Source organism: Plantactinospora sp. BB1, assembly GCF_003030385.1.
In the GTDB taxonomy this organism is placed as follows: domain Bacteria; phylum Actinomycetota; class Actinomycetes; order Mycobacteriales; family Micromonosporaceae; genus Plantactinospora.
This window is the reverse complement of the sequence record NZ_CP028159.1, coordinates 7453532-7914904: the sequence shown is the minus strand read 5'-3', so window position 1 is coordinate 7914904 and position 461373 is coordinate 7453532. Positions and strand designations below refer to the sequence as shown.

Sequence of the window (461373 nt, the reverse complement as noted above, 5' to 3'; positions counted from 1 at the left end):
CCGGCATGGACGAGTTGGAGCTGACCAAGGAGCGGTCCGCCGGCTTCGCCGCCGAACTGGCCGTCTACGGCTTCAAGGTGCAGAACCGCCGCGCCGCCCGATTCACCGCCGACACCGGCCAGAGCGAGGCGTCACAGCTGCTCCAGGCGCTGCCCAAGATGGACGCGCTGTGGAATCACGACGACGACCAGGGCATCGGGGTACTCGCGGCGATCAAGCAGGCCAACCGCTCCGAGTTCATCATGGTCGGCGGCGCCGGCTCCAAGGCCGCCATCGACGCGATCGCGGCCGACAACAGCGTCCTGAAGGCAACCGTCACCTACAGCCCCTCGATGGCCTCGTCGGCGATCTCGCTGGCCCGGCTCATCGGCCAGGGCAAGGGCATGTCCGACCTGGTCGAGCTGCAGGTGCCGAAGGAGATCACTCTGGCCTCCGAGACGATCACGAAGGAGAACGCGAGCCAGTACGCCAAGCTCGGGTTCTGACACACCGGGGGGAGACCCACCTTGTCCACGAATGAGAAAGAACTGCGGGTCGGCATGGTCGGCTACGCGTTCATGGGCGCCGCGCACTCGCAGGCGTGGCGGACCGTGAACCGCGTCTTCGACCTGCCGGTACGTGCCCGGATGGCCCTGATCTGCGGCCGGGACGAGTCGAAGGTCGCCGACGCGGCCGGCCGGCTCGGCTGGGAGGGCCACACCACCGACTGGCGCGAGCTGATCGCCCGGGACGACATCGACATCGTCGACGTCTGCACGCCCGGCGACAGCCACGCCGAGATCACCATCGCGGCCCTGGAGGCGGGCAAGCACGTACTGTGCGAGAAGCCGCTGGCCAACACGGTCGAGGAGGCTCGGGCCATGGTCGCCGCGGCGGCCAAGGCCCAGACGGTGGGCGTACGGGCCATGTGCGGGTTCAACTACCGCCGGGTTCCCGCGGTCAGCCTGATGCGGGAGCTGGTCGCCTCCGGCCGGCTCGGCGCGATCCGGCACGTCCGCGCGGTCTACCTGCAGGACTGGATCACCGACCCGCAGTTTCCGCTGGTGTGGCGGCTGCAGAAGGACAAGGCGGGGTCCGGTGCGCTCGGCGACATCGGGGCGCACATCATCGACCTGACCCAGTTCGTGACCGGCCAGCGGATCACCGGGGTCAGCGCGATCACCGAGACCTTCGTCAAGGAGCGTCCGCTGCCGGCCTCGTCCAGCGGACTGGCCGCCTCGGCCGACGGCGCCGGGGCCGCCATGGGCCAGGTCACCGTCGACGACGCGGCGGTCTTCGTGGCCCGGCTCGACGGCGGTGCGCTCGCCACCTACGAGGCGACCCGGTTCGCCACCGGGCGGCGCAACGCGCTGCGGGTCGAGATCAACGGTTCGCTCGGCTCGGTGGCGTTCGACCTGGAACGCCTCAACGAGCTGGAGTTCTACGACGCCACGGAACCCGGCGCCGAGCAGGGCTTCCGGCGGATCCTGGTGACCGAGGGCGACCACCCGTACATGGCGGCGTGGTGGCCGCCGGGACACATCATCGGGTACGAGCACTCGTTCACGCACGAGCTGCGGGACTTCCTCGCGGCGATCGCCACCGGGTCGGACCCGTCCCCGTCGTTCACCGACGCGCTCCAGGTCCAGCTCGTACTGGACGCCGTGGCGCGCTCGGGGGAGCTGGGCTCGTCCTTCACCGCGGTGGAGCAGGTGCCCGCTCCGGTCAGCGCGTAACCGCAGGACCGGCGTACGCCGGCTTCGCCAGCCCTCGGGCGCGGAGCCGGCACCGCCGGAGACAGTTGTCCACCCGTCGGGTGGTCCGGCCCGCTCGGGCCGGAACCCGACCCGAGAAGCTTTCCGGAACGACCGGCGAGGGTCCGGTCGCGGTTGCGCCCCGCGACCGGAGGGAGGTCGACCCGGAAGGAGTGCGCACGCGCACGACGGAGCCCGCTCCGGTCGTGCCGGGCGACAGGTGACACGGCCGTCCGGTGCGGCCGGACCGGGATTCCCCGGTCGCACCGGACGCCGGAACGGCACCGGCCAACCCCCGGCCGGTGGTACCACCGCCGCAGGCGACCCCCGCAGCGGCCCCGCAGCACGACCCGTCCCGGCCATCCGGCCGGGCCGCCCGACGACTTTCGCCCCGCCGTCCACAGTGGCCGGTGAGGGCACAACTCCACAGCGAGACCCGCGACCGGAGCCGGCAACCCCCGCCGCCCGGTCGCCCCGGACCGGGGGAGGCAGGACCGCGACGCCGACCGGCCCTGCCTACCAAGCCCCGTCCGCCCGCACGGTCACGGACCCGAGCAGTGTCGTTGCCGCCGACTCCGGCGCTGCCGCACGGGATGTTCCACCGCGACGGTCGGGCGGGCGGGGCGCTTTTCACAGTTGCGAGGCAAGATGTCCCGATAGGTGGACCCGATGGGCCGATCCGACACATGGCACGGTTCGTCGTAGTACACCCCCGGTCGGCCCAGGGCCGTGCCGGCACCGGAGGGAGGAGCACTGATGCGTACGGGTGTCTGGCTGGTTGGCGGGCGTGGTTCGGTCGCCGTGACCAGTACGGTCGGGGCGCTGGCCCTGCGGGCCGGGCTGGCCGAGCCGACAGGCTGCGTGACCGAGCTTCCGGCCCTGCGTAGCGCCGCCCTGCCGGCCCTGGCCGACCTGGTCTTCGGCGGGCACGACATCGCCACCACCCCGCTGGTGAAGAAGGCCGAGGCGCTGGCCGAGGCGGGCGTACTGCCGGCCCGGCTGGTCGCGGCGCTGGCCGAGGAGTTCGGCGCGGTCGAGGCCGAGCTGCGACCGGCACCGACCGGTGGCCCGCAGGCGGCCGCCGTCGAGACGATCGTCGCCGACCTGACCGGGTTCCGCGAACGGCACCGGCTCGACCGGGTGGTGGTGGTGAACGTCTCCTCGACCGAGCCGGCCCCGCAGGCGCATCCGGCACACGCCAGCCTCGCCGAACTGGACGCCGCGCTCGCCCACGGCAGCCCACTGCCGGTCAGCTCCACGTACGCCTACGCCGCCTTCACCGCCGGCTGCTCCTATGTGGACTTCACCCCGTCCACCGGCGCCCGGCTCCCCGCCCTGGCCGAACTGGCCCGCCGGGCCGGCCTTCCGTACGCCGGGCACGACGGCAAGACCGGCGAGACGCTGGTGAAGTCGGTCCTCGCCCCGATGTTCGCGATGCGGAACCTGCGGGTACGCAGCTGGTCCGGCACCAACCTGCTCGGCGGCGGCGACGGCGCCAACCTGGCCGAACCGGCGGCGAACGCGGCCAAGTCCGCCAGCAAGCAGCGGGTACTCGGCGAGACCCTCGGCTACGTCCCGCAGGGCAACACCCGGATCGAGTACGTCGACGACATCGGCGACTTCAAGACCGCCTGGGACCTGGTCACCTTCGCCGGCTTCCTCGGCACCCCGATGCGGATGGAGTTCACCTGGCACGGCTGCGACTCGTCGCTCGCCGCACCGCTGGTGCTCGACCTGGCCCGGCTGACCGCCGCCGCGCACCGGGCCGGCCGGGCCGGCCCGCTGACCGAACTGGCGTTCTTCTTCAAGGATCCGCTCGGCGAGGTGCCGCACGCCCTCGCCGAACAGTGGGCCACGCTGCGCGCCTTCGTCCGGGAACTCGACGCCGAGCCGACTTCGGGGGACCCGGATGCCGTCGCTGCGTGACCTGACCGAGCTGGTCCGGGCACCCGCCGCGCTCTCCGTCCCCGGGGACGTGCTGGCCGGGGCCGCCGCCGCCGACGCGCTGGACCGTCGGGTGCCGGGGCTGGCCGGGGCATCGGTGCTGCTCTACTGGGCCGGGATGGCCGCCAACGACCTCGCGGACCGCGAACTCGACGCGCGGGAGCGGCCCGAGCGGCCGATCCCGAGCGGCCGGGTCTCGCCGGGGTTCGCCCTCGGCGTCTCGGCCGGGCTCACCGCCGCCGGGATCGGGCTCGCCGGGCTGGCCGGCGGTCGCCGGGCGCTGGCCGTGGCGGTGCCGCTGGCCGGCGCGGTCTGGGCGTACGACCTGTGGGCCAAGAACACCCCGGCCGGGCCGGCGGTGATGGCCGCCTGTCGGGGGCTGGACGTGCTGCTCGGCGCGAGCGGGGGCCGGGTGGCCCGGGCGGTACCGGCGGCGCTGACGGTGGCCGCGCACACGTACACGGTCACCGAGCTCTCCCGGCGGGAGGTCTCCGGGGCGACCCGGGCGCTGCCGGCGGCGACCCTGGCCGGTACCGCCGCGGTGGCCGCCGCCGCGGTAACCCGGCCTGGCCCCGCCGACCCGGCCCACCGCACCGGCTGGGGCGCCCTGGTCCCGGCCGCCCTCGCCGGCTGGTACGGCCTGCACTACGGCACCGCGCAGGCCCGGGTGGCGGCCGACCCGCAGGCGTCCCGGGTCCGGGCCGCGGTCGGCGCCGGCATCACCGGCCTGCCCGCGCTACAGGGCGCGCTGGTCGCCCGGACCGGCGCCGCGCTGCTCGGCGTCGCGGTGGCCGCCGCCGCCCCGATCGGGCGACGGCTCGCCCGACTGGTGTCCCCGACATGAGCGCCGGTGCCGGGTCCGCCGCCGCACCGGGTCAGCGGGCGACGGCTCGCCCGACTGGTGTCGCCGACATGAGCGCCGGTGCCGGGTCCGCCGCCGCACCGGGTCAGCGGGCGACGGCTCGCCCGACTGGTGTCGCCGACATGAGCGCCGCGCTGCCCGGGCTGCGGTTCGGGTACGGGACCAACGGCTTCGCCAACCACCGCCTCGACGACGCGCTGCGGGTCATCGCCGACCTCGGCTACCGGGGCGTGGCGCTGACCCTGGACCACGACCACCTGGACCCGTTCGGCCCGCACCTGGCGGCCCGGGTGGCGGCGGTCGGCCGGAGCCTCGCCGCGCACGGCCTCGGCGTGGTGATCGAGACCGGGGCCCGCTACCTGCTCGACCCCTGGCACAAGCACGCCCCGACGCTGCTGCACGACGACAACGCGCTGCGGGTCGAGTTCCTCCGCCGGGCCGTCGCGATCGGCGCCGACCTCGGCGCCGAGGCGGTCTCCTTCTGGTCCGGGGTACGACCGGCCGACGTCGAACCGGCGGCCGCCTGGGACCGGCTCGTCGCCGGCTGTGCCGAACTGGTCGAGGTCGCGGACGCCGCCGGGATGCCGCTCGGCTTCGAGCCGGAGCCGGGCATGCTGGTGGCCGAGATCGCCGACTGGTGGCGGCTGCGCGAGGCCCTGGGTGCCCCGGCCGGCTTCGGCATCACCCTCGACATCGGGCACTGCCGGTGCCTGGAGCCCCACCCGGTGCCGGACTGCGTCGCGCAGGTGGCCCCGCACCTGGTCAACGTGCAGATCGACGACATGCGCCGGGGCGTGCACGAGCACCTGGAGTTCGGCACCGGAGAGATCGACTTCCCGCCCGTACTGCGGGCGCTGGCCGAGGCCGGTTACGCCGGGCTGGTCGCCGTCGAGCTGCCCCGGCACTCGCACGCCGCCCCCACCGTGGCGGCGCGGTCGATCGACTTTCTCCGGGGCGCCGCCGCCGAGGCCGGGCTCACCGAGGCGCGGGGCAGCGCCGTGCCGGACCGGGGGCGGTGACCGGCACACCCGACTGACGAAGCACCACCACCGGGGGGACCGCGACCACCATCCACACCGGAAAGACTGGGGAGGACCGGATGGAACCGGAACCGGAACTGGAACGACTGCGGGCGGCACTGCTGGCCGTACCCGACGGGCGGCCGCCCGACCCGTGGCTGGCCGAGGCGTTACGCCGGGTCGGGGCCGAACCGTCCGCGATCGGCCGGCTCTTCGCCGCGGCCGGCCGCAGGTGTGGCCGGGCGCCCCTGCCCGACCTGCCGCACTGGTCCGCCGACGACGCCGCCCGGGTACTGCTGCTCGGCGCGCTGCCCCCGACCGAGCTGCCCGGCCAGGTCGAGGCCCGCTACCGCGAGGGCGACGCGGCCGAGAAGCGGGCGGTACTCCGGGCCCTGCCGCTGCTGCCGGTCGGTGATGCCGGGGTGCCGCTGCTGCACGACGCGATCCGGACCAACGACACCCGGCTGGTCGCCGCCGCCCTCGGCCCGTACGCCGACCGGCTCGACCAGGCCGCCTGGCGGCAGGCGGTGCTCAAGTGCGTCTTCACCGGCATCCCGCTGGCCGCCGTGCACCGGCTCGACGAGCGGGCCGACGCCGAGCTGGCCGGCATGCTGGCCGGCTTCGCCGACGAGCGCCGGGCGGCCGGCCGGGAGATGCCGGCCGACGCGACCGCGTTGCTGGATCGACTGAGCACGCTCGACCGGTCGGGGACCCCGACCGGGCCGGGCGCGGAGGAGGCGTGATGAGGATCTTCGACCCGCACATCCACATGACCTCGCGGACCACCGACGACTACGAACGGATGGCCGCCGCCGGGGTACGCGCCCTGGTGGAGCCGGCGTTCTGGCTCGGCCAACCCCGGACCAGCGCCGCCTCCTTCGTCGACTACTTCGACTCGCTGGTCGGCTGGGAGCCGTTCCGGGCCGGCCAGTTCGGCATCCGGCACCACGCCACCATCGCGCTGAACCCGAAGGAGGCCAACGACCCGCGCTGCCGCGAGGTGCTCGACCTGCTGCCCCGCTATCTGGACAAGGACGGCGTGGTGGCGGTCGGCGAGGTCGGCTACGACTCGATGACGCCGGAGGAGGACGAGGTCTTCGCCGCCCAGCTCGCCCTGGCGGTCGAGCACGAGCTGCCGGCGCTGGTGCACACCCCGCACCGGGACAAGGCCCGGGGCACCGAGCGCAGCCTGGCGGTGGTCGCCGAGTCCGGGCTCGACCCCGGCCGGGTGGTGATCGACCACCTCAACGAGGTGACGGTGCCGCTGGTCCGGGACACCGGCTGCTGGCTCGGCTTCTCCATCTATCCCGAGACGAAGATGTCGCCGCCGAGGATGGTCGAGCTGCTCCGGAAGTACGGCACCGAACGGATGCTGGTCAACTCGGCCGCCGACTGGGGCCGGTCGGATCCGCTGCTGACCCGGGCCACCGGCGAGGCGATGCTGGCCGCCGGATTCGACGACGACGACGTCGACCGGGTGCTCTGGCGCAACCCGGTGGAGTTCTACGGCCAGTCCGGCCGGCTGGACCTCGAAGACGCGGACGAGTCCTCCGGCGCGGCGCCGCCCGGCACCTTCGAGGGGAACTCGATCCTGCGGGGCGGTAGCTGATGCGGCTGCGGCACGCCGACGGGCAACTGGTGCACCTGAGCTACTGCACCAACGTGCATCCGGCCGAGGACCTGGCCGGGGTGCTGGGACAGCTCGACACGTACGCGGTGCCGATCCGGGAACGGCTCGGCGCCGACGTACTCGGACTCGGGCTGTGGCTGGCCGCGCCGGTGGCGGCCGGGCTCGCCGCCGACCCGCAGACCCGGCGGCGGCTGCGCGCCGAGCTGACCGCGCGCGGGCTGGAGGTGGTCACCCTGAACGGGTTCCCCTACCAGTCCTTCCACGCGCCGGTGGTGAAGCAGGCCGTCTACCACCCGGACTGGACCACCCGGGAGCGGCTGGTCTACACCCTGAACCTGGCCACCGTACTGGTCGACCTGCTTCCCGACGACGCCGTCCGGGGCTCGGTCTCCACCCTGCCACTGGCCTGGCGCCAGCCCTGGGAGCGGCGCCAGGCCGACCGGGCGGCCCGGGTGCTGGACGAGCTGGCCGCCGGGCTGACCCAGATCGCCTGGCGTACCGGCCGGGCGGTCCGGGTCGGCTTCGAGCCGGAGCCGGGCTGCGTGGTCGAGTCGACCGGCCAGGCGGTCGCCGCACTGTCCCGGGTGGACAGCGACCGGCTCGGCATCTGCCTCGACCTGGCCCACCTCGCCTGCGCCTGGGAGGATCCGGCCCAGGCGCTCGGCCGGCTCCGCGCCGCCGGGCTGCCGGTGGTGAAGGTGCAGGTCTCGGCCGCGCTGGCCGCCGCCGACCCGGTCGCCGCCGCCGACGTGCTGCGCGGGTACGTCGAACCGCGTTTTCTGCACCAGACCCGCACCGACGCCTGCGGAGGGGCCGCCGACCCGGCCGACCCGGCACACGCCGCCGACGACCTGGACGCGGCGCTGGACGCCAACCTGCCCGGCGCCTGGCGGGTGCACTACCACGTACCGCTGCACGCCGTACCCGCCGCGCCGCTGGAGTCCACCGTGCCGGTGCTCCGGGACGCGCTGCGGGAGCTGTTCGCCGGGCCGGTCGCCGGCTGCGACCACCTGGACGTCGAGACGTACACCTGGGGGGTGCTGCCGGCCGGGCAGCGCCCGGGATCGGACGCGGAGCTGGCCGGCGGGATCGCCGCCGAACTGGCCTTCGCCCGCGACGAACTGGTCGCGCTCGGGCTGACCGAGGACTCCGCCTCGCCCGCCGGCCCGGCCGCCGCCCCCGTTTCCGCGCCGAGGAGGCACGATGGCTGACCCACTGGTCGTGATCGACGTGGTCGGGCTGACCCCCCGACTGCTCGCCCACATGCCCCGGCTGCGCGCCGTGGCCGACGCCGGCTGCCGGGCCGAACTCGGCACCGTGCTGCCGGCGGTGACCTGCTCGGCGCAGGCGACCCTGCTCACCGGGGCGCTCCCGGCCGAGCACGGCATCGTCGGCAACGGCTGGTACTTCCGGGACCTGGGCGAGGTCTTCCTCTGGCGGCAGCACCACGCGCTGATGGGTGGGGAGAAGGTCTGGCAGGCGGTCCGCCGGGAGCGCCCGGACTACACCGTGGCGAACGTCTGCTGGTGGTACGCGATGGGCGCCGACGTGAACTGGACGGTGACGCCCCGGCCGATCTACTACGCCGACGGGCGCAAGGAGCCCGACTGCTACACCGACCCGCCGGAGCTGCACGACGAGCTGACCGGGAAGCTGGGCGGGTTCCCGCTCTTCACGTACTGGGGGCCGGGGGCGGGGCTGCCGTCGTCGCGGTGGATCTGCCGGGCCGCCGAGCAGATCATGGCGGAGAAGAACCCGGACCTGACCCTGGTCTACGTCCCGCACCTCGACTACGACCTGCAACGCTTCGGCCCGTCGTCTCCGCAGGCGGCGGCCGCCGCGACCGAACTGGACGGGGTACTCGGCCCGCTGCTGGACGCGGCGGCCGCCCGGAACGCGACCGTGGTGGTGCTGTCGGAGTACGGCATCACCGAGGCGAGCCGGCCGGTGGACGTGAACCGGCTGCTCCGGGCCGAGGGGCTGCTCCGGGTCTACACCCAGGACGGGATGGAGTATCTCGACCCGTGGACGTCCCGGGCGTTCGCGGTCGCCGACCACCAGATCGCGCACGTCTACGTGAAGGATCCGGCCGACGTGCCGGCGGTGGCGAAGCTCTGCGCGGGGCTGTCCGGGGTCGCCGAGGTGCTGGACGCCGCCGGCAAGGCCGCGCACGGGCTGGACCACGAGCGGGCCGGCGAGCTGGTGCTGGTCGCCGAGCCGGACGCCTGGTTCAGCTACTACTACTGGCTCGACGACGCCCGGGCCCCGGACTTCGCCCGGCTGGTGGAGATCCACCGCAAACCCGGGTACGACCCGGCGGAGCTTTTCTTCGACCCGGCCGCGCCGGGTGCGGCGAAGCGCCGGGCGGCGGTGGCGCTGGCCCGGAAGAAGCTCGGGATGCGCTACCTGATGAGCGTGGTGGGGCTGGATGCCGGCGCCCGGGCGGTACGCGGCTCGCACGGGCGGCTGCCGGCCGACCCGGCGGACGGTCCGGTGCTGATCTGTTCGGACCGGTCGGCGGCCCGGGACCGCTACCAGGCCACCGAGGTCAAGAGCCTGCTGCTCCGCCTCGCCGGTCTCGATTCCGCCGCCGCCGATCCGGCCGGTGCCGCAACCACCGCCGTCGATCCGGCCGGTGTCGATCCCGCCTCGGCCGGGGGAGGGCGGTCATGACGGCGACCGTGCCGGAGGTGGATCTCGGGGAGCTACGGAAGCGCTTCGACGCCCAGCTCGTCGCCTTCCTCGACCGGCAGGACCCGGACTGGCCGGACGGCGCGCCCCGGGGCGTCTTCACCACCCTGCACCGGTTCGTGCTGGCCGGCGGCAAGCGGCTGCGCCCGCTCTTCTGCTACTGGGGCTGGCGGGCCGCCGGTGGCGTGGACGGTACCCCGATCGTGGCCGCCGCCGCCGCGCTGGAGCTGTTCCACGCCTTCGCGCTGATCCACGACGACATCATGGACGGCAGTGACCGGCGCCGGGGCGAGCCCTCGGTGCACCGGCTCTTCGCCGACCTGCACGCCCGGTCGGCCTGGCGCGGCGATCCGGCCTCGTACGGGCGCAGTACCGCGCTGCTCTGCGGTGATCTCTGCGCCGCCTGGGCGGACCAGCTCTTCCACGAGTGCGGGCTCACCCCCGAGGAGGTGCACCGGGGGTACGGGGTCTTCGCGACGATGCGTACCGAGGTGATCGCCGGGCAGTACCTGGATCTGGTCTCCGGGGTGGGGGACGGCTCGGTGGCGAGCGCGCTGACGGTGATCCGGATGAAGGCCGCCCGTTACACGGTGACCCGGCCGTTGCAGATCGGCGCCGCGCTGGCATCGGGCTCGCCGGAGCTGCTGGCCGCGCTGGCCGCCTTCGGTGACCCGCTCGGCGACGCGTTCCAGCTCCGGGACGACGTGCTCGGGGTCTTCGGCGACCCGGCGTTGACCGGCAAGTCCATTCTGGAGGATCTGCGGGAGGGGAAGCCGACGGTGATGATGGCGCTGGCCCGGGGGAGTGCGGACCGGGCCCAGGCGCAGCGGTTGAAGGCGCTCTTCGGCAATCCGGAGCTGGATCCGGAGGGTGCGGCCGAGCTGCGCGCGATCATCGTCGACACCGGCGCGCTGGACCGGATCGAGCAGATGATCAAGGTACGTGTCGACGCGGCGCTGGCCGCGCTCGCCGACACGCCACTCGGCGAAGAGACCGCGGGCGTGCTCGCCGCGCTGGCCGCCGAGACCGTCGACCGGCAGTTGTAGCCGCCGACGACGGGGGAGCGGCCAGGCTCCACAGTGGTACCCAGCGCGGCCGGTTGATCACCGACGGCGCAACTTTTCGCCGTGTCGACAAAAGTTCATGTTGACGTGGCAGAAGGTATGGACACATCAACACATGGAAATTACTGTGTCGAGCACAGCTCAGAGTTGTTACGTCGAGGTAACCGACGGCGCGGTTTGCCCACGACAGCGATCGACGTACCGGTGTGCCCATGCCGGTCCACGGTCGCGGCTTGGCGGGAACGGCGGCCCCCGGGCGGAGATCCACCCCGACGGCATCTGGCGCGACGGCGAGCGCCCTGCCTGTACGCAACTGTTCAGGACGGGAGTGCACGACCATGTCTTCCACCGACCATCCACATCCGCCCCGCCGGCCGCTGGCCGGTCGAGCCCCTTCGAGACGACGGCGGTGGGCCTCCGGTGCGGCGCTGCTGCTGGCCGCCACCACGCTCCCGGCGGTGATCGCCCCGGCCACCCCCGCCGCGGCACACCCGATCAACGCCGCCGACTTCCAGCAGGTGACCCTGGCCCGGGGCGTCGCCGAGGTGGGCGAGCCGATGACCATCGCGGTGCTGCCGGACCGCTCCGTGCTGCACACCGCCCGCAACGGCACGCTGCGCCGCACCGACGCGGCCGGCAACACGGCGGTGCTCGGCACGCTGCCGGTCTACACCCACGACGAGGAGGGGTTGCAGGGCGTCGGCGTCGACCCCGGCTTCGCCACCAACCGGCAGATCTACCTCTATTACGCCCCGCCGCTCTCCACCCCGGCCGGTGACGCGCCGGCCACCGGCACGGCGGCGCAGTTCGCGCCCTTCGCCGGGGTCAACCGGCTCTCCCGGTTCACCCTGAACGCCGACTTCACCCTCAACATGGGCAGCCAGGTGACGGTGCTGGACGTGCCGGCCGACCGGGGGATGTGCTGCCACGTCGGCGGCGACATCGACTTCGACGCCGCCGGCAACCTCTATCTCTCCACCGGGGACGACTCCAACCCGTTCGAGTCCGCCGGCTACGCGCCGATCGACGAGCGGACCAACCGCTATCCGGCGTACGACGCACAGCGCTCGGCCGGCAACACCAACGACCTGCGGGGCAAGATCCTGCGGATCAGGGTGAACGCCAACGGGACGTACTCGATCCCGAGCGGGAACCTCTTCGCGCCCGGCACCGCGAACACCCGGCCCGAGATCTACGCGATGGGCTTCCGCAACCCGTTCCGGATGAGCGTCGACAAGGCCACCGGGCACGTCTACGTCGGCGACTACGGCCCGGACGCCGGCTCCACCAACGCCAACCGGGGCCCGAGCGGGCAGGTCGAGTTCAACCGGGTCACCTCGCCCGGCAACTACGGCTGGCCGTACTGCACCGGGACGAACACCAGCACCGAGACGTACAACGAGTGGACCTTCCCGGACGGGCCGAGCGGGGCGAAGTACAACTGCACCGGCGGGCCGACCAACAACTCGTTCCGGAACACCGGCCAGTCCACCCTGCCGGCCGCCCGCCCGGCCTGGATCCGGTACGCCGGTGACGCCGGCACCCCGCCAGCCTTCGGCGGCGGCTCGGAGTCGCCGATGGCCGGCCCGGTCTACCGGTACAACGCGTCGAACCCGTCGGCCACCAAGTTCCCGCAGTCCTTCGACGGCCAGTTCTTCGCCACCGAGTTCGGCCGGGGCTGGATCAAGCCGATCCACCTCAACACCGACGGCTCGCCCGGCACCATCGACACCTTCCCCTGGGTCGGCAAGCAGGTGATGGACTCGGCGTTCGGGCCGGACGGCTCGTACTACGTGCTCGACTACGGCACCGGCTACTTCAACGGGGACGCCAACTCGGCGCTCTACCGCTTCGACTACGTCGGCGGCGGCAACCGGGCCCCGATCGCGGTGGCCAGCGGCAACCCGACCTCCGGGGTCGCCCCGCTGACCGTCAACTTCTCCTCGGCCGGCTCGTCCGACCCCGAGGGCGGGGCGCTGAGCTACTCCTGGGCGTTCGGCGACGGCAGCACCTCGACGGCGGCGAACCCGACGAAGACGTACAGCGCGAACGGCACGTACACGGCGACACTGACCGTACGCGATCCGGCCGGCGCCACCGGCACCGCCAGCGTCACCATCGGGGTCGGCAACACCGCGCCGACGGTGACCATCACCGCCCCGGCCGCCGGGCAGCTCGTCGCCTTCGGGGACGCGGTACCGTTCTCGATCACCGTCAGCGACCCGGAGGACGGCACGATCGACTGCTCCCGGGTCAAGATGAACTACGTCCTCGGGCACGACAGCCACGGCCACCTGATCACCACGGCCACCGGCTGCTCCGGCACCATCACCATCCCGGTCGACGGCGAGCACGACGACGCGGCGAACATCTTCCCGATCTTCGACGCGGAGTACACCGACCGGGGCGGGCTGACCACGCACAGCCAGCACGAGCTGACCCCGAAGCGCCGGCAGGCCGAGCACTACGAGACCTCGTCCGGGGTGAACAAGTTCGCCAAGACCGCCGCCGAGGGCGGCCAGACCGTCGGTGACATCAACAACGGGGACTGGATCGCCTTCACGCCGTACCGGCTGGCGAACGCGACCTCGTTCAGCGCCCGGGTCTCGTCGGCCGGGGCCGGCGGCACCATCCAGCTCCGGGCCGGCTCGGCCACCGGCGCCGTACTCGGCAGCGCCACCGTCCCGGTCACCGGCGGCTGGGACACCTTCACCACCGTCACCGGCACGATCAGCAACCCGCCGGCCGGCACCACCACGATGTACCTGACCTTCGCCGGCTCCGGCACCGGCGCCCTCTACGACGTGGACGCCTTCACCGTCAACACCGGCAGCTCCGGTGGGGGCGGCGGCACCGGCCCGATCGTCGGGCTGGCCGGAAAGTGCCTGGAGATCGAGGGCGGCGGCACCGCCGACGGCAGCCAGGCGCAGATCTGGAGCTGCACCGGATCGGCTCACCAGACCTGGACCCGGAACGGCCAGACCCTGCGTACCCTCGGCAAGTGTCTGGACGTCTCCGGCGCCGGCACCGCCAACGGCACCAAGATCCAGCTCTGGACCTGCAACTCCACTGCCGCCCAGAACTGGGCCCCGCAGGCCGACGGCTCGCTGCGCAACGCCGGCTCGGCCAAGTGCCTGGACGTCTCCGACAACAGCTCCGCCGACGGCCAGAACGTGCACCTCTGGGACTGCATAGCCGGCGCCGCCAACCAGAAGTGGACCCTGCCCTGACGTAGCCCGGACGGGCGCCCGTCCGGCACCGGCGGGCGCCCCTCCCCACCGCCCTCGACAGGAGAGCGACGATGCGACTGTTCCGCAGCAGCACCCGGAAGACGATCCGTCCCAGCCTCGCCATCGCCACCACCGCGCTCGCGGTGCTGGCCTGCACAGTGCCGGCCGGCCCGGCCAGCGCCGCCGACGCCCCCTACGACGTGCTGGTCTTCTCCAAGACCGCCGGGTTCCGGCACGACTCGATCGCCGCCGGCACCCAGGCGATCCGCGAACTCGGCGCGGCGAACAACTTCACCGTGACCGCCACCGAGGACGCCGCCGCGTTCACCACCGCCAACCTCGGCCAGTACGAGGTGGTGGTCTTCCTGAACACCACCGGCGACACCCTCAACGCCAGCCAGCAGAGCGCCTTCGAGTCGTACATCCGCAGCGGCAGGGGGTACGTCGGGGTGCACGCCGCCGCCGACACCGAGTACGACTGGCCGTTCTACGGCAACCTGGTCGGGGCGTACTTCGCCTCGCACCCGGCCATCCAGCAGGCCAACGTCAAGGCGGTGGACCGGGGCCACGCGGCAACGGCCCACCTGCCGCAGACCTGGACCCGCACCGACGAGTGGTACAACTACCGCACCAACGCCCGGTCCACCGCCCGGGTGCTGGCGACCCTGGACGAGTCGTCGTACTCCGGTGGCGGGATGGGGGCGGACCACCCGCACGCCTGGTGCAAGTCGTACGAGGGTGGCCGCTCCTTCTACACCGGCGGCGGGCACACCCAGGCGTCGTACGCCGAGCCGGCGTTCCGGGCACACCTGCTCGGCGGCATCCGGTACGCCGCCGGCCGCAGCAGGGCCGACTGCCGGCCCGAGTCCGGCTACAGCACCCTCTACAACGGTTCCACCACCGGCTGGTCCCAGGCCGGGCCGGGCAGCTTCACCAACGCCGACGCCACGCTCACCTCGGTCGGCGGCATGGGCCTCTACTGGTACAGCGCCAAGCAGTTCAGCTCGTACTCCCTGAAGCTGGACTGGCGGATGGCCGGCGACGACAACTCCGGGATCTTCATCGGCTTCCCGCCGTCGTCCGACCCCTGGTCGGCGGTGGACAACGGCTACGAGATCCAGATCGACGCCACCGACGCGGCCGACCGGACCACCGGGGCGGTCTACACCTTCAAGTCCGCCGACATCGCGGCCCGGGACGCCGCGCTCAACCCGCCCGGCGAGTGGAACAGCTACGAGCTGCTGGTCGAGGGGGAGCGGCTGCGCATTTACCTCAACGGTGTGCTGATCAACGACTTCACCAACACCAACCCGGTGCGGTCGCTGGCCGGGCACATCGGCATCCAGAACCACGGCACCGGCGACGACGTCTCGTTCCGGAACATCCGGATCAAGGAACTCGGCGGCGGCCCCGGCCCGGACCCGGGCCAGAACACCACGGTCCAGGCCGAGGCGTTCACCGCGCAGAGCGGGGTCCAGGTGGTCGGCAAGGCCGGCGCCAACGGCGGTTCGACGATCGGGTACCTGGACCCGGGCGACTGGGCGGCCTACAACGGGCAGAACCTGACCGGCGTCACCTCGCTGCGGGCCCGGGTCGTCTCCGGCGGTGCCGGCGGCACCCTCCAGGTTCGGACCGGTTCGCAGACCGGCCCGGTGCACGGCACCGCGACGATCTCGAACACCGGCGGCTGGGAGAGCTACGCCGAGGTGAGTACCGCGCTGACCGGGCTGCCGTCCGGCACCGGGAACCTCTACCTCACCGTCGCCGGTTCCGGCACCGGACTGTACGACGTCGACGAGTTCACCCTGGTGCGCTCGACGAGCGGCGGCGGCGGTTCCGGGACCGGGCCGGTGGTCGGGCTGGCCGGCAAGTGCCTGGAGATCGACGGTGGCGGCACCGCCGACGGTACGCAGGCACAGATCAACACCTGCGTCGCCAACTCGGCCCGGCAGACCTGGACCCGTACCGGCCAGACCCTGCGGGCGCTCGGCAAGTGCCTCGACATCTCCGGCTCGGGTACGGCGAACGGCACCAGGATCCAGCTCTGGACCTGCAACTCCACCGGGGCGCAGAACTGGGCCGCCCAGGCCGACGGCACGCTCCGCAACCCCGGCTCGGGCAAGTGCCTGGACGTGTCGAACAACAGCTCGGCGGACGGCCAGGACGTACACCTGTGGGACTGCGTCGCCGGCGCCGCCAACCAGAAGTGGACGTTGCCCTGAGCTGAGCGGGTGGCGGGCGGCGCGCCATCCCCACCACCCGCCCAGCGCGACCCCGCCACCCGCCGGCAAGGGAGACGGATCGGCCGCGAACAGTGCACAGGGTCGGAACGTCTCCGCCCCGCCTTCCGGGTCCGCGGATCCGGAAGGCGGGGCTTCCTTGCGCCGGGCGGCACGGCCTAGAGTGGTCGTGGCGATCCTCGGTGATGGCCGGCGACCAGGCGGGAGGCGCAACCCGCCCGGCTCGGGTGCGGCTGCGCACGTGCCGACCACACCGCCGGGGAGGTTCCCGCCACCGTTCCGGACGGCCACCCTCGCCCCGGTCCACCGGCGCCGCCTGCGGCGCAGTCGCGAATCCCGCGTGACCAACAGGGAGAAAGACCATGGCGCGACCCATCACGCTCTTCACCGGCCAGTGGGCCGACCTACCGTTCGAGGAGGTGTGCCGGCTCGCCTCGGAGTGGGGCTACGACGGGCTGGAGATCGCCTGCTGGGGTGATCACTTCGAGGTCGACAAGGCGCTCGCCGACGACTCGTACGTCGACCGCAAGCGCCAGACACTGGCCAAGTACAACCTCAAGGTCTGGACGATCTCCAACCACCTGGTCGGGCAGGCCGTCTGCGACCACCCGATCGACGAGCGCCACCAGGACATCCTGCCGGCCCGGATCTGGGGCGACGGGGAGCCGGAGGGGGTCCGGCAGCGGGCCGCCGAGGAGATCAAGGACACCGCGCGGGCGGCGGCGAAGCTCGGCGTCAAGACCGTCGTCGGGTTCACCGGCTCGTCGATCTGGCACACCCTGGCGATGTTCCCGCCGGTCCCGCCGTCGATGATCGAGAAGGGCTACCAGGACTTCGCCGACCGGTGGAATCCGATCCTCGACGTCTTCGACGAGGTGGGGGTGCGGTTCGCGCACGAGGTGCACCCGAGCGAGATCGCGTACGACTACTGGACGACCCGGCGGACCCTGGAGGCGATCGGGCACCGGCCGGCGTTCGGGCTGAACTGGGACCCGTCGCACTTCGTCTGGCAGGAACTCGACCCGGTGAACTTCATCTTCGACTTCGCCGACCGGATCTACCACGTCGACTGCAAGGACGCGAAGGTGCGTACCGGGGACGGGCGGCGGGGCCGGCTCTCGTCCCACCTGCCCTGGGCGGACCTGCGCCGGGGCTGGGACTTCGTCTCGACCGGGCACGGCGACGTGCCGTGGGAGGACTCGTTCCGGGCGCTGAACGCGATCGGCTACGACGGCCCGATCTCGATCGAGTGGGAGGACGCCGGGATGGACCGGCTGGTCGGGGCGCCCGAGGCGTTGCAGTTCGTCCGCCGGCTCGCCTTCGACGCCCCGAGCGCGGCCTTCGACGCCGCCTTCAGCAGCAAGGAGTGACCCGTCGGCGTCGCCGGCCCGCACCGGCCGGCGGCTAGCCAGGCTCCGTGCACGGCGAACGGCGCGGGGCCGACCCGATCCCGGGTCGGCCCCGCGCCGGTCACGCGGTGTGGTGCACTGCTCAGAAGGTGGTGCCGTTCGCTCCCGTCGCCGCCCGGGAGGCGGGGGCGGTCGTCGACGACTTCGTACCCGTTCCCGCCTTCGTGCTCGACCCGGACGTCGTGCTCGACCCGGAGGCCGTACCCGATCCGGTTGCTGCCGTGCTCGATCCGGTCGCCTTGCCCGACCCCGACGTGCTGCCCGACCCCGACGTGCTGCCTGACCCGGACGTGCTCCCCGACCCGGCGGTCGCGTTCGTGCGACCGCTGTCGTCGGTGTCCGACTCGGACGAGCTGCCGTTGCCCAGGGCGATCTTCTCGCCCAGCCTGGTGTTGCTGAGCCGGTCCTTGCCCTCGGTGTACAGCCGGGAAGCCTGGGCCTGAGCAACCCCGGCCGCCTCCTGCACCGTCGGGTGGTCGAGAACCTGCCGGCCCTTGAGAACCAGCTCCTCGTACCTCTCCCGGCCCGCGCGGGCGCCCAGGACGAAGCCCACAGCCAGCCCGCCGACGAACCACAGCTTTCCGCGCATGACGGCTCCTCTCCATGTTCTGACGCGGTCAGCGCCCCCGGCTTCCCGTTGGGCGACCGTGTCGCGCCTGCGTCGTCTGTCCCCAGGTCCCTACCCATCCTCCACCGATGTCATGCCTGGTTGTGGCCCCCGTGCCGTTTTGTCCAGATAACTGGCCCGGCGCACCTCCGGCGATAACCCGGTAGCCCGACACCCCCGCCCGTCCTGTACTCTTGTCCCGTCGCACGGCACCGGAGAGATCCAGTGCCGGCCAATGCGATCCCCCGTAGCTCAATTGGCAGAGCAGCCGGCTGTTAACCGGCAGGTTTTTGGTTCGAGTCCAAACGGGGGAGCTTTCCCAACATCCCGCCCGTCGGCCCCGCCGACGGGCATCGTCATATCTGGGGTCCGTCCGGCCTCCGGCGCCCGCCGGCCCACGGTGGCGGTCGCTCCTCGTGACGCACCGCGCCCGGACCGGCGGTGCGGCGGCCGGGCGGCGCGGACGTGGCACGGGACGGATGGGTGGGAAATGGCTGGATCGCGGCGCCGGGCCGCCCTGCTGCTCGCCGCCCTGCTCGCGGTCGGCTGGCTGGCGGTGGGTGCGCTGTCGACGCCGTACCCGGGCAGGCTCAGCGAGGTCGCCACCAACGACAACGCCGCGTTCCTGCCCGAGGACGCCGAGGCGACCCGGGGCGAACGGCTCGCCGCCGGATTCGTCGAGCGGCCGACCATTCCGGCGCTGGTGGTCTACGCCCGGGACAGTGGTGTCACCGAGGCCGACCGGCAGCGGGTCGGCGCCGACCTGGCCAGGTTCGCCGCCGTGCCGGGGGTGGTGGCGCCACTGCCGCCGCCGATACCGAGCACGGACGGCAAGGCGCTCCAGGTGATCGTGCCGATCGACAACGCCGAGGACGACCGGACCCGCGAGGTGGTCGGCGAACTGCGCCGGATCGCCGGGCACGGCGCCGATGCCGGCCAGGTCGTCGTGGTCGGTGGCCCGGCCGGAATGCTCGGCGACCTGATCGAGGTCTTCTCCTCGATCGACGGGCCGCTGCTGCTGGTCACCCTCGGGGTGGTGTTCGTCATCCTGCTGGTGGTCTACCGCAGCCCGGTGCTCTGGATCGTCCCGCTGATCGCCGCCGGCCTGTCGTACGCGCTCGCCGCCCTGGCGGTCTACTTCCTGGCCAAGAACGACGTGATCACGCTGAACGGCCAGGCCCAGGGCATCCTCACCGTGCTGGTCTTCGGGGCCGGCACCGACTACGCCCTGCTGCTGATCGCCCGCTACCGCGAGGAGCTGTGCCGGCACCACGACACCGCCACCGCGATCCTCGCCGCCTGGCGGGGCGCCGCACCGGCCATCTTCGCCTCCGGCGGCACCGTCATCGCCGGGCTGCTCTGCCTGCTGCTCTCCAGCCTCAGCTCCAACCAGGCCATGGGACCGGTCGCGGCGGTCGGCATCGGCGCCACCCTGGTGGTGATGCTGACCTTCCTGCCCGCGCTGCTGCTGCTCGGCGGGCGGTGGGCGTTCTGGCCCCGGTCGCCGTACGTCGCGCACGCCGCGACCGTCGGCCGGCTGTGGAAACCGGTCGCGCACTTCGTCGCCCGCCGGTCCCGGCTCGTCTGGGTGGTGACCACCCTGGCCCTGATCGCGCTCGGCTTCGGCCTGACCCAGCTCGGGGCCACCCGGCTCAGCCAGTCCGAACTGTTCACCAACAAGACCGACTCGGTCCTCGCCCAGGAGGTGATCGACCGGCACTACCCGGGTGGGTTGGGCAGTCCGGTGACCATCTTCCCGCTGGCCGGCGCGGCCGACCGGGTGGCGGCGGCGGCCCGCACCGTACCGGGGGTGGCCGAGGTCCGAGCCGTCCCGGCCGGCGACCCGAACGCGACCGGTTCGGAAGCCGCCCCGGGCGCCCCGGGTGCCCCCGCCGGGCCGGGTCCCTCCGGTGGGCCGGGTGCCTCCGGTGGGCCGCCGAAGGTGGTGGACGGCCGCGTCCAGCTCCAGGCCACCCTGACGGCGCCGGCCGACAGCGCCGAGGCGGAGCAGACGGTACGCGAGCTGCGCGTCGCCGTACACGGGGTGCCGGACGCGGACGCGGTGGTCGGCGGCTCCGCCGCGATCGGCGTGGACACCGCCGACGCCAACACCCGGGACCGGAACGTGATCATCCCCTCGGTACTCGGGGTGATCGCGGTGATCCTGGCCCTGCTGCTCCGGGCCCTGCTCGCGCCGATCCTGCTGATCCTCACCGTGGTGCTGTCGTTCCTGGCCACCCTCGGGCTCTGCGCGTTCCTCTTCCGGTACGCCTTCGGCTTCCCCGGCGTCGACGCGTCGTTTCCGCTCTTCGCGTTCGTCTTCCTGGTCGCGCTCGGCATCGACTACAACATCTTCCTGATGAGCCGGGTCCGGGAGGAGTCGGTGCACCGGGGCACCCGGTCCGGGGTGCTGCGCGGGCTGGTGGTGACCGGCGGAGTGATCACCTCGGCCGGGTTCGTGCTGGCGGCGACCTTCTCGGCACTGGCGGTACTGCCACTGGTGATCCTGATCGAGCTGGGGTTGGCGGTCGCGCTCGGCGTCCTGCTGGACACCATCGTCGTACGCTCGCTGCTGGTGCCGGCGCTCACCTACGACATCGGGCCGGCGGTCTGGTGGCCGTCCAAGCTGTCCCGGATCCGTGGCCATCCGGAGACCCATCCGGAGACCCAGCCGGAGTCGCGGTGAGCGGCGTGACCGAACTGCCGGCACAGACCGACGTGGTGATCGTCGGTGGCGGATTGGCCGGGCTCGCCGCCGCCCGTCGACTGCACCGCGCCGGTACGCCGTGGCTGCTGGTCGAGGCCGCCGAGCGGCTCGGCGGCCGGGTCGGCACGGAGGCGGTGGACGGCTACCTGATCGATCGCGGCTTCCAGGTGGTGAACACCGGGTACCCGCGGCTCTCGGCGCTGGTGGACCTGACCTCGCTGGGACTCGGCTACTTCACCCAGGGCGTACTGGTGCGCCGGGGCGAGACCCTGCACCGGATGGTCCACCCGCTGCGGGACCCGTTCGGCGCGGCCCGTACGGTGCTGACCGGCCTCGCCGACGCGGCCGGGCTCGGGCGGCTCGGAAACGTACCGGCGGGCCACGATGTCGACCGGGTCGTCGGCGGGCGGCTCGCGGACGTACGCCGGATCAGTAGCGTCGGACGGGCCACGGACCGACTCCGGCTGGCGGCGCTGGCGGCCCGCTGTGCGAGCCTTCCGGTGGACCGGCTGCTCGCGGCCCCGGAGTCCAGCACCGAGACAGCGCTGCGCCGGGCCGGACTCTCCGACCGGATCGTCGAGGAACTCCTCCGGCCGTTCCTCTCCGGAGTCTTCGGCGAGCGGGAGCTGCACACTTCCAGCCACGTCTTCGCGATGATCGTCCGGTCGTTCGCCCGGGGCCGGATCGGGCTGCCGGCCGGCGGGATCGCGGCACTGCCCGAGGCGGTCGCCACCCCGCTGCCGGAGTCGCTGATCGCGCTCGGCGTCTCCGCCACGTCGCTGCGGCCCGGACTGGTCCGCACCTCGGCCGGGGCGGTCCGCTGCCGGGCCGTACTCGTCGCCACCGACCCGGGCACCGCGACCGCCCTGCTGCCGCCGCTGCGCCGGATCCGCATGCAGAGCCTGACCACCTACTACCACTCGACGGCCGAGCCGCCGCTGGCCGAGCCGATCCTGCTGCTCGACGGGGACCGGCGGGAACTGGTCGCCAACACGGTGGTGGTCAGCCACGCCGCGCCGACGTACGCCCCGGCCGGGCGGCACCTGGTGGCGACCTCGGTGGCCGGGCCGATGGTGCCGCCCGAGCCGGTGGTCCGGGCCGAGCTGGCCCGGCTCTACGGCCGCCCGGTCGACGACTGGGAGCACCTGACCACCGTCCCGGTGCCGGAGGCGCTGCCGGCCGCGCCGGCACCGCAGGGGCGGCTGCGCAAGCCGGTGGCGTTGGGGGAGGGGATCTTCGTGGCCGGGGACCACCGGGCAAGTCCCTCCGTGCAGGGTGCCCTGGCCAGCGGCTGGCGGGCGGCCGGCGCCATCAACGGGTACCTGCGCGGTTGACCTCCCCCTGCCGGGCGCGGACCCGGCCGCCCGCTCGGCGTCGCCGCGATGTCGATCCCGATTGGTATCCTCGCCGTGCCGGAACCGTCGGGGCGGTGCCGAACCGGCGAGCGATCCGGTGGGCCGGAGAGGGCTGACTCGATCTTCACTGGTGGGCGCCGCATGTCGGTGGCCGGTCGACGCCGTGCCGGGTTACTATCCCGGCGCCCGTTGCGGGGCGGTAGCTCAGCAGGTTAGAGCAGGGGACTCATAATCCCTCGGTCGCGGGTTCGAGTCCCGCCCGCCCCACAAACTGCGGACCGAACGCGGTCCGAGACGCAGGGGTACGTATCCAGGGAATCGCCGAGGGCCGGGCGTGAGCAGGCCGTGGCAGGCTTGACGAGTACATCGATGTCCGTTAGACCGTGTGGGGAAGACTCCTACCGGTCGATGGAGGACAACGTGGTGCCACACCGGATCGCTGTCACGGTGCTCACTGCCGGCCTGCTGCTCGGCGCTGGCGCCGCTCCGGCACATGCCGCCGCCGCTTCGCCGGAGGTGACGAAGGGGCCCTGCCAGTACACCGAGACTCCGGACGAACCGGCGGCACGACCGGTGCCGCTGCCGCGCGATCCCCGGCACACGCCCGACCGGGGCACGGTGACGACCGCCCTGATCACCAACCTCGGCCTCATTCCGCTGACCCTCGACCGCGCGCAGGCGCCATGCACCGTGCAGAGCTTCCTGCACCTGGTACGGCACAGGTTCTACAACCGGACCATCTGCCACCGGCTCACCACCTACCCGACGCTGAAGGTGTTGCAGTGCGGCGACCCGTCGGGCACGGGCTCGGGCGGCCCCGGGTACCGGTACAGGGACGAACTGCCGACGGACCTGCCGCCCGCGCCCACCGACCCGACCGGCGAGCGGAAGGTCTACGCCCGTGGGGTGCTGGCGATGGCCAACGCCGGTCCGGACACCAACGGCAGCCAGTTCTTCCTGGTCTTTGCCGACTCGGCGCTGCGCCCGAACTACACGATCTTCGGCAGTGTCCGGCCGCTCGGGCTGCGTACCCTGGACCGGGTCGCCGCGGGCGGCGTGGCGCCGACGGCCGAGGACCCGGCCCCGGTCGACGGCGCCCCGGCCCTGCGCACGGAGATCTGCCTGGCGATCTAGCATCCACGAGGCAAGATCCGTCTATCTGGATGACGTTCCGGGCCGGATCCCGCCATCGGGGCTGCTTCAGCAGGCGGAATCGCGCCAGTGGCCCTCGATGGGCGGGGTAGGCGAGGGGGTGGGGGCAACGCCGCTTCCGTTCCAGAAGGTGATGGTGACCGGAAAGCTCACGGACGTCATCTTGTTGTTCACCACGTATCCCCGGTCGCCGAGGGGCTGCGGCGGCTGGCCGACGACGACCAGCCAGGTGCGGCCCTGCTGGACGAAGAGCAGCCCGATCGCGTCGTTCTCCGGGTCAGGGTGCTGCATCATGACGCTGGTACAGGGGCCGATGTCGGCGAGGTCCCACCCGCCGTACGAGTCGACGGTGGCCCGGCCGTCCTTCACCACCCACTTCAGCTGGCGTTGATTCGTCCAGTTCAGGAGATACACCGAGTCCGCCACGGCGGTCGACATGTTCTGGATCTGGATCGCGTCTCCGTCGTACGGGTTGAGGGCGCTTCCCTTCGGCACGGTCCAGATCGCGACGCTGGAGGGATCCCGGTACTGCTCCTGCCTCTCCGCCGTCAGGTAAGCCTTGCGGGCATAGTAGAAACCCCAACTCGTGACGATGGTCGTGACGACGACCATCACCAGGTTGATCATCCCTTGGTGCCTGGTGAAGAAGCCCCCGGCCTCGCTCGACCTCTGCCGTTCGGGGGCAGCCGACTCGTCCGACGTCGGCTCCGTTGGTGGTGTCGCGTCTCCGTCAGCCACAGCCGGATGGTCGCGTATCGGCGCAAGCGGGCGAGTGGAGCGCCGTGGACCGCCAGCCCGGTCACCCCTCCCACGCACGGCTGCCTATCGAGCCTCTGGGTTCGTCGCCTGCTTCCAACGCAGCAGCGCGCTGACGATGATGAACAACGTCAGCAGCAGAAGCGCACCGCCGACGACATAGGCGGCGATGTTCCCGTCGGCGCTCAGGATCAGCAGGATCGACCCCACGGCCACCAGCGCCGAGACGACGACCAGCAGCACCCCGCGGACCTGCATGGCCGTTCGACCAACCGGCATGCCTGCCTCCTCGTTACCGTCGTCACCCGCTGAAGCCGCGCCGCCACGCCTGACGTCCTGCGGGGCGTACCTGATCAGGCCGAGCGCGAAGAGCCCGAACGCCAGGGCCATCAGCGCCCAACCCGGCGCTGGACCGAACGTCCCGGTGAGTCGGCCGAGGTATCCCACCGCCAGCAACACGAGGAAGAGGCCGACGCAGAGGTACCACATCCCGGCGTCGCGCGGCCGCCTCCACGACATCCGCGTCGGCGCGGGCGGACGACCGGTGCGCAGTATCCAGAGTCCGTAGCCGGCGAGGATCAGGCCGCCGGCACCGGAGCAGACACTCCACCATCCCGGTACGTCCACGCTCGACACCTACCCGCAGGCCACCAGCCACAACCCTGTACGGACGAGGGCAGGTGCGGCCCCGTCGGGACCGCACCTGCCCTGTCGACTCGTACCGTGCCGCTGACCAGGGTCAGCGTCGTACCGTCCGACGTCGGCGGCTCAGGTAGAGGAACGCCATGCCGGCGATCAGCAACGCGACGCCGACCCCGATGAAGGCGATCGTGTTCGTACCGGTGAGTGCCAGACCGCCGCCACCGCCGGACGCCGCCTTCTCGGCGTTGTCCTGGGCGGGCGGTGGGGCCTGGGCGGCGTTCGCCCCGCCGGCCGGCGACTCCTCGGCCGCCGACTCGGTGGCCGGAGTGGTCGGCCGGGCCGCGCCGGCTGCCGGCTTCTGCGGGGCCGGCTTCTGTCCGGCCGGTTCCTGCCCGTTGTCCGGCTGCTCCGGCCGGTCCGGCTCCTGCTCGGGGGCGTCGCCGCCGGGCTGCCCGGCCGGTGGCTGCTGACCACCGGGGTTGTCGGCGGGCGGCTCCTCGTTGCCGGGCTGTTCGGCGGGCGGCTGCTCGTTGCCGGGGTTGTCGGCCGGCGGCTGCTCCCCGCCCGGGTTGCCGCCGGCCGGTCCCTCGTTGCCGGGGTCGTCGGCCGGTGGCTGCTCCCCGCCGGGCTCCTCCGCCGGTGGCTCCTCGTTACCGGGTTCCTCGGCGGGCGGTTCCTCGGCCGGCGGTTCCTCGGCGGGCGGCTCTTCGGCGGGCGGCTCTTCGGCCGGCGGTCGCACCAGGATGCGGACCGAGTCGAGCGCGGGGATCTGGTTGGCACGCACCATCATCGGAATCCGGTGCGAACCGTCACCGGCCCACGACGAGCACTGGGCCAGGCCGGCGGTGGGCAGGCCCGGCACCTCGATGATCACCGAGTCCGGTTCGTCGCCGCCCTTGCCGTCCTCCGTGGCGACGAAGAACGCCGGCACCGGGGCCGGGTCGACCGCCTCGCTCGTGCTGGTGAGCATCCGGCAGGCGGTGTGGAAGTGCCCCCGGACCAGACCCTCCTCGGTGAGCAGCGAGGATTCCAGGTAGTAGCCACCCCGCCCGGCCGGCAGGAACCGGTCCCGGACGAGGTTGCGGGTGCTCACCACGAGCCGGAACGGCTGTCCCGCGCGTACCGTCCGGGGCGCCTGGGTGATCAGCAGGGTCGGGTTCTGCTCCGCGCTACCCACCTCGCCGAAGGCGGTCGCCACGCAGCGGCCGCCGTCCTGGAAGCCGGTGTGCGCGGGAAGGTCGCTCGCCTCGCAGTCGTCGCCGAGGGCGTTCAGGCCGCCGCCGCCCGGAGCGGCCCCGCCGGGAGTACCCGACGGCGTGGCCGGGGCGGTCGACGCCGGACACTTCTCGGCGGACGCCGGTGGCGACGCCTCGCCGGTCGCGTCGTTCCCGCCGGCGCCGGGAGTCTCGGACGCGCCGGCGCCGGGACTCTCGGATCCGCCGGCAGCCGGCGGCGGCGAACCGGGCTCGCAGCCGGGGGCCGCTTGCCGGGTCTCCGCGTTGGAGATCTGTGTGACACCGACCAGGCCACCGAACACGGCGAGAGCGGCGGCCACGGCGAGGAGGCGGCGGCGCTGGCCCGAACCGGTGGAGGCGCGACCGCGGTGCGACCGTCGCATGTGTATGAAACCTCCCGAAATCATGCGCTGCGGCTCGGACCGGTGGGGGTTCCGGCTGCCGTGCAGGACGACCGTCTTCCGATCGCTGGCGACCCGACAACGCCCGTAGGTCGAGGTCGGTGCCGCGTGGGCCGTCCTTACGCCGCACGCACACCGTAGGGACCGCGCCGTCGCCTGGCCAAACGCGGCGGGCGGAAATGCGGGTTTCTTGAACCAGAGATAATGGAAACTTATGGTCCAGCCGCCTCGACCGGGTCGACCGGTCAGCAGCCGCCGTTCGGTCGGCCGGGCCCGTCCGGCCTGGTCTCGCCGCCGGGCGCGAGTTCGGCTACGGTGATCAAATAGTGTTCTCGACCCGTCGCCGAATCCTGATCGCCGTGCCGGCCGCCCTGCTCGCCCTCGGCGCGGGGCTGTTCGCCGTGCTCCGGTTCACCGAGGACCGGCCCACCGAGCCGGCCGCCACCACCCGGGTGGTCCAACCCGGAGCGCCGGGTCAGGCCGGCCGTGCCCTCTCGCCGGCTGAGCAGTCCAAGTTGCCGCCGCCGCCGGCACACACCGAGGCCGACGTCCAGTTCATGCAACGGATGATCGCGCACCACGCGCAGGCCCTGGAGATGACCGCACTGGTCGCCGACCGCGCCGAGAACCCCGAGGTGTCGCTGCTCGCCGGCCGGATCCAGACCTCGCAGCGGGACGAGACCGCGCAGATGGAGCGCTGGCTGACCGAACGCGGCGCCGAGGTGCCCGGCCCGCACACCCACCACGCCGGGCACGAGGCGCTGATGCCGGGCATGCTCACCCCGGAGCAGCTCGGCCAGTTGCGGCAGGCCCGGGGTCGGGAGTTCGACCGGCTCTTCCTCGACTTCATGATTCGCCACCACAACGGGGCGTTGACGATGGTGCAGCAGCTCTACGCGGCCGGCGGTGGGCTGGAGCCGGCGACCGACCGCTTCGCCCGCGAGGTCAACGCCGACCAGGCGATCGAGATCAGGAGCCTGCGGGAGCTGCTGGCCAAGCTCTCCGGCTGAGACCACCGGCGACGACGGACCGGCCGGCGACGACGGACCGGCCGGCCGGACCGGCGCCGGTCCGACGCCGGGCCGGCGGGTCCGGGCCACGGGCCGGAGGATCCGGGTACGGGGGAGAGCCGCAGAACCCGGCACTGCCCCCGAAACGCGCCGAGGGCGTGCCCGGCCGGAACTCCGACCGGACACGCCCCTGGCGGCGGTGCCTACCGTGGGTCAGTCAAGACTGGCGCACTGGCCGGCGACCGGTCCCCGGACCGTGTTGGCCGCACCGAGGTTGATCGGCGCCGGTGAGTTGCCGGTGCAGCTCAGCGGGCCACGTACGGTGCTGTCCGCGACGATCGGCTCGACCGTCCCGGTCCGGTTCGAGGTGAGTACCGCCGGCCCGGAGATCTCCGTCTCCACGATGGCGGTGCTGCCCTTCGTACCGGTGATGCTCACCGGCCCGCGCACCGTGCTCCGGTAGAGATGCACGGCGGCCGCGTTCGACGCCGACACCGGTCCGGAGATCGACGAGTCGAGCGCGAGCAGCGAGGCACCCGGGCGGACCGTGACCGGGCCGGAGACGGTCGCCCCGGTCAGGCAGGTGACGCCGGTGACCGTCAGCGGTCCGTTGTGTCGCTTGCTGACGGTCGAGGTGCAGGTCCGGGCCAACTGGTCGAAGCGGGCCCGGGCCGTCGCGAAGCTCGGCGTCCAGGTGGTCCTGGTCTGGTGCTGCGCGTTGAACTCCGGCAGCCGCACCTCGCGGGCGGCGGCGATCTCGGCCGCGCTCAGGTCCTTGCTGGGCTTGAGGCCGAAGACGTCGAAGCCGCGGGCGATCTCACTGCCGTAGACCTGACCGTTGTACCAGTACGCCGACCAGAAGCCGCCGAGCATGATGCTGGTGGGGCTGATCGGTCCTCGGTCGAAGTACCCGATCTCGCGCGGGTTGGCCGAGTCGGTGAAGTCGAGCAGCGAGATGCCGCCCTGGTACCACGCCTGGGCCAGGATGTCCCGCCCCGGCACCGGGATCAGCGAGCCGTTGTGCGCGACGCAGTTCTCCTGGAGCGTCTGCGGTACCGGCAGCTTGTAGTAGCTGGCGAACCGCATCTTCCGGTCCACGATGTCGAAGATCGCGTTGGCGCCCCACTGCGGCTGGTCCGTCGTCCGGCACCGGGCACCGGTACCGCCGCCCCACTCGTCGGTGAAGATGACCTTCTTGCCGTCGTTGCTGAGCGTCGCAGAGTGCCAGTACGCGAAGTTCGGGTCGGAGACCTCGTCGATCCGTACCGGGTTGACCGGGTCGGAGATGTCGATCAGGATTCCGTTGCCCTCACAGGCGCCCGCCGCCAGGCCGAGTTCCGGATAGGCGGTGATGTCGTGGCAGGCGTCGGTGACCGGCGACGGGCTCCAGCCGCTGCCCGACGGGTGGGTCGGGGCCGGCGGGGTGTTCTGCAACCCGTCGACCGCGCCGGTCTGCGGGTTCGCGAAGAGCCGGGGACCGCTGACGATCGCGGCCTGCTCGGGGGCGGCCACCGGGACCTTGATGACGTCGATCCGCCAGCGAGCCGGGTCGTCGCCGGCCGCCGGGGTGTTGTTGCAGCCGGCCATCGTGCTCGCCGGGCGGACACCGGCGGTGCCGGAGACGTACACGTAGACGTTCGCGCTGTCGTCCGGGTCGGTCACCAGGGTGTGCGTGTGCGAGCCGCGACAGGTCTGCACCGCCGCGACCTGCACCGGGTTCGCCACGTCGCTGATGTCGAAGACGCGTACGCCCTGGAAACGGGTGCCGGCCGCCGGGTTTGTACCGCAGTCGAGCCGGCCCCGGGTCTCCTCGACCGACATGAAGAGCAGATCGCCGTGGACGCTGAGGTCGCCCTGTCCACCCGGGCACACCACACTGGTGACCAGTGCCGGGTTGGTCGGCCGGGAGATGTCGTAGATGTTGAAGCCGTTGAAGTTGCCGATGAAGGCGTGGTCGCCGCCGAAGGCGAGATCCGATCCGGCGTAGCCGAAGTCACCCGGGTTGGCCGGGTTGACGAAGCCCGCCGGCTTGTCGAGGTGGGCCAGCAGTTCGAGGTTGCTGCTCGCGCTCTGCGCGTCCAGCCATCCGGCGCCGAGGCCGATCCGTGGGTCCGGCGCGGGTTCCTGGCCCGACGCCGTTCCCGGCAGCAGGGAGACGAGGAGTACGGCTGCCGCCGCCACGCCGACGATCCGGCGTCTCCTGCCTGGTGTGCGTTCCGACCGATAGGTCATGCGTATGTCCTCCGTGCACGATGCCCCAGGTGGTGGCGACGTGCGTCGGGGCGCGTGCACGCCGCGGTAGTAAGGACCGTACCGCGTTTGGCCCCGAAAAGATCATGGAAATATTCGCGCGGGACGCGAAAACCGTCGACAACCAGGGCCGACCGGCCGACCCGGTCGAGCCGAACCGCCGATCGACCGTCCCGACCTCGCCACCGTGCCGTCCCGACCTCGCCACCGTGCCGTCCCGATCCCGCCACCGCGCCGTCCCCAGTGGAGCGGCCGGCCGCCGGGGATCGGGCCGTACCGCTATCCGGCGGCCGGGTCGCCAGGCGCCGCCGGTACCTCGTCGAGGCGGCCGTGGCCCGTCCGGGACCGAGGAATCTGGTCCAGCAGGAACGTTTCGAGCCGGTCCCAGGCGGACTGCAACAACTCCGCCGGATCCTCGGCGGTCATCATGTCGCGCCCGGAGACGAAGGCGCTGCGGGTGAAGTACTCGCCGTTGGCGACGTAGCTCAGCTTGAGTACGGTGTGCCGACCGTGGGACTGGAGCGTCGGGACCAGCACCGGTCCCGGGAACGGCGTCCGGCAGTGCGGGCAGAGGTGGCAGGGAGCGCCGTCCCGCCGCCCGTCCAGCGGTACGCCGTGCCGGTCGCAGCGCCGGCACAGCCGCTGCCACGGCTGGCTCGGGGCGCCGCCGAGCCGGGCCGGCCCGATGGCCCGGGGCGCCGGGGGCGCTCCGGCTCGGCCGGGGAAGGCGGCCTGCCACGGCCCGGCGTACGGCGTGGCGCGGCGGGGATCGCCCAGTTCCCGTTCCAGCCGTCGCCAGATCTCCCGGATCCGTCCGACCACCTGCTCGGGCACCGGCCCCGAGCGGATCTCGACCGGGTCGTCGAGGTCCCGGCCGACGTACCGGTGCCCGTCGTCCAGCCGCAGGTGCCAACTGCCGGGCCGGCTGGCCCGCTCGAAGATCTGCGCCCGGTACGGGCCCTCGTACCAGGTCTCGGTGCGGGGACCGACCAGGTCCTCGTCGTCACCGGCGGTGACCAGGTCGGGGCGCCATCGCATCGGTGTCGCCAGGTGGCCGGTTTCCCGGGTGTCGGTGTCGTCGCCGACGTGGCTGGGTCGGCAGTCGTCCGAGCAGTACGCCGAGCCGTCGGCGGGTGCGGCGCCGCAGGGGCAGAGACCGGACATGGCCCGGTCGATCCGGTCGAGCAGGTTGGCCATGAGATCGCCGCCTCGGTGCGGGTGTACGCGCTCGGCTACCGCCGGTCGCAGACTCAACACATCCAAGAATATCGCTATCGCAGCGGACCCACGCGGTCGTTCCGACAACCCCGGCCAACCCGACCGGCCCGGTCAACCGGCCAACCCGGCCAACCGCCCGACCCGCCCCCGCACCTCCGGCCGCCCGGCCCGCCCCCGCACCTCCGGCCGGCCGAGCCGGGCTGCCGGCGCGCTATTCCGCGCGGTCCTGGGGGTACCAGCGCAGCTCGACGGTGTTGCCGTCGGGGTCGGAGACGTAGATCGACATTGCCTCCCCGCGCGCGCCGAACCGGCCGACCGGCCCCTCCAGGACGGTGAAGATTCCCGACGCGATCACCTCGGCCCAGTCCAGCGGCTCCACGACCAGGCAGATGTGGTCGACGTTCGACTCGCCCCGCCGGCCCTGCACCAGGTCGATGATCGTCTCCGGGGTGACCCGGGCGGAGGGGAACGGCACCTTGCCGGCCCGCCACTCGTCGACCCGGACCGGTGCCAGGCCGAGGGTGCCGCAGTAGAAGTCCAGGGCGCGTTCCACGTCCTGCACGGTGAGTACCAGATGGTCGAACGCCTTCACCCGCACCGTCGTCACCTCGTCTCCAGTTCGCCGGCCCGGCGCAGCCAGCCGGTGAAGAGCGCCGGGTCGATCTCGTCCACCGTGTGCAGTTTCACCGCTGCCATCCGGCGGGCGCCCGGGACGAGCCGCCCGGACGGGTCGGCCAGCTCCTGCCCCCGCCAGAACCCGAAGGTCAGGTACGACCGGTACGCCTTGACCAGGCAGACCGGCCGCTGCCCGGGTCGGTCGCCCAGGCTCCAGGTCGGGTGGCCGTGCCACATCCCGGCGGTCGCCTCCGGCAAGCCTGCGTCGACGATCGGCCGGAGCTTCTCGCCGGTCTCCCGCAGCGGTGCGTCGAGACCGCGCAGGTAGTCGGTTATCTCGGTGGTGCCCATGTTCCTCCTGTCGACCACGCCGGTCCGCTCCGCCCCGGCGTGCTGGCCGAAATCCGGCCCCGTTGGTGACGCCTCTTACGATCCGCCCCGCGCTGACGGGGACCAAGCCGCGATCGGGCTACGATCGTTGAACCAGATTCAACGATGGGCGCCGACGTGCTGGAACGACACGAGATCGAGACCTTCCTGACCCTCGCCGAGGAGCTGCACTTCGGGCGTACCGCCGAGCGGCTCCGGGTCACCACCGGGCGGATCAGCCACGTGGTGAAGAAGCTGGAACGGCGGATCGGCGCGCCGCTGTTCGAGCGCACCAGTCGGGTCGTCCGGCTGACCCCGATCGGGCGGCAGTTGGCCGCCGACCTGACCCCGCTGGTGGCCGGGATCGACGACGCCGTACGCCGGGCCGTCGATGCCGGCCGCAACGTCAGCGGGCGGCTCCGGGTGGCGTTCCTGGGTGAGGGGACGGCACCGCTGCTGCTCAGGGCGGTCAACCTCTTCACCGAGCGCCACCCCGGGTGCGAGGTCGAGGTGCACGAGGCGCAGCTCGCGAACACCCGGTCGAGCCTGCTGGACGGCTCGGTCGACGTGCTGATCGCCTCGTACCCGTTCGACGGCATGATGAACGGCCCGGCGCTGCTGCGCGAGGGGCGGGTCCTCGCGGTCGCCGCCGACCATCCGCTGGCCGGCGCGCCGTCGGTCTCCCTGGAGGTCCTCGCGGAATATCCGGTGGTGCAGTATCCGGCGGTCACCTCCGCCCAGTTCAAGCGCGACCGTACCCCCGAGCAGACCCCGTCGGGCCGGCCGGTGCCGAAGGGGCCGGTCGGGAAGAGCTTCTCCGAGATGCTCTCGCTGGTCGCGCTCGGCCGGGGCGTCCTGCCGGTCGGCGAGCACAGCCGGCGCTACTATCCGCGCCCCGACCTCGCGTACGTGCCGATCTCCGACGCGCCACCCATCGAACGCGGCCCGATCTGGCTGGCCACCAACACCACCGCCCGGGTCCGGGAGTTCGTCCGGGCCGCCGTCGACGCCAACCGACCGACCCCGCCCGGCTGACGGTGCCGCTCACGGGGTCAGCAGCAGGACCCGGTCCGGCGTACCGGGCAGGGCGGCGACGACCCCGGCGGCGTTGACCAGGCGGTAGCCCTCGCCGTCGACCGCCTCGATCCGCCACCGCACCGCCGGACCGGCGCCGTCGCGGGGACCGAGCCCGAGGCGTACCCGGACGTCCCGGCCGGCGATCGCGGCCAGCGGCCGGCCCGCGCCCCGGTTGACGATCCGGAAGTAGCCCTCCCCGGCGGGCACGAAGCGCCAGAGCTGGCAGCCGCCGGCCCGGGGCCGGTCCGCGACCACCCGGCCGGCCGAGCCGGGCCGCCAGGCACATCCGGGTACGCCCCAGACCCGCTGCCCGGCCGCGTCGGCGATCAGCACGTCGCCGACCGGTTCGAGGCGGAACTGCTGGCAGGCGTTCTCCAGCCAGCTCCAGACCTGCACCGGGGTGCCCACGCCGCCGCAGCCGGCCGCCTCCAGCACCCGTCCGGCCAGCCGGTTCTCGATCCGCGACCAGCCGTCGGTGGTCGGCAGCAGCCGGAACTTCTGGCAGTCGTTGTCGAGCCAGCCCCAGAGCGCGACCCGGGCACCGTCGGCGTCGACGCAGCCGGCGATCTCGGCGACCTTGTTGCTCGACCGGTGCAGCAGGCTGACGTACCCGTCGCCGCGGTATTCCGGCCGCCACTGCTGGCAGGTACCGGCCGACGGCTCGACGATCCGGACGTCGGCGCCCTCGTATCCACAGTCCGGTACGCCCACCGCCGCGCCGCTGGCCCGGTTGACCAGGTGGAACCAGGCACTGCCGCGACCGACCCGGATGCTGCCCGACCTCGGGTCGCCGAGCCGGGGCCAGCCGTCGGTCCAGGTCACCGGGCGTACCGACAGCTTCGGCGCTCCGGCGTCCGTGGTGTCGTAGTAGTGGTGGGCGAACCAGTCGCCGCCCGGGCCGGCGAAGACGTCCCCACCGCCGGTGCCCCGGAACTCGTTGTAGCCGCGCAGCAGGTCGGTGCCGCCACCGGCGAGCAGCGGCACCCCGTCCCGGTCCAGGTAGGGGCCGGTGAGCTGGGCGGAGCGGCCGACCACGGTGCGGTAGTCGGCGTTGACGCCCCGGCAGCAGAAGTCGAGGCTGGCGAAGAGGTAGTAGTAGCCGCCCCGGCGGACGATCGCCGGACCCTCGATCGAGGCGCCGCCCCGGGAGGCGATGTGGTGCAGTGTCCGGTCGGCCGGCATCCCGGTGCTCCGGTCGAGCCGGCGGATCCGCAGGCCGTCCCAGAACGAGCCGAACGACAGCCAGGGCTGGCCGTCGGCGTCGAAGACCACGTCCGGATCGATGGCGTTGAAGGTGTCGGTGCCGGACGAGCGCATCACCATGCCGTGGTCGACCCAGCCGTACGCCGGGCTGGCCGGGTCGAGCGTCCGGCTGGTGGCCAGCCCGATGACCGAGTTGTTGGTGCCGAACGACGAGGCGGCGTAGTAGAGGTGGTAGGCGCCGTCGAAGTAGCTGAGGTCGGGGGCCCAGAAGTCGGCCGGGGTCACGCCCAGCTCGGCGACGACCCAGGCCGGCGGGGTGCCGAAGACGGTGCCGAGTTCGGTCCAGTGCAGCAGGTCGGCCGAGCGCTTGATCGGCAGGTAGCTGCGGGTGGCGGCGTCGCCGGTGATGACGGTGTAGTAGTACCGACCCTGCTTGATCACGGTCGGGTCGTGCGCGATCGGGTCGGCCGCGATCCGGCCGGCCGGGGCGGGTGCCGGAGCCGGTGCGTCCGGTCGTACGGCGCCGGCCTGCGCGGGCGCGCCGCCGAGTGGTACGACGAGCGCGGCGACCAGCCCGACCACCGCCGTACGGGCCAGCCGTCCGGAGCCGCCCTGCCGGCCGCGAGCCGGTCCGGGCCGGTGCCCGCGAGCCGGTCCGGGCCGGTGCCGTGCCGTGATCGCGCGAAGCATGGCCGCTCCCTCCGCCAGACCGTCGTCCGCAGTGGACGGAGTCGGCTGAGCACGACGGTGGCACGCCGGCCTGTCCCGACACCATCGTCCTGGCGTCCATAACCGCGCCGCGTGGCTGCGGGGACCCGGCGGGAGCGGCGCCCTTCCTGTGCGGTGCCGCCCCGGTTACCGCCTCCGGTCCGGATGACGGTCGACGAAGGCCATCCAGGGATCGGCCTCCGGCGTGTCACCGCCGGCCCCGGTCCCCGGTCCGGCTCCGCCCGGTGCCGCTGCCGGAGTCGATGCCGCTGCCGCCGGCAGCTCTCCACCCACACCGCGCCGTGCGGCCGGTGCCGGAGCCGTGCCCGGAGCGGCCGGTGCCGGGGCGGCGCCCGGAGCGGGGGTGGTCGGGGTGGGTGCCGCCGGCCCCGCCCCCGCCTCGGCGCCGCGCCGGGCGGCGAGCAGCGCCGCCAGGGCGGTGGTGATCGGTACGGCGGCGATCAGCCCGATGGTGCCGACCGCGCTGCGTACCAGCTCCTGGGCGATCAGTTGACTGGTGAGCAGCTCGCTGACCGGGGTGGCGGTGTCGGCGGCGAAGAGCAGCATCAGCGGCAGGGAGGCGCCGGCGTACGCCAGCACGATCGTGTTGATCACCGATGCGATGTGTGCCCGGCCGATCCGGGTGGCCGCCGAGTAGAGCCGCCGGAACCCGTAGCCGGGGTTCGCCAGCGCGAGCTCGCTGACCGTGGCCGACTGGGTGACGGTGACGTCGTCGAGTACCCCGAGAGAGCCGATCACGATGCCGGCCAGCAGCAGGCCGCGCATGTTCACCTCGCCCTGGGTGATGGAGAGGTAGTTGGAGGTCTCGTCGGCGATCCCGGAGAGGTGGGCGGCGGCGGTGGCGATCGCGGAGAGCGCCGCGGTGATGGTCAGGCTGACCAGGGTGCCGGCCACCGCGACCGTGGTGGTCATGCTGAAGCCGTGCGTCAGATACAGCACGGTGAGCATGATCGCGGCGGCGCCGACGATGGCGACCAGCAGCGGTGAGCGCCCGTCGAGGATGGCCGGCACGATGAACATCAGCAGCACCGCGAAGGTGACGCCGAGCCCGGCCAGGGCGCTCAGGCCGCGCCACCGGCCGAAGGCGAGGACGGCGAGCGCGAAGACCGCGCCGAGCAGCCACAGCTGGGTGGAGCGCTGGTGGTCGATGATCGAGTACTGCCGCTCCGGGCTCTCCTCCAGGTAGAGCAGCGCCACCTCGTCCCCGGCGGCCACCCGGACCGCGCCCGGCCCGGACGGTACGTCGGTGCTGACCCGCTGGCCGGCGCCGACGCCCTCGGTCAGGTCGACCGTGACCGTGCCGCAGTCGGTCGGTGCGCCGGTCGGCAGTTCCTCCCCGGGGGGCGGCCCGGGACACGGGGCCGACTCGACGGCGACGACCGTGCCGAGTACCCGGATCGGCCCGTCGGTCGGACCGGGCGTCGGAGTGTCCCGGGGCCAGAGCAGCGCCATCGACACCAGGGTGAGCACCGCCACCGGGATCAGCAGGGCCAGACTCAGCCGGCGCGCGGCCCGGCTGGTCGGCCGGCCGGCGCCGGGCAGGTGGCTGTGGGTGTGTTCGGAACTCATCGGCTCGACTGCTGGCCTTCCTCGTCGGGACGGTCGGCGGGGGCTCCGCCCGAGCATCGCAGCCGGAGGCACCCGACGGGCCAGCATGACACGCCGCCGACCGGCCGGACGAGGTACCGGCGGGGTCAGCGGATCAGGACGTCGGTCAGCCGCTCGGCGGTCTCCTGGTTCAGCGGACCGTGCCCGAGCAGGAAGCGATACCAGAAGAGCCCGTACGCCTGGTCGACCAGGAGTTCGAGGTCCAGCTCCGGGCCGAGTTCGTCGCGTTCCCGGCCCCGCCGGACGATGGCGTGCAGCGCGTCCCGGCGGGTCTGGGTGAACTGCCGGAACAGTTCGGCGGTGCCCGGGTCGCGGGCCGCCTCGGCGGCCAGGGTACGCAGCACCGCCGCCGTCGCCGGCTCGCCCGTCCGGCGGAACGTGTGCGCCAGGTAGGTGCAGAGGTCCTCGCGGAGCGATCCGGTGTCCGGGACCGGCACCAGCGAGTCGCTCCAGTCGGTCAGCGCCTCCAGCAGGACCGCGCCCTTCGACTGCCACCATCGGTAGATCGTCTGCTTGCCGACGCCGGCCTCGTGGGCGATGAGGTCGACGGTCAGCCCGCCGTCGCGCGGGGTGGTGAGCAGCCGGAGCGCCGCGTCGAGGATCGCCTGCCGGGCCTCCTCGTTGCGGCGCCGACCGGTGTGTGCCCGGCGGTGGCCGTCCGGGGAGCCGCTGGTCGTCACCGCACCAGCATATGATTTGTCGGAACTGTCGGTCTCGGTAATGCGGTTCGGCGCGGTCCCGGCAGTGCCGTTCCGGGTGCCGGCGCGGCCGTCCGGGATGGCCGGCCGAGCGGCGTCAGCTCCGCCGGGGCCCGGGGCGCAGGAAGTCGACGAGCACCTCCCGCCACCGGTCCGGGCTCGTCAGGTGCAGGTCGTGCCCGGCCTCGGGGATCTCCACCGCGCTGACCGCCGGATGCCGGGCCATCCGGGCGTACTCGTGCGGGTCCAGCCAGCCGCGACCGCCGCGTACCACCAGCGTCGGGCGGTCGAGCCGGGCGAACTCCTCCCAGCGCGGCCCGACGGCGGCGGCGACCGTCCCGACCATGACGTCCCGGTCGAAGGCCGGGTACCACCCGTCGCCCCGGTGCCGCAGACCGGCGGCCCAGGCGTCCCCGACCAGGCCACCGCCGAGGTACCGGGCGGCGGTCTCCCGGTCCGGGAACGGCGTCGGCCAGCCGGCGAGCCAGCGCCCGATCCGCTCCGGGGTGCCGGCATCCGGTCCCTGCGGACCCGCCTCGACCAGCACCAGCCGGGTCACCAGGTCGGGATGGCGCGCGGCGACGAGAAACGCGGTGTGCCCACCCAGCGACTGACCGATCAGCACGGCCGGAGCGGTGACGGCCAGCGCCGCCGCGACGTCCGCGACGTGGGCGTCCCGGGAGACGTCGGCGGGACGCCGCTCGCTGTCGCCGTGACCGCGCGGGTCGAGCGCGTGCACGTGGTGCGTCGCGCCGAGCCAGGCGGCGGTGCCGGACCACTCCCCGGCGTGACCGCAGAGACCGGGCACGAGCAGCACCGGCGTACCGGTGCCGCCGAGATCGTGCAGCGCCAGCCGGGTGCCGTCCGGGGCGTACAGGTCGGGCATTCGCCGGACGGTAGCAGGGCGACCGGGCCGTCCACGATCGAGTACTTCTCCGATCTGTGCCGCCTCGGTAGGTTTCGACCACCGTGGCCGGTGGGGAGAGACTGTGGACATGGGCGAGATAAAGGTGGGCACCTCCTCCTGGGCCGACCGGTCGCTGCTCGCGTCCGGCTGGTACCCCCGCTCGGCCAACACCCCGGCCGGGCGACTGGCCTACTACGCGGAGCGGTTCGGCCTGGTCGAAGTGGACACCACCTACTACGCCGTACCGGCGCCGGAGACGACCTCGGCCTGGGCGGACCGTACGCCGCCGGACTTCACCTTCAACGTGAAGGCGTTCGGCCTCTTCACCGGGCACGGGGCGGAGCTGGCGGCGCTGCCCCGGGACCTGCGCCCGGACGGCCGGGACACCGGTCGGGTGCGCCGCCGCGACCTGCCGTCGTCGACCTACGACGAGCTGTGGCAGCGGTTCCGGCAGGCCGTCGCGCCGATCGCCGGAGCCGGCAAGCTCGGGGTACTCCTCTTCCAGTTCCCGCCCTGGCTGGCGCACGGCGAAAACGCGAAGCGGCGGATCCTCGACGCCGTCGAGCGCTGCCGGCCCTGGCGGGTCGCGGTCGAGCTGCGCAACGCGTCCTGGTTCGACGGCGACAACGCCCCGGACACCGTCGGCTTCCTGGCCCGGCACGACATCAGCATGGTCAGCGTCGACATGCCGCAGGGCCACGAGTCCTCGGTCCCGCCGCTGCTGCTCGCCACCGCCGAGCCGGCGGTGGTGCGCTTCCACGGGCACAGTCCGGAGTGGAGCACCGGGGGCAAGGAGGACCGGTTCCGGTACGCCTACGGCGACGACGAACTCGCCGCCTGGGCGGAACGGCTGCGCGACCTCGCCGCCGAGACCGACGAACTGCACGTACTGCTGAACAACTGCTGCGCGGGGCAGGCGCAGCGGGACGCCGCCACGCTCGCCGCGCTGCTTGGCCCCGAGGCGGACTGGCCCGGCCGGTACGAGCGGCGCCGCGCCGCGCTGCGGGTGGTGCGATAGCGGGCGGCGCGCCGGGGCCGGGCCGGAGTCAGCCGTCAGCCGTCAGCCGTCAGCCGTCAGCCGTCAGCCGGCCAGGTCGGCGGGGTCGGTGTTCGCCCCGCAGAGCAGTACGGCCAACCGCTCCCCGGCGACCGGCCGGTACGCCCCGGAGAGGAGCGCGGCCATCGCGGCGGCGGTGCCGTGCTCGACGGCGATCCGGTAGTTGCTCCAGAGCAGCCTTCGCGCCCGCACGATCCGCTCGTCGCTGACCAGCAGGCTGCGTACCCCGGCCCGGACCGCCACCTCGTAGGCGATCGCGCCGACCCGGCGGGCGCCGAGCGCGTCGGCGGCCACCCCGGCGACCGGTACGTCGACCGGCCCGCCCGCCGCCAGCGCGGCGTGCAGCGCCGAGGCGCCCTCCGGCTCGACCGCCACCACCTCGGCCCGACCGTCCAGTGCGGCGGCCACCCCGGCCATCAGTCCGCCGCCGCCGACCGCCACCAGCACGGTGTCCAGCTCACCCGCCTGCTCCAGCAGCTCCAGCGCCAGGGTGCCCTGACCGGCACAGATCTCCGGCTGGTCGTAGGCGTGACAAAACAGCGCCCCGGTGTCGGCGGCCCGCTTGACCGCGGCGTCGTACGCCTCGGCGTACTCGGTGCCGTGCTGCACCACGGTGGCGCCGAGCTGGCGCAGCTTGCCGACCTTGACGGCGGGGGCGGTGGTCGGCACGTACACCTCGGCCGGCACGCCGAGGGACCTCGCCGCGTACCCGACGGCGGCGCCCGCGTTGCCGCCGGAGGCGGTGACCACCCCGGCGGGCGGCAGTTCGCCGCGCTCGGCGGCGGCCAGCATCCGGTTGAACGCGCCCCGGGCCTTGAACGATCCCGAGTGTTGCAGGAACTCCAGCTTCAGCCAGAGCGCTCCGGCCGGTCCGGCGAGGTCGGGTTCCACCCGGGCCAGCGGCGTCCTCCGGACGTGTCCGGCGATCCGGGCCGCCGCGTCCTGCACATCGGTACGGGTGATCACGGTCGTCGCCCCTTCCACCTGGTACGCCGTACCGTATCCCCGGCCGCCGGAGGAGACGGATAGGGTGTGGGCCAAGCCACCCGGTCCGCTCCCGGACCCCGCTTCCGGAGGTCGCGCGATCATCGACGGCAGCACTCTCCGGCAGCTCGCCGGCCGGGTCTGGATCTCGCCCGGCGACCCGGACCCGGAGAACGTCCAGGCGGCGGTGGCGGTCGTCGCCGACGAGCGGGGCAGCGTCGTCGTCGACGCCGGGCACAGCCCCGGACAGGCCCGGGCGGTCCAGGCGGCGATGCGGGCCGCCGGGCTGCCCCCGGCCAGGTGGCTGGTCTACACCCACCACCACTGGGACCACGTCTGGGGTGCCTGCGCCTGGCCCGGCGTCGAAATTGTCGGGCAGGTCGCCGGGGAGGAACTGCTCCGGCAGGAGGCGGCCCGGCCGTGGAGCCACCGCTACCTGCGCGAGCAGGTACGCGCCAACCCGCGACTCGGTCCCAGCTTCCGGGCCCGGGCGCTGGCCATGGACGACTGGGTCGACTTCACGATCCTGCCGCCGACCCGCACCTTCGACGCCGAGCTGACCCTGCCGACCGGGGTACGGCTGCGCCACGTCGGCGGCGCGCACGCCCCCGACTCGACGGTGGTGTACGTCCCGGACGCCCGGGTCGCGCTGCTCGGCGACTGCTTCTATCCGCCACCGGCGCACCTGCGCGGCCCCGACGACGGCCCCGACCTGGCGATGCTGCGCGACCTGCTCGACGACGACTACGAGTGGTACCTCGACAGCCACGGCGAGCCGACCACCCTGGCCGAGGCCCGGCAACTCGTCTCGGGCTGAACGCCGGCCCGCCGCGGATTCCGGATCGCCAGGCAACCTTCCCCGACCCTGTCACGTGGTAGGACCGTGACGGACCGAGCAGGGCCGCCGTCGGCGGCCGACACCTCATTCGTGGCCTTCGTGGAGTCGGCCTGGCAACGCCACCTACGGCTGGCGCTGCTGTTGACCGGCGACCGCTGGCAGGCCGAGGAGCTGTTGCAGGACAGCCTGGTCAAGATGTACGAACGCTGGCGCAAGCTGTCCCGGCACGACGACCTGCACGCGTACCTGAGACGGGTGCTGACGAACAACCACACCTCGCTGTGGCGGCGGCGCCGGCGGGAGAACCTCGTCGCGGACGTACCCGACCGGCCGGCGCCGGCCGGTCCGGAGGCCGACGCCGACGAACTCCGCCGGGCGCTGCGGGCGTTGCCGCCGAGACAGCGGGCGGTGGTGGTGCTGCGGCACTACGAGGACCTGTCGGAGCGGCAGGTCGCCCAGGTGCTCGGCTGCTCGGTCGGCACGGTCAAGAGTCAGTACTCGCGGGCCATGGCCAAACTGCGGAGCCTGGTACGCGAGCCGGTTCTCGAACGGAACAGGTGATCTGGGATGAACTCTCTCGACTCGCGGCTGGCGAGCGGACTACGTGACCTGGTCGACGGCGAGCCGCTGTCGGCCGCCCCGACCGAGCAGATCCTCCGGCGCGGGGTGCGGGCCCGGCGGCGCCGGACGGCCGCGATCGTCGGTGCCTCCTGTGCGGTACTGGCGGTCGGGGTGGTCGCGGGGACCGCGCTCACCACCCAGCCGGCGGCACCGGACCGGCCGGCCCTCGTCGCGGAGGCACCGACGCCCCGGCTGGAACTGGTGGCGGCGATCACCGCCAGCGAGAACGTGAGTTACCGGGTGAAGGCGACGGTCACCTTCAACAAGTCGCACGGCGACACCCGCGCGCCGGACTCGTCATACACCTCGGAGGGGGCGTTCGACCCGGCGACGACCACCGGATACTCGCGGTTCGACGGGGTCGAGCAGCAGCGGCTGGTCGACGGGGTGCTCTACACGCACACCATGGGCGGGCAGTTCGTCCGGGAGTCGGGCCGGACCGAGCGGCTGGCGTTCGACCCGCACGTGCTGGACGGCGCGCTGAGCGGCTCGGCGGACCGGGAACGGCTCTTCGAGGTGCTGCGCCAGAGCGACGCGAAGATCACCAAGAAGGGCGACCGGGCGTACCACTTCGAGGCGACCACGAAGTCGGACCCCGGCACCGGCCCGGCGACCGTCCGGCTCGTCGGCGACGTCACGGTCGACGCCGAGGGCCGGGTCCGGACGCTGCGCTACGAGTGGCGGATGACCGGGCGGACCACGGCGGAGCCGCCGACCGAGTTCACCCGCGAGGTGCGGGTGAACATGGAGTTCTCCGGCTACGGGGCACCGGTGACGGTCGAGCCGCCGGCCGACGTGGTCACCGGGTAGTCCAGCCCGGCCCGGCTGGCCGGGGACGACCGCTCCGGGCGGTCGGCCCCGGTCAGCGCGCGTACTCCGAGATAGAGGAAGGGCAGCAGCAGGAGCAGGTCGGCCACGTGCGCGATCATCGGCTCCCGGGTGATCCGGCTGAGCGGGAACGCCAGCGCGCCCAGGCAGAGCAGTACGCCGACCGGCACCGGTGCCGCGCGCAGCTTCAGCAGCGCCACGCCGAGGGCGAAGAGGGCGAGCGGGAAGAGCGGACCGGCGATCCAGTAGAGCGACCAGGCGGCCAGCGGATGCTGGTCGAGCAGCTCGATCGTGCTGGCGTGCGAGGCGTCGAAGAGTCCCTCGTGGATGCTCTGCACCCCGAACGCCACCCCGCCGACGGCAGCGAAGACGGTCAACGGCATCGCCACCGCCACGTAGCGGGGTGCGGCGGCGCGGAGCCGGTCGTAGAGGCCGATCAGGCCGACGAGCCAGCAGGCGCAGGCGAGCGCGGCGAGCGTACCGCCGGTGATGCCCTGCGAGTCGGGCTCCCAGAAGAAGCCGGAGACGAAGTTCAGCAACGGTCCCAGAAGAAGAAACATGCCGGGAACGCTACGAACGGCCGGCCGCCGCCGGATCCGCCCGACGGCGCCGCCGACTACCGCGGTCGTCGTATCCCGGCGAGCCCGCCGCGGTAGGCGAAGACCACGAGCTGGGCCCGGTCCCGGGCGCCGAGCTTGCTCATCGCCCGGTTCGCGTGCGTCTTGGCGGTGGCCGTACTCATCCCGAGCCGGGCACCCACCTCCGCGTTGGAGAGCCCGTCGGCGACCAGCGTCACCACCTCGCGTTCCCGGGCGGTCAGCGTGTGCAGGCCGGGTACCTCCGGACCGTCGGCGTAGGCGGCGATCAGCCGGCGGGTCACCTCGGGGGCCAGCAGCGCGTCGCCGGCCGCCACCACCCGGACCGCCCGGCGCAGCTCGTCCGGTTCCAGGTTCTTCAGTAGGAAGCCGCTCGCCCCGGCGTGCAGTGCCGCGTAGACGTACTCGTCGAGTTCGAAGGTGGTCAGCACGACGACCTTGACCCCCGGCAGCCGGTCGTCGGCGAGGATCCGCCGGGTCGCGGTCAGCCCGTCGGTGCCCGGCATCCGGATGTCCATCAGCACGACGTCCGGCCGGTGTGCCCGGGTCAGCGCGATCGCCTCGTCGCCGTCGGTGGCCTCGGCGACCACCTCGATCTCCGGTGCCCGCTCCAGCAGCACCCGGAAGCCCGCCCGGACCAGCGTCTGGTCGTCGGCGAGCAACACCCGGATCGTCGTCATCCCGGCAGCCACCCCCGTACCTGGAAACCGCCGCCGTCGTCGGCCGGACCGGTACGCAGCCAGCCGCCCAGCCCGGCGGCCCGTTCCGCCATCCCGCGCAGGCCGTTGCCGGGCGGTCCGGTCGGCCCCCGGCCGTCGTCGGAGACGGTGAGGTCGAGCCCGTCGCGGCGGTAGCCGAGCCGCACCTCGATCCGGTCGGCGTCGGCGTGCCGGACCGCGTTCGCCACCGCCTCCTGCACGATCCGGTACGCGGTCGCCTCCACCGCCCGGGGCAGCGGGCGCGGCGTACCGTCCTGCCGCAGTACCGCGCCGGTCGTCTCGGCCAGGGTGTGCAGCCGGTCCAGGTTGGGTGCCGGCGGTTCCGGCCCGGCGGCGCGGGTGCCGTCCCGGAGTACCCCGACCGCCGCCCGCAGTTCGGTCAGTGCCTCCCGGGCGGCCCGCCGGACCGCCTCCAACGCCGCCCGCGCCTGCACCGGGTCGTCGTCGAGCACGTCGGCGGCCACCCCGGCCTGCACGCCGACCACCGCCAGGGTGTGTGCGGTGATGTCGTGCAGCTCGCGGGCGATCCGGATCCGCTCCTCGACCACCCGCCGCTGCGCCGTGCGGTCCCGTTCGGCGGTGAGCAGGTCGAGCCGGATCCGCCGGCTCCGCACCGTCTCGCCGAGCAGCAGTACCGCCACGAAGACCACGGTCGAGCTGTCCAGGGTGGCGTCCAGCGGCCCGACCCCGGCCACCATGATCCGGCCCTGCGCGTCCAGCAGGACGAAGAGTCCGGCCAGCGCCAGGCCGAGCCGGCGGCGCGGGGCGACCGCCACCGAGTAGAGCGCGACCCAGACCGGCGCGGCCGGTGCGCCGCCGGGATAGCGCGAGACGTGGTAGAGCAGGAACAGCCCGCCGACCACCGCCAGCACCGCGGCGGGCCAGCGCCGCCGGGCGAGCAGGGCCGCAGCCATCGCCGTGCCGAGGCCGTACGCCCAGAGGTCCGGCGCCCGGTCGCCCGGCTGCACCGCCACGACCGCGATCCGGTACGCGGTGACGGCACCGGCCGCCGTCGCGATCCCGGCGTCCACCGCCCAGCGCCGCCACCGGCCACCGCCGAGCGCCACCGCGGCCACGGCTGCGTCCCTCACCCGGCCACTCTACGAAGCCGGGCACCCGGAGACGTACCACGAACGCGGTAGCCGGGGTGGCCCCTTCGCGTGGGGATCGGGCTTGACCCTCGACCTCGTCGAGCCGGCAGCATCGGCGGCGGCACACGGCCGACCCAGGGGAGTGGACGAACGATGGAGCAGGGTACCGACCAGACGATGGCGAGCATCATCGAGGCGGTCGAGTGGGGGCGGGCCGGGCGTACCGAGGCGGCGCGCGAGCGGCTGACCGAGCTGTGGGGACGGATCGGCCGGACCGGGGACCCGTTCCACCGCTGCACCCTCGCGCACTATCTGGCCGACCTCCAGGCCGACCCGGCCGAGGAACTCCGTTGGGACCTGCGGGCGTTGGAGGCCGCCGACTCGCTGACCGACGATCGGGTGCAGCAGCACCACGCCAGTTTCCAGGTCGCCGCGTTCCGGCCGTCGTTGCAGCTCAACCTCGCCGAGGACTACCGCAAGCTGGGTCGGCCGGACCGGGCCCGGGAACACCTGGCCCTGGCCCGGCAGAGTCTGCCGGCGCTCGGCGACGACCCGTACGGCCAGATGATCAAGGACGGCGTCGAACGGCTCGGGGCAGAGCTGGGCACCGCCGAACCGACGGCCGGCCCCTGACGGGCCGGAGAGGATCCGGAGACGACGAGAGGGCCAGCCCCGGGTGGGGCTGACCCTCTCGCGTGTTCGTGTTTGTTATGCGGAGTATCCGCGTTCGGCGGCCCAGTTGGCGAGGGTGATGGTGCTCATCCAGTACTCGCTCTGGTTCGGGTTCGCCGGGTCGGCGATCTTCACCTTCCGGCCGTGGTCGTCGTAGCCCACTGTACATGACAGCCAATACGGCAGAAGACTGAATGTGCTTATTTTAGTTCTAAGCGCACGGCAACCGCACGGATGTCGACAGGGCGTGTCGCCGGCAGCGTCAGATATGTATAGGAGACCGCGGCACCGCCGCAGCGTCCGGCACCGCCGCAGCGTCCGGCACCGCCGCAGCGTCCGGCACCGCCGCAGCGTCCGGCACCGCCACGGCGTCCGGCACCGCCGCAGCGTCCGGCACCGCCCCGGCTTCCGGCACCGTCGAGGTGGCCCCGGGCGGATCCGTTCCGCCCACCGAGCCGGGGGCCGTTCCGTCCACCGAGCCCGGGGCCGTTCCGCCCAGCGAGCCCGGATCCGGTCCGTCCGCCGAGCCGGAAGGGGTCGGCGAGGGATCGGGGGCCGCGTCCGTACCGTCGGTGTCGGCCCGGCCGCCGGCTCCGCTCGACATACCGTCGGACGCCGGCCCGGAGCGGTTGCTCGACCTGGCCGAGGCGGCCTGGCGTACCGAGCGCGACGACGACCTCTTCGCCGTACTCGCGGTCTTCGACGAACGGTTCGGCGGGCAGCCGCAGGAGCGGTCCGTCGTCGCCCGCCGGGGCGAGTTCCGGGCGGTCGAGCGGCAGGTGGCCGGCGACCTGGCCGGGGCGGTGGCGGCGAACCGGGAGGCGCTGGCGCTGTACCAGCAGCTCCCGGATCCGCTTCGCGCCCAGGTGGTGGCGGGTCGGTTGGGCGTACTGCTGGTGATGTCGGGCGAGCCGGACGAGGGATTGCCGCTGGTCGAGGAGTCCGCCGACTACCTGATGGCGCACGGTGACCCCTGGTATCGGGCCGCCGCGCAGGACCGGCTGGCGGTGGCGTACGCCGAGCGGGGGCGGGGTGCGGAGGCGCTGGCGGCGGTGGAGCGGGCGTCGACCGAGGCGGCCGGTGCCGACGACCGGCACCTGGTGGCGCGGATCGCGCTGACCAGGGTGCGGGTGCTGGAGTCGCTGGACCGGCGTGCCGAGGCCGGCGAGGCGGCGCTGCGGGCCCGGGACCTCTACGACGAACTCGGCCTGCCCGAACACCGGGCGGTCGCCAGTCTCGGCTACGCCAACTCGCTGGACGACCCGGAGCGGGCGGTTTCGGCGTACGACGAGGCGGTGCGGCTGGCCACCGAGAAGCTCGCGCTGCCGGCCCGGACGGGGCGGGCCCGCGCGCTGGTCGCCGCCGGCCGGCCCGGCGAGGCGGTCGACGACCTGGTGGAGGCGGTCGCCCTCTGTGTGGAGCGGGGCATCGTGGACGGGGCCGCCTACCTGCGCTGGGAGCTGGCCGACGCCTACCGGCGGGCGGACCGGGCGGTGGAGGCGGCCGAGGCGGCGGAGGAGGCGGTGGGCGAGCTGGACCGGCTCGGCCGGCAGGCCGACGCGGACCAGTGCCGGCACCTGCTCGCCACCGTCTACCGGTCGCTCGGCGAGGACGGCTTGGCGTTGACCCTGCTGGACGAGCTTGCCGACAACCTCGACGGCCCGGACAACCTACCCGCCCGGGCACGGGTACTGGAGGAGGCCGGCGAGCTGCTCTACGCCCAGGACCGGGACAACCTCGCTGCGCAGCGGTTCGCCGCCGCCGCGACCGCGTTCCGGCTGGCCGGGCTGCCGCTGGACGAGTTGCGGGTACGGCGTCGCGAGGTGGCCGCCCGGCACTGGGCCGGCGACCCGGCGGCGGCGCTGGCCGCGCTGGAGGTGGCCGACCGGGTGGCGGCGGCCCTGCCCGGCGGGTCGGCGGGATCGGAGCCGGACGACGCCGAGGTGGAGCCGGCGGTGCGGTGGGAGCGGGCGATGCTGGCCGACGTCGCGGCCCGGGCGCTGCTCGGTGCGGACCGGCCGGAGGAGGCGCTGACCAGGTTGGACGGCGTCGCCGACGCGCTGCGGTCGATCCAGGCCTTCGGTGAGGCGCTCCTGGTGGAGTTGTTCACCGGGGAGCTACTGCTCCGGCTGGACCGGCCGGTGGAGGCCGAACCACTGCTCCGGGCCACCCTGAACAGCCTGCCGGAGCATTCTGAGGCGGTACTCCGGGCGGCCTGGCTGCTCAGTGTCGCGCTCAACGCCCTCGGCCGTACGGCGGAGGCCGACGCCCTGCGCGCCCGGTACTCCCTGGACCCTGACGACGAGTAGCCGGCGCGGGTCCCCGCCCGACGGGGCGGCACTGCCGGCCCGGCCCGGCCCGTTCCGCTTCGGTGCGGATCGGCCCGGCCTGTCCGCCCCGTCGGACGGGGGTCTGTCCGCCCAGTGGCGGCCGACACTCGGCGGGGGGTCAGCGATTGACAGCTGACTAGGCTGGTCGGGTGACGGTGAAGGAGCAGGTGATGGCGACGGAGGCCGGCGCGCCCGCCAGCGGCGTGCGGCGACGGCGGTCCCGGCGCGAGGAGATTCTGGAGATCGCGGTCGGCCTCTTCGCGGCCCGCGGATATCACGGGGTCTCGATGGACGACATCGGGTCGGCCGCCGGGGTGACCGGTCCGGCCCTTTACCACCACTTCGCCGGCAAGGAGGCGATGCTGATCGCCGCGCTGATGCCGGTGAGTGACGGGCTGCTGGCCGGCGGCCGGCAGCGGGTCGCGGAGCATCCGGAGAACGTCCGGGCGGCTCTCGAATCCCTGATCGACTTCCACGTCGACTTCGCCCTGGCCAACCCGGCGGTCATCGCGTTGCACCTGCACGAGCTGGACCGGCTGCCGGAGGAGCCCCGGCGGCAGATCCGCCGGCTCCAGCGGCTCTACGTCGAGGAGTGGGTGGGGGTGCTGACCGCGCTGCACCCGAAACTGTCGGCGGGCGAGGCGCGGGTGCTGGCCCATGCCGCGTTCGGCCTGATGAATTCCACGCCGTTCCTCGGTGGCGAGGTGGACCGCCAGCGCCGGGCCGCGCTGCTCCGGGCCGCCACCCTGGCTGCGCTGCTCGCCGACCCGGACGACTAGACCGTCGTTCCCCGGGCGACCGAACCGTCGCTCCCCGGGCGACCGAACCGTCGCTCCCCGGGCGACCGAACCGTAGTTCCCGGACGACTGAACGTTCGTTAACCTAGCCGCGTGGCGCTCGGGCGCCGCGTCCGACCCTCCGGTCCGCCGAACCGGCGGGGGAGGCTGGCAGCGGTTCACCGAGCGAGGTCGCGGACGACCGTACGACGAGGTACGGCCGGTCGAGTACTGGGAGGTAGCGCATGATCGAGTCTCTGCTCGTCGCCAACCGAGGTGAGATTGCCCGCCGGATCCTCCGGACCGCCCGGCGACTCGGCGTACGGACGGTCGCGGTCCACTCCGAGGCGGACGCCGACCTGCCGTTCGTCCGCGAGGCCGACGAGGCGGTCTGCGTCGGCCCGGCCGACCCGGCGCAGAGCTACCGCAACGCCGAGGCGATCCTGGCCGCCGCCAAGTCGACCGGTGCCCGGGCGATCCACCCCGGCTACGGCTTCCTCTCGGAAAACGCGGACTTCGCCCGTACCGTCGAGGCGAACGGCCTGGTCTGGGTCGGTCCCGGCGCCGACGCGATCAGCGCGATGGGCGACAAGATCAATGCTCGTAACCTGATGGTCGCCGCCGGCGTGCCGGTGGCGCCCGGCACCACCGAGCCGGCCGGCACGGTCGAGGCGGCGCTCGCCGCCGCCGAGGAGATCGGTTTTCCGGTCATGGTCAAGGCCGCCGCCGGGGGCGGCGGGATGGGCATGGCGGTCGCCGCCGACTCCGCCGGCCTGCGCACCGAGTACGACAGGGTGCGCGCCTTCGCCGAGCGGATGTTCGGGGACGGCTCGGTGCTGATCGAGCGGTACTTCCCCCGGGTGCGGCACGTCGAGGTGCAGATCCTCGGCCTGGCCGACGGCCGGGTGGTGGCGCTCGGCGAGCGGGAGTGCTCGGTGCAGCGGCGCAACCAGAAGCTGGTCGAGGAGTCGCCGTCGCCGGCCGTCGACGCCGCGCTGCGGGAGCGGATGCTGGCGGCGGCGGTCCGGGCCGGCGAGGCGGTCGGCTACCGCAACGCGGGCACCGTGGAGTGCCTGCTGGATCCGGCCACCGGGGAGTTCTTCTTCCTGGAGATGAACACCCGGCTCCAGGTGGAGCACCCGGTGACCGAACTCGTCTACGGCGTCGACCTGGTCGAGGAGCAGTTGCGGGTGGCCGCCGGGCTGGCGCCGAACTTCGACCCGGACGCGCTCGCCCCGCGCGGGCACGCCATCGAGCTGCGGGTCAACGCCGAGGACCCGTTGCGGTTCCTGCCCGGCCCGGGCACGGTGACCGGGTGGACGGAGCCGACCGGCGAGGGGGTACGGGTCGACTCAGGATACTCCCTCGGCACCACCGTCACCCGGTTCTACGACTCGCTGCTGGCGAAGCTGATCGTGTACGGCGCCGACCGGGCCGAGGCGATCGACCGGGCCCGTACGGCGGTGGCCGACTTCGAGATCGCCGGGCCGAAGTGCAACCTGCCGTTCTTCACCGAGCTGTTCGACAACCCCGAGTTCCTCGGCGGCGACTACGACACCGGCATCGTCGGCCGGATGCGGGCGAAGAAGTGACCGGGCCGATCGGAGCCGAGCAGCGGATGGGAGCCGAGCAGCGGATGGGAGCCGAGCAGCGGATGGGAGCCGACAAGTGAGTGCCGACCTGCCGAGTGCGGTCTCGATCCGGGAGGTCGGACCGCGCGACGGGCTACAGAACGAGGAGCCGGTACCGACCGACGGGAAGGTACGCCTGCTGGAGCTGCTCGGCAGCACCGGCGTACGCCGGATCGAGGCGGTCTCCTTCGTGCATCCGAAGGCGATTCCGCAGATGGCGGACGCCGACGAGGTGTGGGCGCAGGCCGTGCAGGTGCCGGGGGTGCGCTACTCGGCGCTGGTGCCGAACTCCCGGGGTGCCCAGCGGGCCCTGGCCGCCGGCTTCACCGAGATCGAGGTGGTGGTCTCGGCCAGCGACACCCACAACCGGCGCAACGTCAACCGCTCCACCGCCGAGTCGCTGGACGACATCGCCGGGCTGATCTCGCTGCTGCACGAGGCGGGGGCGACCGCCGAGGTGATCGTGGCGACCAGCTTCGGCTGCCCGTACGAGGGGGACGTCGACCCGGCCCGGGTGGCCGGCATCGTCGACCGGGTGGTGGCCGACGGGGCGGACCGGGTCGCCTTCGGTGACACCACCGGGATGGCGACGCCGCGCCGGGTCCGGGAACTCGTCACCGCGGTCCGGGACCGGCAGCCGGAGATCCCGGTGCTGCTGCACTTCCACAACACCCGGGGTACCGCGCTGGCGAACCTGCTGACCGCGCTCGAACTCGGGATCACCGAGTACGACGCCAGCGTCGGCGGGCTCGGCGGCTGCCCGTACGCCCCGGGGGCGAGCGGGAACGTGGCCACCGAGGAGGTGGTGCACATGCTGCACGACATGGGCATCGAGACCGGTGTCGACCTGGACGCGCTGCTGGAGGCGGCGGCCTACGCCGAGCGGCTCGTCGGCCGGGAGCTGCCCTCCGGGGTGCTCCGGGCCGGCCCGCGTAGCCGGCTGGTCTGAGCCGTAGCCGGCTGGTCTGAGCTGTAGCCGCTGGTCTGAGCTGGGCGGGGTCGTCGCCGGGGTCGACCCGCCCGGCGGACGGACGTGTGCCTCGGCAAGCACCCTGGTGGAGATGCCGAACCCCCGCGCCGAAACCTCCCCACATTCGAGACGCATTGCTAGATTTGCATCCGTCACGTCACTCGTCTCGTCGACGGGGCCTCGCGGAGACGCGGAGGGTCGGGCCGCGTCGGTCGCCGCGACGGATGGAGGATTCGTGCGGACCGCACAGTCGCTGTTCAGCACCGCGCTGGTCGTCACCACACTCGGGTTGCCCGTCGCCGTCCCGGACGTCGCGGCGGCAACCCCGTCCACCGATCGGCCGGGCACGATCGACTGGTCGCCGTGTCCGGAGGACGAGACCGCCCAGTGCGGCGTGCTCAGGGTGCCCCTCGACTGGTCGCATCCGTCGGGACCGACCATCGAACTGGCGTTGGCCCGGCGCCCGGCCACCGATCCGGGCCGCCGGATCGGCTCGATGCAGATCAACCCGGGCGGTCCCGGTGGTTCCGGCAGGTTGATGGCCATCTTCGGGGCGGACCGGTTCGGCGAGGAGATCCGCAGCCGCTTCGACATCGTCGGCATCGACCCCCGAGGCGTCGGTCTGAGCACCCCGATCCGCTGCTCGCAGGACCTGCTCGACCAGGAGCCGTCGTTCGTGATGCGCAGCCAGGCCGACTTCGACGCCAGGCTGGCCTTCAACGCCCGGCTGCGGGCGGACTGCCGGGCGCGCAGCGGCCCGATCGTCGACCATGCCGACATGCTCAGCGTGGTCCGCGACATGGATCACGTCCGGGCGGTGCTCGGCGACCGGCAACTCACCTTCTACGGCCTCTCCTACGGCTCGTTGAACGCCCAGCAGTACGCCGAACTCTTTCCAGACCGGGTACGCGCGATCGTCTCGGACAGCAACCTGGACCACAGCCTCGGCACGACCGGTTTCCTCGACACCCAGGCGGCCAGCGCCCAGGACTCCTTCGACGAGTTCGTGAGGTGGAGTGACCGGACGCCGACCAGCCCGCTGCACGGCCGGGATGTGCGGGCCTTCTGGCACCGGCTGCTCGACCGGGTCGACCGGGGTGAGATCCCGTCCCCCTTCGTTCCGGACGTCGCACTGCGGCCGGAGATTCTGATCTGGTTCGTCTTCCGCGCCTTCTACGGGCCGGAGTGGTCCTTCCTGGCCGACTTCCTCGTCGACCTCGACTCCGGGGACGCGCAGCCGTGGGAGCCGGGCCCGGAACTGCCCGAGGAGACCGAGTACCCGCAGGTCGCGATCTTCTGCAACGACTGGAGCCTGCCCGTGCGCGACTACCGGGAGTGGGCCCGGCACCTGCGCCGGGCGGAACGGATCGCGCCGGACCTGCGCTACTCGCCGGCCGCCGCCGCCCTGACCGCGGCCTGCCTCGGCTCGCCCGCCCGGATCGCCAACCCGCAACACCCGCTCCGGGTCCGGGACAGCGCCACCCCGCTGCTGGTCACGAACGCGCTGCACGACCCGGCGACCGGATACAACCAGGCGCTCGGGGTGACCCGGCAGCTTGGCCGGGACGGGGTCCTGTTCAGCTATCACGGGTGGGGACACGGCGTGTACGGCCGCAGCGAGTGCACCGACGACGCCATCGAGCGGTATCTCATCGACCGTACGCTCCCGGCGCGCGGGGCGGGCTGCCCGGCTGTCGAGCCACCTGCCGAGCCGTCGGCCAGCCGTCAGTCGATCCGCCCGCCGACGACCGTGGACCGGCTCTTCCCGTACCGGATGGTGCCCTGGTCGAGGGGATAGCCACCGAGAGACGACCGCGCGGCGGACTGGCGGCGTAACGGCGGTGAGCGCCGCCGAACAGGGATAGGCTCGGCAAATGCGGCTGATCAAGTACACCCACGCCTGCGTACGCCTGGAGGCGGACGGACGGTCGCTGGTGATCGATCCGGGCATCTGGACCGAGGCCGAGGCGCTGGACTCGGTCGACCACGTGCTGGTCACGCACGAGCACCCCGACCACCTGGACACCGAGCGGATCAGCGGGGCGGTGGCCACCAATCCGGCGCTGCGGATCTACGCCCACGCCGACGTGGCCGGGCAGTTGGCCGACCTCGGTCCGGCGCTGGTTCCGGTCGCCTCCGGCGACGAGTTCGACGCGGGCGGGTTCCGGGTGCGGGCGGTCGGCCGGGACCACGCCGAGATCTACCAGGGGCTGCCCGGAATTCCGAACCTCGGCTTCGTGGTCGACGTCGGGTCGACGGGCGGCGGGCTCTATCACCCGGGTGACGCGTTCTTCGTGCCGGACCTGCCGGTGGCGACCCTGCTGGTGCCGACGAGCGCGCCGTGGCTGAAGGTCTCCGAGTCGCTCGACTTCGTCCGGGCGGTCAAGCCCCGCCGGGCGTACTCGATCCACGACGCGGTGGTCAGCGAGCGCGGGGCGCCGATCGTGGACCGTTGGTTCGAGCAGAAGGCCGAGACGGAGTACGCCCGGATCCCGCCCGGCCAGTCGGTGACCTTCGACTGACCCGCCCCGCCCGCCTGCGTCGTGACCGGGCCGGGTGGACGGCGGAAGGGGCCGGCGTCCACCGGCCCCTCCGTCACGCGTCGCCGCCGGGGCGGCGGCTCAGCCGATCGGGGCGAGCATCGTGGTCGCCGGCCAGCTGTCCCGGAAGATCTGGCTGTCGACGTCCGCGGTCCGCGCCGGCCCGACCCGGGTACCGGCGAAGAGCTGGGTGACCCGGTTGGCCTCGGCCGTGCTCGGGTACGGGTTGGTACAGCTCGTACCGGCGCTGCCGCCGGACATCAGCAGCGAGCAGTTGCCGTTGTAGTTGTCGGGCAGCCCGAGGATGTGCCCGATCTCGTGCGTCATGATCCGCAGCGGGCTGTACTGCGCCGCCTGCCGGGTGTCGATGTAGACCCGGCCGTTGCCCAGGCTGGTCCGTACGGCGTACGAGCCGCCGCCGGTGATCTGGTAGATCCGCAGGTTGGTGCCGCAGTTGGCCGAGAGCGTCAGGTTTGACGTGGCGTTGTTCCAGATCGAGGCGGCCTGGTTGGCGATGCTGACGTAGCTGGGCGCCTGGCTGGTGTTGTAGCAGATGGTCATGGCGGCCGACGCGGGCGAGGGGTTGGCCAGCGTGATGCCGAGGGTGGCACCCGTCGTCGCGACGAACGCGACCAGTAGCCGGCTGATGCGTGAGGTCATGACTCACTCTCCGATCCGGTGGTTCGTTGGGGGTGCCAGCAGCGTAGTTATAGACAAATGTCTATTACAACATCCTGTCCGGATACGTGGTCGTTCGGTATGACGGGTGGTCGGCTGGCCCGGGGTGGGTCGGATGCAGTAGCCTAACGATCGTTCAGGTCGGTTGGCGCGGGGCGCGAAGTCCCGCCGCGGGCGAGGGGGTCGGCGTGACACTCGACGGTGCGGCGCTGGAACAACTCGGCAAGCGGGTCCGGGCCGGCGGAGCGGAGAAATACCACGCCGCCAACGCGGCCAAGGGCAAGCTCTTCGCCCGGGAACGGATCGCGCTGCTGGTCGACGAGGGATCGTTCGTCGAGGACGGGCTCTACGCCAACGCGCTCGCCGACGGGCTCCCCGCCGACGGCGTGGTCACCGGCCAGGCCAGCATCGACGGCCGACCCGTCTGCCTGATGGCCAACGACTCGACGGTCAAGGCCGGGAGCTGGGGCGCCCGTACCGTCGAGAAGATCATCCGGATCATCGAGCGGGCGTACGCGAACGGCCAGCCGATGGTCTATCTGGTCGACTCGGCCGGCGCCCGGATCACCGACCAGGTCGACCTCTTCCCCGGCCGGCGCGGCGCCGGAAAGATCTTCTGGAACCAGGTACGCGCCTCCGGCTCGATCCCGCAGGTCTGCGCGCTCTTCGGGCCCAGCGCGGCCGGCGGGGCGTACATTCCGGCGTTCTGCGACGTGGTCGCGATGGTGGACGGCAACGCCAGCATGTACCTCGGCTCCGACCGGATGGTCGAGATGGTCACCGGGGAGAAGACCACACTGGAGGAGATGGGCGGGGCCCGGGTGCACTGCGCCGAGTCCGGCGTCGGGCACTTCCTCTGCAAGACCGAGGCGGACGCGCTCGACGTGGTCCGCCGCTATCTGTCGTACCTGCCGGCGAACTGGACGCAGCCGCCGCCGGCCGCCCCCGCCGTCGCCGCCTCCGACAAGATCGACCTGGCCGCGCTGGTGCCGGCGAGCGAGCGGCAGGCGTTCGACATGCGCCGGTACGTCAAGGGCCTGCTCGACGCCGACTCCTTCCTGGAGATCCAGGCGCTCTGGGCCAAGGAGCTGACGGTCGGCTTCGGCCGGCTCGACGGCCAGGTCGTCGGCGTGGTGGCGAACAACTCGATGTTCAAGGGCGGGGTGCTCTTCGTCGATTCCGCCGACAAGGCGACCCGGTTCGTGCAGCTCTGCGACGCCTTCAACGTGCCGCTGCTCTTCCTCTCCGACGTACCCGGGTTCATGGTCGGCACGGCGGTGGAGAAGCAGGGCATCATCCGACACGGCGCCAAGATGATCACCGCGATCAGTGAGGCGACCGTACCGAAGATCTGCGTCGTGGTCCGCAAGGCGTACGGGGCCGGCCTCTACGCGATGGCCGGGCCCGGCTTCGAGCCGGACGCCACGATCGCGCTGCCCACCGCGAAGATCGCGGTGATGGGCGCCGAGGCGGCGGTGAACGCCGTCTACGCCAACAAGATCGCCGCGATCGAGGACCCGGACGAGCGGGCGGCCTTCGTCGCGGAGCGGCGCACCGCCTACGAGCAGGACATCGACGTCGTCCGGCTGGCCAGCGAGCTGGTCGTGGACGCGATCGTCGAGCCGGCCGACCTGCGGACCGAACTGGTCCGGCGGTTCGCCGCCGCCCGGGGCAAGGACCGCAGCTTCTCCCGGCGCCGGCACGGCGTCACACCCGTCTAGCGGCCCGTCCGCGACCCGCCCCGCCCGGCGCGCCACGAGCGTTCCCGGCGTACCGACCCGATGGAGGAACCCATGGACTTCCGGCTCAGCGAGGAGTACGAGGCGCTGCGATCGAGCGTGCGGTCCTTCGCCCGCGAGGTCGTCGCGCCGGCCATCGCCGAACACTACGAGCGGCACACCTTCCCGTACGAGATCGTCGCGCAGATGGGCAAGATGGGCCTCTTCGGCCTGCCGTTCCCGGAGGAGCACGGCGGGATGGGTGGCGACTACTTCGCGCTCTGCCTCGCCCTGGAGGAGATCGCCCGGGTCGACTCCAGTGTGGCGATCACCCTGGAGGCGGCGGTCTCGCTCGGCGCGATGCCGATCTACCGGTTCGGCACCGACGAGCAGCGCGCCCGCTGGCTGCCGAAGCTGGTCACCGGCGAGGCGCTGGCCGGCTTCGGGCTGACCGAGCCGGGCTTCGGCTCCGACGCGGGCGGCACGGCGACCCGGGCGGTACTCGACGGCGACGAGTGGGTGATCAACGGCTCGAAGGCGTTCATCACCAACTCCGGTACCGACATCACCGCCCTGGTCACGGTCACCGCGGTCACCGGCACCAACCCGGACGGCTCCAAGGAACTCTCCACCATCATCGTGCCGTCCGGTACGCCGGGCTTCACCGTCGCGCCCGGCTATTCCAAGGTGGGCTGGTGCGCCTCGGACACCCACGAGCTGACCTTCGACGACTGCCGGGTACCGGCGGAGAACCTGCTCGGCCAGCGCGGTCGGGGCTTCGCCCAGTTCCTGCGGATCCTCGACGAGGGACGGATCGCCATCGCGGCGCTCGCCGTCGGCCTCGCCCAGGGCTGCGTCGACGAGTCCGTCCGGTACGCCAGGGACCGGCACGCCTTCGGGCAGCCGATCGGCAACTTCCAGGCCATCCAGTTCAAGATCGCCGACATGGAGCGGCGGGCGCACACCTCCCGGCTCGCCTACTACGACGCGGCGGCCCGGATGCTGGCCGGCGAGGACTTCAAGCGGCACGCGGCGATCGCCAAGCTGCACGCCAGCGAGTGCGCGGTGGACAACGCCCGGGAGGCGACCCAGATCCACGGCGGGTACGGCTTCATGAACGAGTTCGCGGTGGCCCGGTTCTGGCGGGACTCGAAGATCCTGGAGATCGGCGAGGGCACCTCCGAGGTGCAGCGGATGATCATCGCTCGCGACCTGGGACTCTAGCCGCCCGGAAGACTCCGGCCGGCCGATGCACGGCTCGGTCGGCCGGCCGGTTGGTTTCCGCGATGGGTCGGCCGGTTTCCGCGCCGGCCGGCCGGTTCCGCGATGCCCGCCGCTCAACCGGTCGCGGTCAGCCCGGCCAGGGCGCGGAGGGTCTTCCAGTTCCGGGTGGTGGAGGCGACGGCGAGCCGCTTCTCCAGGTAGGCGTTGTTGAACCTGCTCCGGCCGTACCCGTCCGGGTAGTGCAGGTAGAGGTCCCGACCGGTGTCGGCGACGGTGAACTCGGCGGTCTCGGCCCCGGGCACGGACAACTCGGCCACCCGGTCGGCCCCGGGCGGTTCGGCCAGGAACGCCACCAGCAGTTTGACCTCGTCCGGCTGCCCGGACACGTACGGGTTGCCGCCGGCCAGCGCCGCCAACTCCGGTCCACTCCGGACCATCACCGCCACGTCCAGACCCAACTGGTCGGCGAGGGCCCGCCGGATCTCGTCGGCCAGCCGCTCCGGCCCGGCGTCGTCGCCGGCCCCGAAGACGACGTTCCCGCTCTGTAGGTAGGTCGTGACGTCGTCGTACCCGAGGTCGGTGACGATCCGGCGCAGGTCGGCCATGCCGATCCGGTTGTGGGAGCCCAGATTGACGGCCCGCAGGAGTGCGGCGTACCGGCCCATCCCCGCCTCCCCGGTCGACCCTGCCCGACGGTCAGCAGCGTATCTCGCACAGGAACACACCGGGCGGACCGTACGCGAGCAGGCCGGAGTCGGGCAGCCAGACCGTCCCGGACAGCCGGCCGTACCGGTCGGGGGCGAGCCGCAGCATCGGACCCGGCCGGTCCTGGACCAGGTCGTGCAACCGCAGCTCGTTGTCGTGCACGGTCGCCCGCCACCGGCCGTCCGGGCTGGTGGTCCGGGTCCGGTCCGGCGGGGGACGGGTACCGCTGGCCGGAAGGGTCGGCAGGAGTCGCCCGGTGGCGGCGTCCCAGGCGCGGTCGCCGTCCTCAGCCGAGGTGAACAGCCAGGTGCTGTCGGCACCGACGGCGAGGGAGAGGATCTGGTGGCGGTATCGGCCGCTGAGCCGGAACCGGGGCTCGCCGGTCGCCGTGTCGACGACGTGCACGTAGGTGGCCGAGGGTGGGTCCTCGGGACCGGCCGACACCAGCCCGTCGGAGGTCCAGACGGCGAGCCAACTGCCGTCCGGGCTGAGCCGTACCCGCCGGGCGACCTCCTGGCGGCCGAAGTGCGACGAGCGCCAGCGCAGGTCGGCGAGGTGCAGCCAGTAAGCGACGGCCTGCCCACCCGCGACGGCCAGCAGACCGCCGTCGGCGCTGAGGTCGACGTCCCAGGCACCGCTGGAGCCGGCGAGGGCGCCGACCAGGGCGTCACCCGCGGACCGCTTGACCAGGACCGGCCGGCCCAGGCCCGCCTGGACGGCCTCGGCCTGGTCACCCCAGCCCGGATGGTGCTGGAGGTGGTAGAGCAGGACGTCCCGCACCGCCTCGGGCGGATCGGTCGGGTCGAGCAACGGTGCGATCTTCGTCAACCCGTGGCGCAGGCTGCCGACGCCGGGCGCGGTGTCGCCGGTCCTGGCCTCGACCGGCACCGGCCGTCGGGCGGTACGCTGCGCCACCTCGGTCAGGTCCGCGATCGGTCCGACCGGTCCCTCCCGGAGCAGTCGCTCCCCGACCCAGCGGAGGTCTCCGGCCAGCAGCCCGGCCTCGGTCAGCGTCCCGGCGTCGAGCAGGTGGCCGACCAGGTGCCGCCACAGGTACTCCTCGGTGCCGTCCAGGCGCCACCAGGCCCGATCCGGTGCACCTCCCGCCAGCGCTTCGGCCCGAGGTAGCCGGCCGGCGAGGGCGGTCACCAGCCCGGCGTTCGCCTCGGCCAGCCGCTGCTCGCCGAGATCGAGCCGGCCGATCGCCCGGACCACCGGGTCCACGGTCAGCCACCCGAACCCGTACCCGACATCGGGCGGCCAGGCCGGCGGGGCGACCCGGTCCGGAGTCGGCCGGATCAGCGACAGCTCGGCGAGCCGCCGGCACAGTGCCGCCGTTTCCGCCGGGCTCATGCCGGCGGTCGCCCGCCACACCGTCTCGACCAGCGGCAGCGGGATCTCCGCCGCCTCCGCGAAGATACCGAGTTCGGCCAACCGCTCCGCCCCGCCGGTGGGGAGCAGGTCGGTGCGGGTCCGCAGCGACGCCCGGACGGACCGCTCGACCGCCGCCGCGTCCGCCGGGACGACCCGGACCCACCCCGACAGGGTGCTCCGGTCCGGCATCGTCACCAGGGTGCTCTGCGCCCGCCGCCCGACGAGCAGCCGGCTGACATTGTCGGCACCGGCGGGAACACCGTCGACGACCACCAGCAACCGCCGGTACATGTCGAGGATGCGGTCCTCCGTCGAGGACCACTCTCCGTCGGTGTACGGCACGGGTGCTCCGGCCAGCCCGACGTTGCGCCGGTGCCGGCGGACCGCCGTACCCGGCTTGTCCCGGGCACCGGGGCCGGCCGCGAGCCACCAGGTACGGCCGGCGAATCGGCGCCGGATCCGGCGGTCGGCGCAGACCAGTCGGGCCAGTACGCTCAGCCCGTAGCCGGCGACCTCGGCCGGACCGTCCGGTACCAGCGCCACGCCCCGGGTCTTGTGCCGGGTCGGGCGGCTCCGCAGCAGGCGTACGGCCTCGTGCACCGCGTCCGGTGCGGAGAGGTCCAGCCACTCCGGCAGCGGTGGCGGCCCCGGCAGGACCTGGCGACGATATCCGCGCTGCCGGCGCAGTTTGCGGTCCAGCGGGTCCATGATGCCTCCCCGGCACCCGTCACGAACTGCTCGTGCGCAAAGTGTTCCAGACAGTGACGATCGTCGAAAGGCGGTGCGGAAAACGGACGCGGCGCCGGGCACCGTTGCGGATACTGCCCGGATGACGACGGAACCTGATGCGGGGCTGGCGGTCGCGGTCGGCGGGGAGGACCCGGAGCTCTCCGGGCGGCTCAGCGCGGAGCTGACGACCTTCAACAACGCGGCGACCGGCGCCGACGACGAGGCCGACCTCTCGGTCCGGGCGACCGACGGGGCGGGCGAGCTGGTCGGCGGCCTGACCGGCTGGACCTGGGGCGGCTGCGGCGGCATCAACATGCTCTGGGTCCGCGAGGACCACCGACGGCGCGGCGTGGGCGGCCGGCTGCTGCGGGCCGCCGAGGAGGAGGCCCGGCGGCGCGGCTGCGACCGGATGATCGTCTCGTCGTTCGAGTTCCAGGCGCCGCCGTTCTACCGCCGGCACGGCTACGTCCAGGTCGGTCGCAGCGAGGGCTTCCCCGGCGGGTACGCCGACCTGCACTTCATCAAGCGGTTGGACGGCTCGGAACCCCGGTCCCGGATCCGGCTCGTCGCGGTGCTCGACGTCCCCGAGGAGCACCTCGCCGCCTTCGCCCGCTACGAGGAGCGGGTGCTGGCCCTGCTGGCCGGCCACGGTGGCCGGCTGGAGCAGCGGCTGCGTACCGGCGACGGCCGGACCGAGGTGCACCTGCTGTCGTTCACCGGGCGGGACGGTTACGACTCCTATCTGGCCGACCCGCGGCGGGCGGCGTACCGGGCCGAGGAGCTGCCCGGCGTCGAGCTGGCCGCCCGGGTCCTGGAGGTCTCCGAGGTCCAACCGCCACCTGCGGCGGGTTAGCGGGAACCCGGGTCACCGCCGTCGTGTCGGCGGGCGGCCCGGCGCCGCTGTCGGACCAGGAGCACCAGCAGGGTACCGACCAGGATCACCGGGGCGGCCGTGCCGAGCAGCCAGTCGGTGCGGGAACCCCGGTCCGGGGGTACCCGGGTGGCGCCGGCCGCCGGCGACGAGATCTGGCCGCGGGAGTCCTGACCCGCCGCGACGAGCTGGCCGACCGTCGCGTCGGCGGGCAGACCGAATCCCCAGTCGAGGAGTGCGGCCCCCTGCTCCCAGCCGCGCTGCGGCTGCGACTCCGCACCGAGCAGGGTGACCAGCAGGGTACGCCCGTTCCGCTCGGCCGCCCCGACGAAGCTGTGCCGGGCCAGGTCGGTGTAGCCGGTCTTGCCGCCGAGCGCGCCGGGATAGCGGTGCAGCAGCTGGTTGTCGTTCCAGATCGGATAGCCCTTGGTGTTGTTCGCCGCCTGCGCCGGTACCTGCGCGATCTTCGTGCCGGCGTACCGCCGGAAGTCGGGGTGCCCGAAGCAGGCGCGGGCGATCAGCGCCAGGTCGTAGGCGCTGGTGTACTGCCCGGGACCGTCCAGCCCGGACGGTGTGGCGGCGTGCGTCTGGTGCGCGCCGAGCCGGGCCGCCTCGGCGTTCATCGCCGCGACCCCGCCGGCCTGGCCTGCGGCACCGCCGCCGAGCCGGGCCAGCACGTTCGCCGCGTCGTTGCCGGAGTTGAGGATCAGGCCGAGCCAGAGCGTCTCGACGGAGTACCGGCCGCCCCGGACCAGCCCCACCGCCGAGCTGCCCGGCTCGAAGTCGAGGTCCGACTCGGTCACCTCGACGACCTGGTGCGGGTCGAGGTGTGGCAGCACCGCCGCCACCAGCAGCAGCTTCTGCACGCTGGCCGGCACGCCGTACTCGTGCGGGCCGCAGCCGCCGAGCACGGCGCCGCTGGTCAGGTCGGCGACCAGCCACGAGGTGGCGGTGACCCTGGGCGGTTCGGCGACGCCGGACGGGGTGACCAGACCGGCGGTGGCCAGCGCCGGACCGCCGACCGCCGCGTTCGCCGGATCGAGCGGGGGCGGGGCGGGCCGGGTGGGCCGGGGCACCGGCGGGCTCGGCGTCGGGCAGGGCCGGGCCGGCGTACCCGCTCGGGCTGGGGCCGGTGCACCCGCTCGGGCCTGGGTCGGAGTCCTCGCCATCGCGGCTCCGGGTGCGCCGCCCAGCGTTACCCACGGCAGCACCAGGAGAGCGCTGGCTACTCTGAGTACGAGCAACCGTCGGGTCATACTCCGGAGAGTAGTCGTCGTCATCCGTACGGGTGGCAGGTTCGGATATCGGACCCGCCCGCCCGACGCCCGGCACTCGCCGCGCGGCGCAGGTTCGCCAAGATTCTTGGCGAATTGTGGTTCGGCACGCGCCATAACTCGCCAAGAATCTTGGTGGACGCACGCTCCGGAGGAGCGGATGCCGGTGTCAGGTGGCGGGGCGGTGGCCCCGGGTGAGCAGCAGCGCGAGGCAGGCGACCGTGACGCAGACGGTCATGCCCAGGAAGAGCGCCACGGCGTTGTCCCGGCCACCGAGCCCCATCAGCGGCGCCGTCACCGCGGCGAGTACGCCCTGGAGAGTGCCGAGCACCGCCGATCCGCTGCCGGCCGCCTTCGGTACCCGTTGGATCGCCAGCGCGGTCGCGTTCCCCATGATCATGCCGAGCCCGACGAAGAAGAGCAGCAGCACGACCGCGACCGCCCGGTCGAGGCGCCCGGCCAGGGTGACGGCGAGCAGGCCGCCGGTGGTGGCCAGCATGACGGCCAGGCCGATCCGGAGCAGGAGCGCCGGTGAGGCGCCCCGGCCGACGACCCGGGCGTTGACCGCGCTGCTCAGGGTGGCGACCAACGCACCGGCGGCGAAGGCGACGGCGGCCTGCCGGACGGAGAGCTCCAGGACGTACTGGAGGAAGAAGGGCGAGGCGGCGATGTAGCAGAACAGGGCCGCGAACCCGAAGCCGAACGCGAAGATGTAGCCGAGATAGACCCGGTCGGTCAGCAACGACCGCGCGGTGGCCAGGGTGGCGCGCAGCCCGCCGGCGTGCCGGCGGTCCGGCGGCAGGCTTTCGGGTACGCCGACCAGCGCGACCAGCAGGGTGAGCAGCAGCCCGACGGCGAGGGTGACCCAGACCGCGCGCCAGCCGGCGGCGCTGGTCACCACGCCACCGATCAGCGGTGCGGTGATCGGGGCGATGCCGCTGAGCGCCATCAGGATGCCGAACATCCGGGCGGCGGCCGGCCCCTGGGCGGTGTCGGAGATGACGGCCCGGCCGACCACCACCCCGGCCGCCGCGCTGAATCCCATCACGAACCGGAGCGCGGTCAGGGTCTCCAGGGTGGGCGCGAACGCGCAGGCGGCGGCGGAGGCGGCGCAGACCGCCGTGCCGGCGAGGATGAGCAGCCGGCGGCCGTACCGGTCGGAGAGCGGGCCGAGCACGAGCTGCCCGAGGGCCAGCCCGATCACGAACGCGGTGAGGGTGAGCTGGATTCCGGCGGGGTCGGTGCGGAACTCGTCGGCCATCCGGGGGAAGGCCGGCAGGTACATGTCGATGCCCATCGGCGGCACGAAGGCCAGCAGCACCAGGGCGGGGAGCAGCAGCCGGCGTTTCCTGCCGGGCGGCTCGCCGGTTGTCTCTGGCGGTGGGGGTGGGCTGGACTCGTCGGTCCGGGAGGGGGCGGAAGTCACGACCGCAAATTACTATACCTATATAACTATGTCTAGCGTTATTCTCGTGAAGTGAAACGAGTGACCATGGCGGACGAGACGGTTCTCCGGCAGGCGAGGACACTCGTACCAGTTCTGTACCAACTGAGCCGGGTGATGCGGCTGCACGGCGTCGACGCGGCCGGGCTCGGCCAACTGCCCCCCTCCGAGCTGGAGGTGCTGCGGTACGTCGCCGACAGCCCCGGCGTCTCGGTGAGCACCCTCGCCCGTGACCTCGGCCTGCACGCCAGCAACGTCAGTGCGACCGTCCGCGCCCTGGTGGCCCGCAACCTGGTCCGCCGCGAACCCGACCCGAACGACCGACGGGCCGTACGGCTGCACGCCACCCTCGACGCGGCGCACGGCTCGGCCCGGATCGAGGACGCCTGGGCCAGGATCTTCGCCGACGCGATGGCCGAGATCAGCGACGAGCAGCGGGCCGAACTGGCCGACGCCGCCCCGGCCCTCGGCGCGCTCGCCGAACGCCTCCGGGCCCGCCGCGCCACCGGACGCGGCTGACCCGGCCGCCGAGCCCGGCTGATCCGACCGCCGAGCCCGGCTGATCCGGCCGCCGACCCCGGCTGCTCCCGCCCTCCGGTCCCGGTCTCGACCCGCCCCCGGTCCCGGTCTCGACTCGCCCCCGGTCCCGGTCTCTACCCGGCACACCGGAGCGCCGACCGGGCCCGACCCGGCACACCGGACAGTCGATTCTGACCGGATAGCGGCTGACGGCCGACTGCTCAGGGTGTTTGCATGTGCGCCGAGGGCGACGAGCGGGCGTCGCCTCAGGGGAGGTTCAGGGCATGTTCGCTGGGTTCGGACGGTGGCTGTGGCGGTGGCGCTGGCCGGTACTGGTCGGCTGGCTGGGACTCGTACTCGCCGGGGCGACCCTCGGCGGGCAGGTCTTCGACCGGCTGGTCGACACCGACAACCTCCGCCCGGACGCCGAGTCGCAGCGGGCCGACCGTCGGATCGCCGAACTCCTGCCCGAGGGGCCGACCGTGGTGGCGATCGTCCGGGACCGGGACCCGTACGACCCGGCGCTGGTGGCCAGCGTCAACCGGGTACGCGCCGAGGTCCAGGCCGTACCGGGGGTCAGCGAGGTCGAGGACCTCTACAACGCGGCGGGCGGCCGGATCGGCGCCGACAACCGCAGCACCCTGGTCCGGGTCGAGTTGGCCGACGGACTGCCCACCGCCGAGCGGGAGGCGGCCGAGGATCGGGTGGCCGCCCTGCTGCGCGGCATCGACGCCCCGCAGGTGCTGGTCGGCGGCGAGGAGCTGGCGGAGCGGGCCTTCGCGGAGCAGGCGATCGACGACGCGGCCGTGGGGGAGTCGATCGCGCTCGGGGTACTCCTGGTGGCGCTGGTGGTGATCCTCGGCGGCCTGCTGGCCGGGGTGCTGCCGCTGCTCGCCGCGCTCGCCGCCGTCGCGGTGACCCTGCTCGGCCTCTACGGACTGACCGCGGTCACCGGGGTCGGCGAGTTCACCGTCAACGTGGTGACGCTGCTCGGCATCGGCCTGACCGTGGACTACGCGCTGCTGCTGATCGCCCGGTTCCGCGAGGAGCGCGCAGCCGGGTCGGCCAACGGCGACGGGTCGGCCAGCGCCACCGGGTCGGGCAGCGGCGACGGATCGGGCAACGGCGGCAGGTCGGGCAGTGGCGACGGGTCGGGGCGCGGCGATCCCGCCGAGGCGCTGGCCCGGACGATGGCGACCGCCGGCCGTACCGTGCTGATCTCCGGCCTGGCCGTCGCCGCCGCGATGGTCGGCCTCTACGCCTTCGCGGAGCCGCTGCTCGCCGCGATCGCGCTCGGCGGCGCGCTGGCGGTGGCCCTGGCCACGCTGGCCGGGCTGACCCTGCTGCCGGCGCTGGTCGCCGTCGCCCACCGGCACATCCCGGCCCCCGCCGACCGGACCTGGGTGCGCCGGGCCCTGGCCGCCGCCGCCCGCCCGGCCCGCCGCATCGTCCCGGCCTTCCGACGCTCCGGTACGCCCACCGCCCGCCCCGGCCTGCTCGGCCGGCTCGCCGGGTACGCGCAGCGCAGGCCCGGACCGGTGGCGTTCGGGGTCTCCGCCGGCCTGCTGCTGCTGGCCCTGCCCTTTCTGGCCGGCGCCAACCTGGCCAACTCCGACGCCCGGGCGCTGCCCCGGTCGATGGAGGCGCGGCAGGTGCACGACGTGCTGCTGCGCGACTTCGAGGCCGGCCGGGCCGCCCCGGTCACCGTCGTCGTCGAGGCGGATCCGGCCAGCGCCGAGGTGCGGGACCTGATGAACCAGCTCAACACCCTGCCCCAGGTGATCCGGATGCAGCCCCGCCCCGACGTACCCGGCCCGGCGGTGGTGATCGACCTGACTCCGAAGGGCGCGACCGGCGGCCCCGAGTCCCGGGAACTCGTACGCGCGGTGCGCGCCCTCGACCAGCCACTGCCGCTGCTGGTCGGTGGGGCCGCCGCCGAACTGGTCGACTACCGGTCGTCGGTCGCGCAACGGCTGCCGTACGCCGTGCTCGTGCTGCTGCTGGTCACCACCGTCCTGCTCTTCGTACTCACCGGCTCGCTGGTCATTCCGGTCAAGGCGCTGGTGATGAACGTACTGACCCTGCTCGCCACCCTCGGGGTACTGGTCGTGGTCTTCCAGTGGGGTGTCGGGGCGGCCCTGCTCGGGGTGGAGTCCTGGGGGGCGATCGACCTCACCACCCCGGTACTGCTCTTCGTCTTCGTCTTCGGGCTGTCGATGGACTACGAGGTGTTCCTGCTGGCCCGGATCAGGGAGGAGTGGCGCCGCTGGTCGGGACTGCGTACCCCGGCGGCCCGCACCCGGGCGGGGCAGCGGGCGGTACTCGCCGGGATCACCCGGACCGGTCCGGTGGTGACCTCGGCGGCGGTCTGCATCACCATCGTCTTCCTGGGTTTCCTGCTCGGCGACCTGACCGCGGTCAAGGAGATCGGCTTCGGCATGGCGGTGGCGGTACTCCTCGACGTCACGGTCGTGCGCGGGCTGCTGATGCCGGCGGTGATGAGCCTGCTGGGCGAGTGGAACTGGTGGGCGCCGGCCCCGCTGCGCCGGCTGCACCAGCGGTACTCCGGTGACGCTGAGCGATCGCCCGCCGCCGGATCGCCGGCCGCTCCGGTACCGGTTTCCGCCGAACGGTGAGGGTTCGGTTACCGGCCGGATCGGGCATCAGTGATCTGTCGGATATCTATGTCCTCTTCCGTCGGTAGCGCGACGTATCTCTGCCGGGGCCGTACCGGGCTGCGTAGTCTTCCTGCCCATGACTCCGGATCATGGCGCTGACCGGGTTCCGGGTGGCTTCGCCGAGTTGCTCCGTCGGCGCCGGCTGGCGGCCGGGCTGACCCAGGCCGAACTCGCCGAACGGGCCGCCGTCGGGATCCGTACAGTCCGTGACCTCGAACGGGGCCGGGCGTCCCGTCCACAGCGGACGACCGTCGAGCTGCTCGCGGCCGCGCTCGGTCTGGCCGGTCAGGACCGGGCCGACTTCGTCGCGCTCTCCCGGGGCCAGGCCGGTCCGGCGGTGGAGGCGGGCGGCGAGGCACCCGCTCCGCCGTCCCGGCGCCGGCCGCCGCGCGGCTTCGGGCTCCCCGAGCCGGGTGAGCTGATCGGTCGGGACCGGGACGTCGCCGACCTGGCCGCGATGCTGACCGAGCAGCCACCGGTGGCGCGCGGCGTGGTCAGCCTGGTCGGTCTCGCCGGAGTCGGCAAGACCGGGCTGGCCCTCAAGGTGGCCCGGGAGGTGGCCGACGACTTTCCCGGCGGCACCAGCGGGATCGTGATGATCGAGGGTTCCACCGAGGGCGACGTCCTGTCGGTCGTCGCCACCGTCTTCGGCGTCGGCCGGGCCAGCGACCTCGCCGGCCGGTTCTCGGACACGCCGTCGCTGCTGCTGGTGGACGCCGTGGAGCGGGCTCCCGGTGCGGCCGCCGAAGCACTCAACCGGCTCGCCGAGATCGCGCCGACGCTGCGGGTGCTGACCACCGGACGGCACCCGGTGGGGCTCTCCGGCGAGCGGGTCCGGCCGGTCACCCCGCTGGAGGTGCCGCCCGCCGACGTACCGGCCGACCTCGCGGTGGTGGCCGACTATCCGGCCGTCGCGCTGCTGCTCGCCCGGCTGCGTCAGATCGGCCGCGAGCCGCCGCAGCCCGACGAGGTGGTCGCGCTGGTCGAGCTGGTACGCCGGCTCGGCGGGCTGCCCCTCGCCATCGAACTGGCCGCGGCGCACGGCCGGGTGCTCAACCTCAACGAGCTGCTCGACCGGTACGGCAACCGCCTGCTCGACCTCGGCCGGCCGCCGGTGGGTCGGGAGGCGGTGGTGACCCTGCGCGACACGGTGGCCGCGAGCTACCGGCTGCTCGACGCCGACGAGCGCGCCGCCCTGCGCCGCCTCTCGGTGCTGCGCAACCGCTGGTCCGTGGAGCTGGCCGAGGCGATGCTCGCCCCCGACCCGGTACCGGCCGAGGACCCGACCCCGCCCGGTGGACCGGGGTTCGCCGAGGGCGGCGACGCACCGTCCGGTGCCGGGGATGCCGGGGGTGCCGGTGCCGGTGCCGGTGACGAGCGGAGCGGTCCGGTCGATCCGGTACGTCTCCTGGACCGGCTGCTGGCGCACGGGCTGATCAACTCACGGGGTACCGGACCGCTGCGGTTCCGGGTACTGGACGTGGTGCGGGACTTCGCCGCCGAGCGGGCCACCGCCAACGGTGAACTCGCCGCGATCCGCCGACGGCACGCCTCGGTCTTCGCCGCGCTGGCCGCCCGGGTCGCGCCGGACCTGGCCGGTGCCCGGCTCGTCGAGGCGGTCGGCCGGCTCGACGAGGTCGCCGGTGACCTCTGGACCGCGCTGGCGTACTCGGCGAACGACGATCCGCACACCGCGCTGCGGCTGGCCGGCAACCTGGCCCGCTGGTGGCGCTACCGGGGACGGGACGTCGCCGGCCGGCAGTGGCTGCGAAGGCTGCTGGACGATCCGCGCACCGGTGACGCCGACCCGGCGGCCCGGGCGTGGGCGGAGGTCGGTGTGGCGCAGCTCGCCCAGGAGCACGGCGCGGGGCCGCAGGAGCTGCCGGCCGCCGAGGCGGCGGTGGCGACGTTCCAGCGGTTGTCCGACGTATCCGGTGAACTGGCGGCCCGGAACGTGCTCTGTGGACTCTGGACCGCGATCGGCGGCCACGACGAGGCGCGCCGGCACGGCGAGGCGGCTCTGGAGCTGGCCACCCGTGCCGGACGGATCCGGGACATGGCGGTGGCGCAGAACAACCTGACCTGGCACGAGATCAGGGTCGGCGACCTCGCCGCCGCCCGACGCCGACTGGCGGCGGTGGACCGGCTCGCCGGGGAGTGCGGCGAGGAGCGGCTCCGGGTGCTCGCCCGGGCGAACCTGGCCGAGGCGGCCCGCCTGGAGGGCCGGTACGCGGACGCGGTCCGGCACGGGCGGCAGGTGGTGGCCGCGCTGGCCGACCTCGGCGACCCCGGACACCGTCGGCGGGCGCTCGGTACGGTCGGTCTGGCGCTGGCCCAGGACGGGCGGATCGACGAGGCGACGGCGGTACTCGCCGAGTTGCGGGCCCGGAAGTCGGTCGACGGTGCCGGTCCGGCCGAGTTGGAGTCCGGACGCTCCCGGGCGGACGAGGTGCCTCCCCGGGACGACGGGATCTGCGCGCTGATCGAGGCCAGCCTGGCGATGTGGCGGGGTGACCGGGAGTGGGCCGCCGAGTGGTACGCGGCGGCCGTACGCGCCTGCGAGGGTTCCCGTGACCTGCGGGACGTGGCCGAGGCGCTGGTCGGGCTGGTGGCCAGCACCGACGAGCCGGCAGCGCGGGCGGCGGCGGTACGGCGTCTCGACCAGGTCTGCCGGGAGGGCGCCATCGTCCTGCTGCCCCGGGAGCGGGCACTGGTCGACGCGGCGGGCGTCGACCCGGCGGAGAGTTGACCGGGCTCTGAGAGCCGACCGGGCCGAGAGTTGACCGCGTGGTGGCGTCGGGGATTCCGTCACCTTGGGGCCGTGGCGCGAGCGGGACAGCCCCCCGACAGAGCCCTCACTGATCCCCGCTCGCGCCACGTCCCCAGAGCCCCCCGGCTGCCTGAAGATTAACCAGGCTCCGGTGCCCGTTTTTTCTTATTAACGCATGACGTGCCGATATGCGGCTGACTTCTGCCGGTCTTTCTGCCGGTGGTCCCCGGAGGTATCGCTCGTCCACTCCTGAGGTGATAATCAGGATCCGTGGCGATTGTTGGCACTCCGTGTCTGGAGATCAACAGCCGGTGGTCGCTCCGGCGGTCGCGCCCAGGCTGCCGGCGGTGGCGCCGGGATGGACCGCGTCCCGGACGATCCGCAGCGAGTCGAGCAGGTTCTCCAGCCGGGCCGGTTCGAGTTGTCCGATGAACCAGTCCTGGATGAGTTGGATGTGGCCGGGCAGCGTCTCCTCGAGTCGCGCCATGCCGGACTCCGTCACCACCGCGTACGCACTGCGTCGGTCGGAGGGGCAGGCGCGGCGGCAGAGCAGGCCGTCCCGCTCCATCCGGTCGACGACCCGGGTCACGCCGCTGGTGGAGAGCGAGGTCTGCGCGGCGAGGTCGGTCATCCGGAGTTGGTGCTCGGGCGACCGGGCCAGCCGCATCAGGACCTCGAACTCGACCGTCGACAGCCCGTGCTCCTCGAACTGGGCGGCGAATCTCCCAGCGAGCCCCGCGTACACCTCCATGACGAGGCCCACCGCGGTGATCCGGGCGTCGTCGTACAGGTTCTTGGTCACGCTGCCATCGTAGCAGTGATTGACACGGGGAATATTGCTATGTCTATAGTTGCTGAGTCAGTCATCGGTCACACAACCTATCTCCTGGGAAGGCATCACCATGACCAGCAGCGCCGAGTCCGCCACCACCCGTACGTGGGAAGGGCTGACGATCCCCACCGCCGGCACCTACCTGCTCGACCAGGCGCACAAGCGCGTCGGGTTCGTGGCCCGGCACATGATGGTGAGCAAGGTCCGTGGTCAGTTCCGCGAGGCGGAGGCGACGATCACCGTCGCGGAGAACCCGCTGGAGTCCGCGGTGACCGCGACCATCCAGGCCGCCAGCATCGACACCGGCGCCGATGACCGCGACAACCACCTGCGCAGCGGCGACTTCCTGGAGTCGGAGAAGTACCCGACCCTGGAGTTCCGCAGCACCGGGGTGAAGTCGCACAGCGGCAACGGGTTCGTGCTCGCCGGTGACCTCACGATCAAGGACGTCACCAAGCAGGTCGACCTGGAGGTCGAGTTCGAGGGTGCCGGCCGTAGCCCGTTCGGCCAGGACATCTTCGGCTTCACCGCGACCACCGAGATCGACCGCGAGGACTTCGGGCTGACCTGGAACGTCGCGCTGGAGACCGGCGGCGTACTGGTGGGCAAGAAGATCAAGATTGAGATCGAGGGCGAGGCCATCCGCCAGGCCTGACTTCCGTCGCCCGGCCACCCGCCGGGTCGGCACCAGGACGCCCCGGTCACCGATCACATGGTGACCGGGGCGCCTCGCTGGGTAATGCTCCCGATGGAAAGAGCAGCTCGATCGTGTGCGATCGTGGACGCGGCGCCGTTGCCCGCTCACCGAGGGGTCGGCGGGCGCCGTGACCGTGGCCGCGCGTGCGCGAGGCGCTCCCACGGTGATGATTGGAACACGCTTCCGCTGGGCAAGCCCCTCCGGATTGCGCGGACAGCGCCGCACGGCGGGAGGGGTCGATGGGCGAGGACGTGTCGGAGGTCCCCTTCACCCGGGAGGACCGGATCCGATACCGGCAGAAGGTACGCCGCTGTCTGGACGTCTTCGCGCTCATGCTGGACGACTTCGGCTTCGACGCCGACCGGCCGACCACCGGGCTGGAGATCGAACTGAACCTGGTGGACGCGGACGCCGAGCCGGCGATGCGCAACGCGGAAGTGCTGGACAACCTCGCCGACCCCAGCTTCCAGACCGAGCTGGGCCAGTTCAACCTGGAACTCAACGCCCGGCCCCGGCTGATCGAGGGCGCCGGCTTCGCCGACTACGAGCAGGACCTGCGGGCCAGCCTCGGCCGCGCGGAGGAACTGGCGGTCAAGTCCGACGCCAACATCATCCTGATCGGTATCCTCCCCACCCTCACCCCCCGGCACCTGGTCCGCGACAACCTCTCCAGCAACGAGCGCTACCAGGTGCTCAACGACCAGATCGTCGCCGCCCGGGGCGAGGACATCGAGCTGGACATCCGGGGCGTCGAACGGTTGCAGACCCACACCGACTCGATCGTCTCCGAGGCCGCCTGCACCAGTCTGCAGTTCCACCTCCAGGTCGCGCCGGACAGCTTCGCCGACTACTGGAACGCCTCCCAGGCCATCGCCGGGGTGCAGGTCGCGCTCGGCGCCAACTCGCCGTTCCTGCACGGCCGGCAGCTCTGGGCCGAAACCCGGGTCGCCCTATTCGAACAGGCCACCGACACCCGCCCGGACGAGCTGAAAGCCCAGGGGGTACGCCCACGGGTCTGGTTCGGCGAGCGGTGGATCACCTCGATCTTCGACCTCTTCGAGGAGAACGTCCGGTACTTCCCGCCGCTGCTGCCGATCTGCGACGACGAGGACCCGGTCGAGGTACTGCACAACGGCGGCATCCCCCGCCTCTCCGAGCTGCGGCTGCACAACGGCACCGTCTACCGGTGGAACCGGCCGGTCTACGACATCATGAACGGCCGCCCGCACCTGCGGGTGGAGAACCGGGTACTCCCGGCCGGGCCGACCGTGGTCGACATGCTGGCCAACGCCGCCTTCTACTTCGGGCTCGCCCGTGACCTGGCCGAGGGCGACCGGCCGCTCTGGAGCCAGCTCACCTTCAGCGCCGCCGAGGAGAACTTCCACGCGGCCGCCCGGCGGGGCATCGACGCCGCCGTCACCTGGCCCCGGCTCGGCGAGGTGAAGGTGACCGAGCTGGTTCTCGACGTACTGCTGCCGAGGGCGGCGGCCGGGCTGGACCGGTTCGGGGTCGGTGCCGACCACCGGGACCGGCTGCTCGGCATCATCGAGCAGCGCTGCCGTACCCGCCGCAACGGCGCGGTGTGGCAGGTCGAGGCGGTGCAGGCCGCCGAACGCGGTCGGGGGATGAACCGGTCCGAGGCCCTGCACCACATGCTGCGCCGGTACGGCGAACTCCAGCGGACCGACCAACCCGTGCACACCTGGCCGGTCGACTGACCGCACCCGTCGGCGGGAGCGGCCACGGTCGGCGGGAGCGTGTCCAGCGCCGGAGTCCGGAACACCGGCCGCTCGTCCAGCACCGCGTCGGCGGCGGCTCTCCTCGGCTTGGAGTGTCGGACGAGCGAGCGCCCGCGCTCAGCGGAAGCGGCGGCCGAGGCGGCCGAGCCTGCCCTTCGCACCGCCCTCGGCGGACTGCTCGGACTGCTCGGCCGGCTCCTCCGACTCGGTGGATCCGTTCGAGGCCGCGGTGTCGGCGTCGGCGGCTGCCGGGGTCGAATCGCCGCCGGTGGCGGTGTCGGACTCGTCGCCGCCGCGCGGCGTCGCGCGGGTCGGCTGGGCGGGCAGCCGCCCGGACCGGCCGCGCTTGCCCGCCGACTCGCCCCTCGTCGGTCTGCTCTCCGTCGGTCTGCTCTCCGTCGGTCCGCTCTCCGTCGGTCCGCTCGTCGGTCCGCCGCTCGTCGGTCCGCTGGCCAGGTCGGCGGTCCGGTCCGGGTCTCGGGGCGTGTCGGTGTCGGCGGTCCGGTCGGGGGTGTCGGTCGGTCGCGCCCGGTGCCGGACACCGGTTGCCGAGCCGCCGGTCTCGGCCGGTCGCGCCGCCGGGCCGCGGTCGGTCGGCGGCGCCTCCGGCCCGGAGCCGGAGGAGTGCGGTGCGGCACCCGATTCCGGGGTCTCGGCCTGTCGGGCCATCGTCTCCGCGCGCTGCGCCAGCGCCGCCACCAGCGCCGACCCGGCGAGACCGGCGACCACCGCGTACGGCGCCATCAGGTGCGCCGACACCTGCTCGGGACGGATGCCCACCAGCCGGGGCGCGGCGAGGAAGTAGGCGACCGCCACCAGCAACGGCCCACTGATCCCCGAGACGGCGGCACCGACCCGGGTCGCCGGCCGGCGTGCCGCCGAGCGGGCGGCGAGCGCGCCGATCAGCAGCGCGGAACCGAGGGAGAGGGCGGCACCGGGCCAGTAGAAGTACTCGCGGAACCAGAAGCGCTCGCCGTCGGAGGTCAACTGCCACACCCCGAGCTGCGCGGCGGAGAGCCCGCGTCCGGAGAGTACGCCGTCGACGACCGAGATCACCGCGAGCGCCCAGAGCCAGCAGACCGTACCGAGCACGTTGCTGGCGACGGCCGGTGACGAGATCGCCCAGATCGCCGCCACCAGCCCGAGCAGTACGCCGAGGATGGCGTAGCCGGCCGCGACGGTCTGCGGGGCGGAGGTGTCGACCCGGACCGCCGCCCGGGCGGGCACGGCGACCAGTACCACGGTCACCAGCGCGCCGATCGCGCTGGAGACGGCGAGCGCGGCCCGCCAGAGCAGGGTGGCCAGGGTCGGCGGTGGATCGCCGGCACGCCCGGTGGATCGCCGGCCGCCCCCGCCGAGCCGGTGCGCGCAGACCGCGCCGGCCACGGTCGAGGTGGCGGCTATCCAGGCGGCCCAGGTGAGGCTGGCCACCCAGGCCGCCTCGGCGCTGGCGCCGGCCGCCGGCACCCAGGCGATGATGCCGAGCCCGTAGCCGAAGCCCAGTTGAGCGGCGCCGGCGCCGGCGGCCACGCCGACCGCCGTCGCGACGGATCCTCCCCAGCCTCGTGCGGCCATGCGGGGCAGCGTAGCGTCCATCCGACGCCGGGGGCGAGCCGTCAACCGGGGGGAGCCGTCCCGACACGAACCGTGGCCGGTTGCGCTTCGAGGCCCGGGCCACCGATGCTGTCGGGCACACACGTGCACCGGGCGGACGGAACAACGGCGTGGGCTTTCGTACGCCGGATGGTGAGGCAGGGTCGGCATGACGGATGAGGCTGTGGCGGGACACCCGGACCAGGGCGGCGGTCCCTCGAACCGGACGGGCCTGTTCGCGGGCGCGGCGGTCGGGCTGGTCGTCTGTGCCGTCGTCGGTGCCCTCGGCGGCTACCTGCTGGCCGGCGACGGCGGTGAGCGGGAGGGGCCGTACGACGCCGGGGCCACCACCACCCCGACGGTGGAGGCCACGAGCAAGCCGCCACGGAGTACGCCGAGCCGAACCCCGAGCCGTCGACCGAGCAGCACGCCGCCGCCGATCGGCCAGATGATCCTGCCGGACGTGGTCGGCGAGGACTTCCAGAAGGCCCGGGAGCAGTTGCGCGAACTCGGCCTCGGCGTGCAGTTCGTCTTCGGCAGGGCCGGCGACGACCCCACTGTCGCCAGTACCAACCCGAGGGGCGGTACGGCGGTGAAGCGGGGCATCACCGTACGGGTCACCGTGGTCGGAGCGGCACCGGAGGTGGTGGTGCCCGCGCTCGTCGGCGAGTCCTGCAAGCAGGCGGCCCGGCGGCTGGTCGACGACGGCCTCTATCCGAACTATCCGACCGGCGAGCGGGGCGAGGTGCGCAGCCAGGAGCCGCCCGGCGGGACGGTGCTGCACTGGAACGAGCGGGTCCGGCTCTACTGTTCCGACGGTCCCGCGCCGGGCGGGACGCCGACGCCATAGCCCGCAGACGCGGCGCCGATCGGGCAGACACGCCCGGACTCGCGACGATGGCCGCGGCACGTCCCGCCGGATAGGTTTGAGGCGGTTCGCCCGGTCCCATCCGATGGCGAGAGGACGTGGCATGGCCGACGATCCGCGGCAGCCTCCGGACGACCGGGGTGTGGACGGAGACCGGGGCGTACCCGATGACGGGCCGAGGGCCGGCGACCCCGCTCCACCCACGGCAGCCGGTCCGCCCACGGCGGCTGGTCCGCCGACGGCCGCTGGTCCGCCCACGGCACCGGGTCCGCCCACGGCGGCCGGTGCGGGCCGGGACGATGCCACCCGGGTCGCCGGGAGTCACCGGCAACCCGGCGCACCGGATGCCACCAGGCCGATGCCGCCGCGCGAGCCGGCCTGGTCCGGCCGGGCCGGAGTGCCGCCCCCGGGCTCGCCCCCGCCCCGGCAGCCGCAGCCCGACTGGGGCTACGGCCCGGAGGCGGACGACCGGCGGTGGTGGATGCCGATCCTGATCGGGTCGGTGGCGCTGGTCCTGCTCGGCGCGCTGGTCGTCGCCGGCTGGGCGATCGTCGATGCGGGTCGGCGCGACACGCCCACCTCGCCGACACCGGTGGCGACCACCTCGGCGGCGCCGACCACGCCCGCGCCGACCACTGCCGCCACCACACCGAGCCCCACCCCGGCGGCCACCACCGGAGCGCCGGTGCCACTGCCCCCGCTCGTCGGGCTCTCCCAGCAGGAGGCGGTGGCGGAACTGGAACGGTTGGGGCTGGTGGCCCGGATCGAGCCGCGTACCTCCGCCCGGCCGCCGGGGACGGTGCTGGACACCGAGCCGTCGACCGGTACCGAGGTGGAGCCGGGCAGCGAGGTCCTGCTGGTGGTCGCCGAGCCACCGACCCCGCCACCGAGCACCGAGCCCGGTCCGACCGGCCCGCCGCAGCCCACCCCGGAGGGCTGATCTCACCGTCCGGCACCGGCACGACTCGGGAACGGGTCGGCCGGGGCGGGGACCGGCGGGGGCCGGTGGCCGGAGCGGGGCGGGACGGCGGAGTACCCGAACCCGGGCCGGTGCCGGCGGTCACCAGTACCGGCGTCTGGTGCCCACCATCACCAGCCCGACCGCGGAGATGACCAGGCCGAACAGGCCGGAGTACGCAAGCGAGCGCTGATAGCCCGGCGGCGGTCCGTCGGTGCGCGGCGCCGGGCCGGCCCGCTGTTCCCCGGTGCCGGCGGGTGACCGGTCCGGGCCGGTCGGCGTCGGGTAGCCCTCCCGGTCGTGCTCCGGTGCACCGGCCGGGTCGGTGGCCGGGTCGGGGATGTCGACGCCGTCCGGTTCCTCCCGGTCGCCCTGAGCCGGCAGCCGGTGCCAGGGCTGGAAGCGCCGCCCCGGCCATCCCCGGTCGGCGTCGGTGGGAGATGCGGGTACGGCCGCCCCGCCGTGTCCGGAGGGATCGACGAGCCCCGGGTCGGGCTCGCCACCCCCCGACTCGGCCGGCGACGTCGGGTTGGCGACCGGGTGCCGTACGGATGGTGGGCGGCCACTGCCGGTGGCGCTCGCGCAGCCGGGCAGGCCGACCGTGATCAGGATCAGCAGCACGCTGACCCGCATGCTCCGACACGTCGTCCGGTGTCGGTCGGAGGTCTCAACTGCCATCGGCGGCTCCCAGGTTCGGGGCCCTCGACGACGTGCGGGTTGGTCAACCCTGGGGTGGATACGCCCAGTCTAGGGCGGTGCCCGGGGCTGTCGCCCGACCTTTGCCGCAGATCCGCCTCAGCCGACCCGGACCCGCGCGGCCAGCGTGCTGGAGTTGGTCAGCGCGGGCCTGCGGGCCTCGGGATAGTTGTGCCGCCCGGCGTTGGTCTGGAGGTGTCGCAACCCGTTGATCTGCACGAATATCGACCGTCGCTCGACCGCGTCGCCGCTCGGGTTGAGTTCGTATCCGTCGAGCCAGACCCAGCCGTGGTAGGTCGGCCAGTCGTGCACCCGGATCACCCGGAAGTAGATGGGCTCGGCGAACTGGACGCTCGCCGCGCGGGTCACATGGAGCACGTCACCGGAGCGGGGAAGGGGCACATCAGCTCCTGTCCGACTGGCGCCGGGGGGCCGGCGAAAGTGGCGGGCGGGGGTCTGGTGGTGGGGCCTGACGCGGTCGTTCGGGCGCGCACCAGGGCCGGTCGGAGTGGGGCGTCGGCCGGGGCGATGTGTCGTTGCCATCACATCGCCCCGGCCGACACCTGTCGACTCCGGGACGCGCCAGCCGCCGTAGCGGCCCTGGCATACAGCGGCGGGGGCTCTTACCCCGGAGCGGGGCTTCTTGCCGTACCGCCGGCACGGCCGTCTCCACGGTCAGGCGAGAATGGGGGAGCATTGCGTCGCCTGACCAGAGGGGAACGCTGCGTAGCCCGAGCCATACGGACAGGGTGCATCAAGAACATGATCAATGCAAGTTGCAGTTTGCCCTTTGCTCCGGCATGGCGATAGTGGGTCGTACGGCGCTTGATGCGCCGCGCGTGGAACCGGCAGACTGGACCCGGTTTCGGCCCCTGTGGCCGACAGGGTCATCGCTCCATCCGCCGCGAATGATCCCCCGCCGATCGGCGGTCTCGAAGGCGCGGCGGCCCCGACTCTCTAATTGATCGTCCGGAGGTGACCCGGTGACCGAGCGCCGGAGCCCGACCATCCGCCGCCGTCGGCTCGGCGCCGAGCTGCGCCAGCGCCGGGAGAAGGCCGGAGTCACGATCGAGGCCGTCGCCGAGTTGCTGGAGTGCTCCGCGTCCAAGGTGTCCCGGATCGAGACCGGCCACACCACGGCCACCGTCCGGGACGTACGGGACATGCTCGGCATCTACGGCGTGACGGGCGCCGAGTGCGACGAGCTGATCCAGATCGCCCGGGAGGCCCGGCAGAAGGGCTGGTGGCATCCGTACAGCCCGGTGCTCGCCGGGGCGTACGTCGGGCTGGAGGCGGCGGCCGCCTCGATCCGGGCGTACGAGCAGCAGACCGTGCCGGGGCTGTTGCAGACCGAGGAGTACGCCCAGGCGATGATCCGGTCCGCCCGGCCGGACTGGGTCGCCGAGGAAGTCGACCAGCGGGTCCGTGTCCGGTTGGGTCGTCAGTCGTTACTTGACCCGGACGATCCGATCGATCTGTGGGTGGTGCTCGATGAGGCGGTGATCAGCCGGCCGGTGGGCGGCGACGCGGTCATGCGGGCCCAGTTGGAGCGGCTGGTAGAGGCCGCTGACCTACCGAACGTCACGCTCCAGGTCCTGCCGTTCGACGCCGGTGCGCACGCCGGCATGGACGGCACTTTCACCATCCTCGGCTTCCCGGAACCGGGTGATCCGGATGTGGTGTACGCCGAAAATGCCACGGGCGGGCTTTTTCTGGAGAAGCGGGATGAGCTGCAGAAATACATATTCATCTTCGATCATATCCGAGCGGCAGCCCTACGCCCGGAGGAGTCCGTCGCGCTGATTTCGAAGTTGGCAGAGGAGCCATTGTGGAAGTGGAGACAAAGGGGTACCGCGTCGACCTGAGCGGGGCAGCGTGGCACAAGAGTTCGCGTAGCGGACCCAATTGTGACAACTGCGTCGAGGTGGCCTTCGCGGGCGGCGCGATCGCGGTACGCGACTCGAAGAACCCGAGCGGGCCCGCCCTGATCTTCACGCCCGACGAGTGGGACGCGTTCGTCGGCGGTGCCAAGGACGGCGAATTCGACCTGACCTGACGGTCCCGGACAACCCAGCGCGGTCACCCGGCCAGCCCGCGAAGCTGCCCGGATGGCCGCGCTGGCCCGCGTCGGTGGAGCTTCCGGCCGGGTCGCCGGAGCTCCGGCCGGGCGGCGGGTCCGGCCGGCCGTCGCCGGTGACCGGCCGCGTCGTTGTACCAGACGGCGAGAGTCGGCATGACCGGCCGCCGCAGGGGGTTCGCAAACCGAGCGAGGCAGGCGAGACGGATGACGATCGGGTCGGAGAATCTGGGCAACGGCACCGGCAAGCCGGAACGGTTCGGCGGCAAGTACCGGGGTGCCCGCCGGGACAGCGGCGCCACGGTGGAGGAGGCGCCGGTCGACACCGACCTCGGCCCGGCCGAGGGTGCCCCGGCGGATCGGGTCACCGATCTGGGTGCCGGCCTGACGTCGGCGAGCCCGCCGGAGCGTACGCCGACGCTTCCGTCGCTGGACATGGGCGGCCTGACCGAGCCGGTCTTCCCGCCGGCCGGCTGGCCGGACGTGCCGCCGACCGAGCCGCTCGTCGACCATCCGCTGCTGCGCGGACTGCTGCTGGAACTGCCGCCCAAGGGCAGCATCCCGAACTCGCTCTGGCTCGACCGCTGGTTCGAGGCCGCCCGGGCGATCCTGGAACTGCTATACGTGCAGGACGCCAGCCGTACGCGATGAGCGCGACCGTACGGTGACCGCCCGCTCCAGCAGGCGGCTGTGCCGCAGCGCGTGCCGTACCCCGATGGTGCCGACCGCGAGCACCGCCACGGTGAGCACCAGGCCGATCATCCCCGGACTGGTCAGCGGCACCAGACCGGTGGCGGTGACCAGTGCCGGCAGCATGACCAGACCGGTCACCTGCACCGGCAGGGCGATCATCGGGTGTGCGGCGGCGGCGCGCAGCGCGGGTGGGGCCGGGGTCTCCGGCGCCGAGGCGAACGCGCCCGCGCCGCCCCAGATCTGCCGCAGCCGGCGTACGGTCACCGCCGCGACGACCACCGCGGGCACCGCCGGCAGCGCGAGCCCGACCGAGGTCCGGTCGGCGAGCGTCGGCTCCGCCTGCACGAGCCCGGCCAGCAGTACCCCGCCCAGCCCGGCCAGGCCGGACCCGACCAGCCCGAGCAGCAGTCCGGTACGCCGGCGCAGCGGTCGCGCCGCCCGCAGCTGTGGCAGCCCCTCGACGACGAGACCGGCCGCCAGCCAGACGGCGGCGATCGCGAGCAGGATGACGAGGTCGGTGTCCATGCCAACAGCCTTGCCCGTTTTCCGTTTCGGCGAATCCGGGCCCGCCCCCACCGATTCCCGGAGAAGTCACCCGTAGGGGGCGCGGAGCCGGCGGCCCAGGCAACGACGGCCATCTTTCCGTTGAGATAGAACGTTCGGGATCTACTGTTCCGCAAGGCTTCTGACTAGTGTCAGCTCGATCGGTCGTGCTGACCCGCCACTCAACGGGTGCGGGCGGTCGTGCACCGATCGGAGGGGAGGAGGGGAGATGAGTCTCCCTCGTAGGTCCGTTGTCGTCGGAGTGTCCACTCTGGCCATGATCGCCGCTGCCGCCGTACCGGCCGCCGCGGCTCCACCGGAAGCGCCGGTCCGGGGTGTCGGCAGCGCGAACGCCGTCGCCGACAGCTACATCGTGGTGTTCAAGGACACCGCCGTCGCCCGGACCAACGTGTCGACGACGGCCCGGAGCCTGATCGGCAAGCACGGCGGCAAGGTCGGCCGCACCTACAGCGCCGCGCTGCGGGGCTTCGAGATCAGCGCCTCCGCGCAGGCCGCGCGGCGGATCGCCGCCGACCCGAGCGTGGCGTACGTCGAGCAGAACAAGACGTTCCAGGTCAGCGGTACGCAGCCGAACCCCCCGTCCTGGGGCCTCGACCGGACCGACCAGCGGAACCTGCCGCTGAACAGCTCGTACACGTACCCGAACACGGCGTCGAACGTGAACGCGTACGTCATCGACACCGGTATCCGGTTCAGCCACAACGACTTCGGCGGCCGGGCGGTGAGCGGGTACGACGCGATCGACGGCGGCACGGCCGACGACTGCCACGGGCACGGCACGCACGTCGCCGGTACGGTCGGCGGCACCTCGTACGGGGTGGCCAAGGCGGCCCGAATCTACGGCGTACGCGTGCTGAACTGCGCCGGCAGCGGCACCACCGCCCAGGTGGTCGCCGGGATGGACTGGGTCACCGCGAACGCGGTACGCCCGGCAGTGGCCAACATGAGCCTCGGCGGCTCGGCGGACAGCGCGATCGACACCGCCGTCAACAACTCCATCAACGCCGGCATCACCTACGTGGTCGCGGCCGGCAACGGCAACACGCTCGGCGTGCGGCAGGACGCCTGCAACTACTCCCCGGCCCGGGTGCCGAACGCCATCACGGTCGGCGCCACCCAGAGCAACGACGCGGCGGCGAGCTTCTCCAACTACGGCACCTGCGTCGACATCCTGGCGCCGGGTGTCGGCATCACCTCCGCCTGGTACAACAGCAACACCGCGACCAACACCATCAGCGGTACCTCGATGGCGTCGCCGCACGTGGCCGGCGCGGCGGCGATGGTGCTCTCCACCAATCCGACCTGGACGCCGCAGCAGGTCCGCGACCACCTGGTCAACAACTCGACCCCCAACGTAGTGACCAACGTGGGCACCGGCACCCCGAACCGGCTGCTCTACGTGGTCAACGAGGCGCCGGCCAACGACTTCTCGGTCTCGGTCTCGCCGGGCACCGGGTCGACGACGCCGGGCGGCTCCGTGTCGGCCACCGTCGCCACCGCCACCACGGCCGGCTCGGCGCAGTCGGTGACCTTCTCGGCGAGCGGCCTGCCGAGCGGTGCCACCGCCACGTTCAGCCCGGCCACGGTCACCTCGGGCGGCTCGGCCACGCTGACCGTCGCCACCTCCGCCGCCACCCCGCCGGGGACGTACCCGCTGACCATCACCGGCAGCGGGACGTCGGCCACCCGGAGCACCCCGTTCACGCTGACGGTGACCGGTAGCAGCACCGGCTGCACGGCCAGCAACGCGGCCGACGTGGCCATCCCGGACACCAACGTCAACGTGACGAGCGGGATCACCATCTCCGGCTGCAACCGGAGCGCCTCCAACACCTCCACGGTGGCCGTGGAGATCGTGCACACCTACCGGGGTGACCTGGTCATCGACCTGATCGCTCCGGACGGCAGCGGCTACCGGCTGAAGAACAGCAGCATCGTCGACGGTGCCGACAACGTGAACGCGACGTACACCGTGAACCTCTCCGCCGAGACCGCCAACGGTCTCTGGCGGTTGCAGGTGCGGGACGTCTACTCCGGGGACACCGGCTACATCAACGCCTGGACCCTGACCCTCTAGTGCGCTGACCCACCGCGAGCGGGCCCCCTCCCAGACTGGGAGGGGGCCCGCTTCGTCGTCGGGGCGGCTAGAGGGTACGCAGGTGGAAACCGCCGTCCACGTCGATCACCTGGCCGGTGCTGAACGGCAGCAGGTCGGTGGCGACCGCCACGACGGCCCGGCCGACGTCGTCGGGCTGCCCCCAGCGCCGGATCGGGGTCAGGCCCTGGTTGAAGATCAGATCGTCGTACCGGGCCTTGACCGGGCCGGTCATGTCGGTCTCGATCACGCCGGGCCGGATCTCGTAGACGTTGATCCCGTGCTCGGCCAGCCGGGCGGCGTAGAGCTGGGTGGTCATCGCCAGTCCGGCCTTGGTGACGCAGTAGTCGCCCCGGTTCACGCTCGCCGTGTACGCGCTGATCGACGAGATCACCACGATCTTCGGCCGTTCCACCCGGCCGGCGGCCTGCTGCGCGATCATGGTGTTGGCGACGAGCTGGATCAGGAAGTACGGCCCCTTGAGGTTGATGTCGACCAGCCGGTCGAAGGACTCCTCCCCGGCCTCCAGCAGGTCCGCCCGGACGCTCGGCGCCACCCCGGCGTTGCTGACCAGCAGGTCGATCCGGCCGAACGCCGCCGTCGTCTCGTCGACCAGGTGCCGCCGGTCCTCGGCCCGGGAGACGTCGGCCCGGACCAGGTGGGCCCGGCCGCCCCGGGCCTCGACCTCCTTGCCGACCTCCGCCGCCGCGTCGGCGTTGCTGGCGTAGTTGACCACCACGTCGTAGCCGGCACCGGCCAGCGCCAGCACCACGCCGCGGCCGATCCCCCGCGACCCGCCGGTCACCACCGCCACCGGACGTCCGCTCACGCCGCCACCTCGCCGCGCACCGGGCCGAAGAAGGTGTAGTACGGCTCGTCCCGGGCGACCCGCTGGAGATAGAGGGCCAGCTCCCGGGCGTGGTAGTCGCCCCACATGCTCGACTCGCCGTTCGGCACCCGCTGCCCGGCCGGTACGTGGTCCCAGCCGTTCGGCCGGTGGTAGACCGAGTGCAGCAGCAGGCCCTGGTGCCGGGCGTCGGTGCTCAGGTACGGCTCGCCGAAGAGCGTGTCGGCGACGGTCAGCCCGGCCTGCCAGTACTTCCGGCCCTCCTCGGTCCGGCCGGCCTGGTCGAGATGGCGGCCGAGCCGGAGCAGCCCCTGCGCCCCGATCGCCGCCGCCGAGGAGTCCACCGGCTCGTGCGCGTTGTACGGGTCGGCCGGCCGGTCCAGATAGTCGCCGAGCTGGACCAGGCCGGGTGCGCCGGTGTCCCAGTACGGCACGCCGTCGGTGGGGGTGTGCGCCAGGTAGAAGTCGCAGGTGGCGGTGGCGGCGCGCAGCATCGTCGCCTCGATCTCGGCCCGGCCGCCGTACGGGGCCAGTTCGTCGTCGGGCACGGTCGCGAGGAATTCGAGCTGCTCCGGGAAGCCGAGCATCGCCCAGGCCAGCCCCCGGGTCCAGGTGCTGAACGGCGAGTACCCCTGCTGGGTGCTGGGGCAGCGGTAGCTGCCGTCGTTCACGTTGAAGATCGACTCGTGCGCGGTCCGGCCGAGGACGTCGTAGCTGTCCCGGCCCTCGCCGTAGTAGACGTTCCACCGGGCGGTGTTCCCGGCGTGCTCGACCAGCCGGCGCAGCAGCGAGATCCGCTCGTCCCGCTCGCCCATCAGCACGTGCCCGAGCAGGTGTGACACGGCGAGTGCCCGGCAGGACCGGATGGTGTCGACGAAGAGCGACTGCGGCCCGTTGAACGAGTAGACGTAGCCGGTGCCGTCCGCCGTGGTACGCCAGCGGGCGGCCTGCACCGCGCCGGTCAGCTTGAGCGCCAGCTCGTAGAAGTCCCGCTCGGCACGGTCGGCCGGGATCCGCCCCTCGTTCATCAGCCGCCACAGGTTCCCGTACGTGCTGACGTTGTTGAACCCGTGGTCGTGTACGCCGATGTGGCTGACGTGGCTGGCCATCACCGCCACGGTCTGCTCCCGGCCGGAGTCGAGGAACCGCCGCTCGCCGGTGGCGTCGAACTGGAGCAGCGCGGCGCCGTACTGGAAGCCCTGGGTCCACTCGGTCCAGCCCCGCGCGGTGTACTGCCCGTCGACGGTGAAGACCGGCGAGGCGGCGCCGGGCGGGCAGGTCTTCTCGATCGAGTCGATCTTCTGGGCGGAGGCCTCCCAGAGTCGTTCGATCTTGGGTAGCAGCGCGGACGGGGTAAGGCCCTGGTCGATCCTCATCATCGGCCCAGCATAGGAAAGCGCTATCCCGAGCAACAGGGGGCCACCACACCTACTCCGGCATCCCCGCGAGCTGGGCGGCCGGGGTACGCAGCGCCAGCGCCGTCGGCACCAGGCTGGCCAGTACCGCGGCGAGCAGGCAGCCCGCCGCGATCAGCGCGATCGGCGTCCACGGCACGCTGATCTGCGGCTGCGCCACCAGCTCGGCCAACCGGGCCCGCAGCCCCGCCAGCATCGCGGCGGCCACCAGCCCGGCCAGCGCCGTGCCGGCCAGCCCGACCAGCACCGCCTCCAGGCCGACCATCCGCAGCACCTGCCCGGGAGTCGCCCCGGTCAACCGCAGCACCGCCAGCTCCCGGCGCCGGTCGTTGGTCGCCATCACCAGCGTGTTCGCGACCGCGATGCCGGTGTAGAGCAGCGCCATCCCGAGCACCGCCAGCAGGGCCACCCGGTTCTGCTCGTACTGCACCGCGTCCCCCGCCACCAGATGCTCGGCGGTCGGCAGTACCCGCCCACCGCCGGCAACGGCCGCCGCGTCGAGCGCCGCCGGGTCACCCCCGTCCAGATAGACGACGTCGGCGCCGCCGGGCTGGTGCGCCCGACCCAGCTCCCAGGGAAGCAGCAGGGTCCGGTCCAGGTCGAGCGAGTCGTCGAGTACGGCCACCAACCGCAGCCGCACCTTCGTCGTGTCGGCGAGCCACACCTGGACCCGCTCACCGACCCGCCAGCCCATCGACCGGCTCACCGCCACCGTGTCGGTACCGGTCAACCCGTCGAGCGAACCGGCCACCACCGGCAGCCGCAGCACCCGGTCCAGCCCCGCACCGACGTACCGGGCCGAGTACTCCTCCGGGTAGTCGTCGCTGCGCACGTACACCTCGCTCTGCCGGCTCGGCACGGCGGCGCGCACCCCGGCGACCCGGCCGAGCGCCGCGACCGTCGGCTCGGCCAACCCCACCGGACCGCTCGCGGTCGCCACCGCGCTCGCGGTGACCCGCTCCCGGGCGGCGCTCTGCTCCGCCTGCCAGAGCGTCGCGGTCAGCGGCAGCGTGGTGGCCGCGATGCCGACGGTGACCAGGATCGGCGCGGCGGTGGCGGAGGTGCGGCGCAGCGCGCTCAGCGCGCTCGCCCGGGCGATCGCACCGGTCTGCCCGCGCAGCGGAGCGCCGAGCAGCGGCACCAGCACCCGGATCAGCACCGGCGCGAGCAGCCCGGCGGCGACCAGGGCCAGCTGGGCGACCAGCATCACCATGGCCAGGCCGTCCGAGACCCCGATCTCCGGCAGCGCGGCGAGCAGCAGCACGGCGCCGCCGAGGAAGAGCAGTCCGAAGAGCCACCGTCCCCAGCCCATCACCCGGGTGTCGACCGACGCCTCGCGCAGCGCCTCGACCGGGCGTACCCGGGCCGCCCGCCGGGCCGCGACCCCGGCGCCGAGCAGGGCGACCAGCAGGCCGGCCCCGGAGGCGGCGAGCAGCGGCCAGAGCACGAACCGGGCGGTGAAGTCCTCCGGCGCGAAACCGGACCGGGCCAGCCAGTGCGCGTACGGCGGCGCGGTGACCAGGCTGAGCAGGCTGCCGGCGAGCCCGGCCAACACCCCGACGAGTACCGCCTCGCCGAGCACCAGCCGGCGGATCTGCCGGGGCGTGGCACCGGTGGTACGCAGCAGGGCGAACTCGCGCCGGCGCTGGGCGACCGCGAACGAGAAGGTACCCGCGACCACGAAGACGGAGACGAAGGTGGCCACCCCGGCGGTGGTACCCAGCAACGACGCCGCGAGGGCCAGCGCGTCGTCGTCCGGATCCGGCTCGGCGGCCCGCCGGTCGTCACCGGCGAGGACCCGGAACCCGGGCGCGGCGGCCCGGACCCGCCCGGCGAGCGTGCCGACGGAGACCCCGTCCCCGGCCCGGAGCGCCACGGCGCTGATCCGGTCGCCGGCCAGCGCGGCGGCGACCCGGTCGGTGCCGAAGACGACGACCGGCCCGTCCTGGTCTGCCGCTCGCTCCTCGTCGCCCGGCCCGTCCGCCGTGCCGGCGGCCGGGGGCAGCACCCCGCTGATCGTGAACGTCCGTGGCCCGTCCGGGGTCTGCACCCGGATCCGGTCACCCGGCCGGTGCCCGCCCGGCGAGGTGGAGACCAGCTCACCGTCCACGGTGGGCGGCTCACCCACCAGTGCGCCGTACCCGCCCAGTGCCGAGGCGGACCAGGGGCGGACGATCCCGGGCGTACCGGCCAGGTCGACCGGGACCTGACGGTCGGGTACCGCCACCGCGACCCCCGGCACCGTGCCCAGCCGGGCCGCCAACTCCGCCGGTACCGGCCGGGACTGCCGGGTGTCCGTGGTCGAGGTGTACCGCTCGTCGCCGGTACCCGTGCTGACGCTGACCGAATTCGGCCCGGCCACCACCACGTCGGCGTTCCGGTACCACCGGGTGGCCCGGTCCGTTCCGCCAACGCTGGACGTCAGGGCCAGCCCGGTGGTGGCGAGCAGGCAGACGCCGAGACAGAGCGCGACGAAGGTACCCACGAACGCGGTCCAGCGGCTCCGGAACGTCTGGCCGGCGAGCGTCAGCACGGCGCGACCCGGCCCGCCCGGGGCCGGGTGATCAGCGCACGGGCGATCGCCACCCGCTGCTGCTGTCCTCCGGAGAGCTGGGCCGGCCGGTGCCCGGACCGTCCGGCCAGCCCCACCGCGGCGAGTGCGGCCCGGACGTCGCCCCGGTGCGGCCGGCGCCCGGCCAGCCGCAGCTGCAGTGCCACGTTCTGTTCGGCGGTGAGCGCGGGCAGCAGGTTGAAGGACTGGAAGACGAAGCCGATGATGTCCCGGCGCAGCAGTGTCAGCCGGGTCTCGGAGAGCCCGCCCAGGTCGACGTCGCCGATCGTGACGCTGCCGGCGGTCGGCCGGTCCAGGCCGACCGCGCACTGCAACAGCGTGCTCTTGCCGGAACCCGACGGACCCATCACCGCCGTGAAGGTGCCGCTGGCGAAGCCCAGGGTCACCCGGTCCAGCGCGGTCACCGCGCCCTCGCCCGAACCGTACCCTCTGCTGACCTCCGCCAGCCGCACCGCGTCCATGGCAGCGAGTCAATCGGACCGGGCACGCCGAGACACTCCCGGCGGCCGGCCTTTCCCGGGTAGGGGCAGCCCTACCCGGCCGGGTACGCGCCGGTCAGACCGCGAAGGTGGCGGGGCGGTCGTTCGCCGGGGCCGGCGGGGTGGCCTTCCAGATGCCGAGTCGCTGCGCGGTCAGCCGGGCCACGTACGCCGGGTTGAGCACCATGTACCGGTGGAAGAGGCGCTTCGGCTCCAGCCCGAACCGCCACAGCCACTCCAGGCCCACCCGCTGCATCCACGGTGGAGGCTTGCGGAGCAGGCCGGCGTGGTAGTCGAAGGCCGCGCCGACCGCCATCAGCGGCATGTCGAGCAGCGGCCGCATCGCGTACGCGAAGACCTCCTGCCGGGGGCAGCCGAGCCCGACCAGCACGAGCCGGGCCCCGGAGGCACGGATCCGGTCGGCGATCTCGGCGTCCTCGCCCGGTCGGGCCGGCCGGAACTTCGACGACTCCACCCCGGCGATCTTCAGCGCCGGGAACATCCGCTCCAGCTCCGGGATCAGCCGGGCCAGGGTGGCGTCGGTGGAACCGTAGAGATAGACCGGCATCCCCTCGTCGGCGAACCTGGCCAGCACGCTCAGCGTCAGATCGGGGCCGTAGACCCGCTCGGCCAGGGCGGCGCGGTGCAGCAGGTTGAGCGCCCACCGCACGGGCTGCCCGTCCGGGGTGACCACGTCGAAGGCGTTGAGCCGGGCGTTGTGCGCCGGGTCGAGCACCCCGGTCATCACGCCGTGCACGGCCAGCGCGGTCAGCGCCATCGGCCGGCGTTCCCGCCCGGCGGCCACCACCTGCTCGGTCGCGGCCTCGTAGTCGACCGCGTCGACCAGTACGCCGAGCACGTTCCGCTTGCCCCGCGAGATCACGCCTTCTCCCCGCCCTGCGGTATCCACTTGTCGACGTTGGCGGCGTAGATCTCCTGGAGGATCATCGGCACGTCGTAGATCTGCTTCCAGTGCGGGTAGTCGCGCTGGAAGGCGGCGTTCGAGCCGATCCACCACTGGTGGTCGCCGACCCGGTTCGCCTCGTGGTATTCGGTGACCATCTCCTGCCCGGTGATCTGCTCGGCCAGCGCGAACGCCTCCAGGTGCGAGCAGTTCGAGTGCCGCCCGCCACCGAGGTTGTAGACCGCCGCCGAGCGGGGCTCCCGGAAGAACGCCTCGAAGGCGGCGACCACGTCGTGGCTGTGGATCGCGTCCCGGACCATCTTGCCCTTGTACCCGAAGATCTTGTATGTCCGGCGTTCCATGTTGCAGCGCATCACGTAGCCGAGGTAGCCGTGCAGCTCGGTGGCGGAGTGCGCCGGGCCGGTCAGCGTGCCGCCCCGGAAGCAGGCGGTCTTCATGCCGAAGTAGCGGCCGTACTCCTGCACCATCACGTCGGCGGCGACCTTGGAGGCACCGAAGACCGAGTGCAGCGAGCCGTCGATCGACATGTCCTCCTTGATGCCGTCGAAGTACGGGTGGTCGGCCGCGAGTTCCCAGCGGGTCTCCTGCTCGATCAGCGGGAGACTGTTCGGCCGGTCGCCGTAGACCTTGTTGGTGGAGCAGTGGATGACCGGGGCGTCGATGCAGTGCTCGCGGACGTTCTGCAGGACGTTGAGCGTGCCGCCCGCGTTCACGTCGAAGTCGGTGAACGGGTCGCGCAGGGCCCAGTCGTGCGAGGGCTGCGCGGCGGTGTGGATCACCACGCCGATGTCCCGGCCGTACCGCCGGAAGATCCCCGCCAGCGCGTCCCGGTCGCGGATGTCGACGTCGTGGTGGGTGTACGCGTCACCGAGGTCACTGGTGAGCCGCAGCACGTTCCACGCGGTGGAGGCCTCGGCACCGAAGAAGCGCCGCCGCATGTCGTTGTCGATTCCGACCACGTCCAGGCCGAGCCCGGCGAAGTGCCGGACCGCCTCCGAGCCGATCAGGCCGCCGGATCCGGTCACCAACGCGACTGTCACACGCACTCCTGGTCTGCCCTCGGGTCGGAAAACCACCGGAGCATAGCGCGATGGCGCCTTTGCCCCGATATGAACGAGGGGCCCCGTGTCACCACGGAGCCCCTCGAAGCGGTGGGGAAGGGGGGAGTTGAACCCCCACGCCCTTTCGGGCACACGGACCTGAACCGTGCGCGTCTGCCATTCCGCCACTTCCCCTTGCGAGGCGTGACCCGCGTCGCCCCGTGCCCTCTCGACGAGAGGCCCGGGACAACCCGACTCATCCCCCGAGCGCGCCACAGGACAATAACAATCATGTCCGGAGCCCACTCTTCGGCATGTGCCGGGACATACTACGCTGTCCCTACTGCCGCTGCGGGCGTTACCGCTCGCAGCGGATGGAAGAGTAGCACGACTATCCCCGGCCACTGAGGAGAGGCCGGATGCAGGCGGCCGAGCGGCGTGCGAGCCGCACGTGCGGCGGCCGGATACCATCATGTCCTCGGAACCCGAGGAGGAGCCGGTGAGCGTGCTGCAACGCTTTGAGAAGCGTCTGGAGGGCCTGGTCGAGGGGGCCTTCGCAAAGGTGTTCAAAGGGGTCGTGCACCCCGTCGAGATCCTCAACGCGATGCAGCGGGAGGCAGAGGCGCACAAGGCGATCCTCGCCGGTGGGCGCACTCTGGTACCCAACCGCTACGTGATCGATCTCTCACCGTACGACCACAGTCGGCTGGCGCCGTACGCCGCCGCGCTGGCCCAGGAGCTGGCCCAGTCGCAGGCGGAGTTCATCGGCGAGCAGGCGTGGACGGTCTACGGCGACGTCATCGTCGAGATCGAGCGCGGGGACGGCCTCGACACGGGGATGTTCCGGGTCACCGCCGAGGTCTACACCGGCGGCGACGTGGCGCCGGTGCACTCCTCGCCATACGACCAGCAGCCTGGCGGCTACCCGCCGTACGACCAGGGTGGCGGCTACGGCCCGCCGCCGGGGCACGGCGCGGGCGGTCGCAACATCCGGCTGGTCTCCGGCGACGGCCGCACCTACCCGTTGCAGATGGGCTCGACCGTGATCGGCCGGGGCGACCAGGCGAACCTGCGGCTGCCGGACGTCGGCATCTCCCGCCGGCACGCCCGGCTCGACTTCGACGGCGCCCAGGTGGTGCTGACCGACCTCGGGTCGACCAACGGCACCATGCTCAACGGGCAGCGGGTCTCCGCCGTGGCGCTCAACCCGGGCGACATGATCCAGCTCGGCACCACCACCCTGACCTTCCGCGTGGACGGCTAACCACCTTGCCCCCATTTGTCATCACCGTTGCCCGGATCGGCTTCATCGTCCTGCTGTGGATCTTCGTCTTCACGGTGGTCGGGGTGATCCGTCGGGACCTCTTCGCAGGCGCGAGGTCGAGTCGCCTCGTCGCCGCGCCGCGCGGGGTGGGGGCCGCGCTGGGACAGAACAAACCGGCGAAGGTCAAACGGGGCCGGGCGGCGCACCAGTTGGTCGTCACCGGGGGCCAACTCGCCGGCACACGGATCACGCTCGGCGAAGCACAGATCACCATCGGCCGGGCGGAGGATTCGACGCTGGTGATCACCGACGACTACGCCTCGGCCCGGCACGCCCGGCTCGTGCCCCGGTCCGGGCAGTGGTTCGTCGAAGATCTCGGCTCGACTAACGGGACCTACCTCGATCGCGCTAAGGTCACCGGACCTACCCCCGTCCCCCTCGGCGTGCCGATCCGGATCGGCCGCACTTCTCTCGAATTACGGCCATGACTCTGACCCTGCGTTACGCGGCGCACAGCGACCGCGGGCTGATCCGAGACGGCAACCAGGATTCCGTCTATGCCGGGCCGCGGCTTCTCGCCGTGGCCGACGGCATGGGCGGGATGGCCGCCGGTGACGTCGCCAGCAACATCGTCATCGGTGCCATGGCCCCGCTCGACGAGGACGTCCCGGGTGACGCCCTCGTCGACGCGCTGCGATCGGCCGTGGACACCGCCAACCAACAGTTGCGCGACACGGTGGACGCCAATCCGCATCTCGAGGGGATGGGCACCACGCTCACCGCTCTGCTCTTCTCGGGCAGCAAGATCGGCATGGTGCACATCGGTGACTCCCGCGCCTACCTGCTCCGCGACGGCGAGTTCGCCCAGATCACCAAGGACGACACGTACGTCCAGATGCTGGTCGACGAGGGCCGGATCAGCCTGGAGGAGGCGAGCAGCCACCCGCAGCGGTCGCTGCTCACCCGGGCGCTGGACGGCCGCGACATCGACCCCGAATACTCCGTACGCCAGGTGCGCACCGGCGACCGCTACCTGATCTGTAGCGACGGTCTCTCCGGCGTGGTGAGCGCGGAGACCATCGGGGAGACGCTGCGCAACGTCAAGGATCCCCAGGCGTGCGTCGAGCGGCTGGTGCAGCTCGCACTCCGCGGCGGCGGCCCGGACAACATCACCGTGATCATCGCGGACGCCAGCGACCAGGACATCCTGGAGGCGGCCCCGATCGTCGGCGGCGCGGCCTCCCGGGACCGGGGCATGGCGACCTCGGCCGACGACTCGACACCGGCCGCCCGGGCCTCGGCGCTCTCCCCGCCGCGTCCGGCCAGTCCGGAGCCGGCCGAGCCCGAGTCCTCCGCCGACGACGAGTCCGAGCGGCCCCGCCGGCACCCGCTGCGCACCGCCGTACTCGTGGTGGCGCTGCTCGGGGTGGTCGGCGCCGGGCTCTGGTTCGGCTGGGACTACACCCAGCGGCAGTACTACGTCGGCGCGACCGACGACGGCCAGCTCGCGGTCTTCCAGGGCATTCCGGGCCGGATCGCCGGGCTCGAACTGTCGAACGTGCACGCGACCAGCCCGACGAAGCTGGACGACCTGACCGATGCCGCCCAGGAGCAGGTGAAGCAGGGCATCCAGGCCGACGACGAGCCGGACGCGGAACGCCGGCTCGCGGAGCTGACGAACGAGGATCCCGGCAACCCCAACCTGAAGCCGCTCTGCCAGCCGAGCGCCACGGCCGGCCCCACCCCCACGCCGAGCGCCACCCCGGCGGCCCCGACCACACCCACTCCTACCCCCGGCCAGACCGTGCGGGCGACCGCCACTCCGGCGGACACGCCCGACGCGCCACCGTCCGACCCGATCCCGCCGGTCACCGACCCTGCGGGATGCCGGTCGATCGAGTGAGCGTCAGCTCCGACGATCCGAGGGAACTCACGTGACCGCCCCGCCTGGATCGGCATCGACGCCCGCACCCACGGGCGAGTTGCCACGTGTCCGAGTCGCCGCCAGGTCCAGGCGGAACGCCGAGTTGGCGCTGCTGCTGCTCGCCATGGTCGTCGTGGCGGCGTACGCGGCGACGGCCGAGGCGAACCTGCTCGACACGGTGACCTTCGACTTCTGGGTACCGATCGCCTCGATCACCGCCGTCTTCCTGGCGATCCACGTGGTGGTCCGGTTCCTGGCGCCGTACGCCGATCCGGTACTCGTGCCGGCGGTCGCCCTGGTCAACGGCCTCGGCGTCGCCTTCCTGCGCCGGCTGGACCTGGCCAGGGCCACCCCGGACGAGCGGGCCGACCTCACCACGTTCTCCGGCACCGGCGGGCGGCAACTCGCCTGGACGCTGCTCTCGGTGGCGCTCGCCGCCGGGCTGCTGGTGCTGATCCGCGACCACCGGGCGATCAGCCGGTACGCCTACACCCTGGTGCTGGCCGGCATCGTGCTGGTGATCACCCCGGCGCTGTTGCCCGCGAAGTACTCGCAGGTCAACCCGCAGTCGGACGCCAAGCTCTGGATCAGTTTCGGCGGGTTCACGATCCAGCCCGGCGAGTTCGCCAAGCTGGCCCTGCTGGTCTTCTTCGCCTACTACCTGGTCCGCAAGCGCGAGGTGCTCTCGCTGGCCAGCCGGCGCTTCCTCGGCATCGACTTCCCGCGCGGCCGGGACCTCGGTCCGGTCATCGTGGTCTGGCTGATCAGCCTCGCGGTGCTGGTCTTCCAGAAGGACCTCGGCACCTCGCTGCTCTACTTCGGCATGTTCGTGGTCACCCTCTACATCGCCACCGAACGGGTCAGCTGGCTGATCATCGGTCTGCTGCTCTTCTTCGGCGGTGCCGTGCTCGCCTGGTATCTCGGCAGCACCGTCGGGGGCCCGTTCGCCAGCTTCTACACCCGGGTCGACATCTGGCTCGACCCGTACGGCGACCCGTACGGCAGCGGTTGGCAGACCCTGCAAGGGCTGCTCGGCCTGGGTACCGGTGGACTCTTCGGCACCGGCCCCGGTGCCGGGCAGCCGACCGAGATTCCCGAGGTGCACACGGACTTCGTCTTCGCCGGCCTGGGCGAGGAGATCGGCCTCTTCGGGCTCTCCGCCCTGCTGGTGGTCTACCTGCTCATCATCGAGCGGGGGCTGCGGGCGGCGCTGGCCGTGCGTGACTCGTTCGGCAAGCTGCTCGCCGGCGGTCTCTCCTTCACGGTCTGCCTCCAGCTCTTCGTGATCATCGGTGGCGTCAGCGGCCTGATCCCGCTCACCGGCCAGACCACGCCGTTCCTCTCCGCCGGTGGCTCGTCGCTGATGGCGAACTGGCTGCTGGTGGCGGCCCTGCTCCGGATCTCCGACGCCGCGCGCCGGCCGGCTGACACCGCGTCACCGGCCCGGCCGAGCGGGGTTCCCGCCGGTCCACCGGCACAGTTGCACGGCGCCACGACGGAGGTGATCAGACCGTGAACGCACCCCTGCGCAAGGTGGGCGTCGTCGTGATGGTCCTGTTTGGCCTGCTCTTCGTCAACCTCAACTACGTACAGGCGTACAAGGCCGACGAATATCGCAACAGCGACTACAACGGCCGGGTCCAGGTCGCCGAGTACGAGCGCAAGCGCGGAATCATCGAGGCCGGCGGTACGCCCCTGGCGACGAGCAAGGAGACCGGCGGCAAGCTGAACTTCCTCCGCACCTACCCGAAGGGCGAGGTGTACGCGCACGCGCTCGGCTACAAGCCGGTCAACCTGGCCGACACCGGCATCGAGAAGAGCGAGAACGAGTTCCTCGCCGGCACCAGCGACCAGCTCTTCGGGGACCGGGTGCGGGACCTCTTCACCGGCAACCAGACCGCCGGCGGGAACATCCTGCTCACCCTCTCGCCCCGGGCGCAGGAGACCGCCTACCGCGAGCTGACCAACAACCGCAACGACGTGACCAAGGGCGCGGCGGTGGCGCTCGACCCCACCACCGGGGCGATCCAGGCGCTCGTCTCGATGCCGAGCTTCGACCCGAACCCGCTGGTCGACCACGACACCAAGAAGGCCGAGGCCGCGTACAACCAGCTCGACGCGGCCAAGGACGGGCCGCTGAAGAACCGGGCGCTCGCCGAGACCTTCCCGCCGGGCTCCACCTTCAAGGTGATCACCGCGGCGGCGGCGCTGGAGAACGGGTACGACCCCGGCACCCGGATTCCGGCCGGCCCGAGCTATCTGGCGCCGACGGCCGGGGCGCCGATCCGCAACGCGTCGCCGGGCATCTGCCCGGAGGCCCAGGTCACGCTGACCCAGGCGTTGACCGAGTCCTGCAACACCGGCTTCGCCCAGCTCGGGGTCAAGCTCGGCGCCGCCAAGCTCAAGGACGAGGCCCGGCAGTTCGGTTTCGAGGACGACGAGCTGAGCGTCGGCCGGCTGAACGGTTCGGGCCAGAAGGCGGCGGCCAGCCGTACCGGCGAGATGGCCACCCCGGACGGCAACGACGACCCGCCGCAGGTGGCGCAGTCCTCGATCGGGCAGAACAACGTCCGGATGACCCCACTCCAGGGCGCGATGATCGCGGCGACCGTCGCCAACGACGGGCGACAGATGCGGCCCTACCTGGTGCAGCAGCAGCTCGGCCCGGACCGCACCACCGACTACTACACCGCGGTCCCCAAGGAGCTGCGCGAGCCGGTCAGCGCCGACGTGGCCAGCCAGCTCGAAGAGATGATGGTCAGCGTGGTGCAGAACGGCACCGGCACCAACGCGCGGATCAACGGCTACCGGGTCGGCGGCAAGACCGGAACCGCCGAGAACGGCGGAGACAACGCCGACCACGGCTGGTTCATCGGGTTCGCGATCAACAGCGCCGGCAAGCCGGTCTCGGCGGTCTGCGTCTTCCTGGAGAACGCCGGCTCGGGCGGCAGCGGCGAGGCGGCGCGGATCAGCCAGCAGATCATGCGGGCGGTCATCCAGGACCGGGGAGGCCGCTGACATGCTGAAGCCCGGAGTGCTGCTCGGTAACCGGTACCGCCTCGACGAGCGGATCGCCGGTGGCGGCATGGGCGACGTGTGGCGGGGCACCGACGAGGTGCTCGGCCGTACGGTGGCGGTCAAGATCCTGCTGCCGGCGCTGCTGGACGAGCCGGGCTTCGCCGAGCGCTTCCGGGGCGAGGCCCGGACGATGGCCACCATCAACCACCCCGGGGTGGTGGACGTCTACGACTACGGCAGCGACCAGCAGATCGCCTTCCTGGTCATGGAGTACGTCGAGGGCGACGCGCTCTCCCGGACGCTGAGCCGGGTCGGCCGGCTCACCCCGGCCCGCACCATGGCACTGGTCGCGCAGGCCGCCGACGCGTTGCAGGCCGCGCACGACAAGGGCATCGTGCACCGGGACGTGAAGCCGGGCAACCTGCTGGTCCGGCCGAACGGCACGCTGGTGCTGACCGACTTCGGCATCGCCCGCTCGGCCCTGGTCGGCCAGCTCACCGCCGCCGGTTCGGTACTCGGCACCGCGTCGTACATCTCGCCGGAGCAGGCCGCCGGCGAGGTCGCCACCGCCTGCTCCGACGTGTACGCGCTCGGCGTGGTCGCGTACCAGTGCCTCGCCGGCCGGCGGCCGTTCGAGGGCAACAGTGCGATCGAGATCGCCATGAAGCACGTCCGGGACACTCCCCGGCAGCTTCCCGGCGACATCCCACCGGCGATCCGGGCGATCGTCGAGCGGTCGATGGCGAAGGACCCGAAGGCCCGCTGGCAGAGCGCGGCCGAGCTGGCCGCGGTGTCCCGGCAGGCCGCCGCCACGATCGGGATGGCCAACCAGCCCGGCCGGCCGGTCGGATCGCTGCCGGTGCCGCCGCAGCGTCCCGCGCCGCCGCCGGCCGCGCCGGTGATGCCGCCCCGGCCGACCTCGGTGCCGCCCGCGCCCCGGGTGCCACCCGCCGCCGCGCGGGTGGCGCCGCACTCGCCGGCCGTCGCGCCGGTGGCCCGCCCGCCGGCCGGTACGGCGCCGGTCGGGCCCGCCGGCTACAACCGCGGCGCGGCCCCGGTGCCGCAGCCGGTCCGGCCTCGCCCGGAGGCCGCATACTCGTATCCGGGGCGTCCGGCCGTACCGCCGCCGTCGCCCGGGAACCGCTCCTTGCTGATCGCGCTCTTCGTTGTGCTGGGCCTGTTGGTACTGATCTGCTCGGGCGTGGTTGCCTTCAACTGGAAAGAGAACCAGAACAACAGCGGCATGTCAGCGCCCCAGACGGCGATATCGGAATTCCGGCCGGAAGCCGGACGCGACGCACCGCCCGGTGCGCCGTACCGTCAGGTGGAACGGACCGGATACCCCGGCGGGGTGACCAGATGAGCGAAGGACGACAGACGAGATGACGGCGCAGGCCCGCCTGCTGGGTGGCAGGTACCAGGTCGGCGAGCTGCTCGGTTACGGCGGCATGGCCGAGGTGCACCGCGGGCGCGACCTCCGGCTCGGCCGCGATGTCGCGATCAAGATGCTTCGTACCGATCTGGCCCGTGACGACACCTTCCAGATGCGTTTCCGGCGGGAGGCGCAGAACGCCGCCTCGCTGAACCACCCCGCGATCGTCGCCGTCTACGACACCGGCGAGGAGATCGCGCCCACCGGCGAGACCCTGCCGTTCATCGTGATGGAGTTCGTCAACGGCCGGACGCTCAAGGAGGTGCTCGCCGCCGAGGGACGGCTGATGCCCCGTCGGGCCCTGGAGATCACTGCCGACGTCTGCGCCGCGCTGGAGTTCAGCCACCGGCACGGGATCATCCACCGGGACATCAAGCCCGGCAACGTGATGATGACCCAGACCGGCCAGGTCAAGGTGATGGACTTCGGCATCGCCCGGGCGCTGGCCAGCGGCGCCACCACGATGACGCAGACCAGCGCGGTGATCGGTACGGCCCAGTACCTCTCCCCCGAGCAGGCCCGGGGCGAGGCGGTGGACGCCCGGTCGGACGTCTACGCCGCCGGTTGCGTCCTCTTCGAGCTGCTCTGCGGCCATCCGCCGTTCGTCGGTGACAGCCCGGTCAGCGTCGCCTACCAGCATGTCCGGGAAGATCCGCCGTCGCCGAGCGACCTCAACCCGGACGTCACCCCGCCGATCGACGCGATCGTGCTCAAGGCGCTGTCGAAGAACCCGCTCAACCGCTACCAGAGCGCGGCCGAGATGCGTGCCGACCTGCTCCGTGCGGCGGCCGGCCGGCCGGTGATGGCCACCCCGGTGCTGCGCGAGGACGAGACGATGGCGATGTCGCACACCGCCACCACCCGGCAGATCCAGGCCGGCGGAGGACGGCCGATGCCGCCGGCCCGGGTCGGTGACGCGCGGCGCCGCAAGGCCTCTGCCTGGGTGATCGCCACGCTGAGCGGCCTCGGGGTGCTCGCGGTGATCGCCCTGGTCGCCGCGCTGATGCTCAACAACGACCAGGACCCGGGCGCCACGGCCAGCGTCGAGGTGCCGAACGTGGTCGGCAGCACCGAGGCGGCGGCCCGGAACGCCCTCGAACAGGCGGAGCTGACCGCCAAGGTCGGCGACCCGGACACCAGCGACGAGTGCAAGGTGGGACAGGTCACCTCGCAGAGTCAGCCGCCGACCACCAAGGTCGACGCGGGTACCGAGATCGAGATCCGGGTCTGCACCGGCCCCGGCACCGTCACCGTCCCGGCCGGCCTGGTCGGCGGCACCTTCGAGTCCGCCGAGATCCGGCTCAAGGAGCAGGGCCTGACGGTCAAGCGCACCGACGTGAACAGCGAGAGGAACAAGGGCACCGTCACCGAGGTCGACCCGGCCGAGGGCAGGAAGGTCGCCAAGGGCAGCACGGTGACCGTCTCGGTCTCCCGGGGCAACGTCGTCGAGGTGCCGAGGGTCCTCGGGCTCCAGGAGGACGAGGCGCGGGAGCGGCTGGACCGGGCCGGCTTCGACGTGAGGGTCGTCGACGGTGAGCCGGTGCCGCCGGCCGAGGCCGGCGAGGTGACCCGGCAGAACCCGTCCGCCGGGGAGAAGAAGCCGACCGGTACGACCGTGACGATCACCGTCAGCGTGGCGCAGGAGGACGAACCGACTCCCCCCACCCCCACTCCCACGCCCACCGGGCCGGGCGACGGCGGCGGCGGTGGCGGACTGTTCCCGCCGGTGAACCCGCCGGTCACCCGACCCGAATCACGGTGATCGCGGCGGCGCGGCTGACCTCGCCGCGCCCGCACCACCCTCCGGCGGAGTCGCCCGGGGTGGTCGGCGACCACGCGCCGGGCCGGCCAGCCTGAGACCGTGACGCCCAGTTCCAGGGCCGCCACGCCCGGGCTCGGACCGTGACGCCCCTTCTCGGGGCGTCACGTCGGCTCAGACCGTGACGAAGGCGGCCCGACGTCGGGCGTCGACCTCGGCGGCCAGCGCGGGAGCCCGGTCCAGTGCCGCCGGCAGGCCGCAGTTGGCGAGCCAGTTCGCGAGCATCAGGTGACCGCCCTCGGTCAACACCGACTCGGGGTGGAACTGCACCCCCTCGACCGGCAGCTCGCGGTGCCGCATCGCCATCACCACGCCCGACTCGGTCCAGCCGGTGACCTCGATCTCCGCCGGCAGGGTCTCCGGGGGTACGGCGAGCGAGTGGTAGCGGGTCGCGGTGAACGGGTCCGGCAGCCCGGCCAGTACGCCCACACCCCGGTGCCGGACCTCGGACGTCTTGCCGTGCAGCAGCTCGGGTGCCCGTTCGACCGTCCCGCCGAAGGCGGCGCCGATGGCCTGGTGACCGAGGCAGACGCCGAGGATCGGCAGCCGGCCGGCGTACTCGCGGATCACGTCGAGGCAGACGCCGGCCCGGTCCGGAGTGCCGGGGCCGGGTGAGAGCAACACTCCGGCCACGTCCAGCCGGCCCACCTCGGCGAGGTCGATCTCGTCGTTGCGGCGTACCTCGCAGTCGGCACCGAGCTGGCCGAGGTACTGCACGAGGTTGAAGACGAACGAGTCGTAGTTGTCGATCACGAGGACGCGCATCGGGCCTACCTGGTGGGGCTCGGGGGCGGAGTGTTGTTCCGGGTGGTGTCGTACGGCAGCTCGTGCTCGTCGCCGGAGGGTTCGCCGCCGACGCCCGGATCCTCGCCCTCGACCCCGGGCTCATCGGCCGGCCCCCCGGGGACTCCGTTGTCCTGGGTCACCTGGACGTCGTCGAACGGCAGCAGCGGCTCGGCCCACGGGAAGACGACGTACCAGAGCAGGGCGAGCAGGCTCGCGACGATCAGCAGCGAGCCGATCAGTTTGCCCGGTACCCCGAACGGCAGCTTGCGCCAGATCCACGCGTACATGGCGGGGTCAGTCGTCCAACTCGGGCGGGCGGGGCGAGCCGACCGTCTTCGGCTCGGTACGGATCAGCTCCGCGTGCACGATCAACCGCTGGTAGTTGTCGAACTTCGGGTTGCAGGTGGTCAGGGTCAGCATCGCCTTCTTCGGCTTCGCACCGGGCTTGCCGGGGACCGGGGCGACCACCTCGACCTGGGACGGCCTGACGATCCGGGTCTGCGACACGTGGTAGACGAACCAGGCTTCCTTGGACTCCACGACGATCGAGTCGCCGTCGTCGAGTTCGTCGAGCCGCCAGAAGGTGGCCCGGTTCCGGTGGCCGGCGACCGAGAAGTTGCCGACCTGTCCGGGCAGGGCGCTGGTCGGGTAGTGGCCGGGGGCGTACCGGATGTCCTTCTGGGTGACGCCCTCGACCACGACCCAGTGCTTGTCCAGCTTGGGGATGTAGAGCCCGGCGATCGGCTTGCCCTGCACCGGCTTGGCCGGCTTCGGGGTGGCGGTGGGGGTCGGGCCGACCGTCGGGTCGGGCTCGTCCCACTGCTGTGCCAGTTGCTGGCCGAGGTCGTCCTGGTGTGCGTTGACGATGGTGGACTTGCCCCAGACCTCGTACGCCGCGAAGAGCAGGACGACCAGGCCGAAGGTGATCAGCACCTCGCCGGTGGCCCGGATGCCGGTCCGGATCCGGGAGCCGAGCGACGGCCGGGTCAGCTCGGAGTAGACGCTCTTGTAGCCCTCGCCGGTCTGTTCCGGGCGGAGTTGGACGACCCGCTCGCCGCGCCGGGGGCGCTGGTCGGCGTCCGCTGCGCCGTCCGGGTCGGCTGAGCCGCCCGCGTCGTCGCTGGCCGGCGGGGGTGGGATCGCGCCGATCAGCGCGGTCGCCTCGATGTCGTCGTGGCGGGGCACTGCGGCGGGCCGGACCTGCGGCAGCGCGGTGGTGGCCTCGGCGGCGGCGGTGCGGTGCGGCGGTACGGGCGTGCCGGCGGCGGCGCCGGAGGCCCGCTGCGACATCGGCGGGATCGGCGCGGTGGTCTCGGGGTCCGCCGGGGGGACGGTCGGGATGAGCGCGGTCGGGCTGTCGACGCGACCCGCTCCGTTGGCCCGACGGCCGAGGTCGTCCGGGGACGGCTGCCGGTGGCCGGGCTCGGCGGGTTTCCAGCGATCGGCTTCGGCGGTGGCCGGGGTCGGCTCCCAGGCGCCCGGTCGGACGGCGGGCGCCGGTTCCCGCCGCTCCGGGACGCTCTCCGGAGCCGGCGACCAGGGTTCGGGCTCGGCGGACGCGACGGGTCGGCCGGCGGGTGGCGCCAGCTCCCGACGCTCCGACGGCGGACCGGCGACCCGGAACTCGGGCTCGACCGGCTGGTACGGCTGCCGGAACTCCGGCTCAGCCGGCTGGTACGGCTGCCGGAACTCCGGCTCGGCCGGCTGGTACGGCTGCCGGAACTCCGGCTCAACCGGTGAGTAGGGCTGCCGGAACTCGGGTTCGACCGGTTGGTACGGCTGCCGGAACTCCGGCTCGGCCGGCTGGTAGGGCTGCCGGAACTCGGAGTCGGCCGGCGGGTAGGGCTGCGGTCGGTAGCCGTCGGCCGGGCCGCGACGGTCCCCGGACCGACCGTGCTCTCCCGGACGGGGTTCCGGTGCGGGCGGGCCGACGGTGTCGTGTGCGGCCGGCGGAGGCGGCTCGGGTGTGCGCGGTCCCCGGCCCGGCGGCGCCGGCACGACGTGGTCGACCGTGATCCGGGGGCGGCGGCTGCCCGGCTCCGCCGGCTCCGGGCGGGCCGGCCGCAGTGCCCGGTCGGCCGCCGGTGGCTCGTCGGCCTCCGGCAGTCGGGGGATGAACATCGTCGGGTCGTCGCCGTCCGGGGCGCGGTGCCGACCGTTGCGGGCGGAGTTCGGGTCGCCGGCCACCGGAGTCACCCCGGAACCTTGGCCGACCGGAGTCCGCCGGGACCGTCGTACGCGGGAACCGTCACGCTGGGCTCCACTGTCTCGCGGTATCCGAGGTGGTAGTGGGTGACCGCGTCCCTGAACAACCGGACCCCCTCGGACGCGGCGAGCGCTCGCTGTAGTGCGGCGGGATTGCCGATGGCGGTGATCTTGAACGGTGGTGAGTACACCCGGCCGTGCAGGAGCAGGGTGTTCCCCACGCAGCGTACCGCGCTGGTGGAGAGGACCCGGACACCCATGATGGTCATCGCCTCGGCGCCGCCGGCCCAGAGCGCGTTGACCACGGCCTGTACGTCGCCCTGGTGCACCACGAGATCGTCGTTGCTGACGTCGGCCGGCAGCTTGCCGTCGCCCTGCTGTGGCGCGTCGTCGAGTTCGACCGTGACGCCGGGGCCGGCCAACGCGGTGAACCCGGCCGCCTCCCGGCTGCCGGTGGCCCGGTCCCGCTGGGCCGCCACCCGGCCGTCGGAGCCGCCGAGCGCCTCGGCCTGGCTCTCCACCTCGTCCCGGAGTGCGGCGGCCCGTTCCTGCCCGGAGGCGACCTGGTCGCGGCGGTCCTCGATGAGCTGGGCGAGCTCCGGGCGGCGGTCCTCGCGCAGCGACGTGCCCCCGGCGGTGGTGGCCGTGGTGGTGAAGAGCAGCCCGGCGGCGAGCGCGATCAGGGGTACGCCCACCGACCACCCGGGGCGGCGCTCGGCCGACCGCCGGGGCAGCAGCCCCACGGCGGCGCGGCGGAGTACCTTCCGCCAGGAGGCGACGCCGGAGGTGTACTCCATCGAGCCTTCTCCCTCACGATCATACCGATCTGGTAATTATGTCCTAATCGCGGGAATTACCGAGGCGATCCGGGCGTTCAACCGTCCGTACCCAGATGCCCGGGTCCGTGGCCTGAACGGGTTCTCGCGACTACGCTAGCTGTCGAACATTATTGGCCATGGACCGTCGCCCTTGCGTCCGGTTGTCAGGCCGGACGAGGATCACCACCCCCTCAGGAGAGCGCCGTGCCCAAGTCTCAGGTACGTAAGAAGAAGGTGTACACCCCGCCGACCGACGTCCGTCCGACGTCCACCGCGGCGACCCGTAAGCCTAGCCCGGTGTGGCTGCCGGCCACGGCGGTCGGGTTGATCGTCTTCGGCATCGGCTGGCTGGTGGTCTTCTACCTGTCCGACATGGAGTACCCCGTCGCCACCTGGCGGTACTGGAACCTCGCCATCGGCTTCGGCGCGATGGTCGGTTCGCTGGGCCTGCTCTCCCGCTGGCGCTGACTCCGGTCCGACATCCCGCCCCGGCGGTCCCGCCCCGGGCGGCTGCCGGTGGCGAACGCCTCGCCGCCCATTTCGGCCCTGCTGACTGTCGATGCGAGGATAGTCACGTTACCAACGAGTAACCTCGCCGCGTAGGCTTCGTGCATCGGCGCCGCCGGTCGACGGCCGGCCGGCGGCGGACGAGGTCAGACAGCAGGACGGGGAGGGCCAACAGGCATGGGCAGCGTCCAGATCGTCACCACGATCCTCGCCGCCGGCATCACCGCGGTCGCGGTGTGGCTGGCGACGCGTGCGGTGCTGCGGATGACCGCGGTGATCCGGCTCGGCCAGCCCGACCCGACGCGGTTCACCGACCGGGGTCTGCGGGCCAGGAACATGCTGGTCGAGACGCTCGGCCACACCCGGATGCTGCGCTGGAGCGTGGTGGGCGCCGCGCACTGGTTCGTGATGGTCGCCTTCCTCGTCCTCTCCCTGCTGGTGCTGGAGGCGTACTTCGAGGTGGTCACCCCGACCGGGGGACTGCCGCTGATCGGGCACTGGGTCGGCTACGGACTGGTCACCGAGCTGATCGGGATCCTCGGGGTGGTCGGGATCCTGGTGCTGATCGGCATCCGGCTGCGCAACCGGCCGAGCAACCCGGCCCGGCGCTCCCGGTTCACCGGCTCGACCATGTGGCAGGGCTACTTCGTCGAGGCCGTGGTGCTGGCCGTACTGGTCTGCGGGTTCCTGATCCGCGGCTTCAAGGTCGCCACCGACCATTTCGAGTTCCCGGCCTGGGCCACCCCGGTCAGCCACGCCGTCGGCGCGCTGCTGCCGGCCTGGGACGCGGGCACCAGCGTCACCGCCCTGGTGAAGATCGCGATCTCGATGACCTGGGTCATCGTGATCTCGCTGAACGTCACCATGGGCGTCGCCTGGCACCGGTTCGCCGCCTTCCCCAACATCTTCTTCAAGCGCGACCCCGGCCGGACCGGCTCCGGGCTCGGCGCGCTGCGCCCGATGACCAGCAACGGCAAGCCGCTCGACTTCGAGGAGGCCGACCCGGAGTCCGACCAGTTCGGGGTGGCCCAGGTCGAGCAGTTCAGCTGGAAGGGGCTGCTGGACTTCACCACCTGTACCGAGTGCGGGCGGTGCCAGTCGCAGTGCCCGGCCTGGAACACCGGCAAGCCGCTCTCGCCGAAGCTGCTGGTGCTGTCGCTGCGCGACCACGCGTACGCCAAGGCGCCGTACCTGCTCGCCGGTGGCGGCAAGGACCTGACCGGCGAGGAGAAGGCGACCGAGGCCCAGTTGGCGCACCTGGACGTGCTGGCGCTGGCCGAGGCGAACCGGCCGCTGATCGGCGGCGCCGAGGAGCTCGGGGTGATCGACCCTGACGTCCTCTGGTCCTGCACCACCTGCGGCGCCTGCGTCGAGCAGTGCCCGGTCGACATCGAGCACGTCGACCACATCGTGGACATGCGCCGCTACCAGGTGCTGATCGAGTCGAGCTTCCCCTCCGAGGCCGGCGTGATGCTGCGCAACCTGGAGAACAAGGGCAACCCGTGGGGCGCCCCGCCGAACACCCGGGAGGACTGGACCAAGGGCCTCGACTTCGAGGTGCCCCGGGTCGGCGAGGTCGAGGACTTCGAGTACCTCTTCTGGGTCGGCTGTGCCGGTGCGTTCGAGGACCGGGCCAAGAAGACCACCCGGGCGGTGGCCACCCTGCTGCACGAGGCGGGGGTGAACTTCGCCATCCTCGGCGAGGGCGAGACCTGTAGCGGTGACCCGGCCCGGCGGATCGGCAACGAGTTCGTCTTCCAGATGCTCGCCCAGCAGAACGTCGAGACCCTCAACGAGGCCTTCGGCGACCGCGAGCCGGCGAAGCGCAAGATCGTCGCCACCTGCCCGCACTGCTTCAACACCCTCGGCAACGAGTACGGCGAACTCGGTGGCCAGTTCGAGGTCGTGCACCACACCCAGTTGCTGGCCCACCTGGTCGCCGAGGGACGGCTCACCCCGGTCCAGCCGGTCGACGGCGGGCTGACCTACCACGACCCGTGCTACCTGGGCCGGCACAACCGGGTCTTCACCCCGCCCCGCGAGGTGCTCGGCGCGGCGGCGGCCGACGGGATCACCGAGATGCCCCGCAACCAGGAACGATCCTTCTGCTGCGGCGCCGGTGGTGCCCGGATGTGGATGGAGGAGCGGATCGGCAAGCGGATCAACGTCGACCGGGTCGAGGAGGCGATGTCGACCGGCGCGAAGACCGTCGCGGTCGGCTGCCCGTTCTGCTCGACGATGCTGAACGACGGGGTGAACGGCAAGGAGGCCGGCGACCAGGTCGAGGTGGTCGACGTCGCCACCGTGCTGCTCCGCTCGGTCAAGCCGGGCGCCTGACCGCCCGCCCGGCCGGCCGATGGCCGGCCGGTGGTCCCGGGTCGGGCAGGTGGCTGCGGAGTTCCGCCGCCGGCAGGCTGTGGAAAACCACAACGGTAGCCTTCGACACGTGCCGCAGCAGGGGATCGGGACCACGGACGCGCTGCCGGGCGGGTCGGAGGAGACCGCCGGCCGGGTGCCGTCGTGGGACCGTCCGGAAAGCCGCCCGTCCTGGTGGTCGTTCCGTACCTGGCTGCGGGTCGCCACCGGGGTGCTGCTCGGCGCCGTCACCGCGACGGTCAGCCTGGGGCACCTGGTCGGTACGCTGCTCGGCCACGCCGTGCCGGCCCGCTTTCCGCGACCCCGGCGGTGGCTGGGCGGGCTGGCCCGCCGGCTCGCCGAGTACGACCGGCGACGGGTCGAGCGGTACTTCGGCGACAGCCCCGCAGGTGTGATCACCGACGCCCGCGCGGTGGGCTACCTCGCCGCCCGGCTGCCGGTCGGGGTACTCGGCGGGATCGTGCTGGGGATGATGCTGTACGGCGCGGTCGTGGCCTGCGCCGTGGTGGTCGGCTGGGCGATCGGACGCCCGGTCGACGAGATCGAGGCCACCCCGCTGATCGTGGTGTACTTCGGCGTCTTCGCCCTGGTCCTGCTCTTCCTCGCCGTGCAGGGGGTGCTCGGCGTCGCGGCGCTGGACCGCCGGCTGGCCCGGCGGTTCCTCGGGCCGAACGGCCGGGAGGCGCTCGAACGCCGGATCACCGAGCTGGCCACCAGCCGGGCCGGGGTGGTGGCGGCGGTGGACGCGGAGCGGCGCCGGATCGAGCGGGACCTGCACGACGGCGTACAGCAGCGGCTGGTCGCGCTCGGCATGCTGGTCGGCCGGGCCCGCCGGGCCACCGACCCGGCCAGGGCGGCGGAGCTGCTGCGGCAGGCGCACGAGGAGTCCGGCCGGGTGATCGACGACCTCCGCGAGGTCGCCTGGCGGGTCTATCCGACCGCGCTGGACAACCTGGGGCTGGCCGACGCGCTGGCCCGGGTCGCCGAGCACGCCGGGCTGCCGGTCCGGATCGACCACCGGCTGACCGTCCGGCCGGCGCGGGCGGTCGAGACGGCCGCGTACTTCGTGGTCTCGGAGGCGGTCACGAACGCCGCCAAGCACTCCCGGGCCAGCCGGGTCGACGTCGAGGTCGCGGTCCGGGACGGCCGGCTGGTCGTGACGGTCGTCGACGACGGCGTCGGCGGGGCCGACCCGACCGGCGGCGGCCTCTCCGGGCTGGCCCGCCGGGTCGCCGCCCTCGACGGCCGCCTCCGGGTGGCGAGCCCGGTCGGCGGCCCCACCACCGTCGTCGCGGAGCTGCCATGCGGGTGATGTTGGCCGAGGACTCGACCCTGCTCCGGGAGGGGCTGGTCCGGCTGCTGGCCGAGGAGGGGCACCGGGTCGCCGCCGCCGTGGGGGACGCGACCGCCCTGGTCGCGGCCGTCACGGCCGATCCACCGGAGGCGGTGGTGGTCGACGTACGGATGCCGCCGACGCACACCGACGAGGGGCTGCGCGCCGCGCTGGAGATCCGCCGCCGCTGGCCGGCCGTCGGGGTCCTGGTGCTCTCCCAGTACGTCGAGAAGCGTTACGCCGTGGAGCTGCTGACCAGCCAGAGCGGCGGGGTCGGCTACCTGCTGAAGGACCGGGTGGCCCAGGTCGGCGAGTTTCTCGACGCGCTGGCCCGGGTGGCTGACGGCGGGGCCGCCTTCGACCCCGAGGTGGTACGCCAACTGCTCGCCCGGACCAGCCACACCGACCCGCTGAGCCGGCTGACCGTACGGGAACGGGCGGTGCTCGACCTGATGGCGCAGGGGCACACCAACGCCGCCATCGCCGGGCAGTTGCACGTCTCGCAGAGCGCCGTCGAGAAGCACGTGAACGCGATCTTCGACAAGCTCGACCTGGCGCACGTCACCGGCTACAGCCGGCGGGTGCTGGCGGTGCTCCGCTACCTGGGCGGCTGACCGGACCCGGGCCGCCGGGCGGGGGCGACCCGGGCCGGACGCCGGGTCACATCCGGTGGCGGCTGCGCGGCCGGTCGCGCCGGGAGAGCCGGGAGAGTACGAACCAGCCGACCGCGAGCGCCACGGCCACGATCACCACCTTCTGGAAGAGGCCGGCGTACTCCTCGACCAGGTGCCAGTTCTCGCCGAGCAGATAGCCGGCCAGCACGAAGGCGGTGTTCCAGATCAGGCTGCCGAGGGCGGTGCAGAGCAGGAAGGTGCCCAGGCGCATCCGTTCGATGCCGGCCGGGATGGAGATCAGGCTGCGGAAGATCGGGATCATCCGGCCGAAGAAGACCGTCTTGACCCCGTGCCGGACGAACCACGCCTCGGTACGGTCCACGTCGGCGAGCTTGACCAGCGGCAGCCGGGCGGCGATGGCCCGGGTACGTTCCCGGCCGAGCAGCGCGCCGACGTAGTAGAGCGCCAGCGCGCCGACCACCGAGCCGAGGGTGGTCCAGAAGATCGCCGACCAGAGGCTCATCTCGCCCCGGCTGGCGGCGAAGCCGGCGAGCGGCAGGATGATCTCGCTGGGCAGCGGCGGGAAGAGGTTCTCCAGCGCCACCGCCAGGCCCGCTCCGGGGGCGCCGAGCGTGTCCATCAGGTCGGTCGCCCACTCGGCGATCCCGCTCAGCGGGGTGGGTTCGGCGGCCATCGGAGCCGTATCATCGATCATGAATCCGACGCTAGCCGGTGCCACCTGTCCAAACCCTGTGGAGCGGCGCCCGATGATCCGCCGGGCCGCCACAGTCACGGACTGCGGTGAACCACATACGGCGTTCGTTCGTACCTGTCGATGTTGGACCGCCGCGCGGCGGTCTCCAACCAGGCGATGGTGGCCGACGACGGCCCCTCAGACCGCGAGGAGGCGGGCGCCGCGTGGCGGAAAGCGCACCACACCGGATGGCGGCGGAGTCGAGCGGCCGGCACCGCAGGACCGGGTCGGCCGACCGGCGGGACCGGTCGGGTCGGCGGCTCCGGCTGATCTCCACCGTGGGGCTCGGAGTCGGGCTGCTGCTCCTCGCCATCCCGTTCGGGGCGGAGACGCTCCGCACGACGCTCTGGGGTGGCGGGACCGAGCCGGAGGTCGGGGTACCGGTGGCGGTGGCCGACCCGCCGACACCGGGATCGCCGGTGGCCGAGCCGACCCCGGACGCCGCGCTGCCGACCGGTACGCCCGGCGCGACCCCGACGGCGACTCCCGGCCCGACCTCCCGGGCCGGCGGTGCTCCGGCGTCGCCCCCACCCGCACCGTCGACGCCGGCGCGGCCACCGCTTCAGGGAGCGGGAGCGGCGGTACCGACGCCGCCCCCGACGACCGCCCCGCCGTCCTCGCCGGCCGCACCGCCGCCGCCCCCACCGCCCGCCCAGCCGGTGCTGCTCGGCCCGGACGGCCGGGACGGGCTGGCCCGGATGATGGACCGCTACTGCGACGAGCACGTGGGCGGGGCGAGCTGGGCGGACACCCGTGGCGACGGCTGGGAGTGCGAGCGGCTGCTGCTGTCGTCCCGGGCCATCGACATCGACCGGGCCTGCCGGGACACCTACGGCGACGGCGCGTTCGCGGAGAACCGGGAGGGCCGGGACCCGTTCGGCTGGCGCTGCTTCCGGCGCTGAGTCCCGGGGGCCGACCGCCCCGCGCACCGGGCAGCCGTCGCCTGGTCGGGCCGGTACTGTGCTCGATATTCGCGGGCGGGACGCAACCACGGTCGAGGTGAACCCATCATCGACGCCCTACTCCTCAGCACCCTGTTGCCGCTGGCCGGCTTCGTCCTGTTGACCGGCGGCAACGCGTTCTTCGTCGCGGCCGAGTTCGCGCTGGTCACCGTCGACCGGGCGGAACTCGACCGGCGGGTGGCCGGCGGCGACCGGCGGGCCGGTACGGTCCGCAAGGCGCTGCGGGAACTCTCCTTCCAGCTCTCCGGCGCGCAGCTCGGGATCACCATCACCGCCCTGCTCACCGGCTATCTCGCCGAGCCGGCGCTGGCGAAGCTCTTCGCCCCGCTGCTCCGGCCGGTGGCCGGGGAGAACACCGGACGGGTCACCCCGCTGCTCGCGCTGGCGCTGGCGACGCTGCTGTCGATGCTCTTCGGCGAGCTGGTGCCGAAGAACGCCGCGCTGGCCCGGCCGATGCCGGCGGCGCTGGCCACCGCCGGGCCGATGCGGGCCTTCTCCCGGATCTTCGGCTGGCTGATCCGGGCCCTGAACAACTCGGCCAACTGGCTGGTCCGCCGGCTCGGCGTCGAACCGCAGGAGGAGTTGGCCAGCGCCCGGTCGCCGGAGGAACTCGGCCTGCTGGCGGCGATCTCCGCGCAGGCCGGGGCGCTGCCCCGGGAGACCGCGATGCTGCTGCAACGGACGATCCGGTTCGGCGACAAGCGGGCCGCCGAGGCGATGACGCCCCGGGTCGACGTGGTCGCGTTGCGGGCCAGCGCCTCCGTCGCCGAGCTGCTGGCGCTGGCCCAGCAGACCGGCCGGACCCGGTTCCCGGTCTACGAGGAGACCGTCGACCTGGTCACCGGGGTGGCCGGGGTCGTCGACGCGCTCGGCGTACCACCGAACCGGCGGTCCTCCACCACGGTGGCGGCGGTGGCCCGGGAGCCGGTGTACGTGCCGGAGAGCCTGGACCTGGACGGGGTACTCGCGGCGCTGCGCGGCGCCGGTGCGGACCTGGCGATCGTGGTCGACGAGTACGGCGGCACCGACGGCGTGGTCACCGTGGAGGACCTGGTCGAGGAGCTGGTCGGGGAGATCGCCGACGAGTTCGACCCGGTCGTCGACGGGTTCACCCCGGACCCGGCCGGCTCCGCCGGGTCCGGAGTGGAGGATCCGGTCGAGTTGACGGTGCCGGGCGGCGAACGCACCGTGCTGGTCGACGGGGTGCTGCGCGAGGACGAGCTGGTCGAACAGGTCGGCTTCCGGCTGCCCGAGGGCCCGTACGAGACGCTGGCCGGGTTCCTGCTGGCCCGGTTCGGCCACATCCCGGTGGCCGGCGAGACCGTCGAGGAGCAGGGCTTCGAGTTCACCGTGGTCGAGGTGGTCCGGCACCGGATCGAGCAGGTCCGGGTGGTCCGGCCCGAGGACGCCGCCGAATGAACCTGCTGGTCACCCTCGGGCTGCTGCTCGGCAACGCCTTCTTCGTGGGCAGCGAGTTCGCGTTGATCGCGTCCCGGCGTACCGTGCTCGAACCGCTGGCGGCCGGGTCGAAGCGGGCCCGGTGGGCGCTGTCGGCGATGAACCAGATCCCGCTGATGATCGCCGGCGCCCAGCTCGGCATCACCATCTGCTCGCTCGGCCTCGGCGCCATCGCCGAGCCGGCCCTGGCACACCTGCTGGAGGAGCCGATGCACGCCGTCGGGCTGCCGGACCGCGCGGTGCACCCGGTCGCCTTCGTGATCGCGCTCGGCGTGGTGGTCTTCCTGCACACCGTGATCGGTGAGATGGTGCCGAAGAACATCACCCTGGCCGGGCCGGAGCCCTCCGCGCTCTGGCTCGGGCCGGCGATGCTGGCGTTCTGCGTGGCGACCAAGCCGCTGCTGCTGGCGATGAAGTGGGCGTCGGCCCGGATCCTGCGGCTGTGGCGGATCGAGGCCGCCGACGCGGTGAAGACGGTCTTCACCGCCGAGGAGTTGGCCGGGCTGGTCTCGCAGGCGCGTACCGAGGGCTTGCTCGGCTCCGAGGAGCATGCCCGGATCACCGGCGCGCTGGCCCTGAACCGGCGTACCGCCGCCGACGCGCTGCGACCCTGGGCCACGGTCACCACGGTGGCCGAGGACGTCTCTCCGGCCTCCCTGGAGGTGCTGGCGACCCGTACCGGCCGGTCCCGGTTCCCGGTGGTGCAGCGGGCCACCCGCCGGGTGCTGGGCTTCGTGCACGTCAAGGACGTCCTCGGGTACTCCGGTGCGGCCCGCCGGGCGCCGGTGCCGACGGAGCTGCTCCGGCCGCTGGCCGTGGTGCCGCCGGAGCGCAGCCTCGCCGACCTGCTGCTGTCGATGCGCCGGGAGCGCCGGCACATGGTGCTGGTCAGCGACGGGCGGGTGCCGATGGGGGTGGTCACCCTGGACGACGTGCTCACCGCCGTCGTCGGGGCGGCCACCGACCCCACCGGCACCGCGCAGCAGCCGGCGCCGGCCGCCGGTCAGGTCTAGCCCGGCGCGCCGATCGGCGACGGCAGCAGTCGTACGTCGTCGGCGTTCACGAACATGATCCGGTGGCCGAACTGGATCTGGACGTACCGCAGGTCGCCCCGGATCACCGTCCAGTCACCGGGTGACGAGCCGTCGAAGGTGGTGGCCCGGTAGTACTCGCTGGGCAGGATGTTGCCGACGGCGTAGCGCTGCCCGGCGGCGAGGGTGTACTGCAACGGCGTGACCGCCTGCACCGGCACGCCGGCCGGGTAGGCGTCGGCCTCCGGGTACGCCCGGCCGTACACCGGGATGGTGGCCCGGCCCGGCTTCGGCGTCGCGACCAGCCCGACCGTCCACTTCGCCGTGGGGTTGCTCCTCGGGTTGTGGAACCACGCCTTCTGCCCGAGATACCAGATCGCGGTCCAGTCGCCCTGCCGGCCGGCGAGCGCGTAGGTCTGCCCGGCCGAGGCCCGCGCGCCGTGGTCGGAGATGTGCATGGTGTTCGGGGTGCCGTCCGGGCGCAGCGCGATGTCGTTGACCAGCGGCGCGTCGGCGGCCGGGGCGCTGCGCAGGATCACCGACGAGGAGCCGCGCGACGGGCAGGGCACCCCGGCGGTGTCGCAGCCGGTGAAGGCCGGCCGGTTGGTGGCGAAGTCCGGGTCGATGGTGACCAGGCCGGCGGCCGGGATGCCGATGCCCCGGAACGGTGCCTTCAGCAGGTCGAAGTAGTGCGACCAGTCCCAGTACGGGCCGGGGTCCCAGTGCATGCCGCGCACGTTCGCCGGCAGGATGCCGGGTACGTTGTCGTGCCCGATGATGTGGTCGCGGTCGAGTGGGATGTCGTACCGGTCGGCGAGGTAGCGGACGAGCTTGGCGGAGGTCCGGTACATCGCCTCGGTGTACCAGGTGCCCTGGGCGGCGAAGCCCTCGTGTTCGAGGCCGATCGCCTTGGCGTTGACGTACCAGTTGCCGGCGTGCCAGGCCACGTCCTTGCCCAAGACATGCTGCGCGATGTGCCCGTCCGCCGAGCGGAGCGTGTACTGCCAGCTCACGTAGGTCGGGTCCTGCACCAGCCGCAGCGTGGTGTCGTAGCTGCCCTCGGTGTCGTGGATGACGATGTATTCGATCTTCTGCCGGGCGGGCCGGTCGGAGAGGTCGTGGTTGCCGTAGTCGCCGTCCCCGAACGCCTGGTAGGGGGCGGGGATCCACTCGCAGGAGATGTCGCGCGGGCACTCCAGCCCGTCCGGGCGGGGGGTGCCGGGCAGGCCGAGCCGGTCCAGCCAGGAGCGCTGCGGGGCGAGCCCCGGTCGGCCGGGCAGGGTGATCCGGTGGCCGTCGTCGGTGGTCCGGCTGGCGCCTTCGGCGATGGTCCGGTACACCTCGTCGGCGAAGGCCGCCGCGGCGTCGGCGCGGTCGCTGCCGGCGTACCGGGCCACCGCGCCGTACCAGGCCGCCGGGTCGCTGGCCGGGCCCGTCGGCGCGGCCAGCGATTTCTGGTACGACGCCAGCAGCGCCGCCCCGCCCCGGATGTTCGCCGCCGGTTGCGAGCGGAGCAGGTGCTCGTCGACTCCGGTCAGCGCGACGGCGGCGTCCAGGGTCTGTCCGCCGGGCGGCGCGTCGGCGCTCCGGTCGAGGTGTGGGCCGGCGGGTCCGGGTGCCGGGCGGGCGGGTCGGGCCTGGTCGCCGCGTCGGTCCTCACCGTGCTCGGGGTGCTCCGGCCCGGTGGCCAGCCCGGCGACGTCGGTGAGGTGCATCGGGCCGTACCCGCCGCTGGTGCTCGGCGTGCCGGCGTTCGTGTCCCAGCGGGATTCCAGATAGGAGACGCCGAGCAGCACACTTTCGGGTACGCCGAACTCGGCCGCGGCGGCGGCGTACTCCTGTTGCCGGCTGTCGGCGGACGCGGCGGTGGCGGGCGCGGGGCTGGCCGGCAGCAGCGCGGCGGCGCCGACGACTGCGGCCCCGATCGCGATTCTCCTGCTCAGCGGCTGTTTCGTGGGAAGCATCGAACCTCCATGAGCCGGGGGTGGGCCTGCTGATCACCCTCCACCCGGGACCGGTGCTGGTCAATACCTGCCGGCCAAGGTCGTCACTATGTAGGAATCTTTCACATATACCGAGTGTGATCGGCGGGTTCGATCCTTCGGTTCGGGGGTTCGAATGCTCCCACCGTCAGCGACCGATCCGATACATAACGAATCGACTCAGATCACGGGGTTGCGTTTGGATAACACCCTTCTCTAAGGTTGGGGACCGTCGAGCCGACGGCAGGCCGCCTAGCCGGGCGGCGACGTCTCGACACCGCCGAATCGTCACACTCAGCGAACCGGGGACCCGAGCTTCATGGGGTGAATCCGCGTCTCACGCGGTAGGGCGACAATCTTCCCGCCCGAACCCGTCAGCTAACCCGGTAGGCGGGCTACGGAAGAAGGAGTACGGACCCCGGTGGCTCCCCCTGCCCCGCCGCGGTCGCCATCCCTCCGATCGGCCTCCGCCGACGCCGGGAACGCGAAACCGCGCCCTCGAAGGTCCATTCTCGCCATCGCCCTCACGGCCCTGGCCAGCGCCGCCGTGCTGTTCACCGGCACGACGCCGGCACTCGCCGAACCGTCGGTGGCCGAGATCGAGCAGCAGATCGACACCGCCTGGCGCAAACTGGAGCCGGTCGTCGAGAGGCACAACGCCACCCGGCAGGACCTGACCGCGAAGAAGAAGCAGGCCGCCGCCCTGCAGAAGAAGATCGCCCCGCTCCAGTCGCAGATCGACGCCGCGATGAACCGGGTGAGCGACTTCGCCGTGGAGGCGTACAAGGGCGACAAGGCGTCCGCGGTCAACGCCCTGCTCACCACGAAGTCGCCGACCGCGCTGGTCGGCCAGCTCTCGGTGCTCGACCAGTTCGCGCGGCAGCAGCAGCGCGAGGTGCAGGCGGTCGTCGACCTCAAGAACAAGTACGCCGCCCAGAAGGCCCCGCTGGACCGGTTGGTCAGCCAGCTGACCAAGACCGAGGCGGAGCTGGCGGCGAAGAAGAAGGAGATCGACGCCGAGGTCGAGCGGTTGCAGAAGCTGCGGATCCAGGCGTACGGGAACGGCTCCGCCGGCCCGCTGCGGCCCGCGCCCTGCCCGGCGACCTACCCCGGCGGCCCGGCCGGCCAGGCGGTCAAGTTCGCCTGCGCCCAGATCGGCAAGCCGTACAAGTGGGGTGCCGAAGGCCCCAGCTCGTACGACTGCTCCGGCCTGACCCTGGCCGCCTGGGCGAAGGGCGGCGTCGGGCTGCCGCACAACGCCCGGGCGCAGCGCGGGCAGGTGAAGTCGGTCAGCCGCTCCCAGCTCCGCCCCGGTGACCTCGTCTTCTACTACGCCGACCTCAGCCACGTCGGCATGTACGTCGGCGGCGGATGGATCGTGCACGCCTCCCGGGCCGGTGAACCGGTGAAGATGAAGCGGATGGACGACGGCGAGATCCACAGCTTCGGCAGACCCGGCTGACGTCTCCCCGATCGACCGTGTCAACGGAGGAACCCCCGTCGCGCACCTGCGGCGGGGGTTCCTCTATTCGGTCCGTGTGGCCGCCGCGCGGGCGGGGCGTCAGCGGGTGGGCCAGGTGCGCCAGTTCTGCCAGGAGCGGCTCGGGGTGGGGCCGCGCTGCCCCTGGTAGCGCGACCCGTAGACCGCCGACCCGTACGGGTGGGCGGACGGCGACGAGAGCCGGAAGATGCAGAGCTGGCCGATCTTCATCCCGGGCCAGAGCCGGATCGGCAGGTTGGCCACGTTCGACAGCTCCAGCGTGACGTGCCCGGAGAACCCGGGGTCGATGAAGCCGGCGGTCGAGTGGGTGAGCAGGCCGAGCCGGCCGAGGCTGGAGTTGTGGGTCGGCACGAACGTCCGGCCGGCGAGGAACATCCCACGCGGATCCGCCACCTGGATGCAGCGGACCGGGACGGACTCCACGGGCCGCACGTCGTCGACCGCACGGAAACGGTGGAACCGGCCAGCCTTCTGTCGTGCGAGCTTCCGGGGCAGCCGGAAGACCGGTAGGTGTGGCGTGAACTTGACCTGGAACGCCACCCCGCACTCCACGCCGTTCAGGACCGCCCGCTTCTTCCGTTTCACCGGCCTCAGTCCGAGACTTGCGGCGAGTTCGACCACCGCGTCCGCAAGCCTTTCCTTGGTGCTGACGAACTCACAGCGGCCCAGATCGTCGATGTGGCCGTCGGTGTCCATGAGGCCCTGCAACAGCGCGGTGCGCTGGTCGACATCGGCCGTGAGGTACTCGGCCGGCACATGCTTGTTGCCGACGACGCCGAGTTGTTTGAGCAGGCTCGACAACGACCCGTTCGCCGAATACCGACCGCTGCTGGCGTCGCGTGTGTGGCCTACCCCGCCGATCCGGTACCGGTAGCGACCGCTGACCTTCGAGACCGGGTAGCCGGCACGTCGGATCTCGTCGAGAATCGATTCGTCGGCGCAGGTGAACTCGGCACTGTCCGATGTGCCGGCGCCGAGCCACGCACCGAGAACATAGGGGTCCACGAGCAGGTCACGGGTGGGGTAATGGACCGGCTCGGTGACGTGGATATGGTGGTTTCGCTCCTTGTCACCGTAGCGAAGATCGCCGGCAATCTCGGCGGTCGTCCGAACCGAGCCGGCCGCGAGCGTGCCGCGGGCGATGTACTTGCGCTCCAGCTTCGTGGTGGTGATCCACCGATGATCGGCGTCGGCGACGATCGACTCACCGTCCGAGAAACTGACCCGGAAGCAGGGACGGTTGGTCATCACGTCAGTCGCAGCCACGATCCGTACCGGTTGGCCCCGATCATCGAAGACGAGATCGCCCACCCTCAGGTCGCCCATCTCCCGCCACCCTGCCGGAGTCGGGATGGGCGTGTCCACGGCCAACGCCTTTCCCTCCAGCCGGCCCGCGAGCTGGTCGCCGAGCGAGATCACCTCCAGGGTGGAGGCGAGCACGAACTCACCCGGGTGCAGCACGAACGGCTCGCCGTCCGGCACGTCGACCAGCGAGGTCAGCTCGTCCTGCTGCACCGCCGGGTCGATGTGCGTGTAGAGGTGGTTGTTGAAGACCCGGAAGAGCCGGTCCAGGCGTACGTCGATGCTCGACGGCTGCACCAGCGCGGGCTCGAACGGCTCCAGCGCGAGGGTGCCCGCCTTGATCTCGATCACTAGGTCGTGGTCGGAGAGCAGCACCGGATCACCTTAGCGGTCGGGTGCGGCCGGCTGGCCGCGACCTCGCCGAAGGGTGGGATCGGGGTGGGTTCGGGGTAGGTGATCGAACATGTGTTCGATAGAATGTACCCATGGCATCCTGGTCCGAATTCGCCTCTGACGAGCCTCGACTCGCCGACGCGATCCGCGTCCTCATCCAGCAGTACGGTCCGGGTCTCGGCTACCTGGCGACCGTGCGCGCCGACGGTGGGCCGCGGGTGCACCCGGTGTCCCCGGTCATCACCGACGAGGGACTCTTCTGTTTCGTCGTCGACTCCCCGAAGCGGCGCGACCTCGAACGGGACGGGCGCTACGCGCTGCACTCCTTCCCGCCCGAGGACAGCGACGACGAGGCCTACGTCGCCGGTCGGGCCCGCCCGGTGACCGACCAGGCCCGGGTGGACCAGCTCGCCGGCAACCTGCGGGCCGCACCGCAGGTCGACTGGCGGCTCTTCGAGTTCACCGTCGACGTGGCGATGGTGGCCCGGCACGGCAGCAACGGTGCCACCCCGCTCGCCGCCGGAGACCGGTCCGAGCGCCCTGCCGTGCAGGTCTGGCTCGACCCGGCCGGCGCCGTCACCACAGGCGAGGGCGTTGCGGGCGGAGGCGCCACCGCCGGGCCGAAGCGACGCGGCCGGCGCCGGGCCGTCGAGGCGGAACCGGTCCCGACACCGTGACCTACGGCTCCCGGAACGCCTTCCACGCCTTGAGCATCCGGAACACCTGACCGTACGTGAACTCGTACATACAGGCGTCGACCGAGTAGTCCATGAAGTTGTGGATCGGGTCGAGACCCGGCTTCGTCGTGCAGGTGTCCCGTCGCTCCGGGCAACCGAAGGCCGGCTCCGCCTCGGCGGGCGTGTCGTAGACGTGGTCGCCCTGACCGGAGCAGCCCTGCTGGAAGGTGTGGTAGAGGTTCAGCCAGTGCCCGACCTCGTGCGTCGCCGTGTCCCCCGCGTTGTACGGTGCCGCCGTGCCGCCCGGCAGCGACTCGGCGAGCACCACCACCCCGTCGTACGGGTCGAGTTCGCGTTGCGGGAAAGTAGCCCAGCCGAGCAACTCGTCGTCCAGCAGCCCCGTGTAGATGTTCAGGGTGTGCTTGCCGCCGACCCGCAGCGCACGCTTCATCTGCGTCTCCGCCGGGCTCTCCGCCACGATCGGGTACCAGGCCGGATTGACCACCCGGTTCACCTTCTTCAACCTGAAGTGGAACGGCGTCCAGGCCCCACCGGTACGCCCACCGAAGGCGTCGTTCAGCACCCTCAGTTGGGCCTGGATCAGCGACAGTGGGATGTCCCCGTCCGCCCGGGTCCGCTTCTCGCTGACGACGTGGAACACCACGTCGATGGTGATCCTGAGCTTGCCCGGTACGCCCAGCGGCGCCACCCCGACCCGTTGTGCGTACGCCGAGTCGACCGCTCGGTCCAGTTCGGCGGCCTCGGCCGGGGTCAGCTCGTTGGGCTCGGCGGCGTGCGGCGCCCCGGGTCTGGCCTTGGCGTTCGGTGTCGCGCTGCTCGGTGTCACGGCGCTCGGGTGGCCGCTGGTCGTCTCGGCGCAATCCGGTGCGCCGGTTCGCCCGGCCGAGCCCGGAGGCGCCGCCACCGCCGGGCCGGCTCCGAGCAGCAGGACGAGAAACATGCTCGCCATGCCGGTCAAGCCGGAACGCGACGACAACCACAGTCCACGAAACGCCATTGCCACACCCTTTGCTTTCGGAGAGTGGCTCTGCGATGACACAGAGCCATAGTTGCAGGTGAGGCGGACGTTACTAGCTGCGGTCAGCGTTGCAAACGAGGCGACGCGGCGTGGTTCGCGTGGGATCTGAAGGCGTGACAGGCCGGTCCGGCCGTACCCGGGGGGAGGGTGAGTGCATGATCGGACCCGACCGGGTACAGTGGGGTCCGCTCGCGGGTGTAGTTCAATGGCAGAACATCAGCTTCCCAAGCTGACAGTGCGGGTTCGATTCCCGTCACCCGCTCCAACCCGAAGGCCCTGGTCAGAGGACATCTCCTGACGCTGGGCCTTCGTCGTATTCGATCTCTATCCGGGCGTCGTGCCCCTGCGTGCCCCTCCGGTTTCGCGTGCCCTTCCGCGCCCTCCGTCGCGTCGCCGGCCGGGTCGGCGGGCGCCTGGTTCTGGTCCCCGTTGCCGGTGTCGTCGGTGGGCTTGCGCGCGTCCTCGACGAGCTTGCTCAGCGCGTCGGCGATAGGCGGTCGCTGACAAAAGACGGCCCTCATCCAATGCGTGGACCCTCGACCGAACTTGATGTCGGCACAGGGCGGCACACTGCCGGCATGAGCTACGACCTTGCGGTGTGGGAAGGTGCTCCTCCGGCTGACGATGTCGACGGCGGCGTTGTGTACGAGCGGCTCTATCAGGAGTTCATGGAGGACGAGACGTTCGATCCGACCCCGCGCATCCGGGTCTACGCTGCGGCGCTGGCCGAGCGCTGGGCCGAGCTGACTGGCGGTGCGACGTCTGAGTGGGGTCCCCTGCTCGACGACGCATCCGGGCCGATGATCTATCTGACGATGCCCTACGGCAGATCGAGGGAGTTGTCAGCCGAAGCTGCCAGACTGGCCGCTGAGCACGGTCTTGTCTGCTACGACCCTCAGTGGGAGCACCTGCGGCCTGCCGACGAACAGCACGAAGACGCCGGGCCATCCACGGGCCATGAGCCGGTATAACTCCAGGCCGAACCAGCTCCATCCCAGAACCGCGTCGACCAGGGGAAACGCTGTACCAGGACCCAGGCTGGTCCAAATGTCGTCGCCCCGCGTACCCTTGCCTGTCCTCCGTCGTGTCGCCGGCCGGATCGGCGGGCGTCTGGCGGGTAGGCCGAGGCTCAACTCCTCACGGCCTCTGCGATCTGCAGGGCGGCCTGGGCGGGCGTGAGCTGCGCGGTGTCGACGACCTCGGCCTCGTCGTGTAGCCACGTGCGAGCCGCCTCCGCGTATGGCTCAAGGTATCTGAGGCGGAACGGGGAGGGGATGGCGTGTTTCCCCGCGATCCGCCGACGGAGGGTGTCCTGGTCAGCGTGGAGGACGAAGTGCCTCACCGGGATGGCATGGTGGGCGAGGCCCGTACTGATCTCGCGCCAGTACTGCTCGACCAGGACAGTCATGGGAATCACCAGGGTGCCGCCGGTGTAGTCGAGTACGCGGCGGGCGGTCTCGACGACGAGTTGTCGCCATGGCGGCCAGTGCTGGAAGTTGTCCGTCGCAGGCAGCCCCGGCGTGATGTCCATGAGTGTCTCGCCGACCTTCTCGGCGTCGAACACCCGTGAGTCCGGGAGCAGTTGCTGCACGAGTGCACTGGTCGTCGTCTTGCCTGCGCCGTGGGTGCCGTTGAGCCACACGATCATCGAACCGAAGCTACCCGTGGCGCGTTGCCGGACGGAAGGCGGTCGAACCCGTCGCCGAGCCCGCGCATGGCGAACGCCGGTTGCCCGCACCCTGCGGGCAACCGGCGTCTGTTGTCCGGGCCGTTACCGGTCTCAGGTCGACTTGCAGAGCGAGAAGCCAACCGCCGAGAGCGCGGTGAGCGCGTACCGGCAGTACTGCAGGTGCACCTTGATCATATTTACACCTCCCTCAGTCTCCGAGTCCGATGGCGACCTGGTGGTCGCCGTCCATGGGCGGGGGCGCGGTCATGTCGCGGCCTGCGAGGTGAGGGGTTCGGCCCGCAGGTACTCGACCGTCGTTCGCTCCCGACCACCCGCGCGCCGTCGCCACCAGAAGTACTGGCCGACGACGAGCGGACCGATGACCACCATCGCCGGGATGGTCGCCGTCACCACTCCGGTGACCAGCAGCGCGAAGAGGATCGGCGGAATTGTCAGGCCGAGGACGAGCGCGACCAGTCCAGCCGCCCGCCCGTAGGCCTTGCGCATCACGAGTGGAAAGACCGTCAGGATCAGGACGTCACCGAGCCCGATCCGCAGGCCCGTCGCCAGGTTGCCCAGGTCCCAGCCGATGATCGGTACGAGCGGTGCGGTCGCGAGCCGTTCCATCACGTCGGTCATGACGGAGAGTTGCCACGTCGCGATGACGTCGTACCCGGTCAGCGCGGCGGCCAGCAGCGCGATGTCCCGGGCCTTCGCGCCGCTCTGCGCCCACAGGTTGGTCGCCCCGACGATGGCGATGACCATGACCAGGTTGTTCACGACCAGGAACGACGTGGCCGTGACCCCGTCGAGGACGCCGAGTGCGATGTCGGCCCCGATCAGCACCAGACCGACGGTGAGGGCCAGCCAGCCGTACCGCAGCATCGGCTCGAGGGTGACGTACATGGTGGCGAGGGTGCCGACGGCGAGGACCACGGTCACCACGGCGATCGGCAGGTTCAGGTAGAGGTACGGCAGCAGGACGAGAAGCGCGAGGAGGATCGCGATGTCGCTGCGCGTGACCACGCCGATCGGGGGCCGGTCCACTGTGAAGCGTCGGTAGAACCACCAGCCGGCGATCGCGGTGGCGGCCACGATGCCGATGACGACGTAGAACGACGTGGGCATCACGGCCTCCCGTTCACGCCCGCGAGGGCCGGTTGGGCAACCGGCTTCCGGGTCGGGGCCTTGGGCTTCTCCGCGAGCTTGGCCATCGACCCCTCCCGCAGGTCGCAGCGCAGCGGTCGCGGATGTTGGAGGTCCGCGCGGTCGGTGATGACCCGGAGGTCGCGCAGTGGTACCCCGCGCTCCTCCAGCGCGGTGCCGATGGCCTCCCGGGTGGCCGCGTCGTCGGAGCGGGCCACCACCTCGACGGCGACGCCGCCGGGGACCGCCCAGAAGCCGTACCGGGCGGGCAGCACGACCGCGTCGACCGAGTCCAGGGCCTCCACCACGTCCCGGACGAACACCCAACCGTCGTCGTGCCGTACGGCCAGTTTGAGCTTGCCGAGCAGATTGGTACTGGCCGGGATGCGTCGCATGTCGCAGGTCAACGGACCCGTTACCGGTCGGACCACGTCCTCGGTGTTGTAGCGCAGCAGCACGGTGGTGTCCCGGAACGGCGGCAGCGGGGTGGCGACGACCACGCCCGGTTCGTCCGCCCCCACCGGCCTGCCCGTCCCCTCCAGGTCGAGGAACTCGGCGAGTCCGACCGCCGGCTCGTAGTGCAGGTGAGCCTGGTTGCAGAGATTGGCGCCGAACGGCATCAGCTCGGTCATCCCGTAGTTCTGCAGCAGGGTGATCGGGCCGAAGACCTCCTGGGCGCGGCGTTCCAGGCCGGCGGTGATGATCTCGCCGCCCATCAGGATCCGCTCCAGACCGAAGTCGTTCGGCTGGTAGTTGCCCTCCCGGGCAGCCTCGATCAACTGGCCGAGATACGACGGGTACGTGGACATCACGCTCACGTACGGCTTGTGCCGGGGCAACCGGTGCCGTTCGGAGAGCAGCGCGAGCGTGTGCTCGGGGCTGACCAGCCCGGCGGCGTGCATCACCGCGCCGATCGCCCCGGCGGCGAACGACACCCCGTGCACGCCGAGCCGCGCCCTGGTGCTGATCGACACCTGTACGAAGTCCTCGGGAGTGATGATCTCCCGGTTGAGGAAGGTGATGGCCGAGAGGACGCCGATCAGGTGGTACTCGTCGTCGGAGAACCACACCGTGGTGGGCCAGCCGGTGGTACCCGTGGTGGTGCTGCGGTGATGCGGCCGGGCTCCACTGCGGACGAAAGCCTCGGGGTCGTCCCGGAGCGCCTCCTTCGGTGTGACCGGCACCGACGCGATGTCGTCGAACTGGATGCGGCGCGGATCGAGCCCGGTGCGCTGGAACACCTCGGCGTAGTACGACGTCTCCCGGGCGGCCCGTACCGCCTGCTCTCGGAACCGCCGGCTCTGTACGACCTTCCGGGTTTCCTCGTCCAGCGAAGGTCCGCCGAGCATGTCCCCGCCGGCGCTCGTGATCGGGCCGAGTTCCTCGTACGTGGCCCGCATGGCGGTCATGATTCGGTCGAGGGAGCGCCGGTGGAAGGGTCTGTTGAACACCATGGAGGTACCGAAACGCAGGGTCGCCCATGCGGTTTCTAGCATCTGTGCTCCTTGACTGGCCCGGGGGTGAGCTGCCTTGGCGGAGGCGGTCACAGCGTCTTCGGCGGCCGGTCGGCAGCCGGCGCGGACGTCCTGTCGGCATCGACCTCCTCCGGAGGGCTGGCCGTGAGAGTGCTGACCAGTGCATTCATCAAAGGCGGCCGGTCCCCGCCGGTCCAGGATCTTGAACCGGACGTTCTGCCGGACGTACGGTTGTGCTACTGGTGACTGGACGGGGGTCAGATGGCACCAGAGACGGAGTTCGCTGCGCTGCTCCGGCAGCACCGGCTCGACCGCCGGCTGACTCAGGAAGAGCTCGCCGAAGGGTCGGGGATCAGCTCCCGTTCCGTCCGGGAGATGGAACGCGGCCGAGGGCGCAGCCCGCGACCACGGACGGTCGAGCGGCTGGCGACGGCACTTGCGCTCACCGGGACCGCCCGAGACGAGTTCGTCCTCGCCGGACGTCTGCTCTTCTGGGCCAATCGGCCCGGCCAGCTGAGACCCGACCAGCCCAACACCGGCCAGCCCAACACCGGCCAGCCCACTCTCGGCCAGCCCAACCCCGGTGAGCCCAACACCGGACAGCCCAACCCTGGACAGCCCAGTTCCGGCCGGTCGCGGGTAGCTGCCCCGATCGCCGCCGCCGCACCGCGGCAGCTACCCGCCGACCTCTCCGACTTCGTCGCCCGCGAGGACGAGGTCGGCCTGCTCCGCCGGGTGCTCGCACCGACATCCGGAGCCGCGAGGCTGGTCGTCATCTCCGGGCCGTCGGGCGTGGGTAAGACGGCGTTGGCCGTACACGCGGGGCACTCGCTCGCCGGCAGTTTCCCGGACGGACAGCTCTACGCGGCGCTGCGGGACACCCAGGGCCAACCGGTCGATCCTGCCGAGGTGTTGGCCTCTCTGCTGCGGGCGCTCGGCGCCGACGGTTCGGCACTGCCGACCGGGCTGGACGCCCGAGCAGGTTTGTTCCGGACGCGGCTGGCCGGGCGACGCGTCCTGCTCCTCCTCGACGACGCGCACGGCCACCGTCAGGTCGAGCCGTTCCTGCCCCCCGAGGGCACCGCGGTCATGGTGACCAGCCGTCTATCGCTCACCGGACTCTCCGGCGTGACCGCGATCGACCTGCGACCACTCCCCACCGCCGCCGCGATCGACCTGCTCTGCCGGGTATCCGGCGGGGACCGGGTGCGGAACGAACCAGCCACCGCCGAGATCGTCGACGCCTGTGGCGGGCTGCCACTCGCGATCCGGATCGCCGGGGCGCGGCTCGCCGCTCGCCCGCACTGGACGGCGGGCATGCTCGGCAAGCGGCTCGCCGACGAGCGGCACAGGCTCGACGAACTCCGGCACGGTGACCTTGCCGTACGGCCGGGTCTCCAGCTCGCCTACCAGGGGCTGACACCGGCCGCCGCCCGGGCGTTCGCACTGCTCGGCGGGCTGAACGTGCCGACGTTCCCCGGCTGGCCGGTCGCCACCCTGCTCGATTCCTCCCCGGACGTCGGCGCCGCCGTACTCGAAGAGTTGCTCGACGCCCGGTTGCTGGACGCGCTCGGTCCGGACCAGGCCGGTCAGCTGCGGTACCGGTTCCACGAGCTGACCCGGCTGTTCGCGCGTGAGCGCCAACAGGACCGGATCAGCCGCGCCGAATGGGCGGGCGCGCTGGAGCGGACCGTGTCGGGCTGGCTGGCTCTCGCCCGCAACGCCCAGGACCGACTCGACTGCCGGAGATTCCACCTCGACGACCGGAGCCATCCGGCGGTCGACGTCGACCAGCGGGCCGTCGCCGTCGCCACCGGCCGGCCCGTCGAGTGGTTCGAGGCCGAACGGGAAGCGCTGGCTGCCTTGGTGCCCGCCTCCGCCGAGGCCGGCCTGGCCGCCGTCACCCGGGCCCTCGCCGGATGCAGCGCCGACTTCTACCAGCTACGTGGCTACTACGACGACTGGCGTCGGGGGATGCTTGCCGCGCTGGACTGCTGCCGGAGGGTCGGCGACCGGCCCGGCGAGGCGCTGGTGCTCCGCGGGCTCGGCAGTTGCCTGGTCGAACTCGACGACCCTGACGCGGCGCTGTCGACGCTGCGGGCGGCACGGGTAGCCGCGGCGAACCTCGGCGACGAGGCCGGGGCCGCGATGACGGGTAGGGACATCGGCTTCGTCCTCGGCCTGACCGGCCGGCTCGCCGAGGCCGAGACCGAGCTGCGCGCTGCCGTGGCGGCACTGGGACGGGTCGGCGAGCGCCGGACCAGGGCCCTGACCCTCACCAGTCTCGGGTTCGTGTTGCGGCAACGCGGCGACACGGACGAGGCGCTACGGGTGATCCGGGATGCGATCGCGATCGCCCGGTCGTGCCGGGACAGGTTTCTCCAGGCGTGCGGCCTGCGCGGCCTCGCCGGTGCGCTGCTGGCCGCCGGCCGGGACGGCGAGGCGGAACAGCCGGCCAGGAAGGCCGCCGAACTCTTCGCGCGGATCGGCGATCCGATCGGTACCGCGCAGAGCCTGCGCGCCGTGGGGGAGGCGCTGGCACACGACGCCAGCCGCGCGGCCGAGGCCCAGGAGGCGCTGGCCAGCGCGGTGGTCATCTTCCGCGACCGGGGTAACGACTGGGGCCTCGCCCTGGCGGAGTTGAGTCTCGGCGAGATCGAGGTACGCCGTGGCGGGGCAGGCGCTGTCGGCCGTCTCCGCCGATCCCTGCGCTACTGGACCGACCAGCAGGTGCCGGTGCTGCGGGCGCGGGCCCTCGTCGCCCTCGCCGCCGCGGCGGAGTCGACGGGCGATCCGGCGGCCCGGGGACTCCTGATGGAGGCGTACCGGCTCTACCAGGAGCTGGGAGTACCGGAGTCGGCCGAACTCGCCGAGCGGCTCGGTATCGACGTACCGGGCCGGATGCGCTGACGAGGCGGGTCCGACGTACCGGGCCGGACGCGCTGACGAGGCGGGTCCGATCGCGGGCTGCCGGACGTCACGGGGCAGCACCGTGGTGTGATGGAGCCGTGCGCCGTGCCGTGGAGGAGAGCAACCGCCGGATGCTCCGGGCACGGGACGCGATGGACCGGGCGTACGCGCAGCCGTTGGACGTACCGGCGCTGGCCCGGATCGCGCACGTCTCGGAGGCGCACTTCGCGCGTACCTTCCGGGCGACCTTCGGCGAGACGCCGCACCGCTACCTCCAGCGGCGTCGGGTCGAGCGGGCGATGTTCCTGCTCCGGGAGACCGAGCGCAGTGTGACCGACATCTGCTTCGATGTCGGCTTCGGCAGCCTGGGCACCTTCAGCCGTACGTTCCGGGACATCGTCGGCCGCTCGCCGAGGGCGTACCGGAAGGAGACGGTGGCGGTCGACGTCCCGACCTGCTTCACGATGGCCTGGATGCGGCCGAGTTCCTGACCGCGCTGACCTGCCGGTACGCCCCCGCACACTGATCAGTTTTGGATAAGTTTTCGGCCGGCCCCGGCCGTAGCGTGAGGGACATGTTCAACAGCATCACGCACTCGCAGATCTACGTCCTCGACCAGGACGAGGCCCTTGACTTCTACGTCGGCAAGCTCGGCCTGGAGGTCAACACCGACACCGATCTCGGATTCATGCGCTGGCTCACCGTCAACATCCCCGGCGAGCCGGAGCGGCAGATCCTGCTGACGACGCCGGGCCCGCCGGTGTTGAGCGAGGAGACGGCGCAGCAGGTCCGCGAGCTGGTCACCAAGGGGGCCACGGGCGGCTGGCTCATCTTCAGTACCGACGACTGCCGCAAGACGTACGAGACGCTGTTGGCCCGGGGGGTCGAGTTCACCGAGGAGCCGACCGAGCGCCCGTACGGCATCGACTGCGGCCTGCGCGATCCCTTCGGCAACAGCATCCGCTTCACCCAGCCGAAATAGTGGCCTATCCGCCATCCACGGCAGGCCCCGGCCGGGACACGCGTCCCGACCGGGGCCTTCGACGTTCGCAGACCCGATCGCACCAACTGACCGACCGGGACGGTACGGCGCCGGTCAGCGGTGCCGGCGGATCCGCTCCCAGTTGCTCGGCGGCGCCAACCGCGCCCCGCTGTGCAGTGCGCCGGTGACCGGAGCACCCTCACCGGCGACCGCGGTCAGCTGGCCGTGCGCGGTCTGCGCCGGCAGCCGGGCCGGTACGGCCGGCACGTCGACGTCCAGGCGTACCCGCATGCCGGGCCAGCCGACCACGGCCAGGTCTTTGCCGGCGTGGATCGTGGTGCCGGTGCCGAGCGGCCCCCGCACGGTGGCGACCTGGTCGCCGGCCCGGACGACCGGATGCACCCCGAGCGCGGCCGTGGCGGTGCGCACCAGCGGACGGGTCGCCTTGAACACCCGGTCGAGCTGCACCGGAGTGTTCGCGCCGGGTTGCCCGAGGACCGCGCCCACGATGGTGATCTTCTTGCCGCCGACCTTGACGACGGCGGCGAAGACGAGACAGCCGCCCGCCTCGTCGGTGGAGCCGGTCTTGATCCCGACCACGCCGTCCCGGCCGACCAGCGAGTTGTAGTTCTGCACCGTGCCGGCGACCGGCAGGGTCGCCTTCTTCTGCGCCACGATCTCCGCGAACGCCGGCAGTTCCATCGCGGCGCGGGCCAGGATCACCTGGTCGACGGCGGTGCTCACGGTGCCCGGATCGAGGCCGGACGGGTCGGTGTAGTGGGTGTCCTTCATCCCGAGCGCGTCGGCGGTGGCGTTCATCTTCTCGACGAACGCCGGGACGCTGCCGGCGTCCCAGGCGGCGAGGATCCGGGCCATGTTGTTTGCCGAGGGCAGCAGCACCGCCTGGAGTGCCTGGCGTTCGGTGAAGACCGCGCCCGCGACGACCGGCACCAGGGATTCACCCCGGGCCAGCTCCGCCGGGTACGCGGCGGCCTGCGCGGCGCTGACGGTCAGCTTCGGCCCGTGTTCGCCCCGGTCGAGCGGGTGCTCCCTGAGGATGACGTACGCGGTCATCACCTTGGTCACGCTGGCGATCGGCACCGGTTCGCTGCCGCCCGACGTGCCGAGCGAGCCGACCGGATCGACCGAGAGCGCCGCCTGCCCGGTCCTCGGCCACGGCACCACCGGCGCCCTGCCGGGAATGGTGGTCGACTCGGGCAGGGTCCGGGTGACGGCCGCGGCCGGCAGCGGGTCGCGCAGCGGCGCGATCGCGAAGAGCGTACCGCCGGCCAGGAGCACGATCAGCAGTCCGCTGATCAGTAGCCAGTGGCTGCGGGTGCGACGCCGCTTCGGCGGTGGAGGCGGCACAGGTTCGAGTACCTGGGTCGTCGCGGAGTCGAGCATCGGTGAAGATTCCCCCCGTGTGGCACGCCGGCCCGCCGCACGGCGCGGCCGGTGCGCTGCTGTCGGTTTCGCCGCGCCGGGTGCGCCCCGGCAGGTCGGGGCAGCAGATCGCGCGGTCGAAGTAGTGCATTGTCGCACCGCGCGGCAACCGCCCGGTCGGGCCGGCGAGCCGGCGGGCGGCCGGCTCAGCCTCGGCTGAGGGTCGCCACGGCGTACTCGGTGGCCCTGGCGATGATCGCCTGGTCGTGGTCGGCGTCCCGGGCGGCCCTGCTGGACATGATCGCGATGACCAGCGGCGGGGAGTTCGGTGGCCAGACGACACCGATGTCGTTGACCGTGCCGTAGCCGCCGGTCCCGGTCTTGTCGGCCACCGTCCAACCCTTCGGCACGCCGGCCCGGATGCGCCGGGCGCCGACGCTGGTGGCGTTGCGTTCCAGCAGGTCGCGGAGGAAGGCGCGCTTCTCGGGTACGAGCGCGTCGCCCAGCAGGATCTTCTGGTAGTCGGTGCCGATCGCCCTGGGGGAGGTGGTGTCGCGCGGATCTCCCGGGGTCGCCTGGGTGATCGCCGGTTCGATCCGGTCCATCCGGGTGACCGTGTCGCCGAGACTGCGCGCGTACGCCGTCAACTGGGCCGGCCCGCCGAGGTCCCGCACCAGCAGGTTCCCGGCGGTACCGTCGCTGTACCGGACCGCGGCGTCGCAGAGTTGCCGGATCGTCATCCTCCCCCGGTCGACGTGTCGCCTGGTGATGACCGCGTTCGCCGTCAGGTCACGCCTGGCGTACCGGACGACGGTGTCCAGGTGGGTCAGCGGGTTGCGGGCCAGTACCGCCGCCGCGGCGAGTCCCTTGAACGTGGAACAGAACGCGAACCGCTCGTCCGCCCGGTGCGCGACGACGGTGCCGGTGCCGGTGGCGAGGGCGTACACCCCGAGCCGCGCGTCGAACTCGCGCTCCAACCGGAGCAGCTGGTCGTGCCGGCGTGGCGGAGCGGCGGTGGCCGGAGACGTGCTGGCCGGGGCCGTGCTGGGCGGTGGAGCCGAGGCGTGCGGCGGTGCTGTCGTGGTGTCCCTCGCGCAGCCGGCCAGCGGCGCTAGCGCGACTGCGCCGAGCAGGGCCCGGCGGGTGACGGTCGGACGCGATGGTGCCATTCTGCTTTCCCCCGTTGCTGAGTTGCGCGGGCGGCGGGCCGCCCGTGTTCCGTGCGGCCGTCAGCGGGCCCGTTGCCGGTGGACGCGCATCGTGGCCCGGCTGCCGCAGATGCCCATGGTGCACCATCGGCTCCGGCCGGCCGGGCTGCGGTCGTAGTGGAGCCAGCGGCAGCCGTGCGCGGTGCGGGGGGTCGCGGTCGGCACGCTCGGGCTGGTCGTGTCCGCCCTGCCGCTGCTCGGCCGCCGGCTCCGTACCCTGACCGGCCCGCAGGATGCCAGGGTCGAGGCCGGGCGAGGCGAGGCGGACGTCACCCCGCGCCGCGATGTAGAGGATGCCCGGCCGGCACCGTCCGTATGGTGACGACGTGCCGACGGGGTACGCGGAGACGGAAGCGGAGGACCAGAGGTGAAGTACCTGCTGCTGATCTACGGCAACCAGGAGAAGTGGGACTCGATCCCGGCCGAGTCGTGGCCGGCGGAGATCGCCAAGCAGGACGAGTTCAACCGGCGTTACCACGAGACCGGTGAACTGATCGGCGGGTACGGCCTGGCCGACGCCGCCGCTGCCCGGCTGGTACGCCGCGCGGGCGGTGCCCCGACCGTCACCGACGGGCCGTACCTGGAGACGAAGGAGTACATCGCCAGCTTCTACCTGCTGGACTGCTCCAGCGAGGCGCGGGCGTACGAGATCGCCGCCGACCTGCCCTGGGCCGACCAGGAACCCGTCGAGGTCTGGCCGATCCTGCACGAGTCCGTCGCCGACCTGGCGTGACCGGTCACCGAGGCGGCAAGCGGGTGAGCGTGCACCGGGACGGCGAGGAAGGGTGAGCGTGGATCGGAGGATCGAGGACCTGCTGCGCGAGTTGGCGCCGCAGGTCCTCGGCACGCTGGTCCGTCGCTACGGACGGTTCGACGCGGCCGAGGACGCCACCCAGGAGGCGCTGCTCCGGGCCGCCCAGCACTGGCCGACCGAGGGGATTCCGGACAATCCCCGGGGCTGGCTGGTGACGGTCGCCGTACACCGGTTGCTGGACGAGTTGCGCAGCGAGGCGTCGCGGCGGCGCCGGGAGGACGCGGTGGTCGCGGCGACCCCGCAGGCCGAGCTGTTGGGCCGGCCGGCGGACGCCGACCCGGGTACGGACCGGGACGACTCGCTGACCCTGCTCTTCCTCTGCTGCCATCCGGCGCTCTCGACGGCCAGCCAGATCGCGTTGACGCTGCGCGCGGTCGGCGGCCTGACCACCGGGCAGATCGCCGCCGCGTTCCTGGTGCCGGAGGCGACGATGGCGCAGCGGATCAGCCGGGCCAAGCAGACCATCAGGGCCAGTGGACTGCCGTTCGCGATGCCGGACGGCCGGGACCGGGGCGAGCGGCTGGACGCGGTGCTGCACGTGCTCTACCTGGTCTTCAACGAGGGCTACACCGCGTCGACCGGGCCGGAGCTGACCGCACCGAGGCTCTCCGACGAGGCGCTCCGGCTCACCCGCTGGCTGCGCCGGCTGCTGCCCGACGACGCCGAGGTGGCCGGGCTGCTCGCCCTGATGCTGCTCACCGACGCCCGCCGGCCGGCGCGGACCCGTCCGGACGGCGCTCTGGTGCCGCTGGCCGAGCAGGACCGGAACAGTTGGGACCGGGAGCGGATCGCCGAGGGAATCGCCTTGATCACCGAGGTGCTGCCCCGGGGGTCGGTCGGGCCGTACCAGGTGCAGGCGGCGATCGCGGCGCTGCACGACGAGGCCGAAGACGTCGACCAGACGGACTGGCCGCAGATCCTCGCCCTCTACGACCTGCTGGAACAGCTCGCGCCGAACCCGGTGGTGACGTTGAACCGGGCGGTCGCGGTCGCCATGGTGCAGGGCCCGGCCGCCGGGCTGGCCCTGCTGGAGACCCTCGCCGCCGACCGGCGGATGGCGACCCACCACCGGTTGCTCGCCACCCGGGCCCGGCTGCGGGAACTCTCCGGCGACCCGGCCGGGGCGGCGGCCGACTACCGGGAGGCCGCCCGGCGGACGGCGAGCCTGCCCGAGCGCCGCCACCTGACCTCCCGGGCCGCAGAGCTGGACGCCCGGCGGGGCCCCTGACCGGGTACGCGTCGACGGGTCAGCGGTTCCAGTCCTGCTTGGCGGCCCGGACCAGCTTGTCCTTCAGTTCCCGGGTGTGCCGGCGGCTCACCGGCAGCTCGGTCTCGTCGACCACCACGACGTACCCGGAGTTGGCGAGCCGGAGTTCGGCGATCAGCCGGAGCTGCACCAGGTAGGAGCGGTGGATCCGGACGAAACCGGCGTCGGCCCACCGCTCGGCGAGGGTGGCCAGCGGCACCCGGACCAGGTGCGAGCCGTCGGCGGTGTGCAGCCGGGCGTAGTCGCCCTGCGCCTCGACCCAGCGTACGGCGGAGCGGGGCAGCATCCGGGTGGTGCCGGCCAGCTCGACCGGGATCGTCGGGTCGGGTTCGGCCCGGGCCAGTGCCGCCGGATGGGTGGCGACGACCCGGGAGCCGACCACCCGGCGCAGCGACTCGGCGAGCCGTTCGGCCCGGACCGGCTTGCGTACGTAGTCGGTGGCGCCGAGGTCGAAGGCGTCGACCGCCCCGTCGTCGTACGCGGTGACGAAGACGATCGCCGGTGGCCGGGCGAACCGGCGGAGTACCCGGGCCAGCTCCATGCCGTCGAGACCGGGCATCCGGATGTCCAGGAAGACGACGTCGACGTCGGCGTCCCGGAGCACCCGCAGCGCCTCGGTGGCGTCCCCGGCGGTGTGCAGCCGGGAGACCCGTGGGTCGGCCCGCAGGTGGTACGCCAGCTCGTCGAGCGCGGGTGGCTCGTCGTCGACGGCCAGGACGCGCAGGAAACCGGTCACGGGGCACCCCTCCGGGTCGCTCGCCGGTCCGGGTGCGGGTGCGGGCAGCCGGTCACGCGCTCGCCCGGACGTGGCGGTGGAACTTCGGTATCCGCATGCTCACCTTCGTACCCGATCCGAGGTCGGTCTCGACGACCAGGCCGAACTGGTCCCCGAAGACCGACCGGAGCCGCTCGTCCACGTTGGAGAGGCCGACGTGCTGGCCGGAGTCGTCGGCCGGGTCGGCGGCGGCGTCGGCGATGCCGGCGGCCAGCACGGCCGGGTCCATCCCGACCCCGTCGTCCTCGACCGTTATGTGGCATTCCGCCCCGGCGTCCCGGGCCTCGATGCTGACCATCCCCACCCCCGGCTTGCGGGACAGCCCGTGCCGGACGGCGTTCTCGACCAGCGGTTGCAGGCAGAGGAACGGCAGGCTGACCGGCAACACCTCCGGGGCGATCTGCAACTTCACCTGGAGCCGGTCGCCGAACCGGGCCCGCTCGATGGTCAGGTAGCGGTCGATCGAGCGCAGCTCCTCGGCCAGCGTGGTGAACTCGCCGTGCGCCCGGAACGAGTAGCGGGTGAACTCGGCGAACTCCAGGATCAGTTCCCGGGCCCGCTCCGGGTCGGTCCGGACGAACGAACCGATCGCGGTCAGCGCGTTGTAGATGAAGTGCGGGCTGATCTGGGCCCGCAGCGCGCGTACCTCGGCCCGGGCCAGCCGCTCCCGGGACGAGTCGAGCTCGGCGAGCGCGAGTTGGGCGCCGGCCCAGTGCGCGGTCTCCAGGGCGGCCTGCACCAGCCCGGGAGCCGGCTGGGCGTCGGCGATCGCCACCAGCGCCGCGCCGACCCGCCCGTCGGGGCCGGTCAGCGGTGCGATCACCGCGCCCCGGACCGGGCAGTCGACCCGGTCGCAGCGCAGCTCCGACTCGCCGAGCACGGTCGACCGCCGGGTCCGGATGGTGTTGGCGGCGGCGGCGAGGAGCTGCTCGCCGTGGTGGCCGCCGCGCCCGTCGAGGGCGAGCAGCCGGTCCCGGTCGGCCAGCGCGAGCCCGGCGGAGCCGACCAGGGTACGCAGGTGGCGTACCGCCTTGGCCGCGCCGGCCGGGGTGAGTCCGGCGCGCAGCGGCTCGGCGGCCAGCCCGGCGGTGTGCAGTACGTCGTAGGTGGCCCGCTGGGTGGCGGTGGCGATGCCCTGCCGGGCCCGCAGCCGGACGACGGCGAAGAGGGCAGCCGCCAACGCACTGATCATCGCCACCACGGCGACCGCCGTGGACAGGTTGGGCCACCCCACCCAGAGATCCTGACGGTTGGTCGACCGGTTCGCCAAGCCACCGATCCGGCCGGATCCGTCACCGGCCGGTCCCGATGTCGGCTAGTACGCGCCCTTGCGGGCCAGTACCACCCCGACGGTCCGCCACAGGATGCTCAGGTCGTACGCCAGCGACCAGTTGTCGACGTAGTAGAGGTCCAGCCGGACCGCCTCGTCCCAGGAGAGGTCGGAGCGGCCGGAGACCTGCCACAGCCCGGTGATGCCGGGCCGGACGAGCAGCCGGCGCCGTACGTCGCCGAGGAAGTCGCCGTCGTCGGCGGGGAGCGGGCGGGGACCGACCAGGGACATCTCGCCCCAGAGCACGTTGATCAACTGGGGCAGCTCGTCGAGCGAGCTGGCCCGGAGGAACCGCCCGGCCGGGAAGACCCGGGGATCCTCCTTGATCTTGAACAGCATGCCGTCGGTCTCGTTCTGGTCGACCAGGCTGGCGAGCCGCTGCTCGGCGTCGACGTACATGGTCCGGAACTTCCAGACCCGGAACGTCCGGCCCTCGTGCCCGACCCGGGGCTGCCGGAAGAAGACCGGGCCGGGGTCGGAGATCCGGATCGCGATCGCGATCGCGGCGAAGAGCGGGACCAGCAGCAGCAGCCCCAGCCCGGCGGCGAACCGGTCGAGCAGGTTCTTCGCCAGCAGCGCCGGGCCGGAGAGGGTCGGCTCCTCGACGTGCAGCAACGGCAGGCCCTCGATCGGCCGGATGTGCACCCGGGGGCCGGCGATGTCGGTGAGCTGCGGTGCCACGATCAGGTCGACGCCGGAGCCCTCCAACTGCCAGGCCAGCCGGCGCAGCTCGCCGGGCTCGGTGCTGGCCGAGCCGCAGACCGCGATGGTGTCACCGCCGACCTCGCGGACCAGCGAGAGGATGTCCCGGCCGGCGTAGACCGGGATCGGCGTCTCGATCCCCCGGGCCGCGGCGTAACCGTCAGTGAGGTGGATCGCCACCGGGATCAGCCCGGCCGCCGGCACCCGGTTGATCGCCGTGTAGACCTCCAGCGCCTCCGGCAGGGTGCCGACCAGCACGATCCGCTGCGCGGCCTGGCCGGCGCGGCGTCGCACGGTGTGCAGCAGCAGGCGGGCGGCGGAGCGGGCGAGGAGCACCAGCAGCAGGGTGCCGAGCAGCGCGGTGCCGACGGTCCACCGGGACAGGTCGGTCTTGGTGGCGAAGGCCAGGAACGAGACGCTGGCCGCGACCGCCACCCCGGCCCGGGTGACCCGCTTGAACTCGTCGGTGCCGAGCCCCAGGTAGCGGCGGTCGTAGGCGCCGTTGGCCCAGAGCACGATCAGCCAGCCGAGCGGGAGCAGCAGATAGGAGACGGTGTGGAACCAGGTGGGGTCCTTGTCCGCGTCGGTGAAGCCGGCCGCCGCCTGGTCGAACCACTGGATCGCGGTCCAGCTCGCCAGCACCGCCGCCCCGAAGTCGAGCAGCAGCAGGATCGCGATGTAGGGCCGGTGCCAACGGGAGACCCGCCGCCGCGCCCGCGCCCACGCCGAGCGGGGTACCCCGTTCGTCTGCGGAGTGGTCGGTGGCTGGATCTCGAAGCTGTCGACGTGACGCAGAGTACTCGGTCGGCCGCTGCCTACCGGGCGCTGGAGGCTTGTCGTCACCTCACCCACGTCCTCCCGCGTGACACGTGCCGCCCATTTGCCGTAAGGGCTCGGGTCGCCCACCGTCTCAGTCTCTCCCATGCAGGCCCCGATCCTCATTCGGTCCGGAGGCCGCGGAGTCGCAGACCGGGGTCACTATACCGACGGACAACCGTGGCGGTAGAGCCCGGCGGTTGCCGGTTTCTTGCCCAGTGGGCGTTTTTGACCCGGTGTACGAGCCGGGATCACTTAACGTACAAGCAGGATCGCTCAACCTACAAGCACGACCACGCAGCGGGCGAACCCGATCACTCAACGCGTCAACGCACCAGCCGGGAGAGGCGGCGGTCGGCGAGCGGCTTGCCGCCGGTCTGGCACCTCGGGCAGTACTGGAGGCTGGAGTCGGCGAACGACACCTCACGGATCGTGTCGCCACAGACCGGACAGGGCAGCCCGGTCCGGGCGTGCACCCGCAACCCGGCCCGCTTCTCCCCCTTCAGCTCCGCCGCCCGCTGCCCCAGCGACCGCTCCACGGCATCGCCGAGCACCTGCCGGGTCGCCTCGTGCAGCGCCGCCATCTGCGCGTCGGTGAGCCGGTTGGTCAGCGCGAACGGCGACAGCTTCGCCGTGTGCAGGATCTCGTCCGAGTACGCGTTGCCGACCCCGGCCAGCACCTCCTGGTCGGTGAGCACGCCCTTCACCTGGCCCTTCCGGCCGCGCAGCCGCTCGGCGAAGGTGGGCAGGTCGGCGGCGAGCGCGTCCGGCCCGAGCCGGGACACCCCGGGCACCTGGGTCGGATCGGTCACCAGGTAGACGGCGAGCTTCTTCTGCGTACCGGCCTCGGTCAGGTCGAAACCGGACCCGTCGTCGAGGCGTACCCGCAGCGCGATCGGGCCCTTGCCGGGCTTGAGCGGCACCGCCGAGTTGAACGACTCCCGGTAGTGCAGCCAGCCGGCCCGGGCCAGGTGGGTCACCAGGTGCAGCTCCGGCCCGCCGTCACCGGCCAGCGTCACGTCGAGGAACTTGCCGTGCCGGCCCGCGTCCACGACCTCCCGCCCGGCGGCCGCCGTCGGCGCCGGGTCGTACGTCTTCAGGGCGCTGATCGCCGCGACCTCGATCCGGTCGACCCGCCGGCCGACCGCCCGCTCGCGCAGGTAACCGGCGAGCGCCTCCACCTCAGGTAACTCGGGCACGACATAAACGGTAGCGTTCAATCCCGGCCACGCGCGGAACGCGCGGAACGGGGAGGACGCGATCATGGAGGAGGAGCGACCGGCGTGCAGGTGATCGTGGCGCACAACCGCTACCGCGAGGCGCAGCCGTCCGGCGAGAACACCATCGTCGACCAGGAGATCATCCAGCTCCGGGCCGCCGGGGTGACCGTCCATCCCTTCCTGCGCAGTTCCGACGAGATCGCGGAGTTCTCCCCGGCCGCCAGGGCGCTGCTGCCGATCTCGCCGATCTACGCGCCGAAGGCGCAGCAGGAGCTGAGCCGGCTGATCACCGAGCACCGGCCGGACGTACTGCACCTGCACAACCCGTACCCGCTGCTCTCGCCCTGGGTCGTCCGGACCGCGCACCGGCACGGGGTGCCGGTGGTGCAGACGGTGCACAACTACCGGCAGGTCTGCTCCTCCGGGCTCTACTTCCGGGACGGCAAGATCTGCCAGGACTGCCGGGGCCGGGCGCTCGGCGTGCCGGCGATCGTGCACCGCTGCTACCGGGGCTCCCGGGCGCAGAGCGCGCTGATGGCGACCACCCTGGCCGTACACCGGCCGACCTGGCGCTCGGTGGACCGCTACATCGCGCTCACCTCCGGGATCGCCGCGCACCTGCGCGACTACGGCATCCCGGCCGACCGGATCGTGGTCAAGCCGAACGGCATCCCGGACCCGGGTGTGCCGGCCCCGCTCGGCGAGGGCTTCCTCTTCTTCGGCCGGCTCTCCCCGGAGAAGGGGGTCGGGCTGCTGCTCGACGCCTGGCGCCGGCAGCCGGACGGCGCGCTCGGGCCGCTGCGGATCGCCGGGGACGGCGAGCTGCGGCCGCTGGCCGAGGCGGCGGCGGCCGAACGCGCCGACGTCGAGTTCCTCGGCCCGCTGGACCGGGCCGGGGTGGCCGCCGCGCTCCGGGCCACCGCCGTGGTGCTGGCCGTACCGACCTGGCACGACGTGCTGCCGACCGTGGTGATCGAGGCGCTGGCCGCCGGCCGCCCGGTGCTGGGTACCGCGCTCGGCGGCATCCCGTACCTGGTCGGCGCGGACGACCCGGCCGGTGCGGCCGGCTGGCTGGTACCGGCCGACCCGGCCGCGCTGGCCGGGGCGCTGCCCGCCGCCCGGGAGGCGGCCGCCGCCGTCGCCCCGCTGGCCCGATCCCGCTACGAGCGGACCTTCCACCCGGACGTGGTCACCAAGCAGCTCCTGGACGTCTACGCCGGGATGGCCCAGCGCTGACCCGCCCGCCGGCCGGGAGTCAGCGCCGGTCGGGAGTCAGCGGAGTGAGGCGCGGGCGGAGAAGGCGATGCTGGCCAGCAGGAAGCCGCCGTTGACGATCGTGAACGCGGCGACCAGCCAGGTCGTCCACTCCGGCACGACGGTCAGCACCAGCCCGGCCACGAAGATCACCGCACCGTAGTCGCGGATCAGCTTCACCAGCCGTACCGGCAGCGAGGTCGAGGTGACCATGCTGGCCGCGTTCGGGCCGGCCGCCATCACCGAGGTCACCAGGTTGACCATCCAGGTGCCGGCGAAGGCCGCGACCAGCCAGATCGGCGCCGAGGGCCGCTGCGCCACCGCCGTCGCCGAAAGCGCGGTGACCAGCGCGATCTGTGCCGCCACGTCACAGAGGATGTCGACCCGGGCGCCGGCCGGGCTGCCCTGGCCGGTGACCCGGGCGAGCTGCCCGTCGGCGCAGTCCAGGGCGTACGCCAGCTGCCAGCCGAGCAGCGCGGCGAGCCCGACCGCCCAGGCCGGCACGTCCCCGGCGGCGACCGGCCCGGCCAGGGTCACCACGGTCACCGAGACCGCCAGCCCGAGCACCAGGTTGGCCATGGTCAGCGCGGTGGGTGGCAGGCCGGTCCGGTGCGCTGCCAGGGCCAGGGCGGCACCGATCCGCTGGCTGATCGCCTCGCTGAACAGCCCACCACCCCGGTTGACCCGGTAGAAGTCGGCGGTGGTGGGCGGGGACACCGGGTCAGCCGAGATGTTCACGGATTGCATCGACGTAGTTTGCCAGCCGTTCACCGATCGCGGCAGGAGGCAGGTCGAGGTGTTCCAGGATCGTGTACCGGTCCGGCCGGGTACGCGGGGCATAGTGGACGGCGGCCACGAACTCCTCGTCGGTCAACCCCAGCTCGGCCGGGGTGGTGGGCAGGCCGTGCCGGTGCAGGCAGGAGGCGAGCTGGCCGAACCGCTCCAGGTCGCCGCGGAGGAAAGTGCAGAAGAGGGCACCGAGCCCGACCTGCTCGCCGTGCGAGCCGGTACCCGGGTTGAGCCGGTCCAGCGCGTGCGAGATCTCGTGGCAGCCGCCGCTGGCCGGCCGGCTCGACCCGCAGATCGAGGAGGCGATCCCACCCAGGATCAGCGCCTCGGCCAGGGTGGTGAGGAAGGCGTCGTCGGTGATCTTTCCGGGGTGGTTGAGCAGCGCCTCGGCGCCGGAGCGGGCCAGCGTGACGGCGAGCCCGTCGATCGGCTCGGCGCGTACCCGATGGGCCAGCTCCCAGTCGGCGATCGCGCTGAGGTTGCTCAGCGCGTCCCCGATGCCGGCCTGGGTCTGCCGGTCCGGGCCGTTCTCCACGAAGTCGAGGTCGACCACGATGGCGATCGGGATGTGCACCCCGTAGGAGCCCTTGCCGCCGTCGTGGTCGAGCGAGGCGGTCGGCGAGGCGATCCCGTCGTGCGCCAGGCTGGTCGCCACGGTCACCATCGGGATGCCGTAGCGCGAGGCGGCCCACTTGGCGGTGTCGATGGTCTTGCCGCCGCCGATCCCGACCACCGCGTCGTAGGAGCGGCGGTGCAGGTGCTCGCCGAGTTCCTGGGCGGCGTCCAGGGTGCCGCCGGTCACCGTGAAGACGTCGGCGTTGCCGAGGCCGGGCCGGCAGAGCTCGGCGATCCGCTCGCCCTGCCCGGGGCCGACCACCACCGCCACCTCGCCGCCGGCCGAGATGCGCCGGTCGGCCAGCAGCGCGCCGAGGTCCGCGACCGCGCCGCGGCGCACGTCGATCACCAGCGGGGTGTTGACGGTACGGGCTAGTAGTGGCATGCGATCTCCCGGGCTCGGGCCAGGTCCTCGTGGTTGTCGACCTCGACCCACGGCAGGTCGCCGATGGGTGCCGCCCGCACCTCGCCGCCGCGCTGGGCGAACTCCTGGTAGCCGTCCTCGTAGTAGAGGTTCGGGTCGCGCCGCCAGGTCGCCTCCAGGGCGTCGGCCAGCTCACCGGCGACCCGGGACTCGATCACGGTCGCCCCGATGTACTCCCCGTACGCCTGCGCCGGGTCCATCAGCTTGCTGATCCGGACGAGCTGGCCGGAGTCGTCGAAGACGGTCTTCATCTCCTCCTCGGCGAGCTTCTTCACGGTGTCGACCGCGAGCAGGATGCCGGGGCCGCGCCGGGCGAGCAGGGTCTTCTCCACGTCGACGGGGTGCACGGTGTCGCCGTTGACCAGCAGTGCGCCCTGGGCGAAGTGCTCCCGGGCCAGCCAGAGCGAGTACGCGTTGTTCCACTCCTCGGCCTTGTCGTTGTGCACCAGGGTGAGCCGCACCCCGTACCGGCTCTGGAGGTCGGCCTGGCGGGACTCGACCGCTTCGGCGGCGTACCCGACCACCACGGTCACGTCGGTCAGCCCGACCTCGGCCAGGTTGCGCAGCGCGATGTCGAGGATCGTGGTTTCGCCGTCGACCGGAATGAGCGCCTTGGGCAGGGTGTCCGTGTACGGCCGCAGCCGGCGACCCGCCCCCGCGGCCAGTACCACACCGATCATTCCGGGTCCTTCCTCGCGACACGTCCGACGCAGGGAGGATAGCGCCGCGTGTCCGGAGTACGAATTCCCGGAGAACGCCGGGCCAACCCATGTCGATGCGACGGCGGGTGCCCGGGTGGAAACCGCCCAGGCGGGCGGTTACCGGACCGGGGGAGGTCAGCCGGGCAGTGCGGCCAGGTCGGCGAGGAGCCGCAGCCGCTCCGCCGGGGTCAGTACGGCGTACGGGCCGGCCGCCCGGCGGTCCGTCTCCAGCTCGATGGCGATCCGTTCCGGCCCGGCCGCGAGTTCGGCGATGCTCCGGGCGGTGTGCCCGGCGGCCTGCCAGGCGGCGGCGTGCGCGTCGGCCCGGTGGTAGCGCAGCGTGCCGAGCCGGTTGAGCAGCAGTACGCCCGGCGGGCTGCCGTCCGGCTCGTACGGCGGTGCCATCGCCTCGAAGGCCCGTCCGTCGGTCGGCCCCTCGACCGGGCCGGTCTCGACCGGAGCGGGTGGCAGGTGACCCTGCCCGACGCCGGTTGCCGGGATCTGGGCGGGACGCAGTTCGTCGAGCGCGGCGGAGAGCAGCAGACCGAGGGTGCCGACGAGCCGGCGTACCCGTTCGGGATGTGCCGCCCAGAGTTCGCCGGTCACCTCGGCGTGCACCTCGGCGAGCTCGGCCAGGAAGGCCCGGCCGCGTTCGGTGGCCAGGATGCCGCCGTCCGGCTGCCGGTGCAGCATCCCGTGCGCGACCTGCTTGTCCAGCACGCGCTGGCATTCGGCCGGGTCGCCGTAGCGGAGGAGGGCGGCCAGCCCGACGCTGTCGATGGTGCCGCCGGGGGCCGCGAGCCTGGTCCGGAAGTCGATCAGGAAGCCGGTCGCGGCCGGGCCGCCGTAGCTCTGGACCAGCTCGGCACCACCCCGCACCCGGGCGGTCGCCATGACACCGCGGAAGACCCGGTCGACTGCCGGCCAGACCAGCGCGGCGGCCTGGTGCGGGGCGAGCGGGACGGAGTCGTTCACAGGCCGATCAGGTGCAGGGCGCGGAAACCGTCCTCCGCGATCCGCCGGATCAGCCCGTCGTTGACGTCGCGGTGCTCGTCGAGCAGTGCGATCTCGTCCTCGGCGAGCCAGCGGAACTCGGTGTGCTTGCCGGCCTCCAGCCGGGGACGGGTGAGGTCGCCGTCGACCCGGACCAGGTAGTCGGTCTCGATCCGCTCGATGCCGTCGTCGGGGGTGTAGCGGTATTCGCCGACCGTGCCCAGCACCAGCGAGACCGTCCAGCCGGTCTCCTCGGTGACCTCACGGAACAGCGCCTCCTCGACCGTCTCGCCGGTTTCGAGGTGACCACCGACGATGTCCCAGGTGTTGGGAAAGAGCTTCCGGTTGGGGGACCTTCGCTGGAAGAAGATCCGGCCCTCGTCGTCGACGATCAGGGCTCCGGCGCAGCGTAGGGGCTCTGTGGACACGGGTCGAGACTAGCCACCCCGGTCTCGCCGCCCACACCGCCGCTTGTGGTTCCCCCGGGGAGCGTCCAGTCTGTCCCTGACCGGTGTCCCCGTCCCAGGGATGTGATGAGTGATGCGGGTACGTGAAGCGATGTCCGGCGATGTCCTGATAGTCGGTCCCGAGCACACCCTCCGGCAGGCCGCCGAGATGATGGCGCAGCGCGGCGTCGGTTCCGCCGTCGTCGTCGACCCCGACTCCGAGGGCGTCGGCATCATGACCGAACGTGACGTGCTGAAGGCGGTCGGCGCCGGCCTCGACGTCGATGTCGAACGGACCGCCGCGCACCTCACCCCGGAGGTGGTCTACGCCGGACCGGACTGGACCGTGCACGAGGCGGCCGAGGCGATGTCCAGGGGCGGTTTCCGGCACCTGGTGGTGCTGGACGACGACGAGGTGGTCGGGATGATCTCGGTCCGGGACATCGTCCGGGTCTGGGTCGGCGCCCCGGCGGTCGCCTCGATCTGACCGGAGTCTCCCGTCCGGCGGCCGTCGCCATCGGCCACAACCCGGCGGATCGCCCGCCCGGCGGTTTCAGCCGTCCAAGATACGGACATTGTCGTGCCTCCGCCCGGGACGCTGGCGGCGCCCGTACGCTGGGTAGTCATGACTGTCGAGCAGCTGATCTCCTTCGCCCGTGGGGCGCCGTCGCTGGACATCGTCGATATCGAGGGGCTGAAGGCTGCGGCCGTACGCGCCTTCGACGCCGATCCGGCCGGCATCACCGGGTACGGGACATCCGTCGGATACCCGCCCCTGCGGAAGTGGATCGCCGACAAGCATGGCGTCGAGGTCGACCAGGTTCTCGTCACCAACGGATCGCTCCAGGCGGACGCCTTCCTCTTCCAGCACCTGGTGCGTTCCGGCGACCCGGTGGTGGTGGAGCGGCCGACCTACGACCGGACCCTGCTCAACCTGCAACGACAGGGCGCCGAGCTGCACCCGGTCACCATCCAGCCGGACGGGATCGACACCGACGAGCTGGGCAAACTGCTCGAATCCGGGGTACGCCCGAAGCTGGCGCACATCATCCCCAACTTCCAGAACCCGGCCGGGGTGACCCTGTCGCAGGAGAAGCGGCAGGCCCTGCTCGACCTCGCCGCCGAGTACGACTTCACGATCTTCGAGGACGACCCGTACGCGGACGTCCGGTTCCGGGGCGAGCCGCTGCCCTCGATGCTCTCGCTGGACCGGGAGGGCACCGTGGTGCACGCCTCCAGCTTCACCAAGACGGTCTGCCCGGGGGTCCGGGTCGGCTACCTGGTCGGGCCGGCGCGGCTGATCGCCCACATCGCCAAGGAGGCGACCAACCTCTACATCTCGCCCGGCCTGGTGGCGCAGGGGATCGTGCACCAGTTCTGCGTCAACGGCGACCTGGAGCGCTCGATCCGGACCGTCAGCACCGCCCTCGGTGAGCGGGCCGCCACGCTGGCCGCGTCGCTGCGGGAGCACATCCCGGACGCCCGGTTCACCGAGCCGAACGGCGGCTACTTCCTCTGGATCGAGCTGCCGCAGAACGTGCACGTGGACCGGCTGGCACCGGCGGCGGCCGAGCGGGGCGTCACGGTGGTCAAGGGCAGCGACTTCCTGGTCGAGGGGGGTCGGCACGCGCTGCGGCTGGCGTACTCCGGGGTCACCACCGACCAGATCGAGGAGGGGGTCCGCCGGCTCGCCGACGCGGTACGGGCGGTGCGGGAGTAACCGCCGCTTAGCTGACCAGGCCCTTCAGGGGAACCTTCTGTCAGATATCTGACAATAGTGGCGGATGGCGAATTCGGGGCTTCCTACGTGCCGGTAGCCGGCCCACAATGCTGCGAGCGCCACTCGCGTGGAGGCGGCCCGTTCCGGCACCGGACGGCGAGTCTCCGGCCGTGGCTGGCGCCCACGAGCAGAACCCCCGCCCCCACGGCGCCGGGTGGGCCGTCCGCACCTTACCCCCCGACGTGGACGGTCCACCCGGCGCCACTTTTTCACCGCGCCATCCAGGGGGCCGTGCCGCCACCGGCGGCGCCACCAGGGGTGATCCGCGACATGTCCGGTGCCGAGCATCGGCGGCGTACGCTGCAACGCGCACCCGAACGGGCCGAAAGGGGGCGGTGGCGATGCCGGATCAAACCGATTCCGACCGAGTGGCGGTCAGTGGGAACAGCCGACCGAGACCCCGGGCCTGGACGGCGCCGGTCCGGGCGGCGGTGACCCGGATGTTGAGCACCGAGGCCGGTGGAGGGCGGACCCCGACCGACTCCCGGCCGGACGGGCTGGGCATCGTCGACTGCGGGCTCTACGTCGACGGGGTACGCCAGCCGGGGCAGACGGGCTACGCCGAGGCGCTGGACGCGGCGCGGCAGCAGCCCGGCGCCTTCGTCTGGCTGGGCGTGCACGAGCCGAGCCAGGCCGAGATGGCCGGCATCGCGGCCGCGTACGGGCTGCACGAACTCGCCGTCGAGGATGCCGTCAAGGCGGAGCAGCGCCCCAAGCTGGAGCGCTTCGGCGAGGTCAGCTTCCTGGTGCTGCGTACCGTCCGGTATGTCCGGCACGGCGAGCTGACCGAGAACTCCGACGTGATCGAGACCGGCCAGATGATGCTCTTCATCGGGCCGAACTTCGTGCTCACCGTCCGGCACGGGGACGCCTGCCGGCTGGCACCGGTCCGCTCCGAGCTGGAGGCCCGGCAGGAGATCCTCCGCCAGGGACCGTGGGCGGTGGCGTACGCCGTGATGGACCGGGTGGTGGACATCTACCTGGAGGTGACCGACCAGGTCGGCGACGACCTGGACATACTCGAAGGCGAGGTCTTCGCCCGGCAGGCGCACGGCCGGATCCAGCGGATCTACCAGATGAAGCGGGAACTCGTCGAGTTCAAGCGGGCGGTCGTGCCGCTGCAACGGCCGATGATGACGCTGACCGCCCAGGTCAACCGGGAGATCCCCAAGGAGATCCGGCGCTACTTCCGGGACGTGCAGGACCACCTGACCCGCACGGTCGAGCAGGTCAACTCCTACGACGACCTGCTCAACTCGATCCTCCAGGCCCGGCTGGCCCAGGTGACGGTCGACCAGAACAACGACATGCGCAAGATCGCTGCCTGGGCCGCGATCGCCGCGGTCTGGACCGCCATCGCCGGCATCTACGGGATGAACTTCGACTTCATGCCGGAGACCGGCTGGAAGTACGGCTATCCGGTGGTACTCGCGCTGATGCTGGCGATCTCGCTCGGCCTCTACCGCTGGTTCCGCCGCAACCGCTGGCTCTGAGCCCGCCGCCGGAGACGGTCACGGCGGCGCGGGGCGCTTCCGGCCCCACACCGCCGTGACGGTCCCCGAACGTCGACCCGCGGTCGCCGCTCAGTTGCCGCTGTTGCGGGACGCGGCCGTACCGAGCAACCCGTCGGACCGGTCGCCGCTCTTCGTCGACACCTTCCGGGCCCCGTCGGTGATCGGCCCGGTCGAGATCTTCTCGCCGGCCGTCGCCGTACGGTCCTTCACCTTCTCCGTCGGCACGGACTTGTCCCCGGTGGTCTCCCGGGTCGTGCCGCCGGCCGAGCTGTCCATGATCGTGGCGGCGTCGTCGCGTACGGCGTCCAGCGTGGCCGCCGGGTCGTACTCGTCCCACGGGCGCTGCCCGCGTCGCCGCACCACGACCGCGCCCATGGCGCCGGCCACCGCCCCCGCGACCAACAGCCCGGTCAGGACCGGCCAGCGTCGACGCATCATCGAGTTCTTCTTCCGCATCGCTCTCATCTTCTTCGACCTCGCCTTACGGGCGACCGAGCCGGCCTGGCGGGCGCCGTCCGTGGCGGCCGTCGCCAGCGGCGCGAACCTGGTCATCGCCGACTCCCAGCCGTCCGACGCCGTCGCCCGCACCCTGGTCGCCGTCGGCGCGAGATAGGCCTGGGCGGCGTACGCCCGCGGTCCCACCGTTGCCCCGACCCCGGACGCCGCGTGGGTGGCCGCGCGCATCAGGTGATCGAAGCTCTCGCCCAGTTCGGCCTTGACGAGCTTCCTGTGGGATCTGCGCCCCCCGAATCCAAACACCGGTCCCCACCTCCTTGGGTGTTGTTCCCCAGTCATCCTGCACCCTCGGATGCGCCCGCACTGCCAGAACGGGCACATGGGAGGATCCGCATAGAACCACCTACCAGCGCCGGCCTGCGCCTCCTGGCCGGCGGACCGCCCCGCCGGCCGGCACCTCGCGGCCGGCGGCCTGTCGAGCGAGGAGTACCCGTGGCCGAGGCCGCCTACGCAACCCTGCACACCAACGCCGGTCCGATCCGGCTGGAGTTGTTTCCCAACCACGCCCCGAAGACGGTGCGGAACTTCGTCGAACTCGCCGAGGGAACCCGGCAGTACACCGACCCGCGCACCGGCCAGCCGGGCAGCGGGCCGTACTACGACGGCACCATCTCGCACCGGGTGATCAGCGGATTCATGATCCAGATGGGTGACCCGACCGGCACCGGCCGGGGTGGTCCCGGTTACAACTTCGCCGACGAGTTCCACCCGGACCTGCGGTTCGACCGGCCCTACCTGCTGGCGATGGCGAACGCCGGGCCGGGCACCAACGGGTCGCAGTTCTTCATCACCGTCGCGCCGACCCCGCACCTGAACAACCGGCACACCATCTTCGGCCAGGTCGCGGACGAGGAGTCGGCGAAGGTCGTCGACTCGATCGCCAACGCCCCGACCGGCGCCCAGGACCGACCGCTCCAGGATGTGGTCATCGAGCGCGTCGAGATCGAGCGTAAGGACGGCTGACGTCGATCCCGGGTACCTTTGCCTGCATGACTCGTAGCGGGCGGAGGTCGGGAATGAACGGGCGCGGCGGGGATCCGGCATGAGCGAGCGGATCAGGCGGCTGCGCGTCGACGCGTCTGATACCGGCGCGCGGCTGCGCGGAGTGCCGGCATGAGCGAGTCTCCGCCGACCACGCCGGTCTGCTACCGCCACCCGTCCCGGGAGACCTACGTCCGGTGCACCCGGTGCGACCGGCCGATCTGCCCGGACTGCATGCGGGAGGCATCGGTCGGGCACCAGTGCCCGGAGTGCGTCGCGGTGGGTCGCCGCGGGCAGCGGCCGGCGCGCACCGTCTTCGGTGGCGGTGCCGCCGGCCACCGCGGCTACGTCACCAAGGCGCTGATCGCGATCAACGTCGCGTTGATCCTGCTCTCCATCTACACCGCCCGGGGCGGCGACGCGGTGGCCGGGGCCGGCTTCGGCGGCCTGCTCGGCGGTGCGACGCCGCTGACCGACTGGGGTGCCGTGCTCGGCCTGGACCGGGTCGGCCCGTTCGGCGTCGAGGAGGGCATCGCGGCCGGTGAGTACTACCGGCTCTTCACCGCGATGTTCCTGCACTACGGGCTGCTGCACCTGTTGATGAACATGTGGGCGCTCTGGGTGCTGGGCCGCTCCCTGGAGGCCACCCTCGGGCCGCTGCGGTTCCTGGCGCTCTACCTGGTCGCCGGGTTCGGCGGCAACGTCGCGGCATACCTGTTCAGCGTGCCGCAGGCCAGGACGGTCGGCGCGTCGACCGCGATCTTCGGGCTCTTTGCCGCGCTCTTCGTGATCATGCGTCGGCTGGGTCGGGACACCTCGTCGGTGATCCCGATCCTCGTGATCAACCTGGTCTTCACCTTCGCCGTACCCGGGATCTCCATCGCCGGCCACCTGGGCGGGCTGACCGCCGGCGCGGCGATGGCCGTGGTGCTCGCCTACGCACCCCGGTCCCGCCGCACGCTCTTCCAGATCGGCGGCGGTGCGCTGATCGGCCTGGTGCTGGCCGGGCTGACCCTGATGCAGTCCGCCGCCCTGCTCGCCTGACCCGGTCGGCCCGGCGGCTCAGTACGCCGGGCCACCGCCGGACGGGCCACCCGGGCGTACGGCGTGCAGCACCTCGGCCACCTCGCGCGGCGCGACCCCGAGGTCGTACCGGCTGAACAGGTGCAGCGAGGCGCCCCGGTCGATCTCCAGCGTCTCGGTCGACAGTCCGAGGCGGGACCGGGTGTCCACGGTGATCCGGTCGATCTCCGACCACGGGATGTGCCGCCGGCCGGCGAAGCCCTGGATCACGGTGACCCCGCCGGGGTCCACCGCGAGCCGGACCGGTGCCACCAGGTCCCGTACGCCCCAGCCGAGCAGGACCGCCCCGACCAGCAGTCCGGCGCCGAGGCGTACCGGGTCGCCGTCGGCGAAGAGGACGCCGAGCGCCACGAAGAGGGCGGCGACGCCGAGCTTGCACACCGGCAGCGCGGTCTCGACCCGCCAGTGCCGTACGGAAGTGTCCGGTTCGGAGTGCACGCGTCCAGGATGCCACCGCCGCCGGTTCCGCTGCCGGGTCGACCGTCCGGGGTTCGGTCACCGGGCCACCGGTGCGGCCGGGCGGGACCTCTTCGGGGGCGGGCGGGACCTCTTCGGGAGGGCGGCCGGCGACGACGTAGTATCGAGGGTAGCCAAGTTACTGGGGAGTAGACATGGCGGACGCGGTCATCGTCGGTGCGGTACGCACCCCGGTCGGGCGGCGCGGCGGAGCACTCGGCGCCGTACATCCGGTCGACCTGTCGGCGCGGGTGCTCACGGCGCTCGCCGAACGTGCCGGACTGGACCCGGCGCAGGTGGACGACGTGATCTGGGGGTGCGTCTCCCAGGTCGGCGAGCAGGCCTGGAACGTCGGCCGCAACGCCGTACTCGCCGCCGGCTGGCCGGAGTCGGTGCCCGGCACCACGCTCGACCGGCAGTGCGGGTCGAGCCAGCAGGCGCTGCACTTCGCGGCGGCGGCGGTCGCCTCCGGCCAGGCCGACCTGGTGGTCGCCGGCGGCGTGGAGTCGATGACCCGGGTGCCGATGGGCAGCAGCATCGCCCCCGGCGGCTCGACCGGCACCGGCCTGCCCTACGGCGACCTGGTCCGGGACCGCTACCGGGGCACGCCCGGCTTCGCCGCCGACGATCCGGTGCCGTTCAACCAGGGCGTCGGCGCGGAGTTGATCGCCCAGCGGTGGGGGCTGACCCGACGGCAGCTCGACGAGTACGCGCTGGCCAGTCACGAGAAGGCGGCCGCCGCCCAGGACGCCGGTGCCTTCGCCGCGGAGATCGTCCCGGTGGTCGTACCGGACGGTGCCAAGGTGCACGCCGACGAGGGAATCCGCCGGGACACGAGCCTGGAGCGGCTGGCCGGGCTGAAAACCCCGTTCCGGGCCGACGGGGTGGTCACCGCCGGCTCCGCCTCGCAGATCTCCGACGGTGCCGCCGCGCTCGCGGTGACCACCGCCGAGTGGGCCCGGCGCAACGGCCTGCGACCGCTGGCCCGGATCCACACCGCCGTGGTCACCGCCGACGACCCGGTGCTGATGCTCACCGCACCCATCCCGGCCACCGCCAGGGCGCTGCGCCGGGCCGGGCTCGGCATCGAGGAGATCGGAGTGTACGAGGTCAACGAGGCGTTCGCCCCGGTGCCGCTCGCCTGGATGGCCGAGACCGAGGCGGACCCGGCCCGGCTCAACCCCCGGGGCGGGGCGATCGCCCTCGGTCACCCGCTCGGCGGCTCCGGTGCCCGGATCATGACCACGATGCTGCACCACATGCGCGACCACGGCCTCCGGTACGGCCTCCAGACGATGTGCGAGGGCGGCGGAATGGCCAACGCAACCATCGTGGAACTTCTATAATTTCATTCTCATCCATGCCTCGGCCGCGTCATCCCCGGCCGGATCTCGTTGGAAAAGGCGTGGATGTGTTCTGTCGAACGTTTCTGCCGGCCGCCGCCGAGACCGGGGTGGCCAGCCCGACGGTGAGTCGGCACCTGCCGGTGCTGCGCAACTGCGTACCGGCCGGCGACGTCACGGTACTGGTGACCCGGTGTACCCGTCCGGAACAGCCCGCGAACGGCTGCCTGCTGCTGCTCACCACCCGCCGGCTGGTGGTGACCGAGCAGACCCGGCTGCTGCACCGGCTGCGGCTGCACCTCAACACCGAGCTGCGGCACCTCAACAACGTCGCCTGGAACCCCGACCCCCGAGCCTCGATGGTCGAGCTGGCCGCGACCGCCGTCGACGGCGTACGCGAGCGGTTTCTGATCCGGGCCGACCGGCCCAGCCAGATGTGGCAGCTCGACGCCCTGTTCAGCCAGGTGTTCCGGCCGAAGATGGCGGCCCGGTCCCGGGTGGCGGACCCCGCCGTACCCCTCGACCGCCCGGCCGTGCCCGGCAGCCCGCACCAGCACCCGGTCCCGACGGTGGCGGCGGCGACCCCGCCGGCCCGGCTGACCGTCCCGGCCCGCGCCCCGCGACTGAGCCCCGTCGTCGCCGTCTGAGCCGCCGGTCAGCACCACGGTCGCCGGCCGGGCCGGCCGCTCGACCAGCGTCCCGACGGGCCACGGCGGACCCGTACCGGATCCGAACGTTGCCGGCGGGGGCACCGGGCCGGCGATCGGACATCATTGGCCGGTGGCCGTCGACACCGCGCAACCCGGCACCTCCCCGCACCGGGGCCTCGTCCTGGTGGTCGAGGACGAACGGTCCATCGCCGACCTGGTCCGGCTCTATCTGACCCGGGACGGCTACGGCGTACACGTCGAACACGACGGCGACGCCGGACTCGCCGCGGCCCGCCGACTGCGGCCGGTCGCCTGCGTACTGGACATCGCCCTGCCCGGCCTGCCCGGCACCGAGGTCTGCCGCCGGCTACGCGCGGCCGGGGACTGGACGCCGGTGATCTTCCTGACCGCCCGGGACGACGAGGTGGACCGGATCGTCGGGCTGGAACTCGGCGCCGACGACTACGTGACCAAGCCGTTCAGCCCGCGCGAGCTGGTCGCCCGGATCCGTGCGGTGCTGCGCCGCACCGGCGGCGCGCCGGACGCCGCCGAGCAACCCCGGGTGGTCGGCCCGGTCACCCTCGATCCGGTACGCCGGCAGGTCACCGTGGCCGGCGACCCGGTGCAGCTCACCTCGACCGAGTTCGACCTGCTCGCCCACCTGATGGGCCGGCCGGGCCGGGTCTTCACCCGGGAGGAGCTGCTGGCCAGCGTCTGGGGGTACGCCGCGCACACCGGCACCCGCACCGTCGACGTGCACGTCGCGCAGGTACGCGGCAAGCTCGGCCCGGCCGCCGACGTGATCCGCACCCATCGCGGCGTCGGGTACGCCTGTGCCGGCTGACCCGACGCCCCGGGCGGGCCGGCCGGCGGCAGACCCGGCCGGCGGCGCGCCGGAGCGGAACCGGTCCCGCCGCTTCGGGCGTACCCTGACCGCCCGCGCCGTCGCGGTCAGTTGTGCTGTCGCCCTGGTGTCGGTACTGGTGACCGCCGTCGTCGCGGTACCGCTGGCCGCCCGCTCGGCGGAACGGCAGGCCCGGGAGGCGCTGACCGCCCAGGCCCGGCTCGCCGCCGAGGCGCTGCGCAACCGGCTGGACCGGGGCCGGGCCGCCGACGAGGAGCGGATCGTCCGGCAACTGCGCAACCAGGGCATCGACGCGTACCTGATCAGGGCCGGCAACCCCGACCGGCCCGGCCTGCCCGCCGAGGTGGTCGACCGGGTCGCCGCCGGCCGGAACTTCTCCGGGCGGCGGACCGTCGCCGGCCAGCCGGCGATGGTCGAGGGGCGCTGGCTGCCCGGCGGCAACGGTGTCGTGCTGGCCCGGCCGGCCACCACCGGGCTCTGGGGCGACGTCGCCGGGCTGCTCTGGCTGCCGCTGCTCGCCGGGCTCGCCGCCGGGGTGGTGGCCGGGGCGCTGCTGGCCCGCCGGCTCGCCCGGCCGATCCGGCACGCGGCCACGGCGGCGGCCCGGCTGCGCTCCGGCGACCGGGCGGTACGCCTGCCGGTGGAGCCGCCGGAGGAGGCCGCCGACCTGGCGTACGCGCTCAACGAGCTGGCCGCCGCGCTGGCCCAGAGCGAGGGGCGGCAGCGGGAGTTCCTGCTCTCCGTCTCACACGAGCTACGCACCCCGCTGACCGCGATCCGGGGCTATGCGGAGGCGCTGGCCGACGGGGTGGTCGGCCCGGAGGGTGCCCAGCGGGCCGGGCAGACCATGCTGACCGAGGCCGAACACCTCGACCGGCTGATCGGCGACCTGCTGTCGCTGGCCCGGCTGGAGGCGGCGGACTTCGCCCTGGAGCCGGTGCCGGTGGACCTCAACCAGTTGACCGCCGATGCGGCGCAGGTGTGGAGCGCCCGCTGTGCCGCGCTCGGCGTCGTACTCCGGGCCGAGGTGCCGGCCGGGCCGACCTCGGTGCACACCGATCCGGGCCGGATTCGGCAGGTCGTGGACGGGCTGCTGGAGAACGCGCTCCGGGTCGTACCGCCGGGCGCGGCGATCGTGCTCGCGGTACGCCCGGCGGGGCCGGCCGAAGCGCCGGGTGGGGTGCTGGAGGTCCGGGACGGCGGGCCGGGACTGACCGACGACGATCTCGCGGTGGCCTTCGAACGCGGCGCGCTGCGCCAGCGCTACCAGGGGGTACGCAAGGTCGGCACTGGTCTCGGGCTGGCCCTGGCCGCCGGTCTGGTGCGCCGGCTGGGCGGCCGGATCACCGCCGGGCACGCGCCGGAGGGTGGTGCCCGGTTCACCGTCTGGCTACCGGCCGGACCCTGGACCGGTCACCGGTCGCAGGGGTCGGCGCCCCTTACTGCGGTCCCGCCGGCGGCCCGGGCGACCCCGCCGCCGGCCCACGCCGATCCCGCCGAACGGACCTGACCGGCGAGGCCCGGAGCGGATGCCAGGCATGGCCCAGGCCGGTAATCAGGCTAGGCTAGGGCCGATTTGTCGTCGGCACCGTGGAGACTCCCGTGAAGCTCTCGATCCTCATGCCGGTCTACAACGAGGAAGAACGCATCGCGGACGCCCTCAAGCAGGCCCTCGCGGTCGACTATCCGTGCGAGATCGAACTCGTCGTGGTCGATGACGGTAGCCGAGATGGTACCGGAGAGATCCTCGACCGGGCCGACGACACCCGGCTCCGGGTGATCACCCATCCCCGCAACGCCGGCAAGGGTGCGGCGATCCGGACGGCGGTGGACAACGCCGAGGGCGAGTACATGGTGATCCTCGACGCCGACCTGGAGTACGACCCGCAGGACATCCCGAAGTTGCTCGCCCCGGTGCTGGACGGCCGGGCCACGGTGGTCTACGGAAATCGGACCTTCGGCAGCCACAGCGCCTACAGCTTCTGGTACGTGATGGGCAACAAGGCCGTCACCACCGCCGCGAACGTGCTCTTCAACTCCTACATCGGCGACCTGGAGACCTGCTTCAAGCTGATGCCGGTCGCGCTCTACCGCTCGCTGGACGTCCGCTCCCGGGGCTTCGGGATGGAGGCGGAGGTGACCGGCAAGCTGCTGCGCCGCCGGATCCGCCCCTACGAGGTGCCGATCAGCTACCGGGCCCGCAACCGGGAAGAGGGCAAGAAGATCACCTGGAAGGACGGCGTCGAGGCGCTGCTGATCCTCGGCCGGGAACGTACCCGCCGGCGGGAGCGCGCCGGCCGGCGCTGACCGGCCGCCCGGCCCCACCCCCGACCCGGGGACGGGTCAGGGGCGCGGCCCGTGGCGGGTGGTCAGTCCAGGAACTCGACGATCGACCGGCGCAGGCCCGCCGGGTCGAGGCCGTGCCACCGGGCGTGATCCGCCGGCTCGCCGTACCGCCGCAGGTCGGAGCGGCCCACGCCGAGCGAGAGCGACCGGTGCGGTACCCCGGCCAGCGCCGCGCCGAGCAGCGCGCTCGACGTGCCGGCCAGGTACGGCTCCACCAGTACCACCGCCGGGGCGGCGCCGGCCGAGGTGGCGGTACCGGCCAGTTCCCGGAGCCCGACCACGTCGAACGGGCGCGGGGTGTGGGTGTACGCGACCGTCACGTCCAGCCCGGCGACCGCCGCCAGCACCGGCCGGAGCATCGGGCCGACCGCCACCACCAGGGCGGAGCCGGCCGAGCCCCGGCGAAGCACCGTCAGCCGTCCCGCCCCGGGCAGCGGCGCCTCGTTGACCTGGGTCGAGAGCCGCAGATAGACCCGGTCGTCGTGCCGGGCGGCGGCCCGGAGCAGCCCGGGCACCTCGGCCGGATGCCCGGGCACGTGCACCGTCCAGTCGGTGAGGGTGTCCAGCAGGGCCACGTCGCCCGGGGACATGTGCGTGCGGCCCATGCTCGCCCCGTCGTACGACGCGCCGACGCTGACCACCACCGCACCCACCCCCTGGTGGTCGAGGTCGAGCTTGAGCTGCTCGTACACCCGGTCGACGGCGAAGGTGGCGTACGAGTGCACGATCGGGCGCAGCCCGGTCAGGGCGAGCCCGCCGGCCACGCCGACCATCAACTGCTCCCGGATGCCGACGTTGAGTACCCGATCCGGGTGCGTCCGGGCGGCGGGCGCGAAACTCGACGCCGAGATGTCGGCGAGCACGACGGCGGTACGCGGATCGTCGTCCAGCAGCGCGGTGGCGGTGTCGATGAAGGTGTCCCGCATCGTCGGTCACTCCTTGGGCTCGACGACCGCGACGACCACGTGCGGCCGATCCGGTCGGGCGGTGGTGATGGCGCTCTCGATCGCGTCGTGGTCGCGGCCGTCGACGGTGCTGGCGGTCCAGCCGTGCACGGTGAACCGGCTGGCGATCCCGCCCGGCCAGCCGTGGCTGGCGGACTGGTTGTCGATCACGATCGCGGTGAGCGTGCCGAGGCCGGTCGCCCCGGCGTACGCCATCGCCTCGTGGTTCGACCCCTCGTCGAGTTCGGCGTCGCCGAGCAGGACGTACACCCGGGGTCGGTCCAGGCCCTGGGCGCGCAGCCCGAGCGCGGTGCCGACGCCCAGCCCGAGGCCGTGGCCGAGCGAGCCGGTGCCGATCTCGACCCCGGGGACCAGTACCCGGTCCGGGTGGTGGCCGAGCCGGCTCTCCGGGCCGGCCAGGTCGTCGAGCCAGTGCTCCGGGATGAAACCCTTGGCGGCGAGTACCGCGTAGTAGGCGGCCGGCCCGTGCCCCTTGGAGAGCAGGAAGCGGTCCCGGTCGGGCTCGTCGGCGGTCGCCGGGGAGACCCGCAGGACCCGGTCGTAGAGCACCCAGAGCACGTCGAGGGTCGAATGTGCACTGGGCGCGTGTTTCTCGTCGCCGGTCAGCCGGCGTAGCAGCGGCCAGAGTTCGGCCGGAAGTTCGGAGCGCCGTGGCTGCGGCGCGGATCGGCGGGTACGCCCCGGCGGGGTGGCTGTGGTCGTCATGCCTCTACCCTGCAAGTTGAAGTGCGCTTCAACTCAAGCCCTTCAGGGCAGGGGAGGATCGACGTGCGTCAGGAGGGCCTGACCATCGGGGAACTGGCCGCCCGCTCCGGCGTGGCGACCTCGGCGCTGCGCTACTACGAGCGGCTCGGGCTGATCCGGGCCCGGCGTACCGGAGGCAACCAGCGACGCTTCGACCGGGCCGAACTGCGCCGGGTGTCGTTCATCCGGATCTCGCAACAGCTCGGCGTCTCACTGGAGGACATCCGGGAGGCGCTCGCCGAGCTGCCGGACGGGCGTACCCCGACCAAGGCCGACTGGGCGCGGCTCTCCGCGCGCTGGCGTCGACGGCTGGACGAGAAGATCGAGCTGATGACCCGGCTCCGCGACGACCTGAGCAACTGCATCGGCTGCGGCTGCCTGTCGCTGCGCAGCTGCAACCTCTACAACCCCGGCGACGAACTGGCCGCCCAGGGCACCGGCCCGCGCAGGATGCTGCCCGCCCCGCCACCTGCCGTGGTGCACCCGGAGCCGCCCCCGCCCCCGTCCCCGCTTCTGGAGCCGGGCTCGGCCGACGGGACCGGGTGATTGTGATTCAGTCGACCGTGAGCAGCACCTTGCCGACGTGGTCGCTGGACTCCACGACCCGGTGCGCCTCGGCCGCCTCGGACATCGGCAGCCGGCGGTAGATCACCGGGCGGACCGAGCCCGACTCGATCAGCGGCCAGACCTCCTCGCGTACGCCCCGGACGATCGCGGCCTTCTCGGCGGCGGGCCGGGAGCGCAGCGCGGTCGCCGCCACCGAACCCCGCTTGGCCAGCAGCGCCGCCAGGTCCAGCTCGCCCTTGCGGCCGCCCTGTAGGCCGATCACCACGATCCGACCGCCGGTGGCCAGCGCCTTGACGTTACGCCCTAGGTAGGAGGCGCCCATGATGTCCAGGATCACGTCGGCGCCCCGGCCGTCGGTGAGCCGCTTCGTCGCCTCGACGAAGTCCTCCTCCGCGTAGTCGACCAGACCGCTGGCGCCCAGCTCGCGGAGCTGGTCGTGCTTGCCGCCCCGGGCCGTGGCCAGCACGGTGGCGCCGAGAGCCGCGCCGAGCTGGATCGCGAAGGTGCCGATGCCGCTGCCGCCGCCGTGCACGAGCAGCGTCTCCCCGATGCCGAGCCGGGCCAGTTGCACCACGTTGGACCAGACCGTGCAGGCGACCTCGGGCAGCGCCGCCGCGTCGGCCAGGTCGACCCCCTCCGGTACCGGCAGGAGCTGCCCGGCCGGCACCGCCACCCGCTCGGCGTAGCCTCCGCCGCTGAGCAGCGCGCAGGCGGGATCGCCGACGCTCCAGCCGGTCACCTCGGCGCCGACCGCGCTGACCACGCCCGCGCACTCCAGACCCGGGTACGGCGGAGCATCCGGCGGCGGCGGATAGTGCCCCTGGCGTTGCAGCAGATCCGCCCGGTTGACCGCACTCGCCCGGATGTCGAGCGTCACCTCGTCCGGCCCGGGGGTCGGCTCGGGCACGTCGGCCCAGACCAACGCGTCGGGTCCACCCGGCTCGGGAATCGTGATCGCCTTCATCGCTCCAGTCTTACCCGATCTCGCTCCCGCCCCAAGACTCGACCCGCGATCCCGTGATCGTTCCGGTGGTCCCATGGCTCTCAGCCGCTGTGCCCGTCGATCCGTCGGCGGTCCCCGGGCTGGTACGCCCGGCCGGCGGCCGGTCATGGCACACTAGGCACGGCCGTGACCGCCGTTGGATCGACGACCACGGCCCCGGAGGGCTCGCCTAGTGGCCGATGGCGCTGGTCTTGAAAACCGGTAAGGGGAGTGATCCTCTTCGTGGGTTCGAATCCCACGCCCTCCGCGCGACGTGACAGACATTCAGGCAGGTACACGCCATCGTCCCTGTTCCGTCACACCATCCCGATAGCCGAACCGCGACTACGGCGGGAGCGGTCCAGTAGCCCGGCGTCCGCTGCGACGCCGCGCTCTCCGCTACTCCGGCATCGGCCGGTACGCCTCGTACGCGTCACGCAGGTCCCGGGCTTCGCTGATGCCGGTCGCCTCGACGCTCGCAACCACCTCGGACGCCCGCCACCAGTTCGACGCCACCACCCGGCCGGACGTGATCGCCGCCTGAGCCGTGACGCTGGCCTCGTCTGGCTTCCCGGCAGCGACCAGCGCCAGGCCAAGGTCCAGCCGCGCCGACGCGGTGCGCCGGGGCCGGGCAGATCCGTTCAGTTCCGCGACCGCCGCTCGGGCGTAGTCCTCGGCAGCCGGTTCACCGGCCCAGGCGAGCGTCGTCGCGGTGTACGAGAGCGCCTTCGCCGGGTCGTACCGGTAGTGGTGCTCGGGCCGGTCCGGCACCGGCAGCGGGGACACCAGCCGGGACAGTCGGGACAACGTGCGGCGCGTCTCCCGCTGGTCGCCGATCCGGGCCCATGCCCGGCCTTCCTGCGCGGTCGCCTGGATGTACGCCGAACTGTCGCGCGGCGCCACCTCCTGAGCCTGGCGAGACAGGTTGAGCGCCCGTCGGTAGTCGCCTGCGGTGAGCACGTCCCACGCCACCGTCTCCAGGCACCACGCCTGGATCTCCCGGTGCTCGGTCTGCTGTGCCAACTGCTCGGCGATCGCCAGGTGCGCGGTTGCGGCGGCGCGGTGGCGCAGATCGATGTGCACGGTTGCCCGCAGGAGACTGAGCCACCCACCGGCGACCAGTAGGCGTCTGCGCTGGTCGAGCGTCGCCCGGGCGTCGAGCAGCCGGCCGATCCGGGCGAGCTGTTGCCGGATCGGGTCGAGCAGCTCGCCTGGCGGACTGGTCGCGTACGCGCTCGCCAGGTCATCGACGGCCAACTCGACGGCGCTGAGCACCTCGGCGCTGACGTCGGTCGCGTCCACGAGTTGGGCGAGGGCGCCGACCGAGAGCCCTCGCTCCTGCCGCAGTCGGCGGAGAAGCGGGGCGAAGTACGGGTCGACGTCGTACATGGGGACCGTCCCAGGTTGGAGCTGGGTGGGTGGTGGCTCGGGCCTGACCTGCGGGGACACCACTTCGGACGGTACACACTCGGCGGCGGAGAGACTCCCCACCAGTGTCTCCGTGTTTGCCGCTGTGGATCTGTCCGTGCGGGGTCTGGTCCGCTACCTGGGAGATGTCCCACACTCTGTTGACGGCTACGCGGGGCGTACCCCTACGCTCTACGCGTAGTAATCGCGCGGTGATTCTGCGTGCACAACTTCTGCGGAAATCGGCGGTACGGGGCCGCTGGCGACAGTCACGCCCGGGTGGGCGTACGGAGTGAAGCGAGGGCGCCATGGAGCTGCGGCTCACCCCGGTGCAGGTGCGGAACCGACTGATCCTGGTGGCCCGGCGGATCGTCGCCGACCACGCCTCGGACGCCGAGGGGATCTGCCGGATCTGCGGGGTCCTGCACTGTGAGGCGCTGGCGGCGGCACGCGGTTATCTGGCCCGGGTCGAGGAGCCGCGCCGCCCGATGGTGGTCGAGATCCACCGCCGCGCGGCGGTACCCCCGCCCGGGATCACCGCCACCGCGCTGCGGATCGCCGCCGACGCGGTGCCGCAGGACGCCGAGTCGTAGCGGCGGCACCGGCGGTCGGCGTACCGGCCCGGTGAGGTCCGCGCGGGTGGTTACCCGTCGAACGGGTAGAAAGGGCACGGCGCCGGTTGCCCGGCCCGAGCCACCCGCTGTGCGGAAAGGACATCGCGATGACTCTCGACCGACCCGTTCCACCCGACCCGTACGAGATGCTGCCGAGCGTTCCGGCATTCACGTTGACCAGTAACGACGTCCAGAACGGCGAGCCGATGGCGGCCGAGTTCGCCCACCCGAGCGTCGGCGGCGGGAACCTCTCGCCGCAGCTCGCCTGGACGGGCTTCCCCGCCGAGACCAAAAGCTTCACGGTCACCTGCTACGACCCCGACGCGCCCACCGGCAGCGGATTCTGGCACTGGGTGCTGGTCAACGTGCCGGCCGAGGTGACCGAGCTGCCCAGGGGGGCCGGGCGGGAGTCGTCGGCGGGCGTCCAGGGGGCGTTCAGCGTGCGCAACGACTACGGCGAGCAGACGTACGGCGGTTCCGCGCCGCCGGCCGGAGACCGCCCGCACCGGTACGTCTTCGCCGTGCACGCCCTGGACGTGGAGAAGCTCGACCTCACCCCGGAGGCGAGCCCCGCGTACGTCGGGTTCAACCTGACCTTCCACACCCTGGCGCGGGCGGTGATCCGGCCGACGTACCAGGTCAAGGGCTGAGGCTGGCGACGGGGCCGGCATCCGGCGATTCGAGCCGATGCCGGCCCGTGGCCCGCGGTGGCGTCAGGCGGGCACTCGGGCTACCGCGAAGACCGACTGACCGAACGGCGGCCGGACCACCCGCTCGGCGGCCTTGGTCACCGGCAGCACGAGGCTGTCGTACACCTTGACCATCGGCCCTTCCTTCGGCATCAGCCGGAAGACGCTGGTCGCCATGTAGTAGCCGATCAGGCCCAGCGCGTTGGCGTAGTGCAGCGTCTCGACCTCCAGGCCCGCCTCTTCGAGCGCGGCCCGCATGGTCTTCTTGGTGTAGCGCCGGACGTGCCCGGTGGCGATGTCGGCCGGGCTCATCGCGAACTGGAAGGCCGGCACGATCAGCACGATCGCCCCGCCGGGCCGGACCAGGTTGCGCATGCTCCGCAGCGCACCGACGTGGTCCTCGATGTGCTCCAGGACGTTGTAGGAGACGGCGGCGCTGTAGTCGCCCTGCTCGGTGTTGGGCAGCAGCATCTGCCGCACCTCGATGGTCGGTTCGCTGGCGAGGCGCTCCTTCAGCGCGACCAGCCGGTCCGGATCAGCCTCGGTCGCGGTGAAGCGCTCCAGGAACGGCGCCCACTCGATGGCGTAGTCGCCCAGCCCGCTGCCGATCTCGATCGGGTTGTTGCCCAGGTAGGGCAGGGCCAGCTCGACGAACCAGCGTCGGTGGTTGACGGCGGTGGCGAGGCCCTCGAGCACCTCTTCCTGAATGCGTTGATCTCCAGTTATTTCTGCCATGCGTAGATCCCTCACGCTCTGACTCGACCTGCACTGGACCGACAGAGTGAACCATCTACGACGACCGTAGGGAAATTGGGGCACTCGTGCGAGCCGAACTCGTGACTTCAGGCATCGGTTGTGACCAGTTCGGGGGCGTTTTCGTTACAGACCACCCGAACATAGCCCCAGGACGTTGGGCGGACGTGACGCGGGGATAACAGTCCAGTGTCGATCTCCTGGCCGTCCGCCACGCTCCGGAATCCGGCGGTGACGCTCGGATCGTCGATGCGACGGCGCGGGGCCGGTGCGGGCGCGGACGACGGCGGGCCGGTGCGAGCGCGGACGGGCGGGGCTCAGGGGGTGCGGATGCAGCAGCCGGCGCAGACCTTCGGCTGTGGCAGGGTGAAGGCCAGGCAGCAGGTCTTGCGCTGCACGGTCAGCTCGCCGGTCGGACCGGGCACCAAGTCGACCAGGTCGGCCACGCCCAGGGTCTCCAGCAGCGCCCCGATCGTCTCGGCCGAGCCGCCGGGCAGCGCGTCGGCGGCCCGGAGCACGCCGTGCGCCACGCCGGAGGCGACCGAGCCGAGCAGCGTCCGGGCGCCGACCCGGACCTGCTGGTGCAGCGAGTCGAGCATCGGGGTCAGGTGCGCGTCGAGCAGGGAGGCGCGCAGCGCGGCGAGCAGCTCGGCCTCGCCGAGCACCACCCGTACCTCGGGCAGGCCGTGCAGGGCCAGCGGGTCCGAGGGGAGCACCGCGATCTCGGTACTGCGGCGCATGCCGAGCGTGAGCAGCGGCCGGTTCTCCTCGAACCGGACCAGCACGTCGGAGGGGCGCAGCAGCGGCACCCGGCGTGCGGAGGCCCAGCCGAGCACCACGGGCAGCAGGAGCCAGTAGGTGTAGGACTTCCAGGCGAGTGCGGCGGCGGCGTGCGAGGTGGCGCCCCAGCGCTGCCGGGTGACGGCCAGCAGCTCGGGCAGCCGGGTGCCGTCGACGAGTTCGGTGGCCGGAGCCCAGCCGGTCTCGTCGGAGACCAGCAGGCCGGTCGCGAGGCCGGGCAGCTCGTCGGTGCCGAAGGCGGCCCGCAGGGTCGCGGTGACCGGAGCCAGTGGTGCGGCGGCGCGGTCGCCGATCAGGATGGTCACGCTGGGTTGCCGTTTCGTGGCGTTCCGGCCGACGGGCAGGCGCCCGGCACGACGGCCGCAACCGGACTGGTCTGCCTCGGGAACACCTGGATCAACCCCCCATGTCTGACACCGACCGTCACCATAGCTTACTAAGGCAAGGCTAACCAGAGTTGGGGACCCGCGCATCCCGACCCGCCATGTTCGCCCCGACACGTCGAAGATCTGACCGGTACGCCACGGGTGGGTGAGGGAGGATCATCCACGGAGACCGGAATGTCAAGCCATTGTCGTTAACGCGCCAGTTCTGTCAGACTGGCCGGCTCGGCCAGCAAACTGAGATTCCCGGCCAGAGGAACCTGATGACCACGCCAATCGAGCGGGCTGCCGACTCGTTCGCGGCCGAGCTTTCCCGTCGGCGGGTCGAGCGGGGCATGACTAAGAAACAGCTCGCGGCCCGGATGGGGTTCGACCCTTCCTACGTCAGCCATGTCGAGGGTCGGCGGCACCGGCCGACCGAGGACTTCGCCCGGCGCGCGGAGGCCGTACTCGGTGCCGCCGGAGCGATCTGGCAGCGCTTCCAGGAGTACGACGAGCTGCGGCAGGCCCGCTCCAGCGCGGTCGCGCACCGCGATCCGCCCGTACCCGAGCAGTGGATGCCGCCCGGCACCGGCCTGATCGTGGAGCAGGAGACCGCGACGCTCGCCTACCACGAGGGCGCGTACCGCTGCGTGATCCGCCGGGCGCTCTACAACGCCGGTACGGAGCCGGTGACCCGCTACCTGGTGCGGATAGCCGTGGACCGCTATCCGAACGACCCGGCCCGGTCCAACCGGCACCACCGGGAGAACCCGCTGACCTTCGCCGAGCTGGACCTCCAGGCGTTCTGCGACGACCAGGGCAGCCGCGAGCCGATGGAGTGGCGCAAGAAGCACGACCGGGACGCGTTCAAGGAGGTCTGGCTGCTCTTCGAGAACGGCGACGGCCGGTTTCCGCTGTACCCGGGCGAGCGGGTGACCACCGAATACTCCTACCGGGTCAACCAGGACAAGTGGGGGCAGTGGTTTCAGCGCGCCGTACGGCTGCCCACCCGCCGGCTCGCGCTCCGGCTCGACCTGCCGCTCGACCTCGACCCGCAGGTCTGGGGCGTGGAGACGTCGCTCTCGGCCGAGGAGGGGCCGCTGCGTACGCCACTGGTCCGGCACGACGAGGGCGGCCGGGCCCTCTTCGAGTGGTCGACCGACGACCCGCCGCTGAACGCCCGCTACCGCCTGGAGTGGCGCTACCGGGCCCAGCCGGCCACCCCCGCGACCCCGCCGGCCGAATCGGCGGAGGGCCGGGCCAGCGACCGGATGCGGGCCGCCGGCATCGTGCAGCTCGGCGCGGACCTGCTCCGCCAGCCGGCCCGGCACTTCGACCTGCCCCGGGACGACGCCAACGCCCGGGACGTGGTGGCCCGGCTCCGGGCCGCCCTGGAACGCCTCGACGAGCTGCACCCGTTCAGCAAGGGGGTCGGGCTAGCCGCCCCGCAGATCGGGCTGCCCTGGGCCGCCGCCGTGGTACGCCCACCGGACCGGGACGCCGAACCGGTGGTACTGCTCAACCCCCGGGTGGTTGACGCCGCCCTGGAGACCGACGAGCAGTACGAGGGCTGCCTCTCCCTCTTCGACCTCCGTGGCCTGGTCGCCCGGCCGCTGCGGCTCGACGTCGAGCACGCGCGCTGGGACGGCGGGCGCATGATCACGTCGTTCGAACTCGCCATGGCCCGACTGGTCGCGCACGAGATCGACCACCTGGAGGGCCGGCTCTACGTCGACCGGATGGACCCGGAGGTCCCGCTGGTGCCGATCGAGGAATACCGGGACACCGGCAACCCCTGGCGCTACTGACCCCGCCCGGCGGCAGCCCCCGAAACGGGGGCCGGGTCTCCGTGCCCTACGGAGAGGAGGGCACGGAGACCCGGCTTTGGGGGGAGAGGGAGGGTGTCTAGAGGTCGCCGAATGCGTCGTACCGGATGTTCTCCGGGGGCACGTCGTCGGCGGCGAGCGCGCGGAGCGCGGACCGGACCAGGGTGGCCGATCCGGAGACGTAGCAGTCGTGGGTGGTCCACGGGCCGTACCGGGCGAAGACGTCGGTGATCTCGCCCCGCTCGCCGTCGAAGCCGGGATCGGCGCTGCACACCGGGATGACCGACAGCCAGGGGTGCGCGGCGGCGAGTTGGTGCAGCTCCGTCAGCCCGTACAGCTCGTCCCGGTTGGTCGCGCCGACGAAGACGTGCATCCACCGGGTGCGGTTGTATCCGGCCAGTTCCTCGGCGAGCGCCTTGATCGGGGCGAGACCGACGCCGCCGGCCACGCAGAGCACGTCCCGGGTGGAGGCCCGGTCCAGCGTCATCCCGCCCATCGGGGCGGCCACCCGCAGCAGGTCACCGACCTTGACCCGGCGTACCAGGGCACTGGAGACCCACCCGGCACCGACCGCCCGGACGTGGAACTCGAGCGTGTTGTCCGGACGGGGGGCGTTGGCGATCGAGTACGTCCGCCACAGGCGCGGCTGGTACCGCGGCACCTCGACGCTGACGTACTGCCCGGCCCGGTAGGGCAGCGGGTGCTGGAGCGCCCGACAGGTCAGTACGGCGACGTCGCTGCCCCGGCGCTCGTGGCCGACCACCTCCGCGTGCCAGAACGGCGGGTTCGGGTCGTCGGCCGCGCCGGCCTGCATGCGCTCGGCGATCACCCGGTAGGCGTCCCGCCACGCCTGGTCGTACTCGACGGTCCACTGCTCACCCGCGACCTCCGCCAACGCGGCCAGCAGCGCGGTGCCCATGGTGTCGTAGTGCGCCGGCCGGACGTGGTATTTGCGGTGGTCACGACCGAGCGACCGGAGATAGTCGTCGAAGTTCTCCGGGTCGTCGATGGTCTGGACGGCGGTCACGATCGCCTCCAGCAGGCGGTCCCGCTGGCCGCTCATCTGCACCGGAAACAATGTGCGCAGGGCGGGGTCGGACAGGAACATCCGGGCGTAGAAGTATCCCCCGATCTTGTCCCGTCGGTCTTCGACGAGGGTCCAGCTCTCCTTCAACAGCTGCGCGAGGTTGTCCATGACACCTTCTCGGTCGGGGCCACTGCGCGGATAAGAATGAATACCGTGAGTCAGTGTCGGTCGCACAGAGTGTGCGATTGACGATCGATCGGCCGTTGTCGGAGAACCGACTCCGGTCGGCACCGGAATGGCTGCGAACCGGCCGGAAATGTGATCCCCGATCGGGCACAGTTGTCGGGTGACGGTTGATCTCGCCCGCCCGCTCTCCCGCCGCGTACTCGGCACCGAGGTGCTCCTCGTGCTCGGGCTGTCCCTGGGACAGTCAGCGGTCTACTCGGCGGTGACGATCATCGCCCGGCTCACCGCCGACCGGCCGCTGTCCCAGCAGACCGCCACGCTGAACGCCTCGCAGTCGGCGCGGCCCTGGCTCGACCTCACGTACCAGCTCCTCGGGATCTTCTTCGCCCTCGTGCCGGTGCTGCTCGCCGTACACCTGTTGAACCGGGACCGGACCCTGGACCGCGACGGGCTGCTCGCCCCGGACGCGCTGCCCGGGCAGCGTCGGGGCGGTGCCCGGGAGGTACTCGGCCTGGACGGGCGCCGGCCCGGTCCGGACCTCGCCTGGGGCGCGGCGCTGGCCGCCGCGATCGGCCTGCCCGGGCTCGGCCTCTTCTGGATCGCCGCGCATCTCGGCGTCAACGCGAGTGTCGTCCCGGCGAGCCTGCCGGACCTGTGGTGGGCGGTCCCGGTGCTCGTCCTCTCGGCCGCGCAGAACGCGATCCTCGAAGAGGTCGTCGTGGTCGGCTACCTGATGACCCGGCTCCGGGACCTCGGGTGGCGGGTCGGCGCCGTCATCGCCACCAGCGCGCTGCTACGCGGCTCCTACCACCTCTACCAGGGCTTCGGGGCGTTCGTCGGCAACGCCGTCATGGGAGTGCTCTTCGCGCTGTTCTTCCTGCGTACCAAGCGGGTGCTGCCACTGGTGGTGGCGCACACCCTGCTGGACGTGGTCGCCTTCGTCGGCTACGCGCTGCTGCCCCGGGAATGGTTCGACTGGTTGTAGGCGGCCTGTTCGTTCCCGACGGCCACCGCCGGACGTACGGCCAGATCCGACCGGCCCGCTTCCGAGCGGTAGTACCCGACGGCCCGGGCGGCGAGCCGTTCGGTGTCGGCGGAACCGAGCATCGCGGCGGCCAGCGTCATCGCCCCGGGCAGTCGCCGTACGGCCAGCCGCAGCACAAGCCAGTTCGCGGTCCGGGCGACGATCGGCGCCCCCAGCCGCCAGCCCGCCTCGACCAGCCGACCCAGCTCGGCGTCGACGTCGGCGTCGGCGTCCTCCTCGTCCTCGTTTGAGGCGTCGTCGGTCGTGGGCAGGGTGTTGTCCGTTGCGGGTGGGGTGGCCGCTGTGGCTCGGTCTGGGTCGTGGCCGCCCTCCGCGATCGCGGCTTCGGCGGCCGCCAGCGCGGCCCGGGCACTGGCCAGGTCCGGGTGGACCCGGGTCAGCACCAGCACGTCGGCGGCCCGCTCCGGCCCGGTCGGATCATGGCCGTGGGCGGCGGCCAGGTGCAGCACCAGGCCGGCCTGCGCCCAGGTGACGGCGGCCAGCTCGGCGAGCGGCGCCAGCAGCCCGGTCACCGTGGAGAGGGCGGCGCCGGTGGCGGCGAGCCGGACGTACCGCCGGGTGGCCAGCCGGACCAGGCCGTCGGCTGTGGCACCCGGGTACGTGGCCCGGACCCACTCCGCCCACCCGCGAGCCTCCGGGCCCAGTCCGCGTACGGCGGCCAGGGCGAGCAGCTCGGGTGCGTACCCCGGATGGTCGAGAAGCTGCCGGACCGTCGAGGGGCGACCCTCCCGCCCAGGAGTACGCCCCGAAGCCGCCCGATCGGCCGGGGCGGTTTCGTTGGGCGCGCCACCCGGCTGTGACGTACCGATGCCGGTCGGCTCGGGAGTCGGGATTCTGTTCACGGAGGGGTCGACGGCGTCGGTGGCGGGGGGCGGTGCCGTCGTCGTCGGTGGCGCGGTGGCGGCGGCAAGTACCGGTGTACTGGTACTCGTACTCCCACCGGGGTCCGTCGTGGCGGGCTCGGGCGACGGCGTTGCGGCGGCTTCCTCGGCTGTGGGCTTCTTCGCGGTACGGGCCTTCTTCGCCGTGGCCTTCGTCACGGCGGCGGCCTTCTTCGCGGGTGCCTTGCTCACTGCGGCGGTCTTCTTGGCGGGTGTCTCGCTCGCGGCGGCGGCCTTCTTGGCGGTGCTGGCCTTCTTGGCGGTTGCCTTCTTCGCCGTGCCGATCTTCTGGGCGGTGGCCTTGGTCCCGGCCGTCTTCCTGGTGGCGGCCCTGGACGCGGCGGTTGCCCTCGCGGTGCCGCCCTGCGGGCCGGCGTCGGCCGTGGTCTCCCCGTCGACGGTGGTGTCCCTGCCTGCGGTGGCGGCATGCTCGGGTGCCGGGACGGCTCTTCCGTCCGTGGCCTCCGCGCCGGATCCTTCAGCCGGAGCCGGAGCCGGAGCCGGAGCCGGAGCCGGAGCCGGAGCCGGAGCCGGAGCCGGAGCCGGAGCCGGGTCGGTGGGTTGCGGGTGGGTCGGCGGTGGCACCGTGGCCGACGGAACCCGGTAGGCCCGTCGTCCGGCCGAGGGCGGTGCGGCGGGACCCGACTGCGCGGGTGTTTCCGACGCTCGCACGGGACTTCCCGGCGCCTGAGCGGGACTTCCCGACGTTTGAGCGGGGCTTTCCGCAGCCCGGGCGGGTCGGGTGGGCGGTCGCCCGGACGTCGGTGGCTCGACTTCGGGAGGCGGCTGGAAGAGCACCGTCGGAGGCGTCTTGCGGGTGCGGGGGCGGGGCGGCGTCGGGGGCCGGTCGCCCGTCTCCGCCTCCGTGGCGGTCTCCGGGTCCGGAGCAGGGGTGAAGGTGGCCTTGGTCGGGCCGGAGCGGCGCGTGGACCTCGGCTCCGGGCGGCGTCGCGACGGCTCGGTGGGCGGCTGCTCCTCCATACCATGTGAGCCTAGTCTCGGTGGCGGATTGGCACCGAACAGGAATCGGCGGAGGTCGTAACGTCGGTCTGGCGGGCGGGGCCGACGCGGGCCGGGCGTACCCGGGAAGTCGTTTTGCTCCGCCGGGTGGCCGCCCTGTATCCTCGACCGACGTGGTCTGGTGAGACCACGGGGAGACTTCGCCTAGTCTGGTCTATGGCGCCGCACTGCTAATGCGGTTGGGGTCTTAAAGCCCCTCCCGGGTTCGAATCCCGGAGTCTCCGCGCTTAGGTCGGTGTGTAGACTGACCCGGCACCTGCGCCCGTAGCTCAACGGATAGAGCATCTGACTACGGATCAGAAGGTTAGGGGTTCGAATCCCTTCGGGCGCGCAAGATCAAAAGCGCCTGACCTGCGGGAACGCGGTCAGGCGTTTTTGTTGCTCGTCCTGGGTGGACCCTGGGTGCCGTCTGGCTGTCATGTGGTGTCGCTACTCTCTGTAATCATACTGGGGACGGATCGGTGGCGGGTCGGCGCGTGCGACGAGCCGGGCGAAGTGAAGTGTGGCGTAGCCGGAGTGCAGTGGCAGACCGTCGCTTCGGGTGAACACGTGAGCCACTCGTCCCGGGCTCTGCTGGCGGCGGCCTTGGACGGGAAGCCGCCTCGGCGCGCCCGGGCGGGCTTGCCGAACGCGTCGGTGGTGGAGCAGTCGAAGTACCAGGTGCCGTGGCCTCGCTGCGGCAGCCGGGGACAGTCCTTCTCCAGCCGCTTCTTTGTGCTGGTGGCGCCGCAGCCGCAGCGCTTGTAGGTCTTGCCTAAACCGGCCATGGCGTCTCCCTGTTGCCCGGAATCCGATGAAATGTGAGCGCTGGTCACATTCTCGGCCGGACTGTTGGGAGCGAGGCGGACTGCCGGTCGTCGCGGGGCCGGGTCTCGAGGCAAAGGTGAAGTACCGGTCGATGTGGGGTGACAGGCGGGTCGCCTACCAGTTGCTGGTGCGTTCCTGGCCGCCCCTTTGGTCCTCGCTTTGGTGCTCGTGGCTCTCGTCGTCCTGACTCCGGTTGTTCCGTAGGCGAGGAGTTCGGCTGGCGGAGCTGCCTCCAATACAGCGGTTCGGTCGCAGCTCCGCCCCTGTCATCAGCCGATGCGTTCGATGAGTGCCCTACTTTCCGCAGCGGGGTCCCAGACGGCGCCGACGCCCCAGAACGTCGACGTGCCCGGGATGTTGGTCAACGCCGACAGGTACGGGTCGGCGTTGTTGACCTTCGGTCCGTAGGCCGCGCTCCACCGTCCGCCGGTGTATCGCAGGAACAGCGACCCGGGATACTCGACGTACGGCGGTACGGGGTTCGCTCCGCTGATCCACAGGTTGCCGGCCTGGTCGCCGGCCACGGCGCCGAGGCTGCCCGCGGCTACCGGTGCGGTCACCCGCCGCCAGGTGGTGCCGTTCCAGCGCATGATCAGCGGCTTCGGTGCGCTGTCGTAGTCGGCGGTGCCGACCGCCCACGCGTCGGTGGCGGAGCGGGCCCAGACGCCGAGCAGGCGCGCGCTGGGCACTGTCGGTAGGGTCGCCACCTGCCATGCCGAGCCGGTGCGCTGCACGATCATCGGTTCGGGGTAGGCGGCGTCCTCGACGTGCCAGGCTCCGACCGCGAACGTGGCACCGTCCGGGGCGGTCGTCACTCCGTAGAGGGTGCCGGGCCACGCGTCGGCGCCCGGCACCGTTGCCCTGGTGAAGCGCTGGCCGTCCCATTCCAGGACGAGTGGATGGGCGTTCCCGCCGACGAGCACGGCCCGCCCACCGTCGGCGGCCACGTCGAACAGCGTCGAGGCGGTGTCCTGGCCCAGCGGTCGGTATCCCTGCCAGGCCGAGCCGTTCCATCGTGCGGCGTACGGGGCGAGTTGCCGGTCCTGTCCGACGGTCCACACGTCCGACGCGGTGGTCGCGCTCACCCCCGACAGGGTGCTGACGTCATCCGACAGCAGCCGCTCGGTCCAGCTGTTTCCGTCCCATCGCAGCAACGCGTACGGCCGGGGCGGTGGCGGTGCGCCGTAGCTGGCGCCCTGGTAGCCGACGGCCCACGCGCCGTCCGGTTCGGTCGCGGTCACGTCCACGAGCCGGCTCGAAAGCTCCAACTGCGGCAGAGCCGCCACCCGCCAGTTCGGGACTGCCTGGGCCGGTGTCGCCCCGGCCAGGCTGACCAGCACCACCCCGAGCGCCATGACGCGCGTCCGGCGTCGCATCGAGATCCTCATGGATACTCCTTCACGAACACAGTTCCCTGCTGGGTCGATGGGGATCAGCGTCGACGCCTCCGGCGGGGATCGCGAGGACGCGGGCCTTTCCGTAAGGCCCTCGTAATCTCAGGGCGCATCCGCAGGGGCCGACCGGTCTGTCACCCACCACGCGCGGACATCTGCGGTCCCACCAGGCCCCAGCCAGCTCATGGGTTGCAACAGTCAACGGCCGGTCGCCGGTTCGACCGATTCCGCTGGTCGACCTTTGACGGGCTCCGGAAGCCGATCGCCGTAAGCACTTCGAAAGGGTCCGCAGCCTCTGCTTCCTGCCGGCCGGTGGCTACGCTGGCCCGATGGCGACGAACACGGTCGATCGGACAGGCGTGCGCGGAGACCATCGGTGACACACCGGGTCCTGGTGGTCGACGACGACCAGACCGTCAGTGATGTGATCTGCCGTTACCTCGAGCACGCCGGCTACCAGGTCAACCACGTCGGGGACGGCGCCGCGGCCCTGACCGCCGTCGCGCGGCAGGCGCCACATCTGGTCGTACTCGACCTGATGCTGCCCAAGGTCAGCGGGCTTCAGGTGTGTCGCGAGTTGCGGGCACGACCGGACAGCCTGCCGATCATCATGCTGACCGCGCTCGGCGACGAAGCCGACCGGATCCTCGGCCTGCAACTCGGCGCGGACGACTACCTGACCAAGCCGTTCTCGCCCCGGGAGTTGGTGCTCCGGGTGCGGTCGGTGCTCCGCCGCGCCAGCGGGGAACCACCACTCGGGCGGTCGGAGGTCCTGACCGACGACGGTCTGGTGCTACGTACCGGACCTCGGACGGCCCACCTAGACGACACCGAGCTGGCGCTGACCTTACGAGAGTTCGACCTGCTCGCCCACTTCCTGCGGCAACCGTCCCAGGTGTTCACCCGTGCCGAACTGCTGCAGCGGGTCTGGGGATGGGACTTCGGTGACCATTCGACGGTCACGGTGCACGTACGGCGGCTCCGGGAGAAGATAGAGGTCGAGCCCGCAGCCCCCCGGCGGATCGTGACCGTGTGGGGCGTCGGTTACCGCTACGATCCCGCCGATGCGTGACCTCGCGCTGATCTTCGTGATCGCCCTCGGCGCCGCGGTCGTCGTCGGCACAGCCGGCGCGGTCCTGCTTCGTCTGCTCCGGCGCAGCTCAATCACCGTGCACCTGTGTGTCCTGCTGACCGTCACGGTCATCGCGGTCGTCGTTGGCGTGGCCGCCGTCGCGGAGGCGATGTTTCTGTCACCGCACGACCTGGAGGTGGTCCTGATCACCGTCGCGGCGGCAGCGACGGTGAGCCTCGCCGTGGGTTGGCACTTCGGACGGCGACTGGCCGCCGCGGCAATCTGGGCGAACCAGGCCCGCGATCGGGAACGGCACCTCGAAAAGGGGCGCCGCGACCTCATCGCCTGGGTGTCGCACGACCTGCGCACCCCGCTCGCCGGGCTGCGGGCGATGGCGGAGGCGCTGGAGGACGGCGTCGTCAGCGACCCGGCGACGACCGGCGAGTACCACCGACGAATCCGAACCGAGACGGACCGGATGACCCGCCTTGTCGACGACCTGTTTGAACTGTCCCGGATCAACGCCGGGGCGCTCGCCCTGTCCCTGACCGCGGTTTCGCTCCGCGAGGTCGTCTCGGACGTGCTGTCCAGCACGGCGCCGCTGGCCGCCGCACGACGGATCCGGCTGGTCGCGGCCGAAACCGGATGGCCGACGGTGTCGGCCAGCGAACCGGAACTGACCCGGGTGGTGGCCAACCTGCTGGTCAACGCCGTCTGCTACACCCCGGAGGACGGTACCGTCCGCATCGAGGCCGGCCGCGAACGTGAATCCGCCTGGCTGTCGGTCTCCGACACCTGCGGAGGCATCCCACCGCCGGATCTGCCCCGCCTGTTCGAGGTGGCGTTCCGGGGCGAACCCGCCCGCACTCCCCGGCAGACCGACGCGGGCGCTTCGGGCGGACTGGGACTGGCGATCGTCCACGGGTTGGTCGATGCGCACGGCGGCCGAGTGGAGGTACACAACACCGCCGACGGGTGCCGTTTCGTCGTCCGACTGCCGGCCGCCTGATCCATCAACCGGGGCCGACCGCCGGCCGTCTAGGTCGTGAAAATGTCGCAGGTCAGGTGGCTTGCAGTTCCGCTGCCCCGAACGAGACCGCAAAGCGCTTGCACCAGATCGAGACGCTGCGGAAGTCCGCCGGATCGAACGAGCGCGGAAGTTCGTACACCTGGTTGCCGCGATTGCCCTTGAGCCGCGCCACCTCGAACCACTTCCCGTCGTCGAACAGCCGCCACCCTGCCGTACCCGCCACCACCGGCTGGTCGGTCAACCAGACCCGCAGGTCCGGCCCATTCGATGTGTCGAGATCATGTAGCACGAGCAGATGCCGACCGTCTGCTTGTCGGACGATCTCCGCTCGTCCCGTCGTGGTGTGCTCGTGGGTGATGAAGATACCCGCGGCCAGTAGCTGGTTCGACGCTGGCGGGTCGGATCCGGCAGAGGCCGGGGTCGCACCGGAAGCGTCCGGTGCCGGCGATGCCGTCACGGGCGCGACGGGAAGGGCGTCATCGACACGGCTGTCCGTGACCAGCTTCCACGGCTGGAACCAGTACAGGCCGAACGCCGCCACGATGCCGAGAACCACCACACCAGCCCAAGCGAACGGTGATCTGAAGACCCGGTTCCACATGCGTCGAATCTACGGGGACTGCACCTGCGGAAACGCCCAACGCATCTTGCAAAACCCTTACGGCCCCCGAGCCACTGACCTACGGCGTGATCGAACGGGGGATGTAGGCGCCGTGCCTGACCGCACCACCGGCCGCCAACTGTCTGTAGCTGATCGTCTCGTTCCTGCCTGCTCCGGGTCCCGGGGCCTGGCGAGCCGAGCTTCTGCCAGCGGGCGCGTACGGCGTTCGGGACTCTTCCGAGCTGGAAGGCGCGCTCACGCGACGTGGCCGTCCTCGTGGCGACCGGCGCGGTCGGCGAGCTTGTCGTGCTGGCCGCTTCTGGCTCCATCTTCATGACCACAGCCGCAGAACCGTGGCGCCGGTGGGACCGGTTTGTCGGTCCTGTTGTCGGGTAGGGCCATCGCGGGTCGCGTGTGCTGGAGGGGACCCGGGATGATCGGTTTCGCCTGGGTAGTCGCCCTGCTGTCGCTGGCCGCGATCGCCGCAGTACTGTCGCATCGGGTCAGCGACCGGTTGCACGTGCCCGCGCCGGTGGTGTTCCTGCTCGTGGCCGCGGCACTGTCGGATCTCTTCCCCCAGCTCGGCAAGCTGTCGACCGGGACCGTGCGGCACGTCGTGACCGTCGCGCTGGTGTTGGTGCTGTTCAACGGCGGCATGAACATCGGCTGGCGCCGGCTACGCCCCGCGCTGGCGCCGGTGCTCTGGCTAGGGGTGCTCGGCACGGTGCTGACCGCGCTGGTACTCGCCGGGCTCGCTCACTGGATCTTCAATTTTGGCTGGCTGGCCGCGCTGCTGATCGGTACGGCGCTGGCGCCGACGGATCCGGCGGCGGTCTTCTCGGTGCTGGGCCGGCGGGAGATCCTGGGCCGGACCGGCACGCTGCTGGAGGGGGAGTCGGGGGCGAACGACCCGGTCGGTATCGCGTTGATGCTCAGCCTGCTCGCCGCCGGCTCGGCCAGCGGCTGGAGTGCGATCGGCATGGGAATACGCGAGTTCGCCCTACAGATCGTCGTCGGGTTGCTGGTCGGCGTGGTCGGCGGGTATCTGCTGGTGCTGCTGATGCGTCGGGTCGCATTGCCGGGCGAGGGCCTCTACCCGTTGCAGGTGCTCTTCGCCGGCCTGGCGATCTACGGCCTGGCCACTGTCGCTCGCGGGTCGGGATTTCTCGCCGTGTTCCTGGCCGGCATCCTCGTCGGTGACGCGCGGGCGCCGTACAAGCGAGAGATCGAGCGGTTCCACGAGGTGTTGGCGAGTTTCGGGGAGATCGTCGCGTTCTCCGTGCTCGGGCTGGTGGTGTCGCTGCGGAGCCTGCCGGAGGGCAATGCCTGGCTCGTCGGGCTGGTCCTGGCGGTGCTGCTGACCCTGGTGGTACGGCCGCTGGTCGTCGGGACGCTGCTGCTACCGGCCCGGTTGCGGTGGGGAGAGCGGATCTTCGTGGCCTGGGCCGGCTTGAAGGGTGCGGTGCCGATCCTGCTCGGCACCTTCATCCTGACTAGCGATCTCTCTCAACAGTTGCGGCTGTTCGACATCATCTTCGTGGTCGTGGCGTTCTCGGTGATCGTGCAGGGCGGGCTGGTGACCGTCGTGGCCCGACTGTGCCGGGTGCCGATGCGGGCACTGCCGCTACGGCCGTGGACGGTCGGATTGCGGGTTCGGAGCGAGCCACAGGGAACCCACCGGTACCACGTTGGCGAGGGCTCGCCGGCCGTTGGACGCTCGGTACGGGACCTGAGCCGCGACGAGGGCGTGTGGGTGAGCCTGCTGACCCGCGACGGCGAAGCGGTCCCGGTCAACCGGGACACCGTCCTGCGGTCGGGAGACGAAATTTTGATCACCGTGGACCCGGACGAGCCCGACAGGTCCGCGAGGCTGTTCCGCCCTGGACGATGAGCAGCGCATCTGCTGGCGACAGGACAGTTCTGACAGCGATAAAAAGTTAGAAAAGGACGGCGTCTGTTGTAGAGGCTGCTCGATTGGCTTGCGCTACTAGGGCGCTTGACAGAGCAAGGGGCCCGATGTTGACTTACGGATATGACCTCAGCAGAAGAACAAGAATCGTTAGCCCGGTCGAATGTGACTAACCGCGAGATCTTTGTTTCGTGGTGGTACTACGCGATAACCGGCGTAATCGCAGGCGCTGCGGTCGCGGCGACTGCTCTTCTGCCGCAGCAGATCGCAGGTCCCTCTCTCACTGCCGCAGCCCTACTCGTGGCAATTACTAGCCGCCTCGCGGGCAAAGCCTCGGGTACTCGTCTGCCTGTCCCGGCCAGCGTTGCCGGCATCGGTTTCTTGGTAGGCCTGACGGTCGTGGTGATCGGGTCCTTGATCGTTGCATGGACCGTGGTGCGTCCTGGCGGTCCTTCCTGACTCGCCTGGATGCTTGCCGCTCTCGTGTTTGTGGTGGCAGTCAGCGGGACATGGGTGGCGAGGGCGGGGCCGGCGGCATAAAGCTGTTCATCGGTGAAATTGCACGTTGACCCGCCCGGCCCGGTCGAGGCCAACACCTCGTCTCCGCCAGTACTCCACGCCTGCGGCCATTGCCGTACCGAATTCTCCGACACCCGCAACCGCTGCGCGATTACGGTCGGCTCACCCTGGGCGAGCATCTCGGCCGCCTGGCGACCTACCGCTTCTCGGCGCTGCCGGGCGGCCCGCACTCAGACCACCGCGATCGGGATAACTCACTTTACCGGTCTAGTAGATCAACCCGGCCGATTCGGCACGACACGCCGAGCAGCCTCCACAACAACCCTCGACCTTTCAATTTCTGTAGCGCAAGCTTCGGGATCACGCAGATGGCCCCAATGACCTGCCCCGGGCGTCGCTAGCGACGCAGATTTACCAGCTCGCGCTTCCTGACGCGATAGGGTAGCCAGGATCGAGCGAGCAGCATCATACTGATGGATACGATGATCAGCCCGATGTGGTCTGTCGGTCGGGAATGATTGATTGCAAGGGCGGCAACGGAGAAGAGTGAGCGATTTTCATCCTGTCGGCGCCCTGGTCTGTTGGACGGTTGCCGGCAGACCGGCAGGCGCTTCTGGTCCTAGCCCACCTGCGCAACGGTGACACCCTGGGGCGGCGCCTGGCCGCCGGGTTCGGCATCGTCAAGGCCATCCTCGTCCTGGAAGCAGCAGAGAACGCCAGCTACTCAGGATGAAAAGGGCTCAGTGACGCTCTTAGCACGAGATCGCGAACCACGCGCGTGAGAAGCGTCGCCTCGGATGATCGTGGTTGCTCGTTGCCTTTTGGCGGTCGCATGCGATGTCCTCGTATCCCGGCGCGATGGGGTGTCCTGTGGTGCGTGATGGCTATCCGCGCAGGTCACGACGGTGGTAGCCGATGGCGCCTAGGGCCGTGAGCGCGGCGGCGAGGATCAGCATGGTGATGGTGGCCGGCCAGTTCGGTGGCTGGTCGGGGACCGGGGCGAGGTGGGCGAACGGGGACAGCCGGCCGACCCAGGGCGGTGCGCCGGTGCTGTCGGCGGTGACCTGGAGGAGGAATCCGCCGGCTGCGGGCAGTGCGCCGACGAGCGCGACCGCGCGGGGTAGCCAGCCGAGGGCGAGTACGGCCGCGCCGAGGCAGAGCAGAGCGATGGGGAGCACGTTCGCCGTGCCGGTGAGGGCGGCGCCGAGCGGCAGGGGTGCGTCGACGGTGGTCGCCCCGGCCCAGGTGGCAAGGCCGGTGACGATGGTGAGGATCGCTGTCCCGCAGGCGGTGACGGTCATCTCGGCGGTGAGCAGTCGGGTGCGGGTGACGGGCTGGGCGTACAGGAGGGTGAGCCGCCGGTTTGTTTCGTCGGCGGCGAGGGCGGCGATACGGATGGCCGCGAAGACGCCGACCGGGATCGCCAGTAGCGCGAACAGTGCCGCCACGTAGCCCTCGATCGACCCGAGAGCGTCGAATCCGGCCTGCGCGGCGAGGTCGGCGAATCGTGGATTGTCGGCGAGGAACCCGGTCATGGATACCGCGAGCAGGCCGATGAGCAGGAAGTAGGCGCCTACTCCGGTCGCCCACCCGAGGAGGGGGCGTAACAGGCGTCGGGTCGCGAATCCGGGTACCGAGCCGAGCAGCCGCAGCCGTGGCGGCCGGCTCGCCGAGGCGGCGAGCCAGCCGCCGCCGACGTCCCGGCGGGCTGCCATCGCCGTGACGGCGGCGATCAGTGTCGCGGCGGCGACCGCCAGCACCACCAGCGGCAGCGCACGGTTCGCCTCGTACGGTCGGGAGAGTGCGACCAGCCCGAACGGTGACAGCCAACGCAGCCATCCCAGGGCGTCGACGCCGTCGCCGATCATCCGCACGATCAGGCCGGCACCGAGCGTCGTGACCGCCGCGCCGGTTGCCGCGCCGCGGCTGGCGAAGACCTGAGCCGTCAGCGCGCCGGTGGTGGCGAAGACCATCCCGGTCAACGCGAGTCCTGCCCCGTGCAGCAGGGCACCCTGGGGTGCGGTACCGACCGCGGTGAGGGTCCCCGTCGCCGCCAACCCGGCCAGCAGCGCCGTGGCGAGTACGACGGTCAGGTGTCGCGCCACGATCGAGGCGAGCGAGAGACGGCCCGCGGCCAGCAGGTCCCACCGGCCGGCGTCCTCCTCAGCACGGGTGATCCGGGTGGCGACGAGGAGCGCCCAGACGCCGACGAGCACGCCGAGGGCCGTGCCGGTGCGCCAGACCGTGAACCCGCCCGCATCGTCGAGGGCGACCGGTTCACCGAACAGGGTGCGGATGGCCGGGTTGTCGGCCAGCGCGGCGAGCGCCTCGGCGTCCAGCGCGTTGCCGACGGTGCTGGTGTAGGTGGCGGCCACCATGGCGGACATGCCGGCCAGCACCGCGATGACGATCATGCCACCAGGCCGGACCTGCCGTACGGCGAGCCCAGTGATCGCCCAACCCACCGTTCGAGTCGCGGGCACCACCGGGGTCTGTCCGATGCGGGCTCCGACGGCGGTCACCGCGAACCGTGCGCGTAGTAGTCGAGGAAGATCTCTTCCAGGGTCGGCTCGTGGACCTGCAACGCGGTCACCTCCGCCGCGGCCAGCGCCCGCAGCGCCGGTGCCGGCGGGCCGGTGAGAGTGAACCGGAGCCGGGACGGTCCCACCACCTCGACACCCTCGACGCCAGGCACCTGCGACACCTCCGGTGCCGTGCCGGCGAAGGTCACCTCCACCTGACTGCGGTGCAACCGACGCAGGTCCGGCACACCGGCGACCTCGACCAGGCGCCCCGCGCGCAGGATCCCCACTCGATCGCACACCGCTTCGACCTCGGCCAGCTGGTGAGAGCTGAGAAAAACCGTCTGCCCGCGCTGGCGGGCGTGCCCGACCGCATGTTGGAACTCGCGTTCCATCAACGGATCGAGGCCACTGGTCGGTTCGTCCAGGATCAGCAGTGGGGCTCGGGCCGCGAACGCGGCGACCAGCGCGACCTTCTGTCGGTTCCCGGTCGAGTACGCTCGCCCGGGCTTCGACAGGTCCAACGCGAACCGGTCCACCAGTTCGTCGCGATAGGCGCGGTCGACGCCAGGGCCGGTGCGACCCAGCAACTCCAGTGTTTCCGCGCCGGTCAACGTGGGCCACAGCGCCACATCGGCAGGCACGTGCGCGATCGACCGGTGCGCTACCGCCACGTCGCTCGCGTCGGTGTCGAAGATCCAGGCGTGGCCGGCGGTCGGTCGGGCCAGGCCGAGGAGGAGCCGGATGGTGGTGGATTTACCCGCGCCGTTGGGGCCCAGGAATCCGAACACCTCGCCCGCCGGGACGGTGAGATCGAGCGCGTCCAACGCGGACACTCGGCCGTAGCGTTTGGTCAGGGCTGCGGTGCGAATGGCAGGGGTATCCACGGAAGCCTCCGAGATCGACAGCGGTCACGACTGCCGACCAGACTTCCCGGCGCACCAGGGCAGAGCCTACGCCCACCCGTCGATATGAGGAAGGCCGCCGGTCACCCGTCGGATCGGCGCCATCTGACCGATCGGCGTACGGATCTCCTCGACGGCAGCCCATCCGACGAGCAGGAGGCGGTGGGTCACAAGCGGCGTTGCCGGCGTCACCCCCGCGACGCGTCCGCCTCGTACACGTCCGGCACCCCGTCGGCGTCGGCGTCGCGTTCCTCGACGGCGCGGATCTGTCGGTAGTGCCGGTTGCGGGCCCGCAGGACAGGGTGGCCAGCACCGCCGACAACACCGACCCGAGCAGGACGCCGATCTTGGCGTGTTCGTCGCGTTCGCTGCCGGCCCCGAACGCCAGTTCCCCGATCAGCAGCGACACGGTGAACCCGATCCCGGCCAGCAGTGCCAGCCCGAACACGTCCCACCAACTCAGCCCCTCGGCGAGGCGGGCCCGGGTGAACCGCTGGACCAGCCACGTTGCGCCCAGCACACCCACCGTCTTACCGACGACCAACCCGACGGCGATCCCCACGGTGACCGAGTCGGTCGTGCTCGCCCCGAGCCCACCCGCGCCGACGGCCGACACTCCGGCGGCGAAGAACGCGAACACCGGCACCGCGACACCGGCCGACAACGGTCGGAACCGGTGCTCGAAACGTTCGGCCAGCCCGGGGCCGGGCTCTGGCTTGCGGCGAATCACCGGAACCGTGAACGCGAGCAGCACTCCGGCGACCGTGGCATGTACCCCGGAGGCGTGTACCAATGCCCAGGTGACCACCGCCAGCGGCAGCAACAGCCGCCAGGACCGGACCCCCGCCGCCCCAGCAGCCCGAACACCGCCAGCGGGAGCAGCGCCAACAACAGTGGCAGGAAGTGCAGGGCTCTGGTGTAGAACACAGCGATGATCACGATCGCGAGCAGGTCGTCGACCACGGCGAGGGTCAGCAGGAACGTCCGCATCGCCGCCGGCAGATGCGTGTTGATCACGCCGAGTACCGCCAGTGCGAACGCGATGTCCGTCGCGGTCGGGATCGCCCACCCGGTCAACGCCCCACTGGCGCCCGCGTTGACCAGGGTGTAGATCAGGGCGGGGACGATCATTCCGCCGAGCGCGGCGGCGACCGGCAGCACCGCCCGGCGAGGTTCACGCAGATCGCCAGCGACGAACTCCCGCTTGAGTTCCAGTCCGGCGACGAAGAAGAAGATCGCCAGCAGGCCGTCGGCGGCCCACTGCGCCAGCGTCAGATCCAGATGCAGGGCGGTAGGGCCGATCTGGAAGGCGCCCAATGACCGGTAAGCCTCTGCCCACGGGGAGTTCACCCACCCGAGGGCGATGACCGCGATGCGGCGGGCCGCTGCCGGGCTGGACCATCGAGTGCCTCCGAGGCGGTCGGGAAATGAGCCGCCGACCAGACTTCCCGGCACACCACCGCCTACCCCTCGCCGATTTGGATCAACCCCCGTCCGCGAGAGCCGGCCTGCCCTTCGGGTGCTACCGCGCAGGGCGTTACTCCGCTGCTGGCCCGCCACGCCAGGCCGTCTGCCTCCCGGGCGAGGAAGTAGGGCGGGCAGGCAGGCGACGAGACCCTTCGGGTGCACGCCTTTCCGTCTGTGGGCGGCATCTTCCGGCTAGTTCCGCCGCACGGGTGTTTGCAGGGCTGGAGCAGCGCAAATGGCGCCGACCGCCGCAGCGGCTCGGTAGCCTCCCAAATGGGAAAAAATACTCGTGTTACTCGCGGAGCGGAAGAAGGGTAATCATGCTTCGAAAGAGGATGATACTGGCGGCTGCCCTCGTCAGTTTGATCGGCGGCGCCGTCGCCGCGGCTCCGGGGTCCGCCAGCGACGAACCACACCGACACGAACGCGTGGAGGGCCTGGTCTTCGTCCAGACGAACAAGCCGCTCGGCAACACGATCCGGGTCTACCAGCGCGGCGACGGCGGCGAACTGAGCCTCGCCGGCGAGTTCGAGACCGGCGGACTGGGTGGCTCCACCCTCAACCCACCGGTCGACCCGCTCGCCTCACAGAGCTCCCTGGTCTACCGCGACGGGCTGCTCTTCGCGGTGAACGCCGGCAGTAACACGGTGACCCTGTTCCGGGTCGACGGCTCCGAACTGGAACGCCTCCAGGTGATCTGGTCCGGTGGCCTGCTGCCGGTCAGCCTGGATGTGCGCGACGACCTGGTCTACGTGTTGAACGCCGGCGGCGAGGGCGTCGTCCAGGGCTACCGCCTCGACGACGACGAACTGGAACCGATTCGGGGCGCCCAGCGGTCGCTCGGCCTGGACAACCCCAACCCGCCGCCGTTCGGCGACGCCCCGGCCCAGGTGGGCATCGACCCGGAGGGCGAGGTGGTTCTGGTCAGCACCAAGAGCCACAACATCATCGACGCGTTCCGCATCGAGCGCGGCGGTCGCCTGTCGGAGGAGCCGGTCAGCAACCCGGCTGAGGGCATGCCGTTCGGCTTCACCTTCGACCACCGCGGGGGCCTGATGGTCACCCTGGCCGCGACGAACGCGGTGATCCGCTACCGGCTCGACGAGGAGAACGGCAAACTGACCGCGGTCGGCCCGGCGGTCCCGAACGGCCAGATGGCTAGTTGCTGGATCCAGCGGGTCGGCGACTACTACTACGTCGCCAACGCCGGCAGCTCCACCCTCAGCAGCTACCGCATTGACGAGGACGGACAGGTCGTATTGGTCGCCGCGGTCGCCGCCAAGGGCGACGGCGGGACGATCGACATGACCACCAGTGGGGGCTTCCTCTACGTGCAGAACGGCGCCGCCGGTACCGTCCAGGGCTTCGACGTCCTCGACGACGGCTCCCTGAAACTGGTCAACACCACGACCGGACTCCCCCAGGCAACCAACAACGGCGGCATCCTCAACGGGATGGAGGGCATCGCGGCGACCCCGTGACTCCACGACACCCGACGCCGGCCCTGGCAACCACCAGGGCCGGCGTCGATGCGTCCCCAGAGCCGGCACGATCGCGCTCGACGTCTCCCTCGAGTGCATGACGAAGTACCGACCCCGCCGCCAACGCCTTCGGCGCAACAATCGTCCATCAGAGGGTGGAAGCCGGCACCAGCGGACGAGCCGCCGGGCACAACCCCAGCACTCGTCCCAGGCACACGAGGCGGCGGTCGGCGCTGGTCGTCATCCGCTGGCCGCCCGACGGCACCTCGCCGGACGTCTTCCGCTGGCGCGGGCCTCGGGCCGAACGGCTGTGTGGGCAGTGCGGGCCCCGACAACAGGCCGACGGACAGGGCGTTGCGCGCACGTTGAACGAGTGTTTAATCTGGTGTCGTGGCGTCGAACGGCGTGAGGTCGGACAGTCACGATGGTGACTTCACCACCGTGAGCCGAATCCGTGACGCCGCCATCGCACGATTCGCTCGGGACGGCTTTCGCGTCGGGCTGCGTACCGTCGCCGCCGACGCTGGTGTCACCGCCGGTCTGGTCGTTCACCACTTCGGTTCGAAGGACGGGCTGCGTCGCGGCTGTGACGAGCACGTGCTCGCGGTGATGCGTGAGGAGAAGGCGAAGGCGTTGACCGACGGCACCGGCGCGATGCTGCTGGCGCAGATGGCCGAGGTTGAGAAGTTCGCGCCGATGGTGCAGTACGTGCTGCGCAGCATGCAGGCGGGCGGGGATCTGGCGCTCAGCCTGATCGATCACATGATCGCCGACGCGGAGGAGTACCTGTCCGCGGGTGAGGCGGCGGGAGTGATCCGGCCGAGCCGGGACCGGGCCGCCCGGACGCGCTACCTCGCCTATCAGGCGACGGGCAGCATGGTGCTGTGGTTCACCCTGCACGGGGCCGCCGCCACGCCGCAAGAGTTCCCGATTCTCTTCCGCCGGTACATGGAGGATCTCGCACTGCCGGCGCTGGAGTTGTTCACGCAGGGTCTGCTGGTCGACCGGTCGATGCTCGACGAATACCTGATGTACGTGCCGGATCCGCCGACGGCAGGCGACGCAGGCAACGCCGCACGCTAGCCACCACGCCCCCTCCGGCGGGGCCGTTCTCCTTCCGCGAACCTTCGCGGCTCCACGACATCGGGTCCCAGGCTGACCCTGGGCTTTCCTCGAACGAGGTCAACGACGATGACGCCTGCAATCGACATCCAACACATCGACAAGTCCTTCGGCCGAGTCAAGGCCCTCGACGGGCTCGACCTGCGGGTCGAAACCGGCACCGTGCACGGCTTCCTCGGCCCCAACGGCGCCGGCAAGTCCACCACCATCCGGATCCTGCTCGGACTACTGCGCGCCGACGCCGGCCACGCCCGAATGCTCGGCGGTGACCCGTGGGCGGACGCGGTGACCCTGCACCGCCGGCTCGCGTACGTCCCCGGCGACGTGGAACTGTGGCCCAACCTCACCGGCGGCGAGGCGATCGACCTGTTCGCCCGCCTACGCGGCGGCACCGACCCGGTCCGCCGTGACGAACTGTGCCAACGCTTCGACCTCGACCCGAGCAAGAAGGGCCGCACCTACTCCAAGGGCAACCGGCAGAAAGTGGCCCTGATCGCCGCGCTCGCCAGCGACGTGGAACTGCTGCTCCTCGACGAGCCCACCGCCGGGCTGGACCCGCTGATGGAGGCGGTGTTCCAGGAGTGCATCCGCGAGGCCAAGGACGCCGGCCGCACCGTGCTGCTGTCCAGCCACATCCTCGCCCAGGTCGAGGTGCTGGCCGACCAGATCTCGATCATCCGTCAGGGACGGATCGTCGAGACGGGCTCCCTGACCGATCTGCGTCACCTGACGCGTACCTCGGTCGACGCCGTCACCAACCGGCCGGCGGACGCGCTGGCCGACCTGCCCGGCGTGCACGGACTGCGGTCCGAGGACGGCCACATCCGCTTCGAGGTCGACGGCGACCACCTTGCCGTTGTGGTCCGCCAGCTCGGCGACCTCGGCGTGCAGGCACTGGCGGTCCGGCCGCCGACCCTGGAGCAGCTGCTGCTGCGTCACTACGGCGACCAGCGCGCGCACAACGGTGCGGCGGAGGTGGCGCAATGACCACGACGACAGTCAACCGGCCGACGTCCGCCCTGGCCAGCCACGGAACCACCGTCACCGGGACCTGGACTCTGCTGCAGTTCATGCTGCGCCGCGACCGGATCCGCTTCCCCGCGTGGACGCTGGGCCTGTCGCTGCTATTGACGTACTTCGCCACCGCGTTGGACGCCATCGTGCAGAGCCCGGAGGATCTGGAAGGGCTGAGCGGCTTCTCCGGCAGCCCGGCCGGGGCGCTGTTCGGCGGACCGGGCTTCGGCTTCGACGACCTGACCATCGAACGGTTCCTCGCCGGTCAGTACGGCCTCTACGTGGCGATCGGCGCCGGCCTGATGGGCCTACTCACCGTGGTGAGACACACCCGCGCCGAGGAACGTACCGGCCGGGCCGAGCTGATCCGGGCCAATGTCGTCGGCCGGTACGCCCAGCTCACCGCCGCGTTGACGCTCACCGCCGTGATGGCGGTGCTGGTCGCGATGCTGATCGGCGCGATGATGATCGGTCGGGGCTTCGACGCCGGCGGATCGCTGCTGTTCGGTGTCTCCATCGGGGCGGTGGCGTTGGCCTTCGCCGGCATCGCCACGGTCACCGTCCAACTGTCGGAATATCCCCGAGCCGCCTCCGGAATGGCCGGCGCCGCGCTCGGGGCCGCGTTCGTGCTGCGCGGACTGGGGGACATGGCAGCGGTGCAGGGCAGCGGCCCGTCCTGGCTGTCCTGGCTGTCCCCGATCGGCTGGTCCCAGCAGACCGCACCGTTCGTCCACGACCGCTGGTGGCCACTGGTCATCTCACTGACGTTCGCCACCGCCACCGCCACCGCCGGCTACGCCCTGTCGGCACGCCGGGACTTCGGCGCCGGCCTGGTGCCGCCCCGACCGGGCGCGCCACGAGCCGCCGCCTGGCTGGCCAGTTCGTTCGCCCTCGCGTTCCGGCTACAACGGGCCAGCCTGATCGGCTGGAGCGCGGCGCTGCTGGTCGCCGGCCTCGCCTACGGCTCCTTCATCCAGCCACTGCTCGACGGCTTCGCCGATGCGCCCGACGACCTGATAGCCATCATGGGAGGCTCGGACAACCTCCTGGCCGGCTACCTTGGCATGATGGGCCTGACCATGGCCCTCACCGTCGGGGTGTACGCGGTGCTCGCCGTGCAGGCGCTCCGCGCCGAGGAAGCCGATGGACGCCTCGAACCGGTCCTCGCCACGGCGGTGAGCCGCCCGCAATGGATTGGCAGCCACGCCGCCGTGACGGCCGTCGGCGTACCGTGGCTGCTGCTTGTCAGCGGTTTCGGCATGGGGATCGGGGCAGCGGCGAGCACGGGCGACGGGACGCTGATCGGTGAGCTGCTGCTCGGCCACCTCGCCCACACCCCGGCGGTCTGGCTCGTCCTCGCCACCGCCACCCTGCTCTACGCTGCGGCGCCGAGAACGCTGCCGGCGATCTGGGTGGTGCTCGGCTACGGGCTGATCGCCGGCTACTTCGCCCCGATCCTCGACATCCCCGACACGGCGCTGCATCTCTCACCGTTCGAGCACATCGGCGAGTACCCACTGCAGGATGTCAACGTGGTCGCGGTCCTGGTACTGACGCTACTCGCCGGGCTGCTCGTCCAGACCGCCGTGGCGGCATTCCGCCGCCGTGACCTCGTCAGCAGCGCCTAGGAACGCGTACGGTCAGTCGGACCGGCCTGTCCGACCGGCCCGGCGACGTCCCGACCTCCGCAGCCCGGATGATCCCACCGCCCGAGACGGTCTCCCGCGCGGCCGGCACCCAGATGCTGACCGTTCCTGCGCGGCAGGGACTGCGGATCGCGACCCTGCTCTACGACGGGTCGAGTACGACCCGCAGCCGCCCTACGACACCGGAAGTCCGGAGAAGGCCGGGCCGGAACTCCAGCAGTTGGCGCTCAAACTACTCGCCGACGCCGCCCGGTAGCCGTCAGGAACGGGCCTCCGCGTTCTGCCTAACGTGGGCGGATCCTGGTCACGCGGCGAACGGCCGCTAGTGCGGCTCCCGGCCAACGCCTCCGTTCCGGCCGGGAGCCTGGCCGTCGTCGCCCTGGCCGCCGTCGACCTGTGCGGTGGCGTGCAGGAAGGCGTTGTACCGGGCCAGGTCGTCCTCCTCGCCGGTGGCGTCGGCGCGGTCGGCGGCCCGGTCGAGTCGGGCCTGTTCACGCTGGTCGGCGCGGATCCACTGCCGGACCAGGATGATCATGACAACAGCGGCGGGGAGTTCGCCGAAGGCCCAGGCGATGCCGGCACCGAGGCGCTGGTCGACCAACAGGGGCGACGCCCAGTCGGGATGCACGGCGGTGTACCAGTCCGGCGCGATGACGGTGGTGGACTGCATCAGGACCAGGCCGAAGAAGCCGTGCGCCATCATGGCCGCGAAGTGGATGATCACCAGCAGGGGTGGGGCGGGTCGTGGCCGCCCGGGGTCGATGCCGATGAGTACCCAGAAGAGCAGGTATCCGGCGACGACGAAGTGGGTGAGCATGGCCAGGTGGCCGAGGTGGTAGCGCATCAGGGTGCCGAGCAGGTCGCTGAAGTACAGGCCGAAGAGGCTGGCGGTGTAGATGCCGAGCGCGACGAGTGGGTGAGTGAGCAGCCGGAGTGGCCGGCTGTGGATGAGCAGGAGCAGCCATTCCCGGGCGCCGCGCATCTGCCGGTCGGCGGGGCGGCGCAGTGCCCGTAGCGCCAGGGTGATCGGGGCGCCGCCGACGAGCAGGATCGGCACCGCCATCGACAGCACCATGTGTTGGACCATGTGCGTGCTGAAGAGTACGTAGGCGTAGCGGGCGACGCCGAGGTTGGTGATCGCGGTGAGTAGCAGTATCCCGACCAGCCAGCTCGCGGTGCGCGACGGCGGCCAGCGGTGTCCGGCGCGGTGCAGCCGCCACACTCCGGTCAGGTATCCGGCCACCGCGAGGACGCAGCCGGTGAGGAAGAACAGGTCGGGCAGCGGGTCGCCGAGCAGTCGGGCCGGGGTGGGCGGGGCGGGTGGGGTGAAGCCGAGCAGTTCGACCAGCGGGTCCGCCTCGACGGGATCGGTCGGAATCGGGGTGGGGCTGCGGGACAGCGCCACCGCCAGGCCGAAGGTGGCGGCGAAGAGCACCAGTTCCCCGGCGGCGAACCGGGTGAACGCGGCGCGCCGCCCGGCGTGCAGCGCGGGGAGGGTACGGCGGCGGTGCGCGGCGCCGAGTCCGCCGAGCAGCAGCAGGGCGGCGAGTTTGCCGACGACCAGCCAGCCGTAGCGGGACTGGCAGAGCTGGTCCCAGGCGCCGAGGCGTACCCAGGCGTTGGTCAGGCCGCTGACCGCGACGGCGACCCAGCAGGCCAGGGCGAGCCGGCTGTACCGGGCGGCCGTGTCGGCGAGCAGCCGGTGACGGCGGACCATCAGCAGTGCGGCCAGCCCGCCGACCCAGACGGTGGCGGCGAGGATGTGCAGGGCCAGGCTCGTCACCGCGATCTGGTGGTTGCCGGCACCGGCGGCGTGTCCGGTGAACGCGGGCGGCAGCACCGCCAGCAGGGCCAGTACGGCGGTGGTTGCGGCGGCCGCCCGGGACACCCCGACCCAGGACAGCGCGGCCACCAGCCCGGCCAGTCCGGCCTGGAGCAGCAGCGCCTGCCCCTGGGAGATCGAGGTGGCGAAGCTGACCACGGTGGCGACGCCGAGTTGTGACGGCGGGGCGCCGAGCAGGTCCGAGACGGTCAGCACGATCAGGACGAGGGCGGTGGCCGCCCAGCCGGCGGCCAAGGCGGTGACCCGGCGCAGCAACAGGTATCCCGGTGCGGAGACGCTGGGCCCATCGCCGGGCAGCAGGAACCCGGCGGTCACCGCCAGCCCGACCGTAAGGGTGGCCAGCACGTCGAGCAGCAGTCGTATCACCGGCAGGCCGTAGCTGGTGACCGGGCCCGGGTCGGGCAGGCCGGTGACCGTGGTGCCGGTCAGACCGTTCCCGGCACCGAGCGCGAGCAGGAGCGCGCCGAGCCCGGCCATCCCGGCAGCGGCGGGAAGCCAGTGAACCCGGCGGGTCGGGCCGGCGTCGGGCGGAGCGGGAATGGCCGTGCGCGGCCGTGATCCGGTTGTCACCGGGTCGAGGTCCCGCGCCGCCGGCGTACCAGGAGGAACCCGGCGCCGACCAGGGCGACGCCGAGCCCGACCGCACCGACCTGCCGCAGCCCGGCGCCGCCGCCGGTGTCTCCGTTCGCCGCTCCAGCGGCGGGTGACGCCGATGGTCCGTCGGATGCGGCCGGAGCGGCCGGGGCGGCGGTCGGTTCCAGCGCCGGAGGCAGCGTGACGGTGAACCGGAACTGTCCCTGGATCGGGTGTCCGTCGGCGGAGACGACCCGGTACGCGACCCGGTAGCCGCCGGACCGCACCGGCTCGACGGGCAGGTGTACCTGCTTGTCGATCGTCCGTGGCTGGCCGGCGCCGTGCCGGGTGCCGTCGGGTCCGGTGACGACGATGGTGCTGAAATTGCCCCGGACCGGTTCGTTGAAGGTGAGGGTGATCTCGTCCAGTGGTGTGGTGACGGTCGAGTCGGCCCGGGGGTCGCTGCCCAGTAGCTGGGCGTGCGCGGATGCCGGGCTGGCGCTCAGCAGCCCGCCGGACGCGGTGGTGACCGCGAGTGCGGCCACCACCGTCGCCAGCCGCATTCCGATGCGCCGCACCGACCGTCCTTCCGGGTTGCGCGGTACTGTGCCGGTCATCCGAGTACCTGTTCGCCGATCCAGCCGCCGGGCTGGCAGCCGGGTGGGATGGCGAAGACGGCGGAGCCGATCGGGGTGATCCAGTCGTTGAGCAGGTCCCGTTCGGCGAGCCGGCGCTGGATCGGCAGGTACTGCCGGGTGACGTCGGCCTGGTAGGCGGCGAAGATCAGGCCGCTGTCGGCCCGTCCGGCGGCGTCCGGCGCCGCGTCGTAGTTGTACGGTCGGCGCAGGATCTTCAGCCGGTCGTCCATCACCCTGGCCCGGGTCACGTGCGCGAAGTCCGGCATCACCGGCAGCCCGGCCTCGTTGAGGGCGGAGAAGTCGGGCTCGTCCCGCTCATGGTGACCGCTCAGCGGCGCGCCGGTGTCCAGCCGCCGCCCGACGGCGAGTTCCTTGTCGGCCCGGCCGAGCTTGTCCCAGGTCTCCAACTCGGCCCGGATGCGTCGCAGTACCAGGGTGCTGCCGTCGCGTAGCCAGTCCGGGCCGTCGCCGATCCAGACCGACTGTTCGAAGGCGGCGGTGCCGGGGCGGGGATTGGCGGTGCCGTCGAGCTGTCCCATCACGTTGCGTTGGGTGTGTCCGTCGGCCTGGGCGCCCCGGCTGCGGCGGAAGCCGCGTTGCACCCAGCGGACGGCGGCGAACGGCCGGGCGTCCTTGACCAGCATCCGCTGCGCGTGGGTGACCGTCAGCGGGTCGTCGGCGCAGATCTGGAGCAGCAGGTCACCCCCGGACCAGGCCGGTTGCAGCCGGTCGATCCCGAAGGCGGGCAGCGGGGCGACGGATGGCGGGCGGCGGTCGTCCCGGCCGGCCGCCGCGTACAGGTGGGGACCGAACCCGAAGGTGACGGTGAGCCGGGCCGGCAGCACGGCGAGTTCCGGTTCGGTGTCGGCCAGCGGAGCCCGGCCCTGGGTCAGCCGGGCGGCGTCGTCGGTGAGCAGCCGCATCAGCCGGCCCAACGCCGCCCGGTCGACGCCGCGGTGCAGGGTGAGGGCGACGAACGCGGCGTGCGCCTGCGGGTCGGTGGCGATCCCGGCCTGCCGGGCGCCGTGGAACGGCACGACATCGGTACCGACGGCGGTCGCGGCGCCCAGGTCGACCGGGGCCGGTGCCGAGGGCTGCCGGCCGGCGGCGGTCGCGGCGACCCCTGCCGCCGCACCGGCGACGGCGCCGCCGACACCCAGGGCACCACCGGTGAGCAGTCGACGCCTGCTCACCGGGCGGGCTGCGGCACGGTCGGTCACGACGCGGGACTCGGCGTCGGCTGGTGCCCGGGGCTCATCGGCATGCCCGAACTCGGGTCGTAGCTCTCCTCGGCACCGGTGAACGGCTTGGCCACCGCGCTGAACTCGGTGGTCTTTCCGTCGGCGAAGGTGAGGGTGAAGCTCAGTTCGTCGCCGGCCCGGACCGGCTTGGTGAGGTCCATCAGCATCAGGTGGTCGCCGCCGGGCTCGAGTACGTGACTGCCGCCGGCCTTGATCGTGATGCCGCCGGTCTTGGGCTGCATCACCATCTTGCCGTCCTTCATCGTCATCTCGTGCACCTCCATCGGCGAGACAGAGGTGCTCACGCCGGTGATGGTGACGTCGGCGCCAGTGTTGTTCACCAGGGTGCCGAAGGCAGCGGTCATCCCCTTGTCGGCCGCCTTGATCCACGGGTCCCGCACCGTGAACGTGGCGCTGTCGGTGGTCGCCGACGGGGCCGGGCTGGGCGCGGCCCCCGATGTGTCGTCGGCCCCGCCGCAACCTGCGACGGCGAGTACCGCCACCACGGTCACGCCGAACCTCGCCGCCCAGCCCCGTACGCCGGATGATGCCGACCTGCGCATATGCACGTCCTCCGCTGCTCGATCCTCGTTCTACTACTGGTCGTCGTGGACTGGTGGTTGGTTCCCGTCGGGTTCCGCCGCTCAGGCCGGGCAGCGTCCGCACCAGGGCGCGGGCAGGCGGTCCACGGTGTGGGCGGTTTCGGGGTTGCCGCTGGTTGTCCGGCATCCGACGATGGTGGTGGGAACCCGGCGGTGTTGTCGGCCGACTACCGGTGCATGGGGTGTGAGCAGTTCCGGGAGTCGCTGTCCGCGTGTCTCGACGGTGAGGACAGCCAGGCCGAACGCGCCGCCGCCGACAGCCACCTGGCCGGTTGCCCCGACTGCCGCCGCTGGTACGAGGCCGCCGCCATGGTCACCCGCGTGGCCCGCACCAGCCCCGCCCCGGCAGGGGCCCGGGTCGACGACGCGCTCCTCGACGCGGCACCGGTTCCGACCCCGGCCCGACTGCCGGCCGCGCTGCGGATCCTCCTCGGCGTGCTCGGCATCGCCCAGTTCCTCCTCGGCGCCGCGCAGATCGGCGGCACCGCCGCCGCGCGACACCTACACAGCGCGGGCGTAGGCGCGGGCGGCCATCTCTGGCACGAGTCCGCCGCCTGGAACGTCGCGGTCGGCGCCGGCTTCGCCTGGATCGCCCTGCGACGCACCCGCCCGGCCGGGCTCGTGCCCATGCTCACCGTCTTCGTCGGCGTACTGAGCCTGCTCACCGTCAACGATCTGATCGCCGGCCGGGTCGACATCGCCCGGGTGCTGAGCCACGGCATCATCGCCGTCGGCTACATCGTCATCCTGATCATGGCTCGGATCGGTGGCGGCCCCGAGACGCCACTGGCCGGTCGTCAGCAGCCGTGGCGGCGCTGGCGGGCCACCTTCGACGCCGACCCGTCACCGGTGCCACCCCTGCGGCTGGTTCCCGGCCGGACCCGGTCAACGAGAACCGCGCAGACTCGTGCCGACGTACGCCGGGTCGCCTGAGGTCAGACGGCGCGAAGCCTGCGAGGCGGCTCGGCCATCGCGGCGACCAGGTCTTCCCGTGCGCGGGCGACCCGGGACCGGATCGTGCCCACCGGGCAGTCACAGACCCGCGCCGCCTCCTCGTACGAGAGTCCGAGCACCTGGGTGGCGACGAACGCCTCCCGCCGCTCGGTCACCAGGCCGTCGAGAAGGTGGCGCAGGATCACGCCTTCCTCGAACCGCGACGTCTCGTCGGCCCGGTCGGTGTCGGCCGCCTTCTGCCAGTCGCTGCCGGCGACCAGCCGGGGCCGGGCCGCGGCGGCGCGGACCTGGTCGACCGCGACCCGGCGGGCGATCGTGAACAGCCAGGTGGCGGCGGAGGACCGGCCGGCGAACGTCGGCAGGCTCCGTAGCGCCCGCAGGTAGGTCTCCTGGGTCAGGTCGTCCGCCTCGGCGGGGCTGGACAGGTGGGCCAGGAAACGCCACACGTCCCGTTGGGTCGCCGCCACGAACGCCGCAGCCGCCTGCCGATCCCCCCGGGCGGCGGCAAGGGCCAACTCGGTGACGGTCGGGTCGCCGCTGATACTGGTCATCGCGCCGCGATCCCTCATTTCGCCCATGTCCACGGGCGCCGTAGCACCCAACGGAGCGGAACTCTCACGTGTTTCGGCCGCCCTCGCGGCCAAGGGGTGGGCTCCAGGAAACCCCGCGCATCGAGACTAGTCAATGATTGACCGTTCGGTGAGACACCCGGCCCGCAGGAACGTCCGGTCAACGCCGAGACTCCGCGTACACGTTGGGCATTGGCCCCATCTCGCGCTCCTCGTCGGCCGGTCCGCCGCTGTCACCGTGCTGCGATAGATGTCAGCGGATGGGTCGGATGGTGAGTCGGGCCGGCCGGCACGTCGATGCCGGCCGGCCGGTCGTCAGTTTCGGGTCGGTGCGGGCGAGGTCGGTATCGCCCGCCGCGCCCGCCGGCGTTGGAGCACGCCGAGGATCACGTCGACGACGAGGAACGCGGCGAGCGTGACACCGAGCGTCGGCAACGCCCAACCCACCGCCACCGCGACCAGCAGCGCGACGAACGCGACCAGTGGATGGGCCTGCCGCCACGCGCCCCGGTCGGGCGGGGTACCCAGGGGTGCGCGCCGGTCGGCGCGGGTGGGACGACGCTGCCACCACATCCGGTATCCCCAGACGATCACGCAGAGCAGCCCGACGGCCAGCGCGGCGAGCAGGATCTGGTTGACGATCCCGAACAGGAAACCCATGTGGAACGCGACGCCCAGCTTGGACAGCTGCGCCAACAGCGGCCAGTCGGCGAAGTCGGAGCGTGCCACGACGCTGCCGGTGGCCGGGTCGACGGCGACCCGGTCCCAGCCGTACGGCCAGAAGGGGTCGTCCTGCGCCACCACCCACGCCGTGCCGGGCTCGGCGGGTGGCGTGACGATCACCTTCCCGTCCACGCCGGCCTCGCGGGCGATCGACGTAACCCTGTCCACGTCGGCCGGATCGAAATCCCCGGTCGTGGTGCCGCCGCCGTGGTGCCCGCCACCGTCGGCGTGACCGCCCGGGGCGGCGCCGGGCAGGGCGGTTTCGAGGGTGGGGCTGTGCGCGTTGAACTCGTTCTGGACGATGTCGAAGTTCCCGCCGGCGTAGCGCGACCACGTCAACCCGGTCGCGGAGAGCGCGAGCAGCCCGATCGCCAACCACACCCCGGTGGCCGCGTGCCAGCTGCGGGTACGGCGCACACCCACGTTCGCGGCAAGGTCGGGCAGCACGGTGCGGCGCAGCTTGCGTCGACCGGTCCACTGGCGGCGCAGCCACAGGAACAGACCACCGAGGACGACCACCCACAGCCAGCTCGCCGCCAGCTCGGAGTAGTGCCGCCCCACCACACCGAGATGCAGGTTGCGGTGCAGGTCATCCAGCCAGGTCATCAGCGGCGTCTCGCCGAACCAGGTGGTCAGGGTGCCGCGCACCTCGTTGGTGTACGGGTCCACGTAGACGGTGTGCTGCTTCTCCCCCAGGTACGGCAGGTTGAACACCACCTGGGTGGTGTCGGTCGCCTCCACCGGTGGGAGCACCGACGCCAGCTCGCCGTCCGGATGGGCGGCGCGGGCCGCCACCACCTGCTCGGCCAACGGGCGGGCGGGTGCGGCACCCGCGTCGACGCGCAGCTCGTGGGCGTAGACGACGCTGTCCAGCTGTGGTGTGAAGATGAACGCCAGACCGGTCAGCGCGGCCACGACCAGGAACGGCGCGATGAGAACTCCGGCGTAGAAGTGCAGCCGCAGCACGAGTGGCCCGATCGACCGCCGCCGTCCGGCCGATGTCCCCGGTGGTGCGCCGGCGGCGACTGGTGCGAGCGGGGTTTCCGGCTCCGACGCCGGCGTCGCGGTAGTTGACACGGGAGGCTCCAAGAGGATGGGGGTGATGGTCAGCGGATCCAGACGGCGTCGCGGGCTTCGTGCTCCAGTACGCCCTCGGCGCGGACGGCTATGTCGGCGCTCACCTCCCGCCGCACCATGTGCAGAGCGAGTCCCAGACCGAACGTGATGCCGGCCGCGGTGACCAGGGCGTCGGGGCCACTGTTGGGGTGGCGGGCCGCCCTGTGCCGGCCGTCGTCGCGTCGACCCCGACCACGACCACGACCACGAAGTGCCTGTGTTCCATCCGTCCCACCTCCCGAACAGTCGTGACACGCCAGGGAGATAGTCGGCCGGGACATCGGTCTGGTTCCCGACGTTCCATCGATGATTTTCAAACGAAGGTGTCGCCCGGGTCGTGGCCATCCAACGCCCGTGGCTCGAACTCGATGTGGCCACCGGGTACCTGTAGTTCCACCAGTACCTCTCCAGCTACGCCGATGGCCGCGTACCGGCGCTGTTCTACGGCGGCGTGCGGGCAGCGTCCGACTGATCCGCATCGGCCTCTGGATTGATCAGATATCGACATTCCAGAATGGCCGGGAACTACTATCTGTTGCGGGGCGACTACTGGGTCAACTGCTGTCCAGATCCGGGAGCCGAGGTGCTTCCGGGGGAGGAGGACCGACGATGGTCAAGAAGCCGCTCAAGATCGTGGTGCGTCGGAAGAAGACCCGTAGCCGGCTGTTGAACAACCACGGCTGACAGGTCGCCAGCAGGTAAGAAGGTCGCCGCCGGAGTTGCTCCTCCGGCGGCGACCGAGCGGATTCGGATCGCGGCTTCTTCGGCAGGGAGAACGCATGACGCAGGCGGAGTTCCGGCGGGCGCAGACGTTGATGATGTATTGGCATGAGGGGGAGTTAACGGCCGAGAACTACCTGGAGAGTCGCTCCACCGACACCGAAGCCGACAACGCGGTGGCCGTCGACGGGCAGGCGGTGGAACTGCTGGAGCATTTCACGGACTGGTCGACGGTGCAGAAGGTCGCGGCCGGCCTCGGCGAGTACGACCGCGAGTCCGTGCAGGACGCGGTCGGGGCGTTGGTCGACGCCGGCCTGCTGCTCGACCGGGTCGGCGCGCAGCGGGAGGAGCAGTTCCTGCGGGCCTGGCAGAACTGGGGTGAGGAGGCCCGCTTCTTCCACTTCGGCACCCGGAACACGATCTACACCGGCGACAGCCTCGAGCAGCGCCGCAGCGACGCCCGCTGGGTACGGGAGACCGGCGGAACCCCTCCGGCGATCTTCAAGTCGTACCCGGACGCGCCACGGGTGTACCTGCCGAGGGCGTTCCTGCCGCTGGCCGACCCGTTCGGGGAGGTGCTGACCCGCCGCCGTACGCACCGGGTGTTCACCGGCGAGCCGACGAGCCTGGCGCAGCTGTCGACGGTGCTGTTCTACACCTTCGCGCCGATGCAGCTCTACGACGCCGGTGACCTGGGCACGCTGATGCTGCGGACCAGCCCGTGTGGCGGCGCCCGGCACGAACTGGAGGGCTACGTCGCCGTCCTCGACGTGCAGGACGTGCCGCCGGGGCTGTACCACTACAACGCCGAGGCGCACGCGCTCGAACTGGTCGATCCCGACTTCGACCGGGGCCGGCTGCACCGGTTGACGTACGAGTCGGAGATGTGCACGCCGTCGGCGTTCGTCTGCTTCGTGACCGTCGTGTTCGAGCGGACGATGTACAAGTACCGGCACTCCCGGGCGCTGCGGGTGACGTTGCTGTCGGCGGGGCATCTGGGGCAGACGTTCGTGCTCACCTCGACCGCGGTGGGGCTGGGCGGGTGGCAGAGTGCCGCGTTCCGCGACGAGGAACTCGACGCCGCGCTCGGCGTCGACGGCTTCGCCGAGGGATCCCTCTACATGTTCGGTGCTGGTGTGCCGGTGCTGGCCGAGACCGGGATGCCGGCGGGGATCACCCGGGCCCGGCTCACCGACCCGGCCCGCCTCGTCGCGCCACATCCGACGGACGGGCGCGCCGGCGGCACCAGCGGGTGAGCGGTTCGGTGTCGGCGTACCGGCGGTTGTGGCGGCACCGGTGGGTGCCGTCACTGCTGCTCGTGGGCGTCTGCGCCCGGGTGCCGCTGCAGGCGTACGTCTTCGCGGTGCTGTTGCTGGCGGTGGACCGGACCGGCACCTACCCGGCGGCGGGGGTGGTGACCGCCGCGACCGGGGTCGGCTACGCGGTCGGTGTGCCGGTGCACGGACGGCTCGTCGACCGGTACGGCCAGACCTGGCCACTGCTGCTCGCCGCCGGAGCCAACGCTGTCGCGTTCACCGGACTGCTCGTCACCGCCCAGGTACGGCCGACGACGGTGGCCCTGACCGTCTGGTCGGCGGCGGTGGGGCTGTCGCTGCCCCCGGTGGCCGCCGCAGCCCGGGCGCTGTGGTCGCAGGCGATCCCCGACGACGACATCCGCCGCACGGCGTTGGCGGTGGACGCCATGGTCCTCGACCTCGCCCTGGTGGTCGGTCCGCTGCTGGTCAGTGCCCTCAGCGTGCTGGCTGGGCCGGGCTGGGCCCTGGCCGGCTGCGCCGTGGTGCTGCTCGGCGGCACGCTGTGGTTCAGTGTTCTGCCGCCGTCGCGGTCCTGGGTCCCGGCCCGCCGCCGGGGCAGTCTGGCCGGTCCGCTGCGCTCGACGGGCATAGTCGTGCTGCTGGCCGTCTCCGTCCTGGCCGGGGCGCTGCTGGGAATGCTCCGGCTCGGCTTCGTGGAGTTCACCGATCGCGAATCCACGCCGGCTACCGGCGGCCTGGCGTTGGCAGCGTTCGGCGCCGGGAGTCTGCTCGGCGGGCTGCTCTACGGTGCCCGTTCCTGGCGGGCGGACGCGGCCGTACGGATCCGGGTGATCCTCGCCGGGTACGCCTGTGGCGTCGCGTCACTGGCGCTGGCCCCGACCGTGCCGGTGCTGGTGGGGTTGTCGGTGGCGGCCGGCCTCTTCCTGGCCCCGCTGGTGATCTGCAACTTCGAACTCATCGGCCGGTGCGCGCCGAGGGGAACGCTCACCGAGGCGTTCGCGTGGGGAATCACCGCCACCTTCGCCGGGTCGGCGCTCGGCAACCTCGTCGCCGGTCTGCTCTCCGCCGCCGACGCGTCGGCGGCGGTCATGTTCACGATCGCCGCCGGGTTCGCTGCCCTGGCCGCCGCCGTGGCCGGCGCCGGCTCCCGTGCCCTTGGCAGGGATCAGTCGGCGGCGAGCGTCGTGCCCGCCGCGCCGACGCCGAGACCGCCGCTGACGCCACCCACCCGCGCCGCCGAGAAGGCTGCCCGATGAGGACCCTCGTGCAGGCGACGGACACGCCTGCCCGGCTGTGTCGGGTGCGACGCGTCAGACGCCAGTTGATCGCCGGCGACGTAGCAGCAGACCCCCGAGCACCGCGACCGCGAGCACGGCGCCGAGAATCACCGCCCACCAGAGCGCGGGCGACGATCCACCACCATCGGTGTTGGTCACTGCGGCGGGCGACGCGGCAGGTGGCGTCGTCGGTGCCACGGTCGGTGTCGGCTCGGCCGTCGGGGTGGGCGCAGCGGTCGGGGTGGGCGGCGCGACCCTGTTGGTGAAGGTGAAGCTGCCCTTGATCGTGTGACCGTCGGCCGAGACGGTACGCCAGACGACCGTGATCGCACCGACGGGCAGCGGCTTCACCTTCTGCGTGATCGTCTTGTCCAGCACCTGCGCGTCGGCGTCGCTGTAGGAGACCTTGTCCGGGCCGGTCACCACCACGGTGGTCCCGGGCTTCTTGATCAGCCCGCTGAAGGTCAGCGTCACCGCGGTCACCGCCTTGCTGACCGTGCTCCTGGCCGCCGGCGACGTACGGCTCAGTTCCGTGTGCGCGTGGGCCGGACTCGCCGGTGAGACGACGACGAGCATCGAGGCGAGCAGAGCGGCAGCGATGGCGAGCAGGCGGTTCGAAGACCCGGTCGATGCCGCCGACCGCCGCCCGCCTGAGAAGAAGTTCCGGGTCACCGTGCCACGGTAGCGCCCCGGCTGTCGTCGAGCCGAGAAGGCGCCCGACGCGGACCGGGGAGGCGACGAGCAGGCAAATGCGCCTCCCTGGTGGCTGTCCTGGTGGCGGATTCGGGACGCTGCTCTACGCGCTCGAATATTCGCGCAGGTCACGACCAACGCCAGCGCAGGCGTCCGCGCGTTCCCGTTACCCACCCGGCCACCTGTGATCCCGCCCGACGGGCCGGAAAGGGAGCCTTTCCGGCCCGTACACGACCGTGATCTGCCCGCCCGCCGCTACCGGCTTCCCGACGGTGGCTGCTCGGCGGCGGTGGCGAGGTGCAGGGCCAGTTCCCGGACAAGGTCGTCCACTGACTCCCCGGACTGCGCCTGCAACAGTCCGAGGGCGAGGTCGGCGAGGAGATAGAAGCCGAGGGTTTTCGCCGCTTCGGTGGGGAAGGCGGCGAGGAGGGCTTCGGCGCCGTCGAGGTCGCCGCGTCGGCGGGCGGCGATGACTCCGGCGGCGCGTTGGACCGTTTCGGCGGCGTGGACCGGGTCGGGGTGGCCCACCGGTGGTCAGATCTTGGGTTGGCTGGTTCGGGTGGCGTCGAACCGGGCGGTGACGTCGGTCCAGTTGACGAGGTTCCAGAGTCGGTCGACGTAGTCGGGGCGGACGTTGCGGTATTGCAGGTAGTAGGCGTGTTCCCAGGCGTCGAAGACGAGGATCGGGGTGGAGCCCTGGCCGACGTTGCCGTGGTGGTCGTAGACCTGTTCGACGATGAGGCGGCGGCTGAGTGGTTCCCAGGCCAGGACGCCCCAGCCGGAGCCCTGGACGCTCTTGGTGGCGGCGGAGAGCTGTCCGGAGAACTTGTCGAAGGATCCGAAGTGTTCGTCGATGGCGGCGGCGAGGTCTCCGTCGGGGCGGTCGCCGCCGTCGGGGGAGAGGTTGTTCCAGAAGATCGAGTGGAGTACGTGGCCGGAGAGGTTGAACGCGAAGGTCTTCTCCAGCCCGACGAGGGTGCCGTAGTCGCCCTTGTCGCGGGCCTCGGCGAGTTGGTCGAGGGCGTCGTTGCTGCCCTTGACGTACGCGGCGTGGTGCTTGCTGTGGTGCAGTTCCAGGATCTCGCCGGACATGGCGGGTTCGAGGGCGCCGTAGTCGTAGGGCATGTCGGGGAGCGTGTAGACGGCCATCCGGAGCTTCCTTCCCAGTTCTGCCAAGAGAGTGCTCCTGCCACACTATGGCAATAGTGGCGGTCGAGGTAGCGGTCTGGCCGTGAGCCCAGGGAACTGCGCGGGCGGCGCTGGTCGACGACGCGTTCGAGGGATCCGGCGGGGCGCAGCCGGATGCCACGGGTGGGTATGCCTCATCCCACGGATCACCCGGAAGGTCCACATCGGTCCGGCGCAAGAGCGATTCCTGATCCCGCCGATCAACCTCTTCTTGATCCGTTTCAGTTCGTTCTTTCACCAGCCGTCATTGATCAATTCGTGTACCCGTACCCGGTGACCGGACCCTCTATACTCGGCGCCACGACCCTCCCCAGTACACAAGGATGGATCACCAATCCAGATCCGCCCGGCCACGGGCCAAGCACCTCGGAGGTCAAGTGCTCTACTTCTTCCTCAGTTACGCCCGAGGTGACGAGGATGAACTTGTTCAGCGCTTCTTTCAAGATCTGAGCACCGAAGTGCGGCTACTGGCCGGTCTGCCCCGGGACGAAGTGGTCGGCTTCGTCGACCGGAGCATCCGGGTCGGCGAGCGTTGGCCGAGGCAGCTCTCCGAGGCGCTCTCCACATGCCGATCTTTTCTTGCACTGATGTCGCCGCGCTATTTCCAGAGCCGGTCCTGCGGTCAGGAATGGCAGGTGTTCGCCGACCGGGCACACCGCTACGAGTCGGCGGCAAAGGTCGACTCGTCGCTCCTCAAACCACTCATGTGGGTCCCCACCGCCCCGCCGAAGATGCACCGGGTCGCCGAGCCGATCCAATACTTCTCCGACCGGCTCGGCGACACCTACCGGCAGTTGGGCATCCGACAGCTCATGCGACTCCGGCGGCTCGAGGACGACTACCGCGCCTTCACGTTCGAACTGGCCGAGCAGGTCGTCAACAGCGTCGAGGCGCACCAGCTCACCGAGGGCGTGGCGGCGGCCGACTTCTCCGCCCTGCCCAGCGCATTCCACCGCAACGTCACGGAGCCCGGCGGCGACTCCGGTCTGGACGACAAGCCGTTCACCACGCACATCGTGGTGGTGGCGCTGCCCCGTCCCGACATGGCTGCCGTACGCACCGAACTCGACGTCTACGGCGACCAGGCCCTCGACTGGGCTCCCTACCGGCCACCGCTGCTGAGCCCCCTCGTCGAGTACGCCTGCAACATCGCGGAGACGCACAGTTTCCGTTCCCGGGTGGCCGGCCTGAACGAGCTTGCCGTCCGGGCGGCGCAGGCGCACCAGCACAACCAGATCATCGTGCTGCTCGTCGACGCCTGGGTGACCCAGGTCGACGAGGTGCAGCGGGCCCTGACGAGCAGGGGCGGCGACCGGGTGCCGATCACCGCCGTGCTCATTCCGAACAGCCGGGACGATCCGGAAACCCGGCGCCGGTGGCCGGATCTGTCGATGGCGTGCCGAGAATTGTTCGGAAAGCTGGCCAACGACGACGAACTCTACCGTTCGGCGATTCCGACCCACATGGCCTTCGGCCACGCACTTCCCGATGTCCTCGAAGCCGCCCGGAACCGCGTGCACAGCGTGGGTACGGTGAAACGCACGCTGGAGGGACCGGTGAGCACCGAACACGCACGGGTGGACGGCCCCTGGATGAATCCGAGCTGACAGAAGGTGTGCAGGTGACATCCGCGAACACGACCACGCCGGAGACCGGTCCCAAGCCTTCCGGCAGCATCATCACGTTCTATTCCTACAAGGGCGGTGCCGGCCGGACGATGGCGTTGGCCAATGTCGCCTGGATCCTCGCCAGCGCCGGCCAGCGGGTCCTCGTCGTCGACTGGGACCTGGAATCACCGGGCCTGCACCGCTATTTCCACCCCTTCCTGCTCGACAAACACCTGCGATCGTCGCGCGGGGTGATCGACATGGTCCGCGACTACGCCGACGCGATGCTCGAATCACCCGCCGACAACGAGGACCCGGACTGGGTCTCGACCTATGCCGACGTGCTGCGCTACGCGGTCTCCCTGGACTGGAACTTCGAGCCGCCGCCAGGGCCGGGCGGAGCGCGCCGCAAGGCCGGCTTTCTCGACCTGCTGCCCGCCGGACGGCAGGATCCGACGTACACGACGGCGGTCGGCACCTTCGACTGGTCCGCCTTCTTCGAGCGGCTCGGCGGGAACGCCTTCCTCGCGGCGCTCGCCAGGAGCATGCGGGACAACTACGACTACGTGCTGGTCGACAGCCGCACCGGGGTCGGCGACGGCGCCGGCATCTGCACCATCCGGCTGCCCGACACCGTGGTCGCCTCCTTCACGATGAACGAGCAGAGCATCGACGGTGCGGTCGCGGTGGCCCGCTCGATCATGCGCCAGCGCGACGACGGGGCGATCCGGCTGCTGCCCGTGCCGATGCGGGTGGAGGACGCCGAGCAGGTCAAGCTCGAGGCCGGCCGGGACCACGCCCGGCGCAGTTTCGCGCCCTTCCTGCCCCGGCTGACCGCCGAGGAGAGCGACCGGTACTGGGGTGACATCGAAATCCCGTACAAGCCCTTCTACGCCTACGAGGAGATCCTCGCGCCGTTCGGGGACCGGCCCCGACAGGAGGGCACCCTGCTGGCCGCGTACGAGCGGCTGACCCGGGAACTCAGCAACGGCCGCGTGACGCAGCTGACCCCGATGGAGGAGCGTCAGCGCCGACGCTGGCTGCCGGCCTTCGAGCGGGTACGCGCCGGCACCGGCACGGACCTGCTGATCAGCTACGCGGCGGTCGACCGGATGTGGGCGGAGTGGATCGCCGGTGAGCTGACCGAGACCGGCCTGCGGGTGGTCATGCGGGAGGTGGACTTCTCCTCCGTCGGCGCGGAGGCGGACGTCAGCGGGCCGGAGGGCGCGGGGCAGATCATGGTCCTGCTCTCCCAGGACTACGTGCAGTCCCCCAACGCCGCCGAGCTGTGGAACAAGACCATCGACCGGGAGCCGATGGACAGCCGCCGCTACCTCGTCGCGGTCCGACTCGACAACGCCCGGGTGCCCGTACCGTTCGTCGAACGCGACCCGATCGAGCTCGCCGGGCTGGGCGAGGAGCGGGCCCGCGAGCAGCTCATGGAGGCATTCGACCGGCCCCGGCCGCGGCGCCGGGACGAGTCCCTACCCGAGGCGGGTGCCGCGCAACGGCACCGCTTCCCCAACTCCGAGCCGCCGATCTGGAACGTACCCCCGCGCAACGTCGCCTTCACCGGCCGCCGGGCCCTACTGGAGGACATTCGCAACCGGTTGTCGGCCGCGGAGACCGTGGTGATGCCGCAGGCGCTGCACGGCCTCGGCGGCGTCGGCAAGACCCAGACCGCCCTGGAGTACGCGCACCGGTTCCGCGCCGACTATGACGTGGTGTGGTGGATCTCCGCCCGGCAGCCGAGCGTGGTCCGCGCCTCACTGGCGGAACTCGCCGAGCAGCTCGGCGTGGCGGCCGGCAGCAGCGTCTCCGAGCGGGTGACCGACGTGCTGAACGCGCTCCGCCGTGGCCAGCCGTACCGGCGGTGGTTGATCGTCTTCGACAACGCGGAGGATCCGGCGGAGCTGCGGGAGATCCTGCCGCAGGGTCCCGGACACACCCTGGTGACGACCCGTAACCAGGCGTGGGCCGAGAAGGCGAAGACCGTGGAGGTCGGGGTCTTCAGCCGGATGGAGAGCATCGCCTTCCTGCGTCGGCGGGCGAAGCATCTCTCCGAGTCCGAGGCCTCCGTGGTCGCCGAGCGCCTCGGCGACCTGCCGCTCGCCGTCGAGCAGGCCGGGGCCTGGCTGGCCACCACCGTCGAGCCGGTGCAGCAGTACCTGGACCGGCTCGAACGCCAGTTGCCGCAGATGCTCTCCGAGGAGCTGCCACCCGACTACCAGGAGACCGGCGCGCAGCCGTGGCTGGTCTCGCTGGAGAGCCTGCGCGAGCGGAGCCCCGCCTCGGCGAAGCTGCTCGAGGTCTGCGCGTTCTTCGCCGCCGAGCCGATCCCGATGTGGCTGGTATACAGCGAACGGTTCGTCTCGGTACTGGTGCCGTACGACCCGACGCTGCGCGATCCGGTGCTGATGGCGCGGGCGATCCGGGAGGTCGGCCGGTACGCGCTGGCCCGTATCGAGGCCGGGCGGTCCGGCGTACGGGTCGACCAGCGGCGGCGAGGCGGCGAATCCGACGACTCCGGGCAGACGAGCATCCAGTTGCACCCGCTGGTTCAGGCGGTGATCCGGGCCTCGCTACCGTCCGAGGAGGCGGCCGGCAACCGCGAGCACGTCCACGCGATCCTCGCCGCGGCGAACCGGAAGGACCCGGACCGCCCGGAGAACTGGAGCCTCTACTCGGACCTCTGGCCGCACATCGTGCCGCCGGGCACGATGGACTCCGAGCAGCCCGAGGTGCGCCAACTGCTCCTTGACATGGCCCGTTACCTCTGGAAACGCGTCGACTACACCACCTGCGAGGAGTTGGCCACCGCCAGCATCGCCCAGTGGCAGCAACGTTTCGGCGCGGACGACCCGCAGACGCTGCTGATGCGCTTCCACCTCGCGAACGCGCTGCGGCTGCGGGCGCAGTACCCGGCGGCGCACGAGATCGACCAGGACGTGCACCAGCGGCTGCTCCGTACCCTCGGCGGCGACCACCCCTACACGCTGATGGCGGCCGGCAGCCTCGCCGGTGACCTCCGCGCGCTGGGCCGCTTCGTCGAGGCGCGCGACCTCGACGAGCAGACCGAGCCGTTGGCCCGGGACGTCTTCGGCGAGTTCAACCCGCTGGCGTTGAACGCGGCGCACAACCTCGCCGTGTCGCTGCGACTCGTCGGCGACCTGCGCCGGGCCCTGCAACTCGACGAGGACACCTTCAACCGGCGCCGGGCCGTACTCGGCGACCGGCACCCCAACACGCTCTACAGCGCCGGCAACTACGGGCGCGACCTGCGCGACACCGGCGAGCTGCGCGAATCGCGCCGGGTGCTGGAGCAGACCGTGGAGGCGCACCGGGAGGTGCTCGGCGAGGAGCACCCGGAGACGCTGCGGGCGATCAAGAACTACGCCGTGACACTGCGGAAGATCGGGGAGTTCGAGCAGGCGCACGCCCTGAGCGCCGAGACGCTGACCCGGTCGCGGCGACTCTTCCAGGGCCCCGACCATCCCGACGTGCAGGCCTGCGCGATGAATCTCGCCTGTGACGACTCCGCCCTCGGCAACGACGAGGCGGCGCTGCGCCGCGCCCAGCCGGTCTACGAGTGGTACCGGCGGATCATGGGCGACAACCACCTCTTCACGCTCGCGTACGGGAGCAACGTCGCGATCTTCCTCCGCAAGACCGGGGAGACAGCCGGGGCGTACGAGCTCAACAAGGACATGGTGCAGCGGTTCACCGCGGTCGCCGGGGCGAACCACCCGTACACGCTGGCCGCCCGGATCAACCTCGGCAACTGCCTCTACCACCAGGGCGACTACGCGGCGGCCCGCCGCACCGACGAGCAGGACTACGAACGGCTCCGGCAACTTCTCGGCCCGGACCATCCCGACACGTTGGCGGTCGCCAACAACCTGGCGACCAGCCTCACCGCCGACGGCGACCGGTCGGCGGCACAGGAGCTGCGCCGCTCGCTGCTACCCGCGTTCCGTCGGGTCCTCGGCGACACCCATCCCAACACCGTCGCGCTGGCCGAGGAGAACCGGCTCAACTGCGATCTGGAGCCGCCTCCGACGTAGCGGCGACCGGCGTACGGCGTGGCTGGACGAGCGGGCCCCAGGTCCGCTCGCCCGCGCCGTCCTCGTCGCAGGTCACCGGCTCCAGCCAGCGGGCCAGCTCCAGCGGGTCCGCCTCGCGGCCCCGGCGGCGCAGTTCCGTGTGCACCGCGAGACAGAGTTCGGGGGAGTCGAGCCGCACCGGGTACCGGTCGTCGCGCTGGCACGCCAGGGTCAGTCCGATCCACGCGTCCAGCGGATCCTCGCCGACCGCGATCTGCGCCCGGTACGCGTCCCGGGCCGCCGCCAGGTCGCCGCCGACCAGCGCGAGGTCGCCGACGGAGAAGCCCGGGTCCGGCTCCCGGCAGAGTTCGGCGAACCGCGCCGGGTCGGTCAGCCCGAGCCGGATCAGGTCCAGCCGGGCGCTGAAGGTGAGCAGCCGCTCCGCCCGGGGTTCGACGCGCACCTCCACCCAGCGGGCCGGGCACGGCTCCCCGTCGGCGAAGAGGTCGGCGAGGCGGAGCACGGCGGCCCGATCCGGCCGGCGGTTGCGCAGCCGCCAGCCCACCCAGTGATCGGCGGCGGCGTCGCGGGCCAACTGCTGCGCCTGCGGCGAGGTCGGCTCGCTCCACCACAGCTCCTGCACCGCTCGCATCGCCGCGAGGAACCGCCGCCCGGGTGCGGTGAACCGGTCCGCCCTGACCAGGGTGTCGTGGGTCCGCCAGACCCGGTCCCGCCAGCGGACGAACTCGGCCTCCGCGAGCTGGGCCGGCCCGCCGGTGAGGACGGCGCGCTGGACCCGCCAGAAGTCGGTGACCGCGAGGAACGCGTACACGCCCTGGAGGACGGCGCCGAGCGGGCGGGGGTCGTCGCGCCAGGGTGCGTAGTAGCGGGGCCGCTCGTCCCGCTGGTACAGCTCGACGACGTCGAGTACGGCACCGAGCTTCGCGTGCTGGAACTCGTGTACCAGGCCGAGCCCGAGGGCGATCCCGTCGGCGGGTCGGGTCATCGCGGTGGCGCCGAAGGCCTCCAGGCTGGTCACGTTCACCCCGGCAGTGCTGTGCGGCGCGTCCAGCGGCACCACCGTGGTCAGGCCGGCGGCGATCCCTTCGGCGTACTGGCGGTGCTGCCGGGTGAGCATCGACCAGGCCGAGGTGAGCGCGGTCTGCCAGTGCCGTACCTCCTTCTCGTCGAGCCGGGTGGCCGCGCCGAGCTGGTGCCGGTCCCGGAACGGGTCCAGGTCGTCCAGGAGCAGCGTTATGCCCAGTCCCTCGCTCTCGGCCCGCAGCGTCCGCACCGCCAACCAGTTCTCGGTGTCCCGCTCCGGTTCGGCGGGGACGGTCAGCGTACCGATGCGCAGGACGCCGTCGCGGTGGCGGACGACGGCCGGTGCCGACGGGTCGACCAGGGCCATGCCCCGGCCCGGCAGCACGAGTGCGCCGTCGCGCGGGGTGAGGGTCAGTTCGAAGTCCAGGCCGGCCCGGACCGCCGCGTCCGCCGCCACGCAGCCGAGATAGTCGACGTCCGCCGGGGCGGGGGCGCCGTCCCGGCCACCGTGCAGCCGCCGCAGCTGTTCGGCCAGCCAGGTACCGAGGTGCGGGTGGGCGAGGGTGGCCGATCCGAGTTCGGGCCGGCGCCGGGTCGCCGCGACCAGGAGCGCGAAGTGCTCGTGTACGCGGCTCTGCTCCGGCAGGCCGTCCAGCAGCAGCCGCAGGTGCAGCATCCGCTTGCTCAGCTGGCCGGCGCGCAGCCGGTCGATGAGCGCCGGGTCGCCCAGACCACGGCCCAGTTGGTCGAGTTCGGCGTCAGCCAGGTGATGCGTGTGCATTCGTACCATCCCTCAGGCCGGTCAGATCACTGCGGAGCCGCGCCACGATGTGGCGGATGAGTCGCTCCAGGTCCGAGCAGTACACCGAGGGGTTGGCGAAGCCGGACGCCGCACGGTAGCGGTGAGGGTAGTAGCCCCCGCCGCACACCAGGTGCACGGCGCACCGCCGGCAGGCGTCGGCAAGTCCCGCCGCTCCGGCCTGGCGCGCGCGTACCTGGGGGTGGTGCATCGCGGCGTCCAGCGGATTGGCGAAGACGGTCAGATCGGTACCGACGGCGCCCGAGTACGTCGACCGTAACGTGTCGACCTGCTCGTATGCGCCGTCCACATTGAACACCACGGTGGCGACGGGGCTCAGCCCCACCGTCTCCGTGCGGCTGGGTGCACCGAACGAGAGGCGGATCAGCTCCTCGAAGAGCCGCACCCTGGTCTCCTGCACGGGTGCGCCGTACTGCCGGTCGAAGACCGCGACCAGCCAGTCACCGTAGCGGGTGGTGCCGGGCCGCCAGCCGGGCGGCGGACGGTCCCAGTGCGCGTGCGGCAGCAGGAAGTCCACCATCGGCGGGTCGTATTCGAGGAGTGCCTCGTAGGTGTGCACCGGGTCGTTCTCGACGTCGACCACGCAGAGGATGCCGGCGAAGAGCTCCGGCCGGGCGCGCAACATCCGCAGGGCCCGGTCCGCCGCCGGGAAGCTGCTGCGCCCGCTGCGGTAGCGCCGGTGCCGGTCGTTGGCGACCCGACCGCCGTCCAGGCTCACCCCGACGCGTACCCCGGCGGCGGCGAGCCGATCCAGGTCGGCGCCGGTCAGCAGCACGCCGTTGGTCTGCACCGCGACGTGCGCGGCCATCCGCTCCGGCAACGCCTCGCGCAGCCGGCCGGCCCACTGGGCCAGCAGTGCGGAGCCGGCGAGCATCGGCTCACCGCCGTGGAACACCACCCGCACCTCGGCCAGCCCGTGCGTGTCGGCATGTTCGGCGATCCGCTCGCACACGCGGTCGAAAACCGCGCTGTTCATGACCGCCGGTGCGCTGCGGGCGCTCTGGTCGGCCAGTTCGTACATGTAGCAGTAGTCGCAGGCGAGGTTGCAGCGCGACCGCAGTTTGACGACGTACTCGCGGAACGGCACCCCTCGCTCCTCCGCGCCGGCGCCCGGCGGCGCGGAGCGGGCGGGCTCCGGCGGCCGGGTCGTGGCGGGTGGTGGAAGAGGCACGGGCGGCATGACCTACATGGCCGAGTTCCACCCGGCCACCACGTCGTGGGGCTCTTCGATGTCTTCGAGGATCCTCCGCAACGAGCCGACGAAGACGGTCTGCGGCAACTCGTTGAGCTTGGCCAGGCTCACGCCGGTCAGATCGACAAGGTCGAAGTGAGCAGTCTCGGCCAAAGGTTCCATGCGACCCACCCTGGGTGATCGGTACTGCCCCTAGCATCCGACAATTCGGCGCATTGCGCCGAAGGACACGCCAATCGCAGAGCAAATGTTAGCGGTCATGGTTTCCCGGCGGCGGCCCGAGAGCCCAATGTGGGACGAGGCGACCCGGACCGGCGGCCGGTTGGTCGGGTCAGCCGCCGGAGGCGCGCCGGGTAGTTTCACGGTCGGACGGAAGCGGAGGCGGCATGCTCAGGGGCTGGCACGGCTGGGTCGGCACATTCACCGGCGTGGTACTCATCACGGTGGCCGTACTGCCGTTGGCGGCGCTGACGGTGTGGGCGCTGGCACGCCGCCGCAGGGCCGCCGGCACCGAGCCGGCGTGGGCCTGGCGGATGTCGCTGGCCGAGGTCGGCATCGTCTACGGCACGGTGCCGTGGGTATGGATGATCATGTTGCCGGGTGACCGGGCCGGCACCGTCTCCGGTCGGGTGAGCCTGGTACCACTGGTCGACCTGTTCACGATCGCCGCCGCCGGGCCGCTGACCGCGGCGGGCCAGGTGATGGGCAACCTGCTGGTCTTCGCGGCGCTGGGCTTCCTCGCCCCGCTGCGGTTCCCGGCGCTGGCGTCGGTACCGCGGATCCTGGCGCTCGCTGCGGGCTGCTCGGTACTGGTCGAAGCCGCGCAGTACCTCCTGCGGCTGGACCGGGTGTCCTCAGTGGACGACGTACTGCTCAACGCGGCCGGCGCCGGCCTGGCCCCGCTGGCGTCGCGTCGCTGGTGGCGCGACACCGCCGAAGCGTCGTCGGGGCTGCCCCGATCGGCGCCGGCACCGGAATCCTGAGTCGTGCGGGCGGTGATCAGTAGGCCCCGGCTGCCTCCTTGCACCGGCGCTGCCGGCCCGCTCTCCACCCCGCTCGGCCACCACCGCAGGTTTCCCTGGCGGGACATTTGGTCCCCTCATAGGCTCACTCGACATGCGCGTGACCCACTCCCTCCTGCACGCCGAGGACCTCGCCCGGCTCGTGGAACGGGAGTACGCCATCGCGGCGCCCGTCAGGGTGAGCTTGCTGAACCGCGGCTTCAACGACACCTATCTGGTCGCCGACGTCGAGGGCGGTCGCCGCGTGCTGCGGGTCTACAACCGAGAGAAGTACTGGATCCACTCCGAGTCCGACCTCCGTTTCGAGCTCAGCCTGCTTGAGCACCTGGCCTCGGCCGGGCTGGGCGTCATCCGCCCGTACCAGCGGACCCTCGGCGACCGGCTCGGCCGGCTGACGGCGCCCGAAGGCGAACGATGCTTCGCGCTGTTCACCCACGCGCCCGGCACGCCGCTGCACGAAGGCACGCTGACCGTCGAGCAATGGCGCGAGTTCGGCTCCTACATCGCCCGGATGCACCTGGAGATGGACCGCTTCCTCACCAGCCACCACCGCTACCACCTCGACGAACGCATCCTCGTCGAACGGCCGCTGGCCAGCCTGGCACCCTATGCCGGCTCGGAACGGGCCGCGGCGGACCTCGACGAACTCGGCAAGCTCGGCGAGCGGCTGACCGGCGAGATCCAGCGACTCCGGTCGATCGACGGCGCATACGGGATCATCCATGCGGACCTGCACCGGGGCAACACCAACATCGACGGCGACGGACGGTTCGTCACCTTCGACTTCGACCACTGCGGGTTCGGGTTACGCGCGTACGACCTGGTCGCCCTCTATCGCGGGCCCGACGCGCCGGAGGAGGATCGCGAACGCTGGGCAGCGGTCCTCGCCGGCTACCAGCGGGTCCGCCCGTTGAGCCGGAGCGAGGTGGCCGGCTTCCCCGTACTGGCTGCCTGCCGGGCGATGTGGGACATCGGTGATTGGCTCGGTGCCGCCGACCGTACCGGCGACGCCTGGATGACCGAAGCGGTGCTCGCCAGGCTGCTGACGGACGTCCGCAAGGCGGAATCCGATCCCACACCCCGGCCCGCCGCCGAGCAACCGAACAACGGATCAGGCGACGGGTAACGCCGCAGGCGCTCTCGTCACAGTGGACCCGATGGACGACGCGGGAGCCCGAGGTCGAGCGGCCCGGCCGGGCTCGTGACGGTCGTGCGGGTACCGGTCGTTCCGCCCTCGGTGCGCAGGTAGCCGCCGGGACCGCTGATCCGGGCGCCGATCCCGTCGGCCAGCGCGGGGGTGACGACCGCGGACGAGCCGAAGACGTAGCCGGTGGAGATGGCGGCCCGGTAGGTGTCCAGGTATTCCCGGGTCGGCGCGCTCAGCGTCGTCGCGTTGCCGGCGGTGAGCAGCAGCGGCGCCCTGAGGGTACCCATCAGCGCGGCGCCGGCCAGCGCGTCCGGCCAGTTCGTGCCGGTGGCCACGCCGACGACGTCCCGGCCGCCCGCGATGTCGATGCCGTCGAAGTAGCGGTACGCCACCTGTTGCGCGGTCTCGTAGCGGTCGAAGCCGAACGTCTGCCGGGGCGCGTACTCGATCATCGCCGTGCTGGCCTGCATGCCGATCGTGTTCAGTTGCCAGCGGGTGAAGCCGTGGTCGTCGAGGTACTTGCGGGTGACGGCCGGCAGGGTGGTGTCGTTGGTGAGCAGCAGCACGGTGCCCTGGCCGCCGACCCGGGCGGGCATGTTGTAGGCGCCGGCGAGCGCACCCGCGGCGAGGGCGTCGGGGAAGTCGGCGCCGGTCGCGGCGAAGACGGTGATCGGATCCGGGTCGATCGCGTTGGCGATCTCCACCGCCGTGCTGTAGCGGTCCGGCCCGGAGAGCCGGCGTACCCGGTAGCCCGCCGCCTCGACCTCCGCCTGCACCTCGGCGGAGACGGCACCGGTACTACCCAGCAGGTACACCGTCTTGTCCGGGGCGAGAACCCGCACCATCTCGGCCCTGGTGGCCGGGTCGAGGGCGTGCGGGGAGGTCAGCAGCAACGGTCCCTGCTTCGCCGAGGCCAGTACCGTGCCGCCGAGCGCGTCGGCGAACATGTCCGACCGGGCCAGCACCACGGTCTCGGCCCGGCTGCCCGTGGCCGGGTTGTCGCCGACGCCGCCCCAGTGGGCCCGGGAGACGGCGACGGCGGTGCCGACCCGGTCCGCCCCGGCCAGCCGGACCACGGACTCCTTGCGCCGCGACTGGTACGCCGGCACCCCGGACAGTCCCGGCACCATCGCGTACCCGGAGCCTTCCGGCCGCACCGTCGCCACCCCGGACCCGTCGCTGAAGGCGATCCGGGAACCGGTGGGCGACCAGACCGGATGGTCGTGGTCGACCGGGTTCGACGTCACCTGGACAGTCCTGCCGTCACGCAGGTCGTAGACGAAGATCTGCTGGTGGCTGCCGTCGGAGCGGACGAACGCCAGCCGGATGCCGTCCGGCGAGATCGCCGGGTTGGCGGCGTTGTCGACGACCTTTCGCTGGCCGAGGGCGTAGTCCCACATGCCGACCCACGGTTCCCCGACGAGCCGGCCGCCCTCGTTCGGCTGCGCCTGGAAGACGAACCCCCAGTCCACCCCGGTCGCGTCCGGGTTCAGGTAGTGCCGGCTGTCGTCCGGTGAGTGGACGAACTGCTGCGGCCAGGACGACTCCTTGAGCGGGTTGCGGTTCACCGCGATCTGCCACGGCTTCGCCGACGACTCCTTGACCGCCATGATCAGGCCGAGGCCGAACTTCCAGTAGCTCGGCGAGGCGTACCTGCCGCCCGGGTCGGCCGGCGGAACGGCGACAGGAGTCCTGGGCGAGTCGTAGCGGAACCTCTTGACCTGCTGGTCCGCGCCGACGTACACCGCCTCGCTGCCGTCGGGTGCCCACGCGACGTGCTGGACCGCCTCGGAGACCGTCACCGTGCCGCCGGTGTCGAACCGGACCGTGTTGCTGCCGTTGCTGGCCGAGAGCACCGCCTCCTCGACGGCGGCGGCGGGCTCGGCGCGGTTGACGGCGGGACGGGCGCCGGCCGGGGCCGGCACGACCAGCACCGCCGTCGTACCGACGGCGAGCGCCGAGGCCAGCACGAACAGTCGACGAGAACGACGTGGAGGCAAGGGGGCTCCTGGTTGCAGACGGTCCCGTGCTGCCCGGACCGGGCGCGCTCCGCATCCCGTGGGACGGTACCGGCAGGAAACCTTAGAGCTTCCTGACCGGGTACCGCTGCCCCATTACGGGCGGGAAGCCGAGCCGATAGGCCGATGGCCGACGCGATCACCCGGCCAGCGGTCAGCCGGTCCGGGCCCCGTCCGGTGTGTCGGGCGTCGACGCCGGTACGAAGACGACCCGGGACCGCACCTGGCGGAACCCGGTCCGCTCCAGTTCGGCGAGTACGCGTACCCGATGGGCGTCCACGTCCGCGATCACCTCCCGGGCGCCCCCCTCGGCCAGCACCCGGACCGCCTCGGCCAGCAGTTCGCCCCGGACGGCCTCGTCGAGCAGGCCGAGGTAGCCGATGATCGGATAGCAGGCGTCCCCGGCCGTGCCGACCAGCCCGACCGGGCGTGCGCCGTCGAGCGCGATCCGCCAGTTCCCGGCCGGACTGTCCAGCCAGGCCAGCGGGTCGGTGGCCAGGTCGACCCCGGCGACCGCCCGGGCCACCTCCCGGCCGGTCAACACGTCCGGCTCGACGATCCGGGCGACCAGGGCGCCTATCTCCGCCGCGTCGGCGGCCGGCCGGAACGTGTACCGGCCGGAGGGCGTCGGCAGCGGGGTACCCGTCCACGAGCAGCGCAGCCGCTCACCCTGCTCGACCAGGCCGGCGAGCCGAGCCGCCGCCATCGGCGCCTCGACCACGGCGAGTACCTCGGGCCGGCGTCGCCAGTGTGCCGGCAGCGCGGCGTAGTAAATCAGCGGACCGCCGAGCGCCCGGTGGGCGGCGTGCAGCAGCGCGGCGCCGACCTCCGGCTCGGCGGCCAGGTCGAACCGTTCCAGCCACGGTGCGCCGACCGCACCGGGCAGCAGTAGCCAGGCAGCCCGGCCGACGACCCGGCCATCTCTGAGGGCGACCCAGGTGCGCTCGGGGCGGTAGCCGCCGCCGGCCAGCCCGTCGGCGTAGCCGACCTGGCGCAGTTGGGGCAGTGGATCGGGCATGGAGTCGAAGAGACTTTCCTCGCCCGCGACGAGCGGGCGGACGACCAGATCGGTCATGGCGTGATCCTCGCAGAAAGCGGGCGCCCCGCTCAGATCCGCGTGAACGCCGGTGCGCGGAGGGGGCGCAGAACATCGGACATTGTTCTGACCTCCTTCCGGCTCGTCGGCGTACCGGGAAGTTAGCGGGGCGCAGCTGCCGGCCGCAACGCAATTAGCCGTCCTCCGGGCAGCCCCCGGGCGGCTGGTCTGATCGGCGGGAAAAACGGCCCTCGGCGGATTGCCGGCGACGGCTCGGGGAAGTCCGAGGGTCGGCAGGTGGGGAGGTGTGTGCCCGATGGGTCGTGGATCGAGCAGCAGCGACGGTGTCGCGGGACGGCTCAGGGCGGTTCGGAACCGTACGAAGCGTCGGCGGTTCCGGTTCGCCAGGAGGGCCGAGGAGTTGGCAGCCCAGCTCGGGGTACTGATAGGGCGGAAAGCCGTCAAGGCGGGACGGAAACGCCCGCGCAAGACCGAACGGGGTGGCCGGCACGTGACGCGCAGTGCGAGTGCGCAGACTCGTACGGTCAAGTCGACGCGGGTCAGCCGGCGGCAGGGCCGGAAGATCGGGCGCGGCCGCAAGCGGATCCGCCCCGGTTGAGCGGGATCCGCCCCGGTTGAACGGCCGTCGCGTCACCGCTTCCTGCGGAAGCGCAGCACCTCGCGCATGAGGAGCACCCCTACCAGGGTGGGCAGCATCGCGAGAGCGCCAAACCCGTAGCCGATCCATTCCAGCCACGGTCGCGGTGCCACGTCGGCGCGGGCCAACTGTCGACTGCTGCGGTTGTATCCCAGGTCCCCGACCCGCACCGTCTTACCGATGTCCGCCGAGTTGAAGACCACGCCGATCGTCATCCCCTCGATCTCGGTGCCCTCCCAGACGACCTTCACCTGGCAGCTCTCCCAGTAGCCGAAGCCCCGGTTGGTGACGGGACCTCGCTCGACGCACGAGCTGACCGTGGCCTCGCCCTCGCGATCGGCGTCTGCCATGTCGTTGGCGGACATCCGGCCCAGCGTGACCCCGACCCCGAGCAGGCCGGCAGCCAAGGCCAGTACGCCGAGGGTGAACAGCAGTGACGACAGGAACCCGGCCTTGCGTTGCACCACCTGCGCACCGAGCGCCGGTACGTCGGCGTTCCGCTCGGCCTCCTTCCGATCGAGTTCTCGCTCCTGCTCCTTGATTTCGGCGAGACGTTTGGCGATGCGGTCGTCCAGCGGTTCCACAATGCCTCCCGTCAGAGCGGAAGTTCGATGGGTGTTGGGGTCGGGTTGTCTCCGCGCAGTGTATCCCCGGCCTGACCCGTATTCTGTGCGCCGTTCGTCTGGCTCGCGGAACGGGCGGTGTTCTGGGCTACCTTGTCGACCGTGCCGTAAACCGCAGTATGGCCCCGACCGATCGTGTCGAACGCCCCTCTGAACCCGCTCATACCGCTTCCGCCGGCCTCTCCCACGGCCTGGAGGCGGAACGCCTCGAGCAGCAGGGTGCCGTTGTTGGCCTGGCGAATCTGGGCCAGGATGCCGTTGCACCTGCCGGCGATCATGCTGATGCGATTGATCGCCTCGAAGAGACGCTCAAGCAAATTCAGGATCTTGCTGCTGGCCTTGCCGACCAGGATCGCAACCTCGGCAGCGACTTTGGGAATCAGCACCACGGTGAGGGCCTGGACCGCCTTGGAGATGCAGGCTCCAACAACCTCCGCCACGATGTCGCGGATGGTGTTACGGATGATGCCAACCATGGCGCCGACGATGGTAGTCGCCTTGCTCATGGCGTCGGCAATCTTGCCGAGAGACTGCACCGACTCCGCATGGGTTCGGGCGCGCTGCCGGTAGGCTGCCGCTGCCTGCGACGTCCAGGCCGCTGTGCTCCGGTTGACCTCGTCGACGAAGAAGTCAGTGGCCTCGTAGATGCGCTGCTCGATGTTGTACCAGGTTTGGGCGTGCCCTTCGATCGCTTTCGGGTCGCCGGCGAGCTTGTCCAGGGGTTCCCGGAGGAAGCTGACGTGCTCCATCAGCCAGCCGACACCGGCGGCGAAGACTGCCTGGAGCGGGTCCATGATCGCACCAATGGCAGAGAGGCCGCCCGCCAGGGCGTTGCCCCCAGCACCAAGCCAATCTCCGCCCCTCAGGTTGTCCACCACGCCGCAGGCCGACTCGAAGATGCCGGCGCCCTCGTACCCCTTCGTCTCGCCCTCGGGCGCGACGACGGAGGCTCGGGTGAAGGCCGCGTCCGTACTCATCGGCCGCCCGCCTCCTTGATCCGGGTCGCCGCCGCACCGTCGGTGATGTCGACGTTGTCGGCCAGCGCGCGGAGCAGCTCCGCCAGGTGGGTGGTCGCGTCAGCCCCGTTGCGGATCTCCGTCAACGCGTAGTCGGAGAGCGGGTCGATGATCGGGAGGAAGAGCGGGCTGCACAGGACGCCGTAGACCTCGTCGTGCAGGCTGACGTACTCGGCCCCGGCGGCGGCCTCCCCGCACATCCGGCCGGCCTCCTCCACCATCTGGGCATGCTTGCGGACCTCGGCCGTCGACAGTCTGATGTCGCTCATCGGTGGTCACGCTCCTCGTCCTCCGGCGGTTCCGGAAACTGCTTGGTGTATGCGCCGCCGATGAAGGAGGCGGTCTCGGAGCCCGCGCCGTAGAGGCTGCTCACCACGGCGACCATCTGCTGCGCCATCTTCGCCTGGGCGCGCCGGCTGGTGTCGAGAATGATCGAGGCGAGTTCGTCGGCGGAGAGTCGCATCGCCTGGTTGCTGAGGCGTAGTTCGGCCATCCCGCCCGACGAGTCGACGGTGACGACGGCTTCGCCGCCCCGTGACTCCACAGTCGCCCTGTTCTGTTCCATCCGCTGACTGAGCTCGGTGGTGAGTGCCGTCTGCTGCTCCACACGCCGCTGCCAGTCGACGAGCATGCCTTCCGGGTCCCCCCGCACAAGTCCTCCCTCGGTGGCTGTCGCGGGTAGTTTAGACAAATCCCGCGAGCCCGAAATCCCATTGACATATCTAGATGGCTGCGGGGTCGTCCGCACGGGCGGCGGCTCCGGCTCTCGACCACCGTCCACTGTGTCGCGTTTCCGCCTGGCGTGCTCCTGCTTGGCGTGCTCCTGCCGGAAGGAGCGAGCGGCACGCCGCCGTCGTACCGGGCGGGGGCCGGGGGGCCGTGCGATCATGGCGTCGACCGACCCGACGGTGCGGAGGCGGCATGTCCCAGCAGTACGACTCGATCGGCGAACTCTACGAGCGGGCCAAGCACCTCCCGATCGGGCAGGCCGAAGAGAGCACCCTACGGTCCGCACTCCCGGATCTGGCCGGCAGGTCGGTGCTGGACGTCGGCTCCGGAACCGGCTTCTATCCCCGGCTCTTCAGCCGGCTCGGTGCCGTCCGGGTGATCGGGGTGGACGCGTCGCCGGAGATGGTGGCCCATGCCCGCCGGGTGGAGGCGGACGATCCGCTCGGCATCAGCTACCAGGTACACGACGCCGCGGCGCTGCCGAAGCTCGGCGAGTTCGACGTGGTGACCGCCGTCTGGCTGCTCGGTTACGCCCCGGGCGAGGCGGCCCTGGACGGCATGCTCGGCCAGCTGGTGGCGAACCTCGCGCCCGGTGGCACCCTGCTCGTGCTGGTGCCCAACCCCGACCTGGACTGGGCGCGGCTGGACATCTTCCCGCGCTACGGGATCACCGCCACGAAGACGGCACCCTCGCACGGTCGGCAGGGCTATGCCGTGCACATCGACGGGGAGCCGCCGATCGACTTCGAGGGCTTCTCCTGGCCACCGGGGGTCATCGAGGCCGCCCTGGACCGGGCCGGTCTGGCCGACGTACGCCGGCATCCGCCGGTCGTCGCCGCGGACCTGCTCGCCGAACGCGGCCCGGACTACTGGGCCGACCTGCTGGCGAACCCGACGTTCGCCGTCTTCACCGCCGTCCGTCCCGGCTAGCCGACCCCGCCCCGTCCCGCAGCCGCACGCCGAGGGGTCAGCCGGGCGGCATCACGAACCGGCCGTCGACGGTCCGCTCCAGGGGCGCCACCGCCACCACCGCGTCGAGGTTGATCGGACCGTAGATGTGCGGGAAGAAGATCCCCGGCTCGACCTCGTCGTCGCGTACCGGGGAGGAGAGTCGGTCCGGGTCGATGTGCAGCAGCAGCAGCGGACCCGCGTCCGCGTAGGCGGCCTCGGCCACGCCGAGCACCTGACCTCGGCGGGAGGCGTGGATGAACCCCTCGTCGGCGAGGCTCCGCCCCCGGGTCGAGACCCGGTAGTCGCCGGACTCCTGCGCCGCCGCCCAGTCCGACGCCTCGGCGATGTGGAAGATCACTCTGGTGACTGTACCGGGACCGACCGGTGGCGCCGGTGGATTGCCGGACGGTGGTCCATCCCTGGTGGTCGGAGGCGGTCCGGTCCCTGATCGTCGGAGCCGGTTTAGTCGCGGTGCGCCGGGGCAAGGAGGGCAAATGTCTCCGCGTCCCGGTCTCCTCGCCGACAACACGCTGCGGCTCGCCGTCGAGGGCTACGGCTGGCTGCCCAACCTCCGCCGCCGTCAGCAGGCCGAGGTCGTCCAGACCCGGCTGCTGGGGCAGCCGGCGGTGGCGTTGCGCGGCCCGGAGGCGGCCCGGTTCTTCTACGACGAGGAGCACGTCCGGCGGCACGGGGCGATTCCCGGGCCGGTGCAGGACACCCTCTTCGGCCGGCGTGCGGTGCACACCCTCGACGGCGCCGACCACCGGCACCGCAAGGCGATCTTCACGTCGCTGCTCACCCCCGACGCGATCACCACCCTCCAGGGGTACGCCGGCACGGCGTGGGACGAGACCGTCGACCGCTGGCCGTCCTGGCAGCCGGTCGTACTCTTCGAAGAGGTCAGCCGGGTCCTCACCCGGGCCGTCTGCCGGTGGGTGGGCGTGCCGGTGGCCGAGCCGGAGGTCGCTCCGCTGGCCGCCGACATGGTGGCGCTGGTGGACGGCTTCGGCAGCCTCGGCCCCCGGCACTGGCGGGCCCGGCAGGCGCGGGGCCGGCGGGAACGCTGGCTGGCCGAGCTGGTCGAGCAGGTCCGGCAGGGACGGCGGGCCGTCGACGCCGGGTCGGCTTTCGAGGTGATCACCCACTACCGGGGTGCCGACGGCGAGCAGCTCGATCCCCGGCTCGCGGCGGTGGAGATCCTCAACCTGGTCCGGCCGACGGTGGCGGTCTGCTGGTTCGTCAGCTTCGCGGCGCACGCCCTGCACCGCTGGCCGGACCTCCGGGAGCGGCTGCGTTCCGGCAGCAGCGAGTACGTCACGGCGTTCGGGCACGAGGTCCGCCGCTTCTATCCCTTCGCGCCGTTCGTCGCCGGCCACGCCGTACGGGACCTCAGCTGGCGGGACGTACCCATCCCGGCCGGCTCGCTGGTGATGCTCGACCTGTACGGGCAGAACCACGACCCGCAGCTGTGGCCGGACCCGTACGTCTTCGACCCGGAGCGGTTCCTCGGGCGGGAGATCGGCGCGTTCGAGCTGGTACCGCAGGGCGGCGGCGATCCGCGTACCGGCCACCGCTGTCCGGGCGAGACGACCACCGTGGCGCTGCTGGACGTGCTCGCCAGTCGGCTGGCCGAGCTGGACTACCAGGTACCCGAGCAGGATCTCAGGATCTCGCTGAGCCGGGTACCGACCCGGCCGCGCAGCGGCTTCGTCCTCGTCCGAGGCTGACCGCCGGGTGCGGCGGCGCCCCGTTTGGCCGCCCCGATCGGGGGAAGCCAGCCGCCGGAGGATGGGGCCGGCTGCGGTGCCCTCGTCGGCGGAACTGGGAGGCTTGGGATGGCTGGTCGGGACGAACTTCATGACCTTCGCCAACGCGCTCACGAGGCGGGCATCGAGGGCAGCTCGAAGATGAGCGAGCAGCAGCTGCGGGAGGCGTTGAAGAAGGTCGGCAAGGGAGCCGAGCCGATGGTCGCCAAGCAGGAGGCCAAGGGCTACCTGTAGCCGAAGCCGAGGTACGGCCCGGGCGGGGATCCGCTCGGGCCGTACCCGTGCGCGGTTCAGGACTTGGGTCGGGCCCGGCCGGTCGGCCAACTGGCCCGGACCAGGGCGGGCAGTTCCCGGCGGTGCCGGGCCAGCAGGAACGCGGCGAGGACGGCGTACACGACCGCGACGCCGTACCGGACCGCCTGGGTGGGTATCGCGAACTGCACCGCGAAGAGCAGGAACAGCAGCGCCGCCTCGACCCGGGAGATCCGCAGGTCGGCCAGGACGGCGACGCCGAGCAGGGTCTGCGCGGCGGTCAGGTAGAGCTCCTCGGTCTGCCGCGCGTCGAGTTCCAGGCCGGCGAACTCACCGCCGCCGAGGTAGAAGGCGATCGGCAGGCAGGCGATCAGCAGGGTCCACTGGTTGAGTTTCGCCGCCAGCAGCGCGCCCAGCCCGTCGTCGGCCCGGCCGCGCAGCGCGAAGGCGATCGCCACGATCACCTCCGGGGCCTCCGAGGCGACCGGGGCGAGCCACTGGACGAGCAGGAACTCGTCGATGCCGAGCGCGGTACCGGCCTCGACGAGCGACTTGCCGAACGGCTCGGCGGAGCTGAGGATCACCACCGCCGCCGTACCGAAGAGCGCGGCGACGGTCAACCGGCGGCGCCTCGCCGGCTGGCGGGCGAGGGTGGCGGAGACCCCGACCAGCGACTCCTCCGCGTGCTCGGTACGCCCGATCCGGGAGAGGTAGAGCCCGAACAGGACGCCAAGGACGATGCTGTCGTACCAGGCCAGCCGGCCGGTCACCGGGATCACCAGGGCGTAGATGGTGGCCACCAGCAGATAGATCGTCTCGGTTCGGCGGTGCCCGGAGAGGCTGACCCCGGTCCGGTCGCCGCGCTGGCCGCGCCGGCGTACCGCCCAGATGGCGGCGAAGACCAGCAGCGGCCAGGCGATCCCGATCAGCAGCCGGTTGGCCCCGGTCATGTTGGCCAGCGCGAAGGCCGCGAATTCCGGGTCGGAGCCGGCGGCGAAGGCGAAGTAGATGTCGATCGCGTACTCCGGGAGGACCGCGACCAGGGCGAGCAGTGCCAGGGCCAGGCTCCCCGGCAGGTCGACCCGGGCCACCTCGGAGGCCCACATCAGCAGGGCCACCGCGGAGAGCACCGCCACCCCGAAGACGGCCATTCCGGCGACCGCCGGCAGGTGGACGCCGGCCAGCCGCATGGCGACGGCCGGGCTGGCCGCCAGCACGGCGAGCCCGACCCGGGTGGCCACGCCCCGGGCGGACACCGTGACATCCAGTCCCACCCGCACGCCGTCACCCCCGCCTGGCATCGAGCCTGCCGGACCCCACGGACGCGAGGGGGCAGAATTGCCGAGATGGTCGGTCCGGTTGTCGGTCCTCCGGCCGGGTGGTGCCGTTCGGGACGGAGCTGCGCCGGCTCCGGAGGGGACAGCCGGGGACCGGCCCGGGGACCGGGCCGGTCCCGACGGCCTACCGGGCGTGAGCGGCGACCGTCACCAGCGCGGTTGCGCGATGTCCTCGACGGTCGCGCCGGCCGGTGGGGCGAACGCGCTGCCGTCGACCTTTCCGGAGTACTTCACCAGCTCGATCGCGGCCTGCTCGCCACTGTCCGTCCGGCCGGCGAAGGCGGCCAGTACGCCGGACTCGGTGACGCAGACGGTGAGCCTGTCGAGGGTTCCCTCGGTGCCGCCCCGCGGGTCGCTGACCCCGGTGACGTCGGCGCAGAGCGTCTCCTGTCCGGCGATCCTGCGCTCGGTGGTCCGCACGTCGGTGTTCGGCACGATCGCGGCGGCGGCGACCAGGCCGAGCGCCAGTTCCGGGGTGACGAAGCCGGGACCGGCGACGGCGGTGACCATGCCGGCCTCCGGGGTGGTCGTGGCGGCGGTGTTCGGACTCTTCTGGCAGGCACCGTCGGAGCAGATGATCATGTATTCCGGTGTGTGGACCAGCCGACCGCCCGGGGTGCTCAGCGCCGAGTTGGGCGGCTGCTGGCTGAGGATCACGGTCTCGGTCTCCCGCTGGCCGGCCTCCTCGCCGACGATCCGGTATTCGGCGGTGAAGGTGAGTTGGGCGGACCGGCCCAACCGGTCGGCGAAGCTGCCCAGCGTGTTGGCCGTGTCGACCGCGTTCTGAACGGTGTCGACGACGCCACAGCCGGCGCCGAGCAGGACGAGTGCGCAGAGGGCGACGAGGCGCCCGGCGAGGTGGTCACGAGGCGGGGTCATGCCGAGTACTGTGCGGCCGGCGGCGACCGCCGGCCACGCTCCGCGACCGGGACGGCACGAATCCGGGAGATCCGTCGCCACTGCCCACGGTCCCGGCCGTACCGCCGCCAGGTGGGGTACCTTGAGGGCCTCGTTCGTGGCGACCAGAGGAGGTGGGACCGATTTCCGTGTCGATCGGCCGGGCGCTCCCGTCCTCCGGACCGGTGCCCTCCCCGGGGCACCTCGGGCCGCGCTAGCCGGGAGAGCGCCCGCAGGCGTTCCGAAGGGCTACCCGTTGTCAACACCCATCTCCGGTCCCGTCTCCACACCGGACGGCGCGGACGTCGTCCGTCGGCTCCGGGCCGCCGGCTGTGTCTTCGCCGAGGACGAGGCCGAACTCCTGACTACCGCCGCCCGGAGCCCGACCGAACTGCTGGCCATGGTCGAGCTGCGGGTCTCCGGGCTGCCGCTGGAACACATCGTCGGCTGGGTGGACTTCTGCGGGCTGCGGGTCGCCGTCGACCCGGGAGTCTTCGTGCCGCGCCGCCGTACCGAGCTGCTGGTCCGTCGGGCCGCCGCGCTGGCCCGGCCCGGGGCGACGGTGCTGGACCTGGCCTGCGGCTCCGGTGCGATCGGGCTGGCGGTTGCGGCACTGGTCGGCGACGTGACGCTGTACGCGGTGGACGTCGAACCGGCCGCCGTCCGTTGCGCCCGGCGCAACCTCGCCGCACTCGACGCCCAGGTGTACGCCGGTGACCTGTACCAGCCCCTTCCGTCCCGGCTGCGCGGCCGGATCGACGTGCTGGTCGCGAACGTGCCGTACGTGCCCAGCGCGGCGGTCGAGCTGTTGCCGCCGGAGGCGCGGCTGCACGAGCCGCTGGTGGCGCTGGACGGCGGACGTGACGGTCTCGACGTGCTGCGCCGGGTGGCTGCCGGAGCCCGCGACTGGCTCCTCCCCGGCGGTCACCTGCTGGTGGAGACGGGCCTGGAGCAGGCGGAGGTGGCGGCGGACGTGTTCGACCGGGCCGGCCTCGATCCGGCGGTGGTCACCGACGACGACCTCCCGGCGACGGTGGTGATCGGCCGCCGCTGACCACCGCCCCCCGCAGACCGCATCACCCGCCCGGAAACAGCGTCCCCCGGCACCCGGCTACCGTTCGGCCACCGGCTCCGGTTCGGCCTTCGGCGCTGGTTCGGCGCCCGGCTGCGGTTCGGCCACCGGCTCCGGCTCGGCCTCCGACACCGGTTCGGCCTTCGGCGCTGGTTCGGTCTCTGGCGCTGGTTCGGTCTCCGGCTCCGGCTCGACCTCTGGCTCCGGTCCGGTCTCCGGCACTGCCATGATCTCGGCGATGGTGGCCGCGTCTGCGGCGGTGTGCGCGGCGAGCAGTTCGGCGAAGCGTTCGGCCGGCATCACCCGGACGCCGAGGCCGGCCGCCTTCTCCGCCTTGCTGCCCGCGCCGTCACCGACCACCACCAGATCGGTCCGCTTGGAGACCGAGCCGGACGACTTGCCGCCGAGCCGCTCGACCGCCTCGTTGCCCTCGTTGCGGGTCAGCCCCGGCACGGAGCCGGTGACCACGACCGTCATCGGGGTGCCGTCCGGCCGGCGCAGCGGCAGCGCGGTCGCCGCCGGCATCTCCGGGTCGGCGTCGCCCCCGGCGGTCGCGGCCTGGCCGGGAACGCCCGGTTCGGTCATGTTGACCCCGCGCGCGGCGAGCTTCTCCACGACCGGGGCCAACTCGACCAGCTCCGCCGCGATGGTGACGGCGCGCTCCGGCCCGACGCCCTCGACCTCCTGAAGGTCGGCGACGGAGGCGGCGAGCAGCGCCTCCATGGTGCCGAAGTGCCGGGCGAGCCGGCGGGACATCGACCGGCCGGTCATCCGTACGCCCAGGCCGGTGAGCACCCGGCTGAGCGGCTGCCGCTTCGACGCCTCGATGTTGGCCACGAGTTTGCGGGCGGAGGTCTCGCCCAGCCGCTCCAGGGTGGCCAGCGTGGCGGCGTCGAGATCGTAGAGGTCGGCCGGGTCGGTGACCATGCCGGCGCTGACCAGCAGGTCGATGATCTTACTGCCCAGCCCTTCGATGTCCATCGAGTCGCGAGCCGCGTAGTAGGAGAGCGACTCGCGGGCGCCGCAGGCCCGGCCCTGGGTGCAGCGCCAGCGCTTCTGCGAGCGGTCGATCTCGCCGCCGCAGCGCGGGCACGAGGTCGGCGGCTCGTACGCCGTGGAGTCCGCCGGCCGCTCGTCGAGCTTGGCACCGGTGATCTCGGGGATCACGTCACCGGCCCGCCGGACGAAGACGGTGTCGCCGGCCCGGACGTTGCGCCGGACCAGGTCGTCGAAGTTGTGCAGGGTGGCCGAGGTGACCGTCACCCCACCGACCTGCACCGGTGCCAGTACGGCGACCGGGGTGATCAGCCCGGTCCGGCCAACCTGCACCTCGATCGAGAGCAGGGTGGTGGTGCGGGTGTCGGCGGGGAACTTGTAGGCGATGCCCCAGCGGGGGGCCCGGGTGCCGGAGCCGGCCAGCTCGCGGTCGGCGGGGTGGTCGGCCTTGATCACCGCACCGTCGATGCCGAAGCCCAACTCCCCCCGGCGGGCGTAGAGCGACTCCACCACCGCCAGCACCTCGTCGATGGTGGTGCAGAGCGGCATCCCGGCCGGTGAACCGGCGGTGGTGGCGACGCCGAGGCTCTCGACGTACGCCATGGTGGCCGAGTGTGGGCGCGGCTCGGTCGTCCCGTCGGCGCCGTCGAGGCCGTGCACCGCGTAGGCGAGGAAGGAGAGCGGCGCGTCGTACGCCCGGTCCTGCGCGCGGAGGGTGCCGGCGGCGGCGCTGCGCGGATGCGCGAAGGCCGGCTCGCCGTGCCCGGTGCGCATCTCCTGGGCCCTGGCGAAGTCGGCGTCGGTCATGTAGACCTCGCCGCGGATCTCCAGGGTGAGCGGCTCGGTGAGCCGTTCCGGGAGGCCGGCCGCCCGCCGTGCCTGCGGGGTGACGTCCTCGCCGGCCAGCCCGTCGCCCCGGGTGGCGACCTGGGTGAGTCGGCCGTCCACGTAACGGGCGGCGATGGCCAGCCCGTCGATCTTGGGCTCCACGGTGTAACCGGCGGCGGGACGGCCGAGCAGCTTGTCGAGCCGGGCCGCCCAGCGGGCCAACTCCTCCTCGCCGAAGACGTTGTCGAGGCTGAGCATCGGGACGCTGTGCACGACGTCGCCGACCAGTCCGGCACCGGCCGCCACCAGCTCGCTGGGCGAGTCGTCGTCCTTCCAGCCCGGCTGGGCGGCCTCGGTGGCGACGACCCGGGCCATCAGCGCGTCGTAGGTCGCGTCGTCCATCGCCAGGTCCGCGCCGTTGTAGTAGGCGGCCGCCGCCGAGCGGATCTCGGCGATCGCCGCCTGGTAGGCCGGGCGGTCCGGGAACGGCGCGGCGAGCGCGGCGTCGACCACCGGATCCACCGGGTCGACCACCGGATCGGCGGCCGGGTCGACCACCGGATCGGCGGCTGGTTCCACCGGGTCGAGCCCGGCTCCGCCCGGCTGCTCGGGCCGATCGTCGGTCGCCGTCACCACTGCCTCGTGCGCCACGAAGTCCCCCTCCCGTCAGGCCCGTAAGCTCGGCGTTCAGCCTAGAGACCGGGTACGACGAAGCGACCTCCCCGGTCCCGTCGGACTCGGGGCAACCGCCGGCTGGGCCCCGGCCCGGCACCTAGGCTGACCTCATGGCCGAGCCGGCGCGCAGCCCGGACGTCGAGCCGGCGCGCAGCCCGGACGCCGAGCCGGGCGGAAACGGGCCGTACGCGCGCCGGCCGGACGCGCCCGGGTCGGGCGTACCGGGGCCCGGTGCACCCGAGCCGGGCGTACGCCAGCCGGGCGGCGTCCGGAGCACCCAGCACACCGAGGGCTCGGCCGCCGGTCAGGCACCCTGGTCGCAGGCGGGACCGCTGAGTTCGTCGCGTTCGCAGCACAGCCAGAGCGTCGGCACGGTGATCATCGCGGGTCTGGCCAACCTCACGGTGGCGGTGGCGAAGGCGATCGCCGGGATCGTCTCCGGCTCGGCCGCGGTGCTCTCCGAGGCGGCGCACTCGGTCGCCGACACCACCACCGAGCTGCTGCTCTTCATCGCGCTGCGGCGGGGCGCCCGGCCACCGACCACGCAGTACCCGTTCGGGTACGGCCGGGAGAGCTATCTCTGGGCGTTCGTCGCCGCCGTGGTCACCTTCGTCATCGGTGCCGGGTTCTCCATCTTCCAGGGTGTGGAGGCGATCCAGCAGCGGCACGAGGACCTCGACCCGCTCGTCGCGTACGTGGTGCTGGTGGTCTCCTTCGTGGCCGAGGGCATCTCGCTGACCCGCTCGGTACGCCAGTTGCGCCGTCGGGCGGCGCGCTGGCGCGTCTCCTGGCTGCGGGTGGCCCGGCGTACCCCGAACACCACGATCAAGGCGGTACTGCTGGAGGACAGCGCGGCGCTGGTCGGGCTGGTCCTGGCGGGCATCGGGGTGGGTGCCTCGGAGCTGACCGGCAGCCCGGTCTGGGACGGCGTCGCCTCGATCGCGATCGGTGTGCTGCTGCTGGTGGTGGCGACCACCCTGGCGCACAACAACATCGCGCTGCTGGTCGGCCGGGCGGCCCAGGACGCGGTACGCGCGGAGATCGAGCAGGAGTTGGCGGCGGTGCCGGATCTCCGGGGCGTGGACCGGTTGATGACGCTGCAACTCGGGCCGGAGGACATCCTGGTGGCGGTGAAGGTCAACTTCGCCGACGACGCCAGCCGGGAGGAGATCGAGATCGCCGCCGACGAGGCGGAACGGCGACTGATCGCCCGCAACCCGGCGATCCGGTACGTCTTCCTCGACCCGACCCGCCGCCCCGGCTGACGATGCGCGGCCGCCGCCCCGGCTGAGGATGCGCCTTCGCCGTCCGAGGGGCGGATGCGCGGTCGCCGGCCGAGGGGAGAATGCGCGGTCGCCGTGCCGGTGGAGATGAGCGGTTCGGGCCGGAAGTATTGACAGCTTTCGACGGCAGGCTCAAGCTGGTGGATGTGAGAGAGAGCGCTCTCTCACACCTCGAACGAGGGCAGACCACCACCAGTCTGGCCACCACCAGTCTGGCCACCACCAGTCTGGCCACCACCCAGTCTGGCCAGCGATCTCCGACGCCTTCGGCGGCGGCGCCGGAACCCTCGCTGGCCGCTCACCAGCTAGGAGTGCCCACATGGAAAGGGCCGCACCCCTGCCCGCGCCGCGCCGCCGGCTGAGGATCGTGACACTGTTCGGTGCCCTGCTCGTCCTGCTCGGCGGCTACGCCGTGGTCGAGCGGGCGGAGCCGGCCGAGGCCCGGATCGTCCGGGTCGCCGAGTTCCTGGCCGACTGTCCGTACAGCCACCGGCTGCCGGACGACCCGATCATCTACCCGGGCCTGCCCGGCGCCTCGCACATGCACAGCTTCTTCGGCGCGACGACCACCAACGCCTACACCAACCTGGCCGACCTGCTGAACTCCAACACCACCTGCAACCCCCGGGTCGACGTCTCGTCCTACTGGGTGCCCACCCTCTACGCGGACAACGTCCCGGTCGAGCCGGCCATCGTCACGTTCTACTACCTCGGCGAGGGCGTCCGCAGCGACATCGTCGCCAACACCCAGCCACTGCCGCTGGGCCTGCGGATCGTGGCCGGCAACGCCCGGGCCACCGGCCCGGACTCGACCACGATCTCCCGGTGGTCCTGCCTGCACGCGGGGCACGTCGGCGCGTCCAAGGACTTCGTCAACTGTCCGTCCGGGACGATGCTGGAGTCGTACCTCGACTTCCCGCAGTGCTGGAACGGCCGCGACCTCGACTCGCCGGACCACAAGAGCCACATGGCGTACCCGGTGAACCAGGCCTGCCCGCCCAGCCACCCGGTGGCGGTGCCGAAGCTCCGCCAGGTGCTGCGCTACCCGGTGAGCGGCAACCCGGCGCGGTTCCGGCTCGCCTCCGGTGGCGGTTTCACGATGCACGGTGACTTCTTCAACGCCTGGCCCGAGGCCGAGATGCTGCGCCGGGTCCGGGACTGCATCCGCCCCGTGATCAAGTGCGGTGCGGACGGTCGCCCGAGCTGACCGTGGGCTCCAGGGTGGGTCCGGCTCCGGCCGGGCCCGCCCCGGGACAGCGACCGGAGGGGGAACCGGGAAATGAGGTCCGGCACCGTGGCACCGGCCGCCGTGGCGCTCGTCGCGCTCCTGCTGGTCGGTGGGTGCGCCGGCTCCGACGCGGCGCCAGCGTCCGTTTCGGGTACGCCCACCAGCGCGGCCACGGCCGGTCGACCAGCCGTCCCGACGGGTACGCCCAGCCAGTCCGGCCCGTTCAACGGCACCGACATCGCCTGGCTGCAACTCACCGTCGCCATGCACGAGCGGGTACTGCCGCTGCTGGACCTGGTGCCGCAGCGCACCGCCGACCCGGCCGTACGCCGGCTCGCCGCCCGGATACGGGAGACCCACCGCGCCGATCTGGACCGGTCCCGGCGCCTGCTCGACCGCTCCGGTGCGCCGAAGACCAACCCGCACGAGGGGCACGACATGCCGGGCATGGTCACCGCCGCCGAGCTGACCGCGCTCGGTACGGCCCCGGAAGCCGAGTTCCGCCGCCTCTTCGGCCAGCACCTCAGGGCGCACCTGGAGCAGTCGGTCCGGGTCGCCGGTGCCGAGCAGCGCTCCGGGGCCGACCCCGAGACCACCGCCCTGGCCGGCACGATCGTCCGGACCGGCAGCGCCTACCTGACCCGACTCGCCCAACTCCCGGACTGACCGCCGCCACTCAGCCTGCCGCGACCACTCAGCCGGCCGCCATCGCCCAGGCGAAGGCCGGGAACACGGAGCCATACACCGTGGTTACACCTGGCGTAGGTCCGCAGCAGCGGGCCCGGCACCTGACCGGGACTGCGGCGCGGGCCGAACAGATTCCGACACTTCAGACTTAACGCCTTATTCTTTCCAGGTTCGACCCCGATTTGGCGTTGCCGCCTCGGGCGTGTAACTTTCTCTCCCGGCAGGGCACCGGGCAAGACCGCAAGGCAACACCGCGGCGGCCGGCCTGCCAAACCCCGAACGATCGCGGCGGTAGCCCGTCGCGTCCGTGCGGGTGCACGACGGCTGGACGAAGCATGACAAACCGGGAGACATCGGTTTGACGAGGCGGAAACAGTCGGGTAAAGTACAACAAGTGCCTGGCGGAAACGGCGGGTGCGGATAGCCCCGGGTGGCTGGTCTTTGTGGCTGGTTGTCTGGTGTGTGGTTGTTCTTTGAGAACTCAACAGGGTGCTTGATAAGCCAGTGCCAAATTGTTTGTTTGTTTGGCAGCAAGTGTTTTTATTGTTGCCGGGTTGCAAATTTTTCGATGGTTTTTGTTGGAGAGCAGATCACCGATCCGGAGTACTCGACCATCGCGTTCCTCAAGGGCCTCAAGCAGGTTGACGGTTGGCAGGACCTGCCGCTGACCGTGGCCGCGCAGAAGGTACAGGTCTCGGCCTACCCCGACGCGTACGCGCAATGGGAGGACCTGGCCGCCGACCTGGTCGCCAACACCTGGAACAACAGCTAACAACAACAGGTAACAACAACAGGTAACGAGAACGGTTAGACGACCGCACCACCCGCTGGCCGGGTCCCCACCACAGGGGACCCGGCCAGCGGCGTCTCCGGATCGGGCGGCACCGAGCCGGGCGGCGTTGCCGGCCCGGGCGTTACCGGCTCGGGCGTTGCCGGCTCGGTGCCCGGCTGGCCGCCTGGCGCGGGCGGAGGCGGCTTCGGCAGCCGGCGCCGGTATTCGGTCGCCAGCAGCTCAAGTGCCTGGTAGATCTCCCGGCCGGCCAGGGTCCGGCGGTCCGCCACGTAGCCACGGCAGAGCTCGAAGCACCTGGTCATGGTGCCGCCGCGCAGGTTGAGCAGCAGCGGTACGTCGACCATGCCGCGTACGGCGAGTACCGCGAGGAACTCGTAGTAGTCGAGCAGTGGAAGGACGCGCTGTTCGTCGTCGCCGGTCAGGTCGGCGCCGACCGGCTGGTGCGCGCTGATCCGCCGGGCCATCCAGACGTCCGCCTGGCTGAGCGTCTCCGCACTCTGGAAGGCGGTGATCAGACCCACGGTGTACTGCCGGCGCTGCGACTGCCGCTGCTGCAACACGGTCATCGCGCCGAAGACCACGGCGACCAGGATCGACGCCGCCGTCTCGTTGATCTCGCCACTGGTACGCAGGAAGCTGAAGCCGGCCATCACCAGGGTGGCGAGTCCGACGGCCTGCACCCCCAGCCGGATCGGTCGGCGGGCCAACCGCCACCGCATCCGTATCCGCCGCAGTACGGCGGTCAGCCGCTCGCCAGCATCGCCCATTCCCGCCCCCATCGCGCGGCCGCTCGCCAGATCGCGTCCAGGGCAGGATATCGACTCCTGTCATCCCGCGGCGGCGTGATCCGGCTCCGGCAGCTCGCGCAGTTTCGGTATCGCGGTCGGCAGCACCCAGAGCAGCCCGGTGACCGCCCCGACGGTGGCGATCCAGAGCGTCGGGCGTACCCCGAGGGTGGCGCCCAGGGTGCCGCCCAGCACGGCGCCGATCGGCCGGATGCCGTAGTTGACGGTCCGCTTCGCACCCGCGACCCGGGCCAGCAGCCGCTCCGGGATGACTGCGGTCTGGAGCGAGCCGACGGTGATGTCCATCATCATCAGGCCGAGCCCGGAGAGGAACTCCGAGGCGAAGAGCACGCCGAGCACCACCGGGGTCGACCCGCCGGCCAGCGGCACCAGCACCAGCGGCGCCGGGAAGAGCACGAAGCTGATGACCACGGTCCGGCCGATGCCGAGCCGGCGGACGAGCCGACCGGTGACCGCCGCGCCGAGCAGCGCGCCGATCGCGCCGATCCCGATCACCAGCCCGAGCAGGCCGGGGGAGAGGCCCAGTTCGGTGCTGACGTAGAGCACGTACAGCGCGGTGAACATGTAGTTGAAGAGGTTCAGCGTGGTGGTGCCCAGCAGCAGCGAGCGGAGGATCGGGGCGCGGACCACGAACCGGAGTCCCTGGCCGAGGCCGAGGCCGGCGCCGTCGGTGGACGCCGGCTCCGTCGGCCGGGTCAGCCTGATCCGGGCCAGGAAGAGCGCGGAGACCAGGTACGACACCGCGTCGACGAGCAGTGTGACCGGTGCGGTGAGGGTCTGCACCAGCAGGCCGCCGACGCTCGGCCCGGCGACGAAGGACATCGCCCGGCTGCCGTAGGTCAGCGCGTTCGCGTCGACGTAGTCCTTGCGGGGTACCAGGGAGACGAAGAGGGTGCTGTGCGCGACCTCGAACAGCACGGCCAGGGTGCCGGTCAGGAAGGCCACCACGTAGAGCTGGCCGAGCGAGAGGACCCCGAACAGGTACGCCACCGGCACGGTGGCGAGCAGCACCGCCCGGCCCAGGTCGGCGAGGACCATCACCCGGCGCTTGTGCGGGTACCGGTCGATCCAGGCGCCGAGGAGGAGCGAGAAGAGCAGGCTCGGGGTGAGCGCGGCGGCGGTGAGGTAGCCCATCTCGGCCGGACCGGCGCCGGTGCTGAGTACCGCGAGCAGGGGCAGGGCGAGCACCGAGATCTCGTCGCCGAAGAGCGAGACGGTCTGGGCCGACCAGTACCGCCGGAACTGCGCCTGGCGGAGCAGCTCCGGCAGCCAGCGCCGACGGCGCCGGACCACCGGCGGGGTCAGGGTGCCGGTCACCGCCCCGACTCCCCGTCCACGGCCGGCGTCGACGCCGGCTGCGACGTCGACGTCGATGGCGGCTGCGACGTCGACGGCGATGGCGATGGCGAGTCGATCGGCACCATCAGTTGGACGAGGTTGATCGGCCGGGAACCCTCGGGCCGGGTCGACGGGTCGGTGATCCGTTCGTCGTACTCGGCGACCAGGGCTTCGAGCCGCCGGGTCAGCTCGGCGAGTTCGGCGGCCGTGACGTGTACCAGCGAGTCGCCGAAGCCGAGCACGGCACGCCAGTGGGCCGGTTCGTACGCCCGCTGCGCCAGGTGGGCCCGGGCCCGGGCGACGTAGTGGTCAAGGATCACCGCGTTGAGGTGGTTGGCCGCGGCCCGGGTCTCCGGATCGTCGGAGAGGTCGTCCCAGGAGGTGCTGAGGGCGGTCGCCTGCCAGGGTCGTTCCCGGGAGTCGGCGCCCTCGGCCCGCTCGGCCAGCCCGTACTTGGCGAGTTGGCGCAGGTGGTAGGAGCAGTTCGGCACGCTCTCGTCGAGTCGCTCGGCGGCCTGGGTGGCGGTGAGTGGGCCCTCCCGGCGGAGCAGCCCGAGCAGGGCCATCCGGAGCGGGTGCGCGTACCCCCGTAGGGCCCGGGGGTCGGTGAGGCGGATCTCGGGTATCGGCACATCCTAAAGATACCTCTAGAAAGACTTCTTTAGCAAAGCCTCGGCGCCGATCCGCCCGGCCCACCGCCCCGGGAGATTGCGACGGCCGGGTAGATTACGTCTCCAACCTCGCCGGATGGTCGACCGTCGGGAAACCGCCTCCGGGCGCGTACCGTCGATCCGGCGGGCGGGTACGGCTGGGGGGTGGAACGTGAGTGAGACTCGGTTGGCGGCCGACGAGTCGCCGACGGGCGCGAACGACCAGAGCAGGGGGTACGACACGGATCCGGCATCGGACGCGGCACAGCCGACGCTGACCCGGTCCGAGACGGGACCGACGGAACCGACCCGCTCGGACACCACCCTGGTGGTGGTCACCGGGGTCTCCGGCGGCGGGCGCAGCACCGTCGCCCGGGCACTGGAGAACGTCGGCTTCTACGTGGTGGACAACCTGCCGCAGGCGCTCATGCTCGACATGGCCGAGTTGGCGTTCCGGGCCGGTGGGGCGGCCCGGAAGACCGCGATGGTGCTCGACGTGCGCAGCCGGGCGTTCTCCACCGACCTGGCCGGGGCGATCCGGGCTCTCAAGGAGCGCGGCTTCCAGCCCCGGGTGGTCTTCGTGGACGCCGACGACGAGGTGCTGATCCGGCGCTTCGAGAGCGTCCGGCGCTCGCACCCGTTGCAGGCCGACGGCCGGCTCGCCGACGGCATCGCGATCGAGCGCGGCCTGCTGGAGGAGGCCCGCGACCAGGCCGACGTGATCATCGACACCTCGCACCTGAACGTGAACCAGCTCCGCCGCCGGGTCGAGGAGCTGTTCGCCGGCGAGGACGCCCGCCGGCTGCGGGTGACGGTGCTCTCCTTCGGCTTCAAGTACGGCCTTCCGCCGGACGCCGACTTCGTGCTGGACGCCCGCTTCCTGCCCAACCCGTACTGGGTGCCGGAGCTGCGCGAGCACACCGGCCGCGAGGAGGACGTCAGCCGGTACGTGCTGGGCCAGCGCGGCGCGGTGACCTTCGTCGAGACGTACGCCCGGTTGATCAACGCGACCGCGCCCGGCTTCGAGCGGGAGGGGAAGCGCTACCTGACGGTGGCGGTCGGCTGCACCGGCGGCAAGCACCGCAGCGTGGCGATCGCCGAGGAACTGTCCGCCCGGCTGCGCCAGGCCCGGCTGGCCGCCACGGCGCACCATCGTGACCTGGGGCGCGAGTGAATTCTTCCCAACCTGAGTCGCCCGGCGGGCGCCCCCCGACCTCCACCGGCGGTCCCGACGGACCGCGCGGAGAGGTGGAGAAAGCCTCCCGGAAACAGCGGGTCGTCGCCTTCGGCGGCGGGCACGGTCTGGCGGCGTCGCTGCGGGCGCTGCGCCGCTGCGCGCCGGAGCTGGACCTCGACATCACCGCGGTGGTGACCGTCGGCGACGACGGCGGCTCCAGCGGGCGGCTGCGGCTGGAACGCGGCGCGCTGCCCCCCGGCGACCTGCGGCAGGCGCTCGCCGCGCTCGCCGCCGACGAGCCCGGCACCCGGCGCAGCGCCGAGCTGTTCCAGCACCGCTTCGCCGGTGGCGGCCCGCGTCCCGACCCGCTGGCCGGGCACGCGGTCGGCAACCTGGTGCTCTGCGGGCTGATGGAGCTGCTCGGCGACCCGGTGGCCGCCCTCGACCACGCCGCCGCGATGCTCGGCGCGGTCGGCCGGGTGCTGCCGATGGCCTGCCAGCCGGTCGGGATCGAGGCCCGCGTCCGCGGCGCCGACCCGCGTCGGCCCAGCGCGGTGCAGACGGTACGCGGCCAGCACGCGGTGGCGGTCACCGACGGCCGGGTCGAGTCCGTCCGGCTCACCCCGGAGGGGCCGAGCGCCTGCCCGCAGGCGGTGGCGGCGGTCCGCGAGGCCGACTGGCTGATCTTCGGCCCCGGAAGCTGGTACACCAGCGTCATCCCGCACCTGCTGGTGCCGGAGCTGGCCGCGGCGATGGTGGCCAGCCCGGCCCGCCGGCTGGTCACGCTCAACCTCGCCAACGAGGCGGAGACACTCGGCCTCTCCCTCGCCGACCACCTGGCGGCGCTCGGCTGGTACCTGCCCGGGCTCACCGTCGACGTGGTGGTGGCGGACGGAAAGGCGGTCGGTGACCCCGAACCGGTGCATCGTGCGGCAGAATCCCTGGGTGCGCGGCTCGTCCTCGCCCCGGTGGCCGTACCGGACGGTGGCCCCCAGCACGATCCGGCAGCGTTGGGCGCCGCGCTGGTGCCTCTCCTGGGCGCCGATCGTTAAGCACCTACGAATCAACAACGAAGCACCTACGAATCACCGGCACCCGCCGGGACCGGCCCACGAGGTGACGACAAGATGGCGATGACGGCTGCGGTCAAGGACGAGCTGAGCCGGGTGGACGTACCCAAGCCCTGCTGCCGGCGGGCGGAGATGGCCGCCCTGCTGCGCTTCGCGGGCGGACTGCACATCGTCTCCGGACGGGTGGTGGTCGAGGCGGAACTCGACACCGGCGCGGTGGCCCGCCGGCTGCGCCGGGAGATCGCCGAGGTCTACGGATATCCGAGCGAGATCCACGTACTCGCCTCCGGCGGGCTGCGCAAGGGCAGCCACTACATCGTCCGGGTGGTCAAGGACGGCGAGGCGCTGGCCCGGCAGACCGGGCTGCTCGACGTACGCGGCCGGCCGGTACGCGGGCTGCCCCCGCACGTGGTGGCGGCGAACGTCTGCTGCGCGGTCTCGGCCTGGCGGGGCGCCTTCATGGCGCACGGCTCGCTGACCGAGCCCGGCCGCTCCTGCGCGCTGGAGATCACCTGCCCGGGTCCGGAGACCGCGCTCGCCCTGGTCGGCGCGGCCCGCCGGATCGGCATCACCGCCAAATACCGGGAGGTGCGCGGGGTGGACCGGGTGGTGGTCAAGGACGGCGACGCGATCGCCGCGCTGCTGACCCGGATCGGTGCCCACTCCAGCGTGCTCTCCTGGGAGGAGCGCCGGGTACGCCGCGAGGTGCGGGCCACCGCCAACCGGCTGGCCAACTTCGACGACGCCAACCTGCGCCGCTCGGCCCGGGCCGCGGTCGCCGCCGCCGCCCGGGTGACCCGGGCCCTGGAGATCCTCGCCGAGGACGCCCCGAACCACCTCACCTCGGCCGGCCGGCTGCGGCTGGAGCACCGGCAGGCGTCCCTTGAGGAGTTGGGGGCGCTGGCCGATCCGCCGCTGACCAAGGACGCGATCGCCGGGCGGATCCGCCGGCTGCTGGCGCTGGCCGACAAGCGGGCCCGTGACCTGGGAATCCCGGACACCGAGGCGGCGGTCACCCCGGACATGCTGGCGGTCTGACCTCGGCCGGGGGAGTCGATTGGCCGGATTGTGCCCCGACGCAACGCGGAGCGGCGCGCTCGGATAAGGTCGCAGCGTACGGCGACGGGGCCGGTACCGGCCTTCTCCGCCGTGCTGACCGCCCAGAGGTCGCGGTGTGAGACGGCCGGGGTGACATCCAGCGGCCGGCTCCAACGGTCGGCGCACCCACCTTCGCCGCTGTGCGCTCTCACCGGCGGCGAACCGAAACACGAGGAGATGGACCCAGTGACCATCCGGGTTGGCATCAACGGATTCGGCCGGATCGGCCGCAACTTCTTCCGCGCGGTGCTCGCGTCGGGCGCCGACGTCGAGGTGGTCGGCGCCAACGACCTGACCGACAACGCCACGCTGGCGCACCTGGTCAAGTACGACAGCATCCTCGGCCGGCTGCCGCAGGAGGTCAAGGCGAGCGCCGACGAGATCAGCGTCGGCGGGCACACCATGAAGGTCTTCGCCGAGAAGGACCCGAGCAAGCTGCCCTGGGGTGACCTCGGTGCCGACGTGGTGATCGAGTCGACCGGCTTCTTCACCGACGCCACCAAGGCGAAGGCGCACATCGACGGCGGCGCCAAGAAGGTGATCATCTCGGCGCCGGCCAAGAACGAGGACGTCACGGTCGTGATGGGGGTCAACCACCAGAACTACGACCCGGCGAAGCACAACATCATCTCCAACGCCTCGTGCACCACCAACTGCCTCGCGCCGATGGCGAAGGTGCTCCAGGACACGGTGGGCATCGAGAAGGGGCTGATGACCACCATCCACGCGTACACCCAGGACCAGAACCTCCAGGACGGCCCGCACAAGGACCTCCGCCGGGCCCGGGCCGCCGCGCTGAACATCGTGCCGACCTCGACCGGTGCCGCCAAGGCGATCGGCCTGGTGCTGCCCGACCTGAAGGGCAAGCTGGACGGCTTCGCGCTGCGGGTGCCGATCCCGACCGGCTCGGCCACCGACCTGACCATCGAGGCCGGCCGGGACACCTCGGTCGAGGAGATCAACGCCGCGATGAAGGCCGCCGCCGACGGCCCGCTGAAGGGCATCCTCACCTACACCGAGGACGAGATCGTCTCCGCCGACATCGTCACCGACCCGTCGTCGTGCATCTTCGACTCCGGGCTGACCAAGGTGATCGGCAACCAGGTCAAGGTCGTCGGCTGGTACGACAACGAGTGGGGCTACTCGAACCGCCTGGTCGACCTCGTGAAGCTGGTCGGCACCGGGCTGTGAGTGAGCTTGCGAGCCCCGCGGTCGTGAACGGAAAGGCAGCTCTGTGAGCATCCGCAACCTCGACGATCTGCTCGCCGAGGGGGTCTCGGGTCGGCGCGTGCTGGTGCGCGCCGACCTGAACGTCCCGCTCGACAAGCAGACCGGCGCCATCACGGACGACGGTCGGATCCGGGCGGTGCTACCGACGCTGACCGCGCTGCGGGACGCCGGGGCCGCCGTCGTGGTCTGTTCGCACCTGGGCCGTCCCAAGGGCGCGCCCGACCCGAAATACAGCCTCGCCCCGGTCGCGGCCCGGCTCGGTGAGCTGCTCGACACCGAGGTCGCGTTCGCCACCGACACGGTCGGCGAGTCGGCCCGCGGGGTGGTCGAGGCGCTCGCCGCCGGCCAGGTCGCCCTGCTGGAGAACCTGCGGTTCAACCCGGGCGAGACCAGCAAGGACGACGCGGAGCGGGGCACCTTCGCCGACCAGCTCGCGGCGTTCGCCGAGGCGTACGTCGACGACGCGTTCGGCGCCGTGCACCGCAAGCACGCCAGCGTCTACGACGTACCGGCCCGGCTGCCGCACTTCGCCGGCCAGCTGGTGCTCCGCGAGGTCGAGGTGCTGGCCCGGCTGCGGCAGGAGCCGGACCGCCCCTTCGTGGTGGTGCTCGGCGGCTCCAAGGTCTCCGACAAGCTCGCCGTGATCGAGGCGCTGCTGCCGACCGTCGACCGGCTGCTGATCGGCGGCGGCATGTGCTTCACCTTCCTGCGTGCCCAGGGGCACGAGGTGGGCAAGTCGCTGCTCGAGGAGGATCTGGTCGACACCTGCCGGGAGCTGCTGGAGCGGGGCGCCGACCGGATCGTGCTCCCGATCGACGTGGTGGCGGCGACCGAGTTCAGCGCCGACGCGGATCACGAAGCGGTGCCGGCGAACCAGATCCCGGCCGACCGGCTCGGCCTGGACATCGGTCCCCGGACGATCGCCGAGTTCGCCGACATGGCCGGTACGGCCCGGATGGTCTTCTGGAACGGCCCGATGGGCGTCTTCGAGCTGGCCCCGTTCGCCGCCGGTACCCGGGGCGTCGCCGAGGCGATCAGTCACGTGAAGGGCTTCACGGTGGTCGGTGGCGGTGACTCGGCCGCGGCCGTCCGCGCGCTCGGTCTGGACGAGTCGTCGTTCGGGCACATCTCGACCGGCGGGGGAGCCTCGCTGGAATACCTGGAGGGCAAGGCCCTCCCCGGCATCGTCGCTCTGGAGCAGTAGTGGCCACCCCCGCACCCGCCCGCCGGCCGCTGATGGCCGGCAACTGGAAGATGAACCTCAACCACCGGGAAGCGAACCTGCTGATCCAGAAGCTCGCCGCGAGCCTCAACGAGAAGCAGTTGACCGACGTGGAGACGGTGGTGCTGCCGCCGTACACGGACCTGCGGACGGTGCAGACCCTGGTCGACGGCGACAAGCTGCTGATCGGGTACGGCGCGCAGGACATCTCGCCGCACAAGGGCGGGGCGTACACCGGGGAGATCTCGGGTGCGCTGCTGACCGCGCTCGGCTGCACCTACGTGGTCGTCGGGCACTCCGAGCGGCGGACGTACCACCACGAGGACGACGCGCTGGTCAACGCCAAGGCGAAGGCGGCGCTGGAGAACGGGTTGACCCCGATCGTCTGCGTCGGCGAGGGCCTGGACATCCGCGAGCAGGACGGGCAGGTGGCGTACGTGCGCGACCAGCTCGACGGCTCGCTGGCCGGGTTGACCGCCGAGCAGGTGGCCAAGGTGGTCGTGGCGTACGAGCCGGTCTGGGCGATCGGCACCGGCAAGACCGCGACCCCGGAGAACGCCCAGGAGGTCTGCGGCGCGATCCGGCAGCGGATCGCCGAGCTGCACGGTCAGGAGACCGCCGACCAGGTCCGGGTGCTCTACGGCGGGTCGGTGAAGGCGGCCAACATCGCCGCGATCATGGCGCAGCCCGACGTGGACGGCGCACTGGTCGGCGGGGCGAGCCTGGACGCCGAGGAGTTCGCGCAGATCTGTCGGTTCCCGGAGCACATCGCCCGCTGACGGTCGCTATCCTTGACGAGCCCCGCGTAGCTGAGAGGACTGACCCCTACCATGCCGATCTGGTTCGCATACACGTTGATCGTGTTGCTGGTGATCACGAGCGTGCTGCTCACCTTGCTGATCCTGCTGCACCGGGGCAAGGGCGGCGGGATGTCGAGCATGTTCGGCGGAGGGGTCAGCTCCAGCCTGGCCGGCTCCTCGGTGGCCGAGAAGAACCTCGACCGATACACCGTTTTGGTGGGTCTTGTCTGGTTCGCCTGCATCGTCGGCCTCGGCCTCTGGCTGCGTCTCGCCGAGACCACCTGACAACAGGGCGTACAAACTGCGCGCGGTCCGCTAACGTGGGCCGCGCGCAGTTTGTCATATCCCCTCGGGACCCCCCTCTGACGAACGGAGCGAGCAGCCGTGCCCCCTGGCAGTGCCATTCGTGGCAGCCGAGTCGGTGCCGGCCCGGCCCGGCCGACCGAGCGATGCGAACCCGCCCCCCGCCGTCCGGTCACCTACTGGTGCGGCAACGGGCACATGCTGGAGATCCTGTTGGCGGCCGAGGCCGAGATCCCGGAGATCTGGGACTGTCCGCACTGCGGGCAGCCGGCCGGGCAGGACGTGCACAATCCGCCGGGGCGGCAGCGGACGGAGCCGTACAAGTCGCACCTGGCGTACGTGAAGGAGCGGCGCAGCGAGGCGGACGCCGAGGCGATCCTCGCCGAGGCGCTGGCCGCGTTGCGGGCCCGCCGGGGCGAGACCCGACCCAATCCGGGCCGGTGACGACACCGGCCCGGCTCATCGGTCGGGTGTGACCGGGCCAGCCTCCTGACGTTGGCGGGCGACCCGCCGGGTCGGCGGAGGCTACGGAACGGTCAGCGGAGGCGCTGGGAACGGTCAGCGGGGGCGCTGGAAACGGTCAGCGGAGGCTACGGAACCTCGGCTTCACCTCGGCCGCCGCCGCCCGGTCCAACAGCCACCGGGTCCGCTGCACCCCGGTCACCCCGGCCGCCGGCACCTGGACCGGCCCGGCACCGCCCAGCGCCATGCCGACCGCCCGGGCCTTGCCGCTGCCGCTGGCGATCAGCCAGACGTCCTCGGCGGTGTTGATGGCCCCCCGGGTCAGCGTGATCCGCACCGGTGGCGGCTTCGGGCTGCCCCGGACCGCGCTCACCGGCCGGCTCTCGTAGCCGACCGGATGCTCGGGGAAGAGCGAGGCGACGTGCCCGTCCTCGCCGACCCCGAGCATCAGTACGTCGAAGTAGGGCAGCGCGGCCGTACCCGGACCGGCGGCCGCGGCGAGTTCGGCCGCGTACCGGGCCGCCGCCGCCTCCGGGTCGGCACCGTCCGGACCGTCCGAGGCGGGCATCGGATGCACCCGGACCTGCGGCAGCGCGTCGAGCAGCGCCTCCCGGGCCTGGGTCTCGTTCCGCTCCGGGTCCCCGGCCGGCAGGAACCGTTCGTCACCCCACCAGACGTCGACCCGGGACCAGTCGACCGCGTCCCGGGCCGGCAGGTCGCGTATCGCCCGGTGCACCGCCGCCGCGATCCGGCCGCCGGTCAGCACCACGCTCGCCTCGCCCCGCTCCGCCTGGGCGTCGATGATCCTGACCAGCAACCGGGCCGCGACCGCCTGCGCGAGCAGGTCCGGGTCGGCGTGCACCACCACCGTCGTCTCGGTCACGCGACACCCTGCGGCTGCTTCGTCGGGTCCTTCCAGACGTGCACCCGCTGGGCCGGCCGCCGGTCCAGTCGGGCCACCCCGGCGACGGCGCCCAGCGCCTCGGCGTAGATCTGGTCCGGGTCGAGCCGGCGCAGCTCCTCGGCGAGTTCGTCGCCGAGCGGGCGGCGTACCAGCGGCAGTTGCCGGTCGGCCTGCCCGGTACGCCGGAACGTCGCCTGGTTGTCGTCCCGGGTCAGCACCAGCTCGTCGCCGTTGGCGCAGCGCAGTTCCACCGAGCGCATCCGGGGGAACTCGCTGGTGTGCTCCCAGTGCGGGTGCAGGCCCAGCCGGGCCTTCAACCAGCCGATCATCAGCGCCGCGGTCGGATCGGTGTGCGGCGCGACGACGGTGGCCGAGGTGACCCGGTTCCCCTCGGTGGTGTCGAACGCCCCGGCGACCAGGGTGCGCCACGGGGTGATCCGGGTCCACGCCAGGTCGGTGTCGCCGGGGGCGTAGTCCCGGGCCCGCTGCCGCAGCGCCTCCACCGGATCGGCCGCCTGCGCGCAGTCGGTGATCCGGCGGTCCGCCACCACGCCGAGGAAGTCGTTGGCGATCTCGGCCGGCGGCTCGCCGTGCCACCAGGTCACCACCGGCACGTCCGGCACCAGCAGCGGCATCACCACCGACTCGGCGTGCAGGGCGAGCCGGCCGTACATCCGGGTCACCACGGCCTCGCCCGGGCCCAGCCGGCCGCCGACCACGATCTCGGCGTCCAGCCGGTTGCGGTCGCGTTCGATGTCGGAGCGGACCACCACCACCATCCGGCACGGGTGGGCGGCCGAGGCGATCGTCACCGCCGCCTCGGCCTCCCGGACCCGCGGCTCGTCGACGACGACGATCAGGGTCAGCGCCATGCCGCTGGCCACTCCGCCCGCGCTGCGCCGTTCGGCGGCCAGGGCCTTCACCACCTCGTTGCCGGTGGTGTCCCACAAGCCGATCAACGCTGCCTCCTGGTTGTTGTCGTTACGATCGTCGGCGGGTCACGCCCGCCGCCACGCCCTGCCCTCCCGGGCCAGCAGCTCGTCCGCCGCCCGGGGACCCCACTCGCCGGCCCGGTACGGCTCGGGCTTGACGCCCGCCCAGGCCTCCTCCAGCGGGTCGATCACCTGCCAGCTCTGCTCGACCTCGGCGGCGTCCGGGAAGAGGGTCCGGTCCCCGATCAGCACGTCCAGCACCAGCCGCTCGTACGCCTCGGGGCTGGCCTCGGTGAACGCCTCGCCGTACTGGAAGTCCATCGCGATGTCCCGGACCTCCATGGTGGTGCCGGGAACCTTCGAACCGAACTTCAGCACCACGCCCTCGTCCGGCTGGACCCGGATCACGAGCTGGTTGTTGCCGAGCATCTCCATGTCGGCCGGGTTGAAGGGCAGGTGCGGCGCCTTCTTGAAGATGATGGCGACCTCGGTCACCCGGCGCGGCAAACGCTTGCCGGCCCGGATGTAGAAGGGCACCTCGGCCCAGCGCCGGTTCTGGATGCCGAGCCGGACCGCCACGTACGTCTCGGTGGTCGACTCCGGCGGCACACCCTCCTCGTCGAGGTAGCCGACGGCCCGCTTGCCGGCCACCCAGCCGGGCAGGTACTGCCCGCGCACGGTGCCGGCGTGCACGTCCTGCGGCAGGGTGATCGCCCGCAGCACCTTCAGCTTCTCGGCCCGGATCTCGCTGGCGTCGAAGCTGGTCGGCTCCTCCATCGCCACCAGGGCGAGCAGTTGCAGGAGGTGGTTCTGCAACACGTCCCGGGCGGTGCCGGTCGCGTCGTAGAAGCCGGCCCGGGTGCCGATCCCGACGTCCTCGGCCATGGTGATCTGCACCGAGTCGACGTACTTCGAGTTCCAGAGCGGCTCGAAGAGGTTGTTGGCGAAGCGCAGGGCGAGGATGTTCTGGACGGTCTCCTTGCCCAGGTAGTGGTCGATCCGGAAGACGTCCTCCCGGGTGAAGACGTCGTCGACCAGGTCGTTGAGCGCCTTCGCCGAGGGCAGGTCGTGGCCGAACGGCTTCTCCACCACCACCCGCCGCCAGCCGCCGCACTTGTCGTTGTCGGCCATCCCGGTCCGGGCGAGCTGCTTGAGCACGGTCGGGAACGCCGCCGGGGGGATGGAGAAGTAGAAGGCGGCGTTGCCGGCGATGCCGTGGCTGTCCCGCAGCTCGTCCAGGCAGGTCGCCAGCTTGTCGAAGGCGGCGTCGTCGTCGAACGCGCCACCGACGAACTTGATGTTGCCGGCCAACCGGGCCCAGACCTCGTCCCGCCACGGTGTCCGGGCGTGCGCCTGCGCGGCGTCCCGGGCCATCGACTCGAAGTCGCCGTCGCCCCAGTCGCGCCGGGCGAACCCGAGCACCACGAAGCCCGGCGGCAGCAGCCCCCGGTTGGCCAGGTCGTAGACCGCCGGCAGCAGCTTCTTGCGGGCCAGGTCCCCGGTGACACCGAAGATCACCAGTGCGCACGGCTCCGGGATCCGCGGCAACCGCCGGTCCTGCGGGTCGCGCAGCGGATTCACGGCACCCCCTCCTCGCTCAGTCCGTCAGTGTCAGCATGCCGGGTTGCCGTCAACTCCGCAGACCCCGTACCGCATCGAGCAGGTGCGGAATCGCGGCGCCCCGGTCCGTCAGGTGCAGCCGGAGCACCGGCCGGCCCCGCTGGGCGAGGGCCTCGCGGTCGCCCGCGGCCTGCGCGGCCTGCAACTGCCCGAAGGAGTACGGCTTGCCGGGCACCGGCAGGTCCTCGGCCACGTCACCGGTGATCTGGAGGTACGACCCGAGCTGCGGACCGCCCTTGTGGTATTGCCCGGTCGAGTGCAGGAACCGGGGTCCCCAGCCGAAGGTGACCGGCCGCCCGGAGGCGGCGGCGAGCCCGGGGCGCACCTGTGCGGTCTTGGCGTCGGCGAACCGGTCGAGGTAGGCCATCACGGCCAGGTAGCCGTCGTCGCCGAGCCCGTCCAGCAGCAGCCGCAGCGCCCCGGCCAGGTCACCGGGGAGCGGGTCGGTCCGCTGCGGCTCGCCCGGGAACCAGTACCCCTCGATCCCGCCGTCGACGAAGGTCGGCGTCTCGACCGGCAGCCCGGTGCCGAGCAGCCGGTTGGTGTTCTCCTTGGACTCGGTCACGTTCGGCTGGTTGAACGGGTCGATTCCGAGCACCACCCCGGCGACGGCGGTGGCGTACTCCCAGGCCAGGAACTGCGCGCCCAGCGGGCCGTTCACCGCCAGGTCGGCCCGGATCCCGCCGCCCGGCACCGCACCGGCGGCGAGCCCGCCGCCGTAGGTGACGGTGAGCACGTCCGGCCCGGTCGCACCCGGGCTGCCCGGGTCCTCGACCACCACCGGCAGGATGCCGACGCCGTTCTTGCCGGTGGACTCGGCGATCAACTGCTCGGCCCAGTCACCGAGGCCGTCGATGCCGGTGCCGTCCGAGATCAGCGCGACCTTGTCCCGGCCGGTGGTGGCGGCGGCGCCGAGCGCGGCGCCGATCGCCAGTCCGGGGTTGTCCTGCGGCCCGCCGAGCGCCCCGGCCAACTCCTCGGCCTGGTCGAGCAGCTCGGAGACCTCGACCCCGGCCAGCGCCGAGGGGACCAGCCCGAACGCGGTCAGCGCCGAGTAGCGCCCCCCGACGTCCGGGTCGGCGAGCACCACGAAGGCGCCCATCTCCTCGGCGGTCTTGGCCAGCGGCGAGTCGGGGTCGGTGACCACCACGAAGCGCCGGCCGGCCTCCGCCTCGGTCAGCCCGGAGTCGAGGAACGCCTGCCAGTACGCCCGGCGGTGGCTGTCGGTCTCCACCGTCGAGCCGGACTTGCTGGCCACCACCACGACGGTCCGGTCCAGCCGGTCGGCGATCGCGGCGCGTACCTGCCCGGGGTCGGTGGTGTCGAGCACGGTCAGCGACTTGCCGAGGGTACGGGTGATCACCTCGGGGGCCAGCGACGAGCCGCCCATACCGGCCAGCACCACGTGGTCGAGGTCGGCCAGTTCGGCCCTCAGCTCGGCGAGCTGGGGCAGCAGTTCCCGGCTGCGCCGGAAGGTGTCCACCCAGCCGAGCCGGACCGCCGCCTCGGCCTGGGCGTCCGGCCCCCACAGCGTCGGGTCCTTGGCGACCAGCCGGGCCGGTACGTCCTCGGCGAGCAGCGCGGCCCGGGCCGAGGCCGGCGCGGCGGCGTCGACCGCCTCCGCGCCGTAGACGGCGAGTCCAGCCGCCCCCTCGCAGCCGCCGTCCAGCAGGTCCTGGCTGGTCACGCGTTGCCTCCCGCCCGGGCGGCGGCCTCGGCGTTCTCCCCGGCGGCCTGGTTCGGCTCCCCGGCGCCCTGCGCGGCGGCCTCCAGCGACTTGCGTACCCCGTCGAGCAGCTCCAGCCAGCTCGTCTCGAACTTCTCCACGCCCTCCCGCTCCAGGGTGGCGATCACGTCGTCGAAGTCGACCCCGGCCGCGGCCAGCCCGGTGAGCACCTCCCGGGCCTGGGCGTAGGAGCCGGTGACGGTGTCCGGGCGGGTCTCGCCGTGCTCGGCGAAGGCGTCGATCACCGGCTCCGGCATGGTGTTGACGGTGCCGGGGGCGATCAGCTCCTCGACGTAGATCACGTCCCGGTACTCGGGGTTCTTCGTCGAGGTGGAGGCCCAGAGCGGGCGCTGCGGGTGGGCACCGGCGTCGGCCAGCGCCTGCCAGCGGTCCGAGGAGAAGACCTCGGCGTACCGCTCGTACGCGAGCTGCGCGTTGGCGACCGCCGCCTTGCCCTTCAGGGCGGCCAGGTCCGGCCGGCCGGCGCCGCCACCGAGCTTGTCCAGCCGCTTGTCGACCTCGGTGTCGACCCGGGAGACGAAGAACGACGCCACCGAGGCGATCCTGCTGAGGTCGTGCCCGTTCGCCTTGGCCTGCTCCAGCCCGGCCAGGAACGCCTCCATCACCTGCGAGTAGCGCTCCAACCCGAAGATCAGCGTGACGTTCACGCTGATCCCGGCGGCCAGGGTCGCGGTGATGGCCGGCAGCCCGGCCTCGGTCGCCGGGATCTTGATGAAGAGGTTCGGCCGGTCGATCAGCCACCACAGGGCCTTCGCCTCGGCCACCGTCGGCTCGGTCCGGTACGCCAGCCGAGGGTCCACCTCGATCGAGACCCGACCGTCCACCCCGGCACTGCTGTCGTACGCCGGGCGCATCACGTCGCAGGCCCACCGCACGTCGTACGTGGTCAGCGCGCGTACCGCCTCCTCGACGCTGACCCCGCGCATCGCCAGGTCCCGCAGTTGCCAGTTGTACTCGTCCGCGTCGCTGAGCGCCTTGGCGAAGATGGTCGGGTTGGTGGTCACCCCGACCAGGTGCTTCTCCCGGCGCAGCTGGTCCAGGTTGCCGGAACTCAGCCGTACCCTCGAAAGATCGTCGAGCCAGACCGCCACTCCCGCGGCGGTGAGCTCACCCAACCGGTCAGTCATGTCTGCAACGCTCCCTCAGTTGCCGGTGGTGTCACCGGTGATCTGGCCCACCCGGGTCAGCGACGCGTGCGCGGCCGCGACGATCCGGTCGGGGGTGAATCCGAACTGTTCGAAGAGCACGCTGTGCGGTGCGCTGGCGCCGTAGTGCTCCAGGCTGACCGCCTCACCGCTGTCGCCGATCAGGTCCCGCCACGACATCGCGATGCCGGCCTCGACGCTGACCCGGGCCCGGACGGAGCGGGGCAGCACCGCGTCCTGGTAGGCCGAGTCCTGCTCCCGGAACCACTCCTGGCAGGGCATCGAGACCACCCGGGTGGGGGTGCCCTCGGCCTCCAGCCGCTCCCGGGCGGTCAGGCAGAGCTGCACCTCGGAGCCGGTGCCGATCAGGATCACCTGCGGCTGCGCGTTCGACGCCTCGGCCAGCACGTAGCCGCCCTTGACGGTCTGGTCGGCGCCGGCCAGTTCGCTGCGGTCCAGCGTCGGCAGCGCCTGCCGGCTCAGCGCCAGCGCGGACGGCCGGTCGGTGTGCTCCAGCGCGTGTCGCCAGGCCCAGGCGGTCTCGTTGGCGTCGGCCGGCCGGATCACGTCCAGGCCGGGGATGGCCCGCAGCGCGGTCAGGTGCTCGACCGGCTGGTGGGTGGGGCCGTCCTCGCCGAGACCGATCGAGTCGTGCGTCCAGACGTAGACGACGGGCAGCTTCATCAGCGCGGCGAGCCGGACCGCCGGGCGCATGTAGTCGCTGAAGACCAGGAAGGTGCCGCCGTAGGGGCGGGTGCCGCCGTGCAGCGCGATGCCGTTCAGGATGGCGCCCATGGCGTGCTCACGGATGCCGAAGTGCAGGGTGCGGCCGTACTCGTTGCCCGGGAACGCCTTGGTGGCGTAGTCGCTGGGGATGAAGGACGGCTCGCCCTCCATGGTGGTGTTGTTGCTCTCGGCCAGGTCGGCCGAGCCGCCCCACAGCTCCGGCAGGACCGGGGCCAGGGCGTTCAGGACCTTGCCGGAGGCGGCCCGGGTGGCGATCCCCTTGGCGTCCGCCGGGAACTCCGGCAGCGCGTCGGCCCAGCCGACCGGCAGGGTACGGGTGGCCAGCCGGTCGTGCAGCGCCTTGCCCTCCGGGTTGGCGTCGGCCCACGCCTGGTACGCGGTCTCCCACTCGGCGTGCGCGCTCCGGCCCCGCTCCAGCACCTGGCGGGCGTGCGTCAGCACCTCCTCGTCGACCTCGAAGTGCTGGGCCGGGTCGAAGCCGAGCAGCTTCTTGGTCTCGGCCACCTCGTCGGCACCGAGCGCCGAGCCGTGGATCTTGCCGGTGTTCTGCTTGGTCGGCGCCGGCCAGCCGATGATGGTGCGCAGCGCGACGAACGACGGCCGGCCGGTCTCCGCCTTGGCGGCCAGCAGCGCGGCGTAGAGCGCCTCGACGTCCTCGTGGTAGTGGCCCTGGTCCGCGTCCCCGCTGCGCCAGTCGACCGTCTGCACGTGCCAGCCGTACGCCTCGTAGCGGGCGGCCACGTCCTCGCTCTTGGCGATCCGGGTGTCGTCCTCGATCGAGATCTCGTTGTCGTCGTAGATCAGGATCAGGTTGCCCAGTCGCTGGTGCCCGGCGAGCGCACTCGCCTCGTGGCTGATCCCCTCCTCGATGTCGCCGTCCGAGGCGATGCACCAGATGTGGTGGTCGAAGGGGGAGGTGCCGGGAGCCGCGTCCGGGTCCAGCAGGCCACGCTCGCGGCGGGCGGCCATCGCCATCCCGACCGCGTTGCCGAGCCCCTGGCCGAGCGGGCCGGTGGTGGTCTCGACGCCCCGGGTGTGGCCGTGCTCGGGGTGGCCCGGGGTGAGCGAGCCCCACTGCCGCAGCGCCTTGAGGTCGGTCAGGCCGAGGCCGTAGCCGCTCAGGTAGAGCTGGATGTAGAGGGTGAGACTGCTGTGCCCCGCCGACAGCACGAACCGGTCCCGCCCGGTCCAGTCGGGGTGGGACGGGTCGTGCCGCATGACCCGGTTGAACAGCAGGTAGGCGGCCGGTGCCAGGCTCATCGCCGTACCCGGATGCCCGTTGCCGGACTTCTCCACGGCGTCCATGGCCAGCACGCGGACGGTGTCGACGGCACGCTGGTCGAGATCGGACCAGCTCAGCGAGGTTTGCTCGGGTCGATTGTCAGCCACGATCGTGTGTGCTCCTCGGCGTGATGGGCGGAACCCTCACTGATGACCCTAGTGCGGTGTCCATAAACGTTCACCGGATCCCCCGGTGGTGTTGTGTGGATCCTCGCCTTTGTCGAGCGAGCGACTCCCCGCCGGCTGGCAGGGCGGGCCACCGCTGGCCAACCGACCCGCGCCGCCGCAGCGGCGCGGATCACGCCGGGACCGGCCCGCACCCGGTAGGTGCCGGCCGACTCGACGGTGCGTTACCGCCCCGCCCGGTACGGCGGGTCTTGGGGCGGTTGGTCCGCCGCCCGGTGTCCGGGTGGCGATGATGGCCGCCGCGATCAGGTCACGATGGCCCAGGTGTCGACAGTGTGCGCAGGCGAAGACCCGTCCTCGGGGCTTCGACACCCGACGGAGGCAGGACGGACAGGTCGATGACGACCCTCGCTCATCCACCAACTGCATCTTAATTCCGGCTGCCGCTGCCTTGTCAGCCAAAATCCGGATGAGACGACCGAGCTGCCACTGCCGTAGCCGTAGGTTGTGCCGGCGCCCGGCATCGATTCTCAGGACGCCCCGCGGATCACCGACCCGCAGAGTGCTGACTCGCTGCTCAACGGCCCAGCCGACCACAGCTTTCGCGGCCTCGTGCTGGGCCTGTCGGATTCGGCGGCGATGTCGTCCTTCCACCCGGCGGGCTCGCCGCCGGTAGCGTCGCCATCGGCGAGAACCCTGCTCACCGCGGCCCGGTGCCCGCCGGGCAACCGCCCGACTGCGTCGTTTGGTGTCGGTCAGGTGTTGGCGGTGCTCGGCGCGGAGCGCCCGCCCGGAGACCAGCAGTGCCTGTCCGTCCGGGCCGCTCACCGCGTACGGATGTATCACACCCAGGTCCACCCCAGCTATCCGATCGGGGTCGACGGCCGTGCCTGGCTCGGACGCGGCCACCGGTAGCTCGGCGGTGACATCCAGGAAGATTCGGCCGGCATCGTAGATCAGGGTGATCGAGCGAATCTGCCCGGCGGGGTAGGGCGGATCGCGGGCCAGCCGCAACCACAACGGTGGGGCGCCCTGGGCCGTCGGGATCCGTACCCGCCGACCGTGGAGGGTGAAGGTGCCGTGATACCAACGCAGCGGCACCAGCAGTCGTCGACGGCGCGGAAACCGGCCGCGATCGTCACCTCCGGCCCGGCGCTTCGCCGCTGCGAACCAGGCGTCGGAGAACCGGCGCAACACGGACCGGGCACCCGTCGTGTCCAGGTCCGCGAATGTTCCTGAACCGGCCCTGGTCAACTCTCGACACAACTCCTGGTAGCCCGCCAAGGGAGCGGCACCTCGGGCCTGTCGCCAATTGTTGATCTCCAGGATGCACGCCCAGACGTCGCCCGCCGAGCGCAACAGACCGAAACACCGCCGCCGCTGTGCGGGCGTGAGGCGCAGGCCGACCCGGGCGGTGCGATGCACCACGGCAGGTGCGGTCGGATCTCGGCGACGAGGCACGAGGAGAGCCAACCGGACCCGTACGACAATCCGGCAGCGGTGGCGTGGCCGTCTGCGGATCCCGACCTCGACCACCGGTCGAGCGGTTCGCCGCGAGTGTGATCGTTCGCACCGAAGAAGGGTCGCCCGGGCAGCGGAAACGACGACGCGTAGGCTGTCGGTCGGCGTGCTGACCATCGGTCGCCCGCCACCCGCGCTGCCCGCGCAGCCAATCACTCGTCGTGCCCGACGCCGGAAGGTGGCAATCCGTGAGCATGATCACCGAGCGCCCCGTGACCGGCGGTGCCCCGGCAGCGGGGACGCCGGACGAGGTGACCCGGCGACGCGACGTCGCCGCCCTGATCCGGGCGTACGTCGCGCTGACCAAGCCACGGATCGTCGAGCTGCTGCTGATTTCCACGGTGCCGACGATGATGCTGGCCGACGGCGGGATCCCGTCGCTCTGGCTGGTCACGGTGGTGCTGGTCGGCGGGTCGCTGGCGGCGGGTGCGGCCAACGCGTTGAACTGCTACATCGACCGCGACATCGACCAGGTGATGAAGCGGACCAAGCGGCGGCCACTGCCGACGCACACCGTGGCGCCCCGCAACGCGCTGGTCTTCGGGCTGGTGCTGGCGGTGGTCTCGGTGACCCTGATGGCGGTCTTCACCAACTGGTTGGCCACCGCGCTGACGCTGGCCGCCATCGCCTACTACGACCTCGTCTACACCCTGTGGTTGAAGCGGACGACCTGGCAGAACACCTTCTGGGGCGGCATCTGCGGCTCCGCTCCGGTGCTGATCGGCTGGGCGGCGGTGACCGGCTCGCTGGCGCCGCAGGCCTGGGGCCTCTTCGCGGTGGTGTTCTTCTGGCAGCTGCCGCACTTCTACGCCCTGGCCATCAAGTTCAAGGACGACTACGCCCGGGCCGGCATCCCGATGCTGCCGGTGGTCGCCTCGATCCGCCGGGTCACCACCGAGATCGTGGTCTACACCTGGTTGACCGTGGCGGCGTCGGTGCTGGTCTGGCCGCTGGGCATGGGCCCGGTCTACGGGGTCACGGTGCTGGCGGCCGGCGGGATGTTCATCGTCGAGGCGCACCGGCTGAGCCAGCGGGCCGCCCGGGGTGGTCCGGTCAAGCCGATGCGGCTCTTCCACTGGTCGATCACGTACCTGACGATCGTCTTCGCGGCGGTCGCGGTCGACGCGCTGCTCTGACGTTTTCGGGGGCTTCGTGCCCGTTCGTCCTGTTTGCCGGGCTTGAACGTGAATGATGGTTTTGAATAGTCGCGTATAGCCCGAAAAATCGCCCCGAGTTGGTGCGTCGTTACCGTAAACGTCACCGTAATCGGGATCACAAATTATCGGTAGCTGCCCCTCGTGGCGGTCGAAGTCTGCTTAGGCTTCGCGTTATGGCAGATGGTTCCGATACGACGCCGACGGGCGAGCAGACCGTCGCGGGGCAGACCCACAACGGTCTGGTCGCCGGCATCCAGTCGTTTGCCGCCGGCCACGGCGGCGCGAAGGCGGTCATCGAGTACGTCGGCAAGCGGGGCGCGCGCATTGTCCTGGTGGGGGAGGACGGCGTGTGGGCTGACCAGTTCGCGGACAGCACCGACGTCGCGCGACTGGCCTGCGCCAAGGCGGGGGTCGCCGTGGAGAACGAATGGGAGCGGGAACTGATGGACCAGATGCGTCCGAGCAACGATCTTTGGCGGTCGATGGCTCGACGTACCATGGCTCGTTGATAATTTTGTCCGATAACAACCGTGCGACCCGGGGCGAGCCCCGGGTCGCTCTTATTACCTGTGCGGAACTTCCCGGCCTCGACCCCGACGACCGGCTGCTGCTGGACCCGCTCGCCGAACGCGGGATCCGGGTCGAGGCGGCGGTCTGGGACGACCCGGAGGTGGACTGGGCCGGCTACGCGCTGGCGGTGCTCCGTTCGCCCTGGGACTATCCGCCCCGGCGCGCCGAGTTCGTCGCCTGGGCCGAGACCGTGCCCCGGCTGGCCAACCCGGCCGACCTGGTGCGGTGGAACACCGACAAGCGCTACCTGCGGGAGTTCGCCGAGGCGGGGCTGCCGACCGTGCCGACCAGCTGGCTGGCCCCGGACACCACCTGGGCGCTGCCGGCGGTGCCCGGCGAGTACGTCCTCAAGCCCGTCGTCGGCGCCGGCAGCCTGGACACCGGCCGCTACGACCTCGCCGACGCGGAACACCGGGAGCTGGCCGTCGCACACGTCAAGCGGCTACAGGCGGCCGGCCGGTGGGTGATGGTGCAGCCGTACCTGGCCGCCGTGGACACCGCCGGGGAGACGGCGCTGCTCTTCGTCGCCGGCCCGGACGGGCTCCGGTTCAGCCACGCGATCCGCAAGGGGCCGATGCTGGTCGGCCCGGACTACGGCGTCGAGGGGCTGTTCCGGCCGGAGGAGATCACCCCGCGTACCCCGGCCGAGGCGGAACTCGCCCTCGCCGAGCGGGTACTGGCGGCGCTGCCCGGCGGTCCGGGCCGGCCGCTCTACGCCCGGGTGGACCTGATTCCGGGCCCGGACGGCGCGCCGGTGCTGGTCGAGGTGGAACTCACCGAGCCGTCGCTCTTCCTGGCCCACGCTCCCGGCGCGGCCGACCGGATCGCCGACGCGATCGCCGCCCGGCTGGCGGCCTGAACCGCCCGGCTGGGCTGAAACTGCCCGGCTGGGCTTACACTGCCCGGCTGGGCTGAGCCGCCCGGCACGGCCCGGTCGGCGCGGCCCGGTCGGGGTCAGCGGGCCGCCGCGTCGGCGAGTTCGGGCCGGGTCCGGTCCGCCGGGGCGGCCGGGGCGGTGCGTTCCCGGGTCGACCAGAGCACCGCGAGGGCGGCGAGCCAGACCAGGCAGGAGCCGAGCATGTGCGCGCCGACCAACGCCACCGGCAGCCCGGTGAAATATTGCACGAAGCCGATCAGGCCCTGGCCGAGTTCGGCGAGCACCAGCAGGCCGGCCGCCCGGACCGCCTGGACCGGTGCGCCGACCGCGCGGAAGGCGAACCAGATCGCGATCGAGAGCCCCAGCAGCAGGAAGACCGTGTCGGCGTGCACCTGGGAGATGGTCTCCGGGTCCAGGTTGTTGCGGGCCGCCCCCGAGTCGCCGGAGTGCGGGCCGCTGCCGGTCACCCAGGTGCCGACCACGAGTACGGCGGCGGCCACCCCGGCGGTGAGCCAGGCGAGCGCGCGCAGCGGTGCCGGTACGGTCGGCCGGGGCGGTCCGTCCGGTTCGAGGGTCCGGCGCCAGAACGCGTACGCGGCCGCGATCACCGCCATCGAGGCGAGGAAGTGCAGCCCGACCACCCACGGGTTCAGGTTGGTGAGCACGGTGATCCCGCCGATGACCGCCTGGGCCGGGATGCCGAACGCGGCACCGACGCTGAGCCAGCGGAGCCCTCGGCGGGCCGGGCGCTGCCGCCAGGCGGCGACCACTCCGGCGATGACCACGGCGGCGAGCGCGAAGGTGAGCAGCCGATTGCCGAACTCGATCACCCCGTGCACGCCCATCTCGGCGGTCGCCACGTACGAGTCGTCGGTGCAGCGGGGCCAGGTGGGGCAGCCGAGCCCGGATTTGGTCAGCCGGACCGCGCCCCCGGTCCCGACGATCAGCACGTTCCCCACCACGGAGGCGAGGGCCAGTCGCGATAGGGTGGGTTTGCCAGAAAATTCGCCGAATCGGCTCACGCCGGCCATGGTACGTGCAAATGTGATCATGCTGGACGGCACGTCCGCCGTCCGGTGGTCTGGATCACCGGACCCCGGGTTTGCGGACCTAGGACGAAATACGTAACGTTGGCGTAGTGAAAAACCTGGCGGCGTACTCGGAGCAGGAACGGGTGACCGATCCGGTCGCCGGTTCCGCCGTGTCCGCCGTCGAGATGGCCGGACCCGACGGCGTGGCCGGACCCGACGGGCGTCCCACCCGGGACCGGGTGACCCAGTTGCTGCTGGAGCACGGCGCGGCCACCGCCGCGCAGCTCGGCGCGGAGCTGGGGCTCAGCCCGGCGGCGATCCGCCGGCACCTGGACGCGATGCTCGCCGACGGTGACGTGGTCGCCCGTGACCAGGTCGTCCGCGGCCAGCGCGGTCGTGGTCGACCCGCCCGGATCTTCCGGCTCACCGACTCCGGCCGGCGCCGCTGCGGCACCCACACCTACGACGGGATGGCCACCGCCGCGCTGCGGTGGATCTCCCGGCACGGTGGACCGGACGCGGTCGACGCCTTCGCCGCCGAGCAGGTCGCGGCGCTGGAGGCCCGCTGCCGGGCCGCCATGGAGGGCGCCGGGGACGACCCGCTGGCCAGGGCCGAGGCACTCGCCGGGGCGCTGACCGCCGAGGGATACGCTGCCAACGCGTCCACGATCGCGTCCGGCGGACAGCTGTGCCAGCACCACTGTCCGGTGGCCCACGTGGCCGCGGAGTTTCCCCAGCTGTGCGAGGCCGAGACGGCGGTCATCTCCCGCCTGGTCGGCACCCACGTGCAGCGGCTCGCCACCATCGCCCACGGTGACGGGGTCTGCACCACGCACATCCCGACCCAGCCCAAACCTTCCGTCAGCAGTGTGAGGACAGATAGATGACCGAGCAGATCGTCCAGCCCATGACGCAGGAGGAGCAGCTCGCCGCCCTGGGGCGTTACGAGTACGGCTGGGCCGACTCCGACGTCGCCGGTGCCGCTGCCCAGCGTGGCCTGAACGAGGCGGTGGTGCGGGACATCTCCGCCAAGAAGAACGAGCCCGCCTGGATGCTCGACCTGCGGCTGAAGGGGTTGCGGCTGTTCGGCCGCAAGCCGATGCCGAACTGGGGTGCCGACCTCGGCGGGATCGACTTCGACAACATCAAGTACTTCGTCCGGTCCACCGAGAAGCAGGCCGCGAGCTGGGAGGACCTGCCCGAGGACATCAAGAACACCTACGACAAGCTGGGCATCCCGGAGGCCGAGAAGCAGCGGCTGGTCGCCGGTGTCGCCGCGCAGTACGAGTCCGAGGTGGTCTACCACAAGATCCGCGAGGACCTTGAGGAGCAGGGCGTCGTCTTCCTGGACACCGACACCGCGCTCAAGGAGCACGAGGACATCTTCAAGGAGTACTTCGGCACGGTGATCCCGGTCGGCGACAACAAGTTCGCCGCGCTGAACACCTCGGTCTGGTCCGGCGGCTCCTTCATCTACGTGCCGAAGGGCGTGCACGTGGAGATCCCGCTCCAGGCGTACTTCCGGATCAACACCGAGAACATGGGCCAGTTCGAGCGGACCCTGATCATCGTCGACGAGGGCGCGTACGTGCACTACGTCGAGGGCTGCACCGCGCCGATCTACTCCTCAGACTCGCTGCACAGCGCGGTCGTGGAGATCGTCGTCAAGAAGAACGCGCGCTGCCGCTACACCACGATCCAGAACTGGTCGAACAACGTCTACAACCTGGTCACCAAGCGGGCGGTCTGCCACGAGGGCGCGACCATGGAGTGGATCGACGGCAACATCGGCTCCAAGGTGACGATGAAGTACCCGGCGGTCTTCATGACCGGCGAGCACGCCAAGGGCGAGGTGCTCTCGGTGGCGATGGCCGGCGAGGGCCAGCACCAGGACGCCGGCGCCAAGATGGTGCACGCCGCCCCGCACACCTCCAGCACGATCGTCTCCAAGTCGATCGCCCGGGCCGGTGGGCGGACCTCCTACCGCGGCCTGGTCCAGGTGCTGGAGGGCTCGCACCACAGCAAGAGCACCGTCAAGTGCGACGCGCTGCTGGTCGACACCATCTCCCGGTCGGACACCTACCCGTACGTCGACATCCGCGAGGACGACGTGGCGATGGGGCACGAGGCGACCGTCTCCAAGGTCAGCGAGGACCAGCTCTTCTACCTGATGAGCCGGGGCCTGACCGAGGACGAGGCGATGGCGATGATCGTGCGCGGCTTCATCGAGCCGATCGCCAAGGAACTCCCGATGGAGTACGCCCTGGAGCTCAACCGGCTGATCGAGCTGCAGATGGAGGGTGCGGTCGGCTGACGCCGCCCGCCCGTCGATCCGCCTTGCGACCTCGTCGAGACAAGACCAAGGAAGAGATGACTACCGAAGCATTCGCGCCCGAAGCACCCGGAGCGCAGGCGGCCCAGATCGCGCAGACCAAGGCGCAGACGCTCCGCTCGTACGACGTCCGCGACTTCCCGGCCCTGACCGGCCTGGAGGAGGAGTGGCGGTTCACCCCGCTCAAGCGGCTGCGCGGCCTGGCCGACGACACGTTCACCCCGGTCGACGGCCGGCTGCGCTACGAGGTCGCCGCGCTGCCGGACGGGGTCACGTTCGGCGGGGTGCACGAGGGTGACGCCCGGATCGGCAGCGTGCTCACCCCGTTCGACCGGATCAGCGCGCTGGCGCACGGCCGGGCCGGCGAGGCGGTGGTCGTGGCGGTGGCCCCGGAGACCCGGCCGGCCGAGCCGGTGACCGTCCGGCTGGTCGGGCAGGGCGCCGACGGCGCCTCCTTCGGGCACACCTTCCTCGACATCGGCCGGTTCGCCGAGGTCACGCTGGTGCTGGAGCAGACCGGTTCGGTGACCCTGGCCGACAACGTCGAGGTCGCGGTCGACGAGGGCGCGAAGCTGACCCTGGTCACCGTCGCCGACTGGGCGTCCGACGCGGTGCAGGCCCAGCACCTGCGGGTCCGGCTCGGCCGGGACGCGAAGGTGACGCACATCCAGGTGAGCCTGGGCGGGGACCTGGTCCGGCAGTACACCAGCGTGGAATACACCGGCCGGGGCGGCGAGGCCGAGCTCTACGGCCTCTACTTCGCCGACGCCGGGCAGCACCTGGAGCACCGGCAGATGGTCGACCACAGCGTGCCGGACTGCCGCAGCTACGTCGGCTACCGGGGCGCGTTGCAGGGCGAGAGCGCGCACACCGTCTGGGTCGGCGACGTGCTGATCCGGGCCGCCGCCACCGGCACCGACACGTACGAGATCAACCGGAACCTGGTGCTGACCGACGGCGCCCGCGCCGACTCGGTGCCCAACCTGGAGATCGAGACCGGCGAGGTGGCCGGTGCCGGGCACGCCAGCGCGACCGGGCGCTTCGACGACGAGCAGCTCTTCTACCTGATGGCCCGGGGCATCCCCGAGGGCGAGGCCCGCAAGCTGGTCGTCCGGGGCTTCTTCGCCGAACTGCTCAACAAGATCCCGGCCGAGGAGCTGCGCGACCGGCTGGGGGAGCAGATCGAACTCAGACTCGTGAAGGCGGCGGTCTGATGATTCGGATCTGTTCGACCGAGGACGTGCCGAAGGGCAGCGTCGTCTCCGCCGACGTGGACGGCACCGAGGTCGCCGTCGTGCACGCCGAGGACGGCAACTTCTACGCCATCCGGGACGAGTGCTCGCACGCCGCCGTCGCGCTCTCCGAGGGCGAGGTCGACGGCTGCACCCTGGAGTGCTGGCTGCACGGCTCCCGCTTCGACCTGCGTACCGGTGAACCGACCGGGCTCCCCGCGACCGAACCCGTACCCGTCTACCCCGTCGAGATCCGCGACGGTGACATCTACCTGAGTCTCACGCCGAGCAATGGAGTTACCGCACCATGAGCGTTCTGGAGATCCGTGACCTGCAGGTGTCGGTCCGGCTGCCCGAGGGCGAGCTGAAGCCGATCCTGGCCGGGGTCGACCTCACCGTGCGGGCGGGGGAGACCCACGCCATCATGGGCCCGAACGGGTCCGGCAAGTCGACCCTGGCGTACTCGATCGCCGGGCACCCGAAGTACGAGATCACCGGCGGCGAGGTGCTGCTGGACGGTCAGGACGTGCTCTCGATGGCCGTCGACGAGCGGGCCCGCGCCGGCCTCTTCCTGGCCATGCAGTACCCGGTCGAGGTGCCCGGGGTGTCGGTGGCGAACTTCCTCCGCACCGCCAAGACGGCGATCGACGGTGAGGCGCCGAAGCTGCGCACCTGGGCCGGCGAGCTGCGCGGCGCGATGGAGCGGCTCCAGATGGACCCGGCGTTCGCCCAGCGCAACGTGAACGAGGGCTTCTCCGGCGGCGAGAAGAAGCGGCACGAGATCGTCCAGCTCGAGCTGCTCAAGCCGAAGGTGGCGATCCTCGACGAGACCGACTCCGGCCTCGACATCGACGCCCTGCGGGTGGTCAGCGAGGGGGTCAACCGGGTCCGCGAGACCGGCGAGACCGGGCTGCTGCTGATCACCCACTACACCCGGATCCTCCGCTACATCAAGCCGGACTTCGTGCACGTCTTCGTGGCGGGCCGGATCGTCGAGCAGGGCGGTCCGGAGCTGGCCGAGAAGCTCGAGGCCGAGGGCTACGAGCGGTACGTCGCCGGCGCGGGCTCGGCCCGGGCCTGAGCCGAAGGGCACCGTCGAGATGACCACGATCGCGATCCCACCGGGGATGCCACAGTACGACGACGTGCCGCGCTACGACGTCGAGGCGGTACGCGCCGACTTCCCGATCCTGGGGCGCGAGGTCAACGGCCATCCGATGGTCTACCTCGACAGCGCGAACACCTCGCAGAAGCCCCGGCAGGTGCTGGACGCGCTGCGGGAGCACTACGAGCGGCACAACGGCAACGTCTCCCGCTCGGTGCACACCGTCGGAACCGAGGCGACCGAGGCGTACGAGGCGGCCCGGGCGAAGGTCGCGGCCTTCATCAACGCGCCGAGCCCCGACGAGGTGGTCTTCACCAAGAACTCCACCGAGGCGATCAACCTGGTCGCGTACGCCTTCTCCAACGCCTCGCTCGGCGGCCCGGCCGGTGACCCGCGGTTCCGGCTCGGCCCCGGCGACGAGATCGTGATCTCCGAGATGGAGCACCACTCGAACATCGTGCCGTGGCAGCTCCTCTGCGAGCGGACCGGCGCCACGCTGCGCTGGTTCCCGGTCACCGACGGCGGCCGGCTCGACGAGTCCGGGCTGGCGGAGCTGGTCAACGAGCGGACCAGGCTGGTCTCGATCGTGCACATGTCCAACATCCTCGGCACGGTCAACGCCACCGCCCGGATCACCGAGCGGGTCCGGCAGGTCGGCGCGCTGCTGCTGCTCGACTGCTCGCAGTCGGTGCCGCACCTGCCGGTCGACGTGGTCGACCTGGACGTCGACTTCATCGCCTTCACCGGGCACAAGATGTGCGCGCCGAGCGGGATCGGGGTGCTCTGGGGCCGGGGCGAGCTGCTGGCCGCGATGCCGCCGGTCTTCGGCGGCGGTTCGATGATCGAGACGGTCAGCATGGCCGGCTCGACGTACGCGTCGCCGCCGGCCCGGTTCGAGGCGGGTACCCCGCCGATCGCCGAGGCGGTGGCGCTGGGCGCGGCGGTGGACTACCTGACCGGGATCGGCATGAAGGCGATCCAGTGGCACGAGAAGGAGCTGACCGCGTACGCGCTGGACGCCCTGGCGACCGTCCCCGGGCTGCGGATCTTCGGCCCGACGGTGCCGGTCGGCCGGGGCGGGACGATCTCGTTCGCGCTGGACGGCATCCACCCGCACGACGTGGGTCAGGTGCTCGACGCCCAGGGCGTCGAGGTGCGGGTCGGCCATCACTGTGCGCGACCGGTCTGCGTCCGGTTCGGCGTACCGGCGACGACCCGCGCCTCGTTCTACCTGTACACCACGACCAGCGAGGTCGACGCCCTGGTGCGCGGGCTGGAACAGGTACGGAAGGTGTTCGGGTGATGCAGGTCGACCAGCTCTACCAGGAGATCATCCTGGATCACTACAAGCATCCGCACGGGCGCGGGCTGCGCGAGCCGTACGCCGCCGAGGCGCACCACGTCAACCCCACCTGCGGGGACGAGGTGACCGTACGGGTCGCCCTGGCCGACGACACGCTCAGCGACGTCTCGTACGACGGCCTCGGCTGCTCGATCAGCCAGGCGTCGGCGAGCGTGCTGCACGAGCTGCTCACCGGCCGGCGGGCCGGGGACGCGTTCGCGGTGCACGCCGCCTTCGTGGAGCTGATGTCGGGACGCGGTCAGGTGACCCCGGACGAGGAACTGCTCGGCGACGCGGTGGCGTTCGCCGGGGTGGCCCGCTATCCGGCGCGGGTGAAGTGCGCGCTGCTGCCCTGGATGGCGTTCAAGGACGCCGCGGCCCGGGCCGGGGTGGACGTCGAGGCAGCCGACAACCAGGACAGTAACGAGCGGAGCGAGGTGAAGACGGCATGACTGACCAGGACATGAAGGCCGCGTCGGCCGAGCCGACGGGGTCGACCGGCAGGGCCGCGGTCGCCGACATCGAAGAGGCGATGAAGGACGTCGTCGACCCCGAGCTGGGCATCAACGTGGTCGACCTCGGCCTGGTCTACGGGGTGCACGTCGACGACGAGAACGTCGCGACCCTGGACATGACGCTCACCTCGGCGGCCTGCCCGCTGACCGACGTGATCGAGGACCAGGCCCGGCAGGCGCTGACCACCGGCCCCGGTGGCGGGCTCGTCGACGACATCCGGATCAACTGGGTCTGGCTGCCGCCGTGGGGCCCCGACAAGATCACCGACGAGGGCCGGGACCAGCTCCGCGCCCTCGGCTTCAACGTCTGAGCCGATCCGGCGGACCTCGACGGCCCGTGGTCGCCCCGCGACCACGGGCCGTCGGCTTTTCCGGTGGGCTTTTCCGGGGTACGGCGGGAGGATGATCAGGTGACAGCGAAAGCGATCATCTTTCACGGTACGGGCGGGCACCCCGAGGTCGTCTGGTACCCGTGGTTGGGCCGGCGACTGGCCGACCGGGGGTACGCGGTGGAGATCCCGCACTATCCGGACCTGAACGTGGAGCCGATCGACACCTTCCTGCCGAAGGTGCTGGCCAGCCACGAGTTCGACGAGCAGACCGTGCTGGTCGGGCACTCGGGCGGCGCGGCGCTGCTGCTGGCGCTCCTGGAACACCTCGACACCACGGTCTCCCAGGCGATCCTGGTCGCCGGCTACTCGACCCGGCCGAACACCGACGAGGAGCCGGTGCTGCAACCGGCCTACGACTGGGCGGCGATCAGGGCGAGTGTCCGGGACATCTACTTCGTCAACTCCCGACGTGACCCGTACGGCTGCGACGAACGGCAGGGACGCGCCATGTTCGAGCGGCTCGGCGGCACGCAGATCGTCCGCGACGACGGCCACTTCGGCGACGCCGACCAGCCGTACGAGTCCTTCGAGCTGCTCGACAGGCTGATCCCCTGACTCAGTGCCGGTACGCCTGGAACTCCCAGAGCGAGAAGCCGTAGTCGGTGCCCCGGGTGAGGCCCCGCATCCGCAGGTAGCGGGTCGAGGTCGCGGGGAAGGCGACGTTGTCGGTGCCGCCGTCGCCGGCCGTGGTCGACCAGACCGGGCGCCAGGTGCTGCCGTCGGTGGAGACCTCGATCCGGTACGACCTCGCGTACGCCGCCTCCCAGTGCAGCACCACCCGGCCGACGGTGCGGGTCGAGCCGAGGTCGACGGTGATCGACTGGTTGTCCGACCAGGAGCTGGCCCAGCGGGTACCCGGATCGCCGTCCACCGCCCGGGCGGCGCCGTGTCCGAGCTGGTTGCTGGAGGCGGAGACCGGCCGCCCGGCGGCGAGGTTGCTCAGGTCGTCGCCGCGCCCGGCCGGGAACGACACCACCTGCTGGTACGTCGGCCGGTTCTGCCAGGCGATGTTGTCGTGCCTGATCCCGCCCAGCGGGGACTGCACGATGGCGTCGGCGCACCACTGGTCCCCGGCGGCGCAGTGCTCGTCGCCGGGATAGACCTCGGTGGCCGGCTGGGCGGCGGCGGTGCGCAGGGTGTCCAGCAGGACCTGCCGGCAGGCAGCCAGGCTCCCGTCGCCGCAGTACGTCCGGCCGAGCCCGCCGGGGACCGGTTCGCCGAGTACCGCCCGCAGGTCGGCGTCGACGTAACCCCACCAGCCGTACTGGAACGACGAGCCCTTGTGCCCCTGGGCGTCGGCGGCCGAACCGGGCAGGTCCGAGGTGTCCCCCTGCTGGTGCCCGGAGGGTGACTCGTTGATCTGCATCGCGTTGACCAGCGCCTGGTAGAGGTCGCCGCCGAGCGGCCCGGCGAACTGGCCCCGGACCAGCAGCGGCCACCAGGCGTCGAAGACCCGGATCGCCTCGGCGTGCTGGTACGTCTCCGAGCCGGCCGAGGTCTCCACCCGGAGCGCACCGGCCTGCCGCCACGCCTTGAGCCGGCCGATCGTCGCGGCCAGCCCGGCGTCGGTGACCGGTTGGCTCTCCAGCACCCGGACCAGCTCGTCGAGCACCTCGATCCCGCGCAGGTCGGTCAGGCCGGCCCGCTGCACCAGCGCGGTCAGCGAGGCCCGGTCGAACTTCTGGCCGGCCTCGATCGCCGCCCGGATCGGCCTGTCCAGCAGGTCGCCCCGGTGCACCGGGCCGAAGCTGAAGTTGCCGTCCGAGGCGCCGTAGTCGGCGGCCTGCTTGTTGTTCCAGCTGATGTAGTAGTCCTGGTCGACCGAGTTCGGGTGTGCCGACGCCGGGTGGTAGGTCGCGGTGTTGGTCGCCGGGTCGAAGCCCTGCCACTCGTACCCCGGCTCGGCCCGCATCGGCAGGTTCGGGTTGCTGCCGGCGGCCCGGACCGGGTTCAGCCCCGAGTTGGCGTACGCGGCCTGGCGGGAGTTGACGTAGAACCAGTTGAAGGCGTACCCGATCTCGGCGGCGGCGCTCATGAACTGCGCGGCGGAGCCCATCGCGGCGGGGTCGTTGAACATCTGGAAGCCGATCGCCGAGTCGGCCTCGTGCCGGTACGTCGAGCGGAGCTGGGTGAACGCGTGCGGCGCCCCGCCGACGGTGGCCCGCCAGGCCACCAGCCCCAGCCTGGTCCGCCGGGCGACCATCGTGTACGAGCCGGCCGCCGTGCCGTCCGCCACGGTCGGCTGCCAGGAGTTGACGTGGGAGATCTCCTCCATCGCCAGGCACTGGCCCCGGTAGCGGTAGAAGTTGCTGGCCAGCGTCGGGGTGCTGCCGTCGGTGGTGCACAACGGCACCGCGTAGGTGTCGGTGATGTCCTGGGTGGCCGAGGTGGCGCTCCAGGCGTAGTCCTGGCCCCGGCCGAGCAGCACGTAGAGGTTGACCCCGGCGAACGCGGCGCCCCGGGCGCTGATCCCCGGCCCCTGCAACTCCTGCATCATCAGCAGTTGCGGGGCGAAGTAGCCGGTCTGCGGCCCGAAGACGGCGATCGGGTGGCCGGTGGCGGAGTGCGCGGCGGAGACCACGGCGGCGTTCGACATCCCCCGGGGGGTGACGGTCAGCCCCGACAGCGCGGCGGCCAGTTCGGACGGTCCGCCGCCGGCCTGCCGGGCCGAGCCGGTGGGGTTGGCGGTGACCGCCTCGGGCCGGGCCGATCCCGGGTCGGGCAGTACCACGCTGGGCGCGTCCGGGTCGGCGGCGCCGTACGGGAAGCTCTGCCCGTCGTGCAGGGTCAGTACCGTCTCCGGGTTGTTCTGCATCCGGAACGCGCTCCACACCCGGTCACCCTCGACCGGGCCGTACTTCGCCCGGGCGGCGATCCGGACCAGCGCGGACTGCATCTCGTGCCCGCCACCGCCGCCGAAGAGCCCGCCGACCACCCCGGAGATCGCGATCAGGTCGGTCAGCTGGAACGGCTCCGGCCCGCCCGCGTTGGTGATCGCGTCCAGGTGGCCGGTGAGGACGTACTCGCCGGGGCAGTTGCGGTTCGCCATGCAGTGCCGGATGTAGGCGTTGATCCCGGCGATGTACTCCTGCACGTCGGTGTAGAGCTGCTCGCCCCGGGGACCGCGCTGGCGCAGCGCGGCGACCTGGGCCGCGAGATCCGCCTCGGTGTACGGCGAGTTCCGCCAGACGCTCTGTTCGAGGGCCCGGTTGCCCGGTGCGCCGCCGGCGAACGGGGTGAGGGTGCCCCGGCCGACGTGCCGGAGCAGGTCCATCGTGAAGAGCCGGTCCTCCGCGCCGACGTAACCGGCGCCGAACATGGTGCCGCCCCGGGTGGTGCCGGTGACGTGCGGGACGCCGGTCGCCCGGTCCCGCAGCACGGTGACGTCGGCGCGGGGCGAGTAGCTGCGTTCGACCTGCCCGGGCGGTACCCCGAAGGAGGCGTCGTTGAAGAACGCCCCGAGCTGGTCCTCGCGCAGCCCGGCGTACCCGTAGACCAGGCTGGCGTACCGGTCGAGCTGGTCGCCGGCGTGCCGGGGGAGTACCCCGAGGGTCTGGTTGGCCAGCACCTCGACCAGGGTGGCGTTGCCGTTCTGGCCCGGCGGCAGGATGTCGGCGCACTGGCCCAGGCAGTGGTCGCCGGCCGCGAAGGCGGTGGTGGCCGGCGCGGCCGGCGGCGCGGTCTCCGGGCCGGTGGGTCCGGAGGGTGCCGCGGCCGGTGCCGGGGCGGCGGTCAACGCGAGCACGGCGGCGCTGAGCACCGCGATCCCGGCGGCGGCGCGGCGGCGGGGACGGTGGGCCATCGGGGATCCTTCCGACGGTACGAGCGAATGTGAGCAACATTCGGCTACCGGATGGTAACGAGTTCGCGGGCCCGATAGATAGTCCTGGATCGGCCCGCCCGAGCCGACGGATAATCCGTCGCGGGTGGCTGGCTGGCCGGCCAGAATCGTCGCGTGATCGCGCCCACCTCGTGCACCTCCGCTCTCGCCGCCGCGCCCGAACCGGCCACCCGACGACAGCGGAAGTGCCACCGGTCGGCGTCGAGCGCCCCGGCACCGTGATGGCCGACGCGCTCCTCGCCGGCCTGCTCGCCGGATACGGCGTCGCCATCCCGGTCGGCGCGATCGCCATCCTCGTGATCGGACTGACCGCGCGTACCTCGATCCGGGTCGGCGCCGCCGCCGCGCTCGGGGTCGCCACCGCCGACGGGCTCTACGCGGTCGTCGCCGTGCTCGGCGGCGCCGCGCTGGCCGGCCTGATCGAGCCGATCGCCGAACCGCTGCGCTGGGTCGCGGTCGGGGTACTCCTGCTGCTGGCCGGTACCGGAGCCTGGGGCGCCCTGCGGCACCGGGCCGACCCGGGCCGGGCCGCCAGAACCGACCGCAGCCTCGGTACCCCGCTGCGGGCGTACGGCGGGCTGCTGGCGCTGACCCTGCTGAACCCGATGACGATCCTCTACTTCACCGCCCTGGTGCTCGGCCGGCGGGCCGGTACCGACTGGTCGGCCGGGGCGGAGGCGATCTTCGTGCTCGCCGCGTTCGCCGCCTCGGCGAGCTGGCAGCTGCTGGTCGCCTCCGGCGGGTCGCTGGTCGGCCGGGCGCTCTCCGGCCCCCGGGGGCGGCTGGGCACCGCCCTGGTCTCCAGCGCACTGATCGCCGCGCTCGCCATCCAACTGCTGCTGAACTGACCCGGCCGCGGTGGCGGGTGCCGACCCGCCGAGCGGGTACCGGACCCGGCGGCCGGGTGGTGGTGGCCGACGTCGTACCGTTCGGTGGTGAACAGCCGACCCGCTGCCGGCGGCGGCCGGTGGGTGGACGTGGCCCCGGCCCGGCTCGCCCGCTGGCTCGACGGCTTCGCCGAGCGGCACGGCGGGCCCCCCGAGGTCGCCGCCGGGCCGGACGGGCCCCGGTTGACCGCCCCGGACGGCACCCTCGCGGTGCTGCACCCGCCGCCGGGCGTGCCCGGCACGGACGACCTGCCCGCCTTCCTGGCCGCCGTCGCGGCGCCCCGGCGACTGGGGCTGCTGCTGGCCCGCAAGGGAGCGGTGGCGGTCGGCGTCGCCGACGGCGACCGCCTCGTCGTCTCCAAGGTGGACAGCCGGTACGTGCAGGGCCGCACCGCCGCCGGTGGCTGGTCACAGCAGCGGTTCGCCCGGCGCCGCGACAACCAGGCGAAGGCCGCCGCCGCCGACGGGGCGGACCTGGCGGTCCGGCTGCTGCTGCCCGAGGCCGGCCGGCTCGCCGCGGTGGTGACCGGCGGCGACCGGCGGGCGGTGGAGACCATCCTGGCGGACCGGCGGCTCGCCCCGGTGGCGGCGCTGCGGGCCGAGCGCCTGCTCGACGTGCCCGAGCCCCGGCACACCGTACTCGTCGACGCGATCTCCGCCGCCCGAGCGGTACGCGTGCTGCTCCGCGACCCGTAGCCGGGCGGGCAGGTCGGCGTGCTGCTCCGCGACCCGTAACCGGGCGGGCCGGGCAGCGTGCCGCTCCGCGACCCGGCGCCGGGCTAGTCGGTCAGCGGGTGGTGCCGAAGGTGTCGCAGGAGGTCGGGTCGCCGCTGGAGTAGCCGGTGCCGAACCACTTCTGCCGGTCGGCCGAGCTGCCGTGGGTGAACTGCGACTCGTCGATCCGGCCGCCGGACTTCCGCTGGATCGCGTCGTCTCCGATCGCCGCCGCCGTGTCCAGACCCTCCTGGATGTCCCGCTCGGTGAGACTGGTGAAGATCTTCACCCCTCGCTCGTCGGCGGTGCCGGTGGCGTTGCGGGCCCACGCGCCGGCGTAGCAGTCCGCCTGGAGTTCCAGCAGCACCGAGAGGCGGTTCGCCTCGCCGGGGTCGGCCTGCCGCTGGTCGCGTACCCGTTGCTCGGTGCCGAGCAGGTCCTGCACGTGGTGGCCGTACTCGTGCGCCAGCACGTACGGCTGGGCGAACTCGCCGGGGGCGCCGAGCTGCTCGGCGAGTACCCGGTAGAAGCTCAGGTCGATGTAGACCAGGTCGTCGAGCGGGCAGTAGAACGGCCCGACCCCGGAGTCGGCCCGGCCGCAGCCACTGCTCACCGCCTGCTCGAAGAAGACCGTGTCGGACGGCTGGTACGGCCGGTCGAAGTGCTCCGGCATCGCCCGCTGCCAGTACGCCTGGATGGAGTTGACGAAGAGGGTGTTGCGGCAGTCGAGCTGGCGCAGCGCGTCGGCGGCGTCGCAGCGCTGCTCCAGTGCGGTGTTGTCGCCCTGTTCCTCGCCGCCCCCGCCGGTGAGCTGGCTGACGCCGAAGCCGCCGCCGACCAGGGTGACCAGCACGGCGATGACCAGGCCGACCAGGCCGCCCCGGCCGCCGCCGATCGGGATGGGTATCCCGGCGAGCCCGCCGCCGCCGGACCCGCGTCGATCGTCCACCTGACTGGTATCGATCCGTGCGTTCTCGTTGAGTTCCATCACGTACCCCGATCGCCCTGATCGCCGATGCCTCGCCCGATGTCACCTGCCGGGCCGACTGTCGCCTGCGCCGCCCGGTGTCGCGAATTGTCGATACCCGATGATCTTGATCGGTAATCCGGCACCGGTCCGGGCCGGTCGCCCGGTACAATCGCAACCGTGCTGCTCTGCGAAGGCTGAACGCCCCGAGCCGACGGATCCGTGATCCGCCGGCTCGTCCGTGTGCCCTGAGTCAGCCTTCGACCCCGAGAGCGAGTTCTCCGACATGATCACTGCGAGCGGCCTGGAACTCCGTGCCGGCGCCCGGATCCTGCTGTCCGACACCACGTTGCGGGTCCAGCCCGGTGACCGGATCGGCCTGGTGGGGCGCAACGGTGCCGGCAAGACCACCACCCTCAAGGTGCTGGCCGGCGAGGGGCAGCCCTACGCCGGGCAGATCGACCGGCGCAGCCAGGTCGGCTACCTGCCGCAGGACCCGCGCACCGGTGACCTGGGGGTCACCGCCCGGGACCGGGTGCTCTCGGCCCGGGGCCTGGACGTGCTGATGGCGCGGATGAAGGAGATCGAGGAGCAGCTCGCCGACGGCTCCGGCGACGACCGCCTGGTCCGCCGGTACGGCGCGCTGGAGGACCAGTTCGCCTCCCTCGGCGGGTACGCCGCCGAGGCGGAGGCGGCGCGGATCTGCGCCAACCTCGGCCTGCCGGACCGGGTCCTGGCGCAGACCATCGGCACCCTCTCCGGCGGCCAGCGCCGCCGGGTCGAGCTGGCCCGGATTCTGTTCCGGGACGCGGCCGAGAACGGCGGCGGCATCCTGCTCCTCGACGAGCCGACCAACCACCTGGACGCCGACTCGATCACCTGGCTGCGCGGTTTCCTCTCCGGGCACAAGGGCGGGCTGATCGTGATCAGTCACGACGCCTCGCTGCTGGAGGCCGTGGTCAACAAGGTCTGGTTCCTGGACGCGACCCGCTCGGTGGTGGACGTCTACAACGTCGGCTGGCAGAAATATCTGGAGCAGCGGGAGACCGACGAGCGGCGCCGCCGCCGGGAGCGGGCCAACGCCGAGAAGAAGGCCGGCGCCCTGATGGCCCAGGCCGACAAGATGCGGGCCAAGGCGACCAAGACGGTGGCCGCGCAGAACATGGCCCGCCGGGCCGAGAAGCTGCTCTCCGGGCTGGAGGAGGCCCGGGTCGCCGACCGGGTGGCCAAGGTCAGGTTCCCCAGCCCGGCGCCGTGCGGCAAGACGCCGCTGACCGCCGCCGGCCTGTCGAAGTCGTACGGTTCGTTGGAGATCTTCACCGACGTCAACGTCGCCGTCGACCGGGGTTCCCGGGTGGCGATCCTCGGGCTCAACGGTGCCGGCAAGACCACCCTGCTGCGGATCCTCGGCGGGCTGCTGGAGCCGGACACCGGCGAGGTCCGGCCGGGCCACGGGCTGCGGCTGGGCTACTACGCGCAGGAGCACGAGACGCTCGACGTGGACCGCAGCGTGCTGGACCACATGCGCAGCGCCGCCAGCGAGCAGACCGACACCGACCTGCGCAAGATCCTGGGCGCGTTCCTCTTCTCCGGTGACGACGTGGACAAGCCGGCGGGGGTGCTCTCCGGCGGTGAGAAGACCCGGCTGGCGCTGGCCACCCTGGTCTGCTCGGGCGCGAACGTGCTGCTGCTGGACGAGCCGACGAACAACCTGGACCCGGTGAGCCGGGAGCAGGTGCTCGACGCCATCGCCCGCTACCCCGGGGCGATCGTGCTGGTCACCCACGATCCGGGCGCGGTGCTGGCGCTCAAGCCCGACCGGGCGATCCTGCTCCCGGACGGCGACGAGGACGCCTGGAGCGACGACCTGCTCGAGCTGGTCGAGCTGGCCTAGCGGCGGGTCCGTCGCCGGTCGCGGCGGATTCCGGGGTACTGACCGACGACGATCCGGGATCGGCGCCGTCCCGCCCGGGTCGAGGTGCCGAAGAGGACGGTCGGTACGACAATGTCTCGTGCTTGCCGGTGGCGGGCACAGACGGCACTGCGCGGAGCGGAACACCATTCTGCGGAATCCGCCGCTAGGGAATCCGAGCCGGGAACGAAACCCTCCGCGAGGTGAGCCGAAACTTGACGTCCGTGGAACGAAACTCGCCGGATGATGAACCGAAACTCCCGTGGCGTGGAAGGAAACTCGACCGGGCGGCGGGAAAACAGCGTCGGCCCGGGTCGCGACCGGACGGTTGCGGCTCGAAATCCCTGCTGACGTGCGGTGCAACCTCGGAAGGTGGATGCGGACCGGGCCGGTGGCGCAATCACTCAATCGGGAAACTGACAGTGCTGTGCGTGTCGGTTGGCGAAGAGTTGATATCTAGCGCATGATCGTTCGAGGCGGTCTAATAGGTGGGACCGTATCGAACCGCACAGTCTGGGACGTGAGGAATCAACATGGCAGCCACTGGCACAGCCACCAGCACTGAGAAGGGTCGCCGGATCGTCGGAGCCGAGCGCCAGACGCTCGCCAAGGACCTGGTCAAGCGGTATACCTCCGGCGAAAGCATCCGCGCCCTGGCGGCCTCGACCGGCCGTTCCTACGGGTTCATCCACCGGGTGCTCACCGAGTCTGGTGTACAGCTTCGTCAGCGTGGCGGCGCGCGTCGTCGGAAGAAGGCGTGATCCGTTCAGCAGCCTGGTCCGGACCCGTACGCCTGCGGCCTTCTGCATGACCGTCGGCGTACGACTCAATTGCGACGGGCCGGTCGCGACAGTGACGTTGTGCCGGCCCGACGTACTCAACGCACAGACGCCGCAGATGTGGCGGGCGATGCGCGACTTCTCCCGGGACCTGCCGGGTGACGTGCGCGTCGTGGTGGTACGGGGCGAGGGTCGGGCCTTCTCCGCCGGGCTCGACCTCTCCGTGGCGACCGGCCGCTCGGGGGCGGGGGACTCGCTGGCCGAGATGGCCGCGTTGCCGCCCGAGGAGTGCGCCGAACGGATCGCCGGCTTCCAGGCCGGCTTCACCTGGCTGCACCGCCCCGACCTGATCTCGATCGCGGCGGTGCAGGGGCACGCCATCGGGGCCGGTTTCCAGCTCGCGCTCGCCTGCGACCTGCGGGTGCTCGCCTCCGACGCCACCTTCGCGATGGCCGAGGTCACCCTCGGCCTGGTCCCCGACCTGGCCGGCACCAAGCGGCTGGTGGACCTGGTCGGCTATGCCCGGGCCCTGGAGGTCTGCGTGACCGGCCGGCGGATCGACGCGGCCGAGGCCGAGCGGCTCGGCCTGGCCAGCGTGGTCGTGCCGCCGGAGGAGCTCGACGCGGCGGTCCGGGACCTGACCGCCGCGATCCTCAGCGGCGACCGGAACGCGGTGGTGGAGATCAAGGCGCTGCTGGCCGGCGCCGCCGGGCGCTCCCCGGCGGAGCAGCAGCGGGCCGAGCGCGAGGCGCAGGCCCGGCGTATGCGTGATCTTGTCGGAGCCGGCGAATAGGCTGAGCCCGACGGCGTGCGTGATCAGCCGACGGGGTGTGATCAAGGGGCGATTCGGGAAGAATCGCGCGGCCGCTCCGGTTGTCGTAGTCGTCGAGGACGACTGGGAGGTCGCGCGTGGTGAACCCGATGGGTGCCGGTGCCAGCATGGGCGGTTGGAACATGCTGCGCTCGTTGCGAAACCGCGACGAGGTGACCGCACACCGGGTGAGCCGGCGCAGCGTACGACGGGTCGTGGAGTTCGCCCGACCCTACCGGCGCGACATCGCGGTGTTCCTGGTCACGGTCGTCTTCGCCGCGATCATCGGGGTGGCGACCCCGGTCCTCGCCGGTGACGTGATCAACGCGATCTCGGGCGGCGGCGCCGACGCGGGCGGACTGGTCGTCCGGCTGGCCCTGGTGATCGCCGGTCTCGCGGTGCTGGACGCGCTGCTCTCGCTGGCCCAGCGCTGGTATTCGGCGCGGATCGGTGAGGGGATCATCCTCAACCTGCGCACCCGGGTCTTCGACCACGTCCAGCGGATGCCGTTGCAGTTCTTCACCCGGACCCAGACCGGGGCGCTGGTCAGCCGGATCAACAACGACGTGACCGGGGCGCAGCGGGCCTTCACCAGCACGCTCTCCGGGGTGGTCAGCAACATCATCCAGCTGGTGCTGACCGCCGCCGTCATGTTCACGCTCTCCTGGCAGATCACCGCGCTCTCCCTGGTGCTGCTGCCGATCTTCATCATCCCGGCCCGCCGGGTGGGTCGCCGGCTGGCGGAGATCACCCGGGAGTCGTACGACCTCGACGCCAAGATGAACGCCACCATGACCGAGCGGTTCGGGGTGTCCGGGGCGCTGCTGGTCAAGCTCTTCGCCCGGCCGGAGGTCGAGGCGCGGCGGTTCGGCGACCGGGCCGAGCGGGTCCGCGACATCGGCATCCAGTCCGCGATGTACTCCCGCACCTTCTTCGTGGCGATGCTCCTGGTGGCCTCGCTGGCCCAGGCCCTGACCTACGGGCTCGGCGGCTGGCTCGCGGTCCAGGGCGACGTCAGCGCCGGCACGGTGGTGACGCTCGCCCTGCTGCTCACCCGCCTCTACGGCCCGCTGACCGCGCTGTCGAACGTCCGGGTGGACGTGATGAGCGCCCTGGTCTCCTTCGACCGGGTCTTCGAGGTGCTCGACCTGACCCCGTCGATCTCCGAGAAGCCGGACGCGGTGGAGATCCCGCGCGGCGCCGGCCGGCTGGAGTTCGACGACGTACGGTTCCGCTATCCGTCCGCCGCCGAGGTGTCGCTCGCCTCGCTGGAGGAGGTCGCCACGCTGGACCGTACCGTCAACGAGCCGGTGCTGCGCGGCGTCTCGTTCACCGTCGAGCCGGGCCAGATGGTGGCTCTGGTCGGGCCCTCCGGTGCCGGCAAGTCCACCACCTCGATGCTGGTCTCCCGGATCTACGACGTCACCGACGGGGCGGTCCGGGTCGGCGGCGTCGACGTCCGGGACGCCACCGGAGACTCACTGCGCGACACCATCGGGGTGGTGACCCAGGACTCGCACCTGTTCCACGAGACCATCGCCGAGAACCTGCGCTACGCCAAGCCCGACGCGACCGACGACGAACTCTGGGCGGCGCTGCGCGGCGCCCAGGTGGAGGAGCTGGTCCGCTCGCTGCCGGACGGGCTCGACACCATGGTCGGCGAGCGGGGCTACCGCTTCTCCGGCGGCGAGAAGCAGCGCATCGCCATCGCCCGGCTGCTGCTCAAGGCCCCGTCGATCGTGATCCTGGACGAGGCGACCGCACACCTCGACTCCGAGTCGGAGGCGGCGGTGCAGCGGGCGCTGTCGGTGGCGCTGAGCGGGCGTACGGCGCTGGTCATCGCACACCGGCTCTCGACGGTACGGGAGGCGGACCAGATCCTGGTGCTGGACCGCGGGCGGATCGTCGAACGCGGCCGGCACGACGAGCTGGTCGCCGTGGGCGGCCTCTACGCCGAGCTGTACCGGACCCAGTTCGCCGTCGTCGACTCCCCGGCGCCGTACGCCGACGCGGTCGGCCCGGAGCCGGTGATCACGATGCCGCGCCCCGACTACGACCCGGTCTGACCGGGCTCGGCCAGGGTCGCCGCCCGCAGTGCGGCGAACTCGGCAGCCAACCCCGGCCCGGTGAAGTGGGCGTTCAGCCCGCTCGGGTTCGGCAGCACCCAGAGCTGGGCGTCACCGATCGTCTCCGGTTGCCGGCCGATCCTTGCCGTACGCCGTGCGAACGCCGTCCGGTACGCCGTCACCCCGAGTACCGCCACCCAGCGTGGCCGGTAGCGGTGGACCTTCTCGACCAGCAGCCGGCCGCCCTCGACCAGTTCGTCCCGGGTCAGTTCGTCGGCCCGGGCGCTGGCCCGGGCCGCCAGGTTCGTGATGCCCAGCCCGTAGCCGAGCAGGTCGGCCTGGTCGGCCGGGTCGACCAGGTGCGGCGTGAACCCGCCCTGGTGCAGGGCGGGCCAGAACCGGTTGCCGGGGCGGGCGAAGTGCCAGCCGGTCGCGGCCGAGTAGAGCCCCGGGTTGATGCCGCAAAAAAGCACCCGCAGGTCCGGGGCGATCAGGTCGGGGAGGAGCCGGTCGGCGGCCGCCGCCACCTCGGCCGGGGTCGGTCGGCGCCTGGCCCGCGGCGCTGCGGTCAAGGTCGGCCGCTCTTCCGGGTCGCCCATATCACCGTCAGCACCAGACCGGTCAGCACCAGGCAGCCGAGCCCGCCGACGGCGAGCACGAGCCCGCTGACGGAAACGATGACATCCACCTCCCTCGGCAACGGGTGGCAACTCTATCCGGGCCGGTGCCCGGCCGGCGTGCCGAGACCGTCAGAGGCTGCGCAGCGCGCCGCCGTCGACCGGGATGGTCACCCCGGTCAGATAGCTGGCGGCGGGGGAGAGCACGAACGCGGCCACCCGGCCGAACTCGTCCGGGTCGCCGATCCGGCGCAGCGGTATCGCCGCCTCGGCGTCGGCCCGGGCCCGCTCCGGGTCGCCGGTGGCGGCGAAGAGTTCCCGGTTGCGGTCGGTCAGGATCCGGCCCGGGAGCAGGCTGAGCACCCGTACCCCGCGCGGGCCGTACTCGTCGGCCATGTCCTTGGCCACTCCGGCCAGTCCCGGGCGCAGCCCGTTCGAGATGCCGAGCCCGGGGATCGGTGCCCGGGCCGAGTTGGAGAGGACCAGGCCGAGCGCCCCGCCGGTGCTCAGGGCCGCGGCGATCGTCCGGGCGGCCCGGACGGTGCCGAGGAAGATGGTCTCGAAGGAGTCCCGCCACTGCGCGTCGGTGGCCTGGGCGGCGCTGCCGTGCGGCGGGCCGCCGACCGAGACGAGCCCGCCGTCGAGCCGGCCGAACCGCTCCAGCGCGGTCTCGACCAGCCGGGTCGCGGTCTCCGGCGCCGCCAGGTCGGCGGCGAGCCCCACCACCCGGTCGTCCGGGCCGAGCCGGCTCGCCGCGTCGGCGACCTGGTCGGCGTCCCGGGCCGAGATCACCACCCGGGCGCCGTCGGCCACCAGCGCGCGTGCGGTGGCGAGGCCGAGTCCCTTCGAGGCGCCGGTCAGCACGTACGCCCGGTCCGCGAGTCCGAGGTCCATGGAAGGGATCCTATGACCCGGACGGCGTCGAGTCGATCTTCGGGTTGCCGTGGGTGCCCGCAGTGCGCCGGGTCTGCGAGCCCGGCAGTCACGAACCGGAGCCGGTCCGGGAGCCGGGCAGGGTCCACACCCGTACCCGACCGGCGACCTGCACCACCAGCACGTCCGGGGTCCGGCGCAGCGCCGGCAGTCGACGTCGGCGCGGTGCCGTGCGGCCGTCGTACCGCCAGCCGGCCTCCCGGACGGCGAGTTCCCCGGCGGCGGGCGCCGGGAGCGTCTTCCCGGCGGCCAGCTCCCGGGCCAGGTCCCAGCCGTCCCGGACCGAGCCGGCGGGCGGGCGGCCCGCCGCCCAGGCCGCGAAGACGGCCCGCCAACTCCGGCCGTGCCCGGCGGCGAGCAGCGGCCAGTGCCGGGCCACCTCGCCGGCCCGCTTGTGCAGCAGCGCCGACCGGGCCACCCCGACCAGTCGGGCGTCGAATCCGGCTGGCAGCGGTGCCCCGGCCACCAGGGCGGCCACCAGGGCGGCCTGCCGGTCGGCCAGCGTCCCGGCCGGTCCGGGCGGGGTCTTCTCGGTCGTCAGCTCACCGCCGGGCGGCCGGAGGCGTGGTCGTGCGGCCGTTGGGCCGGCGCCGCCGACAGCGGTGGTCCGGTCGGTCATCTCAGGTCACCGTCGGGTAGCCGGAGGCGGCGGCGATCGCGTCCAGTTCGGCGTGCAGCGCCGTCGCCGGTGGATAGTGCCCGTCCCGCTCCAGCAGCAGCGCCGGTGGCCGGTGCCGGGCGGAGAGTTCGGCGACCAGGTCGAGCACCTCCGGCGGGACCGGGTCGGTGTGCGTGTCGTGGTAGATCCCGTCGCTGGCCGCCCCACCCGCGACGTGTACGTAGCCGACCCGATCCAGCGGCAGCCGGTCGAGCAGGTCGAGCGGGTCGGTACCCCGGTTGCGGGCGTTGGCGTAGACGTTGGCGATGTCCAGCAAGAGCAGCGCGCCGGTGCGGTCGAGGATCTCGGTGAGGAAGTCCGCCTCGTCCAGCTCGTCGTCCGGCCAGTCGAAGATGGCGGCGATCGGCTCCAGGGCGAGCGGAACGGAGAGTTCGGCCCGTACCCGGGCGACGTTTCCGACGACCGCGTCGACCGCCTCCCGGGTACGCGGCAACGGCAGCAGGTGACCCGCCTCGATGCCGCCGGCCCGGACGAAGGCGATGTGTTCACTCGCCAGCGGGGCGTCCAGCAGCTCGGCGGCCCGGGCGAACTGGCGTACCCGGGCCGGCTCGACCGGCTCGGCACCGCCGAGGGAGAGCCGCACCCCGTGCGGTACCACGGTCACGCCGCGGTCGCGCAGCTCGGCGAGGCCCGGCGGCGGCCCGGCGGCGGGGATCGACTCGGCGATCACCTCGACGAAGCGCAGGCCGGGCAGCTCCGCGACGAAGCCGGCGATCTCCGGCCGCCAGCCGATTCCCACCCCGTACCCGGGCTGCGGTGCCGACGCGCCGGGCAGGCCGTTCCCGGTCGTCATCCGCCACACCCGCCGCAGCCGCCGCAGCCGCCGCCGCAGCCGCCGCCCGAACCGTCGCCGCCGCCGCTGCTGTCCCCGCCGCCGGATCCGCCGCCGGTATTCGCGGCCGTCCAGCCGCCGCCCGCCGCCGAACCGCTCATCGCGGGCTGCACCTCGGCCTCCATCGCGAACGCCGGGTCGAACTCGACCAGCGCGGCCGTGCCGAACAGGGCGACGCCCAGCGCCGCACCGGCCGCGCCGTAGGTGGCATAGGCCGGGGAGTGCCTCGGTTCGAGGTGCCGGTGTTGCCGACGCAGGTCACGCAGCAGTGCGTCCGCCGCCCGGGTCCGGCGCGGCACCACGCAGAGCAGCACCACGCTGGTGGGCGCCAGCACCAGCAGGCTCAGCCCGAGGTAGCCGACCGGCTGGCCGCCGACCAGGCCGGCGACCAGCCGGGCCAGGCCGACCGCCACCAGCCCGAGCAGCAGCACCGGCCCGATCCGGGCGACCGGGCGGGCCGACGAGGGCAGCGCCAGGCCGCTGCGGGTCAGGTCGGCCCGGAGCGCGGCGAGCGCCGCGAGGACCTGGGGGTCGCTGTCGAGGGCCCGTCCGGGTACCCCGTGCGCGGCGGCCCGGTGCACGGCGGCGTCGAGCGGGGTGGCCGGTACCGGCAACGGTCCGGTCTGCGTCAGCCGGTGCTGCGGTGCGGTGCCGATCGCCCCGGCCGCGCGGAGCGCGCCGAGGGTGGCGTGCACGGCCAGCCGGTCACCGCCGGCCAGCCAGGCAAGCTGGACCGGATGTAGCCGCTCGGCCCCCGGTGGGCGGCGCCCGGCGAAGCCGAGCAGCCGGTGGGCCAGGGTGCCGAGCAGGACGACCCCGGCGATCGCCAGGTAGCCGCTCAGGAAGACCGGGCCGGACACGCCCCAGGTCTCGGTGTGCAGGGTCAGCGCGTCCATCCGGTGCCTCCAGGCGTACGGGGGCGGACTGTCACCATTGTGGATCGGCCGTGCCAGCCGGCCGGGTCGCGGTTCGGCAAACCTCCCGGGCCGCTCGACCGGCAGCCCGGGACCGGTAGGCCCGGACCGGCGGCCCCGACCGGCGCCGCTCGGGGCGACCGGGCCGACCCGTGCTCAGCCCTCGGGACGGCGTACCGCCTCCTCGACCAGGTCGAGCACCGGGCCGAGGTCGCCGGCCGGCCGGGCCATCGCCAGTTGCAGTACCAGGCCGTCGTAGGCCAGCTCCAGGAACCGGGCCAGCGTCTCGATCGGTACGTCGTCGCGCAGCACCCCGGCGTCCCGCTGCCGGGCCAGCCGATCCCGGGTGGCCTCGGCCAGACTCGCCGAACGTTCCGCCCAGCGCTGCGCGAACTCGGGGTCGGTGCGCAGTCGCCGGGACACCTCGAGCTGGCTGCCCAGCCAGCCGGTGGTGTCCGGCGAGGTGGCACCGGCGAGCAGGTCGCGCATGACCTGCACCAGGCCGTTGCGGGCGACCGTGGCGACCATCGCGGCGGCGTCGTCCTCGGCGACGGCGAGAAAGAGCGAGTCCTTGTCCCGGAAGTGGTGGAAGATCGCTCCCCGGGAGAGCCCGGTCGCCTCTTCGAGCCGGCGCACCGTGGCACCCTCGTAGCCGTGGCGGGCGAAGCAGGCCCGGGCCGCGCCGAGAATCTCCTGACGGCGGGCGTCGAGCTGGTCCTGACTTACCCTGGGCACCATCCGATCGTGCCAGGCGGCGTCCGGGTATGCAATCCGTACGTACGTCTTGGGTTGTCGTCGACCGGTCGGCGCGACCGGGCCACTCAGCCCGACCGGCGTCCCACCATCAGCGCCTGGGCGCCCCGGCCCAGCCCGCCGGTGGCGTCGGAGAGCACCGTCTCGGCCAGCCCGGACCCGTACCCGTCCAGGGTGGTACCGGCCCGTACGTGCAGCCACTCCTCGGTCGGCTGCCGGTGCAGGTGCAGCGTCAGCTCGGTGTTGATGAACCACCACCGCTGCATGTCCAGCAGCCGGCTCAGCCCGTTGCCGGAGTCGGCGAGCAGGGCGACCCGCTGCAACGGGCTCGGCTCCTCGCCGGCCACCAGCGGAATCCGTTGCCGGGCCCAGGCCGAGGCGGGGCCGGGGCGCTCGAAGTGGCCCTCGACGAACCGCCAGTCGATCGCCCGCAGGTAGCCGATCTGCCAGCGCGGCTCGGTGAACCGGGACGGCTGCGCCGGCCGGGGCGGCGGCACCACCGGAGCGGTGACCGCCTCGGCGGGCAGGTCGACCGGGGTACGCCGGATCCGCCACACCCGGGCGCGCAGCGCCACCCGTCCGGCGGCGTGCAGCTCCGCCTCGACCAGTTCCACCGAGCGTCCGGGCCGGCCCACGGTGGCCCGTACCTCCACCTCGGCCACCGGCACGGCGCCGAGGAACTCCACCGTCAGCCGGCTGACCTGTGCCGCCCCCTCCAGCGAGCTGGGTGTCCGTTCCACGGCCCGGGCCAGCAGCGCGCACGGCGGTCCGCCGTGTTGCAGGCCGCTGCTCCACGGCCCCTCGGTGGCCGGGGTGGCGACGTACCGTTCGGGGTCGTCGGTGGGCAGGTAGAAGGCGTCGGGCACGGGCCGATTTTCCTCTCCGGCGCCGGTTTCGCAAGATCGGACGGGCTTCGCCGCCCGGTTATCATCGCGGCCGTGACGCAGACCACCGCCGGAGCGCCGGCCGCAGTACTGCCCGTCGCCGCGGTACAGGCCGAACCGGAACCCGGGAACGTCACCGGGAACGCCGGCTCCGCCGCCCGGCTGGTGGCGCGGGCCGCCGACGAGGGCGCCCGGGTCGTCGTACTCCCGGAGTTGTTCCTGCCGGCGTACCATCCGCCGACCCTGGCCGACGATCCGGCCGGTACCGACGTGGCGGCCGACCACGACGGGCGGGTGGCGGACGCCCGGCTCGACCCGCTGCGCGCGGTCGCCCGGGATCGCCAGGTGGTGGTCGTGCTCGGCGCGGCGGTCCGGCACCCGGACGGCCGGCGGACCTGTTCGGCGCTGGTGGTGGACCGGGCCGGCCGGGTCGACGCCGGATACGCCAAACAGCACCTCTGGGGGCCGGACGAGAACGCGCTGTTCACCCCCGGGCGGAGCGGCGCGACCCTGCTGGTCGACGGTTGGCGGCTCGGTCTCGGCGTCTGCTACGACGGCTGCTTCCCGGAGCACGGCCGGGCGGCGGCGGCCGACGGGGCGCACGGCTACCTCTGCCCGAGCGGCTACCTGGTCGGCTCGGAGCACCGGCGTGACCTCTACTACCGGGCCCGCGCGCTCGACAACACCATGTACGTGGTCTTCGCCAACGCCGCCGGCGGTGCGCCGCCGTGGCGGTTCAACGGCGGCGCGGCGGTCTACGACCCCGAGGGCCGGGTGCTGGGCCGGGCCGGGGACTCCGGCGAGGCCGTCGTCGTCGCGCGGCTCGACCCGGCCGAACTGCACCGGGTACGCGACGCGCACCGGATGCTCGCCGACCGGCTGCCCGAGCAGGGTCGGGTACGGACCCGGTTGACCGGTTGACGCCGTCGTCCGCCTGGCCAACCGGGCTTGTTTACATGCTGGGACTGTTGTCCGACCGGGTGCGTCCCGTACTGTGCGCAAGTGCCGCTGTTGCTCCTCGATCTGGACAACACTCTGCTCGACCGGGCGGGCCCGTTCCGCACCTGGGCGCAGGGGTTCCTGGACGAGATCGGGGCACCCGAGAGCGACATCGACTGGCTCCTCTCGGTGGACGCCGACGGCCTGACCAATCGCTGGGACGTGGCCGACGCGATCCGTGACCGGTACCGCCTCCGGATCCCCTCCATCGACCTGGTCGAGGCGCTGCACGAGGGAGTGGTGGAATACACCCGGCTCGATCCGCTGATCGCCTGCGCGCTGCGGATCGCCGACGACGCCGGCTGGGTGCCGGTAGCGGTCACCAACGGCACGCAGCGGCAACAGGAGATGAAGATCAGGCGTACCGGCCTGGACCGCTACCTGGCGGACTGGGTGATCTCCGAGGAGGTCGGGGTCAGCAAGCCGAATCCGCGGATCTTCGCGCTCGCCGCCGAGCGGGTCCGGATGCGGCTGCGCGGCGCCTGGATGGTCGGGGACAGCCCCGAGGCCGACATCGGCGGCGCCGCCGCGGTCGGGCTGCCCAGCGTCTGGCTGCACCGGGGCCGCCGCTGGATGGAGCGCCGGTACGCCCCGACCAAGACCGTGGACGGGCTGATCCCCGCCGTCGCCACCGTCCTCGCCGCCTGACCGTCTGACCGTCTGATCGCGGTCGGCTGTCCGATCGCGGCTGGCCATCCGATCGGGTTCCGTCGGAGGCGTCGACCCCCGGCGCGGTAATTCGGTTGACCGTCGTCGTCGGGGTTGGCGAACATGTGCGCGTCGGAGGACCCTGCCCGGTCTCTCCGGGTCGTATCGCATTCCGGGCACCGCCCGGCCGAGTGGAAGGAGGAGTGACCGTGGCTGTCGTTGTGCTGCGTTTCCGCCTGCCTTCTTCCGACTCGACCAGAGGATTCCTCCAGTGCCACGCGATTATGACGACTATTCCGGTTCGGCCCGCTCCCGTGGCGGTCGCACCACCCGCCGGTTCGACGACGACGAGCCGCGCTTTCTGAAACGGAACCGGCACGCCACGACGGCCGCGTTCGACACCAACGCCGACACCGACACGCCGGACGTCGGCGACCGCTGGTCGACCTGGGACCAGGCGGTGCACGGGCCGGAGCCGCATCCCGACTGGCTGGTCACCGAGCTGGCCGCCGTCGACACCGAGCTGGGCGTGCTGAAGACCGGCAAGGAGGCGGACGTGCACCTGGTCCGCCGGGCCGTGCCGGACAGTGACCGGAGCTGCCTGCTCGCCGCCAAGCGCTACCGCGACCCGGAGCACCGGCTCTTCCACCGCGACGCCGGCTATCTGGAGGGACGGCGGGTACGCCGGTCCCGGGAGAACCGGGCGATGGAGGGGCGTACCGCGTTCGGCCGGCAGATGATCGCCGGTCAGTGGGCCGCCGCCGAGTTCGCCGCGCTGAGCCGGCTCTGGCAGGTGGGGCGGGAACTGGGCAGCATCGCCGTGCCGTACCCGGTGCAGTTGATCGGGACGGAGCTGATGCTCGAGTTCGTCGGCGATCCGGTGCAGGGGGAGGCGGCTCCCCGGCTGGCCCAGCTCCGGCCCGACCCGGTGCTGCTGCGCCAGCTCTGGGACCAGCTCGTCGACGCGCTGGTCGTACTGGCCCGGGCCGGGCTGGCGCACGGCGACCTCTCGCCGTACAACCTGCTGGTGCACGCCGACCGGCTGGTGCTGATCGACCTGCCGCAGGTGGTGGACGTGGTCGCCAACCCGGGCGGGCGGGAGTTCCTGGCCCGGGACGTACGGGTGGTGGCCGCCTGGTTCGCGGCGCGCGGACTCCCCGGCGAGCTGGTCGATCCGGGCGTACTGACCGGGCGACTGTTCCGGGAGGCGGGGCTGCGCTAGGGGTTCACTGGAGGTACTTCTCGACCTCGTTCACGCTGCGTGCTCCGGTGGTGTCCGGGTCGCTGCCGGCCTGCCGGGCGGCCCGGCGCCGTCGGAGCAGGTCCCAGCACTGGTCGAGCGACTCCTCCAGTTCGCGCAGCCGGGTCCGGTCGTCGTCGGTCGAGTTCTCGACCTGCTGGGCGTGGTTGCGGAGCCGGTGTTCCTCGTCGACCAGTTCGGAGATCCGGCTCAGAATCGTCCTGTCGTCCATGTCCAAGATCCTGGCACAGCGTCGAACCTGCCGCCCACCATCCGCGAGGCTGATGGGCGGCCCGGGCCGGCGCGTCGTCGGACGGGGTGGTCGGCACCGGTCGGCGGCGCGGTGCCCGGGGTCGGGCACGAGGTCGGCGACCCCGTCCCGGACCGCCGGAAGACATTCATTGACATAGTTCTCCGTGGTTCCTATCGTGGCGGTTAGGAAAGCGCTTTCCAGGTCGCCCGTACCCGTCGGAGCCGCTCCCCGGCGGCGCCGCACACCCACCTGCCGCGCGCCGGCCGACCACGCTCCGCCAGCCACCCCACCGAGCCCGCGCATCCCCGCCACCACCGGAAAGGCAGAAGACCCGTGACCTCACCGCGCACCAGGGCCGGCACCGCCGTCCCGGCCGGTCGCCGCTGGCGGCGACCCGCCGCCGTCGGCCTCGCCGTCGCGCTGGCCGCCACCCTCAACCACGGCGCCGGCACCGCCCAGGCCGCCAGCCGCACCGACACCCACGACGTCACCGCGGAGGCCGCCCCGCCCGGGCCGCCCCCGACCTCGTCGACGGCCGGCATCTCCGGCCCGACCGTGCTGGTGCCGGCGGGCCCGGCGGACGGCTTCGCCAGCGTCGACGCGCTCGGCCAGAACGGCACCACCGGCGGCGCCGGTGGACCGGTCGTCACCGTGAACAGCACCGCCGCGTTCCTCGACTACATCGCCCGACCCGGCCCGTACGTCATCCAGGTCGCCGGCACCATCACCCTGCCGACCGGCGACAGCGACGGCATGCACGACGTCACCTCGGACAAGACGATCGTGGGCATCGGGGCGAACGCCACCCTGCGCGGCGGCGGCCTCAACATCGGCCTGCCGGTGAACGACGACACCACCGCACCGCCGGCCAACGCGGTACACAACGTGATCATCCGGAACCTGCACCTCACCGGGGCCACCGACGACCTGCTCAACGTGCAGATGTTCTCGCACCACATCTGGATCGACCACAACGAGTTCTCCAACGGCGACGACGGCGCGGTCGACATCAAACGCGGCTCGGACTACGTCACCGTCTCGTGGAACCACTTCCACGACCACGACAAGACCCTGCTGCTCTCGCACGACGAGGACGCCGGCGCCCAGGACATCGGGCGGCTGCGGGTCACCTACCACCACAACTGGTTCAACGCCTCCGACCAGCGGCACCCCCGGGTCCGCTTCTCGGCCATGACGCACGTCTACAACAACTACTACTACGAGAACAGCTACGGGGTGGCCTCCACCTACGACGCCGCCGTGCTGGTCGAGGAGAACTACTTCTACAGCGTCAACAACCCCGGCCGGGTCGAGTTCAGCGGCGACCTGGGCCGGATCGTCGAACGCGGCAACATCCTGGTCGACTGCAACCACCCGATCGAGACCCGGGGCACGGTACCCGAGCCGAGCGGCTTCTACCGCTACCAGGCCGACGACGCGGCCGCCATCCCGACCATCGTCCCGGCCGGTGCCGGGGTGGGAAAGCTGGGCTGACCCGATGACCGAGAACCTCCTGTTACGCCGAGCGGCCCGTCGCCCCGTCGCCGTCGCCCTCGCCGGGACGCTGGCCGTGACCCTGACCGCCGCGCTGGTCGCCGGCACCGGCCCGGCCCGGGCGGTTTCACCGCCGACCGGCGCGCTGCCGAGCGCCGTCGGGCAGCCGGACGGCTTCGCCAGCGTCAACGCGCTCGGCCAGAACGGCACCACCGGTGGGATCGGCGGACCGGTGGTCACCGCCACCAACGCCGACGACTTCCTGGAGTACATCGACACGGTCGGGCCGATGACGATCCGGGTACAGGGCACCATCCGGATCAGCAGCAAGCAGGGCGTACGGCCGAACAAGACGATCATCGGCGTCGGGTCCAACGCCACCATCGACGGCGGCGGGCTGGACTTCTACCGGTCGTACAACGTGATCGTGCAGAACCTCAACTTCACCAACGCCGAGGACGACGCGGTCAACGTCGGGCAGGAGTCGCACCACATCTGGATCGACCACAACCGGTTCACCGGCGCGGTGGACGGCTCGGTCGACATCGTCCGGGGCGCCGACTACGTCACCGTCTCCTGGAACCACTTCGACCACGCCGACAAGAGCATGCTGATCAGCCACTCCGACGGGGCCGCCTCGACCGACGTCGGGCACCTCAAGGTCAGCATCCACCACAACTTCTTCGACAACAGCCGGCAGCGGCACCCCCGGGTCCGGTTCGGCGAGCCGGTGCACGTCTACAACAACTACTTCCTCGGCAACGAGCTCTACGGGGTCGCCTCGACCGAGAACGCCGGGGTACTCGTCGAGGGGAACTACTTCGAGAACGTGCCGTACCCGCTCCACTCGGCCAGCGGCTACGCCGACAGTGGACCCGGCCGGGCGGTACAGCGGAACAACATCTTCGTGAACTCCGGCGTACCGGAGACGGCGGGTTCGGTGGTCGAGCCGCGGACGTACTACGCGTACCAGCTCGATCCGCCCGCCGGGGTGCCGGCCTCGGTCCGGGCCGGCGCCGGTACCGGAAGGATCTCCGGCTGACCCGATCCCCGACTGACCCGGTCGTTGCCTGACCGGTCAGTCCGTGGCCAGCCGGGGCGGACGGTCGGGAGGTGGGTCCCGACCGTCCGCCGGTCAGTGCCCCCCGCGCGACGCGCGGGGGGCACTGCGCGTCGTGGGTCGGTGACCGCCGCTGCTATTTGGTCATTCGGCTCCGACCGGGGTGTCCGTTTGATATGAACTACCAAACCCGGTGCCGGGAAGCCCGCAGATCGGGCATTCTCGATGCCGGGGAGGTAGTCCTGTCCTCAGGGGACCAGACCCGGAACGGAAAGAGCCCGAACATCATGGACCAAGCTACGTTGCCGACACCGCTCCGCGAGGCTGTCACGGTCACCACGGCCGGGGCCACCGGGGTGGCCCGGCTGGTGATCCAGGGTCTGCTCGACCTGATCGACGACCCCGCCGCGACCGCCGCCGCGACGGAGTTCCTGACCGCCCGGCTGCCCGGCTACGCGCCGATGTGGCACATCGCCAACGCGGTGCGTTCGGCCGAGCCGGCCGAGGCGCTGCGGCGGATCCGGGCCGAACTCGACCACGCCGTGGAGAACACCGTGAAGGCGGCGGTCACCTGGGTCGGCGAGCAGGGTGTCCCGGTCACCTACGCGCCCAGCAGCTCGATCGTCAAGCAGATCCTGGCCCAGTTGCCGGAGTCGCTGCGCAGCGGCGAGCCGGCGGTCGCGCTGGCCGGCGCCGACGCGATCGGGCCGGACACCGTGCTCAACATCCGGGGTACCCGGGAACTGGCCGAGACGCTGCCCACCCTGATCGTCACCACCGCGCTGAAGCTGGTCCCCGCGCCGGTCTTCGCCCGCCTCGGCGCGCCGGTCTTCGAGCACATCCCGCTGGACGGCTTCGTCGGCGTGGTGCTCGACGGTGAGCTGCTCAGCCCGGGAGAGGTCGGCCGGCGAGCCGCGGAACTGCGTGAGTGACCCGCGATGGCCACCCCCGGCGCCCAGCAGATCCCCGCCTTCCTGTCGACGCTTCCGGAAAAGCGGTCGCTCTACGCGGTCGACACGTACTTCCGGGAGAGCTTCGAAGACCTGCTCGCCGTCGGTGGTGGCCGCATCGAGGAGTTCTGCCACGACCACGCACTCCTGCTGCTGAAACCGGACGCCGTGGTCAGCCGCCGGCTCGGCCCGGTGCTGCGCTGGGTGCTGGCGTACGGCTTCAGCATCGTCTGGGCCGCGACGGTGACGATCGACCGGCACGGCGTACGGGCGCTGTGGCAGTACGGCCTGAACGCCGCCAGCCGGGACCGGCGGGACGCCGCCGACCTCTACGTCACGGCGTGCGAGTGCCTGCTCCTGCTGCTCGCCCTGCCCGGCCGTCCCGAACCGGCCTCGCTGGTGCTCAGCACCGCCAAGGGGCCGGCCGACCCGGTCCGGTGCCGTCCCGGGCAGCTCCGCTACGACGTCGGCAGCTTCAACTACCAGCTCAACCTGGTGCACGCCGCCGACGAGCCGGCCGACCTGCTCCGGGAACTCGCCGTGCTCTGCAACCACGAGACCCGGGCCGGCCTCTACCGGCGCACGCTGCGCGGATCGGCGGGGCCCGCCCCGGACGGTCGGTCCGAGGCGTTCGCCCTGGCCGACCGGCTGGAGGCGGCCACCCCGCAGGTCGACCTCGAACTGGACCGGACCCTCGGCGAGCTGGCCGACGTCGCCGAGGCCCGCCGACGCGGCGGCTCCGGCACGTCGGCCGGCGAACTCGTGTCGCTGATAGAGCGGATCCGGGCCCGCTGCTCCCGGGACTGGCGGGCGGTGGTGCGGCTGGCCGAGTCGAGCGGGGTACCGGTCAGCCGGTGGCAGCGGATCGTGCTCGCCACCCACCTGCTCGACCCGTACGTGCCCGGCGCCACCAGCCTGCTCCCGGACAGCTCCACCACCGCCGCCGACCCGTAGGGCACAGCCTGACCCCCCCGGCTCGGCCGGGCCGTCAGAGCAGACCGACCCGGCTGGGCGGGGCCGTCAGAGCACCCGGGTCACCCGTTCGGCCTGGCTGCGCCGCTGCACCGTCGCCGGGTCGAGGTTGGCGCAGAGCACCACGGTGGCCCCGGCGGCCAGCGGTGCCAGCAGCCACTTCACCGGGTGCTCGTGCTCGGCCGCGTCGACCAGTACCCGGTCGCCGGGGCGCAGCCCGAAGACCTCGTCGGCCATTCCCCGGGCCAGCCGGCCCCACTCGGCGTAGCTGGTGCCGTCCACAGTGGCCGCGTCGTCGGGGTGCAGCGGCACGTACGGCCGCAGGTCGGGGTCGTGTCGGCGTACCTCGGTGAGGTAGTCCCGGTAGCCGTCCGGCGGCTCGGCCAGCGGGGCGCCGTCCGGCGCGAACCCGAGCACGAACCGGTGTCTCGCCTCGGGTACGTGATCGAGCCAGTCGTCGATCCGGGGCAGCGCGGCGTACGTGACGTCGAAGGGCTCCTCGACGCCCGGGCCGAGCCGGGGCAGCCCGGCGGTGGCGGTGCCGTGGAAGCTCACCGACACCCCCGCCGACCAGGCACCGAGCAGTACGGCGGCGGTCTGCCAGTGCGGCGGCAGCAGCACTGCGGCCCGGGCGCCGATGCCCAGCCCGCAGCCGTGGACCAGCAGGTTCGCCGTCCGGGCCACCCACTCGGCCAGCGCCTCGGCGGAGAGTTCGGTGCGTTCCCCGGTCGCGTCGTCGTAGTAGGTGAGCAGCGGCCGGGTCCGATCCGTCGCCAGCGCGGAGGCGAAGAGCGCCGGTACCCCGCCCACCCGGACCGAACTCTGCCGCATGGAATGCCCCCTGCCCGCTGGCTGCCGGTGCTCGCGCGGGCCGTCCCGCGCGGCACCGACGATACCGGTCCCGGCGCCCCGCTCAGTCGATGGTGAGCACCAGCTTGCCCCGGCCGTGCCGGGTCTCCAGCTCGCGGTGCGCCTCGGCGGCGCGCTCCAGCGGCAGCGTCCGGCGGACGTGGATCCGCAGTTCGCCCCTGGTGTGCAGGTCGACGAGTCCGGCCAGCCGGTGCGCCGACCGGAGGTTGCGGGTGACCCGGATGCCGAGTTCCTCGGCCCGGCCGTGCTCGACCAGGGTGAGGATCCGCTTGCGGTCCGGCACCAGCTCCAGGCTGACCCGCAGCGCGTCGCCGCCGGCCCCGTCCAGCGCCGCGTCCACCCCGTCCGGCGCGAGCGCGCGGACCCGGTCGGCCAGGCCCGGCCCGTACGCCACCGGGGTGGCGCCGAGCGACCGGAGGTAGTCGTGGTTGTCCGGGCTGGCCGTGCCGAGCACCGTCGCGCCGGCCGCCACGGCGAGCTGTACCGCGACCGTGCCGACCGCACCGGCGGCGGCGTGCACCAGCAGCGTCTCGCCGCGCGCGACGGCCAGCTCGTCGAGGGCGATGTGCGCGGTCTGTGCCCCGGCGGTGAAGCCGCCGGCCACCTCCCAGGGCATCTCGGTGGGCTTGGCGGTGATCTGGTCGGCCGGGATCACCAGGTATTCGGCGTAGCAGTCGAGCTGACCGAAGCCGAGCACCTCGGCACCGACGGCGACGCTGCTGACGTCCGGGCCGAGCTGGTCGACGATGCCGGCGAACTCGTTGCCGGGCACCCTCGGCAGGTCGCCGGCCACCCCCGGCGGCGCCCAGCCGGACCGGATCGCGCAGTCGTACGGCTGCACCCCGGCCGCCTTCACCCGGATCCGTACCTGGCCCGGGCCGGGCACCGGGGTGGGCAGCTCCAGCAGCCGCAGTACCTCGGGACCGCCGTACTCGGTGAAACCCGCCGCTCGCATCGGACATCCTCCCGTCGTGGAGTTGACGGGCCGAGTCTGCGTCCTCAACCTCGATTGAGGTCAAGTCGCCGGGAACGGGCCGGGCCGGTCACCCCGACTGGGGTGACCGGCCGGGTCTCGCGGAGCTGGCGGCGCCGGCTCAGGCGGCCAGCATCTTGCGCAGCACGTACCGCAGGATGCCGCCGTGCCGGTAGTAGTCGGCCTCGCCGGGGGTGTCGATCCGGACCACGGCGTCGAACTCGACTCCGGTGTCGGTGGTCACCCGGACGGTACGCGGGATCTGGCCCTCGTTCAGCGCGGTCACCCCGCTGATCGAGAACGTCTCGGTGCCGGTCAGCCCCAACGACTCCGCGTCGGTGTCGGCCGGGTACTGCAACGGCAGCACGCCCATCCCGATCAGGTTCGACCGGTGGATCCGCTCGTACGACTGGGCGATCACCGCGCGTACCCCGAGCAGCATGGTGCCCTTCGCCGCCCAGTCCCGGGACGAGCCGGAGCCGTACTCCGTACCGGCCAGGATCACCAGCGGGATGCCCGCCTCCTGGTAGGCCACCGAGGCGTCGTAGATCGAGGTCTGCTCGCCGGTCAGGTGGTTGACCGTGAAGCCGCCCTCGACCCCCGGCACGAGCTGGTTGCGCAGCCGGATGTTGGCGAAGGTGCCCCGGATCATCACCTCGTGGTTGCCGCGCCGGGACCCGTACGAGTTGAACTCGTGCCGGGCCACGCCGTGCTCGGCGAGGTATTTCCCGGCGGGGGAGTCGGGCTTGATCGAGCCGGCCGGCGAGATGTGGTCGGTGGTGACCGAGTCGCCGAGCTTGGCCAGCACCCGGGCGCCGGAGATGTCCTGCACCGGGGTGGGTTCCCGGTCCATCCCCTCGAAGTACGGGGGCTTGCGCACGTACGTCGACTCGCCGTCCCAGGCGAAGGTGTCGCCCTCCGGGGTGGGCAGCGAACGCCACTGCTCGTCCCCGGCGAAGACGTCGGCGTAGTCCTTGGTGAACATCTCGCTGCGCAGCGCGCTCGCGATGACCTCGTCGATCTCGGCGGCGCTGGGCCAGATGTCCCGCAGGTAGACGGGCTGACCGTCGGCGCCGGTGTCGATCGGCTCGTTGGCCAGGTCGATGTCCATCGTGCCGGCCAGCGCGTACGCCACCACCAGCGGCGGGGACGCCAGGTAGTTCATCTTGACGTCCGGGTTGATCCGGCCCTCGAAGTTCCGGTTGCCGCTGAGCACCGAGACCACCGACAGGTCGTGTTCGTTGACCGCCGCCGAGACCTCCTCGGGCAGCGGGCCGGAGTTGCCGATGCAGGTGGTGCAGCCGTAGCCGACCAGGTGGAAGCCGAGCTTCTCCAGGTAGGGGGTGAGGCCGGCCCGCTCGTAGTAGTCCATCACCACCTTGGAGCCCGGGGCCAGGGTGGTCTTCACCCACGGCTTGCGGGACAGCCCCCGGTCGACGGCGTTCCGGGCCAGCAGCGCGGCGCCGATCATCACCTGCGGGTTGGAGGTGTTGGTGCAGGAGGTGATCGCGGCGATCACCACCGCGCCGTGGTCGAGTTCGTATTCCACGCCGTCGTCGCCGGTGACCTGGACCGGGTTGCTGGCCCGGCCCTTGGCGCCGGTGGCGGCGGAGACCAGCTCGTGGGGGGCGTCGGCCGGGTCGTTGACGCCGTTGGCCGGCGGGTCGCTGGCCGGGAAGGACTCCTCGCTCGCCTCGTCGGCCGGGCCGTGCGCGCCGTCGCCGCCGTCACCGACGTAGTCGATCAACGCGGACCGGAAGAGCGTCTTGGCGTTGCCCAGCGGCACCCGGTCCTGCGGGCGCTTCGGGCCGGCCAGCGACGGCTCGATGGTGGAGAGATCGAGTTCGAGCCGCTCGCTGTAGTCGGGTTCGGCGGCCGGGTCGTGCCAGAGGCCCTGCTCCTTGGCGTACGCCTCGACGAGCGCGACCTGCTGCTCCGAGCGCCCGGTGAGCTTCAGGTAGCGGACCGTCTCCTCGTCGATCGGGAAGATCGCCACCGTGGAGCCGTACTCCGGGGACATGTTGCCGATGGTGGCCCGGTTGGCCAGCGGCACCGCGCTGACGCCGGGGCCGTAGAACTCGACGAACTTGCCGACGACGCCGTGCTTGCGGAGCATCTCGGTGATGGTCAGCACCAGGTCGGTGGCGGTGGTGCCGGCCGGCATCTCGCCGTGCAGCTTGAAGCCGACGACCCGGGGGATGAGCATGCTGACCGGCTGGCCGAGCATCGCGGCCTCGGCCTCGATGCCGCCGACGCCCCAGCCGAGCACGCCGAGCCCGTTGACCATGGTGGTGTGCGAGTCGGTGCCGACCACGGTGTCCGGGTACGCCTGGCCGTTGCGCTCCATGATCGTGCGGGCCAGGTATTCGATGTTGACCTGGTGCACGATGCCGGTGCCGGGCGGGACGACCTTGAACTCGTTGAAGGCGGTCTGGCCCCAGCGGAGGAACTGGTAGCGCTCCCTGTTGCGGCCGTACTCCAGCTCGACGTTGCGGGCGAAGGCGTCCTGCCGGCCGAAGAGGTCGGCGATCACCGAGTGGTCGATCACCAGCTCGGCCGGTGCGAGCGGGTTGACCTTGGTCGGGTCGCCGCCCAGCTCGCGGACCGCCTCCCGCATGGTGGCCAGGTCGACCACGCAGGGCACGCCGGTGAAGTCCTGCATCAGCACCCGGGCCGGGGTGAACTGGATCTCCACGCTCGGGTCGGCGTCCGGATCCCAGTCGCCGAGCTGCCGGATGTGCTCGGCGGTGATGTTCGCACCGTCCTCGGTGCGGAGCAGGTTCTCCAGCAGGATCTTCAGGCTGTACGGCAGGCGCTCGTGCCCGGGTACCGTGTTGATCTTGAAAATCTCGTAGCTCGCGTCTGCGACGCGTAGCTGGCTCTTCGCACCGAAGGTGTCGAGGCTCGCCACGTCGTACTCCTTCACGCTGTCTTCGTCCCGGCCCATGCGGTCGGCGTGTCCGGGGGCGGGTCGGCCGGCCCCCGGCCGGCGGGCGACCGGGCGTAGTACCCCGCAGTCTTTCCTACCCAGTACCTCGCCGCAGGGCTCAGGTAACCCTTACCAACGTCCCGTTCGACTCAACAAAACCGTACGTCCGTCTTGCTAGAAACGCAAGCCTTTCCGGATGCCGGGACACCGGGTGCGGCTAGGCCGGGTGCTCGGTGGGGTCCGGCCCGGCGGCCGGCCGACCGTCGTCGGACGTCGTCCCACCGAGCGCCTCGGCGTGCCGTTCCCGCAACCGGTCGCGGATCTGCTCCGGGGTGTACGCCCGGCGGCGCCGCTCGGACCGGGCCAGCACCACCCCGGTGGCGGCCACCCCGACGACACTCGCCACACCGATTACCTTCCACCAGCGCATCCGCCTAGGGTAGTCAGTCGGCGGGCCCCGGGACGGCCCGGCGGACCGAGGTGGGAGCGATGGCCGAGGAGCGCACCGAACTCAGCCTCGACGAGGCGGTCGAGCTGACCCGTACCGGCGACGTCTGGGTCTTCCGGGGTCGCAGCGTGCCGGATCGGGCGATCCAGTTCACCACGAACAGTCCGGTGAACCATGTCGGAATGTCCGTGGTCATCGAGGACCTGCCGCCGTTAATGTGGCACGCCGAACTCGGCCGGTCGCTGCCCGATCTGTGGTCGGGCAGCCACCAGCGGGGCGTGCAACTGCACGACCTGCGCGACGCCGTCCGGGTCTGGGGAATCCGGTACGGTCAGCGCGCCTGGCTGCGGCAACTCGAACCGCCGGCCGACGACGAGATGGAGAACGGGGTGCTGCGTACCATCGCCCGCCTAGACGGAACGCCGTTCCCGTCCACCGCCCAGCTCGCCTGGCGGTGGCTGCGCGGCCGGGCCCCCGCCGTGCGCCGCCGGCCGAACGACAGCACCCTGGAGACGGCGTACTGCGCCGAGGTCGTCGCGGCGACCTACCAGGCGATGGGGCTGCTCCCGGCCGGCCGCCGACCGAACTGGTACGACCCCGGTCGGTTCTGGAGCGGCGACGACCTGGAACTCTCCTCCGGACGACGGCTCGGCAACGAGATCTCGGTGCGGATTCCGGCGCGGTGAGCGCCCCCGAACCGACCCGGCCGAGGCTGCTCGCGGCGGCGCCGTGGATCGTCGTGCTGGCCGGCGTCCTGGTGATGACCGTGCTCTTCGCCCTCGCCGCCGGATACCTCACCGGTGACCGGCGCACCTCCGGCGCGCCCGAGCCGGCCTGGCCGTTCGCCCCCGGCTCCACCCCGGCACCGGTGGACTCCGGCACCGACCCGGCGAGTCCGAGCAGTTCCCCGTCGGCGGCGCCCCGGACCCCGACGCCGACCTCGGCGCGGCCGAACGGCGGCAAGCCGGCCGCGTCCCGGCCCGCTCCGCCGCGCACCACACCGGCACGGCCCCGGCCGACCACCTCCGCACCGAAGCCGCCCGAGCCGCTGACCGGCCGCTACCGGGTACTCGCCGACTACCGTGACTCGTTCATCGCCGAGGTGCTGGTGCGCAACGAGAGCGGCTCGGCACAGTCCTGGACCGTGGAGCTGCGGTTCCGGCACGAGGTCGACGACCTGCGGGGCTTCTGGGTCGAGGGCGCGCCCCGGCCATCGGTGGACCGCGACGACGGGCGGTGGATCTTCCGCAGCGGTGCACCGCTGGCCGGTGGAGAATCCGATCCGCTGCGGTTCCAGTTCGAACGCTGGGGCGACGGCGAGCGGCCGATCAGCTGCACGGTGAACGGTCGGGCCTGCCAGATCCCGTAGCCGCCCGGAGCACCGCGTCGGCGAGCCGCTTGCCGAGCATCTTGCGTCGCCGTGCCCCGAGCCTCGTCCGCCGCCGTCTCCGCACCCGGCCAGGGTAGGAGCGACGGCCGTCGGGCGCCGCCAAATATCCGGGGTCAGCCGCCGAGGAAGCCGCTCGTGGCGGTGCGGATCGCGGCGACGAAGGCGGCGGTCGCCGGATGGCTGGCGGCGCCGCGCCGGTATGCGATCCGGGTCCGGCGTCGGGTCTCCAGCGGCACCAGCCGGACGCCGACCGGTGGCTGCGCGGCGGCGAGCTGGGGGATCACCGAGACGCCCTGGCCGGCGGCGACCAGGGCCAGCACGGTGGCGAAGTCGTCGGCGTGGTGCCGGGCCCGGGGCGTGAAGCCGGCGGTCCGGCAGACGTGCAGGGTGGCCGTGTGGCAGAGGGTGCCGGGGCTGGCCAGGATCCAGGCCGCGTCCCGGGTCGCCCGCAGCGGGTCGGCGGATTCCGGTTCGCCGGCGGGCACGGCGAGGAAGACCGTCTCGTCCAGCAGCGGTAGCGTCTCCAGCCCGGGATCGGGTTCCACCGGTACGACGTCGTAGTCGTGCAGCAGACCCACGTCGAGCCGGCGCTCGCGCAGCCCGGCCGGTACCGCGACCGGGTCCAGTTCGGTCACCCGAAGCTCCAGCCCGGGATGCTGCTGGCCGAGCGCGACCAGGGTGGCCGGGAGCAGCGTACGGACGGCGGTGGGGAAGGCGCCGATCCGCAGCGGGCCGGTCGGGCCGGTGGCGACCGCGGCGAGCGCGGCGGTGGTCTGCTCCAGTGCGGTGAGGACGGTCTCGGCGTGCCGGACCAGCACCCGGCCGGCGGTGGTGAGGGTGACCCGCCGCCCGGTGCGTTCCAGCAGCGGCACGCCCGCCTCCCGCTCCAGCGTCGCCAGTTGCTGGGAGACCGCCGACGGGGTGTAGGTGTGCGCCTGCGCCACCGCCGCGATGGTGCCGAGGCGGGCGAGGTCGCGGAGCAGCCGGAGCCGACGTACGTCGAGCATCAGCAGAGCTTACGCAACTGTTCAGAAAGCTGTACTGGACCTTACGGGTCCGCCTGCCGGACGCTGTGGTCATGACGTTCTCCGGCGTGTACGTACCGCTGATCACCCCGTTCGATGCCACCGGCGCGGTGGCGCTCGACGCACTCGACGCGCTGACCCATCAGGTGCTGGCGGCCGGTGCGGCCGGGGTGGTGGCGCTGGGCACCACGGGCGAGCCGGCGTCGCTGAACGTCCGGGAGCGGCAGGCCGTGGTCGACGCCGTGGCCCGGGTCTGCCGGGAGCGGAACGCCCCGCTGATCGTCGGGGCGAACGCGGTGGAGGCGGTCGAGGCGCTGCCCCGGCGGGCCGAGGTGGTGGCGGCGCTCAGCGTGGTACCGCCGTTCCTGCGCCCCGGCGAGGCCGGCGTACTCGCGCACTTCGCCTCGCTCGCCGCCGCCAGCCCGGTGCCGCTGGTCGTCTACCACGTGCCGTACCGGACGGGTCAGCACCTCGGCACGGACGCGATCCGGCGGCTGGCCGAGCTGCCCGGGGTGGCCGGGATCAAGTACTCGGTCGGTGCCATCGACGGCGGCACCGTCGAGTTGCTGGCCGAACCGCCGCCCGACTTCGCGGTGCTGGGCGGCGACGACACGCTGATCTCCGCACTGCTGGCGCTCGGCGCGCACGGCGGCATCCTGGCCTCGGCACACCTCGGCACGGCCGCCTTCGTGGAGCTTGCCGAGGCGTGGCGGGCCGGCGACACCGCCCGGGCCCGGTGGCTCGGGCATCGGCTCGCCGCGCTCTCCACCGCGCTCTTCGCCGAGCCGAACCCGACGGTGATCAAGGCGGTGCTGCACGCCCAGGGGCGCATCCCGACCCCCTCGGTACGGCTCCCGCTGGTCCGGCCCGGCCCGGAGGCGGTACGGGCGGCGGCACGGCTTGCGCAAGATGATGGATGGCGGACGCTTTCATTGCAAGGTCTTGCATAGACTTTCCGCAAAGGACTAGCGTGCGGGCGAATCAGCGACCACAGGAAGGCCGTCGATGAAGCCGCTGCCGCTGCCGCCGACCGTCGTGCCACGCACCGCGCTGCGGCGTACCGTGCTGCTGGTCCTCGCCGCCGCACTCACCCTCCCGCTGACCGGAGCCGGCGCGGTCGCCGGACCGGGGTTCAGCCCGGCCGGCCGGCCGGGCGCGGCGACCGGCCCGGACGACCGGGCGGAGTCCACCAGCGCGACGCTCGGCGCAGAGTGGACGGCGGAACCCTCGGCCGAGGCGCTGCTCGACGCGGCCGACGCCGACCGGGGCCGGGCCGAGCAGTTCTACTTCGTGCTGCCGGACCGGTTCGCCAACGGCGACCCCCGCAACGACCGGGGCGGGCTGGCCGGCGACCGGCTGCGCACCGGCCACGACCCGAGCGACAAGGGCTTCTACCACGGCGGCGACCTGCGCGGCCTGCTGGACAGACTGGACTACGTCCAGGGGCTCGGCACCACCGCGATCTGGCTGGCCCCGGTCTTCGTCAACCGGCCGGTGCAGGGCAGCGGGGCGGACGCCTCGGCCGGCTACCACGGCTACTGGATCACCGACTTCACCCGGGTCGACCCGCACTTTGGCACCAACGAGGAGCTGCGGAAACTGGTCCGGGAGGCACACCGGCGGGGCATCAAGATCTATCTGGACGTCATCGTCAACCACACCGCCGACGTCATCCGGTATCCCGACGGTCAGACCGGCTACCGGGACAAGGCGAGCCAGCCGTACCGGGACGCGCAGGGGAGAGCGTTCGAGGACCGCAACTACGCCGACGGCAGCCGTGCCTTCCCGGCGGTGGACGAGGAGTCCTTCCCGTACCGGCCGACGTTCGCACACGAGGCGGACCGCCGGGTCAAGGTGCCGGCCTGGCTCAACGACCCGACGATGTACCACAACCGGGGCGACTCCACCTTCGTCGGCGAGAACAGCGAGTACGGCGACTTCGTCGGCCTGGACGACCTCTGGACCGAGCGCCCCGAGGTGGTACGCGGGATGACGAAGATCTTCGCCGACTGGGTCACCGAGCTGGGCGTCGACGGCTTCCGGCTGGACACCGCCAAACACGTCAACCTGGAGTTCTGGCCGCAGTTCCGGGCCGGCGTCGAGCAGGCCGCCCGCCGGGCCGGCAAGTCGGACTTCTTCATGTTCGGCGAGGTCTACGACGCCAACCCCGAGGTCACCTCGACGTACGTCCGTCGGGGCGGGCTGCCGGCCACCCTCGACTTCACCTTCCAGAACGCTGCCCGGGGCTACGTGGCCAGCGGCGGCGGCTCGGCGAAGGCGCTGGCCGACGGGTTCGCCGCCGACGACCTCTACACCGCCCGGGACACCGACGCCGGCCGGTTGCCGACCTTCCTCGGCAACCACGACATGGGCCGGATCGGCTCCTTCATCGCGAACGGCGGCACCGACCCGGCCAGCCACCTGCGCCGGGACCAGCTCGCGCACGAGCTGATGTTCCTCACCCGGGGACAGCCGATCGTCTACTCCGGAGACGAGCAGGGCTTCACCGGGCCGGGCGGGGACCGGGACGCCCGGCAGGACATGTTCGCCTCCCGTACCGCCGACTATCTCGACGACGACCTGCTCGGCACCGACCGGAGCCACGCCGTCGACCAGTACGACCCGACGCATCCGCTCTACCGGACCATCGCCGGGCTCGGTGCGCTGCGCAAGGCGCATCCGGCGCTGCGGGACGGCATCCAGGTCACCCGGTACGCCGCCGACGGCCCCGGGGTCTTCGCCTTCTCCCGGATCGCCCCCGCCGACCGGGTCGAGTACGTCGCCGCGGTCAACAACGCCCCGACCGCGCAGACCGTCACCGTGCACACCTGGTCGGCCGGCACCCGGTTCAGCGGCATCTACGGCTCGGACGCGACCGCACAGGCCGGCCCGGACGGCAAACTGAGCATCACCGTGCCGCCGCTGGCCGCCGTCGTGCTCCGGGCGGACGCCCCGATCGCCCGGCCGACCGCCGCGCCGAGCGTCCGGATCACCGACCCGGCACCGGAGGCGGCGGTGCCGACCCGGGCCGGGGTGGTCGCCCAGGTCACCGGGGACCCGCTGGCCACCGTCACCGTGGCGGCCCGGGTCGACGGCGGCGCCTGGAGGCTGCTCGGCCAGGCCCGCAACCAGGGCGGACCGGTGCCGTACCGGGTCCACCACGACCTGCAAGGGTTGCCGGGCGGCGCCCGGATCGAGTACAAGGCGGTGGTGCGGGACTCGTCGGGGCGTACCGGCACCGCCCGGTCGACGGCGACGGTCGGCACCCCGCCCCGGACCGACGCCCGGGACTGGCTGGTGGTGCACTACCAGCGGCCGGCCGGCGGGTACCCGGACTGGCAACTGCACGCCTGGGGCGACATCGACCCGGCGTACCAGACGCCGTGGCCGAGCGGGCAGCCCTTCGCCGGGGAGGACTCGTACGGCCGGTTCGCCTGGGTGAAGCTGAAGCCGGGAGCCCGCACCGTCGGCTTCCTGGTGGTGGACGCCGCCGGCAACAAGGACGTGCCGGTGGACCGCAGCGTCGACGTGACCCGGACCGGCGAGGTCTGGCTCAGGCAGGGCGACCCGACGGTCCATCCGAGCCGCCAGGCGGCGACCGGCGAACCGGACCCGCCGGTCGACGAGAGCGTGGCGGTGCTGCACTACCGCCGGGCCGGCAACGACTACGCCGGCTGGGGGCTGCACGTCTGGGACGGTGCGGCGAACCCGACCGACTGGGCCAGCCCGCTGCCGCCGGCCGAGCGCGACGAGTTCGGCATCACCTTCCGGGTGCCGCTGGCCGCCGGGGCGACCGGACTGAGCTACATCATCCACAACGGCGACACCAAGGACGTCCCCGACGACCAGCGGCTCGACTTCGCCGGCGCCGGCCGGGAGGCGTGGCTGCTCGCCGGCACCCCCGGTCGGCTGTTGCCGGCCACCGGCAGCGCCGCCCCGGACCTCGACATCACGAAACAGCGGGCACACTGGATCGACCGCTCCACCCTGCTCCGGCCACCGGGGCAGCCCACCGACGGCCGGCGGTACGCCCTGGTCAGCGCCCCGGACGGCGGGCTGGCGGTGCGGGACGGCGAGCTGGTCGGGACGTACACCGAACTGCCGTTGCGGGCGGTGCCCGGCGGGCCGACGGAGGCCCAGCGCGCGAAGTTCCCGCATCTGTGGCAGTTCCAGGCCCTCAAGCTGGACCCGCGCGACCGGGCCAAGCTGGCGGCGGCGCTGCGCGGTCAGCTCGTGCTGACCGAGCGGGACGCCGCCGGGTCGCTGCTCGGCGCCACCGGGGTGCAGCTGCCCGGGGTGCTCGACGACCTCTACGCGCCGGCCAGCGCCGCCCGGCTCGGCCCGACCGTCGATGGTGGACGACCGAGCCTCGCCGTCTGGGCCCCGACGGCCCGGAACGTGACCCTGGAACTCTCCGACTCGCCGGGCGCGACGGTTCGGACCGTGCCGATGCGCCGCGACGACCGGACCGGCGTCTGGTCGGTGCGCGGCGAACGGGACTGGCTCGGCCGCTACTACCGCTACCGGGTGCAGGCGTGGCAGCCGGCGGCACAGCGGATCGTCACCGCCTCGGTCACCGACCCCTATTCGCTGGCGCTGACCGCGAACTCCACGCACAGCCGGATCGTCGACCCGACCGACCCGGCAGCGGCCCCGGCCGGCTGGGCGGGGCTGCGCAAGCCGGCGGCGGTGCCGTCGACGCGTACCCAGATCCAGGAGGTCTCGGTCCGGGACTTCTCCATCGCCGACGCGTCGGTGCCGGCGGAGCGGCGCGGCACCTACCTGGCCTTCACCGACCCGGCGACCACCGGGATGCGGCACCTGCGGTCACTGGCCGACGCCGGGGTCAGCCACCTGCACCTGCTGCCGACCTTCGACTTCGCGACCATCCCGGAGCGCCGGGCCGACCAGGCCGGGCCGCCCTGCGACCTGGCGGCGCTGCCGGCCGACTCCGAGCGCCAGCAGGAGTGCGTCGGCGCGGTCCGGGACACCGACGGCTACAACTGGGGGTACGACCCGCTGCACTACACCGTGCCCGAGGGCGGCTACGCGGTCGACCCGGACCGGCGGACCACCGAGTTCCGGCAGATGGTCGCCGGAGTCAACGCGGCCGGGCTGCGGGTGGTGCTGGACGTCGTCTACAACCACACCTCGGCGGCCGGCACCGACCCGAGGTCGGTACTCGACCAGATCGTCCCCGGCTACTACCACCGGCTGCTCGACGACGGTACGGTCGCCAACTCGACCTGCTGCGCCAACACCGCCCCCGAGCACGCCATGATGGGCAAGCTCGTGGTCGACTCGGTGGTCACCTGGGCGAAGGCGTACAAGGTCGACGGGTTCCGGTTCGACCTGATGGGACACCACCCGAAGGCGAACCTCCTGGCGGTGCGGGCCGCGCTGGACAGGCTGACGATGGCCCGGGACGGGGTCGACGGCCGGTCGATCCTGCTCTACGGCGAGGGCTGGGACTTCGGCGAGGTGGCCGGCGACGCCCGGTTCGTCCAGGCCACCCAGGCGAACATGGCCGGTACCGGGATCGGCACTTTCAACGACCGGCTCCGGGACGCGGTGCGCGGCGGCGGGCCGTTCGACGCCAACCCCCGGGTGCAGGGCTTCGGCTCCGGGCTCTTCACCGACCCGAACGGCGACCCGGTGAACGGCACGCTGGCCGAGCAGCGGACCCGGCTGCTGCACCAGCAGGACCAGCTCAAGGTCGGGCTGACCGGCAACCTCGCCGGCTACCGGTTCGTCGGCTCGTCCGGCGAGCCGGTGACCGGGGCCGACGTCGACTACAACGGCGCGCCGGCCGGCTACACCGCCGCGCCGGGCGAGGCGGTCAGCTACGTCGACGCGCACGACAACGAGATCCTGTACGACGCGCTGGCGTACAAGCTGCCGCAGGGGACGTCGGCGATGGACCGGGCGCGGATGCAGGTGCTCTCGCTGGGTACGGCGGTGCTGAGCCAGGGGACCGGCTTCGTGACGGCGGGCAGTGAACGGCTGCGGTCGAAGTCGCTGGACCGGAACTCCTACAACAGCGGGGACTGGTTCAACCAGATCCGCTGGGACTGCGCCGAGGGGAACGGGTTCGGGGTCGGACTTCCGCCGGCCGCCGACAACGCCGACAAGTGGCCGTACGCCCGGCCGCTGCTGGCCGACCCGAAGCTGGTACCCGACTGCGTGGCGATCGGGCTCGCCGAGGCGCGCTACCGCGAGCTGCTGCGGGTCCGGTCCTCGTCGCCGGTCTTCGGGCTGGCCGACGCGGCCCAGGTGCAGCGGCGGGTGTCGTTCCCACTCTCCGGAGTGGACGAGACGCCGGGGGTGCTGACCATGAAGCTCGACGGGACGGGGCTGGACCCGCGCTGGCGGTCGGTGACGGTGGTCTTCAACGCGACTCCGGCGGCGGCGACCCAGACCGTTGCCGGGCTGCGGGGCGCGTCGGTGGCGTTGCATCCGGTGCTGCGCGAGTCGGCCGACCCGGTACTCCGGACGGCCTCCTTCGACCGCGCCACCGGCACCTTCACCGTCCCGCCGCGCAGCATCGCCGTGTACGTCGAGCCGCGCTGAGCGGCCTGGGAATCCGCAACTGGCCGATAATGACGGGATGGTCGACAAGCACGCCGCCGGATCGACCCGGTGGACGATCCACGGCGAGCGGGAGGTGGACGGTACTCGACGAGCGCGGCTGAGCATCGCCGACGTGGAACTACCGGACGGCGTACGGTTCGAGCAGTACGTGATCCGGGCGCCTCGCTCGGCGATGGTCGCCGTACTGGACGAGCGGGAGCGGCTGCTGTTGATGCGCCGGCACCGGTTCGTCTTCGACCGATGGGTGTGGGAGTTACCCGGCGGCTACGTCGACGACGACGAGCACCCGGCGGAGTGTGCCGTCCGGGAGGTCGAGGAGGAGACCGGCTGGCGGCCAGCGGCGGTCGAGCCGTTGGTGTCGTTCCAACCGTGGGTGGGCATGGCCGACGCGGAAAACCTGTTGTTCCTGTCTCGACGAGCGGACTTCACAGGTGCGCCGGTGGACGGCAACGAGGCCGAACGGGTCGAGTGGATCCCACTCGACGCGGCACGTGATCTCGTGTCGCGGGGGGAGATTGTCGGTGCCGGCACGGTCATCGCCGTACTCGAACTGACCGTTCGCAAGGCAAGGTGCGAGTTGTAGCGGTTGCCTCCTCTGCCAACTCGGTTCGGGTCACGGCTGACAAGGACACCTTTGGTGATTTCCTATAGGTGCCGACCGGAGGGATCACCGTGCCACCGCGCTACCGCTACGAGGAAATAGCCGATGACCTGGAGAAGCGGATCGAGGCGGGAGAGTTTCCGCCCGGCTCCAGGCTGCCGAGCCGACGTGAACTGATCGAGCACTACGGCGTCACGGAACCGGTCATCGACCGGGCCATGCAGAACCTACGGGCCAAGGGCATCACGGAGACGCTGCCCGGCGTCGGAGTGTACGTCCGGGAGCGTTGAGGGCCGCGCCAGGTTCGTCCGAACCGGGTGCGGCGGTCGGCCTCAGTGCGGCGGGTCGACCAGGGTCTGCGCCCAGCGTCGGGCGGGGGAGTCGGGCGCGGTCGCGCACCAGCGGCGGAACAGTTCCCGGCTCTCCTCCCGGCGGATCCCGCCGACGATCACCGAGGGAGCCGCGAACCACGGTACGGCCGGCTCGGGTCGCCAAGCCGCCGCGACCGAGGCGCCGCCGTCGCTCGGCGACTCCAGTCCGAAGTAGACCTCGTCCACGCCGAGTGCCATCGCCGTACCCAGGCACATCATGCACGGTTCCAGGTTCACCGCGAGCCGCAGCGGAGCCGGGCGTTCCCGCCAGCCCAGCCGCTCGTCGGCCTCGATCATGGCCAGCAGGTCGGCGTGCACCAGCCGGCGCCGGAGGCTGCGTTCCCGGGTGAAGCCCCGCCCGACGATCTCGTCGCCCAGCATCACCACGGCGCCGATCGGCTGTTCCCCGGCCGCCAGGCCCGCCTCGGCGACCTCCAGGGCCGCCCCGACCATCTCGTTGGGATTCACCGGCCGACCCTACGGGGCGTCGATGGCCCCGCACCATTCCGAGACGCCGACCGGCTCCGGCCGACCGTCCCGAGGTGATCTCCATCCGGGCTCGGCGTGCCGGCGCCGGGTCCTCGACGTGCGGGCGGGCCGGCTGACGGTTGACGCCTGGGACGGAGGTCGCCCGGTTAAGCCGGCCGGAGCCGGGTAAGCGGCTGCCCGGATGTAGTAGGGAGAAACAGCCGTGATCCGGACGAAGCGCTGAGCGGAGGCGATCGGGTCGCCCGGACATCGACCAGCCAGGGGGTGGCCTGCGGTGTGCGCCCGTCGGATCGACGACTACGGCTACCTCGCCGACGGCCGGTCCGGGGCACTGGTCGGCCGGGACGGGTCCGTGGACTGGTGGTGCCCGCCCCGGTTCGACGCGCCCTCGGTCTTCGCCCGCCTGCTCGACGACGCCGGTGGGCACTGGTGGATTCGCCCGGCGGGCGAGTTCCGGGTCGAGCGGAGCTACCTGGACGACACGCTGGTGCTGCGTACGGTCTTCACCACCGAGGAGGGGTCGGTGGCGGTCACCGATGCCCTGGCCCTGGGCCACGGCCGGGGGCACGAGATCGGCCGCAACTCGCCCGGCCTGCTCCTCCGGCTGGTGGAAGGGCTCACCGGGCAAGTGCCGATGGTGATGTCCTACGCACCGCACTTCGAGTACGGCCGCGTGCGGGCCTACCTCGAACGGCGCGGTCAGACCGTGATCGGGACCGCCACCGGCGCCACCCTGGGGATGACCGCGAGCGTTCCGGTGGACTGCCATGAGACGACCGCCTCGTCGTCGTTCACCATCGGGGCGGGCCAGCGGGAGAGCTTCTCGCTGGCCTACTGGTCGAGCTACCGAGAAGATCCACCGGTCGCTCCCGACGTCCCGGCGTCGCTCGCCGAAACGGTCGAGGGCTGGCACTCCTGGATGGCGGAGCACGACTACACGGGAGAGCATTCCGATCTGGTACGGCGCAGTACGTTGCTGCTGGTGGGGTTGACCTACCAGCCCAGCGGCGGTGTCGTCGCGGCGGCCACCACCTCTGTGCCGGTGCGGCCGGAGGGGCACGACAACTACGACTACCGCTACGTGTGGCTGCGCGACTTCAGCCTCACCCTGCGGATGCTCTCCATCGCGGCCTGCCCGAAGGAGGCGGACCGGCTCTTCTGCTGGTTGGCCGAGTCGATCGGCGACGCCCACCTGGCGCCCGTACCGATCATGTTCGGCGTGGAGGGCGAGCGTGACCTCGCCGAACGGGAACTCGGCACGCTGGGCGAGCCGGGGGAGAACGATCCGGTGCTGCTCGGCAACGACGCCTGGCACCAGCGCCAGCAGGACGTACTCGGTCAGGTGCTCGACGCCGCGTGGTTGCTGCGCAGGCGGCTCGACCCGATGCCCAAGCCGGTACGCCGAATGCTGCGGTCCCTGACCGACCGTGCGGTCGAGACGTGGCGGCTGCCGGATTCGGGCATGTGGGAGCTGCGGGGCGAGGAGCGGCACTACCTGACGGCCAAACTGGGCTGCTGGATCGCACTGGATCGGGCCGTACGCTTCGACGCCGTGCTGGGTGACCCGGCCGAGGTGGCGCGGTGGGCGGCCGTCCGCGACGAGATCCGGGAGGCGATCCTGCGGTACGGCTGGAATCCCGAACTCGGTGCCTTCACCGACGCCTTCGAGTCGGACCGGCTGGACGCGTCGGTTCTGGTCCTTCCCCTGGTGGGGTTCATCTCCGCGGCCGATCCGCGGATGCGTGCCACGATCGAGCGGATCGAACGGGAGTTGACCACCGACGGGCTGGTCCGGCGCTGGCCCGGTGACTCCGCCGGCTTCGTCATCTGCTCGTTCTGGCTGGTGGGTTGTCTCGCGCTCCTCGGCGAACAGGACCGGGCCGACGCACTCTTCACCCGGATGGTCGCCCGCGCCAACGACCTCGGCCTCTTCGCCGAGCAGATCGACCTACGGACCGGTGAGCAGCTGGGCAACTTTCCGCAGGCGTTCTCGCACATCGGGCTGATCTCGGCGGCGTGGCGCCTCACCTCGGCCAGGACGGGCCGGCCCACGCCGATCACCACGGTGGTGTGACCGGCAGCCGGCAGCCCTGCCGGCTCGGCTCAGACCCGGGCGGCCGGGAGCGTGCCGATGTGCTCCAGCACCGAGCGGAGGATCGTGAACGACTCGTCGTCGTCCTCGGTGCCGGCGTGCGGGGCCCGGAAACGGCTCGTCTCCTCGGCGACGTCGGCAAGGTGCCACCAGCTGCGGTACAGCTCCAGCATCTCCGCCAGCGGTGCCGCGCCGGTCGCCTCGGCGTAGCCGTCGAGCACCGACCCGTCACCGGGTTCCATCAGCCAGAGGTCGCGTTCGGGCGGCGCGACCCGCACGGTGTCCCAGTCGATCAGCCGCCAGCCGTCGACCGTCCGCATCGTGTTGCCGGGATGCGGTTCGCCGTGGGTCAGGACCATCCGGCCCGGCTGGGCGCGCGCCGCCCGCACGAGTTCGCCGTGCCGGGCGAGCAGCCGGCGTACCGGTGCCGCGTGCGTGACGAGCAGCCGGGCGGCGGGGCCGGCGTACGGGCCGGTGTCGGGGACGTCACCGGTGCCGGCCAGGCCGAGTTCCAGCTCGTCGAAGTGCGGGATGGCGAAGTCGTCGACCGGGGCATGCGCGCGGGCCGCTGCCGGCGCCGCGTGCACCGCCAGCACCATGTCGAGTACGCCCCGCAGGTGCGCCGCCGACGAGAACGCGCCCCACCGGAAGCTCTCCCCGTCGACGTACGGGTAGAGCGCGAGCGCGAACCGGTCGCCGACCCGGACCAGCGGCTCGCCGCCCGAGGTCGGGATCGGCGCCACCACGAACCCGCGGCCGTGCTCCCGGAGCCGCCGGGCGGTGCCGAGCGCGGCCCGCAGCCGGGCGTACGCCGCGTCGAGCGGGTCGGTCAGGGTCAGCCGCTTGGTGGTCAGCTCGTCGACGGAGACGAACCGCCGGCCGCCCTCGGCGTCGGTGACCTCCCAGTGGTGACTGCCCCGCCCCACCGCGCGGTATTCGAGCGAGCCGACCCGTAGCCCCCAGTCCCGCAGCAGCGCAGCCCGGAGCAGGTCCTCGGGGAGATCGTCGGGCGGGGTCAGCACCCGTCCACCCTGGAACGCGGCGGACAGCGCCGGCAACCGGTTTTCGCCCCGGTCACCCGCCGGCTGGCACCATGTGCTGATGTCCGAGCTTCCCCGGCCGTCGGCCGCGCAGGCGTACCAGCGCGCCCGGCTGCTCGCCGACTCCGGCCGGTACGACGACGCCGAGCGCCAGATCCGCTCCGGGTTGGCCGTCGAGCCCGACGACCCGGACTCGCTCGTCTTCCTGGCGTACCTGCTGCGGATCCGGGAGCGGTACGTCGAGGCGCTCGCCGCCTGCGACGCCGCCGTGGCCGCCGCGCCGGGACACGCCGAGGCGTACGTGGAACGGGCCGAGGCCCTGGTCGCGGTCTTCCGGGGCGAGGCGGCGGTGCGGGCCGCCACCGAGGCGGTCCGGCTCGACCCCGGGGCGCCGAGGACGCACCGGAGCCTCGCCCGGGCGCTCGCCTTCACCGAGGAGTACGACCGGGCCCGGTACGCGGTCCGGCAGGCGCTCGCGCTCGACCCGGGGTCGGTCGACTCGCTGCTGACCCTGGCCGCCCTGGAGCGGGACGCCGGCAACCGGGGCGCCGCCGAGCAGGCGGTCCGGGCGGCCCTGCGGCACGAGCCCGACAACGCCCACGGCCGGCGGCTGCTCGCGATGCTCGACGCGGACCGGTGGCGGGTCGGCCGCTCGATGCGAATCCTGCGCGCGGTCGCCGCCCAACACCCCGCCGATCCCGACCCGGTGGCGATGGTCTGGCCGCTGCGCCGGGCGCTGACCGGCCCGTGTCGCTGGCTCTCCGGCGGTGCCGTCCTGCTGGCCGTCGCCGCGCCGCTCGCGGCCGGGCCGCTGCCCGCCCTGGCCGGCATCCTCGGCCGGCTGGCCGCCGCCCTGCTGGCCGTGGCCGTCGTCGCCGTCCAGTTCCGGGTGCTGGCGCCGGCCGGGCGTACGCCGTGGCGCTGCCTGCGACTGGTGCCCCGGCTGCTGCGTACCGCCCTCGGTCTCGGTCTGCTCGTCTCGACCGCGCTGCTCGGGCTGCTCGTCGGGTACGCCGGCACCGGCTGGTGGCCGCTGCCGCTGATCGCCCTCGCCCTCGTCCCGCCGCTCTGGGCCTGCGTACTGGCGGAACGGATCGGTGCGCACGCCGACGACCCCGGCCTGCACCAGGCGGCCCGGGACATCGGCTCCGGATTCGCCCAGTGGTGGGCGGAGCTGCGGCAGTGGTGGACCGAGACCCGCCGGGACCTGCGGGCCGCCTGGCAGGAACCGGCCGCCGCACCGCCCACAGTGGATGGAACGGGCGGCGGCGTAGGATCCGGCGATGCCCGAGAAGGTGACCGATGAACCGCCGGACGGGTCCGGCGGCTCCGGCGACGCCCCGGCGACCGCGATGCCGGCGGTCGGCTACCTGACCCTGCTCGCGTTCGGCGTCGGCCTGCTGGCCTGCTGCGGCGGGGTCGGTACCGCCTGGTTCGGCCCCGGGGTCGGCCCGGCCGCGCTCGGGCTGGGCGCCGCGGGTCTGGTCCTCACGGTCGGCAGCTTCGCGCTGATCAAGGCCAGGGGCGGGGACTGGACCAGCCGGGTGCCGCCGCCGGACGTACCGCCGGAACGGGTGACGGAGCTGGCCCGGCGGTACCAGCTCGGCGAACACCTGGTCTCCCGGACCGGGGAGAGTCCGGCCGGCACCTTCGGCGTGGTGCTGGTCTGCGTTGCCGGCCTGGTCGGGATCGCCCTCGGCGTCGGCTGGCTGCTCGACACCGTCGCCCTGCGGCGGCTGGCGTTCGTCGCGGTGCTGCTCGTGGTGGTCACGGTGGTACTCGTGCCGGTGGCGCTGCTGGTCCTGCCGACCAGGAAGGTCCGGACCGACCTGTTCAGCCACGGCCTGGTGCACGGCACCCGGCGCCGGCCCCGGGCGGTCTACTGGCACGAGATCGACCGGATCGTGCTCTGGATCGCCGCCCAGGGCAAGCTCTTCGGCGGCCGGATCCTCGGTTACCACGTCCGGACCAGGGACGGTGCCTGGCTGCGCATCGAGGCCCGCCCGCACCAGCGGTCCGACCCGTTCGGCGAGCGGTTGCTGGCGGCGGCCGAGGCGGCGCGGCTGCCGGTCGAGCGGGGCGGCCCCTACTACGGCGAATGGCGGCCCCGCCGCTCCTGACCCCGACGGTGGCCCCGCCGCTGGAGAACCGACGGCGGCCCGGCGGATAGATGCCCGTTACATGCCGTTCGCTCCGACTCCTCCCGACTGCAACGCCCGAACGGCTGTCGCCCGTCATCGGTGCGGAGCATCCAGAGAGGAGCGGCATGCGTGCCGACTGCGAGACCGAGTACGTGGAGTACGTCACCGCACGGCTGCCCGCGCTGCACCGGGCCGCGTACCTGCTGTCCGGTGACACGCACCGTGCCGACGACATCGTGCAGAGCACCATCACCGCCCTGTACCGGCACTGGCGGCGGGCCCGGGCGGTCGACAACCTCGACGGGTACGTGCACCGGATCCTGGTCCGCAAGCACCTCGACGAGGTACGCGGACCCTGGGCCCGGGTACGGCTGATGTTTCAGCCGCCCGACCGGCCGGCGGCGCCGGCGGCCAGCGTCGAGGACCGGGACACCGTCCAGCGGCTGCTCGGCGAGCTGACCGGGGCGCAGCGGGCCGTCCTGGTGCTGCGCTTCGCCTGCGACATGTCGGTGCAGGAGGTGGCGGCCGTGCTGAACACCTCCACCGGCAACGTCAAGAGCCACACCGCACGGGGGCTGGCGGCACTCCGGCGCCACCTCGACGTCCAGCAGTCCGGCACCGGCACCGCAGAGCGCTGAGGGGGAGATCATGCCTATCGAAGACGACCAGGAGACGGCGCGGGCGCTGCACACACTGCTGCGCGAGGCGGCGGTGCCGCCGAGCAGGGCCGACATCGGCGAGGCCGTCCGGCAGGGGCGCCGGGCCGAGCGACGTCGCCGGGGCGCGGCAGCCACGGTGGCGGCGGTGGCGCTGCTCGGGGTGATCGGGACGGCCACGGTGGTGCTGGGCCGGGGCGGGGAGGTCCGGCCGGAGCCGGCCCGCCCCGTCCCGTCGATCTCGCCCGGCCCGATCGGCACCGTGACCGCGCAGGTGCGGACCGTGCCGGTGACCATCAGCGACGAGACGCTGAGCTGCGACATCGCCCCCCTCGTGCTGCCGACCGAAGCCCGTCAGGTGCACGTCGAGGGGATCGACCCGAGCGGACGGTTCATCGTCGGCAGGATCGCGATTGCGGCCGGACGGGTAGCGCAGCGCGCCGAAGGACAGCAGGTGCTGTGGGATCGGGGCACGCCGAAAGTCTTCCACGTGCCGAACGGCTCACGTCGCGGATCCCCGGTGGTGAACGCCGACGGTGTGGTGGCCGGCACCGGGAACGACAACCAGGGCGAGGGGCGTGAGCGGGAGTTCGGCTGGGTCTACCGGGACGGCCAGGTCCACCGGCTGCCACTGCTCTCCGGTTACGACGCGGCCCGGGTCGGGGCGATCACCCCGCAGGGCGACATCGTCGGGCACGCCTACCGGATACCGCCGATCGGTGAGACGGTCAGCGTCGCCGTACCCGTGCTCTGGCGGTCGGACGGCACCGGCGGCCCGTGGCCGCTGAGCACCCCGGAAAACGGCGGCGAGGTGCTGGGGGTGACCCGGGACGGCACCGTGGTCGGCGCGCACGGGATGTCCCGGATCCGGATCTGGCGGCCCGACGGCAGCGCCGCCGACCTGCAACTGCCGCCCGGGATCACCCGGACCTCCGGCTGGCACGTCAGCGGCGACTGGGTCACCGGGTTCGTCGCGCCCGGCGACGCGCAGTCGCCGACCCCGCTGATGCGCTGGAACGTCCGCACCGGAAAGCTCGACGTCTATCCCCGCATCGACACCGAGGGCGTCTTCAGCATGGCCGTCAACGCCGGGGGATGGATGATCGTCTCGACCCCGAAGGACCGCCAGTTGGTGGTGGCCCCGGACGGCACGGTCCGCCGGCTGCCGACGCCGCCGGGCGCGGAGGATTGGCCGAGGCACCTCGACGCGAGTGTCATCAGCGACAACGGGCTGGTGGTCGGCGGCGCCTACCACGGGCCGAGCGCCCCGGTCGTCAGCCGCGACTACACCTGGCAGTGCGGCGGATGAGACCCCGGTAGCCGGCCGAGCGCCGTCCCTCCGCCGCCGGCGGCACCAGCGGCGGAGGGACGGGCCGTCGTCGGGTACGTCCCCGACGGCCGGGTCGGCACCGGTCAGCCGGTCGCCTCGATCTTCAGCAGGTCGACCTGGCCGAACGCGTCCATCTCGACGTTGCTGACCCGGGTCGAGTGGCCGAAGTTGTTCTGGCCGAACCGGAGCGGGATCACCGGCATCTCCCGGGCCAGGATCTGCTCCGCCTCCTGGTACTTCTTGATCGCCGCCTCCTGGTTCGGCGCCCGCTCACCCTCGGCGACCAGCCGGTCGAACTCGGCGTTGCTGAAGCCGTAGTAGTTCGACGACCCGTCGGTGGTGTAGATCGGCCCGAGGTAGTTCTGCATCGACGGGTAGTCCATCGACCAGCCCATCCGGAACATCCCGACCGGCGTCTTCGCCTCCACCTTGTTGAGCAGGTCGGCGAACCTCGCCTCCGGAGTACTGCTGCACTTCACGCCGAGGTTGTTGGAGAGCTGGTTGCAGGTGGCCTCCACCCACTCCTGGTGGCCGCCGTCGCCGTTGAAGGAGATCTGCAACCGGGCCGGTCCGCCGGCCGCCTGGTAGTCGGCCTTCGCCCTCGCCGGATCGAACTGGCACGCCTCGCCGCAGGTGTCCGGCCGGGCACCTGCGAGCAGCGGGGAGACGAAGGACCGCGCCGAGGTCTGCGAGTCCTTGAAGACGGACTTCACTATCTCGTCCCGGTCGATCGCCATCGAGATCGCCTTGCGTACCTCGGCCCTGGCGAACTCCGGCTGGAAGGTGGGGAAGGCGAGGAACTGGAACGACGACAGCGGGCTCTTCTTGAACCGGTCGCCCAGGTCGCCCGGCGCGGTGCCCAGCGCCTCGGTCGGCACCTGCCTGGTCACGTCGTTGTTCCCGGCGAGCAGGTCGGCGTAGTCGGCGGCCAGCTCCTGGTAGATCTGGAAGACCACGCCGCCGATCTTGGGCTTCGGGCCGGGGTACGCGTCGTAGCGCTCGACCTCGATCCGGCTGTCGTGCTGCCAGCTCCCCTTCATCCTGAACGGCCCGTTGCCGATCGGGGCCTGCTCGAAGCCCTCCTTCAACACCCCGTCCGAGGCCCACGCGGCGTTCGGCAGCGGCGCGAAGACGTGGTAGCCGAGCACCGACTCGAACTCGGCGAACGACGCGGAGAGGGTGATGGTGAAGGTGAGGTCGTCGACCTTCTGCAGGCCGGTCAGCTTCTTCGCCTTCGGCTCCGGAGCCTTCTGCGGACCCTCGCCGTCCGGATCGGTCGACTGGAGGTCGTCGTACCCCTGGACCTTGCCGAAGAAGTACGCCCCGCCGTGGCCGTTCGGTCCGTACGCCGCGTGGTTCCAGGCGTTGATGTAGCTGTCGGCGTTGACCGGCTCTCCGTTGTGGAAGGTGTACCCGCTCTTCAGCTTCACCGTCCACAGTTTGTTGTCGGTCGACTCGATCGACTCCGCCGCCACCTCGAACGGCTTCTTGTTCTCGTCGAAGTCGACCAGCGGGGTGTAGAGGGCGGCCAGCACCTGCGCCCCGGCGCTCTCGGTCGCGTTCGACGGGATCAGGTGCTGCGGCTCGGCGATGCCGATCCGCACCACCGCGTCGGCGTCCGAGGTGCTCGGGTCCTCGCCGCCGCCACTGCACCCCGTCGCGGCGAGTACGGCGGCCAGCGCCGCCGCGCTCCAGGTCATCCGTCTGGACACCGGCATGAAGACTCCCTCACATCGACGCCGCACCTCGGGCACCGCCGGCGGCGTGACCTCGCCGGGCGCGACGGTCGTCGTCCGGCCGGACCGGACCATCACCGGCCGGCTCCTGCTCCCAGTTACGAGCCGATCAGCCCGTCGCGGCAATGCTTTTGACTGGGTCCAAACCGTCCGGAGAGCCGACAACTGGGCGGCGGGGTGACCGCGTCTCGTGATCAGACATCAGCCGTGCGGTGCCGCTCGGCTCCAGGCGTGGAGGTGGTGATGATCCGGATCTGGTTGGGCCCCGAGGACATCGCCCGGACCCGGATCGCACCCGCGCCCCTCCCGCTGTACGAGGTCTTCGTCAGCCTCGCCGGGTCCCCGGCCGACGACGCGGCGGGTCCGGTGGCCGGGCCGGAACTCGCCGGCTGGCTGCGTGAGCTGACCGAGGCGACCGACGCGGCGTGGGGCGTCCGGCGGAGGTCGACGCCGGCCCTCCGGCCCGAGTCGGCCGACCTGCTCGCCCCGCTGACCGAGGACCGGACCCTGGAGGGCGCCCTCGCCTGGTTGCTCACCACCTCGGCGCGCCGGGCCCGCAGCCTGGCGGCGGCGGTGCGCGGCTACTACGACCGGCGGGTACGCGCCGAGCTGACCGCCTGGGAGTCGGTGGTCCGGCTCGACGTCAACGAGCGCGGCCGTGCCCTGGCCACCGGCGGGGTGGAGGCGCTGCTGGCGATGTTCGACCCGTGGGCGGCATGGCGTAACCCGGTGCTCTCGGTCTCCTCCAGCATCGACCTGGACCTGCGGCCGAACGGCGCCGGCCTGCTGCTGGTGCCCTCGGTCGCCGCCCGGAAGCTCTGGGTCGGCGGGCAACCCGACTCGGTGGTGCTGGCCTATCCGGTACGCCGGCCCCGCACCCCCGGCGGTCGTGCGCCCGGGCACCGGCCGGTTCCGGCGTACGCGCTGGGCGCCGCCGCGGCCACCGGGGATCCGCTGACCGCGCTGCTCGGGCGCTCCCGGGCGGCGGTGCTCCGGGCCGCCATGGTCGGGGCGAACACCACCGATCTGGCCCGCCGGGCCGGCATCAGCACCCCGTCCGCGTCCCAGCACGCCAGCGTGCTCCGCGACGCCGGACTGCTGCGGACCACCCGGCACGGCAAGGCGGCCCACCACACGCTCACCCCGCTGGCCCGCGCCCTGCTCACCGCCGACGACGCCGTCAGCCGACGCTGACCGGCGCCGGGTTTCAGCGGCGGCGGGCGCCGGCCGGCTCAGAGTTTCAGCCGGCGGGCGCCGGCCGGCCAGAGTACGGTCACCGGCAGGTCCCGGGACTGCGCCGCCCGGACCACGTCGGCGGTGTCCCCGACGTCCGCCGACGGGTTGCCGTCCCAGACCGCGAAGAGCCGCTCGCACCGGCGCAGCATCTCCAGGCTCGCCGCCAGGTACGCCGCCCGCCCCGAGCGCGGAAACGGCATGTACGACACCGAGGTGGCCCGGCGCAGCAGCTCGTCGAAGGCGGGCAGGTTGTGCGCCCGTACCGACCGCTGCCGGTAGTCCCGGGCCGGGATCACCGCCTCGAAGCTCCCGCCGCTGTCGAGTACCGCCCGGGCGAAGATCTGGTCGGCGCCGTCGGCGAGGCAGGTGATCCCGTGCAGCTCCGGCCCGGCGTACGGGCGCAGCTCCTCGGTCAGCCGGGCGTAGACCAGCTCCGCCGTGCCGTCGGCGAGCACTACGTGCCCGGTGACACCGATGCGGGCCATCCAGCACCGTCCGTTCGTGGTTACGCGTGCCCGACGCGGACGATCCGGAAGCCCGCGTCGGCCAGGATGACCGGGAGTTCCCGGACCGCCTCGTGGTTACGCTCCCGGAGATCTTCCCGTAGATCCTCCCAGGGGCTCAACGCCGGATGGAGTCGTCGCTCGTCGTCCCGGTGTGGCGCGTACCGCCAGCCGCTCGCCACCTGCTCGGCCAGCCAGCGCTGGTGCTCCAGGATGGCCAGCCGCTCGATTTCGGGCTCCTCCAGGGCGTGCTCGTCGCCCGGCCCGACCCGGGGCGACAGGGCGCAGCCGAGCTCCCGCAGCTTGCGGCCGATGTCCTTGGCCTGGGCCCGGTTGGCCCGGCGCAACGACTCCGGCAGCTCCTCCCAGGGCACCAGCGCGGGGTTGCCACCGGGCCGTTCACCGTGCCGGCGCCGGGCCACCACGTAACTCTCGTGGATCACCCGGGCCAGCCGTTCCACCAGGTCGTCCCCGATCAGCGCCGGGTCGCAGGCGGCGTGCACCACGCCGTAGAGCCGGAGCGCGCCGGAGAGGTCGTCGAGGACGCCGAGGCCGGTCCCGCTGCCGAACGCCTCCCGCAGGTTGGCCAGCCGGTCCAGCCGGACCACCATCGAGCCGGGCCCGCCGTGCCAGAGCTGCTCGGCGGTGAGCGCCGTCTTCAGCGCCCGCTCCTCGTCGTCGTAGCAGATGAAGACCCGGTCCGGCGGGAGCGGGAAGCCGGCCCGGGGAAGCTGGCCGAGCAGCTCGCCGAGGCCGCCGTCGAGCGGGATGATCCGGCAGACCCGGGACAGGAACGGATAGCGGTGGGTGAGCTGGGCCGCCGCCTCGGTCGCCGCCTCGTCGACCAGGACCAGGGGTACCAGCCGGGCGCCGTGCGGGTCGCGTACCCGCCAGCGCCGGGCCAGCTCGACCAGTACCGCCCGGCCGAACGCGGTGGCGCCGAGCACCACCACCCGGGGCGGCCGGCCGTCCACGGCGGTCAACGGGTCCTCGGCGAAGAGCTTCCGGGCGGCCAGGTCGTCGATGTTGAAGAAGTCCAGCCGGGCGCCGGGGTGCCGGGCCAGGCCCAGGTGCCGGGCCTGCAACGCGAGGCAGAGTTCCGGGTCGGCGACCTGGGCGTACACGGTCAGCGGGGAACGGCCGTGCCGGGCCGCGGCCAGCCCGATCGCGGCGTTGGTGGCGCTGTCGTCGGTACACGCGTAGACGGCCCTGGCCCGGCCGATGCCGGCGCCGCGCAGCACGCTCGGGTCCCGGGCGGCCCGCGCCACCTGGCCGGAGCCGGACGGCGTCGTGACGTCGGAGCGGACGGCCACCACCCGGTGGCCGGCGGCCTGGAGCCGGCGGGCCAGGGTGTCCGCCACCAGGCCGTCGCCGCAGACGATGACGTGCCCCCGGGCGTTGCGGTCGCGCAGCCGGCGCAGCTCGGTGGCGAAGAGCAGCCGGCAGGCCTCCACCAGGGCGTACGCGGTGACCGCCGGTGCGGCGAACCGGGCGAAGTTCAGCAGCGCCGGAAACGGCCCGCCGTCGTCCAGCGGCGGCGCGCCGAGCACGAAGAGCTGTAGGTCGTAGTAGATCAGGTCGAACGGGTCGGAGCCGTAGCCGCCGGTCCGTTCGATGTGCTGGGAGAGCCCGAGGTAGCCACAGACGAAGGCGACCACTCCGGCGAGCGCGAACACCAGTCTGAGCACACTCTTGGTCGGTGCGCGGGGCGGCTCGCCGAGGTTGTTTCCGGGCACCACACCTCTCCTGCTGTCCGGTGCGACGACGCAGCGCTATCGTACCGTCGCGGTCTGCCCGCAGCGAACGTGAAATGATCGAGACTTTTCCCTGCACCGGGAGGCCGTCGCCGGCCGGGACGGGTCCCGACCGGCGACGGGAAGCCGGTCGGTTCAGCCGGGCAGCCGGAACCCGGCGTCGCGCTGGGCGGCCAGCCACGCCTCCACCTCGTCGGCCCGCCGGGGCAGCCCGGCCGAGAGGTTGACCGCGCCGTCCGCCGTGACGAGTACGTCGTCCTCGATCCGGATGCCGATCCCGCGCAGCTCGGCCGGGACCAGGTCGTCCTCGGGCTGGAAGTAGAGCCCCGGCTCGACGGTCAGCACGTACCCCTCGCCGAGGGTGCCGTCCCGGTAGCTCTCCTTGCGGGCGTTGGCGCAGTCGTGCACGTCGAGCCCGAGCATGTGCCCGAAGCCGTGCAGCGTCCACCGGCGGTAGACCATCGACGTCTCGTCCATCGCCTCGTCCACGCTGACCGGCAGCAGACCCAGCTCGGCGAGCCCCTCGGCGAGCACCCGCATGCAGGTCCGGTGCACGTCCTTGAAGGTCACCCCGGGCCGGATGAAGTCGATGCCGGCCTGCTGGGCCGCGTACACGATGTCGTAGACCTGGCGTTGCAGCGGGGAGAAGCTGCCGGAGACCGGCAGCACCCGGGTCACGTCGGCGGTGTAGAGGTGCCGCCCCTCCACGCCCATGTCCATCAGCAGCAGCTCGCCCGGCCGGGTGATGCCGGTGTTGTGGATCCAGTGCAGGATCGTGGCGTGCTCGCCGGCACCGACGATCGAGTTGTAGCCGACGTCGTAGCCGTCGTGCCGGGCCCGCAGCCCGAAGACCCCCTCCAGGAGCCGCTCGCTGACCGGGCGGTCGGCCGGCAGCACCCGGGCGACGTCCTCGAAGCCGCGTACGGTGGCGTCGATCGCCTCCTGGAGCTGGGCGATCTCCCACTCGTCCTTGACCAGCTTCTGTTCCGAGAGCAGCGCGGCCAGCTCCCGGTCCCGGCCGAGTCGGGCGTCGGAGTCCTCGGTCGCTCCGCTCTTCGGCGGCTCGTACGGCCGCACCGCGCCGTCCACCGCCGGGTCCAGCCCGCGCAGCACCCGGGTCCGACCGGGGGCGCAGTCGGCCAGCGCCTCCGGCAGCTCGGACAGGGGCGCGGTCTCGATGCCCAGCTCGGTCGACTTCTCGGTCAGGGTGTGCCGGCGGCCGACCCAGAGTTCGCCGTTGCGGCTGCGGAAGAACTCGTCGGTCTCCCGCGAGGAGCGGGGGCGCATGTAGAGCACCGCGTCGTGGCCGGAGCCGTTCGGGCGCATCACCAGCACGCCGTCCGGATCGTGGTCGCCGGTGAGGTAGACGAAGTCGCTGCCGGGGCGGAACCGGTAGGCGGTGTCGTTGGCGCGTACCTTCTCCGGGCCGGTCGGGATCACCAGGGTCTCGCCGGGCAGGGCCGCCGAGAGCGCCGCCCGGCGCTTGGCGTGGTTGGGCACCTCGGGCCGGGGGCCGACCGGCAGGGTGCTGTCCCGCCAGCCCTGCCACATGAACTCGAGGAACTTCTCCGGGAAGTCCGGGTCGTGTGACTCCGTCCGGGCCGTCTCCACCTCTGCCGGCTCCGCCGTGATGTCGGTGTGCTCGTCTGACATCGCCGCTCCTCCCTCGTCCGGCCCGGTCCTCGCGAGGTCCGGTCGGCGTACGGCGGGGATCGACGACTCCCGCCGGCTGGCGACCCTGTCCCTCGTCCGGCTGACCTGATCTGCGCTTCTGGCGTGCCCCGACCGTACCGTGCCCGGAGCGGTCGGTCTCGGTGGCGGTGCCGGCACAGCGGACGGGTCCGCGTGGAAAGATGACCGCCATGTGCGGACTCCTGGCCTTCTTCAGCGCGCACGGCAACGCCGGCGCACACCGAGACGCCCTGGCCGGTGCGTTGGAATGCCTGCACCACCGGGGACCGGACGAGACCGGCGTAGAGGTGATTTCCACCCCGGACGGGTACACCGACGCCGTTTTCGCACACAAACGGCTCTCGATCATCGACGTGGCGTCCAGCCACGAGCCGCTGCCGTACGCGGGCGGCCGCTACCTGCTGACCTTCAACGGCGAGATCTACAACTACATCGAGCTGCGCGAGGAGCTGGCCCGGGACTACGGCGCCCAGTTCGCCACCGCCGGTGACGGCGAGGTGATCGTCGCCGGCTTCCACTACTGGGGAGAGCAGGTGCTCACCCGGCTGCGCGGGATGTTCGCCTTCGTGATCTGGGACCGGCAGCAGCGCCGCGCCTTCGGCGCCCGGGACTACTTCGGGATCAAGCCGCTGCACTACCTCCAGACCCGGGACGGGGTCTACCTCGCCTCGGAGAAGAAGGCGCTGCTGCCGTTCGCGCCCTCGGCGCACGCCGGTGACGCCGGGGTGGACACCGCCAACCTGTCGCACTACCTGACCTTGCAGTACGTCCCCGAGCCCGGCACCCTGCACCAGGGGATCAACCGGATCGGCTCGGGGGAGTACCTCACCTGGAGCCCGGGCCGGCAGATCGAGGTGCGCCGCTGGTACCGGCCGGTGTTCCGGCCCGCTCCGGTCCAGGAGCCGCAGAAGCTCTACGACCGGATCCGGGAGACGCTGCGGGAGAGCGTCCGGATGCACATGCGGGCCGACGTGCCGGTGGGCTGCTTCCTCTCCAGCGGCATCGACTCGACCGCGGTGGTGGCGCTGGCCCGGGAGTTCAACCCCAACATCCTCACCTTCACCGTCGGCTACGACGTGCCCGGCTACTCCGAGATCGAGGTGGCCCAGGACTCGGCCCGGCACCTCGGGGTCACCACCATCCCGACCAAGATCGGCCCCCGGGACATGATGGAGGCGCTGCCGAAGATCGTCTGGCACCTGGACGACCCGGTCGCCGACCCGGCCCTGGTGCCGCTCTACTTCGTCGCCAAGAAGGCCGCCGAGCACGTCACGGTGGTGCTCTCCGGCGAGGGCGCGGACGAGTTCTTCGGCGGGTACACGATCTATCGGGAGCCGCTCTCGCTCGGCACCGTCAACGGCCTGCCCGGCGGGGTGCAGAAGGGGCTGCGGGCGGTCTCCAAGGCGATCCCGCAGGGGGTCAAGGGGAAGAGCTTCCTGGAGCGCGGCACCACCCCGATCGAGCAGCGCTACTACGGCAACGCCCGGATGTTCACCGAGGAGGAGAAGCAGAAGCTGCTCCGCCGCTACGACCCGGCCGTCCGCTACACCGACGTCACGGCGCCGATCTACGCCGAGTGCACCGAGCTGGACGACGTGACCAAGATGCAGTACGTCGACCTCTACACCTGGCTGCGCGGCGACATCCTGGTCAAGGCGGACCGGATCTCGATGGCGCACTCGCTGGAGGTGCGGGTGCCCTTCCTCGACCGAGAGGTCTTCGAGGTCGCCGCCGGCATCCCGGTGGACCTGAAGCTGCCGCCCCGCTCCGACGCCACGAAGTGGGCGATGCGGCAGGCGTTGCAGGGCGTGGTGCCGCCGGCCATCGTCAACCGGCGCAAGCTCGGCTTCCCGACCCCGACCCGGGTCTGGCTGGCCGGCGAGATGTACGAGTGGGCCCGGCACATCTTCTCGATCTCCGGCGCCGGTGAGCTGCTCGACCTCTCGTACGCGATGCGGCTGCTCGACGAGCACCAGCGGGGCGAGGCCGACCACTCCCGCAAGATCTGGACCGTGCTGATCTTCTGTGTCTGGCACGCCATCTTCGTGGCCCGCACCCTGGACCCGGGCATCCAGCGCAACCAGTCGGCGCTGCTCACCAAGCCGGTGGTCGGCTCGATGGTGCGCTGACCACCCGGTCGATTCCCGAAGCGGGCAGCGAACGGGCCCGGCGCCGCCGACGCCGGGCCCGTCGCGTTCCGCGGGGTGGTTACGAGCTGGTGCAGGTCAGCGTCGGGGCACCGCTGGTGTTGCCGCTGCCGACGAAACCGAAGGTGGCGCTCGCACCGGGGGCGAGGCTGCCGTTGTGGGCGACGTTCCGGACTGTCACCGTACTGCCGCTCTGGGTGTGCGTACCGTTCCACAGGCTGCCGATGGTCTCGCCGTTCGCCCAGATCCAGCCGGCCGTCCAGCCGCCCAGCGTGGCGGTGCCGCTGTTCCGGACCGTCACCTCGGCCTGGAAGCCACCGCTCCAGCTACCGGTCGACCGGTACGTCGCGGTGCAGGCACCGGTGCCCGGGTTGTTGGTCGGCGGGTTCGTCGGGTTGCCGGTCGGCGGGTTGGTCGGCGGGTTCGTCGGCGGGTTGGTCGGGTTGCTGCCACCCGGGCCGGCCCCGGTGACCTCGCCGTTGCCGCCGTCGAAGACCACGTCGGAGCAGCCGAAGAAGTTCTCCTGGCTGTCCGAGCGGACCCAGCGGGAGTAGATGATGTGCCGGCCGCTCTTGCCGGTCGGCAGCCGCCCGCTGAAGTAGTAGTGGCCATCGTTGGTGCCGACCGCGCCCTGCTGCGGCGGGTTGGTCACCGTCAGGAACGGCGTCGCCTCCAGGTCACTCCAGTTCAGCGCCCGGGTCGGGCTGAAGCCGTCCCGGGTCACGTAGAAGTAGAACGTGCCGGGGTGGTGGGCCCAGTTGCTGTACTTGAAGTTGAAGTTGCCGCCGGCGGTCAGGTGGGTCAGCGGCCAGTCGTTGCGGGCCAGGTTGTAGCCGCTGAAGCTGCTGTTGCCGCCGCTGCAGAGCTGCCCGTCCGGGACGAAGCCGGTGGTCCGGCCGCCCGCGTCCGAGCGGAGCACGCTGAACCAGTTGTAGAGCGAGTTGGCCCCGCTCTGCGCGACCGCGGCCGCGCAGGCCGGGTTGTTGGGCCTGATGTCGCCCTGCGGGCTGAGCCCGTCCTTCCAGCAGAGGAAGGTACGGCTGCCCGGCGCCATGGCGGCACCGTGCGCGACGGCCGGAGTGGGATTGACCACCGTGATGACACCGGCGGTGAGCGCGGCCACGGCGCCGAGGGCCGCGATCCTGCGTAGACGTTTCACCGAGTTCTCCTTCTGGGGGCAGTGTCGCAGCGGGTAACCGACGCTGCGGACGACCTGCGGGGGACCCGCGACACGGCGGGCGCCCGCTTCCGACACTGGTTGCGGTATCGCCGGTCCGCCCCGCCAGAGGTGGTGGGCTGGTATCTGCCGGATGGCAGACGGGCGACACGGCGCACAGTCCGATCACGGATGTGTGCCCTTCGCGTGGCCCCTTGCCGGCACCCGGCACAGCGCGTCAGCCCCCGCACTGGCTCGGTACGGGCAATCGCATCACGGAACCCGGCGCCGAGGCAATAGGAATCTCTCGATGAAAAGTTTCCAGGCGGATTGACGGATGTCGGGGTCGGACGTCCGGCCGACCTGCTCCCGGGCCCGCGCCCCGCACACGGCCCGGTACCCCGGAACGATCTCGTGCGCTTCCGTCATGCCGGCGGAGTCTGCCCGGCGGGTACGACGGGAGCGGCGGTGTGCCAGGGTCAGGGGGATACACCGGAACCCGCCGGTGCCGGCCGGCCCGGGTCGGCACGGACGGCGGTGCGGGTCGGGAGGTTCGGATGGGATACGCGGTGGTGCTCGGCGAGGCCCTCGTCGACCTGCTCGACGGCGAGTACGACGGGCAGCCCGTCTACCGGCAGGCGATCGGCGGGGCGCCGCTGAACGTGGCCGTCGGGGCGGCCCGGCTCGGTGCCGAGGTGGAGTTCGCCGGCTCGCTCGGCGACGACGTACTCGCCGGGCGGATCGCCGACTTCCTGGCCGGCGCCGGGGTCGGCCGGCGGGGCGTGGTGGTCCGCCCCGTACCGACCGCGCTGGCGGTGGCCACCTTCGCCGGGGCGGAACCCGACTTCCGGTTCTACGGCGAGCCGCTCTCCTACGGGCTGCTCGGGCCGGAGGATCTCGACGTACCCCTGGTCGAGGGCGCCTCGGTGCTCTACGCCGGCTCGATCGTGCTGCTCTGCCCGCCGGTGCTGGCCGCCGCCCGGCGGGCCTGGACGCTCGCCACCGGCCTGCGGGTCTTCGACCCGAACGTCCGACCCCGGCTGCTGCCGGACGAGGCCGCGGTGGCCGGGCTCCGGGCCGTGGTGGCCGAGTTCGTCGCCTCCGCCGACCTGGTCAAACTGAGCCTGGCCGACGCGGAGGTGCTCTACGGCGACACCGTCCCCGAGGCCGCCGCCGGGCGGCTGCACGACCTCGGCGCCGGCACCGTCGTGGTCACCCTCGGACCGCGCGGCGCGCTGGTCTCGACCGCCGCCGGCACCACCGGGGTACGCCTGCCGGCGCCGGCGGTCGAGGCCGTGGACGCGACCGGCGCCGGCGACTCGGTGATGGCGGCCCTGATCGCCGACCTGCTCGCCGACGGGCTCCCGGTCGACGCGGCCGGCTGGTCCGAGCGGGTCGGCTACGCGCTCCGGGTCGCCGGACTGGTCTGCGAGTCTCCGGGCGGCGCGGTCTCGATGCCGACCCGGGCCCAGGTCGCCCGCCGCTTCCCCGACTGACCCGACTCGTGCGGACGCCGGCCGGTCAGCCGTCGCCGCGCAGTTCGGCGTAGCCGCGCTGGACGGCGGCGAGGCCGGCCTCCGGGCCGAACGGCGTGCGCTGGGCGACCCGCTCGGCGGGAGCCCGGTCCGCGTCCCCGTTGCGGATCAGCCAGCTCATCGTGGCCAGGTCGTCGTGCTGGACCCGGACGAATTCGGTGTCGACCACCGTGCCGTGCCCGGGGACCACCACGCTGCCCGGGGTGAGCAGGCGCAGCAGCGCGGTGACGGTCTCCACCCACTCCAGCGGGAAGGCGTCCTCGAAGGCCGGCGGGCCGCTCTGCTCGATCAGGTCACCGGCGACCAGCACGTCGGCGTCCGGCACCTGCACCACCAGGTCACCCTCGGTGTGCCCGCGTCCGAGGTGCCGCAGCAGCACCGCCCGGCCGCCGACGTCGATGGTGGCCTCCTGGCGTACCGGGTGGGTGGGGGCGAGCACCGTGGTCCGGGCGAGTTCGGCGGCGAGCCCGGGATCGGCGGGCAGCACCTCGTCGTACGCCTGCCGGCGCACCAGCGCGGGCTGTTCGCGCAGCAGCCGGGCGGTCTCCTCGTGGGCGTAGATCGGCACCGGACCGGCTGCGGCCAGTGCCGCGTTGCCGAAGCAGTGGTCGAAGTGGTGGTGCGTGTTGACCACCACCAGCGGGTCGGCGGTGAGCCTCCGGACGGCGGCGAGCAGCTCGGCGGCCTGGCCGGCGGTGGAGAGGGTGTCCACCACCAGCGCACCACCGTCGCCGACCACCAGGGTCACGTTGACGTCGAGCAGCGGCTGGCGCAGCACGTACACCCGGTCGGCGACCTCGGTGAAGGCGAGGCCCACGGTGGCGGTCATGCCGGGCCCTGCTGCGCCCGCTCGACGAAGCGGTGCCGGTCCACCAGGACCCGTTCGACCCGGCCCTCGGCCACCGTCGTCGCGCCCTCGGTGACAGCCACCTCGAAGAGCAGCCGGCGCCCGTCGACCTTGGCCAACCGGGCCTGCGCCACGGCGGTCCGGCCGACCGGGGTCGGCACCCGGTGGTCGAGTTCGACCCGCATCCCGACGGTGGTCATCCCGGTCGGTAGCCGGCTCGCCGTGGCGGCGACGGTGGCCGCCTCGGCCAGCGCCAGCACCCTGGGGGTACCCAGCACCGGCACGTCGCCGGAGCCGACCGCCTGCGCGGTGTCGACGTCGGTGACGGTCAGCTCGACCCGGGCGGTCAGGCCCGGCGGAAACACGCTCTGTGACTCGGACGCGGCCGGGCGTGACTCGGGCGCGGCGGGGCGTGCTTCGGGTGCGGCGGGGCGTGTTTCGGGTGCGGCGGGGCGTGTTTCGGGTGCGGCTGCGCTGACCTGCGGTTGCGTCGAACCGTCCGACGCTGACTCCGGCGCCTGTCCGGCCGGGTGTTCCTGATCCATCAGCAAAGCGTAGATGTTCGGCCGACCGCTGACGCCGACACGCGACGACACGCCGGACGACTGTCGGACAGTCCACAGCCGGCCCGCTCCCCGGACCGTCGAAACCGTACGTGACCAGGGGTTTCCCGACGGAATCGCCAGGTCCGGCCGCCGGTCGCCACCCGGCCCCTGCTCCGACACTCGTGGGCTGAAGTCCGGGCCGTCCGCCAGTGCCCCGGGAGAGCCACCGCCCCGCATCCGGGTGGATGCACAAGCGGGCCGCCGCCCGTCCTCGGTCACCTGGACACCAGATGCGCTACGACCGATCGATTACGCCTCTGCTGTCCAGGTGAGTGCGGCCGACCGGCAGCCGTGGTGGGCGCACAAGCGGGGCAGCTGGACAGTCTCCGAGTGGGGCACTCCTCGCCGGCCGAGCCGGCGGCCGAGCCGGCGGCCGAGCCGGCAGCCGAGCCGGCAGCCGAGCCGCCGGCCGCCTGGGCGGGGGCACCGGCTGTCGCCGATCACCTCGCCCGGTCAGGGTCGGCGGAGCTGTTCGGCGGTGATCCGCTGGGTCAACCAGGCCGGTACGGCGATCAGCACCACCCCGACCACCAGCGCCCCGCCGGCCAGCCAGAGCGTCGGGGCGACCCGGTCGAAGACCTGCGCTCGGTCGACGTCGAAGAGGCCGGCGAGCACGGTCGCGATGATGATCGTGGCCAGGCTGGCCAGGCCGAGCCCGATCACCAGCGGCAGGGTGCCGAACCCGACCTCTCCGGCGGTGATGGTGCGCGGGCTGGTGCCGACCACGGCCAGCGTGGCGTTGTCGCGGCGCCGTTCCACGGTGCGGTCGATCGCGGCGGCGGCGAACGCCCCGATCCCGAGCACGAAGCTCAGGGTCAGCCCGGCGACCAGCAGCGTCACCAGGAGTTCCGCGTCGAATCCGCGACGGGCGCCGAGGTCGCCTTCGAGATAGCGGGTCGGCACCCGGGCGGCCAGCACCTGGGCGGCCCGGTCGGCGGCGGCCGGATCGGTCGCCACCAGGTGCACCGAGGACGACGGCGGTACCTCCAGCGTGGCGGCGACCGCTGCCTGCCGGGTGATCAGCATCGGTCCGCCCATACCGACGTCGAACCGCATCCGGGTGTGCAGGATCTGCTCCGGCACCGGTATCCGGGTCCCGCCTTGCGCGACCACCTCGGCGCCGGGCTGCGGCAGCGGTGCCCCGCCGAAGAAGGACTCGTGCACCAGCCGGTAGGTCCGGCCGTCCACACACGATTCCCCGGCGCCGAGCGCGAACATGCCGGTGAAGTCGGCACAGTCGCCGACGACCAGGAAGTCCGGCTCGCCGGAGACGGTCGCCGGCACGCCGACCAGGTCGACGAGCTGCACGCCGGGGAGCTGCCGCAGTTCCGCGGCGGGCAGCGGACCCGGGCCGAGGAGCTGGTACATCCGGCGTCCGGCCGGGTCGTTGGTCGGGCTGAGGCCGCGATCGTTGACGATCAGGCTGACGCCGAGCGAGCCCATCCCGGCGACGTAGACCATCACGGCGAAGGCGGCGACCAGCCGGGGTGCCACCCCTGGCGTGTGCCGCAGCCGGGCGGCGGCCAGTTCCAGCCAGACCGGGGTACCCGGCAGCCGGGCGACCAGCGCGGCGGCGGCGTACCCGAGGGTGGGTAGGGCGAGCGGCAGGGCAAGGCCGGTGAGCAGCATCGAGACGGCGAAGAGCAGGGCGTCGGACTGGGTGGGTTCGTGCCGGCCGGACCAGCCGGCCAGTACCGCACCGGCGAGCCCGGCCAGCAGCGGGAGGACCCGCCAGACGCCGGGGCGGCGGTGCGGCGCGTCCCGGCGTACCGCCAGCGGGTCGATCCGGGCGGACCGGGTGGCGAGTACGCCGACGGCGACCGCGTACGCCACGGTCACCGCGACCATCCCGACGACCACCGGCACCGGTACGGCGAGGTCGGCGGCGTACCAGCGCAGCCGCCCGATCCGCCAGCCCGCCGAGACCGGGGCGAGAATCGCGAAGGCGGCCAGCCCGAGCAGCGCGCCGCCGAGGGTGACCACCCCGGTCTCCACCGCGTTGACCAGGGTCGCCTGCCGGGCCGAGACGCCGAGCAGCCGCAGCGCGGCGATCCGCCGGTCCCGGGTGGAGGCGGAGAGCCGGGCGCAGGTGGCCAGGAAGACGCCGAACGGGACCAGTACGAAGAGCCCGAAGGCGCCGGCCAGGATCCGGGCCGGGGTGAAGACGTCCGGCCCGGCGCCCTGGCCGAGGGCGTAGTTCAGCGGGTGACCGAACCCGGTGACCGGCCAGTGTTCGTCGAGCATCCGCTCCACCTCCGGCACGGTCACCGGTTCGGCCCCGACGTAGGCCAGCAGTTCGTCCGGGGCGAGCAGCCCGGCCGGGCCGACCGTGCCGATCACCCGCTGGGGCAGGCGTGCCGCCGCTCTTCCGTCGGTGGCGAGCAGGTCGCGCAGGGCCGGCGAGACCACCATCTCCCCGGGTGCGGGCAGCGCGGCCACCCCGGGCGGGCGAGGGCTGGTCGCGGTGGCACCGATCACGGCGGTACGCCGGAGCACCCGGCCGCCGACCACGTCCTCGATGTCGTAGATCCGCAGCGCCGACGGGCTGGCCGGGTTCTCCTCGCGGACCGGGGTGCGCGCCTCGGCCCGCCCGTGCTGTGCCCCGGCCACCGAGACCGTGGCCAGTGACGCCAGCACCAGCAGTACGCCGAGCGCCGCCCCGGACGACATCAGCGCGGTACGCAGCAGCCCGCCCCGGCCGGAGCCGACCGAGAGCCGCAGTCCGAGCCAGATCCACCGCCTCATGCCGTCGCCCCTTCCGGCCGCTTCGACGGGCCGTCCGGCCGGCTCACGCGGCTACCCGGCCGTCGCGCAGGAAGACGGTCCGGTCCGCGTACGCCGCCACCCGGGCCTCGTGGGTGACCATCACCACCGAGCTGCCCTCCTTGCGGGCCAGCCCGGTCAGCGCGTCCAGCACCACCTCGCCGGCCGCGCTGTCCAGCGCCCCGGTCGGCTCGTCGGCGAAGATCACCGAGGGCCGGTGTGCCAGTGCCCGGGCGACGGCGGCGCGCTGTGCCTCGCCGCCGGAGACCTGCCCCGGGCGCCGGTCGGCCAGCTCGGCCACGGCCAGTTGGCCGAGCAGTTCGGCGCCCCGGCGCCGGGCCTGGGCCCGGGGCGTGCCGAGCAGTCGCAGCGGCAGTTCGACGTTCTCCCGCAGGGAGAGTTCCGGCACCAGGTCGCCGAACTGGAGCACGAATCCGAACGACCGGAGCCGGAGTCGGCTGCGCCGGCCGTCCGGGAGGTTGTCGATGCGCTGCGCGTCGAGGCGTACCTCGCCGTGCTCGGGGCGGAGGATGCCGGCGAGGACGTGCAGCAGGGTCGACTTGCCGGAGCCGGACGGTCCCATGATGGCGACGATCTCGCCGGGTGGGATGGTCACGTCGGCGCCGTCGAGCGCGACGGTCCGGCCGAACCGGAGGGCCAGGTTGCTGCCCTGGAGTGTCATCGGGACTCCTTCTCCGCGTCGTCGGCGCGGGACACCAGTGCGGCCAGCCGGGCGAGCCGGGCGACGGCGCCGTCGATCCACTTGAGGTCGGCGTCGAGGTGGTACATCTCGAAGTCGGCGTCGAGCTGGGTGAGCAGGTCGCCGGCCTGCCGCTGGGCGCGCAGCTCGCGCATCCGGGCCAGGTGCGCCTGGCGCTGCCGGTCGAGCATCGGCTCGGCCGGCCGGCCGCTGGAGAGCGCGATCAGCACCTTGGCGAAGAGCACCCGGCGGCTGCCGGTCACCTCGGGCACCTCCGGCTCGTCGAGCCAGCGGTCGAGTTCGCCGACGCCCGCCTCGGTGATCGCGTAGACCCGGCGGTCCGGGCCGACCCCGCTGGCCACTCCGGCCAGGTCGATCAGCCCGTCCCGGTCCAGCCGGCCGAGGGTGGCGTAGACCTGCGCCGACTTGAGCGGGCGGCTGTTGCCGAACCACTCGTCGTAGCGGCGGCGCAGCACGTAGCCGTGTTGGGACCTCGGTTCGAGGAGGCCGAGCAGGATCCGGGAGACCGACATGGCGGGGACACTAGCAACTGGGTTACTAAGCTAGCAAGCGAGTTGCTAGTGGCCGCGCCATCGTCCCTCTCGGAGTTCGTCGTACCGGCGCCGTTAACCTGGACGGCGATGACCGCCACCGTCACCGACACCCCGCCCGCGCCGCCACCCGGTCCGGCGTCCCCGGACAACCGGCGCCGCCGGTTCGTCGCCATGTCGATCTGGGCGGTGGCCTTCGTCGCCGCCTGGCTGCTGATCGGCCTGCCCACCGACCCGCTGTACGCCTTCGCCTGGCTCTGGGCCGCCACCATCGCCTGGCGCAGTGACCGTCCCTGGCGGACACATCTGGGCTTCGCCCGGGACTGGCTGCCGGTGGTGGTGCTGCTCGCCCTCTACAACCTCTCCCGGGGGTTCGCGGACAACGGGGCGACCCCACACGCCTACGAGCTGATCGTCGCCGACCGGTGGATGTTCGGCTGGGCGATGGACGGCCAGGTCCCCACCGTCTGGCTGCAACAGCACCTCTACGACCCGGACGGCATCCACTGGTGGGACGTCGGCGTGAGCTGGGTCTACTTCTCGCACTTCGTGGTCACCCTGACCGCCGCGGTGGTGCTCTGGCTGCGCTCCCGGACCCAGTGGGGCGCGTTCATGCGCCGCTGGGGCTTCCTCTGCGCCAGCGGCCTGGTCACCTACTTCATCTACCCGGCCGCGCCGCCCTGGTGGGCCGCGCAGTACGGGATGCTCACCGACGTCGCCCGGATCTCGACCCGGGGCTGGCGGGAGTTCGGCATGCACGGCGCCGGCAACCTGCTCAACGCCGGTCAGATCGCCTCCAACCCGGTCGCCGCGATGCCGTCGCTGCACACCGCCTGGGCGCTCTTCGTGGTGGTCTTCTTCCTCGGCGCGACCCGCCGACGCTGGTGGCCGCTGCTGCTCTGCTATCCGCTGGCGATGACCTTCACCCTGGTCTACGCGGGCGAGCACTACGTGATCGACGTACTGGTCGGCTGGGCGTACGTGGGGCTGACCTTCCTGGTCGTCGGGCTCGCCGAGCGCTGGTGGGCGGCGCGCAGGGCCCGCCGCCAGCCGGCCGAGCCCGCTCCGTCCGAGCCCACTCCGGCCGAGGCCGCCGAAGCCGCCGAGGCGCCGGAGCGGACGGTCAGCGCGGGTCGCTGAGCCGGGCGGCCCGGGCCCGGGCGGTCAGTTCGGCGGCCAGCGCCCATGCCTCGTGCAGGTCCCGGTCCCGGGCGGCGGCGCCGGGCCCGCCGGCGGTGTCCGCGTACACGGTGGCCAGCCGCAGCCGCCGCTGGAGCGGCCCCTGCACCACCCGTACGCTCTGGATCCGGGCGTACGGCACGACGAGGAGTTCCCGGGTCAGCAGTCCGGAGCGGACCGCGAAGACCCGGGCGGAGAGCCCGGCACCGAGCGCGGTACGGGCCAGCGGGTGCACCCAGCGGGCCCGGGCCGGTGGCGGGGTGAGGGTGCCGGTGATCGCCACCCCGGGCAGGATCTCCGCCATGATCATCTGTGCCGTGGCCAGGTCGCCGACCGGCAGCAGCCGGTCCGGATGGCTCCGGTCGTCCAGCTCACCGCTGGCGAACCCGGCGACCGACAGCCGCATCCGCAGCCACCCCTTCATCCGCCAGAGCAGCGGCCAGGTGACCCCGATCGCCTGGAGCCGGTCCAGCGGTACGGTCTGGGCCCGGGTCTCCAGCAGGCCGTGCCGGACCCGCAGCGCGGCGTCGTCACGGGCCAGCCGGAAACTCCAGTCGTCCAGCACCCGCCGGATCGGCTGGAGCACCACCCCGGCCATCGCGGTCAGGGTGCTGGCGACCGCGATGAACGACCAGGAACCCTCGGTGAGGAACTGGACCAGCACGAAGGCGACGCCGAACGGCAGCAGGAACGCCTGCGGGGTGAGAAGCTGGCTGACCAGCAGGTCGCGGTTGGAGACCGCGTGCAGGTGCCGGCCGACCGGAGGCTCGACGGTGCCGACCAGTCCGGGCAGACCGGGTACGCCGGGCTGACCCGGCACCGGTGCACCCGGCTGCCCGGCCGGTGTCGCGCCGGGCGCGGCCCCGGGCACCTGCACCGGGCCGGACGGCGCCCGGCCGGCCAGCACCAGCAGGCGCTCCCGCAGCACCACTGCGTCGGCCACCGTGACGTACGCCAGCGGCGCCTCCGTCTTGCCGCCGCCGACCACCTCCAACCGCAGCTCGGCGAGCCCGCTGAGCTGGGCCAGCAGCGGCCGGACCACCTCCACGGACTGCAACCGCTCCAGCGGGATCGCCCGGGTACGCCGCCACAGCAGACCCTCGTGGATCCGCAGTTCCCGCCCGACCACGTGGTAGCCGGTGTTGTACCAACTGACCACCGAGAGCACCAGCGCGCCGACCAGCAACACCGCGACGAGCAGGGCGAAGAAGCCGAGGCCGACCCGGGACAGCGTCGACCAGGAGAGCGCGGCGACGATCACCACCAGTGATTTCGCCCCGTGCAGCAGCGGACTCAACGGGTGCAGCCGCTGCCGGGGCTCGGCGCCCTCCTCGGGAGTCACAGACCCTCCGCCCGGTCCTCGCCGAGGGCGGTGAGCCGGTCGCGCAGCCGGGACGCCTCCGCCGGGCGCAGCCCGGGCACCCGGGCGTCGCTCGCGGCGGCGGCGGTGTGCAGTTGCACGGTGGCCAGGTCGAAGGCGCGCTCCAGCGGCCCGGCGGTGACGTCGACGAACTGCATCCGGGCGTACGGCACGATCGACAGTCGCCGGACCAGCAGGCCGTGCCGGACCAGCAGGTCGTGGTCGCGTTCGGCGTACCCCCAGGCGCGTACGGCCCGGACGATCACCGTCAGCCGCCACACGGTCGCTACCACCACCGCGCCGAGGGCGAGGCCGAAGAGCCAGTGACCGGTGAGCGCGAGGCCGATCCCGGCACCGGCGGCGAGGGCCAGCATGCCGATCCCGAGCCGGAGCGCCTCCACCTTTATCAGGTCCGTGGAGACCGGCTGCCAGCGTACGGTCTCCGGCCACGGCTCCAGCGGGTCCGTCGGCCCGGTCGCGGATCGTCCGGCCGCCGGCTCGCCGATCGACTCCGGGTCGTGCCCGCCTCGGTCGTCATCGCCGGGCCCGCTTCGCTCGCCGCCTCGCTCGCTCACGTGTCGAGCGTAGGCGATCCTCCGGCGGGTGCTACCTCGCGAAGGAACCCGCGCGCGCCGAGGAAGTCGCCGAGCGACTGCCGGTGCTCCACACAGGCGAGCCAGGTCTTGCGCCGCTCCGGGGTGTGCAGCCGGGGATTGTTCCAGCGCAACGCCCAGGCGGCCGGTGCCCGGCAGCCTCGCGCCGAGCAGATCCGGGGCTGACTGTCGGCCGGCGGGGAGGTGTCGGCGGCTGGGAACCCTTCGCTCACGGCGGCGATTCTACGGCGCGGCACGGCGGGGCCCGGGGGAAGAGATCGCCGGGCGGCCACGGGGGGAGCCGCCCGGCGATTCGCGCCATCGTACACAGAGAAAACCCCTCTATGTCTACCCACCATCGACCGTTTTCCGGATTGCGCGTCTTGGCGAGGCGCAAATGCGCCGGATGGAACCGCAAATCCGGTTCTCCCTTCGCGGTCTGCTCGGCGGACGTGCGACGCTTGGGGACGTCGGCCCGCGCCGACCCGTTGATCCCGTGACCCTGCTGTGGAGGACCGGTGGCCCAGCCGACGACGCCCGACACCCCGACCCCGCCCGACGTCGGCGGTGCCGTCCCGACCGTGGGGAGCACCCCGGCCGAGGACGCCACCCTGCTGGAGCGAGCCCTCTTCGAGGTCAAGCGGGTCATCGTCGGGCAGGACCGGATGGTGGAGCGGATGTTCGTCGCCCTGCTGGCCCGGGGACACTGCCTGCTCGAAGGGGTGCCGGGGGTGGCCAAGACGCTCGCGGTGGAGACCCTGGCCCGGGTGGTCGGCGGCACCTTCGCCCGGGTGCAGTTCACCCCGGACCTGGTCCCCGCCGACATCGTCGGTACCCGGATCTACCGGCAGTCGAGCGAGAAGTTCGACGTCGAACTCGGGCCGGTCTTCGTGAACTTCCTCCTCGCCGACGAGGTCAACCGGGCACCGGCCAAGGTGCAGTCGGCGCTGCTGGAGGTGATGTCCGAGCAGCAGGTGTCGATCGGCGGGCAGACCCACCGGGTGCCGAACCCGTTCCTGGTGATGGCCACCCAGAACCCGATCGAGCAGGAGGGGGTCTATCCGCTGCCCGAGGCGCAGCGGGACCGCTTCCTCATGAAGATCATCGTCGGCTATCCCACCGACGCCGAGGAGCGGGAGATCGTCTACCGGATGGGGGTCAGCGCGCCCGAGCCGTCCTCGGTCTTCACCCCGCTCGAACTCGTCGGGCTGCAACAGAAGGCCGACAAGGTCTTCGTGCACAACGCCCTGGTCGACTACACCGTACGCCTGGTGCTGGCGACCCGGGCCCCGGCCGAGCACGGGATGCCGGACGTGGCGCAGCTCATCCAGTACGGTGCCAGCCCGCGCGCCTCGCTCGGCATCGTCCGGGCCACCCGGGCGCTGGCGCTGATGCGCGGCCGGGACTACGCGCTGCCGCAGGACGTCCAGGACATCGCCCCGGACATCCTCCGGCACCGGCTGGTGCTCAGCTACGACGCGCTGGCCGACAACATCCCCGCCGACCACGTCGTCGACCGGGTGATGTCCACCATCCCGCTCCCCTCGGTCGCACCCCGGCAGAACGCCACCCCCACCCCGCCGGCCGGCCCCGGGCTCGGCATCGGACCCGCGTCCGGGGTGCCGGCGGTCGGCTCGGCGTGGCCCGGGCGCCCGCCGGCATGACGTCGGCGACCGACGGCGGTCCCGCCCGGGCCGAGGCCGTACTCTCCCGGTTGCAGTTGCTGGTCACCCGCAAACTCGACGGGCTGCTCCAGGGCGACTACCTCGGCCTGCTGCCGGGGCCCGGCACCGAGGCGGGGGAGTCCCGGGAGTACCGCCCCGGCGACGACGTACGCCGGATGGACTGGCCGGTGACGGCCCGGACGACGGTGCCGCACGTCCGGCGTACGGTCGCCGACCGGGAACTGGAGACCTGGCTCGCGGTGGACCTCTCGGCCAGCCTCGACTTCGGCACCGGCCGCTGGCTCAAGCGGGAACTCGTGATCGCGGCGGCGGCGGCGATCACCCACCTGACCGTGCGCGGCGGCAACCGGATCGGCGCGGTGATCGGCACCGGCCCGCCCCCCGGCGGCGGGAGCGGGTCGCTCGCCACCCCGCCGGGAGTGCTGCGGCTGCCGGCCCGGCCCGGGCGCAAGGAGGCACAGGGGCTGCTCCGGGCCGTCGCCGGCACGCCGACCCGACCCGGACGCACCGACCTCGGTCTGCTGGTGGACGCGCTCAACCGGCCGCCCCGGCGCCGGGGGATGGCGGTGGTGATCTCCGACTTCCTGGCCCCGCCGCAGCAGTGGGGACGCCCGGTACGCAAGCTCGGGGTCCGGCACGAGGTGCTCGCCGTCGAGGTCGTCGACCCGAGGGAACTGGAACTGCCGGACGTCGGGGTACTGCCCGTCGTCGACCCGGAGACCGGTGAGCTGCACGAGGTGCAGACCGCCGACCCACGGCTGCGGCGCCGTTACGCCGCCGCGGCGGCAGCCCAGCGCGCCGCCATCGCCCACGAGCTGCGGGCCGCCGGAGCGGCGCACCTGCGGCTGCGTACCGACTCCGACTGGCTGCTGGACATGGTGCGCTTCGTCGCAGCGCAGCGGCACGCCCGTACCCGGGGGACGACACGATGATCCGTTTTCTGCAACCGTGGTGGCTGCTCGCCGTGCTACCCGTGCTGCTGCTCGCCGGGGCGTACGTCTGGCGACAACTGCACCGCCGCACGTACGCTATGCGGTTCACCAACGTGGAGCTGCTGCGCACCCTCGTGCCGAAGGGGATCGGCTGGCGCCGGCACGCCGCGGCCGGGGTGATGCTGCTCAGCCTGCTGATCCTGGCCACCGGGATGGCCCGGCCCGCGATCGACACCAAGGAGCCGCTGGAGCGGGCCACCATCATGCTGGCGATCGACGTGTCGCTGTCGATGGAGGCCGACGACGTGACGCCGAACCGGCTGGAGGCGGCCCAGGAGGCGGCGAAGCAGTTCGTCGCGGAGCTGCCGCCGAGCTACAACCTCGGGCTGGTCGCCTTCGCCAAGTCCGCCAACGTGCTGGTGCCGCCGGGCAAGGACCGCCCGGCGGTGACCCAGGCCATCGACGGTCTGGTGCTGGCCGAGGCGACCGCGACCGGCGAGGCGGTCTTCACCTGCCTGGAGGCGATCCGGTCGGTGCCGGCGGACGGCGCCCAGGGCATCCCGCCGGCCCGGATCGTGCTGCTCTCCGACGGCTACCGCACCTCGGGCCGCTCGGTCGAGGAGGCCGGTGCGGCGGCGCAGGCGGCGAACGTGCCGGTCTCGACCATCGCGTTCGGCACCGACTCGGGCCAGGTCGACATCGGCGGCCAGGTGCAGCGGGTACCGGTCGACCGGCTGGCCCTGGCCGAGCTGGCCGAGACGACGCAGGGCTTCTTCTACGAGGCGGCCTCGGTCACCGAGCTGAAGCAGGTCTACCAGGACATGGGCAGCTCGATCGGGTTCCGCACCGAGGCCCGGGAGATCACCCAGTGGTACGCGGGGATCGCGCTGCTCTTCGCGCTCGGCGCGGCGGGACTGAGCCTGCTCTGGACGTCCCGCCTGGTGTGACGGCGGTCGTCACGCGGGTGGTGGTCGTCACGCGGGTGGTGGTCGTCATGGAGCCGACGGTCGGCCCGGGGTCGACCGTCGGCCCGGGGGTGGTGGTTGTCGCGGGAGTGGCGGTCGTCACGGGGTCGCGCGGACCAGGATGAAGACCAGCACGACCCAGGCGGCGGCGAGGGTGAAGCCCAGCGGGGCGACGTAACGCTGCATGATTCTGCTCTCCGGGTGGCGACTGGAGACGTCCGGCGGGCGGCGCGGGGCCACGCGGGAGCGTCTCGGGGATCAGTGGGCGCGCACACGAAGTCGTGACCGGACAGCTCCACACACCTCGGCTCGGCGACAGCCATCGGAAGACGCACGGCCGGACGGCACGCCGGCAGGTGCCGGAGCGGTCCGGGGATGCGGTGTGGAGCGGAACTGGGTCAGTCGGCGGGAGACGTCACGGCTCAGGCGGACTGACCAAGGACCCGGCCACGACTGGGAGGATCGCTATTTCGCACAGCGATCACCTCCAAATGTCGACCGGACCTTGAACGTGAGTCATCGTACACCCGCGGGGCCCGGCGGCCGCAGTCGGCATCCGGGTCCCGCGGGTGTCGGCTCTCCGACCGCGCCGGGCGGAAAAGCGGCTCCGCCGGTCACTCTGCGTATCGATCCGGGCCGCCCCGGGGCCGTCCGGACTCCGCTTCACCGCCCTCGCGGGTGCCCCGCCGCCGATAGCCGCCGGCCCGGCCGACCAGCACGGCGAGGACCAGGAGCAGCAGCGGCAGCCAGGCCAGCCGGGCGGCGACCCAGCCGGGTCCGTCCGGCGCGGTGTGCAGTCCGGGTACGGCACCGGCGCCGGCCAGCCGGGCCCCGAGCGCGGCGAGTGCGGTCACCCCGAGCAGCGTGCTCTGGTGCCACAGGTAGACGCTGATCGCCACGGCGTTGAGCCGGTCCACCGGGGCCCACCGGGCCGGCCGGGCCAGCGCCCGGCCCAGCGCCGGCCGGAGCAGCAGCGCCGCGCCGACCTGCGCCAGCGCCAGGCAGACCGCGAAGAGCGACGGCGGGTCCAGGTTGGACATCCCCTCCCCGGGCACCCCGACCGCGCTGAGCGGATAGCCCGCCCAGCCCAGCCCGGCCATCCCGGTCGCACCGGCCAGCAGCAACCCGACGGCGGTGCGCCGGCCGCCGAGCCGGCCGTCGGCGAGGGCCATCCCAAGCAGGTACGGCAGCAGCCAGCCGGCCAGCACCGCGACCGGTACCCGCCACGCACCGTCCCCGGGCAGCGGCACCGGCCACCCCGACGAGTCCCCGCCCCGACCCGCCAGGTCGCTCAGCGTGACCAACGCCACGGCCGGTACGGCGAGCCGGAGCGGCCCGTACCGGTCCAGCGCCCGGGCCAGCGGGGCGGTGGACGCGATCAGCACCACCAGCGGCAGCAGGAACCACAGTGGACTGACCACCAGCGTGGCGGCGGTGCGCAGGGTTCCCGCCGGGGTGCCGAGCAGGGCGGCGGCGGCGAGTACCGCCAGCCAGCCGCCGAGCAGCAGCAGTACCGGCCGACCCAGTCGACCGAGCCGCCGGCGCAGCCACGGCACCGGGCCCAGCCCCCGGGCGGTCGCCGAGCGGAGCGACCGGGCCGAGGCGTACCCGCTGACGAAGAAGAAGAGCCCGAGCGTCTGGAACAGCCAGCTCACCGGCACCAGCGCCGGCATCGCGGCCAGCGGGCTGGCGGTGCGCAGCGCGCCGTCCGGGCCGAGTACCAGGGCGGTGACCAGCCAGTGCCCGAAGACCACCCCGCCGATCGCGTACGCCCGCAGCCCGTCGACGCCCCGGTCCCGGCCGCCGCCCTCCGACGGCACCCGGTGCGTGATCGTCCCCTCGGTCCGGCGCCGTTCGAGCAGACTCATCGGACGGTCCCCGCCGCCGCGCGGGCCGGCTGCCGGTCGACCCCGGCCTCCGGTACGTCGCCGCCGGCCGCACCGAGCGTGACCAGGGCGGTTGCCCGCAGCGTCGCGCTGCCCGGCACCAGGCAGCCGTCGTGGCCGCGCACCCCGTCCACCGGCAGCGGCCGGGCGCCGAACTCCGGCGCGGCCGGCCGGACGCCGTGCCCGAAGCCGAACACCCGCACCGGGGGCAGCCGGCGGATCCAGTCGTCCGGGGCCTCGGCCGCCCAGACCCGGGCGGCGGTGTCCAGTTCGGCCACCCGGTCCACGCCGGTGCCGATCCCGGCCAGCGTCACCAGGTCGGTCACCTGCGGCGGCACCCGGGACGCGGCCAGCCCGACCACCAGGGCGCCGTAGCTGTGCCCGATCAGCGTCACCGCCGCGCCCGGGCGGTGCCGGGCCAGCGTCCGGGTCAGCTCGACCAGGGCATCCGCCCCCGCCTGCGCGTGCTCGGCGCGGGCCGCCGCCCGGCCCAGCCCGTTCGGCGGGTCGTAGCCGAGCCAGGCCAGCACCGCCACCCGGGCACCGGGCCGGACGGCACGGGCCTGGTCGTAGAGGGCGCGGGCCTGGACGGCGGGCGCGCGTCGGCGTACCCCGCCCAGGCCACGGTCGAAGTCCCGCAGTCTGCTGTCCACCCCCGGTACCAGCACGGCGATCCGGTCGGCGGTGCCGAGGTCGCCGACGACCTCCACGGCCAGCCCGTCCCCACCCGGGTCGAACGCCAGAAAGGACCGCCCGGCGGCCGCCCAGCCGGCGTACGGCGCACCGGCCGCCCGCATCGCCGCCGCCACCGCCGGGTACGCCTCGACGAACCCGGCCCGGGCCACCGCCACCTCGCTCGCCCCGGCCGGCGGCGGCACCATCAGCCCCAGCGCGAGCAGACCGGCCACCACCGGTCGTACCGCCGGTCGCCACACCATCCCGAACTCCCTCCGATCGCCTTCGCCAGCCGAGAATGCGTGCTCGGAGGGGGTCGGCGCGTCACGCCACGGGACGGCTTCCGGCGGCCTACCCGGGGACTACGGCAGGGCTACCGGGGCACTAGTCGCCGGCCGCGACCAGCCCGGACTCGTACGCGACGACCACCGCCTGGGCCCGGTCGCGCAGGTCGAGCTTGCTCAGGATCCGCCCGACGTGGGTCTTCACGGTCTGTTCCGCGACGATCAGCTCGGCGGCGATCTCCCCGTTGGAGCGCCCCCGGGCGATCAGCCGGAGCACCTCGGTCTCCCGGGGGGTGAGCCCGGCCAGGCTGGTCGGGCGGGGCCGGTCCCGGCCGGGCCGGGCGGCGAACTCGGCGATCAGCCGACGGGTCACCGCCGGGGCGAGCAGCGCGTCGCCGGCCGCGACCACCCGGACCGCGTGCACCAGGTCGGCGGCCGGGGCGTCCTTGAGCAGGAAGCCGCTGGCGCCGGCCCGCAGTGCCTCGTAGACGTAGTCGTCGAGGTCGAAGGTGGTAAGGATGAGGACCCGGGGCCGGTCCGCCGCCGGCCGGTCGCCGAGCAGCTGTCGGGTCGCGGCCAGGCCGTCCAGCACCGGCATCCGGACGTCCATCAGCACCACGTCGGGGTCGAGGCGCCGGGCCGCGGTGACCGCGTCGGCACCGTTCGCCGCGTCGCCGACCACCAGCAGGTCTGGCTGGGCCGCCAGCAGCGCCCCGAAGCCCTGCCGGACCATCGCCTGGTCGTCGGCGATCAGCACCCGGATCATCGGGGCGTACCTCCGTCGGGCTCGGCGGTCGGCTCCGGGGCGTAGGGCAGGTGCGCGGTGACCGCGTACCCGTGGTCGTCGGTCGGGCCGGCCCGCAGCCGGCCGCCGAGGAGCCGGACCCGCTCCCGCATCCCGGTCAGCCCGTGCCCGGCGGGGCCGGCGGCGCTCGCCGGCCGGCCGGCGCCGGGACCGGCCGGGTCGTTCCAGACCCCGATGACCAGCGCGGTGTCGTCCGCGTCCACCGACACCCGCACGGCCGTCCCGGGCGCGTGCCGGGCCGCGTTCGCCAGGGCCTCCTGGATGATCCGGTACCCGGCCAGCCCGACCGCCTCCGGCACCGCCCGGCGCTGCTCCGGCTCCGGACCGGTGGCGACCGTCACCGACATCCCGGCCCGGCGGGCCGCCTCGACCAGCTCCGGTACGTCGGCCAGCCCCGGCTGCGGCGCGGTCTGCGGTGCCGCCGACTCGCTGCGGAGTACCCCGAGCAGCCGGCGCATGTCGGTCAGCGCCTCCCGGGCCGACCCCGCGATCGCGGTGAACTCGTCCCGGGCCGGCTCGGGCAGCTCGCCCAGCCGGTACGGCGCGGTCTCCGCCTGCACGGCGATCATCGACATGTGGTGCGCGACGACGTCGTGCATCTCCCGGGCGATCCGGGTCCGTTCCTCCAGCACCGCCCGGCGGGCCTGCTCCAGCTCGCTGCGTTCGGCCTGTTCGGCCAGGGCCCGCTGGCTCTGCCGGCGCCGCCGCACCTGGTCGCCGACGATCAGGATCGCCAGGAAGAGGAGCGCCACCCCGTGCGCGTTGGCCCGGGTCGGCACGAACACGTACGCCGGCAGCACGCTGAGCAGCCCCGCCCAGGCGGCGATCCCCAGGCTGGTCCGGGCGGCCAGCACCAGCAGGACGAAGAGGAAGGCGATGATCTGCACCGGGCTCCACGGCCACGACTCGCCCGGCAGTGCGTCGATCACCCCGAGGTAGAGCAGCGGGTAGCCGAACCGCCAGGCGAACAGCGGGCGGAACGGTGCGAGTACCGCCGGCAGGGTTCCGCCGACGCCGAGCGCGACCGCCAGCCATCCGGGCAGGCCCCGGGTGTCGGTCAGGTACTGGATGCCGGCGATGGTGATGCCGACCAGGGCGAAGATCAGCACCGGCGCCAGGAACTGCCGGGCGCCCTCCCACACTCGTCGCCACCTGCCGGGCGGCCCGGTCGGCGGTGACAGCGGAAAGTCCGCCCCGACCAGCAGCCGGCGCAGGTCGTCGCGGCCGGTGCGTAGCGCCTCGGCGGTGCCGTTCTCCATCACCGGCAGGGTACGGGTGCCAGCTCCGCCCCGTCGTCACCCCGTGGCACGACGCCGCCGGTAGTACCCGGGTATCACCCCACCCGGGTTACGGATTACCTGCCGGTAGCGCCTAGTCTCCAACCCGCACGTCCGTACCGTCCGTGAGGAGGACACCCGTGGCCCGAACCGTGCTGGTGACCGGAGGCAACCGGGGGATCGGCCTGGCCATCGCGCAGGCCTTCGCCAAGCAGGGCGACCGGGTGGCGGTCACCCACCGCGGCAGCAACCCGCCGGCCGACCTCTTCGGCGTCCGGTGCGACGTCACCGACAGCGCCCAGGTCGACGAGGCGTTCTCGGCCGTCGAGGCGGAGTTGGGTCCGGTCGAGGTGCTGGTGTGCAACGCCGGGGTCACCGACGACACGCTGCTGCTGCGGATGTCCGAGGAGCAGTTCACCCGGGTCGTCGACGCCAACCTGACCGGCGCGTTCCGGTGCGCCAAGCGCGCCTCGGCGAAGATGCTCCGGGCCCGGTGGGGCCGCATGATCTTCGTCTCCTCGGTGGTCGGCCTCTCCGGCGGCGCCGGCCAGGTGAACTACGCGGCGAGCAAGGCCGGCCTGGTCGGGGTGGCCCGGTCGATCACCCGGGAGCTGGGCGGCCGGAACATCACCGCGAACGTCGTCGCGCCCGGCTTCATCGACACCGACATGACGGCGGTGCTCTCCGAGGAGCGCAAGGCGGAGATCCGCAAGTCGATCCCGGCCGGCCGGATGGCCGGCGCGGACGAGGTGGCCGGGGTGGTGGCCTGGCTCGCCTCCGACGCCGCCGGCTACGTCTCCGGGGCGGTCATCCCGGTCGACGGCGGCCTCGGCATGGGGCACTGACCGGCCCGGGCCCGGGGCAATCACTGGCACAATCGCCCAGGCGCCGTGATCGGCCGGGACGGACCCGGACCGGCCACGGGACGCGGGGGACCACGACGGTTTGGAGGATCTTCACGTGTCTGGACTGCTGGCCGGCAAGCGGCTGCTCGTCACCGGTGTCATCACCGACCAGTCGATCGCGTTCTCGGTGGCGAAGCTCGCCCAGGAGAACGGCGCGCAGGTGGTACTCACCGGCTTCGGCCGGATGTCCCTGGTCGAGCGGATCGCCAGGCGGCTGCCCGAGCCCGCGCCGGTGATCGAGCTGGACGTCACCGACGCCGAGCAGCTGGCCAGCCTGGCGGAGCGGGTCCGCGAGCACGTCGACGGGCTCGACGGCGTGGTGCACTCGATCGGCTTCGCGCCGCAGAGCTGCCTCGGCGGCGGTTTCCTGGACGCGCCGTGGGAGGACGTGGCGACCGCGGTGCACGTCTCGACGTACTCCTACAAGGCGCTCGCGGTGGCCGCGCTGCCGCTGATGAGCCCGGGCGGCGCCGTGGTCGGGCTCACCTTCGACGCCACCAAGGCCTGGCCGGTGTACGACTGGATGGGCGTGGCCAAGGCCGGCCTGGAGTCCGCCTCCCGCTATCTGGCGCTGCACCTGGGCCCGAAGGGGATCCGCAGCAACCTGGTCTCGGCCGGTCCGCTGCGCACGATGGCGGCGAAGTCGATCCCGGGTTTCGAGCAGTTCGAACAGGCCTGGTCCGACCGGGCGCCGCTGGGCTGGTCGCTGACCGACCAGGAGCCGGCCGCGCGGGCCTGCCTGGCCCTGCTCTCCGACTGGTTCCCGGCCACCACGGGTGAGATCGTGCACGTCGACGGCGGCTACCACGCGCTCGGCGCCGCGATGTGAGCAAGGTCCCGTCGGCCTGACCCGGCGGGCGGGCGGGGCCGGGCCGGCTCGCCCGGCCGGAGCGGGAACAATGGTGGCATGTCGTACGACGCCGTTGTGCTGATCTCGTTCGGTGGCCCGGAACGGCCGGAGGACGTCCTGCCGTTCCTGGCCAACGTCACCCGGGGGCGGAACGTGCCACCGGACCGGCTGGCCGAGGTCGCCGAGCACTACCAGCACTTCGGCGGCGTGTCGCCGATCAACCAGCAGTGCCGGGACCTGCTCGCCGCGATCCGGGCCGACTTCGCCGCGCACGGGCTCGACCTGCCGGTCTACTGGGGCAACCGCAACTGGCACCCGATGCTCGCCGACACCGTGGCCGAGCTGCGCAACGACGGGATCCGTTCCGCTCTGGGCTTCGTGACCAGCGCGTACGGCGGCTACTCCTCCTGTCGGCAATACCTGGAGGACATCGTGGCCGCCCGAGCGGCGGTGGGGCCGGACGCGCCGAGGATCGACAAGCTGCGGCAGTACTGGGACCATCCCGGGTTCGTCGAGCCGCACGCCGACGCGGTGGCCACCGCGCTGGCCACCCTCGACCCGGCCCGTCGGGAGAGCACCCGGCTGGTCTTCACCGCCCACTCGATCCCGGTCTCGATGGCCGCCTCCGCCGGCCCGCAGGGCGGCCGGTACGAAGCCCAGCTCCGCGAGACCGCCGCGCTGGTGGCCGAGCGGGCCGCCCCCGGCCTGCCGTACGACCTGGTCTGGCAGAGCCGCTCCGGCCCGCCCCAGGTGCCGTGGCTGGAGCCGGACGTCAACGACCACCTGCGGGCGCTGGCGGCCGACGGGGTCAGCTCGGTGGTGGTCAGCCCGATCGGCTTCGTCTCCGACCACCTGGAGGTGGTCTGGGACCTGGACACCGAGGCGGCGGCGACCGCCAAGCAGCTCGGCCTCGACTTCGTCCGGGCCGCCACCCCGGGCACCGACCGGCGGTTCGTGGCGATGGTCCGGGAACTGGTGACCGAGCGGCTTAACCCGGCCGACACGGCGGCGCGACGCCGGCTGGGTACGCTGCCCGCCTGGGACGCCTGTCCGGCCGGCTGCTGCCAGCCGGCCCGGCGCCCGTGACCCCGCCCGGTAGGAGAGTCATGAACGAGAGCAGCGGAGTGCCGGCATGAGCGATCGAAAGCCGGTGGAGAGCTGGCTCACCGACATGGACGGGGTACTGGTGCACGAGGGGCAGCCGGTGCCCGGCGCGCCCGAGTTCGTCCGCGCGCTGCGCGCCTCGGGCAAGCCGTTCCTGATCCTGACCAACAACTCGATCTACACCGCCCGGGACCTACAGGCCCGGCTGAACCGGATGGGCTTCGACGTCCCCGAACACGCCATCTGGACCGCCGCGCTGGCCACCGCGCAGTTCCTGGCCGACCAGCGCCCGGGCGGTACGGCGTACGTGATCGGCGAGGCGGGGCTGACCACCGCGATGCACGCCGTCGGGTACGTGCTGACCGACTTCGCACCCGACTACGTGGTGCTGGGCGAGACCCGGACGTACAGCTTCGAGGCGATCACCAAGGCGGTCCGGCTGATCGACGGCGGGGCGAGGTTCATCTGCACCAACCCGGACCCGACCGGCCCGTCCGCCGAGGGTGCCCTGCCGGCCGCCGGATCGGTGGCGGCGATGATCTCGAAGGCGACCGGGGTGGAGCCGTACTTCGTCGGCAAGCCGAACCCGATGATGATGCGGTCGGCGCTGAACACCATCGACGCGCACTCCGAGACGACCGCGATGATCGGTGACCGGATGGACACCGACATCCTCTGCGGGCTGGAGGCCGGCCTGCAGACCGTGCTGGTGCTGACCGGGATCAGCACCCGGGCCGAGGCCGAGCGCTACCCGTACCTGCCGTCCCGGATCGTCTCCTCGGTCGTCGACCTGATCGACGAGATCTGAGTCCGGCACCGGCCGCCGCGCGGCGGCCGGTGCCGGTGGGCGCCGGGCCAGGTCAGCCGGCCGCTCCGACCCGGTCGTCGGTGCGGGTGGCGGAGGCGTCGCCGGGGGCGGCGGGCTCGTCGCCGACCGGGCGACCGGGTGCGTCGCTCCGGGCCGGGGGCGGTCCGGGCCGCTGGGTGGGCAGGGCCACACCCTCGGCCGTCGGCCGGCCGGACCAGCGGGCCGGAAGTGCCGCCACGATGGCGTACCCGAGCGCGGCGGCGACCGGGAACCAGACCGGGATCATCAGCCGCTCGTACTCGGTGTCGACCGGTTTCGCGGCGAGCATGGCCAGCCCGGTCAGCCCGGTACCCAGCCACAGGAAGGTGAGGTGCCGGGTCCGGGTCGCGAAGATCAGCGTGGCCAGTACCACCGCGATCAGCGGGAACGGGGAGAGCACCATGTGTTGCAGGGTGCCGGGCCACCATTCGAGGTTCTTCTCCCACAGCCAGGTGTACGGCTCCGGGGTGTCCGGGACGCTGAAGTGGTTGGTGGCGTAGTCCTGGATGGCCTCGGTCAGCGACGGCAGCTTCAGGGCCGCGCTGACCGCGAACCAGCCGACCAGGGTGGCCAGGCCGAGCCCGCCGGTGAGCAGCGCACCGCGCCGGTTCGGGAACCTGGTCAGCAGCGCGCAGCCGCTCGCGGCCAGCAGCACCAGGGCCATTGCCACCCCGTTCGCCGACTTGGTGACGAAGGTCCAGCCGAAGCCGGCGAGCGCGATCGGCAGGCCGCTGAACCGGTTCCGCCAGAGCAGCATCGCGCCGATCAGCACGGCGAGGCAGCCGGCCAGCATCGCGCCGTCGGCGAGCATCCGGGTTATCCAGTACCCGGTCGGCAGCAGGTAGACCAGGGCGGCCGCGGCGACGCCGACCAGGCGTATTCCGAAGGCGAGCCAGACGGCCAGATAGCTGAGCAGGCCGACGGCGACGGCGATGACGAGTGTCGCGATGGCCATGCCCTGCCAGGCGCCGAAGATCTTCACGAAAGGCGTTGCGAACAGCGGATATCCCGGCCGGCTGTCGAAAATTGCGATGTACCGGGGAGAAATGCCCTGTTGGGGATATCCGTTACGACAGGCCGGGCGCATATTCAGGTCTTTGGCCGAACGGTTGATGTCGCGACACACCTGAAAGGACGACCGGGCGGACGCGGTCGCCGGATCGGTGCCGGCGAAGATCTGCGCCTGCCGCATGTACCAGTAACTGTCGCCGGAGGAGGCGATCCGGCGCGGGTCCTCGTAGCGGGCCATGCAGAGCGCTCCGGCAATGGCTATCACCAACATCACCCAGGTCAGCTCGACCAGGGTGCGACGGTTGAACCACCGGCGTCGGGACGCGGGGGGACTCGCGGAAGAGGTGTTCGTGAGATCGGTCGTATTCGGGGTGCCGCCCATGAAACGAGGACCCTACCGCACCTTTGCGACCGGAATCCTGCCCCCGCCGCCCCGGCGGTGGACGGTCGGACGAATTGGTCGGCGGGATTTCGCGATCGGGTCGGTAGCGGTGCATTCCCCAACGGTCGTCGTTCGCGAGGACGGGTTTCGACGGATGTGTTCGGGCAGCTCCGGCAAGCGAATGCGCCGGTGTCGGGGTACCCCGGGATGCCGGCTGGCCGACCCCGGGGGACGGCGGCGCGGGTCAGGCCGAGAGCGGGGCGTTGCAGGCCGCCACGACCGCGCGCCGGCAGGCGGCGGTGAGCGGGCGGAGGGCGGCGTCGCGCTGCTGGGCCTCGTAACCGTTGACCGAACCGCCCGGAGCGGCGTGCTCGGCCAGCGCCAGCACCTGGTCCAGCACGCTGGCCCGGGCGAACAGCCGGCGGGAGCGCGGATCGAAGCCGGGCGGCAGGTCCATCCCGTTGTCCGGGCGGCGCAGCGCGGCGAGCGCACCGGCCAGCTCGGGGCGCCACTGCGCGACGTCGAGCCGGGTCAGCGCCGCGGTCGCCTCGGCGAGGGTCACCGCCAGCTCGGCCTCGGCCTCGGCCGCGCCGGGACTGCCGAGCGAGGCGGCCGGAGCGGTCTCCGGCAGCGGATAGACCCGCCACAGCACCGTCTCGAACGTCACGCCGGACCCGCTGGTGTGCGTGCGTACCTCGGGAATCACGCCCAGGCCACGGGCCACCACCGCCTCGCCGGCCAGCAGGGCCGCCGAGGCGAACGGGCCCGGACCGGGCAGCCCGCGTGGATCGCCCGGGGCGGGCAGCACCAGCCGGATCTCGTCGGGGGAGAGCTTGGAGAAGGCGCAGAGCGCGTCGCGCAGCGGTATGTCGGTCCAGGCGCCGGGGGCGTCGGCGACGAGGTGCTCCTCGCCACCGGCGATCTCGTCGGCGATCTCGTCGTAGGGCACCAGCCCGGCACGCCATGCGCGTACCCAGGCCACGAAGCGGCTGGACCGGCGCGCCACGAGAGTCGCCGCGCCCGTTGCGGGGGACATGCGGCTAGGGTACGTGCTTCCCGCGCCGGCTGTCTCGGCTGCCGGCCCGGCGGCGCGTCAACCCCGCTCGGCGGCCGGCGGCGGCTAGCGTCGCCTCCCATGGGGAGGATGTACGGCGACGACGTGCTCGCCGGGGACTGGCGGCGGCGCAGGGTGGTGCCCGAGGTGCCGGCCGAGGCCGATCTGGTGGTGGAGGACGCCGACTCGGGGTTTTGCGGCGCGGTGGTGGGTTTCGAGTCCGGTGCGGTGGTGTTGGAGGATCGGCACGGCCGGCGCCGGAACTTCCCGCTGCTGCCGGCGGCGTTCCTGCTCGACGGGCAACCGGTGACGCTGCGCCGGCCGGCGCCGTCGGCGGCACCGGCGCCACGCCGGCGGACCGCCTCCGGCTCGGTGGCGGTGGCCGGGGTACCCGCACAGGTGGCCAAGGCCAGCCGGATCTGGGTGGAGGGCGTGCACGACGCGGCGCTGGTGGAGCGGATCTGGGGCGACGACCTGCGGATCGAGGGCGTGGTGGTGGAGCCGCTGGACGGCATCGACGAACTCGCGCAACGGGTCCGTGAGTTCGGCCCCGGTCCCGGACGACGGCTGGGCGTACTCGTCGACCACCTGGTGCCCGGCTCGAAGGAGAGCCGGATCGTCGCGGCGGTCACCTCGCCGAACGTGCTGGTCACCGGCCACCCGTACGTCGACGTGTGGCAGGCGGTGAAGCCGTCGGCGCTCGGCATCCGGGCGTGGCCGGTGGTGCCGCCGGGACGGCCGTGGAAGGAGGGCGTCTGTGCCGCCCTCGGGGTGGCCGAGCCGGCCGAGATGTGGCGGCGCATCCTCGCCCGGGTCGACAGCTTCCACGACGTGGAGACACCCCTGATCAACGCGATGGAACGGCTCATCGACTTCGTCACGGTCCCGTCCGCGCCCTGAAACGGGTCCCGTCCGCGCCGTGAGACCGGTGGTGCGGCCGGGGTGCGGGTCAGCCGAGGTCGTCGGGGTCGCGGGTGAAGACGAAGGTGGCGATCTCCAGGGCGGTGGCCGCGCCGGCCGGGTCGCGCCGGACGGTGAGGATCTCGCCCTCGTTCATGCCGGAGCGGCCCCGCCAGCGGCCGGTGCCGTCCCGGCCGAACCGCCAGTGCGGGACGGCCCCGGCCGGCAGCTGGGTGAAAACCAGTTCCTCGGCGCTCGGGTGCCAGGAGACCTGGAACTCGCGCCCCATCCACCACCAGCGGCCGGTCAACTCGGCGATCCGCGCCTCCGGCGGCGCGGTCGCCGGACGCCAGGGCCGGACCGGCCGGGGTACGGCGTCGAGCACCGTACCGAGCACCTGCCGGCCGAGCAGCGGCAGCGATCCGACGCGCAGCCCGTACGCGTTGGCGAAGCCGACCACGCCGGTGCGGGACGGCCGGTGCACCGAGACCGTGGCCACGTAGCCGGGCATCGAGCCGCCGTGCCCGGCGTACACCCGGTCGCCGACCCGGTGCAGTTCCACGCCGAGCCCGTAGCCGGCGGTCCAGGAGTCCGGGTCGGCCATCGCCACCGGAACGCACATTTCGGCCAGGGTGTCCGGGGCGAGGATCTCCGGATCCGGGGCGGCGAGGAAGCCGCCCCAGCGGGCCAGGTCGGCCAGGCTGGCCCAGAGCTGCCCGGCCGGCGCCATCGCCCCGGTGTCGGTACGCGGCTCCTCGCGCAGCGTGTCGTGCCAGGGATGTACCACGTAGCCCCGGGCGTACGGCTCGGCCGGCTGGTAGGAGGTGCGCACCATCCCCAGTGGATCGAGCAGCCGGGACCGGACGAGTTTCCACCACGTCTCGCCGGTGACCCGTTCCAGCACCGCCCCGAGCAGCCCGTACGCGAGGTTGGAGTAGTGGAAGGTGCGGTGTGCCGGAAAGGCCAGTTTGTCGCTGGTCAGACCGGCCAGCAGGGTCTCCAGGTCGGCACCGGCGGAGCGTTCCCACCACTCGCCGTCCGGTTCGCGTTGCAGGCCGGCGGCGTGGCCGAGGAGTTGACGCAGCCGGACGGCGCCGAGCGGGTTGCCGGGCAGGTGTCGGTCCAGCGGGTCGTCCAGGTCGAGCAGCCCTTCGTCGCGCTGGCGGAGCAGCAGTACCGCGGTCATCGTCTTGGTGATCGAGCCGATCCGGTACTGGATGTCCGGATCCGGCGGCGGGGTCTCGCCGGCCGTGGCGACGTGCACGAGCCCGCCCTCCGGAGCCGTGCCGGCGGCGGTCGGGGCCCGGAACACCCCGAGGATCAGCGACGGCGCCCGGCCGGTGGACTGGGTCTCGGCGACGAGCGCGTCGATCCGGCGGGCGGTCTCCGGCGGTAGGCCGGTCTCCGGCGACAGGGTGGCCACGGGGCTGCCTCCTCGGCTCGGGTACGGGAACCGGACTGAATTATCCGAACCGGACCGTCGGGGCGGAACCGGGCCGGAGCGCGGCGCCGGACGGGCGGATTCGCCCGTTCCTGGCATACGAGATCTTATGTGCGTCGATCGCGAGTTCGCCGGTAGAGCGTGAGCGTGCCAGGATCGATGTGTGGAGCCGCTCCTGTGGATCGTATTGGGCGTCGTGCTGGTGGTCGCGGAGATCTTTACGACGACCCTCTTCCTCGTCATGTTCGGGGTCGGGGCGTTCGCCGCGGCCGGTGCGGCCGCCCTCGGCGCGCCGTTCGCCCTCCAGGCGGTGGTCTTCGCCGCCGTCTCGGCGTTGACCCTGGTCTTTGCCCGCCCGGTCATCCAACGACACCGCCAGTCCGCGCTGGCCGGCGACGAGCAGCCGTTCGGCGTGCAGGCGATTGCCGGGAGCACCGCGCTGGTGCTCGAACGGGTGGACGCCAACAGCGGAGTGGTGAAGATCGATGGTGAGATCTGGACCGCCCGTTCCTACGATGCGACCCAGGTGTTCGCCCCCGGCGACCGGGTGCGGGTGATCGAGGTCAAGGGCGTGACCGCGCTGGTGTGGCACGAAGATTTCGCTTCCGATGAGCAGCCCGATACAAAGAGGTGAGCGGTGTGGATACTGTGATGGGCATATTGTTGGCCGCCGTGGCCCTGATCGTGGTGGTCACGCTGATTCGGGCGGTGCGGATCGTCCCGCAGCAGCGTCAGGACGTGGTCGAGCGGCTCGGGAAGTACAAGCGCACGCTCCATCCCGGCCTCAACCTTCTGGTCCCGTTCGTCGACGCGGTACGCACCAAGGTCGACATGCGGGAGCAGGTGGTCAGCTTCCCGCCCCAGCCCGTGATCACCTCGGACAACCTGGTCGTCTCGATCGACACCGTGCTCTACTTCAAGGTCGTCGACTCGGTGAAGGCCACCTACGAGATCTCGAACTTCCTCCAGGCGATCGAGCAGTTGACGGTCACCACCCTGCGTAACGTCATCGGTTCGCTCGACCTGGAGCGGGCGCTGACCAGCCGCGAGGAGATCAACCGGCACCTCTCCGGGGTGCTCGACGAGACGACCGGACGCTGGGGCATCAAGGTGACCCGGGTGGAGATCAAGGCCATCGAGCCGCCGCCGAGCATCCGCGACTCGATGGAGAAGCAGATGCGCGCCGAGCGGGACCGCCGGGCCGCGATCCTCAACGCCGAGGGACACAAGCAGTCGCAGATCCTCTCCGCCGAGGGCGAGAAGCAGGCCGCGGTGCTCCGCGCCGACGGTGACCGGCAGGCCCGGATCCTCCAGGCGGAGGGACAGGCCAAGGCGATCCGTACGGTCTTCGACGCGATCCACCAGGCGAACCCGAGCCAGAAGGTGCTGGCCTACCAGTACCTCCAGGCGCTGCCGCAGATCGCCAACGGGACCGCCAACAAGGTCTGGATCGTGCCCGCCGAGCTGAACAAGGCGCTCGAAGGGCTCGGCGGCGCGCTGGGCGGACTCAGCCAGATGGTCGGCGACGAGCCCCGGGCGAACGTCGACTCCGGCGCGGTCGAGCGCGAGGCGGCGGAGGCGGCCCAGGCCGCCGCGGCGGCGGCCCAGGAGGTCAACGCCGAGGTACGCGCCGCGGAGGCGCAGGTGACGTCGCGGCCCGCGCAGGGGCTGCCGGCGCCGGAGCCGGTCCCGCCGGCCAGCCTGCTCGGCGACTCCGATGTGGACAGGCAGCCCGAACGGGGCTGACCGGGTTCCAGGTCCTGGAGCGAAGAGCACCGGCCGCCGTCGGGCACCCCGCCCGGCGGCGGCTCGGCCTATTCCGGCAAAGCGTCCGCGCGGCGCCCCGGCACCTGACACGATCGGTCTAGCGACTGGCGTGCAGGAGCGGGGCGTCGAAGCGGATCGCGTCCGCGCCGCCCGCGCAGTGTTGAGCGAGGTGACGCGCGTGATCCACCCCTCGAAATCGGAAAACCACCCCTCGAACCCCAAGCGTGATCCCGCGCCTCCCGATGCCCGGACGGCGCCGAAGCGGACAGCCGGCACCGGACCGGGCACCGTGGCTCCGGCCTCCGGACGCTGGCCGTACGGCGGCCTGGCCTTCCTGCCGTTCGTGGTGGAGCGAGGCGGCGACGAACCGGCCAGCGACGCGAGCTGGGCCTGGTCGTTGCGCCGGATGGCCCGGCTCGCCGTCTGGTCACTGCCCGGTTACGCCATTGTGTACGGTTCGGTGACCCTGGTCGGTGCCGGTGACGCGCCGTTCCTCACCCAGCAGCGTCCGGCGCACCTGCTCGGCTGGATCGGTGCGCTCTGGCTCGGCCTGCTCGGGCTGATGGCGCTGGCCAGCCTGCTGGTCAGCACCCGCACCCGGGGCACCGGCACGGCCGGCCTGCTGGTCGCGGTCGCCGGCACGATGCTGGTACTCCCGTTCGGCGGTCTGCCCGACCCGACGGCGACGTTCGGCAGGGCCGGTCAGGTCATCGCCGTCTGCGGCGGGCTGCTCTACTCCCTCGGCTGGTGGCTGGCCGGGCTGGCGCTGTACCGCTCCGGGGTGTTCAGCCGGTCCGACGGCGTACTGCTGATGATCGCGGCGCCGCTGCTCGGCGTCGGCGGGATGCTGGCGTCGGCGCTGCACGCCCTCGGCGCGATGTTGGTGCTTGCCGCCGGGATCGGGATCGCCTGGCGGGCCCGGCGGCTGGTGCCGCCGGTCGGCCGGGCCGCGCTAACCCGCCCCGGTACGGCCGGTGCGGTGGCGGCCCGGGTCTCCGGCGGCGGCCTCGGCGTCACACCGGCGGGTGGCGGGCTCGGCCCCGCCACGACCGGCCCCGCCCCGTCCTGACCGACCCACCCGTCCCGGGTCCCGGGTCCGGTCCGTCGCCGGTCCGGTCCCGGTGCCGCTCCGCCGCCATCGCCGGTCCGGTCCCGGGCGGACTGTCCGCTTCGTCCTGGGTGGAGCTATCCTGCCGGTTCGCTGGCCGGGGTGCCGTCCGGCTCGGCCAGCAACTCCGCCAGCCGGCGGAAGACCATGCCGCGCCAACCACCGTCCATGATGGCGAAGGCGCGCTGCTGGATCGGGTCGTCGGGGTCGAACCCGGCATGTTCGACGAAGAGCCGGGTGCCCCGCCCCTCGGCGGCCAGCGTCCAGGTGACGGTGGTGTCCAGGTGTCCGCCGGTCCAGGAGAGCCGGAGCAGCGACTCCGGCTCGACGTCGAGCACCTCGCCGTGCACCACGCCGTCGAATTCCTGGTCCGGCCGGGCCATGGTCTGGAAGGTGAACCGGTGTCCCGGCACCGCCTTGAAGTCGTTCGGCATGAACCACCGGGCCAGCAGCTCGGGCTCGGTGAGCGCGCGCCAGACCCGACCGGGTGGATGCGCGAGATACTGGTCGGCCCGGATCACGCCGCGTTCGGTCATCGTCGTTTCCCCTCCTGCTCGCCGGAAGCCCGGCTCTGTTCGGTGGTGGTGGCCCCGGCCTGCCCCGGGCCGTCGGCACCCTCCTCGACGCCCATCGCGTCGAGGAGATCGCGCAGCCCGGTGAGCTTCTGCCGCCAGAACCGCTCGTAGGGCGTCAGCCACTCGGCCACGTCCCGCAGCGGCTCCGGCCGGAGCGAATAGAGCCGTTGCCGGCCCGACCGGCGCTCGACCACCAGGCCGGCGTCCCTGAGCACCCGCAGGTGCTCCGAGAGGCTCGGCCGGCGCATGTCGAAGTGCTCGGCCAGCTCCTGCACCGGCCGCTCGCCCCGGTCGAGCAGCAGGCCGAGCAGTTGCCGCCGGGTCGGGTTGGCGACCGCGGTGAAGACGTCGATCTCAGCCACGGCGGGCCTGCCTGACAGTCATGCGGCAACAATAGGTAGGCGATGTCCTACCAGTCAAGGGTAGGAAATCTCCTACCTGTCGGGGTCGGCCGAACGGCGGCCCGGGGACGGGGAAGAATCGGCGCCGTGTCCGACGCGCCGACGACCCTGCCCGCCGAAGTGATCACCGATCCGGAGGACCCCCGGATCGCCGACTACCGGGCGCTCACCGACGTCGAGCTGCGTACCCGGTGGGAGCCGCCGAACGGGCTCTTCATCGCCGAGGGCGAACTCGTACTCCGCCGGGCGCTCCGGGCCGGCTACCGGCCGCGCTCCTACCTGGTCGACGCGAAACGGGTCGACCAGCTCGGTGACCTGGCAACCGGCGACGCACCCGTCTACGCGGCCAGCCCGGCCGTGCTGGAGCGGGCCACCGGCTTCCACGTGCACCGGGGCGTACTCGGCTCGTTCCACCGGCGGGAGCTGCCGACCGTCGCGGAGGTGCTCCGGGACGCCCGCCGGGTGGTGGTGCTGGAGGACGTCAACAACCACACCAACGTCGGGGCGATCTTCCGGGGCGCCGCCGCGCTCGGCATCGACGCGGTGCTGCTCTCGCCCACCTGCGCCGACCCGCTCTACCGGCGCAGCGTACGGGTCAGCATGGGGGAGGTCTTCGCGGTGCCGTACGCCAAGCTCGAACGCTGGCCGGCGGGCCTGGACGAGGTACGCGAGGCCGGCTTCACCGTGCTCGCCATGACGCCGGCCCCGGACGCCGTACCGATCCAGCGGCTCACCCCGGCCCAGCGTGCGCGGGCGGCGCTGCTCCTCGGGGCCGAAGGCCCCGGCCTCACCCCGGCGGCGCAGGCGGCCAGCGACGTCCGGGTGGTCGTCCCGATGCGGCGCGGAGTGGACTCGCTGAACGTGGCCGCCGCGGCCGCGGTCGCCTTCTGGGAGCTGGGTCGCGACGATCCGCTCTGAGGCCCGCGACGGCGGGCGGCCGGCGTGGGCAACGAGACGTACGACACCCGGTCACCCGACGAAACGGAGCATAGTATGCGCAGTCGTGACCATCTCCCCTGACCAGCGCCTCCATCCCTTCCGGGTCGACGTTCCGCAGGCAGATCTCGACGACCTGTACGAGAGGCTCGATCGCACCCGGTGGCCCGACCAGCTGCCCGGGGTGGGCTGGGAGTACGGCGTCCCGCGCGACTACCTGACGGACCTGGTGCGGTACTGGCGGCACGAGTACGACTGGCGCGGCGCGGAGGCCAGGCTCAACGAGTGGCCACAGTTCGTCACCACGATCGACGGCGCCGACATCCACCTCGCGCACCTCCGGTCTCCGGAGCCGGACGCGACGCCGCTGCTCATCACGCACGGCTGGCCGGGCTCGATCGTGGAGTTCACCGAGATCGCCGGGCCGCTGACCGATCCGCGGGCCCACGGCGGCGACCCGTCCGACGCCTTCCACCTGGTCATGCCGAGCATCCCGGGGTTCGGCTTCTCCGGGCCGACCCGGGAGCCCGGATGGGAGTTCCGGCGGATGGCCGCCGCATTCGCCGAACTGATGCGGCGGCTCGGCTATCAGCGGTACGGCGTGCAGGGCGGCGACTGGGGCTCGGTCATCTCCCGTGAAATCGGACGTACCGCGACCGAACACGTCATCGGCGTACACCTGAACCTGCTGCCGGGCTCGGCCGTGACCGAGGAACCGGACGCCGACCTGCTCGGCACGCTGAGCCCGGCGGAACGGGAGCGGACGCTGGCCTCGTGGCGGCGGACCCAACGGTGGGACCGGGACAGCGGCGGCTATGCGGCCATCCAGTCCACCCGGCCGCAGACGCTCGCCTACGGCCTGACCGACTCCCCGGTCGGGCAGTTGGCCTGGATCGCGGAGAAGTTCAAGGAGTGGACGGACTCGTCCACCCGGCCGGAGGACGCCGTGAGCCGCGACCACCTGCTCACCAACGTCATGCTCTACTGGCTCACCGGAACGGCCGGCTCGTCCGCCCGCATCTACTACGAACGGGCGCATGCCGCCTACTGGGGCTCCCCGCCGGAGCCGTCGGCCGCACCGACCGCGCTGGCCGCCTTCCCCCGGGACAACTTCATTCCCCTGCGGCACATCGCCGAACGGACCAACAACATCGTGCGATGGACGGAGTTCGACCGGGGCGGGCACTTCGCCGCGATGGAGACGCCGGATCTGCTGGTCGACGACATCCGGGCGTTCTTCCGGCAGCTCCGCGCGGAAACGTCCGCCTGATCCGCCCGGCCCGGTCGGCACCCCGCCCTCCCCGGCGCCGTAGCCGCCGCCCGACCGGGGGCGGCGCGGGCGCCGGGCCGACCCGCGCCGGGCGGTACCGTCGAGCGCGTGTTTCCTACCGTGCGTGAGGTGCTGGCCCTGGATCCGGTCCGGCACGGCGGCCCCCGGGTGGTCGCCGGCACGGCCGGGCTGGACCGGCCCGTACGGTGGGTGCACGCCGCCGAGGTGCCGGACATCGCCTCCCTGCTCAGCGGGGGAGAACTCGTGCTCACCACCGGCATCGGCCTGCCCGGCGACGACCCCGGGCTGCGCGCCTTCATCGGCGAGCTGGCCGACGTCGGGGTCTCCGGACTCGTGGTCGAACTCGGCCGGCGCTATCCGGCGGCGGTCCCCCGGGCGATGGTCGCGGCCGCCGAGCGCCGCAACCTGCCGCTGGTCGAACTCTGCCGGGTGACGCCGTTCGTCCGGATCACCGAGGCGGTGCACGGGTTGATCGTCGACGCCCAGCTCACCGAGCTGCGGGCGACCGAGGAGATCCACCAGCGCTTCACCGAACTCTCCGTCGAGGGCGCCGAGCCGGCCGAGGTGCTCCGGCAGGCCGCCGTACTCGCCGGCTGCCCGGTGATCCTGGAGAACCTCTCCCGGCAGGTGCTGGCGTACGACCCGGCGGGGGAGAGCGCCGAACTGCTGCTGCGGGGCTGGGAGCAGCACTCCCGGCGGATCCGCCCGACCGGCCGCACCGGCTACGACCCGGACGCCGGCTGGCTCTGCACCACCGTCGGCGCCCGGGGGCAGGACTGGGGGCGGCTGCTGCTGCGCTGGCCGAGCGGCGAGCTGTCGGCCACCGCGCCGGGCACTCCACCGACCCGGTTGACGATCCTGATCGAGCGGGCCGCCTCCACCCTGGCGCTGGGCCGGCTGATCCGGCGGGACGCCGAGGGGCTGGAACGGCAGATCCACCGCACCCTGCTCACCGCGCTGCTCGACCACACCCGGCCGGTCGACGAGGTGGCGCTGCGGGCCCGCGCCCTCGGGGTACCGCTGGACCGCCGGCACCTGGTCGGGGTGGTGGTCCGGTACCGCGCCGACGAGGCGGGCGCGGGCGCGGCGGCGGGCGGCCCGGCCGGCCAGGCCCGGCTGCGGGACCTGGCCGAGGCGGTCAGCCAGGCGCTCCGGGACGCCGACCTGAGCGGGCTGGCCAGCACCGTGGACGACCAGGCGGTCGGTGCCGTGCTGGCGCTGCGGGACGCCGGGGAGGAGGAGCCCGCCCTGGCCGCCTTCGCGGCGGCCCTGGACCGGGTACGCCTGGACGCCGGCCCGACCGCCGGGCGGGCGTACGGGGCGCCGGGCGCGGTGATCGTGGCGGCCGGCTCGGGCGTCGGCACCGTACGGGAGGCCCGGCGCTCGCTGATCGAGGCCCGGCAGGTCGCCGACGCCGCCCGTCGGGGTCGACGGGACCTGCCGGTCTACCGGCTGCCCCAGGTCGGGCTGGCCGGGCTGCTGCACCTGCTCCGGGACGAGCCGAGGTTGCAGACCTTCGTCGAACGCGAACTCGGGCCGCTGCTGACCCACGACGCCGAGCACCCCCGTGAGCAGTTGCTCGGCACCCTGCGCGGCTATCTGGCCAGCGGCCGGAACAAGTCGGCCGCCGCCGCGGCGGCGCACCTGTCCCGGCCGGCGTTCTACGAGCGGCTGGCCCGGATCTCCCGGATCCTCCGGGTCGACCTGGACTCGGTCGACGACTGCCTGTCGCTGCACGTCGCCCTGCTCGCCCTGGACGCCGTCCGGGACGGCTGACCGGCCGCGCCGCCGCGCGGGATCGTCAGGAGATCGCGGTCAGCGCCTTGGCGTACGTCGGCGGGACGAAGTGCGGGCCGGCCGGGGTGAAGACGTCGGTGGCGTTCGCGGCCGTCCAGGCTTCGGCCGGTACGGCGTCGAGCAGCGTACGGACCACGGCGGCGTCCCGCCAGTCCGGGTGCTCGGCGACCAGGCCGAGCGCCACCACCGACTCCTCGACCTCGCCGACGCACTCGAACGGCTTGTGCGCGTCGATGCCGAGCAGTTCGAGATAGCCGGGCGCCTGGGCCGGGTCGGCGAGCAGGTCGGCACCGAAGATCTGCACCAGCCGGGCCCGGGGCATGAACGGGGCCAGGGCCAGGAAGATGAACCGGCACTTCGGGCAGTTTCCGCACCACCGGTCGCTCGGGTCGCTCAGCTTGAACGCGGCGTTGCAGCTCGTCACCACGTCGTCGTAGCGGCTGAACTGGGCGAAGAGCCGGGCGATGTGCAGCTCGGAGAGCTGGCGCAGCAGCGAGAAGTACGGCTCGGTCAGCCCGGCGTGCCCGGCCAGCGCCGCCCGGAGCAGCCCCTCCGCCTCGACCCCCTTGGACCACTGGTGGTTGACCTCGACGCCGTGCCAGACCAGGTTCGGGTCGGAGGCCGAGCGCTCGTTCGACATCACCACCGGACCGAGCCCGTGCAGTACGGCGGTGCCGACCGCGATCAGCGAGTTGATCGCGGTGACCGGGATGTGCCCGTTGCGGGCCCCGGCCGCGTTCAGTTCGATCAGCGCCGGGTCGAGCCGGCGCCGGGCGGCCAGCGGGGTGAGCCCGGACGCCTCGTTGACGCTGACGATGATGTGGTTGGGGTTGACCGAGAAGGGGACGGGGTCGAAGCCGGCCCGGCGCAGCGCCTCCAGGCTGACGATCGAGTCCTTGCCGCCACCCACCGTGGAGAGCGGCCGGCGGTCCGAGTTGTCCCACCAGGTCGGCTCGGTGACCCGGCCCGGCGGCAGCTCGGGGGTCAGCTCCAGCACGTGCGGCAGGTCGTTGCGGTAGGCGTACTCGGCGAGGCCGGCGGTGTAGACGGCGGTGACCAGCGCGGCGGCCTCGGCGCCCAGCGGCGCCGGCAGGACCAGCCGGGGCGGTGCGGCGGCCTTGTAGTAGCTCACCCCGGCGACCAGGTGCAGCAGCTCCAGCACCCGGCCGAAGGTGGCCAGGGTCTCCGGCGTCGGCGGCGTCTCCGGCTCGGGGAAGGTGATCAGCTCGGTGAACCGCAGCTCGCCGTCCGGGCCGGTCAGCGCGTATTCGAGGGCGGCCCGGCCGGTGGCCGGGTCGAAGGAGTGGGCCGGAAAGGAGAAGGCGTCCATCCGCCGGAGCTGTCCGTTGGGCACAGGCAATAGTAGTCCGCCCGGGTTGACGGCATGTCAATGTCCGGACCCCGTTGCCCGACAGGGTGGCAGTTGCCCGGTGTCCCCGCGCGGTGGGAGCGTGCAGGAGTCCGCGTTCCCACCGGCGAAGGGTGTGAGAACCATGACCACCGACGATCTGCTGGCGCGGCACCGGGCCGTGATGCCGTCCTGGATGCCGCTGTACTACGCCGAGCCGATCGAGATCGTCGCCGGTTCCGGTCGCCGGGTCACCGACGCGCAGGGGCGCGGTTACCTGGACTTCTTCGGCGGTGTGCTGACGAACATGCTCGGTTACGACGTCGCCGAGGTGAACGAGGCGGTGCGCCGCCAGCTCGACACCGGGGTGGTGCACACCTCGACCCTCTATCTGATCCGGCAGCAGGTGGAGCTGGCCGAGAAGATCGCCGCGCTCTCCGGCATCCCGGACGCCCGGGTCTTCTTCACCAACTCCGGCACCGAGGCGAACGAGGCGGCGCTGCTGGTCGCCACGAACCACCGGCGGTCGAACCAGATCCTGGCGGTGCGGAACAGCTACCACGGCCGGTCGTACGCGGCGATGGGGATCACCGGGCACCGGAGCTGGTCGGCGAGCAGCCTCAACCCGCTCCAGGTGAGCTGGCTGCACTCCGGTGACCGGCTGCGCGGCCTGCTGGCCCGGCTCGGCCCGGACGAGTACGTGGAGGCAGCCGTCGACGACCTGCGCGAGGTGCTGGCCACCCAGACCAGCGGGGACGTGGCCTGCCTGATCGCCGAGCCGATCCAGGGGGTGGGCGGGTTCGTGGCCCCGCCGGACGGGCTCCTCGGCGCGTACAAGAAGGTGTTGGACGAGTCCGGCATCCTGCTCATCTCCGACGAGGTGCAGACCGGCTGGGGACGGACCGGGGAGCACTTCTGGGGCTACCAGGCGCACGGCGTCACGCCGGACCTGCTCACCTTCGCCAAGGGCATCGGCAACGGCTTCGCCCTGGCCGGGGTGGTCGGCCGGGCCGAGGTGCTCGACGAGGTGCACGCGGTCTCCTTCTCCACCTTCGGCGGCAACCCCGTCTCGACGGCGGCCGGCAACGCCGTCCTGGACTACCTGCTCGCGCACGACCTCCAGGCCAACGCCGCCCGGGTCGGCGCGGTGCTCCTCGCCGGGCTGCGCGAGCTGGCCGACCGGCACGCCGTGGTCGCCGAGGTGCGCGGCAAGGGGCTGATGCTCGGCGTCGAGTTCGTCCGGCCCGGCAGCACCGAGCCCGATCCGGCGGCCACCAACCGGGTCTTCGAGGAGTGCCGGCGGGGCGGCCTGCTGGTCGGCAAGGGCGGCCTCCACGGCAACGTGCTGCGGATGGGTCCGCCGCTGACGCTGACCGAGGAGGAGGCCCGGGAGGCGCTGGGGATCCTCGCCGGGGCCGTCGCGCTGGTCGACGCCGAGGCGGTCGCGGTCGCGGACCGGGCGGGCTAGCCGGGAGGCCGGTCCGCCGAGGCGGCGGCGGGCACCGAGCGGAGCAGCCGGAGCAGTCCGGCGCCGACCAGGTACGCGACCAGCGCGCCGGTCGGCAGGCCGAGCAGGTATTCGCCGCTCTTCGGGGCGACGTTGTTGCTGAAGAGCCCGACCACGGTCGCGGCGAAGCCGAACACGACGAGGAGCAGCCGGGGCAGTGGACGGGCGAGGGTACGGCACAGCGCCGCCGGCATGGCCCGGGGCCGGCTGGACGGGCGGCGGGAGCCGCGCAGTTCGATCCGGCCGAAGACGGCGACCAGCAGCGCGAGTACCCCGGCCAGCATGATCAGCCAGGGGATCCGCCAGAGCCACCAGGTGGTGCTGCCGACCCGTGGGGTGGGCAGCGCACCGAGCGCGTCCAGCGCGCCGGCCAGCAGGATCACGGCGGTGAGGTGCCAGAGGAAGATGGTCAGCACCACCGAGTTGACCGCGACGACCAGCATCCAGGGGCGGGTCCGGTGCAGCCAGCGCTCGGCCCGGGCCCGGAGCAGCATGATCAGTCCGAGCTGCGCGGTGGCCAGGGCGAGCAGGGCCAGGCTCGGCGGGGACATGTTCTGGATCCGCTGGTCCGGCTGGTTGATCATGCTGGTCGGGTACGGGCCGACCAGGGTGAGCAGCAGCAGCGCGGCGAGCCCGACCACCAGCAGCGGCCAGCCCAGCCGGGGGCGCATCGGCAGGGTTCCGGTCCGCCAGGCGAACCCGACCTGGTGCATGGCGAGCCAGCCAAAGAGGAAGTTGCCGTACCCCAGCCGCTCCTCGCCGAGCAGCCGGGCCAGGTCCCCGAGGGCGAGCAGCCCGAGCAGTACCGCCGGGACGACCAGGCCGTACCGCTGGTGCAGGGCGAACATCACCGGGGTCAGCAGCACCACGCAGAGGTACGCGGAGAGGAACCAGAGCGGCACCGTGGCGTACCAGACGACCTCGCGGACCTGGTTCGGGCCGGCGCCGAGCAGCCGGGCGCCGAGTGCGGCGAGGGCGAGCAGCACCAGCAGTACGGTGGTGGGCCGGATCAGTCGCCCGCTCCGGGCGGTCAGCCAGCCGCCCGCGTCGCCGCCCCGCCGCCGGTGACCGGTCAGCGAGGCGGCGTTGGCATAGCCGCCGACCAGGAAGAACAGCGGCATGACCTGGAAGAACCAGGTGCCCGGCCGGGCCCAGGTGATGTCCTCCAGGGCGTTGTGGCCGCGCAACCGCCCCGCGTCGTCGTCGAGGACGGCGATCAGCCAGTGCCCGATCACCACCAGGACGATCGCCACCGCGCGGAGCAGGTCGACGTAGCGCTCCCGCTCGGCGGGCGTGCGGCCGGCGAGCTCCCGCAGGCGGCGCATGTGGTCAGGCTATCTACTCCGTCGGGCCGCCGACGCGCTATGCGGCAAGCCGGGGTGGATTGCCGGTCCGTAACGGTTCGGCCGCCGGGGCTTGCTGCCGGCACCCTCTTCCGTAAGAATCCTTCAGTAACTTTCCGTTAAGTGAAGACAAGCAACAGCGTCACGTGCAGACAACACCAGTGCCGAAGTCGTCCCACCTGTCGAAGCAGCACCACCCGACCCGATGACCCCGAGCCTCGTTGGCGGGCGCCGCCTCCACCGGCTGTGGCGTCCACCTGGACCGGATCCGAGGAGAAGCTATGAAGAGGCGTGACATCCTCCGTCGTACCGCCGCGGCCGGCCTGCTGGCCGTCCCCGCCACCGGCCTGCTGACCGGTTGTGCCCTCGGCGGCGACGACGACAACAGCGGCGGCGAGTCGCTCGAAGGCACGAAGAGTGAGCAGAACCCACTCGGCGTCAAGGAGGACGCGCCGCTCGAGGTGGTCATCTTCAATGGTGGTTTTGGCGAAGAGTATGCCAAAGCCCACCAGGCGATGTACACCGAGAAATATCCAAAGGCGACGATCAAGCACTCCGCCACGCAGGAGATCAACAAGACCCTCCAGCCCCGCTTCGTCGACGGCAGCCCGCCGGACGTGGTGAACAACTCCGGCGGCGGCCAGATCGACTTCAACGGCCTGGTCTCGCAGAACGCCCTGGCCGACCTCGGCGAGCTGCTCGACGCGCCCAGCCTCGACATCCCCGGCAAGAAGGTCCGGGACACCCTGCTGCCCGGCGTGGTGGACGTCGGGTCGTACGACGGGAAGTTCCTGGTGCTCAGCTACGCGTACACCGCGTACGGCATCTGGTACTCCACCAAGCTCTTCGCCGACCGGGGCTGGCAGTACCCGAAGACCTGGGACGACCACATCGCGCTCTGCAAGCAGATCAAGGCCGCCGGCATCGCCCCCTGGACGTACGCCGGCAAGCACCCCCGCTACATGAGCTGGCCGGTCATCTCGACGGCGGTCAAGTTCGGCGGCCCGGACGTGGCGAAGGCGATCGACAACCTGGAGCCGAACGCCTGGAAGTCCGAGGCGATGAAGGCGGCGGCGGACGCCTGGTACCAGATCGTCAAGGACGGCTTCATCATGCCCGGCTCGCCCGGCCTCGACCACGTGCAGTCGCAGACCGAGTGGTGCCGGGGCAAGGCCGCCTTCATTTCCTGCGGTTCCTGGCTGGAGAGCGAGCAGGCCAAGGTCACCCCGGCCGGCTTCAACATGTCCGTCGCGCCGACGCCCAGCCTCGGCAGCAGCGACAAGCTGCCGTTCGAGGCGATGCGCGGCACCGCCGGTGAGCCGTTCATGGTGCCGGCCAAGGCCAAGAACCGGGCCGGCGGCCTGGAATACCTGCGCACCATGCTCTCGATGAAGGGTGCCCAGGACTTCACCCGCAAGGTCTCCAGCCTGACCGTGGTGGCCGGCTCGACCGAGGGCATCGACCTGCCGTTCGGGCTGAACACCGTGGTCAAGGCCCTGGACGCCTCCGGCAGCAACGGCTTCAACTGGGTCTACAACAACTTCTACCGCAAGCTGGAGCGCGAGCTGGTGGACGCCGCCTGCGGCGAGTTCTTCAGCGGCCGGACCACCCCGGCGGAGTTCCTGGACCAGTGCCAGAAGGGCGCCGACCAGATCGCCGGGGACAGCAGCATCAAGAAGTACAAGCGCCAGTAGGCGGTCGGGTCGTCGTCGCGGGGTCGGCCGGTGCCCGGTCGGCCCCTCGGCGCGGTTGTCGCGGGGACAGGTCTTCCCGCGTGGAGTGGGCAGGATTCGTCCCGTGAAACATGGCAAGTATCCGCTGATCATCACCTTCCTGGTGCCGCCGCTGCTGCTGTACGGCGTCTTCGTGCTCTCGCCGTACCTCCAGGCGTTCCAGATCTCCACCACCAACTGGCTGGGCTACTCGGCCAGCGCCGACTACGTCGGGATGGAGAACTTCGCCAACCTGCTGCGCGACGGCGCGATGTGGAACGCGGTCAAGAACAACGCGATCCTGCTGGCGCTGCTCCCGGTCCTGACCATCGGGCTGGGGCTCTTCTTCGCCAGCATGCTCAACATGGGCGGCCGGCGCGGCACCGCCGGGGTGGTCGGGGTACGCGGCTCCGGCGCGTACAAGCTGGTCTACTTCTTCCCGCAGGTGCTCTCCGTGGTGATCATCGCGCTGCTCTGGAAGGAGGTCTACCACCCCAACAACGGGCTGCTCAACGCCACGCTGCGCGGCATCGGGCTGCCCGCGCCGACCTGGCTCGGCGATCCGCGTACCGCCTTCTGGGCGGTGCTGGCGGTGATGGTCTGGAGCAACGTCGGCTTCTACGTGGTGCTCTTCGGCGCGGCCATGCAGGCCATCCCGAAGGACATCTACGAGGCGGTGATGCTCGACGGCGCCTCCCGGTGGACCACGCTGACCAAGGTCACCATCCCGCTGCTCTGGGACACCGTGCAGGTCGCCTGGATCTACCTGGCCATCGCCGCGCTGGACGGGTTCATCCTGATCCAGCAGATGACCGACGGCGGCCCCAACCACTCCTCCGACGTGATCGGCCTGCGGATGTACAACACGGCGTTCGGCAGTGAGACCAAGTTCGGGTACGCCTCGGCGATCGGCGTGGTGATGTTCTTCCTGACCCTGTCGGTGGCGGTACTGGCGCTGCGGGCCAGCCGCCGGGACCGAATCGAGTACTCGTGACGACCCTGGAAACCCCCGCCTCGGCTCCGCCCACCGTCGGCCCCGACCGCCGGCCCGGCACCGGTGACCGGCCACCCCGCCGCGAGCTGGGCGTGGTGAACGTCTTCTCGCACGGCTTCCTGCTGATTTGGGCGCTGCTGACCACCCTGCCGCTGCTCTGGGTCGTCGTCAGCTCGTTCAAGAGCGACGGCGAGATCCTCAGCGACCCGTGGGGGCTGCCCGGCGCGCTGCGCTTCGAGAACTGGGCGCGGGCCTGGACCGAGGCCCGGATCGGGCAGTACTTCCTCAACAGCGGCATCGTGGTGGCCGGCTCGCTGACCCTGACCATGCTCTTCGGCGCCGCCGCCGCGTACGTCTTCGCCCGCTACGAGTTCCGCTACCGGCAGGTGTTCTACTACCTCTTCGTCGGCGGGATGATGTTCCCGGTCTTCCTCGCCCTGGTGCCGCTCTTCTTCGTGGTCCGCAACGCCGGGCTCTTCAACAACTGGGTCGGGCTGATCCTGGTCTACGCCGCCTACTCGCTGCCGTTCACGGTCTTCTTCATGACCGCGTTCTTCCGGACGCTGCCGACCTCGGTCGCCGAGGCGGCCCTGATCGACGGCTGCGGGCACTTCCGGCTCTTCTTCCGGGTGATGCTGCCGATGGCCAAGCCGGGCCTGGTCAGCGTGGCGATCTTCAACTTCCTCAGCCAGTGGAACCAGTTCATCCTGCCGCAGGTGCTGATGCAGGGGGACGAGTCGAAATGGGTGCTCGCGCAGGGGCTCGCGGCGTTGGCGGTCAGCCAGGGCTACCAGGGCGACTTCAGCGGGTTGTTCGCCGGGCTCACCCTCGGGATGCTGCCGGTGCTGGCGGTCTACGTGCTGTTCCAGCGCCAGATCCAGTCCGGGCTGACCGCCGGCCAGTTGAAATAGCGCCGGCGGCTGCGGACGGTCCGGGGACGACGTGCCGGGGTCGGGTCGGGGCGGGGCGCCGCCCGGATCAGCCGGCGGCCGGGCCGAGGAGCCGGCGGTGCAGCTCGGCCGGGTCGGTCAGCTCGGGGAGCGCCCGGGCGGCCAGCCAGGCGGCGCCGAGCGCGCCGTCCCCGGCACCGTGCAGCGGCGCGTCCGGCCAGCGCGCCGCCAGCGCCGGGCGTACGGCGTCGGCCAGCGGGTTGTCGCCGGTGAGCAGTCCGCCGCCGAGCACGATCGGGGTGTCCGACCCGGCCGGCCGGATCCGTTCGACGTTGCCGGCGAGCAGTCGGGCGGCCTCGGCGAGCAGCGCCGTCGCCGCCGGGTCGCCGTCCCGGTCGGCCCGGATCACCAGCGGGGCGAGGGCGGCCAGTTCGACGGCGGGGCGCCGGGTCACCGTCTGGACCAGGATGTCGACGGTGTCCCGGGGCCGGGGCGCGACCTGTGTCGAGCCGAGCAGCTCGGTGAGCACGAGGGTGCCGAGCGGGCCGGGTGGGCGGTGCCGGTCGAGGTCGGCCAGCGTCTGCCGGACGGCCTCCCGACCGAGCCAGAAGCCGCTGCCGGCGTCGCCGAGCAGCCAGCCGTGGCCGTCGGCGACCCGGTCCAGCGCCATGTCGCGTACCTCGGCGGCGATCGCCCCGGTGCCGGCGATCAGGATCGTGCCGTCCGGCTCGGCGGTGCCCGAGGCGTACGCGACGAGGGCGTCGCCGAAGATGTCGTACCGGCAGCGCAGCCCGACCTCCTGCCAGACCCGGTCGAAGGCCAACCGGCCGACCGGGTCGGCGAGCAGCCGACCCGCTCCGGCCAGCCCCATGGCGCCGGCCCAGACCAGTCCCGGGTCGATCTCGGCGAGGGCGTCGGTGAGCGCCACCCGGAGCTGTTCGGCGGCCCGCTCGGCGCCGTGGCTGGTCGGGTTGCCACCGCCGCCGAGCCCGGTGCCGAGCCGCTCTCCGGAGAGCGAGACCACGGTGGCCCGGGTCGAGGTGCCCCCGATGTCGAGCCCCACCACTATGCCGTCGGACATGACCGGCAACCACCTTCCCGCCGCGGAGTCGATCGGCGTCCATGCTGGTCGGTGCGGCTGTCCGGGGCAAGCCTCGGCGGTCCGGCACCGGCGCCGCCCAGGTAACAGTTTGAAAACTTCACCCATCGTCTTGACAAGGAGGGGGGCTTAGTAAGAACTTTTACCACTAACAGTTAACTTCCTTTTCCGAAAGGCGTGCCCATGGTCGAGCAGGAGGCGGACACCATCGCGGGGACCGCGGTGGTCGACGCCGAGCGCGACCGCCGGGCCGCCGCCGGGCTCTCGTCCGCGGACAGCGTGCTGCTCCGGGTCCGGTCCCGGCTCACCGAGTTCACCGGTGCCCTGCAACGGGTCGCCGAGCAGGTGCTCAGCGACCCGTCCGCCGCCGCCCGGGCCACCATCGTCGAGCTGGCAGAGCGCAGCGGCACCTCCCCGGCCACCGTCACCCGGTTCTGCCGGGCGCTGGGCTTCGAGGGCTACGCCGACCTGCGGCTCGGCATCGCCGCCGAGACCGGCCGGGCGCACACCGCCGGCTGGACCGTCGACATCGGCCGGGAGATCCAGCCGACCGACCCGCTGGAGCGGGTGCTCGGCCAGATCATCGCGGCGGACACCCAGGCCATGCACGACACGGCGGCGCTGCTGGACCTGACCGAGGTCGAGCGGGCCGCCGAGGCGATCGCCGGAGCCGCCCGGGTGAACATCTTCGGCGCCAGCGGCAGCGGGCTGGTCGGCACCGAGATGCAGTTCAGCCTGCACCGCATCGGCGTCGCGGCGTGGGCCTGGAACGACGTACACGAGGGGTTGGCCGGGGCCGCGCTGCTCCGCACGGGCGACGTCGCCCTGGGCATCTCGCACACCGGCCAGACCCGCGAGACCATCGAGACCCTCGCCGAGGCGGGCAGCCACGGCGCGACCACGGTGGCGCTGACCGGGTTCCCCCGGTCGCCGCTGGCCGAACTGGCCGACATCGTGCTGCTCACCGCCAGCCAGGCGACCACCTTCCGGCCGGACGCGCTCTCCGCCCGGCATCCGCAACTCGTCGTGCTCGACCTGCTCTACATCGCCGTCGCCCAACGCACCCACGACCGGGCGCACGCCGCCTTCCAGCGGACCGCCCGGGCGGTGGGCGGGCACAAGGCGACCAAGGAGGCGCGGCCGTGACACGCATCCGACACCGACCCGTCGGGCAGGGGCCGCCGCTGGCCACCCCGGCCCGATCGCTCCCCCGGGAGCGAGTAACCGCACCGCTGGCAGGTCCCGGTCATCCGGAGTCGTCCGGCTGGCCCGACCCGATTCTCAACTGAGGAGATGAAGATGTCCGCAACCTCCGACAACACGTCGGACCGCGTTGATCCGTCGACCATGACCGGACCGGACCTGCCGGCGGCGCTGGGCAGCAGCCGCCGTACGGTGCTGCGCCGGGCCGCCGCCGCCGGACTGCTCACCATCCCGGCCGCCGGACTGCTCGGGGCCTGCGCCACCGGCGGGGACGACGAGGGCAGCACCGAGCAGGAGACCGGGGAGAAGAGCGCCACCAACCCGCTCGGCGTCAAGGAGGACGCCGCGCTGGAGGTGATCATCTTCAACGGCGGCTACGGCGAGAAGTACGCCACCGACGTGCACGAGAAGCTCTACAAGACGGCGTTCCCGAAGGCGGAGATCAAGCACCAGGCCACCCAGGCGGTCTCCACGGTGCTCCAGCCCCGGTTCACCGCCGGTGACCCGCCGGAGTTCGTCAACAACTCGGGCGAGAAGTTCCTCGACTTCGGTGCCCTGGTCAACGACAACCAGCTCCAGGACCTGACCGAGCTGTGGGACGCGCCGTCGGTGGACGACCCGAACAAGAAGGTACGGGACACCGTCATCCCCGGCGTGGTCGAGCAGGGCATGTTCAACGCCAAGGACGGCAGCCGCAAGCCGTTCGTGCTCTACTACGTCTCCACCGTCTACGGCATCTGGTACTCCGGCAAGCTCTTCAAGGACAACGGCTGGACCGTGCCGACCACCTGGGAGCAGTTCACCGCGCTCTGCGACCAGATCAAGGCCAAGGGCATCACCCCGTTCGGCTACGCCGGGGCGAACGCCGCCTACTACATGTGGAACGTGATCCTGACCCAGGCCGCCAAGGTCGGCGGGCCGGACGTGCTGAAGGCGATCGACAACCTGGAGCCGAACGCCTGGAAGGCCGAGCCGGTGATCCAGTCCGCCAAGGCGTGGGCCGAGATCGGCGCCAAGTACGGCGACAAGAGCTTCGAGGGGCTCAAGCACACCGACGTGCAGCTTCGGCAGAACCAGTACAAGCTCGCCTTCTACCCCAGCGGTGACTGGCTGGAGAACGAGCAGAAGAAGGACACGCCGGCCGGCTTCGAGTACCAGCTCATGCCGGTGCCGAGCCTGACCGCGGCGGACAAGCTGCCGGCCGGTGCGATCCGGGCGGCCGGCGGCGAGGGGTACTTCGTCTCGGCCAAGAGCAAGAACCCGCGCGGCGGCATGGAGTACATGCGGCAGATGCTCTCCAAGGCGGGTGCCCGGGGCTTCACCGAGACCGTCGGGGCGGCCACCGTGGTCCCGGCCGGCAGCGAGGGCTACTCGTTCCCGCCGGGCGTGGCCAGCTCGCAGGCGGCGCTGAAGGCGGCCGGGGCGAACGTCTTCAACATGATGTTCGACAACTGGTACAAGGAGCTGGACACTGAGGCCCGGACGGCGACCAACGAGCTGATGTTCGGCCGCGCCACCGCCGAGCAGTGGGCCGACCGGATCCAGAAGCGTGCGGACGCCATCAAGGGCGACAGCAGCGTCGCCAAGTTCTCGCGCTGACGACCGGAATGGAGTGATCATGCGGCAGGGCAAGTACCCGTTCGTGATCGGCTTTCTCTTCCTGCCGGTCACCATCTACGCGGTCTTCGTGATCGCGCCGTACGCCCAGGCGTTCCAGCTCGCGATGACGAACTGGCGGGGGATCGGCGCGCCGGAGTGGATCGGGTTCGAGAACTTCCAGCGGCTCTTCAACGACACGGCCTTCTGGAAGGCGGTCCAGCACCACGGGATACTGCTGCTTGCCCTGCCGCTGATCACCATCGCCATCGCGCTCTTCTTCGCGTTCCTGCTGAACGTCGGCGGTGGCAGCAAGGGCGGGCAGCGGGTCGGGGTCCGCGGGTCCGCCTTCTACCGGGTGGTGTTCTTCTTCCCCCAGGTCCTGGCGGTGGCGATCATCGCCGTACTGTTCCAGATGGTCTACCGGCCGGACGAGTCCGGCCTGATCAACGGCGTACTGACGAAGATCGGGCTCGATCCGGTCTTCTTCCTGATCAACCCGAACCTCGCCCTCTGGTCGATCATCGGGGTGCTGGTCTGGCAGGCGGTCGGCTTCTACGTGGTGCTCTTCTCGGCCGGGATGGCGTCGATCCCGACCGAGATCTACGAGGCCGCCGAGATCGACGGGGCCACCAGGGTCACGCTCTTCTTCCGGGTGACCCTGCCGCTGCTCTGGGACACCCTCCAGGTGGCCTGGGTCTACCTCGGCATCGCCGCGTTCGACGCCTTCGCCATCGTCGCGGTGCTCTCCGTCGACAGCGGCGGCCCGGACGGCGCCACCACGGTGCTCGCGATGGAGATCTACCGCAACGCCTTCGTCTACGGCCGGGCCGGTTACGCCTCGGCGATGGGCGTGGCGCTGTTCTTCCTGACCATCACGTTCGCGGCGCTCGCGCTGCGGGTGTCCAAGCGGGAGAGCATCGAGTACTGAGATGGGACCCCAGATGACGACACAGACCGAGCGCCCGGTGACCGGGCCGGTGCACAGCAAGCCGGCCGCCGGGGCCGGCAAGGGCCGGGACCGTCGGGTGAAGTCCGAGGTACGGCTGCTCTCCAGCCTGGGTCACGTGGCCCTGGTGGTCTGGGCGGTGATCGTGATCGTCCCGATCCTCTGGACCTTCCTGGCCTCCTTCAAGAACACCGCGGAGATCTTCAGCAGCCCGTGGACCCTCCCGGCCGAGCTGCGCTGGGAGAACTGGGGTCGGGCCTGGACCCAGGCCCGGGTCGGCAGGTTCTTCGTCAACAGCGTGATCGTGGTCTCCTGCGGTGTCTTCGGCACCATGCTGCTGGGCTCGATGGCCGCGTACGTGCTGGCCCGCTACAAGTTCGTCGGCAACCGGGTGATCTACTACCTCTTCGTCTCCGGGCTGGCCTTCCCGGTCTTCCTCGCCCTGGTGCCGCTCTTCTTCGTGGTGGACAACCTCGGCCTGCTCAACACGCACACCGGGCTGGTCCTGGTCTACATCGCGTACTCCCTGCCGTTCACGGTCTTCTTCCTGGCCGCGTTCTTCAAGACGCTGCCGACCTCGGTGGCCGAGGCGGGGATGATCGACGGCTGCTCGCACACCCGGCTCTTCTTCCAGGTGATGATGCCGATGGCGAAGCCGGGGCTGATCAGCGTCGGGATCTTCAACATCATCGGGCAGTGGTCGCAGTACCAGTTGCCGCTGGTGCTGCTCTCCAACGCCGAGGACAAGTGGGTGCTGACCCAGGGCATCGCCGACATCTCGGTCAACGCCGGCTACGAGGCGGACTGGTCCGGCCTGTTCGCCGCACTGACCATGGCGATCCTGCCGATGATCCTGGTCTACGCGATCTTCCAGCGGCAGATCCAGTCCGGCCTCACCGCCGGCGCGATCAAGTAGCCGGCCGACCAGCTCGCCAGGGAACCCCGAGGGACCGGCACCGGCCGGGGCGCCCCAGCAGACCGGGCCCCGATCTCTCACGAGGAGATCGGGGCCCGAATCCCCGGGCGATGTTGGAGGGCCGGGTCGGCATCCTGCCGGGCCAGTCATCATGAACGCATGCCACTGCTGGTCCCACCGGCCCTGCCCGCCGACTCGCTGCGGGCGATGCGTCAGCCCCGGCTCGCCGCCGACGGCGGGCTGACCCTGCGGCCCTGGCGCGCGGACGACGCCGCCACCGTGCGGGCAGCCTTCGACTGTCCGGAGATCCAGCGGTGGCACCTGCGCCGGATGGACAGCGACGCCGAGGCGCGGGACTGGACAGCGCAGTGGCCGGCCCGCTGGGCGGCGGAGTCGGACGCGAGCTGGGCGGTCGTCGAGGGATCGGCCGACCGGCCGGTCGGTCAGGTCGGGCTCCGCAACGTCTCGCTGGTCGAGGCGACCGCCGAACTGTCGTACTGGGTGCTGCCCGGCGCGCGGGGCGGTGGCGTCGCCGGGCGGGCGGTCTCGGCGCTGACCCGGTGGAGCTTCGACGTGCTGGGCCTGAACCGGCTGGTGCTGCTGCACTCGACGGCGAACCTGGCCTCCTGCCGGGTGGCCGGCAAGGCGGGCTACCGCACCGAGGGGACGCTGCGGCGGGCCATGCTGCACCTGGACGGGTGGCACGACGTACACCTGCACGCCCGGCTGCGCGACGAGGGTGACGGCGCGGCGACCCGCACCCGGTGAGCGCGGCGGTGACCCGAACAGGCCGGTCGAGCACCCCCGCTCACCCGGTTCCAGCGAGGTGCGGTCGTATCCGGGCGACACGACGGCGCCGACGGGCGACCTGACCAGGAGAGGGCGAATTCCGCCCTCACGGCGTACACCCGGAGTGCCCGGCTGGGGTCGGCCGTCGGGGGATGTCGGTCGGTGCGGGCAGAATCGTCTTCGTGCTGGTGGCGGTGGTCCGGGACGAGGACGGCGACGGAGGTCTGCTCCAGCCGCTGCACCCGGACGGCCGGCCCGCCGGAGGCGTCGAGCGGGTCGCCGACCTCGGCGCGGCGGTCGAGGCCCGGGAGCGGGCCGACCGGCCCCGCTGGGTCTGGGCCTCCACCGCCGCGATCTATCCCGGGCTGCTGCGCCAGGGTCACCGGGTGGAGCGCTGCCACGACGTCGAGCTGACCGAGGCGCTGCTGCTCGGCCGGGACGGGCGCTGGGGGGAGCCGCGCGGCCTGGGCGCCGCGTGGGCCCGGCTGACCGGCGCGCCGGTGCCGGCCGATCCGCCGCCCCGGGCCGCCGCGCCGCCCGGTGCGGCGCAGGCCGCGCTCTTCGAGGTGGTCTCCGGGCCGCCGCCGCTCGGCATCGACGCGCTGGTCCGGGTGCACGCCGACCAGCAGGCCCGGATCGCGGCGACGCCGCAGCCCGGTCGGTTCCGGCTGCTGGTCGCGGCCGAGTCGGCGGGTGCCCTGATCGCCGCCGAGATGAGCGCGACGGGGCTGCCGTGGCGGGCCGACGTGCACGACGCGCTCCTGGTCGACCTGCTCGGCGAGCCGTCGCCGGTGGGCGGGCCGCCGCGCCGGCTGGCGGAGCTCTCCGCGCGGATCGCCGCCGCCTTCGGGGTACGCCAGCTGCACGCCGAGTCCCCCGCCGAGCTGCTCCGCGCCTTCGCCCGGGCCGGCTACGACCTGCCGAGCACCCGCGCCTGGGTGCTGCGCGGGATCGACCACCCGGCGGTTCCGCTGCTGCTCGAATACAAGGAGCTCTACCGGATCTGGACGGCGCACGGCTGGGCCTGGCGGGACGCCTGGGTCCGGGACGGCCGGTTCCGTCCGGAGTACGTTCCGGCCGGGGTGGTCTCCGGGCGGTGGGCGACCCGGGGCGGCGGCGCCTTGCAGATCCCGAAGGTGGTCCGGCGGGCGGTGCTGGCCGATCCGGGCTGGCGGTTCGTGGTCGCCGACGCCGGCCAGTTGGAGCCGAGGGTGTTGGCGGCGGTCTCCGGGGACGCCCGACTCGCCGCCGCCGGTGGCGCGGGTGACCTCTACACCGCGCTGGCCCGGGAGAGCTTCGGCGGTGACCGGGCCCGGGCCAAGCTGGCGCTGCTCGGCGCGATGTACGGCCAGACCGGCGGCGAGGCGATCCCCGCGCTGGCGGTGTTGCGCCGCAGCTATCCGACCGCCTTCGAGTACGTCGAGGCGGCGGCCCGGACCGGCGAGGGCGGCGGGCTGGTCCGGTCGTGGCTGGGGCGGACCTGTCCACCCGCCTCGGTCTCGGTGCGGGAGTCGGAGGAGGGGGAGGGGCCGGTGGTGGAGTCGGCCGACGTCGACCCGTTCGGGCCGCGGGCCCGGGCCGCCGCTCGGGCCCGGGGGCGGTTCACCCGCAACTTCGTGATCCAGGCGACGGCGGCGGAGTGGGCGCTGACCCTGCTCGCCGGGCTGCGCAACGGGTTGGCCGGGCTCGGTGCCGAGCCGGGGGCGGGCCGTCCGGAGCTGGTCTTCTTCCAGCACGACGAGGTGCTGGTGCACTGTCCGGCGGAGCGGGCCGACGAGGTGGCGACGCTGGTGCACGAGGCGGCGGGGCAGGCCGGGCGGCTGCTCTTCGGCGAGACGCCGGTACGGTTCCCGCTGGACGTCTCGGTGGTGGACTGTTATGCAAATGCGGCATAGTTGCGAATTGGTCCGATTAGTGCCGATACCTGGGTCCCGTCCGCTCGTTGGGACCGTTGTGCGCGCGGCGGGGGTCGCGCGACCGGCGGAAGGTGACAGCGCTGAGTCGGATCGCAGGAATGATCATCGCCGCGGGCGGGGGACGCCGGATCGGCGGCCCGGAGGCGTTGCTGCACCAGGGGGAGCGACCCCTGGTGAACCAGGTACTCGACACGATGCGGGCGGCGGGCTGCGGGCCGCTGGTCGTGGTCCTCGGGGCCGCGGCCGAACAGGTACGCGCCACCGCCGACCTCTCCGGGGCGACGGTGGTGGTGAACCGCTCCTGGGGTACCGGGATCGGCTCGTCGATCCGGCTCGGCCTGGACGCCGTACCGGACCGGCGGATCGAGGCGGTCGTGGTGGTCCCGGTGGACATGCCGGGGCTGACCGAGGCGGCGGTACGCCGGGTGGCGGCACTGCCCTATCCGGAGGCCCTGGTCTGCGCCACCTACGACGGGTTGCGCGGCTATCCGATGCTCTTCGGCCGCCGGCACTGGGCCGGGATCGCCGCGCTGGCCAACGCCGACGTCGGGGCCCGGCCCTATCTGATGGCCCACAAGGACGAGATCGTCGACATCGCCTGTGACACGGTGGCGGACGGCAGCCGGGCGAACACCCCGGAACTGCTCGCCGCCTGGGGGCTGACCGTCCCGGTCCCGGCCCAGCGGGTCGCCGTCTGAGTCCGCCGGTGCCGCCGCGACCCGTCGTGGCAGCACCGGCCGGCCGGTGGCAGCGGCGCCGGCCCGACCCGGGACGGCGCCGCCGACGCCGCCCGGGTCAGACCTCGATGTTGAACCGCTCCAGTACGGAGGGTGCGACCAGGCCGACCGCGGAGAGGATCGAGATCACCGTGAAGGCGCCGCGCAGCACGATCGTCTCCACCTTGCCGCCCACCTTGACGGCGATCCTGTTCGGGATGCCGATCATCATCCACATCCGCCGCTTGATCGGCACCGGCCAGAGGATCGGCACCCCGTTGCTGGTGATGATGTCGCCCATGATGTGCACGAAGCAGCCGACCCCGACCGCCAGCCCCAGCATCGGATAGCCCCGGTCGCCGGGCAGGTGCAGGAAGGTGAAGTACGCCGCTGCCAGCGACACCAGGGTCACGATCACCCAGCCGGCCCGCTTCGCCCACTCGTCGAAGAGCCCGCGCAGCGCCAGACCGATCATGAAGAAGAGGATCCCGATCACGGCCCACTTGCCGTACGCGGTGCAGAGCGCGGTGGTGCCCCAGCCGACCAGGAAGGTGAACGGCAGCGTGTGGGTCAGCGTACGGTGCCCGTTGCTCCGGTGCGGATCCTTGCTCAGCTTGGTGGCGTGGTAGACGCCGAGGGAGATCTTCTCCATCACCTCGGCGAAGAAGAGCGAGACCACACCGAAGGTGCGGGCGACCGTCGCGCCGCCCTGGTTGCGGGTGACCTTGCCGGACATGTCGAGGTCGGGGAAGAGTGCCCCGCCCGCGCAGACCGCCGTGCCGACCGCGATCGCCAGCGGCGACTGCTCGTAGCCGGCGAAGTAGTCCAGTCCCCAGGACCCGGCCAACCAGACCGCGGCACCGGACAGCGCATGGGATGGCCCCATCATCGTCGTGCATCCTCCCCCGGGTACATCCCGCACGGCTGGCGACACTGTGCCAAACCGGAGATCGCTAGGCAATCACCGTTTGATCCACAGTGCTGTCACCGACGTCACGGTCCACTCCACCGCCTCGCGGGGGTGTGGTCAAACGCGTGTTCGATTCGGATCGCCGGGCAGGTCAACGGTGGTCCGCGCCGCAACGTGCCCGGACGCTCCGGGCGGCGCGGCGACCCTCGGAAAACCGTGTCGGCAACCGGACTCCGGCGTGTCGCCGGGGCGGGGCACGACCGGGCTCAACCGACCGGCCGGAAGCTGGTCTGCACCATCCGCAGGTAGCTCTGGTTGACGCCCCAGTCGAACTCCCGGGTCAGCCAGGAGACGGTGTACGCCCGCCCGGCCGACGTGTTGATCAGCATCCGGGCGGCCTGCACCCGGACGCCGTGCGCGTTGGTCCACCGGCACTCCCAGATCGCCCCGCCGCCCCGGATGTCCAGCGGCGCGATGTCGACCTGCTCGTACCCGGCCAGCAGGCCGGCGCCGATGAGCCGCCGCTCCTCCGCGAGCCAGTACCGCTCGCCGTCCGGGGTCGCCGGGGTGCTGGGATCGATCGTGATCATCCGTCCGGTGCCGACCACCGGCTCCCGGAAGCAGACCACCCTGCCGTCGGTGTACCGGCGCCAGCCGACCGGTACGGCGATCCGGAAGCCGGCCGCGTCGGTGTACCAGGTCCAGTGCTCGACGAGGCCGAACCGTTCGTCCGGCGGGCGCGGCGCGGGGGTCACCGGCACGGTCTGCTCCGGCGGCGGCGCACACGGGAACGCCCGGCCCACCTTCGCGGCCGGCCGGCTGCCCGACGCCTCCGGCGGGGCCTCGCCGGCCCGCTTGGCCCGCAGCGCCAGGACGGTGCCTAGCCCGGCCAGCAGGGTAAGGGCCAGCGCGGTGGCCCCGATCCGGGAGACCGGCCCGCCGAGACGCCGTCGGCGGCGCCTCCGGTCCGGCGGTTCCGGCCGGTCGGGAGCCGGTCCCGGCTCCGCACCGCGCCGCACACCCCGGACCGGGTGCGGCAGCCGCTCCGCGACATCCGCCCCGGCCGGCTCCGGCCGGCCGTCGGGATCGGAGAGTCCGGCGGACCCGGCCGCCGCGTCCGGTTCCGAGGGTCCGGTGGAGCCGGCCGCCGCGTCCGGCTCCGAGAGTCCGGCGGAGCTGGCCGAGGGGTCCGGCTCGGCCTGCTCGTCCGGCCGGCCCCGACCGTTCGGTTGCGCCGGCCAGGCGGCGCGCTGGTTCGGCTGCGGGCGCCGGTCCGGCTGCGCACGCTGGTTGGGCGGCCGTCGCCGGGCCGGTCGGGGAGCGTCGGCCGGGGCCTCCTCCGCGGCGGGCCGGCCGGCGACCGGCGGCACCGGCGGCCGGCGGGCGAGACCACGGCCCAGGGCGAGCGGGTACCGACCGGAGCGGGGCGGCGGATCGGTGATCTTGCGCAGCATCCGTTCGACCTGGTCGGCGGTGAGCCGCTGCCGGGGATCGCGACGGAGCAGTCCGGCCAGTACCGGGCGGAGCGGACCGGCCAGCCGGGTCGGATCCGGCGGTGCCACCGCCAGCGCGGTCAGCGTGGCCATCGTGGTCGGGCGGCGGTACGGCGACCGGCCCTCGACCGCCGCGTAGAGGGTGGCGCCGAGCGACCAGAGGTCCGACTCGACCGTGGACGATCCGTCCGCCGCCCGCTCCGGCGAGACGTACTGCGGTGACCCGATCACCACGCCGTCCCGGGTCAGCGCCCCGTCCCCACCGTCCACGGTGGCCAGCCCGAAGTCGGTGAGCACCACCCGGCCGTCCTCGGCGATCAGCACGTTGTGCGGCTTGACGTCCCGGTGCAGTACCCCGGAGGAGTGCGCGGCGCGCAGCGCGGCCAGCACCGCCAACCCGACCTCGGCGGTACGCACCGGCGACAGCGGTCCGTCCGAGTCCAGCACCTGCTGGACCGAGCGGGACGGGACGTACTCCATCACGATCCACGGGGAGTCGCCGTCCTGCACCACGTCGTAGACCCGGACCACGTTGGGGTGGTTGAGCCGGGCGGCGATCCGCGCCTCGCGCAGCGTTCGGCAGCGCACCTCGTCGCGCTCGTCCGGGGTCATCCAGTCCGGCGGCACCACCTGCTTCACCGCGACCAGGCGGTGCAGCATCTCGTCCTGGGCCAGCCAGACCCAGCCCATCCCGCCCGCGCCGATGGTGCGCAGCAGCAGGTAACGATCGGCGATCCGCTCCTGATACACCGTCCGCGTCCCCTCTGATACCCGCCGTACACGATAGCGAGCGGACGGTGTTCCCCGCATCAACTCTCGCGGATGGACACCGGTCGGGGACGGTGCGCGGCGGGCACCCGGCGGGGGTCAGCAGGCGGCGCCGTCGAGGGCCAGCAGGTTCCCCTCGGGTACGACGATCCGCCCCGTCCCGCCCCCGGCCCGGGTCCGCGGCGCCGGGCCGGCGTTCGCCGCGCTGGCGTAGACGGCGGCGGTCCGGGCGGCGATGCTCGCCCAGCCGTACCGTTCGGCGACCATGGTGCGGGCCCGTCGGGCCACCCGGCGGGCGAAGACCTCGTCGCCGAGGAGCGAGTCGACGGCGCCGGCCAGCGCGTCCGGGTCGCTGTGCGGGAAGGTCACCCCGGTCACCCCCGGCTCGACGATCTCGGCCAGCCCGCCGGTGGCGGCGACCGCCAGCGGGGCACCGGCGGCGGCCGCCTCCAGGGCGACCATCCCGAACGGCTCGTAGAGGCTCGGCACCACCGTGGCGTCGGTGGCGGCCAGCACCGCCGGCAACTGCCGCTCGGTCATGAACCCGGCGAAGCGTACGCTCCGGTCCAGCCCGAGCCGGTGCGCCTGGTCCTGCAACTCCTGCCGGTACGGGCCGTCCCCGGCGATCACCACCCGCAGCTCCGGGTGCCGCTCCCGCAGTCTCGGTACGGCGTGCACCAGGTGCTGTACGCCCTTCTCGTAGACCAGCCGCCCGGCGAAGCCGACCAGCGGGCCGGCACCGGCGTACCGCCTGCGGGCGGCGGCGACCGCCCGGGGCTGCGCCGACCAGGCCCGGTCGTCGACCCCGTTCGGCACCACCTCGACGTGCCCGTCCGGGAGCCCGAAGAGCGCCTTCACCTGGTCGCGCATGTAGCCGGAGCAGGTGATCACCCGGTGCGACTCGTGGCCGAGCCAGTGCTCGACCGAGTGGATGGTCCGGTTCATCTCGTCCGGCAACCAGCCCTGGTGCCGGCCCGCCTCGGTGGCGTGGATCGTGGTGACCAGCGGGATGTCCAGGTGGTCGGCGAGGTTGATCGCGGTGTGCGCGACCAGCCAGTCGTGGGCGTGGATCACGTCGTAGTCGGCGGTCCGGGCGGCCCGCAGGGCGGTCCGGGTCAGCGTGTGGTTGAACGCCATCGTCCAGGCCAGCAGGCTCGGGGTGGCCAGCGGGAAGCCGACCGGGTCCTCCGGGGCGCGCAGCACGTGCACGCCGTCGACGTACGCCTCGACCGGTGCGCCCTCGCCGTGCCGGGTGACCACCGTGACCTGGTGCCCGGCGGCGGCGAGCGCGGTGGCGAGCGCGTGCACGTGCCGGCCGAGCCCGCCGACCAGCACCGGCGGGTACTCCCAGGAGAGGATGAGTACCTTGCGCGGGCGGGCCGCGGGGAAGTTGACGACCTCGGCGTTCGGTGACATGGCCCGGCCCCCTTTGAATTGATTCCCACGCAGGCGCGTAGAGACACCTGTTACGGGTGCCTACGCGTCATTGGTTGGGGCCAATACTGCCGGTGCCGGGAAAACCGGTGAAGACGCGCCCGTTGCCGGTATGTAACGCCGTCCGGTCAGTTCCGTCGTACCCGTAGAAGTTCCGCCACCGACCACGCCTGGAACGGCGCTCCGGTGGCCCCGTGCGGCGGTGCGGCGTCGGCGGTCTCGCTCACCGAGCCGAGCCCGTACTCGGACAGGTGCGCCTCCAGCCCGGCGAAGAGTTCGTCGACCGGCAGCCCGGCCCGGCGGCAGGCGTCGGCGTACGGGCCGATCAGCCAGGGCCAGACGGTGCCCTGGTGGTAGCCGGAGTCCCGCTCGGCGGGGCCGCCCCGGTGCCGTGGCAGGTAGCCGGGGCTGTCCGGGGCGAGACTGCGCGGGCCGAGCGGGGTGAGCAGGGCCGCGCCGATCCGGCGCAGCGCCGCCGGATCGGGGTCGAGCGGCGCGTACGGCAGCGACCAGGCGAGCAACTGGTTCGGCCGGAGGGAGTCGTCGTCGTGCCGGCCGTCGGCACCGCGCGGATAGGCCGGCGGCGGGGCGTCGACGACGTCGTGGAGCCAGCCGCCCGGGGCCGGGAAGCGGCGCCGGAACGCCGCCCGCGCCAACGCGACCGCGGCCGGTGCGGCACCCGGGTCCTGCCCGACCAGCCCGGCCAGCTCGGCGATCGCCGCCAGCCCGTTGACCCAGAGCGCGTTCACCTCGACCGGCTTGCCCGCCCGCTGGGTCACCGGCTCGCCGTGCACCCGGGCGTCCATCCAGGTCAGCGCCTCCCCGGGGGCGCCCTGGCCGAGCAGCCCGTCGGCCGGGTCGACCACGATGCCGTACCGGGTGCCCCGCAGGTGGCCGTCGACCACCGTGCGCAGCGCCGGCAGCAGCTCGGCGGCGAGGTCGGCGTCCCCGGTGACCGTCACGTGCCGGGCCACCGCGTGCAGGAACCACAGCGTCCCGTCCACCGTGTTGTACTCCACCTGCCCGGTGTCGGCGGTGTTCGCCAGCATCCCCTCCGAGAGCGTCCCCGCGTACGCCCGGAGCAGCTCCCGCCCCTCGTCCGCCCGGCCGGTACCGAGGAAGAGCCCCTCGTACGCGATCATCGTGTCCCGGGACCAGGCGCCGAACCACGGATAGCCGGCCACCACGTCCGGCCCGGTCCCGCCGCCGACCACGAAGGCGTCGGCGGCCAGGGTCAGCGTCGCGGCTACCGCGTCGGCCGGCCTGCCGGCCGCCACCACCCGGCGGTTGCGCCGCCGGGCCGCCTCGATCACCTCGTCGGCCGGCGGCGGCTCCTCGGCCAGGTCGCCGGCCCAGGCGAGCACCGAAACGCTGTCGCCGGGACGGTCGAGCGCGCCGGTGAACCGGCCCGCACACCAGAGGTCCTCGTCCGGATTCAGTCCCCGGGCCGCCTCCTCCCGGTGGTGCACGCCGTGCCACCACTGGCCCTCGGCCACCCACTCCGGGCCGGCGAGCCGGAAGGCGTCCTCGATCACCGCGCCGCCGGCCACCGGCTCCACCTTCGGCGCCGGCCCGTCCGCGCGCCGCTCGGCGTGCCCGTCCCGCCAGGTCACCGCCGCGGCCAGATTGAGCCGGGCCGGGCCGCCGGAGACCAGCCGGTGCCGGACCGCCAGGCAGGACCGGCCGTGCGCCATCGCCAGCTCGCGCTCCAGCACCAGATCGCCGATCCGCCACCGCCAGCGCGGTGTCCCGTCGACCAGGTCGAAGCGCTCCAGCAGCTCGAAGCCGCGCGGGTCGACGTCGCCGGAGCGCCACTCGTGCGCGCCGAGCCGGAACACCGCGCCGGAGGGGAGCACCAGCTCCGGGTCCAGGCTGACCAGCCCGAGCCGGCGGGCCGCCGGGGTCTCGCCGGCCACCATCAGCAGCCCGTGGTACCGCCGGGTCCGCAGCCCGCTCACCGTGCCCATCGCGTACCCGCCGAGGCCGTCGGGGAGCAGCCACTCCCGGTCGACGCCGGCCTCCAGGTGACCGCAGACCCGCGGCCCGAACTCGATCGGCAGCATGGCGCCCATGATGCCCGCTCGGCCGATCCGGCACACCGACGGTGGTGACGGTCACCGCGATCGTCGCCCGGGTGAGCGGGGACGATCGTTGCCGGGGTGACCCGGGGGACGATCGTTGGCCGGCTGAGCCGGGAGCGATCACAATGATCGGATGGATGACCGCAGGGGAGCGGTCGGATGACGGGCGGGAGTCGGATGGACGACGGGCAGGACGCGGAGCGTACCGGGCTGGATCCGGAGCGTGTCCGGCTGGCCGAGGCCGACGCCGGTGGGGAGCCGTGGCGGGCCTGGGGTCCCTACCTAGCCGAGCGGGCCTGGGGCACGGTCCGGGAGGACTACAGCGAGCACGGCACCGCCTGGGACTACTTCCCGCACGACCACGCCCGGTCCCGGACCTACCGGTGGAACGAGGACGGGATGGCCGGGGTCTGCGACGAGTGGCAGACCTTCTGCTTCGGCCTGGCGCTCTGGAACGGCGCGGACCCGATCCTCAAGGAGCGGATGTTCGGGCTCGGCGGCGACGGCGGCAACCACGGCGAGGACGCCAAGGACTACTGGTGGTACCTCGACTCCACCCCGACGCACTCCTACATGCGCTGGCGCTACCACTACCCGCAGGCCGCCTTCCCCTACGACGAGCTGGTGGCGGTCAACGGCGCGCGGGGCCGGGACGAGGTCGAGTACGAGCTGGTCGACACCGGCATCTTCGACGACGACCGGTACTGGGCGGTGACCGTCGACTACGCCAAGGCGTCCCCGACCGACATGTGCATCTCGATCACGGCGGCGAACCGGGGTGCCGAGGCGGCCACCCTGCACGTGCTGCCGACGCTCTGGTTCCGCAACACCTGGTCCTGGGGGCTGCCCGGCCGCGACCAGGTGCCGAAGCTGCGCGGCACCCCGGGCCGGCTGGTCGGCGAGCACTGGGTACTCGGCCAGATCGTGCTGGAGGGCGACGGCGGGCCGGCCGCGCTGGTCTGCGACAACGAGACCAACACCGAGCGGCTCTGGGGGTTGCCGGGGCGCAGCGCGTACCCGAAGGACGGCATCAACGACCACGTGGTCAACGGCGCCGACACGGTCAACCCGGCCGGCGAGGGGACCAAGGGGGCGCTGCACTACGTGCTGGAGGTACCGGCCCGGGGCGAGGCGACGATCAAGCTCCGGCTCACCCGGACCTCCCCGCCGCCGGCCAGCGAGCCGGCGCCCCCGCTCGACCTCGGCGCCGAGCACGACGCGGTGATGGCGACCCGGCGGGCCGAGGCGGACGAGTTCTTCGCCCAGCTGATCCCGGACGGCGCCTCCCGGGAGGAGGCGCTGGTGGCCCGGCAGGCGATCGCCGGGCTGATGTGGGGCAAGCAGTTCTACCACTTCGACGTGCAGCAGTGGCTGACCGGCGACCCGGCCGCCGCGCCGCCGCCGGAGGGGCACCGGCACGGCCGGAACAGCTCCTGGCGGCACATGAACAGCTTCGACATCATCTCGATGCCGGACCCCTGGGAGTATCCCTGGTACGCCGCCTGGGACCTGGCGTTCCACTGCGTCACCATCGCCCGGGTCGACCCGGGGTTCGCCAAGGCGCAACTGCTGTTGCTGCTCCGCGAGTGGTATCTGCACCCGAACGGGCAGATCCCGGCGTACGAGTGGGCGTTCGGCGACGTGAACCCGCCGGTGCACGCCTGGGCGGCGCTGAAGGTCTTCGAGATCGACGGTGGCCGGGACTTCGACTTCCTGGCCCGGATGATGCACAAGCTGCTGCTGAACTTCACCTGGTGGGTCAACCGCAAGGACATCGGCGGCAACAACGTCTTCGAGGGCGGCTTCCTCGGGCTGGACAACGTCGGTCCGTTCGACCGCTCGGCGGCGCTGCCGGTGGCCGGGGTGCTGGAGCAGTCCGACGGCACCGGCTGGATGGCCATGTACGCGCTGAACCTGCTCGACATGGCGCTGATCCTGGCGGTGCACGACCCGACGTACTCCGACATCGCGACGAAGTTCTTCGAGCACTTCGCCTACATCGCGGCGGCGGCCTACGACGCGGGGCTCTGGGACGAGGAGGACTGCTTCTTCTACGACGTACTCCGGCTGCCGGACGGGACCAGCCGGCCGTTGAAGGTGCGCTCGGTGGTCGGGCTGCTGCCGCTGGCCGCGATCACCCGGCTGACCACCGTCACGCTGAACCGGCTGCCGGAGCTGACCGCCCGGCTGCGCTGGTTCCTGGCCAACAAGCCGGAGTACGCCCGGGTGATCGGCGGTCGGCGGCTCGGCGGGGACGGGCGGCAGCAGCGGCTCCTCTCGATGGTCGGCCCGGACCAGGTGGTCCGGCTGCTCGCCCGGATGCTGGACGAGGAGGAGTTCCTCTGCCCGTACGGGCTGCGTACCCTCTCCAAGCGGCATCTGGAGCAGCCGTTCGCGGTGGAGTTGGGCGGGCAGGAGTTCACCGTCGGCTACGAGCCGGCCGAGTCGACCTCGGGGCTCTTCGGCGGCAACTCCAACTGGCGCGGCCCGATCTGGATGCCGACGAACTTCATGCTGATCTCGGCGCTCCGGGACCACGCGGCGTTCTTCGGCGACGACCTGCTGGTCGAGTATCCGACCCGGTCCGGCAGCAAGCACACCCTGACGGAGATCGCCGACGACCTCTCCGCCCGGTTGATCGCGCTCTTCGTGCCGGACGAGTGGGGGCGCCGGCCGATCTACGGCATCGCGGAACTCTTCCAGACCCATCCGGACTGGAAGGACCTGATCGCCTTTCCGGAGTACTTCCACGGGGACAACGGGGCCGGGCTCGGCGCCTGGCACCAGACCGGCTGGACCGCGCTGGTCGCCGACCTGATCCTGACCCTGCGCCGATAGGTCCGACCCGCCGCAGGTGACGGCCGGTGCCGGTCCAGATGCCGACTGACCTGCTGTCGGTTACTGTCCGTCAGGATTCAAACACTCCTCGTAGTGTCCCGTTCAGCCGTTTTCCGGGGCGGTGTCGCGGCACCGTCGCGCGGGCCCCGGCCACCGGCAGGAGGGGAGAAGAATGGCGATGAGAATTGCCAGCACATCAGGTCAGCGGCGGACGGGGAGACTCGCCGTCGGACTGGCCGTGGCGGTCAGCGCCGGGTTGCTCGGCACGGCGGTGGCCCCGGCGGCCGCGGCACCGGCTGACGGCACCATCCGGCACGCGGGTGGCGCCACCGCCGTCGCCGACAGCTATCTGGTGGTACTCGAGGAGGCGTCCGTCAGCGCCGACTCGGTGACCGGCCGGGCCGGCGTACTCGCCGCGCGGGCCGGCGGGAAGGTCGCCCGCACCTACCGGCACGCGCTGCGCGGCTTCGAGTTCACCGGCTCGGCCGAGGCGGCCCGGCGGCTCGCCACCGACCCGTCCGTGGCGTACGTCGAACAGAACCACCGGGTCCGGCTCACCGGTACGCAGACCCCGACCCCCTCCTGGGGTCTGGACCGGATCGACCAGCGCCCGCTGGCCCTGGACAACAGCTACACCTACCCGAACACCGGCAGCGGGGTCCGGGCCTACGTCATCGACACCGGGATCCGGCTCAGCCACCAGACCTTCGGCGGCCGGGCGGTCTCCGGCTTCGACGCGATCGACGGCGGGCCCGCCACCGACTGCCAGGGGCACGGCACGCACGTCGCCGGAACCGTCGGCGGTGCCGAGTACGGCGTCGCCAAGGGCGTCACCCTGGTCGCGGTACGGGTGCTGGACTGTAGCGGCAGCGGCACCTACGCCCAGGTGATCGCCGGTGTCGACTGGGTCACCGGCGACCACGACCCGGGCGAGCGGGCGGTGGCGAACATGAGCCTCGGCGGGCCGGCGAACAGCGCCGCCAACACGGCGGTGGCGAACTCGATCGCCGACGGCGTCAGCTACGCCGTCGCGGCCGGCAACGAGGACGCCGACGCCTGCGGCGGCTCACCGGCGAGCGTCCCGACCGCGATCACCGTGGCAGCCACCGGCGGCTTCCCCGGCGGCCCCGGCCGTACCGACGCCCGGGCCACCTTCTCCAACTACGGCACCTGCGTCGACATCTTCGCCCCGGGGGTGGCGATCGTCTCCTCCACCATCGACAGCGACACCGCCAGCGGGCCGGGGGACGGCACCTCGATGGCCTCGCCACACGTGGCCGGCGCCGCCGCGCTCGTACTGGCGCAGAATCCGTCGTACACCCCGCAGCAGGTCCGCGACCTGCTCGTCACCTCCGGTACCACCGGGCTGGTCACCGACCCCGGCCCCGGCTCGCCGAACGTCCTGCTGCACGTCGCCGACGTCCGGCCGCCCACCAACGACTTCGCTCTCACGGTCGCCCCGGCCAGCGGCTCGGCCGGACCGGGCGGCGCGGTCACCGCGACGGTGAGCACCCGGCTGACCGCCGGCTCGGCCCAGACCGTCGTGCTGAGCGCCACCGGGCTGCCGAGGGGTGTCACCGCGACGTTCAGCCCGGCCTCCGTCGTCGCCGGCCGGTCGTCGGTGATGACGATCCGGATCGGCTCGGCGGCGGTGCCCGGCAGCTACCCGCTGACGGTCACCGGCACCGGCCCGTACGCCACCCGGACCGCCCGGTACACGGTGACCGTGACGAACCCGGTCGGCTGCACCGGCACCAACAACACCGACGTCGCGATCCCGGATCTGTCGACGGTGCAGAGCCCGGTGGTCATCTCCGGCTGCCCGGGTCGGGCATCGGCCTCCAGCACCGTCCGGGTACGCATCCTGCACACGTTCCGCTCCGACCTGGTGGTCAGCCTGCTGGCGCCGGACGGCAGCGGCTACGTGCTGCACAACCGGACCGGCGGCGGTGAGGACAACATCGAACAGACCTTCCGGGTCAACCTCTCCACCGAGACGGCGAGCGGCCGGTGGCGGCTCCAGGTGCAGGATGCAGCCGGTGCGGACGTCGGGCACATCGACATCTGGACGCTGAACCTGACGGCCGGTACGCCGACCGCCTGCGCCGGCAGCAGCGCCACCCCGGTGGCCATCCCGGACCTCGGTACGGTGCAGAGCCCGATCGTCCTCGCCGGCTGCTCGGGCAACGCCTCGACGACCAGCGCGGTCGGGGTGCGGATCACGCACGGTCGGGTCGCCGACCTGGTGATCCGGCTGGTCGCCCCGGACGGTAGCTCCTATCTGCTGCGCAACCGGGTCGTCGGCGGGTCACCGATCAACGTGGTCTACCTGGTGAACCTCTCGACAGAGGCCCGTAACGGCAGTTGGCGGCTGCGGGTGCAGGACGCGGCGGCGCCGTACTCCGGACGCCTCGACGGCTGGTCCCTGACCCTCTGACCCGACGGTGCTGCCCCGGCGTGCCGCAGCACGCCGGGGCAGCACCACGCCCACGCCCGCTCTCCGTGGAAGATCGCGCTACTTCCCGCCGGTGCTGGCCTCGCCCGCTGGTCGAGGCCCTCCTGCCGGGACGTGGCGCGAGCTACCCACCGGTCAGGCGGCGGTGGACCAGATGGCGGTGAAGCCGGCCGCCTCACCGGCCAGCCAGCGTTCGACCTGGTCGGGACGGACGGCGGGGTCGCGGTGGTGCACGACGCCCCGGCGTACGTCGACCAGCACCGGCTCGGCACCGGGCAGCACCTGCTCCATCTGCCGACCCATCAGGTGCAGGGTGGCCAGCAGTGCCTCCTGGCTCGGCGGCTGCTCGTCGAAGTGCAGCCGGACGGCCTCCCGCCGGCCGTCGTCGTAACGCAGCCCGAGGTGCGGGTTGACCTTCACCGGCAGGTCACCGACCATCCCGAGGGCGTCGTGGGTCTGGGCGAGGTTGACGGTCGACAGGTCGCCGAGCGAGTGCAGGTAGCTGATCGCGCCCGGGACCAGCGCCTCGTAGAGCGGACGCCAGCGCGGCTTGACCACTCCGGCGATCTCGGTCAGGTGGCGGCCACCGGTCCGGAAGGCGATGTCGGTCTTGAGCGCCTTGACGAGCTGCCCGTGCGGGTTGAAGCCGGAGCGGCTCGCGCGCTGCTTGCGCAGGCCGCCGACGAACGTCGCCTTGGCCGGCCCGGTGCGGTCGACGTAGCGGGTGAAGGCGAGCAGGGTGGCGTAGGGGAGGGGGGCGGCAGTGGGCGCGGTGGCGACGGACTCTGGCACGGCTGTCCTCCCAGTTCAGAAGCCGTTTTAGTACACACATTCTAATTGATTCTTGCCGCTCCGCCCAGCCCAAAAGGGTCGTACCGGACGTCGCGTTCGCGCGAATCCTGCGAGTGTCCGGGAAAGTCTGCGAGTGATCTTGCGAGCCGCCCGGAACAGCTTGCTGTTGTCGCGTCCACGCGAAGCCTGCGGAGTCCGGACCTACTTTGGCTGACCGACGACCCGATCCTCGACATCTCCGGTGGACGCCGCGCCGGGTTGCGCGCCATCGCGACTGTCGCGGACGCTATCGAAATCCTCCTCCAGGCGTCGGGATGACACGATGTCCGCCATGATTCTCTGGATCAACGGCGCCTTCGGCGCAGGCAAGACGACGACCGCCAGCCTCGTGACGAAACGGCTGGACGGCGCCAAGGTCTTCGACCCCGAGTACGTCGGCTACATGCTGATGCCATTCGTCGAGTCCCCGACCGGCGACTTCCAGGACCTTCCGCTCTGGCGTCACCTCGTCATCCAGACGATGACGGGCCTTGCCCAGCAGCATCCGCACACCTGGGTCGTCCCGATGAGCCTGATCAACGTGGCCTACCGCACCGAGATCTTCGACGGCATCCGGGCTGCCGGCGCCGACCTCCGCGAGGTCATCCTCCGCGTTCCGGAGCAGCAGCTACGCAACCGCATTGACGATGACCAAGTGGAAGCGAAGGCCCGCCAGTGGCGACAAGACCACGTCACCCAAGCGTTGACGACCTTCGCCTCGCTGGCCGACGCCCACTTCGTCGACGCCTCCCAACCGCCAGAACAGGTCGCCGAGGCCGTGCTAGCACACTGTCAACGACAACCCTGAACCAAAACCACGACGTAGCCCGGACAATCGCATTACCCATCGTCCGGAACTACCTTGTGAGTCACTGGTCGGCGCCTGAGGGCCGTCCATAGCGAAGGTGAAACGCGCAATCGCCTGACCATCGCTCTCACCTGACGCGGCGGCGCGCACGAGGCTGCCGGGACGGCTCAACCTTCGGCGCCGGCCCGGAACTGCTGCTCGACCAGGGCCAGCAGGGCGGCGTGGGTCTGTTCGTCGGCCGCCACGACGAGGCCGCCCGGACCGGTGTGCAGCGGCTGGCCGCGCAGGCCGGTGACCACACAACCGGCGGCCCGGCACAGCGCGATCCCGCTGGTGAAGTGCACGCTGTCCCGCAGGTCGCCGTCGGTCACGTACCCGGCCCGCCGACCGGCCGCGACCCAGGCCACCGCGAGGGTACTGGAGATCACCCGAGGGCGGAACCGCTCGGCGAACCCCCGGTCGGCGAGCAGCCGTACGGCCCGGAAGGCGGGATCGTTCGGGAACGGCGGATCCAGGTTGACGTCCACCAGCCAGGAGTCGGCCGACGGCCGGAGGTCGGCGTCGACGCCGTCGTGGCGTACCCGGGCTTGGGCACCGTCGGTCCAGAAGACCTCCCCGCTGAACGGGTCCGCCGAGGCCGCCACGGTGGCCTCCGGGCCGGAGCGCAGCGCGACGTTGACCGCGACCAGCATGCTGCGGGCGGCGTAGTTCAGGGTGCCGCAGAGCGGGTCGACCAGCCATTCCCGGCCGTTGCCGCCGGATCCCGTCCGGCCGCTCTCCTCACCGACCACGGTGTCGTCGGGACGGGCGGCGCGGAGCACCCGCAGGATCGCCTGCTCCGCCTCGATGTCGGCGGCGGTGGCGAAGTCGCCCGGCGCCTTGTCGAACCGGGCCAGTGCGGTGCCGTAGCGGGAACGCACCACCTCGGCGCCAGCCTCCGCCGCCGCGACGGCCAGTTCAAGATCCGTGATCGTCATGCGGGCAAGGATAGGGACTGTCGGCCGGCGGGGCGGGCCCGCGATGGCCGGGCGGCTGCTGGCCGGCGGCCCTCAGAGCTGCCCGACCTCGGTCACCCGGAGCACGGCCGTGCCGGCCGCGTCGGAGGCGGCGAGGTCGACCTCGGCGCTGATCCCCCAGTCGTGGTCGCCGTCCGGGTCGTCGAGAATCTGCCGTACCGTCCAGCGGTCCCGGCCCTGCTCGATCATCAGCAGCGCCGGCCCGCGCGCCGCCGGGCCGGTGCCGATCTCGTCGTACGTCTCGAAGTACGGCTCCAGCGCGTCGGCCCAGGCGTCGGCGTCCCAGCCGTCCTCGGCATCGAGCGCACCCAGCTCGTCGAAGCGGCGCAGGGCGGCCAGCTCCACCCGGCGGAACAGCGCGTTGCGGACCAGTACCCGGAACGCCCGCACGTTGCCGGTGACCGCCGGCGGCTTGTCGTCCACCACCACGGCGGTCGGGTCGGCGGGGTTGCGCAGCCGCTCCCACTCGTCGATCAGGCTGGAGTCGACCTGCCGGACCAGCTCGCCGAGCCACTCGATCAGGTCGATCAGTTCCTCGGTCTTGGCGTCCTCGGGCACGCTCTGCCGCAACGCCTTGTACGCGTCCGCCAGGTAGCGCAGCACCAGCCCCTCGGAGCGGGACAGGCCGTAGAAGTTGACGTACTCGACGAAGGTCATCGCCCGCTCGTACATGTCCCGGACCACCGACTTCGGCCGCAGCTCGTAGTCGGCCACCCAGGGGTGCCCGCGCCGGTACATCTCGTAGGCGGCGTCCAGCAGTTCGGCGAGCGGCTTCGGGTGGGTCACCTCGTCGAGCAGTTCGAGTCGGGCCTCGTATTCGATGCCGTCGGCCTTCATCGCCGCGACCGCCTCGCCCCGGGCCTTGAACTGCTGGGCCGAGAGCACCTGCCGTGGGTTGTCCAGTGTGGACTCGACCACCGAGAGTACGTCCAGGGCGTAGGTGGGGGAGGCCGTGTCCAGCAGCTCGATCGCGGCCAGCGCGAACGGCGAGAGCGGCTGGTTGAGCGCGAAGTCGAGCTGGAGGTCGACGGTGAGGCGTACCCGCCGGCCGGTCTCGTCCGGTTCGGCGAGCCGCTCGACCACGCCGCCGGCCAGCAGCGCCCGGTAGATGGCGATGGCCCGGCGGATGTGCCTGCGCTGCGCGGCCGGTTCCTCGTGGTTGTCGGTCAGCAGGTGCCGCATCGCGGCGAAGGCGTCGCCGGGCCGGCTGATCACGTTGAGCAGCATCGCGTGGCTGACCTGGAAGCTGGAGGTCAGCGGCTCCGGCTCCGCCTCGACCAGCCGCTCGAAGGTGGGCCGGCCCCAGCCGATCGAACCCTCCGGCGGCTTCTTCCGGACCACCTTGCGGCGCTTCTTCGGGTCGTCGCCGGCCTTGGCGAGCGCCTTCTCGTTCTCGATCACGTGCTCCGGCGCCTGCACCACCACCGTGCCCAGGGTGTCGAAGCCGGCCCGGCCGGCCCGGCCGGCGATCTGGTGGAACTCGCGCGCCTTGAGCAGCCGGGTCTTGACCCCGTCGTACTTCGACAGGCCGGTGAAGAGGACGGTGCGGATCGGCACGTTGATCCCGACCCCGAGGGTGTCGGTACCGCAGATGACCTTGAGTAGCCCGGCCTGTGCGAGGGTCTCCACCAGCCGCCGGTACTTCGGCAGCATCCCCGCGTGGTGCACCCCGATGCCGTGCCGGACCAGCCGGGAGAGCGTACGCCCGAAGCCGGCGGTGAACCGGAAGTTGCCGATCGCCTCGGCGATCATGTCCTTCTCGGCCCGGGTGGCGACGTTGACGCTCATCAGCGCCTGGGCGCGTTCGAGCGCGGCGGCCTGGGTGAAGTGCACGACGTAGATCGGCGCCTGCCGGGTGGAGAGCAGCTCCTCCAGGGTCTCGTGCAGCGGCGTCATCGCGTAGGTGAACATCAGCGGCACCGGCCGCTCGGCGTTGCGGACCAGCGCGGTCGGTCGCCCGGTACGCCGGGTCAGGTCCTCGACGAACCGGGTGACGTCGCCCAGCGTCGCGGACATCAGCACGAACTGGGCCTGTGGCAGCTCGATCAGCGGCACCTGCCAGGCCCAGCCCCGGTCCGGTTCGGCGTAGAAGTGGAACTCGTCCATGATCACCATGCCGACGTCGGCCCGTTCGCCGTCCCGCAGGGCGATGTTGGCGAGGATCTCCGCCGTACAGCAGATGATCGGCGCGTCCTCGTTGACGCTGGCGTCACCGGTCAACATCCCGACGTTCTCGGCGCCGAAGATCTCGCAGAGCGCGAAGAACTTCTCCGAGACCAGCGCCTTGATCGGCGCGGTGTAGAAGCTGACCCGGTCGTCGGCCAGGGCCGCGAAGTGGGCACCCGTGGCGACCAGGCTCTTGCCGGAGCCCGTCGGGGTGCTCAGGATCAGGTTGGCCCCGGAGACGATCTCGATCAGCGCCTCCTCCTGGTGCGGATAGAGGCTGAGGCCACGCTCCTGCGCCCAACCGGCGAACGCGTCGAAGAGGGTATCGGGGTCGGCGCTGCCCGGCAGCTGGTCGGTGAGCGTCATAGCCGGTCCATCGTGCCTGCCCCGGCTCGGCAACGCCAATCCTCCGGCCCGGCCAGGATGATCTCGCCGGGGCCGGGGCCGGGCGGGATCTCAGCGACGCCGGAAGATCAGATCGAGGATGGGACGGCCGGCGGCCGTCCCGCGCCGCTCGAACTTCGTCACCGGCCGGTGCGCCGGGCGGGGGGCGAAACCGGGGTACAGGTTCACCAGCTCCGGGTCGGCGGTGAGGGTCTGGCGCATGCTCTCGGCGTACTCGGGCCAGTCCGTGGCGCAGTGCAGGGTCCCGCCGGGGACGAGCCGGGAGCGGAGCAGCGCGACGTGCGCCGGCTGGATCAGCCGGCGCTTGTGGTGCCGGGGCTTCGGCCAGGGGTCGGGAAAGAAGACGTGTACGGCGTCGAGGCGGTCCGGTGGCAGCAGGTACCGGACGAGGTCGAGCGCGTCGCCCCGGGCGATCCGGACATTCGTCAACCCGTGCCGCTCGATGAGCGCGAGCAGGTTGGCGATGCCCGGCGTGTGCACCTCGACGGCGAGGTAGTCCCGCCCCGGGTCGGCGGCGGCCATCGCCACGGTGGCGTCACCCATCCCGGAACCGATCTCCAGCACCACCGGTGCCGCCCGGCCGAACAACTCGACCAGGTCCAGCCGGCTGCCGGCGGGGCGGTCGCCGTCGCCGTCGCCGTCACTGTCGCCGGAGTGCCCGGGAATCGGGACGGTCAGGCCGTACCCGGGCCAGAGCCGGTCCAGCGCGTCCAGGTGCCGTCCGCTGAGCCGCCCCCGGCGCGGGTGGAAGGTGCGGATCTGGGCCAGCCGCTCCGACGGCACCCGGCTCGACGCCCCTGCGGGCGCGGGCTGCGGGGCCGGTGCGGGGGCGGCGCTCTGGTCCTGGCTGGTGAGGGTCACGGGAACGTCAGCCTACGCGATCGGTGCGGCCGACCCCGGATCCGGCAGGTGGGCCGACGGCGATCCCCGAGGTGGGCCGACGGCGATCCCCGAGGTGGGCCGACGGCGATCCTCGAGGTGGGCCGACGGCGATCCCCGAGGTGGGCCGACGGCGATCCCCGAGGTGGGCCGATCGCGATTCACCAGGTCGGACGACCACCGATCTGGTCCGAGAACGCCTGACCGGGTGTGCGCGGCGGCCACAGGTGAGAGGATTTCCCCATACGGCAGGCCACGGGCCGCGCGGCACCCGGCCTGCCCGAGGCGCCGGGAGGGGGACCAGTGGCAACGCGTCGACGCATCGCGATCCTCGGCGGTGTTCCGCTCGCCCTGCTGCTGGCCGTGCCCGCTCCGGCCCGCGCCGCCGACGTCTTCGTCCAGGTCAACCCGAGCACCGTCGAGGCCGGCTTCATGGTCGGCCTCAAGGCGAGCTGCCGGACCAACACCCAGCCCGCCACGGTCGAGTCGCCGGCCTTCGGCACGGTGACGGTGCAGCCGCAGGCCGGGTTCCTCACCGCGGTCGCCAGCGTGCCGGAGACGACCCGGGCGGACACCTACCGGGTCCGGCTGAGCTGCCCGGACGGCGGAACCGGCAGTACCCGGTTGATGGTGGTGGGCGCGACCCGGCCGCAACGGGGGCCGGCGACCGGCTTCGGCGGCAGCGCCGGGGACGACCCGGGCGGACTGCTGGTGGCCGGCGGGCTGGCCAGCACCGTACTCGGTGCCGTGCTCGGCCTGGTCGCCATCCGCCGCCGGGTCCGGTCGACCACCCCCCGCCGGACCTGACCTGAGGAGTCCCGCCCGATGGCCCGTACCCCCACCGGCCGTACCCCCACCGGCCGGCGTCGCTGGATCGGCGGCCGGCAGCCGGCGGTGCACCTGCGGCACCCGGCGGCCCGGCCCGGCGGCAGCCGCCCCCGCCGGAGCATGATCGGGCCGCTGGCGATCGTCCTGGTGCTCGTCGGGGTCTTCGCCACCGGGGCCGGGCTGGGCCAGTCGGCGGGCGGGCCGTGGCGCTGGCTCAACGGTGGCACCAAGGAGCCGCCCCGGGACTTCCCGGTGCTCGCGCCGAGCCGGCCGGTGAAGCTCGCCGTCCCGTCGATCGGGGTACGGGCCCCGGTGCACCGGGTCGGGCTGGCCGACGACGGTTCGATCGCCGTACCCGCGCTGGAGAAGCACAACGAGGCCGGCTGGTACGACCGGGGCCCGACCCCGGGTCAGTTCGGGCCGGCGATCATCGTCGGGCACGCGGACACCCGTACCGGACCGTCGGTCTTCCACGACCTGGCCAAGCTCCGGCCGGGCGCCCGGATCGAGGTGACCCGGCAGGACCGGTCGGTGGCGATCTTCGAGGTCAACTCGGTCGAGCACTTCGACAAGGACAGGCTGCCCACCGAGCGGGTCTACGGCGACTTCCGCCGCCCCTGGCTCCGCCTGATCACCTGCGGCGGACGCTGGGTCGGCGGTGGCACGGGGTACTCCGACAACATCATCGCCTTCGCCGCGCTGGTCGACTCCCGGAAGCCCTGACCGGCCGGCACTCCGGCGATGGACGTACCTGCCGAGCGGTGCCACCGTGGGACGCATGACCGACAGCGACGACCTCATCCGTACGGTGGGAGAGCTTCTGGCGAGGGGGAAACGCCCCGTCGAACTGCGCTGGCCCGGCGTCATGTACGACGACGGCCGCCTGGTCTACCGGGTCACCGTCGTGGACTGGCCGCGCGGTCGCGACGGCGGGACCGTCAAGGTGGTCGTCCAGTGCGCGAACCAGTACGCGACCTTCGGGGTGAGCCACCATCCGCTGCCCGAGGTGGCGCGATACCTGGATCTGAGCCCGAAGCAGCGTTCGCGCGGCTGGTCGAGGTATGACGGCGACCCGACGCAGGACCGGGGGATCTGGATCCATCTCGCCTGGACGGTTCGTCGGCTACGGGAGGCGTTCGACGTACTCGAACTGCATCGCGAGTACGACGGCAGCTTCGGCCTGCTGATCGGGCCAGGACCGGCCGCCACGACCTGACGGCCGGCCGGGGGCGGGGTTACCGGGCGGTCGAGTCGGCCTGCTGGACCACCTCGAACTCCAGCAGCGTGGCGCCACTGGCGACCGGCCGGGGCTGCTCGCCGCCGGATCCGTCGGCGGGTCCGCGCGCGTGCGCCTGCCGGGCCGGCCCGCTCGCCCACGCCTGGTAGGCCTCCTCGCTCTCCCACTTGGTGTAGACGAAGTAGCGGCTATCGCCGGCCACCGGGCGGAGCAGTTCGAAGCCGAGGAATCCGGGGGAGTTCTCGACCGCGCCCTGCCGGGCGGCGAACCGGCGCTCCAGTTCCGGGCCCGCGCCCTCCGGAACCTCGATTGCGTTGATCTTCACAACTGCCATGCACCCACCCTAGCCGCGCTGGTCCGCGGGCTACCCGGCGTCCGGGGCGGTGTCCACCACGATCGGGGCGTGGTCGGAGGGGCCCTTGCCCTTGCGGGCCTCCCGGTCCACGTACGCCGAGGTGACGCGTTCGGCGAACGACTCGGTCGCGTAGACCAGGTCGATCCGCATGCCCTTGTTCTGGTGGAACATCCCGGCCCGGTAGTCCCAGTAGGTGAACGGGTGCGGGCCCTTCATCGGGGTCGGCACCACGTCGGTCAGGCCGAGCGCGCGCAGGTCGGCCAGGGCCTGTCGCTCCGCCGGGGTCACGTGCGTCGAGTTGACGAAGAGCGCCGGGTCCCAGACGTCGGCGTCGGTCGGGGCCACGTTGTAGTCGCCGCAGACCACCAACGGCAACCCGGTGCGCACTTCGGCGGCGAGCGCGTCCCGGAGCACCGCCAGCCAGGCGAGCTTGTATTCGTAGTGCGGCGAGTCCGGGGTACGCCCGTTCGGCACGTAGATCGACCAGATCCGGTGCCCGGCGCAGGTCGCGGAGATCGACCGGGCCTCCGGCTCGGGGAACCCCGGCTCGTCGGCGAAGCCGACCGCCACGTCGGCCAGGCCGACCCGGGAGAGGATCGCCACCCCGTTCCACCGTCCGTCGCTGTGGCTGGCCACCTCGTAGCCCAGCTCGCCGACCTCGCCGGTCGGGAACGACCCGTCCGGACACTTCGTCTCCTGGAGGCAGACCACGTCCGGCTTCGTGCCGGCGAGCCAGTCCAGCAGCCGGGGGAGGCGGGCCTTCACCGAGTTGACGTTCCAGGTCGCCAGGCGCATGTGCCCAGCCTGCCCGATCGGGCCGGGAAACGCAGGCGCGCGACGCGCGGGTGACGGCCCGCCGTCAGGTCCCCGGGTTCTCCCCGGGGCGGCCCTGCTCGGCGAGGAAGCGTTCCAGCTCCGCGCCGAGTTCGTCGGCGGTGGGCAGCGGCCCGGTCTGGTTGGCGAGCAGGTTCGGCCCGCCCCGGCCCCGGGTGAAGGCGTCGTACTGCTCCTCCAGCGCCTGCACCAGCGAGGTCGCCTCGTCGGTCTGGGCCACCTGCCGGTCGATGTCGGCCCGGACGGCCTCGGCGGCGGTACGCAGCGACTCGGTGGGCAGCAGCAGCCCGGTGGCCCGGGAGACCGAGGTCAGCAGCAGCTCGGCCGCGCCCGGGTATTCGGTCTGGGCCACGTAGTGCGGCACGTGCACCGCGAAGCCGACCGCGTCCCGGCCCTGCTCGCCGAGGCGGAACTCAAGCAGGTTGCCGGCGCTGCCGGGCACCTGGATGCGTTGCAGCCAGGACTCGTAGCCGGTGATCAGCTCCGGTCGGGTGGCGTGCGCGGTCACCCCGATCGGCCGGGTGTGTGGCACCGCCATCGGGATCGCGTTCAGTCCGATCGTCACCCGTACGCCGAGCCGCCGGATCAGGCTGGTCAGCGCGGCGATGAACCGTTCCCACTGGAAGTCCGGCTCGGGACCGGAGAGCAGCAGGAACGGGGTGCTCTCGTCGTCGCGCAGCAGGTGCAGTTCGAGCTTCGGCTGCTCGTAGTGCTCCCAGTGGTCCTCGACGAAGATCATCGTGGGTCGCCGGGACCGGTAGTCGAGCAGCTGGTCCACGTCGAAGGTGGCGATCGTCCGGGACTCGAGGGTCGACACCAGGTGTTCCCGGGCGAGCCGGGTCGCGTTGCCGGCGTCGACGAAGCCGGACAGCGCCTGGATCAGCACCGGCTGACCCAGCTCGGGCAGGTCGTCGGTGAGCTGGTAGAGCTCGTTCGGGTCGAGCACCGGTCAGGACCTCCTTGGGGTACGCCGGGACACGCCTCACGCGGAGGGCGCCCCGATGTAGCAAACGCTGCCGCTATCTTGGTCCATTCCACCGAGCCACTCGGCAACCCCTGCCAGCATCGTCGCGCGGATCTCAGGTGGGGCGGCGGACGCCTCGACCGACGCCCGGCCCAGGGCGGCCAACTCGTCGTCGGTGCAGCCGAGTACCTCCCGGGCCAGCACGTACTGGTCGAGCAGGCTCGTTCCGAACAGCAGGGGATCGTCCGTGCCGAGTGCCACCGGCACCCCGGCGGTGAGCAGGGCCCGCAGTGGGGTGGCCGCCAGCCCGCTGGTGACGCCGAACGGCGGGTATGAGCTGGGACACACCTCGGTCGCCACCGCCCGCTCGGCCAGCAGGTCGAGGGTGGCCGGGTCGGCGGTCGCGGTCACCCCGTGCCCGATCCGGTCCGCGCCGAGCAGCGTGACGCAGTCCCGGACGTGCCAGGCGGCCTCGTAGAAGCCGCTGTGCGGCACGGCCAGCAGTCCGGCCCCGGTCGCCGTCCGCATCGCGGGTACGAAGTCGGCGATCCTGCCCCGGCGTTCGTCGTTGGAGAGTCCGAAGCCGACGACGCCGTGCCCGGCGTACCGGGCGGCGAGTCGGGCGATCCGCTCCGCCTGGGCCGGCGGCCCGGCCCAGCTGGCCGCCAGCACCACTCCGGTACGCCCACCGGCCGCCCCGGCGAGTACCGCCTCCACCACCGGCTCCAGCCCGCCCAGCCGGTCGGCGTACGTCGTCGGGTCGACCTGGATCTCCACCCAGCCCGCGCCGTCGGCGAGGTTGTCGGCGGTCGCCTCGGCCACCACCCGACTCAGGTCGTCGGCGGTACGCAGTGCCGCCCGGGCGAGGTCGTAGCGGCTCTGGAACGCGGCCCAGCCGGCGAGGAGGCCGGTCGGGAGCGGCTCGGGCAGCGGCAGGCCGTCCCGGTCCGCCAGCTCGGCCAGGGTCTCCGGCCGCATCGAGCCGGTGAGATGCAGGTGCAGGTTGGTCTTCGGCAGTCGACGGAGGTCGCGGCGCGGGTGCGGGTCGGTGACCGGTGCCATAGTCCACGGTCTCACGAGACGGACCGGTCCGGGGAACGGGCGGGGGACCGGCCGGCCGAGCCCGGCTCGGCCGATCGGAGGAGGTGGCCGGAGTGGCCTCGGGTGACGGTTGATTCGAAGGTAGATGCCCCGTTGGTGGAGACAGCGTGCTTTGCCGCTTACGTCTTGATTGTCATATCTGACCGGCGGCGCCACCCCCTGCGGTCCATTGACCCGTTTCCCTGCCCGCAGATGTGGTGGAGCCCACCCCGTGACTGCCCGTAGTCGGCCATCGACCTGCCTAGCCTCGTCGGATGCCTGACGACGACCGTTCTGAGACCGCGTACCCCGCCGTACCCAGCACTGTCCGATCGGATGATGCCTCCTCCTCCGACTCGACATCCGGCGCCGCCCCGCGCCGGTCGCCCGGGGCGCTCCGCCCCGCCCCGGCCGGGCTGCACAGGCTCGTACTCCTGCTCTCGGCCCTGCTCGGTCACCTCCGGCCGTTCGGCGCGGCCGTGACGCGGCGGCTGGCCCGGGCCGCCGCTGCGGTGGCCCGGCGCGCCCGGCCCGGTGCCCTCGCCGCCGCCCGGCTGGCCGGCGTGGCGACCGCCCGACTGCGGGTCGCCGCCGGGCCGGCCCTGGCCGGGCTCCGGACCGTGGGACGACGCCTGCGCCGGGCCGTCGAGCCCGGGCTGGCCCGGCTCCGCCGGATCGTCGCGCCGAGGTTGGCCCGGTTCCGCCGGCTGCCCGCGGTGCGCGGCGCCGAGCAGCGGGTACGCCTGGCCGCTCGCCGGCTCGCCCCACCGGCCCGCCGCTTCGCCGCCCGGGCCGGCGCCCTGGCCGCCCGGACCGGGCTGCCGGACCGGCTCGGCCTGCGCCGTCCGGGCCGGGTCGCGGTGGCGGCCGGGCTGCTCTGCTGCCTCGGCGTGCTGGCCGCCGTCGAGGCGGTCTCGCCGTCGGCCGGCCCCGCCGGCAGCGGCACCGCGAACGCCGAGGACCGGGTGGCACTCTCCCGCCCCGACGACGGCACCGGGGACCGATCCGGGGACCGCTCGGCGCAGCGGTCCAGCCGCTCCGCCGGCCACGACCGGTCCGCGGGCGCCAGGTCGGACGAGGCGGACCCGGACACCTCCTCGCCGCTGGACGACGCGGCCCCGGTGGCCGGACTGACCGAGGTCCAGATGGACAACGCCCGGGCCATCGTCCGGACCGGCCGGGACATGGGGATGCCGAGGCGGGCACTGGTCATCGGCGTGGCCACCGCCATGCAGGAGAGCAACCTGCTCAACCGGGCCAGCGAGGTGCTGCCGGAGTCCAAGCGCTACCGGCACCAGGGCACCGGCTGGGACCACGACTCGGTCGGGCTCTTCCAGCAGCGCACCAGCAGCGGCTGGGGGCCGGTGAACCGGCTGATGGACCCGGCGTACGCGAGTGCCCGGTTCTTCGAGGCGCTGCGCCAGGTACCCGGCTGGCAGCGGATGCGGCTGACCGAGGCGGCCCAGGCGGTGCAGTACTCGGCCTACCCCGAGCACTACGCCAAGCACGAGGGCCAGGCGACCAGGGTCGTCGACGCGCTCGTACCCTCCTCGCGCCGCTGACCGGCGCCCCCGCCGCTGTGCCGGCCGCCCTCGACGGCGGCCGGCACAGCGCTGCAAGGCCGGGCCCCGCGGGCATCGACCGGCGGCGACTTGATCGGTCCGGCCAGGATGGAGGCGTGGACCCGTCCGAACCGTGAGGTCGGTGTGGTCGGGCCGAGGATCGGGTAAACCTGATAGCAGGGACCACGCGAGGAGGACCGAGATGGCGTCACTGGTGCAACGGATCCGGATGTTCCTCAGATCTCCGCAGGGCCGGCAGCTCGTCGAACGGGGCCGGCGCGAACTGGCCAAGCCGTCGAACCAGCACCGGATGCGCCAGATCATGTCCCGGCTGCGCGGCCGACGCTGACCGTCGACCCCCGGCCGCCGGTCCCGACCGGCGGCCCGGTTCGTGATGCCCTGATCCGTCCCCCTCGAAGATCCGGAGTGTGTCCGTGACCGAGTCCCAGCCGGCCGGCGGCGGAACCGCCGTGCCGGTACCGCCGACCGACCGTACGCCGCCGGCCGCCGCGAAGCAGGGCCCGGCACCTCACCCGGACGCCGCCGGGGTCGCGCATTTCGACCCGGAGGCGCCGGCCGACGGCGCCGATCCGGCCGGGTCCGAGGCGGCCGTCGACCCGGAACTGGTCGTCCCCCCGCCCAGCGGGCTGTGGGAGCGGATGAAGGCCGATCCGCAGTACGCCCCGGAGCACCTCGCCCTGGAGGCGGTACGCCGGATCGGGCCGCAGGCCCGGGCCTGGGCCGAGCGCAACCGCGCCCGGTATCCGCAGATGACGCCGGAGGCCATGGCCGAGACGGCGATCCGGAAGTTCGTCAACCACGCCCGGGTCTCCGGAGCGGTCTCCGGGGCCGCCGGCCTGCCCGGCGCGGTCCTCGACATGGGCGTACTGGCCTGGACCCAGGCCCGGATGGTGCTCTACGTCGCGGCCGCGTACGGCCACGATCCCGAGCACCCCGACCGGGCCACCGACCTGCTCGTGCTGCAACGGGTCCACAAGATCGCCGAGACGGCGCGGCTGGCCCTGGGGGTGGCCGCCGGACGGGAGCGGATCGACGCCCTGCGCGGCCGGTCGCAGGCGCCGCTGGCCCAGGTGATGCTGCGACTCGGCCTGAAGCTGGCGCAGATGGCCGGTGTCCGGGCCGCCAAGCGGCTGCTCGCCAAGGCGGTACCGGGCGCGGCGGTGGTGCTGGGCAGCTGGGCGAACTCCTCGGCCACCAGGAGCCTGGCGGACCGGTCCCGGGAGCTGTACCGGCCCCGCGCGATCATGCCGCCGGGCCGTTAGCCCCGCCCCCTCGGCCGCGTCGGCTGTCCCCGCCGCCTGGCTGCGCTGGCTGCGCTGGCTGCGCCGGTCGGGACTGGTTGCGCCGGTCGGGTTCAGCCGGCGCGGCGGGCCGGGCCGGCCAGCCCGGAGGCCCGCCAGGCCACCTCGGCCAGCTCGTTCTGCCCGGCCAGGTTCGGGTGGAAGTAGTCCAGCCGGTTCAGCAGGTCCAGGCCGAACCGCACCCGGTGCGCCGCTCCGCCGTCGTAGCGGCAGCGGGAGCCGTACGCCTTGCAGGCGGCGGCGAGTTGCTCGTTGTACGCGTCGATCCGGGCCCGGAACGTCGACCGGCGGGTACGGTCGGCCGGCTCGGTCGAGGTCGGGCTGGCCAGCAGGGCGGGACAGATCCGGCCCCGCCAGGCGCGTACCGCCCGGGCGTCCTCGTGGCCGACCTCCCAGACCCGGTACAGGTTCGGGATGCTCACCACGAGCACCCGGGCCTTCGGCAGGCCCTTCTTCAGGGTGGCGAGTCCACGGTCGATCTCGGTGCGGAACGCCGCCACGCCGGTCATCTCCTCGATCCCGCCCCGGCAGGCGTCGTTCGCTCCGATGAGTACGGTCACGTACTCCACTCTGGCCCGTACCGCCGCGGCGGCCTGGTTGGCCAGGCCGGAGGCGCGGGCCCCGTTCACCGCCTCGTTGTGTGCCTCGCCGCGGATCGCCGGGTTCACCTCGCGCAGTCGCCGGTAGATGCTCTCCACCCGGCTGCTCTCCCCGGTCGACCACGAGTTGCGCTGGCAGGCGGCGAGGACCAGGCAGGAGCCGAAGCCGGCGGTGATGGAGTCGCCGAGTGCCGCGATCGAGTCGGGCAGTCCGGGCCGGGGCGTGCCGGGCGGGGGATCGGGCTGGCCGCCGCCACCACCGCCGTCGGAGCCCTCGCAGGCCAGTGCGAAGGCCGCGAGCACGGCGGTGACGGCGGCGGTCCAACGTCTGGGCATGCTTCTCTCCGTACAGAGCGGACAGCAATCGCTCCGTAACTGTACGCGGCGCCGCCGTCGGCTCGGAACCCTCGCCGACGCCCCCGCGGCACGCGGATCACCGACACTGGCGGTCAGCGGTTGCGCTGCGGCTGCCCGTTGCTGACGGCGACGAAGCTCTCCGGCAGGATGGTGACGATCACCCGCTCCGGGGCGTCCCCGATCTCGTAGACGTTGTCGTACCGCTCCTGGAGCGACCGGTAGAAGGACGCGACCTCGTCGTCGTCCTCGATCTTCTCCACCACGCCGCGCACCTCCAGGAACCGGTACGGGTCGTCGGGGTCGGCGATCGAGAGCGCCACCCGGGGATCGCGCTGGACGTTGCGGAACTTCTGCCGGCGCTTGGTGTGGGTCATCCTGATCCGTCCACCCTCCCAGGCGAACCACATCACGTTGCTCTGCGGTCCGCCGTCGGGGCGGGTGGTCGCCAGGTGTGCGAAGAGCGGACGGGTCAACAGGTCGGCGTGGCTGGGCGGGGGAGTGGGACCGGTCGTCATATCACCCGTTATACCCATCCTGGGCGCCGGAATCCCCACCGTACGCGCGGCACGCCGGGAGCGGCCGCCGGCGGCCGGGGACGGCCGGGGTGGCCGGTCAGGTTAGCCCACCCGCATACCGGGTAGTTGGCCGAAATGGCCTCGAGATCGCAGCCCCGACGGGCGAAAGGGACGGTTGGCCACCCGTACAGCGCGCTGAACCTGCGCCTGGCGCTGGCCGCGTTCGGTCTGGTGATCTGTGTGGTGCTCGGCGTGCTGGCGCTCCGGGCCGACCTGCTGGTCCTCGCGGTGCTCCTCGGCATCCTCGCCGTGGTCGCCGTGGTCGACCTGGTGGTGATCCAGCGCCGCCGGGCCGCGCGGCGCCGGGAGGAGCCGCCGGGTACGAAGCACTCGCTCTTCGAGTGAGCACCCCAGCCGGTCCGGCCCGTCCGCGACCTGCGCTCGGCCGGTCCGCCGACATCGAAGGGAGTACGACATGTCGATCGCCACCATCGACCCGACCACCGGACAGGTGCTCAAGACCTTCGAGGAGATGACGGACGAGCAGTTGACGGCGGCTCTCGCCCGGGCGGCGGCCGGCTTCGACGAGCTGCGGGCCACCACCTTCGCCGACCGGGCCCGGTGGATGTCCGCCGTCGCGGACCTGCTGGAGGTCGAGTGCGACGGCGTGGCCCGGATGATGACGACGGAGATGGCCAAGACCTATGCGTCGGCCAAGGCGGAGGTGGCCAAGTGCGCCGCGGCCTGCCGGTACTACGCGGCGCACGCCGAGCGGTTCCTCGCCGACGAGCCCGCCGACGCCGGTTCGATCGGTGCCACCTCGGCGTACGGCCGGTACTTCCCGATGGGTCCGGTGCTGGCGGTGATGCCGTGGAACTTCCCGCTCTGGCAGGTGATGCGGTTCGCCGCGCCGGCCCTGATGGCCGGCAACACCGGGCTGCTCAAGCACGCCTCCAACGTGCCGCAGACCGCGCTCTATCTGGACGAGCTGTTCCGCCGGGCCGGCTTCCCGGCCGGTGCGTTCCAGGCCCTGATGATCGGGTCGGAACGGATCGAGCAGGTGCTGGCCGATCCCCGGGTCCGGGCCGCGACGCTGACCGGCAGCGAGGGCGCCGGCCGCTCGGTGGGGTCGATCGCCGGGAAGTACCTCAAGAAGACGGTGCTGGAACTCGGCGGCAGCGACCCGTTCGTGGTGATGCCCTCGGCCGACGTGGCCCGGGCCGCCGAGGTGGCCACGGTGGCCCGCTGCCAGAACAACGGCCAGTCCTGCATCGCCGCGAAGCGGTTCATCGTGCACACCGAGGTCTACGACGAGTTCGCCGAGGCGTTCGTGTCCCGGATGTCGGCGCTGCGCCTCGGCGACCCGATGGACGACTCGACCGACGTCGGACCGCTCGCCACCGAGCGGGGCCGGGACGAGGTGGCCGAGCAGGTCCGGGACGCCGTGGCGAAGGGCGCCAGGGTGCTCTGCGGCGGCGAGCTGCCGGACCGGCCCGGCTGGTGGTACCCGCCGACCGTCGTCACCGAGCTGACCCCGCAGATGCGGATGTACGCCGAGGAGGTCTTCGGACCCGTCGCCGGCCTCTACCGGGTCGGCTCCTACGAGGAGGCGGTCGAGGTGGCCAACGGCACCGACTACGGCCTCGGCTCCAACGCCTGGACCCGGGACCCGGACGAGCAGCAGCGGTTCGTCACCGACCTGGACGCCGGAATGGTCTTCGTCAACGGGATGACCACGTCCTATCCGGAGCTGCCGTTCGGTGGGGTCGGCAACTCCGGTTACGGCCGGGAACTCTCGGCGCAGGGCATCCGGGAGTTCTGCAACCTCAAGGCCGTCTGGATCGGCGCGGGGGACTCGGCCGGCGCGGGCGCGGGCGCGCACAGCGAGTAGCCCGCCGGAGGCGGCCCGGCCGTCCGCCCCCGGGTGCCGGTCGGCCGATTTTCGTCGGCGTACCGGGTGTGCGGGGCGGGGCCGACGGGGTATGGGAGACCGCCATGACGGTCTTCGGGATCCACGCCTCGCACGAGCAGATTCATCCCGCCGAGTTGCTCCGGGCCGTCGTCCGGGCCCAGGAGGCGGGGTTCGACGCGGCCATGTCGTCCGACCACTTCTCGCCGTGGAGTGCCCGGCAGGGACAGTCCGGCTTCGCCTGGTCCTGGCTGGGTGCCGCGTTGCAGGCCAGCACCCTGCCGTTCGGCGTCGTCAACGCGCCCGGCCAGCGCTACCACCCGGCGATCATCGCGCAGGCGATCGGCACCCTCGCCGCGATGTACCCCGGCCGGTTCTGGGCGGCGCTGGGCAGCGGGGAGGCGAGCAACGAGCACATCACCGGGGCGGGCTGGCCGCGCAAGGAGATCCGGACGGCCCGGTTGCGGGAGTGCGTCGACGTGATCCGGGCGCTGCTGGCCGGTGAGGAGGTCAGCCACGACGGACTGGTCACCGTGGACCGGGCCCGGCTCTGGACCCGCCCCGAGGAGCCACCCGCACTGGTCGGTGCGGCGGTCAGCGAGGCGACCGCCCGGTGGTGCGCCGAGTGGGCGGACGGCCTGATCACCGTGAACGCGCCGGTGTCCCGGCTGCGCCGGATGGTCGACGCGTACCGGGACGCGGGCGGCCGGGGCAAGCTGCACCTCCAGGTCCACCTGAGCTGGGCGCCCGACCAGGCCGAGGCGGCCCGGATCGCGTACGACCAGTGGCGCAGCAACGTCTTCGCCCCGCCGGTCTGCTGGGACCTGGAGCTGACCGACCACTTCGACGTCGTCTCCGAGCAGGTGTCGCCGGAACTGGTCGCCGAGGTGGTCAACGTCTCCGCCGACCTGGGCCGGCACGCGGCGCTGCTGCGCGAGTACGCCGACCTCGGGTTCGACGAGATCTACCTGCACCACGTCGGGCAGCAGCAGGACGCCTTCATCGACACCTTCGGAGCGAAGGTGCTACCCGAGCTGCGGACGGGCGGGTCGGACCAGACCTGAGCCGTGCCCGGCTCAGTTCACGCCCGCCCCGTCGTCGCCGGTGCGGGGCCGCAGCCGGCGTTCGAGGAGCTGACCCGGCCACCGCCGGTCGGCCAGCGGCACGGTGAACGGTTCGGTGGCGGTGAAGCCCTGACTCTCGTAGTAGCGGACCAGGGCGCCGTCGTCACCGGCGTAGCAGTCCACCCGGAGCAGGTCGACTCCCTGGGCCCGGGCGAGTTCCTCGGCATACTCGAGCAGTCGTGCGCCGATCCGCCGCCCGGCGTGGGCCCGGTCGCTGACCAGCAGGTTGACGTACAACTCGGGTTCGGTCGCGGCCGGGACGTGCGGCACCGCCGCGCCGACGACGATCGCCCCGACCGGGCGCCCGGCGAGCTCGGCCAGATAGAGCTCGCCGTCGGCGGCCCAGCGTCGGACCTGGGCGATCCGGCGCGGGTTGCCGGAGTGCGGCGCGCTGCCCCACTGACCGACGCGGCCACGCTGCACCAGCCACCGGGTGGCGCCGTCGAGCAGGGCGAGCACCGCGCCGACGTCGTCGGAGCCGCCCGCCCGGACGACGAGCTGATCCGTGCCCTCCGCTCGGGATCCGTCCGCGGCTCGGGCGGGCCCCCGGTCGGACGCGTCGCGCGGTTCAGGTCGGGAAGGGCTCGTTGGCACAACGTCCATGTTGGCAGAAGATGCATTTATCACTACCACTGCGAACCGATTTCGCATCCGGCACCAGGAGGTCACCGATGACGCAGACCGCCGCCGACCGATTTCCGACCAAGCATTTGCCCGGCGTCACCGTCCGGGAACTACCCCCGCCACCCCGGTCGGCCTGGTCGATCATCGGGCCGGGGGTGATCGCTGCCGGCGTCGGCCTGGCGTCCGGCGAGTTCATCCTCTTCCCGTACATCGCCTCGCAGGTGGGGCTGGTCTTCCTCTGGGCCGCCGCGGTCGGCATCGTCACCCAGTGGTTCCTGAACATGGAGATCGAGCGCTACACCCTGGCCACCGGAGAGACCGCGCTGACCGGCTTCTCGCGGTTCTGGCGGCACTGGGGACTGGTCTTCGCGATCATGGTCTACTTCGCCAACCTCTGGCCCGGCTGGGCGTCGAGCTCGGCGACCATGCTGACGTACCTCTTCGGCGGCGACGCCACCTGGATCGCCGTCGGCCTGCTGCTGGCGATCGGCGCCACCCTCACCCTGGCCCCGGTCGTCTACACCGCGCTGGAGCGGGTCGAGTTCGTCAAGGTCGGCCTGGTACTCCTCTTCATCGCGGTCGCGGTGGTCTTCGCCATCTCGGCCCGGGCCTGGGGCGACCTGCCGAGCGCGGTGACCGCCCCCGAGTTCCCCACCGAACTCGGCTTCGCGCTGATGCTCTCCGCCCTCGTCTTCGCCGGTGCCGGCGGCGGGCAGAACCTGGTGCAGTCCAACTGGATCCGGGACAAGGGCTACGGGATGGGCAAGTACGTGCCCCGGCTGGTCAGCCCGGTCACCGGCCGGGAGGAGGCCGCCCCGGACAGCCGCGGCTTCGTCTTCGAGCCGACCGAGGAGAACCTGGCCCGCTGGCGGCGCTGGTGGCGGCTGGCCAACCGGGAACAGCTGGTCACCTTCGCGCTGATCTCGTTCGTCACCATCGTGCTGACCTCGCTGCTCGCCTACTCCACCGTGTACGGCGTGCCGGGACTGGCCAACAGCGTCTCCTTCCTCCAAGTGGAGGGGGAGCGGCTCAAGGAGATCGTCGGACCCTGGTTCGGCACCCTGTTCTGGGTGATCGGGGCGCTGTCGCTCTTCGCCGCCGCGATGGGCATCGTCGACTACACCAGCCGGCTCGCCGCCGACGTGCTCAAGACGGCGTACCTGCCCCGGCTCTCCGAGAGCCGGATCTACTTCGGGCTGGTCTGGGGGCTGGTCGCACTCGGCTGCGTCATCCTGCTGGCCGGCTTCGACCAGCCGCTGATCCTGCTGGTGATCTCGGCCTGCGTCGGCGGGCTGATGATGTTCTTCTACTCGATCCTGCTGCTGGTGCTCAACCGCCGGGTACTGCCCGAGCAGATCCGCCCCCGGTCCTACCGGGTGGTCGCGCTGGTCTGGTCGGTACTGCTCTTCGGAGTCTTCTCCGCGCTGACCGTCTGGCAACAGGGCGACCGGCTGCTCGACTGGCTGCGCTGAACGACGCGGGCCCCGACTCCTCGCCGGGAGGAGCCGGGGCCCGTCGTGACCGTCGACGGGTCAGCCGCAGGGCACCCCGTTGACCGTGAACAGCACCGGGTTCGGGTTCGGGCCACCGGCGGTGGTGGCGTTGAAGCCGAACATCTGGCTGGCGCCGGGCGCGATCCGCGAGTTGTACGAATCGTTCCGCGCGGTGACCCGGGCACCCGTCTGGGTCACCTTCGCCATCCACGCCTCCCGGATCTTCTGGTCGCCGTTGAACGCGAAGCTCAGCGTCCAGCCGTTGATCGGCGTACTGCCGGTGTTGGTGATGGTCGCCTGCCCGGTGAACCCGCCGCCCTCGGCCCAGGCGCCGTGGTTGACGTACGTGACCCGGCAGCCCGAGCCGGCCGGCACCGAGGTGCTGCCGCCCTGGTCGGCCAGGAACGAGGCGATCCAGGCGAGCGCCGAGTTCCAGTTGATCGCCACCTCGTTGGTGGCGTACGAGGCGATGTCGTCGACGTAGCAGAACATCGGCGCGCAGCCCTCCAGCAACTGCTCGGCGAACGGGTCGTCGAGGCTGGCATTGGCGCCACCGGCGATCGAGCCGGCCGGCGGGTTCGGCAGCGACTCGTCGTACTGGTTGCCGAAGATCCGGCTGTGCTGGTTCTCCGACGCCTTCTCGCCCCACCCGGTCACGTACGACTGGTTCAGCGCGTTGCGGCCGAAGATGTAGTCCATGCCCTGCACGGCACCGTCCCGGTACTTCGCCTGCCCGGTCAGGTCGAAGGCGGTGGCCAGTACGACCGCGTTGTTGATGATGTTGCTGTTGGCGCCCCAGAAGTAGCTGTTCGGGGTGCCCGGCATCGGCAGCCCGTACGCCTGCCCCTGTGCGGTGGCCAGGTAGCGGTCGGCGGCGGCCACCACCGAGGCGCGGACCCGGTCCCGGTCGGCCGCCGGCAGGCCGCTCGGCACGGTGGCCAGGTCGAGCCGGCCGAGCGCGGCGGTGCTGCCCCAGCCGAAGCCGTGCGCCCCGAAGACCGCCTCGTCGTCGGTGTGGTGCGGCGAGGCGGTCAGGTCGGCCAGGTAGGAGGCTTCGCCGGTGCTCAGGTAGAGCTCGGCGGCGGCCCAGTAGAACTCGTCGGTGACGTCACCGTCGGCGTAGGAGCCGCCGCCGTTGCCGTCGGCCGGGTCGGCGTACCGGGTCGGGTTCGCCTTCGCCGCCGCGTACGCCGTGGTGGCGGCGGTGCGGCAGCGCTGCGCGAACGCGGCGTCGTACGGGGCGAAGAGCCGGGCACACTGCGCGGCCGTGGCGGCCAGGTTGAGCGTCGCCGCCGTGGACGGCGGGTGCAGCTCGCGCAGCTCCGGGTCGTCCTCGGGTTGCAGCGGCAGCCCGGTCCAGTTCTGGTCGTGGATCTTGTGGTGTGCCATCCCGGCCAGCGGCTTACCGGCCGGCACCTGCATCCGGAGCAGGAACTCCAGCTCCCAGCGCGCCTCGTCCAGGATGTCCGGCACGCCGTTGTCGCGTTCCGGCAGCCGCAGGGTTCCGTCGCCGAGCGCGGCACCACCACCGGCGGTGGGGGCGGTCTTGGTCCGCTCGAAGGCGTTCAGCAGCTGGTAGGTGGCGATGCCGCCGTTCACGACGTACTTGCCGTGGTCACCGGCGTCGTACCAGCCGCCCCGCACGTCGAGGCGGTAGTCGCAGACCCCGGGCTGGCACGGTACGTCGGTGTCGCCCTTGTTCGGCGCCACCCCGAGGTGCCCGGCCGGCCGGGCGTACTCCTCGCCGACCAGGTCTCCGTCGATGGCGATGCCGCTGCGCTGGATGTAGAAGAACTGGAGCGAGTCGGAGCGGAGCTGCTTCCAGACGTCGGTCGAGATGTCGAACGGGTGGCTGGTCTGGCCGTCGGCGCTGAGCGTGTAGCCGGTGCCCGGGGTGCGGTAGGCGGAGAAGTCGACGGTGTGCACGTTCTGTGCCGACGCCTGGTCGACGCCGCGCGGGATGCTCCGCCCGCTGGCCACCACCGCGCCCGCGGCCGACTTCAGCTCCCAACCGAGCGGCTCGGTGGCCTCGGTGACGATCGTGGCGTTCTTCGGCCCGGCCGGCAGGTAGCCGACCTGGTTGACCCGGACCCGCGGCCCGGTGTCCGGCACGTACGGCGGCTCCTCCTCGCCGCCGAGCAGCGAGGCGTTGTCGAGGCAGAAGGTGAACGCCTCCGCGTTGCCGCCGACCTGGAAGGCCACCTGGGCGACCTCGGTGTCGGCGGTGGCGGTGAAGGTCCGCTCGACGTGCTGCGCCTCGGCGCCGAAGGTGACGTCCTCGGCGAAGAACGAGGTGTACGGGTCGACGCCGAGCTGCACCGCCACCCGTACCGTCGCGCCGGGTGTGGCGGAGGCGTCGAAGGAGAGCGTGTACGACTCGCCGGCCAGCAGCGTCACGTCGTTCTGCCCGACGCCGCCGTCCCACGGGTTGGCCAGCCCGCCCGGCACCTCGGAGCAGAGCCGGCCGTCGGTCACCCCGGTCGAGGTGGTGCCGTAGGAGTACCAGCCGGTGGTGCCGTTCGCGAAGTCGCCGTTGGTCAACTGCTCGGCGCCGCCAGGTGGCGGTCCGGTGTCGGCGTCACTGCTCAGCGAGACGTCGTCCAGGCAGAACGTGTACGCCTCGGCGGCGCCGCCGAGCTGGAACGTGAGGGTGCCGTTGGGCGAGTCGAGGGTACCGGTGAACTCGTACCCGAACTCCTCGGCGGTGGCGTCGAGCGCGACGTCCCGGGAGAAGACCGTGGTGTACGGCTCCTCGTTGAGCTGGACGTTCGCCTTGACGGTGACCGGTGCGCTGGCCGAGGCGCGGAAGCGCAGTGCATAGCTGGCGCCGTCGCCGAGCGGGATGGTGTTGTGGCCGAGGCTGGCGTCCCACGGGTTGGCGAGACCGCCGGGGACCTCGGTGCAGAGCTGACCGTCGGTCGCGCCGAGGGTGAGGTTGGCGGTGGACCACCACGGGGCGGTGCTGTCGGTGAAGGTGCCGTTGACGATGTGCTCGGTGGGCGCGAGGGTGCCGGCGGAGCCGTCGGGCCGGGCCTGCGCCCCGGTGGCGGTGCCGGTGAGCAGCAGGGCGGCGGTGGCGAGCAGGGTGACCGCGCGGGAGGACCGGCGGTGGCGGTGGCGGGGTCGGAGCACGGGGGATCCCTTCCGGTGGGCGTGCCGTGAGCGGACCGCGCAGCATGCGGGCTCACGGCGGCGAAGCACTCGGGTTCACGGGGGCGAAGCACTCGGGTTCACGGGGGTGCAACCGGCAGCGCTGGTGGGAGCGCTCCCAATACGGAGCCGATGTTGCCAGCCCGTTTCTGGCATGTCAATCGACCAGGCTGGATAGAATTCGGCCGGGTTGACGCCCCGCACGTCGGTTACCGGCGGCGGAACGGCTCGCGGATCGTGATCACCGTAGCCACGTACGGTAAATTTCGATCGCCACTCCGGCCCGTTGGTGATCTACTGCAAGCATTCTGGCCGTCTTTTTGGCAGGCTGCCTGCCATGAGCCTGAAGCTGCGATCCGTGGCGGTGAGCGACCGGGGCCTGATCCGGGGCGCCAACCAGGATTCCGTGCACGCCGGACCCTGGCTGCTCGCCGTGGCCGACGGCATGGGCGGAATGGCCGCCGGCGACCTGGCCAGCACCATCGCCATCGACGCGATCCGGCCGCTGGACGTGGAGACCCCCGAGGAGGGGCTCGTCGCCGCCCTCCAGGGCGCCGTGGACACGGCGAGCGCGGGCATCCGGGCGGCGATCGCCGAGGATCCGGAACGGCAGGGCATGGGCACCACCCTGACCGCGCTGCTGATCGCCCGCACCGGTGCCTGCCTCGCCCTGGCCCACGTCGGCGACTCCCGGGCGTACCTGCTGCGTGGCGGCACGATGACCCAGCTCACCCGGGACGACACGTTCGTGCAGATGCTGGTCGACGAGGGGGTGATCAGTCCCGAGGAGGCGCACAGCCATCCCCGTCGGGCCGTGGTCACCCGGGCCCTCCAGGGCGAGCCCGTCACCCCCACCTACACCACGGTGGTGCCGCAGACCGGCGACCGCTGGCTGCTCTGCAGCGACGGGCTCTCCAACGTGGTACGCCCGGACAGCCTGGCCGAGGCGCTGCTCGGCTATCCCGACCCGGCCGGCTGCGCGCAGCGCCTGGTCGACCTCGCCCTGCGGGCCGGCGGGCCGGACAACATCACCGTCGTGGTCGCGGACGTCATCGACACCCCCTGACCGGGCCGCGCCGGCTCCCATCCTCGGGTACGCCCCGGCGGGCCGGCTACCCGCGCCGGGGTTGCAGGCCGCGGGTCGGGGCCGCCTCGGTCGGATCCGCCGGCCACGGATGCCGGGGATAGCGACCGCGCAGCTCGGCGCGTACCTGCGGATAGCCGGTCCGCCAGAACGAGGCGAGATCCCGGGTCACCGCGACCGGACGACCGGCCGGGGAGAGCAGGTGCAGCAGCACCGGCACCCGCCCGTCGGCGATCCGGGGCACGTCCCGCCAGCCGAAGGTCTCCTGCAACTTGACCGCCAGCACCGGCGCCGCCGGATCCGAGTAGTCCACCCGGTGCCGCGACCCGCTCGGCACGACCAGCCGCTCCGGGGCCAGCTCGTCCAACCGGGCCGCCTCCGGCCACGGCAGCAGCCGGCGCAGCGCGGCCGAGACGTCGATCCGGGCCAGATCGGCCCGACGCCGGGCACCGGCCAACTCCGGGCCGAGCCACTCGTCGGTCCGGTCCAACAGGGCCGCGTCGGTCACCTCCGGCCACTGCCCGCCCAGGGCCTGCCGGCAGAACGCGAGCCGTGCGCGCAGCTCCCGCGCCTGCCGGGTCCAGCTCAGCAGGTCCAGCCCGGCCTGACGCAGCCCGTCCCGCAGCGCCGCGGCGACCCGGGCCGGGTCCGGCCGGGTCAGCGGGCGCTCCAGCAGCACGATCGCGCCCAGCCGCTCCACCTCGCGGGCCACCACGTCCCCGCCGGACCAGGCGATCTCCTGCTCCCGCCGCAGCAGCGCGGCACCGGCCTCCCGGGCGGTCGCCTCGTCCACCACCGCGGCCTGGCGGATCGCCGCGCCCCGGCGCCCGGGTGCCCGGTCGGCCACCGAGATCGCCAGCCACTCCGCCCCGGCCAGCGGCGAGCCCGGCGCCAGGTCCGCCGCGGTGCCACCGGCCATCAGGTACGTCTGCGTGCCGGCCTGCCGGACCGGCTGCGTGCCGGCCTGCCGGAGCCGGGCCAGCCGCTCCGGGTACGCCAACCCGACCAGCAAACCGGCGGCCAGGTCGTCCGACAGCCCCGGCCCGGCCCCTCGGCCGCCCCGCCCACTCGGTTGGTCGCCGGGCCGGCCGCCTCTGTCGTGGCGTCGGCTCGGTTGGTCGTCCGATCCGCTGCGTTGGTGGTGGCGTCGGCTCGGTTGGTCGTTCGACCCGCTGCGTTGGTGGTGGCGTCGGCTCGGTTGGTCGTCGGGCCCGCTGCGTCGGTCGTGGTGCCGGCGCGGTTGGTCGTCGGGCCCGCCGCGTCCGGCGGCCGGTGCGGCGGCGGGCGGGGACTCGTCGAGGGCGCCGCGCAACCGGTCCACCTCCGCCCGCCACCTGGCGCTGGCCGGGTCCGTACCCGAGCGGAGCCGGCGCCAGGTGCCGACCAGATCGTCACCGGGAGCGGACTCGGCGAGTACCGCGACCACCTCGGCGGCCCGGTCCGGGCGCACCGCCGCGGCACCGTCCAGCAGCGCCCGGGCCAGCCGTGGATGAGCGCCGACCGCCGCCATCGCCCGGCCCCGCCCGGTCACCCGGCCGTCCGGGGCGACCGCACCGAGCGCCTCCAGGGTGGCGCGGGCCACCTGCATCGCCGCTGGCGGTGGCGGATCCGGCAGCGCCAGCCCGGTGCCGTCCGGGCGCCCCCAGCAGGCAAGCTGGAGCGCGAAGGCGGTGAGGTCGGCGACCGCGATCTCCGGCTCCGGCTGCGCCGGCAGCCGGTCGTGCTCCGCCGCCGACCAGCACCGGTAGACCCGGCCCGGCGCCTCCCGGCCGGCCCGCCCGGCCCGCTGCGTCGCCGCCGCCCGGGACACCGGCACCGTCACCAGCGCGCCGAGCCCCCGGGCCAGGTCGGTCCGGGCCACCCGGCTCAGCCCGGCGTCGACCACCACCCGTACCCCGGGCACGGTGAGGCTGGTCTCCGCGACGGCGGTGGCCAGCACGACCCGGCGCCGACCGGTGGTCGGGCGGAGCGCGGCATCCTGCTCGGCACTGGACTGCCGGCCGTGCAGGCGTACCAGGTCCGTGTCGGCCAGCCCGGTCAGCCGGCCGGCGACACCGTTGATCTCCCCTGCGCCGGGGAGGAAGACCAGCAGGTCGCCGTCGTGCTCGGCCAGCGCCCGGCGTACGGTCGTCGCCACGTGGTCGAGCAGCCGGGGATCCACCCGCAGCCCGTGCGGCGGGTCCACCGGCCGGGGCGGCGGCGCCCAGACCACGTCGACCGGGTACGCCCGACCCTCGGCGCGCAGCACCGGTGCCGGTTCCGCCGCCGAGCCGAGCAACACGCCGAGCCGCTCCTCCTGGGCGGTGGCGGACATCGCCAGCAGCCGCAGGTCGGGCCGGAGCGCGGCCCGGGCCTCGATGCCGAACGCCAGGGCCAGATCGGCGTCGAGCTGCCGCTCGTGGGCCTCGTCCAGGAGTACCGCGCCGACGCCGGGCAGCTCCGGATCGTGCTGGAGCCGCTGCACGAGCAGGCCGGTGGTGACCACCTCGATCCTGGTCCGGGCGCTGGTCCGGCGCTCGCCGCGCACCGCGTACCCGACGGTTTCGCCGACCCGTTCGCCGCGCAGCTCCGCCATCCGGCGGGCGGCGGCCCGGGCCGCGACCCGGCGCGGCTGGGCGACGACGATCCGCCCGTCGACCCGGTCGACCAGCGCCAGCGGGACCAGCGTGGTCTTCCCGGCCCCGGGCGGTGCCACCAGCACCGCCGCGCCGCGCTCGGCCAGCGTCTCGACCAGGGCCGGCAGCACGTGCCGGACCGGCAGGTCGGCGGCGGGTTCGGGCGGTGACATCCGGCCAGTGTCGCACCGGCGGCGGCACCGGTCGGGCTCCGGTCAGCTCCAGGACGCCGAAGCCGGCTTCCGAGGTCGGCTTCCGAGGTCGGCTCCGATGTCGGCTTCGATGTCGGCTTCGAGGTCGGCTTCGAGGTCGGCTTCGATGTCGGCTTCGAGGTCGGCTTCGTGATTGGCTCGGCTCCGGCCCGGGCCCGGTTCGGGCCGGGTTCGGCTCCGGTCCGGCTGCGGCCCGGTTCCGGTCAGTCCCGGGGTAGCAGCGGGCCGAGCGGCCCGAGGTCCAGGTTGAGGTCCTCCGGCGACAGGCCGAAGTGCTCCCGCAGCTCGGTCATCTGCTGGTCCAGCGCCATCAGGGTGCTGCCGACCCGCTCGATCTGCTCCTCGGTCAGGTCGCCCTGGTCGATCCGGCGCAGCGCCTGCCGCTCCATCAACTGCCGCAGCAGTTCCACGATGGTGAGCACCAGGCTGCCGAGGCCGCGCTCGACCCCGTCCCGGTCCACCTCGACCCGCCCCGGCCGGGGCTGCTCGGGGCTCAGCACGGCGTACCACCCTCGATCGGGGCGGCGGCCCGTACGGAGGCGAGCAGTGCCCGCAGCGAGACGTACACCAGGTCCACGTCGGCGATCGAGAGCACCAGGTCACCACTGACCACGACTCCGGTACCGAGTACCCGGTCGAGCAGGTCGACCAGGGCGATCGGCTGGCTCTCCAGCGCCTCCCGCCCACTCATCGCAGCGCCCCGTCGGCGCTGCCGTCGTGCGTGGCGGTGTCGTCGAGGGCGGCGAACGAGTACGGCGGCCACGGCCCGGTCAGCTCCAGCCGGAGCACCGGATGCCGGGTACCCAGCTCCCGGACCAGTTCGGCGAAGTCCGCCGCCCGCCCGGCGGACAGCAGGTACGCGCCGTTGAGCACCATCGGGTCGGGTACCCCGCTCAGGCTCCGGTCCTGCGGCCGGTGCCGGCGGGCCGCCTCGGCCTGCCCGGAGAGTGCCGCGTGCACCGCCTCGGCTCCCTCCGCCGCCGCTCGCCGGGCCGCCTCGCCCGCCGCCAGCGCGGTCCGCCGCCGACGCAGGTACTCCGCACCGGCACCGCCGCCACCGGACGGCTGTACGGACGCGGCCCCCGGTGCCTCGGCGGCGCGGACCGAGTACGCCTTCACACCCCACTCGGCCCGGTCGGTGACCCGGTCGAGGGCGGCGCCGAACTCCGCCTGCCGGTCGTGCAATCCGGCCCGGAGTGCCGGACCGTCCTGGTAGACCGTGGCCAGCCGGGCCGGCAGGGTCGGGCCGAACCGCCAGACCGCCTCGATGACCCGGTGGTGGGCGCTCGCCGCCGCCTCCAGCCAGCGCAGGTCGCCCAGGTTCCGGTGCAGGGCCGCCTCCCCGTACTCGTCGAGGTCCACCGGCGCCACCACCGCGTCGAGGTCGTCGCCGATCCGCACCACCTCGACCGGAGCCCCACCCGCCCCGGTCAGCCCGACCAGCCGGTCGGCGGGCAGCTGCCGGGTCACGGCGTGCAGCCAGATTCCCTCACCGCCGCTCATCGTTCCTCCTCCGCCCGTCGTGCACTCCGGTCGGGCAGCGCCCGATCGGGTGACCGCGTGTCGGCACCCGACTCGACGGACGGGCGGGAGCGGCCGCCGAGGAACGGATCGTGCTCCCACCAGTCGATCCCCATCTCCCGTGCGGTGTCGACGGAGGCGACCACCAGGCGCAGCTTGATGGTGAGCAGTTCGATGTCGAGCAGGTTCACCCGGATGTCGCCGGCGATCACCACGCCGCGATCAAGTACCCGCTCCAGGATGTCCGCCAGGTTGCCGGTGTCGCCGCTGGCCGGACGGACCTGACCGTGGCCGTAGGCCGGTTGTGGCATCGTCACGTCGGTCACCCCGTCCCCGACCCGCTGTCGCCCCGGCCACGCGGATACCGTCGGGTCCGGCGGTAGCCGGTCAACTCCCCGCTGGCGTCCAGTTCGGTCCGGTAGACCGCGAGGATGTCCGCCGAGGAGGGCACCCGGGCGTCCTCGACGACCTCGACACCGACCAGCCAGCCCCGCTCGGTGCGGTCCAGCGAGGTGACCCCGGTGACCCGCTTGCCGGTCAGGCCGGCGATCTGTCGGGCCCCGTTCTGGGCCGCGACCTGCGCGGAGATCGGCCGGGCCGGACCGGCACGCCGCCGAGCCGCACGCCGCCGGTTCCCGGCCCGGTCGGCCGGGCCGTCGTCGGGGTACTCGTCGGCCTGCTCGTCGTGGTCGTCGCTGTCGTGGTCCTCGTCGCGACCGTCGTCCTCGTGGTGCTCGTCGTCCTCGTCGGAGTCGTGGTCGTCGTCCTCCTCGTAGTCGTCCTCGTCGTAGCCGTCGTCCTCGTCGTAGCCGTCGTCCTCGTCGTAGCCGTCGCGCTCGTCGTAGTTGTCGTCTTCGGTGTAGTTGTCGTCCTCGACGTAGTTGTCGTCTTCGGCCGGGTGGTTGTCGTGCTCCCGGTAGCGGCCGGCGCGCTGGATGCGCTCCGCCATGTCATCTCCCTTCAGGTGTGATGTCCGGCGGGTCGGAGCGGGCGATCAGGCGATCGAGGATCCGCTGCTGCGCCTGCGCGAGTTCCGGTTCGGAGATCTCGCCGGCCGCCGCCGCATCGGCCAGCGCGGTCAGTTCCCGCTGCACGTTGACCGGGTCGTAGAGTTCGCGTTCGGCCTGGTCGCGCAGCAGCCGGGCGAGCCCGGTCAGCCCGCGTACCGGGCCGAGCGGCAGGGCAAGCAGGATGCCCAACACCCCGCCGTCACCGCCCCGGGCCGGAGGGGACGAAGTCCCAGGGCGCGGTCGGGCCGATCGTTCGGACCGTGGCCCAGTCCCGCCACGCCTCGGCGAGGTCCCGCACCGCGTCCGTGAAGTCCGCGCCGCGTCGTCGCTCCAGCAGGAACGCGACCCGGGCGGCGTCCTGCTCGTGCTGCGGCGGCAGCGGTGCCTCGGCCAGGCAGTACGGGGTGAGCCCCTCGGCCAGCCGCTCGGTGTCCGCCGCCCGGCGTGCCTCCACCGCCCGGGCGACGATCTCACCGAGCCGGATCCGCAGGTCGACATCGGCGTCCGCCGGCCGGCCACGCAGCCGGTCGCGCAGGTCGGCGGCCTCCGGCTCGTCGGCCAGTACGCCGGCCAGCAGCGTCCGCTCGTCGTACCGGGCCCGGACGACGTACTCGACCCGGCCGTCCAGTTCGGCCAGCGCGGCCCGGTACTCGTCGTGGCGCAGCCCCAACAGCTCGGTGACCGCCGCCGCGCTCGGCAGCACCGTGCCGAACCGCACCGGGAGTACCGGTACCTCGGCGGTCACCGCGACGCCGTCCAGTAGGTCGCGGTAGGCCACCAGGTCCTCGGGACGTCCCAGTCGTACGTCCAGGGGCGTCTCGCTGACCAGGGCCGCGACGTCGCCCTGCCGGATCGTGGTGACCGGCCCGAGCGGGTCGCCGAGGCCCCGGGCCTGCGGGGTCACCTCGACGTCCGCCGGCACCACCCCGTAGAGGAACTGTCCGGTCCCGGCGCCGGTGTCCATCATGGACGAAGCTGTCATCTCAGTCCTCCTCCCGACGACGGCGGCGAGGAACCCGGTCAGGATCCCCGTCCCGTCCGCTGCTGCTGTTGCCGCCGCTGTCGCTGCCGCTGCCGCCGACGATCTCGCCGAGGGCGTCGCCGGCCTTCTCCACCAGCCCGGCCTTCGGGCCGGAGACCAGGTCCGGCAGGCCCTTGTCCCGGGTGGCCGACAGGTCGAGCCGGTTCGTCGCCTCGGCGAACCGCAGGTACGTGTCGACGCTGGCCACCACGACCCGGGCGTCGACGGTCAGCAGCCGGATGCCGACCAGGCTGACCGCCAGGTGGGCGTCGATGACCACACCCTTGTCCAGGATCATCCCGACCACCTCGGCCAGGTCCGAGCCGCCTCCGCCTCCGCCGCCCCCGCCGCCGTCGGTCCGTCGCACGATGTCCGTCATCGCCCTCGTCCTCCACGGCTGCTCCGGCCGGCCTGTTCGGCCTCGCCCCCGGCCCGCTCCGTGCTGCGGCCACCACTGCTGCCTCCGGCGCCGGTACCACGCCCGGTGCGCTCGCCCTCACCCCGGCTGCTCGCTCGGCCCTCGCGGCTGGTCCGGGATCGGTTGCTGGCTGCACCCCGGCTGTCGGCTCCGGACGGGCTGTCGGCTCCGGACGGGTTGTCGGCTCCGGACGGGCTGTCGGCTCCGGGCCGGCCGTCGGCTCGGGATGGCCGCGTCGCGCCACGGCGGCGCGGGGCGTCGTCGTCGTTCGACGGTTCGGCCGGGTCGCCGTCGCGGACGACCTGCCCGTCGCGGATCTCGCCGCGCCAGCCCTCCACCTCGTCCTGATGCAGGATCGTCTCGGTCATCACGTGCCGGACGAAGTGCTTGAGTTCGAGGCGTACCCGACGGCCCTGGGCCCGCCAGAGATTGCCGGTCCGCTCGAAGAGCCCCTGCGGGTGGTACTCGAGCACCAGCAGGATCCGGGTCAGGTCGGGGGTGACCTCGTGGAAGGTCACCGTCCCGTCGACCGAGCCCTTGTCGCCGGTGGACCGCCACACGATCCGCTCGTCCGGGACCTGCTCGACGGTGGTGGAGCGCCAACTGCGGTGCGACCAGAAGATCTGCGCCTTCCAGGTCAGCTCCTCGGGCGAGGTCCGTTCGACATGCTCGACCTTCTTCATGAACCGGGGAAAGTCCTCGAACCGGGTCCACTGGTCGTACGCCACCCGCCGGGGCACGCCGACCTCGATCGACTCGACGATGTTGGTCACCTTGAGCTTCTCCTTCGCCCCGCCGCCGCCCCGGCTCAGCGCGGTCCGTACCCGCTCCTTGACGGCGGCCACTCCGGCGGCCAGTCCCGCCTTCGCCGGGGAGGCACCTTCGGCCAGCCGTCCGGCGCCGGCCTTCGCGGCCGCCCCGGTCGGCCCACTGCGCTCGGCGTACCGGACGAGCCGCTCGGTGGTACCACCGATCCGACCGATCGCGGCCGTGACGACGCGTTCACCGGCGGCGCCGGCCAGACCCCGGAGCGCCTCGGTCAGTCCTGCCGAGGGCGTCGAGCCCGTCGAGCCCGTCGAACCCTTCGAGCCGGTCGACTCAGCCGATTCGGTCGAGCGGGCCGCCCGGCCGCCGGTGGGACGAGCCTTCGCCGCACTGTCAGCCGGGCTCATCGGGTCCTCCGGCGCACCGGAGCGGCGTCGGTCGAGGCTCGCCGCCGGGCCGGCTGCTGCTGCCCGGACGTTGCCGTGGGACGCCTCCGGGCGCTTGCCCGCCCGGCCGAGGCCCGCTCCGGAGCCCGGTCGTCCGCGTCGCGGTCGTCGTCCATGTCGTCGTCCGCGTCGCGGTCGTCCAGGTGTCGGTCGTCTGCTTCGCGATCGTCGACGTCGTCGTCGGATTCGTCTTCATCGGCGTCGGGACCGTCGATGCCGTCGTCCCGGAGGTCGGCTCCGGGCTCCGGGCCTTCGTCGGCGAACTCGTTGCCGGCGAACTCGTCCTCCCCGAACTCGTCGAGGTCGTCGTCCTCGTCGTCCGCCGGCCGGCGACCCCGGGTACCCCGGCGGGCCGTCGGCCGGATGTCCGACAGCTTCCGGCGGGACCGCTTGACTGGCTTCGCCGCCTCGTCGGCCTGGTCCGCTTCGTCGGCCTGGTTCACCCCGTCCGCCTGGTCCGCCTCGTCCGGTCGTCCCTGGCCGGTTGCCCGCCCCGGATCGGTGCGCTCGCGCAGCCCGGCGCTGACCGAGTCGATGCGTCGGGTGACCGCGCTGGTCGCCGCGGCTCGGGTCGCCGCCACCAGCGGGGCGCCCAGCTCGGCGATCCGGCCCAGCTCGGAGGAGCCGCCGAGCAGTTTCGCCCCGCGGTGCAGCAGCCCGCGATCGCCGCTGAGCCGTCCGGCCACCACCGCGCCGCCCAGCACCGCGACCAGACCCAGCTTCCGGTGCCGCCCGACCAGATAGCCGACGCCGGCCCCCAAGGCGATCTGTGTCGCTCTGTTCATTCTCGTCATCCCCTTCGGTGTACCAATGGCACGCCGGCCATTCGGTCGTCGTCATTTCGTCGTTAGCGGCAGGCCGTACCCGGGGTTCCGTCGAGGAAAAACGCCTTTTCGAATTGCTGTGACCCAGGCCACAAATTGGTGGCGGAAAACCGTGCACATACCGCCGACGAGCTGCGGATTCGTCGAGACGGCGCGATCCGTCGACAATGACGCGGGACAGCGATCGGTGACCGGAATCAGTAAATCGAGAGAGGAAGGAAAGAGCGTCTCGACCGGGGGCGGAATGGACACTGTGCCCATTCGACGCGCGGGGGTCGATTCTCCTGCTGTTCGTCCCGATCGGTGACCCGATGCCCTAGACTGGGCCGCCGTGAGCGTGCCGCCGCGCCGGGCCCCCGGAGACCTGCTGGTGCATCTGCGCCGGGCGCGCGACTACGCGGACCTGCACTACGCCGAGCCGCTGGACCTCGGCACCCTTGCGGCGGTGGCCGGGATCAGCAAATACCACTTCCAGCGCCTCTTCACGGCGACGTACGGGGTCTCCCCGGCGGTGCACCTGAGCCGACGGCGGGTGGAACGGGCCCAGGATCTGCTCCGGGCCACCAACCTCACCGTCACCGAGGTCTGCCACGCGGTCGGGTTCACCAGCCTGGGCTCGTTCAGCAGCCGGTTCCGGGAGCTGGTCGGCGAGACGCCGAGCGAGTTCCAGCGCCGCTGGGCCGCGAGCGGTGCTCCCCGGATCCCCGGCTGCTTCGTGTTCATGTGGGGACTCGCCGAGCGGCGCGGCTCCGCAACCGGGGAGAAGCCGGGGTCCGCCGACCCCTCCTAGCCTGGTCGCATGATCACTAACATCTCGATCGCCAGCGTCTTCGTGAAGGATATCGACGCGTCGAAGGCGTTCTACCTCGACGTGCTCGGCTTCGAGGAGCACACCGACATCACCCTCGCGGACGGCTCCTACCGCTGGTGCACCGTCAAGCACCCCAAGCAGCCCGAGCTACAGGTGCACCTGACCCTGCCGGGTCCGCCGTACTCGCCGGAGATGGTGAGCGCGATCAACCGGGAGATGGACTCCGGCGGGATGTTCGGGCTCGGCCTGCACGTGGACGACTGCCGCAGGACGTACGACGAGCTTCGGGCCAGGGGTGTCGAGTTCATCCACACCCCGGAGGAGCGCCCGTACGGCGTCGAGGCGGTCGCTCGGGACAACTCGGGCAACTGGATGGTACTGGTCGAGCCTCGGGAGTACTCCGCCGCCGAGTTCGACTGAACAGACGCCTCCGCCCTACCCGGTGGCCGGCGCGGTCGCTCGCTCGGGCCGTCGGGTAGGGCGGAGGTGTGCCTGCGCTCGCTCAGTACGTGTCGGCGAGTTGGCCGCGGAGTTTGGTGAGGGCGCGGGTGAGGAGGCGGCTGATGTGCATTTGGGAGACGCCGATTTGTTCGGCGATTTGGGATTGGGTGAGGTTGCCGTAGAAGCGGGAGTTGTTCGGTGGTGGAGGTTCGTTATGTGGTGGTCGGGTGGTGGAGGTGTCGTGTGGCTGTTCAGGCATCACCTTAGCCCGTTGGTATCGGAGGATGCTAGCCGAACGGCTGATGTATAAAACGGATAATGCTGCTCATAACCGGAACTTCGGCAAGATCTTTTGACTGAACTAGGCTCCGACCGTGACCCACCTCGCTCCGGACGAGCCGGCATCGGACCCCACCGGACGCTCGGCACCCACCGGACGGCTCACACCCGCCGATCGAGTCGCGGCCGACCGGGTCGGCGCCGAGCAAGTCGCGGCCGACCGGGTTTCCGGCGACGGGGTCCCTGGCGACCGAATACCCGTCGAGCGGGTCGGCGGGCTGGTGCTCGCCGCCGGTGCGGGGCGGCGTTACGGCGGGCCCAAGGCGCTGGTCCGGCTCGACGGCCGGCTGCTGGTCGAGCGGGCGGTCCAGGTCGCCCGGGACGGTGGCTGTGAGCCGGTCGTCGCGGTGCTCGGGGCCGCCGCGCCGGCCATCCGGGCCCGGGCCGAACTCGGCGACGCCGTGACGGTGCAGAACCCGGAGTGGGAGACCGGGATGGGCTCCTCGCTGCGGGCCGGGCTGACCGCGCTGCGGGACTCCGGCGCCGTCGCGGCGGTCATCCTGCTGGTCGACATGCCCGGGATCACCGCCGAGGCGGTCCGGCGGCTGGTCGAGATCGCCACACCGGACGCGCTCGGCATGGCCGGCTACGGCACCCGACGCGGCCATCCGGTACTGCTCGGCCGCTCACACTGGTCCGGCGTGGCCGATTTGGCGGTCGGCGACGTGGGCGCCCGGCCGTACCTGCGGCGGCACCAGGCGCGGCTGTCGGTCGTACCCTGTGACGACGTCGCGGACGACGCGGACCTGGACGTGCCACCGGCGACCGTGCCGTGACGCGGCGGTGGTCGCTCCGACCAGGTGACCGTGCTCGCCCGGCCGACGCCCGCTGGTCGAGGGTCCGGCCTCAGTGCGGCAGGCGCAGCGCGAGATAGCAGTCGACCCGGTCGGGAAACCGCGACAGGTCCCGCCCGGTGAGCTGCTCGATCCGGCCGATCCGGTAGCGCAAGGTGTTGACGTGCAGGTGCAGCCGTTCGGCCGCCCGGCTCCACGACCCGGAACAGGCGAGGAACTCGTCCAACGTGTGGAGCAGGTCGCTGTCGTGCGTCCGGTCGTAGGCCAGCACCGGGCCGAGTACCCGGTCCCGGAACGCCCGCCGCGCCTCGGCGGGTACGCCGGAGAGCAGCAACAGGTGCGAGGCGAGATCGCCGGCCGAGACCACCGTGCCGGGGCCGGGATCCGCGTCCGCCGTGGCCAGGGCATGCTCGGCCTGCTCGACCGCGCCCGGCAGGCCGCCCGGATCGGCGGCCGGTCCGCCGATCCCCACCGCGAGCCGTCCGGCGCCGAGCCCCGGCGCCAGCCCGGCGACCGTGCCCCGAATCGCCTTGCAGACCTCGGCGAGTTCGGTCCGCCCACCGGCCAGCACGGCCAGTACCGTCCCGGGCCGGCCGGCGCCGGTGACCACCGCCGGCAGCGCCGTCGACCGGGCGAGTTCCTCGGTGACCGCGACCGCCAGCTCCGGGGGCGTGGTCAGCCCGGTCAGCCGGACGGCCGCCACCAGCAGCGTCGACCGGGGCGGCAACCCGCAGGCGGAGAGCGCGGCGCGCAACTCCGCCGGGGAGGCGCCGGTGGACAGGACCGTGCCGAGCTGGTCGGCGAGCCGCCGCTCCACCCGACCCGCCTCGTCGGCGTGGGCCCGTTCCAGCGCCACCAGGCTGACCAGTTCGGCTGCCGCCTCGGGTAGCCCCGGAGGCGGACCGGATTCGCCGATCGCGGCCCGGCCGGCGTCCATGGAGCGGCCGGCGCCGGACGACCGGCCGGCGTCCGAAGACCGGCCGGCGAGCCGGGAGCGGCCGGCGTCCGTGGAGCGGCCGGCGTCTGGGGAGCGGCCGGCGTCTGGGGAGCGGCCGGCGTCCGTGGAGCGGCCGGCGTCCGAGGACCGGCCGGCGTCCGAAGACCGGCCCGTGTCCGAGGACCCGCCCGCGTCCGGGGAGCGGCCGGTGTCCGTGCCGGGACCGGCGGCGGCGGGTCGGGCGGCGACCTCGTGCTCGGATGGTTCCGCGTCCCGTGCCGCACAGGCCAGCAGCCAGGCGGCGAGCCGGTGCTCGGGTCGGCCGGCGACGGCGACCAGCCAGACCCGCCGGCCGTCGACCTCGACCACGGTCGGCAGCCGGCCGGCGGCCAGGAACGAGGCCGCCAACCGGCGGCGGGCGTCGGACGGCAGCTCGCCGGTACCGGCGACGGCCCGGCCGGTCGCGGTCAACACCCAGCAGTCGACGCCGAGGTCGGCGGCGACCGGCTGGATCAGGTCGGCCAACCGGGCGCCGCCGGCCATCGCCGCGACCAGACCCCGGTACCGGCCGAGCACCGTCGCCAGCCCGTTCGCCCGGCGCGCCCACAGGGTCGGGGTGACCTCGTCGATGATGTCCCGGAAGGAGACCTCGACCGGTACCTCGAACAGGGGTACGCCGTACCGCCGGCACGCCGTCACCAGGTCTTCCGGCACCGAGCCGTACGCCGCGTCGCCGGCACCGATCGCGGCGACCCCGGCGGCGGCGCAGGCCGCCACGAACCCGTCCGAGTCACCGGCCCGGCGCCGCCACATCAGCCCGGTGAGCACGATCTCGCCGCCGGAGAGGTAGCGGCGCGGATCGGGCAGGTCGGTGACGTACACCCGGCTGATCGGTCGGTCCAGTCCGGATTCGCCGGTGAGCAGCGTCAGCCGGAGTTGGGGCCGGTCCAGCGCCTCACGCAGCAGCATCGCGTACCCGTCCGATCCCGGCGACAGGCCGGTTGGAGGAACCTACGAAAACGATACGGCGGGCGGCGGCGGTTTCGGTGATCGCGCCGGTTCACCCGGCCACCGCCCGGCTGTTGTACTTCTGGTCAACCGCGCAGGTGGACTTCTGGTCAACCGGGCAGGAGGTGAACGGGTGGGCACCGTCAGCACCGTGTTGGACGAGTTCAACCGGCGACCCGCCGGGCAGGCCGAGCAGGCCCTGCTCGCCTGCTGCGCCGTGCCGGACTGGGCTCGTACGGTGGCGGGCGGCAGGCCGTACCCGGACGTCGCGGCGGTGGTCGCGGTGGCCGACGCCGCGCTGCGCCGGCTGACCTGGTCGGAGGTGGCGCAGGCGCTGGCCGCGCACCCGCGGATCGGCGAACGGCCGGCCGGCACCGGTCGGGAGTCGGACTGGTCCCGCCGGGAACAGTCCGGTGTCGACGGTGCCGACCAGGACACCCGGGCCGCGCTCGACCGGGCCAACCGGGAGTACGAGCAGCGGTTCGGGCACCTCTTCCTGGTCTTCGCCGACGGCCGGACGGACCTGGAACTGCTCGCTGCGGCCCGACGGCGGCTCGGCAACGATCCCGGCACCGAACGCGAGGTGGTCCGGGACGAACTGCGGCAGATCGCGCTGCTCCGGCTGAGGAGGCTGCTGTCGTGAGCGACGACCGGACGAACGCACCGGACGGCCTGATCCGGATCTCCACGCACGTGCTGGACACCGTACGCGGCGAACCGGCCGCCGACATCCCGGTCCGGCTCGACCGGCGGGACAGCGGCGGCTGGACGCCGGTGGCACACGGCCGGACCGATCCCGACGGGCGGCTGGCCGACTGGACGCCACTGCTGGACCGGCTGCCGCTGCGGGGCGGGCAGGCCGGCGGCTACCGGCTGGTGTTCCAGGTCGAGCGCCACTACCCGCCCGGCGCGGCCTTCTTCCCGGAGATCGTGGTCGCCTTCCAGATCACCGAGCCGGACCGGCACCACCACGTGCCGCTGCTGCTCAGCCCGTACGGCTACACCACCTACCGGGGAAGCTGAGGAGGTGCGGGCGGTGGCGATCGTGCTTGGCGCGAACCAGTACGGCAAGGCCGAGGTGCGGCTGGTCCGGGTACGCCGGGACGGTTCCCGGCACGAACTGCGCGACCTGACCGTCAGCATCGCGCTCGCCGGGGACCTCGACGAGGTGCACCGCGGCGGGGACAACGCGCACGTGCTCCCCACCGACTCGCAGAAGAACACCGTCTACGCCTTCGCCCGGGAACACGGCGTCGACCAGCCCGAGGAGTTCGGCCTGCTGCTCGCCCGGCACTTCGTCCGGAGCGCACCGGCGATCTCCCGGGCCCGGGTGGAGCTGACCGAGCACGGCTGGCGGCGGCTCGGCCCGCACTCGTTCCAGCGCGACGGCGCCGAGAGTCGTACCGCGACGGTGACCGTGGACGCCGAGGGCGGCACGGTGCAGTCCGGGCTGACCGGGCTGGTACTGCTGAACAGCACCGACTCCGAGTTCCGGGGCTACCTGAAGGACCGGTACACGACGTTGCCGGAGACCGACGACCGGATCCTGGCCACCGCCGTCGAGGCGTCGTGGCGGCATCACGACGTCGACCCGACCGATGGTGGGCGGGACTGGGCGGGGTCGTACGCCGGGGTGCGGGCCGCGCTGGTCGACGCGTTCGTGCAGACCTACAGCCGCTCGCTGCAACAGACCCTGTACGCGATGGGGCACCGGGTGCTCGCCGAGCGCCCGGAGATCGCCGAGGTGCGGCTGGCCCTGCCCAATCGTCACCACCTGCTGGTCGACCTGGCGCCGTTCGGGCTGGACAACCCGGGCGAGGTGTTCGTGGCCACCGACCGGCCGTACGGGCTGATCGAGGGCACCGTGACCCGCACACCCGAGGTGGAGACCCGCACACCCGAGGCGGCGGGGGCCGGGGACGGCGGGCCGGGCTGATGGAGTTCCTGCAACCGGAGAGCTGGGCCGAGGCGCTGGCGGCGCGGGCGGCGTACCCGGAGGCGCTGCCGGTGGCCGGCGGCACCGACGTGATGGTGGAGCTGAACTTCGCCCGCCGCCGCCCGCCGGCCCTGCTCGACCTGGGCCGGGTCGCCGGGCTGGCCGACTGGGGCGTCGAGGACGGCCTGCTGCGGCTCGGCGCCGGCGTGCCGTACCGGCGGATCGTCACCGAACTGGCCGACCGGGTGCCGGGGCTGGCGATGGCGGCCCGGACGGTCGGTTCGGCGCAGATCCGCAACCGGGGCACCGTCGGCGGCAACCTCGGCTCGGCCTCACCGGCCGGGGACGCGCTGCCGCCGCTGCTCGCCGCCGGGGCGCTGGTGGAGCTGGCCTCGGTCCGGGGCGTCCGCCGGCTGCCGGTGGCCGGCTTCTGCACCGGGCCGAAGCGCAGCGTGCTGGCCCCGGACGAGCTGATCGCCGCCGTCCTGATCGCGCCGGACGGCGGGCCGGAGCAGTTCGCCAAGGTCGGCACCAGGAACGCGATGGTGATCGCGGTCTGCTCGTTCGCGCTGGCGCTGCGGCCGGCGAACCGGACGGTCGGCACCGGGATCGGTTCGGCGGCACCGACGCCGGTCCGGGCGGTGGCCGCCGAGGAACTGCTCGCCGCCGAGCTGCCCTGGGCGGACCGGGCCGCGCTGCCGGAACCGCTGGTCCGCCGCTTCGGCGAGCTGGTCGCGGCGGCGGCGAGTCCGATCGACGACGTACGCGGCACGGCCGCCTACCGCCGGCACGCGCTCGGGGTACTGGCCCGGCGGGCGGTGCAGCGGGTCTGGGCGGAGCATCGGCGGAAAGGGGTCGACGGGTGAGGATCGACTGCGTGGTCAACGGCGCGCCGCGCCGGGCCGACGACGTCTGGGCCGGGGAGAGCCTGCTGCACCTGCTGCGGGAGCGGCTCGGGCTGCCCGGCGCCAAGAACGCCTGCGAGCAGGGCGAGTGCGGCTCCTGCACGGTCTATCTGGACGGCGAGCCGGTCTGCGCCTGCCTGGTCCCGGCCGGACAGGCCCGGGGCCGCGAGGTGGTCACCGTGGAGGGGCTCGGCCCGGGGCCGGGCGAACTCGACCCGGTGCAGCGGGCGTTCGTCGCGGCCGGGGCCGTGCAGTGCGGATTCTGTACCCCGGGACTGGTGGTCGCCGTACACGACCTGCTGGCCCGGACGCCGTCCCCGGCCGAGGAGGAGATCCGGGAGGCGTTGGCCGGAAACCTGTGCCGGTGCACCGGGTACGAGAAGATCCTGACGGCGGTACGTCTGGCCGCCGGCCGGGAGGACGAATCGTGATCATCATCGAGAACTGCGCCGTCGCCACGGTCGACCCGGCCGGGACCGAGTACTCCGACGGGCACCTGGTGCTCGACGAGGGTCGGATCGTCGCGGTCGGCCCCGGGCACGCCCCCCGCTACCACCGCTCGGTACGCCGGATCGACGGCACCGGCTGCCTCGTCACCCCCGGCCTGGTAAACACCCACCACCACCTCTACCAGTGGGCGACCCGGGGGATGGCGCAGCAGGAGGAGCTGTTCGGCTGGCTGAGGGCGCTCTATCCGGTCTGGGCCGGGCTGGACGCCGAGGTGGTGGCCGCGACCACCGCCGCCGGGCTCGGCTGGCTGGCGCTGCACGGCTGCACCACCAGCACCGACCACCACTACGTCTACCCGGCCGGCGCCGGTGACCTGATGGCCGCACAGGTCGAGGCGGCCCGGGGGGTGGGCTTGCGGTTCCACCCCTGCCGGGGCTCGATGGATCTCGGTGCGTCGGCGGGCGGGCTGCCGCCGGACGAGATCGTCGAGGAGACCGAGGCGGCGCTGATCGGCACCGAGGAGGCGATCGACCGCTACCACGACCCGGCCGACGACGCGATGCTGCGGGTGGCGGTGGCACCCTGCTCGCCGTTCAGCGTCACCGCGAAGCTGATGGCCGAGTCGGCGGCGCTGGCCCGGCGCCGGGGCGTACGGCTGCACACCCATCTCGCCGAGACCGTCGACGAGGAGGAGTACTGCCGGCAGACCCACGGCTGCACCCCGGTCGAGTACGCCGAACGGCTCGGCTGGCTCGGCCCGGACGTCTGGCTCGCGCACGGCGTACACCTGGACGACGCCGGGCTGGACGCGCTGGCCCGTACCGGTACCTCGGTCGCGCACTGCCCCAGCTCGAACGCCCGGCTCGGTGCCGGTGCGGCGCGGGTCCGGGAACTGCTGGACCGGGGCGTACCGGTCGGGCTCGGCGTCGACGGGCCGGCCTCGCAGGAGGCCGGCCAGCTCGGCGCGGAGCTGCGCCAGGCGCTCTACACGGCCCGGCTGCGCGGCGGCGCGGCGGCGCTGACCGCCCGGGACGCGCTCGCGCTCGGCACCGTCGGCGGGGCGCGCTGCCTCGGCCGGGCCGACCAGCTCGGCTCGCTGGAGGTCGGCAAGCTCGCCGACGTGGTGCTGTGGCGGCTGGACGGGCTCGGCCACGTCGGCATCGACGACCCGGTGGCGGCGCTGGTCTTCGGGCCGCCGGCCCCGGTGGAGCTGTCGCTGGTCGGCGGTGAGCCGGTGGTCGACAATGGCGAGCTGCGCACGGCCGACCCGGCCGGGCTGGCCCGGGGGCTTCGCCGGGCGCACCGGACCCTGGTCAGGCGGGCGCGGCGATGACCGGCCCGCCGGGCGAGGTGCGGCGCGCGGGAGGCGGGGCCGGGCCGCGCCCGGATGCGGCGGCGCCGGCTGCCCAGGGCATCGGAACCAGTCCGGTACGACCGGACGGCGCCCTCAAGGTGCGCGGCGAGTTCGCGTTCTCGTCGGACCTGTGGGTCGACGACATGCTGTGGGGCGCCACCCTGCGCAGCCCGCACCCGTCGGCGACGATCCGGGGCATCGACATCGGCCCCGCACTCGCCGTGCCGGGCGTGTACGCGGTGCTGACCGCCGCCGACGTGCCGGGCGACCGGCACTACGGGCTGGAGGTGGCGGACCAACCGGTGCTCGCCGTCGACGAGGTCTGCTACCGGGGCGAGCCGGTGGCGATCGTGGCCGCCGACCATCCGGAGACGGCGCGGCGGGCGGCCGAGCGGATCGTGGTCGACTACCTGGTGCGGGAGCCGGTGACGGACCCGGAGGCGGCGCTCGCCGCTGGCCGGCTGGTGCGGCACGTGCCGATCCGCCGGGGCGACCCGGACGTCACCGCCGAGGTGGTGGTGACCGGGGAATACCGGGTCGGCATGCAGGACCAGGCGTTTCTCGGGCCGGAGTCGGGGCTGGCGGTGCCGGCCGAGGACGGCGGGATCGAGCTGTACGTCGCCACCCAGTGGCTGCACGCCGACCAGCGGCAGGTCGCCGCCGCGCTCGGGCTGCCGGTCGAGTCGGTCCGGCTGAGCCTGGCCGGGGTCGGTGGCGCGTTCGGTGCCCGGGAGGACCTGTCGATGCAGGTGCACGCCAGCCTGCTGGCCCTGCGTACCGGGCGGCCGGTGAAGATGGTCTACGGCCGGGAGGAGTCGTTCGTCGGGCACGTGCACCGGCACCCGGCGATCCTGCGCTACGAGCACGGCGCGACCCGGGACGGCGAGCTGGTCTACGTACGGGCCCGGATCCTGCTGGACGGTGGGGCGTACACGTCGACCACCCCGGCGGTGGTGGCGAACGCGGCCACCCTCGGGGTGGGGCCGTACCGGGTGCCGAACGTGACCGTGGACGCGTACGGGGTGCACACCAACAACCCGCCGTGCGGGGCGATGCGCGGGTTCGGGGCGGTGCAGGCGTGCTTCGGGTACGAGTCGCAGATGGACCGGCTCGCCGAGGCGGTCGGGCTGGATCCGGTGCAGGTGCGGGTCCGCAACGCGCTGGCCGAGGGCGGGGTGATGCCGACCGGGCAGCGGGTGGAGGGGCCGGCGCCGGTGGCCCGGTTGCTGGAGCTGGTCCGGGACCGGCCGGCACCGCCGCCGGCCGGCGACGATCCGCGGCGGCTGCCGGGCGGGGTGGCGAACACGACCGCGCCGGAGCAGGTGGTCCGGGGAGTCGGGTACGCGATCGGGATCAAGAACGTCTGCTTCTCCGAGGGCTTCGACGACTACTCGACGGCGCGGGTCCGGCTGGAGCTGCTCGGCGGCGAGCCGACCGTGCTGGTGCACACCGCCGCGGCCGAGGTGGGGCAGGGGCTGGTGACGGTGCAGGCCCAGATCGCCCGGACCGAACTGGGCGTCGAGCGGGTGGTGGTGGCGACCGCGGACACCTCGGTGGGGAGCGCGGGGTCGTCGTCGGCGTCCCGGCAGACGTACATGACCGGGGGTGCGGTGCGGGCGGCCTGCCGGGCGGTCCGGGCGGCGCTGGCGGCACGACTGGGCGACTCCGCCGGCCGGCGCGACGCGGACGGGCTGGAGTTCGCCGACGGGCTGGAGTTCACCGACGGTGCGGTACGGGATCCCGCCGGCCGCACCCTCGGCACCCTGGTCGAACTGCTCGCCGCCGGCCCGGTCGAGGAGACCGCCCGCTGGCGGCACCGCCCGACCCGGCCGCTGGACCCGGTGACCGGGCAGGGCGACGCGCACGTGCAGTACGCGTTCGCGGCGCACCGGGCCACCGTGGACGTGGACCCCGAACTCGGGCTGGTCCGGGTGGTGGAGATCGCCACCGCCCAGGACGTCGGCCGGGCGATGAACCCGGAGGCGGTGCTGGGCCAGATCCACGGCGGCACGGTCCAGGGACTCGGGCTGGCGCTGATGGAGGAACTCCAGGTCGTCGACGGGGTGATCAGGAATCCGTCCTTCACCGACTATCTGATCCCGACCATCGCCGACGTGCCGCCGATGACGGTCGACGTGCTGGAGCTGGCGGACCCGCACGCCCCGTACGGGCTGCGCGGGGTGGGGGAGCCGCCGGCCATCTCGGCCACCCCGGCGATCGTGGCCGCGATCCGGGCGGCGACCGGGCTGCCGCTGGCCCGGGTACCGGTCCGGCCCGAGCACCTGACCGGGACCGGCTGATGGGCCGGCTCCCCCCGGACGTCCTGGTCGAACTGGACGGGCGGCTGGCGCCGGTCGACGCCGAGCTGCGGCGCCGCTATCCCGGCCAGCCGTCCGGGCGGCAGCCGGTGCACACCGTCTACGTGCCGGCCGACCGCTGCGGCCCGGGGCTGGCGGCGCGCTGGGGTGCGGCCGCACTGGCGGCGTTGCGCGAGCACCCGCCGCTGCCGTACCCGGCCGAGTTGCACGACCGGGTGGTCGACAAGCTGCGCCGGGAGCCGATCGAGGACCTGCGGATCGACTTCGAGGACGGCTACGGGACACCCGACGACGAGGTCGAGGACGCGGCGGCCCGGGAGGCGGGGCGGCTGGTCGGCGACGGGCTCGGGGTGCCGTTCGCCGGGCTGCGGATCAAGAGCCTGACCGGGCCGGTACGGCGCCGGGCGGTGCGTACCCTGGACCTCTTCCTCGACGCGCTGCGCGACGGCGGTGCCGAACTGCCCCCGGCCGACCGGTTCGTCGTGACGCTGCCAAAGGTGAGCGTGCCCGCCCAGGTCGAGGCGATGGTGCTGCTCTGCGAGCGGCTGGAAGCGGCGTACGGGCTGCCGGCCGGCTGGCTGCGCTTCGAGGTGCAGATCGAGACGCCGGCCGCGATCCTCGGCCCGGACGGGCTGGCGACGCCGGGCCGGTTGATCGGGGCGGCCGACGGCCGGTGCACCGGACTGCACTACGGCACCTACGACTACAGCGCCGCCTGCGGGATCGCCGCCGCGCAGCAGAGCCTGGCGCATCCGGTCGCCGACTTCGCCAAGGCGGTGATGCAGGTCGCCGCCGCCGAGACCGGGGTACGGCTGGCCGACGGCTCGACCAACCTGCTCCCGGTCGGCGACACCGCCGCCGTGCAGGCCGGCTGGGCGGAGCATGCCGGGCTGGTCCGGCGCGGGTTGGAACGCGGCTTCTACCAGGGCTGGGACCTGCATCCGGCCCAGTTGCCGACCCGGTTCGCCGGCACGTACGCGTTCTTCCGGGAGGGGCGGGCGGCGGCGGTGGCACGGCTGCGGGCGTACCTTGCGGGGCGCTCCGGCGGGATCCTGGACGAGCCGGCGACGGCCCGGGCACTCGCCGGCTTCCTGCTGCGCGGGCTCGACTGCGGCGCGCTGACCGAGGAGGAGACCGGCTACGACCGGGTCACGCTGTCGGCGGTGTGACCACTGCCGGGGCGTGCGGGGGGAGGGGAGCGATGAGCGGGTACGACCTGGTGCTGCGGTCCCGCCGGGCGGTACTGCCCGACGGTGAGCGGCCGGCGGCGATCTGCGTACGCGACGGTCGGATCGTCCGGGTGGCCGGATACGACGAGGTGCCCGGCACCGACCTCGGTGACCTGGCCCTGCTGCCGGGGCTGGTGGACACGCACGTGCACGTCAACGAGCCGGGGCGCACCGAGTGGGAGGGTTTCGCCTCGGCGACCCGGGCCGCACTGGCCGGCGGGGTGACCACGATCGTCGACATGCCGCTCAACTCGGTACCGCCGACGGTCACCGTGCCGGCGCTGCACCGCAAGCGGGACGCGGCCCGGGGCCGGTGCCACGTCGACGTCGGCTTCTGGGGCGGGGCGGTCCCGGAGCACCTGGCCGAGCTGCCCGCGCTGCACGCCGCCGGGGTGCTCGGGTTCAAGGCGTTCCTGGTCGACTCGGGGGTGCCGGAGTTCCCGCCGCTGGACCCGGCCGGGCTGGGCGAGGCGCTGACCGCCGTCGACGCGCTCTTCGTGGTGCACGCCGAGGATCCGGCCCGGATCGCCGTCGCGCCCGCCTCGGCCCGGTACGCGGACTTCCTCGGCTCCCGGCCGCCGGTCGCCGAGCGGCGCGCGGTCGAAGTGGTGCTGGACGCGGCCCGGCGGACCGGCCGGCGGGTGCACGTCCTGCACCTGTCCGCCGCCGACGCACTGCCGGCGGTCGCCGCCGCCCGCGCCGACGGGGTACGGGTGACCGTGGAGACCTGCCCGCACTACCTGACCCTGGACGCCGCCGAGGTCCCGGACGGGGCGACCGAGTTCAAGTGCTGTCCGCCGATCCGGGACGCGGCGAACCGGGCGGCGCTCTGGGCCGGCCTGGCCGACGGGTTGGTCGACTGTGTCGTCTCGGACCACTCGCCGTGCCCGCCCGCGCTGAAGCGGCCCGACAGCGGCGACTTCGGCGCCGCCTGGGGCGGGATCGCCTCGGTGCAGCTCGGCCTGCCGGTGGTCTGGACCGAGGCGCGGCGGCGCGGGCACGGGCTCACCGACCTGGTGCGCTGGATGGCGCGGCGGCCCGCCGAGATCGCCGGGCTGCCCGGCAAGGGGGTGCTGCGGGCCGGCGCCGACGCCGACCTGGTGGCGCTGGACCCGGACGCGGAGTGGACCGTCGAGCCGGCCCGGCTGCTGCACCGGCACCCGGTCACCCCGTACGCCGGGCGTCGGCTGACCGGGGTGGTCCGGGGCACCTGGCTGCGCGGCGAGCGCGTTATCGCGACGGACCCGCCCCGGGGACGGCTGCTGTCCCGGGACGACCGTCGAGTGGACGACCGGGGCCTGCCGGCCGGGGAGGGACCCGGATGAGCGCCTTCACCGAACTGCCCGACCTGGCGGCACGGTCCCTCGGCGGTGGGGTGGTGGCGGCCAACGACGAGTTCTTCGCCGCCCGGGACAACCTGGTCACCGACGAGCCGCCGGCCTTCGCCGCCGGCACCTTCGGGGCCAAGGGCCAGGTGTACGACGGCTGGGAGACCCGCCGCCGCCGGGAGCCCGGACACGACTGGGCGGTCGTCCGGCTCGGCGCCCCCGGCGTGGTCACCGGGGTGGTGGTGGACACCTCGCACTTCGTCGGCAACTATCCGCCGTACGCCTCGGTGGAGGCGTGCGGGATGGCCGGATATCCCGATCCGGCCGAGCTGGCCGACGCCGACTGGGCCACCCTGGTGCCGAGGGCGGCGTTGCGCGGGGACGGTCGTAACCTCTTCGAGGTGGACGACCCACGCCGCTACACGCACGTACGGCTGCGGATCTACCCCGACGGCGGGGTGGCCCGGCTGCGGGTGCACGGTGTGGTCGTACCCGATCCGGCGCTCTTCCCCGACGGGCAGCTCGACCTCGCGGCGCTGGAGCACGGCGGCCTGGTGGTCGGGTGCAGCGACATGTTCTACGGTTCGCCCCGGCAGTTGATCGCGCCCGGGCTGGCCCGGAGCATGGGCGAGGGCTGGGAGACCGCCCGGCGGCGCGACGACGGCAACGACTGGGTACGGGTCCGGCTGGCCGCACCCGGGCAGGTCCGGCAGGTCGAGCTGGACACCAGCCACTTCAAGGGGAACGCACCGGCGGCGGCGAGGCTGCGCGGCGTGGACACCCGGGTCGCCGACCCGGCGGACGAGGCGGCCTGGTTCGAGATCCTGCCGCGCACCCGGTTGCAGCCGGACACCCGGCACCGGTTCCCGGTCGACGCCGTGCCGACCGCCACCGAGGTCCGGCTGGACGTCTTCCCGGACGGCGGCATGGCCCGGCTGCGGCTGCCCGGCCGGATCGCCCCGGCCGACCTCGACCGGCTGCGCCGCCGCTGGTCGGAGTCGTTGCCGCCGGCCCAGGCCCGCCAGGTGGGGCAGGTCGGGAGCCGACCGGCGAGAGCCTGGTGGCCATGACCCGGACCGTACTGCTGCACCTGCTCGACGACGCCGGCCGGCCGCTCGGCGTGCTGCCCGCGTACGACGTACCGGCGCCCTGGTGGCAGGAGGTCGGCGACGTGGTGGCCGGTGCCCGGGCCCGGTACGGCATCGACGTCTCGGTACTGCGGCTGCTGCACACCGACCGGCCCGAGCCGCACGGCGGCACAGTCGGCTACCTGGTCCAACTCGACCCGGGCGCGCGGGTGCCGCCCGGCGTGCCGCTGGCACCGTCCGAGGTGGACCTGTCGGCCGAACCGCTGCGGGCGCCCTGGGCGGAGCCGGGTGGGCCGGCCGCGAGCCTGCGCTGGGCCGCCGCCGAACTGCACCGGGCCGGCCGGGGTCCACACCTGGCCGTGCCGCAGCGGGCCTGGAACCTGTCGGCGATCTGGCGACTCGACGCGACGGGGTCGGCCGGCGAGGCCGGTGGCCCGGTCTGGCTCAAGCAGGTACCCGGGTTCTTCGCGCACGAGGCGGTGCTGCTGCGCTGGCTCGGCACGGCGGTACCCGACCTGGTGCCGGTGCTGCTGGCCGCCGACGGCTGCGGACGGATGCTGCTGGAGCACGTGCCGGGCGAGGACGGCTACCGGCTGCACCCGGCTGGGCGGGACGCGGTCGCCGCCGACCAGCACCGGATCCAGCTCGCCTCGGTGGGGCAGGTCGAGCGGCTGGTCGCCGCCGGCGTACCGGACCGGCGCGGCGCGGCACTGGCCCGGACCGTACGCGACCAGCTGACCGCGCACGGCGCCGACCTGGCGCCGGTACGGTCGCTGCTGGACGGCCTGCCGGACCGGATGGCCGAGGTGGGCCGCTGCGGCCTGCCGGACGTACTGGTCCACGGCGACCTGCATCCGGGCAACGTCCGGATCGACGGCGACCGCCGGGTGATCATCGACTGGGGGGACGGGTTCGTCGGCCATCCCGCCTTCGACATCCTGCGGCTGACCGAGGCGATCGATGCGGAGCCGGCCGGCGAGCTGCTGCGGTCCTGGGTCCGGCGCTGGCGGTCGAGCGTCCCGGGCAGCGACCCGGGCCGGGCGGTGGAGCTGCTCCGCCCGGTGGCGGCGTTGCGGATGGCGGCGGGGTACGCCGACTTCCTGGCCCGGATCGAGCCGAGCGAGCGGGTGTTCCACGCCGCCGACGTGCCCGGCTATCTGCACCGGGCCGCCCGAACGGGCTGAGCCGGCGGAGGTGACTGTCGACTTTCCGTCTCGCCTGCGCTTGTCTGCGCCCGGGGCCGGTCGTAGCGTCGCGGCTATCCCGACGCGACAGGAGCCCTGTTGAGCCAGCCTGTTCCGCCGCAACTCGTCGTGCACTGCCGGATGCTCCACTTCGGCTGGGTGCCGGCGGACCCCGAGGCGGTGGCGGCGATGGTGCCGCCGGGCCTGCGGCTGCCGGCCAACCGGCAGGTCTTCCTCCAGCAGTACGTGGTGGACGACCCGGCCCAGACCTCCGGGCTGGACAGCTACTCGGCGGCGGGACTCGGCCCGGACCTCGACCTGGCCGACGCGGGCCGGGGCCGGTGGTACACCCACCACCTGAGTTCGAGTCCGCTGGCCCAGACCCAGGCGGCGGTACGCGGCGTGCCGGCCGGCGCCGGCCGGACCACGATCGAGATCATCGGCCAGGCGCTGGTGGCGGTGACCGAAGTGGACGGTGTGGCGCTGATCCGCACCACCGCCCGGGTCGGCCGCAACGTCTCCCGGGTCTACCGGGGCCACGTCCGCTACCTGAGCCGGCTCGGCAGCCAGCTCGTCGGCGCCACCTGCCCGTACATCTTCGAGCCGGTCGCGCCGTTCGAGATCGAGTCGGTGGAGTTCCTCGCGCCGGACCATCCCGTCTACGCGCTCCGTCCGGCCAACCCGTTGGAGTTGCTGTGGGGCTTCTATTCGCCACGCTCGTCGTTCGCGCTGCCGGGCAGCGAGAGCTGGGTCGGACACTGAGGCGGTCCGGCCCGGCCGGTCCGGCGGGCCGGCCATGACGTCGGCGGCCGAGCTGCGCTCCCGGTACGTCGACCAACTGCGCCGCGACGGCCTGCTCGACGGTGCCGACCTGCTCCGGGCGTTCGGCACGGTGCCCCGGGAGGAGTTCGTCGCGGCCGGTTTCGACGGCGGCGACGGGCGCTGGGTCGGGCCGGCCGATCCGGACTTCCTCCCTCTCGTCTATCGGAACCATCCGCTGGTCACCAAGGTCGTCGACGGTGTGCCGGTCAGCTCGTCGAGCCAGCCGTCGCTGATGGCGGCGATGATCGAGTCGTTGGAGCTGCGCCCCGGCAGCCGGGTACTGGAGATCGGCGTCGGTACCGGTTACAACGCGGCCCTGATGGCGACCATGGGCGCCCGGGTGACCACCGTGGACATCGCCCCGGACGTCGTCGAGCGGGCCGGGGCGGCGCTGCGCCGGGTCGGGCTGGCCGACGCCGTCGACGTACGCCTCGGCGACGGTTACCTCGGCGTGCCGGCCGACGCCGGGTACGACCGGGTGGTGGTCACGGTCGGGGTGACCGGGGTGTCACCGCGCTGGCTCGACCAGCTCGCGCTGGACGGCTACCTGCTCGCACCGGTCGAACACGCCGGAAACCATCCGGTGCTGCGGATCCGGCCGGGCGGGCCGGGGACGGGCGAGGCGCGCGGCGAGCTGCGCGCCGGGTTCATGTCGGCGGCCGGCCCGCTGGCGGCCCGCTATCCGGGAGGACATCCGGCGCCGCAGCGCAGCGACACACTGCCGCCGCCGACGGTGCGCCATCCGCCCTGCTGGCATCCGCCGCTGGACGTCTTCCGCTACCACGACCTGTGGTTCGCGGTCGGGGCCTGGGACCGGCGGACCACCTTCTCCGCCGGTCCGCCGGGCGGGTGGGGCGGCCCCGGCGGCTGCCTGCTCCTGGACGAGGTGCACGGCGGCGGGGCGGGGCTGCTCCCCGACGGTTCGGTGCAGGCGGCCGGACCGTCCGCCGCCCGGTACGCCGCCGACGCGCTCGCCCTGCGGGACCGCTGGGTGGCCCGGGGCGAGCCGACGATCTGCGACTGGACGGCCGGGTTGGTGCCGGCCGGCGACCCCGACCAGCCGATCCTGGTACCGACCGGCTGGGTCCAGCGCTGAAACCGTCCGGCGTTCGGATCCCACGATTCGGCGCCGGATCCGGGCGGAACGCCGGAACCCGCAGGTACCCCTCGTTCGGCCGGGATCCGGTCGCGGCGGGACGGGGCGGAGCTTCGGCGCGATTCCGCCCTCGGTTCCACCGACGGTCCGGGCGGGCAGGCTACCCCGGAATCGGGCGGGGCTGCCGGGTTTCCGATCGCCCAGAGCGGCAACTCCGATGTCGGGTTGCCCCGATCGCGCAGGACGGTGGGGCCGTGCTCGTACACGGCCTCCGGGCGGCCCAGGCACCCGGGGCGGGTGCCCAGGGGAGGACGACCGGCGCGTACCAGCGGAGGCGCCGGGTGACCGGTCGGTCGGCGGCAGACGTCGGAGCCGGTACGGCGGTGGTCGTCCTGCCCGTGTGGGAGAGCAGGCGACGACCAGGGGAGGACAGCATGTCCAGCGAGATCATGGACGCCGAGCCGGATGGACCGGACCAGGCGGCGGTGGAGAACGAGCGCGGAGCCCTCGTCGCGGTGTTGGTGATGGTGGTGCTCGGGGTGGCCGGCATCTTCGCCGTCTCCACGTGACGATCTCCGATCTCAGCCTGACGGGACCCGCTGGCCGGCAGCACGGCTAGCGGGTCCGACTCCGCGTCCGGTCAGGTGTGCAGCACGGCGTCCCCGTCGGCGGCGCGCCGGGCCGAGCGGAGCGCGACGAGCCCGGTGCCGAGGCAGAGCAGGGCGGCGACGACCAGCGGCAGGCGGTGATCCGGCAGGACCAGGGCCGCGCCGATCGGAGTGGCGAGCGCGACGGGCGCGAAGAGCAGGGTGTTGGCGCTGCCGGACACCCGCCCGAGCAACGCCTCGGGGGTCCGGGACTGCACCGCCGTCACGGCCGCCACCAGGGTCCAGGGCAGGCCGATCCCGACCACCACCGAGCAGGCGACGGCCGCCGGGGACCACGGGACGAGCCGGCCGAGGGTGCCGAGGGCGAAGAGGGCGGCGCCGAGTGCGCCGACCGCGAGGCTTCCCCGGGTACGCAGCAGCCGGCCGACCAGCAGGCCGCCGAGCAGCGATCCGGCGCCCTGCCCCGAGGAGAGCACCCCGACGAACGCGGCGGGCTGGTGCAGGTCCTCGGTGACGACGGCGTAGACGGCGGCGGTGGTGAGCCCGGACATCGCGATGGTGACGGAGCCGACCAGCACGGGTGTGCGCAGTTCGGGGTGCCGCCAGAGGAAGGCGGCGCCGGCCCGGATCCGACCTCGCCCGCCCTGGCGCCGTGCGGCGGGGGATTCCGCCCCCTGGGGACGGAGCGTGAGCAGCGTGTAGAGACCGGCGGCCAGGGTCAACGCCGCCGCGGTGAGCGCGGCCACCGGATGTCCGCCCTGCCAGACGAAGAGTCCGGCCCCGGCCAGCGGGGCGACCAGCTTCACGCCCTCCTGTGCGCTGGTCCGCAGCCCGTTGACCCCGCCGAGGGCGGCCGGTGGCAGAGCGGCCGGCAGTACGGCGTTCTCGGCGGCGTCGACCAGGACGAGGCTGGTGCCGTAGCCGACCATCACGAGGTAGACGAGCCAGACCTGGGCGTCGGTACGGACCCCCAGCAGGGAGAGCACGGCCACTGCGGTGAGCAGGTGGGTCCAGACGATCAGTCGCCTGCGGGGGAGCCGGTCCACGAGTGCGCCGAGGACCGGGCCGAGGAGTGTCGGGGCGAAGAGGCAGAGGCCGGTGAGTGCGGCCAGGCTGCTGGAGCCGGTGAGGTCGAGTACCCAGACCCCGGAGGCCACGTTGAGTGCGGTACCGCCGAATCCGGAGACGAGCGAGATGCCGACGAAGATCAGGATGTTGCGCTTCTCCGGGCTGCGCCAGGGTGCAGCGGGCACGTTGCGACCTCCGAGGGGGGTTGAGTCATGGAGACTCACATCCTCGGATCACCTGTCGTCCCGTGTCAACCAGAACTTGCGTCGGATCGGCTCAACTCGACTCCGTCGTGTCGGCGGCGACTCGGCGGCCGGAAGCGGGGACGGCCTGGTCCACCGCCCGGCGGAGCCGGTCCAGTGCCTCCGGCAGCGCGCCCTCCAACCGCTCGGCCGGGATCTGGTCGAGATCGGCGACCGCCTGGACGGCAAGTGCGTACAGCCCGCCGGGCTCGGCCGAGCGGGCCAGTGCGAGGGTGGTGCGCGCGAGTCGGGCCCGGGGGTGCCAGTCGGCCCCGTCGGGTTCCGTGCTCAGCTGCCGGTGTACGGCCACCACCGCCGCCCGGAGCCGGGTGATCGCCGCCCCGTACGCGGTGTCAACAGACTGTTGACGTTTGCGCTCGGCGCGTACCCGGGCCGGGTCGCGGGTCGCCGCGCCCGAGAGCCGTACCCAGCGCTGCTCGGCCGCCTGCCGGCTGGCCAGCCCCAGCGCCGTGGCGATCTGTGCCCAGCTCACCCGCTGCTCCCGGGCCGCCTCGACGAGTCGGCGTTCCGCCTCGTCCAGCCCGGCCCGTACCCCGTCCAGCAGCCGTAGCGCGGCCAGTGGCGGGAGCTGCCCGCTACCGCCGTCGGACGCGGCACCGAGCACGGCCGCGTACGCGGCGAGTCGCCGCTCCACCTCGTCCGACGGCGGGCTGGCGGGTGGCCGCGCCGAGGTCTCCTCGGGTAGGTCCGTTCTCTCCGGTGACATCTCCGCATGATGTCCGGGCCGACCGAAGCATGTCAACGATCAGTTGACACGCGCTCCGGGAACCACCGGGCGACGACCTCGGCGCCGTCGTCCTCGGTCTCGCCGGTCTCCCGGAAGCCGAGCGAGGCGTAGAGGTCGCGGGCGGCGGTGTTCGAGGGCGGATAGCTCAGCGCCACGTTCGGGCAGTCGGGCTCGGCGGCGAAGCGCTGCTGTAGCTGGCGTACCGCACTGCGGGCCACCCCGCTGCGCTGCGCCCCGGCGTCCACCAGCAGCCCGCCGATCCAGATGCTCCGGTCGTCGTCGCGTCCCCACATCACGAAGCCGACCACCCGACCGGATCTGGTGATCGCCAGCGGCTGCCAGACGCCGCCGTACGCGCACTGGCACAGGTTGTAGACCACCGGCATCACCAGGTCGGCCTGGTCCGGCCGGCCCTGGAGCCGGGTGCAGTCCCGCCAGTTGTCGGCCGTCACCGGTTCCAGGCGTACCGTCGGAAGATCATCTGACATGGCCGACATCATGGCCGTCCGCCGCCCACCCGGCAACTCGGCTCCGCCGCGCCCTCTCGGGGCAGAGGTTCCAGGAAGTCACCATGGTGACTTCCTGGAACCTCCGTCAGCCGGGACGGTAGATGCGCGCCGTCGGTGCCGGATCCGCGCCGCTAGGCTCGGACGGGTGGAGGAACTGGAGCTGGCGGACTGGCGCGAGCAGGTGACGAGGCTCTACCTGTCCGACCTCGACCTGGTCGGATTCCGGGCGGCCCGGGACGCCCTCTTCGCCGGGCATCCGCAGTCGCCGATCCCGCTGGCCGAGCGGGCCGGCTTCACCGGCCTGCGCTACTTCCCACCCGAGCCGTCGGCCGTGGTCGACGTGCCGGTGCGACCGGCCAGCGGGATGCTGAGCATCGACACCGGCGGACCGGACGGAACCGTGCACTACCGCCGTTCGGGCGTCGCCGAGACTCCGTGGGGACCGCTGACGCTCTGGTGGATCGAGGCGTACGGCGGCGGGCTCTTCCTGCCGTTCCGGGACGGCACCGCCGGCCGGGAGAGCTACGGCGGCGGGCGCTATCTCACCGACACGGTCAAGGGGACCTACGGCCGGGGCGTGACGGTGCTGCCCGGTGGCCGGCTACGGCTGGACTTCAACTACGCCTACAACGCCTCCTGCGCCTACGACGACCGGTGGGCCTGCCCGCTGGCGCCGGAGGAGAACCGGATCACGGCGCCGATCCGGGCCGGCGAGCGCGTCTACCACTGACCCGCCGGCCCGTGTCGCCGAGGAGGCGGCGCGGTCAACCGGTGGCGCCGGCCTGCCGCTGACCCTGCCAGTTCATCCGGCCGATGAGCTGCCGCGCCTGGTCGGCGAAGGTCGCGTCGACGGTCACCGCGTACTGGTTGGCCCGTAGGCTGCTCGCCGAGGTGAAGTCGCGCCGGCCCCCGGTCATGGCGTGCGCGATGGCGCCGAAGATCGCGCCCCAGACCGCACCGATGGCCAGGCCCACGAGGATCACGGCCCACCAGTTGCCGACCGTGAAGATGCCGAAGAGCAGGCCGATGAAGAGCCCGAACCAGGCACCGGTGGCGGCGCCGGCCAGCGCGGCCCGGCCGGTCGTCATCCGGCCCAGCACCGTTTCGACCAGCCTGAGGTCGGTACCGACGATGGCGGCCCGTTCGACCGGGAACTCGTTGTCGGAGAGGAAGTCCACCGTGTACTGCGCCGATGGGTAGTCCGGGTACGAGGCGACGGTCACCGTGGACTGCTGCTCCGGCGCGATCCCACCCTCGCTGCTCGGCGCCCTGAACTGGTCGCCGGACGGTCCGGCAGGTAGGTCGTTGCCACCGGCAACACCCGGCATACCAGGCATACCGGACCGCCACGCCGCCGTCGGGTTCCTGGACATCATGAATCAGCCTCCTTCGTCACGGCTCGATTCCCCGCCTTCCCCTACCTGGTAACCCCGTTCGGGCACGGTAAACGGAAGGGACCCATTGGGCGGAATGTCCGCCTCGGCCCGGGGCGGTGGCGGGCAGCGGAGGCGGTCAGCGGACGGTCGCGGTGCCGACCCGTCGCTCCTCCTGCTCGGCGGCCGAGCGCACCGCCGCCGCCGTGTAGTCGTCGAGCGGGAAGAACGACTCGACCGAGAGTTCCGACACCGTGACGTCCAGCGGGGTGCCGAAGGTGAAGACGGTACTGAAGAAGGCGAGTTCCCGGTCGCCGTCCCGGATCCGCAGCGGCACCACGACCTCACCCGGCCCCGGGATCTCGACCTCGGGCTCCGGCTGGTCGCAGGGGTACGCCCGCAGCTCGGCGTAGAGGTCGGTCAGCTCGGCGTCGCCGCTGAGCGCGACCTGCCGGCGGAGCCGCCCGAGCAGGTGCGCCCGCCACTCGCCGAGGTTGGCGATCCGGGGCGCCAGCCCGGCCGGGTGCAGGGCCAGCCGGAGCGCGTTGACCGGCGGGGTGAGCAGCGGCGCCGCCGCCCCGGCGGTGAAGAGGCCGATGCTGGCGTTCGCCTCGACCAGATACCAGCCCCGGTCCACGGCGATCGCCGGATAGGGCTGCTGGGCGGTGAGCACCTGGCGGACCGCGCCGCGTACGGCGGCCAGGGCCGGGGAGTCCAGCGGCGTACGCGGGTAGATCGGCGCGTACCCGGCGGCCAGCAGCAGGTGGTTGCGCTCGCGCAGCGGCACGTCGAGCTGCTCGGCGAGCCGGAGCACCATGTCACGGCTCGGCATCGCCCGGCCGGTCTCCACGAAACTGAGGTGCCGGGTGGAGATGTCCGCCTGGATGGCGAGTTCGAGTTGGCTGAGCCGGCGCCGCTCACGCCACTCGCGCAGCAGTTGGCCGACCGGTCGCTGCCGCTGTCCGGCGACCGTCATCTCGTCATCACCATTCCGATCGTACGGCCGGGTCGCTGGCGGCTGCGGCCCGCCCGGCCTGGTCAGGGGCGGTATGCCCGGGTGGCCGGGTCGCCGCCCGTGCGTGGCGGGCGGCGACCCGGGCCGGAGGGGAAGGTCAGCTCGTGCAGGCGTTGCCGTTCAGGGTGTAGCCGGTCGGCGTGGCGAGGGTTCCGCTGTAGGTGCCCTGGAAGCCGACGCTGGTGGTGCCGCCGGTCGGCAGCGAGCCGTTCCAGGCCACGTTGCCGACGCTGATCTGGCTTCCGGACTGGCTCCAGACGCCGTTCCAGCCGTTGCTGTAGCGGACGTTGGCGCCGACGTTGAAGGTCAGGGTCCAGCCGTTGACCGCCGGCCCGTCGTTCGTCACCCGGATCTCGGCGGTGAAGCCGCCGCTCCAGGAGTTGGCGGTCCAGGTCACCCGGCAGCTCGTACCGGCCGGTGGGGTGGTCGGTGGGGTGGTGGGTGGCTGGGTCGTCGGCGGCACCGTGGGCGGTGCCGTCGTCGGCGGCCGGGTGGTCGGCGGCACGGTGGGCGGGTTGGGGGCGGCGATCGCCAGGTCGTACGCGCGCTGCGGAACGAACTGGCCGGCACCGGCGATGCAGCCGTCGGCCTCGCCCGGCAGTTTGATCCAGAACAGCGCGTCGACCGCCGGGTCACCGGTCTCGGTGGTGCTGGCGGTGCCGATCGCCCGGCCGGCCGGGTCGCACCACTCGCCCCGGGGATCGGGGCCGTTGCCGTTCCGGCTGGTGTCGACAACGATCTTGAGGTTCGGTGCGCCGGTCGCCGCGACGACCGCCTTGGCGTAGTTGACCGACTCGGTCGTGGTGCGGTAGTTGGAGACGTTCACCGAGATGCCGTCGGCGCTGTTGGCGATGTCCGCCGCGACCAGCCGGGAGGCCATCGCCGACGGGGTGAGCCAGGCCGAGTGCGCCGCGTCGAAGTAGACCCGGGCCTGGCTGGAGGCGGCCTTGAACCGCTTGCCGGCGTACGCCATCGACGCCTGGGTCTCGGCCTGCTGGGAGGAGTTCATGCAGTCCGACATCAGTGCGAGCACGTCGGGTTCGAGGATGATGCTGGCCGGTCGCCCGTTCAGGCCGCTGGCCACCTGGTCGATCCACTGCCGGTAGGCGGTGTGGTTGGGCAGCCCGCCGCTGCTGGCGCCGCTACAGTCCCGGTTGGGGATGTTGTAGACCACCAGGATCGGGATCTTCCCGGCCGAGGCGGCGGCGCCGACGAAGGCGTCGACCTGACCGCGTACGGTGCTGGGGTTGTTCTGGGTGAACCACCGGCCCTGCGGGACACTGGCGATCCGGTCCCGGATGACGGCGGCGCGGGAGTCGTTGGGGTTGGCGGCGACCCAGCGTGCGGCGCTGGTGTCCGGATCGACGTAGAACGCCGAGTCGGCGGCCTTGGCCGGGGTGGGGTTGAACAGGCCGACACCGACCGCTGTCGTCGCGGCGAGTGCCGTGACGGCGACGGCACCGGCCGCGGCGAGCGCGGGTCTGAGGTGCATGCGGTACTCCCTTCGGGACGGTGGGAGATCGAGGGGCATCGCTGGAAGCGCTCCCACAGACATCGATTACGGTAAGGCCATGTTGCGTCCGTGTGAAGCCCCGGTTTCCGCCGTACCTCATCACCGCAGGTCAGCGGCTTGAACGCGGTACCGCCACGCTGCCGTTGCGGGACGGCCACCCCGGCCGGCGACCCGGGCGCCGGCACCGTCGAGGACCCGCCCGTTGACTCTGCGTGGCCAGATGTTGCCGCTGCCGCGTACGCTGCCAGACGGAGGTGGGCGGTGAACGCGTCGCGTACGACCGGCGGACGATGACATTCGAACCAGCCGCCCGGCCGGAGGCCGGAACGTTGCGGCACGACGCCCTCTTCTATCGCACCGACGACGACTACGTCGACGGCATCGGCTCCTTTGTGGCGGGCGGGCTCGACGCCGGTGAGCCGGTGCTGATCGCGGTCCCCGGAATCCGGCTCGACCTGCTCCGGGCGGCGCTCGGCACCAGCACCGAGCTGCGCTTCGTCGACATGGCCCGGGAGGGGCGCAACCCGGGGTGGATCATCCCGGGAGTGCTGCACGCCTTCGTCGAGGAGCACGCGCCACTGCGGGTACGTGTCGTCGGCGAGCCGGTCTGGCCCGGCCGCTCGGTGCTCGCCTACCCCCGCTGCGTACAGCACGAGGCTCTGATCAACATCGCCCTCGCCGGCCGGCCGGTCAGCCTGCTCTGCCCGTACGACGCGGCGCGGCTGGACGTGGACGTCATCGCCGACGCGGCCAGCACCCACCCGTTCCTGATCCGCGACGGAGACCGGCAGGCCAGTGCCGGGTACGGCCGCCCGGAGAGCGTGGTCGACTCGTTCAACCTCCCCTTTCCGCCCGCGCCACCGTCGGCGTCCACGTTGTTCTTCGAGGCCGCCGGCCTCTCCGGGATGCGTGCCATGGTCGCCGCGCTGGCCCGGGAGGCCGGGCTCGACCGCGACCAGGTCGAGGACCTGCGGGTGGCGGCCAACGAGATCGCCACCAACGCGGTGGTGCACTCCGGACGCCCGGCGGTGGCCCGGGTCTGGCTCGACGACGAGGGGCTGACCTGCGAGATCACCGGCTCCAGCGTGCTCACCGACCGGCTCGCCGGCCGCCTCCCGCCGTCACCGGTCAGCGACACCGGGCGCGGCCTGCTGCTGGTCAACTACCTCTGCGACCTGGTCCAGGTGCACACCGACAGCACCTCGACCACCGTCCGGCTGCACATGCACCGCCGGGCCGGGTCCGCGACCGGCCCCGCCCCGGCGGGCGGCACCTGACCGCGCCGTGATCCCGGTCAGCCCCGGGCCGGACTGTCGGTCCCGGCCGGGCCGGGCACCCGTTGCGCCGGTACGCCGCCCGGCCGGTCCTCCGCTCCGTCCCCTGACCCGTCGTCCGCAGTCCCGCCGGAGGACGGGTCGCCGGTCCGATCCAGGCGACGGTCCAGCAGTTGCATGACCGGGGTGGCCGCCACCCCGTGCACCACCACCGACACCACCACCACCAGCCCGGCCGTCGCCCAGAGCAGGTCGGCACCGGGGAAGTGCGCGTGCGTGCTGGCGTACCCGAGGTAGTAGAACGTGCCGACGCCACGGATGCCGAAGAACGCGATCACCCAGTGCTCGGCGGGCCGGCCCGGCGCGCCGATCAGCGAGAGCCGGCCGGTCAGCGGGCGTACGACGAAGACCAGCGCCAGCGCCAGCGCCACCGCCGGCCAGGTCAGCGGGGCGAACAGCCCGGTGACCACCGCACCGCCGAGGAGCAGCAGCAACAGCACGGTGAGCAGCCGCTCCACCTGCTCGGCGAAGTTGTGCAGCACCTGGTGGTACTCGTGCGACCGCTCCGCCGCCCGGATCGCCCGCGCGGTGACGAAGACCGCGAGGAAGCCGTACCCGCCGACGAGTTCGACCAGGCCGTACGAGAGGAAGGTGGCGGCCAGCGCGAGGAAGCCCTCCGAGTGCCGGGCCAGCCGCAGCCGCTCCGAGGGGGCCCGGAAGAAGAGCTTGCCGAGCAGCCAGCCCACCAGCAGTCCGCCGGCCACCCCGAGCAGGACCCGGTAGCCGACGTCCAGGGTCAGCCAGCGCGCCAGCCAGTCGCCGGGAGCGAGCCCGACCGTGGCGATCGTGATGGCGGCGTAGACGAACGGAAAGGCGAGACCGTCGTTCAGCCCGGCCTCGGCGGTCAGCGCGAACCGCACCTCGTCCTCGTTGTCCTCGACGTCGGTCGGCTCGCCGACCTGCACGTCGGAGGCGAGCACCGGGTCGGTGGGTGCCAGCGCGGCGGCCAGCAGCAGCGCGGCGGCCGGCACCAGCCCCAGCCACCACCAGCCCAGCAGCGCGACGGCGACGATGCAGAGCGGCATCGCGACGGCGAGCAGCCGCCACGTCGACGACCAGCGGCGACGGCCGAACGGACGGTCGATCTTCAGACCGGCGCCCATCAGCGCCACGATCACGCCGATCTCGGTGAGCTGGGTGGTGAGTTCGGCGTGGCCCAGCGGATCCGGCTCGGGCAGCCCGAGCGGGAGCAGGAACACCAGCATGCCGAGGCCGAGGAAGGCGATCGGCATGGAGAGCGGGCGCCGCTCCAGCACCCGGGGCAGGATGCCGGCGAGCAGCGCCCCGAGGCCGATCAACGCGTACGAGGTAGCCGAGAGATCCACCCCGGCACCCTTTCCCCGCCGGGGTGCTCCGCACGCCTGCCCAAAACGGTCAGCCGCCCGGCCGCTCCTCGGTGCCGCCCGTGGCGGGGATCATCATCTCGAACCAGACCGTCGAACCCCGTACCGTCGGATCGGTCCCCCAGGCGTCGCTGAGCTGCTCGATCAGCCCGAGACCCCGGCCCCGGCTGCTCAGCTTCTCGGTCCGGGCCCGGGTCACCGCGCCCCGGGTGCCGCTGTCGGCGACCGAGACCAGCAACCGCTCCGGACTGAGGTCGATCTCCACCCGGGCGGCGGTGCCGGCGTGCAGCAGCGCGTTGGTGGTCAGCTCGCTGGTGCAGAGCACCGCCGCGCCGACCACCTGCTCCGGCACCCCCCACTGGTTCAGTTGACCGGCCATCCAGTGCCGTACCCGGCCCGGGGCGGTCGGCTCCGCCGGCACCTCCATGCTCGCCGACCGGCTGGGCGTGCTCGCGTGCTCGACGGCGAGGACGGCGACGTCGTCCTCGGTGCTGCCCGGCACCGCGCCGCTGGCCAGCGCACAGAGCGTACGCGGGTCGCCGGTCGCCGACCCGGCCACCGTGCCGGCCAGCGCCTGGAACCCGTCGCTGAGGCTGCGCTGCCGCCGCTCCACCACGCCGTCGCTGAAGAGCAGCAGCGTGTCGCCGGGCGGGAAGTCCACTGTCACCGCCGTCCGCCGCCCGTGCAGCCCCAGCGGCACCCCGGGGGGCACCTCTACGTATCGGGCGACGCCGGGCTGGCCGGGGGAGGCACGCCGGACCAGCGGGGGCGGATGGCCGGCACTGGCGATGGTCAACCGGTCGGTCTCCGGCTCGATCACCCCGTAGACCACGGTGACGAAGAGTTCGTCGCTGTGCGCCTCCGCGCTCAGGCTCGTCACCAGCCGGTCCAGCCCGGCGAGCACTCCGACCGGGTCGGGATCGCTCAGGGCCAGCGCCCGCAGCGCGGCGCGTACCTGCCCCATCAGCGCGGCGGCCTGCACGTCGTGCCCGGCCACGTCGCCGAGGACCACCGCCAGCCTGCCGTCCGGCAGCGCGAAGGCGTCGTAGAAGTCGCCGCCGGCCGCGTTGCCGTCGACCCCGGCGTCGTAGCGGGCGGCGATCCGCAGCAGCGGCAGGTCGGGCAGGTGCTCCGGCAGCATGCTGCGCTGGAGCAGTTGCGCCGTCCCGTGCTGGGTCTCGAACCGGCGGGCCCGCTCGGCGGCCTGGGCCACCAGCTCCGCCGAGGCGGCCAGCAGGGCCCGCTCGGCCGGTGGCCAGCGGTGTGGCTGCCGGTAGCCGACGGTCAGCCCGCCGCGCAGCGTCGGCGTACGCAGCGGCAGCGCGGCCAGCGCCCGGATCTTCTCGTCGTGCCGGTCGACGGCGCTGAGCAGCAGCGGCTGACCGTCGGTGGCGAAGCTCGGCGTACCGCTGTCGGCGCTCCGGACCAGCGGGGCCGGGGAGGTGGCCCCGTGCCGGCGCCAGAGCGGGGGGAGCCGCTCGTCGGCCTCGTCCAGCACCTCGCCCCGGATCCGCCGGACCAGCCGCCAGCCGCTGCCGTCGTCCACCCCGAACTCGACCTGGTCGGCCGCGAACGTCGAGAGGGCGTTGCGCAGCGTGACCCGGGCGACGTCGTCGAGGGTGAGCGTCCCGGCCAGCGCCGAGGCCAGCTCGCTGAGGTTCTGCAACCGCTGGGTGACCTGGGGAGCCTCGGCGGCGACCGTGAGCACCCCGACCGTGCCGCCGGTGGAGTCTCGCACCGGTGAGTAGCCACGGGTGAAGAGGGGCTGTTCCCGGAACCCCGGTTCGTCGCGGAAGAGCGGCAGCGGGGCGTCCCGCTCCAGGAACGGCTCGCCGGTCCGATAGACCCGCTCGATCACGTCGCCGACCCCCGGCAGCTGCCACACCTCGGCGAAGACCTCCGCCGCCGGCCGGCCGAACGCCTGCGGATGCTTGGCCGGGATCAGTTCGGCGAAGCTGTCGTTGTAGACCAGCGCGAGCTGCGGGCCGTACGCCAGGGCCATCGGCACCGGGGCCGAGAGCACCAGCTCGACGACCGCCCGCAGCGCGGGATCCCAGCGGCCGGGCGGACCCAGCGGCGTCTCCGACCAGCGACGGTCGGCCGGCGGGCCGGCCGTGGCATCCGGGGTCGGCGGCGCGCCGGCGACGGTGGAGGGGGGAGCGGGTACCCGCCCGACCGTGCCTGGCATGTCAGCAGCCTAACCGGAGCCGCCGAATCCGCTCGCCGACCTGGTGCGGTACGCCCGTTGTGCTGTGATCCCGCCCGCTTCGGGCAGCCGGGGAGGGCGGGGGAGGAGGTGGGTCGACCTAGCTGGCGTCCACCGGACGACGCCGCATCGCGTCGTCGGCCAGGATCACGGTGGCGACCATCAGCGAGACGCAGAGGCTGAACAGCCACGAGCTGTCGTCGACCAGGCGGGCGGAGACCGGCGCCTGCATCGCGGTGAGCAGGAAGGCGAGCCACGCGAGGCGACGCTGACGGGCGGAAAGGAAACCAGGAGCCTGACGCATCCCGAAATTCTGCCTCGCCGGACGCCGATCGCCGGTCGTCCGTTCGGACGAATTCAGGGTACCTGTCCACTTGATCCGGCTCTGCCGCCCGGGTCGACGCGCCGGGACCCGCGCCGCCGGGCCCGATGGCCAGACGTCCAACCGTCCGGCATGATCGGCGAGCGTGTCCACTCCCTCCCGCCGCGGCCCGGGTCTCGCCGTGCTCGTCCTGGCCTATCTGGCCTTCGTCAGCCTCGGCCTCCCCGACGGCCTGCTCGGCGTCGGCTGGCCGTCGATCAGCGCCGAGCTGGAGGCGCCGACCGAGGCCGTCGGACTGCTGCTCACCTCGGCCACGGTCGGCTACCTCGTCTCCAGCGTGGTGGCCGGGTTCAGCATCGCCCGGCTCGGCGTCGGCTGGCTGCTGGCCGGCAGTACCGTGCTGGCCAGCCTCGCGCTCGCCGGCTACGCCGCCGCGCCGGCGTTGTCGATCGTGATCGGCTGCGCGCTGCTGCTCGGCCTCGGCTCGGGTGCGATCGACGCGGGGCTGAACGCGTACGCCGCCGACGCGTTCGGGCCGCGCCAGATGAACTGGCTGCACGCCTTCTTCGGGCTCGGCGTCGCCATCGGGCCGCTGGTGATGACCACCGTGCTCGGCGCCGGGCTCGGCTGGCGCTGGGGGTACGGCATCCTGGCCGCCGCCCAGGCCGGGCTGGCGCTGGCCTTCGTGCTCACCGTCCGGACCTGGGAGCGCCGACGCGGCGCCGACGCCGCCGAAGGCCCCGACCCCGCCCCGGCGGCCCCGGCCGGGCCGGTACGGATCGGCGCCACCCTCGCGCTGCCGGCGGTCTGGTTCGGCGTCCTGACCTTCGCCGTGTACGTGGCGATCGAGGTCGGTGCCGGGCTCTGGGCCTTCCTGCTGCTCACCGAGGACCGGGGGATCAGCCCGACCGTCGCCGGCCTCTGCGTCTCGCTCTACTGGGGCAGCCTCTTCCTCGGCCGGGTCGTGCAGGGGTTCGTCGCCGAGCGGCTGGGCACCCGGAGGGTGCTGCTCGGCAGCATGTACGCGATGGCGTTCGGCTCGGCGCTCGTCGCGATACCCGGGCCGGGCTGGCTGGCAGTGGCCGGTCTCGCCGTCATCGGCTTCGGCGCGGCGGCGGTCTTCCCGCTGCTCACCCTCAGCACCGCCGAACGGGTGGGGCGGCAGCACGCGGACCGGACCATCGGATTGCAGATCGGAGCCTCCGGGCTGGGCGGGGCGATCATCCCGGGCGCGATCGGCGTGCTGATCGGGCGTACCTCGGTCGCGGTGCTCGGGCCGGCGCTGGTCGTACTCTCGCTGGCCATGATCGCGCTGTACTGGGCGTCCAGCCGCCGGGCGGCCCGCCATCCCGTCCCGGCCGGCTGAACCGGGCTCAGTGCGGCCCGTTGCGCCCGGTGGTCGAGGGCCGGTACCGGCGCTGCTCGTCGGTGCGCTGGTCGGCCTGCTCCTCGTCGTACGGCCGGTCGGTGTCGTCCGCCGCGTCGCCGTGGCCGAACGTCGACTCCGCACCCGCGTCGTTGCCGGTCACGTCGTCGACCTGCCCGTCGGGCGTCGACGTGCCCATCGCCCTCTCCAGATCGCGCAGTGGCAACTGCTCCTCGTCACGCCAGACGTGCCTGTCCCTGTCCGTCATGCCTGTCGCCCTACCCGGCCCACTCGGCGGGCAAACACCGCCGATCCCTCCCGTACCCGCCGATCCGGGGACAGCACGGCGGTGGCCGCCGGAAAGCGACGTACCCCTTCCGGCGGCCACCGGACGTCGTCGTACCCGGACCGGAGCTACGGCTGCGGCCGGGCGACCGCCCCGCGCCAGGCACCGGTCTCGGTGCCGCGCCGCTCGATGAACTCCTTGAAGCGGTTCAGGTCACCCGCGACCCGCCGGTCCACCACGCCGAGCTTGTCGCCGGCCTTCTCGGCGATCCCCTGCGGCTCGAACTCCATCTGCGCGGTGACCCGGGTGTGGTTCTCGTCGATCCGGTGGAAGGTCACCACACCGGCCTGCCGGGTCCCGTCGGTCGAGGTCCAGGCGACCCGCTCGTCGGGTAGCTGCTCGGTGATCCGGGCGTCGAACTCCCGGTTGACCCCGCCGATCTCGACCTTCCAGTGCGTCATCGTGTCCGAGATCTGCCGGACCTCCTGGACGCCCTCCATGAACTGCGGAAAGTCCTCGAACTGGGTCCACTGGTCGTACGCGGTCCTGATCGGCACCGCCACGTCGACGGACTTGGTCACGCCACTCATCTGGCCTCCTCCTTGTCGGTCGGTCTAGGTCTGGCCGTTGCGCCGCTGGGCCCCGGGGGCCGTCACCAGCGGCGGGTCTCGTTGGGGTGGCCGAGTGCGGCCCACACCTCGGAGACGGTCTGGAACTGGGTGCCGGGGGGCAGCTGGTCCAGTTGGGCGAGGATGTCGTCCGGCGCCTCGTTCTCCTCGGCGCTGCGGCGCAGTCCGTCGCGGTCGCCGGGCAGCGCGGAGAGCGGGATGAACCGGCCCAGCCGGCTGCGCGCCTCGACCTCCTCCGAGGTCATCCCCTGCGGTACCCCGGTGCGGGTGTCGTTGCCCGGTGCCCTGGTCAGGCCGGGCTGGTCCTCGCCGGCCGGCTCGGGGTCGCGCCACTCCTCCGCGCGTCCGCCGACCGAGCCCTGCACCGCGCCCTGCACCTCCCGGTCCATCTGCTCGTCCAGGCGGGGGCCGTGCTTGCTGTTCCCACGTTCCATGTCTGATGCGCTACCCGAGGGGAATCGCGCTAAACGGGATCCGGGTACGTCAACCGTCGTACGTCAACCGTCGTCCGCCGGCGACCGGGGCGGCAGCGCGGGCTCCACCGGGTCCTCGGCGCCGCCCTGGCGGGCCCGGCCGCGCTGCACCTCGGCGTTGATCTCCACGCCGAGCATCACCGCGCAGTTGGAGAGGTAGAGCCAGACCAGGAAGGCGATGATCGCACCGAGGCTGCCGTAGGTGACGTTGTAGGAGTCGAAGCGGGAGACGTAGAAGCCGAAGCCGGCCGAGACGACGGCCCAGGAGGCGAGCGCGACGGTACCGCCGACGGTGAGCCAGCGGAACCGGGGCTGCCGCACGTTCGGGGCGATCCAGAACAGCAGCGAGAGCAGCAGCATCATGATGGCGACCAGCACCGGCCACTTGGCGACCGTCCAGGCGGTCCGGGGCGCGTCACCGAGCCCCAGCGCGTCGCCGACCGCGTCGGTGACCGGGCCGCTCACGATCAGCCCGGTGGCCACCACCGCGAGCAGTACCAGCGCGATCGCGGTCAGCCCGAGTTGCAGCGGGCGCAGCAGGTAGAACGGCCGACCCTCGGCGACCCCGTAGATGGCGTTGGAGGCCCGGGTGAACGCGCCGACGTAGCCCGAGGCCGACCAGAGCGCCGCCAGTACGCCGAAGCCGAGCAGTACCTTCGCCGAGCCCTGGCTCTCCACGACGTCGCGCAGCACGTTCAGTACCCCGTCGTTGGCGACCACCGAACCGGCACCGACGTCCCTGGCGAGCCCGGCGATGGTGTCGATGGTCTGCTCGCCGCTGGAGACCAGGCCGACCAGCGCGACGATCACGATCGCGGAGGGGAAGAGCGCGAGTACCCCGTAGTAGGTCAGCGCGGCGGCCCAGTCGGCGCAGTTGTCCGTGACGAAGTTCCGGACGCTGCGGAACAGTACCCCCCGCCAGGTCGACCAGCGCAACTGGCGCAGTTGACCCGGGAGGCGGCGGTCCCGCCCGGGTGCCACGGGGACCGGTTCGGTGGTCGACGCCATGCTCGCCCCCTAGTCGGCGGGGCCGGCCGGGTCCGCGGTCGCGCCCCCGGCCGGGTGCGCTGCCCGGATACCCCGGGCGGGTTGCGCTGCCCGGTACCCCGGGCGGGAAATGGACAAACTCCGGGCGCGGCGGACCGGCCCGGGGCTGCCCCCGACGGCGGCCGGGGGGATGCCGCCCGTGGCCCGGGGGATGCCGCCCGTGGCCCGGGGGTTGCCGCCCGTGGCCCGGGGTTTGCCGACGGTGGCTCGGGAAACCGAACCAGGGAGACGAAGACGACCAACGATCCGGAGGAGGAAGATCATGCCCGGACGCGAGGTTCTGCCCAGCACCCTGCGACGCTCGCCGCAGAAGGCCCAGGACACCTGGGCGAAGACCCACGACTCGGCGGTCGAGACGTACGGCGAGGGGCAGCGGTCGCACCGGACCGCGTTCGCCGCGCTCAAGCACTCGTTCGAGAAGGTCGGCGATCACTGGGAGCCGAAGGGACGCAAGGGCCCGAGCGACGCGCAGGCGGCCGGCGGTGGGCCGGCCCGGCGTGCACCGACCGCCGGTGGCGTGGACGCCAACGCCCCGAAGGAGCACCTGATGGACCTGGCCAAGCGGCTCGACGTCAAGGGTCGGTCCCGGATGACCAAGGCCGAACTGGTCGACGCGATCCAGAAGGCGAACAACCGCAAGACCACCTCCTCCCGGGGCCGGGAGAAGGCACGCAACCGTCGCTGACCCCGGGCGCTCGGCAGCCCGGTTCAGCCGGACGCGGAGGTCAGCAGGGTAGGGGTGGGGTGGAGGCGTGCGGCCGGTTCACCACCGGCCGCCGTCCCCGCCCGGCCCCTCGATGTGCACCACCTTGGTGACGGTCAGCTCGTCGAGCAGCTCCGGGCCGTACCCGAAGCCCTGGCCGCTGCCGCCCCGGGGCTCGGCGGCGCCGCCCGGTGCCCCGCCGAAGACGGCGTTGATCTTGACGGTGCCGACCGGGAGTTCCCGCCAGGCCCGCTGCGCGTGGTTCATCGACCCGGTGAGCACCGTCGCCGCCAGCCCGTACGGCGAGTAGGACGCCCTGGACAGCGCCTCGTCGAACGAGTCGACCACCATCACCGGGGCGACCGGGCCGAACGTCTCCTCCCGCATCACCGCCATCTGGTCGGTGCACTCGGCCAGTACGGTCGGCGGGTAGAAGGAACCAGGTCCGTCCGGGACGGTACCGCCGGTCAGCACGGTGGCGCCGTCCGCGACCGCCGCCTGGACCTGCCCGTGCACCAGGTCGCGGTGTCGCCGGTCGACCAGCGGCCCGAGGTCGCTGATCGGGTCCCGCCCCGGCCCCGACCGCAGCGCCTCGGCCCGCTCCACCAGGGCGGCGAGGAACCGGGTCGACACCGGCCGGAGCACATAGATCCGCTCCACCGCGACGCAGAGCTGCCCGGCGTTGGCGAAGGCACCGGTCGCGGCCTGTTCGGCCGCCCAGAGCGGGTCGACGTCACCGTCGACGATCAGCGGGTCGCTGCCGCCGTTCTCCAGCAGGGCCTTGGCGCCGGACCGGGCACAGGCGGCGGCGATCGACCGGCCGGTGGCGGTCGAACCGACGTGCGCGACCACGTCGACCTCCTGCGCGGCGAGCGCGGCACCCACCTCGGCGCCGCCGGTCAGCAGCGACAGCACCCCGGACGGCAGGTGCTGGTCGAGCAGTCGGGCGAGCAGCCAGCCGCTGGCCGTGCTCCGCTCGCTCGGCTTGTAGACGACGGTGTTCCCGGTGGCCAGCGCCGCGCCGAGCAGGCCGCAGGAGACCGCGACCGGGTCGTTCCACGGCGTGACGACGGCGACCACGCCGCGCGGCTGCGGCACCATCAGGTCGATCGCCTCGGCGTCGCCGCCGAGGGTGCGACCGCCGCGCACGGGGGCGAGTTCGGCGTACTGGCGCAGCGTCGACACCCCCGCCTGGACCCCGGCGCGGGCGGCGGCCAGCGGCCGGCCCATCTCGGCGGTCTCCGCCTCGGCGAGCCGGTCGGCGGAGGCCTCGATCGCGTCGGCGGCCAGGCGCAGCGCGGCCGCCCGGTCGGCGGGTGCGGTCCGGGCCCACCGGGGAGCCATCGCCCGGGCCGCCTTGACCGTCGCCTCGACCTCGGCCGCGGTCGCCACCGGTACCCGGCTGACCGGGGTACCGTCGGCCGGGTCGACCACGGTCAACCATCCAGCGTCGCCGCTGCCGTCCCACACTCCGGCGATGAGTTGCTGCACCTGATACATGGAGCGCAGTTTGCCCCGGTCCGGGCGGTCCAAACTATTCCGCTGAACCGGTGACCGGGGACGCCAGTGCACCTGTGACCGGGCGCCTCGTCGGCCGGGGCCGGTAGCGGGGCGGCCGGGGTGGGCCGGGGTAGGGTGCTCGGGTGACGGTGCTCGGGGACACCGCCGACGCTGTCGTCGTCGGAGCGGGGCACAACGGCCTGGTCGCGGCGAACCTGCTCGCGGACGCCGGGTGGGACGTGCTGGTGCTGGAGGCGACCGGCGAGCCGGGCGGAGCGGTCCGGTCGGCCGAGGTGACCGCCCCGGGCTATCTGAGCGACCTCTACAGCGCCTTCTATCCGCTCGGCTACGCCTCGCCGGTGCTGCGCCGGCTCCGGCTCGACGAGCACGGTCTGGCCTGGCGGCACGCGCCGGACGTGCTGGCGCACCTCTTCCCGGACGACGGTGCCGTGCTACTCAACCGCGACCCCGAGGTCACCGCCGCCTCCGTGGCGCGGTTCGGCGACGGTGACGGCGAGCGGTGGCTCGACGCGTACGCGCAGTGGCGGCAGATCTCCGCGCCCCTGCTCGACGCGCTCTTCAGCCCCTTCCCACCGGTACGCGGTGGCGTGGCGCTCGCCCGCCGGCTGCGTACCGCCGGGATGCTGCGGCTGGCCCGCCGGCTGGTGCTGCCCAGCTCCCGGCTCGGGGCGGAACTCTTCGCCGGCTCGGGCGGCCCGGCCCTGCTCACCGGCTGCGCACTGCACACCGATCTCGCTCCCGACGAGCCCGGCTCCGGGGTGTACGGCTGGCTCCTGGCCATGCTCGGCCAGCAGGTGGGCTGGCCGGTACCGGTCGGCGGGGCGGGGCGGATCACCGACGCCCTGCTGGCCCGACTGCGCGAGCGGGGCGGCCGGGTGCGTACCGGCACCCCGGTCGACCGGGTACTGGTGGCCCGGAACCGGGCCGTCGGGGTCCGCTCGGCCGACGGTCTGCTGTGGCGGGCCCGCCGTGCCGTACTGGCCGACGTGCCGGCCCCGGCGCTCTTCCTCGACCTGGTCGGCGCCGAGCGGCTGCCGCCCCGGCTGGTGGCGGATCTGGCGCACTTCCGCTGGGACGGCTCCACGGTCAAAGTGGACTGGGCGCTGACCGGGCCGGTGCCGTGGCGGGATCCGGCCGTCGCCGGTGCGGGTACGGTGCATCTCGGCGGCGACCTCGCCGACCTGCGACGCTACGCGGCCGCGCTGCACCGGGACGAGTTGCCGGCCGAGCCGTTCCTACTGGTTGGGCAGATGACGGTGGCGGACCCGAGCCGCTCGCCGGCCGGCACCGAGTCGCTCTGGGCCTACACCCACCTGCCGTTCCGGCGGAACTGGCGGGCGGAGGAGATCGGGGCGCACGTCGAGCGGATCGAGGCGGTGCTGGAGCGTGCCGCACCCGGCTTCGGTCGGCTGGTCAGGGCACGGCACGTGGCCGGGCCGGCCGATTTGGCGACCGGCAATCCGAGCCTGGTCGGTGGCGCGGTGGGCGGCGGTACGGCCGCCGCCTACCAGCAACTCTTCCTCCGCCCGGTGCCCGGACTGGGCCGGGCGGACACCCCGGTCGACCGGCTCTTCCTGGCCGGCGCGTCGGCGCATCCGGGCGCCGGGGTGCACGGCGGCCCCGGCGCGAACGCGGCCCGGGCGGCACTCGCCAGGGACCGCGCCCTGACCGGCCGGGCGTACGCCGCCGTGCTCGCCCGGGCGCAGCGCGCCGCCTACGCCTGACCCGCGCCGCTGCCCTGACCCGCGCCGCTTGCCTGACCCGCGCCGCTTGCCTGACCCGCGCCGCTCGCCTGACCCGCGCCGTTCGCGCTTGGCCGGGGTCGTCTGCGCTTGGCCGGGGTCGTCGGTGCCGGCACCTTGTCGGCGGGGCCGGATTCGTCGGATCCGGCGAGCTTGGTCGCCTCGGTGACCTGCACCGATTCGGCGGCCCCCGTCCCCTGGGTGGCCTCCGTGGCCGCAGCCGGCTTCGTGGCCTTCGTCGCCGCAGCCGCCTTCGTGGCCTTGGTGGCCTTCACCGCCTTGGTGGCCTTCACTGCCTTCGTGGCTTTCGCCGGCCTCCTGGCCTTTGTCGGCTTGGGAGCCTCGACCAGTTCCGCGGCTTCGGTCGGCTGCGAGGCTTCGACCAGTTCTGCGGCTTCGGTTGGCTTCGGGGCGTCGGCCAGCTCTGGAGCTTCAATCGGCTTCGGAGCCTCCGGCGACTCAAACACCTCGCTCGGCTCCGGCACCAGCACCGCCTCGGGGACCTTCACCGCCTCGGGGGCTGCGCTCGGCTCCGGGACCTTCACCGACTCGGGAACCTCCACCGACTCGGGAACCTCCACCGACTCGGGAACCTTCACCGATTCGGGAACCTCGCTGGACACCGGCACCTTCACCGGCTCCGGCGCCCGCACCTGGTCCGACGACGGAACCTCCACCGCCTCCCGGACCTCGTCCGACACCGGGAACCCGCCAGACGCCGGAACCCCGTCCGGCTCCCGGACTCCGTCCGGCTCCCGGACCTCGTCCAACTCCGGGACCTCGCTCGGCTCCGGGACCTCGTTCGACACAGGGAGCCTGTCCCTGCGGGAAGTCCCCGGCAACCGGGTGATGTTGCGGTGCCGGCCGCGCAGCTTGAACGGCATCAGCGCGCTTTCGATCTTGGTCGCGGTGGTCATCTTCGAGTCGCCGTCCAGGCGCTCCTGGAACCGGATCGGCACCTCGAGGATGGTGTGGCCGAGCTTGGTGGCCAGGTAGTGCATCTCGACCTGGAAGCTGTAGCCGTTGGACTGCACCCGGTGCAGGCCGATGTCGCGCAGCGCGTCCGCCCGCCAAATCTTGAAGCCGGCGGTCAGGTCCCGGATCCGCACCTGGAGCAGGGTGTGCACGTAGAAGTTGGCCCAACCGCTGAGCGCTCGGCGGTACAGCGGCCACGCCTCGTCGAGCTGCCCGCCGGGGACGTACCGAGAGCCGATCACCACACCGGCCCGGGTGGAGAGCAGCGAACCGAGCATCCCGGGCAGCGCCTCCGGCGGGTGGGACAGGTCGGCGTCCATCTGCGCCACGTACTCCGCACCGGCCTCCAGGGCCCGGGTCATCCCGTCGACGTACGCCCGTCCGAGCCCCTCCTTGCCCGCCCGGTGCACCACCTGGATCCGCTCCGGGTGCTCGATCGCGAGCTTGTCCGCCACCTCGCCGGTGCCGTCCGGGGAGTTGTCGTCGGCGACGAGGATCTGCAGCCCGGGCAGCGGCAGGGCGAGCAGTCGCTCGACCAGCACGGGAAGGTTCCCCGCCTCGTTGTAGGTGGGGACGACGACGGTCACGCGAACGTCCCGCCAGGGAGAGGGCAGCTGTACGGGTTCGATCATCGGGGCATCCTCGGTTGGCCGACAGCGGTCAGGGGCAAAGCCTAACTTGACGTAGCGCGCGGGCCACAACACGGGCCGGGAAGGGGGAAACCGGCCCGTACCTCGGTGAACACCGTACGGGTGGCCGGAAAAACGGGGGTCGGGGGCTGGGTAACGGTTCGGGCTCTGGATAGCGGAGAGCCGCCCGGGGTATGCCGACCGGTGACGGCGACCGGGCTTCACCGCAGGCCCGACGGGGACGTCGGACGGGTCGGTGCGCCCGTCCGACCGGGGCGAATTGATGTTTACTCCTCCTGCCCCCGGGAACCCGCCGGCCGTGCGCAACGACCAGGTCGACCCGCATCAGTGCAGGTCAGGGGCACCGCACGGTGGCCCGGCCGGGGTGTGGGCCACGGCCGGCCTGTTCGACGCGGTGCTCTTCGACCGGGACGGCACGCTGGTCCACGACGTGCCGTACAACGGGGATCCGAGGCTGGTCCGACCGATGCCGGGCGCCCGGGAGGCACTCGACCGGCTGCGCGCCGCAGGGTTGCGGTTGGGGGTGGTGACGAACCAGTCCGGGGTGGCCCGCGGCCGGTTCAGTTCCGCCGATCTGGCCCGGGTCAACGCCCGGGTCGACGAGCTTCTGGGCCCCTTCGACACCTGGCAGGTCTGTCCACACGCCGAAGCGGCGCCGGGTGAGCCGGGCTGTCGCTGCCGCAAGCCGGCACCGGGAATGGTCTGGGACGCGGCGCGCGCGCTCGGCACCGAGCCGACCCGCTGCGTACTGGTCGGCGACATCGGCGCCGACATGACCGCGGCCGGTGCGGCCGGGGCGAGCGCGGTACTGGTACCCACTCCGGCGACCCGGCCGGACGAGGTCGCCGCCGCGCCGGCGGTCACCGGTGACCTGCGCGGCGCGGTCGACCTGATCCTGCGCCGGCACCGCTCCGCCCTGGCCGGCCCGGCTCCCGGCGTCCCGGGTCGGCGCCCCCGCTGCGTGCTGGTGGCCCGACCGGACTCGGCCGGGGACGTACTCGTGACCGGCCCGGCGATCCGGGCCGTCGCGGCCGGGGCCGACCGGGTGGTACTGCTCTGCGGGCCGCGCGGCCGGGCCGCCGCCGAACTGCTGCCCGGGGTCGACGAGCTGGTCGAGTGGCGGCTGCCCTGGATCGACCCGGAACCCGGCCCGGTCGACCGGGCCGAGGTGGACCGGCTGACCGCCCGGCTCGCCGCCACCGGTGCCGAGGAGGCGGTGCTGTTCACCTCCTTCCACCAGTCCGCGCTGCCGCTCGCCCTGGTGCTGCGGATGGCCGGGGTGGGCCGGATCGCGGCGATCAGCCCGGACTATCCGGGCTCCCTGCTCGACGTGCGGCACCGGGTGTCGCCGGGGATCCCCGAGGCCGAGCGGGCGCTCTCGCTGGCGGCGGCGGCCGGCTTCGTGCTCCCGGCCGGGGACGAGCCGGTACTGCGGCTGCGCGCCGGAGCCGACGCGCCCGCCGCCGACGGTGCGCTGCCCGACCCGGGGTACGTGGTGCTGCACCCCGGGTCGTCGGTGCAGGCCCGGGCCTGCCCGCCCGACCTCTGTGCCGAGATCGTCGCGGCGCTGACCGGTGCCGGACACCGGGTGGTGGTGACCGGCGGCCCCGGTGAGCGGAGCCTGACCGCCCGGGTCGCCGGGGGTACCGGGATCGACCTGGGCGGGCAGACCTCGCTGACCGGGCTGGCCGCGATCATCGCCCGGGCGGGTTGCCTGGTCGTCGGCAACACCGGCCCGGCACACCTGGCCGCCGCGCTCGGCGTACCGGTGGTGAGCCTCTTCGCCCCGACCGTCCCGTTCGGACAGTGGGGGCCGTACCGGGTGCCGACGGTACGTCTCGGTGCCGCCGTCGCCGGCTGCCGGCACACCCGGGCCACCACCTGTCCGGTACCCGGGCACCCGTGCCTGTCCGGCATCGAGCCGGCCGAGGTGGTCGAGGCGGTCCGGCTGCTCGGCGCGGCGCCGACCGCACCGCCGCCGGTGGCCGCGCTGCCGCCCCTGGCCCCGGCGCTGGCCGGCGTCGAGGAGGTGCGGTCGTGAACATCCTGCTCTGGCACGTGCACGGCTCCTGGACCACCGCCTTCGTGCACGGCAAGCACCGCTACCTCGTCCCGGTCACCCCGGACCGCGGCCCCTACGGCCTGGGCCGGGCCCGCACCTACCAGTGGCCGGACACCGTCGACGAGGTCACCCCGGAGGAGTTGGCCGGCGCCGACGTCGACCTGGTGATCCTGCAACGCCCGGAGGAGATCGACCTGGTCGCCGAGTGGACGGGCCGCCGGGTCGGCCGGGACCTGCCGGCGATCTTCGTCGAGCACAACACCCCGAAACAGGGGGACGTGCCGAACAGCCGGCACCCGCTGGCCGACCGGGACGACCTGCTGATCGCACACGTGACGCACTTCAACGCGCTCTACTGGGACACCGGCGGCACCCGGACGACCGTGGTCGAGCACGGCATCGTGGCACCCACCGCGCAGTACACGGGTGAACTCGACCGGCTCGCCGTGGTGGTCAACGAGCCGGTACGCCGCTGGCGGGTCACCGGCACCGACCTGCTGCCGCTCTTCGCCGAGATCGCCCCGCTGGACGTCTTCGGCATGGGCGTGGCCGGGCTGCCGGACCGGTTGGGACTGCCCGCCGACCGGCTCGCCGTCTACGACGACCTGCCGCAGGGCCGGATGCAGGCCGAGATCGCCCGGCGGCGGGCGTACCTGCACCTGTGCCGGTGGACGTCGCTGGGGCTGAGCCTGATCGAGGCGATGACCATGGGCATGCCGGTGGTGGTACTCGCCGCCACCGAGGCGGTCGAGGCGGTACCGCCGGAGGCGGGTGCGCTCTCCACCCGGCTCGACACCCTGCTGGCGGCCACCCGGCAGCTCGTGCAGGAGCCCGACACCGCCCGCCAGCTCGGGGGACAGGCCCGCGAGGTCGCGCAGGCCCGGTACGGCCTGGACCGGTTCCTGACCGACTGGGACCGGTTGCTGGAGGAGGAACTATGCGCGTCGCGATGATCTCCGAGCACGCCAGCCCGCTCGCGGTACTCGGCGGCGAGGACGCCGGCGGGCAGAACACGCACGTCGCCGAACTCTCCGCCGCGCTCGCCGACGCCGGCCACGAGGTGCGGGTCTACACCCGGCGGGACAGCCCCGACGCGCCGGAGGCGGTACGGCTGCGCGACGGGGTGGAGGTGGTGCACGTCCCGGCCGGACCTCCGCATCCGATCGCCAAGGACGAGCTGCTGCCGTACATGAAGGATTTCAGCCGCTGGCTGGTGGCCCGCTGGCGCGGCGACGAGTGGGTGCCGGACGTCGCGCACGCGCACTTCTGGATGAGCGGGCTGGCCGGGATCGCCGCCGGCCGGCAGACCGGGATCCCGGTGGTGCAGACCTACCACGCGCTCGGCACGGTGAAGCGACGCCACCAGGGCACCGCCGACACCAGCCCGGCCCGCCGGGTCGGCTACGAACGGGCGCTGGGTCGGGCGGTCGACCGGGTCATCGCGCAGAGCCAGGACGAGGTCCGCGAACTGGTCCGGATGGGCGTGCCGCAGGCCCGGGTGACGGTGATCCCGTCCGGGGTCAACGACACGACCTTCTCGCCCGACGGCCCGTCCGTGCCCCGGGTGCCGGGCCGGCCCCGGATCCTCACCGTCGGCCGGCTGGTGGAGCGGAAGGGCTACCAGGACGTGATCCGGGCGATGCCGATGGTCCCGGACGCCGAGTGCGTGGTGGTCGGCGGGCCGCCGGCCGGCGAGGTCGACGACGACCCCCAGGTCCGCCGGCTGCGCTCGCTCGCCGACGAGGTCGGGGTCGCCGATCGGGTACGCCTGATCGGCGCCGTCCCGCGCGAGGAGATGCCCTACTGGTACCGGTCGGCGGACGTGCTGGTCGCCGCCCCCTGGTACGAGCCGTTCGGGTTGACCCCGCTGGAGGCGATGGCCTGCGGGGTGCCGGTCGTCGGTACCGCCGTCGGCGGGCTCACCGACACGGTCGCGGACGGGCGTACCGGCGACCTGGTGCCGCCCCGCGACCCCGAGGCGCTCGGCACCGCCATCCGGGACCTGCTCGCCGACCGGGTACGCCGGTACGGGTACGCGGCCGCCGCGCTGGACCGGGCCCGCCGCTGGTACTCCTGGACCCGGACGGCCGACCAGATCGCCGCCGTCTACACGGCGGTCAGCGAGGTGCGTCGGCCGAGCGGGGTGGTCGCCGGATGACCGCGTCGATGGAGGTGCTGGACAGCCACCTGGCCGGGCTCGCCTCCGCGCTGCTGCCGTACCGGACCGAGGCCGCCCGGCTGGCCCGCTGGGGCGAGGAGCTGGCCCGGCTGCTCGCCGGCGGTGGCCGGGTCCTGGTCGCCGGCAACGGGGGCAGTGCCGCCGAGGCGCAGCACCTCGCCGCCGAGCTGGTCGGCAAGCTGCGCGACGACCGGGCCCCGCTGTCGGCGATCGCGCTCTGCGCCGAGACCTCCTCGCTGACCGCGATCGGCAACGACTACGGCTTCGACGAGGTCTTCGCCCGGCAGGTACGCGCGCACGGCCGCCCCGACGACGTCCTGCTGCTCCTCTCCACCAGCGGGCGCAGCGCCAACCTGGTCCGGGCGGCCCGCGCCGGCCGGGAGCTGGGGATGCGTTGCTGGGCGCTGACCGGCCCGACGCCGAACCCGCTCGCCGACGCCTGCACCGAGGTGCTCGCCGTACCCTGCCCGGACAGCCAGGTGGTGCAGGAACTCCACCTGGTCTCGGCGCACGTGCTCTGCGGCTACGTCGACGCGTACCTGCCGGTGCCGTTCGGCCCGGCCAGCCACGTCGGCCCGGCACCGGCGGTCGCGCGGGCGGCGGCCGCGTCCGCTGCCGGCCCGGCACGCCCGGCCAGCCCCGATCCGGTACGCCCCTCCGGGGTCGAGGACGAGTTGGTGCTGCGGGTGCCCGGCACGCTCCGGCCGGCCGGGCCCGAGGAGGCGCCGTGACCGGGCGAATCGTGGTCGTCGGCGACACGCTGCTCGACCGGGACGTGGAGGGCGTGGTGAACCGGCTCTGCCCGGACTCGCCCGTCCCGGTGCTGGACGAGAACAACAGCGTCGACCGGCCGGGTGGTGCCGGGCTGGCCGCGCTCTTCGCCGTCGGGCGCGGCTACGAGGTCGCCCTGGTCACCGCGCTCGCCGACGACGAGGGGGGCGCCCGGCTCAGCCACCTGCTCACCGCCGCCGGGGTGCAGGTCTACGGGCTGCCGCTGCCCGGGGCGACGCCGGAGAAGATCCGGCTGCGGACCCGGGGCCGGGTGCTGCTCCGACACGACCGGGGCGGGCCGGCCGGACCGCCGGGCGAGCCGAGCGAGGCCGTATTCGACCTGCTGGCCGGGGCGGCCGGGATCCTGGTCAGCGACTACGGCCGGGGCGTGGCCCGGCTGCCGGCCCTGCGTACGGCACTGGCCGGTACCGCCGCCCCGATCGTCTGGGACCCGCACCCGCGTGGCCCTGCGGCGGTACCCGGTGTCCGGCTGGCCACCCCGAACGAGGTGGAGGCCCGGGAACTCGCCGGGGTGGCGACCGGCGGCTCCCGGCTGGTCGGCGCGGCACGGTCCGCGCAGACGCTGCGGCAGCGCTGGCGGGTCGGCGCGGTGGTGGTGACGATGGGCGGCGAGGGCGCGCTGCTCTGCCACGCCGGGTCGACGCCGCTGGTGGTGCCGCCGCCGACCTGCGCCGACGGCGACACCTGCGGTGCCGGTGACCGGTTCGCCGCCGCCGCCACCGTGGCGCTGGCCGACGGGGCGCTGGTCTCCGAGGCGGTGCAGCAGGCGGTGACGGAGGCGTCCGGGTACGTGGCGAACGGCGGGGTGGCCGGTGCCGTACCGGCGGCTCCGGCCCGGGGCGCGACGGCGCGTACCGGAGCGGGGCCGGCCTCCGGCGGGCCCGGCGCGGCACCCGGCGCGCCTCGGCCGACGACCGCTCCGACGCCTGCTCCGACGGCGGGTCCGACGCCTGTTCCGACGGCGGGTTTGACGGCGGGTCCGACGCCCGGCCGGCCGGCACCCGACGGGCCGGTCCCGGCGGCTCCCGGCGGCGGTGCCGGCGCGGTCGGCCGGACCGGTGCGGTGGGGCGGAACCGGCCCGGCGCTGCCCAGCAACTGGACACCGTGCCGATCACGGCGGTGGACTGGAGCGACCGGATCGGTCCCAGGGCCGCCGGCGAGGTGGTCGCCCGGGTCCGGGCGGCCGGCGGCACGGTGGTGGCCACCGGCGGCTGCTTCGACCTGCTGCACGCGGGGCACGTCGCCACCCTGGAGGCGGCCCGCCAGCTCGGTGACTGCCTGGTGGTCTGCGTCAACTCCGACGACAGCGTCGCCGGGCTCAAGGGCCCGGACCGGCCGCTGGTCCG

Annotated in this window: 399 protein-coding genes, 7 tRNA genes, 13 pseudogenes and 1 riboswitch (2 of these 420 only partly in view); of the genes and pseudogenes, 225 read left to right on the top strand and 194 right to left on the bottom strand. The window is 72.7% G+C overall.

What is annotated here, in order from left to right; genetic code table 11:
• From C6W10_RS34760 to C6W10_RS34670, 19 genes are all read left to right on the top strand, one after another.
• Positions 1–485: the 3' portion of a substrate-binding domain-containing protein gene (locus C6W10_RS34760; RefSeq protein WP_107263233.1), read on the top strand. Its footprint begins 598 nt before the window's first position; only the last 485 of its 1083 coding nucleotides appear in the window; its start codon lies beyond the left edge, outside the window; it ends in the stop codon at positions 483–485.
• A gap of 54 nt (positions 486–539) precedes the next feature.
• Positions 540–1715 (top strand): Gfo/Idh/MocA family protein, encoded by a 1176-nt coding sequence (locus C6W10_RS34755; protein WP_199853595.1) that lies wholly within the window; start codon positions 540–542, stop codon positions 1713–1715.
• A 774-nt stretch (positions 1716–2489) separates the two neighbouring features.
• Positions 2490–3659 (top strand): inositol-3-phosphate synthase, encoded by a 1170-nt coding sequence (locus C6W10_RS34750; protein WP_107263231.1) that lies wholly within the window; start codon positions 2490–2492, stop codon positions 3657–3659.
• Positions 3643–4521: an SCO3242 family prenyltransferase gene (locus tag C6W10_RS34745; protein WP_107263230.1), complete on the top strand. Its 879-nt coding sequence runs from the start codon at positions 3643–3645 to the stop codon at positions 4519–4521. The genes C6W10_RS34750 and C6W10_RS34745 overlap by 17 nt, the downstream gene beginning before the upstream one ends.
• 140 nt (positions 4522–4661) lie before the next feature.
• A complete protein-coding gene (locus C6W10_RS34740; protein WP_107263229.1) occupies positions 4662–5558 on the top strand; it encodes a sugar phosphate isomerase/epimerase in 897 nt (298 codons plus the stop codon).
• A gap of 80 nt (positions 5559–5638) precedes the next feature.
• Positions 5639–6301, top strand: a complete 663-nt coding sequence (locus tag C6W10_RS34735) for an EboA domain-containing protein (RefSeq protein WP_107263228.1) — start codon at positions 5639–5641, stop codon at positions 6299–6301.
• Positions 6301–7167, top strand: coding sequence for a TatD family hydrolase (locus C6W10_RS34730; RefSeq protein ID WP_107264525.1), 867 nt, complete (start codon positions 6301–6303; stop codon positions 7165–7167). The genes C6W10_RS34735 and C6W10_RS34730 overlap by 1 nt, the downstream gene beginning before the upstream one ends.
• Positions 7167–8399 carry a metabolite traffic protein EboE gene (eboE, locus tag C6W10_RS34725; RefSeq protein ID WP_107263227.1) on the top strand — a complete coding sequence of 411 codons (1233 nt, stop codon included), beginning with the start codon at positions 7167–7169 and terminating at the stop codon, positions 8397–8399. Before C6W10_RS34730 ends, eboE begins: the two co-directional genes overlap by 1 nt.
• Positions 8392–9861: an alkaline phosphatase family protein gene (locus C6W10_RS34720; RefSeq protein ID WP_107263226.1), complete on the top strand. Its 1470-nt coding sequence runs from the start codon at positions 8392–8394 to the stop codon at positions 9859–9861. The genes eboE and C6W10_RS34720 overlap by 8 nt, the downstream gene beginning before the upstream one ends.
• Entirely contained in the window at positions 9858–10925 is a 1068-nt protein-coding gene (locus C6W10_RS34715) for a polyprenyl synthetase family protein (protein ID WP_107263225.1), read from the top strand. Before C6W10_RS34720 ends, C6W10_RS34715 begins: the two co-directional genes overlap by 4 nt.
• A 356-nt stretch (positions 10926–11281) precedes the next feature.
• Entirely contained in the window at positions 11282–14173 is a 2892-nt protein-coding gene (locus tag C6W10_RS34710; protein WP_107263224.1) for a PQQ-dependent sugar dehydrogenase, read from the top strand.
• Positions 14174–14244: 71 nt separating this feature from the next.
• The gene (locus C6W10_RS34705) at positions 14245–16395 is read left to right on the top strand and encodes a ThuA domain-containing protein (protein WP_107263223.1); all 2151 of its coding nucleotides are present in this window, start codon (positions 14245–14247) and stop codon (positions 16393–16395) included.
• Between the two features lie 380 nt (positions 16396–16775).
• A complete protein-coding gene (locus C6W10_RS34700; protein WP_101367472.1) occupies positions 16776–17783 on the top strand; it encodes a sugar phosphate isomerase/epimerase in 1008 nt (335 codons plus the stop codon).
• Between the two features lie 131 nt (positions 17784–17914).
• On the top strand, positions 17915–18265 hold the full coding sequence (locus tag C6W10_RS38160) for a hypothetical protein (protein WP_199853801.1): 351 nt from the start codon (positions 17915–17917) through the stop codon (positions 18263–18265).
• A 405-nt stretch (positions 18266–18670) separates the two neighbouring features.
• Positions 18671–18743, top strand: a tRNA-Asn gene (locus C6W10_RS34690).
• Between the two features lie 176 nt (positions 18744–18919).
• On the top strand, positions 18920–21115 hold the full coding sequence (locus C6W10_RS34685) for an MMPL family transporter (protein ID WP_107263222.1): 2196 nt from the start codon (positions 18920–18922) through the stop codon (positions 21113–21115).
• A 14-nt stretch (positions 21116–21129) separates the two neighbouring features.
• Complete coding sequence (locus tag C6W10_RS34680; protein WP_107264524.1) at positions 21130–22470, top strand: FAD-dependent oxidoreductase; 1341 nt, start codon at positions 21130–21132, stop codon at positions 22468–22470.
• A 214-nt stretch (positions 22471–22684) separates the two neighbouring features.
• Positions 22685–22758: transfer RNA gene (locus C6W10_RS34675), tRNA-Ile, on the top strand.
• Positions 22759–22899: 141 nt separating this feature from the next.
• Positions 22900–23625, top strand: a complete 726-nt coding sequence (locus C6W10_RS34670) for a peptidylprolyl isomerase (protein WP_107263221.1) — start codon at positions 22900–22902, stop codon at positions 23623–23625.
• 66 nt (positions 23626–23691) lie between these two features.
• On the opposite strand, the gene C6W10_RS34665 is transcribed toward C6W10_RS34670, so the two are convergent.
• The 3 genes from C6W10_RS34665 to C6W10_RS39565 all read right to left on the bottom strand — a co-directional run bounded on the left by C6W10_RS34665 (position 23692) and on the right by C6W10_RS39565 (position 26659).
• The gene (locus C6W10_RS34665) at positions 23692–24270 is read right to left on the bottom strand and encodes a hypothetical protein (RefSeq protein WP_107263220.1); all 579 of its coding nucleotides are present in this window, start codon (positions 24268–24270) and stop codon (positions 23692–23694) included.
• Positions 24271–24465: 195 nt separating this feature from the next.
• Positions 24466–25026: a hypothetical protein gene (locus C6W10_RS34660; RefSeq protein ID WP_159104874.1), complete on the bottom strand. Its 561-nt coding sequence runs from the start codon at positions 25024–25026 to the stop codon at positions 24466–24468.
• 112 nt (positions 25027–25138) lie between these two features.
• Positions 25139–26659, bottom strand: a complete 1521-nt coding sequence (locus C6W10_RS39565; protein WP_107263218.1) for an LPXTG cell wall anchor domain-containing protein — start codon at positions 26657–26659, stop codon at positions 25139–25141.
• Between the two features lie 344 nt (positions 26660–27003).
• Here C6W10_RS39565 and C6W10_RS34650 point away from each other — a divergent pair, with 344 nt between their 5' ends.
• Positions 27004–27687, top strand: coding sequence for a DUF305 domain-containing protein (locus C6W10_RS34650; RefSeq protein WP_107263217.1), 684 nt, complete (start codon positions 27004–27006; stop codon positions 27685–27687).
• 213 nt (positions 27688–27900) lie between these two features.
• On the opposite strand, the gene C6W10_RS34645 is transcribed toward C6W10_RS34650, so the two are convergent.
• The 4 genes from C6W10_RS34645 to C6W10_RS34630 all read right to left on the bottom strand — a co-directional run bounded on the left by C6W10_RS34645 (position 27901) and on the right by C6W10_RS34630 (position 32121).
• Positions 27901–29919, bottom strand: coding sequence for an LVIVD repeat-containing protein (locus tag C6W10_RS34645; RefSeq protein ID WP_199853800.1), 2019 nt, complete (start codon positions 29917–29919; stop codon positions 27901–27903).
• 297 nt (positions 29920–30216) lie between these two features.
• The gene (locus tag C6W10_RS34640) at positions 30217–31134 is read right to left on the bottom strand and encodes a hypothetical protein (RefSeq protein ID WP_107263215.1); all 918 of its coding nucleotides are present in this window, start codon (positions 31132–31134) and stop codon (positions 30217–30219) included.
• Between the two features lie 232 nt (positions 31135–31366).
• Positions 31367–31762: a VOC family protein gene (locus C6W10_RS34635; RefSeq protein ID WP_199853799.1), complete on the bottom strand. Its 396-nt coding sequence runs from the start codon at positions 31760–31762 to the stop codon at positions 31367–31369.
• Entirely contained in the window at positions 31759–32121 is a 363-nt protein-coding gene (locus C6W10_RS34630; RefSeq protein WP_107263214.1) for a DUF1801 domain-containing protein, read from the bottom strand. Before C6W10_RS34630 ends, C6W10_RS34635 begins: the two co-directional genes overlap by 4 nt.
• Before the next feature lie 156 nt (positions 32122–32277).
• On the opposite strand from C6W10_RS34630, the gene C6W10_RS34625 reads away from it, so the two are divergent.
• A complete protein-coding gene (locus tag C6W10_RS34625) occupies positions 32278–33174 on the top strand; it encodes a LysR family transcriptional regulator (RefSeq protein ID WP_107264522.1) in 897 nt (298 codons plus the stop codon).
• Between the two features lie 9 nt (positions 33175–33183).
• Here the strand turns inward: C6W10_RS34625 and C6W10_RS34620 are convergent, their stop codons facing one another.
• The 4 genes from C6W10_RS34620 to C6W10_RS34605 form a co-directional block, all read right to left on the bottom strand.
• Positions 33184–35109, bottom strand: coding sequence for a family 43 glycosylhydrolase (locus tag C6W10_RS34620; RefSeq protein ID WP_107263213.1), 1926 nt, complete (start codon positions 35107–35109; stop codon positions 33184–33186).
• A 165-nt stretch (positions 35110–35274) separates the two neighbouring features.
• Entirely contained in the window at positions 35275–36717 is a 1443-nt protein-coding gene (locus C6W10_RS34615) for a YibE/F family protein (RefSeq protein WP_107263212.1), read from the bottom strand.
• Positions 36718–36842: 125 nt separating this feature from the next.
• Positions 36843–37436 (bottom strand): TetR/AcrR family transcriptional regulator, encoded by a 594-nt coding sequence (locus C6W10_RS34610; protein ID WP_107263211.1) that lies wholly within the window; start codon positions 37434–37436, stop codon positions 36843–36845.
• Positions 37437–37551: 115 nt separating this feature from the next.
• Complete coding sequence (locus tag C6W10_RS34605) at positions 37552–38340, bottom strand: alpha/beta fold hydrolase (protein WP_107263210.1); 789 nt, start codon at positions 38338–38340, stop codon at positions 37552–37554.
• A gap of 109 nt (positions 38341–38449) precedes the next feature.
• Between C6W10_RS34605 and C6W10_RS34600 the strand changes: the two genes are divergently transcribed.
• Positions 38450–39379, top strand: coding sequence for a DUF72 domain-containing protein (locus C6W10_RS34600; protein ID WP_107263209.1), 930 nt, complete (start codon positions 38450–38452; stop codon positions 39377–39379).
• Positions 39380–39442: 63 nt separating this feature from the next.
• Here C6W10_RS34600 and C6W10_RS34595 read toward each other — a convergent pair whose 3' ends face one another.
• Complete coding sequence (locus tag C6W10_RS34595) at positions 39443–40384, bottom strand: threonine/serine dehydratase (RefSeq protein WP_107264521.1); 942 nt, start codon at positions 40382–40384, stop codon at positions 39443–39445.
• Between the two features lie 64 nt (positions 40385–40448).
• Here C6W10_RS34595 and C6W10_RS34590 point away from each other — a divergent pair, with 64 nt between their 5' ends.
• The 3 genes from C6W10_RS34590 to C6W10_RS34580 all read left to right on the top strand — a co-directional run bounded on the left by C6W10_RS34590 (position 40449) and on the right by C6W10_RS34580 (position 42671).
• Positions 40449–41219, top strand: a complete 771-nt coding sequence (locus C6W10_RS34590) for an MBL fold metallo-hydrolase (RefSeq protein ID WP_234361523.1) — start codon at positions 40449–40451, stop codon at positions 41217–41219.
• A 66-nt stretch (positions 41220–41285) separates the two neighbouring features.
• Positions 41286–41801: a SigE family RNA polymerase sigma factor gene (locus tag C6W10_RS34585; protein ID WP_107263208.1), complete on the top strand. Its 516-nt coding sequence runs from the start codon at positions 41286–41288 to the stop codon at positions 41799–41801.
• 6 nt (positions 41802–41807) lie between these two features.
• Entirely contained in the window at positions 41808–42671 is an 864-nt protein-coding gene (locus C6W10_RS34580; protein ID WP_107263207.1) for a hypothetical protein, read from the top strand.
• Here C6W10_RS34580 and C6W10_RS34575 read toward each other — a convergent pair.
• The 3 genes from C6W10_RS34575 to C6W10_RS34565 are packed head-to-tail and all read right to left on the bottom strand — an operon-like array spanning position 42620 to position 45095.
• Complete coding sequence (locus C6W10_RS34575; protein WP_199853798.1) at positions 42620–43249, bottom strand: hypothetical protein; 630 nt, start codon at positions 43247–43249, stop codon at positions 42620–42622. The two genes, C6W10_RS34580 and C6W10_RS34575, sit on opposite strands and share 52 nt — an antisense overlap.
• Positions 43250–43305: 56 nt before the next feature.
• A complete protein-coding gene (locus C6W10_RS34570; RefSeq protein WP_107264519.1) occupies positions 43306–43965 on the bottom strand; it encodes a response regulator transcription factor in 660 nt (219 codons plus the stop codon).
• Positions 43962–45095: a sensor histidine kinase gene (locus C6W10_RS34565; protein WP_234359132.1), complete on the bottom strand. Its 1134-nt coding sequence runs from the start codon at positions 45093–45095 to the stop codon at positions 43962–43964. The genes C6W10_RS34570 and C6W10_RS34565 overlap by 4 nt, the downstream gene beginning before the upstream one ends.
• Positions 45096–45248: 153 nt before the next feature.
• Between C6W10_RS34565 and C6W10_RS34560 the strand changes: the two genes are divergently transcribed.
• Entirely contained in the window at positions 45249–45728 is a 480-nt protein-coding gene (locus C6W10_RS34560) for a hypothetical protein (RefSeq protein ID WP_107263206.1), read from the top strand.
• 75 nt (positions 45729–45803) lie between these two features.
• Here the strand turns inward: C6W10_RS34560 and C6W10_RS39275 are convergent, their stop codons facing one another.
• Positions 45804–45929: a hypothetical protein gene (locus tag C6W10_RS39275; protein WP_255419728.1), complete on the bottom strand. Its 126-nt coding sequence runs from the start codon at positions 45927–45929 to the stop codon at positions 45804–45806.
• Positions 45930–46029: 100 nt separating this feature from the next.
• Positions 46030–46242 (bottom strand): hypothetical protein, encoded by a 213-nt coding sequence (locus C6W10_RS37690; RefSeq protein WP_159104873.1) that lies wholly within the window; start codon positions 46240–46242, stop codon positions 46030–46032.
• 97 nt (positions 46243–46339) lie between these two features.
• On the opposite strand from C6W10_RS37690, the gene C6W10_RS37685 reads away from it, so the two are divergent.
• The 6 genes from C6W10_RS37685 to C6W10_RS34520 all read left to right on the top strand — a co-directional run bounded on the left by C6W10_RS37685 (position 46340) and on the right by C6W10_RS34520 (position 53996).
• Complete coding sequence (locus C6W10_RS37685) at positions 46340–48076, top strand: hypothetical protein (protein ID WP_159104872.1); 1737 nt, start codon at positions 46340–46342, stop codon at positions 48074–48076.
• Positions 48077–48267: 191 nt separating this feature from the next.
• Complete coding sequence (locus C6W10_RS34545; RefSeq protein WP_107264517.1) at positions 48268–48876, top strand: TetR/AcrR family transcriptional regulator; 609 nt, start codon at positions 48268–48270, stop codon at positions 48874–48876.
• Between the two features lie 242 nt (positions 48877–49118).
• A complete protein-coding gene (locus tag C6W10_RS34540; protein WP_107263204.1) occupies positions 49119–50465 on the top strand; it encodes an acetyl/propionyl/methylcrotonyl-CoA carboxylase subunit alpha in 1347 nt (448 codons plus the stop codon).
• 88 nt (positions 50466–50553) lie between these two features.
• Positions 50554–51453 carry a hydroxymethylglutaryl-CoA lyase gene (locus C6W10_RS34530; protein WP_107264516.1) on the top strand — a complete coding sequence of 300 codons (900 nt, stop codon included), beginning with the start codon at positions 50554–50556 and terminating at the stop codon, positions 51451–51453.
• A 256-nt stretch (positions 51454–51709) separates the two neighbouring features.
• Complete coding sequence (locus C6W10_RS34525; RefSeq protein ID WP_199853797.1) at positions 51710–53272, top strand: alpha/beta fold hydrolase; 1563 nt, start codon at positions 51710–51712, stop codon at positions 53270–53272.
• Between the two features lie 76 nt (positions 53273–53348).
• Positions 53349–53996 (top strand): MBL fold metallo-hydrolase, encoded by a 648-nt coding sequence (locus C6W10_RS34520; protein WP_107263202.1) that lies wholly within the window; start codon positions 53349–53351, stop codon positions 53994–53996.
• A 99-nt stretch (positions 53997–54095) separates the two neighbouring features.
• On the opposite strand, the gene C6W10_RS34515 is transcribed toward C6W10_RS34520, so the two are convergent.
• Positions 54096–54674, bottom strand: coding sequence for a snapalysin family zinc-dependent metalloprotease (locus C6W10_RS34515; RefSeq protein WP_107263201.1), 579 nt, complete (start codon positions 54672–54674; stop codon positions 54096–54098).
• A gap of 206 nt (positions 54675–54880) precedes the next feature.
• Here C6W10_RS34515 and C6W10_RS34510 point away from each other — a divergent pair, with 206 nt between their 5' ends.
• Positions 54881–56413: an acyl-CoA carboxylase subunit beta gene (locus C6W10_RS34510; protein ID WP_107263200.1), complete on the top strand. Its 1533-nt coding sequence runs from the start codon at positions 54881–54883 to the stop codon at positions 56411–56413.
• Between the two features lie 72 nt (positions 56414–56485).
• Positions 56486–57634, top strand: a complete 1149-nt coding sequence (locus tag C6W10_RS34505; protein WP_107264514.1) for an acyl-CoA dehydrogenase family protein — start codon at positions 56486–56488, stop codon at positions 57632–57634.
• A 113-nt stretch (positions 57635–57747) separates the two neighbouring features.
• Here C6W10_RS34505 and C6W10_RS34500 read toward each other — a convergent pair whose 3' ends face one another.
• Both C6W10_RS34500 and C6W10_RS34495 read right to left on the bottom strand, forming a co-directional pair.
• Positions 57748–58299, bottom strand: a complete 552-nt coding sequence (locus C6W10_RS34500; RefSeq protein ID WP_107263199.1) for a DUF1697 domain-containing protein — start codon at positions 58297–58299, stop codon at positions 57748–57750.
• A 31-nt stretch (positions 58300–58330) separates the two neighbouring features.
• Entirely contained in the window at positions 58331–60421 is a 2091-nt protein-coding gene (locus tag C6W10_RS34495; RefSeq protein WP_107263198.1) for a WD40 repeat domain-containing protein, read from the bottom strand.
• A gap of 121 nt (positions 60422–60542) precedes the next feature.
• On the opposite strand from C6W10_RS34495, the gene C6W10_RS34490 reads away from it, so the two are divergent.
• Positions 60543–61295, top strand: a complete 753-nt coding sequence (locus tag C6W10_RS34490; RefSeq protein WP_107263197.1) for an N-acetyltransferase — start codon at positions 60543–60545, stop codon at positions 61293–61295.
• On the opposite strand, the gene C6W10_RS34485 is transcribed toward C6W10_RS34490, so the two are convergent.
• Both C6W10_RS34485 and C6W10_RS34480 read right to left on the bottom strand, forming a co-directional pair.
• Entirely contained in the window at positions 61292–62569 is a 1278-nt protein-coding gene (locus tag C6W10_RS34485; RefSeq protein ID WP_107263196.1) for a D-alanyl-D-alanine carboxypeptidase family protein, read from the bottom strand. The two genes, C6W10_RS34490 and C6W10_RS34485, sit on opposite strands and share 4 nt — an antisense overlap.
• A gap of 187 nt (positions 62570–62756) precedes the next feature.
• The gene (locus tag C6W10_RS34480) at positions 62757–64013 is read right to left on the bottom strand and encodes a multidrug effflux MFS transporter (protein WP_199853796.1); all 1257 of its coding nucleotides are present in this window, start codon (positions 64011–64013) and stop codon (positions 62757–62759) included.
• A gap of 51 nt (positions 64014–64064) precedes the next feature.
• Between C6W10_RS34480 and C6W10_RS34475 the strand changes: the two genes are divergently transcribed.
• From C6W10_RS34475 to C6W10_RS34465, 3 genes are all read left to right on the top strand, one after another.
• Positions 64065–64550 (top strand): MarR family winged helix-turn-helix transcriptional regulator, encoded by a 486-nt coding sequence (locus tag C6W10_RS34475; RefSeq protein ID WP_199853795.1) that lies wholly within the window; start codon positions 64065–64067, stop codon positions 64548–64550.
• 284 nt (positions 64551–64834) lie between these two features.
• On the top strand, positions 64835–67186 hold the full coding sequence (locus tag C6W10_RS34470; RefSeq protein ID WP_107263194.1) for an MMPL family transporter: 2352 nt from the start codon (positions 64835–64837) through the stop codon (positions 67184–67186).
• Between the two features lie 118 nt (positions 67187–67304).
• Entirely contained in the window at positions 67305–69977 is a 2673-nt protein-coding gene (locus C6W10_RS34465; RefSeq protein WP_107263193.1) for a helix-turn-helix domain-containing protein, read from the top strand.
• A gap of 322 nt (positions 69978–70299) precedes the next feature.
• On the opposite strand, the gene C6W10_RS34460 is transcribed toward C6W10_RS34465, so the two are convergent.
• Positions 70300–70749, bottom strand: a complete 450-nt coding sequence (locus C6W10_RS34460) for a MarR family winged helix-turn-helix transcriptional regulator (protein ID WP_369931436.1) — start codon at positions 70747–70749, stop codon at positions 70300–70302.
• Between the two features lie 151 nt (positions 70750–70900).
• Here C6W10_RS34460 and C6W10_RS34455 point away from each other — a divergent pair, with 151 nt between their 5' ends.
• Both C6W10_RS34455 and C6W10_RS34450 read left to right on the top strand, forming a co-directional pair.
• On the top strand, positions 70901–71485 hold the full coding sequence (locus C6W10_RS34455; protein WP_107263191.1) for a YceI family protein: 585 nt from the start codon (positions 70901–70903) through the stop codon (positions 71483–71485).
• A gap of 281 nt (positions 71486–71766) precedes the next feature.
• Positions 71767–73245 carry a glutamate-cysteine ligase family protein gene (locus tag C6W10_RS34450; RefSeq protein ID WP_107263190.1) on the top strand — a complete coding sequence of 493 codons (1479 nt, stop codon included), beginning with the start codon at positions 71767–71769 and terminating at the stop codon, positions 73243–73245.
• Positions 73246–73383: 138 nt separating this feature from the next.
• On the opposite strand, the gene C6W10_RS34445 is transcribed toward C6W10_RS34450, so the two are convergent.
• Complete coding sequence (locus C6W10_RS34445) at positions 73384–74841, bottom strand: hypothetical protein (RefSeq protein WP_159104871.1); 1458 nt, start codon at positions 74839–74841, stop codon at positions 73384–73386.
• A gap of 187 nt (positions 74842–75028) precedes the next feature.
• Here C6W10_RS34445 and C6W10_RS34440 point away from each other — a divergent pair, with 187 nt between their 5' ends.
• Both C6W10_RS34440 and C6W10_RS34435 read left to right on the top strand, forming a co-directional pair.
• The gene (locus tag C6W10_RS34440; protein ID WP_107263188.1) at positions 75029–75709 is read left to right on the top strand and encodes a PASTA domain-containing protein; all 681 of its coding nucleotides are present in this window, start codon (positions 75029–75031) and stop codon (positions 75707–75709) included.
• Between the two features lie 376 nt (positions 75710–76085).
• Entirely contained in the window at positions 76086–76667 is a 582-nt protein-coding gene (locus tag C6W10_RS34435; RefSeq protein ID WP_107263187.1) for a PASTA domain-containing protein, read from the top strand.
• 120 nt (positions 76668–76787) lie between these two features.
• Here the strand turns inward: C6W10_RS34435 and C6W10_RS34430 are convergent, their stop codons facing one another.
• Together C6W10_RS34430 and C6W10_RS34425 are read right to left on the bottom strand one after the other, a co-directional pair.
• Positions 76788–77363, bottom strand: a complete 576-nt coding sequence (locus tag C6W10_RS34430; protein ID WP_159104870.1) for a hypothetical protein — start codon at positions 77361–77363, stop codon at positions 76788–76790.
• 117 nt (positions 77364–77480) lie between these two features.
• Positions 77481–77783 (bottom strand): hypothetical protein, encoded by a 303-nt coding sequence (locus C6W10_RS34425; protein ID WP_234361522.1) that lies wholly within the window; start codon positions 77781–77783, stop codon positions 77481–77483.
• A gap of 581 nt (positions 77784–78364) precedes the next feature.
• On the opposite strand from C6W10_RS34425, the gene C6W10_RS34420 reads away from it, so the two are divergent.
• The 3 genes from C6W10_RS34420 (at position 78365) to C6W10_RS34410 (ending at position 80109) form a co-directional block, all read left to right on the top strand.
• Positions 78365–79246, top strand: coding sequence for a helix-turn-helix transcriptional regulator (locus C6W10_RS34420; RefSeq protein WP_107263184.1), 882 nt, complete (start codon positions 78365–78367; stop codon positions 79244–79246).
• A complete protein-coding gene (locus C6W10_RS34415; protein ID WP_101368887.1) occupies positions 79216–79437 on the top strand; it encodes a DUF397 domain-containing protein in 222 nt (73 codons plus the stop codon). The genes C6W10_RS34420 and C6W10_RS34415 overlap by 31 nt, the downstream gene beginning before the upstream one ends.
• A gap of 228 nt (positions 79438–79665) precedes the next feature.
• Complete coding sequence (locus C6W10_RS34410; protein ID WP_107263183.1) at positions 79666–80109, top strand: hypothetical protein; 444 nt, start codon at positions 79666–79668, stop codon at positions 80107–80109.
• Here the strand turns inward: C6W10_RS34410 and C6W10_RS34405 are convergent.
• Positions 80077–80676 carry a hypothetical protein gene (locus C6W10_RS34405; RefSeq protein ID WP_107263182.1) on the bottom strand — a complete coding sequence of 200 codons (600 nt, stop codon included), beginning with the start codon at positions 80674–80676 and terminating at the stop codon, positions 80077–80079. The two genes, C6W10_RS34410 and C6W10_RS34405, sit on opposite strands and share 33 nt — an antisense overlap.
• Before the next feature lie 247 nt (positions 80677–80923).
• Between C6W10_RS34405 and C6W10_RS34400 the strand changes: the two genes are divergently transcribed.
• Complete coding sequence (locus C6W10_RS34400; protein ID WP_107263181.1) at positions 80924–82792, top strand: S8 family serine peptidase; 1869 nt, start codon at positions 80924–80926, stop codon at positions 82790–82792.
• Positions 82793–82859: 67 nt separating this feature from the next.
• Here C6W10_RS34400 and C6W10_RS34395 read toward each other — a convergent pair whose 3' ends face one another.
• From C6W10_RS34395 to C6W10_RS34365, 7 genes and pseudogenes are all read right to left on the bottom strand, one after another.
• Positions 82860–83639, bottom strand: a complete 780-nt coding sequence (locus tag C6W10_RS34395) for a 3-ketoacyl-ACP reductase (RefSeq protein WP_107263180.1) — start codon at positions 83637–83639, stop codon at positions 82860–82862.
• Positions 83636–85036 (bottom strand): hypothetical protein, encoded by a 1401-nt coding sequence (locus C6W10_RS34390; RefSeq protein WP_199853794.1) that lies wholly within the window; start codon positions 85034–85036, stop codon positions 83636–83638. The genes C6W10_RS34395 and C6W10_RS34390 overlap by 4 nt, the downstream gene beginning before the upstream one ends.
• A 49-nt stretch (positions 85037–85085) precedes the next feature.
• Positions 85086–87605, bottom strand: a complete 2520-nt coding sequence (locus C6W10_RS34385; RefSeq protein ID WP_107263178.1) for an FtsX-like permease family protein — start codon at positions 87603–87605, stop codon at positions 85086–85088.
• Positions 87606–87625: 20 nt separating this feature from the next.
• Positions 87626–88105: pseudogene (locus C6W10_RS34380) on the bottom strand (ABC transporter ATP-binding protein); the annotation flags it as partial.
• A 94-nt stretch (positions 88106–88199) separates the two neighbouring features.
• Positions 88200–89006 carry a WecB/TagA/CpsF family glycosyltransferase gene (locus tag C6W10_RS34375; RefSeq protein ID WP_107263176.1) on the bottom strand — a complete coding sequence of 269 codons (807 nt, stop codon included), beginning with the start codon at positions 89004–89006 and terminating at the stop codon, positions 88200–88202.
• Positions 89003–90088 (bottom strand): NAD-dependent epimerase/dehydratase family protein, encoded by a 1086-nt coding sequence (locus C6W10_RS34370; RefSeq protein WP_107263175.1) that lies wholly within the window; start codon positions 90086–90088, stop codon positions 89003–89005. The genes C6W10_RS34375 and C6W10_RS34370 overlap by 4 nt, the downstream gene beginning before the upstream one ends.
• 112 nt (positions 90089–90200) lie before the next feature.
• Positions 90201–90283 (bottom strand) — tRNA-Leu (locus C6W10_RS34365).
• Between the two features lie 277 nt (positions 90284–90560).
• Here C6W10_RS34365 and C6W10_RS34360 point away from each other — a divergent pair.
• The 7 genes and pseudogenes from C6W10_RS34360 to pknB all read left to right on the top strand — a co-directional run bounded on the left by C6W10_RS34360 (position 90561) and on the right by pknB (position 99488).
• Positions 90561–91352 (top strand): DUF3662 and FHA domain-containing protein, encoded by a 792-nt coding sequence (locus C6W10_RS34360; RefSeq protein WP_107263174.1) that lies wholly within the window; start codon positions 90561–90563, stop codon positions 91350–91352.
• A gap of 5 nt (positions 91353–91357) precedes the next feature.
• Positions 91358–91840, top strand: a complete 483-nt coding sequence (locus C6W10_RS34355) for an FHA domain-containing protein (RefSeq protein ID WP_107263173.1) — start codon at positions 91358–91360, stop codon at positions 91838–91840.
• Positions 91837–93255: a PP2C family serine/threonine-protein phosphatase gene (locus C6W10_RS34350; protein WP_107263172.1), complete on the top strand. Its 1419-nt coding sequence runs from the start codon at positions 91837–91839 to the stop codon at positions 93253–93255. Before C6W10_RS34355 ends, C6W10_RS34350 begins: the two co-directional genes overlap by 4 nt.
• A gap of 145 nt (positions 93256–93400) precedes the next feature.
• Positions 93401–94792, top strand: coding sequence for an FtsW/RodA/SpoVE family cell cycle protein (locus C6W10_RS34345; RefSeq protein ID WP_107264512.1), 1392 nt, complete (start codon positions 93401–93403; stop codon positions 94790–94792).
• Complete coding sequence (locus C6W10_RS34340; RefSeq protein ID WP_107263171.1) at positions 94789–96294, top strand: penicillin-binding protein 2; 1506 nt, start codon at positions 94789–94791, stop codon at positions 96292–96294. Before C6W10_RS34345 ends, C6W10_RS34340 begins: the two co-directional genes overlap by 4 nt.
• Position 96295: 1 nt before the next feature.
• Positions 96296–97680 (top strand): annotated as a pseudogene (locus tag C6W10_RS34335) (serine/threonine-protein kinase).
• A complete protein-coding gene (pknB, locus tag C6W10_RS34330; RefSeq protein WP_107263169.1) occupies positions 97677–99488 on the top strand; it encodes a Stk1 family PASTA domain-containing Ser/Thr kinase in 1812 nt (603 codons plus the stop codon). The pseudogene C6W10_RS34335 and the gene pknB overlap by 4 nt, the downstream one beginning before the upstream one ends.
• Positions 99489–99659: 171 nt before the next feature.
• Here the strand turns inward: pknB and C6W10_RS34325 are convergent, their stop codons facing one another.
• From C6W10_RS34325 to C6W10_RS34310, 4 genes are read right to left on the bottom strand one after another with little or no spacing between them, the layout of a single operon-like run.
• Positions 99660–100310, bottom strand: a complete 651-nt coding sequence (locus C6W10_RS34325) for an aminodeoxychorismate/anthranilate synthase component II (RefSeq protein WP_107263168.1) — start codon at positions 100308–100310, stop codon at positions 99660–99662.
• 5 nt (positions 100311–100315) lie between these two features.
• On the bottom strand, positions 100316–100618 hold the full coding sequence (locus C6W10_RS34320) for a hypothetical protein (RefSeq protein ID WP_107263167.1): 303 nt from the start codon (positions 100616–100618) through the stop codon (positions 100316–100318).
• Positions 100619–100625: 7 nt separating this feature from the next.
• A complete protein-coding gene (locus tag C6W10_RS37680; RefSeq protein WP_234361521.1) occupies positions 100626–102527 on the bottom strand; it encodes a class E sortase in 1902 nt (633 codons plus the stop codon).
• Entirely contained in the window at positions 102524–103333 is an 810-nt protein-coding gene (locus C6W10_RS34310) for a DUF881 domain-containing protein (RefSeq protein WP_107263166.1), read from the bottom strand. The genes C6W10_RS37680 and C6W10_RS34310 overlap by 4 nt, the downstream gene beginning before the upstream one ends.
• 225 nt (positions 103334–103558) lie before the next feature.
• Between C6W10_RS34310 and C6W10_RS34305 the strand changes: the two genes are divergently transcribed.
• From C6W10_RS34305 to C6W10_RS34290, 4 genes are all read left to right on the top strand, one after another.
• Complete coding sequence (locus C6W10_RS34305; RefSeq protein WP_101368904.1) at positions 103559–103822, top strand: cell division protein CrgA; 264 nt, start codon at positions 103559–103561, stop codon at positions 103820–103822.
• A 216-nt stretch (positions 103823–104038) separates the two neighbouring features.
• Entirely contained in the window at positions 104039–106198 is a 2160-nt protein-coding gene (locus C6W10_RS34300) for a (Fe-S)-binding protein (protein WP_107263165.1), read from the top strand.
• Between the two features lie 109 nt (positions 106199–106307).
• Positions 106308–107549, top strand: a complete 1242-nt coding sequence (locus C6W10_RS34295) for a sensor histidine kinase (protein ID WP_234361520.1) — start codon at positions 106308–106310, stop codon at positions 107547–107549.
• Positions 107540–108184, top strand: coding sequence for a response regulator transcription factor (locus tag C6W10_RS34290; protein ID WP_107263163.1), 645 nt, complete (start codon positions 107540–107542; stop codon positions 108182–108184). The genes C6W10_RS34295 and C6W10_RS34290 overlap by 10 nt, the downstream gene beginning before the upstream one ends.
• Before the next feature lie 46 nt (positions 108185–108230).
• Here C6W10_RS34290 and C6W10_RS34285 read toward each other — a convergent pair whose 3' ends face one another.
• Positions 108231–108899, bottom strand: coding sequence for a DedA family protein (locus C6W10_RS34285; protein WP_107263162.1), 669 nt, complete (start codon positions 108897–108899; stop codon positions 108231–108233).
• A 203-nt stretch (positions 108900–109102) separates the two neighbouring features.
• Between C6W10_RS34285 and C6W10_RS34280 the strand changes: the two genes are divergently transcribed.
• The 3 genes from C6W10_RS34280 (at position 109103) to C6W10_RS34270 (ending at position 112371) form a co-directional block, all read left to right on the top strand.
• Positions 109103–109840, top strand: a complete 738-nt coding sequence (locus C6W10_RS34280) for a hypothetical protein (protein ID WP_107263161.1) — start codon at positions 109103–109105, stop codon at positions 109838–109840.
• A 135-nt stretch (positions 109841–109975) separates the two neighbouring features.
• Positions 109976–111319, top strand: coding sequence for a hemolysin family protein (locus C6W10_RS34275; RefSeq protein ID WP_107263160.1), 1344 nt, complete (start codon positions 109976–109978; stop codon positions 111317–111319).
• Positions 111316–112371: a hemolysin family protein gene (locus C6W10_RS34270; RefSeq protein ID WP_107263159.1), complete on the top strand. Its 1056-nt coding sequence runs from the start codon at positions 111316–111318 to the stop codon at positions 112369–112371. Before C6W10_RS34275 ends, C6W10_RS34270 begins: the two co-directional genes overlap by 4 nt.
• Here the strand turns inward: C6W10_RS34270 and C6W10_RS34265 are convergent.
• Positions 112368–114353: an N-acetylmuramoyl-L-alanine amidase gene (locus C6W10_RS34265; RefSeq protein WP_107263158.1), complete on the bottom strand. Its 1986-nt coding sequence runs from the start codon at positions 114351–114353 to the stop codon at positions 112368–112370. The genes C6W10_RS34270 and C6W10_RS34265 overlap by 4 nt on opposite strands.
• A gap of 286 nt (positions 114354–114639) precedes the next feature.
• A riboswitch (cyclic di-AMP (ydaO/yuaA leader) is annotated at positions 114640–114780 on the top strand.
• Between the two features lie 138 nt (positions 114781–114918).
• Here C6W10_RS34265 and C6W10_RS34260 point away from each other — a divergent pair.
• Positions 114919–115833, top strand: a complete 915-nt coding sequence (locus C6W10_RS34260) for an NlpC/P60 family protein (RefSeq protein ID WP_234359538.1) — start codon at positions 114919–114921, stop codon at positions 115831–115833.
• A gap of 99 nt (positions 115834–115932) precedes the next feature.
• Here C6W10_RS34260 and dcd read toward each other — a convergent pair.
• The 3 pseudogenes from dcd to C6W10_RS34250 form a co-directional block, all read right to left on the bottom strand.
• Positions 115933–116211 (bottom strand): annotated as a pseudogene (gene dcd, locus C6W10_RS34255) (dCTP deaminase); the annotation flags it as partial.
• Positions 116212–116406: 195 nt separating this feature from the next.
• Positions 116407–117120, bottom strand: a pseudogene (locus C6W10_RS39820) (LAGLIDADG family homing endonuclease); the annotation flags it as partial.
• Positions 117121–117243: 123 nt separating this feature from the next.
• A pseudogene (locus C6W10_RS34250) lies at positions 117244–117549 on the bottom strand (dCTP deaminase); the annotation flags it as partial.
• Between the two features lie 110 nt (positions 117550–117659).
• Between C6W10_RS34250 and C6W10_RS34245 the strand changes: the two are divergent.
• Entirely contained in the window at positions 117660–118244 is a 585-nt protein-coding gene (locus tag C6W10_RS34245) for a pyridoxamine 5'-phosphate oxidase family protein (RefSeq protein ID WP_107263156.1), read from the top strand.
• 1 nt (position 118245) lies between these two features.
• On the opposite strand, the gene C6W10_RS34240 is transcribed toward C6W10_RS34245, so the two are convergent.
• Positions 118246–119262, bottom strand: a complete 1017-nt coding sequence (locus C6W10_RS34240; RefSeq protein WP_107263155.1) for a zinc metalloprotease — start codon at positions 119260–119262, stop codon at positions 118246–118248.
• 212 nt (positions 119263–119474) lie between these two features.
• On the opposite strand from C6W10_RS34240, the gene C6W10_RS34235 reads away from it, so the two are divergent.
• Both C6W10_RS34235 and C6W10_RS34230 read left to right on the top strand, forming a co-directional pair.
• Positions 119475–119548, top strand: a tRNA-Gly gene (locus C6W10_RS34235).
• A gap of 313 nt (positions 119549–119861) precedes the next feature.
• Positions 119862–120254 carry a hypothetical protein gene (locus tag C6W10_RS34230; RefSeq protein ID WP_107263154.1) on the top strand — a complete coding sequence of 131 codons (393 nt, stop codon included), beginning with the start codon at positions 119862–119864 and terminating at the stop codon, positions 120252–120254.
• Between the two features lie 158 nt (positions 120255–120412).
• Here C6W10_RS34230 and C6W10_RS34225 read toward each other — a convergent pair whose 3' ends face one another.
• The 3 genes from C6W10_RS34225 to C6W10_RS34215 form a co-directional block, all read right to left on the bottom strand.
• On the bottom strand, positions 120413–120931 hold the full coding sequence (locus C6W10_RS34225; protein ID WP_107263153.1) for an AAA family ATPase: 519 nt from the start codon (positions 120929–120931) through the stop codon (positions 120413–120415).
• Positions 120932–121216: 285 nt separating this feature from the next.
• Complete coding sequence (locus C6W10_RS34220; RefSeq protein ID WP_107263152.1) at positions 121217–122080, bottom strand: hypothetical protein; 864 nt, start codon at positions 122078–122080, stop codon at positions 121217–121219.
• Positions 122080–123594: a phenylacetate--CoA ligase family protein gene (locus tag C6W10_RS34215; protein WP_107263151.1), complete on the bottom strand. Its 1515-nt coding sequence runs from the start codon at positions 123592–123594 to the stop codon at positions 122080–122082. Before C6W10_RS34215 ends, C6W10_RS34220 begins: the two co-directional genes overlap by 1 nt.
• A 240-nt stretch (positions 123595–123834) precedes the next feature.
• On the opposite strand from C6W10_RS34215, the gene C6W10_RS34210 reads away from it, so the two are divergent.
• From C6W10_RS34210 to C6W10_RS34200, 3 genes are all read left to right on the top strand, one after another.
• Positions 123835–126483, top strand: coding sequence for a tetratricopeptide repeat protein (locus C6W10_RS34210; RefSeq protein WP_107263150.1), 2649 nt, complete (start codon positions 123835–123837; stop codon positions 126481–126483).
• A 98-nt stretch (positions 126484–126581) separates the two neighbouring features.
• On the top strand, positions 126582–126974 hold the full coding sequence (locus tag C6W10_RS34205; RefSeq protein WP_199853375.1) for a helix-turn-helix domain-containing protein: 393 nt from the start codon (positions 126582–126584) through the stop codon (positions 126972–126974).
• 83 nt (positions 126975–127057) lie between these two features.
• Positions 127058–127465: a VOC family protein gene (locus C6W10_RS34200; protein ID WP_107263149.1), complete on the top strand. Its 408-nt coding sequence runs from the start codon at positions 127058–127060 to the stop codon at positions 127463–127465.
• Positions 127466–127579: 114 nt separating this feature from the next.
• Here the strand turns inward: C6W10_RS34200 and C6W10_RS34195 are convergent, their stop codons facing one another.
• From C6W10_RS34195 to C6W10_RS39815, 3 genes are all read right to left on the bottom strand, one after another.
• Positions 127580–128869, bottom strand: coding sequence for a D-alanyl-D-alanine carboxypeptidase family protein (locus tag C6W10_RS34195; protein ID WP_107263148.1), 1290 nt, complete (start codon positions 128867–128869; stop codon positions 127580–127582).
• A gap of 185 nt (positions 128870–129054) precedes the next feature.
• Entirely contained in the window at positions 129055–130017 is a 963-nt protein-coding gene (gene bla, locus C6W10_RS34190; protein ID WP_107263147.1) for a class A beta-lactamase, read from the bottom strand.
• Between the two features lie 60 nt (positions 130018–130077).
• Positions 130078–130221 carry a CGNR zinc finger domain-containing protein gene (locus C6W10_RS39815; protein WP_199853793.1) on the bottom strand — a complete coding sequence of 48 codons (144 nt, stop codon included), beginning with the start codon at positions 130219–130221 and terminating at the stop codon, positions 130078–130080.
• On the opposite strand from C6W10_RS39815, the gene C6W10_RS38150 reads away from it, so the two are divergent.
• From C6W10_RS38150 to C6W10_RS34175, 3 genes are read left to right on the top strand one after another with little or no spacing between them, the layout of a single operon-like run.
• Positions 130199–130378 (top strand): hypothetical protein, encoded by a 180-nt coding sequence (locus C6W10_RS38150; protein ID WP_199854119.1) that lies wholly within the window; start codon positions 130199–130201, stop codon positions 130376–130378. The two genes, C6W10_RS39815 and C6W10_RS38150, sit on opposite strands and share 23 nt — an antisense overlap.
• Before the next feature lie 45 nt (positions 130379–130423).
• Positions 130424–130789, top strand: coding sequence for a YciI family protein (locus tag C6W10_RS34180; protein ID WP_107263145.1), 366 nt, complete (start codon positions 130424–130426; stop codon positions 130787–130789).
• A 52-nt stretch (positions 130790–130841) separates the two neighbouring features.
• Positions 130842–132098, top strand: a complete 1257-nt coding sequence (locus C6W10_RS34175) for an RNA polymerase sigma factor (protein WP_107263144.1) — start codon at positions 130842–130844, stop codon at positions 132096–132098.
• 19 nt (positions 132099–132117) lie between these two features.
• On the opposite strand, the gene C6W10_RS34170 is transcribed toward C6W10_RS34175, so the two are convergent.
• From C6W10_RS34170 to C6W10_RS34155, 4 genes are all read right to left on the bottom strand, one after another.
• Entirely contained in the window at positions 132118–132873 is a 756-nt protein-coding gene (locus C6W10_RS34170) for a LytTR family DNA-binding domain-containing protein (protein WP_107263143.1), read from the bottom strand.
• A gap of 52 nt (positions 132874–132925) precedes the next feature.
• A complete protein-coding gene (locus tag C6W10_RS34165) occupies positions 132926–134104 on the bottom strand; it encodes a sensor histidine kinase (RefSeq protein WP_369938728.1) in 1179 nt (392 codons plus the stop codon).
• A 123-nt stretch (positions 134105–134227) separates the two neighbouring features.
• A complete protein-coding gene (locus tag C6W10_RS34160; RefSeq protein WP_234359533.1) occupies positions 134228–135796 on the bottom strand; it encodes a sugar transferase in 1569 nt (522 codons plus the stop codon).
• Between the two features lie 290 nt (positions 135797–136086).
• Positions 136087–136959 (bottom strand): Fpg/Nei family DNA glycosylase, encoded by an 873-nt coding sequence (locus tag C6W10_RS34155; RefSeq protein WP_107263141.1) that lies wholly within the window; start codon positions 136957–136959, stop codon positions 136087–136089.
• Between the two features lie 84 nt (positions 136960–137043).
• Here C6W10_RS34155 and C6W10_RS34150 point away from each other — a divergent pair, with 84 nt between their 5' ends.
• Positions 137044–138216 (top strand): glycosyltransferase, encoded by a 1173-nt coding sequence (locus C6W10_RS34150; RefSeq protein ID WP_107263140.1) that lies wholly within the window; start codon positions 137044–137046, stop codon positions 138214–138216.
• A 36-nt stretch (positions 138217–138252) separates the two neighbouring features.
• On the opposite strand, the gene C6W10_RS34145 is transcribed toward C6W10_RS34150, so the two are convergent.
• The 5 genes from C6W10_RS34145 to C6W10_RS34125 all read right to left on the bottom strand — a co-directional run bounded on the left by C6W10_RS34145 (position 138253) and on the right by C6W10_RS34125 (position 142184).
• The gene (locus C6W10_RS34145) at positions 138253–138981 is read right to left on the bottom strand and encodes a CDP-alcohol phosphatidyltransferase family protein (RefSeq protein ID WP_107263139.1); all 729 of its coding nucleotides are present in this window, start codon (positions 138979–138981) and stop codon (positions 138253–138255) included.
• Positions 138956–140023, bottom strand: coding sequence for an iron-containing alcohol dehydrogenase family protein (locus C6W10_RS34140; RefSeq protein ID WP_107263138.1), 1068 nt, complete (start codon positions 140021–140023; stop codon positions 138956–138958). Before C6W10_RS34140 ends, C6W10_RS34145 begins: the two co-directional genes overlap by 26 nt.
• Positions 140011–140742, bottom strand: a complete 732-nt coding sequence (locus C6W10_RS34135; RefSeq protein WP_107263137.1) for a sugar phosphate nucleotidyltransferase — start codon at positions 140740–140742, stop codon at positions 140011–140013. The genes C6W10_RS34140 and C6W10_RS34135 overlap by 13 nt, the downstream gene beginning before the upstream one ends.
• A 156-nt stretch (positions 140743–140898) precedes the next feature.
• Complete coding sequence (locus C6W10_RS34130) at positions 140899–141738, bottom strand: hypothetical protein (protein WP_107263136.1); 840 nt, start codon at positions 141736–141738, stop codon at positions 140899–140901.
• Positions 141735–142184, bottom strand: coding sequence for an NUDIX hydrolase (locus C6W10_RS34125; RefSeq protein WP_107263135.1), 450 nt, complete (start codon positions 142182–142184; stop codon positions 141735–141737). Before C6W10_RS34125 ends, C6W10_RS34130 begins: the two co-directional genes overlap by 4 nt.
• Positions 142185–142296: 112 nt before the next feature.
• Here C6W10_RS34125 and C6W10_RS34120 point away from each other — a divergent pair, with 112 nt between their 5' ends.
• From C6W10_RS34120 to corA, 3 genes are all read left to right on the top strand, one after another.
• Entirely contained in the window at positions 142297–142689 is a 393-nt protein-coding gene (locus C6W10_RS34120; protein WP_107263134.1) for a cyclic nucleotide-binding/CBS domain-containing protein, read from the top strand.
• A gap of 138 nt (positions 142690–142827) precedes the next feature.
• Positions 142828–143922: a PLP-dependent aminotransferase family protein gene (locus C6W10_RS34115; protein WP_107263133.1), complete on the top strand. Its 1095-nt coding sequence runs from the start codon at positions 142828–142830 to the stop codon at positions 143920–143922.
• 401 nt (positions 143923–144323) lie between these two features.
• On the top strand, positions 144324–145475 hold the full coding sequence (gene corA, locus C6W10_RS34110; RefSeq protein WP_107264508.1) for a magnesium/cobalt transporter CorA: 1152 nt from the start codon (positions 144324–144326) through the stop codon (positions 145473–145475).
• A gap of 90 nt (positions 145476–145565) precedes the next feature.
• Here the strand turns inward: corA and C6W10_RS37675 are convergent, their stop codons facing one another.
• Positions 145566–146180 carry a hypothetical protein gene (locus C6W10_RS37675; RefSeq protein WP_159079359.1) on the bottom strand — a complete coding sequence of 205 codons (615 nt, stop codon included), beginning with the start codon at positions 146178–146180 and terminating at the stop codon, positions 145566–145568.
• 264 nt (positions 146181–146444) lie between these two features.
• On the opposite strand from C6W10_RS37675, the gene C6W10_RS34095 reads away from it, so the two are divergent.
• Together C6W10_RS34095 and C6W10_RS34090 are read left to right on the top strand one after the other, a co-directional pair.
• Entirely contained in the window at positions 146445–146975 is a 531-nt protein-coding gene (locus C6W10_RS34095; RefSeq protein ID WP_107263130.1) for a peptidylprolyl isomerase, read from the top strand.
• A gap of 150 nt (positions 146976–147125) precedes the next feature.
• On the top strand, positions 147126–148037 hold the full coding sequence (locus C6W10_RS34090) for a rhomboid family intramembrane serine protease (RefSeq protein WP_107263129.1): 912 nt from the start codon (positions 147126–147128) through the stop codon (positions 148035–148037).
• An 18-nt stretch (positions 148038–148055) separates the two neighbouring features.
• Here C6W10_RS34090 and C6W10_RS34085 read toward each other — a convergent pair whose 3' ends face one another.
• Positions 148056–148514, bottom strand: a complete 459-nt coding sequence (locus C6W10_RS34085; RefSeq protein ID WP_107263128.1) for a PH domain-containing protein — start codon at positions 148512–148514, stop codon at positions 148056–148058.
• Positions 148515–148687: 173 nt separating this feature from the next.
• Between C6W10_RS34085 and C6W10_RS34080 the strand changes: the two genes are divergently transcribed.
• The 5 genes and pseudogenes from C6W10_RS34080 (at position 148688) to C6W10_RS34060 (ending at position 153697) form a co-directional block, all read left to right on the top strand.
• Complete coding sequence (locus tag C6W10_RS34080) at positions 148688–149878, top strand: acetyl-CoA C-acyltransferase (RefSeq protein ID WP_107263127.1); 1191 nt, start codon at positions 148688–148690, stop codon at positions 149876–149878.
• Between the two features lie 59 nt (positions 149879–149937).
• Positions 149938–150522 carry a hypothetical protein gene (locus C6W10_RS34075; protein ID WP_159104869.1) on the top strand — a complete coding sequence of 195 codons (585 nt, stop codon included), beginning with the start codon at positions 149938–149940 and terminating at the stop codon, positions 150520–150522.
• Positions 150523–150655: 133 nt separating this feature from the next.
• Positions 150656–151369, top strand: a complete 714-nt coding sequence (locus tag C6W10_RS34070; protein WP_107263125.1) for a response regulator transcription factor — start codon at positions 150656–150658, stop codon at positions 151367–151369.
• Positions 151359–152798 (top strand): annotated as a pseudogene (locus tag C6W10_RS34065) (histidine kinase dimerization/phospho-acceptor domain-containing protein); the annotation flags it as partial. The gene C6W10_RS34070 and the pseudogene C6W10_RS34065, both read left to right, overlap by 11 nt.
• A 194-nt stretch (positions 152799–152992) precedes the next feature.
• On the top strand, positions 152993–153697 hold the full coding sequence (locus tag C6W10_RS34060; RefSeq protein ID WP_107263123.1) for a glycosyltransferase family 2 protein: 705 nt from the start codon (positions 152993–152995) through the stop codon (positions 153695–153697).
• 62 nt (positions 153698–153759) lie between these two features.
• Here the strand turns inward: C6W10_RS34060 and C6W10_RS34055 are convergent, their stop codons facing one another.
• Together C6W10_RS34055 and C6W10_RS34050 are read right to left on the bottom strand one after the other, a co-directional pair.
• Positions 153760–154662, bottom strand: coding sequence for a transketolase family protein (locus tag C6W10_RS34055; protein ID WP_107263122.1), 903 nt, complete (start codon positions 154660–154662; stop codon positions 153760–153762).
• Positions 154663–154668: 6 nt separating this feature from the next.
• Complete coding sequence (locus C6W10_RS34050; protein WP_107263121.1) at positions 154669–155406, bottom strand: transketolase; 738 nt, start codon at positions 155404–155406, stop codon at positions 154669–154671.
• 63 nt (positions 155407–155469) lie between these two features.
• On the opposite strand from C6W10_RS34050, the gene soxR reads away from it, so the two are divergent.
• Positions 155470–155991 (top strand): redox-sensitive transcriptional activator SoxR, encoded by a 522-nt coding sequence (gene soxR / locus C6W10_RS34045; RefSeq protein ID WP_107263120.1) that lies wholly within the window; start codon positions 155470–155472, stop codon positions 155989–155991.
• 7 nt (positions 155992–155998) lie between these two features.
• Here soxR and C6W10_RS34040 read toward each other — a convergent pair whose 3' ends face one another.
• The gene (locus tag C6W10_RS34040; RefSeq protein ID WP_107263119.1) at positions 155999–156976 is read right to left on the bottom strand and encodes an NAD(P)H-quinone oxidoreductase; all 978 of its coding nucleotides are present in this window, start codon (positions 156974–156976) and stop codon (positions 155999–156001) included.
• Between the two features lie 197 nt (positions 156977–157173).
• On the opposite strand from C6W10_RS34040, the gene C6W10_RS34035 reads away from it, so the two are divergent.
• Positions 157174–157262: transfer RNA gene (locus tag C6W10_RS34035), tRNA-Ser, on the top strand.
• Between the two features lie 131 nt (positions 157263–157393).
• Here C6W10_RS34035 and C6W10_RS34030 read toward each other — a convergent pair.
• Complete coding sequence (locus tag C6W10_RS34030) at positions 157394–158383, bottom strand: transcriptional regulator (protein WP_107263118.1); 990 nt, start codon at positions 158381–158383, stop codon at positions 157394–157396.
• A gap of 326 nt (positions 158384–158709) precedes the next feature.
• Between C6W10_RS34030 and C6W10_RS34025 the strand changes: the two genes are divergently transcribed.
• Entirely contained in the window at positions 158710–158994 is a 285-nt protein-coding gene (locus tag C6W10_RS34025; RefSeq protein WP_107263117.1) for a hypothetical protein, read from the top strand.
• Between the two features lie 128 nt (positions 158995–159122).
• Positions 159123–159665 carry a YbhB/YbcL family Raf kinase inhibitor-like protein gene (locus tag C6W10_RS34020; protein WP_107264507.1) on the top strand — a complete coding sequence of 181 codons (543 nt, stop codon included), beginning with the start codon at positions 159123–159125 and terminating at the stop codon, positions 159663–159665.
• A 63-nt stretch (positions 159666–159728) separates the two neighbouring features.
• Here C6W10_RS34020 and C6W10_RS34015 read toward each other — a convergent pair whose 3' ends face one another.
• Positions 159729–160439 (bottom strand): class I SAM-dependent methyltransferase, encoded by a 711-nt coding sequence (locus tag C6W10_RS34015; protein WP_101368967.1) that lies wholly within the window; start codon positions 160437–160439, stop codon positions 159729–159731.
• Between the two features lie 335 nt (positions 160440–160774).
• A complete protein-coding gene (locus tag C6W10_RS34010; protein ID WP_107264506.1) occupies positions 160775–161554 on the bottom strand; it encodes an IucA/IucC family C-terminal-domain containing protein in 780 nt (259 codons plus the stop codon).
• A 350-nt stretch (positions 161555–161904) separates the two neighbouring features.
• On the opposite strand from C6W10_RS34010, the gene C6W10_RS34005 reads away from it, so the two are divergent.
• Positions 161905–163431 (top strand): peptide deformylase, encoded by a 1527-nt coding sequence (locus tag C6W10_RS34005; protein WP_369937431.1) that lies wholly within the window; start codon positions 161905–161907, stop codon positions 163429–163431.
• A 97-nt stretch (positions 163432–163528) separates the two neighbouring features.
• Here the strand turns inward: C6W10_RS34005 and C6W10_RS34000 are convergent, their stop codons facing one another.
• Positions 163529–164644 carry a globin domain-containing protein gene (locus tag C6W10_RS34000; RefSeq protein WP_107263116.1) on the bottom strand — a complete coding sequence of 372 codons (1116 nt, stop codon included), beginning with the start codon at positions 164642–164644 and terminating at the stop codon, positions 163529–163531.
• Positions 164645–164822: 178 nt separating this feature from the next.
• Between C6W10_RS34000 and C6W10_RS33995 the strand changes: the two genes are divergently transcribed.
• Complete coding sequence (locus C6W10_RS33995; protein WP_107263115.1) at positions 164823–165647, top strand: CPBP family intramembrane glutamic endopeptidase; 825 nt, start codon at positions 164823–164825, stop codon at positions 165645–165647.
• Here C6W10_RS33995 and C6W10_RS33990 read toward each other — a convergent pair.
• A complete protein-coding gene (locus C6W10_RS33990; protein WP_199853792.1) occupies positions 165608–167173 on the bottom strand; it encodes a hypothetical protein in 1566 nt (521 codons plus the stop codon). The two genes, C6W10_RS33995 and C6W10_RS33990, sit on opposite strands and share 40 nt — an antisense overlap.
• A gap of 568 nt (positions 167174–167741) precedes the next feature.
• Between C6W10_RS33990 and C6W10_RS33975 the strand changes: the two genes are divergently transcribed.
• Together C6W10_RS33975 and C6W10_RS33970 are read left to right on the top strand one after the other, a co-directional pair.
• Positions 167742–167832: transfer RNA gene (locus C6W10_RS33975), tRNA-Ser, on the top strand.
• 34 nt (positions 167833–167866) lie between these two features.
• Positions 167867–167939 (top strand) — tRNA-Arg (locus tag C6W10_RS33970).
• A 745-nt stretch (positions 167940–168684) separates the two neighbouring features.
• Here C6W10_RS33970 and C6W10_RS33960 read toward each other — a convergent pair.
• Positions 168685–169803, bottom strand: coding sequence for a hypothetical protein (locus C6W10_RS33960; RefSeq protein ID WP_159104868.1), 1119 nt, complete (start codon positions 169801–169803; stop codon positions 168685–168687).
• Between the two features lie 382 nt (positions 169804–170185).
• On the opposite strand from C6W10_RS33960, the gene C6W10_RS33955 reads away from it, so the two are divergent.
• A complete protein-coding gene (locus C6W10_RS33955) occupies positions 170186–170881 on the top strand; it encodes a response regulator transcription factor (protein WP_107263112.1) in 696 nt (231 codons plus the stop codon).
• Positions 170874–171890 (top strand): sensor histidine kinase KdpD, encoded by a 1017-nt coding sequence (locus tag C6W10_RS33950; RefSeq protein WP_107263111.1) that lies wholly within the window; start codon positions 170874–170876, stop codon positions 171888–171890. The genes C6W10_RS33955 and C6W10_RS33950 overlap by 8 nt, the downstream gene beginning before the upstream one ends.
• A 52-nt stretch (positions 171891–171942) precedes the next feature.
• On the opposite strand, the gene C6W10_RS33945 is transcribed toward C6W10_RS33950, so the two are convergent.
• Positions 171943–172512 (bottom strand): DM13 domain-containing protein, encoded by a 570-nt coding sequence (locus tag C6W10_RS33945; RefSeq protein ID WP_107263110.1) that lies wholly within the window; start codon positions 172510–172512, stop codon positions 171943–171945.
• 433 nt (positions 172513–172945) lie between these two features.
• Between C6W10_RS33945 and C6W10_RS33940 the strand changes: the two genes are divergently transcribed.
• Positions 172946–174403: a potassium/proton antiporter gene (locus tag C6W10_RS33940; RefSeq protein WP_107263109.1), complete on the top strand. Its 1458-nt coding sequence runs from the start codon at positions 172946–172948 to the stop codon at positions 174401–174403.
• A gap of 1123 nt (positions 174404–175526) precedes the next feature.
• A pseudogene (locus tag C6W10_RS39810) lies at positions 175527–175619 on the top strand (IS5/IS1182 family transposase); the annotation flags it as partial.
• A 205-nt stretch (positions 175620–175824) separates the two neighbouring features.
• Here C6W10_RS39810 and C6W10_RS33935 read toward each other — a convergent pair.
• From C6W10_RS33935 to nhaA, 3 genes and pseudogenes are all read right to left on the bottom strand, one after another.
• Positions 175825–177354, bottom strand: coding sequence for an ABC transporter permease (locus C6W10_RS33935; protein ID WP_199853791.1), 1530 nt, complete (start codon positions 177352–177354; stop codon positions 175825–175827).
• Between the two features lie 104 nt (positions 177355–177458).
• Positions 177459–178298 carry an ABC transporter ATP-binding protein gene (locus tag C6W10_RS33930; protein WP_107263108.1) on the bottom strand — a complete coding sequence of 280 codons (840 nt, stop codon included), beginning with the start codon at positions 178296–178298 and terminating at the stop codon, positions 177459–177461.
• A pseudogene (gene nhaA / locus C6W10_RS33925) lies at positions 178219–179717 on the bottom strand (Na+/H+ antiporter NhaA). The gene C6W10_RS33930 and the pseudogene nhaA overlap by 80 nt, the downstream one beginning before the upstream one ends.
• A gap of 452 nt (positions 179718–180169) precedes the next feature.
• Between nhaA and C6W10_RS33920 the strand changes: the two are divergent.
• The 4 genes from C6W10_RS33920 to C6W10_RS33905 all read left to right on the top strand — a co-directional run bounded on the left by C6W10_RS33920 (position 180170) and on the right by C6W10_RS33905 (position 185079).
• Positions 180170–181315 carry a beta-propeller fold lactonase family protein gene (locus tag C6W10_RS33920; RefSeq protein ID WP_159104866.1) on the top strand — a complete coding sequence of 382 codons (1146 nt, stop codon included), beginning with the start codon at positions 180170–180172 and terminating at the stop codon, positions 181313–181315.
• 390 nt (positions 181316–181705) lie between these two features.
• Positions 181706–182398 (top strand): TetR/AcrR family transcriptional regulator, encoded by a 693-nt coding sequence (locus C6W10_RS33915; RefSeq protein WP_107263106.1) that lies wholly within the window; start codon positions 181706–181708, stop codon positions 182396–182398.
• Positions 182399–182506: 108 nt separating this feature from the next.
• On the top strand, positions 182507–183424 hold the full coding sequence (locus C6W10_RS33910; protein ID WP_107263105.1) for an ABC transporter ATP-binding protein: 918 nt from the start codon (positions 182507–182509) through the stop codon (positions 183422–183424).
• The gene (locus C6W10_RS33905) at positions 183421–185079 is read left to right on the top strand and encodes an ABC transporter permease (protein WP_107263104.1); all 1659 of its coding nucleotides are present in this window, start codon (positions 183421–183423) and stop codon (positions 185077–185079) included. The genes C6W10_RS33910 and C6W10_RS33905 overlap by 4 nt, the downstream gene beginning before the upstream one ends.
• A 340-nt stretch (positions 185080–185419) precedes the next feature.
• Here the strand turns inward: C6W10_RS33905 and C6W10_RS33895 are convergent, their stop codons facing one another.
• From C6W10_RS33895 to C6W10_RS33880, 4 genes are all read right to left on the bottom strand, one after another.
• Entirely contained in the window at positions 185420–187417 is a 1998-nt protein-coding gene (locus C6W10_RS33895; RefSeq protein ID WP_107263103.1) for a bifunctional copper resistance protein CopD/cytochrome c oxidase assembly protein, read from the bottom strand.
• 89 nt (positions 187418–187506) lie between these two features.
• Positions 187507–188091 carry a copper resistance CopC family protein gene (locus C6W10_RS33890; protein ID WP_159104865.1) on the bottom strand — a complete coding sequence of 195 codons (585 nt, stop codon included), beginning with the start codon at positions 188089–188091 and terminating at the stop codon, positions 187507–187509.
• Between the two features lie 35 nt (positions 188092–188126).
• On the bottom strand, positions 188127–189344 hold the full coding sequence (locus C6W10_RS33885; protein ID WP_107264503.1) for a Dyp-type peroxidase: 1218 nt from the start codon (positions 189342–189344) through the stop codon (positions 188127–188129).
• Positions 189345–189367: 23 nt separating this feature from the next.
• A complete protein-coding gene (locus tag C6W10_RS33880) occupies positions 189368–189955 on the bottom strand; it encodes a copper chaperone PCu(A)C (RefSeq protein ID WP_107263101.1) in 588 nt (195 codons plus the stop codon).
• A 216-nt stretch (positions 189956–190171) separates the two neighbouring features.
• Here C6W10_RS33880 and C6W10_RS33875 point away from each other — a divergent pair, with 216 nt between their 5' ends.
• On the top strand, positions 190172–190927 hold the full coding sequence (locus C6W10_RS33875) for a zf-HC2 domain-containing protein (RefSeq protein ID WP_107263100.1): 756 nt from the start codon (positions 190172–190174) through the stop codon (positions 190925–190927).
• A 2-nt stretch (positions 190928–190929) separates the two neighbouring features.
• On the opposite strand, the gene C6W10_RS33870 is transcribed toward C6W10_RS33875, so the two are convergent.
• Together C6W10_RS33870 and C6W10_RS33865 are read right to left on the bottom strand one after the other, a co-directional pair.
• Positions 190930–191490, bottom strand: a complete 561-nt coding sequence (locus C6W10_RS33870) for a sigma-70 family RNA polymerase sigma factor (protein ID WP_199854112.1) — start codon at positions 191488–191490, stop codon at positions 190930–190932.
• A gap of 342 nt (positions 191491–191832) precedes the next feature.
• A complete protein-coding gene (locus tag C6W10_RS33865) occupies positions 191833–193317 on the bottom strand; it encodes a PepSY domain-containing protein (protein WP_234361518.1) in 1485 nt (494 codons plus the stop codon).
• 818 nt (positions 193318–194135) lie between these two features.
• On the opposite strand from C6W10_RS33865, the gene C6W10_RS33860 reads away from it, so the two are divergent.
• Positions 194136–195332: a SagB/ThcOx family dehydrogenase gene (locus C6W10_RS33860; protein ID WP_107263099.1), complete on the top strand. Its 1197-nt coding sequence runs from the start codon at positions 194136–194138 to the stop codon at positions 195330–195332.
• On the top strand, positions 195329–196609 hold the full coding sequence (locus C6W10_RS33855) for an MFS transporter (RefSeq protein WP_159104864.1): 1281 nt from the start codon (positions 195329–195331) through the stop codon (positions 196607–196609). Before C6W10_RS33860 ends, C6W10_RS33855 begins: the two co-directional genes overlap by 4 nt.
• Before the next feature lie 54 nt (positions 196610–196663).
• On the opposite strand, the gene C6W10_RS33850 is transcribed toward C6W10_RS33855, so the two are convergent.
• The 3 genes from C6W10_RS33850 to C6W10_RS33840 all read right to left on the bottom strand — a co-directional run bounded on the left by C6W10_RS33850 (position 196664) and on the right by C6W10_RS33840 (position 198472).
• A complete protein-coding gene (locus C6W10_RS33850; RefSeq protein WP_107263097.1) occupies positions 196664–197302 on the bottom strand; it encodes a copper resistance CopC family protein in 639 nt (212 codons plus the stop codon).
• 276 nt (positions 197303–197578) lie between these two features.
• Positions 197579–197851 carry a superoxide dismutase gene (locus C6W10_RS33845; protein WP_107263096.1) on the bottom strand — a complete coding sequence of 91 codons (273 nt, stop codon included), beginning with the start codon at positions 197849–197851 and terminating at the stop codon, positions 197579–197581.
• Between the two features lie 6 nt (positions 197852–197857).
• Complete coding sequence (locus tag C6W10_RS33840; protein ID WP_107263095.1) at positions 197858–198472, bottom strand: superoxide dismutase; 615 nt, start codon at positions 198470–198472, stop codon at positions 197858–197860.
• A gap of 416 nt (positions 198473–198888) precedes the next feature.
• Here C6W10_RS33840 and C6W10_RS33835 point away from each other — a divergent pair, with 416 nt between their 5' ends.
• Positions 198889–200118: a TIR-like protein FxsC gene (locus tag C6W10_RS33835; RefSeq protein WP_159104863.1), complete on the top strand. Its 1230-nt coding sequence runs from the start codon at positions 198889–198891 to the stop codon at positions 200116–200118.
• A 14-nt stretch (positions 200119–200132) separates the two neighbouring features.
• Complete coding sequence (gene fxsT, locus C6W10_RS33830) at positions 200133–204182, top strand: FxSxx-COOH system tetratricopeptide repeat protein (RefSeq protein WP_159079351.1); 4050 nt, start codon at positions 200133–200135, stop codon at positions 204180–204182.
• Here the strand turns inward: fxsT and C6W10_RS33825 are convergent.
• The 3 genes from C6W10_RS33825 to fxsA form a co-directional block, all read right to left on the bottom strand.
• Entirely contained in the window at positions 204151–205986 is a 1836-nt protein-coding gene (locus C6W10_RS33825; protein WP_159104862.1) for an HEXXH motif domain-containing protein, read from the bottom strand. The genes fxsT and C6W10_RS33825 overlap by 32 nt on opposite strands.
• Positions 205964–207112 (bottom strand): FxsB family cyclophane-forming radical SAM/SPASM peptide maturase, encoded by a 1149-nt coding sequence (locus C6W10_RS33820; protein ID WP_107263091.1) that lies wholly within the window; start codon positions 207110–207112, stop codon positions 205964–205966. The genes C6W10_RS33825 and C6W10_RS33820 overlap by 23 nt, the downstream gene beginning before the upstream one ends.
• A 96-nt stretch (positions 207113–207208) precedes the next feature.
• Positions 207209–207370: an FxSxx-COOH cyclophane-containing RiPP peptide gene (gene fxsA, locus C6W10_RS33815; protein ID WP_159104861.1), complete on the bottom strand. Its 162-nt coding sequence runs from the start codon at positions 207368–207370 to the stop codon at positions 207209–207211.
• A 233-nt stretch (positions 207371–207603) separates the two neighbouring features.
• Here fxsA and C6W10_RS33810 point away from each other — a divergent pair, with 233 nt between their 5' ends.
• Positions 207604–208200 (top strand): VanZ family protein, encoded by a 597-nt coding sequence (locus tag C6W10_RS33810; protein ID WP_107263089.1) that lies wholly within the window; start codon positions 207604–207606, stop codon positions 208198–208200.
• A gap of 139 nt (positions 208201–208339) precedes the next feature.
• On the top strand, positions 208340–209365 hold the full coding sequence (locus C6W10_RS33805; RefSeq protein WP_159104860.1) for a phosphotransferase enzyme family protein: 1026 nt from the start codon (positions 208340–208342) through the stop codon (positions 209363–209365).
• Positions 209366–209382: 17 nt separating this feature from the next.
• On the opposite strand, the gene C6W10_RS33800 is transcribed toward C6W10_RS33805, so the two are convergent.
• The 6 genes from C6W10_RS33800 to C6W10_RS37665 form a co-directional block, all read right to left on the bottom strand.
• Positions 209383–211386 carry a cell wall-binding repeat-containing protein gene (locus tag C6W10_RS33800; RefSeq protein ID WP_159104859.1) on the bottom strand — a complete coding sequence of 668 codons (2004 nt, stop codon included), beginning with the start codon at positions 211384–211386 and terminating at the stop codon, positions 209383–209385.
• 172 nt (positions 211387–211558) lie between these two features.
• Complete coding sequence (locus C6W10_RS33795; RefSeq protein ID WP_107263086.1) at positions 211559–212479, bottom strand: acetyltransferase; 921 nt, start codon at positions 212477–212479, stop codon at positions 211559–211561.
• Between the two features lie 612 nt (positions 212480–213091).
• Positions 213092–213682, bottom strand: a complete 591-nt coding sequence (locus C6W10_RS33790; protein ID WP_107263085.1) for a DUF6346 domain-containing protein — start codon at positions 213680–213682, stop codon at positions 213092–213094.
• Positions 213683–213693: 11 nt separating this feature from the next.
• On the bottom strand, positions 213694–214698 hold the full coding sequence (locus C6W10_RS33785; RefSeq protein WP_107263084.1) for a hypothetical protein: 1005 nt from the start codon (positions 214696–214698) through the stop codon (positions 213694–213696).
• Positions 214695–215006, bottom strand: coding sequence for a type VII secretion target (locus tag C6W10_RS33780; RefSeq protein WP_107263083.1), 312 nt, complete (start codon positions 215004–215006; stop codon positions 214695–214697). The genes C6W10_RS33785 and C6W10_RS33780 overlap by 4 nt, the downstream gene beginning before the upstream one ends.
• Positions 215003–215389 carry a YbaB/EbfC family nucleoid-associated protein gene (locus tag C6W10_RS37665; protein ID WP_159079646.1) on the bottom strand — a complete coding sequence of 129 codons (387 nt, stop codon included), beginning with the start codon at positions 215387–215389 and terminating at the stop codon, positions 215003–215005. The genes C6W10_RS33780 and C6W10_RS37665 overlap by 4 nt, the downstream gene beginning before the upstream one ends.
• Positions 215390–215658: 269 nt before the next feature.
• Here C6W10_RS37665 and C6W10_RS33770 point away from each other — a divergent pair, with 269 nt between their 5' ends.
• Complete coding sequence (locus tag C6W10_RS33770; protein WP_107263081.1) at positions 215659–216396, top strand: class I SAM-dependent methyltransferase; 738 nt, start codon at positions 215659–215661, stop codon at positions 216394–216396.
• A 37-nt stretch (positions 216397–216433) separates the two neighbouring features.
• Here the strand turns inward: C6W10_RS33770 and C6W10_RS33765 are convergent, their stop codons facing one another.
• The gene (locus C6W10_RS33765; protein WP_107263080.1) at positions 216434–216775 is read right to left on the bottom strand and encodes a DUF952 domain-containing protein; all 342 of its coding nucleotides are present in this window, start codon (positions 216773–216775) and stop codon (positions 216434–216436) included.
• A 136-nt stretch (positions 216776–216911) separates the two neighbouring features.
• On the opposite strand from C6W10_RS33765, the gene C6W10_RS33760 reads away from it, so the two are divergent.
• Positions 216912–218144, top strand: coding sequence for a cytochrome P450 (locus tag C6W10_RS33760; protein WP_107263079.1), 1233 nt, complete (start codon positions 216912–216914; stop codon positions 218142–218144).
• A gap of 329 nt (positions 218145–218473) precedes the next feature.
• Here C6W10_RS33760 and C6W10_RS33755 read toward each other — a convergent pair whose 3' ends face one another.
• The gene (locus C6W10_RS33755; RefSeq protein WP_107263078.1) at positions 218474–219715 is read right to left on the bottom strand and encodes a sodium:proton exchanger; all 1242 of its coding nucleotides are present in this window, start codon (positions 219713–219715) and stop codon (positions 218474–218476) included.
• Between the two features lie 204 nt (positions 219716–219919).
• A complete protein-coding gene (locus C6W10_RS33750; RefSeq protein ID WP_107263077.1) occupies positions 219920–220651 on the bottom strand; it encodes a hypothetical protein in 732 nt (243 codons plus the stop codon).
• A 274-nt stretch (positions 220652–220925) separates the two neighbouring features.
• On the opposite strand from C6W10_RS33750, the gene C6W10_RS33745 reads away from it, so the two are divergent.
• Positions 220926–221723, top strand: coding sequence for a putative protein N(5)-glutamine methyltransferase (locus C6W10_RS33745; RefSeq protein ID WP_234361517.1), 798 nt, complete (start codon positions 220926–220928; stop codon positions 221721–221723).
• Between the two features lie 57 nt (positions 221724–221780).
• Here C6W10_RS33745 and ligA read toward each other — a convergent pair whose 3' ends face one another.
• Positions 221781–224216: an NAD-dependent DNA ligase LigA gene (ligA, locus tag C6W10_RS33740; RefSeq protein ID WP_234361516.1), complete on the bottom strand. Its 2436-nt coding sequence runs from the start codon at positions 224214–224216 to the stop codon at positions 221781–221783.
• Between the two features lie 134 nt (positions 224217–224350).
• Here ligA and C6W10_RS33735 point away from each other — a divergent pair, with 134 nt between their 5' ends.
• The 4 genes and pseudogenes from C6W10_RS33735 to C6W10_RS33720 all read left to right on the top strand — a co-directional run.
• Positions 224351–225505 carry a cation diffusion facilitator family transporter gene (locus C6W10_RS33735; protein ID WP_107263075.1) on the top strand — a complete coding sequence of 385 codons (1155 nt, stop codon included), beginning with the start codon at positions 224351–224353 and terminating at the stop codon, positions 225503–225505.
• A gap of 337 nt (positions 225506–225842) precedes the next feature.
• On the top strand, positions 225843–226730 hold the full coding sequence (locus C6W10_RS33730; RefSeq protein WP_107263074.1) for a DUF1996 domain-containing protein: 888 nt from the start codon (positions 225843–225845) through the stop codon (positions 226728–226730).
• Between the two features lie 72 nt (positions 226731–226802).
• Entirely contained in the window at positions 226803–227417 is a 615-nt protein-coding gene (locus tag C6W10_RS33725; RefSeq protein ID WP_107263073.1) for a DUF305 domain-containing protein, read from the top strand.
• A 604-nt stretch (positions 227418–228021) separates the two neighbouring features.
• Positions 228022–228210 (top strand): annotated as a pseudogene (locus tag C6W10_RS33720) (hypothetical protein); the annotation flags it as partial.
• Positions 228211–228245: 35 nt separating this feature from the next.
• Here C6W10_RS33720 and C6W10_RS33715 read toward each other — a convergent pair.
• The 3 genes from C6W10_RS33715 to C6W10_RS33705 are packed head-to-tail and all read right to left on the bottom strand — an operon-like array spanning position 228246 to position 231007.
• The gene (locus C6W10_RS33715; protein ID WP_107263072.1) at positions 228246–228998 is read right to left on the bottom strand and encodes a hypothetical protein; all 753 of its coding nucleotides are present in this window, start codon (positions 228996–228998) and stop codon (positions 228246–228248) included.
• 60 nt (positions 228999–229058) lie between these two features.
• A complete protein-coding gene (locus tag C6W10_RS33710; RefSeq protein WP_107263071.1) occupies positions 229059–230354 on the bottom strand; it encodes an MFS transporter in 1296 nt (431 codons plus the stop codon).
• Positions 230351–231007, bottom strand: a complete 657-nt coding sequence (locus C6W10_RS33705; protein WP_107263070.1) for a helix-turn-helix domain-containing protein — start codon at positions 231005–231007, stop codon at positions 230351–230353. The genes C6W10_RS33710 and C6W10_RS33705 overlap by 4 nt, the downstream gene beginning before the upstream one ends.
• 292 nt (positions 231008–231299) lie before the next feature.
• Here C6W10_RS33705 and rapZ point away from each other — a divergent pair, with 292 nt between their 5' ends.
• From rapZ to C6W10_RS33665, 8 genes are all read left to right on the top strand, one after another.
• Positions 231300–232199, top strand: coding sequence for an RNase adapter RapZ (gene rapZ / locus C6W10_RS33700; RefSeq protein WP_107264500.1), 900 nt, complete (start codon positions 231300–231302; stop codon positions 232197–232199).
• 74 nt (positions 232200–232273) lie between these two features.
• The gene (gene yvcK, locus C6W10_RS33695; RefSeq protein ID WP_107263069.1) at positions 232274–233254 is read left to right on the top strand and encodes a uridine diphosphate-N-acetylglucosamine-binding protein YvcK; all 981 of its coding nucleotides are present in this window, start codon (positions 232274–232276) and stop codon (positions 233252–233254) included.
• Between the two features lie 75 nt (positions 233255–233329).
• The gene (gene whiA / locus C6W10_RS33690; RefSeq protein WP_107263068.1) at positions 233330–234310 is read left to right on the top strand and encodes a DNA-binding protein WhiA; all 981 of its coding nucleotides are present in this window, start codon (positions 233330–233332) and stop codon (positions 234308–234310) included.
• 246 nt (positions 234311–234556) lie between these two features.
• Complete coding sequence (gap, locus tag C6W10_RS33685) at positions 234557–235561, top strand: type I glyceraldehyde-3-phosphate dehydrogenase (RefSeq protein ID WP_107263067.1); 1005 nt, start codon at positions 234557–234559, stop codon at positions 235559–235561.
• Positions 235562–235604: 43 nt separating this feature from the next.
• Positions 235605–236804 (top strand): phosphoglycerate kinase, encoded by a 1200-nt coding sequence (gene pgk / locus C6W10_RS33680; RefSeq protein ID WP_107263066.1) that lies wholly within the window; start codon positions 235605–235607, stop codon positions 236802–236804.
• A gap of 32 nt (positions 236805–236836) precedes the next feature.
• Positions 236837–237601, top strand: coding sequence for a triose-phosphate isomerase (gene tpiA, locus C6W10_RS33675; RefSeq protein ID WP_107264499.1), 765 nt, complete (start codon positions 236837–236839; stop codon positions 237599–237601).
• 51 nt (positions 237602–237652) lie between these two features.
• On the top strand, positions 237653–237907 hold the full coding sequence (gene secG, locus C6W10_RS33670) for a preprotein translocase subunit SecG (RefSeq protein ID WP_101367013.1): 255 nt from the start codon (positions 237653–237655) through the stop codon (positions 237905–237907).
• Between the two features lie 99 nt (positions 237908–238006).
• Positions 238007–238369: an RNA polymerase-binding protein RbpA gene (locus tag C6W10_RS33665; protein WP_107263065.1), complete on the top strand. Its 363-nt coding sequence runs from the start codon at positions 238007–238009 to the stop codon at positions 238367–238369.
• A 136-nt stretch (positions 238370–238505) separates the two neighbouring features.
• Here the strand turns inward: C6W10_RS33665 and pgl are convergent, their stop codons facing one another.
• From pgl to C6W10_RS39805, 7 genes are read right to left on the bottom strand one after another with little or no spacing between them, the layout of a single operon-like run.
• Positions 238506–239270, bottom strand: a complete 765-nt coding sequence (gene pgl / locus C6W10_RS33660) for a 6-phosphogluconolactonase (RefSeq protein ID WP_107263064.1) — start codon at positions 239268–239270, stop codon at positions 238506–238508.
• Positions 239267–240250, bottom strand: a complete 984-nt coding sequence (locus tag C6W10_RS33655) for a glucose-6-phosphate dehydrogenase assembly protein OpcA (protein WP_101367010.1) — start codon at positions 240248–240250, stop codon at positions 239267–239269. Before C6W10_RS33655 ends, pgl begins: the two co-directional genes overlap by 4 nt.
• Before the next feature lie 39 nt (positions 240251–240289).
• Entirely contained in the window at positions 240290–241804 is a 1515-nt protein-coding gene (gene zwf, locus C6W10_RS33650; protein WP_107263063.1) for a glucose-6-phosphate dehydrogenase, read from the bottom strand.
• A 49-nt stretch (positions 241805–241853) separates the two neighbouring features.
• The gene (locus tag C6W10_RS33645) at positions 241854–243530 is read right to left on the bottom strand and encodes a glucose-6-phosphate isomerase (protein WP_234358977.1); all 1677 of its coding nucleotides are present in this window, start codon (positions 243528–243530) and stop codon (positions 241854–241856) included.
• Positions 243527–244717: a transaldolase gene (gene tal, locus C6W10_RS33640; protein ID WP_107263062.1), complete on the bottom strand. Its 1191-nt coding sequence runs from the start codon at positions 244715–244717 to the stop codon at positions 243527–243529. The genes C6W10_RS33645 and tal overlap by 4 nt, the downstream gene beginning before the upstream one ends.
• A gap of 15 nt (positions 244718–244732) precedes the next feature.
• Positions 244733–246871 carry a transketolase gene (tkt, locus tag C6W10_RS33635; protein WP_107263061.1) on the bottom strand — a complete coding sequence of 713 codons (2139 nt, stop codon included), beginning with the start codon at positions 246869–246871 and terminating at the stop codon, positions 244733–244735.
• 48 nt (positions 246872–246919) lie between these two features.
• On the bottom strand, positions 246920–248527 hold the full coding sequence (locus tag C6W10_RS39805; protein WP_107263060.1) for an RNA-guided endonuclease TnpB family protein: 1608 nt from the start codon (positions 248525–248527) through the stop codon (positions 246920–246922).
• A gap of 71 nt (positions 248528–248598) precedes the next feature.
• Between C6W10_RS39805 and C6W10_RS33625 the strand changes: the two genes are divergently transcribed.
• The 3 genes from C6W10_RS33625 to C6W10_RS33615 all read left to right on the top strand — a co-directional run bounded on the left by C6W10_RS33625 (position 248599) and on the right by C6W10_RS33615 (position 250996).
• The gene (locus C6W10_RS33625; RefSeq protein ID WP_107263059.1) at positions 248599–249546 is read left to right on the top strand and encodes a heme o synthase; all 948 of its coding nucleotides are present in this window, start codon (positions 248599–248601) and stop codon (positions 249544–249546) included.
• Between the two features lie 194 nt (positions 249547–249740).
• Complete coding sequence (locus tag C6W10_RS33620; protein ID WP_107263058.1) at positions 249741–250076, top strand: hypothetical protein; 336 nt, start codon at positions 249741–249743, stop codon at positions 250074–250076.
• Between the two features lie 5 nt (positions 250077–250081).
• The gene (locus C6W10_RS33615; RefSeq protein WP_107263057.1) at positions 250082–250996 is read left to right on the top strand and encodes a RimK family alpha-L-glutamate ligase; all 915 of its coding nucleotides are present in this window, start codon (positions 250082–250084) and stop codon (positions 250994–250996) included.
• 95 nt (positions 250997–251091) lie between these two features.
• On the opposite strand, the gene C6W10_RS33610 is transcribed toward C6W10_RS33615, so the two are convergent.
• Positions 251092–252045 carry a heme A synthase gene (locus C6W10_RS33610; RefSeq protein WP_107263056.1) on the bottom strand — a complete coding sequence of 318 codons (954 nt, stop codon included), beginning with the start codon at positions 252043–252045 and terminating at the stop codon, positions 251092–251094.
• A gap of 185 nt (positions 252046–252230) precedes the next feature.
• On the opposite strand from C6W10_RS33610, the gene C6W10_RS33605 reads away from it, so the two are divergent.
• The 9 genes from C6W10_RS33605 to C6W10_RS33565 all read left to right on the top strand — a co-directional run bounded on the left by C6W10_RS33605 (position 252231) and on the right by C6W10_RS33565 (position 259518).
• Positions 252231–252932, top strand: coding sequence for a metalloregulator ArsR/SmtB family transcription factor (locus tag C6W10_RS33605; protein ID WP_107264497.1), 702 nt, complete (start codon positions 252231–252233; stop codon positions 252930–252932).
• Positions 252929–254359, top strand: a complete 1431-nt coding sequence (gene sufB / locus C6W10_RS33600; protein ID WP_107263055.1) for a Fe-S cluster assembly protein SufB — start codon at positions 252929–252931, stop codon at positions 254357–254359. The genes C6W10_RS33605 and sufB overlap by 4 nt, the downstream gene beginning before the upstream one ends.
• A gap of 56 nt (positions 254360–254415) precedes the next feature.
• A complete protein-coding gene (gene sufD / locus C6W10_RS33595) occupies positions 254416–255591 on the top strand; it encodes a Fe-S cluster assembly protein SufD (protein WP_107263054.1) in 1176 nt (391 codons plus the stop codon).
• Complete coding sequence (locus C6W10_RS33590; RefSeq protein ID WP_101366999.1) at positions 255591–255920, top strand: non-heme iron oxygenase ferredoxin subunit; 330 nt, start codon at positions 255591–255593, stop codon at positions 255918–255920. The genes sufD and C6W10_RS33590 overlap by 1 nt, the downstream gene beginning before the upstream one ends.
• A complete protein-coding gene (gene sufC, locus C6W10_RS33585; protein WP_107263053.1) occupies positions 255917–256690 on the top strand; it encodes a Fe-S cluster assembly ATPase SufC in 774 nt (257 codons plus the stop codon). The genes C6W10_RS33590 and sufC overlap by 4 nt, the downstream gene beginning before the upstream one ends.
• A gap of 19 nt (positions 256691–256709) precedes the next feature.
• Complete coding sequence (locus C6W10_RS33580) at positions 256710–258017, top strand: cysteine desulfurase (RefSeq protein ID WP_107263052.1); 1308 nt, start codon at positions 256710–256712, stop codon at positions 258015–258017.
• A complete protein-coding gene (gene sufU / locus C6W10_RS33575; RefSeq protein ID WP_107263051.1) occupies positions 258017–258508 on the top strand; it encodes a Fe-S cluster assembly sulfur transfer protein SufU in 492 nt (163 codons plus the stop codon). Before C6W10_RS33580 ends, sufU begins: the two co-directional genes overlap by 1 nt.
• Entirely contained in the window at positions 258505–258882 is a 378-nt protein-coding gene (locus C6W10_RS33570; protein ID WP_234358978.1) for a metal-sulfur cluster assembly factor, read from the top strand. Before sufU ends, C6W10_RS33570 begins: the two co-directional genes overlap by 4 nt.
• A gap of 99 nt (positions 258883–258981) precedes the next feature.
• On the top strand, positions 258982–259518 hold the full coding sequence (locus tag C6W10_RS33565; protein ID WP_107263050.1) for an alpha/beta hydrolase: 537 nt from the start codon (positions 258982–258984) through the stop codon (positions 259516–259518).
• 1 nt (position 259519) lies between these two features.
• Here C6W10_RS33565 and C6W10_RS33560 read toward each other — a convergent pair whose 3' ends face one another.
• Positions 259520–262765, bottom strand: coding sequence for a penicillin acylase family protein (locus tag C6W10_RS33560; RefSeq protein WP_107263049.1), 3246 nt, complete (start codon positions 262763–262765; stop codon positions 259520–259522).
• 260 nt (positions 262766–263025) lie between these two features.
• On the opposite strand from C6W10_RS33560, the gene C6W10_RS33555 reads away from it, so the two are divergent.
• Positions 263026–263652: a LysE family transporter gene (locus tag C6W10_RS33555; RefSeq protein ID WP_107264496.1), complete on the top strand. Its 627-nt coding sequence runs from the start codon at positions 263026–263028 to the stop codon at positions 263650–263652.
• Between the two features lie 87 nt (positions 263653–263739).
• Positions 263740–264387, top strand: coding sequence for an acVLRF1 family peptidyl-tRNA hydrolase (locus tag C6W10_RS33550; protein ID WP_107264495.1), 648 nt, complete (start codon positions 263740–263742; stop codon positions 264385–264387).
• Positions 264388–264478: 91 nt separating this feature from the next.
• On the opposite strand, the gene C6W10_RS33545 is transcribed toward C6W10_RS33550, so the two are convergent.
• Positions 264479–265393 carry a neutral zinc metallopeptidase gene (locus C6W10_RS33545; RefSeq protein WP_107263048.1) on the bottom strand — a complete coding sequence of 305 codons (915 nt, stop codon included), beginning with the start codon at positions 265391–265393 and terminating at the stop codon, positions 264479–264481.
• Between the two features lie 265 nt (positions 265394–265658).
• Here C6W10_RS33545 and C6W10_RS33540 point away from each other — a divergent pair, with 265 nt between their 5' ends.
• The 4 genes from C6W10_RS33540 (at position 265659) to C6W10_RS33525 (ending at position 270940) form a co-directional block, all read left to right on the top strand.
• On the top strand, positions 265659–267266 hold the full coding sequence (locus tag C6W10_RS33540; RefSeq protein ID WP_107263047.1) for an ABC-F family ATP-binding cassette domain-containing protein: 1608 nt from the start codon (positions 265659–265661) through the stop codon (positions 267264–267266).
• A gap of 551 nt (positions 267267–267817) precedes the next feature.
• Complete coding sequence (locus C6W10_RS33535) at positions 267818–268045, top strand: helix-turn-helix domain-containing protein (RefSeq protein ID WP_007462679.1); 228 nt, start codon at positions 267818–267820, stop codon at positions 268043–268045.
• A gap of 46 nt (positions 268046–268091) precedes the next feature.
• The gene (locus C6W10_RS33530) at positions 268092–268856 is read left to right on the top strand and encodes an enoyl-CoA hydratase/isomerase family protein (RefSeq protein ID WP_107263046.1); all 765 of its coding nucleotides are present in this window, start codon (positions 268092–268094) and stop codon (positions 268854–268856) included.
• Positions 268857–268984: 128 nt separating this feature from the next.
• A complete protein-coding gene (locus C6W10_RS33525; protein WP_199854109.1) occupies positions 268985–270940 on the top strand; it encodes an ABC transporter ATP-binding protein in 1956 nt (651 codons plus the stop codon).
• Here the strand turns inward: C6W10_RS33525 and mug are convergent.
• From mug to C6W10_RS33490, 7 genes are all read right to left on the bottom strand, one after another.
• Complete coding sequence (mug, locus tag C6W10_RS33520) at positions 270925–271539, bottom strand: G/U mismatch-specific DNA glycosylase (protein ID WP_107263044.1); 615 nt, start codon at positions 271537–271539, stop codon at positions 270925–270927. The two genes, C6W10_RS33525 and mug, sit on opposite strands and share 16 nt — an antisense overlap.
• 150 nt (positions 271540–271689) lie before the next feature.
• Positions 271690–272451, bottom strand: coding sequence for an SDR family oxidoreductase (locus tag C6W10_RS33515; RefSeq protein WP_107263043.1), 762 nt, complete (start codon positions 272449–272451; stop codon positions 271690–271692).
• Positions 272452–272539: 88 nt separating this feature from the next.
• Entirely contained in the window at positions 272540–273109 is a 570-nt protein-coding gene (locus C6W10_RS33510; protein ID WP_234361514.1) for a hypothetical protein, read from the bottom strand.
• Position 273110: 1 nt separating this feature from the next.
• Positions 273111–273962, bottom strand: a complete 852-nt coding sequence (locus C6W10_RS33505; RefSeq protein WP_107264493.1) for a DUF692 domain-containing protein — start codon at positions 273960–273962, stop codon at positions 273111–273113.
• Positions 273959–274897 carry a TIGR04222 domain-containing membrane protein gene (locus C6W10_RS33500; protein WP_107263042.1) on the bottom strand — a complete coding sequence of 313 codons (939 nt, stop codon included), beginning with the start codon at positions 274895–274897 and terminating at the stop codon, positions 273959–273961. The genes C6W10_RS33505 and C6W10_RS33500 overlap by 4 nt, the downstream gene beginning before the upstream one ends.
• A gap of 174 nt (positions 274898–275071) precedes the next feature.
• The gene (locus C6W10_RS33495) at positions 275072–275650 is read right to left on the bottom strand and encodes a TetR/AcrR family transcriptional regulator (protein WP_107264492.1); all 579 of its coding nucleotides are present in this window, start codon (positions 275648–275650) and stop codon (positions 275072–275074) included.
• An 86-nt stretch (positions 275651–275736) separates the two neighbouring features.
• On the bottom strand, positions 275737–276534 hold the full coding sequence (locus C6W10_RS33490) for a thioesterase family protein (protein ID WP_107263041.1): 798 nt from the start codon (positions 276532–276534) through the stop codon (positions 275737–275739).
• Positions 276535–276606: 72 nt separating this feature from the next.
• On the opposite strand from C6W10_RS33490, the gene C6W10_RS33485 reads away from it, so the two are divergent.
• From C6W10_RS33485 to C6W10_RS33475, 3 genes are all read left to right on the top strand, one after another.
• Complete coding sequence (locus C6W10_RS33485) at positions 276607–277473, top strand: carbon-nitrogen hydrolase family protein (protein ID WP_199853788.1); 867 nt, start codon at positions 276607–276609, stop codon at positions 277471–277473.
• 81 nt (positions 277474–277554) lie between these two features.
• Positions 277555–278199, top strand: a complete 645-nt coding sequence (locus C6W10_RS33480) for an HAD family hydrolase (protein WP_107263040.1) — start codon at positions 277555–277557, stop codon at positions 278197–278199.
• A gap of 271 nt (positions 278200–278470) precedes the next feature.
• The gene (locus tag C6W10_RS33475; RefSeq protein WP_107263039.1) at positions 278471–279421 is read left to right on the top strand and encodes a serine protein kinase RIO; all 951 of its coding nucleotides are present in this window, start codon (positions 278471–278473) and stop codon (positions 279419–279421) included.
• 4 nt (positions 279422–279425) lie between these two features.
• Here C6W10_RS33475 and C6W10_RS33470 read toward each other — a convergent pair whose 3' ends face one another.
• Positions 279426–279671, bottom strand: coding sequence for a DUF2630 family protein (locus C6W10_RS33470; RefSeq protein ID WP_107263038.1), 246 nt, complete (start codon positions 279669–279671; stop codon positions 279426–279428).
• Between the two features lie 354 nt (positions 279672–280025).
• Here C6W10_RS33470 and C6W10_RS33465 point away from each other — a divergent pair, with 354 nt between their 5' ends.
• The 4 genes from C6W10_RS33465 (at position 280026) to C6W10_RS33450 (ending at position 284150) form a co-directional block, all read left to right on the top strand.
• On the top strand, positions 280026–281186 hold the full coding sequence (locus tag C6W10_RS33465) for a polysaccharide lyase family 1 protein (protein WP_199853787.1): 1161 nt from the start codon (positions 280026–280028) through the stop codon (positions 281184–281186).
• Between the two features lie 4 nt (positions 281187–281190).
• Positions 281191–282228, top strand: a complete 1038-nt coding sequence (locus tag C6W10_RS33460) for a polysaccharide lyase family 1 protein (protein ID WP_107263037.1) — start codon at positions 281191–281193, stop codon at positions 282226–282228.
• 305 nt (positions 282229–282533) lie between these two features.
• A complete protein-coding gene (locus tag C6W10_RS33455) occupies positions 282534–283178 on the top strand; it encodes a hypothetical protein (RefSeq protein ID WP_159079460.1) in 645 nt (214 codons plus the stop codon).
• Between the two features lie 6 nt (positions 283179–283184).
• Positions 283185–284150 (top strand): nucleoside-diphosphate kinase, encoded by a 966-nt coding sequence (locus C6W10_RS33450; protein ID WP_107263035.1) that lies wholly within the window; start codon positions 283185–283187, stop codon positions 284148–284150.
• A 66-nt stretch (positions 284151–284216) separates the two neighbouring features.
• Here C6W10_RS33450 and C6W10_RS33445 read toward each other — a convergent pair whose 3' ends face one another.
• From C6W10_RS33445 to C6W10_RS33430, 4 genes are all read right to left on the bottom strand, one after another.
• A complete protein-coding gene (locus C6W10_RS33445) occupies positions 284217–284999 on the bottom strand; it encodes a TIGR03089 family protein (RefSeq protein ID WP_107263034.1) in 783 nt (260 codons plus the stop codon).
• An 82-nt stretch (positions 285000–285081) separates the two neighbouring features.
• The gene (locus tag C6W10_RS33440; RefSeq protein WP_107263033.1) at positions 285082–285993 is read right to left on the bottom strand and encodes an NADP-dependent oxidoreductase; all 912 of its coding nucleotides are present in this window, start codon (positions 285991–285993) and stop codon (positions 285082–285084) included.
• 139 nt (positions 285994–286132) lie between these two features.
• Positions 286133–288937 carry an aconitate hydratase gene (locus C6W10_RS33435; protein ID WP_107264489.1) on the bottom strand — a complete coding sequence of 935 codons (2805 nt, stop codon included), beginning with the start codon at positions 288935–288937 and terminating at the stop codon, positions 286133–286135.
• A gap of 220 nt (positions 288938–289157) precedes the next feature.
• The gene (locus tag C6W10_RS33430; protein ID WP_107263032.1) at positions 289158–289370 is read right to left on the bottom strand and encodes a hypothetical protein; all 213 of its coding nucleotides are present in this window, start codon (positions 289368–289370) and stop codon (positions 289158–289160) included.
• A 59-nt stretch (positions 289371–289429) separates the two neighbouring features.
• On the opposite strand from C6W10_RS33430, the gene C6W10_RS33425 reads away from it, so the two are divergent.
• Positions 289430–290074, top strand: coding sequence for a hypothetical protein (locus C6W10_RS33425; RefSeq protein WP_107263031.1), 645 nt, complete (start codon positions 289430–289432; stop codon positions 290072–290074).
• Positions 290071–290757, top strand: coding sequence for a cellulose-binding protein (locus C6W10_RS33420; protein WP_107263030.1), 687 nt, complete (start codon positions 290071–290073; stop codon positions 290755–290757). Before C6W10_RS33425 ends, C6W10_RS33420 begins: the two co-directional genes overlap by 4 nt.
• A gap of 134 nt (positions 290758–290891) precedes the next feature.
• On the opposite strand, the gene C6W10_RS33415 is transcribed toward C6W10_RS33420, so the two are convergent.
• Entirely contained in the window at positions 290892–291785 is an 894-nt protein-coding gene (locus C6W10_RS33415) for a LysR family transcriptional regulator (protein ID WP_107263029.1), read from the bottom strand.
• A 71-nt stretch (positions 291786–291856) separates the two neighbouring features.
• Here C6W10_RS33415 and C6W10_RS33410 point away from each other — a divergent pair, with 71 nt between their 5' ends.
• The 4 genes from C6W10_RS33410 to C6W10_RS33395 all read left to right on the top strand — a co-directional run bounded on the left by C6W10_RS33410 (position 291857) and on the right by C6W10_RS33395 (position 299285).
• Positions 291857–292753 carry a dihydrodipicolinate synthase family protein gene (locus C6W10_RS33410; RefSeq protein WP_107263028.1) on the top strand — a complete coding sequence of 299 codons (897 nt, stop codon included), beginning with the start codon at positions 291857–291859 and terminating at the stop codon, positions 292751–292753.
• Positions 292754–292808: 55 nt separating this feature from the next.
• Entirely contained in the window at positions 292809–298373 is a 5565-nt protein-coding gene (gene pulA / locus C6W10_RS33405) for a pullulanase-type alpha-1,6-glucosidase (RefSeq protein ID WP_107263027.1), read from the top strand.
• Positions 298374–298410: 37 nt separating this feature from the next.
• Positions 298411–298977 carry an NUDIX hydrolase gene (locus C6W10_RS33400; RefSeq protein WP_107263026.1) on the top strand — a complete coding sequence of 189 codons (567 nt, stop codon included), beginning with the start codon at positions 298411–298413 and terminating at the stop codon, positions 298975–298977.
• 68 nt (positions 298978–299045) lie between these two features.
• Entirely contained in the window at positions 299046–299285 is a 240-nt protein-coding gene (locus tag C6W10_RS33395; protein ID WP_107263025.1) for a GntR family transcriptional regulator, read from the top strand.
• Between the two features lie 42 nt (positions 299286–299327).
• Here the strand turns inward: C6W10_RS33395 and C6W10_RS33390 are convergent, their stop codons facing one another.
• Positions 299328–299834: a nucleoside deaminase gene (locus tag C6W10_RS33390; RefSeq protein WP_199853786.1), complete on the bottom strand. Its 507-nt coding sequence runs from the start codon at positions 299832–299834 to the stop codon at positions 299328–299330.
• A gap of 295 nt (positions 299835–300129) precedes the next feature.
• Here C6W10_RS33390 and C6W10_RS33385 point away from each other — a divergent pair, with 295 nt between their 5' ends.
• Entirely contained in the window at positions 300130–301929 is a 1800-nt protein-coding gene (locus tag C6W10_RS33385) for a glycoside hydrolase family 15 protein (protein WP_107263024.1), read from the top strand.
• A 29-nt stretch (positions 301930–301958) separates the two neighbouring features.
• Here C6W10_RS33385 and C6W10_RS33380 read toward each other — a convergent pair whose 3' ends face one another.
• Positions 301959–302969, bottom strand: a complete 1011-nt coding sequence (locus C6W10_RS33380) for a phosphotransferase (RefSeq protein WP_159104856.1) — start codon at positions 302967–302969, stop codon at positions 301959–301961.
• Positions 302970–303048: 79 nt separating this feature from the next.
• On the opposite strand from C6W10_RS33380, the gene C6W10_RS33375 reads away from it, so the two are divergent.
• From C6W10_RS33375 to C6W10_RS33360, 4 genes are all read left to right on the top strand, one after another.
• Positions 303049–304293, top strand: a complete 1245-nt coding sequence (locus tag C6W10_RS33375) for a lipopolysaccharide assembly protein LapB (RefSeq protein WP_107263022.1) — start codon at positions 303049–303051, stop codon at positions 304291–304293.
• Positions 304271–305107 (top strand): hypothetical protein, encoded by an 837-nt coding sequence (locus tag C6W10_RS33370; protein WP_107263021.1) that lies wholly within the window; start codon positions 304271–304273, stop codon positions 305105–305107. Before C6W10_RS33375 ends, C6W10_RS33370 begins: the two co-directional genes overlap by 23 nt.
• A gap of 146 nt (positions 305108–305253) precedes the next feature.
• Positions 305254–305766 (top strand): SigE family RNA polymerase sigma factor, encoded by a 513-nt coding sequence (locus C6W10_RS33365; RefSeq protein ID WP_107263020.1) that lies wholly within the window; start codon positions 305254–305256, stop codon positions 305764–305766.
• Between the two features lie 10 nt (positions 305767–305776).
• Positions 305777–307093 carry a hypothetical protein gene (locus C6W10_RS33360; protein ID WP_107263019.1) on the top strand — a complete coding sequence of 439 codons (1317 nt, stop codon included), beginning with the start codon at positions 305777–305779 and terminating at the stop codon, positions 307091–307093.
• A 104-nt stretch (positions 307094–307197) separates the two neighbouring features.
• Here the strand turns inward: C6W10_RS33360 and C6W10_RS33355 are convergent, their stop codons facing one another.
• Positions 307198–308832: an ABC transporter substrate-binding protein gene (locus tag C6W10_RS33355; RefSeq protein WP_107264487.1), complete on the bottom strand. Its 1635-nt coding sequence runs from the start codon at positions 308830–308832 to the stop codon at positions 307198–307200.
• Positions 308833–309081: 249 nt separating this feature from the next.
• Between C6W10_RS33355 and C6W10_RS33350 the strand changes: the two genes are divergently transcribed.
• Entirely contained in the window at positions 309082–310044 is a 963-nt protein-coding gene (locus C6W10_RS33350; protein ID WP_107263018.1) for a helix-turn-helix transcriptional regulator, read from the top strand.
• Between the two features lie 38 nt (positions 310045–310082).
• Here C6W10_RS33350 and C6W10_RS33345 read toward each other — a convergent pair whose 3' ends face one another.
• The 3 genes from C6W10_RS33345 to C6W10_RS33335 form a co-directional block, all read right to left on the bottom strand.
• Positions 310083–310571, bottom strand: coding sequence for a hypothetical protein (locus C6W10_RS33345; protein WP_107263017.1), 489 nt, complete (start codon positions 310569–310571; stop codon positions 310083–310085).
• Between the two features lie 20 nt (positions 310572–310591).
• Entirely contained in the window at positions 310592–312325 is a 1734-nt protein-coding gene (locus C6W10_RS33340; RefSeq protein ID WP_159079465.1) for a RyR domain-containing protein, read from the bottom strand.
• A 153-nt stretch (positions 312326–312478) separates the two neighbouring features.
• A complete protein-coding gene (locus tag C6W10_RS33335; RefSeq protein ID WP_107263015.1) occupies positions 312479–313996 on the bottom strand; it encodes an aminopeptidase P family protein in 1518 nt (505 codons plus the stop codon).
• Between the two features lie 209 nt (positions 313997–314205).
• Between C6W10_RS33335 and asnB the strand changes: the two genes are divergently transcribed.
• Positions 314206–316164, top strand: a complete 1959-nt coding sequence (asnB, locus tag C6W10_RS33330) for an asparagine synthase (glutamine-hydrolyzing) (RefSeq protein ID WP_107264486.1) — start codon at positions 314206–314208, stop codon at positions 316162–316164.
• A gap of 79 nt (positions 316165–316243) precedes the next feature.
• On the opposite strand, the gene C6W10_RS33325 is transcribed toward asnB, so the two are convergent.
• Positions 316244–317341, bottom strand: a complete 1098-nt coding sequence (locus tag C6W10_RS33325) for a lytic polysaccharide monooxygenase (RefSeq protein WP_369937392.1) — start codon at positions 317339–317341, stop codon at positions 316244–316246.
• 554 nt (positions 317342–317895) lie between these two features.
• Between C6W10_RS33325 and C6W10_RS33320 the strand changes: the two genes are divergently transcribed.
• Complete coding sequence (locus tag C6W10_RS33320) at positions 317896–318834, top strand: PfkB family carbohydrate kinase (RefSeq protein WP_107263014.1); 939 nt, start codon at positions 317896–317898, stop codon at positions 318832–318834.
• 25 nt (positions 318835–318859) lie between these two features.
• Here the strand turns inward: C6W10_RS33320 and C6W10_RS33315 are convergent, their stop codons facing one another.
• The 5 genes from C6W10_RS33315 to C6W10_RS33290 form a co-directional block, all read right to left on the bottom strand.
• Positions 318860–319702: an MBL fold metallo-hydrolase gene (locus C6W10_RS33315; RefSeq protein WP_369930449.1), complete on the bottom strand. Its 843-nt coding sequence runs from the start codon at positions 319700–319702 to the stop codon at positions 318860–318862.
• Positions 319699–320085, bottom strand: coding sequence for a thioesterase family protein (locus C6W10_RS33310; protein WP_107263013.1), 387 nt, complete (start codon positions 320083–320085; stop codon positions 319699–319701). Before C6W10_RS33310 ends, C6W10_RS33315 begins: the two co-directional genes overlap by 4 nt.
• Positions 320086–320778: 693 nt before the next feature.
• Positions 320779–323070: an FtsX-like permease family protein gene (locus C6W10_RS33300; RefSeq protein WP_107263011.1), complete on the bottom strand. Its 2292-nt coding sequence runs from the start codon at positions 323068–323070 to the stop codon at positions 320779–320781.
• 43 nt (positions 323071–323113) lie between these two features.
• Positions 323114–323770 carry an ABC transporter ATP-binding protein gene (locus C6W10_RS33295; RefSeq protein WP_107263010.1) on the bottom strand — a complete coding sequence of 219 codons (657 nt, stop codon included), beginning with the start codon at positions 323768–323770 and terminating at the stop codon, positions 323114–323116.
• Positions 323767–324321 carry a PadR family transcriptional regulator gene (locus tag C6W10_RS33290; RefSeq protein ID WP_107263009.1) on the bottom strand — a complete coding sequence of 185 codons (555 nt, stop codon included), beginning with the start codon at positions 324319–324321 and terminating at the stop codon, positions 323767–323769. Before C6W10_RS33290 ends, C6W10_RS33295 begins: the two co-directional genes overlap by 4 nt.
• A gap of 108 nt (positions 324322–324429) precedes the next feature.
• Between C6W10_RS33290 and C6W10_RS33285 the strand changes: the two genes are divergently transcribed.
• Positions 324430–325479 (top strand): phosphatase PAP2 family protein, encoded by a 1050-nt coding sequence (locus C6W10_RS33285; protein ID WP_107263008.1) that lies wholly within the window; start codon positions 324430–324432, stop codon positions 325477–325479.
• Here the strand turns inward: C6W10_RS33285 and C6W10_RS33280 are convergent.
• The 3 genes from C6W10_RS33280 to C6W10_RS33270 form a co-directional block, all read right to left on the bottom strand.
• Positions 325463–326860, bottom strand: coding sequence for a PH domain-containing protein (locus tag C6W10_RS33280; protein WP_107263007.1), 1398 nt, complete (start codon positions 326858–326860; stop codon positions 325463–325465). The genes C6W10_RS33285 and C6W10_RS33280 overlap by 17 nt on opposite strands.
• Complete coding sequence (locus C6W10_RS33275) at positions 326857–327384, bottom strand: PH domain-containing protein (RefSeq protein ID WP_107264483.1); 528 nt, start codon at positions 327382–327384, stop codon at positions 326857–326859. The genes C6W10_RS33280 and C6W10_RS33275 overlap by 4 nt, the downstream gene beginning before the upstream one ends.
• Positions 327385–327449: 65 nt before the next feature.
• The gene (locus tag C6W10_RS33270; protein WP_234361513.1) at positions 327450–327704 is read right to left on the bottom strand and encodes a hypothetical protein; all 255 of its coding nucleotides are present in this window, start codon (positions 327702–327704) and stop codon (positions 327450–327452) included.
• Positions 327705–327989: 285 nt separating this feature from the next.
• Here C6W10_RS33270 and C6W10_RS33265 point away from each other — a divergent pair, with 285 nt between their 5' ends.
• The 3 genes from C6W10_RS33265 to C6W10_RS33255 are packed head-to-tail and all read left to right on the top strand — an operon-like array spanning position 327990 to position 331035.
• Positions 327990–329135 (top strand): MoxR family ATPase, encoded by a 1146-nt coding sequence (locus C6W10_RS33265; protein WP_107263006.1) that lies wholly within the window; start codon positions 327990–327992, stop codon positions 329133–329135.
• Positions 329132–330088 (top strand): DUF58 domain-containing protein, encoded by a 957-nt coding sequence (locus C6W10_RS33260; RefSeq protein ID WP_107264481.1) that lies wholly within the window; start codon positions 329132–329134, stop codon positions 330086–330088. The genes C6W10_RS33265 and C6W10_RS33260 overlap by 4 nt, the downstream gene beginning before the upstream one ends.
• Positions 330085–331035, top strand: a complete 951-nt coding sequence (locus tag C6W10_RS33255; protein ID WP_107263005.1) for a VWA domain-containing protein — start codon at positions 330085–330087, stop codon at positions 331033–331035. The genes C6W10_RS33260 and C6W10_RS33255 overlap by 4 nt, the downstream gene beginning before the upstream one ends.
• A gap of 117 nt (positions 331036–331152) precedes the next feature.
• Here the strand turns inward: C6W10_RS33255 and C6W10_RS37660 are convergent, their stop codons facing one another.
• The 5 genes from C6W10_RS37660 to C6W10_RS33235 all read right to left on the bottom strand — a co-directional run bounded on the left by C6W10_RS37660 (position 331153) and on the right by C6W10_RS33235 (position 335962).
• On the bottom strand, positions 331153–331293 hold the full coding sequence (locus tag C6W10_RS37660; protein WP_159079466.1) for a hypothetical protein: 141 nt from the start codon (positions 331291–331293) through the stop codon (positions 331153–331155).
• Between the two features lie 374 nt (positions 331294–331667).
• Positions 331668–332921, bottom strand: coding sequence for an acyltransferase (locus C6W10_RS33250; protein WP_107263004.1), 1254 nt, complete (start codon positions 332919–332921; stop codon positions 331668–331670).
• Positions 332918–333877: an alpha/beta hydrolase gene (locus C6W10_RS33245; RefSeq protein ID WP_107263003.1), complete on the bottom strand. Its 960-nt coding sequence runs from the start codon at positions 333875–333877 to the stop codon at positions 332918–332920. The genes C6W10_RS33250 and C6W10_RS33245 overlap by 4 nt, the downstream gene beginning before the upstream one ends.
• 121 nt (positions 333878–333998) lie before the next feature.
• Positions 333999–334664 (bottom strand): response regulator transcription factor, encoded by a 666-nt coding sequence (locus tag C6W10_RS33240; RefSeq protein ID WP_107263002.1) that lies wholly within the window; start codon positions 334662–334664, stop codon positions 333999–334001.
• On the bottom strand, positions 334661–335962 hold the full coding sequence (locus C6W10_RS33235) for a sensor histidine kinase (protein ID WP_107263001.1): 1302 nt from the start codon (positions 335960–335962) through the stop codon (positions 334661–334663). The genes C6W10_RS33240 and C6W10_RS33235 overlap by 4 nt, the downstream gene beginning before the upstream one ends.
• 158 nt (positions 335963–336120) lie before the next feature.
• On the opposite strand from C6W10_RS33235, the gene fabG reads away from it, so the two are divergent.
• The 4 genes from fabG (at position 336121) to C6W10_RS33215 (ending at position 339647) form a co-directional block, all read left to right on the top strand.
• Entirely contained in the window at positions 336121–336825 is a 705-nt protein-coding gene (gene fabG / locus C6W10_RS33230; protein WP_107263000.1) for a 3-oxoacyl-ACP reductase FabG, read from the top strand.
• Between the two features lie 115 nt (positions 336826–336940).
• Complete coding sequence (fabI, locus tag C6W10_RS33225; RefSeq protein ID WP_107262999.1) at positions 336941–337714, top strand: enoyl-ACP reductase FabI; 774 nt, start codon at positions 336941–336943, stop codon at positions 337712–337714.
• 78 nt (positions 337715–337792) lie between these two features.
• Positions 337793–338821, top strand: coding sequence for a ferrochelatase (locus C6W10_RS33220; RefSeq protein WP_107262998.1), 1029 nt, complete (start codon positions 337793–337795; stop codon positions 338819–338821).
• A gap of 46 nt (positions 338822–338867) precedes the next feature.
• Complete coding sequence (locus tag C6W10_RS33215; protein ID WP_107262997.1) at positions 338868–339647, top strand: HAD-IIA family hydrolase; 780 nt, start codon at positions 338868–338870, stop codon at positions 339645–339647.
• Positions 339648–339699: 52 nt separating this feature from the next.
• Here the strand turns inward: C6W10_RS33215 and C6W10_RS33210 are convergent, their stop codons facing one another.
• Both C6W10_RS33210 and C6W10_RS33205 read right to left on the bottom strand, forming a co-directional pair.
• Positions 339700–340962 carry a hypothetical protein gene (locus C6W10_RS33210; RefSeq protein ID WP_159104855.1) on the bottom strand — a complete coding sequence of 421 codons (1263 nt, stop codon included), beginning with the start codon at positions 340960–340962 and terminating at the stop codon, positions 339700–339702.
• Positions 340963–341323: 361 nt separating this feature from the next.
• Complete coding sequence (locus tag C6W10_RS33205; RefSeq protein WP_107262995.1) at positions 341324–342115, bottom strand: hypothetical protein; 792 nt, start codon at positions 342113–342115, stop codon at positions 341324–341326.
• Positions 342116–342214: 99 nt separating this feature from the next.
• Here C6W10_RS33205 and C6W10_RS33200 point away from each other — a divergent pair, with 99 nt between their 5' ends.
• Positions 342215–343033: a DUF3097 domain-containing protein gene (locus tag C6W10_RS33200; RefSeq protein WP_107262994.1), complete on the top strand. Its 819-nt coding sequence runs from the start codon at positions 342215–342217 to the stop codon at positions 343031–343033.
• 49 nt (positions 343034–343082) lie between these two features.
• Here the strand turns inward: C6W10_RS33200 and C6W10_RS33195 are convergent, their stop codons facing one another.
• A complete protein-coding gene (locus C6W10_RS33195; protein WP_369938727.1) occupies positions 343083–344447 on the bottom strand; it encodes a serine hydrolase domain-containing protein in 1365 nt (454 codons plus the stop codon).
• Between the two features lie 190 nt (positions 344448–344637).
• On the opposite strand from C6W10_RS33195, the gene C6W10_RS33190 reads away from it, so the two are divergent.
• The 3 genes from C6W10_RS33190 to C6W10_RS33180 all read left to right on the top strand — a co-directional run bounded on the left by C6W10_RS33190 (position 344638) and on the right by C6W10_RS33180 (position 347310).
• Entirely contained in the window at positions 344638–345108 is a 471-nt protein-coding gene (locus C6W10_RS33190; RefSeq protein WP_107262992.1) for an NfeD family protein, read from the top strand.
• A gap of 5 nt (positions 345109–345113) precedes the next feature.
• The gene (locus C6W10_RS33185; protein ID WP_107264480.1) at positions 345114–346220 is read left to right on the top strand and encodes an SPFH domain-containing protein; all 1107 of its coding nucleotides are present in this window, start codon (positions 345114–345116) and stop codon (positions 346218–346220) included.
• 310 nt (positions 346221–346530) lie between these two features.
• A complete protein-coding gene (locus C6W10_RS33180) occupies positions 346531–347310 on the top strand; it encodes a hypothetical protein (protein WP_107262991.1) in 780 nt (259 codons plus the stop codon).
• A 116-nt stretch (positions 347311–347426) separates the two neighbouring features.
• On the opposite strand, the gene C6W10_RS33175 is transcribed toward C6W10_RS33180, so the two are convergent.
• Both C6W10_RS33175 and C6W10_RS33170 read right to left on the bottom strand, forming a co-directional pair.
• A complete protein-coding gene (locus C6W10_RS33175; RefSeq protein WP_107262990.1) occupies positions 347427–347885 on the bottom strand; it encodes an SRPBCC domain-containing protein in 459 nt (152 codons plus the stop codon).
• The gene (locus C6W10_RS33170) at positions 347882–348286 is read right to left on the bottom strand and encodes a helix-turn-helix transcriptional regulator (protein WP_199853073.1); all 405 of its coding nucleotides are present in this window, start codon (positions 348284–348286) and stop codon (positions 347882–347884) included. Before C6W10_RS33170 ends, C6W10_RS33175 begins: the two co-directional genes overlap by 4 nt.
• A 147-nt stretch (positions 348287–348433) precedes the next feature.
• Between C6W10_RS33170 and C6W10_RS33165 the strand changes: the two genes are divergently transcribed.
• From C6W10_RS33165 to C6W10_RS33155, 3 genes are all read left to right on the top strand, one after another.
• The gene (locus tag C6W10_RS33165; RefSeq protein WP_107264479.1) at positions 348434–349243 is read left to right on the top strand and encodes an RNA methyltransferase; all 810 of its coding nucleotides are present in this window, start codon (positions 348434–348436) and stop codon (positions 349241–349243) included.
• A 91-nt stretch (positions 349244–349334) separates the two neighbouring features.
• On the top strand, positions 349335–350531 hold the full coding sequence (locus C6W10_RS33160; RefSeq protein ID WP_199854108.1) for an epoxide hydrolase family protein: 1197 nt from the start codon (positions 349335–349337) through the stop codon (positions 350529–350531).
• Between the two features lie 108 nt (positions 350532–350639).
• Complete coding sequence (locus C6W10_RS33155) at positions 350640–352328, top strand: PucR family transcriptional regulator ligand-binding domain-containing protein (RefSeq protein WP_107262987.1); 1689 nt, start codon at positions 350640–350642, stop codon at positions 352326–352328.
• Positions 352329–352353: 25 nt separating this feature from the next.
• Here the strand turns inward: C6W10_RS33155 and C6W10_RS33150 are convergent, their stop codons facing one another.
• Complete coding sequence (locus C6W10_RS33150; RefSeq protein ID WP_107262986.1) at positions 352354–353703, bottom strand: hypothetical protein; 1350 nt, start codon at positions 353701–353703, stop codon at positions 352354–352356.
• Positions 353704–353842: 139 nt separating this feature from the next.
• Between C6W10_RS33150 and C6W10_RS33145 the strand changes: the two genes are divergently transcribed.
• The gene (locus tag C6W10_RS33145; protein ID WP_107262985.1) at positions 353843–355165 is read left to right on the top strand and encodes an aspartate aminotransferase family protein; all 1323 of its coding nucleotides are present in this window, start codon (positions 353843–353845) and stop codon (positions 355163–355165) included.
• Here the strand turns inward: C6W10_RS33145 and C6W10_RS33140 are convergent.
• A complete protein-coding gene (locus tag C6W10_RS33140) occupies positions 355162–356529 on the bottom strand; it encodes an acyltransferase (RefSeq protein ID WP_107262984.1) in 1368 nt (455 codons plus the stop codon). The genes C6W10_RS33145 and C6W10_RS33140 overlap by 4 nt on opposite strands.
• Before the next feature lie 299 nt (positions 356530–356828).
• On the opposite strand from C6W10_RS33140, the gene ngcE (C6W10_RS33135) reads away from it, so the two are divergent.
• From ngcE (C6W10_RS33135) to C6W10_RS33125, 3 genes are all read left to right on the top strand, one after another.
• Positions 356829–358241 (top strand): N-acetylglucosamine/diacetylchitobiose ABC transporter substrate-binding protein, encoded by a 1413-nt coding sequence (gene ngcE, locus C6W10_RS33135; protein ID WP_107262983.1) that lies wholly within the window; start codon positions 356829–356831, stop codon positions 358239–358241.
• 103 nt (positions 358242–358344) lie between these two features.
• Positions 358345–359253 carry a carbohydrate ABC transporter permease gene (locus C6W10_RS33130; protein ID WP_107262982.1) on the top strand — a complete coding sequence of 303 codons (909 nt, stop codon included), beginning with the start codon at positions 358345–358347 and terminating at the stop codon, positions 359251–359253.
• A gap of 5 nt (positions 359254–359258) precedes the next feature.
• Positions 359259–360164 (top strand): carbohydrate ABC transporter permease, encoded by a 906-nt coding sequence (locus tag C6W10_RS33125; RefSeq protein ID WP_369931452.1) that lies wholly within the window; start codon positions 359259–359261, stop codon positions 360162–360164.
• A gap of 67 nt (positions 360165–360231) precedes the next feature.
• Here C6W10_RS33125 and C6W10_RS33120 read toward each other — a convergent pair whose 3' ends face one another.
• On the bottom strand, positions 360232–361224 hold the full coding sequence (locus C6W10_RS33120) for an N-acetylglucosamine kinase (protein ID WP_107262980.1): 993 nt from the start codon (positions 361222–361224) through the stop codon (positions 360232–360234).
• Between the two features lie 201 nt (positions 361225–361425).
• Between C6W10_RS33120 and C6W10_RS33115 the strand changes: the two genes are divergently transcribed.
• The 7 genes from C6W10_RS33115 (at position 361426) to C6W10_RS33085 (ending at position 369309) form a co-directional block, all read left to right on the top strand.
• Entirely contained in the window at positions 361426–362388 is a 963-nt protein-coding gene (locus C6W10_RS33115; protein ID WP_107262979.1) for a MurR/RpiR family transcriptional regulator, read from the top strand.
• Between the two features lie 153 nt (positions 362389–362541).
• Positions 362542–364044, top strand: coding sequence for an N-acetylglucosamine/diacetylchitobiose ABC transporter substrate-binding protein (gene ngcE, locus C6W10_RS33110; RefSeq protein WP_234358987.1), 1503 nt, complete (start codon positions 362542–362544; stop codon positions 364042–364044).
• A gap of 19 nt (positions 364045–364063) precedes the next feature.
• Positions 364064–364972 carry a carbohydrate ABC transporter permease gene (locus C6W10_RS33105; protein ID WP_107262977.1) on the top strand — a complete coding sequence of 303 codons (909 nt, stop codon included), beginning with the start codon at positions 364064–364066 and terminating at the stop codon, positions 364970–364972.
• A gap of 13 nt (positions 364973–364985) precedes the next feature.
• Positions 364986–365906, top strand: a complete 921-nt coding sequence (locus tag C6W10_RS33100) for a carbohydrate ABC transporter permease (protein ID WP_107264478.1) — start codon at positions 364986–364988, stop codon at positions 365904–365906.
• Between the two features lie 159 nt (positions 365907–366065).
• Positions 366066–366674, top strand: a complete 609-nt coding sequence (locus C6W10_RS33095; protein WP_107262976.1) for a GNAT family N-acetyltransferase — start codon at positions 366066–366068, stop codon at positions 366672–366674.
• A 173-nt stretch (positions 366675–366847) separates the two neighbouring features.
• Entirely contained in the window at positions 366848–368590 is a 1743-nt protein-coding gene (locus C6W10_RS33090; RefSeq protein WP_107262975.1) for a bifunctional 3'-5' exonuclease/DNA polymerase, read from the top strand.
• 119 nt (positions 368591–368709) lie between these two features.
• Positions 368710–369309 carry an NTP transferase domain-containing protein gene (locus tag C6W10_RS33085; RefSeq protein WP_107262974.1) on the top strand — a complete coding sequence of 200 codons (600 nt, stop codon included), beginning with the start codon at positions 368710–368712 and terminating at the stop codon, positions 369307–369309.
• Positions 369310–369406: 97 nt separating this feature from the next.
• On the opposite strand, the gene C6W10_RS33080 is transcribed toward C6W10_RS33085, so the two are convergent.
• The 4 genes from C6W10_RS33080 to C6W10_RS33065 form a co-directional block, all read right to left on the bottom strand.
• Positions 369407–370216, bottom strand: a complete 810-nt coding sequence (locus C6W10_RS33080) for a metal-dependent hydrolase (protein ID WP_107262973.1) — start codon at positions 370214–370216, stop codon at positions 369407–369409.
• A 287-nt stretch (positions 370217–370503) separates the two neighbouring features.
• On the bottom strand, positions 370504–372480 hold the full coding sequence (locus C6W10_RS38975; RefSeq protein WP_234361511.1) for a serine/threonine-protein kinase: 1977 nt from the start codon (positions 372478–372480) through the stop codon (positions 370504–370506).
• A gap of 117 nt (positions 372481–372597) precedes the next feature.
• On the bottom strand, positions 372598–373914 hold the full coding sequence (locus C6W10_RS33070; RefSeq protein WP_107262971.1) for a glycosyltransferase family 4 protein: 1317 nt from the start codon (positions 373912–373914) through the stop codon (positions 372598–372600).
• A gap of 146 nt (positions 373915–374060) precedes the next feature.
• Complete coding sequence (locus tag C6W10_RS33065; protein WP_107264477.1) at positions 374061–375995, bottom strand: amylo-alpha-1,6-glucosidase; 1935 nt, start codon at positions 375993–375995, stop codon at positions 374061–374063.
• Between the two features lie 177 nt (positions 375996–376172).
• On the opposite strand from C6W10_RS33065, the gene C6W10_RS33060 reads away from it, so the two are divergent.
• Both C6W10_RS33060 and C6W10_RS33055 read left to right on the top strand, forming a co-directional pair.
• Positions 376173–378851, top strand: a complete 2679-nt coding sequence (locus C6W10_RS33060) for a glucosidase (protein ID WP_234361510.1) — start codon at positions 376173–376175, stop codon at positions 378849–378851.
• Positions 378852–379029: 178 nt separating this feature from the next.
• A complete protein-coding gene (locus C6W10_RS33055; RefSeq protein WP_107264476.1) occupies positions 379030–381288 on the top strand; it encodes a S8 family serine peptidase in 2259 nt (752 codons plus the stop codon).
• Between the two features lie 153 nt (positions 381289–381441).
• Here the strand turns inward: C6W10_RS33055 and C6W10_RS33050 are convergent, their stop codons facing one another.
• The gene (locus tag C6W10_RS33050; RefSeq protein ID WP_107262969.1) at positions 381442–382098 is read right to left on the bottom strand and encodes a hypothetical protein; all 657 of its coding nucleotides are present in this window, start codon (positions 382096–382098) and stop codon (positions 381442–381444) included.
• A 331-nt stretch (positions 382099–382429) separates the two neighbouring features.
• On the opposite strand from C6W10_RS33050, the gene C6W10_RS33045 reads away from it, so the two are divergent.
• Positions 382430–382945 carry an AAA family ATPase gene (locus C6W10_RS33045; protein WP_107264475.1) on the top strand — a complete coding sequence of 172 codons (516 nt, stop codon included), beginning with the start codon at positions 382430–382432 and terminating at the stop codon, positions 382943–382945.
• Between the two features lie 167 nt (positions 382946–383112).
• On the opposite strand, the gene C6W10_RS33040 is transcribed toward C6W10_RS33045, so the two are convergent.
• The 3 genes from C6W10_RS33040 to trmB all read right to left on the bottom strand — a co-directional run bounded on the left by C6W10_RS33040 (position 383113) and on the right by trmB (position 387315).
• Positions 383113–383922, bottom strand: a complete 810-nt coding sequence (locus C6W10_RS33040; RefSeq protein ID WP_107262968.1) for an inositol monophosphatase family protein — start codon at positions 383920–383922, stop codon at positions 383113–383115.
• Between the two features lie 72 nt (positions 383923–383994).
• Entirely contained in the window at positions 383995–386493 is a 2499-nt protein-coding gene (locus tag C6W10_RS33035; RefSeq protein WP_107262967.1) for an RNA helicase, read from the bottom strand.
• A gap of 90 nt (positions 386494–386583) precedes the next feature.
• Positions 386584–387315 carry a tRNA (guanosine(46)-N7)-methyltransferase TrmB gene (gene trmB / locus C6W10_RS33030; RefSeq protein WP_234361986.1) on the bottom strand — a complete coding sequence of 244 codons (732 nt, stop codon included), beginning with the start codon at positions 387313–387315 and terminating at the stop codon, positions 386584–386586.
• A gap of 399 nt (positions 387316–387714) precedes the next feature.
• On the opposite strand from trmB, the gene C6W10_RS33025 reads away from it, so the two are divergent.
• The 3 genes from C6W10_RS33025 (at position 387715) to C6W10_RS33015 (ending at position 389455) form a co-directional block, all read left to right on the top strand.
• The gene (locus tag C6W10_RS33025; protein WP_234359206.1) at positions 387715–388218 is read left to right on the top strand and encodes a hypothetical protein; all 504 of its coding nucleotides are present in this window, start codon (positions 387715–387717) and stop codon (positions 388216–388218) included.
• A 141-nt stretch (positions 388219–388359) separates the two neighbouring features.
• Complete coding sequence (locus tag C6W10_RS33020; RefSeq protein WP_234359707.1) at positions 388360–388962, top strand: class F sortase; 603 nt, start codon at positions 388360–388362, stop codon at positions 388960–388962.
• A 55-nt stretch (positions 388963–389017) separates the two neighbouring features.
• The gene (locus C6W10_RS33015) at positions 389018–389455 is read left to right on the top strand and encodes a hypothetical protein (RefSeq protein ID WP_159104854.1); all 438 of its coding nucleotides are present in this window, start codon (positions 389018–389020) and stop codon (positions 389453–389455) included.
• A gap of 19 nt (positions 389456–389474) precedes the next feature.
• Here C6W10_RS33015 and C6W10_RS33010 read toward each other — a convergent pair whose 3' ends face one another.
• The 4 genes from C6W10_RS33010 to add form a co-directional block, all read right to left on the bottom strand.
• The gene (locus tag C6W10_RS33010) at positions 389475–389810 is read right to left on the bottom strand and encodes an antibiotic biosynthesis monooxygenase (RefSeq protein WP_107262963.1); all 336 of its coding nucleotides are present in this window, start codon (positions 389808–389810) and stop codon (positions 389475–389477) included.
• A 30-nt stretch (positions 389811–389840) separates the two neighbouring features.
• Complete coding sequence (locus C6W10_RS33005; RefSeq protein WP_107262962.1) at positions 389841–390626, bottom strand: exodeoxyribonuclease III; 786 nt, start codon at positions 390624–390626, stop codon at positions 389841–389843.
• A 64-nt stretch (positions 390627–390690) separates the two neighbouring features.
• Entirely contained in the window at positions 390691–391611 is a 921-nt protein-coding gene (locus C6W10_RS33000; RefSeq protein ID WP_107262961.1) for a proteasome assembly chaperone family protein, read from the bottom strand.
• Between the two features lie 36 nt (positions 391612–391647).
• Positions 391648–392691, bottom strand: a complete 1044-nt coding sequence (add, locus tag C6W10_RS32995) for an adenosine deaminase (RefSeq protein WP_107262960.1) — start codon at positions 392689–392691, stop codon at positions 391648–391650.
• 293 nt (positions 392692–392984) lie between these two features.
• On the opposite strand from add, the gene C6W10_RS38970 reads away from it, so the two are divergent.
• From C6W10_RS38970 to C6W10_RS32985, 3 genes are all read left to right on the top strand, one after another.
• On the top strand, positions 392985–394271 hold the full coding sequence (locus tag C6W10_RS38970; RefSeq protein ID WP_234361508.1) for a hypothetical protein: 1287 nt from the start codon (positions 392985–392987) through the stop codon (positions 394269–394271).
• A gap of 202 nt (positions 394272–394473) precedes the next feature.
• A complete protein-coding gene (locus C6W10_RS38140; protein WP_199853167.1) occupies positions 394474–394620 on the top strand; it encodes a hypothetical protein in 147 nt (48 codons plus the stop codon).
• Positions 394621–394894: 274 nt separating this feature from the next.
• Positions 394895–395554, top strand: a complete 660-nt coding sequence (locus C6W10_RS32985; RefSeq protein WP_234361985.1) for an EcsC family protein — start codon at positions 394895–394897, stop codon at positions 395552–395554.
• A gap of 92 nt (positions 395555–395646) precedes the next feature.
• On the opposite strand, the gene C6W10_RS32980 is transcribed toward C6W10_RS32985, so the two are convergent.
• The gene (locus tag C6W10_RS32980) at positions 395647–396528 is read right to left on the bottom strand and encodes a GDSL-type esterase/lipase family protein (RefSeq protein WP_107262959.1); all 882 of its coding nucleotides are present in this window, start codon (positions 396526–396528) and stop codon (positions 395647–395649) included.
• 113 nt (positions 396529–396641) lie between these two features.
• Complete coding sequence (locus C6W10_RS32975) at positions 396642–397064, bottom strand: PPOX class F420-dependent oxidoreductase (protein WP_107262958.1); 423 nt, start codon at positions 397062–397064, stop codon at positions 396642–396644.
• A 135-nt stretch (positions 397065–397199) separates the two neighbouring features.
• On the opposite strand from C6W10_RS32975, the gene C6W10_RS32970 reads away from it, so the two are divergent.
• The 3 genes from C6W10_RS32970 (at position 397200) to C6W10_RS32960 (ending at position 400037) form a co-directional block, all read left to right on the top strand.
• Positions 397200–397469, top strand: a complete 270-nt coding sequence (locus C6W10_RS32970; RefSeq protein ID WP_107262957.1) for a DUF6343 family protein — start codon at positions 397200–397202, stop codon at positions 397467–397469.
• Between the two features lie 70 nt (positions 397470–397539).
• Entirely contained in the window at positions 397540–398955 is a 1416-nt protein-coding gene (locus C6W10_RS32965) for an NADP-dependent succinic semialdehyde dehydrogenase (RefSeq protein WP_107262956.1), read from the top strand.
• Between the two features lie 104 nt (positions 398956–399059).
• Positions 399060–400037, top strand: coding sequence for a TIGR03885 family FMN-dependent LLM class oxidoreductase (locus C6W10_RS32960; protein WP_107264471.1), 978 nt, complete (start codon positions 399060–399062; stop codon positions 400035–400037).
• Positions 400038–400049: 12 nt separating this feature from the next.
• Here the strand turns inward: C6W10_RS32960 and C6W10_RS32955 are convergent, their stop codons facing one another.
• Positions 400050–400700: a GNAT family N-acetyltransferase gene (locus C6W10_RS32955; RefSeq protein ID WP_107262955.1), complete on the bottom strand. Its 651-nt coding sequence runs from the start codon at positions 400698–400700 to the stop codon at positions 400050–400052.
• Positions 400701–400768: 68 nt separating this feature from the next.
• Here C6W10_RS32955 and C6W10_RS32950 point away from each other — a divergent pair, with 68 nt between their 5' ends.
• Positions 400769–402193, top strand: coding sequence for an Nramp family divalent metal transporter (locus tag C6W10_RS32950; RefSeq protein ID WP_107262954.1), 1425 nt, complete (start codon positions 400769–400771; stop codon positions 402191–402193).
• Between the two features lie 60 nt (positions 402194–402253).
• Here the strand turns inward: C6W10_RS32950 and C6W10_RS32945 are convergent, their stop codons facing one another.
• The gene (locus C6W10_RS32945) at positions 402254–405346 is read right to left on the bottom strand and encodes a glycoside hydrolase family 9 protein (RefSeq protein WP_234361507.1); all 3093 of its coding nucleotides are present in this window, start codon (positions 405344–405346) and stop codon (positions 402254–402256) included.
• Between the two features lie 355 nt (positions 405347–405701).
• Here C6W10_RS32945 and C6W10_RS32940 point away from each other — a divergent pair, with 355 nt between their 5' ends.
• Entirely contained in the window at positions 405702–406430 is a 729-nt protein-coding gene (locus C6W10_RS32940) for a PP2C family serine/threonine-protein phosphatase (protein ID WP_107262953.1), read from the top strand.
• Between the two features lie 46 nt (positions 406431–406476).
• Here C6W10_RS32940 and C6W10_RS32935 read toward each other — a convergent pair whose 3' ends face one another.
• The 11 genes and pseudogenes from C6W10_RS32935 to C6W10_RS32885 form a co-directional block, all read right to left on the bottom strand.
• Positions 406477–409236, bottom strand: a complete 2760-nt coding sequence (locus C6W10_RS32935) for an ATP-dependent RNA helicase (protein WP_107262952.1) — start codon at positions 409234–409236, stop codon at positions 406477–406479.
• A gap of 242 nt (positions 409237–409478) precedes the next feature.
• Positions 409479–409775, bottom strand: coding sequence for a gas vesicle protein K (locus C6W10_RS32930; protein ID WP_107262951.1), 297 nt, complete (start codon positions 409773–409775; stop codon positions 409479–409481).
• Positions 409769–409966 carry a gas vesicle protein gene (locus C6W10_RS32925; protein WP_107262950.1) on the bottom strand — a complete coding sequence of 66 codons (198 nt, stop codon included), beginning with the start codon at positions 409964–409966 and terminating at the stop codon, positions 409769–409771. Before C6W10_RS32925 ends, C6W10_RS32930 begins: the two co-directional genes overlap by 7 nt.
• Positions 409963–410778, bottom strand: coding sequence for a GvpL/GvpF family gas vesicle protein (locus tag C6W10_RS32920; RefSeq protein ID WP_199853784.1), 816 nt, complete (start codon positions 410776–410778; stop codon positions 409963–409965). The genes C6W10_RS32925 and C6W10_RS32920 overlap by 4 nt, the downstream gene beginning before the upstream one ends.
• Entirely contained in the window at positions 410775–411107 is a 333-nt protein-coding gene (locus C6W10_RS32915; protein ID WP_107264468.1) for a gas vesicle protein, read from the bottom strand. The genes C6W10_RS32920 and C6W10_RS32915 overlap by 4 nt, the downstream gene beginning before the upstream one ends.
• An 11-nt stretch (positions 411108–411118) precedes the next feature.
• The gene (gene gvpO / locus C6W10_RS32910) at positions 411119–411745 is read right to left on the bottom strand and encodes a gas vesicle protein GvpO (protein WP_107262949.1); all 627 of its coding nucleotides are present in this window, start codon (positions 411743–411745) and stop codon (positions 411119–411121) included.
• A 1-nt stretch (position 411746) separates the two neighbouring features.
• Entirely contained in the window at positions 411747–411998 is a 252-nt protein-coding gene (locus C6W10_RS32905; RefSeq protein ID WP_107262948.1) for a gas vesicle protein GvpG, read from the bottom strand.
• Positions 411999–412005: 7 nt separating this feature from the next.
• On the bottom strand, positions 412006–412788 hold the full coding sequence (locus C6W10_RS32900) for a GvpL/GvpF family gas vesicle protein (protein ID WP_199853783.1): 783 nt from the start codon (positions 412786–412788) through the stop codon (positions 412006–412008).
• 208 nt (positions 412789–412996) lie between these two features.
• Positions 412997–413194, bottom strand: a pseudogene (gvpJ, locus tag C6W10_RS39800) (gas vesicle protein GvpJ); the annotation flags it as partial.
• Positions 413195–413202: 8 nt separating this feature from the next.
• Positions 413203–414417 carry an SRPBCC family protein gene (locus C6W10_RS32890; RefSeq protein WP_107262945.1) on the bottom strand — a complete coding sequence of 405 codons (1215 nt, stop codon included), beginning with the start codon at positions 414415–414417 and terminating at the stop codon, positions 413203–413205.
• Positions 414414–415241, bottom strand: a complete 828-nt coding sequence (locus C6W10_RS32885; protein WP_107262944.1) for a hypothetical protein — start codon at positions 415239–415241, stop codon at positions 414414–414416. Before C6W10_RS32885 ends, C6W10_RS32890 begins: the two co-directional genes overlap by 4 nt.
• A gap of 370 nt (positions 415242–415611) precedes the next feature.
• Between C6W10_RS32885 and C6W10_RS32880 the strand changes: the two genes are divergently transcribed.
• Together C6W10_RS32880 and C6W10_RS32875 are read left to right on the top strand one after the other, a co-directional pair.
• Positions 415612–416070, top strand: coding sequence for a helix-turn-helix domain-containing protein (locus C6W10_RS32880; protein ID WP_234359202.1), 459 nt, complete (start codon positions 415612–415614; stop codon positions 416068–416070).
• 9 nt (positions 416071–416079) lie between these two features.
• Positions 416080–416511, top strand: coding sequence for a VOC family protein (locus tag C6W10_RS32875; RefSeq protein ID WP_107262943.1), 432 nt, complete (start codon positions 416080–416082; stop codon positions 416509–416511).
• Between the two features lie 82 nt (positions 416512–416593).
• Here the strand turns inward: C6W10_RS32875 and C6W10_RS32870 are convergent.
• A pseudogene (locus tag C6W10_RS32870) lies at positions 416594–416719 on the bottom strand (sigma factor-like helix-turn-helix DNA-binding protein); the annotation flags it as partial.
• Positions 416720–417065: 346 nt separating this feature from the next.
• Here C6W10_RS32870 and C6W10_RS32865 point away from each other — a divergent pair.
• Positions 417066–417647: an NTP transferase domain-containing protein gene (locus C6W10_RS32865; RefSeq protein WP_234361984.1), complete on the top strand. Its 582-nt coding sequence runs from the start codon at positions 417066–417068 to the stop codon at positions 417645–417647.
• 70 nt (positions 417648–417717) lie between these two features.
• Here the strand turns inward: C6W10_RS32865 and C6W10_RS32860 are convergent, their stop codons facing one another.
• Positions 417718–419571, bottom strand: coding sequence for a PucR family transcriptional regulator ligand-binding domain-containing protein (locus C6W10_RS32860; RefSeq protein ID WP_107262942.1), 1854 nt, complete (start codon positions 419569–419571; stop codon positions 417718–417720).
• Positions 419572–419743: 172 nt separating this feature from the next.
• Between C6W10_RS32860 and uraD the strand changes: the two genes are divergently transcribed.
• The 14 genes from uraD (at position 419744) to C6W10_RS39270 (ending at position 433889) form a co-directional block, all read left to right on the top strand.
• Positions 419744–420253, top strand: coding sequence for a 2-oxo-4-hydroxy-4-carboxy-5-ureidoimidazoline decarboxylase (gene uraD, locus C6W10_RS32855; protein ID WP_234361506.1), 510 nt, complete (start codon positions 419744–419746; stop codon positions 420251–420253).
• Positions 420250–420633: a hydroxyisourate hydrolase gene (gene uraH, locus C6W10_RS32850; RefSeq protein ID WP_199853065.1), complete on the top strand. Its 384-nt coding sequence runs from the start codon at positions 420250–420252 to the stop codon at positions 420631–420633. Before uraD ends, uraH begins: the two co-directional genes overlap by 4 nt.
• A 13-nt stretch (positions 420634–420646) precedes the next feature.
• Positions 420647–421546 (top strand): factor-independent urate hydroxylase, encoded by a 900-nt coding sequence (gene pucL, locus C6W10_RS32845; protein ID WP_107264463.1) that lies wholly within the window; start codon positions 420647–420649, stop codon positions 421544–421546.
• The gene (locus C6W10_RS32840; protein WP_107262941.1) at positions 421546–422412 is read left to right on the top strand and encodes a xanthine dehydrogenase family protein subunit M; all 867 of its coding nucleotides are present in this window, start codon (positions 421546–421548) and stop codon (positions 422410–422412) included. The genes pucL and C6W10_RS32840 overlap by 1 nt, the downstream gene beginning before the upstream one ends.
• Positions 422409–422882 (top strand): (2Fe-2S)-binding protein, encoded by a 474-nt coding sequence (locus C6W10_RS32835; protein WP_107262940.1) that lies wholly within the window; start codon positions 422409–422411, stop codon positions 422880–422882. The genes C6W10_RS32840 and C6W10_RS32835 overlap by 4 nt, the downstream gene beginning before the upstream one ends.
• On the top strand, positions 422879–424234 hold the full coding sequence (locus tag C6W10_RS32830) for an 8-oxoguanine deaminase (RefSeq protein WP_107262939.1): 1356 nt from the start codon (positions 422879–422881) through the stop codon (positions 424232–424234). The genes C6W10_RS32835 and C6W10_RS32830 overlap by 4 nt, the downstream gene beginning before the upstream one ends.
• Positions 424231–426555, top strand: coding sequence for a xanthine dehydrogenase subunit D (gene pucD / locus C6W10_RS32825; protein ID WP_107262938.1), 2325 nt, complete (start codon positions 424231–424233; stop codon positions 426553–426555). Before C6W10_RS32830 ends, pucD begins: the two co-directional genes overlap by 4 nt.
• A complete protein-coding gene (locus C6W10_RS32820) occupies positions 426555–427742 on the top strand; it encodes a hypothetical protein (RefSeq protein WP_107262937.1) in 1188 nt (395 codons plus the stop codon). The genes pucD and C6W10_RS32820 overlap by 1 nt, the downstream gene beginning before the upstream one ends.
• 32 nt (positions 427743–427774) lie before the next feature.
• Positions 427775–429127 (top strand): allantoinase AllB, encoded by a 1353-nt coding sequence (allB, locus tag C6W10_RS32815; RefSeq protein WP_107262936.1) that lies wholly within the window; start codon positions 427775–427777, stop codon positions 429125–429127.
• Positions 429124–430200 (top strand): allantoicase, encoded by a 1077-nt coding sequence (gene alc, locus C6W10_RS32810; protein WP_107262935.1) that lies wholly within the window; start codon positions 429124–429126, stop codon positions 430198–430200. Before allB ends, alc begins: the two co-directional genes overlap by 4 nt.
• The gene (locus C6W10_RS32805) at positions 430197–431402 is read left to right on the top strand and encodes an aminoglycoside phosphotransferase family protein (protein WP_107264462.1); all 1206 of its coding nucleotides are present in this window, start codon (positions 430197–430199) and stop codon (positions 431400–431402) included. Before alc ends, C6W10_RS32805 begins: the two co-directional genes overlap by 4 nt.
• Before the next feature lie 99 nt (positions 431403–431501).
• Positions 431502–432164, top strand: coding sequence for a hypothetical protein (locus C6W10_RS32800; protein ID WP_199853064.1), 663 nt, complete (start codon positions 431502–431504; stop codon positions 432162–432164).
• A gap of 34 nt (positions 432165–432198) precedes the next feature.
• The gene (locus C6W10_RS32795; RefSeq protein ID WP_107262933.1) at positions 432199–433320 is read left to right on the top strand and encodes a protein-L-isoaspartate O-methyltransferase; all 1122 of its coding nucleotides are present in this window, start codon (positions 432199–432201) and stop codon (positions 433318–433320) included.
• A gap of 434 nt (positions 433321–433754) precedes the next feature.
• Complete coding sequence (locus tag C6W10_RS39270) at positions 433755–433889, top strand: hypothetical protein (protein WP_255416232.1); 135 nt, start codon at positions 433755–433757, stop codon at positions 433887–433889.
• Between the two features lie 71 nt (positions 433890–433960).
• On the opposite strand, the gene C6W10_RS32785 is transcribed toward C6W10_RS39270, so the two are convergent.
• The 3 genes from C6W10_RS32785 to C6W10_RS32775 form a co-directional block, all read right to left on the bottom strand.
• Entirely contained in the window at positions 433961–435181 is a 1221-nt protein-coding gene (locus tag C6W10_RS32785; RefSeq protein WP_107262931.1) for an MFS transporter, read from the bottom strand.
• 91 nt (positions 435182–435272) lie between these two features.
• Entirely contained in the window at positions 435273–435965 is a 693-nt protein-coding gene (locus C6W10_RS32780; protein ID WP_107262930.1) for a hypothetical protein, read from the bottom strand.
• Positions 435966–435997: 32 nt separating this feature from the next.
• Positions 435998–436474: an N-acetyltransferase gene (locus C6W10_RS32775; protein WP_159104853.1), complete on the bottom strand. Its 477-nt coding sequence runs from the start codon at positions 436472–436474 to the stop codon at positions 435998–436000.
• A gap of 166 nt (positions 436475–436640) precedes the next feature.
• Between C6W10_RS32775 and C6W10_RS32770 the strand changes: the two genes are divergently transcribed.
• On the top strand, positions 436641–437225 hold the full coding sequence (locus tag C6W10_RS32770) for a DUF1684 domain-containing protein (RefSeq protein ID WP_107262928.1): 585 nt from the start codon (positions 436641–436643) through the stop codon (positions 437223–437225).
• A 34-nt stretch (positions 437226–437259) separates the two neighbouring features.
• Here C6W10_RS32770 and C6W10_RS32765 read toward each other — a convergent pair whose 3' ends face one another.
• From C6W10_RS32765 to C6W10_RS32755, 3 genes are all read right to left on the bottom strand, one after another.
• A complete protein-coding gene (locus C6W10_RS32765) occupies positions 437260–437868 on the bottom strand; it encodes a general stress protein (protein WP_107262927.1) in 609 nt (202 codons plus the stop codon).
• 139 nt (positions 437869–438007) lie between these two features.
• Complete coding sequence (locus C6W10_RS32760) at positions 438008–438844, bottom strand: helix-turn-helix domain-containing protein (RefSeq protein WP_107262926.1); 837 nt, start codon at positions 438842–438844, stop codon at positions 438008–438010.
• A 136-nt stretch (positions 438845–438980) separates the two neighbouring features.
• Complete coding sequence (locus C6W10_RS32755) at positions 438981–440375, bottom strand: glycoside hydrolase family 6 protein (RefSeq protein ID WP_107262925.1); 1395 nt, start codon at positions 440373–440375, stop codon at positions 438981–438983.
• 311 nt (positions 440376–440686) lie between these two features.
• Between C6W10_RS32755 and C6W10_RS32750 the strand changes: the two genes are divergently transcribed.
• The gene (locus C6W10_RS32750) at positions 440687–441673 is read left to right on the top strand and encodes a sensor histidine kinase (protein ID WP_107264461.1); all 987 of its coding nucleotides are present in this window, start codon (positions 440687–440689) and stop codon (positions 441671–441673) included.
• Positions 441674–441690: 17 nt separating this feature from the next.
• Here the strand turns inward: C6W10_RS32750 and C6W10_RS32745 are convergent, their stop codons facing one another.
• From C6W10_RS32745 to C6W10_RS32735, 3 genes are all read right to left on the bottom strand, one after another.
• The gene (locus tag C6W10_RS32745; protein WP_107262924.1) at positions 441691–443055 is read right to left on the bottom strand and encodes a sodium:proton antiporter; all 1365 of its coding nucleotides are present in this window, start codon (positions 443053–443055) and stop codon (positions 441691–441693) included.
• Between the two features lie 49 nt (positions 443056–443104).
• The gene (locus C6W10_RS32740; protein ID WP_107262923.1) at positions 443105–445261 is read right to left on the bottom strand and encodes a SpoIIE family protein phosphatase; all 2157 of its coding nucleotides are present in this window, start codon (positions 445259–445261) and stop codon (positions 443105–443107) included.
• 118 nt (positions 445262–445379) lie between these two features.
• On the bottom strand, positions 445380–445583 hold the full coding sequence (locus C6W10_RS32735) for a hypothetical protein (protein WP_107262922.1): 204 nt from the start codon (positions 445581–445583) through the stop codon (positions 445380–445382).
• Positions 445584–445746: 163 nt separating this feature from the next.
• Here C6W10_RS32735 and C6W10_RS32730 point away from each other — a divergent pair, with 163 nt between their 5' ends.
• Complete coding sequence (locus C6W10_RS32730; RefSeq protein WP_107262921.1) at positions 445747–446967, top strand: sugar MFS transporter; 1221 nt, start codon at positions 445747–445749, stop codon at positions 446965–446967.
• A gap of 7 nt (positions 446968–446974) precedes the next feature.
• Here C6W10_RS32730 and C6W10_RS32725 read toward each other — a convergent pair whose 3' ends face one another.
• The 4 genes from C6W10_RS32725 to C6W10_RS32710 form a co-directional block, all read right to left on the bottom strand.
• On the bottom strand, positions 446975–447235 hold the full coding sequence (locus C6W10_RS32725; RefSeq protein ID WP_107262920.1) for a hypothetical protein: 261 nt from the start codon (positions 447233–447235) through the stop codon (positions 446975–446977).
• Between the two features lie 146 nt (positions 447236–447381).
• Complete coding sequence (locus tag C6W10_RS32720) at positions 447382–447843, bottom strand: SRPBCC family protein (RefSeq protein ID WP_107262919.1); 462 nt, start codon at positions 447841–447843, stop codon at positions 447382–447384.
• 62 nt (positions 447844–447905) lie between these two features.
• The gene (locus tag C6W10_RS32715; RefSeq protein WP_107262918.1) at positions 447906–448316 is read right to left on the bottom strand and encodes a DUF2795 domain-containing protein; all 411 of its coding nucleotides are present in this window, start codon (positions 448314–448316) and stop codon (positions 447906–447908) included.
• Positions 448317–448379: 63 nt separating this feature from the next.
• Positions 448380–449363: a YihY/virulence factor BrkB family protein gene (locus C6W10_RS32710; RefSeq protein ID WP_107262917.1), complete on the bottom strand. Its 984-nt coding sequence runs from the start codon at positions 449361–449363 to the stop codon at positions 448380–448382.
• A gap of 301 nt (positions 449364–449664) precedes the next feature.
• Between C6W10_RS32710 and C6W10_RS32705 the strand changes: the two genes are divergently transcribed.
• Positions 449665–450087, top strand: a complete 423-nt coding sequence (locus tag C6W10_RS32705) for a ChaB family protein (protein ID WP_107262916.1) — start codon at positions 449665–449667, stop codon at positions 450085–450087.
• A gap of 78 nt (positions 450088–450165) precedes the next feature.
• On the opposite strand, the gene C6W10_RS32700 is transcribed toward C6W10_RS32705, so the two are convergent.
• Positions 450166–451605: an aldehyde dehydrogenase gene (locus C6W10_RS32700; RefSeq protein WP_107264460.1), complete on the bottom strand. Its 1440-nt coding sequence runs from the start codon at positions 451603–451605 to the stop codon at positions 450166–450168.
• A gap of 143 nt (positions 451606–451748) precedes the next feature.
• On the opposite strand from C6W10_RS32700, the gene C6W10_RS32695 reads away from it, so the two are divergent.
• Positions 451749–453350 (top strand): NAD(P)/FAD-dependent oxidoreductase, encoded by a 1602-nt coding sequence (locus tag C6W10_RS32695; protein WP_107262915.1) that lies wholly within the window; start codon positions 451749–451751, stop codon positions 453348–453350.
• An 860-nt stretch (positions 453351–454210) separates the two neighbouring features.
• Here C6W10_RS32695 and C6W10_RS32690 read toward each other — a convergent pair.
• A pseudogene (locus C6W10_RS32690) lies at positions 454211–454975 on the bottom strand (polyprenol monophosphomannose synthase); the annotation flags it as partial.
• A 280-nt stretch (positions 454976–455255) separates the two neighbouring features.
• Between C6W10_RS32690 and C6W10_RS32685 the strand changes: the two are divergent.
• The 5 genes and pseudogenes from C6W10_RS32685 to C6W10_RS32665 form a co-directional block, all read left to right on the top strand.
• Entirely contained in the window at positions 455256–457034 is a 1779-nt protein-coding gene (locus tag C6W10_RS32685) for an HAD-IIIA family hydrolase (RefSeq protein ID WP_107262914.1), read from the top strand.
• Positions 457031–458008, top strand: a complete 978-nt coding sequence (locus tag C6W10_RS32680; protein WP_107262913.1) for a glycosyltransferase — start codon at positions 457031–457033, stop codon at positions 458006–458008. Before C6W10_RS32685 ends, C6W10_RS32680 begins: the two co-directional genes overlap by 4 nt.
• Positions 457993–459213, top strand: coding sequence for a glycosyltransferase (locus C6W10_RS32675; RefSeq protein ID WP_107262912.1), 1221 nt, complete (start codon positions 457993–457995; stop codon positions 459211–459213). The genes C6W10_RS32680 and C6W10_RS32675 overlap by 16 nt, the downstream gene beginning before the upstream one ends.
• A complete protein-coding gene (locus C6W10_RS32670) occupies positions 459210–459965 on the top strand; it encodes an SIS domain-containing protein (protein ID WP_107262911.1) in 756 nt (251 codons plus the stop codon). The genes C6W10_RS32675 and C6W10_RS32670 overlap by 4 nt, the downstream gene beginning before the upstream one ends.
• An 11-nt stretch (positions 459966–459976) precedes the next feature.
• Positions 459977–461373 (top strand): annotated as a pseudogene (locus tag C6W10_RS32665) (PfkB family carbohydrate kinase); its annotated part runs 265 nt beyond the window's last position; the annotation flags it as partial.

Excerpts from the sequence above, each read along its gene's own strand:
- C6W10_RS34755 (WP_199853595.1), top strand. The coding sequence starts at position 540 with ATGGTCGGCTACGCGTTCATGGGCGCCGCGCACTCGCAGGCGTGGCGG.
- C6W10_RS34750 (WP_107263231.1), top strand. The coding sequence starts at position 2,490 with ATGCGTACGGGTGTCTGGCTGGTTGGCGGGCGTGGTTCGGTCGCCGTG.
- C6W10_RS34745 (WP_107263230.1), top strand. The coding sequence starts at position 3,643 with ATGCCGTCGCTGCGTGACCTGACCGAGCTGGTCCGGGCACCCGCCGCG.
- C6W10_RS34740 (WP_107263229.1), top strand. The coding sequence starts at position 4,662 with ATGAGCGCCGCGCTGCCCGGGCTGCGGTTCGGGTACGGGACCAACGGC.
- C6W10_RS34735 (WP_107263228.1), top strand. The coding sequence starts at position 5,639 with ATGGAACCGGAACCGGAACTGGAACGACTGCGGGCGGCACTGCTGGCC.
- C6W10_RS34730 (WP_107264525.1), top strand. The coding sequence starts at position 6,301 with ATGAGGATCTTCGACCCGCACATCCACATGACCTCGCGGACCACCGAC.
- eboE (WP_107263227.1), top strand. The coding sequence starts at position 7,167 with ATGCGGCTGCGGCACGCCGACGGGCAACTGGTGCACCTGAGCTACTGC.
- C6W10_RS34720 (WP_107263226.1), top strand. The coding sequence starts at position 8,392 with ATGGCTGACCCACTGGTCGTGATCGACGTGGTCGGGCTGACCCCCCGA.
- C6W10_RS34715 (WP_107263225.1), top strand. The coding sequence starts at position 9,858 with ATGACGGCGACCGTGCCGGAGGTGGATCTCGGGGAGCTACGGAAGCGC.
- C6W10_RS34710 (WP_107263224.1), top strand. The coding sequence starts at position 11,282 with ATGTCTTCCACCGACCATCCACATCCGCCCCGCCGGCCGCTGGCCGGT.
- C6W10_RS34705 (WP_107263223.1), top strand. The coding sequence starts at position 14,245 with ATGCGACTGTTCCGCAGCAGCACCCGGAAGACGATCCGTCCCAGCCTC.
- C6W10_RS34700 (WP_101367472.1), top strand. The coding sequence starts at position 16,776 with ATGGCGCGACCCATCACGCTCTTCACCGGCCAGTGGGCCGACCTACCG.
- C6W10_RS34685 (WP_107263222.1), top strand. The coding sequence starts at position 18,920 with ATGGCTGGATCGCGGCGCCGGGCCGCCCTGCTGCTCGCCGCCCTGCTC.
- C6W10_RS34670 (WP_107263221.1), top strand. The coding sequence starts at position 22,900 with ATGGAGGACAACGTGGTGCCACACCGGATCGCTGTCACGGTGCTCACT.
- C6W10_RS34665 (WP_107263220.1), bottom strand. The coding sequence starts at position 24,270 with ATGATCAACCTGGTGATGGTCGTCGTCACGACCATCGTCACGAGTTGG.
- C6W10_RS39565 (WP_107263218.1), bottom strand. The coding sequence starts at position 26,659 with ATGCGACGGTCGCACCGCGGTCGCGCCTCCACCGGTTCGGGCCAGCGC.
- C6W10_RS34645 (WP_199853800.1), bottom strand. The coding sequence starts at position 29,919 with ATGACCTATCGGTCGGAACGCACACCAGGCAGGAGACGCCGGATCGTC.
- C6W10_RS34640 (WP_107263215.1), bottom strand. The coding sequence starts at position 31,134 with ATGGCCAACCTGCTCGACCGGATCGACCGGGCCATGTCCGGTCTCTGC.
- C6W10_RS34630 (WP_107263214.1), bottom strand. The coding sequence starts at position 32,121 with ATGGGCACCACCGAGATAACCGACTACCTGCGCGGTCTCGACGCACCG.
- C6W10_RS34620 (WP_107263213.1), bottom strand. The coding sequence starts at position 35,109 with ATGCTTCGCGCGATCACGGCACGGCACCGGCCCGGACCGGCTCGCGGG.
- C6W10_RS34615 (WP_107263212.1), bottom strand. The coding sequence starts at position 36,717 with ATGAGTTCCGAACACACCCACAGCCACCTGCCCGGCGCCGGCCGGCCG.
- C6W10_RS34605 (WP_107263210.1), bottom strand. The coding sequence starts at position 38,340 with ATGCCCGACCTGTACGCCCCGGACGGCACCCGGCTGGCGCTGCACGAT.
- C6W10_RS34600 (WP_107263209.1), top strand. The coding sequence starts at position 38,450 with ATGGGCGAGATAAAGGTGGGCACCTCCTCCTGGGCCGACCGGTCGCTG.
- C6W10_RS34580 (WP_107263207.1), top strand. The coding sequence starts at position 41,808 with ATGAACTCTCTCGACTCGCGGCTGGCGAGCGGACTACGTGACCTGGTC.
- C6W10_RS34575 (WP_199853798.1), bottom strand. The coding sequence starts at position 43,249 with ATGTTTCTTCTTCTGGGACCGTTGCTGAACTTCGTCTCCGGCTTCTTC.
- C6W10_RS34570 (WP_107264519.1), bottom strand. The coding sequence starts at position 43,965 with ATGACGACGATCCGGGTGTTGCTCGCCGACGACCAGACGCTGGTCCGG.
- C6W10_RS34560 (WP_107263206.1), top strand. The coding sequence starts at position 45,249 with ATGGAGCAGGGTACCGACCAGACGATGGCGAGCATCATCGAGGCGGTC.
- C6W10_RS34545 (WP_107264517.1), top strand. The coding sequence starts at position 48,268 with ATGGCGACGGAGGCCGGCGCGCCCGCCAGCGGCGTGCGGCGACGGCGG.
- C6W10_RS34540 (WP_107263204.1), top strand. The coding sequence starts at position 49,119 with ATGATCGAGTCTCTGCTCGTCGCCAACCGAGGTGAGATTGCCCGCCGG.
- C6W10_RS34520 (WP_107263202.1), top strand. The coding sequence starts at position 53,349 with ATGCGGCTGATCAAGTACACCCACGCCTGCGTACGCCTGGAGGCGGAC.
- C6W10_RS34515 (WP_107263201.1), bottom strand. The coding sequence starts at position 54,674 with ATGACCTCACGCATCAGCCGGCTACTGGTCGCGTTCGTCGCGACGACG.
- C6W10_RS34505 (WP_107264514.1), top strand. The coding sequence starts at position 56,486 with ATGGACTTCCGGCTCAGCGAGGAGTACGAGGCGCTGCGATCGAGCGTG.
- C6W10_RS34500 (WP_107263199.1), bottom strand. The coding sequence starts at position 58,299 with ATGGGCCGGTACGCCGCACTCCTGCGGGCCGTCAATCTGGGCTCCCAC.
- C6W10_RS34495 (WP_107263198.1), bottom strand. The coding sequence starts at position 60,421 with ATGGACCCGCTGGACCGCAAACTGCGCCGGCAGCGCGGATATCGTCGC.
- C6W10_RS34490 (WP_107263197.1), top strand. The coding sequence starts at position 60,543 with ATGACGACGGAACCTGATGCGGGGCTGGCGGTCGCGGTCGGCGGGGAG.
- C6W10_RS34485 (WP_107263196.1), bottom strand. The coding sequence starts at position 62,569 with ATGACCCGACGGTTGCTCGTACTCAGAGTAGCCAGCGCTCTCCTGGTG.
- C6W10_RS34470 (WP_107263194.1), top strand. The coding sequence starts at position 64,835 with ATGTTCGCTGGGTTCGGACGGTGGCTGTGGCGGTGGCGCTGGCCGGTA.
- C6W10_RS34465 (WP_107263193.1), top strand. The coding sequence starts at position 67,305 with ATGACTCCGGATCATGGCGCTGACCGGGTTCCGGGTGGCTTCGCCGAG.
- C6W10_RS34460 (WP_369931436.1), bottom strand. The coding sequence starts at position 70,749 with ATGGAGGTGTACGCGGGGCTCGCTGGGAGATTCGCCGCCCAGTTCGAG.
- C6W10_RS34455 (WP_107263191.1), top strand. The coding sequence starts at position 70,901 with ATGACCAGCAGCGCCGAGTCCGCCACCACCCGTACGTGGGAAGGGCTG.
- C6W10_RS34450 (WP_107263190.1), top strand. The coding sequence starts at position 71,767 with ATGGGCGAGGACGTGTCGGAGGTCCCCTTCACCCGGGAGGACCGGATC.
- C6W10_RS34445 (WP_159104871.1), bottom strand. The coding sequence starts at position 74,841 with ATGGCCGCACGAGGCTGGGGAGGATCCGTCGCGACGGCGGTCGGCGTG.
- C6W10_RS34440 (WP_107263188.1), top strand. The coding sequence starts at position 75,029 with ATGACGGATGAGGCTGTGGCGGGACACCCGGACCAGGGCGGCGGTCCC.
- C6W10_RS34435 (WP_107263187.1), top strand. The coding sequence starts at position 76,086 with ATGCCGCCGCGCGAGCCGGCCTGGTCCGGCCGGGCCGGAGTGCCGCCC.
- C6W10_RS34430 (WP_159104870.1), bottom strand. The coding sequence starts at position 77,363 with ATGGCAGTTGAGACCTCCGACCGACACCGGACGACGTGTCGGAGCATG.
- C6W10_RS34410 (WP_107263183.1), top strand. The coding sequence starts at position 79,666 with ATGACGATCGGGTCGGAGAATCTGGGCAACGGCACCGGCAAGCCGGAA.
- C6W10_RS34405 (WP_107263182.1), bottom strand. The coding sequence starts at position 80,676 with ATGGACACCGACCTCGTCATCCTGCTCGCGATCGCCGCCGTCTGGCTG.
- C6W10_RS34400 (WP_107263181.1), top strand. The coding sequence starts at position 80,924 with ATGAGTCTCCCTCGTAGGTCCGTTGTCGTCGGAGTGTCCACTCTGGCC.
- C6W10_RS34390 (WP_199853794.1), bottom strand. The coding sequence starts at position 85,036 with ATGATGAGGATCGACCAGGGCCTTACCCCGTCCGCGCTGCTACCCAAG.
- C6W10_RS34360 (WP_107263174.1), top strand. The coding sequence starts at position 90,561 with ATGTCCTCGGAACCCGAGGAGGAGCCGGTGAGCGTGCTGCAACGCTTT.
- C6W10_RS34350 (WP_107263172.1), top strand. The coding sequence starts at position 91,837 with ATGACTCTGACCCTGCGTTACGCGGCGCACAGCGACCGCGGGCTGATC.
- C6W10_RS34345 (WP_107264512.1), top strand. The coding sequence starts at position 93,401 with ATGGTCGTCGTGGCGGCGTACGCGGCGACGGCCGAGGCGAACCTGCTC.
- pknB (WP_107263169.1), top strand. The coding sequence starts at position 97,677 with ATGACGGCGCAGGCCCGCCTGCTGGGTGGCAGGTACCAGGTCGGCGAG.
- C6W10_RS34325 (WP_107263168.1), bottom strand. The coding sequence starts at position 100,310 with ATGCGCGTCCTCGTGATCGACAACTACGACTCGTTCGTCTTCAACCTC.
- C6W10_RS34320 (WP_107263167.1), bottom strand. The coding sequence starts at position 100,618 with ATGTACGCGTGGATCTGGCGCAAGCTGCCGTTCGGGGTACCGGGCAAA.
- C6W10_RS34310 (WP_107263166.1), bottom strand. The coding sequence starts at position 103,333 with ATGGAGTACACCTCCGGCGTCGCCTCCTGGCGGAAGGTACTCCGCCGC.
- C6W10_RS34300 (WP_107263165.1), top strand. The coding sequence starts at position 104,039 with ATGGGCAGCGTCCAGATCGTCACCACGATCCTCGCCGCCGGCATCACC.
- C6W10_RS34290 (WP_107263163.1), top strand. The coding sequence starts at position 107,540 with ATGCGGGTGATGTTGGCCGAGGACTCGACCCTGCTCCGGGAGGGGCTG.
- C6W10_RS34285 (WP_107263162.1), bottom strand. The coding sequence starts at position 108,899 with ATGATCGATGATACGGCTCCGATGGCCGCCGAACCCACCCCGCTGAGC.
- C6W10_RS34270 (WP_107263159.1), top strand. The coding sequence starts at position 111,316 with ATGAACCTGCTGGTCACCCTCGGGCTGCTGCTCGGCAACGCCTTCTTC.
- C6W10_RS34265 (WP_107263158.1), bottom strand. The coding sequence starts at position 114,353 with ATGCTTCCCACGAAACAGCCGCTGAGCAGGAGAATCGCGATCGGGGCC.
- C6W10_RS34245 (WP_107263156.1), top strand. The coding sequence starts at position 117,660 with ATGGCATCCTGGTCCGAATTCGCCTCTGACGAGCCTCGACTCGCCGAC.
- C6W10_RS34240 (WP_107263155.1), bottom strand. The coding sequence starts at position 119,262 with ATGGCGTTTCGTGGACTGTGGTTGTCGTCGCGTTCCGGCTTGACCGGC.
- C6W10_RS34230 (WP_107263154.1), top strand. The coding sequence starts at position 119,862 with ATGAGCTACGACCTTGCGGTGTGGGAAGGTGCTCCTCCGGCTGACGAT.
- C6W10_RS34225 (WP_107263153.1), bottom strand. The coding sequence starts at position 120,931 with ATGATCGTGTGGCTCAACGGCACCCACGGCGCAGGCAAGACGACGACC.
- C6W10_RS34220 (WP_107263152.1), bottom strand. The coding sequence starts at position 122,080 with ATGCCCACGTCGTTCTACGTCGTCATCGGCATCGTGGCCGCCACCGCG.
- C6W10_RS34215 (WP_107263151.1), bottom strand. The coding sequence starts at position 123,594 with ATGCTAGAAACCGCATGGGCGACCCTGCGTTTCGGTACCTCCATGGTG.
- C6W10_RS34210 (WP_107263150.1), top strand. The coding sequence starts at position 123,835 with ATGGCACCAGAGACGGAGTTCGCTGCGCTGCTCCGGCAGCACCGGCTC.
- C6W10_RS34200 (WP_107263149.1), top strand. The coding sequence starts at position 127,058 with ATGTTCAACAGCATCACGCACTCGCAGATCTACGTCCTCGACCAGGAC.
- C6W10_RS34195 (WP_107263148.1), bottom strand. The coding sequence starts at position 128,869 with ATGCTCGACTCCGCGACGACCCAGGTACTCGAACCTGTGCCGCCTCCA.
- bla (WP_107263147.1), bottom strand. The coding sequence starts at position 130,017 with ATGGCACCATCGCGTCCGACCGTCACCCGCCGGGCCCTGCTCGGCGCA.
- C6W10_RS34165 (WP_369938728.1), bottom strand. The coding sequence starts at position 134,104 with ATGATCAGTGCGTTGGCGGCTGCCCTCTTCGCCGTCGTCCGGCTGCGG.
- C6W10_RS34145 (WP_107263139.1), bottom strand. The coding sequence starts at position 138,981 with ATGCAATCCGTGAACATCTCGGCTGACCCGGTGTCCCCGCCCACCACC.
- C6W10_RS34140 (WP_107263138.1), bottom strand. The coding sequence starts at position 140,023 with ATGCCACTACTAGCCCGTACCGTCAACACCCCGCTGGTGATCGACGTG.
- C6W10_RS34135 (WP_107263137.1), bottom strand. The coding sequence starts at position 140,742 with ATGATCGGTGTGGTACTGGCCGCGGGGGCGGGTCGCCGGCTGCGGCCG.
- C6W10_RS34120 (WP_107263134.1), top strand. The coding sequence starts at position 142,297 with ATGCGGGTACGTGAAGCGATGTCCGGCGATGTCCTGATAGTCGGTCCC.
- C6W10_RS34115 (WP_107263133.1), top strand. The coding sequence starts at position 142,828 with ATGACTGTCGAGCAGCTGATCTCCTTCGCCCGTGGGGCGCCGTCGCTG.
- corA (WP_107264508.1), top strand. The coding sequence starts at position 144,324 with ATGCCGGATCAAACCGATTCCGACCGAGTGGCGGTCAGTGGGAACAGC.
- C6W10_RS37675 (WP_159079359.1), bottom strand. The coding sequence starts at position 146,180 with ATGCGCGCGGCCACCCACGCGGCGTCCGGGGTCGGGGCAACGGTGGGA.
- C6W10_RS34090 (WP_107263129.1), top strand. The coding sequence starts at position 147,126 with ATGAGCGAGTCTCCGCCGACCACGCCGGTCTGCTACCGCCACCCGTCC.
- C6W10_RS34080 (WP_107263127.1), top strand. The coding sequence starts at position 148,688 with ATGGCGGACGCGGTCATCGTCGGTGCGGTACGCACCCCGGTCGGGCGG.
- C6W10_RS34055 (WP_107263122.1), bottom strand. The coding sequence starts at position 154,662 with ATGCGGGACACCTTCATCGACACCGCCACCGCGCTGCTGGACGACGAT.
- C6W10_RS34050 (WP_107263121.1), bottom strand. The coding sequence starts at position 155,406 with ATGACGACCACAGCCACCCCGCCGGGGCGTACCCGCCGATCCGCGCCG.
- C6W10_RS34040 (WP_107263119.1), bottom strand. The coding sequence starts at position 156,976 with ATGAAGGCGATCACGATTCCCGAGCCGGGTGGACCCGACGCGTTGGTC.
- C6W10_RS34030 (WP_107263118.1), bottom strand. The coding sequence starts at position 158,383 with ATGTACGACGTCGACCCGTACTTCGCCCCGCTTCTCCGCCGACTGCGG.
- C6W10_RS34025 (WP_107263117.1), top strand. The coding sequence starts at position 158,710 with ATGGAGCTGCGGCTCACCCCGGTGCAGGTGCGGAACCGACTGATCCTG.
- C6W10_RS34020 (WP_107264507.1), top strand. The coding sequence starts at position 159,123 with ATGACTCTCGACCGACCCGTTCCACCCGACCCGTACGAGATGCTGCCG.
- C6W10_RS34015 (WP_101368967.1), bottom strand. The coding sequence starts at position 160,439 with ATGGCAGAAATAACTGGAGATCAACGCATTCAGGAAGAGGTGCTCGAG.
- C6W10_RS34005 (WP_369937431.1), top strand. The coding sequence starts at position 161,905 with ATGACCACGCCAATCGAGCGGGCTGCCGACTCGTTCGCGGCCGAGCTT.
- C6W10_RS34000 (WP_107263116.1), bottom strand. The coding sequence starts at position 164,644 with ATGGACAACCTCGCGCAGCTGTTGAAGGAGAGCTGGACCCTCGTCGAA.
- C6W10_RS33960 (WP_159104868.1), bottom strand. The coding sequence starts at position 169,803 with ATGAGGATCTCGATGCGACGCCGGACGCGCGTCATGGCGCTCGGGGTG.
- C6W10_RS33950 (WP_107263111.1), top strand. The coding sequence starts at position 170,874 with ATGCGTGACCTCGCGCTGATCTTCGTGATCGCCCTCGGCGCCGCGGTC.
- C6W10_RS33945 (WP_107263110.1), bottom strand. The coding sequence starts at position 172,512 with ATGTGGAACCGGGTCTTCAGATCACCGTTCGCTTGGGCTGGTGTGGTG.
- C6W10_RS33940 (WP_107263109.1), top strand. The coding sequence starts at position 172,946 with ATGATCGGTTTCGCCTGGGTAGTCGCCCTGCTGTCGCTGGCCGCGATC.
- C6W10_RS33935 (WP_199853791.1), bottom strand. The coding sequence starts at position 177,354 with ATGATCGTCATCGCGGTGCTGGCCGGCATGTCCGCCATGGTGGCCGCC.
- C6W10_RS33920 (WP_159104866.1), top strand. The coding sequence starts at position 180,170 with ATGATACTGGCGGCTGCCCTCGTCAGTTTGATCGGCGGCGCCGTCGCC.
- C6W10_RS33910 (WP_107263105.1), top strand. The coding sequence starts at position 182,507 with ATGACGCCTGCAATCGACATCCAACACATCGACAAGTCCTTCGGCCGA.
- C6W10_RS33905 (WP_107263104.1), top strand. The coding sequence starts at position 183,421 with ATGACCACGACGACAGTCAACCGGCCGACGTCCGCCCTGGCCAGCCAC.
- C6W10_RS33895 (WP_107263103.1), bottom strand. The coding sequence starts at position 187,417 with ATGGCCGGGCTCGGCGCGCTCCTGCTCGCGCTCGGTGCCGGGAACGGT.
- C6W10_RS33880 (WP_107263101.1), bottom strand. The coding sequence starts at position 189,955 with ATGCGCAGGTCGGCATCATCCGGCGTACGGGGCTGGGCGGCGAGGTTC.
- C6W10_RS33875 (WP_107263100.1), top strand. The coding sequence starts at position 190,172 with ATGGGGTGTGAGCAGTTCCGGGAGTCGCTGTCCGCGTGTCTCGACGGT.
- C6W10_RS33860 (WP_107263099.1), top strand. The coding sequence starts at position 194,136 with ATGACGCAGGCGGAGTTCCGGCGGGCGCAGACGTTGATGATGTATTGG.
- C6W10_RS33840 (WP_107263095.1), bottom strand. The coding sequence starts at position 198,472 with ATGGCCGTCTACACGCTCCCCGACATGCCCTACGACTACGGCGCCCTC.
- C6W10_RS33825 (WP_159104862.1), bottom strand. The coding sequence starts at position 205,986 with ATGCACACGCATCACCTGGCTGACGCCGAACTCGACCAACTGGGCCGT.
- C6W10_RS33810 (WP_107263089.1), top strand. The coding sequence starts at position 207,604 with ATGCTCAGGGGCTGGCACGGCTGGGTCGGCACATTCACCGGCGTGGTA.
- C6W10_RS33795 (WP_107263086.1), bottom strand. The coding sequence starts at position 212,479 with ATGACCGATCTGGTCGTCCGCCCGCTCGTCGCGGGCGAGGAAAGTCTC.
- C6W10_RS33785 (WP_107263084.1), bottom strand. The coding sequence starts at position 214,698 with ATGAGTACGGACGCGGCCTTCACCCGAGCCTCCGTCGTCGCGCCCGAG.
- C6W10_RS33780 (WP_107263083.1), bottom strand. The coding sequence starts at position 215,006 with ATGAGCGACATCAGACTGTCGACGGCCGAGGTCCGCAAGCATGCCCAG.
- C6W10_RS33770 (WP_107263081.1), top strand. The coding sequence starts at position 215,659 with ATGTCCCAGCAGTACGACTCGATCGGCGAACTCTACGAGCGGGCCAAG.
- C6W10_RS33760 (WP_107263079.1), top strand. The coding sequence starts at position 216,912 with ATGTCTCCGCGTCCCGGTCTCCTCGCCGACAACACGCTGCGGCTCGCC.
- C6W10_RS33750 (WP_107263077.1), bottom strand. The coding sequence starts at position 220,651 with ATGACCCCGCCTCGTGACCACCTCGCCGGGCGCCTCGTCGCCCTCTGC.
- C6W10_RS33735 (WP_107263075.1), top strand. The coding sequence starts at position 224,351 with ATGGCCGAGCCGGCGCGCAGCCCGGACGTCGAGCCGGCGCGCAGCCCG.
- C6W10_RS33730 (WP_107263074.1), top strand. The coding sequence starts at position 225,843 with ATGGAAAGGGCCGCACCCCTGCCCGCGCCGCGCCGCCGGCTGAGGATC.
- C6W10_RS33725 (WP_107263073.1), top strand. The coding sequence starts at position 226,803 with ATGAGGTCCGGCACCGTGGCACCGGCCGCCGTGGCGCTCGTCGCGCTC.
- C6W10_RS33715 (WP_107263072.1), bottom strand. The coding sequence starts at position 228,998 with ATGGGCGATGCTGGCGAGCGGCTGACCGCCGTACTGCGGCGGATACGG.
- whiA (WP_107263068.1), top strand. The coding sequence starts at position 233,330 with ATGGCGATGACGGCTGCGGTCAAGGACGAGCTGAGCCGGGTGGACGTA.
- tpiA (WP_107264499.1), top strand. The coding sequence starts at position 236,837 with ATGGCCGGCAACTGGAAGATGAACCTCAACCACCGGGAAGCGAACCTG.
- secG (WP_101367013.1), top strand. The coding sequence starts at position 237,653 with ATGCCGATCTGGTTCGCATACACGTTGATCGTGTTGCTGGTGATCACG.
- tal (WP_107263062.1), bottom strand. The coding sequence starts at position 244,717 with ATGACTGACCGGTTGGGTGAGCTCACCGCCGCGGGAGTGGCGGTCTGG.
- C6W10_RS39805 (WP_107263060.1), bottom strand. The coding sequence starts at position 248,527 with ATGGTCAGCACGCCGACCGACAGCCTACGCGTCGTCGTTTCCGCTGCC.
- C6W10_RS33620 (WP_107263058.1), top strand. The coding sequence starts at position 249,741 with ATGGCAGATGGTTCCGATACGACGCCGACGGGCGAGCAGACCGTCGCG.
- C6W10_RS33610 (WP_107263056.1), bottom strand. The coding sequence starts at position 252,045 with ATGGCCGGCGTGAGCCGATTCGGCGAATTTTCTGGCAAACCCACCCTA.
- C6W10_RS33605 (WP_107264497.1), top strand. The coding sequence starts at position 252,231 with ATGGCCGGACCCGACGGCGTGGCCGGACCCGACGGGCGTCCCACCCGG.
- sufB (WP_107263055.1), top strand. The coding sequence starts at position 252,929 with ATGACCGAGCAGATCGTCCAGCCCATGACGCAGGAGGAGCAGCTCGCC.
- sufD (WP_107263054.1), top strand. The coding sequence starts at position 254,416 with ATGACTACCGAAGCATTCGCGCCCGAAGCACCCGGAGCGCAGGCGGCC.
- C6W10_RS33590 (WP_101366999.1), top strand. The coding sequence starts at position 255,591 with ATGATTCGGATCTGTTCGACCGAGGACGTGCCGAAGGGCAGCGTCGTC.
- sufC (WP_107263053.1), top strand. The coding sequence starts at position 255,917 with ATGAGCGTTCTGGAGATCCGTGACCTGCAGGTGTCGGTCCGGCTGCCC.
- C6W10_RS33580 (WP_107263052.1), top strand. The coding sequence starts at position 256,710 with ATGACCACGATCGCGATCCCACCGGGGATGCCACAGTACGACGACGTG.
- sufU (WP_107263051.1), top strand. The coding sequence starts at position 258,017 with ATGCAGGTCGACCAGCTCTACCAGGAGATCATCCTGGATCACTACAAG.
- C6W10_RS33570 (WP_234358978.1), top strand. The coding sequence starts at position 258,505 with ATGACTGACCAGGACATGAAGGCCGCGTCGGCCGAGCCGACGGGGTCG.
- C6W10_RS33560 (WP_107263049.1), bottom strand. The coding sequence starts at position 262,765 with ATGGCCCACCGTCCCCGCCGCCGCGCCGCCGCCGGGATCGCGGTGCTC.
- C6W10_RS33555 (WP_107264496.1), top strand. The coding sequence starts at position 263,026 with ATGGCCGACGCGCTCCTCGCCGGCCTGCTCGCCGGATACGGCGTCGCC.
- C6W10_RS33545 (WP_107263048.1), bottom strand. The coding sequence starts at position 265,393 with ATGGAACTCAACGAGAACGCACGGATCGATACCAGTCAGGTGGACGAT.
- C6W10_RS33540 (WP_107263047.1), top strand. The coding sequence starts at position 265,659 with ATGATCACTGCGAGCGGCCTGGAACTCCGTGCCGGCGCCCGGATCCTG.
- C6W10_RS33535 (WP_007462679.1), top strand. The coding sequence starts at position 267,818 with ATGGCAGCCACTGGCACAGCCACCAGCACTGAGAAGGGTCGCCGGATC.
- C6W10_RS33530 (WP_107263046.1), top strand. The coding sequence starts at position 268,092 with ATGACCGTCGGCGTACGACTCAATTGCGACGGGCCGGTCGCGACAGTG.
- C6W10_RS33525 (WP_199854109.1), top strand. The coding sequence starts at position 268,985 with ATGGGTGCCGGTGCCAGCATGGGCGGTTGGAACATGCTGCGCTCGTTG.
- mug (WP_107263044.1), bottom strand. The coding sequence starts at position 271,539 with ATGGGCGACCCGGAAGAGCGGCCGACCTTGACCGCAGCGCCGCGGGCC.
- C6W10_RS33515 (WP_107263043.1), bottom strand. The coding sequence starts at position 272,451 with ATGGACCTCGGACTCGCGGACCGGGCGTACGTGCTGACCGGCGCCTCG.
- C6W10_RS33510 (WP_234361514.1), bottom strand. The coding sequence starts at position 273,109 with ATGACCGACCGGACCACCGCTGTCGGCGGCGCCGGCCCAACGGCCGCA.
- C6W10_RS33505 (WP_107264493.1), bottom strand. The coding sequence starts at position 273,962 with ATGACGACCGGGAACGGCCTGCCCGGCGCGTCGGCACCGCAGCCCGGG.
- C6W10_RS33500 (WP_107263042.1), bottom strand. The coding sequence starts at position 274,897 with ATGGACGCGCTGACCCTGCACACCGAGACCTGGGGCGTGTCCGGCCCG.
- C6W10_RS33470 (WP_107263038.1), bottom strand. The coding sequence starts at position 279,671 with ATGGACGACAGGACGATTCTGAGCCGGATCTCCGAACTGGTCGACGAG.
- C6W10_RS33460 (WP_107263037.1), top strand. The coding sequence starts at position 281,191 with ATGACCGAGAACCTCCTGTTACGCCGAGCGGCCCGTCGCCCCGTCGCC.
- C6W10_RS33455 (WP_159079460.1), top strand. The coding sequence starts at position 282,534 with ATGGACCAAGCTACGTTGCCGACACCGCTCCGCGAGGCTGTCACGGTC.
- C6W10_RS33450 (WP_107263035.1), top strand. The coding sequence starts at position 283,185 with ATGGCCACCCCCGGCGCCCAGCAGATCCCCGCCTTCCTGTCGACGCTT.
- C6W10_RS33445 (WP_107263034.1), bottom strand. The coding sequence starts at position 284,999 with ATGCGGCAGAGTTCGGTCCGGGTGGGCGGGGTACCGGCGCTCTTCGCC.
- C6W10_RS33440 (WP_107263033.1), bottom strand. The coding sequence starts at position 285,993 with ATGCGAGCGGCGGGTTTCACCGAGTACGGCGGTCCCGAGGTACTGCGG.
- C6W10_RS33430 (WP_107263032.1), bottom strand. The coding sequence starts at position 289,370 with ATGCGCTGGTGGAAGGTAATCGGTGTGGCGAGTGTCGTCGGGGTGGCC.
- C6W10_RS33425 (WP_107263031.1), top strand. The coding sequence starts at position 289,430 with ATGGCCGAGGAGCGCACCGAACTCAGCCTCGACGAGGCGGTCGAGCTG.
- C6W10_RS33415 (WP_107263029.1), bottom strand. The coding sequence starts at position 291,785 with ATGCTCGACGTACGTCGGCTCCGGCTGCTCCGCGACCTCGCCCGCCTC.
- C6W10_RS33410 (WP_107263028.1), top strand. The coding sequence starts at position 291,857 with ATGACGTTCTCCGGCGTGTACGTACCGCTGATCACCCCGTTCGATGCC.
- pulA (WP_107263027.1), top strand. The coding sequence starts at position 292,809 with ATGAAGCCGCTGCCGCTGCCGCCGACCGTCGTGCCACGCACCGCGCTG.
- C6W10_RS33400 (WP_107263026.1), top strand. The coding sequence starts at position 298,411 with ATGGTCGACAAGCACGCCGCCGGATCGACCCGGTGGACGATCCACGGC.
- C6W10_RS33375 (WP_107263022.1), top strand. The coding sequence starts at position 303,049 with ATGTCCGAGCTTCCCCGGCCGTCGGCCGCGCAGGCGTACCAGCGCGCC.
- C6W10_RS33370 (WP_107263021.1), top strand. The coding sequence starts at position 304,271 with ATGCCCGAGAAGGTGACCGATGAACCGCCGGACGGGTCCGGCGGCTCC.
- C6W10_RS33365 (WP_107263020.1), top strand. The coding sequence starts at position 305,254 with ATGCGTGCCGACTGCGAGACCGAGTACGTGGAGTACGTCACCGCACGG.
- C6W10_RS33360 (WP_107263019.1), top strand. The coding sequence starts at position 305,777 with ATGCCTATCGAAGACGACCAGGAGACGGCGCGGGCGCTGCACACACTG.
- C6W10_RS33355 (WP_107264487.1), bottom strand. The coding sequence starts at position 308,832 with ATGCCGGTGTCCAGACGGATGACCTGGAGCGCGGCGGCGCTGGCCGCC.
- C6W10_RS33345 (WP_107263017.1), bottom strand. The coding sequence starts at position 310,571 with ATGGCCCGCATCGGTGTCACCGGGCACGTAGTGCTCGCCGACGGCACG.
- C6W10_RS33335 (WP_107263015.1), bottom strand. The coding sequence starts at position 313,996 with ATGTCAGACGAGCACACCGACATCACGGCGGAGCCGGCAGAGGTGGAG.
- asnB (WP_107264486.1), top strand. The coding sequence starts at position 314,206 with ATGTGCGGACTCCTGGCCTTCTTCAGCGCGCACGGCAACGCCGGCGCA.
- C6W10_RS33320 (WP_107263014.1), top strand. The coding sequence starts at position 317,896 with ATGGGATACGCGGTGGTGCTCGGCGAGGCCCTCGTCGACCTGCTCGAC.
- C6W10_RS33315 (WP_369930449.1), bottom strand. The coding sequence starts at position 319,702 with ATGACCGCCACCGTGGGCCTCGCCTTCACCGAGGTCGCCGACCGGGTG.
- C6W10_RS33300 (WP_107263011.1), bottom strand. The coding sequence starts at position 323,070 with ATGAGGCGGTGGATCTGGCTCGGACTGCGGCTCTCGGTCGGCTCCGGC.
- C6W10_RS33295 (WP_107263010.1), bottom strand. The coding sequence starts at position 323,770 with ATGACACTCCAGGGCAGCAACCTGGCCCTCCGGTTCGGCCGGACCGTC.
- C6W10_RS33290 (WP_107263009.1), bottom strand. The coding sequence starts at position 324,321 with ATGTCGGTCTCCCGGATCCTGCTCGGCCTCCTCGAACCGAGGTCCCAA.
- C6W10_RS33285 (WP_107263008.1), top strand. The coding sequence starts at position 324,430 with ATGACCGCCACCGTCACCGACACCCCGCCCGCGCCGCCACCCGGTCCG.
- C6W10_RS33260 (WP_107264481.1), top strand. The coding sequence starts at position 329,132 with ATGACGTCGGCGACCGACGGCGGTCCCGCCCGGGCCGAGGCCGTACTC.
- C6W10_RS33255 (WP_107263005.1), top strand. The coding sequence starts at position 330,085 with ATGATCCGTTTTCTGCAACCGTGGTGGCTGCTCGCCGTGCTACCCGTG.
- C6W10_RS33250 (WP_107263004.1), bottom strand. The coding sequence starts at position 332,921 with ATGAGTCTGCTCGAACGGCGCCGGACCGAGGGGACGATCACGCACCGG.
- C6W10_RS33245 (WP_107263003.1), bottom strand. The coding sequence starts at position 333,877 with ATGGTGTGGCGACCGGCGGTACGACCGGTGGTGGCCGGTCTGCTCGCG.
- C6W10_RS33240 (WP_107263002.1), bottom strand. The coding sequence starts at position 334,664 with ATGATCCGGGTGCTGATCGCCGACGACCAGGCGATGGTCCGGCAGGGC.
- C6W10_RS33235 (WP_107263001.1), bottom strand. The coding sequence starts at position 335,962 with ATGGAGAACGGCACCGCCGAGGCGCTACGCACCGGCCGCGACGACCTG.
- C6W10_RS33220 (WP_107262998.1), top strand. The coding sequence starts at position 337,793 with ATGTCGTACGACGCCGTTGTGCTGATCTCGTTCGGTGGCCCGGAACGG.
- C6W10_RS33215 (WP_107262997.1), top strand. The coding sequence starts at position 338,868 with ATGAGCGATCGAAAGCCGGTGGAGAGCTGGCTCACCGACATGGACGGG.
- C6W10_RS33205 (WP_107262995.1), bottom strand. The coding sequence starts at position 342,115 with ATGTCCCCCGCAACGGGCGCGGCGACTCTCGTGGCGCGCCGGTCCAGC.
- C6W10_RS33200 (WP_107262994.1), top strand. The coding sequence starts at position 342,215 with ATGGGGAGGATGTACGGCGACGACGTGCTCGCCGGGGACTGGCGGCGG.
- C6W10_RS33175 (WP_107262990.1), bottom strand. The coding sequence starts at position 347,885 with ATGACCGAACGCGGCGTGATCCGGGCCGACCAGTATCTCGCGCATCCA.
- C6W10_RS33145 (WP_107262985.1), top strand. The coding sequence starts at position 353,843 with ATGACCACCGACGATCTGCTGGCGCGGCACCGGGCCGTGATGCCGTCC.
- C6W10_RS33140 (WP_107262984.1), bottom strand. The coding sequence starts at position 356,529 with ATGCGCCGCCTGCGGGAGCTCGCCGGCCGCACGCCCGCCGAGCGGGAG.
- ngcE (WP_107262983.1), top strand. The coding sequence starts at position 356,829 with ATGAAGAGGCGTGACATCCTCCGTCGTACCGCCGCGGCCGGCCTGCTG.
- C6W10_RS33120 (WP_107262980.1), bottom strand. The coding sequence starts at position 361,224 with ATGTCCGACGGCATAGTGGTGGGGCTCGACATCGGGGGCACCTCGACC.
- C6W10_RS33115 (WP_107262979.1), top strand. The coding sequence starts at position 361,426 with ATGGTCGAGCAGGAGGCGGACACCATCGCGGGGACCGCGGTGGTCGAC.
- ngcE (WP_234358987.1), top strand. The coding sequence starts at position 362,542 with ATGTCCGCAACCTCCGACAACACGTCGGACCGCGTTGATCCGTCGACC.
- C6W10_RS33105 (WP_107262977.1), top strand. The coding sequence starts at position 364,064 with ATGCGGCAGGGCAAGTACCCGTTCGTGATCGGCTTTCTCTTCCTGCCG.
- C6W10_RS33100 (WP_107264478.1), top strand. The coding sequence starts at position 364,986 with ATGACGACACAGACCGAGCGCCCGGTGACCGGGCCGGTGCACAGCAAG.
- C6W10_RS33095 (WP_107262976.1), top strand. The coding sequence starts at position 366,066 with ATGCCACTGCTGGTCCCACCGGCCCTGCCCGCCGACTCGCTGCGGGCG.
- C6W10_RS33090 (WP_107262975.1), top strand. The coding sequence starts at position 366,848 with ATGTCGGTCGGTGCGGGCAGAATCGTCTTCGTGCTGGTGGCGGTGGTC.
- C6W10_RS33085 (WP_107262974.1), top strand. The coding sequence starts at position 368,710 with ATGATCATCGCCGCGGGCGGGGGACGCCGGATCGGCGGCCCGGAGGCG.
- C6W10_RS33080 (WP_107262973.1), bottom strand. The coding sequence starts at position 370,216 with ATGATGGGGCCATCCCATGCGCTGTCCGGTGCCGCGGTCTGGTTGGCC.
- C6W10_RS33070 (WP_107262971.1), bottom strand. The coding sequence starts at position 373,914 with ATGTCACCGAACGCCGAGGTCGTCAACTTCCCCGCGGCCCGCCCGCGC.
- C6W10_RS33065 (WP_107264477.1), bottom strand. The coding sequence starts at position 375,995 with ATGCTGCCGATCGAGTTCGGGCCGCGGGTCTGCGGTCACCTGGAGGCC.
- C6W10_RS33060 (WP_234361510.1), top strand. The coding sequence starts at position 376,173 with ATGACGGGCGGGAGTCGGATGGACGACGGGCAGGACGCGGAGCGTACC.
- C6W10_RS33055 (WP_107264476.1), top strand. The coding sequence starts at position 379,030 with ATGAGAATTGCCAGCACATCAGGTCAGCGGCGGACGGGGAGACTCGCC.
- C6W10_RS33045 (WP_107264475.1), top strand. The coding sequence starts at position 382,430 with ATGATTCTCTGGATCAACGGCGCCTTCGGCGCAGGCAAGACGACGACC.
- C6W10_RS33040 (WP_107262968.1), bottom strand. The coding sequence starts at position 383,922 with ATGACGATCACGGATCTTGAACTGGCCGTCGCGGCGGCGGAGGCTGGC.
- C6W10_RS33035 (WP_107262967.1), bottom strand. The coding sequence starts at position 386,493 with ATGACGCTCACCGACCAGCTGCCGGGCAGCGCCGACCCCGATACCCTC.
- C6W10_RS33020 (WP_234359707.1), top strand. The coding sequence starts at position 388,360 with ATGATCGGGCCGCTGGCGATCGTCCTGGTGCTCGTCGGGGTCTTCGCC.
- C6W10_RS33015 (WP_159104854.1), top strand. The coding sequence starts at position 389,018 with ATGACCGACAGCGACGACCTCATCCGTACGGTGGGAGAGCTTCTGGCG.
- C6W10_RS33010 (WP_107262963.1), bottom strand. The coding sequence starts at position 389,810 with ATGGCAGTTGTGAAGATCAACGCAATCGAGGTTCCGGAGGGCGCGGGC.
- C6W10_RS33005 (WP_107262962.1), bottom strand. The coding sequence starts at position 390,626 with ATGCGCCTGGCGACCTGGAACGTCAACTCGGTGAAGGCCCGCCTCCCC.
- add (WP_107262960.1), bottom strand. The coding sequence starts at position 392,691 with ATGGCACCGGTCACCGACCCGCACCCGCGCCGCGACCTCCGTCGACTG.
- C6W10_RS38970 (WP_234361508.1), top strand. The coding sequence starts at position 392,985 with ATGCCTGACGACGACCGTTCTGAGACCGCGTACCCCGCCGTACCCAGC.
- C6W10_RS38140 (WP_199853167.1), top strand. The coding sequence starts at position 394,474 with ATGGCGTCACTGGTGCAACGGATCCGGATGTTCCTCAGATCTCCGCAG.
- C6W10_RS32980 (WP_107262959.1), bottom strand. The coding sequence starts at position 396,528 with ATGCCCAGACGTTGGACCGCCGCCGTCACCGCCGTGCTCGCGGCCTTC.
- C6W10_RS32975 (WP_107262958.1), bottom strand. The coding sequence starts at position 397,064 with ATGACGACCGGTCCCACTCCCCCGCCCAGCCACGCCGACCTGTTGACC.
- C6W10_RS32970 (WP_107262957.1), top strand. The coding sequence starts at position 397,200 with ATGGCCTCGAGATCGCAGCCCCGACGGGCGAAAGGGACGGTTGGCCAC.
- C6W10_RS32965 (WP_107262956.1), top strand. The coding sequence starts at position 397,540 with ATGTCGATCGCCACCATCGACCCGACCACCGGACAGGTGCTCAAGACC.
- C6W10_RS32960 (WP_107264471.1), top strand. The coding sequence starts at position 399,060 with ATGACGGTCTTCGGGATCCACGCCTCGCACGAGCAGATTCATCCCGCC.
- C6W10_RS32955 (WP_107262955.1), bottom strand. The coding sequence starts at position 400,700 with ATGGACGTTGTGCCAACGAGCCCTTCCCGACCTGAACCGCGCGACGCG.
- C6W10_RS32950 (WP_107262954.1), top strand. The coding sequence starts at position 400,769 with ATGACGCAGACCGCCGCCGACCGATTTCCGACCAAGCATTTGCCCGGC.
- C6W10_RS32940 (WP_107262953.1), top strand. The coding sequence starts at position 405,702 with ATGAGCCTGAAGCTGCGATCCGTGGCGGTGAGCGACCGGGGCCTGATC.
- C6W10_RS32935 (WP_107262952.1), bottom strand. The coding sequence starts at position 409,236 with ATGTCACCGCCCGAACCCGCCGCCGACCTGCCGGTCCGGCACGTGCTG.
- C6W10_RS32925 (WP_107262950.1), bottom strand. The coding sequence starts at position 409,966 with ATGAGTGGGCGGGAGGCGCTGGAGAGCCAGCCGATCGCCCTGGTCGAC.
- C6W10_RS32920 (WP_199853784.1), bottom strand. The coding sequence starts at position 410,778 with ATGAGCGGCGGTGAGGGAATCTGGCTGCACGCCGTGACCCGGCAGCTG.
- C6W10_RS32915 (WP_107264468.1), bottom strand. The coding sequence starts at position 411,107 with ATGCCACAACCGGCCTACGGCCACGGTCAGGTCCGTCCGGCCAGCGGC.
- gvpO (WP_107262949.1), bottom strand. The coding sequence starts at position 411,745 with ATGGCGGAGCGCATCCAGCGCGCCGGCCGCTACCGGGAGCACGACAAC.
- C6W10_RS32900 (WP_199853783.1), bottom strand. The coding sequence starts at position 412,788 with ATGACAGCTTCGTCCATGATGGACACCGGCGCCGGGACCGGACAGTTC.
- C6W10_RS32890 (WP_107262945.1), bottom strand. The coding sequence starts at position 414,417 with ATGAGCCCGGCTGACAGTGCGGCGAAGGCTCGTCCCACCGGCGGCCGG.
- C6W10_RS32885 (WP_107262944.1), bottom strand. The coding sequence starts at position 415,241 with ATGAACAGAGCGACACAGATCGCCTTGGGGGCCGGCGTCGGCTATCTG.
- C6W10_RS32875 (WP_107262943.1), top strand. The coding sequence starts at position 416,080 with ATGATCACTAACATCTCGATCGCCAGCGTCTTCGTGAAGGATATCGAC.
- C6W10_RS32860 (WP_107262942.1), bottom strand. The coding sequence starts at position 419,571 with ATGCTGCTGCGTGAGGCGCTGGACCGGCCCCAACTCCGGCTGACGCTG.
- C6W10_RS32840 (WP_107262941.1), top strand. The coding sequence starts at position 421,546 with ATGGAGTTCCTGCAACCGGAGAGCTGGGCCGAGGCGCTGGCGGCGCGG.
- pucD (WP_107262938.1), top strand. The coding sequence starts at position 424,231 with ATGACCGGCCCGCCGGGCGAGGTGCGGCGCGCGGGAGGCGGGGCCGGG.
- C6W10_RS32820 (WP_107262937.1), top strand. The coding sequence starts at position 426,555 with ATGGGCCGGCTCCCCCCGGACGTCCTGGTCGAACTGGACGGGCGGCTG.
- allB (WP_107262936.1), top strand. The coding sequence starts at position 427,775 with ATGAGCGGGTACGACCTGGTGCTGCGGTCCCGCCGGGCGGTACTGCCC.
- alc (WP_107262935.1), top strand. The coding sequence starts at position 429,124 with ATGAGCGCCTTCACCGAACTGCCCGACCTGGCGGCACGGTCCCTCGGC.
- C6W10_RS32805 (WP_107264462.1), top strand. The coding sequence starts at position 430,197 with ATGACCCGGACCGTACTGCTGCACCTGCTCGACGACGCCGGCCGGCCG.
- C6W10_RS32795 (WP_107262933.1), top strand. The coding sequence starts at position 432,199 with ATGACGTCGGCGGCCGAGCTGCGCTCCCGGTACGTCGACCAACTGCGC.
- C6W10_RS39270 (WP_255416232.1), top strand. The coding sequence starts at position 433,755 with ATGTCCAGCGAGATCATGGACGCCGAGCCGGATGGACCGGACCAGGCG.
- C6W10_RS32780 (WP_107262930.1), bottom strand. The coding sequence starts at position 435,965 with ATGTCACCGGAGAGAACGGACCTACCCGAGGAGACCTCGGCGCGGCCA.
- C6W10_RS32775 (WP_159104853.1), bottom strand. The coding sequence starts at position 436,474 with ATGTCAGATGATCTTCCGACGGTACGCCTGGAACCGGTGACGGCCGAC.
- C6W10_RS32765 (WP_107262927.1), bottom strand. The coding sequence starts at position 437,868 with ATGTCCAGGAACCCGACGGCGGCGTGGCGGTCCGGTATGCCTGGTATG.
- C6W10_RS32760 (WP_107262926.1), bottom strand. The coding sequence starts at position 438,844 with ATGACGGTCGCCGGACAGCGGCAGCGACCGGTCGGCCAACTGCTGCGC.
- C6W10_RS32755 (WP_107262925.1), bottom strand. The coding sequence starts at position 440,375 with ATGCACCTCAGACCCGCGCTCGCCGCGGCCGGTGCCGTCGCCGTCACG.
- C6W10_RS32750 (WP_107264461.1), top strand. The coding sequence starts at position 440,687 with ATGACATTCGAACCAGCCGCCCGGCCGGAGGCCGGAACGTTGCGGCAC.
- C6W10_RS32740 (WP_107262923.1), bottom strand. The coding sequence starts at position 445,261 with ATGCCAGGCACGGTCGGGCGGGTACCCGCTCCCCCCTCCACCGTCGCC.
- C6W10_RS32735 (WP_107262922.1), bottom strand. The coding sequence starts at position 445,583 with ATGCGTCAGGCTCCTGGTTTCCTTTCCGCCCGTCAGCGTCGCCTCGCG.
- C6W10_RS32725 (WP_107262920.1), bottom strand. The coding sequence starts at position 447,235 with ATGACGGACAGGGACAGGCACGTCTGGCGTGACGAGGAGCAGTTGCCA.
- C6W10_RS32720 (WP_107262919.1), bottom strand. The coding sequence starts at position 447,843 with ATGAGTGGCGTGACCAAGTCCGTCGACGTGGCGGTGCCGATCAGGACC.
- C6W10_RS32715 (WP_107262918.1), bottom strand. The coding sequence starts at position 448,316 with ATGGAACGTGGGAACAGCAAGCACGGCCCCCGCCTGGACGAGCAGATG.
- C6W10_RS32710 (WP_107262917.1), bottom strand. The coding sequence starts at position 449,363 with ATGGCGTCGACCACCGAACCGGTCCCCGTGGCACCCGGGCGGGACCGC.
- C6W10_RS32705 (WP_107262916.1), top strand. The coding sequence starts at position 449,665 with ATGCCCGGACGCGAGGTTCTGCCCAGCACCCTGCGACGCTCGCCGCAG.
- C6W10_RS32700 (WP_107264460.1), bottom strand. The coding sequence starts at position 451,605 with ATGTATCAGGTGCAGCAACTCATCGCCGGAGTGTGGGACGGCAGCGGC.
- C6W10_RS32685 (WP_107262914.1), top strand. The coding sequence starts at position 455,256 with ATGTTTACTCCTCCTGCCCCCGGGAACCCGCCGGCCGTGCGCAACGAC.
- C6W10_RS32675 (WP_107262912.1), top strand. The coding sequence starts at position 457,993 with ATGCGCGTCGCGATGATCTCCGAGCACGCCAGCCCGCTCGCGGTACTC.
- C6W10_RS32670 (WP_107262911.1), top strand. The coding sequence starts at position 459,210 with ATGACCGCGTCGATGGAGGTGCTGGACAGCCACCTGGCCGGGCTCGCC.